We start from the raw sequence: 456072 nt of genomic DNA on the forward strand, positions 1-456072 counted from the left end.
AAGATGAAGGAGGTGTACCGCTCTGATTCCGCGCTCATCCAGCGAGTTGACATGCGTGTCGGCGGCTCTTACTTCATTGTGGTAGAGAGTGATATGACAACGGGCGAAGACGAGTTGGCGCTAGGTCAACTCGTTTCTGTCCTCGGGGGATCATGGCGCAACCGAATCGTGGAGACAGATTTCTTCGGCCGCAAGCACCCGGACTTCCCTTGGTCTTCGTCCTTCTCCGTGCATGTCCTACACCCTGAATGCCCACCAGGCGAACCTAGAAGGAGTGTCCTTGTCTGATAGATACGGCAGGGTTGCCAATATGGCTCGTTCCGTGAGTCAGCTTGAGCAATACGGGAAGTGTGCAGAACAGTACCGACTACGCCGGGTGGAAGGGGTTACCCCTCGCCCGGCAGCTTGGTCTCATCAGGGGACCGCCTTCCATGCGGCCTGTGAGGCTTTCGAACTGGGCGGCCGGCAGATGTCTGCCATGGACGCCGTAGAGCTGTTCAGCACCGAGTACAGCGACGCGGTGAACAAGGCTCTGGACAAGGAGCCGGACACCGATCAGTGGATGACGGCTGGGCCTGACGGCACGTCGGACATTGAGGCCCGGTACGTCCTGGGCCAGGAGCAGACGGCCGCTTACGTCCACTGGGCGAAGGAGAACGGCCCGAAGATCTGGAAGGCTCCTGACGGCACGCCGGGTATCGAATTGCACTTGACAGCCGACATCGGCGGGGTCAAAGTCCAGGGCTACATAGACCAGCTCGTTGCCGAACCTGACGGCTCGGTGCGGATCAGAGACCTCAAGACCGGCAGCACGAAGAGCCGGTTCCAGCTAGAGACCTACGCCGTCCTCGTGCGGAAGGCCCTCGGTCTGGACGCCCACCGCGGGGACTGGTACCAGGCCAGGAAAGGGGGCCTGACCCGCCCAGTTGACCTCTCGGAGGTCACGGAAGATGAAGTGGGGGAGAAGTACAGGGAGATGGACCAAGGAGTGAAGCGGGCGGAGTTTCCGGCGCGACCGGGCTTCAACTGCCGGTTCTGTGATGTGTCCCACGCATGTGCCTTTCGTCGTGGCTAAAAACTTGTGTTCCTGGGACGATCCTGAGCGTAGGCTGAAATCAGTCCCCCGCCCTTCCTGGGCTTTTTTTAAGCCAAGCAACTTGTGTTGCTGGGAACGGCGGGGGTATCCAAGGGAAGGGGTAAGCCGTGTTCTCTCTCGCTCAGTCGGTAGGTATTCGGGGGGCAGCAGGAGAGCCGATCCCCAATCCGTACAAGTCGCTCTCGCGGCTAGAGGTGGAGTTTCGACGGGCCGAGTTCTCTTTGGTCGTGGCGGGGCCGGGCACCGGCAAGAGTCTCTTTGCCGCCAATCTCGCCACCCACGGCAATATGCCGTGCATGTATTTTTCGGCCGACAGCAGTCCGGCCACGCAGACGGCAAGAGCCACCGCCATGATTACTGGCGATGACGCCAAGGCGGTAAAGGACTCGCTTTTGAACGGCGACTTCTCCGAGTATCTGACGATGCTCGGTAAGCGCTGGTGGCTGCGGTTCAACTACTCAGCACGGCCCCGTCTTGAGGAGCTGGAAAGAGACCTTCTGTGCTACAGGGAGGCGTACGGAACGAGTCCGCATCTCATCGTGGTGGACAACATCACGAACGTGGACACGGGGACTGTGCCCGATGCGGAGTCGTACACATTCGGGCTTGAGGGCCTGTCTGAATACCTCTCGGAGATGGCCAAAGCGACCAATGCCCACGTGCTTGGGCTCCACCACGTCACGGGCGAGCACTCTGACGGCCTTAACCCCATTCCGCTGAGCGGGGTTAAAGGCAAGGTGCATCGAGTGCCCTCTCTCATCCTCACTATTCACAAGGAGGCTGACGGGATGAACTCCCGCATCCTTCATGTGTCCCCGGTGAAGAACCGAGAGGGCTTTGAAGACTCGTCGGGGGGCACGTTCGCGAGCTTCCGGCTCAACCGGTCCAACCTTCGGTTGGAGGAGCTTGAGGAGGAGCTACCCGGCGTTTTCGCCGCCTGAAGACTTGTGTTGCTGGGAAATGAGGGGACTTCGAAGATGGAAGGCAAGGAAATGAACCAGGGGCTCAGGGGCGGGTTTAAGGCGGAGCGTGAGTTTGGTTTCCAGCTCGAAAGCCGCTTCCCGGATCTGGACCTCTCTGAGGTTGACACTGACGGTGTCGCAATCGTTGTGAACATCGACAACCCGAGGCGTCTCAACCTCTTCCAGCTTTCCAAGGTGCTCATCGGTGCCGCCAACGGGGGAGTGCGGACGGCGGTAATCAACTTCCAGGGCCGGAACATGGCTGCGGCAATCCCGCTCTTCAACTTCTGGGCACTCGTTGACGAGAACGCAGAGCTGAAGAACCAGTTCCGACTGGAGACGGCCATCAGGACGGGGGGCTAATGGCCGAACCCCGTAAGGGATACCGGGAGTGCACGAAGTGCGGGAAGAGCAGGGCTGAGAGGTTCTACACCTCCTCTCGGGGGAAGGTCTGCTCTTCCTGTCGCAAGTCGTCCAGAAGGGCGGCAGCACGCAACGCGCGGATTCAGAAGACGTATGGGCTCTCCGCCGAGGACTACCAAAAACTGTTTGAGTTCCAGGGCGGACGATGCGCTATCTGTCAGGAGACGCGCAAAACGAATCTGGCGGTTGACCACTGCCACAAGACAGAGGCCGTGCGCGGCCTTCTATGTGCCCGCTGCAATTCGCAGCTCCTAGCACGGGGGGCTAGGGACCGCGCGCAGGTTCTACGGCGGGCGGCGGACTACCTAGAGAGCTATCCGGCTTGGGAAGTTCTCGGACCTCGTTACACATACGACAGGGGGAGCGGCAATGGATGAGGCCAAGAGGAACACGGGCATCTGATGGCATCCGAGGAGGGCGGCCAGGGGCCGTCATGGTCGCGTAATTGGGTCGGCAACCACCACACATGGATGGGTGCGTACCGCAAGTACGACTTTCCGGTAACCGTGAGGCGTATCGGTGAAGACAAGCCCGCAGAAACCGCCAATCGCTGAGGTACTGGCGCACTACTACGGGCTAGAAGTGAAGGCATCAAGGGGACGGCAGAAAGTCTGTTGTCCCCTTCATGCTGACCAGAACCCGTCAGCGTCCGTGAATGTCGACAGCGACCGATGGAACTGCTTTACCTGCAACCTGTCGGAGGATTCCTTTGACGTAGTCATGCGGGAGGAGAACATTGGCTTCTCTGAAGCCCAAGAATTTGCACATCGCCAATTCGGTGGAGATTGCCCGGACGTACCACGAGATGTACCCGGGGAGTCCGGCCGAGGCGTACATCAACGCTCGTGGTCTCGGGGAAGTGGCAGCGCGCTTCGGCCTGGGGTGCGTCGCTTCGGCGATACCTGGTCATGAGCGCTACCGGAACCACATAGCGATTCCTTACCTTCGCCCTGCGGGTGGGGAGGACGCGGTAGCCACCGTTCGCTTCCGCTGTGTGGCGGACCAGTGCGTAAAGGACGCGAACGGAACCTACTACTTCCTCAAGCGCGAGAAAGAGCGTCACGAGGGCCATGGCAAGTACCTGACTATCCCGGGTGACCCGCCGAGGTTGTTCAACACGCCGTCGCTTATCCAGACAAGCCCTCACCTCGTGGTTGTTGAGGGCGAGTTCGACGCCATGACTTGGGAGTTCGCCGGCGTTCCCGCGGTGGGGGCGCCTGGAACTGGCACGTGGCGGGACTACTGGTCTCCCGCCCTCTTCGGCTACGAGACCGTGTTTCTCATTGCCGAGGACGCAGCCGGTAGCACATTCATGGATCAGCTTGCCGCAGAGATGCCGAACGCCAAGGTAATTCAGATGGCTGAAGACCTTGACAGCAATCAAACACTTCTCGAATACGGCCCCGCCGTGCTCCGCGAAAGGATCGGGCTATGAGGTACGTCGTCGGCGACAGTGTAAAGGTCATCGGGAACGGCGCGCATTCCGGCTACCGAGGGCGGGTTTTCTCGGTGAACTCGCACATCACTGCCCCTTACCCATACGGGGTGAAGCTGCATGTGGGAGGCCGGTTGAAGTATCTCAACATGGCTGAGGACGAGTTGGAGCCGGACACGAGTCCGGTTGATATCACCAAGACCGTAGACCATCCGGCCCACTACACGTGGATTCCGAATGGAATTGAGGTCATCGATCTCGTAGAACATCTCAACTTCAGCCGGGGCAATGCCGTCAAATACATCTGCCGAGCGGGCAAGAAGAGTGTTTCCACGGAGCTGGAAGACCTGAAGAAGGCTCTCTGGTATGTCGAGCGCGAGATACAGCGCGTGGAGAAGCGTGACGGAACGCCGAGTTAATTGTGCCCCCTCACAAAGTGAGGTAGGCATTACAAGAACGGGGGTGGGCGCGTGAAGCGAGTTGTGGTCATCTCTGACCTGCAAGTCCCGTACCACGATCCCAAGGCACTGAATAACCTGGTCACCTTCATCGGGGACTATCAGCCCGATGAGCTGTACCAGATCGGTGATCTGAACGACTACGAGACTCCAAGCCGCTGGAACGAGGGAACACGGTACGAGTATCGGCAGCAGGTCAAGAGCGATTCTGAGACCACGAAGCGCAAGGTTCTGGAGCCGATTCGAAAGGTCTACGCGGGACTCTTCGGGGTTCTCGAAGGCAACCACGATCTACGGCCGCGGACATACCTCAGCGCCAAGGCGCCGGCACTGGCCGAGTACGCCGACGAATTCCACTTCTCCAAGCTGCTGGATTTCGACGGCTTCGGCATCGATCTGACTCCACCGTTTCACAGGGTGGGGCCGGATACCGGGCTCATTCATGGGCACGAGATCAAGGGCCTTTCCAGCATTGCCGGTACGACGGCTTACGCGCATGCCAGCAAGGCCGTGATGAACCTTGTGATGGGGCACACTCACCGGCTCGGCGTGCGACGTCAGGGCCCAAGCCATCTCGGGGGAATGCGCTGGGGCTTTGAAGTCGGGCACATCATGGACCCGCGGAAGGCTCAATACCTTGGTCCTGGTGCCGTCGCCAATTGGCAATCGGGCTTCGGGATTCTCTACGTCGGAGACCACGACGTGTCGCCGTATCCAGTGGATATCCGGCGAGACGGGTCCTTCGTAGTTGAGGGAACAAGGTACGGAAAGATTACGCGGGGTGCTGGGGGGCGCTTCGCAAAGCGGGGGGATGCAGCATGACCGAAATTGACTGGGAAAACATGGCGAAGGTGGCGGATAAGGTGGCTGCTTCCGTTGCCCGCTCGTGGAGCGTGGTGGAGAAGGACGACGTAAAGCAGGCAATTCTCTTGCACGCCTACGAGCGTCGGCCGATGCTCGAAGCGCACTACGAGAACGAAGCCTTCATCTGGCAGTTCTGCCGCAAGGTGGGGACCCAATTCGCTTCTGCCGAGCGAGATGCCAGGGACGTGCAGGACGGCCGTTACTACTACACGCCTAGTGAAGCAAAGATGGCACTCTCCACCTTTGTTTACTCCGATGAGGAAATGGGGGGCATGGTCGGGCGAGAGGACGACCTTCTTGCCTGCCGAATCACTGACAGCCTTATGTCGGCCCGCCTCGATGCCTCTATAGCCCTCAACCGGCTTCCTCAGCAGACACGAGCCGTTCTGATGAAGCGGTACGTATACGGCCTTCCTCCGGAGAGCGACACGGAGCGAAAGGCCAGCAACCGAGGGCTTGATGTCCTCGCACGTCAGATGAACCGGGATCTCCGAAAGGTGACTGCATGAGCTTCCCGAATCCGTTCGATGGCGCCTCCCCGTGGGGCGAGCCGAAAACTCCCAAGGAGAACACGCCTATGACCGATGCTGTTACCGCTGTTACCCAAAATCCATTCCGGATCGGAATTACCCTCAAGGCAGCCGCGGGTTACGACGCGGAATGGCTCACGCCGACCGTGTTCGGCGCCACAGCGGACGAGACCGCTAAGCGCGTCCGGGAGCTGGTGCAGGCGCTTGCCGACAACGGCGTCATTGAGCTGGTTTCCAGCGCGGCCGTGAAGATGCGCGACACCCACCAGCCTCCGGCCGGCAGGGGTGGCAACTCCGATCCGAAGACCTTCCAGGGCGGCAAGGTCCAGTCGGCCGCTCCTGCGGCCCCTGCGGGCGACAACTGCCCGCACGGTCGGACTCTGCGCGAGGGTCAGGGCGCGAAGGGCGCTTGGGCTGCCCTGTTCTGCAATGCGCCGAAGGGCAGCGGCTGCGATCCGCTGTGGCGACAGAAGGACGGCTCTTTCTCCTAAGAGCTAACCGCTACACGTAGGCACCTGACAGGGGGGCCGGGGATTTCCTCGGCCCCCTTTTCTTTTGGAGTCATATGGCGACAGGAATCAAGTCGCGGGGTGACGTAAGCACGGGCGCGTAGCGCCGTGAACGGGGGTCGGGGGGATTCTCAGACTACTTGACCTTTACTGCTGCCAGGGGGGCGCAGGAAAGGGGTACAGCAATGCCGGTTTTGAAGTCGTGGGCGTGGACGTCTTTCCTCAGCCTCGATACCCATTTGAGTTCGTACGAGCTGAGGCAATTCAGTTCCTCCTCACGTATGGGCATCGTTTCGACTTCATACACGCTTCGCCGCCATGTCAGCTCTATAGCAAGACTCAACGCATCATGCAGAACGACCACCCAGACCTATTGGGGCCGACCCGTGCAGCTCTAGAGGCTGTCGGAGTCCCGTGGGCGATTGAGAACGTCATGGGTGCAGTGGACGAAATGAGAAATCCGGTCCTTTTGTGTGGCGCCTATTTCCGGCTCAACACCTACCGGCATCGGCTCTTTGAAACGGGGGGTTGGGACTTGCCGCAGCCCGAACACCCCGCCCACACAAGACGGCAAACAAAGATGGGCCGCAGACGGAAGCCCGACGAGATGGGCTATTACGTCGGCAACTTCATCGGCGTCGATGACGCCAAGGAAGACCTTGGCGTTCCTTGGATGTCCCGCGAGGGAATTCGTGAGTGCATCCCGCCTGCCTACGCGGAGTACGTAGGAAAGGTATTTCTTGAGCAACTGGACTAGACGGGGGAGGTCTCTTGAAGCAGCTCGCATATCGGCTGAAGGGTCAGCCGATCTCCATTCGGGTTGTCGACACAGAGAGGGACCTCCCCGAGTTCGAGGAGTTCATCTCTCGGCATCGCATCCTCGGATTCGATACAGAGACGACGGGGCTCGACTGGTGGGCCTCTGACTTCCGGTGCCGGCTGGCACAGTTCGGCACTGGAGCAGAGACCTGGGTCATCCCCGTGGAGAAGAGCCCTGCTTTCGCTGAAGCGGTCCGTAGGGCCCTTCTCAGCCTTGAATGGCTGGTTGCCCACAACGGGACCTATGACCTTCACGTCGTGGAATCCACGCTAGGAATCCCCATGGAGGAGCTTTCTCCGAAGATGTGGGATACCAAACTCTTGGCTCACCTTGTTGACCCGAGGGCCGTGAAGGAAAAGGGCCCTGGTCTCAAGCTGGAAGAACTGACGAAGTTCTACGTCTGCGAGAAGACCGCCGAAGAGGTCAAGGGCTCTATTACCGCTCTGGCCAAGAAGTACAAGACCACGAAGGAGAAGATTTGGAAGCTGGTCGAGTTGTTTGATCCGGACTTCTTGCTGTACGCGGGAATGGACCCGGCTCTTGCATACCGACTATTCCAGATCCTCTATCGGCTGGTTCCGGCTCGATCTAAGGCACAAGGACTCATTGGCTGGGAGCACCGGCTTGCTCATGTGACCGCCAAGATGGAGCGAACCGGCTATCTCCTGGATGTCGAGTACGCCGAAATGCGGTGTGGGGAACTCTCGGCGGAGCAGGAGAGATGGGAAGCGGTTGCTAAGACGTTCGAGGTCGAGAACGTCAACAGCAATCAGCAGTTGATTGAAGCCTTCACGCGTTTCGGTGTGAAGCTCACCAAGAGGACTAAGCCCAGTAAGAATCATCCGAATGGCCAACTGGCCATGGATGACGACGTACTCACCGGACTGAAACATCCTTTGGCAGATGCGGTGGTGCAGGCGAAGAAGGCCGGCAAGTGGCGGAAAACGTGGTTTGAGAGGGCGCTCAAGGGTCGGGACGCCAACAACCGCGTACACGCCTCCATCAATTCACTACAGGCCCGTACCTCTCGGATGAGCATTTCAGGGAGCATCCCGGCGCAGACATTCCCCTCGGGGGACGGCTACGTACGGCACATGTTCCTCGCCGATGAGGGGCACGTCTCGTGCTCCATCGACTTCGGCAACATGGAATTGCGTTACCTGGCCGCGTTCTCTCGCGACCCAACGATGTTGAACGCATTCCTTAACGGCCTGGATCTGCACCAGATCACCGCTGACGCTGCGGAAGTCGCCCGGAAAATCGGCAAGATGGCGAATTTCCTCACGGTCTACGGGGGCGGCTGGTCTGCCCTCATGGAACAAGCCCACGTCGATGAGGAGACAGCTCGGAAGGTTCTGGGTGCCTTTGCCAGGACGTATCCGGGTGTCGGTGGGTTCGGTAAGCGTCTGGCGGACGAAGCCCGTAGAACCGGCTTCGTCTACACAGCCACAGGAAGACGCCTGCCGGTTGACCCCGGTAAGTGGTTCCGGGCCCTTAACTATTTCGTGCAGGGCGGCTCTAGGGATGTAACCGCCAGGGCCCTGCTGGAGCTTGATAAGGCCGGATTCACGCCGTACATGCGGCTGCCTATCCACGACGAGATCGTTTTCAGCTTCCCGGAGAAGGAAGCCGTGGAGCTGTCTCGTGAGGCGGCAAAGCACATGCAGTTCCCGGTACAGGGGCTCTTGATTCCGGCTGATGCCGAGATCGGTGGACGCTCTTGGGGGAGTGTCTTGGAGCTGGAAGATAGCAAGCATTAGAGGGGGAGCGTGCGCTGCATTGCTGAGGGAGAGGGATGGAGTTGCGAGCGTGCTGCAAATTGCAAATTGATGTGCAATGCGCACTATAGGCAGAAAAGGAGTGGGCGCAAGTGGAAGCCTGTTCAATTCTATCGGGCGCCGGGAATTGACCCTGAGGGCTTCAGGACTTGCTCAGGGTGTCGAGTCCGAAAGCCGGAAGGGGCGTTCTACGGAAAGGGTTCCGGGCTCGCGTCGCAGTGTAAGGAGTGCTACGGCATAAGGGCTCAGCGTAAGAAGGAATCCTTGAAGGAGTCTGACCCGGACACTTATTCTGCGGTAATTCGGCGGAAACACCTGATGCGCTGGTTCAAGATTACTCCTGAGGAATTTGGCGCCCTGTTGGAGTATCAGGGGGTCGCGTGTGCCCTTTGTGGTTCGGTGGAGCACGGAGGGCGAAACTGGAACATAGATCACGATCACGATTGCTGCCAGACAAAGAAGTCTTGTGGTCAGTGCATTAGAGGGCTTCTGTGTGCTTCCTGTAATGGCTGGCGCCTTCCGGCCTACGAGAACGGGCCGGAGCACTTGAAAGACTCGCCTCTGGTGAATGGGTATCTGGCAGATCCGCCCTATAAGAGGTGGGTCCTGGAACTTGAAGACAGCAAGCACTGAGGAGACATGATGGGCGATAGCGAACAGAGCGAGAACGGGCAGAACTCCGAAGCCGCAGGGACCTTTGAGGACCTGATTTCGGGCATCGAGACCCAGATGAACGCGGCCCGGCTGGAAAAGCAGGGGGCCTTTGCCGTCACAGCGGCCCGCATCTCCGGGACAGTGCTCGTTGAGGCGATGGCGGCCGGGGTCCCTCACGAGCTTGCTAAGGAGATGGCGGCCGACACGTGGAACTCCCTCATGGGCTTTCAATCGCCCATCGTGGAGGACACAGAGGCACAGGGCTGATCCGTCTACTCGTTACTGGCTCGCGGACGTGGACTGACCCCGACCTCATACAAGGGGTCATTGGGGAAGTGCTCTGGCTCAGGAGGCTCAGGCCCCGTGATCTTCTGCTGATTCACGGGGCCTGCCCTCGGGGGGCCGATGCCATGGCCGACCAGTTCGCGCGCGACATCGGGATGAGCGTCCGCCGGCACTCGGCTGACTGGGGCACCTACGGCAAGCGAGCCGGGTTTCTGCGGAACGCCGAGATGGTTCGAGCTGGAGCCGACTTGTGCTTTGCCTTCATCAGAGGTGGCAGTGCGGGGGCTTCCATGACTGCCGACCTAGCCATCAAGGCAGGAATACCAACTGAAGTCTTCAAACAGGGGGATTGATGTCTGACGAGATGGAAGAACGCTGCGGACCTTGGCAAAAGGATCTGGAGGGCCTCCCCTACGCCTCCATCGTTCCGGACCGAACTCCGGCTCTCAAGTATCACGTTGGCCTTGCCCGAGCGAAGGCCGCTGTGGCTTGGGAGCGGCCTTCTCGGTACAACCGCGATACCCAGCGGTTTGAGTACCGAGGCGTTCGCGGTGGCGAGATCTACGAACGGGATGGGCACTCCTGGAAGCTCCTTCACCGAGTGGAGGCGGGGACGCTTCCGGAAGACCTTCCATGGAGGGTGGATGCAAGGGGCGGGCATGCGGTGGCTCTGGAGAACGACTGTGAGTGAGCCCAGGCAGAGTGAGGAGCGGTATGGCTTCCGCTGAGCGCCCGTCGTGGGATGACTGGTCTCTCGGGATCGCTGATGCGGTTGCGCCTCGGGGGGACTGCACTCGCTCGCGGGTGGGTGCGGTCCTCCTGGACCGTAGACGGCGCGTCGTGATGTCGGGGATGAACGGCACCGTCCCGGGCGAGGCCGGATGCCTGTCGGGTGCCTGTCCTCGGGGGCGGACCACGTATGACCAGATCCCCGCTGGCAGCGACGACGGGAACTGCATTGCGATCCACGCCGAAGAGAACGTACTGATCAACGCGCCACGTGAAGACCTGGAGGGCGGCACGGTCTACATCACTCGGGCCCCCTGCTACCGATGCCTGCAACGGCTCAAGTCTGCGGGGGTGTTCCGGATGGTCTGGCGGACCGAGACGGGCTGGGACGCCAAGGTTTTGGAGTGGGGGAACCGAACATGAGCGCAGCTATCCGGCAGAGGAGGGCAATGACCCATTGTCCTGATCAAGAGACTTGTCCGCCCGCTCCGGGCGAGGTGGTCACGCACTGGCAAGAGGCCGAGTGGACAGAGGCTCAAGAGTTGCGTCTAGCCCGCCTGTTGTTTGGCCACCTGGCAGAACCAGTCCTCTGACCAGCCGACTTGACATCTGATCACTGAACATCAACGAACGCGGTACGCTACAGCCACACATGGGTGACCCCGGCAGCGCGCCAACGCCCCGGGGTCTGGCCAGTCTGGAGGGACTGACATGGGTAAGGCTACCCTTGCGCGCCGTCGCACCGCACGTGGGACCGTGGTCCGCGTTGCGATCTATCTCCGTGTCTCGACCGCTAAGCAGGTAGAGGGCTTCGGCCTGGACGCCCAGGACGACATGTGTCGGGCCTGGCTTGATTACCGGATCGGCAAGGGCAAGTACAAGATCCACAAGGCGTATGTGGATGGTGGTGTGTCGGGTAAGAAGGCGTCCCGACCGGCTATCGATGAGATGACCGACGCCATTGAGAAGAACCTCATAGACCTGGTGGTCTTCGGCAAGCTCGACCGCATCGGCCGGACCATGGAGGACATCCACCTCTGGGTCTTCAACGCCACGAAGCACCACAAGATCCGTGTTGCCACTGCTGACAACCGTCTCGACTCCGATGACGAGATGTTCGGCATCATGCTCAGCCTGCTCTCTTACATGGCAGAGCTGGAGCACACGCTGATCCTGGAGCGCACTTCCGGTGGACGTGATCAGAAGCTGGCCGCTGGCGGCTGGCCGCTGGGGCAGCCGCCGTACGGCGTGACTCTGTCGGGTAAGGGCAGCAAGGCCGTACCGGTCCTCTGTGAGGACGAGGTCAAGGTGATCCACATCGCCGAACACCTCATTGTGGATCTCGGGTACACCCGCGATGAGGCTGCCAACCACCTGAACAATCTTGGTCTGAAGACCCGCAGCGGTAAGGAGTGGACCGGGGCCAATCTCGCCAAGCGCATCACCTCCACTGCCCTTGACGGGTATGTCGAGTTCCGCATTGAGCGCACCACGGACGATGACGAGGAGAGGCAGTTTGAGGTCTTCCGCATTGAGGTGCCGAAGCCGATCAGCGATCCGAAGCGCGTTGCGGCGCTGCGGAAGGCTGTGAACCGCAGGTCCTTCAAGAAGAAGAACCTGAACCACTACCTCTTCACGGGTCGGCTGTACTCGATGTGCGGTGCCCACTACACGGGCGGGAAGTCGGCTGACGCGCAGATTGGCTACTACCGGTGCATGGGCAAGCGCATGGGCCTGGAGTGCCAGTGTTCCGAGCTTCCGGCGCCTGATGTCGAGAAGAGGATTTGGTCTGAGATCGAGGCCCTTCTCTCCGACAAGCAAAAGTTCCGGGATTTGGCCGCGAAGTGGCTGGGGTCGATCCCGGCGCGTGCCGAGTCATACCGCAAGCGCCTGGCGGAGCTGGATGCCCAGATTGAGAAGAAGAGGTCCAGCAGGAAGGGCCAGATTCTCGCCAAGCTGACCGCCCTGTTTGAAGACGAACTGGGCGAGGGCGCTGGAGACGAGATCGATGAGGAGACGATCAAGGAGGTGAAGCAGGCGTTGAAGCAGAAGGAGGACGAACTGACCGAAGAGCGTGAGCGGGTTGCCCGCTGGCTCCGGGAGGCTGAGGAGCAGGAGAAGCGAGCCGACGAGATCATTGCGATTGTCGAGACTCAGGCGCCGTCGATGGAGTCGTTCACCGTGGCTCAGCGCAGGGAGCTGCTTGACCTTCTCGATGTCCACGTGGAGGTGATCGGCAAGGGTCAGCCTCGCCGGAAGGGCATCGCCGATCCGCTGACCGAGTGGCACCGTGAGACGGGCACCCTGGTGCCGATGAAGCTGACGGATGAGGCTTGGGAGACGGTAGCCCCTCTTCTGCCCGCCTCGCGGCAGCAGGGCGCGCCTGTCCGTGAGGTCTTCGACGCGATCTCCTGGAAGCTGCGTACCGCTGCGAAGTGGTCTGAGGTCGAAGTCTCAAAGGGGGCTTGGAGCGCGGTGTACCGCCGTGCTGAGGCGTGGCGAACTGGCGGGCAATGGGAGGCCGCCACGGCGGCTCTGAGGTGGTCTGGCGGGGTTCCCGTTCCCCCGCTGATGCTCCTGCCCCCCATGGTGGTGACGGGCAGCATCTCGCCGAAGTTCGCAGCTCTGGGGCTGGACACTGAGAGCGTGGACGACTGCAACCAGAACCACACCCACGAACAGTCTTCCCGGAGATGATCATCTTCGGGATGATCCAGCCGATCATGTTCGTGGTGCTGTTCAGCTATGTCTTCGGCGGCTCCATGAATGTCGGCGGCACCACGGACCCCGACGTCTACCGCGAGTTCCTGATGGCCGGCATCTTCGCCCAGACCGTCACCTTCGCCACGGCGGGCGCGGGCGCGGGCATCGCCGACGATATGCACAAGGGCCTCATCGACCGGTTCCGCTCGCTGCCGATGGCCCGCGGCGCGGTCCTCACCGGTCGTACGCTCGCGGACCTCGTCCAGACCGCGCTGACCGTCGTCGTCCTCGCGATCGTCGCTCTGCTGGTCGGCTGGCGGATCCACGAGGGCATTCCCAAGGCGCTCGGCGCGTTCGCGCTGCTGCTTCTGCTGGGTTACGCCTTCTCCTGGATCGGCGCACTGATCGGACTTTCGGTCCGCACGCCCGAGGCGGCCACCTCCGGCGGTCTGATCTGGCTCTTCCCGGTCACCTTCATCTCGAACGCGTTCGTGCAGTCCAGCAATCTGCCCGGCTGGCTGCAGCCCGTCGCCGAGTGGAACCCCTTCAGCGCCACGGTCCAGGCCTGCCGTGAGCTGTTCGGCAACCCCGGTGCCTCGCCGTCCGACGCCTGGCCGATGGCGCACCCGGTCCTGGCCTCGATGCTCTGGTCGGTCCTGATCATCGTGGTCTTCCGGACGCTGTCGGTGCGCAAGTACCGCTCGGCAACCGCGTGAGACCGGACGCTGACACAAGGTGAGACACCGGAACGTGCTGAAACACCGGAAGGTGCTGAAACGCCGGAAGGGCCGGACCGCATGCGGCGGTCCGGCCCCTCCGGTGTTCCTCCTGTCTCAGCCCGTGTACGGCTTGGCCTCGAGGATCTTCACCGAGGCCGTCTTGCCGTTGGGCAGCTCGTACTCCGCGTTCTCGCCGACCTTCTTGCCGTTCACGCCGGAGCCCAGCGGGGACTGCGGCGAGTACGTCTCGATGTCCGCGCTCGCGTACTCCCGCGAGGCGAGCAGGAAGGTCGTCGTGTCGTCCTCGTCGCCGTCGAAGGCGATCGTCACGACCGTGCCGGGCGCGACCACGCCGTCCGCGACGGCAGGCGCCTCGCCGACCTTGGCGTGCTCCAGGAGCTGGGTCAGCTGGCGCACACGGAGCTCCTGCTTGCCCTGCTCCTCCTTGGCCGCGTGGTACCCGCCGTTCTCGCGCAGGTCGCCTTCCTCACGCGCAGCGGCGATCTTGGTGGCGATCTCCGTGCGCGCAGGACCAGACAGGTACTCCAGCTCGGCCTTCAGCTGGTTGTACGCCTCCTGGGTGAGCCAGGTGACGTTCTCGCTGGTCTGGGTCACAGGTGCTCCTCGTAGGTACTGGGAATACAAAGCATCGCCCTACCCAAAGGATGTGCCTCCCCGGGTGGGCGAAACCACGAGCCTAACAATTTCGTGGCGGAAGGGGGAGGACGAATGCCATCAGAATTACATCAATGCAGGTCAGCGACGAGACCCGCCGTCAGTAAATCGGTCGGCGGTCGGCTCAGCGGGCGGTGCACTCCACCAGCTCGGCACTGGTGGCACGCGCCGTTGTGCGCACCCTCACGACCTGGTCGATCCGCTTCCGGCCCCGCTGGTCCACGGCGACGTCCAGCCGCCCGACCTCGTTGCCGTCCTTCGCGCGGGAACGCAGCGTACAGGTGCCGGTCGCTTCCTTGTCCTTGCGCACCTCCAGGTGCACCTGGACCTCGGTGTCGGAGGTGACGTCGAACTTGATCACCTCGGCGCTGATCTTCTGGCCGGCGATGTAGTCGTAACCGAACCAGCCGATCATCCCGAGCAGCGCAACCCCCAGGACCGCGCCCACGATCTTGAGTTTGCGGTCGACGCGTTCGTCCGCCGAGCGGCCGTAGCGGCCCTCCGGGAGCTGTTCGCGCACCGCAGCCATGATCATTCCTTCCGGGACGGGCGGCCGGAATTTTCCGGCCCCCGATTCGGTCACTATAGAAGTCTTGCGCCCGCCGGCCGACCGCCGCCCCACATCGACGTCCCTGCGGGACGGCACCGGCATTTCGCGACGAATCAATGAGGATCGAGTCTTGACTGAGCAGCTGCGACTGATGGCCGTTCACGCCCACCCCGACGACGAGTCGAGCAAGGGCGCGGCCACGATGGCCAAGTATGTGTCCGAGGGGGTGGACGTGCTGGTCGTGACCTGCACGGGAGGCGAGCGTGGCTCCATCCTCAATCCGAAGCTCCAGGGCGACGCGTACATCGAGGAGCACATCCACGAAGTGCGCAAGAAGGAGATGGACGAGGCGCGGGAGATCCTCGGCGTCAGCCAGGAGTGGCTCGGCTTCGTCGACTCCGGTCTGCCGGAGGGCGACCCGCTGCCGCCGCTTCCCCAGGGCTGCTTCGCCCTGGAGGACGTGGAGACGGCCGCCGGCCGACTGGTGAAGTCCATCCGCACCTTCCGCCCGCAAGTCGTCACGACGTACGACGAGAACGGCGGATACCCGCACCCCGACCACATCATGACCCACAAGATCTCGATGGTGGCCTTCGACGGAGCGGGCGACGCCGAGAAGTTCCCGGAGTCCGAGTTCGGCCCGGTCTGGCAGCCGCAGAAGCTCTACTACAACCAGGGCTTCAACCGTCCCCGTACGGTCGCGCTGCACGAGGCGCTGCTGGAGCGCGGCATGGAGTCCCCGTACGGCGAGTGGCTGGAGCGCTGGAAGGAGTTCCAGCGCGCCGAGCGCACGCTGACCACGTACGTTCCGTGTGCCGACTTCTTCGAGATCCGCGACAAGGCGCTGATCGCGCACGCGACGCAGATCGACCCGGACGGCGGCTGGTTCCGCGTCCCGATGGACATCCAGAAGAAGGTCTGGCCGACGGAGGAGTACGAGCTCGCCAAGTCTCTGGTCGATACCTCCCTCCCCGAGGACGACCTCTTCGCGGGCATCCGCGACAATGACTGATATGAGCGCAAGCGCAAATCTCGCACTGACGCATCTCGTCCCTCTCGCCAAGGAGGTCGACGACAACAAGGTCACCCCGGGCGTCCTCGGCTTCATCGTCTTCGCGGCGCTGGCCGTGGGCGTGTGGCTGCTGATGAAGTCGATGAACCGCCACATGGGCAAGGTCGACTTCGAGGAGGCCCCGGACCCGGCGGCGGACGCCCCCAGCGGCGGCAAGGGTAAGTCGGGCCCTGCCGCGGCGTGACGGCGGCGGGGCGCCTGCGGCGGGCTCTGCCCCCACCTCGCCCCTTCCCGAAACCATGGGCTCCGCCCCTGGACCCCGGTACGCCCTCGGGGCGTGTCCTCAATCGCCGGACGGGCTTGGATTTCCGGCGGAAATCAAGCCTCGCCGGCGATTGAGGCGCGGGGTCCGGGGCAGCGCCCCGGCAAGGGCGCGCCCCACCAGGGACGCCGCCTATTTCGCCGCAGTCACCGGTACGCCCATCACCTCCCGCGCATGCCGGTTCGGCACCATCCCCAGATGCCACGCCTGCCAGCCGTCCTCCAGGTGCACGCCCCGCTCCAGCATCACCGCCAGGGCCTCCGCGCAGTCCTCCAGCTTGCCGTCGCGCGATGGGTGCGTCGCTCCCATCAGCTCGGCCAGCTCCTCCTGGGCCACCACCGTGCCGACCTCGATGCCGCCCGGTGAGGCGAACGGCAGCAGCGTGCAGCGCAGGAAGCGCGCCCAGTCCGCGCCGCGATGGTCCTCGTACGAGGTGAACAGAGCCGCCGCCTCGTCGCACAGCGCCAGCGCCTGAGCCGGACGGCTGTTGCCGCCGTCGATCAGCGCCAGCTCCAGACACGTCCACGCCTCGCCGTGCGCGACACCGATGCGCTGGAAGTCGGCGCGGGCGTCCACCAGGAGCTGGCGGGCGAAGCCGGAGTTGCGCAGATTCCCGGTCTGGGCAGCCCGCTGGTCCCGCGTCACCCGGCCCGAGTGATGCCGGGCACAGGCCAGGCCGTACACATCGCGCATCCGCGAGAACATCGTGCGGGCCCGCTCCAGTTCACGTACCGCCTGATCGCGGTCGCCGCACTCCTCCAGCGCCTGGCCCAGGTAGTACAGCGTCCACGCCTCACCGCGCGCGTCCTCGTTGTCCCGGTGACGCGACAGCGCCTGGCGCAGCTGGTCCACCGCCGGGGCCGGATCGCCGTCCACCAGACGGGCACGGGCCAGCTGGGTCATCGCCCAGGCCTCGCCGCGGCCGTCGCGGGTACGGCCGTAGGAATCCAGAGCCGTACGCAATTCCTCCTCCGCGCGCGGCACATCCCCCATCCGCAGACACACCTGGCCCAGCTGGAAATGCGTCCACGCCTCGCCGTGCAGCGACTCGCCCTCCCGGTGCAGCCGCAGAGCCGTCGCCAGCAGATCCAGCGCCTGGTTGATATTGGCCCGGTCGCGCTCCACCGCAGCCAGTGCGTGCAGCGACCACGCCCGGTCCTCGGCCTGCTCGTCCGAAGACTGCAGCTCGATCGCCTCGTTCAGCTTTGCCGCAGCCTCGGTCAGATTGCCCTGATGGTGCAGCGTGATGCCGAGTGAACAGAGCGCGAGCGCCGTGCCCGAATCGTTCTGCGCCTCGCGGTAGAGGCCGACGACCGAGGACAGCGTCGTACGCGCCTTGTCGAGCTCGCCGAGCTGGCGGGCCGCGATGCCGGTACGCCACCGTACGGAACGCTCCAGCAGCCCCTGGTCGACGGCCTGCGACAGCTCGCTGATCTCACCGAGCCGGTACAGATCGCCGCGCAACAGGCAGTAGTCGCACAGAGCACCCAGCAGATTGAGCACAGCCTGCTGGTTCACACCCTCGGCATGCCGCAGCGCCGAGGTGATGAAGCTCGACTCGTCGTCCAGCCAGCGCAGCGCCGCGTCCAGCGAAGAGAATCCGTGCGCCCCGAACTGGCCCGCACGCGTGGACATCTTGCCGTCCACCATCCGGATCACGGCGCCGGCCAGATCCGCGTAGTTCTGGATCAGCCGCTCCTGAGCCGCCGTACGCTCCGCCGCCTCCTCCTCGTCCAGCAGCCTGGCCCGCGCGAAGGACCGCACGACATCGTGCAGCCGGAAACGGCTGGCCCGTACATGATCTATCAGGCCCGCACCGGCCAGCTCCGACAGCAGCCGCTGCGACTCCTGCTCGTCCGTGGCCAGCAGCGCCGCCGCCGCGGCCGCGCCCAACGACGCCCGCCCGGCCAGCGCGAGCCGGCGCAGCAGCCGCCGCGCCTGCTCGGACTGGTCGGTGTAGCGCAGCCACAACGCCCGCTCGACCGGATCCACCGGACCGTACGCACCAAGATCCGCCGCCAGCTGATGAGCGGTGCGCGTGCCGAGCGACGAACCCGCGATACGCAGCGCCAGCGGCAGCCCGCCGCACAACTCCCGTACCTGGTCCGCCGATTGGGCGTCGTACGGTCCCGTCGAAGTATCCTCCGCCGACGCCCGCAGCAGTTCCTCCGCACCCGCCGCGTCCAGCGCCTCCACCGGCAGCTGATGCACCCACGCCGGAATGTCGTCCGGCAGCTCGAGCCGCCTGCGCGCCGTCACCAGCACCAGACTGTCCGACCGCTCCGGCACCAGCGTCCGCACCTGCGCCGCATCGCTCGCATCGTCCAGCACCACCGTCACCGGCAGACCCGTCAGATGCTGGTGGTACAGCTCGCTCAGCCGCCGCACCTGCTGCTCCGCCGACGACCGCTCCCGGAACAGCAACTGCTCGCGCGGCGCACCCAGCCGGTTCAGCAGATGCAGCAGCGCATCGCGCGTCGACAGCGGCTGCTCGCTGTCACCGCGCAGATCGACGATGCACGCACCGCGGAACTGGTCCTTCAGATGATGGGAGGCCCGCACGGCGAGCGTCGTACGCCCCGCGCCCGCAGCCCCGTACAGCACCACGACGGTCGGCTTGGTCTCCGTCGACGCACGGGCGGCATGCACCCACTGCGCGATCTGCGTCATCTCGTCCCGGCGGCCCGCGAACGGACCCTCCGGTTCCGGCAGATGACCGAACGACTGCTCCAGCACCGACCTCCGGCGCGCCGCCGCACTCCGGTCCGTACCGCGCAGCTGCGGCACCGCGGTCGCCTTCTTCGCCGTACGGGTGGAGGAGGCCAGCATCCGCTGCTGATCCAGGAATGGGCGGATGCCCCGTACCTCCAGCGCGGTCAGCCACTGCAGCCGCAGCTGCTCGGCACCGCCCGGCTGGCCCAGCGCCCCGGCTCTGCGGTGCGCGGCCGGCCAGTGCGACGCCGTCACCTTGGCGACGGTGGTCGCGGCCCCGGCCACCGCGACCACGGCCCCGGCACCGAGCGCGGTGCCCGCCGCCGTACCCAGCGCGATGTCCGCGCCGATCGCGGCAACCGCCGCAACGGCCGTCACCAGCACGGCAGTCGAGATGTTCTGCCGGCTGAAGCTCTCGGACAGAGGCTGCTGCCCGGCCTCCGCCTCCGCCAGCGCCTGCTCGTACGCGGCGTACTCCTCGCCCGCATTGGCCGCCATGGTGTCCAGGGCGGCCCGACCGCGTGCCAGCAGCACACCCGAGTCCGACCGCCCGCCCGAACGCCGTACCTCTTCCTCGACGGCGCGTACCAACAGCCGCTCGGCTTCGGCCCGATGGCTGTCCCGCATGTGCGTCCCCCTCCGAGAGCCCCGGTTTCCGTTCCACTTCTGTTCCGGCGACAAGTGTCCTGCGTACGGCGCGTCAGCGCGAGGGAGTCTGACGATCAACCGCACCTGAGAGAGGATGGACTGTATGCCGAACCGTCTTGCCCATGAGACCTCCCCCTACCTTCTGCAGCACGCCGACAACCCGGTCGACTGGTGGCCGTGGTCGGGCGAAGCCTTTGAGGAGGCGCGCAAGCGCGGGGTGCCCGTGCTGCTCAGCGTCGGCTACTCGAGCTGCCACTGGTGTCATGTTCTGGCTCGGGAAAGTTTCGAAGATGAACAAACTGCCGCTTATATGAACGAGCACTTCGTCAACATCAAGGTCGACCGTGAGGAGCGACCCGACGTCGATGCCGTCTATATGGAGGCCGTGCAGGCTGCCACCGGGCAGGGCGGCTGGCCCATGACCGTCTTCCTCACCGCGGACGCCGAGCCCTTCTACTTCGGTACGTACTTCCCGCCCGAGCCCCGGCACGGCATGCCCTCGTTCGGGCAGGTCCTGGAGGGGGTCTCGGCAGCCTGGGGCGAGCGGCGGGAGGAGGTCGGTGAGGTTGCGGGGAAGTTCGTCCGTGATCTGGCCGGGCGGTCGCTTGCGTACGGCGGGGACGGTGTGCCCGGCGAGGAGGAGCTGGCGCAGGCGCTGCTCGGGCTGACCCGCGAGTACGACGAGCGGCACGGCGGCTTCGGCGGTGCGCCGAAGTTCCCGCCGTCGATGGCCGTGGAGTTCCTGCTGCGGCATTACGCGCGCACCGGCGCCGAGGGCGCGCTGCAGATGGCCGCCGACACATGTGAGGCGATGGCGCGCGGCGGGATGTACGACCAGCTCGGCGGCGGTTTCGCGCGGTACTCGGTGGACCGCGAGTGGGTCGTGCCCCACTTCGAGAAGATGCTCTACGACAATGCGCTGCTGTGCCGGGTGTACGCGCATCTGTGGCGGGCGACCGGTTCCGAGCTGGCCCGGCGGGTGGCGCTGGAGACCGCGGACTTCATGGTGCGGGAGCTGCGTACGGCCGAGGGCGGTTTCGCCTCCGCGCTCGACGCCGACAGCGACGACGGTACGGGCAAGCATGTCGAGGGCGCGTTCTACGTATGGACGCCGGAGCAGCTGCGCGAGGTGCTGGGGGGCGAGGACGGTCGGCGGGCCGCCGAGTTCTTCGGCGTGACGGAGGAAGGGACCTTCGAGGAGGGCGCCTCGGTCCTTCAACTCCCGGACGGCGAAGCGGATGTGGAGATCAGGGAGCGGCTGCTCGCGGCGCGTGCGCAGCGGGCCCGGCCCGGAAGGGACGACAAGGTGGTCGCCGCGTGGAACGGGCTGGCGATCGCCGCGCTGGCGGAGGTCGGGGCGTATTTCGAGCGGCCGGATCTGATCGAGCGGGCGACCGAGGCGGCCGATCTGCTGGTGCGGCTGCACATGGACAGCGGTGCGCGGCTGGCCCGTACCTCCAAGGGCGGTCAAGTTGGCGCAAATGCAGGCGTGTTGGAGGACTACGCGGATGTCGCGGAGGGCTTCCTGGCGCTGGCGGCGGTGAGCGGTGAAGGGGTGTGGCTGGAGTTCGCGGGGTTCCTGCTGGACATCGTCGTCGACCAGTTCGTCGGCGAGGGCGGGGAGTTGTACGACACCGCGCATGACGCGGAGCGGCTGATCCGCCGGCCGCAGGATCCGACGGACAGTGCGACCCCGTCCGGCTGGTCGGCCGCGGCCGGAGCGCTGCTGTCGTATGCCGCGTACACCGGATCGGAGGCTCATCGCGCCGCCGCCGAGGGCGCGTTGGGTGTGGTGAAGGCGCTCGGTCCGCGTGCTCCGCGGTTCATCGGCTGGGGGCTCGCGGTGGCGGAGGCGCTGCTGGACGGGCCGCGCGAGGTGGCTGTCGTCGGGCCCCAGGACGACCCGGTGACACGGGAGTTGCACCGTACGGCGCTGCTGGCGCCGGCACCGGGTGCGGTGGTCGCGGTGGGGGAGGCGGACAGTGAGGAGTTTCCGCTGCTGAGGGACAGGCCGCTGATGGGCGGTCGCCCGGCGGCCTATGTCTGCCGGAACTTCACCTGTGACGCACCTGTCGTGGACGCATCCGCACTTGCCCGAAAACTCGCCAATTGACGGTGGAACACCAGTTTTTATCAGTCGAACACCGGACTTTAACCTTCCGCCTATAGGGTCCTCGGCACGAGGAGTAGCCGGGCGTGGGTACTGGGGAGTGCCGCGCCGGGTCTGCAACAGATGTGTCGCCGGCCAGGGGGGTCCTGCTGCCGGGGCGCAGGTCCAAGGGGGGACCTTTCGGTGCTCATATCGGTGTTCATTGCTGCCATTTCCGTGGCGCTTTTCTGGATGGCGGCATTCACGCTGTGGTGGCAGATGCATGCCTGGCGTACGCCCGAGACGCTCGCGGCGACCCGGTTCGACCGGCCCCACGGCGGTGTCGGGCTCTCGTTCTCCTTGCTGCTGCCCGCGCGGCACGAGCAGGCCGTGCTGGAGCACACGATCGAGCGGCTGCTGGAGTCCAGCCACTCCAACTTCGAGATCATCGTGATCGTCGGGCATGACGATCCGGAGACCGCCGCGGTCGCCGAGCGCTCCGCCGCCCGTGACCCCGTCCGGGTGCGCGTGATCACCGACACCCACGAGGTGAAGAACAAGCCCAAGGCCCTCAACACCGCGCTGCCGCACTGCCGCGGTGACATCGTGGGCGTCTTCGACGCCGAGGACCAGGTACATCCCGAGTTGCTCGCCCATGTCGACCACGCCTTCACCTCCACGGGTGCGGATGTCGTCCAGGGCGGCGTACAGCTGATCAATTTCCACTCCAGCTGGTACAGCCTGCGCAACTGCCTGGAGTACTTCTTCTGGTTCCGCTCCCGTCTCCATCTGCACGCCCAGAAGGGCTTCATTCCGCTCGGCGGCAACACCGTCTTCGTCCGTACGAAAGTGCTGCGCGAGGCGGACGGCTGGGACCCGAACTGCCTTGCCGAGGACTGCGACCTGGGCGTACGCCTCTCCTCCGTCGGCAAGAAGGTCGTTGTCGCGTACGACAGTGACATGGTCACCCGCGAGGAGACCCCCGGCACCCTGATGAGTCTGCTCAAGCAGCGCACCCGCTGGAACCAGGGCTTTCTGCAGGTCTACCGGAAGAAGGACTGGAAGCAGCTGCCGGGACGCGGGCAGCGGATGCTCGCCCGCTACACCTTGATGACGCCGTTCCTGCAGGCGTTCTCCGGCGTGATCATTCCGGTCAACGCCGCTGTCGCGCTCTTTCTCGACGTCCCCGTCGGGATCGCCATCGTGACCTTCCTGCCGCTGATCACGGCGATGGTCACCTTTGTCTTCGAGATCGTCGGACTGCACGACTTCGGCAAGCAGTACGGGCTGCGCGTCCGCGCCGTCCACTACCTCAAGCTCATCGTCGGCGGCCCCTTCTACCAGGTCCTGCTGGCCGGTGCCGCGATGCGCGCCGTCTGGCGGGAGCAGCGTGGCCGCAACGAGTGGGAGCTGACCAGTCATGTCGGCGCGCATCTCACCGAGACCCGAGAGGATGCCCACCGGTGACCACGACACTTCCGCCGGCGCCTGACACTGCCGCCGACCCGTCCGCATCCCCGTCCGCCGACCCGTCCTCCGGCGCGGAGTCCGGGCCGGAGTCCGCGCCGGGCTATATACGGCCCGTCATACGGTTCCGCAGCTCGCGCCCCGATCTCCTGCTCTGCGCCGGGCTGTTGGCCGCAATCCTGCTCGTCCAGGGCTGGAACATCACGCACTTCCCGACGCTCAGCGACGACGAGGGCACCTACCTCGCACAGGCCTGGGCGGTGCAGCAGGGCGACGGGCTCGCGCACTACACGTACTGGTACGACCATCCGCCGCTCGGCTGGATCCAGATCGCGTTCCTCACCTGGCTGCCGTCGCTGATCGCGCCGGAGACGATGACCGTGGCGTCGATGCGCTTCGCGATGCTGCTGGTCAGCGCGGCCTGCGCGGTGCTCCTCTACGTACTGGCGCGCAGGCTGTTCCTGCCGCGCTGGGCGGCCGGTCTTGCCATGCTGCTCTTCGGTCTTTCACCGCTGTCCGTGGTTCTGCAGCGCGAGATCTTCCTGGACAACATCGCGGTGATGTGGATGCTGCTGGCGTTCTGCCTGGCCGCGTCCCCGAGCCGCCATCTGTGGCACCACTTCGCCGCCGGTCTCGCCGCGGCGACCTCCGTACTCACCAAGGAGACGATGCTGGTGGTGCTGCCGGCGCTGCTGGTGACGATGTGGCGGCACAGCCATCGCGACACCCGTAAGTTCGCGGTGACCGGAGCGATAACGGCATGCGCGCTGATAGGCCTGTCGTATCCGCTTTTCGCGCTGCTCAACAATGAGCTGTTCCCGGGGCCCGGCCACGTGTCGCTGATCGACGGGATCACGTACCAGATGGGCCGCGCGGGCTCCGGTTCGATCTTCGACGCGGGCTCCGGTTCGCACGGCGTGTTCCGGTCCTGGCTCTACTACGACCGGGTGCTGCCGCTCGGCGGTCTCGCGGGCGCGGCGCTGCTGCTGATCACGCTGCGCTGGTCGGTCACCGCGCGGGCGCTCGCCGGACCTTCGCTGGTGGTGGCGATCCTCGCGCTGGTCGCGATGCGCCCTTCCGGCTATCTGCCGGCGATGTACGTCATCCAGGCGCTGCCGTTCCTGGCGATTGTCCTGGCAGGGGGCGCGGCGAGTGTGGCGCACGCGATCCTGCGGCGCCCGCTGGGGGCTTCGCCCGCAGCCTCACAGTCCTCAAATGCCGGACGGGGCGAAAGTCAGCCCCGCCTGCGATTGAGGCGCGGGGTCCGGGGCGGAGCCCCGGTGGTTCGCCACGTCGTGGCCGGGCTCCTCGCGGTCGCCGCGGCCGCCTACGTCGTGCCGCGCTGGTACGACGGCAACCGCGCCGCCCTGACCGTCGACGCCAACGGCCCCTACCGGGCGGCCGCTTCATGGCTCGAGGACGAGGTGCCCGACCCCGCGTCGACCCGGGTCCTGGTCGACGACGCGCTCTGGCTGGACCTGGTGCACGACGGTTTCGAGCCCGGTACCGGCGCCATCTGGTTCTACAAGGCCGACCTCGACCCCGCGGTGACGAAGACGATGCCGCGTGGCTGGCGGGACCTCGACTATGTCGTGTCGTCGCCGACCGTCCGGCGTGACGCCGTCGATCTGCCCAACGTCAAGGCGGCACTGGAGCATTCGAAGCCGGTTGCCGTCTTCGGCGACGGCGAGGACCGGATCGAGATCCGCCGTATCGCTGGAGGCGCCCGATGACCACACCCCGTACGGGCGCCGAAGAGCTCGGCAATCCGGAACTCAGCGGCGCCCAGCTTGCCGAGCCCGGTGCCGTCACCATCATCATCCCCACCTTCAACGAGTCGGGAAATGTACGGGAGCTGCTGCACCGGCTCACCGAATCGGTGCCGTCCCGGCTGCCTTGCGAGGTCGTTTTTGTCGACGACTCCACGGACGACACCCCGGAGGTGATCCGCAGCGCCGCGCAGGACTGCCCGTTTCCGGTCGCGGTGCTGCACCGCGAAACGCCGGTCGGCGGGCTCGGCGGCGCCGTCGTCGAGGGCATGAAGTCCGCGGGCTCCGACTGGATCGTCGTCATGGACGCCGACCTCCAGCATCCGCCCGCGCTGGTGCCCGAACTGGTGGCGGCGGGCGAGCGGTCGGGCGCCGATCTCGTCGTCGCCAGCCGCTATATCCGCGGCGGCAGCCGCGCGGGCCTCGCCGGCGGCTACCGCATCGCCGTCTCGCGCGGTGCGACCTGGCTGACCAAGGGGCTCTTCCCGCGCCGGCTGCGCGGCATCAGCGACCCGATGAGCGGCTTCTTCGCGATCCGCCGAAGTGTGGTGACAGCCGATGTGCTGAAGCCGCTCGGCTACAAGATCCTGCTGGAGCTGGCCGTACGGTGCCGTCCCGAGAAGGTCGCGGAGGTGCCGTTCGTCTTCCAGGACAGATTCGCGGGCGAGTCCAAGTCGACCGCGAAGGAAGGGCTGCGCTTTCTCGGGCATCTCGCGGCGCTGCGTACGGCCTCGTCGGCGGCGCGGATGCTGGCCTTCGGACTGATCGGGCTCACCGGCTTCGTACCGAATCTGCTCGGGCTGCATCTGCTGACGGCCGCCGGAATGCACTATCTGCCGGCCGAGATCGTGGCCAATCAGTTCGGCGTCGGGTGGAACTTCCTGCTCATCGAGGTGCTGTTGTTCCGGGACCGGCGCAGGCATCGGCACTGGGCGGACCGGGTCGGGCGCTTCGCGCTGCTCGCCAACGCCGATCTGCTGCTGCGCATTCCGCTGATCGCGCTGTTCGTGGGCCATCTGGGGATGGCTGTGCTGCCCGCGACCACGTTGGCGCTGCTGACCACGTTCGTCCTGCGGTTCGCGGCGACGGAGGCGCTGGTGTACCTGCCGCGCAAGGGCCGTGTCGGGACCACCCGGCGGCAGTAGTTCGTTCTCGATCGCCGGACGGGCTCTCTCTCAGGCCCGTCCGGCCGAGGACAGCACAGAAAGGGACCTGCCCATGCCATCAACGATCAGGAGAGGGCGCCGACGCCCGGCCGCGCTGCTGGGCGTCGGCGCAATGACCGCCGCGCTGCTGATTTCCGCTCCGCAGCCCGCCTCCGCCGGAGCCAATCTGATCACCAACCCCGGCTTCGAGGCGGCCGGTTCGCCCGGTTCGGCGGACATGCCCGCCTGTTGGGAGAAGTCCGGCTGGGGCGACAACGACTTCACCTTCGAGACCGTGGCCGACGCGCACTCCGGCAGCAAGGCGATGAAGGTCTCGCTGAGCCGCCGCGTGGACGGCGACCGCAAGGCGATGATCACCGAGGACGCGACATGCGCGCCCAAGGTGAAGCCGGAGAGCCAGTACGACCTCTCGCTCTGGTACGAGAGCACCACTCCTGACACGTCCGTCACCCTCTTCCGGCACGACACGACGCAGGGCTGGCAGTACTGGACGGACCTCAAAACCCTCCCGATGAGCGGCAGTTACGAGCGCGCCGAGGTCCGGACGCCCGCCGTGCCACCTCATACCGACCAGATCACCTGGGGTGTGTCGGTCTACGGCACCGGCTCGGTCACCACCGACGACTACGCCATGGAGGAAGTGACCGCGCCCGCCCCCGCGCCGCAGTGCACGGCGACGCCCGAGGAGTGCGCCAAGGGCCGCTGGGAGGTCCTGCCGGTGCAGAACCCGGTGCGTTCCATGCACTCCGTCGTCCTGCACAACGGCAAGGTGCTGGTCATCGCGGGTTCCGGGAACGACCAGGCGCAGTTCGAGGCGGGCACCTTCACCTCGGCCGTCTACGACCCGGCGAGCGGAACCTTCAGAACCATCCCCACGCCGGTGGACATGTTCTGCGCCGGCCATGTGCAGCTGCAGGACGGCAAGGTCCTGGTGATGAGCGGCAACAAGGGCTATCCGTCGGCCGACGGCCGGATCGGCTACCAGGGACTGAAGGACTCGTACATCTTCGACCCGGCCACCGAGACGTACACCAGGACGAACGACATGAACGGCGGACACTGGTATCCGTCGGCGACCGTCCTCGGCAATGGCGACGTCATCTCCTTCGGCGGTCTGAAGGAGGACTCCACCGGCAATGTGACGGCCGAGAAGTTCTCGGCGGCGCAGAACAAGTGGCTGCCGATGAACGAGGTCAACCAGACCTGGTCTTATTGGGGTCTGTATCCGTCGATGATCCTCATGCAGGACGGCCGGCTCTTCTACTCCGGCAGCCATGTCTTCGGCAACGGAACGCAGGGCTCCGGCGCCTCGATCTACGACTACACCGCCAACACGATCACCGATGTGCCCGGTCTGCAGAACAAGGACCAGCGCGACGAGTCGGCGAGTGTGCTGCTGCCGCCGGCCCAGGACCAGCGGGTCCTGACGATGGGCGGCGGCAACAACGAGAGCAATCCGGTGGCCAACCGTCTCACCGACATCATCGATCTGAAGAGCTCCAACCCGGCGTACACGAACGGGCCGTTGCTGCCGCAGGGCCAGGTGGACCAGGGACAGGGCAAGCGGCCGCAGTCGGGCGCCGAGGGCAAGATGTTCGTCTCCGCCGTGCTGCTGCCGGACGGAAAGGTGCTGGAGACGGGCGGCGGACTGCACGACCGGGCTGATCCGGTGTACGAGGCGTCGTTCTTCGACCCGGTGAGCAATACGTACGAACAGGGCCTGGCGACGGACCCGATCCCGCGTACGTATCACTCAGGGTCCTTCCTGCTGCCGGACGGGCGGGTGATGTCCGTCGGCGACAACCCGGGCAACGGCACGTACAACCACAATGTGTCGGTCTACACCCCGCCGTATCTGCTCAAGGGCGCCCGGCCGAGTATCACTTCGGTGATCGACGGGCAGTGGACGTACGGGGACACGCAGCGGATCACGGTCGACCGGCCCATCGCCAAGGCGGAGCTGATCCGTCCGGCGGCGGTGACGCACTCCTCCGACCCCAACCAGCGGTTCGTGGATCTGCCGATGACCGTCGACGGCAACAACATCGACCTCAATGTCACGAGCAACCCGAATCTGGCGCCGCCCGGCTGGTACATGCTCTTCGCGGTCGACGCGAACGGCATTCCGTCGCTGGCCCAGTGGGTGCATCTCGGGGGCCCGGCGGCGCTCGCTGCGGACGCGCCGTCCGCGCATGTCCACGACTTCGCGGACGCGCCGGCGGCGGCGCCCAGGAAGGCGCAGAAGAAGCGGAGTTCGGTATCGGTGAGCCCGCAGGTCGCGGGCTGCGACCGGCACTACGGGGCGGCCGGAGTATGTGTTCCTACGGTTTTCCCGCGGACGGTGAAGGCGGGCACGGCGTCGCGGTGTCAGTGGCTTTCAGCGCATGATTACGGCCGCCTGAAGGTCAACGGCAAGGACGATCCCCTGGGGCTCGACCCGAACAGGGACGGACTTGCCTGCGGGAAGGGGGACCGGGCCGGCCATTGACGCCGGCGCGGGGCCGGAACAAGCCTCGCCGGCGTTTGAGGCGCGGGGGTGGGGCGGAGCCCCCGGGAGCTGGAGCTAGAGCTTCAGCCCGCCCTTGATCGTGGTCAGCGCGCGGTCCACCAGCTCGATCAGATCGTCCTGGTGGTCGCGCGCGGCCCAGTACAGCATCACCTCGCGCAACGCCCCGAGCACCGCCGCCGTGAAGACCCGTACGTCCAGGTCGTCGCGGTCGCGGCCGGTGCGGTCGGCCAGCGCCTGGACCAGCAGCTCCGAGGTGGTGGCCATGGACTCGGTCATCCTGGCGCGGATCGCCGGGACCTCCACCATCAGCCTGGTGCGCTGGATGACCTCCTCGCGCTCCTCATTGATGGAGGTCCGCAGGGCGTGCGTCATCACATGCCGGATCGACTCCAGCGGGTCCTCGTCGGCCGGCCTGGCCCGCAGCGCCGCTTCCATGACCGGGTCGTACTCGTCGGTGAGGACGATGTCCTCCTTGGTCGGGAAGTAGCGGAAGACCGTGGAGGGCGAGACCTCCGCGGCTTCCGCGATCTGCTCGATGGTGGTCGCCTCGTACCCCTGCTCGGCGATGAGACCGTACGTCGCCCTGCGGATGGCGATCCGCGTCTTGAGCTTCTTCCGCTCGCGCAGACCCGGCTGTGGCTGCGCTTTGGCGACGGACGAGTCGCGCGAGGGGGTACGTGTGGTGGCGGCCATGTCCGTCATTGTCCTGTATCGACCGGGGCGGGAGTCACGTCCACGTGGCCGCCCTCGGAGAGTTGATGTCAAATGACGCCAACTGTCGAAAGGTGGCCGGTGTCAAGAAAAAGGGCCGTGGCGGCGATGCCACGGCCAGGGCCGGAAGAGTGGTCGGAAGGAGCGCCCGGAAGGGGTGAGAGGGGTTACGAGTGCTGGTAGGCGACCATCGAGATGCCCACGTAGTGCACGACGAACGCCGCGAGGGTGAGGGAGTGGAAGACCTCGTGGAAGCCGAACCAGCTCGGTGACGGGTTCGGCCGTTTGATTCCGTAGATCACGCCGCCCGCGCTGTAGAGCAGCCCGCCGACGATCACACAGACGAGCACGGCGATTCCGCCGGCGCGCATGAAGTCGGGCAGGAAGAAGACCGCCGCCCACCCCATCGCGATGTAGCAGGGGGTGTAGAGCCAGCGCGGGGCGCCGACCCAGAAGACCCGGAAGGCTATTCCCGCCACGGCCGCCACCCAGACCGCCCACAGCAGCGTCCGGCCGGTGGAATCGGGGAGGAGGAGCATCGTCAGCGGTGTGTAGGTGCCCGCGATGATCAGGAAGATATTGGCGTGGTCGAGCCGGCGCAGTACGGCTTCGCCGCGCGGGCCCCAAGTGCCACGGTGGTAGATCGCGCTGACGCCGAAAAGCAGGCACGCTGTGAAGACGTAGATCGCGCAGGCCACCCGGGCGCGGGTGGAATCGGCGAGTGCCGTGAGCACCAGCCCCGCGACGAGTACGGCGGGAAACATCCCGGCGTGCAGCCAGCCGCGCAGCCTCGGTTTCACCGGGGTTGGCTCTATCTCGGTCACTTCGGGCGCGGCAGAGGTCATGACGAGGATGGTACCTACGCAACCGTAGGTAACGCGCGCTTCGCGCCAGGCTCACAGCGGTTGGCTCGAGCCCGCTCCGGGGTCGCGGCTTCGGGTTCGCAGCTCAGGTCTCACCTCCGGTTTCCAGCTCCGGTTGCAGGTTTTGAGTGATGAGTGGTGATGCTCACGTGAGAGGTCCTCTGGACATATGCGCACAGGACACCGATCATCAGATGAGTGCGGTCGGCACCGGATGAGCGGGCTACGAAGCATCCGGGTCGCAGCCCCCACGGGGCAACAACCTTCAAACCCCTCACTTAGGAGCGATCGTGGCGCGCGACATCGCGGCTCCCGGCACCGTCCCCACCAATCACCAGGAGCTCGTCGACTGGGTCGACGAGATCGCAGCAATCACGGAGCCGGACAGCGTCGTCTGGTGTGACGGATCCGAGGCCGAGTACGAGCGCCTGTCCGAGGAGCTCGTCGCCAAGGGCACGTTCAAGAAGCTGGACCCGATCAAGCGCCCGAACTCGTACTACGCCGCGTCCGACCCGAGTGATGTCGCCCGGGTGGAGGACCGCACCTTCATCTGCTCCGAGAAGGAGGAGGACGCGGGCCCGACGAACCACTGGAAGGCTCCCGCGGAGATGAAGGACATCTTCGCGGGCGAGCAGGGCATCTTCCGCGGCTCGATGCGCGGGCGGACCATGTACGTCGTGCCGTTCTGCATGGGACCGCTGGGCTCGCCGCTGTCCGCGATCGGCGTCGAGATCACCGACTCCGCGTACGTCGCCGTCTCCATGCGCACGATGACGCGCATGGGCCAGCCGGTGCTGGACGAGCTCGGCACCGACGGCTTCTTCGTCAAGGCCGTCCACACCCTCGGCGCCCCGCTCGCCGAGGGCGAGGCCGATGTGCCGTGGCCCTGCAACTCCACCAAGTACATCTCGCACTTCCCGGAGACCCGCGAGATCTGGTCGTACGGCTCCGGCTACGGCGGCAACGCCCTGCTCGGCAAGAAGTGCTACGCGCTGCGCATCGCGTCCGTCATGGCGCGCGACGAGGGCTGGCTCGCCGAGCACATGCTGATCCTCAAGCTCACCCCGCCGCAGGGCGAGTCGAAATACGTCGCGGCGGCCTTCCCGTCCGCCTGCGGCAAGACCAACCTCGCGATGCTCGAGCCCACGATCTCCGGCTGGACCGTCGAGACGATCGGCGACGACATCGCGTGGATGCGGTTCGGCGAGGACGGCCGGCTGTACGCGATCAACCCGGAGGCCGGTTTCTTCGGCGTCGCGCCCGGCACCGGTGAGCACACCAACGCCAACGCCATGAAGACCCTGTGGGGCAACGCCGTCTTCACCAACGTCGCGCTGACCGACGACAACGACATCTGGTGGGAGGGGATGACGGAGGAGACTCCGGCACACCTCATCGACTGGAAGGGCAACGACTGGACGCCGGAGTCCGAGACCCCGGCCGCCCACCCGAACGCCCGCTTCACCGTGCCCGCCTCGCAGTGTCCGATCGCCGCGCCGGAGTGGGAGGACCCGAAGGGTGTGCCGATCTCGGCAATCCTCTTCGGCGGCCGCCGCGCCTCCGCCGTCCCGCTGGTGACCGAGTCCTTCGACTGGAACCACGGTGTCTTCCTCGGTGCGAACGTCGCCTCCGAGAAGACCGCGGCTGCCGAGGGCAAGGTCGGCGAGCTGCGCCGCGACCCGTTCGCGATGCTGCCGTTCTGCGGCTACAACATGGGCGACTACATGGCCCACTGGGTCAAGGTCGGCGCGGACAAGGACCAGGCGAAGCTGCCGAAGATCTACTACGTGAACTGGTTCCGCAAGAACGACGCGGGCAAGTTTGTGTGGCCGGGCTTCGGTGAGAACAGCCGCGTACTGAAGTGGATCGTGGAGCGTCTGGAGGGCAAGGCCGAGGGCGTCGAGACGCCGATCGGCATCCTGCCGACGCGTGAGGCGCTCGACACGGACGGCCTCGAACTGCCGGAGGCCGACCTCGACTTCCTCCTCAAGGTCGACAAGGAGGTGTGGCGCGAGGAGGCCGCTCTGATCCCCGAGCACCTCAACACCTTCGGCGACCACACGCCGAAGGAGCTGTGGGACGAGTACCGCTCGCTGGTCGCCCGTCTCGGCTGAGCACAGCTGAAGGCTGAACAGCTGAAGAAACGTCGCGGCGGATCAATCCGACATCCGCCCTGACCTGTGGGGTCACACAGGTCCGCCGCGTCCCCGGCCCCCGAAGCCCCCTCACGGCTCCGGGGGCCGGGCCTTTCCCGACGGGCGGCAACAGCCCGGCGGGTCTCCTCGGCGCCCGTGTCGGCCGACTTGACAAACTTTCTTGCCGAGGCGGCAAATGGGGAGATGGCCGACGACGACATTCCCGGCGTGCTGACCGCTGTTGGCCCGCGGCTGCGGGCCCTGCGGCACGACCGCGGCACCACCCTGGCCCAGCTGAGCGAGACGACCGGTATCTCGCTCAGCACCCTCTCGCGACTGGAGTCGGGCAAACGCAAACCGACCCTGGAGCTCCTGCTCCCGCTGGCCAAGGCGTTCGCCGTGCAACTGGACGAACTGGTCGGCGCGCCGCCCACCGGTGATCCCCGTATCCACCCGCGCCCCTTCACCCGGCACGGCCAGACCTTTGTGCCACTGACCCGCCATCTCGGCGGCCTGCACGCCTACAAGCAGATCCTCCCCGTCAGCAAGGCGACGGGCGCACGGCCCGACCAGCGGACGCACGAGGGCTACGACTGGCTCTACGTTCTGTCCGGCCGACTGCTGCTGGCCCTGGGTGAGCACGACATCGTCCTCACCGCGGGCGAGGCCGCCGAATTCGACACCCGTACTCCCCACGGCTTCGCCAACGCCGGACCCCAACCCGTCGAGTTCCTCAGCCTGTTCGGGGCGCAGGGCGAGCGCATGCACGTACGGGCCCGCCCCACCGGCGCGTGACCGGAGCCTCCACGCTCGCGTCGACACGTGAACCGCGCGCGCCGGCGGCCCGTGGTTCCCGCTCGAGGCGGGCGCGCTTGTTCGCCGACACGCCGGAGCCTCCCTTCCCGCGGAGGGAAGGGAGGCTCCGGCGTTGAGGCGTCGGGCAGTGGGTGGCACCCGGCCCACGCGCCTCCGCGGCCCGTGAACCGGGGCCGTCAGTGGGCGCCGACCAGATGCAGTTCGGTCAGCGCGGCGGTGTGCGCGTCCATCCGCTCGGCGGAGAGGATGGCGGCGGCAGTGTCGGCGCGGGATGCCGCGACGACGAGCGCGCGGCCCGCGAGAGCGTGCGCACGGCGGTGCAGGGCCGCAGGATCGGCGCCGCTCAGGCCCGCGTGGCGGGCCGGCGGGGCGCCGCGCAGGCGGGAGATCTGGGACGCGATGTGCTCGGCGGCCGTATCGAGACCGAGCTCGTCGGTGACGGCGAGCAGCGCGGACAGATGCCCGGCAAGCTGGATGTCCAGCTCTTCCTCGCGGCTGCGGTGCGGGTACTCGGCATCGTCGGCCATCGAGTGGAGTGACCTGGTGCGAATCGGCTCGTACATGGGGATGGCCTCCTGCTCAATGTCAGGAGACCATCCTAGCTTGGATTCAGTCTAAAGTTGAGTCGGGTCGTGATTCTTTGCTCGGGATTGGCTCAGGGCTGGCTGTAGCCGTCCAGGAACGTCCCGATCCGCGTCACCGCGTCCGCCAAGTCGTTCGCCGCCGGCAGCGTCACGATCCGGAAGTGATCGGGCTCCGGCCAGTTGAAGCCCGTACCGTGCACGACCATGATTTTCTCGGTCCGCAGCAGATCGAGCACCATCTGCCGGTCGTCCTTGACCTTGTAGACCTTGGGGTCGAGGCGCGGGAACAGATACAGCGCACCCTTCGGCTTGACGCAGGTCACGCCCGGGATCTGGGTGAGCAGGTCGTACGCGACATCCCGCTGCTCCAGGATCCGCCCGCCCGGCAGCACCAGGTCCTCGATCGACTGCCGGCCGCCGAGCGCGGTGGCGACCGCGTGCTGCGAGGGCATGTTGGCGCACAGGCGCATATTGGCCAGGATCGTCAGGCCTTCGATGTACGAGGAGGCGTGCGCCTTCGGGCCGCAGACGGCCATCCAGCCGGAGCGGTAGCCCGCCACCCGGTAGTTCTTGGAGAGCCCGTTGAAGGTGAGGACCATCAGGTCCGGGGCGATCGCAGCGGTCGGCGTGTGCGTGGCGCCGTCGTAGAGGATCTTGTCGTAGATCTCGTCGGAGCAGACGACCAGGTTGTGCCGACGGGCGATCTCGGTGAGGCCGCGCAGCATCTCGTCGCCGTACACCGCACCCGTGGGGTTGTTCGGGTTGATGATCACGATCGCCTTGGTGCGGTCGGTGATCTTCCGCTCGATGTCGGCGAGGTCGGGCATCCAGTCGGCCTGCTCGTCGCACCGGTAGTGCACGGCGGTGCCGCCGGCGAGCGAGACGGAGGCGGTCCACAGCGGATAGTCCGGCGCCGGTACGAGTACCTCGTCGCCGTCGTCGAGCAGCGCCTGCATCGACATCTGGATCAGCTCGGAGACACCGTTGCCGAGGTAGATGTCTTCGACGTCCAGGTCGATGCCCTTGGTCTGGTAGTGCTGCATCACCGCTCGGCGTGCGGAGAGCAGCCCCTTCGCATCGCCGTAGCCGTGCGCGTCGCCGAGGTTGCGGAGGATGTCCTCGAGGATCTCGGGCGGGCACTCGAAACCGAAGGCGGCGGGGTTGCCGGTATTGAGCTTGAGGATGCGATGACCTGCTGCCTCCAGCCGCATTGCCTCCTCGAGGACCGGGCCCCGGATTTCGTAACAGACGTTTGCGAGCTTCGTCGACTGGATCACCTGCATGTCTGCGAGCTTACGGGCGCGTAACGCTGATCGCCCCGTGTTTTCGGTTACGGGGAGGGGGCGCGAATGTCCGGTTTGGTGCATCTCTCGGTGAGAGCGGCTCCGTCCCTTCGAAAGGGCCGCCCGGACGGGCCGGACACCTGCGGTTTGGGTCGCGGAGGCGGGAGGGAATCGGTTCGGTGTTGTCCGCGTCACCTTCACTGTGACCTTCGCTGTTTCCTTCGCATTGACCATGACTGCCGTACGGCTCCGGTTGACCACGACTGCCGTACGGCTCCGGCGCGAACTCTCGCCGAGTCATTGCCGAGTCTGCGTCCGGCTGTCCGTGGTGCGCCCTACCGTCGTGTCATGAGCCTTCTGAGCCATGACCGCTACTGCGACGAAATCGTCGCGCAGACCGAGCTGTTGAGGTCCACCATCGAGGACGCGGACCTGACCGTCCCCGTGCCCTCCTGCCCGGGCTGGAACACCGGCCAGCTGCTGCGGCATCTCGGCGGCGGCCACCGCTGGGCCGAGGCGATCGTACGGACCCGGGCGGCGTCCCCCTCTTCCGACAAGCACTTCCGCGACCTCTCCGCGTACACCGACGAGGACCCGGCCGTACTCGGCCCCTGGCTCGCCGAGGGCGCCGCGCAGCTGGCGGACACCCTGCGCGCCGCCGCGCCCGACGCGGAACTGTGGACGCCGGTCCCCGGAGAGACGGCGAAGTTCTACGCCCGCCGCTTTGCGCACGAGACGGTCATCCACCGGGCCGACGCGACCTTGGCCGCCGGCGCGGAGTTCACCGTCGACGAAGAGGTCGGTATCGACGGCCTGGACGAGTGGATGGAGCTCGGCTCGCTGCCACAGATCTTCGAGTACCACCCCGAGCAGCGCGAGCTCCTCGGCCCCGGCCGCACGCTCCACTTCCACGCCACGGACACCGCGCCGGAGGCGGCGGCGGAGTGGCTGGTGGACCTCACCGGCGACGCGATCGCCTGGCGCCGCACACACGAGAAGGCCGCGGTGGCGGTGCGCGGCTCGCTGACCGACCTGCTGCTGGTCGTGTACCGCAGACGACCGGCCCGCGCAGACGGCATCGAGATCCTCGGCGACGGGACGCTGCTCGACTTCTGGCTGGAGCGGGTCGGCTTCGGCTGACCCTGACCGGCGGGCGTGCCACTTGATCAGCCGGGACTCGCGAGGACCGGGCCCTTGGCCTCAGGGACACCCCGGCCACTCTCGGAGATCACGCGTCCTCCCGACGCCCACCGACCCGCCGTACCACGCGCAGCAGGTACTCCCGGCGGTTGAGCGGATCGTGGTCGGTCCGCCGACGGGTCGGGATTGTGCCGGTGACGGGCTGGTACCGGTCGAAGGCGCATTCCAGCACGCCCTCACCGCGTGTCAGTGCCGGTAGTTGTTGCTCCAGCTCGTGCACCCCGGCCGCCGGGATCTCGCCCTCCACCACGTACGACGGACCCCGCATCGCCGGTGCTTGTGGCACGGCACGCAGCCGGGCCAGTACGGGCAGGACCGGTCCGAACGTGTCCGCAGGGACCTCGAGGTGGAAGCGGTGCACCGGCTCGTACACCCTGGTGCCCGCCTCCTGGAGCGCGCTCATCAGAACCAGCGGTGTCAGATTGCGGAAGTCACCGGCCGTGCTCGACATGCTCTTGTCGAAGGTGCCGTGGGCGTGGCTCTGCCGCGGCCAGTATCCGGAGTGCGTCATCGTGACCGTGCAGTCGGTGACCTCCCATCCGTAAATCCCTTGGTACAGCGTCTCTTTCACGGTGTCCTCCACCGCCTTCATGAGCGAGAACGGCATCGACCCGAGCTCGACCTCCAGCCGGAATTCGACGCCGCTGCCGGCCGGCGCCGGATCGACGCGCAGACCGACGGTCGCGAGAAACGGATTGGGATCCTTGTCGATGATCTCGACTGCCGTGCCGGTACCGATCGGCCGTTCCATGCAGATGGTCGTCGTCTCGCGGAAGGTGACGTCGATACCGAAGTCGTCCGCCAGCGTTGCCTGGACGACCTCCTTCTGGACCTCGCCATAGAGCGAGACGGATACCTCTCGCCGCATATCGTCCTGCCGCAGATTGATCAGCGGGTCCTGCTCGGCGAGTTGGGTGAGCGCGAGGTGCAACGCGCCTTTGTCGGCGGGGCGGCAGGGGACGACGACCGTCTCCAGGGTCGGCGGGGCGAAATGCTGCCCCTCCGGGGCCGGAGCCGGGGCCGGGGCCGGGGCCGGGGCCGGGGCCGGGCCCGCGGTCCGGGCCGGGGTTCGCGAGAGGCCGATCGCGTCGCCGATCCGGACAGCGCCGAGACCCCACAGCTTTCCGATCTGCCCTGCGCCGACCGACGCGCGCCGGACGGCCGAGCCGCGGTCGAAAACGCTGATCGCGGTGACCTTCCCCTCGTCGTCCCCGCGGAAGCGCAGCCGGTCCCGCGTGCGCACCGCTCCCGAGAACATGCGGACGTACGCGATCTTCTCGCCGGCCGAACCGCGTTCCACCTTGAAGACTGTGCCCGAAACCGGGCCGTCGGCGTCGCCTTCGGCCGCGGGCAGCAGCTCCCTGATACCGGCGATCAGCGAATCCACGCCCGCGCCTGTGACCGCCGAGCCGAGGAACACCGGATGCACCAGCGCCTGCCGGGTCTGCGACGCCAGCTCCCCGCGGAGTTGTCCGTAACCGACTGCCGTCTCGTCATCGACGTACGCGGCCAGAAACGCATCGCTGTGGTCGGCGAGCAGATCGACCAGCCCGGAAGTGAAGCCGGTGTCGGCGGCGGTGTACGGCGCGTAGTGCGCCTCGCGGGTGCCCAGTCCGCCGGCCGATCCCATCGGGATGACCGCCGGGGTCAGCTTCTCGGAGATGCTCCGCAGTACGCGTCCGTCGTGCGCACCACTGCGGTCGATCTTGTTCACGAAGATGAGCGTGGGAATGCGCAGGCGCCGCAGTGTCCGCATCAGTACGCGGGTCTGCGCCTGTACGCCCTCCACGGCGGAGACGACCAGTACGGCACCGTCGAGCACGCTCAGCACCCGTTCCACCTCGGCGATGAAATCCGGGTGACCGGGTGTGTCGATCAGATTGACCGTGACGTCATCGATGGCGAACGACACGACGGCGGACTTGATCGTAATGCCGCGTTGCCGTTCCAGCGCCAGGGAATCAGTCTGCGTATTGCCGTCATCGACGCGGCCGATCTCGTCGATGACACCGGCGGAGTGGAGCAGTCGCTCGGTCAGGCTCGTCTTACCGGCGTCGACATGCGCCAGAATTCCCAAGTTCAACGTTCGCACGAAGTGTCATGTCCTCTAGGCAGGTGGAAATTACCTTCTGGGTGGACATGAACGCAGTGCGCATTACCGTCTCCTGGGTCGATCGGGCTGTTACCCGGGTAGTGCAGCAGACGGCCACACCGGGGGCAACCGATTTACAAGCGCGCGCTCGGACCGGCCACCGAAGGGAGGCCGGTCCGAGCGCAAATCCTCAGCACAGTCCTGTCAGGGCTCGTCGCACTCCTTCCAGGCCAGCCGGTAGATGGTGTTGATGGCGCCGTCCGTCGAGTCCATGGTCATGAAGCTGGTCGTCTTCTTCGGATCCGATGTCCCCGCGTTGACCCGCACTTCAGTGTTGATGTTGAAGTTGCGCTTCACGCCGCACGCCGCCCAGACCAACTGCCCCCATTCCGTGGAGTCGGTCGCATTCCAGTTGTCGTCGAGGGGGCCCCGGAAGGGGTGATTTCTGGCCGCTGTGTCCGGCGAGCCCTGGAAGTAGTACGACGCCTTCTGCATCGCGGTGGCGCCGGACTGCAGGCTCGCGAAGCCGCGGTAGTCGGCGCTGGCGATCGCGTACGTGAAGCCCTGTGGGACATGCACGACCAGGTTGAGCTGGCAGTTCTTCCGGAAGTCGGTCGGGTTCGCACCCACGCCCACCTTCGCGAGGTACTCGCTGTAGGTCACGGTGAAGGCGGTGTTGTCCTCGGACACGGCGATCGCGGCGGACCCCGGGCGACAGCCCGATCCGTTGACTGTCGCGATGTCGATCGTGATTTTGTCGGGGGGCGTGATGCTAACGGCGGAAGCGTTCTGAGAGGCCAGCAACGAAGCGAGAATTGCCGCTGTCGCGCCACCCGCTAAAAGTGCACGGGACATGATTCTCCCATCGGGGAAATGTGAAGGGGTTCATCCGGAAGTGACCATGGCTAGCCGTGACCATGTCAACCCTTCAAGCATTTCTGGGTGCTTCTCGAAGAGCCGGATCGAGTGGAATGGTAGGTAGCCAGGCGGGGGCTGGCTAGGGCCGTTATCGGCCTCTCGTCGATGCGCCGGAACCAGCCATCAGAGAAAAGCGGCACCGAGGCGCACTTTCGTGCCCCTCGGTGCCGCTTTGTGGAGAATGTCAGTCGTTGGAGCAGGAGTTGCCGATGGCCGGGTTCAGCAGGCCAATCACGCTGATGGTGTTGCCGCAGACGTTGACCGGCACGTGAACCGGAACCTGGACGACGTTGCCCGACACGACACCGGGGGAGTTCTTGGCGGTACCATCGGCGCCCGCGTCCGCCATGGCGGGGGCAGCGCTGCCCATGGCCATGACGATGCCGGCGACAACCACTGCAGCCTTCTTGTGCTTCATCGTTTTGATCCTTTCAGCAGTGGTGCTGTACGCAAGCCCGACCTTCGCGCTGCGCTTCCAGTTCCCTGTTCATGAACACCCCTGCAGGACTAGTAACGATTCGATTCCCGTCAAGAAGCCTCAATATGGCCGCCAACTCGAAAAGTCACTCGTATGCAGCACGGCAGAGTTATCGTACTGCCGGGAAGATTCTTTGCGATAATGATTTTCTTGCTTCTCGGTGTGCCTTTTCTGCCTTATTGGAACTTTTGTTTCCCTGAATAAGTGCCCGCTCGAACGTATGGCGCTCCGGGGTGGGCTGATCAACTCTGTTCGAAGGGTTTGGTTCCGTGCGTTCACTCGAATGCCGCAATTGCGTCGTGTGTGCTCCGTTGTAAATGCCGGCGGAGGACCTTCGAGAGGTCCTCCGCCGGGCGAGGCAGATCGCCGAGCACACCCGGATGCGCCATGCCAACAGGTGGCACGACTGCTCCACGGCGCAATGCGCCGCCGGCTGGAGGTTTGTACCCGGATGGATCCCACGCACGTTCTGCTCCGCCATTCCATCACTCCGGGGCGGCCACCCGGCCCCGGATTCACCCTTTTGCCGAATGAATTCCGCACAGCCGGACAATTCCTGATCGAGGCGCCGCGGGGGCACTCGGCGCACAATCAGGCGATGAAAACAATATGAAAATCACGGCGACCGGTCAGGCGTCCGTACAACACGGAACGGACGCTGCCTGCCCAGGGCTTGTTGAGCGACCCCTGGACTCGTGAGGATCGTTTCTGCTGGCTCACTCACATGGCCCGCATCGGCGCGTTCGTAGGGTAATTGGGCTGAACAGGGGTACCAGCATTGTCGGCCGTGTCATCTCTATGGGGAACCCGTTTCGATCTGTGTGAGCCCTGATTTTGGGCAGAACATCGAGCAGAAGGTGCTATTTCCATGAAGACTGCCAAGAAGGCCGCCCTGGTGCTGGTCACCGCTGGTCTCGCCGCCGGTGCCGCCTCCGGTTCCGCGTTCGCCGACTCCAAGGCGAACGGCTCCGCCAACGAGTCGCCTGGTGTGGCCTCCGGCAACCTGGTCCAGGTTCCGGTGCACGTCCCGGTGAACGTCGCGGGCAACACCGTCAACGTGGTCGGCCTCCTCAACCCGGCCGCCGGCAACGACGCCTCCAACGACTGACCCCCCGCGCTTCGCCACACCAGGGTGGCGCCACCGTTACCGATCGGTGGCGCCACCCTGCTCGCTGTTCTGAGCTGCGCATACAGCGGAAGGGGGTGCGACCGCTGACGGTCGCACCCCCACCTGAACGCGCTGCCGCAGACGGCCCGTTCAGCCGCCCAGCTGGACGCCGCCCAGCATCGGGGTGACCTCACCCGCGCTCTTCAGAGCCTCCTGAGGGGCGTTGCCCTTGACATTGTTCAGGCCGATCGCAGTGTCGGCGACCTTGGCCACCGTGGACTCGTCTCCGCTCGGCAGTGTCTGGCCGAGGGCCTGGGCAAGGCCGGCCTTGAGGGTTGTGGGGGGCATGGGCGTCGTCGCGGCGACCGCGGGAGATGCCGCCCCCATCGCCGCCACGGAGCCGGCAACGATCGCAGCAACCCTTGAGTACTTCATCTCTACGACTCCTGTTCTCCGGCTGCGTTTCTCGCCGCCGTCGACATGGGTAACGACACGCGACCGCAGGAGGCACCCCTGGTTTCTGGCCTTTCGGTACCGGCGAGTCCTACGTGATTTCCAACTAGCTTTCTGACAAAGTGCACTCCTGCTTTGTTACGTTGCACGAACATGCTCCGGAACGGCGCCGCCGGGGCGAACAGTGACGAACCACTGCGCCGGCTCTCCGAGCGGCACGGAAGGCGTACGGGACGGGAACGGCACCGCGTTCTCTTTGTGTCGGCAGATTCTCGCCGCTGAATTTCACGGCGGCGCTGCTCGCCCGAGCCATCTGAAGTCCGCGTACGAAGAGAGCCGCCCGTGCTGCAGAGAAGTTGGAGTGAGAAGAGCCAACTGACGGTTTTTCACCTGGTGCAGCCGGTGGACGGGGGAGTCGCACGCGTTGTCACCGACCTGGTCAGGGCACAGGTCGCCGAAGGCTTCCGAACTGTCGTGGCCTGCCCGCCCGGCGGGACGCTCGCGTCGGACGCCGCGGCGGCCGGAGCCCGGGTGTACACCTGGGCCGCCGCAGGCGCCCCGGGCCTCCAGCTGGTCAGGGAAGTCCTGACCGCAGCCGACCTCATCCGCCGCAGCAGCCCCCATCTCGTGCACGCGCACAGCGCCAAGGCAGGGCTCGCCGCCCGCCTCGCCGTACGCGGACGTGTTCCGACCGTCTTCCAGCCGCACGCCTGGTCCTTCGACGCGGTGGAAGGTCGCGCCGCCGAGCTGGCGCTGAAGTGGGAGCGGTACGCGACCCGTTGGACCACCCGGACCCTGTGCGTCAGCGAGACCGAGCGGAGGGCCGGGGAGCAGGCCGGAATCGCCGCCCGCTGGGCCGTTATCCGTGTGGGCATCGACCTGCGCCACTTCAGCCCCGACGACATGGTGAGCAGCGCATCCGCGCGGGCCGGGCTGCCGCAGCTGAACCACATCCCGGCCACCGCGCCCCTGGTGGTCTGCGTCGGCCGGCTCTGCCGGCAGAAGGGCCAGGACATCCTGCTGAGAGCCTGGCCGCAGGTGAGCGCGGCCGTGCCCGACGCCCGTCTGGTGCTGGTCGGGGACGGGGTCGACCGGGAAGCGCTGATGCGACTCGCCCCGCCGGGCGTGGTGTTCGCCGGGGTGTGCCGGGACACCAGGCCCTGGTTCCGCGCGGCGGACGTCGCCGTGCTCCCCTCCCGCCGGGAAGGCGTGGCGCTCGCCCCGCTGGAGGCGATGGCCTGCGGCCTTCCTGTCGTGCTGTCCGACGTCGGCGGGGCCGGCGAGAGTCTGCCGCCCGGCCACGAAGCCTTCGGACTCGTACCGCCGGAGGACCCGTCGGCCCTCGCGGTGGCGCTCACGACGCTGCTCACCGCGCCGGAACTACGGCGATCGCTGGGCCGCCAGGCCCGGACCCACACGCGGGCGACATACGACGTGCGGAAGACCGCCGCAGCGGTCTCCGGTCTCTACCAGGAACTGCTGCACCACCTACTCCCGCATCAGGAACTGCTGGGCTCGCCCCGACCCAGGACGAGGAAGCGCACCGAGTGATGACCACGGAGAGTGCGCCGACGCCCCACATCGCCCAGGCGACAGGCCGGGCCGCCCCGTTCGGTCCGCGCAGCTTCGGCTCACACCGCATCGGCAGACGCGGCTTCGGCAGACGCGGCTCCGCAGCGGGACTACTCGTCGCCGACGGGCTCGCGCCGGCCTTCACCGTGGCGCTCTGCCCCAACTGCCCCGCGCCGGAGTCGTGTTCGCCCTGTTCGCGGCGGTCCTGTCGGCGCTGCAGACCTGCCGGACGCCGTGTCGCCGCCTGCGCTCGCGACGCCGGAGGACGTCAGCCGAGCACGGACAGCGGCTCGCCACCCGCGCGCAACGGGTGCTCCCCGCCGACGCCTTCGTGGTGTACGCGCCCGCCCCGGACACCACCCCTCGACCGAGAGAGCAAGCCGATGACCGACTCGCCCGAGCAGGAGCCCGCCACCCCCGGATCGCCGTCACAACGAATCGGCGCACTCCTCGCGTGGATCACCCCACTGCCCAACTGGTGGGCGCCGCCCGCCTGCTTCCAGGCGATCCCGCCGACCGAGCCCGTACCCGCCGGCGAGCGGGAGCTGGTGTGATGGCCGGCGAGCGAACGGTCATTTCCGTCAGGCTGTGCCGCGATCCCCGCGACTTCGCCGGACTCCGCCCGGAGTGGGAGGCGCTGCAGCGCCGGTGCGCCACGGCCACGCCCTTCCAGAGCCACGCCTGGCTGCTCTCCTGGTGGCTCTCGTACGGGAGGGGCGGCCGGCTCCGTGTCGTCCTGGTACGCCGTGGCGGGCGTCTCGTCGCGGCCGCGCCCCTGATGCTCGTACATCGTCCGATGCCGCTGCTCGTTCCGATGGGAGGCCAAATCTCCGACTTCGGTGACATTCTCGTCGACGACGAGCACGCGGAGATCGCCATCACGGGACTCGAGCGGGGACTGCACCGCGCAGCACGGCACGCGGTGATCGAACTGCGTGAGGTACGGCCGGGGGCGGCGGCCCAGCGGCTGTACGAGGCGTGGACGGGGGCGCGACGGCGGCTCACGGACTCGGTCTGCCTGGAGCTCCCGGCCGTCCCGGTCGAGGAGCTCGTCAAGCGGCTGCCGACCGTCCGGGCGCAGCGCCTGCAGGCCGAGCTGCGCGAGATCGACGCGCTGAAGATCGAGAGCTACGCGGTGCCCGAGCACGAGGTGCCCGCGGCCGTCGACCATCTGCTGCGGCTGCACGAACTCCAGTGGCGGGGGCGCGGGGTCGCCCAGGAACACCTCAAGCCGCGGTTCGCGGAGCATCTGGCGCGGGCGACGCAGCGCATGGTGCGGGCCGGTGAGGCCGCGCTGACCGAGTTCCGGCTGGACGGCGAGGTGGTGGTGGCCAATGTGGCCCTGCAGTCCGGGTATCTGACGGGCGGCTATCTGCACGGCGCCCACCCGGGGCTGTGGGAGAAGAAGGTGGACGTGGCGACGATGCTGCTGCGACACGACGCGGAGCTCGCGGCACGCACGGGCCGGCAGGTTCTGAGCCTGCTGCGGGGCGACGAGGCGTACAAGAGCCACTGGCGTCCGCGGGCCGTCATCAACCAGCGGCTGCTGCTGGCCCGGTCCGGTCTTGAGCCCGCTCTGCGGCTGCGCGCCGCGCAGGCGGGCCGACGCGAGAGGGCGGCGGGGGGCGTGGACACACGGTTCCGCGACGCGCGCTGGCGGCGTGCCCGCCTGGACGACTGGCGGGCGGCCCGCGCCGCCGATGTCCGGGGCGGAGGTGACGCAGCCCGTCCGTGATCGTTGACCTTGTCAGGCCGGGTGCGGGTCGTGGAGCCAGCCCCTGCGCGGCGGTGGGGGACCGGGGCGGGCGTCGGCTTCGCCCTCCGGTGGCGGCGGATAGTGGGCGAGGCGGGTCCACTCGATGTCAGGCCGGCCCGGCAGGGTGCGGCCGGCCGCGGCCCACTCCTGTTCGAGCTCTTCGTAGATCGGGCTGGCGCCTGCGGGCGGGCTCGTCGGATTCGGGGCTGAGAGCGTCTGGACGCGCTGCCATCGAGCAGGCGCGGTAGTCCTTGCCATAAGCGGCAAACGCGCGCCCGCGGGCGAAGTCACTGCCGGGGTGCGGAGCGGGGGGACAGCAGGAACGGTTTTTCGACCCTTTCGCGCGTGTCGGTGAGGATCGTCCAGGCTGCAGGGTGCAAAGTGGGATGTTTTCGCTCGCGAGGCCGTGATGATACGGAAAACAGCCCGCGGAAGGGGAGCGAAGCGTCCGAGCCGGCCGCGCCGGTGACTCGTCGTCAGTACGCGGGCCGGCGCGCGGGCGCACCGGTGCCGGCCCGCGCCCGGCTGACCGGATTCCGTATCTTGTCGGCCGACGTGAATGCGCCAACAATGCGCATGACAAACCGAAGACTCTTCGGTCACTGAAGTCGCAAGAGGGGACCCCCACATGAACAAGCCTCTCGTCGGCGCGCTCCTCGCCCTGACACTCCTCGGGGCGGGCGCGGCACCCGCGATCGCGGTCACCACCGCGGACGCGGCACCGGCCGCCACCTCCGCTGTTCCCCAAGTCGGCGTCAAAGCAGTCGACTTCGCCGGAACGGTGGCGCTCAGCAACTGTTCCGGATCGGTGGTGCGGATGCCCGCATCGGAGCCCGACGACCCCGCCCTCGTACTCTCCAACGGGCACTGCATAGAGAGCGGCTTCCCGGCCGCCGGTGAGGTCATCGTCGATCAGCCGTCCAGCCGTAGTTTCGGCCTTCTCAACTCCGCGGGCAGCAGAGTCGCCACGCTGCGCGCCAGCAAGATCGCATACGCGACGATGACGGACACCGACATCTCGCTGTACCAACTCACCCGCACCTACGCCCAGATCCAGAGCAGCTACGGCATCACGGCGCTCGAGATCAATGCCGCGCACCCGGTGCAGGGCACCGCCATCAAGGTCGTGTCCGGGTACTGGAAGCGGATCTACAGCTGCAACATCGACGGCTTCGCGTACCGCCTCAAGGAAGGCGAGTGGACCTGGAAGGACTCGGTCCGCTACACCTCCAGCTGCAACACCATCGGTGGTACGTCGGGCTCGCCCGTCGTCGACAACGCCACCGGCAAGGTCGTCGCGGTGAACAACACCGGCAACGAGGACGGCCGGCGCTGCACCGACAACAACCCGTGCGAGGTGGACGAGAACGGGAACGTGACGGTGCGCCCAGGTATCAACTACGGCCAGGAGACGTACGGGATCGTGCCGTGCGTCGGCCTCGACAACAAGATCGACCTGGGGCGGCCGGGCTGCACGCTGCCGAAGCCGTGACGCCCGCGGTGCCGTGACGCCCGCCGTGCCCTGACCCGGAACGGGGTCCCGGCCGGGCCCCGGCGCCGGGGAGCGCCCCTCACCCCGAGTGATCCGTTCATATGTTCGAATATCGAGGTACCCTGGAGGCATGGCCGCACACCTCCAGGGTTCCCTCTTCGACCAGACCGACGAGATCCGTCTCGGTCAGCTGAAGGATGTACGGCGGACCGTGCTCGGGGACGGGGCGTGGATCGATGTCCTGCCGGAATGGCTCGGCGGGGCGGACGCGCTGTTCGAGGAGCTGGCGTCCGGTGTGCCGTGGCGGGCCGAGCGGCGCCAGATGTACGAGCAGGTGGTGGCGGTGCCCCGGCTGCTCGCCCACTACCGGGAGGGCGACGCACTGCCGCACCCCGTCCTGGACGAGGCCCGCGCCGCCCTCTCCGCCCATTACGCCGACGAGCTCGGCGAGCCGTTCGTCACGGCCGGACTCTGCTACTACCGCGACGGCCGGGACAGCGTGGCCTGGCACGGCGACACGGCCGGGCGGGCGTCCCGGGAGGACACCATGGTCGCCATCGTGTCCGTCGGTGCACCGCGCGATCTGGTGCTGCGGCCCAGGGGCGGCGGCCGGCTCCCGGTGCGCAGGCCGCTCGGGCACGGCGACCTCATCGTGATGGGCGGCTCCTGCCAGCGGACCTGGGAGCATGCCGTGCCGAAGACGGCGCGCTCGGTGGGGCCTCGCATCAGCATCCAGTTCAGGACGCAGGGCGTGCGCTAGACGGCAGCCGGGCGGGTCGGTGGTCCGTGCGGCGGACCGAGCGGCCGGCCAGCACGTCCGTACGGCGCCCGTCCTCGATCACGAACCTGCCGTCGATCAGCACATGCGGGATACCGACCGGCAGCGTACGCGGGGACTCGAAGGTCGAGCCCGCCGCGACCGTGTCCGGGTCGAAGAGGACCAGGTCCGCGCGGTATCCCTCGCGGACCAGGCCGCGGTCCGGCAGGCGCAGGCGGGCCGCCGGGCGGGAGGTGAGGTGGGCCACCGTCTCCTCCAGGCTGAGGATGCCCAACTCCCTTGCGTACCGTCCCAGATAGTGCGGGAACGTGCCGTACGCGCGCGGGTGCGGTTTGTCGCCCTGGAGGATGCCGTCGCTGCCGCCCGTGTGGACCCGGTGCCGCATGATCTCCCGGACGTTCTCCTCGTGGCCGACGTGCTGGAGGATCGTCGAGCCGAGCCGGTCGTTGATGAGCAGCCGGCGGGCGGTGATCCACGGGGCCTCGCCGCGCTGGGCCGCCGACTGCGCGATCGTCTTGCCGACGCAGCTCGCGAGCCCCGGGTCGCTCACGCCCGAGATCTCGATGGTGTCCCACTCGATGGGTACGCCGTGGCAGCCGTCCGCGCCGATCTCCTCCATGTGGTGGCGGATCTTCTCGGCGGTGGAGTCGTCGCGCAGGCGCGCCAGGATCGCGTCCGGGCCGCCCTCGCTCGCCCAGCTCGGCAGCATCGCGACGAGTGTGGTGCAGCCGGGGGTGTACGGGTAGGTGTCCAGGCTGATGTCCGCGCCGACGGCCAGTGCGTCGTCCAGCAGCGCGAGCAGATCGGGAGCCCTGCCCTTGTTCACGCCGAAGTTCATGGTGGCGTGCGCGAGATGGAGAGCGCAGCCGGCCTCGCGGGTGAGGGAGACCATCTCCTCGTACGCCTGGAGAGCCCCGGCGCCGTACGAGCGGTGGTGCGGGCAGTAGTAGCCGTCGTAGCGCGCCACCACCCGGCAGAGCTCGGTGAGTTCGGCGTTGCCCGCGTACATGCCCGGCGTGTAGGTGAGGCCGGACGACATGCCGACCGCGCCCTGTTCGAGGCCTTCGGCGACGAGCCCCTTCATCCGGGCGAGCTCGGCGGGGGTCGCGGGGCGGTCGTCCCAGCCCACCGCGTACATCCGGACCGTGCCCTGCGGGATGAGGTACGCGGCGTTGACGGCGATGCCCTGCCGGTCGAGCCGGTCGAGGTACTCACCGACCGTACGCCAGTCGAAGTCGACGGTTGTGTCCCCGGGCGCACCGCCGTTCCAGCCGGTGATCGCCTTGCGGACCTCGGCGAGGGTCGGGTCGTCGACCGGTGCGTACGACAGGCCGTCCTGGCCGAGCACTTCGAGGGTGACGCCCTGCGCGGCCTTGGCCTCGTGCGCGGGGTCGCGGAGCAGCGCGAGATCGCTGTGCGCGTGCATGTCGATGAAGCCGGGGGACAGGGCGAGGCCGTGCGCGTCCAGGACGCGGGTCCCGGACAGGGCGGGGTCGCCCTCACGGCGTACGGCGGCGATGCGGCCGTCGTCCAGGCCGACATCGGCGCGGTACGAGGGTCCGCCGGAGCCGTCGATGACGCGTACGTCGCGGATGACGAGGTCCATGGCCCGGCCCCTCAGAAGAACGTGCGGATGTAGTCGGTGACCGTGCCGTCCGCCTCGACCAGCGGGATCAGCTGCCATTTGTCGAAGCTCGTGCACGGGTGGGACAGGCCCATGCCGACCCAGTCGCCGACCTCGAGCTCGGCCTCCGGAGTCGTGCGGACCCAGCCGTGCTGGTCGGACAGTCCGCTGACCGTGATGCCGTGCGCCGGGCGGATCTCGCCGGTGCGGCCGTCGCGGACGACCTGGGCCTCGGGGAGGTCGAGGTCGTATGCCGCGTCGCGCTTGCCCGCGTTGACGAAGGCCTGGTCGGGGGTGGGGCGGGAGACGACCTGGGCCCAGAGGCGGAAGGCGGGCTGGAGGGCGCCCTCCTGCGGGATGCGGTTGAAGGGGGTGAGGTGGCGGTAGTGGCCGTCGTCGTGCGAGACGTATGCGCCGGAACGCAGCAACTTCAGTACGGGGAGGGAGAGTTCGGGGATCTCGGCGAAGACGTCCGCGACCGCGTCGAACCAGGCGCTGCCGCCCGCGCTGACGACGATCTCCTCGGTGGCGGCGAAGAGGCCGGCCTTGTCGAAGTCGGCGGCGAGTGCGGTGAGGCGGCGCACCCAGGCGCGGACGCGGTCGCCGTCGGCCTGTGGTACCTCGCCCTCGTAACCCGCGACGCCGACGAGGCGGAGGGTTGCGGCGGCGGCCACCGCGTCGGCGACGGCTGCGCAGTCGGCTTCCGTACGTGCTCCGGTCCGGGCACCTTCGCCGGCGCCGAGTTCGACGACGACGTCGAGAGGGCGGGACGCGCCGGCGTCGCCGAGGGCCGCGTCCATCAGCTCGACTCCGCGTACGGAGTCGACGTAACAGATGAAGCGGAAGCCGGGGTCGGTGTCCAGCTCGTGCGCGAGCCAGCGCAGGGCGGCCGGGTCGACGACCTCGTTGGCGAGGAAGATGCGCTGGATCCCGTAGGCGCGGTAGACGCGGGCCTGGTGCGGGACGGCGGCGGTGATGCCCCAGGCGCCGTGCTCCAGCTGGCGGGCGAAGAGCTGCGGCGACATGGAGGTCTTGCCGTGCGGGGCGAAGACGAGGCCGTGGCGCTCGGAGTACGTCTCGAGGAGGGCGAGGTTGTGCTCGACGGACTCGGCGGAGAGGGCGAGTACGGGGGTGGTGAAGCCGCCGGTGAAGAGGTTGCGGCGCTCGGCCGCCAGGGCGCCGACGGTCAGGCCCGCGGCTTCGGCGTCCGGGGGGAGGGCCTTGAAGCGGTGGTCGACCGGTTCGTCGGCGAGCCGGTCGAGTCGTCCGGCGGCGATGTCGCCGGCGTCGGCGGTGTCGGCGTTGTCGGTGGCGTCGGCAGCCATGGGGCCTCCTCGGGAGATTGCCGTACGGTACGTGCATTCTGTGCGTTGCATTCTCTGCAACACCCATTGCGCACTTCGCTTACCGCTGTCTAACATCCGAGCCACGCCGGGTCAATGGAGTCTCCGGCGACCGACCAGCGAGGAGCTCGAGCGACTGTGACCGCGACCGTGCCAGGCCCCGTCGACGTCGTCTGTCTTGGCGAGTCCATGGTCACGTTCCTGCCCACGCGGCAGGGGCGCCTCGCCGATGTGCCGTCGTTCGTACGTGGCATCGGCGGAGCCGAGTCCAACGTGGCGTGCGGTCTGGCGGCGTCCGGGCACAGCGCGAAGTGGGTCGGGCGGGTCGGCGCGGACGGCTTCGGTGAGCACCTGGTTGCGGCGATCGCGTCGTACGGCGTCGATACGTCGGCGGTGCAGCGCGATCCGCAGCGGCCGACGGGGATCTACTTCCGAACGGCGGGCGACCGCGCGGCCGATGCGCATGAGGTCCTCTACTACAGGGCGGGATCCGCGGCGTCGGCGATGTCGCGGTCGACGGTCCGGGACGAGGACGTGTGGTCGGGGCGGATCCTGCATCTGTCCGGGATCACGGCGGCGCTCTCGGCGGACTGCCTCGCCCTGATACGCGGGCTGACGACACGTAGGCCGGGCCGCGCGCTCGTCTCGTTCGACGTGAACTACCGCGTGAACCTGTGGCGCGAAGCCGGGGACCCGCTGGTGCTCCTGGACCTGGCGCGGGGTGCGGACATCGTGTTCGTCGGCGAGGACGAGGCGGAGGCGGCATGGGGCCTGCGCGGCGCGCCGGCGGTCCGCGCGGCGCTGCCGGAGCCGGAGGTGCTGATTGTGAAGCAGGGCGCGCAGGGGGCGACGGCGTACGTACGGGACGCGGAGCCCGTCCCCTCCCCGCCCCTACCCGAACCGGGGGCTGCGACCCCGAACCCTCGCGCCTCAAACGCCGGCGAGGCTGCTTTTCCGGCCCGTCCGGCGCCGGCCCCGCGCAGGGGACCCGCCCCCGACACCGTCACCCACGCACCCGCGCCCCGCGTCGATGTCGTTGCGCACGTCGGCGCCGGCGACGCCTTCGCCGCCGGGTTTCTCTCCGCCACCCTCCGCGGGCTGTCCGCCCACCACCGGCTGCGGCACGGGCATCTCATGGCCGCCGCCACGCTCACCGCCGACGCGGATCTCGCCATGCCGCCCACGCGGGCGTATGCCGACCGGCTGGTCGCACTCGACGCCCGCGGCTGGGAGACACTGCACCTCGGCCCCGGCTGGACCGCAGCCGTGGATGAGGAGGTACCTACGCCATGAGCCAGACCGTCGATCGCGCCCTGAGCATCCTGCCGCTGCTCGCGCAGGGACCCGCCGACCTCGGACAGGTCGCCGACCGGCTCGGCGTGCACAAGTCCACCGCCCTGCGCCTGCTCCGTACGCTTCACGAGCACGGACTCGTCTACCGCCAGCAGGACCAGCGCTACCGCCTCGGCGCCCGTCTCTTCGCGCTCGCCCAGGAAGCCGTCGAGAACCTTGATGTACGGGAGATCGCCCACCCCCATCTCGTACAGCTCAACGAGCAGTGCGGGCACACCGTCCACCTTGCCGTGTACGAGGAGAGCGAGGTCCTCTACATCGACAAGGTCGAGAGCCGCTATCCCGTCCGGATGTACTCCCGGATCGGCAAGCCCGTCGCCATCACCGTCGCAGCGGTGGCGAAACTGCTGCTCGCCGACCTCCCCGAGGCCGAGCGGCGCGCTCTCGCCGAGAAGCTCGACTACCCCATGTACACATCCCGTTCGATCCCGAACCCCGCCGCGTTCCTCAAGGAGCTCGCCGTCGTCCGCGAACAGGGATGGGCCACCGACCTCGGCGGCCACGAGGAGTCCATCAACTGCATCGGCGCCCCCATCCGCGGGGCGGACGGCCGGGTCGTCGCCGCCATGTCGGTCTCCGCGCCGAATGTCGTCGTCACCGCAGAGGAACTCCTCACCCTTCTCCCGCTGTTGCGCCGCACCGCGGACGCCATCAGCCGGGAGTACTCCGGTGCTGTACCTGATTCCAAAGCCGTCCCACCCAAGGAAGCTCCATGAGCGAGAAGATCGCGATCACCCCCGCCACCCACACCGCACCGCCCGCGAAGTTCTCCCACGGCGTCCGAAAGGGCAACATCCTCCAGGTCGCGGGCCAGGTCGGCTTCCTGCCCGCCGTAGCAGGGCAGCCTCCGACGCCCGCGGGTCCGACCCTGCGCGAGCAGACCCTCCAGACCCTCGCCAACGTCAAGGCCGTGCTCGAAGAGGGCGGCGCGAGCTGGGACGACGTGATGATGACCCGCATCTACCTCACGGACGTGGCCCACTTCGCCGAGATGAACGAGATCTACAACGCGTACTTCGAGGAGCAGGGCCTCAAGGAGGCCGCCTCCGCCCGTACGACCGTGTACGTCGGCCTGCCCAAGGGCCTGCTCATCGAGATCGATGCCCTGGCAGTCCTCGGCTGACCTGCGGCTGATCCTGCACCACCCCGCTCTTCACGGCGCGGCGCTCTCCCCCCGAGCGCCGCGCCGTGATCCCCCACACCCAAAATCCCCCGAACAACGAGGTCCCCCGCCATGCTGCTCGCCGCTGACGCACCACCGGAGACCCCACCCCACACGGGCGGTCTGCTTCTGCTCATCGACGGCACCGCCGGTCTGCTGACCGTCGCCGCCCTCGGTATCGCGCTCCTTCTCCTCCTGATCATCAAGGTCAGGCTGCAGCCGTTCGTCGCGCTCCTCGCCGTCTCCATAGCCGTCGGCCTGGCCGCCGGCCTCTCCGTCACCGAACTCTTCGGCACCGTCCAGAAGTCCGCCGCCGTCTCGGTCATCGAGTCCGGCATGGGCGGCATCCTCGGACACGTCGCGATCATCATCGGTCTCGGCACCATGCTCGGCGCGATTCTCGAAGTGTCGGGTGGCGCCGAGGTGTTGAGCTCGCGCCTGCTGAACCTCTTCGGCGAGAAGCGCGCCCCTCTCGCCATGGGCCTCACCGGCCTGATCTTCGGAATCCCGGTCTTCTTCGACGTCGGCATCTTCGTCCTCGCGCCGATCGTGTACGCCGCCGCGAAGCGCTCCGGCAAGTCGATCATTCTCTACGCGATGCCGCTGCTGGCCGGTCTGTCGATGACCCACGCCTTCCTGCCGCCGCACCCCGGCCCGGTCGCCGCCGCCGGCCTGCTCCATGTCTCACTGGGCTGGGTCATCCTGATGGGCATCGTCGTCGGCCTCCCGGCGGTCCTCGCCGCCTGGGGCTACGCCGCCTGGATCGGCAAGCGCCTGTTCGTCGAGGTCCCGCAGGACATGCTGGAGGCCGCGGAGGAAGCCAAGGCCGCCGTGCGCGCCGAGCAGACCGCCGCGGGCCGCACCCCGCAGGAGCGCCCGGTCGGCCTCGGCACGGTCCTGGCCATCATCGGTACGCCGCTGCTCCTGATCCTCGCCGCGACGTTCTCCTCCATAGCACTGGACCCCTCCACGCTGCGCTCGGTCATCGAGTTCTTCGGCCACCCCTTCGTCGCCCTGACGATCGCGCTGCTACTCGCGTACTACCTGCTGGGCCTCCGGCGCGGCTGGTCCCGCAAGTCCCTGGAGTCCGTGTCGACTTCGTCGCTGAAGCCGGTCGGCAACATCCTGCTCGTCGTCGGTGCGGGCGGCGTCTTCGGAGCCGTACTGAAGGCGAGCGGTGTCGCGCAGGCGCTCTCCGACACCTTCAACGGCATCGGGCTGCCGGTCATCGTCCTCGCCTATCTGATCTCGCTGGTGCTGCGCGTGGCGCAGGGCTCGGCGACGGTTGCGATCGTCACCACGGCCGGCATCGTGCTGCCGCTGGTCGAGAACGGCGACCACTCACAGGCCTTCCTGGCGCTGGTCATCATGGCGATCTCGGCCGGTTCGATCTTCGCCTCGCATGTCAACGACGGCGGATTCTGGATCGTCTCGAAGTACTTCGGCATCACCGAGCGCGACACGCTCAAGTCGTGGACGGTGCTGGAGTCGGTGCTGTCGCTCGCGGGCTTCGCGGTGGCGGCGGCGCTGAGTCTGGTCGTCTAGCGGTACGGATGTGAGCAGGGTGCCCCGGGACTTCATCCGTCCCGGGGCACCCTGATGCGCAGACTTTCAGATCCGCGGATCCGTCAGCTCTTGCAGTACTGCTGTTCCTTGCCGATCGAGCGGTACATGCAGTCCGAGTTCTCCAGCAGCTGGAGCACCGCGTCCCGGTTGCGGTTCGTCTCGCGCTCGATCACCTCGTCGGGCGGGTAGAAGCCCCCACCGCCGAAGCCCGTCGGGTACATCTCGAAGGTGTACGCGAAGATCTTCTGGTTGCCCCACAGCCAGTCGTCGATCGAACCGTCCGTGATGTAGAGGTCGCTCGACTGCTCCGGGGTGTAGCCGTTGCTCGCGGCCATCTTCTTGCCCACCGTGGCGAAGGCGTCCCGGTCGTCCTGGGTCAGCCCCGGGGCGGTGTCCGCGTTGGTGTAGCCGAACGGCCAGAGCACCAGCTCGCTGTACGTGTGGAAGTCGATGGCCGTTTTGATCTGCTGCTTGCCGCCGACGACCCGGCTGCGGGCGAAGTCGGCGATCACCTTGACCTCGGGCGCGGACTCGGCCCTCGCGCCGCGGTAGGTCTCGGATCCGGCGGAGCCGGAAGAGCCGCCGCAGCAGCCCCACTTGTAGTTCCAGTTGCGGTTGGTGTCCGTACCGACCGACGAAGAACCGGAGTTGGGCTGCCGGTTCTTGCGCCAGCTGCGGTAGGAGCCGGTGGCGATGTCGTACTCGCCGCCGTCCGGGTTGACGTCCGGGATGATCCAGATCTCGCGGCCGTTCACGGCGTTGGTGATGCGGGAGTCGGTGCCGTAGCCCGCGCCGAGCTCGCGCAGCAGATACAGCGCCATCTCGACGGTGAGGTGCTCGCGCGCGTGCTGGTGGTGGGTGAAGAGCACCTCGGGTTCGTTCTCGTCCGTCGCGACGTTGTCGCTGACCTTGACGGCGATGATGTCCCGGCCCTGGTAGCTCTTGCCGATGACGCGCTTGCTCATGATGCCCGGGTACTTGGCGATCCGCTGATCGATCTCGGCGGTCGCCTCGGCGTAGTTGTGATAGCGCGAGTCGGCCGACGGGAAGTCGAACGGCTCGACAGCCACGCCGCTCCTGGTTCTGGCCGGGGGAGGGGACAGAGCGACGAGCTTGTATCCGAGTGCGCGAAGCCGCTTCGCCTCGGTGGCGGTGGCGCTGACGACGAGGGAGTGCGCGTCGGCCTCGTCGACCGAGACGCCGGTGGCGGCGATGGCGGTACGGGCGGCGACGGTGGACGGGCCCTGGATCTCGTACTGGAGGATCTGCTCCTCCTCGGCGGCGGCCGGGGATGTCGCGTCGGGGGTGGCGGCTTTCGTGGGCGATGCGTTGGCGGTGAACGGTGCGGCTACTGCGAGCGCCAGCAGGGCCGCGAGGGTGGCGGTCTTCCTGCCGCTCAGCTTTCCGTTGCCGCCGCCGCGTGGGCGAAGTCGCATGCTGTCTCCTGGGTGGGGAGTGTGGGGGGTTGCTCAGTTGCGACGCACGTGGTGCGGGTGTGTGCGCACATCTTGAGGGGCTGGCATGACCCGGTCAAGAGTGCGCTTCAGCCATCGGCACGCTACCGCGCCGAGGAGCCGAAACGTCGGACCCCTCCGCGTGATCACCCGTACGCCTCCTTGGTGACCCCAGTCACACTCCGGGACCAGTGGGGAAGGCGGCCACGTTCATGGCAGGCGCTGCCGGTCATCAAGGGGACGAGACCAATAACCAGCCACGTCGGTCCAGTTGGAGGTACATCGGACCGGGGGTTCTTCCGACCCCGGACGCCGTCAGAGCCGTACGGCCCGCACGCCCTCGGTGTCCGGGCCGTACAGCATCCCGTCCCGCACCACCGGGTCGTCCGCCAACGCCCCGTCGCACGGCACCCGCCACTGCGGTTTTCCGGTGGCGATGTCGTACGCCCACCAGGCCGTGTCGTGGCCGACGAGGGCCAGGCGGCCGACCGGGACCGGGAGGGTCCACGACGGTTGTTCGCGGTCCTGGCGCCACAGTTGGCGGCCGGTCAGGGCGGAGTGCGCGAGGACATAGCCGGGGCGGTCGTCGCCGATGCTCCGGCCGTCCTCGCCGTTGTACTGGTCGCCGGACGAGAGCAGCACCGTGCCGGCGTACGGAACCACCTCGTCGCGCGCGTGAGGGGCGGTTGTCGCCGTCCAGGTCCGGCGGCCGTCGGCGGTGGCGTGTGCGTGCAGATGGCCGCGGCCGTCGTGGAGGTAGGCCGTACCGCCGTCCGGGGCCGCGGTGATCGTGCCGTCCAGGGCCGGGACGTTCCAGCGCGGGGTGCCGTCGGCCGCGTCGTACGCGTACAGGCGGGTGTTGCCCTTGGGGCCCGAGACGAGGAGGACGGCGTCGGCTCCGAGCGCGAAGGACGGGGAATACTCGCCGCGGGCTGCCGCGACGTGCCAGCGGACCCGACCCGTGGCGGGGTCGCAGGCGGCCACGCCGTCGGGTGTCTCCTTGAAGAGAACACCGCGCTTCGGGTCGGGCGTGAAGAGCCAGGACGCGTCACTGCGCCACAGGACACGGCCGCTGCCCGTGTCGATCCCGCACACCACGCCCGGCTCCAGCACCTGGCCGTCGTCGTCGGTCCGCGCGCGCAGCTGGACGCAGAGCACACTGCCGAGCACGAACGGCCGGTCGGGCTGGCCTTCCTCGACGAGCGGGCCGGTACGCCACAGGCGCTTGCCGTCGCTCGTGCGGTACGCGTGGACCAGCCCGTCCTGGCTCACGCGGAAGACCGTGCCGCCCGCGACCGTGACCATGTCGGGTTCGGTGCCGGTCGACTCGCCGCCCTTCGCACTCCAGCGGGTGTCACCGGTCCCGGCGTCCAGCGCATGCAGAAGGTCGGGGCCCACCGTGGCGACGTAGACCGTGCCGCCGTCGACCGTGAGCACGCCGTAGACACTGCCGTCGAACGTCCACGCCGTGGCCCGCATCTTCGGCCCGTCCTCCTCCGCCGCGCTGCACGCGCCGACGACGCCGACCGTGGCCACCAGGCCGAGCGAGCCGCGCAGCAGAGTGCGGCGGCCGATGCCGAGGTCGTCCCCCATCTCGTTCACAGGCGCAACGTACAGCAACGCACGGCGACGTACAGCAGCGCCGCCGGGGGAGCGGCGGCGCTGCTGTTCCAGGGAGTCAGGACCGGCGGTTACGGGAGGGCGTGCACATGCGGGCCCACCGCGTTGGACCAGGCGTTGCCCGACTTGGCGTCCCAGTTCGTGGACCAGGTCATCGCGCCGCGCAGCGAGGGGTATGTCTTGGACGGCTTGAAGGAGCCGCAGTTCGTGCCCCTGGCGAGGCAGTCCAGCGCGTTGTTCACAATCGTCGGGGAGACATAGCCGCTGCCCGCGCCACTGGTCGAGGCCGGCAGACCGAGTCCCACCTGGGCCGGTGCGAGCCCGCCTTCCAACTGGATGCAGGCGAGGGCGGTGAGGAAGTCCACCGAGCCCTGCGAATACACCTTGCCGTCGCAACCGAGCATCGAACCACTGTTGTAGTACTGCATATTGACGACGGTCAGGATGTCCTTGATGTTGAGGGCCGTCTTGAAGTACTCGTTCGACGTCGACTGCATGTCGATGGTCTGCGGTGCCATCGTGATGACCAGCCCGGCGCCCGCCTTCGACGACAGCGAACGCAGCGCCTGCGACATGTAGGTCGAGTTGAGGCCGTTCTCCAGGTCGATGTCGACACCGTCGAAGCCGTATGTCTGCATCATCGAGTAGACGGAGTTGGCGAAGTTCGTCGCGGAGGCCGAGTCGTTGATCGTGACGGTGCCGTTCTGACCGCCGATCGAGATGATCACGGACTTGCCGGCCGCCTGCTTGGCCTTGATGTCTGCCTTGAACTGGTCGACGGTGTAACCGCCGAGCCCGGCCGAGTCGAGATTGAAGGTGACACCGCCGGGCGTGCCGGTCGCGTCGGCGAAGGAGACCGCGATGATGTCGTAGTTGGCCGGCACATCGCTGATCTTCTGGACGGTGGCACCGTTGTTGAAGTTCTGCCAGTAGCCGGTCACCGCGTGCTTGGGCACCGATCCGCCGCCTCCGCCACCGCCGGTGGCCGAAGTGGTACCGGTCACCGCCGCGGACTTCGCGGACTCACCGGCCGCGTTGGTCGCGGTCACCTGGAACTGGTACGAGGTGGAAGCGCTCAGCCCGGTCGCGGTCGCCGAAGCGCCGGTGACCGACTGCACCTTGGCGCCGTTCTGGTAGACGTTGTAGCCCGTCGCGTTGGACACGGCGTTCCAGGACAGGGCCACGGAGGACGAGGTCACGGATCCGGCCGCGAGACCGCCCGGGGCGGCGGGCACGGTCGGCGAGGGGTCGCCGCCACCGCCGGCGTCGGGGCCGAAGACGGAGACGTCGTCGGCGTAATAGGCGGCCTGTCCGTACCAGCCGTGCGTGTAGACCGTCACAGAGGTGGTGCTGCTGCCGGTGGTGAAGGTGGTGGACAGCTGCTTCCAGCCGGCGGAGTCCGGCGTCCAGGTGGAGACGTCCGTCGTGCCGGTGCCGCTCGCGCCGAGATAGGTGTATCCGCCCTGCACCCAGGCGCTGAGGGTGTACGTCGAGTTGGGCTTCACCGTGACGGTCTGCGTGCACTTGGCGTTGTCCTGCCCGGCGGGCGTGGCCTTGAGCGCGGAGGCGCCGCCGTGTACGGGGGAGGAGGCGGTGACGCCGCTGCCGCCGGAACAGGTCCAGTTGGTGAGCCCGGACTCGAAGCCGGCGTTCTTGGCGACATTGATGTCGGCGGCCTGCGCGGTCCCCGTGATGCCCATGAGGGTGAGACCGGCCCCGACGGCCAGTGCGAGCACTGGGCCGAGCCATCTTCGGGAGGGGCGTCTCCGAGAGCGTGAGGTGCGGTCCACTTGCTGCCTCCGGTGGGGGAGTTGGGGGTGTGGAGGGGTTACGGAACGGTGGCCACCGCTGGGCGTACAAACTGGTCCAGACCAATCGGGTTGTCAAGACCTCTGGCAGTCCTTGTATGCAAAACAGCGCCGCCGCCACCCCGAAGGTGACGACGGCGCTGCTGCGTGGGTCAGTTGTCGCTCTGCAGCCGGTCGGCGGCGAGCCCGACTGTGCAGCCGACGGCCAGCACGGCAAGCGACAGGAAGACCGCCAGGGCGGTCAGGCTGATCCAGGGAGTCGTGAAGGCGAGGGCATACGCCACGAGCTGGGCGGCGACCGGCACCACGAGGGCGGCAGCGAGGTGCCGCGCCCGCGAGTCCCGGTAAGGCTCGGGGTGGATTCGGGCCGCGGCCCAGACCGCGAGTGCGATGGCCACGGCGTTCGGCAGATGAGTGAGCAGCAGTTCGCCGGTGAAACTCTCCGGCTCGTCGGTGGAGGCGAAGGTGCCGTGGATATAGGTGACATGCAGATACGACGTCACCGCCAGCACGACGATCCCGGCGGCCCAGGACCGCATCAGCGCGAACAGGCCGGCGCTACCGCCCTTCTCCCGGCCGGCGGGTGCGCCCGGATAGCCGTAGCGCGTCATCACTGACCTCCAAAGACGTTGAAGAGAAGAACCGTGGTGAATCCGATCGTCGCCATCCCGCACCCGGCCACCAGCGCTGTGCACTGCAGAACCGGCGACCAACTGCCTCTACTCGCGATGGTCGCGGTCTTCTCGGGGTTCTCCGGGTCGTATGTGACGGTGACGGGAGTCCCGGTCGTCATGTTCCAGCCCGCCAGGTCCTCGAACTCCACCTCGGTGCCATCGGCCGTGCGGAAGGCGAAGAAGTGCTGCTTGGCGTCAGAGCGGTTGTACGGCTCGGTCTCGACCCGTACGCACTCGCCGCCCGCCCGCGCGCCTCGGCGCAGCACCCGGGCCAGCGTCGCCAGCCGGCGGACGTACTTCACCGTCAGGCTGCCGAAGAGGATGGCCAGGAGGCCGAAGACGAGGTACTCACCGCCGGGGACCTGCATACCTAGCGCACCTCGACCGAGTCGATGATCTTCTTCAGGTCGGCGTCGTCGAGCTTGCCCTTCTGGGCGTCGATGCGGACCGCGAAGGTCTTGTCCTTGGAGTCCAGGCCGGTCACGATGACGCCCCGGATCCGGGTGCCCTTGGGCGGCGTATTGCTCTCGCCCGTCGAGCTGAACTCGAAGTCGATGCGCTTGGCCTCGTCGGTGCCGGCGAGCTTGACGTCCCTCTGCCCCTTGAGCGTGGAGCCGAGCTGGATTCCGGCCTCGGCGCCGATGGCGGCCTCCTCAGCGGTGTCCGCGTCGGTGAAGTCCAGCTGCACGGTGATGATGCCGACGGTCTTGCCGTCTTCGGTGAGGGTCGCTGCCGCCGCGTTGAACTTGCTGCGCTCGGCGTCGCTCTGCTCGGTGAAGCCCTGGGGGTGGGAAACGCTGACGCTCGACGTCTTCAGCGACTTCCAGCCCTCGGGCACGGTGCCTGTCGCGGAGTCCTCACTACCGCAGCCGGTGAGGATCGCGCTCGCGAAGATCCCCGCGCCCAGCGCGGCGGCGGCGCGTCTGACAGTGGTGGTCATCATGCGTGCTTCTCCTGTTGCCGGGTTACTTCGCACAGTAGCTGTACGGAACATAGGAACGCTGTTTGTTCCTGGGGGCACCCAGGAACTGTGCCTCGTTGAGCATCTCCTCCTTCTTCTCGGTGCTCACCGAGAAGCCGAGGCTGAGCCCCAGGTTCAGCTCGAATCCGTACTCCGCCGCGTCCGTCTTGCCCGTGTACTTCGTCTTGCTGGACTTGCCCTTGTCGAAGAGGAGCTGACCGAACGGGTCGTCGGCGCCGGGCCGTGCGGTCGGCGCGTGGTCGTCGAACATGTAGGTGAACGGGGCGGCGTTGTCGCCGGCGCCGTCCAGCCACTTCTCCGCGATACCGCGGTCGGCGTCGCCCTTCTCACCGGGGTCGAAGCTGACCGAATTGGTCACGACCTCGATGCCGGTTTCGTTGTCGGTGCCCTTGACCCCGCCGCTGCCACCGCGCTTGTCGCCGTCCTTCTTGCCGTTGTCGCCTCCGACCTTCACCCCGTCCTTGGTCGCGCCCTTCTCGACCGTCTGCGTCATGTCGATCCGGATCAGCTTGCCGGTCTTCTTGTCCTTGGTGACGGTGATGGTGCCGGTCTGGGTGGTGGAAGCTGAGGCTTCGCCGCTGATCGGGCCCGCCTCGTAGCCGACCTTCGTGCCGTATTCGATGGACGAGGAGTACGTGTACGACTTGGTGCCCTTGTACCCGTTGTCGGTCCAGGTCACGTCGGGCGTGAACTTGAAGTTGCCGCCGAGCGTGGCGCTCAGCTTCTTCTCGTCCCCCGCCGAGAGCTTCAGTCCGCCCGAGGCCGAGGCCTCCAGGCCCACCTTGCCGTAGGTGATCTGCCGGTCCCCCCCAAGGCCCTTCTTGACGCGGTCGTACGTCTCCTCCTCGTCCTTGAGCGGACCCTTCCCGAAGAGGTACAGGAGGCTGTCGCCGGCACTGGCCTCGGCGCCGCCGGGCGACTTGCGGCGCATGTCGTACATCTTGAGCTTCTCAATGTCGTCGCGGAACTTCTTGGCCTCGTCCTCGCTCTCGAACACCCAGGTGTCACCGTTGGTCACCTTGATCCCGACGCCCAGCTCGACCTTGTCCGAACCGAACTTTCCGACCTTGGCCCCGGGCTTCCAGTCCTTCTTGGCGGCGATGGAGGCGGCGTCGGTGAACGTCACATAGAGGAGCTCGTCCTTGTCGTCGACCTTGCCGTCCTTGTTGATGTCCGTGTTGGCCTTGAACTTCTGCTCCTGGAACCCGTACTCCTGGCCCCACTCGATGAAGAGGACCTTCGCCTTGGCGCCGGCCTTGTCGGTGATCGAGGAGATCTGGCACAGCGGCGGCTCGTAGTCGGCATCGGTGGCCAGGTCCTCGGATCCCGGCTCCCCGCTGTCACAGTTGCTGCCACCCATCAGCCGGCAGATCTGAGCACTGATCCTGCCGGTGAGCTGCCCTCCGATGCCGGTCGCTCCCAGTGCCGCGATGATCGCGGTGACGACGACGATCGACCCCAGATACTCGGTTGCGGTCGCGCCCCGGTCATTCCGCCGGGAAACCGGTGGTATGCCACCCCCCTGAAACATGCGACGCCCCTCTGCCCTGGGTTTGTCCCGTGCCTTCTCCGGCACGAAGCTGCACGATCGGCCACCGGCCGCGAGCAGCATAGGGAGAGACGGTGCGCCCCGGCGTGGGCCCCGGGACCCAATTCCGGTCCCAGACGGCTGTGCCCAAAAGGCCGTCAGCGGGCCCAGGGCGCAGGCCTCAGCCGGTGACCTCGGCGCGTACGTCCGGCCCGCGGTCGACGCGCGCGGCCACTAGCAACCGGTGCTGTACGCGCCGCCGCCGCAGATCTCCGTCGCGATCATGTTGTACGAGATGAACAGGCCGAGCGCCACAAACCCTCCGACGATGATCACGCCCCCGATCTGCCCGAAAAGCGGCGACCATGCCCCGCCTCGCCCGATCACGGTCGCGGTGCGGACGGGGTCGCGCCGCTGGTAGCGGACGGTCACCTGCTGGCCCTCCGCCATCACCATCACGGACTCCTCGAACTCCACGCGCGCACCGTCGGCGTCCGTGAACTCGAAGACATGGGTCCACTCGCCGGGATCGTTCCGCGTTCCGCTTCGGTACCGCCGGATGCAGCGCCCCTGAGCGCGCTCGCCCATGAAGAGCGAGCCCAGTTGGCGGACGAGCTGGCGGGTCAGCAGAAACCACAGCCAGCCGATTCCGGCGGTGACGACGAGGACGACGATCGCGGTGAGCATGCCTCCACGGTAAGCCGACCCGTGATCCGATCCCTAAGCCGATCTTGGGCCCTGGTTGGGTCCCGGGGCCCATGACCTGTGTATTTGTGCCCGGTTAACGTGTCCGCGGCACCACTGGCACGAGAGGCAAGGCACGCGGACGATGAGTGGGACAGGCAACAACTGGTCGAATACAGTGCACAATCCCGCATACAGATCGCCCCGAACATCCGGAACATCCAGTGGTTCGCAACCAAGTCCCTTCTTCGGCCTCATGCGGTCCTGGGCCGCCGGGATCGTCGCTCTGTACGGTTCCGGTTATCTGCTCGGCCAGATGGTCTTCGACTTGCTCGCCGACCCGCAGCGGCTGGAGAGCTTCGGCTGGCGCCTCGGTCTCATCTATGTGCCGAACATGCTCTCCACCACACTCGCCGTACTGGCGGCGGCCTGGCTGATACGTGAGCCCTTCCGCGACCGGGCACCGCTCTATCTGACGGCGGCACTTGTCGTCCCCGTCGCCGCCCTCATCCGGATGCTCGTGGTCGCCTGGGGCATGATCCGGCCGGAGGGCATCGCCATGGCCGTGGCGGCCGTGATCTTCGGCGCTCCGCTCGGTCTGGTACTCGACCGGATACGGGAAGACCGCGGCGACGACAACCCGGCGCCCGCTTACCCCGGCGCCGGCAATTTCCGGTGGGCGGACCGCGGTGCGACCGCCACCGAGTACATGGGCACGATCGTCGTCGTTACCGCCGTCATCGGCGCCGTGCTGGCGACGAGCGTCGGCCAGCAGCTCACCGACGGGATCAAGGCGGCCCTCTGCAGGCTCACCGGCGGCTCCTGCACGCTCGATGCGAAGGCGGGGAAGAACGCCAAGCCCACGACGGACGCCGCGTTCGCCCCGAAGATGTGCAACACCGAGAACACCTCGGCCACGGCCGGCCAGGAGGTGAAGATCGCCTGGTTCAAGCTCGGCAATGAGTACGGCTTCCAGCAGCAGAAGTTCAAGGTCGCGGAGAAGGACAAGAACGGCAATACCGTCTACAAGGACCGCATCCGGCTGACCTTCAACGAGGCGGGCAAGGCGGGCGTGGCGTGGGAGCCCAAGTTCGGCGCCAAGGTCGGAAAGCTCAGCGAGGACGGCAAGTCGACGGTCGAGGTCGGCGGCGGCGTCAAGATCGACTCCGGTGACACCTTCCAGTTCGACACCCAGAAGGAAGCCGACGAGTTCCGTGACAAGTTCGAACAGCTGGAGAGCGCGAAGGCCGGCTATCAGTACGGCAGGGACTTTCAGTCCGTGCGCAGCGCGGACCGTTATATGAAGCTCAGAAAGGAAATCAACGAAAAGGTCAAGGGCGAGCGTATTTCGACGCTGACGGTCGGCGTCGAGGCGGCCGGTGAAGTGAAGCTGAGCGGCGACGCGACGGACGAGATATCCGCTGAGATCGGCGCGAAAGTGAAGGGGTCATCGACGGCCTCGATCATCGACGACTCCATCAACGACGTCACGTCGAAGTCCTTCGCCTTCAAGGTCGAGGGATCGGGCAGCGCCAAGGGCCAGGCGGGCGGCACCAGCGCCTCCGCCGAGTACGGGCAGAGCAGCAATGTCGCGCTGACGGTGACCCGCAACAAGGACAAGAACAAGTCCCTGAAGCGGATCATCGTCACTCGTACCGTGGAAACCAGCGGCAAGGGCGGCGGGAAGCAGAAGGTCGACGACGAGGACAAGGTCGCCGACAAGGACAAGCGCGGCAAAGACAACAAGAACGCGGGCAAGGCGAAGCACGGCGCGTCCGAATCGGCCGGTTCGAAGAACACCCAGACCGAGGTCGTCACCAACATGATCGAACTCGACACCCCGGAGAAGCAGCGCATCGCGCAGCAGTGGCTCGACGGCTCGGGTCAGTACAAGGCTCCCGTCACCAATCTGTTCACCGATATCGCCCCGGCCAAGGCTCCCGGCGAGAGCGACCCGTTCGGACAGATGATGTTCGACTACGGCTCGTCGACGAAGACCCTCTACGACGGCGTCACCAACTCCGCCGAACTCGGTGCCGAATTGAACCTCGGAGCGGCCTCATTCGGTTACACCCTGAGTCTTGAGGGCAAGCACGAGAAACTCAAGAAGAAGGACGCCACATTCCTGGGGGCCCCGCGAAACGGAAAGCGCAGCGACGTCCCCATGTCACTGTGTTCGAAATAACAGCACGGAACAGCGCCCCCCGAAAGAGAATGAAGCTCATGCGCATGACCCTTGTCCACCGAACCACTGCCACCGCTGCCGCCATCGCCGCCTCCGCCCTGTTGCTGACCGCCTGTGGCGGCGAGAAGCAGGCCTCTCCGGCCGGCTGGAAGACGCTGCACACCAAGAAGGTCGACGTCGGCTACCCCGACGGCTACAAGGAGCTCCCTGCGGGTGAGCGCAGTAAGAACACCGACGCCGAGGCGGTCCTGACCGAGGACGGCACATCGACGGTGCGTATCTCGGTCGCGCTCGACTTCGCCCAGACGTCACGCCTGGACATGGCCGTACTGGTCGCGGAGGGCGTGTACGAGGTCGGCGGCACCCCCAAGGGCGAGAAGGATGTCAAGATCCCGGGCGCGAAGGAGGCGAGGCAGGTCGCCCACGAATTCGCCTCCAGCGGCGAGGACGGCACCCCCGCCAAGGGCACCCCGATGACAGCGGTCGACGTGGTCGGCATGGACGGATCCGACCGCCCCTGGGACGTACGCGTCATCGCGCCGAAGGGAAAGCTTTCCCCGGACGAGCTGAAGAAGATCGTGAACACCATCAAGGTCGTCACCGGCTGACCCGACCTGACCTGACTCGTCTGAACACAGCAGCGCCGCCGGCCTCCCCGCGGCGCTGCTGTTCTGGATCGGCGTTCCGGTGATCCATTTCACTTGACCATTCCGTGACGACTGCCCGCCTGCCTGTGTATGGGGGAGCGCCAAGCGGGGCAGAACTGTGAATTCGCTTCATTCGCACGTAAGTTAGCCAGGGAGGGCTGGGACGCTCCCTCCCGTGGTGGTCGAGTATTCGACTTCTTGACCGTCATGGAGTGGTCCGCACCACAGGATCTTCACGGCCCACTTGTCCGGGTTCGGCCACAAAGGGAGCTTGCTGGGCGTTCTGTAGGGCAGGAAGTGTGTTCTCTGGCACCGTAAGAGGTGGATAAAGTGCTGTTGCAGTCGACAGGGCAGTGATTGATCTGCGGACTGCGAGACCGCGGCAGCCGGAGTGAACGGGGAGCTCGACGTGCCGACAGCGATAGCGGTGACCAGCGCTGACCTGGTGCTGCCGCCAAGCGACCAACAGACGCCCACCGCGGCCCTGTTGCAGTCGCCCGACGCGCAGCCGCTGGAATCCGCGCTCATGGACATGCGTGTCCTGCTGGAACAGCACGGATACGTCATCGCGGTCTATCCGTCCTCGGTCCCGAACGCCCTCCAGCAGCGTCTGCACACCATCCGCTCCGTCATGGAGAGCGACCGCATCGCGCTCCTCAAGCTGGACCTGCCACCGCTCGGCGTCGCCGTGCTGGTCCGTCAACTGCGCCAGCTCTCCATCTGCGACTTCAGCCCGGGAGTGATCGCATCCGCCGCGAGGCTGCTGTCCCACTACATCTACGCGGGCGCTCTGCTCAATTCGGTCACCAAGCTCGACCGGGTCCCGGTCAGCCTCAAGTCGCACGCCAAGTCCTGGGTGCCGGGCTCCCAGTTCGGTGTGCTGGCCAACCCGAACCCGCAGCTGATCAAGATCGGAGCGGGCTCGCTGGCCGGACCGGAGTTCGGGACCCAACTCCTGGTGGCGAGGGGTCAGTTGCAGTCCGACTGGCCGACCGCCACCCTTGCGTCTGCCTGGCAGGTGCACGGCGTACAGGAGGCCGCGCTGCCCTCCGACTCCCCTCGCTGGTGGGGGACCGGCAAGCTCATCGAGTTCGCCGCGCACATCCCGGACATCTCCGTGCTCTACCAGCTGGTGTCGTCCGTGCTGAGGGAGGAGTGCCACTGGTGCGGAATGGAACTCATCGGTGACCGCTGCGGCTTCTGCTCCGCCCCACTGCCTGCTCGCGAGAACCAAACTCACGCGCCAGGTGTCCTGAACCAAGGGGCGCCCCTGCATGGGCGGGCGTAGCCGTCTGCCGGATCCACCACGGCCGCGAGAACCGCTCAACTCGCAACACCAGCACGGACCGGTCGTCGCAGCACCACGCGCACGCCCGAGTCGTCCCCTGCCCGATTCGTCTACGTCCCTAACGAGGTTGTCCGTTCCATGAATTCACGCCAGCGCCGCGGCGTCATACTCCTGCTCCTGTCGGTCCTCTGCGCGTTCATTGCGTTCGCCGGCGTGCTCTCGGTGATCAGCGATGTGAACTCGAAGGTGGGGCCCGAGGCGTCGGCGTACCGGCTGAAGTCCGATGTCGCACCGTATACGCAACTGAGCTCCGGGCAGTTCGAGAAGATCTCGATGCCGAAGCGCTGGCTGTCGGACAACGCGGTGACCGATCTCTCCGAGGTGAACGGGAAGATCGCGGTCACCCAGCTCCGCAAGGGCTCTCTGCTGCAGACCGACATGATCGTGAAGCGCCCTGCCCTCCAGCCCGGTCAGCAGGAGATCGCCATCATGATCGACGCTGCGACCGGAGTGGCGGGCAAGATCACCCCGGGTGCCACGGTGAACATCTTTGCCACCTTCGCAGGGGAGAAGGAGGGCTCTCCGGCCATGTCGAAGATCATCGTGGCCAACGCCCACGTCATCGACGTCGGCAGGCTGACGGCTCTTGAGCCGAAGGACAACGACAGGAGCCAGGCCTCCGAGGCAGTACCGATCACCTTCGCGTTGACCACCAAGGACGCACAGCGCGTGGCGTACGCGGAGTCGTTCGCCGACCATGTGCGCCTGGCCCTCATCGCGCCGGGCAGCGACACCACGCTCCGTCCGGGCGAGCGCGACTACACCCTTAACGGGGACAAGTGAGGTTTGGATGACCACCAGAATCCTCCCGGTCGTCAGCGACGCAGACGCCGCCCGGTCCATCACGACGCTGCTCAGCCAGCTCCCCGACGCGGAACCCGCCGCGCCGGTGGGTGACTCGACTTCGCTGCTCGACACTCTCGCCCGCCTGGCGGGGGAATCGCTCGACGAGCTGCCCGAGGTTGTACTGGTGCATGAGCGGATCGGGCCGGTGCCGGCGCTGGAGCTGATCCGGGAGGTCGCCCTCCGCTTTCCTGCGGTCGGCGTCATTCTGATTACCGCGGACGCGAGCCCCGGCCTCTTCGCTGCCGCCATGGACTCGGGTGCGCGGGGCCTGGTCTCACTGCCGCTGAGTTACGAAGAGCTGACCAACCGGGTTCAGGCGGCGGCCCAGTGGTCCGTCGGCGTACGCCGGCACCTCGGCAGCGGCGGAGACGTCTTCACCGGTCCGGGCGGTACGGTCGTCACGGTCACCGGTGCCAAGGGCGGTGTCGGCGTGACTGTCACGGCGGTCCAACTCGCCCTGGCCGCACATGCTTCGGGAAAGACTGTCGCCCTGGTCGACATGGACCTCCAGGCTGGCGATGTCGCCTCCTACCTGGATGTGCAGTTCCGCCGCTCGATCGTCGACCTGGCGGCGATCTCGGACATCTCCCCCCGCGTCCTGTCGGACGCGGTGTTCAGCCACTCAACCGGCATCGCCCTGCTCCTCGCCCCCGGCGAGGGCGAGCGCGGCGAGGAGGTCAGCGACCGGGCCGCGCGGCAGATCATCAGCGCCCTGCGCTCGCGCTACGAGGCCGTGATCGTCGACTGCGGCACCCAGATGCACGGCGCCAACGCCGCGGCCATCGAGATGGCGGACATCGCTCTCCTGGTCACTACCCCCGATGTGGTGGCGGTGCGGGGCGCGAAGCGTGTCGTACGGATGTGGGACCGGCTCCAGATCCGCAAGGCCGAGGAGACGGTGACACTGGTCAACCGCGCCAACCGCAATACAGAGATCCAGCCGCCGCTGATTCAGAGGATCACCGGTACGCGGGTGGCCGCCACGGCGATACCCGCGAACTTCAAGGAGCTCCAGGGCGCGGTCGACGCCGGGCGGATGCATGAACTCGACGCCAAGAGCGTGGTCAAGCAGGCGCTGTGGGGTCTGGCGGGCGAGTTGGGTCTTGTGAAGATCCCCGAGAGCGCTGACAAGAGCGGTAAGTTCCGCAACGACCGAGGCTCGATTGGCAACCGCCGCAGGCGCGGTGGGGACGCCCGGGGCCATGGCGAGACCGAGGGGGCTGGCTGAGCGATGGTGACCATGGGGGTACGGGGCCGGGTCCGGAGATGGCCCGGGCGGTGTGAACGCGATCGTGATCGGGGTCAGACCGCGATCGAGTTCGTGGGCGTGACGCCGCTGATCATCCTGTTGCTGATCGCGCTGTGGCAGTGCGCGTTGATCGGCTACACGTTCAGCCTGGCGGGCAACGCGGCGGACGTGGCCGCGCGGGCGGGGGCGGGAGCCGACCGCTGGGAGACGACGCAGGGGGAGGCGTGCCGGAAGGCGGCCAAGGAAGACCTGCCGGACGCCTGGGCCAAGGATGCGGACATCCACTGCAACGACCCCGAGGAGAGGGGCATGTACCCGGTCAAGGTCACGCTGCATGTGCCCGTCCTGGTGCCGGGCGTCCTTGACTTCCCCTTCGAGGTCGACGGCGAAGCGGCTTCGGTGAAGGAGAGCTGAGCGATGGCCAAGGGCACAGACACACGACGCACCCGCCGCGACCGCGGTCAGGTCGCCATCGAGTACCTGGGCTTCATCCCGTTGCTGCTCATCGTCGGTCTGTTCGCGATCCAGTTGGGCGTGGCGGCGTACACCGCCAACCAGGCCGGCACGGCCGCCCGCGCCGCGGCTCGTATGGCAAGCCACGACCGTCCCGAGCTCACTCCGAAGCAGGCGGGCGAGAAGGCCATGAGCGACTGGCTCGCCGATGAATCGAAGTTCGAACCGAGGTGGGGTGGCGATGAGGTGACCTACACCGTCAAGGTCAAGGTCCCCTCGGTCGTCCCGGGCATCGACGACTGGGGCTGGGCCGAGCGCAGCTCCACCATGCCCATCGACTGAGCCGGATCGCCTCCGGCCGCCCCAACCACCCAGCACAACCAAGGAGTTACGCAATGAGTCTGCGGGCACGCATCACCGCCCCCGAGGAGAACGGCGGGGGGCGGGAGGACGGCCATATGGTCGCCACCTATCGCGCCAAGCTCCTCGAGGAGATCGACCTCGCGGAGATGTCCTCGCTGGCGGCCGCCGACCGGCGAGCCCGTCTTGAGCGCGTGCTCGGACACATCATCAGCCGTGAGGGCCCGGTCCTCTCCACCGTCGAGCGCTCGCAGCTGATCCGCCGGGTTGTCGACGAGGCCCTCGGACTCGGCATCCTTGAGCCGCTCCTCGAAGACGCGTCCATCACTGAAATCATGGTGAACGGACCGGACCAGATCTTCGTCGAGCGCAGCGGCAAGGTCGAACAGCTCCCCATGCGCTTCGGCTCCCACGAGCAGCTGATGCAGACGATCGAGCGCATCGTCTCGACGGTCAACCGCCGTGTGGACGAGTCGAATCCGATGGTCGACGCCCGCCTCCCCAGCGGCGAGCGTGTCAACGTGATCATCCCGCCGCTCTCGCTGAGCGGTGCCACGCTCACCATTCGACGGTTCCCTCGGGCCTTCACCCTCCAGGAAATGATCAGCTTCGGCTCGATCGACCAGCAGATGCTGATTCTGCTTTCCGGCCTCGTCCAGGCCAAGCTCAACATCATCGTCTCCGGAGCCACCGGTACCGGTAAGACGACGCTCCTCAACGCGCTCTCCGGCCTGATTCCGAACGACGAGCGCATCGTCACCATCGAGGACTCCGCCGAGCTCCAGCTTCAGCAGTCGCACGTCATCCGTCTTGAGTCCCGTCCGGCGAACGTCGAGGGCAAGGGCCAGATCACCATCCGCGACCTGGTCCGCAACTCACTGCGTATGCGACCCGACCGCATCGTCGTCGGTGAGGTCCGTGGCGGCGAGTCCCTCGACATGCTCCAGGCGATGTCAACCGGTCACGACGGCTCGCTGGCCACCGTCCACGCCAACAACGCCGAGGACGCGCTGATGCGTCTGCAGACGCTCGCATCGATGTCCGAGATCAAGATCCCGTTCGAGGCGCTGCACGACCAGATCAACAGCGCCGTCGATGTCATCGTCCAGCTGACCCGGCACGCGGACGGTTCTCGCCGGGTCACCGAGATCGCGTACCTGGACTCGCACGGCCGGGACTTGTACCGCATCGTTTCCGTCGCCCGCTTCAATGCCCAGCCGATGGCCGCTGACGGGCGGATCTACGGCCAGTTCCAGTATCTTCCGCTGCCGCGCCGGCTCGCCGAGCGCCTCTACATGGCCAGCCAGCCCATCCCGCAGGCCTTTGGGGTCGCAGCATCCGACGACCAGCTCGCCACCCGAGAGGCCAAGTAGGTACCGCACGATGGAGAATTCCGCTCTGCTCACGATCGGCGTCACGCTGCTGTGCTGCGTGCTCGGCATCATGGGCCTGCATTCGTTCTGGTCCGGGAAGGCCGAGCGCGAAGCCCTGATCGACCGGCTCTCGGCCACCGGCCAGATACCGATAGTGGGCCGGCACCGCCGCTTCCGAGGCGTCGACCGCCGACTGCGCAAGACCTCACTGGGCCGCAAGATCGAGCTGAAGCTCGCCGCCACGGGCCTTGAGATCACCCCGGGCGAGTTCTTCGTCTACTCGGTCGCGGCCCTGGTCACTCTCTGGTTGATCGCCTCGTCCATCCTCGCCTCGTTCTTCGGCCCGATTGCCGCACTCGTCGGGCTCTGGGGCACCAACGCCTTCCTCAACTGGCAGCGCACCAAGCGCACCGAGCGCTTCATCAACCAGCTGCCCGAACTTTCCCGCATCCTCGCCAACGCCACCCAGGCCGGCCTCGCCCTGCGTACCGCCATCGCCATGGCGGCCGACGAGCTGGAGGCCCCGGCGGGCGAGGAGCTGAGCCGGGTCGCGCGCCGACTCGCGGTCGGTGAGTCCCTGGACGACGCATTGGGCGAGCTGACGGAGCGGCTGCCCTCCCGCGAGCTGGTCGTCCTGGTCACCACCCTGGTCCTCTCCAACCGGGCGGGCGGTACGGTCGTCAGCTCGCTGCGCAACCTCACCGAGACCCTTGAGGAGCGCAAGGAGACCCGGCGAGAGGTCAAGACCCAGCTGTCCCAGGTGACGGTCACGGCGTACGCGGTCCCGGGCTTCGGCTTCGGCGCGATGCTGCTGATGAACGCGGTGATGCCCGGCGCGCTGGACCGTATGACCAGCGCCCTGATCGGCCAGGCCGCGGTCATCGTCTCGCTCGTTCTTTACGCGATCGGATTCATTGTGATCCGCCGCCTGTCCCGTATCGACGTCTGAGGGGAGGAGCGGACATGGACTTGCTGCTTGCTGCCGTGATCGGCCTCGCGGTGTACGGAGCCATCCACGGAATCCGTATGTACCGGGCCGACACCAAGCTTCCCGGCGACCTCGCCGTCGCCCTGGAGGTCGGCTCCAGCCGTACGAGTGCGGTGGGCTCCGGCATCGACCGGATGGGTATGCGCTGGGCGCCCACGGTGCTCAGGATGATGGGCCCCAAGGCGGTCAACAAGAAGCGCCGCCAGATCGACATGGCCGGAAACCCGGGCGGTCTCACCATCGACCGCTACGCCGCCCGCCGCGCTGTGTACGGCGCGCTGGGCTGCTTCGGAGCCCTTTCGACGCTCATGCGCGGCCAGATCTTCATGTCGATCCTGCTGATCGCCTTCGGACTGTTCTGGGTCGAGGTCGGCATCTGGTCGGCGGTACGGGCCCGCAAGGAGCACATCGAGCGGACGCTTCCCGACTTCCTCGACGTCCTGGCGGTCGTCGTCTCCGCCGGCCTCGGCTTCCGCCAGGCGCTGGACCGTGTCGCGGAGAAGTACGAGGGCCCCTGGGCCGACGAACTCCGTATCACCCTGCGCCAGATGGACATGGGCGTCAGCCGCCGCCAGGCCTTCGACGAACTGCGCAAGCGCAACGACTCGGAACAGGTGGCGATGTTCGTCACCGCTCTCCAGCAGGGCGAGGAACTGGGTGCGCCGATCGTCGACACGCTCATCGCCATCGCCGAGGACATGCGGCGTACGGACGCTCAGAACGCCCGCCGCAAGGCGGCCAAGGCGGTTCCGAAGGCGACCTTCGCGGTGACGTCGTTCCTGCTGCCCGGGACCCTGGTCATGCTGACGGTCGGTTTCGTTTACGGCGCGAACGTCAACTTCGGCTTCCTGGGCGGTTGATGACAGAGATGACGAGGCAGAAGAACACGGGGGAGGTGAACGGCTGATGGTGTTTCAACTCAGTGGAACGCAGGGCGTGCTGACCGGCGAGGTGGGCTCCGCCACCACCACACCCGAGTCGCGTCCCGCGTTCGCCCTTCAGGTCAACGCGCTCCAGGCGATGTGCCGCCAGGTCTTCGGCTTCCGGCTCGCGATGATCGCCGTCGCGACACCGTTCGCCATTGACCGGACCGCCCCCGGGCTCGCCACCTGGCTGATCGGTGCGGCCGTCCTGGTCACCTTCATGGGCTCGTACGTCCTCTTCCGGGACTGGGAGCGCTTCGGCCCGCTCCTCCTGCGCCACCCCTGGCTGCTCGCCGTCGACGCCTTCTTTGGTGCCCTGCTGCTGATCACGGGCACTCCGGAGTCAACGCTCGCCTACGTCACCGTCTGCACCCCGCTGTTGGCCGGACTCGTCTACGGCTGGCGCGGGGCGGCGGTCTTCGCCGCTCTCCAGACGTTGATCATCTTCGTGGTGTACGGCACGGATTCGAAGGTGCAGGCCAACGACGCCACCTCCCTGCTGCTCCCCGGCTTCTGCGTCATCGCGGGCGCGGTCGGTGTCACCCTGCGCAACCTGCTGCTCCGTTTCGGCACGGCCAGCCAGGCCTTGACCGAGACCCGCGCCCGCCTTGCGGTCAGCGAAGCCGTGGAGGGCGAGCGGACCAGGCTCGCCCGGGAGATGCACGACTCGGTCGCCAAGACCCTGCACGGCCTGGCGCTGGCAGCCGAGGGGCTCGCGGGCTCGGCCGACCGTATGGATCCGCTCACCGTCAAGCACCAGGCCGAACTCGTCGCTCGGTCCGCCCGGCGGGCGGCGGCCGAGTCGCGGGAGCTGCTCTCCGATCTGCGCCGCGAGTCCGGCCTCGACGGCGGAATCGACGTCATGAGTGAACTGGCCGCCAGAGCCGATGACTTCACCCGTCGCCACGGGCTGACCGCCACCTTTCGGTTGCTCGGTGAGACGCCGGTGCCGCAGGTGCCGCAGGCCGTCGCCCGGCAGCTGCTCACCATTGCCTCCGAGGCGATGGAGAACGCCCACCGGCACGCCCAGCCCACGTATCTCGATGTCTCGGCCGGTGTGGTGGGCGATGTCCTGCGCATGAGTGTGTACGACGACGGGCGCGGCCTGCCCGCGGGGACATCGCTCGACGATCTCAAGCGCGCAGGCCACTTCGGACTCGTCGGCATGGTCGAGCGCGCTGCGTCGATCGGCGCGCGGATACGCATCGGCAAGGGCCGCGCGGCGAGGGGCACCGAGGTGCGCCTCGACCTGCCGTTCGCCGCACTGCTCGCCGCCGCACCGGAACCTCAAGGCACTTCACCCGTACCGCTGTTGAACTGACCGTCCCCCCATCGTCCCCCCAACACCCTGAGAGGAGGCCGCAGAATGCCGGACGACATCTCCCGTACGTCGGGACAGAACTGGGCGCAGCAGACCCATGTCTCACAGCACACGTCCTCACACGCCACCCCGCTCAACTCGGAGCACAGCTCCTCCGGGTTCCCCGCCTCTCCGCAGCGGACAGCGGCATCCGGAGCGATGCCCGCGTTTCCCCCCGCCCCTGACATCCCGGTCCCGACGGCCCTGAGAGTCGTCGTCGCGGACGACAACCCGGTGGTCCGAGCAGGCCTGGGCGCACTGCTTTCCGGCCGCGAGGACATCGAGGTCGTGGCGGAGGCTGCCGACGGCCGCCAGGCGTATGAAGCCACCGTGCAGCACAGGCCGGATGTGGTGCTGCTCGATGTGCGGATGCCCGGCGTGGACGGCATATCGGCGCTGCCGCATCTGGTGCGGGTCGCGCCGGTGCTGATGCTGACGTACAGCCGCGAGAACGAGATCGTGCACGAAGCGCTGAGGCTGGGCGCGGGCGGCTATCTGGTGCACGGCGAGTTCACCGCCGACCAACTGGTGAAGGCCGTACGAGACGTCAAGAGCGGCCGGGCCCACTTCACAGCCACGGCGGCGAACGCGCTGCTTGAGCACATGAGGCAGGGCCCTGCCCCCGCAGGCGGCGGGCCGCTTCCTGAGGGCCTCGGCACCGCTCTGACGGCGGGGGTCCCGCACGCGGGGCCCACCCATGACGGCCATCCGCCGACGGGGGTGCGGGGACACGGTGCGTATGCACACCGCCCTGTCCCGGCGAGTCCCCCACCTGCGCCACAACCTGCCCGACCGTCACATAGGCTTTCGCAACTGCAACCAGTTGTGGCAGAGTCTTCTCCGGCAGGAGGGCCGGGTCGGCCCCCGAACAGGGAAGAATTCGGACTGAGTTCGCGGGAGGTGGAGGTCATGGAGCTGATTGCGTCCGGTATGAATAACCAGCAGATCGCCGCCACCTGCTTCATCAGCGAGAAGACAGTCAAGAACCACATCAACCGGATCTTCGCCAAACTGCACAGCGCTACCCGCAGTGAGGCGATCGTCCGATGGCTCGGCACGGCGTCGGCCACGGACCGGGCGTGAGGGGGACAGGCGGTCATGGCTGAGCGGGGGATCGAGCACGGTGCGGGGCTGGGCCTCGGGGCCCAGGCCGGGACCGGGAGGGCCCAACGTTCTCTTTGGGCCTTGGATTGGGCCCTGGGACCCTCTGGTGGATGGGGTGCTCCGGCGTACGTTTCTCGTGTCGCAAGCGGCACCGGCAAGGAGGAAGCCGGTAACGCAGGCAGCACCACAGAGACTTACGCGTCGGCCGGCTGTCGGTCGGCCGAACCTGGAGGGGAACACCATGTCGAACAACACCATGCTGAAGGCCGCCGTCAACACCCAGATCCGCGTCAACGGTTGGGCGAACACCGCCGTCACCAAGATCCAGAAGCGCTACGAGACCAAGGACCGGGGCCAGACGGCTTTCGAGTACCTGGGCATCATCCTGGTGGTCGTCGCGATCATCGGTGGCATGGTGGCCTCGGGCATCGGTGGAGCGATCACGACCCGCATCAAGGGTCTGGTGAACTCGATCACGGCCAAGTGATCAAGTACTGCCGCAGCGATCGAGGGCAGGCCTTCCCCATCTACATCATGATGGTGGCGGGCCTGCTCTTTCTCGCGTTCGCTTTCTTTGCGGTCGGTAAGGCATCGGCCACTCGTAACGGAGCTCAGGGCGCCGCGGATGCGGCCGCGCTCGCCGCAGCCCAGGAAGCCCGTGACCAGATGGGGCCGGCATTCCTCGCGGCGCTTCTGCTGCCCGGGGGGCTGGACGACTTCTTCGAGGACAACCGTATCGGCGGGGGCGGGTCTTGCGACCAGGCCCAGCGCTTTGCCGCGGAGAACCGTTCTGACGTCGTTCCGTACGGCTGTGACTGGCACAGCACCAACTCGCGGGGCGAGGTCACTGTCGAGGTCAAGACCCGTTACACAGTGGGCGATTCGGTGATCCCCGATACGGAGACCAGGCACGCCACGGCCACGGCGACTGCTGTGGTCGAGTTCCGGTGTAGCCCGAAGCCCGAGGACAAGCCCGGTGACGGCAATGGCCGTGACGAGGACAAGGACGACAAGAAGGACGACAAAGCCGGCCCGATCAAGTTCGACTGTGACGGCCGAAACGACCTTGAAATCGATCCTGCCGATCCGGATCCGTGGGCCGAGTTGGGCAAGACCCTCTTCGCCGTGCACTTGATCGACGACTGACAGCGAACGACGAGTAAAGGAAGCAAAATCCATGAGCATTCGGCGTACTGCGAAGACCCGAAGGGTAGTGGCAGCAGTCTCGATGACGGCCGCTTTGGCCCTTGCTATTACTGGTTGCGGTGGTGATGACGGCGACAAGTCGAAGAACACTGAATCGTCATCGTCCAAGCCTGCCGGTGACGGAGGCTCGAAGGAAGACACTGCGGCCGGGGGCAAGGTAGACCCGAATGTGAAGCTCGCTGAGCTCAATGGGCGAGATGGCTTCGTGCTGACCATCAACGCGGTCCAGCGCGACTCTGGTGGTTTTGTCACGGTGAGTGGGTCGATCAAGAACACGAGTAAGGACTCGCTCAACGCGTCAGGGATGGAAGGCAGCGAGAGCCTGGTGGTGGCGAATAACCCCAACTCGGTTGCGGGGGCCACCTTGGTGGACAAGAAAGGTAAGAAGCGTTACTACGTGCTGCGGGACACGGATGGTCGCTGCCTGTGCACCACTGGCATGTTGCCGATTGCCGCTGGGGGGAGTACCCCGGTCTTCATGCAGTTCCCGGCCCCGCCGGAGTCGACGAACGAAGTCAGCTTCACACTGCCGTCGTTCGCCACTGCTGACCTGAAGATCTCTCGATGATGGCCAACATGACCCACACTCGTACCCGGTCGAGGTCGCCGCGTAGCGCAGGAACGGCCATTGCGGTGGCCACGCTCCTAGCAGTTACCGGGGTTCTTGGTGCCGGAACCGCGTTTGCAGAAGATGGCCCGAGTGTGCCTCCCGGCACCGAAGCGTCCGCCAAGCCTCCGGTCGAGGTGGACACAAAGGATCCCGACCTCAAAATGGCGGATGGTGGCACTCTTGCCCGGGCCAGGGTGCTCGACATCGTTCAGGTTGTCGAGGACGAAGGCGGCGAAGAGCGCCGCGAGGACACCAACGCGGACATCAAGTTCGCGCTCCAGGCCGAGGTTCTCTTCGGCAAGGACAGCGCGAAGCTCAGTAGCGCGGCCAACGGCCGCATCGCTGCCATCGCTGCGGAGATCAAGAAGCAGAACGCCACGAAGGTGCGCGTCTTCGGCTTCACCGACAACCTCGGTTCGTCCGAGCACGGTGATGTGCTGTCCAAGCAGCGTGCCCAGGCAGTAAACAGCGTGCTGTCCAAGGAACTTGGATCCGGCGTAACCTTTGAAATCCGCGGCTACGGCGAGCAGTTCCCGATCGCCGACAACAGCACGGAAGAGGGCCGCAAGAAGAACCGGCGCGTGGAGGTCTCCTTCCCGCGGACGGAGGGCTCCGACAGCTGACACTCACGCAAATGGGCCCGGCCCGCGACCTGATCGCGATGCCGGGCCCTTCGTGCGTGTGGCGCTGGTTCAGAGCAGGTGGTCCGCCTTGCCGGCCTTGATTTCGCGGATCAGGTTCCGTAGAGCTTCGTGGCTGTCGGTGAGGTGACGATCCTCCTCGCCGAGGACGGCGATATACCCGTTGCCGTCCTGGTCGGTTCCGAGTCGGAAGCAATTTGCGCCCTCTCCGCAGTAGGGCTCTTCCCAGAGGATGTCAGGCACGTTGCGTACTCCTAGAGGTCGGCGGCGATGGCGCGGATGAAGTCGCGTGACTCGGTGGGGGCGAGTGCGACGGCTTGCATCGCATTGAGCTGGGCGCGGTACTTGTGGAGCTGCATTTCGGAGTCGATGAACTCCGGACCGTGGGTGCTGTCGAGTTCCACGGTGTCGAGTCGGGGGACGCCGTTCTCGGCATAGATGACCGACTGGCCGGCTCCCGGAAAGCCACCTGCCTTGAATGGGATGACGCGCACCGTTACGTCATCGCGTTCGGAGACATCCAGGATGTACTCCAACTGCTGCTTGGCGACGGCCGGTCCACCGAACTCCATGCGCAGCGCGGCTTCGTAGAGGATCAGGTCGAGTTCAGGAGCGTCCGGCTTGTCGAGCACCTGTCTGCGGTCGAGGCGATGGGCTACTCGCACGTCGACGTCTGCTTTGGGCAGTCGTGGGATGACGTGCTCGAAGACGGCCCGAGCATGTTCCTCAGTGTGTAGGAGCCCAGGCAGGTGCACTGTGAGGGCGATTCGAAGTCGTCGTGCATGCCATTCCATCTCAGCGATGTCCAGGAAACTGGCCGGGAGTTGACCCCGATACACCTCCCACCAACCCTTCCCCCGGTCTGCGGCCATGGTGGCCAACGCGTCCACCAGAGCGTTGTCTGCGGATCCGTAGTTGCTGGCCAGCGTGCGCACGCGGTCGGCGCTGATGCCGGACCGGCCGGACTCCATGTTCGGGACGTTGGTGCGGGGGACACCAAGCAGTCCGGCAGCGAACTCCGTGGTCATGCCCGCAGCGATCCGCATCTTGCGCAGCTCCGCACCAAGCCGCCGTTGGCGCTCCGTGGGTGTGCTCCTTGGCGGCATGTGCCCCTCCTATACGGCCTGGCAGTGGGCTCAGTCTGCCCTCGGTGCGAGTGGTCGGTCCACCTATGGCGTGATGACTTCCGCCAAAGAGTAGTACACGTACTCCATGATGCACTACGGTCGGTAACGCACCGCTCACGTAGATGAGTTGGAAGTGCATCGCGCGGTCCTGCCCGCAGCCTCCTTCCCTGGGAGGGGCAGCCCCGCGTCAGGGAGACAGGCCACTGCTCATCACGCGTACCACCATGCGTGAGCCACCCGTGCGCACCCATGCGAAACAGAGAACCCCAACACCCCACCCCATCAAGGGAGTCGACGATGCCTCCATTCCTGCGCTCTGCGCTCTGTCCTGTCGCCGCGACCGACCGCCCCACCGTTCCCGGCGGGTTACCGCCCGCCCCCGGTCTCGCGCTGAGTCTCACCGTTCCCGGTGAGCCGTGCAGCGCCGCCATCGTCCGCACCGCCATGGCCTCCGCGCTGCACGTCCATGGCCTCGACCGGTACACCCCGCCCGCCACCCTCGCCGTGACCGAACTGATGGCCACGGCAACGAAGTTGACCCCCAGTCGGGATCTCTACCTTTCCCTCCGGCACCGTGACGATGTACTCCGTCTGGTCGTCTGGGATCAGCACCCGCAGCACACCGACCCCGACGCCGTAACCCTGTGCGACGAGCGACGTCGGCGGGCGCTGTGGCTGCTGACAGCCGTGGTCGACGACTGGGGTGGCGAGTGGGGCGTCTGTGACGCGCTCCCGCCCCACCACGGCACCAAGTCCTGGGTAGTCCTGCCCCGCTGAAGCCCACAGGGCCGGCTGCCTGTACTGCGGCGTCGCCGTCCCCTTACAGCGGGCGGATCGGAGGCTGGCGCGGGCTGCCTCGGGATGCGGCGCCGACTTTGGTGACATCGAGTACACCCTGGCTTGAGCGGGTGCCGGCAAATGTGCAGCCCGGCAATCGCGGGGATGCTCGACCCTCCCGAGACCGGCATCAGCGCCATCGCGACCTCAGCGGCGCGCATCGAAGACGGGTTTGGGTCCGAGCTTGGGTCCTGGGGCCCACGGCGCGCTTATCCGCTCCCCGTACGATTGATCACCGGGGTGGGGCGCCGCGCGCCACCATGAACGGCCGTTTCCGTTCCGGGGGTTGAGGTCAGGCATGTCTTTCTCTGGTGGCGTTCCATGGTCCGGCAATTCATGGCAGGTCCATGACGCTCCCCGCCGGTCCATGCCGCAGCCGCTCATGGTGGCCCGCTGGCTTGTTTACGTGCTGTTCGGGGCGACCCTGCTGGGCGGCATCGGCCTGTTCCTCACCGCAGCCTCCCTGGACGCGGTGAACGGCACGCTGCTGGGGCTGCTGGCGTACGCGGCCGCGCCGGGGGCCGTCGGCTGGGTGCTGGCGCGGCGGGCCTGGACCGGCGGGGTCCGGGTGTGGTGGGGCCTGATCGCCGTGCAGGCGTGGCTGATCCTCGGCGGCCTGTCCAACATCCGTGACGGTTCGGTTCAGGGTTTCACTCAGCTCTTTCTGCCCGTCCTGATTCTGGTGTTCCTGTGCCGCGAGGAGAGCCGGGAGTGGTTTCGGCTCGCGGAGCAGGAGCGGGCCGGGCGTCCCCCCTTCTCACTACCCCACATGATCAAGTGGCGGCGGGACCGCGGGCAGACGGCGGTGGAGTATGCCGGTCTGATTGTTGTCGTCGTGGCGATAGTTCTGGCAGTCGCCCTGAGCGGAGCCGGCGGTCAGATCGCCGATGGCATGAAGTCTGCCATCTGCTCGCTCACCGGCACGTCTTGCCCCGCCGACGGAGCCACCGGGGACCAGACGGTTGAGGCGGGCGGCGATGCCGAGGGTCAGCCCGGTTCGACGCCGGATGACGACACCGCCACCGGCGGTACGACTGGTGGCGGCACGGGAGGCGGCACGGGAGGCGGCACGGGAGGCGGCACGGGAGGCGGCACGGGAGGCGGCACGGGAGGCGGCACGGGAGGCGGCACGGGAGGCGGCAACGACAATGGCGCCTCCGGCGGGGGAGAGGACATCGGCTCCACCGACGAGGCCGGCGATCCTACTGACCCCTATGAGCCCATCGCGGCCGATGAGGACGGGAGGGACGACGACAAGGGCAAGGACGGTGAGGAGAAGGAGGAATGCTCCGGCTTCTTCGGGTGCACCCTCGATCAGCTCGGGCAGGTCGGCGAAGGCTTGGTCGTCGACGGAGTCTGGGGCGATGTCACTGACCTGTGGAACACCGTCATCCACCCGATCGACACCGTCTCCGGCATCGGCGACTACGGGAAGTCGCTCGGGGACAAGTGGAGCAAGGACTCCAAGGACGCCGGTGACAAATGGGCTGATGGTGACTACTTCGACGCGCTGACCGACTGGGGCGGCGCCTCAGTCAACACGGGCGTCAAGGTCCTGGACGACATGTTCGTCGGCGAGGAGGTGCGCGAAACCTGGAACCGGGGCGAGGAGACCCAGGCCACCACCACCGTCATCTGGAACGTCGGCTCGCTCTTCATCCCCGGCTACGACGTGGCCAAGGTCGCCGGAAAGGCCAGCAAACTCGGCAAGCTGGGCAAGCTCGCCCAAGCCATCGCCGACGTGGCCGACAAGGCCAAGGGCGCCGCGGGCCGGGCCCGTAAGGCAGCGGGGCTCGGCGACGCCAAGGGTGCCCGTAAGGCAGCCGAAGAAGCGCAGGAGCACGCCGACGACGCGGCCAAGAAGGCGGAGGAACACGGCAGTTGCACCATCGCGCTGGGCGCCTTCAGGCGCGTGCCGTACGAGGGCGGAGGTGCGGACCGTAACCCCAGCGGCGTGCCTGGCTCCGGCACCGGAATCCTGGCAGCAGGACCCGCCGACTCTCCCCTGATCGTCCTCGCGGCAGGCAACGGCAAGTGTGAGGGAGAGGAGGCGGACAACGCTCGCGACGCCCAGAAGGATGCTGACGACGCCGACCGGGCCGCTGACGGAGCCGAACTCTCCACCGCGGCCGACCGGGCCAAGCAGACCATCCGGGACGCCAGCGACAAGCAGAAGACGCCCAAGTCCGAGCGTTACAGCCTCAACGAGGGCGCGATCGACAAGCTGGCCGCGAAGGCCAAGGACAACCCCGACCTCAGCCGAGGCGAATTCGGCAAGGGCGAGCTGGCGTCCGCTCTGGATGACCTCACCGACATGCTCAACGACAAGCGCATCGACACCCAGAGCCGCGGCTCCCTGGGCGGGACTGTCCTCAAGGCCACCGACCGCCACCAGCTGGCTGAAGCCATGGCTGAGGTCCGCGCGGCCAAGCGCGCCGCCGACCTGGAGGCTGCCGAGGGCACCAAGGTGTACGCGAGTGTCGGTGCGAAGAAGGGCCGCAAGTCGGTGGACTTCGGAGACGGCAAGCCGATCGACGTCAGCACCATCGACGACGTCGACGTCGCCTACAAGGGCAAGGACGGCAAGACCCACGTCGTGGAGGTCAAGAACACAGGCAATGCGACCACCCAGGCGTCCCTCCCCGCTCAGGCCAAGCGGCTCGCCGATTGGGCCAAGGAGGGCGGGGTGACACCGCCGCGAGCGGCCCGCTACCAGATCGAGACCCCGAAGGACTGGGACAAGATCTTCAACGGTTTCCAGAAGGACAGGAAAACCGGCACGACCCCACCAGGCACCCCGGCTCAGACCATCGCAGACAACGGTCTCGGCGCCCGGATCGCTGGTCAGGACGTCACCCCCAAGCAGTTGAAGGACATGGACGCTGCGTGGAACTCCAAGACCGACGCGGAGAAGCAGGCCGCTCGTGACTCCGGCAAGATGAAGGATCCCAAGAGCGCGATGGAATACCTGGGAGTCTCGTGATGAGGACGGAAGACGACGGGGAGGAGCCCTTGCTTCCCGAGGCCGTGCGCGCCCTGCCGTACTCCTGGGACTATGGCTTCATCTGGCCCCCGGATGCGGAGGAGAGCGAAGAAAACCTCGCCTACGCGCGAGCCGTCCTCGAGGCCTGCCTTCCTCCGGCTCCCCTCGCCGCGCCCGAGCCTCCCCCTGAAGTGTTTCTGAAGTTCCTGGGGGAAGACGCGTCCTGGCCCGAATGGACCGAGATCAGGAGCGTGCTGCGAGAGTGCATGCCCTACGCCCGCTGCGTGACGCGTGAACGCATGGCCGACGCTGAGGCGGAGTGCGCGCGCAGAGGCTTCGACACCACGGACTTCACCGAGCGGTGGACCGTCCGAATCTCTGCCTGGATCGCCGAACAGGTCCTGTACTGGTGCGGGCTCATGGTCGATGACACCGCCGCGATCACTCCATGGGCCATGGAGCTCGCCGAGCGGTACGCGCAGCGAGGCATGGCCGCCGAGCAGGCCGTGTGGGCACTCCGCAACACCGCCGAAGTCCCGCAGAGCCGCGAGGCCCTGGCCCGGCTGGCCGCAGACGAGGCGCTGCCACCCGAGATCCGCGAACTGGCGACCGACGGATTGCCGTAACGGCAGGACTGCAATTCGAGGAATGCCGGTACCTGGGCGCGCCGTGGGTGCCGCCGCCGGGGCCGGGGCGGAACAGGAATTCGTCGAGCGGTGGGTGGGCCGGATCGCCACCTGGATCGTGCAGGAAGCCGAGAGGCGGCTGGACCTCGGCTGCGCGGAGGAACCGGCCGTTCTCAACAGGCCCAGGGCTGCCGCTCACGCAGGTGGCCCGGCCCGCGACTTGATCGCGGGGCCGGGCCCTTCGCGTGTGCGGTTGCCGTTCAGAGCAGGTGGTCGGCCTTGCCGGCCTTGATGTCGCGCATCAGGTTCTGCAGGGCCTCGCGGCTGTCATTGAGGATGGCGTGCCCCGCGCCGGGGAATGCTCCGGCCTCAACAGGTAGGACGCGCAGCTCGATGTTGTCGTGCTCCGACGTGACGCACAGGTGCGTGAGAACCCCACTGGCGGTCCAACTCACGTGCAAGATCAGCCAGATGCCCCTCCGCCGCCTCCACCGCGTCGTTCCACTCCTCGCCACCGTCCTCGGCCGGTGTGCTCTCCCGCACGATGGCTGGATGAACCGCCGGATACGAGCCCACATGTCCGGTGGTGGGGGGAGAGAGGGGCGGGCCGGGAGGGAACCGGCCCGCCTGCCCGATCTAGCTGCATGCCTCGATGGGCTTGAAGGACCGGGCCCCGTTCTTGCCCGTCGGGGCTCCGAGGTACTCGGCCTTCTCGAGCTCCGCGCTCTCCGTGTCGTGTTTCGTCGTGTACCCGAGCGAGAGGCCGGCCTTCAACTCGAAGCCGCCTTCCTTGCTGTTGGCATCCACCGTGTGGGTCGTCTTGGTGCTGATGGCGGCGTCGTGGAGGAGACGGGCGTACGGGTCCTTGCTCGCGGTGAGTGGCGTTCCCGGCTTGTCGGGCGACTCCGCGGGAGGCGTATCGGTCATCATTCCCGTCAGGGTCCGGCCGTCCACGTTCGGCTTGCCCTCGGAGCTGCCGACGATGTTGTTGTTGCCTTCGCCGATGGCTTTTTCCACCATGTCACGCTGCTCGCGCTGCCAGGGTTCGATCTCTGTCTCCGGGGGGAAGGCGAGGGTCGTGGTGGTGGTCTCCACGTCCTTGAGACCGTTTTTGTTCCCGCCCTTGGCGGTGCCCTTGGCGCCCTTCCGGTGCTTGCCCTTGCCCGAGCCGCGCTTGCCCTTGCCCTTGCCTTCCTTTTCCCCTTCGACGTTGGTGGCGGCGCTGCCCTCCTTGGTGACGGTCTTGACGACGTCGATCCGGGCCAGCTTCCCCTTGTTCGGGCCTTCGGAGTAACGCGTGACGGTGATGGCGCCGTTGAACCCGGCGCCGGCCTCCCCCTTGAACTTGGCAGGAACCTCCTTCGCACCCCACGAGGTCTTCCCCTTGGCGCTGACCTCGAAGTCGCGGGTGGTGGAGATGACCGGTGGGCGCAGCCAGTTGTTTATCACGGTGCGCTTCATTCCGCTCGCGTCGACGGCTCCCGAGATCCCATAGGCGCTGTTCTTGGTCTCGCCTTCGAGCCCGAGCTCTACTTTTCCCTTGACCTTTGTCTCTTCCGTGCTGATGTGGTTGTCTTTGTATTCCTTGCTGAAGTTCTTCCGCTCGTCCTTGTCGAGATCGATACCGACGACCCGCAGGAGCCCCTTGCCGACTTCCTTCGGGGGGGAGTCCTGAAGGTCCTTGACCTTCTTCTGGAACTCATCGGCCTTCTTCGGGTCGGAGAAGACCCAGGTGTCACCGTCCTTCACCTCCACCCCGGCGCCGAGTTCGAGGACCTTCGCCTTGTTATTCCCGAACTTCGCCTTGCCTCCGGTTTCAAGGCCGGCCTCACCGCCCTCCTGGACAGTGACCATGATCCGCTTTCCGGTGCCCTTCGAGCCGTCCGGGAGCTTGTCCGAAGTGTCCGTGAACTCTTCCCGCTTCATGGTGAACTTGCTGCCCAGTTTGACGACGGCGACCTTGACCTCCTGCCCTGAGTCGCTCTGCTCGTTCTTTGTGTTGCACAGGACGGGCCGGTAACTCTTGTCCCTGTCCTCGGCCTCATCGCCCTGGGCCATGGTGCGGATGTCGCAGTTCGATCCGCCGGTCAACCTGCATATCTGGGCGCTAATGCGCCCAGCGATGTCGCCGCCTACACCGGCGGCCGCCACGCCCCCGATGAGCGCGGCGACCACGATGACGACACCTACGTAGTCAATGGCGCCTTGCCCGGCATCGGTTGACAGCCTGCGCGAATTTGATATCGACCCTTCGAAGGGTTCCATTTCCCCCGCCCCCTCCCCCGCGGGCTTCCGCAGGGTGCTGATGTTCCGCAAGAATGGATGAACGCCTCGCGTGGATTACGAGGCTGTCGCCCGCAACTCCAAGAACAATGGACAGGAGTTGTCGAGGACGAAGTGTCATGGGTGTGCCCGGATCGGTTCATGGGCCCGCGACGCACGAAACGCCACGGTCCGGAAATCCGGCCGTGGCGCCGGTCCTACTCGGAATCGACGACCTGGACGCTCTTGGCGACCTTCTCCAGCTCGTCGGAGCTCAGAGCGGATGCGGCGGCGTTGATCCGTACGAGAAAGGTCTCGCCGCTCTTGTCCGTGCCCACCACGTCGATTCCGTTGACCAGCTCACCCTTGGGCGGGGTCGTCGGCTCTCCCGTGGCCTTGAAGGAGTAGTCGACCCGCTGGCCGTCATCAGTGCCGCCGACGGTGAAGTCCTTGAACCCCTTGATCTCCGCCCGCAGTTCGTGGTCGCCGAGGGCGGAAGCCGCCGCCTTCTTGGCGTCACGGGTGTCGTCGTACTTGAGCACGACCGAGATCTTCCCGAGCTGGCGTCCGTTCTGCTCCAGCACGGCCGCCCCGTCGGCGGCCTCGGGCCGCTCCGACTCGGACTGGACCTTCCACTCCGTGGGGAAGTCCACGGTGATGTGGGGTGTCTTCAGCCGCTCGTAGCCCTCCGGGGTCGCCTCGTCCGCCGCTCCGCCCCCGCAGCCGGCCAGCAGCAGCATCGCGACCGCCGCGCCGCCCATCGCCATGGCGCTCCGTCGGGGTCCGCGTTCTCGCATCCGCGCCGCTTTGTCTATCGGTCCGCGGTGCTCCATGCGTGTGGTTCCTTCCGTACGGCGTGCTCAGCGAGGGGGAGTTGCGCCCCGTGGGGCAGTTGGTGTTCGAGAATCGTACAGAGCAACGTTCGCTGACGCATGGGCCCACGGGCCCAATTCGCAACCCTGTACGGGGACTTGCCGCTCCGCCTGACGGAGACCTCACGCCTGCACCGCGTCGACCCCCGCGTCCGTGAGCACATACAACCTGTTGCCGGCGACCAGGGGGACTCGACTCGCACCCGGTTCGCCCTTCACGCGCCAGCGTGCCGCTCCCGTACGGGCGTCATAGGCCCACAACTCCGAGGTGTGGGCCACCAGTACGGACTGATCACCCGCCAGAGCCGGTGTGGAGGTACAGCTGTTGGATGGCGTGCGCCACAGCTGCTTCCCGTCGGAGGCGGCCCTTGCGGTGACGTAGCCGCCGGGCGTCTTCTCTCCGTCGGTGAAGGGGTTGTGGAAGCCGGTGTCGACGGAGTGCGCGCCTCGGTAACCGTCACTGGTAGCCAGAAAGACGGCGGATCCGCCCGACGCCGCCTCGGGAGCCACCGGTGAATCGACTGTGGCGCGCCAGCGCCTGTCGCCCGTCGCGGCGTCGTAGGAGTACACGGCCCCGGTCCCGCCCTCGCAGGCATAGACCGTACGCCCGTCGGCGGAGAGGGTGATCCGCGCGCCGACGCCCTCCGCCGACTCCTTCGGCGGCGCGGGTGACTTCCAGCGCCGCTCCCCGGTGGAAAGGTCGTACGCGGCCAGTTCGTTCAGCTTCCCCGCCCCGGTCGCGTACAGCAGCTTCGTCCCCAGCGCCACGCTGTCCTGCTTCGGCAACGACCAGCGCTCGTCCCCCGAATCCGCGTCGAGTGCGACGAGCCGTTCGCCGTCCCGTGTCTCCGCGATCAGCTGTCCGCGGGAGCGGTCCCCGAGCAGCAGCTGGTTCCCCTCGGCCCGCCACTTGACGCGCCCCGTGTCCGTAGCCAGCCCGCACAGCACGCCCTCGACCAGGGTGCGGGTGGAACCGGCCTCGTCCGCCACCTTCTCCGTCTCCATCAGCACGCACACCGTGGAGCCGATCACCACGGGCGCCGCCGGAGAACCGCCACCCAGCGGCGCACTCGCCCAGCGCCGGCTGCCGTCGTCGTCCGCGAAGGCGTTGACGTGTCCGTCCCTGGCCGCGACATAGACGGTCCCTCCGGCGACCGTGACAGGACCGAGCACCGCCTCCCCCTGCTTGCCGCCGGTCACTTCGGCCACCCACCGCTCGCGTCCGCTCCCGGCGTTCACCGCGTGCACGGACAGCGGGCCGTTGGAGGTGACGTAGAGAGAGGTGCCCGAAATGCTCAGCCAAGTCACCCCGGTGGCGGCCCCGACGATCGCGTACGTCCAGGTCGCCTGTCGCTCGGGCGGCGCCGGAATGCCCTCGTCCTCCCCGCCGAAGACCTTCCACGCAGCAAAGGCCCCGGCACCTACGACCCCGGCCCCGAGCACTGCCCGGCGTCCGACGTGCCCTCCCTGTCGCCTGCTGTGACCTTGTGCGTTCACTGCTTCACCTTTCGAGTCCAGCGGCTTCCGGGCCTCCTCGCGCAGCTCCTCGCGCTCCCCTTCGCACCCGGGTGGAGAGCCGGATCGAACACGATCGACTGCGATAGCGTGTGCGATCCCGAGGAGTCAGAGAGAGGTGCACGATGTACGGCACGCGCAGCAACCAGGCCTCGCCGCCAGCACATCACATGCAGGGATGGGGGTTCCAGGAGCGTCCCAAGTGGTTCTTCCCACTGATCCGTTCCTGGGCCGTCGGCTTCGTGGCGCTGACCCTGCTGAGCATCGTGGTGACCTACGCGGAACAGGGCGTCTTCGACTCCCGCCTCCACGCCTTCGGCTGGCGGGTCGCCCTCGTCTACGTCCCCAACGTGCTGACGACGACCGCCTGCGTCCTGGCCGCCGCCCGCGTCCACCGCGACCCGCACCGCGACTCCCTGCCCCGCCATCTGACGGCGACCCTGGCGGTCCCGGTCTTCGCCCTGGTCATATCGCTGGTCAACGGTTGGGGCGCGCTCGACGCGGAGGTCGGCTCGATGATGGTCGCTGCGGTGCTGCTGGGTGGCACGCTGGCGCTCACCCTGGACCGGGTGCTGGAGAGCCGCCGCTGAGCTCCTGGCGTACCGGCGGGGGCCAGAGGTGGCGGTGCCGCCCGGGATCCTGGCGCAGGCGCGCTAGTGCTGCCTGCTGCGGTGCGCAGGCTGTCCGGGCCCTGGTGGGACACGACAGACCTGCGATCCGGCTGCTCGCCAACCACGAAGCCCGTCCAGCCGATGAGGTCCGCCTCGCCCTACGGATTGGCCGCCTCCAGCGCCGCGGCGAACTGACCACTCCCCCGTGCCCGTGCTCGCCGCGTGGGAAGCGGGAGAGTAACTGGAGCCGTAGCAGTGACGGCGGGCCAGATGGTGAGAATGGGGCGGCAGCGTCGACCAGGAGGAGCGGGATCATGTCGAGAACCCGAGGCGGTATGACAGTCGGTGCGGCGGCGCTCGGTGTGTTGATGCTGGTCGCGGGGGTGGCCCAGGCGGCCCCGGCGTCGGACGGGGCCCGGGGCGTGGCCGCGTATCGGCTGGCGGACGGCGCGAAGCCGGTCAAGGGAGCGGCGTCGTCTGCGGACGGGCCGGTGCTGGCTGAGCCGGGGACGTATACCGACACGATCTCCCAGGGCGAGAAGAAGTTCTACAAGGTGACGCTGGACGGGAAGTCCAACGCCTATGTCTCTGCCGTCCTCGCCCCGCCCCCTAGAAGTGCGACAGGTGTCCTGGACGGCATCCGCGTCTCGCTCGCGTCCACGGACGGCACGAGTTGCAGTCCTGACGCGGACATCACGTTCCAGAGCAATTCCACCCGCCCGGTCGCCGGGTATGTCACGCGCCGAATCGAGCCCAGCCGCGACTGCCAGAAGGCGGGGGACTATCTCTACGCGGTGGAGTGGACGGGGTCGGGGAGCACCGGTGCACGGAACTGGCCCATCGAGCTGAAGTACATGGCGGAGCCCGGCCTCAAGCCTGATGCCCCCGCGCAGGGTCCCGCGACGTCGTGGAGTTCCGAGACGCCGTCGCCGTCGTCCGCGGGCGAGCCGAAGACCGTGGCCGGCGGCAGCGGATTCAACGACGCGGCGGCGGTGTACAAGGGCGCCTGGCGGGATGAACTCGAGCCTGGAGGCAGCCGGTTCTACAAGGTGCCGGTGGCCTGGGGGCAGCAACTGTTTGTCGGCGCCCAGTTCGCCAACTCCAAGAAGGGGTTCGTCGCCATCAACGGCCTGCGGGTGTCGCTCTACAACACCGCGCGCGGCGTGGTCGACGACAAGACCGACAACTACATTGGCGACCCAGCGGCGATCGAGCTCGGGACGGCCCCGGCGGCGTACGCGAACCGGAACGGGAACGGCTCAGATGCGGTGCGGGCGATGCGTTTTCAGGGCTGGTACTACGTGCAGGTCACCCTTGAGCGCGAGGTCCCGAATCCCGTCCCCGTAACCCTGAACCTGGGGATCGAGGGGAAGGCGCAGCCGGGTCCGGCGTACGACGGCGACGCGGACAAGGCCGGGTTCGGGCTCGGTGACACGGGGGAGGAGAGCGGGGTTGTCCCGATGCGGGTCCTCGGGATCACGGGGATCGGGATGGGAACGGTGCTGGTTCTGGGCCTGGGTGTGTGGACAGTCGTAGGACGCCGAAGGCTGGGAACTCGGAGCTGACGCTCACGCAGAGGGCGACTCGGTGTCGCCAGTGTTCCATGTCGTACGCATGGGCGGCACAGTCGGCACGTTCTACAGCGCCACCTCGCGGACGCGTAGACCTCGCAGATCCCCTCGGTGCTGCCGACGAGGCAGGCTTCCAGGCTCAACCGGAGATATTCAGCTGTACGCCAGGACGCAGCCCCCACCGTTCCATCGCCCCGGCCTCCGCCTCCACCGCGTGGCGCGAACGGAAGGGGAGTGCCGAGGCGGCCCGACTTCATCGTGCGTACGGTGATGACCTTCAACCCCTTGTCCAGATAAGCCACATCGATCGAGAAGCGCATCCGGAACGTGTGCACACTGCCGCACGGGGTGAGCATGAGGGCGCCGTCGATCCCGTCGCGCCCGAGCAGGCCGCGCGTACGGGCCCGGTAGGACGTCGCGATCAGCACCGGGACCGATGAATGGCCGCAAGTCGGTGGACTTCGGAGACGGCAAGCCGGCCGATGTCAGCACCATTGACGACGTCGGTGCCGCCTACAAACGCCGATAGGTCGCCGTCTCCGTCGGTCACGGTGACGGCGACACTCCGCTCGTCATGACGGCCGTCGTTAGCGACCGGTCGATCCAGAGGTGACTGATTCCGGATCGCCTGACGGGCATCAATTAGCGTGTAACCAGCGGTAATTCGTTGCCAGCCGGGACGTCGATTTAGGCCCACGCGTGGGCCCGGGGACCCATGCCGAAATTCGTGCCCATTAACTAACGTCGTGCGTATGCCTCTTCGACCACGCTGGCCCGCTCGTAGCTCCGCGCTTCAGCGTCATCCGCGTACGCAGGCACGGTTGTTAGGACTCCGCAAGTCCGGGCAGTCGGGTCAGACCGCGTTGGAGTATCTGGGTCTGGTGCTGGTGGTCGTGGCGATCGTCGGTGCGTTGGTCGGGACCGGGATCGGTGCGGAGCTGACCGAGCGGATCGGTGCGCAGGTGTGCCGGATCGGTGGCGGCGGTGAGTGCGGCGATTCCGGTGGCGGAGAGACGGAAGCCGATGGTGCCGACAAGTCGGACGGCAGTGGTGATGCCGAGCCGGCGTCGGCGGAGAAGACGCAGGCGGAGAAGGACTACGACAAGGCTGTCAAGGAACTTCAGGACGCCGAGGGCGAGTACGAGAAAGAGAAGAAGCGGGCGATCGAGGCCGCGAAGAAGCTCGGGGCGATTCTCGCCGAGGAGTTGGGGATCACCGATGCCGTGAAGTGCTTCACGGAGGGGGATCCGAGTTCGTGCACGGAGACGGCGATCAACGTGGTGACGTCGTTGATCGGGTCGCTTCCGGCGAAGATCCTCAAGAAGTACGGCTGGCCCACTGAGTGGAAGAAGGGCAAGAAGGTCGTCGAGAGCATCGTCAAGCACGGCGGGGACGTCGTGGGCGGTGCGAAGGGGATGTGGAAGGCCAAGAAGAAGGTCGACAAGCTCAAGGGCAAGGTCGAGGACCTCAAGAAGAAGCTTCCCAAGCGCGAGAAGAAGCCCAAGGACAAGGACGGCAAGGACGGCGACAAGCCGGCCGACTGCCCGGTCAAGCACAGCTTCCTGCCGGGTACCCCGGTGCTGCTCGCGGACGGTTCGCGGCGTGCCATCGAGGATGTGCGGGTCGGCGATCAGGTATTGGCGACCGATCCGGAGCATGGCCTGACCCAGGTCCGTCGGGTCACGGACACGATCACGACCGAGGACGACAAGGACTTCACGCGGCTCACCGTGCGGGTGGCCGGCCGTACGGCGACGCTGACGGCGACGGACACACACCCGTTCTGGCTGGTCGACGAGGGTCGTTGGGCCGACGCGGGTGAGATCGGCGCTGGCGACGAGCTACGCCTGCCGGACGGCGGAAGCGCCGCTGTTACCGGCGTCAGCCCCTACGAGCAGAGGCAGCGCACCCACGACCTGACCGTCGACACGGTCCACACCTACTACGTCGGGGTAGGCAGCCAGAACGTACTGGTCCACAACAACGACTGCGGAAAGCCGAAGAAGCGCACGCCCGCAGAGCTCAAGGCTCTCGCCGAGGAACGAGCTCAGGACGCAGGCGACTACCAGGATGTGTTCCTTCGCGAAGTGCGCGAGAAGGCGAAGGCCGACGGGAAGAGCCCCGAGGAGATTGAGAAGGCCGTTGAGTGGGCCAACAAGAAGAACACGGCCGCGGTAATCCGCGCACGCTTCCCCGTTCCTGGGCAGCCGGGCAAGTGGGTCGAGCGGAACGTGGTAGCCAGCAGCGGTCCGGGGCTCTCCCCGGCACAGCTCACCGAGGCCAAGAAGCGCGGTGACATGGTGGTGAGACTCAACTCGGACGGGGCCACGCACGCGGAGCAGAACGCCATGCTCCGTGTCAACGAACTCGGGGGCAAGCCCATCGCGGGTGGAGCTTCCAGGGAAGTCTGCCCCGATGTCTGCGCTCCTCTGATCAAGGAATCGGATGGCGTGGTCAGCGGTAATGTCACGGGGCGTGGGTCACGTAAGTATCGGACCTTCTGGTGGCCGTAAGCCGACAGCAAGAGCTGGTCGATGGCGGATTGGTTGGAGTGAATCCCGGCGTGAAGATCTTGGAGAGTGTGCGAGGCATTGCTTTCATGGCCTCGTTCGACCAGGCCAGAGCGTTCGCTGCCGCTTGTGCCGAGCACGCGAGCGGGATCCTCTTCTGGACTCTGTCGAGGTCCGGGCGTGAGGAGGACCTAGAGGTCTACCTTCGGGCGCTGGAGACACTGTGGGAGACCGGACCGGTCGACCTGGGCGAGGCGACGGAGCTGCACCAAAGGCTGATGGATCTCCCTGAATTCGAGTCGGCACACGAACCTGGAGGGCTCAAGCTTGCCGCTCGCAGCGGGGCCAGGGCGCTGGCCGCGGGCGTGGCGATGCTCATTGACGAAAGCCCGGAAGGTGCCATTGAACCTTCTTCCTTCGCGCGGAGATTCGCCCTTGAACTGGGGCGTCGATGCGACGCCGATCTCCTGGCACGGGAGGACGAGGCGCAGAACCATGACGTGGAGACGGTCTTTGCCTGGAGCGGCGAACTGCCCGGGCCCCTGGTGTCCCTGCGTATGGCGGCGGCCGAGCTCGGACGTGTCTATCTGGACACGGCGGTGGCCGCGTTTCGCGAAGGAGAAGGTGAGGAGGGTCGTGGAGCGATGGAGCTCCGGGTCACGGCAGTCCCCGACCGAGAGGACATCATCGCGGCGTATGCGGACGCCACACGCCACTACGGTGTCGTGGGACGGGTCGTCGCGGGTGCTGACGCCGGGCGCTATATCCGGGTCGACAAGCTGGTGGATCTCGCCGAGACGGACGAGGAGCGAGAGGAAGCCGTGGGCGTCATGATCCGCGTCGCCGATGATCCTGAAATGGAGATCAACTGCATCGGCGAGTGGGTGGAGGACTGGGCCGGCGTCGAGGAGTCCTTCGAACGGGATGAGCGTCAGGTGGACTGGCCGTCATAAGCGTGTGGCGGGACCGGGAAGTCACTGGCTCGCCGTTGCCGCAGGTCGATCGGCCCGGAGTCAACTGCGAAGAGCAGGTTCATGCGCGGCCGAGGTATCGGTTGCGCCGAGAGAAGGTTTGGGACATGCGCGTGGATTCGGTGCGTACGCATCGGGGTGTGGCGTTGGCGACGGTCGCTTTGACGCTGGCGCTGGTCGGGGGGTGTGGTGGTTCCTCGTCCGTCACGGCGGACGGGTCGGGCGAGTCGCAGAAGCCGAAGGACAAGCCGACTGCGGCTACGGCGTCGACCCCGGCACCTGCCTCGTCGACTCCGGGTGCGGCGAAGGTGACGGGGAAGACGCTGTCCAAGGTGGAGTTGGAGGGTTTCGTGCTGGCCAAGGGGGATGTGGCCGGTTTTGCGGTGGCGCCGATGGAGGGTGCGCCGCCCATGGGGGAGACGGCGGACAAGGCCGAGTGCCTGCCGCTGACCGCGCTGCTGGGCGGCAAGCCCGAGCCGGCCCCGTCGGCTGCGGTGTACCGCCAGATCGTTGGCGGGAAGGGTGAGCAGACGGTGGTCACCGAGTTCCTCACGGCGCACCGGGGGCAGGAGGCGGGCCAGGTGCTGGCCCGCCTGAACAAGGCGGTCGCGGACTGTGCCGACGGGTTCACGGCTCATGGCGGGGAGAGCCCGTCGACATACTCCGGGGTGAAGAAGCTGCCGAGCCCGCAGGCCGGGGACGAGGCACTCGCGTACCAACTGAGTGGTGCGTACAAGGGCGAGGAGGTGCCGCTGGTTTTCCAGGTGGTGCGTACGGGGACGACGGTGGCCACCTTCTACACTGCGAATCTCGTGGACGCGAAGACCCCCGAGATCCCGGCAGCGATTAGCACCGCCCAGGCCGCCAAACTCAAGTAGCCACAGATGCGGTCCGGGGCCGCCCGGCGTGCATCGCTACCGGACGGCGTGAAACGGCGTGAAGATGTTGGAGAGCGTGGGAAACCCCGCCTATACGGCATCGTTTGCCCAGGCCAGGGCGTTTCGGCCGCTTGCGTCGAGCGTGCGTGCGGAGTCGTGCTCTGGGCCGTGGCGCACTCCGGGCGTACGGCGGATCTGGAGGTCTGCCGCCAGGCCCTGGAGCTGCTGTGGGAGAGCGGCCCGCCCGACCTGTCCAGGGCTTCGGAGCTGCACGACCGGCTGGGGGACGTGATGGACGAGATGCCGGAGGACGCTACGGGGGTTGAGTCCCTTGTCGAGAGCGGTGTCGGGGTCCTGCACACCGGGGTGGGTCTCCTGCTGTGGGGTGACCCGATGGGTGCTACACAAGTCTCTTCTGCCGTACGGGACTTCGTCCTCGAAGTGGACCCGCACGGCGATGCCGGGCTCCTGGCGCGGGAGGACGAGGCGCAGAACCGGGATGTGGCCGATGTCCTCACCAGGAATGACGATGTCGTTGAGGGGCTCCCCTTGCTGTGTGCCGCCGCGGCGGAACTCGGGCGCACCTATCTCGCCGCCGCCGTGGCTGCGCAGGGCGACTCCGTGGAGCTCCGTGTCACTGCGGTTCTCGACCGGGGGGATGTCTCCGAGGCGAATGCGCGAACACGGTTCGGGGTCGTGGGGCGATTTGTCGCGGGTGATGAGGCGGGACGCTATGTCCGGGCCGACCTGATGGCGGATCTCGCCACGACGCCCGAGGAGCGGGTGGCAGCCGACGGTGTCATGATCCGTATCGCCGACGATCCGGACATGACGACCGACTGCATCGGTGAGTGGTTGGAGGACTGGGCCGCCGTGGAGGAGACCATCGAGCAGCGGGGCTGGCAGATTGACTGGGCGTAAACTGCAACGCCCTGACCGCGCAATGACCTGACCATGCACCGGCCGACGCCGGACGCGGCGGCGGCACTGGCCGGAGTCTCAGTGTCCCGGGCGAGTCCCGCAGCGTCGGCATCGTCCGTACCGCGATCGCGTGTGCGCTGCATGTCTGCCGTCTCGACCGGTACGCACTGCCGCCGCCCTTGCGGTGACTGAACTGATTCCCACCGCAACGAAGTTGATTCCGGACCGGGATCTCTACCTCTCCCTCCGGCACCGTGAAGGTGTGTTCCGCCTGGTCGCCGGTGCGTGGGCTTCCCGCGTCCTGGTGCGAGCCGGCATCAGCGCACGGCGGCCGTCGGCTGACCGAAGTACACACCCGAGTGCCGCTCCCGCCCGCCCCGCGAACCACGGGCTCTTCCTCGGGGCATGCGCGCGCCACCGTAACGGCCGGTGCTGTGTGGGTCCGGAGTTGGGCCCTGGGGCCCACGACGCCGCGTAACGCCAGGTCGTAGGGTGAGTGGTCATTTCGCTTACTCGCAGGGCCGGTTGGGGGAAGCGCATGTCTGCGTTCGGGGGCGTACCCACTTACGGAGGCGCCGTTCCGGCGCCAGGTGCGGGGCGGCGGGAGTTGCCGCGCCTTCGCGGCCCTGTGCGAGCTGGGCTACTTCGACGACCTGGCGGTCTGGCGGGTCGGCGACCGCCGGGTCGCGGTCGGCGCCGGGCAGATGGACGCGGAGGAGCCGGTGGTGCTCTTCGCGGCGGTGACGGGCTCGGACGAGGGCTTCCCCGGCCGGGGTCACTGATCCGTACCTGCCGCGTGCTTGCTGCATCTTTGCTCATGCTCTGCAATGACCGCGGCTGATGGTGGCACGCCGCCCGGTCAGCACGCCCTGGGGATGCTGGAGCGTAACGGTGGCCGTAGCAGTGACGGCGGGCCCGGAGGGTGAGAATGGGGCGGCAGCGTCGACCAGAAGGAGCGGGATGATGTCGCGAACCGGAGGCGGTACGGCAGTCGGTGCGGCGCTCTGTGCGTTGATGCTGGTACCGGGCCCGGCCCAGGCGGCCCCGGCGTCGGACGGCCCCCGGGGCGTGGCCGCGTATCGGCTGGCGGACGGCGCGAAGCCGGTCAAGGGAGCGGCGTCGTCTGCGGACGGGCCGGTGCTGGCGGAGCCGGGGACGTATACCGACACGATCTCCAAGGGCGAGAAGAAGTTCTACAAGGTGACGCTGGACGTGAAATCCAACGCCTATCTCTCGGCCGTCCTCGCCCCGCCGCCGGGGAGTGTGACGGATGTCCTGGACGGTATCCGAATCTCACTCGCAACCATGGACGGAACGAGCTGCAGTGTCGATGACAGCATCACGTTCCGGGCCGTTTCCACCCGCCCGGTCGCCGGGTATGTCTCGCGCACTATTGAGTCCGACCGGGACTGCAAGCAAGCGGGAGATTATCTCTTCGCGGTGGAGTGGACAGGTTCGGGGAGCATCCGAGCGCAGCACTGGCCCATCGAGCTGAAGTACATGGCGGAGCCCGGCCTCAAGGCCGATGCCCCCGCTCCGACCGCCCCCACATACTGGAGCTCGCAGGCGCCCTCGCCGTCCTCCACGAGCGAGCCGAAGACCGTGGTCGGCGGCACAGGATTCAACGATGCGGCAAGGGTGGACAACGGCGCGTGGCGCGACGAACTCCGCCCCGGCGACAGCCGTTTCTACAGGGTGCCGCTGTCCTGGGGGCAGCAACTCTTCGTCGGCGCACAGTTCGCCAACTCCGCGAAGAGCGGGTTCGTCAGCATCAATGGCCTGCGGGTGGCGCTCTACAACCCCGCGCGCGGTCCGGTCGAGGACGAGACCGCCAACTACATTGGCGACGCCGCGGCGATCGAGCTCGGGACCGCCCCAGCCGTGTACGCGAACCGCAAGGGCGACGGCTCGGCAGCGGTGCAGGCGATGTGCTTCCAGGGCTGGTACTACGTACAGGTCAGCCTTGACCCGAAGGTTCCGAACTCAGTTCCCGTCATCCTGAACCTGGGAATCGAGGGGAAGGCGCAGGCGGGCCCGGCGTACGACGGTGATGCGGATGCGGCCGGATTCGGGCTCGGCGACCAGGGGGAGGGGAATCGTAGTCTCATGATGCGGGGCATCGGCATCACAGGGATCGGCGTGGGGACCGTCCTGGTGCTTGGCTTGGGGGCGTGGGCCGTCGTGGGACGGCGGAGGATGGCCGAGCACTCTTAGCCCGCTGCTGTGTACGCCGCTACACCTCGATACGGACCTGGGCGCCCGGCCGCACACCCCACTCCTCCATCGCCCCGGCTTCCGACTCCAGCACATGGCGGGAACGTGGCCGGGGCAGGCCGAGGCGGCCAGGCTTCATCGTCCGTACCGCGATGACGTTGAACTTCTTGTCCAGGTAAGCCACATCGATCGTGAAGCGCATCCGGAAGGTGTGCACGCTGCCGCACGGAGTGAGCATTAGCGAGCCGTCGATCCCGTCCCGGCCCAGCAGCCCGCGTGTACGGGCGCGGTAAGAGGCCGCGACCTGGACTGGAATCGCGTGCTCGTCCCGTCCCACAACTGTCAGTTTGCCGCTGCCGTTTCGCCATTTCCCCATGGCGTAGACCGTAGCGTCTGCTGTGTGGCTCTGGGCCCTGGGATCTCGCGCGGTGGGCCCCAGGGCCCATGACCCGGCATCCGGTGTCGCTTAGGGTCGGAATTGTGTACGCCACCCTGATCGCCGTCGCTGCCCTGTGGGGCGCAGCCACCGGACTGCTCGTGCCGCGCGCCGCATACCGGCTCTCCGTCGTGCCGGAGGAGGCGTGGCGTGAGACCTGCCCCGGCGGGCATCCGATTGCCGGGCCTGCCAGCGGCTGGCTGGGGCGCGCACGGTGCGCGATGTGTGCCGTTGCCGTTCCTGCCAGTACGGCTCCGGCCCTCGCCTCTGCTGCGGCTTCGGAAGGCACCCACGACGAGGCGCCCGCGCCGCCCCCGCCGGAATACGGCCGTCTGACGGTCCTGGTTCCCGCTGTCACCGCTCTCTCCTGCGCGGCCCTCGCCGCCGCCACCGGCCCCCGCCCCGAACTGGCCGTTTGGCTGCTGCTCGCGCCCTTCGCCGTACTTCTCGCCCAAGTCGACCTCAACGTCCACCGCCTGCCCGACCAGCTGACTCTCCCGCTCGCCGCCGCGGCCGCCGTGCTTCTCGGGCTCGCCGCGCTGCTCCCCGCCGACGCCGGCTCCTGGCCAACCGCGTTGCTCGGCGGACTCGTCCTCGGCGCCGCCTACTTCGTGCTCTTCCTGATCCACCCGAACGGCATGGGTTTCGGCGATGTCAAACTCGCCCTCTCGCTCGGCGTCGCCCTCGGCTGGTACGGCTGGACGGTCCTCTTCACCGGAGCCTTCGCCGGTTTTCTGCTGGGTTCGCTGTACGGGGTCGCACTGATGGCCCTCGGGCGCGCGAACCGTAAGACCGCGATCCCGTTCGGGCCGTTCATGATCGTGGGCGCGCTTGCCGGGCTGCTGCTCGGCGGCCTCGCGGCGGGCTGAGAGGACCCAACGCCTCGGAGCGCACATTCGTCGGCGCACATTCGTCGGCGCACATACGTACAAGACACGACCCGTTCCGCCCGCAAGAATCGTTCGCATGGATTCCATTGACGCGAAGCCGGTCAACCTCAGCGAAGCCCTCGCCACTTTCGACGATGTCTACAGCCCCCGCATCGTGGCCCGGATGAACGACTACGACGTACGGATCGCCCACACCGCCGGAGAGCACATCTGGCACGTCCATGAGGACACCGACGAGTTCTTCCTTGTCCTGGACGGCCGTTTCGACATCGCGCTGCGCGCCGCCGACGGGACCGAGTCCACCGTCGAGCTCCACAAGGGCGACACCTTCGTCGTACCGAAGGGCATCGAGCACAAGCCCTCGTCGCCCGGCGGCTCGATCCTCATGTTCGAGCCTTCCGGTACGAAGTCGACGGGCGACCGGCACGACGGCGAGATCCCCGACCACGTCGACAGCACCACCGGGCACGCCTTGTCATGACAGCGCGTACGTTCGACGAGCTCGTTGCCGAGGCGGAAGCCGTCTCCGCCGACGGCTGGGACTCCTGAGCGGATGCGGTCGGAGGGGCCCTTCATCGCCACGACGACGCGCTTCCTCATCGAGGCGGTCAAGCCGTCCGGCGTCAGGATGCCCATCTAGCATCGGGGCGTATGCGGACATTCCCTGACAATGCGGTGATTCGGCGAGGCGTACTGCGGTCCCTCATCCCCGCTCCCGCGCCAAAACCCCGACCGCGCTCCACTGCCCGTTTCCCCGCCGCCCTCCTCCCCTGGAGCTGGGCGGCGGCGCTCTTTCTGCTCTACGCCACCGTCGCCGTACGCCGTCATATGCTGCTCCGCACCACCGGCTACGACCTCGGTATCTTCGAGCAGGCCGTACGCGCCTACTCCCAACTGCGGCCGCCGATCGTCCCCCTGCGCGGCGACCACTTCAATCTGCTCGGCGACCATTTCCATCCCGCGCTCGCCGTCCTCGCCCCGCTCTACCGCCTCTGGCCGTCGGCCTTCTGTCTGCTCCTCGCCCAGTCGGCGCTGCTCGCCCTCGCTGTCGTACCGCCGGCCCGCTGGGCGCTGCGGGAGCTCGGGCGCCGCTCGGCGCATGTCGTCGCCGTCGGCTACGGGCTGAGCTGGGGCATCGCATCAGCCGCCGCCTTCGACTTCCATGAGGTCGTCCTCGCCGTACCGCTGCTCTCCTTCGCCCTGGAGGCCCTCGGCCGCCGCCGCTGGGGTCCCGCCGTCGCCTGGGCGGCTCCGCTCGTCCTGATCAAGGAGGACCTGGGCTTCACGCTCGCCACTCTCGGCTGTTACGTCGCCTGGAAGGGCCCGCGCCGTCTCGGTGTCGTCACCGCCGCGGCCGGTCTGCTCGCCTCGGCCGTCGAGATCAAGCTCCTGCTGCCCGCATTCAATCCGGCGGGCCAATATGCGCACGGCGGCAATCTCACCGAGGGCGCCCACAGCTCGCTGCTGTCCACCATCGCCTTCGTCCCGCTCGACGCGCTGCGCCCGGACATCAAGGCCATGACAGTGATCCTGGTCTTCGCCCCGTCCGCGCTGCTTGCGCTGCGCTCACCACTCGCGATCCTCGCCGTGCCCACCCTGACCTGGCGGATGCTGTCGCGGATCGGCTTCCACTGGGGCACGTCCTTCCACTACAGCGCTGTCCTGATGCCCATTGTCTTCGTCGGCCTCATCGACACGCTGCGGCAGTGGCGCGGCGCGGACCATCCGCTCGCCGCCCGCCATGTCCGCGCCTCGCTGATCACCGTGCTCGCTGTGACCCTCGTCATGCTGCCGTCGTTCCCCCTCGCCCAGCTGGCCCAGCGGGCCACGTGGCGCTCGACACCCCATATCGAGGCAGCCCGCTCGCTGCTCGCAAGGATCCCGGACGGGGCGACCGTCGCCGCTTCCAACCGCCTTGTTCCGCAGCTCACTTCACGCTGCGAGGTCGTTCTCTTCCCGACGTTCCCGGTCGACGCGCGGCTGTACGAGTACGACAGGACGCGGTTGCCCCGCCCCACCGCCGAGTGGATCATTCATGACAGCAGGGCGCCGGAGGCCTGGCCGTACCCTTCGGGGCACTGGCCCTACCCGCCCGAGCAGCAGGCGGCCGAACTCGACGCCGCGCAGCACAAGTACGGCTATGAGCGCATCGCCCAGCGCGACGGCGTCACTCTGCTACGACTCAGGCGTGCGGCCCGACCGTGACCTTCCCGACCGTCAACTCCGCCTGTCCTTGTAGTACTTCACCGACCCGCTCCACCTGCTGCTCCAGCTCGCGGTGGCGGAGGGTGCCCAGTGCGTCGCCGATCGGCTCCACCGTGACCGCGATCCGCCGCCCGGACCGCCGCTGGTGCCACACCCCGGCGACGGTCCCGTCGACGAGCACCACCGGGAAGTTCCCGGCCTGCCCGCCCGCCAGCGCCCGCTCGTACGCCGGGCCGGGGAAGAGCAGCTCGCGCGGTTGCGAGGCGATGGCGTACGCGTCGAAGTACGGCAGCAGCCGCACACCCCGCGGCGGCTCTTCCGGGAACTCGGTGTCGCCGGCCGCCACCCACGCCCGGCCGCCCTCGAACGCCACCTCCTCGATCCTCCCCTCGCCCGCCGACGCGGCGAACACCTCTGCGGCCCAGCCCTTGGGCGCGGCCAGCCACTTGGCGAAGTGCGCCGGGGTGGCGGGCCCGTACGCGTACAGATAGCGGTGTATGAGCTCCGCCGACGCGGCGGGACCGTCCATCGGAGTGACGCCGGGGCTGGTGTAGGTGGCCTTGCGTCCGCGGTTGGGCGCGAAACGGAGCGCACCGCGGTGCGCGGCCGTGTGCATCGCCTGTCGCCAGCGTGGCCACTTGCCCTGGAAGGCTTCCATCACCGGGTCCGCGGCCCAGGACCCGGTGCGCTCGACGATCGCCTCGGTCAGCTCGTCGATCGTCAGCTCCGCGCCGATGAGAGCGTCGCCGACGGCCGCGACGACCTGCTCGGTCTGCTCAGCCGTCATCCGTACGGCGGCGGGCATCGGGCTCGCGCCGGCCGGGATCGCGGACAGTGCGCCGGTCCACAGCGGCAGATCGGCCGCCGCCAGCAGATGGACGGTGCCGCGTGGCCCGTATGTCTTCACCAGGCTGCCGTCCGTCCACAGCGCCTCGCGCACGTCGGCACGCGTCGCACTGCCCTCCAGGCGCAGCGCGACGGACAGTTCGGCGGCGGACAGCACCTGCGCGTGCGCGCCGAGCATCGCGGCGGCGATCTCGGCGGGGGAGGTCTTGGCCGGGGCGGTCAGCCCCTGTCGTGCGAGCCGGCGGGCGTTGGCCTGGGTCCATGTCACGCGTCGCGTCGTCATACGGATGACTCTAGGGTTTATATAGGACAGTTTCTGTCCGCATTCGGCCAAATCCCTGAGACGGTCCCTGAGTCAGTCCACGGGCCAGAGGTCAGCTCCCCCACAGTGACGAACTCCCATGGGGCGGATTCTCGCCAATATGTCGAGGGAGCCCGCAGCCTGACGGGCCCTTGGGCCGGCGCGCCGTCAATGTCACGCCTGTGACCGGGGGTCCCTCGTGGGAGGGACGGCCCCCGAGTGTGCGCGTCGGTCCGGAACCAGCCACTTTCCCGGCCCGCGCGACGGCCTCCCCGTCGTACGCCGGATTCGGAGCGTAGTTACGGCATGGCGTGGCGCTCGGCAGACTTGCAAAGGGTTATGGTGGAAACCCCCCCTCGGGCCGGTCCGTATCCCCCCCCACGGACCGGCCCGTTTTATTTCTCCGGCTGTTTCTCCGAGGGTCGGCTCAGCTCCGCCCGGCCCAGATGTTGGTGCCCTCGGTGTCCACCGCGAAGGTGTCGATCTCCTTCAACTCCTCGTCGCTCAGGGTCGGTCCGGCCAGCGTCGCGACGTTTTCCTCGAGCTGCTTCACACTGGAGGCGCCGATCAGTGCGGAGGTCATCCGCTCGTCCCGCAGCACCCAGGCGATCGCCAGTTGGGCGAGGGACTGACCGCGCCTGACAGCGATGTCGTTCAGCCCGTTCAGCCGCCGTACGACCTCGGCGGAGAGCAGATTCGGGTCCAGCGACTTGCCCTGCGTGGCCCGCGAGCCCTCCGGGATGCCCTTGAGGTATTTGCCGGTGAGCAGCCCCTGTGCGAGCGGCACGAAGGAGATGCAGCCCATGCCGGCGCTCTCCAGCGTGTCGAGCAGTCCGTCGGCCTCGATCCAGCGGTTGATCATCGAGTACGAGGGCTGGTGGATGAGAGCCGGTACACCCATCTCCTTCAGCAGCTGGGCCGCCTCCGCGGTCTGCTCCGCGTTGTACGACGACACACCCACGTACAGGGCCTTGCCCTGCTGCACGGCGGAGGCCAGCGCGCCCATGGTCTCCTCGAGCGGGGTGCCCGGGTCGAAGCGGTGGGAGTAGAAGATGTCGACGTAGTCCAGACCCATCCGGTTCAGGGACGCGTCGAGCGAGGACAGCAGGTACTTCCGCGAACCCCACTCGCCGTAGGGCCCCGGGTGCATCAGATAGCCCGCCTTGGTCGAAATGACCATTTCGTCCCGATACGGGGTGAAATCCTGCGCAAAGATCTTGCCGAAGTTGAGCTCGGCCGACCCGGGCGGCGGCCCGTAGTTGTTCGCCAGGTCGAAGTGCGTCACACCCAGGTCGAAGGCGCGCCGCAGGATCGCGCGCTGTGAGTCGAGGGTGCGGTCGTCGCCGAAGTTGTGCCAGAGGCCGAGAGAGAGCGCGGGAAGCTTCAGCCCGGAGTGGCCGGTACGCCGGTACTCCATCGACTCGTAGCGGTCCGCGGCTGCTCGGTAGGAGGAGGAATCAGTCACGCATCCCTCCTTATCACGGACTTGTGACAGGCCGGGTTGGGCCGCTGTGGCCAGCGCGCAGTAGTGTGGCGCCCTCGGGGACTGCCGCATGGAGGGGTTGGAAAAGTGAACCTGCGCGACCTGGTGTACGGGCTCTACGCGCGCCGGGTGGAAGGCCGCCTCGACCACGCCCAGGTGCCCAAGCACATCGGAGTCATCCTCGACGGCAACCGTCGCTGGGCCAAGGCATCCGGTGGCACGGCCGAGCAGGGGCACAAGGCGGGCGCCAGCAAGATCCAGGAGCTGCTGGGCTGGTGTGCCGAGACCGATGTCGAGGTCGTCACCCTCTGGCTGCTGTCCACGGACAACCTGGACCGCCCCGAGAACGAGCTGATCCCGCTCCTCGGCATCATCGAGAACGCGGTCCGCGACCTCGCGGCGGACGGCCGCTGGCGCGTGCACCACGTCGGCACGCTGGATCTGCTGCCCGCCCGCACCCAGTCCGTACTGAAGGAAGCCGAGCAGGCCACGGACGGCATCGACGGGATACTCGTGAACGTCGCCGTGGGATACGGCGGCCGTCAGGAGATCGCCGACGCCGTCCGCTCCCTCCTTCTGGAGCACGCCGACAAGGGCACGAGCTTCGAGGAGCTCGCCGAGATCGTCGATGTCGAGCACATCTCGGAGCACCTCTATACACGCGGCCAGCCCGACCCCGACCTGGTCATCCGTACCAGCGGCGAGCAGCGGCTGTCCGGATTCATGCTCTGGCAGAGCGCCCACTCGGAGTACTACTTCTGTGAAGTCTTCTGGCCGGCCTTCCGCAAGGTCGACTTCCTGCGTGCGCTGCGCGACTACGCCGCGCGCCACCGCCGCTACGGCAGCTGAGGCCCCTTCGGGTCCCCTGTAGCGCGGATCACCCTCTGTTCATCCACGCGTCGTCATATGCCATGGCATGGCTGCGCATGTTCGAGGGAATACCCCTTCCAGGTCGACGTCCGATCCACGAACGTCGTATCTCAGTGAGCGGCCGAGACCGCTCGCCCGGGAGGCCCTTTGCACACGAAGGACCGCACTTCTGGTGCGGACACCGCGGAGGGCCGGAGTTCGGCCCGCGCATCGTGGCCGAGCCCGGCCCGTCCCCTGCCTTCGGCGGGGGAGACCCCATGGCCCGCGACGCCGTCGCACTGCCGACCTCATTCGAGGGGGTACGTCCTTCCGTGGTGAACAGCACAAAGCGCCGCATGCCCGACAGGCGCACCTATGTTCTCGACACCAGCGTCCTGCTGGCCGATCCGAACGCCCTGACCCGTTTCGACGAGCACGAAGTCGTGCTCCCGATCGTGGTGATCACGGAGCTGGAGGCAAAGAGGCACCATCCGGAGCTCGGTTACTTCGCCCGCCAGGCGCTGCGCCTTCTGGACGATTTCCGTATCCGGTACGGCCGCCTCGACGCCCCCATCCCGATGGGCGACCTCGGCGGCACGCTCCGTGTCGAGCTCAACCACTCCGATCCCGGCGTCCTTCCGGCCGGCTTCCGATTGGGGGACAACGACTCACGGATTCTGGCGGTAGCGCGCAATCTGCAGGCCGAGGGGTACGACGTCACGGTCGTGTCCAAGGATCTGCCTCTCCGTATCAAGGCCTCGTCCGTCGGTTTGCTGGCGGAGGAGTACCGGGCGGAGCTGGCCATCACCGACTCCGGCTGGACCGGAATGGCCGAACTGCCCCTTTCCGCCGAACAGGTGGATCTGCTGTACGGCGAGGAGACGCTGTACGTCCCCGAAGCGGCGGAACTGCCCGTCCACACCGGCCTCGTTCTGCAGTCCGAGCGCGGCAAGGCGCTGGGCCGGATCTCGGCCGAGGGCAATGTGAAGCTGGTGCGCGGCGACCGGGAGGCCTTCGGTATCCACGGCCGTAGCGCCGAGCAGCGCATCGCTCTCGATCTGCTCCTCGACCCGGACGTCGGCATCGTCTCGCTGGGCGGCCGGGCCGGCACCGGCAAGTCGGCGCTCGCGCTCTGCGCGGGCCTCGAGGCGGTCCTGGAGCGCCGGCAGCACCAGAAGGTGATGGTCTTCAGGCCGCTGTACGCGGTCGGCGGGCAGGAGCTCGGTTATCTGCCGGGCACCGAGGCCGAGAAGATGAGCCCCTGGGCCCAGGCGGTCTTCGACACACTCTCGGCCGTGGCGGGCCGTGAAGTGATCGAGGAGGTGCTCGGACGCGGCATGCTCGAGGTCCTGCCGCTCACCCATATCCGAGGCCGCTCGCTGCACGACGCGTTCGTCATCGTCGACGAGGCCCAGTCCCTGGAGCGGAACGTCCTGTTGACCGTTCTGTCCCGTATCGGGGCTAATTCCCGGGTCGTCCTGACTCATGACGTGGCGCAGCGGGACAATCTGCGCGTCGGCCGGTACGACGGAGTCGTTGCCGTGGTCGAGAAGTTGAAGGGGCATCCGCTCTTCGCGCATGTCACCCTCACTCGCTCCGAGCGTTCGCAGATCGCCGCGCTGGTGACCGAAATGCTGGAGGAAGGCCAGATCTAATACGGAATAAGGCAGTTGGCGCCGCCCGGCAGAGCGCAAGAGCGTAGCCGGGCGGCGCCGTGCTGTCCGCCGGTTTCCGTAAAACACCTGGCTCAAACGGGGTGTGAGCTTTCACACGCAACGAAGAATTGCCTTGCGGTGTCGGCTTCCGGCAGAGTCTTGCTTCCGTCAGGCCCCGCATACGGCACATCCGCACCTCCAGAGGTGCACAGCACCACACAACTCAAGACTTGCCGTCGTATGCCGCCCGCGAGCATCATGCGGCACTCCCGTCAAGGGGGTTGCCCACCGGGCCCGCGCCTCCCGTGACCCAAGCAGTAGGGAGGCCAGCGTCAGGGGCACGATTGCGCTCGCGAGGTCACCCATGCGGGCGTTGCTGGAAGGAAACCGTGTGAGCCGGATCTCGGTCCGGGGGTTCGCAGTGGCATCAGCTACTGCGGTCACCACCGTTGGCGCCGTCGTGGGCGTTGCCTCGGGCAACACCCTGCCCTCGAACGACAACCTTGAGGCGTCCGCCGCCGACACGACGCTCCTCGCAGACATCCCCATGGGCCAGCAGGCTCAGGTTCAGGTCTCGTCCCTGACGCAGCAGGCCGACGCGCAGGCCGCTGCCGCAGACGCGGCCGCGAAGAAGTCCGCCGAGGAAGCGGCCCGTATCTCGGCAGCCAAGACCGCCGAGGCGAAGAAGGAAGCCGCTGAGGAGAAGGCCGAGCGCGATCGCGAGGCCAAGGAAGCACGCGCCAACCGTGACTCGGTGCGGGACGCTTCCACCTTCTCCGCGAAGAGCTCCTACTCCGTCGCCGAGGTCCAGGCGATCGCACGGCAGATGATCCCTGCCGACCAGTTTCAGTGCTTCAGCAACATCGTGGACCACGAGTCCAGCTGGAACTACCAGGCGCAGAACGCCTCCTCCGGTGCCTACGGTCTGGTCCAGGCGCTGCCCGGCTCGAAGATGTCGTCGGCCGGCGCCGACTGGCAGACCAACCCGGCGACCCAGATCAAGTGGGGCCTGAACTACATGAACAGCCGCTACGACAGCCCCTGTGGCGCGTGGTCGTTCTGGCAGGCCAACCACTGGTACTAGGATCTGCCGGCGCTCAACTTTTCGGAGCCCCCCACCGTCCTACGGTGGGGGGCTCCGTGCGTGTACGGTCGGTCGGAAAGGGCTCCCGGGGGGGAGTGGTGGGGGGAAGAGGGAAGATCATGTCGAGACTGCCAGGATGGCTCGCCGGCCTGGGCGCCGGGCTGACCCGGATAAGCGAGCGCCTGGACGAGCAACGCAGCGAGGACGCGGACGACGATGTGCCGGTCGTCCTTGGGCCCGCTCCGGACAGCGTCCCGCCGCCGCCCGCCTACGCCCCCGCCGTCGCGGCCAGGCCCGACCCGGTCGCCGCGATTCCCTGGGGCATGCGCGTCGCGGCCGAGGCCGGCTGGCGGCTGCTCGTACTGGCAGGCACGCTCTGGGTGTTGATGCGCATCATCAGCGCGGTACAGCTGGTGGTCCTCGCCTTCGTGGCCGCGCTGCTCGTCACCGCGATGCTCCAGCCCACCGTGGCCCGGCTGAAGAAGCTGGGCCTGCCGCGCGGGCTCGCCACCGCAGTCACCGCGATCGCGGGCTTCATCATCATGGGCCTGGTCGGCTGGTTCGTGGTCTGGCAGGTGATGGACAACCTCGACAACCTCTCCGACCGGGTCAGGGACGGAATCGAGGAACTCAAGCGCTGGCTGCTCGACAGCCCGTTCCATGTCACCGAGCAGCAGATCAACGACGTCGCCAAGAACCTCAGCGACACCATCGGCACCAACACCCAGGAGATCACCTCCGCGGGCCTGCAGGGTGTGACGGTGATGGTCGAGATACTCACCGGCATCCTGCTGGCGATGTTCTCGACGCTTTTCCTGCTGTACGACGGCAAGCGCATCTGGCACTGGGTGCTCAAACTGGTCCCGGCGCAGGCGCGCGAGGGAGTCGCCGGAGCAGGGCCGCGCGCCTGGCGCACGTTGACCGCGTATGTGCGCGGCACGGTGATCGTGGCGCTGATCGACGCGATCTTCATCGGCCTCGGCATCTACTTCCTCGATGTCCCGATGGCCGTACCGCTGGCCGTCTTCATCTTCCTGTTCGCCTTCATCCCCCTCGTCGGCGCGGTCATCTCCGGCGCGCTCGCGGTGGTCGTCGCACTGGTCACCCAGGGCGTGTTCACCGCGCTGATGGTGCTGATCGTCGTCCTCGCCGTACAGCAGATCGAGGGCCATGTGCTGCAGCCCTTCATCCTGGGCCGCGCGGTCCGTGTGCACCCGCTCGCCGTCGTCCTCGCGGTCGCGGCCGGTGGACTGACCGCCGGGATCGGCGGCGCCGTGGTGGCGGTGCCGCTGGTGGCGGTGACCAACACGGTGGTCGGCTATCTGCGCGCGTACGGCAGGGAGCAGGCTCTGCGGGACTCACCGCCCCCGCCGCACGGCGCTGCGGCGGTCGAGGCCGCGCCGACGCCGACCCCCGGGCTGACCCCGGCGCCGGCGTCCGCCGGGGCCGGGGAGGCACAGGAGTGATATCCGAGCCGGAACTGGTCGGGGAGGACGAGCCGTTCGGCGAGGCCGAGCTTGCCGGGCCGCGGACGGGTGAGGCGGACGCGGCCGGGACCGAGACGGTGGCGGCCGGCGACGGTGTCTCCGCCCGTCGGCCACGCCCGGCCTGGGTATGGGCGGTCGGAGGTGTACTGGCCGCGTCAGCGGTGTGGGCGGGCGGCCTGTACGTGTACGAGAGGCAGGACCCGGACGTCGGCGGGTACCGGGCGAGCCGCGACCTCTGCTCCGAAACCGGGCTGAAGGCGCTGTCCACCGTGCTTGGCAAGGTGCAGTCCCGGATGCCGTCGGCGCGCGAGCACACGACCCTCGACCTGGCGTCCTGCTGGGCCACTGTGGAGTCGACCACGACGTCGCCGAAGGACGGGGGCCTCGAGGACTCGCCTCCGAGCGTCTACTTCACCTACACGCTGCACAAGAGGACCGACCCGGGGCCGGAGTTCAAGGCGGCTACTGCCGCGCAGATGCTCTTCGGGGACACCGAGGTCACCATGGAACAGGTCGACGGGATCGGCGAGCGCGCCTACTTCGTCCTGGAGGACGGCAGCGACGAAGCGCCGACCCTCCATGTGCTGGACGGCCAGGCCGTGCTGACGCTCTCCGTCTCGCCCGGCGGGCCGAACGGTCCGGGCGGTAAGACCGCTCCGGCCGATCTCTCGGGCATCAGGCCCTTCATGATCGAGGACATGCGGACGCTGATGGCCAAGCTGCAGAGCTGAACTCTTGCGGACGACTCGATGAAAGTCGTTCGGTCTTGGCGGAAATCGAGCGGATGCTGGCTAGCGTCCGCTCTTATGAAACACATACGCACAGCGGCCGGGCTCTGTCTCGCGCTGCTGTTCCTTGTGCTGGGCATCGGAGCCCAGCCCGCTATGGCGCATGTCTCCCGCGAGCACGCCGAACTCGTCGTCGCCACCGGTGACAACGTCACCAGTGGCCGTCTCATCGTGCACCGCGACGTGGTGTCCCCCGAGAGGGCCGGCACCTGGGCATCCTCGATGCTGTCGGCACGCTGCCCGGTCACCGGCTCGGGCGTGCCCGGCGACGACGGCGGGGTGCCCGGCGGTGTCGTCATCGAACTGGCGTGGAGCTGCCACATCGACGCGCTGGACATGAGCCCGCTCCTCGACAGGGGCGGACTGACCCAGGTCGTCGTGGAGTTCGACGGCACAGCGGTCGACGCCTCCGCGGCAACCCCGCTCGTCGACGCCAAGGGCGCGCACGCGCTCCCGACGTTCCCCTGGCTCACCGTCGTACTCGTGGCTGCGGTCGGTGTCATGTTCGTACTCGCCGCCCGGCGGCTGCCGACCCTCGTCCGCGGGCTGCGCACAAGCCGTCGGTTCCGGCTCGCGACCGCGGGAGCCGTCGCCCTGTCCTGCCTCGCGCCCCAGGCGGCCTTCGCCGACGACACGTCACCGGCCACCGCCACCGTCGAGGGCACCGTCTTCAAGGACCGCAACGGCAACGGCGAGCGGGACAAGGGCGAGCGCGCCATGCCCGGTGTCGACGTCACGGACGGCGCCGCGTGGGCCACGACCCGCGCGGACGGCTCGTACACCCTGGCCATCGACCCGACGCGGCGCGAGACCGACCTCGTCAGCATCGTCTCGCCCGACGGGTACACCCCGGCCCTGCGCAAGGACTACATCCCGCAGTTCTTCCACAAGGTCCCCGAGACCGGCGGTACCGGCATCGACTTCGCGCTCGTACCGGACCGCAACGCCTCGGACCCCACCGAGAAGTGGGTCATGAACTCCGACCCCGAGGTCGGCAACCGCACCGACGCCGAGGCCCGCACGGCACTGCCCCAGTGGACCGGCCAGGTGCAGGCGATGTCCGAGGTCGACGGCGCGACGATGCAGATCGCGACCGGAGACCTGACCGTCACGGACTACGCGGAAGAGCCGCGCCGGCAGGGCGCGTACGACCTCTTCAGCAAGGGCCTGGAGCAGGGGCGGCTCGGCCACCCCTTCTACCCCGTGATGGGCAACCACGACTTCGGCGGCACGGCCACCTCCAAGGGCTACGCAGGCAGCCTGGAGTACTACCGCCGCAACCTCGCCCCCGAGTGGTACAGCTTCGACCGCAACGGCCGCCACATCGTCGTACTCGAGGACAACTACGACGCGAGCGGGCTGAAGCCGCAGCTGGAGTGGCTGCGCAGGGACCTGGCCCAGCACGCGGTCGGCAAGCAGGTGCTCGTCTTCGCGCACCGCTCGCTGTTCACCCAGTGGGGATCCGGCGCGGGCATGCAGCCGACCGTCGACGAGCTGGCGAAGTACGACGTACGGATGGTCGCCGCCGGTCACAACCAGCAGGCCGAGTTCCGGCGCGGTGCCTTCAAGCGCTCCGTCGAGATCAACAACCAGGGCACGTACGGTATCGACGGTGCCCACCCCGACTACAAGGTCCTCGACTTCAGCGGCATCACCGACGATCTGCGCACAAGCCGCAACGAGGACACGGGCCATGTGACCGGCATCCACCGGCAGTTCGACATCGACGACGATTCCGCGCTGGTCAGCCCCGCGCAGGGCAGCACGCACGGCGCAAAGGCCCCAATACCCGTAGAGGTGTACGCGGAGGACGACGGCCGTACGCCCGCGAGGGCCACGCTGACCGTACGGGACAGCCGCGGCCATGTCGTGAAGCGAGCGAGCGTGCGCTTCGGCGAGGGAGCGGCCAGGCCCGGTATCGAGAACTGCTACACCCCGCCCGGCGGCACGGCCGAACCCTGCCCGGACGCACGCGGTGCGTGGACCCGGGCGAGCGGCAAGCTGCGCGGGCTGCGGCCCGGCAGCTACACCGCCGAGACGACCGTGTACGACACCCGGGGCACGGCGTTCCCCGCGCTTCCCGCGGCGAAGTCCACCTTCGAGGTCGTACGCGACGCCGAGCTGTCGAAGCCGAGCACCGGGCAGGACTGGCTGCGGCAGGGTGGCGACGAGGCCGGGCGGTCCGCGAGCGGCGACAACCCGGGCGACACGCTCGACCTCAAGTGGACTCAGCACACAGGTGAGCAGTTCAACCTGAACGGCTCCGTGATCGCGGACGGCAAGCTGATCGTCTCGTCCCGCGCCTTCGACTCTCCGTACAGCATGATGCTCGCCTACGACATCACCTCCGGCCGCGAGATCTGGCGCACCTACCTGGACGGCGACGCCGAGTCGGCGCCGACGCTCCACGACGGACGGGTCTATCTGACGACCGGCGTCGGACGGATCTACGCGCTGGACGCCGAGGACGGGCACGTCGCCTGGGAGTCGATCGACCGTGAGGAGCAGCACGGCGACACCGTGCGCCGTTACGGTCGCGCGGGCGGACCGGTCAGCGTCTTCCCGCTCGCCGGCGGGGACCGTACGGTCGCCGTCCACCAGGACTGGAACACGGTGCGCTGCCGTGACGCCAAGACGGGCGAGAAGCTGCCCGGCGGCTTCGGGGCCGCGGCCTCCTGGGGCCAGTCCCACAGCACGGTGGTGCGCGAGCCCGGCTCCAACACCGCCTATCTGCACTCTTCGTCGAGCAACACGGTCATCGCGATGGACCTCGCGAGCTGCAAGCAACTGTGGGTGAAGGACACCGGGGGCGACATCGACAGCCACTCGTCGCCCGTGCTGACGCAGCCCGCATCGGGCCCGGCGAAGCTGGTGACGGTCACGGCGTCCGGCGTCCGCGGGCACGACCCGAAGACGGGCGCGGTGACCTGGGAGTCCAAGGTGGGCGGCGGCAGCACCTGCGAGCCGGGGCGGGCCCCGCTCACCAGCCCGGCCGTGTGGGGCGACATTGCTTATGTCGCGGGCCGCGACGGTGTCGTACGCGCCTATGACACGAGCGCGGGCGACCCGTCGAAGCCGGTGTGGGAGACCAAGGCCGGTCATCTGGCGGGCGAGAGCCCGATGGACGACAAGTGGCGCGTCGCCATGGGCTGCTCGGCGGGCGCCGGTTCGCCGACGATGCATCCGCTGGTCACCAAGTCCCTTGTGTATGTGGGGACATGGGACGGGCGGCTGCTCGTCCTGGACCGGGCGAGCGGTACGCAGCTCGTCGCGTACAACCTTGGCGCGGGAGTGGCTTCGGCGCTCTCCGTCAGCGGTGACTGGGTCGTCGCCCTCACGGACGACGGCACCGTCCACGCACTCGCCGCGCGCCGGGACTGAGAGGAAGCGCCACCGTGCGATCACTGCGCACCTGGGTGCTGCTCGTCCTGGCCGCCGTCCCCGCGCTGCTGTTCGGCAGCGCGGGGACGGCCCAGGCGCACCCCTTCGGCACGCCGCCCGTCGTCAAGGTCGAGGCGAAGGGCTCGGCCGTGGAAGCGGCCTGGTCCGCGCAGAAGGACGATGTCGCCGTTCTGAAGAAGGAGTCCGGCGGCGATGTGGCGGGCTATCTGCGCTCGCACATCGTCGTACGCCAGGACGGCAGCCCCTGCCGAGTCGGGGCGGCGGACGGCATGAAGGTCCGCTTCGTCTGCCCGCGGCCGGTGGACCGGATCGCCCTGACGGTCACCGCGATGACGGATATCAACCCCGCCTATCGCACGCTCTCCGTGACGGACGTGGGCGGCGGGGGACTGCACACGGCGAAGGAGCCCACGCGGGAGCTCTCCTTCACATCGACGGCCGGGGGAAACTCGTCCTCGCAGGGCGGGGGTTGGACTGCCGACCTGACGTCGCTCCTGGACCATGGACCGGCCCTCCCGCCGGCGCTGCTCATCTCGGCGGCCGTGGGCGCGCTCCATGCCTGTGCGCCCGGGCACGGCAAGTCGCTGGCCGCCGGGTATCTCGTGGGCGGCCGGGGCAGACCCCGCGACGCGGTATGGCTCGGTGGCATCGTCGCCGTGATGCACACGCTCTCGGTCGTGGTCCTGGCCGTCGGCTGGTGGCTGGCGGCGAAGAGCACGCCGGACATGTCGGCGCTGACGGGGTGGCTGCAGCTCGTCGCGGCGCTGGTGGTGGCGGCGGTGGGCGTGAGCCTGCTGAGGAAGCATCTGCGCCACCGTAAGCACCATCACACGCATGACCACGGGTGGCACAGCCATGACCACGAGCGTGGACACAGCCATGACCACGGGCGCGGGCACAGCCATCACATCCCGGACGCACACTCGCTGCTCACCCGGCGAGGTCTCGTCCTCCTCGGCGCATCGGGAGGTCTGTTGCCCTCGCCCTCGGCCTTCCTCGTACTGCTGACCGGGCTGCTCACCGGCAAGGTCGGCATCGCCCTGTCGATGGTGGCCGCCTTCGGCGCCGGTATGGCCCTGACGCTCACCGGCGTCGGCCTGATCGTGCTGCGCGGCCGTGACGTGCTGCTGGACCGCGTCTCCCGCTCCCCGGCGCTGCGCACCTGGACCCGGAGGGTTCCGCTCTTCGCGGCCTCGGCGGTGGTGGCCGGAGGCGCAGTGGCCTCGGCGCTGGCGGCGGGCCAACTCCTTGCACCGTAAAGCCCGTCCACGACAAGGCGCCCCGTCCGGCTCGCAGCCGGGCGGGGCGCCCTTGTCACAGCGCGGGACTCAGTCCGCGAGCACAGCTTCCGCGTCCAGCGTCGTACCCACGGCCTGGATCACCGCGGCGATCTTGAAGGCCTCCTGGATCGTCTCGCGGTCCACGCCGGCCTTGCGGAGCACCTGCTCGTGCGAGTCGAGGCACTGGCCGCAGCCGTTGATGGCGGAGACGGCGAGCGACCACAGCTCGAAGTCGACCTTCTCCACGCCCGGGTTGCCGATCACGTTCATCCGCAGACCGGCGCGCAGCGTCCCGTACTCCGGGTCCGACAGCAGATGCCGGGTCCGGTAGAAGACGTTGTTCATCGCCATGACCGCGGCGGCGGACTTGGCGGCGGTGTACGCCTCCGGGGAGAGGTTGGCCTTGGCCTCGGGCTCCAGCTCGCGCAGCACCTTCGGCGAGCGCGAGGCGATCGCGCAGGCCAGGACGGTGCCCCAGAGCTGCTGCTGCGGCAGCTCGCTGTTGCCGATCACCGAACCGAGGTTCAGCTTCAGGTCCTTGGCGTAGTCAGGTACCGAAGCCTTGAGTTCATCGAGAGACATATCGGATCACTCGCCCGACAGCAGCGCGACCGGGTCGAGGGTGTTCTCGCCCTTGGTCCAGTTGCACGGGCACAGCTCGTCGGTCTGCAGGGCGTCGAGCACCCGCAGGACCTCCTTGGGGTTACGGCCGACGGAGCCGGCGGTCACCATGGTGAACTGGATCTCGTTGTTCGGGTCGACGATGAAGACGGCGCGCTGCGCGAAGCCGTCCTCGCCCTCGATGCCGAGGTCGCGCATCAGCTCGTGCTTGGAGTCGGCCAGCATCGGGAAGGGCAGGTCACGCAGGTCCGCGTGGTCCTTGCGCCAGGCGTGGTGGACGAACTCGGAGTCGCCGGAGAAGCCGAGTATCTGGGCGTCACGGTCGGCGAACTCGTCGTTCAGCTTGCCGAAGGCCGCGATCTCGGTGGGGCAGACGAAGGTGAAGTCCTTGGGCCACGCGAAAAGGACCTTCCACTTGCCCTCGTAGGACTTGTGGTTGATCTCCTCGAACTCCTTGCCGGCCTCCAGTGAGACGCAGGCAGTCAGTTCGAACGTGGGGAACTGGTCACCAACAGTGAGCACGCGCTCTCCTTGCAGAAAGGAATTCCCTTTTGAGGTCTTCCGGGGGGTTGGACGGATCTTGATACTGGCACAGAGTGCATTGATCGCGGAAATAGCTAGACTCGGTCATCGCGATCGGAGGTGCCTATCAGTGTCCACCAGTAATGTCGGCAATGCCGTTAATAGGGGAAGTTCCAGGGGTAAGCAGCCCAGCCTGGCGCAGCTGCGCGCGTTCGCCGCCGTGGCCGAGCATCTGCACTTTCGGGACGCCGCGGCCGCAATCGGGATGAGTCAGCCCGCGCTGTCCGGTGCCGTATCGGCACTGGAGGAGGCACTCGGTGTCCAGCTCCTGGAGCGTACGACTCGCAAGGTGCTGCTCTCGTCGGCCGGAGAGCGGCTCGCGGTGCGGGCCAAGGCTGTGCTGGACGCGGTCGGTGAGCTGCTGGAGGAGGCCGAGGCGGTACGCGCCCCGTTCACCGGGGTGCTCCGGCTCGGCGTGATCCCGACCGTCGCCCCGTATCTGCTGCCGACCGTGCTGCGCCTGGTGCATGAGAACTACCCGGACCTCGACCTCCAGGTCCACGAGGAGCAGACGTCCTCGCTGCTGGAGGGGCTCGCGGCAGGGCGGCTCGATCTGCTGCTGCTCGCCGTGCCGCTCGGGGTCCCGGGCGTGAGCGAGCTGCCGCTGTTCGACGAGGACTTTGTGCTGGTCACGCCCGAGGACCACTGGCTGGGTGGCCGCCAGGACATTCCGCGCGAGGCCCTGCGCGAACTGCATCTGCTGCTGCTCGACGAGGGCCACTGCCTGCGCGACCAGGCGCTCGACATCTGCCGGGAGGCCGGCCGTACCGACGGCGCTCCGGTGTCGACGACGGCCGCGGGCCTGTCCACGCTGGTGCAGCTGGTCGCCGGCGGGCTCGGAGTGACGCTGCTGCCGCGTACGGCGGTCGAGGTGGAGACGGGCCGGGCGGGCAGGCTGCAGACGGCGTACTTCGCCGAACCCGCCCCCGCACGCACTATCGCCCTGGCGATGCGCGCGGGCGCGGCACGCCAGGGCGAATTCGAGGAGTTCGCACAGGCCCTGCGGGACGCGATGCGCTCGCTGCCGGTGCGGGTGCTCGGCTGACCGCTCCGTACTGCCCCGGACTGCGTCGTACTCCCTTGTGCTACTCCGTACGCAGCCCGTCCGGGCGCATCATGCGCCACAGCGGCGGCAGGCTGAGCACCGTCACCAGCAGAATCAGCGCGGCCCCGACCCCGGTGATCGGCAGGAAGGCCCACCAGTCGGCGACCTGCTTGTCGACCAGCTTCAGCAGGACAAGACCGAGCCCGATGCCACCCGCGACCGCGAGGGCGAGACCCAGCACGATCGGCACGGCCGTCTGCCACAGCACCGACCAGCTCAGAGTGGCGCGCCGGGTGCCGAAGGCGACCAGCACCGACAGCAGCCGCTTGCGGTCGCGGAGCTGTTCCAGCGTGGAGACGAGCATGGACGCGGCGATCAGCAGCATCGTCGCGGTCGCGCCGACGAAGAGACCGGTGCGCACGCTGGAGAACTGGCTGTCACGCTCGAAGTTCTGCAGCGTGGAAACGCTGGTCAGCGGGTCGATGGCGGCCGCGCTGTTACGGGCGTACTCGGCCGCCTCGGGCACGTCCGGGTCGAGCCGGATCATCGCCTTGGCCATCGGGCTCACCAGCTTCGACACATCGATGGTGGACGGCGTCGCCATGACGCCGAAGGAGACCTGACCCACCGGGTCGGTACGCGAGTCCACCGTCCTGGCGGACGCGGGGATACGCCACAGCACCGGCTTGGTCGTCTTCGCCTCTCCTCCCGGGCCGAACTGCTCCGAGTTGAGGTTGACCTGGGCGCCGGGCCGGGCAGTCTTGGCGAGAAATTCGTCCGGCGGTCCCTGATTGCCGTGCGTACGGGCGATGAAGACATCGCCGTCCTTGCAGGAGGGCAGCTTCGCCAGCTCCCGCAGCGACGGGCAGTCGGCGACAGTGATCTGGGTGGTGGGGATGTAGCCCTCGCCCGCGGGTATCGGTCCCGGCCGGTCGACGGACGCCTGGATCATCCCGATCACGTCGGCGACGCCCTTGGTCGCCGAGTACTTCTCGATCATCTTGCGCGCCACGGAGCCGTCCGTGGCCTTCGCGCTCGTCTCGAGCTGGGCGCGGGCCGCGTCCATGCCCGTCGGCTTCATGAAGTCGCTCTGCACGGAGCTGAAGAGCATCTGCAGCGCGATGGCGCCGGCCGCCGCGACGACGATGCCGCTCACCGCACGGGCCGCCGTTCCGCTGCTCAACTGGAGCCGTCGTACCGCCAGTTGCCAGGGCACGGGCCCGCCGCGCAGCCGGCCGACCACTGCCTCGACCAGCCACGGCAGCAGCGCGGTGACCCCGGTCAGCACCAGCAGCGCGCCGCCGGCGATCTGATAGGTGGCGATCTCGGTGTCCCCCAGGCCGACCCGCCCCGACTGGGGCAGCAGCAGGGCGAGACCGGCGGCCGGCATCAGCAGCCGCCACCACAGTCGGCGCCGCCGCGGAGTGGTGTTCCGTACGACGCCGAGCGGCTCGATCGTCACACCACGCAGCGTGAAGAGGGTGACTCCGATCGCGGAGGCCGGTACGGCGACGGCGATCAGCGCGGTCAGCACCGGGCTCGGCACGATGTCGGAGGGGAAGGCGTTGACGTTCCAGATGGTCACCGAACCGATGAACTGCCGTATCAGCGCGAGGAATCCGGCGCCCGCGACCAGCCCGAGCAGCGCGCCGCACAGTGACTCACCGGCCGCGATCCGCCGTGTCATCGCCTGATCGGATCCGACCAGCCGGAGCGCGGCGAGCCGCCGGTCGCGCTGCTCGCCACCGAACCGCACGGCGGTGGCGATGAACACGGCCACCGGCAGGAGCAGGGCCACACAGGCCATCACGATGATGAGCAGGAGCACCGCGCTCATCGGGTCGCCCTTGCCCTGGTTGCCGCCGTAGCTGTCCGCGCGCCAGTCGGCCGCCGCCGGGGGGAGGGTGGAACTGCCCGCGTAGTAGAAGAACTCACCGGGGCCGATCAGGCCGCGGTCCCCGATGGTGGCGGTGACCCGGTACGGCAGCCGGTCCTTCAGCAGCGCCCCCTCGGGGGAGCTGAGCAGGTCGGCGAGGGCGGGGGAGACGGCCATCTCGCCGGGGCCAGGCAGCTTCGCCAGGCCGGGCGGCGCCGGGGCGTCGCCGCCGTCGGGCCGGAACACGGCGCCGTTGACGGTGTCGCCCCGGTAGAGCGTGCTGGTCTGGGCGAAGAGGAACGAGCGCTCGGAACGCTTCACCTCGTCGTTGAAGGTGACCGCGCGGTCCGCCTCGCGGGTGTCGCGGCTCTCGATGAGATGCGGCACGGACGCGGCGACCAGCAGCAGGGAGACGCCCAGGCCGACACCGATGGCGGTGAGGATCGTACGGGTCCAGCCGCGTCGGCCGCCGGTGACGGCGAACCGGGCGCCCAGGGTGAGATCCCGTATCCAGGTGCCACTGCCGCTCATGCCACGCCCGCCATGTCGCGCACCTTGCCGTCGCGGACGATGACCTCGCGGTCGGAGTACGCGGCCACCCGGGCCTCGTGCGTCACCAGGACGACCGCGGCGTTGGTGTCCCGGGCAGCGTCGGTGAGCAGCTCCATCACCCGCTCGCCGTTGAGTGAGTCGAGGGCGCCGGTCGGCTCGTCGGCGAAGAGCACCCGCGGCGAGGTGACCAGCGCGCGGGCGACCGCGACCCGCTGGCCCTGGCCGCCGGAGACCTCGCCGGGTCGCTTGTTGCCGATCTCGGCGACTTCGAGGCGCTCCATCCACTCCAGTGCGGTGCGCTCGGCCTCCTTGCGCCGGGTGCCGTTCAGCCGAAGTGGCAGCGCGACATTCTCGGTGCAGGTCAGCTCGGGAACGAGCTGGCCGAACTGGAAGACGAAGCCGTAGTCGCTGCGGCGCAGCGCGCTCCGTCCGGCGTCCGACATCGCGGTGAGGTCGCGCCCGCTGTAGCTGATCGTCCCGGAGTCGGGCCGGACGATCCCGGCGAGGCAGTGGAGCAGGGTCGACTTGCCGGAGCCGGAGGGCCCCATGACGGCGACGACCTCGCCGGCGTGGATGGAGAAGGACGCGCCGTCGAGGGCGGGGGTGGGGCCGTACGCCTTGTGCAGGTCGGCGGCGACGAGGAGGGAGCCTGCGGGGGTCATCCGCGCACCTCCTTGGCGAGCTGGTCGAGCCGGGCGCCGGTCAGTTCCAGCCAGCGCAGATCGGCTTCGAGGTGGAAGAGGGCGTGGTCGCAGATGAGCTGGTCGGCGAGGTCACCGCGGCGCTTGCGGTCGGTGAGGATACGCATCAGCCGCAGATGCTCGGCCCGCTGCCCATCGAGGAGATCGGCGGCGCTGCGGCCGGTGAGCAGCGCGAGGACGACCTTGGTGTAGAGGGTCGACTGGAGGTACGGCTCCGGCTTCTCGGGCTGCGCGAGCCACTGGGTGACATCGGTGATCCCGGCGTCGGTGATGGCGTAGCGCTTGCGTTCGGGACCGCCGCCGGCCTCAATGCCGTCGACCTCGACGAGGCCGTTCTTGAGGAGGCGGGACATGGTCGAGTAGACCTGCCCGTAGTGGAGGGGCCGGTCGTGGCCGAACTTCTCGTCGAAGGCGCGCTTGAGGTCGTAGCCGTGGCGCGGGCCGGACTCGAGGAGTCCGAGGAGTGTGTGACCGATGGACATGCGCGGCACTCTACACGGCGTGTATACCTGCTGTGTATACCTGATGCGGGGGGTCTGCGGGCTCCGCCCCGGACCCCGCGCCTCAATCGCCGGCGGGGCTGAATTTCAGCCCGTCCGGCGATTGAGGACCCGAGCGAAGGTCGTACGGGGGCTGGGCCCCAGGGACTACTCCCCCTCGTCCCCCGGCGCGGCCCTCGGCGGGCGCCCCCGCCGGGGGATCGGGCCGGCGCTGCCCGGCAAGCGGCCCGCGTCCGACAAGGCGCGACGGAGGATGAACTCGATCTGCGCGTTCGCGCTGCGCAGCTCGTCCGACGCCCACCGCGCCACCGCCTCGTACACCGCGGGATCCAGCCGCAGCAGCACCTGCTTCCGCTCGGGCGGCGTCACTGGTAGAGCGACCCTGTGTTGAGGACAGGTTGCGGCGCGCGGTCGCCGCACAGCACCACCATCAGGTTCGACACCATGGCCGCCTTGCGCTCCGTGTCGAGCTCGACGATGTCCTGTTCCGTGATCCTGGCCAGCGCCGCCTCGACCATGCCGACCGCGCCGTCCACGATCTGCCGCCGCGCCGCCACCACCGCGCCCGCCTGCTGGCGCTGCAGCATCGCGGACGCGATCTCCGGGGCGTACGCGAGATGCGTGAAGCGGGACTCGATGATGTGCACGCCGGCCGCCTCCACGCGCGCGTGCAGCTCGACCGCCAGCTTCTCGGTGATCTCCTCCGCGTTGCCGCGCAGCGACAGGCCGTCCTCGTCGTGCGCGTCGTAGGGGTACTCGATCGCGATGTGCCGCACCGCCGCCTCGGTCTGGGTGGAGACGAACTCCAGGAAGTCGTCCACCTCGAACATCGCCTGCGCCGTGTCCTCGACCTTCCACACGACCACCGCGGCGAGCTCGATCGGGTTGCCGTACGCGTCGTTCACCTTCAGAACCGCGGTCTCGTGGTTCCGTACCCGCGTCGAGATCTTGACCCGCGAGGTGAACGGGTTGACCCAGCGCAGACCGTCCGTACGGATCGTGCCCCGGTAGCGCCCGAAGAGCTGGACCACCCGCGCCTCGCCCGGTGCGACCGTGTTCAGCCCGCACATCGCGACGAACGCGGCGATCCCGACCACGACGCCGAGCAGGATCAGCGCCACCTTCGCGCCGGTCGCGCCGACCGACGCTCCGGCGACGACGAGCACGACCCCGGCGGCTATTCCGAGCAGCCCCAGTAGCAGGGCGGCGCCCCCGCCGATGCTGTGCGCCGGAAATTCACGAACCTGTGGCGCCGGCATCTCGGGCAGGTCTTCCGCGGTTGGTGTGCTGGTGGCAGGCATGATGGCTCCCCGTTTCCGGGGTCGGCGACAGCCGCCGACCCTCTAGCAAAGTGATATCACTTTAGCGGGCATCGCAACCCTGTGCACCTCTCATGAGTCGGTTCCATGAGACGGGGTGCTGATTCTCACGTCCGGAAAGACCGGATCGATGGCTCTTTGTCTGTGTGAGCGGTGTTAGCTTTCTGAGCTGATTCCGGCCCGATGCCGGGCCCATTGCGGCGAGCACGACCAGCGAAAACAGTGACTACGAGCGGAGCAGCGAAGCGATGGGCCGAGCGGAAGCGCGACAAGCCCGGCAGCGCGGGGCGCGCCGGGCGAAGAAAGCCAAGCCCACTGGCATACGGCGCTTCTTCACCTGGAGGAAGCTGCTCGGCACCTTCTTCGGCCTCTGCCTGCTGGCGATGGGCGCCTTCTTCGTGATCTATCTGCTCGTTCCCGTGCCCGAGGCCAACGCCCAGGCCGAGATGCAGAGCAACGTCTACAAGTACAGCGACGGCAAGATCCTCGCCCGCACCGGCAAGATCAACCGCGAGATCGTCGGGCTCGAGAAGATCCCCAAGGAAGTCCAGGACACCTTCGTCGCCGCGGAGAACAAGACCTTCTTCAAGGACTCCGGAGTCGACTTCAAGGGCACCGCCCGCGGCCTGATGAACACCCTCACGGGCGAGGGCAAGCAGGGTGGCTCGACCATCACCCAGCAGTACGTCAAGAACTACTACCTGAACCAGGACCAGACGGTCACCCGCAAGCTCAAAGAGCTCGTGATCTCGCTCAAGGTGGACCAGAAGAAGGAAAAGTCCGAGATCCTCGCCGGGTACATCAACACCAGCTACTACGGCCGCAACGCGTACGGAATCCAGGCCGCGGCCCAGGCGTACTACGGCGTCGACGCGTCCAAGCTGAACGTCGCCCAGGGCGCGTATCTCGCCGCTCTGCTCCAGGCCCCGAGCCAGTACGACTGGGCGGTCGCCTCGGAGACCGGCAAGAAGCTGGTCCGCGCGCGCTGGAACTACGTACTCGACAACATGGTCGAGGAGGAGTGGCTGGACTCCGGCGAGCGCACCGGCCTGAAGTTCCCCGTGCCCAAGAAGCCGAAGGCCGCCCCCGGCATGGAGGGCCAGACCGGCTACCTCGTCGACGCGGCCAACGCCGAGCTGGAGCGCCACCACATCAGCGAGGAAGAGATCAAGGCCGGCGGCTGGACGATCACGCTCAACATCGACGAGAAGCGCCAGAAGGCACTGGTCGAGGCGGTCAACAAGCAGCTCGAGGACAAGCTCGAGCGCAAGAAGGACAAGGGCGACGCGACCGTCCAGGCAGGTGCGACCTCCGTCGACCCGAAGACCGGCCATGTCGTGGCCCTGTACGGCGGCCAAGGCGCCACCGAGCACTGGCTGTCCAACGCCACCCGCCGCGACTACCAGCCCGCCTCGACCTTCAAGCCCGTCGTCCTCGCCTCGGCCATCGAGAACGGGGCCGAGACCCAGGACGGCGCGAAGATCGGCCTCAACACCAAGTACGACGGCACCAGCAAGCGGCCGGTGAAGGGCAGCGACACCCCCTTCGCGCCCGAGAACGAGGACGACAAGGACTACGGCCCGGTCAGCGTTCAGCGGGCGACGAACAGCTCGATCAACTCCGTCTTCGCGCAGATGATCGTGGATGTCACCCCGGAGAAGGCGAAGAAGACCGCGCTCGCCATGGGCATGAAGGACAGCAAGGACTTTCCGGAGCGGCCCGCGATGTCGCTCGGCACGATGGGCGCCTCCACCTGGGACATGGCCGGGGTGTACGCGACCCTCGACAACCACGGCAAGAAGGTCACGCCGACGATCGTGAAGTCCGCCGAGCGCCAGTCCCGCAAGGCCGATCTCACGGACCCCCCGCCGATCGGTGACCAGGCGATCAGCCGCGAGGCGGCGGACACCACGACGGCGGCCATGACGGGCGTCGTGAAGTCCGGCTCGGGCACGAACGCGGCCGGCGACTATGAGGCAGCGGGCAAGACCGGTACCTCGGAGAACAACCGCTCGGCCTGGTTCGTGGGCTACACCCCCGAACTCGCCACCGCTGTCGCGCTCTACGGCGAGGACCCCAAGGGCAATCAGGTCACGCTGACCAACACCGTCAACGAGGGCCGCGCCAACGGTGGTGGCGTCCCGGCGAAGATCTGGAAGCAGTACACGACGGGGGCCCTCGACGACGAGGCCGCCGCCGCCGAGTTCGACCTGGAGATCGAAGAGGGCGCGACGGCGGACCCGGACCCGACGCCGACGGAGACCCCGTCCGAGACGCCCTCGCAGACCCCGTCCAAGACGCCGACGGACGATCCGACGAGGACACCGACCAGGACGCCCACCAAGACGCCGACGGAGGATCCGACGCAGACGCCGAGCATTACGCCATCGGGTCCGCCGAGCTTCACCCCGCCGACCGACCCGGGCGGTGACCCCGGCGGGACAGAGGGTGCCGACGGCAGAGTCAAGCCCTGACGGCACCATCAAGCCCGGCAACGTCAAGCCCTGACGGCAACCTCAGGCGCTGACCGCAATCTCAGGCCCTGACGCATCTCGGGCGACAGGTACGACAGTGCCCGCGGCACCCGTCTCCGGGACCGCGGGCACTGTCGTACTCCCTGTCAGCCGCCGTTCACCTTGCTGGCGATACGGTCGCCGATCTTCTTGTCGATGTTGCGCCAGTACTGCAGCGCCCGGTCCAGGACCGGCCGGGTCACGCCGTCCTTCAGATGTCCGCTGACGTTCGACACCAGTCGCTCACGGGCCGCGTCGTCCAGCACTTGGCGGACCATGGTCCCCGGCTGGCCCCAGTCGTCGTCCTCGCGGTGCGGCTTGTACGCCTCGCGCACCAGCTCTCCCGCGGCCTCCCAGCTCGCCGGTTCGCCGAAGCGCTGGAAGTCGGCGGCGGGACCGCCGTAGGAGTTCGGCGCGTACGGCCTCGCGGCGTTCGACGCCACGTACCGCATCGGGCCGTCCTTGGCATACGAGTTCACCGATGTATGCGGCCGGTTGGGCGGCAGCTGGGCGTAGTTCGGGCCGATCCGGTACCGGTGGGTGTCCGGGTACGAGAAGAGCCGTCCGAGCAGCATCTTGTCCGGCGACGGGCCGATGCCCGGCACCATGTTGGACGGTTCGAAGGCGGCCTGCTCGATGTGGATGAAGTAGTCGTCCGGATTCCTGTTGAGCGTCATCCGGCCGACGTCGATCAGGGGGTAGTCCCCGTGCGGCCACACCTTGGTCAGGTCGAAGGGATTGAAGCGGTAGTCCGCCGCGTCCTCGAACGGCATGATCTGGACCTTGAGGCTCCAGCTCGGCGCGTTTCCGGAGTCGATCGACTCGTACAGATCGCGGCGGTGCTTGTCCGCGTCCGTGCCGGCCAGCTCGTCGGCCTCGGCCTGCGTGAGGAAGTCGATGCCCTGGTCGGTCTTGAAGTGGTACTTCACCCAGAACCGCTCGCCGCCGCCGTTGATCCACATGTAGGTGTGGGAGCTGTAACCGTTCATATGGCGGTAGGTCTTCGGAACGCCGCGGTCGCCCATCAGCCACGTCACCTGGTGCGCGGACTCGGGGGACAGCGTCCAGAAATCCCACTGCATGTCGTTGCTGCGCAGCCCGGTGGCCGGGTGGCGCTTCTGGGACCTGATGAAGTCCTGGAACTTGATCGTGTCGCGTACGAAGAAGACCGGCGTGTTGTTGCCGACCATGTCGTAGTTGCCGTGTTCCGTGTAGAACTTCAGCGCGAAGCCGCGCGGGTCACGCCAGGTGTCGGGAGAGCCCTGCTCACCCGCGACAGTGGAGAAGCGGGCCAGCATCTCGGTGCGCTTGCCCGGTTGGAAGAGGTCCGCCCTGGTGAACTGGCTGACATCATTGGTGACTTCGAAGGTGCCGTACGCTCCCGCACCCTTCGCGTGCACCACCCGCTCAGGGACCCGCTCCCGGTTGAACTGGGCCATCTTCTCGATGAGGTAGTGGTCCTGGAGCAGGATCGGGCCGTCGGGTCCCACGGTGAGCGAATGCTCGTCGCTCTCCACCGGGATGCCGACATTGTTGGTCGTGTACGGGGCCTTCGGGGATGACTCGGTCACGAGCGTCCTCCCGTCGATAGAGGGATTGAGGTCGCATCGGCCGCGTGCCTCAGTCAACTCCCACGACACCCTGTCGGCAACATTTGGACAGGGTCCAGATCTGGCCCCAGTACGAGCTCTGCGGCTACGCGGGAGTAGGCAGCTCGAACCACACCACCTTGCCGGTCGACAGGCGGGTCGCTCCCCACCGTCTGGCCAGCCGGTTCACCAGGAACAGTCCTCGTCCGCCCTCGTCCGTGTCCCGGGCCCGGCGCTGCCGCGGCAGCTGCGGAGAGTCGTCGCCGACCTCGCAGCGCAGTACGTCCGTACGCAGCAGCCGCAGCGTCACCGGCCGCTCGGCGTACCGCACGGCATTGGTCACCACCTCGCTGACCAGCAGCTCCACCGAGTCGCTCAGCTCCTCCAGGCCCCAGCGGTTCAGCGCCCGCCGGGCCAGTCTCCTGGCCCGGCCCGGAGCCGCGTCCTCGGGCTCCAGGAACCAGTAGGCGACATCGCTCGGCGCGATCCCGTCGAAGCGGGCCGCGAGCAGTGCGATGTCGTCGTCCCGGTCGCCCGGGCCGAGAACGTCCAGCACGTCGTCGCAGAGCGCCTCAAGCGGCGGCGAATGGTCCGGACCGGTCAGCTGGGCGGTGGCGGCGAGCCGCTCCCGCAGCTGCTCGATCCCCGTCCACACATCCCGCAGCCGGGACTCGACCAGGCCGTCGGTGTACAGCAGCAGGGTCGCGCCGGCCGGGGCGTCCAGCTCCACGGCCTCGAAGTCCACGCCGCCCACGCCGATGGGTGCGCCGGGCGGTACGCGCAGCACCTCGGCCCGCCCGCCCAGGTGCAGCAGGATGGGCGGCGGGTGGCCGGCGTTGGCGATGGTGATGCGGTGCGAGACGGGGTCGTACACGGCGTAGAGGCAGGTGGCCATGCGGTCCGTGCCGAGCCGCTGGGCCTGCTCGTCCAGATGGTGCAGAACCTCCTGCGGCGGCAGGTCGAGACCGGCCAGGGTCTGCGCGGTCGTGCGCAGCTGGCCCATGATCGCGGCAGAGGTCATGGAGTGCCCCATGACGTCGCCGACCACCAGCGCCACCCGGCTGCCCGGCAATGGGATCGCGTCGTACCAGTCGCCGCCGACCCGGGCGGTCTCGGCGGCCGGGAGGTAGCGGGACGCGAGACGGACGCCGGTCGGCTGCGGGAGCGAGTCGGGCAGCATGGTGCGCTGCAGCTCGTCCGCGATGTACGCCTCACGTCCGTACAGCACGGCCTTGTCGATGCCGAGCGCGGTGTGCGTCGCCAACTGGGCGGCGACCAGAAGGTCGTTGGGCTCGAAGGCGGGCCGGTCCGGCCGGCGGAGGAAGACGGCCGCACCGATCACCCGCCGCCTGCCGCGGAGCGGGGCGAGTATCGCGCGATGTCCGCTCGGTACGGTGCGGTCGGCGCCGAGCAGCTCGGGCAGGGCGGCCCGGGCGGCCGCGGAGTCGCCGAAGACGGGCCGTACCCCGCGCAGGACCTCGGAGAGCGCACCGCCGGACCGCACCTCGCACAGCTCGGCGGCAGGCATGAGGTCGGTCTGCGGGTCTACGACCGGGATGGGGGCGGCGGTGCCGAGATCGGCGTCCTCACCGGCTAAACGCAGCCGGTCGGTGCGGCGCAGCCGCAGCACGAACGGCGAGACCGGCCGCTCGTCGCCCACCGGCAGCGGGCTGCGGAGATAGACGAGAATCGCGTCGGAGAAGGTCGGCACGGTCGCCCGGCACAGCCCGAGCACGATCTCGTCGAGGTCTATGCCGCGCGCGATCCTGCGAGTGGCGGCCCCCACGAAACGCAGTCGGTCGCCCTCGCGGCGTGCGGTCCCCGCAAGGTCCTGCGGCGGACCGGCAGGTGGGGGCACGCTGGAGCCGCCGGTCGCCTCGGACCGCGGCCGGGTGCGTTCATGCGGCCGGGCAGCCAAGGGCTGCCGGCCTTCGTGGGAGGTGGGCTGCTCCGTCACGCGTGGGATTCCGTCCGTCCGGGCCGGTTGTGCGATGCAATCGCCTCGTGAGGCGGTATACCCGCTCTGCGGGCGGCGCCGACAGGATGGCAGGCATCCGGCACAGCTCCACCCCCTTGAAATGACTCGTGATGACTTACGGTCAGGCTGTGCCCTGCGCTCAATAGTTGCTCAAACGGCGCAGCCTTGCGGACGACGATCCTACGTTTGCCCCCTGGGGGCGCATCAAGAGTCTCACGAGGTCGTATGAGCTGGAGCGTGTTCCCGGACCGGAATCAGTCACTTCACCCCGCGCCCGCGGACGGACTCCTGACGCGGACTCACGACGTCACCTGCACCGCCGTACAGTCCCAGTCCGCCGGAAGCCGAGGCACCCGCCACGCCGGGTCCGGCCGCCAGCCCTCCCAGCCCGCGGAGAACGGCGCCTGCCAGGCCCGGATCGCCTCGACGGCCGCCTCCCCCGCCTCCCGTACGGCCTGTGCCTTCTCCACGTCCATCAGGCCGACCCGCTGGGCCTCCGCGAACTCGTCCTCGTCCAGCCAGCGCCAGGTGCGGTCCGGGTGGACGGCAATGTCCAGGAAGTGATCCTCGGAGTCGACGCCGCCCGCCCAACGGACGTGCGGCTCCTCGAGGTTCACATACCAGTTCTTGAACCGCCAGCCGCGCTCCCAGAACAGCCAGACCGACCAGGGTTCACCGGGCCGCGCCAGCTTCAGTACGCCCGTGCCGAACCAGCGGGCCCGGGCGGTGGTGCGCGGTGCGGTGTAGCGGGTGGCGAGCGGCTCCTGGTGCACCGGCGTGCCGTCCGCGAGTACCGGCTTCACGCACTCGGTGCCCGGCGCCATCCACACCGCGAGCAGCTCGTCGGTGTCCTCCACGACGGTCACGGGCCGGCAGATGTGGACGCCGCCGCCCGACAGATCCGAGGCATGGCCGCGGTAGCGCCAGAGGATGTGGTCCCCGGGCGCCCAGCGTGCGATGCGTTCCGTACCTGTCATGCGCAGATCCTAGGAGTACGGCCGGGGCCCCGCTGCGACGCAGGTCACGGCCACCGGCTTACGGATGTGTCATACGCAGCACGTCAAGCGCCTCGTCCAACTGCTCGAGGGTCAGCGCTCCACGCTCCACATAGCCGGACTCGAGGACGACCTCGCGGATCGTCTTCCGCTCGGCCAGCGACTTCTTGGCGACCTTCGCCGCCTCCTCGTACCCGATGTATTTGTTCAGCGGGGTGACGACGGCCGGCGAGGACTCCGCGTACTCACGGGCTCGCTCGACGTTCGCCGTGATGCCGTCGACGGTACGGTCCGCCAGCAGCCGCGAGGCATTGGCGAGGAGCCTGACCGACTCCAGCAGATTCTTGGCGATCACCGGCATCATGACGTTCAGCTCGAAGTTCCCGGCGGCGCCGGCCGCCGCGACCGTGGCGTCGTTGCCGGTCACCTGGGCCGCCACCATCAGCACGGCCTCCGGGATCACCGGGTTGACCTTGCCGGGCATGATCGAGGAGCCGGGCTGAAGGTCGGGGAGGCCGATCTCGGCGAGGCCGGTGCGCGGGCCCGATGCCATCCAGCGCAGGTCATTGGAGATCTTGGTGAGCGAGACCGCGATCGTACGCAGCTGGCCGCTCGTCTCGACCAGCCCGTCGCGCGCACCCTGCGCCTCGAAATGGTTGCGGGCCTCGGTCAGCGGCAGCCCGGTCGCGCGGGCGACCTCGGCGATGACCGCGGCCGAGAAGCCGGGCGGGGTGTTGATGCCGGTGCCCACCGCCGTACCGCCGAGCGGGAGTTCGGCGAGGCGGGGGAGGGAGGCATTGAGCCGTTCCACGCCGTACCGGATCTGTGCGGCATAGCCGCCGAACTCCTGGCCCAGCGTGACGGGGGTGGCGTCCATCAGATGCGTACGGCCGGCCTTGACGACCAGTGAGAACTCGGACGCCTTGCGCTCCAGCGAGGCCGCCAGCTGCTCCAGCGCCGGGATCAGATCGCCCGTCACGGCCGCCGTCGCCGCGATGTGGATGGAGGAGGGGAAGACGTCATTGGACGACTGGGACGCGTTCACATGGTCGTTGGGGTGCACATCGCGGCCGAGGCGCTCGGTGGCGAGCGTGGCGATGACCTCGTTGGTGTTCATGTTCGAGGAGGTGCCGGAACCGGTCTGGAAGACGTCCACCGGGAAGTGCTCGTCCCAGCGGCCCTCCGCGACCTCCGCGGCCGCGTCGGCGACGGCCTCCGCGATGTCCTTGTCGAGCACACCCAGTTCGGCGTTGACGCGGGCTGCGGCCGCCTTGATCCGGGCCAGGGCCTCGATATGGGCCCGCTCCAGCCGCTGGCCGGACACGGGGAAGTTCTCCACGGCCCGCTGGGTCTGGGCCCGCCACTTGGCGTGCGCCGGTACCCGTACCTCACCCATGGAGTCGTGCTCGATCCGGTACTCGCTCGCGTCGTCCATCGCTGCCATGCCTCCTCGGAACTCTCAAAAAGATGAGCAGTTGTCTTGTTCTGACTATTCCCAACTGTGCTACTCGCCAGTAAATACCCGGACTAACAGCAAACCGGGGAGGCGCAATGAGGCGCACCAGGCACAGACTTCGCTGTACGGTCGCGGCCGCCGCGGCACTGGCGGCAGGGCTCGGCGGAATGGCTGCCACGGCCACCACCGCCCGGGCCGCGCAGCCCGACGCGATCCGTACCGCAGCATCCGTACCGCTCCCGCCCGAACTGGAGTCCATCCGCGCGACCGAGGCCGTCAAGCTCTACGGCAGCCCCGCCGAACGCCCGCTCGCCGACCGCAGGACCGGCCTGATCTCGCTCGGCGACAGCGAGATCTCCGGCGAGGGCGTCGGCAGCTACGAGCCAGGAACGAACGGCCCCGACAACTGGTGCCACCGCTCGCCCGATGCCGCCATCCACCGCACGGGCATCGCCGCGGACGTCACGTACAACGTCTCCTGCTCCGGCGCGTACACCGGGAACATCCGGATCGGCGGCTCGAAGCAGTACGCCGACGAGCTGGTCCAGAGCGACAGTCTCGCCATCAAGGCGCGCAACACCCGTATCAAGATGGTGCTGTTGGTGGCCGGCGCCAATGACGATCTGCAGTTCGGCCCGGTGATAACCGACTGCGTCACCCGCTATGTGCTGTTCCAGGGGCCGTGCGAGCCGAAGTACGCGGCGGGCTGGCAGGCCCGCGTCGACGGACTGGTCCCCAAGGTCGAGCAGACCGTACGGGACCTGCGCACCGTGATGAGCGACGCCGGATACGCCGACGGCGACTACAAGCTGGTCGTGATGGGCTACCCGAGCCCCATCGGCCCGGACTTCCGCGACAATCCGAACTTCCCCGGCAAGCTGATCTGCGGTGGTATGGGCTACGACTCCGACACCGTCTGGGGCCGCAACACCGCCGTCCCCGCGTTCGAGCGCGGTATGCGCAGGGTGGCGCAGTCCACCGGGGCGGTCTATCTCGACAACTCCCGGCTCTTCCAGGGCCATGAGGTCTGCATGGAGGACACCTGGGCGCGCGGGCTGTACATCGATCTCTCCAACCCCTTCCCGCCGGACTCCAATTCGGCCCGCCAGTCCTTCCACCCCAATGTGCGCGGCCATGCGGCGTTCGCCTCCTGCCTCACCCAGCTGTACAACTCGGGGCTGCGGGAGGCCAGTTGCGCGGATGTGGCGTCGACCGGGAAGCCGGCGCTGTACGCGGGCGCTTGGGACGACGCGTACAAGCCGCTGAAGGAGGAGGCGACGGGCTCGTGCCTGGACGTCGCGGGTGCGGTGAGCCGCAACGGTACGGGCGTGGTGGGCTGGGACTGCCACGGCGGCCGTAACCAGGGCTGGTGGTACGACGAGGCCCGCAGGTCGTTGCACACGGAGCTGACGCAGGACCGGTGCCTGGATGTGCCGGGCGGGAGCAATGCGGCGGGCGCGGCGGTGATCGTGTGGAACTGCCACGGCGGCGCGAACCAGCAGTTCGTCCGCACGGGCGGGACGATTCGGCCGTCGTCGGCGACGGGGTTGTGCCTGACGCTGGCGTCGGCGAAGGAGCCGGTCCGGCTCCAGCCGTGCACCGGGGCGGCGAACCAGCGCTTCGCGTAGGGCTGTTCCCCACCCCGCCTCTTCCCTGAACTGGGGCTCCGCCCCAGACCCCGCGCCTCAAACGCCGGCGGGGCTGGATTTTCAGCCCTTCCGGCGTTTGAGGACACGCGCGAAGCGCGTACGGGTTCGGCGCGGAGCCCCGAATCGGGAAGGGGTGCGACTCCGCCGCGTGGGCCCGCCGCAGGCGTTACGCCAGCCCCGGACCCCGCACCGGAATCGACGTGAACGTCGGCGCGGGCGCCGGCTCGGTGAAGAAGTCGTTGCCCTTGTCGTCCACCACGATGAACGCCGGGAAGTCCTCGACCTCGATCCGCCACACCGCCTCCATGCCGAGCTCCTCGTACTCGACGACCTCGACCTTCTTGATGCAGTCCTGCGCGAGCCGCGCCGCGGGCCCGCCGATCGAGCCCAGGTAGAACCCGCCGTGCGTCCCGCACGCGTTCGTCACCTGCTGCGAGCGGTTGCCCTTGGCCAGCATGACCTTGGAGCCGCCCGCCGCCTGGAACTGCTCGACGTACGAGTCCATACGGCCGGCCGTCGTCGGCCCGAAGGAGCCGGACGCGTAGCCCTCGGGGGTCTTCGCCGGACCGGCGTAGTAGACCGGGTGGTCCTTCAGGTACTGCGGCATCTCCTCGCCCGCGTCGAGCCGCTCCTTGATCTTGGCGTGTGCGATGTCGCGGGCCACGACCAGCGGGCCGGTCAGCGAGAGCCGGGTCTTGACCGGGTACTTGGTGAGCTCGGCCAGCACCTCGTCCATCGGCCGGTTGAGGTCGATCTTCACGACGTCACCCGCCTCGTCCAAGTGCGCGTCCGTCGTGTCCGGCAGGAACCGTGCCGGGTCGGTCTCCAGCTGCTCCAGGAACACGCCCTCGGCGGTGATCTTCGCGGTGGCCTGGCGGTCGGCCGAGCAGGAGACGGCGATCGCGACGGGCAGCGAGGCGCCGTGGCGCGGAAGCCGGACGACGCGGACGTCGTGGCAGAAGTACTTGCCGCCGAACTGCGCGCCGATGCCGATCTTCTGGGTGAGCTCGAAGACCTTCTCCTCCAGCTCCTTGTCCCGGAAGCCGTGGCCGGTGGGCGAGCCCTCGGCGGGCAGCTCGTCGAGGTAGTGCGCGGAGGCGTACTTCGCGGTCTTCAGCGCGAACTCGGCGGACGTGCCGCCGACGACGATGGCGAGGTGGTACGGCGGGCAGGCGGCCGTGCCGAGCGAGCGGATCTTCTCCTCCAGGAACTTCATCATGGAGGCCTCGTTCAGGACCGCCTTGGTCTCCTGGAAGAGGAAGGACTTGTTGGCGGAGCCGCCGCCCTTTGCCATGAAGAGGAACTTGTACGCGCCGCCGTCGGTCGCGTACAGCTCGATCTGGGCGGGGAGGTTGGAGCCGGTGTTCTTCTCCTCCCACATGGTGAGCGGAGCCATCTGCGAGTAGCGCAGGTTGAGCTTGGTGTAGGCGTCGTAGATGCCGCGCGAGAGAGCTTCCTCGTCGCCGCCCTGCGTCAGGACGTTCTGGCCGCGCTTGCCCATGACGATCGCCGTGCCGGTGTCCTGGCACATCGGGAGTACGCCGGCGGCCGCGATATTGGCGTTCTTCAGCAGGTCCAGCGCAACGAACTTGTCGTTGGAGGAGGCCTCCGGGTCGTCGACGATACGGCGCAGCTGCGCGAGGTGGGCGGGCCGCAGGTAGTGCGAGATGTCGTGCATGGCCTCGGCGGCGAGCGTGCGCAGCGCCTCCGGCTCGACCTTGAGGAACGTACGCCCGTCGGCCTCGAAGGTGGAGACACCCTCGGAGGTCACCAGCCGGTACGGCGTGGTGTCCTCTCCCAGCGGGAGCAGATCGGAGTACTGAAACTCTGGCATTACGGCCATTCCTCACTCGGCAGACAGCGGCGCTGACGTCCATTGGCAGCGCGCCCTTCAGCGTAGAACGCGGTTGGCCGCGCACGCTTGTGAGGTAGGGCTCACTCACGCATCGAGGGGCGCCGGCAGGCCCTCCGGTGGTTGAGGGGCGGGGTCCGGGGCGAAGCCCCGGTGCTCGGCGCCGCGCCCGGCCCCGTACCCCTAGTCGCGATCTATCGCGTTTCGCTACGCTGGATCCGTGGACCTCGAAAAGCACCCCCAGAAGCCGGTCGCCCCCGCGGAGCCCAGCGATGCCATCCGCGCCTCGGATGCCGACCGCGACCGGATCGCCGACATCCTCCGGGACGCCCTGGCCGAGGGCCGGCTGGACGCCGAGGAGCACTCCGAGCGGATCGACGCCGTCTACCGGGCCAAGACCGTCGGGGAACTGGAGCCGCTGGTCCGGGACTTGCCCGCGGCCGCCCGCACCGGCACTCGTGGCGACGCCATGTCCTACGCGTACGGGCCCGAGGAGGCCGTCGGCCCCGCCGAGAATCTCATCGCCGTCTTCTCCAGCTCCACCCGCAAGGGCCGTTGGCGCGTCGGCCGCCGCACCAACGCCTTCTCGCTCTTCGGCAACATCGAGATCGACCTCACCGAGGCGCTCTTCGAGCAGCGGCTGACCGTCATCAACGCCACCGCCATCTTCGGCAATGTCGAAGTGCGGGTCCCGGAGAACATCTCGCTGCGCGGCAGCGGCACCGGGTTCTTCGGCAACTTCGACGTGCTCACCCTGGAGGCGGCCGATCCGGAGGCCCCGGTGGTCGTCGTGAACGGGTATTCGGTTTTCGGCAATGTCGAGGCCAGGCCCAAACGGGGCCGGATCATCGCCGACCTCCATGACCGCCTGCGCAAACACCTCGGCTGACGGCTCCGCTCCGGAGCACTTTCCGGCCGCGAGCGCCTGCCCGCAATTCCGTGCCCCGGAACTCAGTGCCACTCAGTGAATAGGAGTGCGTACAGCGGGTAGGGAGTGCTGCATCGTCTCTCGCTCGCGAAGCCGTCGTCAGGAGTAGACCGTGCTGCAACTGCCGCATCAGTCCTTGCAGGTCGCCGCCGTTCCGCCCCAGCGAATTTCCGCTCGGGAAGATCAGGCCGGACCCTGGCACGCGGAGGCGGTGTGCCGCCGGGACGAGGCCGGACTGTTCTTCGCTCCGTCCAAGGAGCCGACGGCCGCGCGGCTGTCGCGCGAGGAGGCCGCGAAGCGGGTCTGCGCCCGCTGCCCCGTGATGGTCGAATGCCGGGAGCACGCTCTGCTCCAACCCGAGCCGTACGGCGTGTGGGGCGGGCTGACCGCGGCCGAGCGCCGCGTGGTGCTGGCCCGGCGCAGGCGGCGCGAGGTGGAGCTCAAGAAGTCGGCGGCGGCCTGAGCGCCGGGCAGGGACGGGAAGGGGCGCCCCCACCGCACTTGGGGGGCGCCCCTTCCCGTACCCGCTGCTCCCGCTCCGCTCGTCCTACTTGGCGCGGTCGAAGTCGATGGCGCTGTACGCGCGCAGCTTCGACAGCCGGTGGGTCGAGTCGATCTGGCGGATCGTGCCGGACTTGGAGCGCATCACCAGCGACTGGGTGGTCGCGGTCTCCGCGCGGTAACGCACTCCGCGCAGCAGCTCGCCGTCCGTGATGCCGGTGGCGACGAAGAACACGTTGTCGCCACTGACCAGGTCGTTCGTGTGCAGCACCCGGTCCAGGTCGTGCCCGGCGTCGAGCGCGCGCTGACGCTCGGCGTCGTCCTTCGGCCAGAGCTTGCCCTGGATCGTGCCGCCGAGGCACTTGATCGCGCAGGCGGAGATGATGCCCTCGGGCGTGCCACCGATGCCCATCAGCATGTCGACGCCGGTGCCTTCGCGTACGGCCATGACCGAGCCCGCGACATCGCCGTCCGAGATGAACTTGATGCGTGCGCCGGTCTCGCGGATCTCCTTGACGATGCCCTCGTGGCGCGGGCGGTCCAGGATGACGACCGTGACGTCCTCGGGCGCGGAGTGCTTGGCTTTGGCGACCCGGCGGATATTGACCGAGACGGGGGCGTTGATGTCCACGAAGTCCGCGGCCTCGGGGCCGGTGACCAGCTTGTCCATGTAGAAGACCGCGGACGGGTCGAACATGGCGCCGCGGTCGGCGGCGGCGAGCACGGCGATGGCGTTCGGCATGCCCTTGGCGTTCAGCGTGGTGCCGTCGATCGGGTCCACGGCGATGTCGACCTCGGCGCCGGTACCGTCGCCGACCCGCTCGCCGTTGAACAGCATCGGGGCTTCGTCCTTCTCGCCCTCGCCGATGACGACGATGCCGTTCATCGAGACGGTGGAGACGAGGGTCCGCATGGCCTTGACGGCTGCTCCGTCCGCGCCGATCTTGTCGCCGCGGCCGACCCACCGGCCGGCGGCCATTGCGGCGGCCTCGGTGACCCGGACCAGCTCCAGGGCGAGGTTGCGGTCGGGGGCCTCAGGAGAGACCTCGAGCTGGGACGGCAGATGATGCTCGGTCATCGGAGCGCACCTTTCTGTACGACGACGGCCGGAAAAGAGGGTGATCCGACTCTATCGGTACATCGATAAATTGAGCAGAGGGGGCCACGTTTGAGCACACTTCCATGATGCGACCATGGGGGCGTGGCAGGTATGCGAGGCAGACAGACGGTGCGGGACATGGTGCTGTCGATGGCGGTGATCGGCGCCGTCGTCGCAGTGATCTACATGTTCATTCCGCACAACGAAAAGGCGGACCCGGTCAAGGCGGTCGACTACCGGGTGGAGCTGCTGACGGCACGGCGCGCGGCGCCGTACCCGGTGGCGGCACCCGAGGGACTGGCGAAGGAGTGGAAGCCGACATCGGTCTCGTACAAGCGCGCCGATGCGGACGCCTGGCACCTCGGCTTCCTGGACCCGGACGGCGAATACATCGCCGTCGAGCAGTCCACGGCGCCGGCCGGCAAGTTCATCCCGACGGTCAGCCAGCAAGCCCGGGAGACCGGGAAGACGCAGCAGGTGGGCGGCGTGGCCTGGCAGCGCTGGGAGGGCGCGAAGTACGACGCGCTGGTGCGCGAGGACAAGGGCTCGACGACCGTGATCACGGGTACGGCGTCGCCGGAGCGGCTGGCGGAGATGGCCGCCGCGCTGGAGTCGAAGAAGTCCTGATCTCGTTGTTGGAAAAGGCCGCCGCACCCCGGAGCGGGTGCGGCGGCCTTCTGCTTGTGCGGGGGATCAGACGGTGGTGACGACCTCGTCGTAGGACAGCCGCGGCGAGCGCGGGAACGAGGCGTCCTCGCCGGGCTTGCCGATGTTGACGATCATCAGCGGGGTGTGGTCGCCGTCCAGGAACTCCTTCTGGACGCCGGCGAAGTCGAAGCCGGTCATCGGGCCCGCGGCCAGGCCGGCGGCGCGGACGCCGACAATGAAGTACGCGGCCTGCAGCGCGGCGTTGAGGGCGGCGGCCTGCTCACGGGCCGGGCGCTCGGCGAAGAACATGTCCTTGGCCTGCGGGAAGTGCGGGAACAGGGTCGGGAGCTCCTCGTGGAACTCGTTGTCGGCGGCGAGGATCGCGACCAGCGGGGCGGCGGCGGTCTTCGGCTGGTTGCCCTCGGCCATGTGCTTGACCAGACGCTCACGGGCCTCGTCGGAGCGGACCAGGACAACGCGCAGCGGGCTCTGGTTGAAGGCGGTCGGGCCGAATTTGACCAGGTCGTAGATCGCCTGGACCTGCTCCTCGGTCACCGGCTCGTCGGTGAACGTGTTGGCGGTGCGGGCCTCACGGAAGAGGAGGTCCTGGGCGGCGGAGTCAAGGGCGAGGGTCATGCTGGCGTACCTTCCGGGGGCGTGCAGAGGATCTTTACGACGGCTCCAACCGCACCCCGGTGGATTAAATTTCAACTACATGCCCATGGTGACCCGACTCACACCCGGAGTACCCCGGGACCTGCTCAGTCTTCGGCGGCCTCGGCGGCCTCGCCCTGACTCGTGCCCTCGCCCTTCCCCTCGGAAAGCGCCGCGTCGAGCCGCGCGCGGGCGCCCTCCAGCCAGTGGCGGCAGACCTTTGCCAGCTCCTCGCCGCGCTCCCACAGAGCCAGCGACTCCTCGAGCGTCGTGCCGCCCGCCTCCAGGCGGCGTACGACCTCGATCAGCTCGTCCCGCGCCTGCTCGTAACCGAGCGCGGCCTCGTCCGTCTTGGCAGCCATGCGATCCACCCTATGTGTGAGGTAGGACAACGACGCTCACCTGCTCACGGTTCACCTGTTCACGACGCGCCGGCCGCTCACTCCGCGACCCGTACGGCGAACTCGCCCTCCGAGACCCGCGCCCGCAGCTCGTCACCCACCGCGACCTCCTCCGGCGAGCGGACCACCGATCCGTCCGCCCGCTGCAGCACCGCGTACCCCCGCTCCAGTGTCGCCGCCGGGGACAGCGAGACCACCCGCGCCCGGGTGTGCGCCAGCTCCGAGTCCGCCCGGTCCAGCAGATGGCCCAGCACCCGCCGACTGCGCGCGACCAGCGCGTCGGCCTCCGCCTCGCGTTCGTCCACCATCCGGTGCGGGTGCTCCATCGACGGCCGGGCCAGCGCATGGGCAAGACCCCGCTCCTCCCGGTCCAGCAGCCCCCGGACGGTGCGCAGCGCACGGTCCCGCAGCTGCCGCACCCGGTCCAGCTCCTCGCCGACGTCAGGGACGACCTTCTTCGCCGCGTCCGTCGGCGTCGACGCCCGCAGATCGGCCACCAGGTCGAGCAGTGGCGCGTCCGGCTCGTGCCCGATCGCCGACACCACCGGCGTACGGCACTCGGACACCGCACGCACCAGCTGCTCGTCCGAGAACGGCAGCAGATCCTCCACGCTGCCGCCGCCGCGCGCCACAATGATCACGTCCACGTCCGGGAGCGTGTCCAACTCCTTCACCGCCTGGACGACCTGGGCCACCGCGTGCACGCCCTGCACCGCCACATTGCGCACCTCGAAGCGGACGGCCGGCCACCGCCGCCGGGCGTTCTCCAGGACGTCGCGTTCGGCAGCGGACGCACGCCCGCACACCAGCCCCACCCGGTGCGGCAGGAACGGCAGCGCCTTCTTCCGCTCGACGGCGAACAGCCCCTCCGCGCCCAGCGTCCGCTTCAGCTGCTCGAGCCGGGCGAGCAGTTCACCGATGCCCACCGGCCTTATCTCCACGGCCCGCAGTGACAGCTGCCCCCGCGGCGCGTACCACTCCGGCTTGGCGTGCACCACGACCCGCGCACCCTCCGCCACCACATCCGCGACCGCGTCGAAGACCTGCCGGAAGCAGGTGACACCCACCGAGATGTCGTACGAGGGGTCGCGCAGCGTCATGAAGACGACCCCGGCGCCCGGCCGCCGCGACAGCTGGGTGATCTGCCCCTCCACCCAGACCGCCCCGAGCCGGTCGATCCACCCACCGATGAGCCGTGACACCTCGCCGACCGGCAGCGGCGCTTCCGCGGACGTGTTGAGAGCCATACGGGCGAGCGTATCGGCCGCGTACGACAACGTCCCTCAGCGTGACCTACGCCGAGTAACCGTGCCGCTCCCACTGCACCGCGAGCACGATCAGCCCCACCCCCAGCCACAGCACACCCACCACCTGCGCCGACCCGGCCGCCGCCACGATCACCGCGATCGTCACCGCCGCGCCCAGCGCCGGCATCACCAGATGCCGAAACCAGTCGGGGGTGCCATCACTCCGCTTCACCACGAACCAGCCGATCACCGACGCGTGCAGCAGCGTGAAGGCGGTCAAGGCGCCGATGTCGACCACCGACACCAGATGATCCAGACCGTCGCCGCGCCGCGCCGCCCACACCGCGGCCACCATCGTCACGGCCGCGGCCAGCAGCAGCGCAAGCCGTGGCACACCCGAATCCGTACGCGAAAGCACGCGCGGCAGCCGACGGTCCCGCGCCATCGCGAAGAGCAGCCGGCCCGCCGCCGCCTGCCCGGCCAGTGCCGCGAACGCCGCCCCGATCGCCTTGCTCGCCGCGACCAGGTCGTGCAGCCAGCCCCCGACCGAGGCGTCCACCGCGTCGTAGAAGGCCGACCCCTGTTTGACCGGCTCGGCCGCCAGCTCCGCCGACGACAGCGGCTCAAGCAGCGCCACCAGATACGTCTGCGCCACGAACAGCCCACCCGCCAGCGCCAGACAGAACAGCACCGCCCTGGCCACCTTCCGCGAGCCGCCCGTCACCTCCTCCGCGAACGAGGCGATCGCGTCGAAGCCGAGATACGACAGCACCGCCACCGACACCGCGCTGAACACCGCCGTCATCGAGAAGCCCGCGTCACCGGTCAGCGGCGACAGCCAGTCGCGCCGCGCCCCGTCCTGCCCGAGCGTCACGACGGCCGACACCATGAACACCAGCAGCACCACGATCTCCATCGCCAGCACCGCGAAACCGACCCGGGCCGCGGCCCGTACGCCCCACAGATTCAGCAGCGTGGTGACCACCACGGCGATCCCGGTCCACACCCACCGGTCCACCTCCGGGACCAGCGTCTCCATCGCGATCCCGGAGAAGAGATACGCGACGGCCGGGATCAGCAGATAGTCGAGCATCGCCATCCACCCGGCGATGAACCCCGGCGCATCGCCCAGCCCCTTGCGCGCATACGTGTAGACCGAGCCGGCCTGCGGTGCGACCCGCACCATCAGCGCGTAACTGAAGGCGGTGAACGCCATGGCGATCGTCGCGACCACATAGACGAGCGCCACGGCCCCGTGCGACTTCGCGTCGAGCGTGCCGAACACGCCGACCGGAGCCATGGGTGCGATGAAGAGCAGACCGTAGACGAGGAGATCCCGGAATCCGAGCGTGCGCCGCAGCCCGCCGTCGGTGCCGTCCCCCGTGTCGGACCCTTCAGCTGCCGCCATCGCGTCCCTCCGTCGCTCGCGTCCCGCCTCAGTCTTCCCCCTGAGGGTGATCTCTGGCCTTCTCGACGCGGCCTTACGATGGGGGGCATGACTGCTACGACTCCTGCCCGACGCGTCCTGCTCGCCGCTCCCCGTGGCTACTGCGCGGGCGTGGACCGTGCCGTGATCGCCGTGGAGAAGGCCCTGGAGCAGTACGGGTCGCCGATCTACGTCCGCCACGAGATCGTCCACAACAAGTACGTCGTACAGACCCTTGAGAAGAAGGGTGCGATCTTCGTCGAGGAGACGGCGGAGGTCCCCGAGGGGTCGATCGTCATGTTCTCGGCGCACGGCGTGGCCCCGGTCGTCCACGAGGAGGCCGCCGAGCGCAAGCTCGCGACCATCGACGCGACCTGCCCGCTGGTGACCAAGGTCCACAAGGAAGCCGTCCGGTTCGCCAACGAGGACTACGACATCCTGCTGATCGGGCACGACGGCCACGAGGAAGTCATCGGTACGTCCGGCGAGGCCCCCGAACACATCACGCTCGTGGACGGCCCCGAGGATGTCGCGAACGTCTCCGTACGGGACGAGTCGAAGGTCGTCTGGCTCTCCCAGACCACGCTTTCGGTCGACGAGACGATGGAGACGGTCGACGCACTCAAGACGAAGTTCCCGCAGCTGATCTCCCCGCCGAGCGACGACATCTGCTACGCCACGCAGAACCGCCAGATCGCGGTCAAGCAGATGGGCGCCGAGGCGGACCTGGTCATCGTCGTCGGCTCCAAGAACTCCTCGAACTCCGTCCGGCTGGTCGAGGTCGCGCTGGGCGCGGGCGCGCGCGACGCGCATCTGGTGGACTACGCCTCGGAGATCGAAGAGGCCTGGCTGGACGGCGTCTCGACGGTCGGCGTCACTTCCGGTGCGTCGGTGCCCGAGGTCCTGGTCGAGGGCGTACTGGAGTGGCTGTCGCAGCGCGGTTTCGAGGATGTCGAGATCGTCAAGGCGGCCGAGGAGTCCATCACCTTCTCGCTGCCGAAGGAGCTCCGCCGCGATCTGCGCGCGGAGGCGGCAGAGCTGTCGGGAAAGTAGTCCGAGCAGCATCCCGATCAGCGGCCCGATCAGCAGTCCGACAAGTGACCGTCAGCCGCTGCCCGTAACGTTGTGTCCATGAACGTGTTCGGAGTGGACATCGGCGGATCCGGCATCAAGGGCGCACCTGTGGACCTTGAGCGCGGCGACCTGGCGCAGGAGCGCCACAAAGTCCTGACCCCACACCCATCGACGCCCGCAGCCGTGGCGGAAGGCGTCGCCGAGGTGGTCGCGAATTTCGGCTGGTCGGGCCCGGTAGGCATCACCTTCCCCGGCGTCGTCACGAGCGGCGTCACCCGTACTGCGGCCAATGTGGACAAGGGCTGGGTCGACGTGGACGCCTCGAAGCTGCTCGGCGAGCGCCTCGGTGGCCTGCCGGTGACGATCCTGAACGACGCGGACGCGGCGGGCGTCGCGGAGATGACGTTCGGGGCGGGCCGTGGCCGCAAGGGGACGGTGATTCTGCTGACCTTCGGTACGGGCATCGGCAGCGCGGTCTTCATCGACGGCCGGCTGGTCCCGAACACCGAACTGGGCCACCTCGAGCTGCACGGCCACGACGCCGAGAAGCACGCCTCCACGAAGGTCAAGGAGGACGAGGGCCTGAGCTGGCAGCGCTGGGCGCACCGGGTACAGAAGTATCTGGCCCATGTGGAGATGCTGTTCTCGCCGGAGCTGTACATCATCGGCGGCGGTGTGAGCCGTAAGGCGGACAAGTTCGTGCCGCTGATCGAGGGCATCAGGGCGGAGATCGTCCCGGCGGAACTGCAGAACAATGCGGGGATCGTGGGCGCGGCGATGGCGGCGGCGGGCAGGTAGCGGGGCGGGGGGCCTCAGCCGGTACGGGCGCGCAGGCACGCCCGTCCTCGCGCCTCAGCCGGTACGAGCGGGAGCCGTGCGCACCTCGTACACCTCGTCCTCGCGGCTCAGCCGCGCCGGACGGGGCCGCCGCCCGGCCGCCCGCGCCGCTGTCGGCGCCCCATCATCCGCACCTTCCGTACGCAGGTGATGAGCCCGGCTACCAGCGTGCCGCCGTACAGCCAGCCGGCGTGCACCGCGAGTGCGGTGACCAGGGCCATCGTCTGCCCGCCGAAGCCCCCGGTTCCGCCGGAGATCGGCACGATGCCGACGGCGAAGGCGATCGGCACGCTGATCGGAGCGGTGACCAGGTCGGCCTCCCGCACCCAGAGCGCGGTCAGCGCGCTGACGGGCAGGAACAGCAGCCCGAACACCACGGCGGAGCCGTCGAAGAGCAGCCAGTCCAGAAACCCGAGCGCGAACATCGTCGCGGCGGCGAACAGCCCGCCGCCGAGCCCGGTCAACCGGGGCTTGGGCAGTCTGCGCAGCGCGAGCACAACCGGAGGCACGGGCCGCGCGGGCCGTGCCGCCACCCGGTACACGGCGGGGGCGCCCTCGGCGAGCGCGCCCTGCGGGGAGAGAGGGGCTTGCTGGGAAAGAGGGGCCTGCGGGCGCTGTCGGCGCTGAGGGTGACCTGTCCTGTGCTGCTCCACCCGGACAACGTAGGTCGCGATGTGGGAGGAATCAGGCACGGGACACGCCCTTTGGCCGACCTTGGCGTTGAGTTCGACTCCCGACTGCCGTCGCTGCCCGGCTCGACCCGCCCGTAAACTGGGGAATCGGCCCGCCTCCGGGCCGTACGGCCATCTGCCAGTCCTTACTCCAGGAAGTCGCCAACGTGTCGCTCACGATCGGAATCGTCGGTCTGCCGAATGTCGGCAAGTCGACCCTGTTCAACGCCCTGACCAAGAACGACGTGCTGGCGGCCAACTACCCGTTCGCCACGATCGAGCCGAACGTCGGCGTCGTCGGCGTCCCGGACGCCCGCCTTGCCAAGCTCGCCGAGATCTTCGGCTCGCAGCGGATCCTCCCGGCAACGGTCGACTTCGTCGACATCGCCGGCATCGTGCGCGGTGCGAGCGAGGGAGAGGGCCTGGGCAACAAGTTCCTGGCGAACATCCGTGAGTCCGACGCGATCTGCCAGGTCATCCGCGCCTTCAAGGACGAGAACGTCGTGCACGTCGACGGCAAGGTCTCGCCGAAGGACGACATCGAGACGATCAATACCGAGCTGATCCTCGCCGACCTGCAGTCCGTCGAGAAGGCTGTGCCGCGTCTGACGAAGGAGTCCCGCCTCCAGAAGGAGAAGGTCGCTGTCCTGGCGGCGGTCGAGGAGGCGCAGAAGCTCCTCGAGGCGGGCACGACGCTCTTCGCCGCGGGCATCACGGCGGGCACGGAGAAGGGCCGCCTCCTGCACGAGCTGCACCTCCTCACCACCAAGCCGTTCCTCTACGTCTTCAACGTGGACGAGGACGAGCTGGTCGACGAGGACTTCAAGAACGAGCAGCGCGCGCTGGTCGCCCCGGCCGAGGCGATCTTCCTCAACGCCAAGATCGAGTCCGAGCTGATCGAGCTCGACGACGACGAGGCGCTGGAGCTCCTCCAGTCGATGGGCCAGGAGGAGCCGGGCCTGGCGGTGCTGGGCCGCGTCGGCTTCGACACGCTCGGCCTGCAGACGTATCTGACGGCGGGCCCGAAGGAGACCCGCGCCTGGACGATCAAGAAGGGCGCGACGGCTCCCGAGGCGGCCGGTGTGATCCACACCGACTTCCAGAAGGGCTTCATCAAGGCCGAGGTCATCTCCTTCGAGGACCTGGTCGAGACGGGCTCGGTGGCGGAGTCCCGCGCGAAGGGCAAGGCGCGTATGGAGGGCAAGGACTACGTGATGCAGGACGGCGACGTGGTGGAGTTCCGCTTCAACGTGTGATCGGTCGGAAAGGGTCGGGCTCCGTTGAGCCCGGCCCTTTCCGCATTCCCGTGCTGACCACCTGACAACGCACGTCCGTCTCGTCCGACCGGTCAGGAAGGCGCGCCGGTCAGGACTTCCACCTTGCCGGTGTCGAGCGAGTAGTAGGCGCCGACCACGGCAAGGGCGCCCTTTCCCACGAGTGGGGCCAGATCCTGGTTGGAGCGCAGGTCGTCCGCGGTCAGCTTGACCTGGGCACGGGCCATGGTCTCGACCGGGTCGGCACCGCCTTCCCGGACTGTCTGCTCGTACGCCGGCCGCAGAGCCTTGGCGATCGCCTCCAGGTTGCCGGGCAGCGGTTTGCCGTCACGGATGGACTTGTACGCCGCCTCGACGGCGCCGCAGCGCTGATGCCCGAGGACCACGATGAGCGGAGTGCCACTCGTCATGGGCCCGTACTCCACGGAACCCGTGACCACCGGGCCGACCGCCTCCCCGCCCGTGCGCATCACGTAAAGGTCGCCCAGCCCGGTGTCGAAGAGCAGTTCAGGCGGCACCCGGGAGTCGATGCACGAGAGGATCGCCCCGAAGGGTTTCTGCTTCTCGGATACGAACTGGCGCCGGTTCGGATCCCGGTCGGGGTGTCGAAGATCTCCGCTCACCCAGCGCTTGTTGCCGTCCATCAGTCTCGCGAATGCCGCGGCGGGCGTGGCCGGCCGCGCTTCCGGCGAAGCGCTGGTCGCCGACGGAGCGGCGCTCGTCGACGAGCACCCCGCAAGCGTGACCGTGGCGACCCCAAGTCCGCCGGCGAGCAGAGCTCTGCGATCCGGATGTCCCGCTCTGTCCATCGGTCGTTCCCCTCAGTCCACTGAGACGCGTCCCTACGTCTTGACCAGGGCGATTGTTCAGCGCGGTGTGGGAGTCCGACGGCAGGCGCAAGGGGGCGTGGGCTGCTTTGCCACCGACGGCCCACAGAACGGGGGCTGTCCACCTCGGCGGCAGGCTGTTTGGAATGCTTCGCGTTTCTAGGGGCCGCCGGTCTCGTCCGCCAGTTCCGCGATGACCTCGGCGTGGCAGCGTTCCGGTGCGCACCAGCAGCCGAGTCTGTGGCCGCGCAGGGCGGGGAGGAGCGCGAGGAGGTCCGGGCGGGACAGCAGGTGGATGCGGTACTTCTCGAGGACCTCTTGGCGGGTGCCGTCGGGGCCGGGGCGGAACGGGCTCGCCAGGGGGGAGCCGTCGAGGTGCCAGCCGCCGCGGTGCATGGCGCGGCCCACGTACACGACGTCCGCGTAGTCGGGGTCGTCGCGATGGCCCTTGAGGTTGACGACCGTCGTCCGCTTCATGTGCTGGATCCTCCGGGTTCAGGCCGTGTCCCGCCAGGTGAAGACCGCGCAGGTCGTGGTGGCATGCGCGTACAACTTGGCGTCGATGGCGCCGACCACCCGTGCCTCGGCGGTCGCCGTCGTACGGCCGACGTGGATGACAGTGCCTTCACAGCGCAGGGTCTGCGTGTCGGCGAACACCGGGCGCACAAGATTCACCCCGAGCTGGATGGTGGTGTACGCGCGGCCGGGCGGCAGCGTCGTCATGACCGCGCTGCCGAGGGCCGAGTCGAGCAGTGTGGCCAGAAAACCGCCGTGGACGCTGCCCATCGGGTTGAGCAGGTGCTCCCCGGGCTCGCCCTCGAAGACGGCGCGGCCCTCGTCGGCCTCCACGAGACGGAAGCCGAGAGTCCCGCAGATCGGCGCTTGCGGGTAGTGGCCATCGAGGCTGCGCCGGAGCAGTTCGAGGCCTGAGTGCGGGCCGGCGTCGGCGTAGCTCGTCGGCGGTGCCCAGGTGTGGGTACGTGAGTGGCGCGCGGCAGCGGCGTCTGCGGACGGTGGGCTGGTGGGCCGGGTCATCCTCGGTCTCCTCGGTGTTGGTGTGGGCAAGGTGCCCGCGGGCCGCGCATCACGTGGTCCGCGGGCACCGTGCGTTGCGGTCAGGGGAGCTTGGCTGCCAGCAGGTCCACAGGGCGGATGTCAGGGGCCGAGCTCAGCATCGTCTCCGCCGCCTCCATCAGCGCCGCGGCGATCCGGCCCTGCAGATGGCCGGCCCGTCCCTCCTCGTTCTCGAACGTGTCGAAGACCCCGAAGACCGTCGCGCTCTCCCGGAACGCGAACCAGGTGACCGTGTGCTCCTCTTCGCGGGCGAGCTGCAGCGCCCCGCGCAACAGGGCCTCGACCTCGTCGGCGTACTCCGGCTTGGCTTCGATCCTGGCCAGCAGTCCGATGTTCATCGCGTGTCACTCCGTACGTCGTCGTTGGCGTCCCGATCAAGCGGGACGTCCGCAAAGCTATGGCCGCGAACACGGCTCTTCCAGTGGCGCAAACGGCGTGTCCGATACCGTTTCCGCCATGGATGTGGCAGTGCTGGCGTACGACGGCGTATTCGACTCAGGGCTCTCGGCGATCCTCGATGTGCTCGACGGGGCCAACGCGATGCGGGACGAGCTTCCCCTGCCGCCGCCCGCCTGGCGGGTGAGGACCGTCGGTTTCCGCCGCCGGGTCCGCACCGGCGCGGGCCACCTCGTCACCACCGAGCCGGCGGCCGGGGCCGAGCGGGCGGACCTGCTGATCGTGCCGGCCCTCGCCGAGCGGCGGCCCGACGCGCTTCTCGCTCATGTCTCGGGACCCGCATCGGCAGCCGTACGGAGTCTCGTGGCCGATGCGCGCGGGCGCGGCACACCCGTCGCCTCGGCCTGTACGGGCACCTTTCTGCTGGCCGAGGCGGGGGTGCTCGACGGGCGGAAGGCGACCACCAGCTGGTGGCTGGCGCCGGTCTTCCGGAAGCGTTATCCGGCGGTCACCGTCGACGAGACCCGGATGGTGACCGCGTCGGACGGCGTGACGACGGCCGGTGCGGCCTTCGGGCACGTCGACCTCGCGCTGGCGGTCGTCCGGATGAGCAGCCCGGCGCTGGCCGATCTTGTCGCCCGCTATCTGGTCGTCGACGAACGGCCGTCCCAGTCGGCGTACACCATCCCGAGCGCGCTCGCCCAGAGCGATCCGGTCGTCGCCGCCTTCGAGCGCTGGGCCAGGCTGCATCTGGAGGAGCCGATCAGCGTCAGTGCGGCGGCGCGTTCGGTGGGGGTGAGCGAACGCACCCTCCAGCGGACCGTACGCCGCGTACTCGGCACGTCTCCCGTGCGCTTCGTTCAGGACCTGAGGGTCGAACAGGCCTCGCACCTGCTGCGGACGACCGACATGTCCCTGGACTCCATCGCCCGCAAGGTCGGCTACGAGCACGCGAACACCCTGCGGATCCTGCTGCGTGAGCGGACGGGCAGCACGGCGGGCGCTCTGCGCAGTCGCTGAACAGCCGTACGGCGACGACAACAATCCTCAGTTGGAATTGACAACTCTCTCCTCGCGCGGCACGGTTGATTCAGTCAGTTTGAAAATCAGACTGACGTCGGAACTGGGGAGGCTGTCGTGATGCGGGACGCGGTGATCGTCGAGGCGGTTCGTACGCCCATAGGTAAGGGCAAGCCGGGAGGAGTGCTGCACGACGAGCGCCCCGTGGATCTGCTCGCCCGCACACTCGCGGCGCTCGTCGAGCGGGGCGGGATCGATCCCGTACTCGTCGACGACGTCATCGGCGGCTGCGTGACCCAGGTCGGGGACCAGTCGCTCAACATCACCCGCCATGCGGTGCTGGCCGCCGGCTTCCCCGAGAGCGTGCCGGGCATGACCGTGGACCGGCAGTGCGGCTCGTCCCAGCAGGCCGCGCACATCGCGGCGCAGGGTGTGATCAGCGGGGCCTACGACATCGCGATCGCCTGCGGCGTCGAGTCGATGTCCCGGGTGCCGATGGGGTCCAATGTGCTGCCGGGCAGCGACCCGTTCGGGCGGCGGCTCGGCGAGCGGTATCCGCAGGGGCTGGTCGGCCAGGGGATCAGCGCGGAGCTGATCGCGGCGCGCTGGAAGATCTCGCGGGAGGAGCTGGACGCCTTTGCGCTGGAGTCGCACCGGCGTGCCGCGGGTGCCTGGGAGCGCGGGGAGTTCGACCGGGAGGTCGCCTGGACCGGGCAGCGGGACGAGAACGTACGGCCCGGCACATCGACCGAGGCGCTCGCGGGGCTCAAGCCCGCGTACTACGACCCGGCCATGGAAGAGCGGTTCCCCGAGATCGGCTGGCGCGTCACGGCGGGCAACAGCTCGCCGGTCAACGACGGCGCGGCGGCACTGCTGATCATGGGTGCCGATGTGGCGGAGCGGCTCGGGCTGCGGCCACGCGCGCGGTTCCACTCGTTCGCGGTTGCCGGGGACGATCCGCTGCTGATGCTCACGGCGATCATGCCGGCCACCGAGAAGGTACTGGCCAGGGCCGGGCTGACCACTGGCGACATCGATCTGTACGAGGTGAACGAGGCGTTCGCGTCGGTGGTGCTCGCCTGGCAGCGGGAGACCGGCGTCGAGGCGGACCGGCTCAATGTGCGCGGCGGCGCGATCTCCATCGGCCATCCGCTCGGCGGCAGCGGGGCGCGCATCATGACGACCCTGCTGCACAACCTGGAGGACCGCGGCGGGCGGTACGGGCTGCAGACGATGTGCGAGGCGGGAGGGCTGGCCAACGCCACGATCATCGAGCGCCTCTGACAGCGATGGCGGCGGTGGCCGCGCTCTTGTCCGGAACGATTGAATACGCAACTTACCGTTCTAGGATGAGCCGCATGTCGAAGAGCATCCATCCCAGAGAGTGCTCCATCGCCGACGCGCTCGACCTGGTCGGCGAGCGCTGGACGCTGCTCGCCGTACGCGAACTCAGCCATGGCGTCCGCCGCTTCGATCAGATCGTCCGCAACACCGGGGCGTCCCGCGACATCCTCACGGCCCGGCTGCGCAAGCTGGAGGCGGCGGGCGCCGTCCGGCGCGAGCAGTACAACGCACACCCGCCGCGCTACGAGTACCACCTGACCCCCGCCGGCCAGGAGCTCGGCGACGTACTCCTCACGCTCATGAAGTGGGGCGACCGGCATCTCAACCCCGAGGATCCGCCGGTGACCTGGCAGCACTCGTGCGGCGAGACCCTCGATCCGGTGGTCATCTGCGCGCACTGCGGCGAGCCGGCACGCAAGGGTGCGCACTCGCCGACCGGCCGCGGAGCCCTGCCCGCCGACTGAATCCTCTGCCCGTCGGATCAGCTCGAGGGCAGTGCCTGTGGATAGCCGATGGACGCGATGTCCTCGGCGAGATCGGCCGGTGCGAGGGCCGGGCTCAGCCTTGGATTCAGCGCCGAGATCACCTCGGACGTCAGCGGACGCAGCGCGTACACATGGCGTACGGCCGCCAGATCGACCGGCGCCTCGTAGTAGTCCTCGGCGAACCGCTGATACGCCTCGGCCGTCCCCGCGGCCAGGACGGAGAACAACTCCCGCGCGCCGTCCGGGTCTTCGTAGCCCTCCGGGAACTCGATCGTCCCCGACCGCCACCCGTCGTCCGCGGCCTCGCGCCACAGGCAGACGGTCACTGCCGGCATACCGTCCTCGTCCGAGAACGCCGGCTCCTGCACGCACGGCCGGAAGACCTCAGGCACCTCGTCGAGCACGCCCGGCCAGGGGCCGTCGTAGGCGTACGGGCTCATCGGGGACTCGTGGGCGAAGCCGCGGACGTAAGCGCCTGCCGCCGAGAAGACGATGGAGTACTCGTCCCCGGAGCCGTTCCGCATCGAGGCCATTTCCTCCGACGCGGACCAGTGCGCGTCGAACGAGTAGAACCGGTCGGCCCATTCGGGGCTCAGGATCGCCTCCAGCATCGCCATCGAACGGCACAGGTCGCGGACGGCGGATATCCCGGGCAGCTGCCGGGCAACATCGTGTACGGTCACGCGCTCATCCAACCGCACGGCGCATGGAACCGGCCACGCCGTACGAATATGGCTGTGAGGTGTGACCAGGCAGGATGGTCAGGCAAGTGTGGCTTGCGCGAGAGGCTCGTCCGAGGGCCGTATGTGCGGCCGGGCCGGGCCGGGCCGGGCCGAGCGGCGCAGGACGCGCGGGGTGAACGGCCGGCAGCGAACGGCCGGCAGCGAGGAGAGGGAGAGCGGCATGTCGTACCCGGACCCGAAGTACCTGGACGGCAAGGGCGAGATCACCGCGGAGTTCCGGCCGGCGGACACGCCCGCGGATCTGCAGTCGAGGAACGGGAGCCGTACGCACTATCTGGCCACCACCCGGTCAACCGGCGGGGAGTTCGGGCTCTACCGGATGGACATGGCCCCGAAGGCGGGCGGCCCGAAGACGCACTTCCACAAGTCGATCTCGGAGTCGTTCTTCATCATCGAGGGGACGGTCCGGCTCTACAACGGCGACAGCTGGATCGACGGAACGGCAGGTGACTTCCTCTATGTGCCGCAGGGCGGGCTGCACGCCTTCCGCAACGACTCGGACGCGCTCGCCTCGATGCTGCTGCTGTTCACGCCCGGCGCGCCGCGCGAGGAGTACTTCGAGAAGGTCGCCGAGGTCGCCACCGAGTGGTCGCCACAGGACCGGGCGGAGTTCTTCATCAAGCACGACACCTACTGGACGGACTGACCTGGCGCGAGGCCGGTCTTGAGGCCCGCGCCGCAGAGCGGGACGACGGCGGTGCGGTCGGTCCAGCCGCCCGCGGCGGCCCAGCAGGCCACCCCGGTCGACTCGACGAAGAGACCGCGGGCGGCCAGATCGAGCTGCGCGGCCCGGATCTGATCCTCCGTCACCGTGAGGAAGGTCCCGCCGGATTCCCGCACGGCCCGCAGGATCTGGCGGGCGCGCGGCGGACGCGGGATGGCGATGCCCTCGGCGAGCGTGGGCCTGAACTCCACGTTCTCGTGGAGGAGTTCTTCGGCGCCGGCGTGGAAGGCCGCTGCCAGCGGGGAGACGGCCTCGGCCTGGACGGCGATCAGGGCGGGGCGCTCGGAGATCAGGCCGTGCGTGTGGAGTTCGGCGAGGGCGAGGGACGCGCCGAGGAGGAGTGTGCCGTTGCCGACGGGGACGACGATCGCCTCGGGGAGCCGGCCGCCGAGCTCCTCCCACAGCTCGTAGACATAGGTCTTCGTGCCGTGCAGGAAGTACGGGTTGTAGACGTGGCTCGCGTAGAAGGTGCCGGGTGCGTCGGCGGCGGCGCGGGCGGCCACGGCGGTGGCTTCGCGGTCGCCCGGGACGAGTTCGAGGTGCGCGCCGTGCGCCCGGATCTGCTCCACCTTCTTGGCGGAGGTGGCCTCGGGGACGTACACCGTGCAGTCGAGACCCGCCCGTGCGCAGTACGCGGCGACAGCCGTGCCCGCGTTACCGCTGCTGTCGGCGATCACGCGCCGGGGAGTGAGACCCCGGGCGAGCTCCGCCAGCATCACCGCGCCGCGGTCCTTGAAGGAGAGCGTCGGCATCAGGAAGTCGAGCTTGGCGGAGACGGTGGCGGTGAGCGGGACGAGCGGGGTGCGGCCCTCGCCGAGTGAGGTGGCGGCGGGCGCGGAGAGCGGCAGCGCCTCCTCGTACCGCCACAGTGAATTGACCCGGCCCGGAAGGGAGTTGAGGTCGACGGGCGAGGCGGTGAAGTCCAGGTCCCACGGGCCGCGGCAGTCGGGGCAGCACCAGTCGGCCGCATCGACGGGGGAGACGGTATCGCAGTCGGGGCAGTGATACGAGGTCATGATTCGTCAGCATGACAGTTGTGTGGCGCATGTGCTAAGTCGCCCTCCTGAGTCTTGTGGGATTCCTATGGATCCGCCAATCTTTCGCTCGGCAGGCGAGACGAGGACACTGCGGATTCAGCTGCGATTCGTTGTCATGCTCCTGTCGCAAACCCCCACAGCAGCGCACCACCAATGAGGAGGACCCCTCACATGTCTGTGATGCGTAACTCGCGGCGAAGACTCGCTGCGGCAAGCGCCATAGCCGTCGCCGCGCTCGCGCTCGGCACGGCGTCCGCTCTCCCCGCCATCGCGGTCGAGGCGGCTCCGGAAGGCGTTATCCAGAACGCCGGCGCTCCCGGAGCCATCGCGGGCAGCTACATCGTCACCCTCGACGAGTCCGCGCCCGACGCAGGCTCCAAGGCGGGCAAGGCGCTTGCGCAGGAGTACGGCGCGAAGATCAAGAAGACGTACGACGCCGCGCTGAACGGCTACGCCGTCGAGCTGTCCGAGGCGCAGGCCAAGAAGTTCGCCGCGGACCCGGCAGTTGAGTCCGTGGTGCAGAACCGCGTCTTCAAGGCGACCGGCACCCAGCCCAGCCCGCCGTCCTGGGGCCTGGACCGGATCGATCAGAAGGCCCTCCCGCTGAACCAGAGTTACACCTACCCGGACACCGCGGGCGAGGGCGTGACGGCGTACATCATCGACACCGGTGTACGGATCACGCACAGCGACTTCGGCGGCCGGGCGTCGTACGGCTATGACGCCATCGACAACGACAACACCGCGCAGGACGGCAACGGCCACGGCACGCATGTCGCCGCCAATGTCGCCGGATCCTCGTACGGCGTGGCCAAGAAGGCCAAGGTCGTCGGCGTCCGTGTGCTCGACAACTCGGGCTCGGGCACGACCGCGCAGGTCGTCGCCGGCATCGACTGGGTGACGCAGAACGCCGTCAAGCCGGCCGTCGCCAATATGAGCCTGGGCGGCGGCATCGACACCGCCCTCGACACCGCGGTGCGCAACTCCATCGCCTCCGGCGTCACCTACGCGGTCGCGGCGGGCAACGACGGAGCGAACGCCTCCAACTACTCGCCCGCGCGCGTGGCCGAGGCCATCACCGTCGGCTCCACGACCAGCACCGACGCCCGCTCCAGCTTCTCCAACTACGGCAGCGCGCTGGACATCTTCGCGCCGGGCTCGTCGATCACCTCGGCCTGGAACACCAGCGACACCGCGACCAACACCATCTCGGGCACCTCGATGGCGACGCCGCACGTCACCGGCGCGGCCGCGCTCTACCTGGCGGGCAACAAGACGGCGACCCCGGCCCAGGTCTCCGCGGCCCTGGCCTCCGCCGCCACGAGCGGCGTGGTCGGCAGCCCGGGCACCGGCTCGCCGAACCGCCTGCTGTACGTCGGCACCGGCGACACCCCGCCGCCCGGCAAGAAGTTCGAGAACACCGCGGACTACGCGATCAGCGACAACGCCACCACCGAGTCGCCGGTCACCGTCAGCGGGGTCACCGGGAACGCGTCGGCGAACCTGAGCGTGCCGGTCGACATCAAGCACACGTACATCGGTGACCTGAAGATCGACCTGGTCGCTCCGGACGGAACGGTCTACAACCTGAAGGCGTACGGGACCGGCGGCAGCGCGGACAACGTGATCACCACGTACACGGTGAACGCGTCGTCGGAGGTCGCGAACGGCACCTGGAAGCTGCGGGTCAGTGACAACGCGGCGCAGGACGTCGGCAAGATCGACTCCTGGGCTCTGCAGTTCTGAGCTCCCTCAGGTCTGGTCTCTGAGTGAGCGGGAGGGGGCGGTCGCCGCGGCGACCGCCCCCTTCACCGTTCCTTGCGGCATCAGGCGAGCAGGGGACGGCGTCGTACGCCCGCTCCAGCAGCCGCAGTCGTGCTACGCGTATGATCCGCGCGCCTGTTCGTATGATCCCGACGAGGAGCACCGTACCTGTGGACCCATCCACCCAAAGCTGGCAGCCGTATCCGCAGTACGCCCGCAGACCGTCCGTGAACGGCCTGTCCATCGCTTCCCTCGTGCTCGGCATCGTGTGCTGTCTGCCGCCGCTCGGCCTGGTGTTCGGGCTGATAGCCCTCTCGCAGATCAAGAGGAAGGGCGAGCGCGGCAAGGGCATGGCGGTCGCGGGCATCGTGCTCTCCTCGATCAGCACGCTCCTGGTGCTTGTCGCACTCGCCACCGGCGGGATCGGCGACGCCTGGGACGGCTTCCGGAAGGGCATGGACGAGGCGTCGCGCTCGCGCAGCACGCTCGACCTGCACAAGGGCGACTGCTTCAACGTCCCCGGCGCCGAGTTGGAGCAGGAGACCGCGACCGTCAGGGTCGTCGACTGCGCAAAGGAGCACGACGCGGAGGTCACCGGGGCCTTCAAGCTCGAGAAGTCCGACGCCTGGCCCGGCGAGGCGGCGGTCGAACCGGTGGCCGAGAAGCGCTGCACGGAGATCAACAATGCCTACGCGGCGGACGCGTCGGCCGTGCCGGACAGCGCGGAGATGTACTACTACATGCCGAGCGCACGCAGTTGGCGCCTGGGTGACCGGTCGGTGACCTGCGCCTTCGCCGTCACGGAAGGAAAGCTCAACGGCTCCGTGCGGTCCGGAGGCATCCCGTCGGCGGATGAGACCGGCTCCTGAGCCGACGACAGCCCGGGCACCGGTCTCATCCGAATCCCGCGCGCTAGCGGCAGGAGAGCCCGCGGTCGACGGCGGTCATCAGCTCGCCGTCGGCCGTGTCCCCGTCCAGGGACCAGAACATCGCGCCGCCCAGGCCCCGGTCACGGATGTACGAGGTCTTGGTGCGCAGCACCTGCGGGTCGTCGTACGTCCACAGGGTGGTGCCGTCGAAGAGCCAGGCGTGGCCGTTCCGCCGGTCGCGGTGGAGCGTGTACGTCCCCGAGTCGGCGAGCTTCTTGAGGGCCTTGTAGTCCTCGTAGCCGGCCGCCCATGTCGCGGGTGCGGGCGCCGCGGCGGGCTGGTTCAGGCCGTCTCCGCCGCCGGTCACTCCCGTCCAGCCCTGGCCGTAGAAGGGCATGCCCATCACCAGTTTGCGGGCGGGGGCGCCGCGGTCGCGCCAGGCGTCGACGGTCTGGTCCACGCTGAAGTCGTTCTTTGCATAGAGCGCGGACTGCTGGGCGGTGGTCGACTCCCAGGAGCCGTGGAAGTCGTAGCCCTGGAGGTTGACGAAGTCGAGATCGCGCATGATCCTGCGGACCTCGAAGCCCGCGTCGATCTTGGCGGGTGCGGTCGGGACGAAGGCGCTCAGCTCGTAGTGCCTGCGCTTCTGGAGGGACCTGCCGTACGCGTCCAGCTGTGTCCTGAACTCCCGTACCAGGGCGGTGAAGTTCTGTTTGTCCTCGGGGCGGAAGACGGTGTCCGTGTCGCCCGCCGAGCCCGGCCACTCCCAGTCGATGTCGACGCCGTCGAAGAGTCCGGCCGCGGCGCCTGCGCCGCCGCGCGCTCCGTCGACCGGCAGATTGCCCTTGAGGTAGAGGTCGATGCAGGAGGAGACGAAGGCCTTGCGGGAGGCGGGGGTGCGGGCCGCGTCCGAGAAGTGGGTGGACCAGCTCCAGCCGCCCAGGGAGATGAGCACCTTGAGGCCGGGGTGCTTGGCCTTGAGCTCGCGCAGCTGGTTGAAGTTGCCGGCGAGCGGCTGCTCGGCGGTGTCGGCGACGCCGTCCACGGAGTCGGCGGCGTCCAGCGGACGGGCGTAGTCGGCCCAGGCGTCGGCCTCACCGGGGACATTGCCGGTGAAGCATCTACCGTCGGAACTGACGTTGCCGAAGGCGTAGTTGATGTGGGTGAGCTTGGCCGCCTGGCCGCTCGTATCCATGTCCTTGACCTGGAAGTCCCGGCCGTAGACGCCCCATTGGGTGAAGTAGCCGACGCGTTTGTACGAGGGCCTCGCGTGCTGCTCGCCCTGGGTGGAGGCGTCGGCGGAGTTGGAGGCACGAGCGGAGCCGGAGCCGGAGGCGGAGGCGCTGGGTGCGAGGGCGGCGAGGAGCGAGAGGGAGCAGGCGGCAACGGCCGCCCTGGCAAGGGATCTTCGGCAGTTTCGGCGCATGGCCAGGAACGTATTGGTCTGGACCATTGAGGTCAAGGGTGCGGACGCGGAATGGTGGGCATATCCGTGGCTAACCCCTGCGTAAAGGCAAATCATCACTTCGAGTGAAACTTTGGCCCATGCTTGCGGTCGGCAACCCAGGGTTGCCACGCTGTTGCTGTCTGTCAACCTGTTGGGAGTGGCCAGTGACATTCGGTGAGCAGCCCGCCTATCTGCGCGTTGCGAGCGATCTCCGCGAGAGGATCGTCAACGGCTCGCTGCCGCCGCATACCCGTCTCCCTTCGCAGGCGCGGATCCGCGAGGAGTACGGCGTCTCGGACACCGTCGCTCTCGAGGCGCGCAAGGTCCTGATGGCGGAGGGCCTGGTCGAGGGCCGCTCCGGCTCCGGTACGTATGTCCGTGAACGGCCCGTCCCGCGCCCTGTCTCCCGCTCCGGCTACCGGCCGCCGTCCGGCGCCAACCCCTTTCGGCAGGAGCAGGCGGAGGAGGGGGCCCGGGGCACCTGGGAGTCCAGCAGCGAGCAGGAGAGGGCGAGCGTTGAGATCGCGGCCCGGCTCGGCATCCAGCTCGGCGATCGGGTGATGCGTACGCGCTACGTCTTCCGGGACGCGGGCGAGGCGATGATGCTCTCCACCTCCTGGGAGCCCCTCGAAGTCACCGGGCGTACACCGGTGATGCTGCCGGAGGAGGGCCCGCTGGGCGGCTGCGGGGTGGTCGAGCGGATGGCCGCCATCGACATCGTCGTGGACAACGTGGCGGAAGAGGTCGGCGCGCGGCCGGGGCTCGCGGAGGAGCTCCTGGCGCTCGGCGGCGTACCAGGCCATGTGGTGATGGTCGTCGAGCGGACGTACTACGCCTCGGGGCGGGCGGTCGAGACGGCGGACGTGGTCGTCCCGGCGGACCGCTACCGGATCGCATACCACCTGCCGGTGAAGTGACCCTCGAGGCGGGTCCGGGAGGCGGCCCGGAGGCGACCCGCGATGTGGCCGACGATGTGGCCAGTGATGTGGCCGGTGATGTGACCCGGGAGGTAACCGCTACCCGGACAGTGTGTCCGACCTCCGTGACCGCGAGTTAACGCACTCTCCGCGCCCGTAACGCCCGGGCAATCGCCCGCTGCGACGGGCTGTCATGTCCGGCTCCTACCTTCCCGTCCGTACCCGCCACCCGCACACGGACCGACGAACGGGAAGTCACCGATGACGGACACCGCCACATCTGTCACCAGGACGCCGGAGCCGGGGGAGCAGCAGTCGCCGCCCCGGCGCAGCTACGCGAAACTCGCCGCCGACGAGAGCCGCGAGGACTACTCCCTCCGCTATGCGCCGCACTCCTTCCGCCGCTGGTCGCCCTCGATGGTCGCGGGCACCGCGCTCGGCGGCATCGCCTATCTCGCGGACTTCGCGATCGGCGCTTCGATCGTCTTCACCTATGGCTTCACCAGCGGTCTCGCCTCGATCCTCACCGCCGCGGTGATCATCTTCCTCACCGGGATGCCGATCGCGCGGGCCTGCGCCAAGTACGGCCTCGACATGGATCTGGTCACGCGCGGCGCCGGCTTCGGCTACTTCGGCTCGACGCTGACCTCACTCATCTACGCCTCGTTCACCTTCATCTTCTTCGCGCTCGAAGGCTCGATCATGGCGCAGGCCATGCATCAGGCCGTTGGACTGCCGGTCGAGATCGGCTATCTGCTCACCACGCTGATCGTCATCCCGATCGTCTTCCGGGGGATGGGCGCGCTGGCGAAGGTGCAGGCATGGACCCAGCCTGTCTGGATCATCGGCATGGTGCTGCCCTTTGTGGTGCTGGCCTTCGAAGCCCCGGACGCCTGGGGCGCGTTCGGGTCCTTCGGCGGTACGGAAGGAGCCGGTTCCGGCTTCTCCTGGATCGGTTTCGGCCTCGGCACGGGCGTCGCGCTCTCGCTCATCGCGCAGATCGGCGAACAGGCCGACTATCTGCGCTTCATGCCCGCCAAGACCGAGGCGAACAAGCGCCGCTGGAACCTCGCAGTGCTCGCCGCCGGACCCGGCTGGGTCATCATCGGGGCGGCCAAGCAGCTCGGCGGCGCCTTCCTCGCTTTCGTCGCGCTGGAGGCCGTCGGCAAGACGCACGCCCTGGAGCCGATCGCCCCGCAGATCGAAGCGCTCAAGCCGTGGCTCGGCTCGGTCGCCCTGCCCGCCGCCGCGCTCTTTGTGATCGTGTCGCAGGTCAAAATCAATGTGACCAATGCCTACAGCGGCTCGCTCTCCTGGTCGAACTTCTTCTCCCGCATCACGCACAAGCACCCGGGCCGCGTCTGGTACATCTTCCTCAACCTCGCCATCGCGCTGACGTTGATGGAGATGAACATGTTCGCGGCCCTCAACAAGCTGCTGGGCTTCTACTCGAACGTGGGCATCGCCTGGATCGCGGCGGTAGCGGCGGATCTTGTCATCAATAAGCGGATCGGACTCAGCCCCAAGTACATCGAGTTCAAGCGGGCCTATCTGTACGCGGTGAATCCGGCCGGCTTCGGTGCGATGGTGATCGCCTCGACCGTCTCGATCCTCGCCTTCTTCGGACTCTTCGGCCGGTACGCCGAGGCCTTCTCGACCTTTATCGCGGCCGGACTCTCCCTGGTGCTCTGCCCGTTGATCGCCTGGGCGACGAAAGGCAAGTACTACCTGGCCAGGCCGAACCCGGTGAACGGACCCGAGGCCGAGATCGAGGACATCACCGCCACCCACAGCTGCTCCGTGTGCGAGACGGCGTACGAGCTCCCGGACATCGCCGACTGCCCGGTCCAGTCAGGACCGATCTGTTCACTGTGCTGCTCGCTGGACTCCGAGTGCGGGGATGTCTGCCGCAAGGATCCGGGGGCCAGTGGTCCGGTGCTGATGCCGGTGCCCACGGTGCGGGCGATGCCCAGATTGAGTGTGGTGCCCACGGAGCCCACGGAGCCCACGGACTGAGCAGAGTCGAGGCGACGGGCAGTGAGAGGGGGGCGTATCCGGCCGGATACGCCCCCCTCTCATATCTCTTTGTGAAAACCCGTATCCGCTGAGTAAAGGTCAGGCGTAGGCTCGGGCATATGCGTAGTGCGGTTTCCTGGCGATCGTTACAGACCTGCAGGCCGACCCGGGGAGGGGCGCGATGAATGACAATGGCCCTGTGCTCCCCTGGCTCGTCATACGGCAGGACGACAACGGGAACCGCTATCGCGTCGGCAGGTACGCCACCAGGGACGAGGCGCAGCAGATCGCGGACACCCTCGACGGTCGCGGGCACAAGCAGCTCTACTGGGTCGAGCGTATAGGCCAGACCACTCGCTAGCCGTGGCGTGGCGGCCCTTTCCACTGCCCTCTTCAGCCGGACTTCGTGCGGGTAGGGTCCAGCCTGACCAGGTTCCGTATGAGTGAGGGCAGAGGATGTCGGTCTTGATCGACACGGTGGCGTGGGTGCGGGTGGAGAACGGCAGGATCCTCTGTGCGCGCTCCCGGGGCAAAGACGTCTACTACATCCCCGGCGGGAAGCGGGAAGGTGGCGAGAGCGATCTGCAGACCCTGCTCCGTGAGGTCGAAGAGGAACTGACCGTGGCCGTCCTTCCGGCGACCGTGTCACATGTGGGCACATACGAAGCCCAGGCTCACGGTCATTCCGACGGCGTGGTTGTGCGCATGAGCTGCTATGCCGGTGACTACCGGGGCACGCTGACGGCCAGCAGTGAGATCGAAGAGATCGCCTGGCTGTCCTACCTCGACCGAGCCCAGGTCCCTCCGGTCGACCAACTGCTCTTCGATGAGCTCAAGGCGTCGGGTGAACTGGACTGAGCCTCGCCGGCCGAGGGCTGAGGGCTGACGTGCTTTGGCTCGGCATGTCAGCTTCGTGGAAACCGGCTGAGCCAAGGCCCAGCCCGACCATGACGGACCACCAGTTCGTCGACCGATCCGGACCGACCGGCTCTCCAGGCGCGGAGGCGGGCGCACGCGGCCGACTCGTACCCCCGTTCGTGCCACGGTGCGCCCATTGATGCTGCGACGGGGATACCTCGCCCCAAATATCGGGTATGTGCTGATTAACCCCCCGAAATAGGGCATGGGTCTGCTGGGTCTGCTGCTGGTCCGGGAAGTGGGCGGCGTGATCGACACTGAAGGCGAATGCGCCGAGTGGACCTTTCCTGCCGAGGCCGACGCCGTGCGCACCGCCCGCCATGTTGTCCGCGACACCCTTCGCGGCTGGGGACTGGATTCGGTGATCGGTGATGTGACCGTGCTGCTGGTCAGTGAGCTGGTGACCAACTCCCTGCGATACGCATCGGGCCCGATCGGCGTCCGGCTGGTCCGGCCGGAACCGGGCGCCAGTGCCCCCACCCTGCGCGTGGAAGTCTCCGACCCGCTTCCGGATCCCCCCACCGAACGCAGTGCGGAGCTCGATGAGGAGGGTGGTCGCGGTCTGCAACTGGTGGCTTGTACGGCCCGCCGCTGGGGAACGCGTCGGGGCAGAAGCGGCAAGACCGTGTGGTTCGAGCTGGCCCTCACTGGTTAGAAGTGTGAGGGGACAACGATCACGTCGGAGACGGTTCCGGCCGGTTCGGACTCGGCCGAAAATGAACGAGACCGTGCTGTGATCGTGAACGCCGTGTCGGTCGGAGCCGTAGTGCTGAATACTGCGGTCATGGCCGGTCCGGTGCGGTGAGCTGGAGGGGACGGTCGCGTGAGCGAAATACCTGAGACGGCGAGTGGTGTCGTATGGCAGAGCAGCCCGCCTGGCTCGATCTATGACTACATCAAAGTTGCCTCTTTCTCGATCGGCCCCGACGGGCTGGTCGACCAGTGGAGTCGGCGCGCCGTCGACCTCTTCGGCATCACCCCTGACGAGGTCAGGGGCAAGGACCCGATCGAGGTCTTCATGCCGGCAGAGCTGCGCCCGCGCGGACACCGGAAGGTCGCCGAGATACTCGACGGCAAGGAGTGGACCGGCCTGGTCCCTTTCCGTATGCCGGGTCGGGGCGGCGCGCACGGCATAGCCGAGGTCTATGTGATGCCGAGCGAGACGGAGCGTGGCGACAGGGCTGCGCTCTGCATCGTGGTCGACGTCCGCGCGCTGCGCCGGATCGAAACTGATCTCGCCGCTTCGCAGGCTATTTTCGGCCAATCTCCTTTTGGCTTCCTCCTCTTCGGTACGGATCTCACGGTGCAGCGCGCCAACCAGCGCTTCGCCACCGTGTTCGGGGGCTCCGCCGACGACCACCGCGGGCGCACCGTCCACGACTATCTCTCCCGCCCCGAGGCGGAGCGGATGAACGCCTCCCTGCGCCGCGTACTGGAGACCGGCGAATCCGCCATCGACCTCCAGATCGTCGGGAGTGCCCCGGGCAGCGCGGACCGCAGGCACTGGTCGATCAATCTCTACCGGGTGCACAGCGGATCCGGTCACCCCATCGGTGTCGCCGGACTGGGCACCGATGTCACCCGCCGCCAAATCGCCGCCCGCGAGGCCGCGAGCGCCCGGCGCAATCTCGCGCTCCTCAACGAGGCGAGCGCCCGCATCGGAAACTCCCTCGACCTGGAGACCACCGCCCGCGAACTCCTCGACGTCGCCGTCCCCGGCTTCTGCGACCTCGCCTCGGTCGACCTCTACCTGGGACTCCTCACCGGCGACGAGGCCCCGCCCGGACGGGCCGACGGCAGCGCCGAGCTGCGCCGGGTCGCCTTCGCCAGCGCCGTCTCCGACGCCCCGCTGGTGACCACCCCCGGCTGCAGGTCCGAGGGCAGCACACCCACCGCCGTCGGCGAGGTCCACCGCTATCCCTTCAACTCGCCCTGCGCGAGCGCACTGCGCACCGCCCGGGTCCAGTCGATCCCGGGCGAGGAAGGCACCCTCGTCCAATCCACGCTCGCGGTGCCGATGGTGGCGCACGACACCGTCGTCGGGCTTGTGCAGTTCTCCCGTACGAAGGGCAGCGAGCCCTTCGGTGAACGGGACCGGGCACTCGCCACCGAGCTCGCCGCCCGCGCCGCGGTCTGTATCGACAACGCCCGGCTCTACCGCAGAGAGCACGAGCGGGCGCTGATCCTCCAGCGCAGCCTGCTCCCGCCCGGCGACCCGGAGGCCGCAGGACTCGACATCGCCTGCCGCTATCTCCCGGGCAATACGGCCACCGAGGTCGGCGGAGACTGGTTCGACGTCATCGAACTGCCCGGCCACCGCACCGCCCTGGTCGTGGGCGATGTGATGGGCCGCGGTCTGCGAGCCGCCGTCGCCATGGGCGAACTGCGCACTGCGGTACGGACCTTGGCGCTGCTGGACCTGGAGCCCGCGGAAGTACTCTCCGCGCTCGACGAGATCGCCCGCGGCCTCGGCAGCCCCAGCGGGGCTCAGCAGGCCTCCCGTGTCGCCCACAAGTCCCGCGACGCCGACCTCTCCGAGGTCTATCTCGCGACCTGCGTCTACGCCGTCTACGACCCGGTCACCCGACGCTGCACCTTCGCCAACGCCGGCCATCTGCCGCCCGTTCTCGTCGAACCGGGGGAGGAGGCGCTGCTGCTCGACGTGCCGCCGGGGATGCCGCTCGGCGTGGGCGGCGAGCCCTTCGAGGAGGTGGAGGTCGAGCTCCCGGAGGGCGCGCTCCTCGCGCTCTACACCGACGGGCTCGTCGAATCCCGGGACCATCCGCTCGACGAGGGCCTGCGCGCCTTCCGGACCGCGCTCACCGATCCCTCCCGCCCGGCGCCCGGCCACCACCCCTCGACGACGGCGCTGCGCGCCGACCCCTCTCGTTCCCTGGAAGACGTCTGTGACCATGTGCTGAACACTCTCGACACCCGGCACGGCGAGGACGACATCGCCCTGCTCATGGCCCGCGTCCAGGGGCTGCCCATGGAGGCGGTCGGCGACTGGCGGCTGCCGCGTGAGCCCCGCTCGGTGGGGCGGGCCCGCGAGCTGGCCCGCGCCCAGCTGATCACCTGGGGCCTCGAAGCGCTGGTGGACACGGTCGAGCTGCTCGTCAGCGAACTGGTCACCAACGCCCTGCGGTACGGCGAGGACGAAATTCGGCTGCGCCTGCTGCGCGACCGCACCCTTGTCTGCGAAGTGTGGGACGCCGGCCTCGTGCAGCCCAGGCGCCGACGGGCCCGCGACACCGACGAGGGCGGCCGAGGACTGCAGCTCGTCGGACTGCTGAGCGCGGCCTGGGGCTCGCGCCGGACCCCACGCGGCAAGACGGTCTGGTTCGAACTCGCCCTGCCCGACGGTGACTCGATGGCCGAGCCCACCGTCGAGCAGCTGCTCAGCATGTTCTGACAGGGCGAACAGCAAGCCGGTCAGCAAGCCGGGTAGTAAGCCGGGTAGTAAGGAGGACGGTGCGGCTGCCCCGGCTGGGAGGCGCCCGTCGCGCCCGTCGCGCGTATGGGGAGTCGTGTCAGAAGCGGCCGCCGCCGAGACGGCGGCGGGTGCCCCCGCCGCCGAAACGGGCGGGCCCGCCGTCGAAGCCCCCTCCACGGCCCCCTCCCGAACCCCCGCCATACCCCCCGCTCCTTCCTCCACCGTCGGACAGTCCGCCGAGGATGATCCCGCCGAGCACCGCGCCCCCGAGACCGCTCCTCGCATTTCCTGCTCCTTGTACACCGCCCGGCCCGAAGGGGTTCCCATATACCCGCACGTCTTCTTCGGCCAGGTTCTGCGCCCGCCGCGCCAGAGCGTCCGCCTGCTGCGCCCCGGCCAGCGCGCCCCGCGGATCACCGGAACCACCCGAGCCGCCTGAGTCCCCGGAACCACCCGACCCGGCCAACTCAACCGCCCGCTCCAGCCGCCGCTCCGCCTCCGCCAGCCGCGTCCGTGCCTCACAGCCGACCGCTCCGCGATGCGTGGTGATGCAGTCGGCGGCCGCACCGATCGTGGAACGCGCGCCGAGCATCGCCTGATCGAGCAGCGCACGGGCCCGCCGCGCCCCCTGCTCGTTCTCGCGCGCCCCCGCCAGTGCCTCGTCGAGCGCGGCATCCGCCTCCTCGACCCGGCGCAGCGCGTCGATCGGGTCGTACGAACCCGCCTCCTGCTCCCTGCGTACCTCCGCGGACACCTTCGCGGCCCGCGTGATGCGCCCCTGGAGGTCGGCCGTCGAGACCCCTTCCGAGGTGCCCTTCAGCAGCCCACGCGCCTCGGCCAGCTCCGTGTCCGTGTCGATGAGCGCGCCGGGCAGCTTGCCGGCCGCCTCCGCGAGCTCCTGCGCGCGCCGGTCCACGGACTCGATGAGCCTGCTCGCCTGCGCGACGGCACCCTCCGCGGCCCGTATCTGCACGGCGGCCGCGCCCTTGTCGGACGCGTGGACCGCTTGGCCGGCCCGGTCGAGAACGGTCTTCGCGAAGACCAGCCGGTCCGTGGCCTGCTCGACATTGCTCGCGACGGGCGCGGCGGCGGAGGCGGCGTACCGCTCACGCATCATGCCGAGCGTGGCCTCCGCCGTGACGGCGCGTCCGCTGAGATCGGTGTAGGCGGCTCCGGCGGTGGCGAGGGCCTGCCCCGCGTTCTGTTCCAGGGCACGCAGCCGGTCGAAGTCCTCGGACTCCGCGTCCAGTCGCCGGTTGGCAGCCGTACACCGCGCGACGATTTCGTCGAGCATCCGCCGGCGGGTCGCGTCGTCCTCCGGACAGGCGTCGTCCAGCTGCTGGCGCAGCCGGAAAGCCGCCACCAGCTCGTTCTTCGCGTACTCCACCGCGTCGTTGAAGGGCTTGGCAGCCGCCTCGCCGAACTGGGCGGTGGCGAAGCCGAGTTCCTCCTGGCTGGTGCGCAGCGCGTCGTCGGTGTCGACAAGAGTCTGCTTGGCCTGGGCGTCGAGTTCGGGCAGTGGCGGCTGTGGATGTTGCGGCGTCCCCCAGCCCTCCTGGCCGCCCTGCGGTGTGGTGCGGGTCGCGCTCCGCTTCCTGCGCTTGGCGTAGGTATAGGCCGCGATCGCGACGGCCCCGCCGACGACCGCGATCGGCAGCACCAGATCTGCCCCCGTCCCGGCACCGTCGCCTCCGCCCGGATCGGCCTCGCCCGGGGTGCCGGCGGGAGCGGGCACGGGCTGCGCGACCTGCGGCTTCCGGTCGCCCAGACCCCCGACCCGGTCGGTGATCCGACCCTCGCGGGACAGCCCGACGGGGTCGTCGGCGAGGGCGCATCGAGCGGCGGGCACGACCAGCCAGCACGCCGCCACCAGTACGGCGAGCAGGAGCCTGGCGGCTATTCGCGTCACATTTGGGAGGCTATGCCGACCGTTGGGCCTCCGCGACCGGACGGGTGCCCGACCCGGATTGTCGGACCCGTGATCTAGCCTTGCGGCACATGGGGACCAAAAAGCAGGTGGGGATTCGTGAGCGCGTACGGGTGCTGCGTGGAGCTTCGGGTGCGCGTGCGCTCCTACGAAGGTGGCGCAGCCCCCGCCTGAGGTGGCCCAAGCGGATCGCGCTCAGCCTTGCCGTCCTCCTCCTTGTCCCCACTCTCACCGGCGCGATCGCGCTGCGCGCCAACTACGCGGGTGACATCGAAGAAGGCACGAGGACGCGCGGCAAGGACGCCATCTGGCTCGGTCACGCCTGGGTGGACGGCCGAAAGAAGGACGCCGACCTGGACGCTTTTGCGCGGCGTATACGGGGGACCGGGATACGGGACCTGTACGTCCACGCCGGGCCGCTCGAGCATGACGGGACGCTGCCCACCGACCGCTATGCACGTGCGCGGTGGCTGATCGACGCTGTACACCGGAAGATCCCTGGTATACGCGTGCAGGCCTGGCTCGGCGACAAGCTGGCGAGCGAGGGCCCCGTCGGACTGCGGCTGCCCGACGCCGGCACCCGGGCTGCCGTCGTGCGCTCCACCATGCAGATCCTCGACGCGGGCTTCGAAGGCGTCCACTACGACCTGGAGCCGCTGCACTCCGGCGACCGCGACTATCTGTCCCTGCTGGACGATCTGCGCGAGCTGACGCGTGCCCGCAAGGTCCCGCTCTCCATAGCGGCCCACCAGATCGACCCGCTGCCCGCACTCCACTCCGTCGCCGGCGGGCTCACAGGGCACCCCAAGTGGTGGTCGCAGGAGTTCTTCGGCCAGGTCGCCCGCCGGGTCGACCAGATCGCCGTGATGTCGTACGACACCTCCATGCCGCTGGAGAGTCTGTACGGCGGCTATGTCGCCCAGCAGACCAGCCTTGCCCTCGAAGTCACGCCCGAGGACACCGACTTGCTGATGGGACTGCCCTTTTTCCACGAGGACGACATCGGGCACCGCGAGTCCGCGGAGACGGTCGCGGCCGCGATCCGTGGCACCCGGCTGGGTCTGGGGCGCACGGACCGCGGCCGTGAGCGGTTCGGGGTTGCGCTGTATGTCGACTTCGCGGCGGAGGAGGGCGACTGGACGGCGTACCGAGAAGGATGGGGGAGTCCCGCCGCCGGTCCTCGACAGCCAGTCCCAGCTACGCAGTCGCCGCCGGCCAGTCCCCGCCCGGCAGCACCATGAGCCGGTTCCCGCCTGCCGTCCCTCGCTAGTCAGCCGCCCCGCGGCGCTTGATCTTGCTGCCCAGCCACACCAGCGGGTCGTACTTACGGTCCACCGCCCGTTCCTTCAGCGGGATCAGCGCATTGTCCGTGATCTTGATGCCCTCGGGGCACACCTCCGTACAGCACTTCGTGATGTTGCAGTACCCGAGCCCGTGCTCGTCATGGGCGGACTTCTTGCGGTCCAGGCCCGCTTCGGCCGCCGCGTCCAGCGGATGCATGTCCAGCTCCGCCACCCGCATCAGGAAACGCGGACCCGCGAAAGCGGTCTTGTTCTCCTCGTGGTCGCGCACCACATGACAGGTGTCCTGGCACAGGAAGCACTCGATGCACTTGCGGAACTCCTGAGAGCGGTCCACATCCATCTGCTGCATCCGGTAGTCACCCGCCTTCACCCCCGGCGGCGGCACAAAGGAGGGCACCTCCCGTGCCTTCGCGTAGTTGAAGGACACATCCGTGACCAGGTCCCGCACCACAGGGAACGCCCGCAGCGGCGTCACCGTGATCGTCTCCTCGCGTGAGAAGACCGACATCCGGGTCATGCACATGAGCCGCGGTCGGCCGTTGATCTCGGCGCTGCACGAACCGCACTTGCCCGCCTTGCAGTTCCAGCGGACCGCGAGATCGGAGGCCTGGGTGGCCTGGAGGCGGTGGATGATGTCGAGGACGACCTCACCGTCGTTCACCTCGACGGCGAAGTCCTCCAGCGCCCCGCCGTCCGCATCACCGCGCCACACCCTGAAGGCCGCTTTGTAGCTGCTCACTCGTAGAGCTCCTCTTCGGCGAGGTACTTGACCAGCTCCTCCTTTTCGAAGAGAGCGAGCAGGTCGGGACGGATGGGCTCGGTCGTCTTCCGTACGAGCGCGATCTGACCGCGCACCGGATCGGTGGCCGCCAACCCGCCGGCCGGATCGATCAGTTGGCACAGCAGATTGGCCCGCCGCCAGTCGCGCTCCATGGTGGGGCAGTCCTCACGCGTGTGCCCGCCGCGGCTCTCCGTGCGCTCCAGTGCCGCCCGCGCGATGCACTCGCTGACCAGCAGCATGTTGCGCAGGTCCAGCGAGAGGTGCCAGCCGGGGTTGAACTGCCGGTGGCCTTCGACCCCGGCCCGCCTGGCCCGTACCCGCAGATCGGCCAGTTTCTCCAGAGCCTGTTCCATCTCCGCCCCGCGGCGGATGATGCCGACCAGGTCGTTCATCGTCTGCTGGAGCTCCTGGTGGAGGGTGTACGGGTTCTCGGGCGGCCGCCCGTTCTCCTCACCCGGCTGCGGCCCCTCGGCGCTGAACGGACGCAGCGCCTCCGCCGCGGCCTCGTCGATCTGGACCTCCTCCACCGCCGGGCGTTCGCCGAGCCCCTGCGCGTACTCGGCGGCGTGCAGCCCCGCCCGCCGACCGAAGACCAGCAGGTCGGACAGGGAATTCCCACCGAGCCGGTTGGAGCCGTGCATCCCGCCCGCGACCTCGCCCGCAGCGAACAGGCCGGGGACCCCGACCGCCGCCGCGGTGTCGGACTCGACGGCGATGCCGCCCATCACGTAGTGGCAGGTCGGGCCGACCTCCATTGCCTCTGCCGTGATGTCGACATCCGCCAGCTCCTTGAACTGGTGGTACATCGACGGCAGCCGGCGCCGGATCACCTCGGCCGGCATACGGGTGGAGACATCCAGGAACACCCCGCCGTGCGGGGAGCCGCGGCCCGCCTTCACCTCGGAGTTGATGGCGCGGGCCACCTCGTCGCGCGGCAGCAGCTCGGGAGGACGCCGGTTGTGGTCCGGGTCCTCGTACCAGCGGTCGCCCTCCTCCTCCGACTGCGCGTACTTCTCCTTGAAGACGTCCGGGACGTAGTCGAACATGAACCGCTTGCCCTCGGAATTGCGCAGCACCCCTCCGTCGCCACGCACCGATTCGGTGACCAGGATGCCCTTCACCGAAGGCGGCCAGACCATGCCGGTCGGATGGAACTGCACAAACTCCATGTTGAGCAGCGGCGCGCCGGCCAGCAGCGCGAGCGCGTGCCCGTCGCCGGTGTACTCCCAGGAGTTCGACGTCACCTTGAAGGACTTGCCGATGCCGCCGGTGGACAGCACCACGGACGGCGCCTCGAGAACGAAGAAGCGCCCGGACTCGCGCTCGTAGCAGAAGGTGCCGGAGACCCTGTCCCCGTCCTTCAGCACACGCGTGACCGTGCACTCCTGGAAGACCTTCAACCGGGCTTCGTAGTCCCCGAATTCTTCCTTGTCCTCCTGCTGCAGCGAGACGATCTTCTGCTGCAGGGTGCGGATCAGCTCCAGGCCGGTACGGTCGCCGACATGCGCCAGGCGCGGGTATTCGTGCCCGCCGAAGTTGCGCTGGGAGATCTTCCCGTCGGCCGTACGGTCGAAGAGCGCGCCCCAGGTCTCCAGCTCCCAGACCCGGTCGGGCGCCTCGCGCGCGTGCAGCTCCGCCATCCGCCACTGGTTGAGGAACTTTCCGCCGCGCATGGTGTCGCGGAAGTGCACCTTCCAGTTGTCGCGGGCGTTCACATTGCCCATGGAGGCGGCGATGCCGCCCTCGGCCATCACTGTGTGGGCCTTGCCGAAGAGGGACTTGCAGATCACCGCAGTACGGGCGCCCCGCTCGCGCGCCTCGATGGCGGCGCGCAGGCCCGCGCCGCCCGCACCCACCACCACGACGTCCCACTGCTGTCGTTCGAGTTGCGTCATGTCAGAAGAACCTCGGATCGTCGAAGGCACCGGACGCGACGAGATAGACGTAGAAGTCGGCGAGCGCGACGCTGATCAACGACGCCCATGCGAGCAGCGCGTGGCGTTCATTCAGCGTGCCGACCCAGCCCCACAGGCGGTAGCGCACCGGATGTTTGGAGAAATGCTTCAGCCGGCCGCCGATGATGTGCCGGCAGGAGTGGCAGGAGAAGGTGTACGCCCAGATCAGCACGATGTTGACCAGGAAGACGAGGGTGCCGAGGCCCATATGGCCCCACTCGTAGTGCTCGTCGCGGAAGGAGAGCACGGTGTCGTACGTGAGGATTCCGGCGACCGGGATCGCGGCGTAGAAGAAGTACCGGTGGATGTTCTGCAGGATCAGCGGGAAGCGGGTCTCCCCGGTGTACTTCTTGTGCGGCTCGGCGACCGCGCAGGCCGGGGGCGAGGCCCAGAAGCCCCGGTAGTAGGCCTTGCGGTAGTAGTAGCAGGTCAGCCGGAAGCCCAGCGGGAAGATCAGGATCAGCAGCGCGGGGGACAGGCCCCACCAGCTGCCGAAGATCTCCCAGTTGGGGCCGTTGCGCATGGGTACGCAGTTCTCGGCGAGGCAGGGCGAGTAGAACGGCGAGACATACGGCGCTGCGTAGTAGTCGGCGTTCGAGAAGGCGCGCCACGTCGAGTAGACGATGAAGGCGAGCAGTCCGGCGGCGGTCAGAGCGGGCGCGAGCCACCAGCGGTCCGTCCGCAGATGGCGGGGACCGATGGCGGCGCGAGTGGCGCTGTGTACGCCTGTATTGATTTGTGGTGGTTCGGTACCAGTGGCCAACGAAGGCTCCGTATGGAGTGGGATCGGGTGTGGGCTCCGGTGTGCCTACGGGCCGGGGCCGGTCAGGGTGCGTGCCGGTCGCGCGCTCCGAGCCCCTCGTCGTCCGTGTCCGTCCACAGCGCTGTGTTGTACGGGGTGTCGGGGATGGTGACCAGCTCGGGGCGACCCGGTGATTTCGACGGGGCGGGCGCCGGCGTGGCCGGGCCGGCGGCACGCAGCTGATCAACGGTGAGCTCCAGCTGTCCGACGCGCTGGAGCAGCTCGTCGAGACGGTGCTGAATCGCCGTCAGTTCTTCCTGCTCGGACATGACTTGCCCTCACTTCCGCAGGGTGCGGTGGCATCGCTCATGCGCCTGCGAGTGTCGCGCGTCACGTCCCCGCTTGTGAAGGGACGTGCAGGGATTCCCGGCGCATGCGCTTCCGGCGCGCCCCTCATGGTTCGTATTTTGCTCCCCATTTTCTCCCTTTCTGGAGCGATATGTCGGATTCTGCATTGGGCCGCACGGGTGGCCTTGAGGAGGAGGCCGCCGTGTCTCCGTCATCTGCCCGGTTCCGTCCACTTCAGTGGACGGGAATCGGTGTGATCATCTCTAAATTCCATAAACCAGGACGAAGAGGTACAAGTCATGTCCCAGGTCGACGCCCCACGCGGGAGGACATGCTCCCGAACGCTCCGCTCCGTCGCGCTTCTGACCAGCGGGGTGCTCGCTCTGCCGGTCCTGACCGCCTGCAGCTCGGGCGAGGACGAGAGCGATGCTCCGGCGGCAGCCCAGGACATCGCCCCCGCCGCACGGGACCTGGTCGCCGACGGAGGGACGCTGCGCTGGGCGGTCGACGCGTTGCCCACCACCCTCAACGCCTTCCAGGCCGATGCCGACGCCACCACGACACGTATCGCCGGAGCCGTGCTTCCCTCTCTCTTCAGGCTCGACGGGCGCGGCCGTCCGCAGCTCAACCCCGACTACCTCGAGTCCGCCGAGATCGTCGAGCGCGAGCCCAAGCAGGTCGTGCTCTACAAGCTCAATCAGCAGGCGGTGTGGAGCGACGGCAGGGAGATCGGGGCACCCGACTTCGTCGCCCAGTGGCACGCCCTGAACGGCAGGGACTCCGCGTACTGGACCGCGCACAATTCCGGCTACGAGCGGATCGAGAAGATCGAGAAGGGTGCCAGCGACCTTCAGGTCAAAATCACCTTCAACAAGCCGTACGGGGACTGGCGGTCCCTTTTCACCCCGCTCTACCCCAAGGAGGTGACGGGGACCCCGGACTCCTTCAACGACGGGGCCCGCAGCACGCTCAAGGGGATGGCCGGCCCCTTTCAGCTGGAGTCGACCGACATCAAGGCCGGCACGGCCACGCTCGTACGCAATCCCCGCTGGTGGGGGCAGGCGGCCAAACTGGAGCGGCTGGTGCTGACCGCGGTGCCGCGCGAAAAGCGCGCCACTGCGCTCGCCGCCGGCAGCCTCGACATCGCGGAGATCGACCGGCACGCCGCGGACCGTATCTCTCTCGCGCTACGGGACAAGGGCGCGGGCGGCCAGGCGCTCACTCACGGCCCGGGCGCCGAGATCACCCCCTCCGCCGCGCTCAAGTCCTGGGCGCTGGCGAACGGCTCCGACGACGGGAAGGCCCGAGCCGCCCAGCAGGCCCGCAGACAGAGCGCCGATGCGGCCGAGGCGTACGCCAATGAGCAGACCGCCCTCCGCGGCTTCGTGCTCCGCAAGTCGCTGGAGCCCGCGTACACGCAGCTTGCGCTGAACGGTGAGTCCGGCCCGCTCTCGGACGACCGGGTGCGCCGCGCAGTGGGCCGGGCACTGAACCGCAAGGAGCTCGCGGAGGCCGTACTGACCCCGCTCGGGCTGCCGGCCCACCCGCCCGGCAGCCATCTGGCGCTGGCCGGCCAGCGGGCGTACGCCGACAACAGCGGTGCGCTCGGTGAGCAGAGCACCAAGGAGGCGCAGGCGCTGTTGGCCGACGCCGGCTGGACGCCCGGCGGAGCGCTCGAGAAGCCCCGCCCGGCCAAGGCGGGCGGCGAGGGCGGCAGCAGCAAGAAGGCGGAACCCGGCCGGCAGGCAGCGCCGAGCGCAAAGGCAGCGCCGAGCGCAAAGGCAGCGCCGAGCGTAAAGGCAGCCCCGGGCCAGGCGTCGCTCAGGACGAAGACGGAGGAAGAGCAAGGGGACAGGCCGTCCAACGAGGGGATGTACATCGTCGGCGACGACAAGCCCGCCAATGCCGGCCACGGCGCCGAGACCGGCACCGGCGGTACGCGCATCCTCGCCCCCGCCCCCGGGGCGGCCATCCAGGGCGATGCTCTGCGGCAGCGGGCCGAGGCGCTGGACGACGACACCGAGAACAAGGCCGGGTCCAGGGTCAAGGAGCGGAAGGGTGGGGTGGCCGGAGCGTACGCCCCGCGCGGGACCGCGGCACCGGCCCGCGTCGCCGGCCCGCTCGGCAAAGACGGCAAGCCGCTCACGCTGCGCTTCGTCCTCCCCGCGGGGCCCGGCTCCGAGACGCTGCGCACCGTCGGCGACAAGATCTCCAAAATGCTCGACCGCATCGGTGTCCACACCGAGATCACCAAGGTCGGCGACGATGCCTTCTTCAAGGACCACATCGCCTCGGGCGCCTACGACCTGGCCCTTTACTCGTGGCCCGCCACCGCCTTCCCGGCGACCGACGCCCGGCCGATCTTCGCCAAGCCCCAGCCCGCCAGTGACGGCTCGCTCCTGGTGGAGCAGAACTACACCCGCGTCGGCAGCGACTACATCGACCAGCTCTTCGACCAGGCCGCCGCCGAGCTGGACGAGGACAAGGCCCGCGATCTGGTGCGCCGGGCCGACGCCCGGATCTGGGCCGCGGCCGGATCCATTCCGCTCTACCAGCGTCCCGAGCTGGTGGCGGCCAAGCCTCAGGTGGTCAATGCCGGAGCCTTCGGCTTCGCGGCACCCCGGTACCAGGACATTGGGTTCAAGAAGGCCGAAAGTTCCAAGACTACTAAGAAGTAGCAGGTCAGAACCTCAGAACTGGCTCAAGTCCCTTGCCCGCCGGCAGCGCCGGCGGGCAAGCTCGTACCAACCTTTGACCCAGGCTTTTTTCGCACCCCCAGTGCACCAGGAACCCCCTCCCGATCGGCCCGGGAAGCCCCGGACGCGACGGCCCCGTACCATGGGACTAGCCGTGGCGTGTCCGCCCGGCGGGCGTACGAGGAAAACAACGCCGCATCCCACGATCGAGAGAAGCGCCAGCCAGCATGCCCACGCGCCACGACATCCGTAACGTTGCCATCGTCGCCCACGTCGACCATGGCAAGACCACCCTGGTCGACGCCATGCTGAAGCAGGCCGGCGCCTTCGCCGCGCACGCCGCCGAGCACCTCGACGACCGCATGATGGACTCGAACGACCTGGAGCGTGAGAAGGGCATCACGATCCTGGCGAAGAACACCGCCGTGAAGTACCACCCCAAGGCCGGCGGGGCCCCGATCACCATCAACATCATCGACACCCCCGGCCACGCCGACTTCGGCGGCGAGGTGGAGCGCGGTCTGTCGATGGTGGACGCGGTCGTCCTCCTCGTCGACGCCTCGGAGGGCCCGCTCCCGCAGACCCGCTTCGTGCTCCGCAAGGCCCTCCAGGCCCGGATGCCCGTCATCCTCTGCATCAACAAGACGGACCGCCCGGACTCCCGGATCGACGAGGTCGTCAATGAGACCTACGACCTGTTCCTGGACCTGGACGCGGACGAGGAGCAGATCGAGTTCCCGATCGTCTACGCCTGTGCCCGTGACGGCGTCGCCTCGCTGACCAAGCCGGAGGACGGCACCGTCCCGGCCGACAGCGAGAACCTGGAGCCGTTCTTCAACACGATCCTCGAGCACGTTCCGGCCCCGGAGTACGACGAGTCCGCGCCGCTCCAGGCCCATGTCACCAACCTGGACGCCGACAACTTCCTCGGCCGTATCGCACTCTGTCGCGTCGAGCAGGGTGAGCTGAAGAAGGGCCAGACCGTCACCTGGATCAAGCGTGACGGCACGATGTCCAACGTCCGCATCACCGAGCTGCTGATGACCGAGGCGCTCACCCGCAAGCCGGCCGAGAAGGCGGGCCCGGGCGACATCTGCGCCATCGCCGGTATCCCGGACATCATGATCGGTGAGACCCTCGCCGACACCGAGAACCCGATCGCGCTTCCGCTGATCACGGTCGACGAGCCCGCGATCTCGATGACCATCGGTACGAACACCTCGCCGCTGGTCGGCAAGGGCGGCAAGGGCCACAAGGTCACCGCCCGCCAGGTGAAGGACCGCCTGGACAAGGAGCTGATCGGTAACGTCTCGCTCCGCGTCCTGGACACCGAGCGCCCCGACGCCTGGGAGGTCCAGGGCCGCGGTGAGCTCGCGCTGGCCATCCTGGTCGAGCAGATGCGCCGTGAGGGCTTCGAGCTGACCGTCGGCAAGCCCGAGGTGGTCACCAAGCAGGTCGACGGCAAGACGTACGAGCCGATCGAGCGCATGACGATCGACTCTCCCGAGGAGCACCTCGGCGCCATTACCCAGCTGATGGCGACCCGCAAGGGCCGTATGGAGACCATGACCAACCATGGCTCGGGCTGGATCCGCATGGAGTGGATCGTCCCGTCCCGCGGTCTGATCGGCTTCCGTACGGAGTTCCTGACCCAGACCCGTGGCACGGGCATCGCGCACTCCATCTTCGAGGGCCACGAGCCGTGGTTCGGCGAGCTGCGCACCCGTAACAACGGCTCGCTGGTGGCGGACCGTTCGGGCTCGGTGACGCCGTTCGCGATGATCAACCTTCAGGAGCGCGGTGTCATCTTCACGGAGGCCGGCACCGAGGTCTACGAGGGCATGATCATCGGTGAGAACTCGCGCTCCGACGACATGGACGTGAACATCACCAAGGAGAAGAAGCTCACCAACATGCGTGCCGCGTCCGCGGACACCACCGAGAACGTGGTGCCGCCGCGCAAGCTGTCGCTGGAGCAGTCCCTGGAGTTCTGCCGCGACGACGAGTGCATCGAGGTGACCCCGGAGACGGTCCGTATCCGCAAGGTCGTCCTGGACCAGAAGGAGCGCGGCCGTACCGCCTCCCGCGCCAAGCGCAACTGACGTCGCGTCAGCACTGCGCCGTAGCGACGGCCCGGCCCCCCGCAGACACTGTGGGGGGCCGGGCCGTTCGTCAACTCGTTTTCACGGCCCATGTGTCCGGATATCGAGCCTAGCTCTCCGGAACATGTGTTAACGGTCCGTTTCGCGGGTGTCTGTCTGTGCTCGCTTTGTCCGGATTTCGGGCACGCAGAGCCTGGCGATGTTGTCAAAACGAGACCCTTTAAGTGTGGTTTACGGCTCGGGCGTACTTAATAGTTGGCTCCATTGAGCTCGGGTCAATGGGTCATGCGCTGTGGGGAGCGCCGACTCACGAGCACACTCGGGGTACGTGACGTGTCCGCTGTCAGGGGTGTCAGCGCGCGTAGATGTGCCCTTCTTGTAGTGACAAAGTGGACTCATGAGGAGGAACCCATGCGCGGTGCCAAGAGCGCCAAGTGGGTAGCGGGTGCGATAGTTGTCGCCCTGGCAGCGACCGCCTGTGGTGGCGGCAGTGACAGCGGCGACGACATGAACGCTGGTAAGGCCGACCCCAACGGGATTCTGGTCGCCCAGCTGAGCGAGCCGCAGAACCCGCTGCAGCCGGCGAACGCCAAGGAGAGCCAGGGCAGTCGTGTCCTGCGCACGATCTTCTCCGGGCTCGTCGACTACGAGCCGGGCACCGGCAAGCTCACCTACATCAACGCCGAGTCGGTCACTCCGAACGCCGACTCGTCCGTATGGACCGTCAAGCTCAAGCAGGGCTGGAAGTTCCACGACGGCACCCCGGTGACCTCGAAGTCCTACGTGGACTCCTGGAACTGGTCTGCCAACGTCAAGAACAACCAGACCAACTCCAGCTGGTTCCAGGACATCAAGGGCTACGCCGACGTCCACCCCGAGAAGGGTGACCCGAAGGCGACCACGATGTCCGGTCTGAAGGTCGTCGACGACACCACCTTCACGATCACCCTGTCCGGCCCGGTCTCGTACTTCGCGTACAAGCTCGGCTACGACGTCTGGGCGCCGCTGCCCGAGGGCTTCTTCAAGGACCCGAAGGGCTACGGCGAGAAGCCGATCGGCAACGGTCCCTACAAGTTCGAGGCCTGGGACCACAAGAAGCTCATCAAGGTTCGCAAGTTCGACGGTTACACCGGGCCCAACAAGGCCAAGAACGGTGGCATCGACTTCAAGAACTACACGACCGCCGAGGCCGCGTACTCGGCCCTGCGCTCGGACCAGCTCGACTGGATCGAGCAGGTCCCGGTCACCGCGCTGAAGAACTACAAGCAGGACCTCGGCGACCGCGCGATCGACCAGGAGTACTCCGCGGTCCAGTCGCTCGTCCCGGCGTTCTACACGCCGCAGTTCAAGAACATCAACCCCAAGGTCATCCAGGGTCTGTCGATGGCGATCGACCGCCCGACGATCACCAAGACGGTTCTGAACGGCACCCGTGAGCCGGCCGACTCCTACGTCGCCCGTGGTGTGCTCGGCTACAAGGCCGGTGCGCTGGGTGACGTCGTGAAGTTCGACCCGGCCAAGGCCAAGGCCCTCATCAAGGAGGGTGGCGGCGTCCCGGGCAACAAGATCTCGATCCAGTTCAACGCGGACCAGCCGCACAAGGCCTGGGTCGACGCGGTCTGCAACAGCATCCGTCAGTCCACCGGCGTGGAGTGCGTCGGCGACTCGAAGCCGGACTTCCAGACCGACCTGAACGCCCGTGACGGCAAGAAGGTCAAGTCCATGTACCGCGGTGGCTGGGTGCTCGACTACCCGGTCAACTCCAACTTCATGCGCGACCTGTACGGCACCACGGCCGCCGGTAACACCAGCGGCTACTCGAACAAGGCGTTCGACGAGCTGACCGCCAAGGCGGACAAGGCCAAGACGCTCGACGAGACGGTGAAGATGTACCAGGAGGCCGAGCAGATGCTCAAGGCCAACATGCCGTCGATCCCGCTGTGGTTCTACAAGACCAACTCGGGGCAGTCCAAGAACGTCTTCGGCAAGATCGTCTACGGCCAGGACGGCGACCCGATCTTCGACGAAGTCCAGGTCAAGGCCAAGAAGTAAGCATCGGGAACCGAAGGCCGGTGCCGCCGCTCCGGGAGGAGCGGCGGCACCGGCCCTCCGGCGTAGGCCCGGGGCTCTCCCCCACACCCCGAGGCGGAGATCACTCTGATTAGGCCATCGCCGACCCCTCACGGCATGGAGGCATGATGGGGCGTTACGTCGCAAGGCGACTGCTCCAGATGATCCCGGTATTCATCGGGACCACTCTGTTGATTTTCCTCATGGTCCACATTCTTCCGGGTGACCCCATCCGGGCAATGTGGGGTGACAAGGCGGCAGACCCCGCACAGGTCGCGTCCTTGCGCCATGAGTTCGGGCTCGACCAGCCCATGTGGAAGCAGTACATCGACTACATGGGCAATCTTTTCCAGGGCGACTTCGGCAAGACATTCGGCGGCCGGCCCGTCCTCGACGAGATGTCGCGGGCTTTCCCGGTCACGCTCCGGCTGACCGTCGTGGCGCTCGTCATCGAGATGATCGTCGGCCTCGGCCTGGGCGCCTGGGCCGGTCTGAAGGCCGGCAAGGCCCCGGACACCGGTGTGCTGATCTTCACCCTGGTCGTCATCTCGATCCCGGTGTTCATCCTCGGCTACCTGGCGCGGTTCCTCTTCGCCGACACTCTCGGCTGGGTGGCACCGAACGTCCAGGACTCCGCGGACGTCACGCAGTTGTTCCTGCCGGGCTTCGTTCTGGCGATGCTCTCCATGGCGTATATCGCACGGCTGACGCGTACGACCTTCGCGGAGAACCTGCGGGCGGACTACATGCGTACCGCTCTCGCTAAGGGTCTGCCGCGGCGCCGCATCGTCGGCGTACATCTGCTGCGGAACTCGCTGATCCCTGTGATCACGTTCCTCGGTACGGACGTCGGCGGCTTCATCGGCGGCGCGGTCGTCACCGAGGGCATCTTCAACGTCCAGGGTGTGGGCAACCTGCTCTACCAGGCGCTCGGACAGCGCGAGGGCTCCACCATCGTCGGTGTCGTCACCGTGTTCGTCCTGGTGATTCTGCTGATCAACCTGCTCGTCGACCTGCTGTACGCGGTCCTGGACCCGAGGATCCGGTATGCCTGACGTGACCAAGGCCGAGGCCGTCGACGCGAGGGTCGACGCCATCGCTCCCCCGAAGGCCGACGCGGCACCAGAGCAGGCCCCCAAGGAATCGCAGGGCAAGCCCCGCGGACTGTGGGGCGACGCCTGGTACGACCTGCGGCACCGGCCCATGTTCTGGCTCTCGGCGACGCTGCTGGTCCTGCTGCTGGTGATCTCGGCCTTCCCGGGCCTGTTCACCAGCGCCGACCCGCGGGCCGGCGATCTGACGAACCACTATCTGACCAAGCCCGAGCTGGGCAAGGTCTTCAGCCCCGAGTGGTTCGGCTACGACATCCAGGGCCGCTCGATCTATGCGCGTGTCGTCTACGGCACCCGCGCCTCGATCCTCGTCGGCCTGGGCGTCACGGTGGCGATCACGGTCTTCGGCGGTCTGATGGGCCTGCTCTCGGGCTACTTCGGCGGCTGGCTCGACTCGATCATCTCCCGTGTCACGGACATCTTCTTCGGTATCCCCTTCCTGCTCGGCGCGATGGTCGTGCTGAACTCGTTCACCGAGCGCAAGGTGTACGTCGTGATCCTGGCGCTGGCCTTCCTCGGCTGGACCTCGATCTGCCGAGTGGCCCGAAGTTCCGTGATCACGGCCAAGCAGGCGGACTATGTGACGGCGGCGCGCGCTCTCGGCGCGGGCACCAGCCGGATGCTGTTCCGCCATGTGCTGCCCAACGCGATCGCTCCCACCATCGTTGTCGCCACCATCTCGCTCGGTGGCTTCATCTCGGCCGAGGCGACCCTGTCCTACCTGGGACTCGGTCTTGCCGACCCGACGATTTCGTGGGGCATCGACATCGCGTCGGGCAGTGAGGAGATCCGTAACAACCCGCATGTGCTGCTCTTCCCGGCCGGCATGCTGAGCCTCACGGTCTTCGCGTTCATCATGCTCGGCGACGCGGTCCGCGACGCCCTCGACCCGAAGTTGCGCTGAGGAGGGCGTACGTGACCATCATCGAAGAAACATCAAGTGTCCCGGCGCCCCGGTCGGGCGACTCGGACGGCATTCCGCTGCTCGAAGTCCGCGATCTGCATGTGGAGTTCCACACCCGCGACGGAGTCGCCAAGGCCGTCAACGGCGTCAACTACAGCGTTGACTCCGGCGAGACCCTGGCCGTACTGGGTGAGTCCGGCTCCGGAAAGTCCGTGACCGCGCAGGCGATCATGGGCATTCTGGACATGCCGCCCGGCAAGATCCCGCAGGGCCAGATCCTGTACCGCGGGCAGGACATGCTCACCATGGGCTACGAGGAGCGGCGGAAGATCCGCGGCCGGAAGATCGCGATGATCTTCCAGGACGCGCTCTCCTCTCTCAACCCCGTGCTCACCGTGGGCTACCAGCTCGGCGAGATGTACCGCGTCCACCAGGGCCTCTCCAAGAAGGAGGCCAAGGCCAAGTCCATCGAGCTGATGGAGCGGGTGAAGATCCCGGCCGCCAAGGCGCGGGTCAACGACTACCCGCACCAGTTCTCCGGCGGTATGCGCCAGCGCATCATGATCGCCATGGCGCTGGCCCTGGAGCCGGACCTGATCATCGCGGACGAGCCGACGACCGCGCTGGACGTCACCGTCCAGGCCCAGGTCATGGATCTGCTCGCGGAGCTGCAGCGCGAGTACAACATGGGCCTGATCCTGATCACCCACGACCTCGGCGTCGTCGCCGACGTCGCGGACAAGATCGCGGTCATGTACGCGGGACGGATCGTCGAGACCGCCCCGGTGAGCGAGCTCTACAAGCGGCCCGCCCACCCGTACACGCGTGGTCTGCTGGACTCGATCCCGCGCCTGGACCAGAAGGGCCAGGAGCTGTACGCGATCAAGGGTCTGCCGCCCAACCTGCTCAAGATTCCGGCCGGTTGTGCGTTCAACCCCCGCTGCCCCAAGGCGGACGACATCTGCCGTACGGAGGTTCCGGCTCTGGTGCCGGTGACCGAGCAGGACGGCAGTGAGCTGCCTGGCCGCGGAAGCGCGTGCCACTTCTGGAAGGAGACGATCCATGGCTGAGTTCAAGAAGACCGACGAGCCCATGGACGCCACCCCGAACGTCACCGAGGTCGAGACCGTCGACGCGCCCACCGAGACGGCGGCCGTGGCGGCGATCGAGGCACCGGTCGAACGCGGTGAGCCGATCCTTCAGGTGCGCAACCTGGTCAAGCACTTCCCGCTGACCCAGGGCATTCTGTTCAAGCGTCAGGTCGGCGCGGTCAAGGCCGTGGACGGGGTCTCCTTCGACCTCTATCAGGGTGAGACGCTCGGCATCGTCGGCGAGTCCGGCTGTGGCAAGTCCACCGTCGCCAAACTGCTGATGACGCTGGAGACGGCGACCGCCGGCGAGGTCTTCTTCAAGGGCCAGGACATCACCAAGCTGTCCGGGCGCGCGCTGAAGGCGGTCCGCCGGAACATCCAGATGGTGTTCCAGGACCCGTACACCTCGCTGAATCCGCGTATGACGGTCGGCGACATCATCGGTGAGCCCTTCGACATCCACCCCGAGGTGGCTCCGAAGGGCGACCGCCGCAAGAAGGTGCAGGACCTGCTCGACGTCGTCGGGCTCAACCCGGAGTACATCCACCGGTATCCGCACCAGTTCTCCGGCGGTCAGCGACAGCGCATCGGTATCGCTCGCGGTCTTGCCCTCAACCCCGAGGTCATCATCTGCGACGAGCCGGTCTCGGCCCTGGACGTCTCGGTCCAGGCGCAGGTCATCAACCTGATGGAGAAGCTGCAGGACGAGTTCAACCTCTCCTACATCTTCATCGCCCACGACCTGTCGATCGTTCGGCACATCTCCGACCGGGTCGGCGTGATGTACCTCGGCAAGATGGCCGAGATCGGTACGGACACGCAGATCTACGACCACCCGACGCACCCCTACACCCAGGCGTTGCTGTCGGCGGTCCCGGTCCCGGACCCGGAGCTCAGCAGCGGCCGCGAGCGGATCATCCTCACCGGCGACGTCCCGTCCCCGGCGAACCCGCCGTCCGGCTGCCGTTTCCGCACCCGTTGCTGGAAGGCCGAGGACAAGTGCGCCCAGGAGGTCCCGCTGCTGGCGATCCCCGAGCGTTTCAAGGGTGCTGACACCCCGGCGGCACACGAGTCCGCGTGCCACTTCGCCGAGGAGAAGGACGTCGTCCACGCGGTGTGACGCAGCAGAAGGCGAACGAGGGCGCCCGGACCGTCTGGTCCGGGCGCCCTCTTCTGTGTACGCACGGAAAGTCGTGCGTAACATCCCCCGGACCCCAGACGTGTTCCTTGCAGAAGAGGGAAACGAACGGACCAGCTGACGAGGACCGGGGGGAAGATGCCGACGCAGTCGAAGGAGTTTGACGCGTTCTACGTCGCCACGGCCAAGCGCGTGGTCGCGACGGTCTATGCCATGACCGGCGATCTCGCGGAGGCCGAGGACGCCGTGCAGGAGGCGTATGTGCGGGCCTGGCAGCGGTGGGACCGGCTGATGCGTGAGGGGGATCCGCTGCCCTGGGTGCGCACGGTCGCCGTGCGGCTGGCGATCAGCACCTGGCGCAGGACCCGCAACCGCATGCTGGCGCACTTCAGACATGGGCCACAGGCGGATCTTCCCGGGCTGTCGGCGGACCGGGTGGCGTTGATCGGTGCCCTCCGCGAACTGACCGCGGAGCAACGGCAAGTGGTGGTCCTGCACCATCTCCTCGACCTGCCGGTGGAGCAGGTCGCCCGCGAGACAGGCGCCTCAAGCGGTGCCGTACGCACCCGGCTCAGCCGGGCCCGGAAGATTCTCGGCGAGCGGCTCGCCGATGCCACTGTCCCGTCGGAAAGGGTTGTCAGCCATGGCTGAGGTCGAAGAACTGCTGGACGACGTGACAGTGCGGATGCCGAGCGCCGCGGAGGTACGCGCCCGTGGCGACCGGCGGCGCGTGCGGCTGCGGGCGGGTGCGGGTGCGGTTGCCGTGGCGGTGGTGGCGGGTATGTCGTGGGCCCTGTTGCCGGGCGACGGGAGGCCGCAGGAGGTGCGGCCGGCGGGGCCGCCCACCGCCACGTCGGTCGCCGAGCCGAACCCGTACAAGACGGGAAACGAGTTCAATGGGCTGGCGGACAGCGACGTGCCGCTGTTCACGAAGTGGCACTGGAGGCTGAGCGACGAGCCCGGCAAGGAAGCCGTGCGACTCCCACGCCTGGGTTTCGACGATGCCTGCCCGCAGACGTCGGACACCTCACAGGACAGGCTCGACCAGGTCTCGTACACCGCGCTCTACGAGGGGGACGGCAAGTCCATCGCCCGCCACCGCTATGTCGACTATGCGAACGCCGCCCAGGCGGCCGACGGGCTGCGGCAGCTGACGGACGCGCTCGCCGCATGCGGTCTGGAGCCCCGGGGCAAGGGTGCGGACACGTACTACGCGGGCGACAGCGCAGGCGGTCCATGGCTGCGGGTCGACGTCGATCACGGCAGGACCTGGATCTCGGTGATCGAAGTGCAGGCCGCCAAGCAGTGACCAGCAAGGGCTGACCAGCAAGGGCTGACCAGGGGGGATTGAGAAGCAGAGGCTGAGGAGCGGCAAACTCGGAAAGCGGCCATAAAAGTGCGCTGCATACCTATATGGGGTGTATTGGTGCTAAGTCGGACTTAGGACACGGGAGGCACCCCATGCGTGGAGTCACGCACGCCAAAGGGGCCGTATGCGCGGTGGCCGTAGCCCTCGCGGCGGTGGCGTGCGGCGGCGGCAGCAGTGGCGGCGGTGGCGCCGACGGGATCGTGAGCTCCTCCTGGGGCGACCCCCAGAACCCGCTGGAGCCCTCGAACACCAATGAGGTGCAGGGCGGCAAGGTCCTCGACATGCTCTTCCGGGGTCTCAAGAGGTACGACTCGAAGACCGGCGAGGCCAAGGACATGCTCGCCGAGAAGATCACCACCACGGACTCGGTCAACTTCACCGTCACTGTCAAAGGCGGCTGGACCTTCAGCAACGGTGAGAAGGTCACCGCCAAGTCCTTCGTGGACGCCTGGAACTACGGCGCCAACCTGAAGAACAACCAGAAGAACGCCTACTTCTTCGGCTATATCGACGGCTACGCACAGGTCCACCCGGACAAGGGCACGCCCACCGCCACGACCCTCTCGGGCCTCAAGGTCGTCAACGACACAACCTTCACGGTCAAGCTCTCCCAGAAGTTCTCCACCTGGCCCGACACCCTCGGTTACGCCGCCTTCTCGCCGCTGCCCCAGGCGTTCTTCGACAACCACGACGCCTGGTTGTCCAAGCCCATCGGCAACGGCCCGTACACCGTCGACTCGTACGCCAAGGGCTCGAAGTTGGCCATGCGCAGATGGGACGGTTACCCGGGCACCGACAAGGCGCAGAACGGCGGCGTCGACCTGAATGTGTACACGGACAACAACACCGCCTACACCGACCTGACCGCGGGCAATCTCGACCTCGTCGACGATGTGCCGGCCTCGCAGCTCAAGAATGTGCAGGCGGACCTCGGCGGCCGGTACATCAACACCCCCGCCGGGATCATCCAGACCCTTGCCTTCCCGTACTACGACAAGGCCTGGAACACCCCGGACGCCGTGAAGGTCCGCCAGGGCCTGTCCAGGGCGATCAACCGCCAGCAGATCACCGACACGATCTTCCAGAAGACGCGTACGCCCGCGAAGGACTGGACCTCGCCGGTGCTCGGCGCGGACGGAGGCTTCAGCGACACCCTGTGCGGTGACGCCTGCGAGTACAACGCGGCCGAGGCGAAGAAGCTGATCACGGAGGGCGGCGGCATCCCCGGCGGCCAGGTGAAGATCTCGTACAACGCGGACAGCGGCTCGCACAAGGAGTGGGTCGACGCCGTCTGCAACAGCATCAACAACGCGCTGGGCAACGACAGGGCGTGCGTCGGCAACCCGGTCGGTACTTTCGCCGACTTCCGCAACCAGATCGGTCAGCACAAGATGCCCGGTCCCTTCCGGGCCGGCTGGCAGATGGATTACCCGCTGATCCAGAACTTCCTGCAGCCGCTCTACTACACCAACGCCTCGTCCAACGACGGTCTGTGGAGCAATGCGGAGTTCGACAAGCTCGTCGACGAGGCCAACGCGGAGACCGACGCGAAGGAGGCCGTGGAGACCTTCCAGAAGGCCGAGGGGGTCCTGCGGGACCAGATGGCGGCCATCCCGCTCTGGTACCAGAACGGCAGCGCCGGCTACTCCGAACGTGTCTCGAACGTGGCGCTCAACCCCTTCAGCGTCCCGGTCTACAACGAGATCAAGGTCAAGTGACGGCGGAGGCATCCGGCACGGCGTGCCCGACCGCGCCGGTCCGGCAGCTGTACCGACCTTCCCCGCATTGCGCGACCACGACCCCCGGAGCCCTTCATGGGACGTTATGTGATCCGGCGTCTGCTGCAGATGATCCCGGTCTTCTTCGGTGCCACGCTGCTGATCTTCCTCATGGTGAACGTGATGGGGGACCCCATCGCAGGACTCTGCGGCGAGCGGCAGTGCGACCCGGCGACGGCCGCCCAGCTGCGCAAGGAGTTCGGCCTCGATAAGCCGGTGTGGCAGCAGTACCTGACGTACATGGGCAATGTCTTCACCGGCGACTTCGGCACCGCGTTCAACGGACAGCCGGTCACCGAGCTGATGGGCGAGGCCTTCCCGGTCACCATCCGGCTCACTGTCGTCGCGATCGTCTTCGAGATGCTCATCGGCATCACGCTCGGTGTGATCACGGGCCTGAAGCGCGGCCGCCCCGTCGACACCAGCGTGCTGCTGCTCAGCCTGGTCGTCATCTCCGTCCCGACCTTCGTCACCGGTCTCATCCTTCAGCTGCTGCTGGGTGTCGAGTGGGGCATCATCAAGCCCGCCGTCTCACCGGAGGCGCCGATCAATGAGCTGATCATCCCCGGTCTTGTGCTCGCATCGGTCTCGCTCGCCTATGTCACCCGGCTGACCCGGACCTCGATCGCCGAGAACGCCCGCTCCGACTACGTCCGCACCGCGAAGGCGAAGGGCCTGCCCAGGCGCCGGGTGATCAGCCGTCATCTGCTGCGCAACTCACTGATCCCGGTGATCACCTTCATCGGCACCGATGTCGGCGCACTGATGGGCGGCGCGATCGTCACCGAGCGCATCTTCAATATCCATGGCGTCGGCTACCAGCTCTACCAGGGCATCCTGCGCCAGAACACCCAGACCGTCGTGGGCTTTGTGACCGTGCTCGTCATCGTCTTCCTGGTGGCGAATCTGCTGGTCGACCTTCTGTACGCCGTTCTCGACCCGAGGATCCGGTATGCCTGAGCCTCAGTACGACAACGGGGGAGCCATCGCCTCTACCGGCGCCGGCGGTGCGATGGACCTCGCGACCACCGAGGGGGCGACCCTCGAGAAGACCCCCGGCGGCCCGGAGGGCACCGGGCCTGTCGAGAAGCCGCGCAGCCTCTGGTCCGATGCCTGGCGCGATCTGCGCCGTAACCCCGTCTTCATCGTCTCGGGCCTGATCATCCTCTTCCTGGTCTTCATCGCGATCTGGCCCCAGTCCATCGCTACCCAGAATCCGCTCCAGTGCGACCTCGCCAAGGCCCAGGAGGGCTCCCAGCCCGGCCATCCCTTCGGCTTCAACGGGCAGGGCTGCGACGTCTATACGCGTACCGTCTACGGTGCGCGGACCTCGGTCACCGTCGGCGTCTGCGCCACTCTCGGTGTGGCGCTGCTCGGTTCCGCCCTCGGTGGTCTGGCCGGTTTCTTCGGCGGGGCGTCGGACGCGGTCCTCTCCCGGGTCACCGATATCTTCTTCGGCATCCCTGTCGTTCTCGGCGGTCTGGTCCTGCTGTCCGTCGTCACCAGCACCACGGTCTGGCCCGTCATCGGCTTCATGGTGCTGCTGGGCTGGCCGCAGCTCTCCCGTATCGCACGCGGCTCGGTCATCACCGCCAAACAGAACGACTACGTCCAGGCGGCCCGGGCGCTCGGTGCGTCCAACTCCCGGATCCTGCTGCGGCACATCAGCCCCAACGCCATCGCGCCGGTGATCGTCGTGGCGACCATCGCGCTCGGTACGTACATCGCCCTGGAGGCGACGCTCTCCTACCTCGGGGTGGGGCTGAAGCCGCCGACCGTGTCCTGGGGCATCGACATCTCCTCCGCGTCCCCGTACATCCGCAACGCGCCGCACATGCTGCTCTGGCCGGCCGGAGCGCTGGCGGTCACGGTGCTCGCGTTCATCATGCTCGGCGACGCGGTGCGCGACGCCCTCGATCCCAAGCTGCGCTGAGGAGCCCGCCATGCTGCTCGAAGTGCGTGATCTGCACGTGGAGTTCCGTACCAGGGACGGCGTGGCCAAGGCGGTCAACGGCGTCAACTACACGGTGGACGAAGGCGAGACGCTCGCCGTGCTGGGCGAGTCCGGGTCCGGCAAGTCCGTCACCGCGCAGGCGATCATGGGAATCCTGGACACGCCTCCGGGGAAGATCGCCGGCGGCGAGATCCTCTTCCGGGGGCAGGATCTGCTGCGGCTCAAGGAGGAGGAGCGGCGGAAGATCCGCGGGGCCGGGATGGCCATGATCTTCCAGGACGCTCTCTCGTCCTTGAACCCGGTGCTGAGCGTCGGCGACCAGCTCGGCGAGATGTTCACCGTCCACCGCAAGATGTCGCGCAGGGACGCGCGGGCCAAGGCCGTCGAGCTGATGGAACGGGTGGGCATCCCGGGGGCGAAGGAGCGGGTCGGGCAGTATCCGCACCAGTTCAGCGGCGGTATGCGCCAGCGCATCATGATCGCCATGGCGCTGTCCCTGGAGCCGGACCTGATCATCGCGGACGAGCCGACGACGGCGCTGGACGTCACCGTCCAGGCCCAGGTCATGGATCTGCTGGCCCAGCTCCAGAGCGAGCTGAACATGGGGCTCATCCTGATCACCCACGACCTGGGCGTGGTCGCCGACGTCGCCGACAAGATCGCGGTGATGTATGCGGGCCGGATCGTCGAGACGGCTCCTGTCCACGACATCTACAAGGCCCCGGCCCACCCGTACACCAAGGGCCTGCTGGAGTCGATCCCGCGGCTGGACCAGAAGGGCCGGGAGCTGTACGCGATCAAGGGCCTGCCGCCGAACCTGATGAACATCCCGCCCGGCTGCGCCTTCAACCCGCGCTGTCCGATGGCCCAGGACGTGTGCCGGACCGATGTGCCGCCGCTGTACGAGGTGTCGGAGGATCGCAGGAGCGCCTGCCACTTCTGGCAGGAGACACTCAATGGCTGAGGCGATCCTGGAGGTCCGCGGTCTGGTCAAGCACTATCCGCTCACCCGGGGCATCCTCTTCAAGAAGCAGGTCGGCGCGGTGAGGGCGGTGGACGGCGTCGATCTCGACCTGGTGGCGGGCGAGACGCTCGGCATCGTGGGGGAGTCGGGCTGCGGCAAGTCGACGCTGGCCAGGATGCTGGTGCACCTGGAGCGGCCCACGGCCGGCACGATCCGGTACCGGGGCGACGACATCACCAAGCTGTCCGGGCGCGCGCTGAAGGCGGTCCGCCGCAACATCCAGATGGTGTTCCAGGACCCGTACACCTCGCTCAATCCACGGATGACGGTCGGCGACATCATCGGTGAGCCGTACGAGATCCATCCCGAGGTGGCGCCCAAGGGGGACCGGCGCCGCAAGGTACAGGACCTCCTCGATGTCGTCGGGCTCAACCCCGAGTACATCAACCGCTATCCGCACCAGTTCAGCGGCGGCCAGCGGCAGCGCATCGGCATCGCGCGCGGGCTGGCTCTCCAGCCGGAGATCATCGTGGCCGACGAGCCGGTCTCCGCGCTGGACGTCTCCGTGCAGGCGCAGGTCATCAATCTGCTGGACAAGCTGCAGAGCGAATTCAGCCTCAGCTATGTCTTCATCGCGCACGACCTGTCGATCGTCCGGCACATCTCGGACCGGGTGGGCGTGATGTATCTGGGGCGGATCGTGGAGATCGGCAAGGACGCGGAGATCTACGACCATCCGACGCATCCCTATACCCAGGCGCTGCTGTCGGCGGTTCCGGTGCCGGACCCGGAGGCGCGTGAGCGCCGGGAGCGGATCATTCTGCACGGCGATGTCCCGTCGCCGGCCAACATCCCGTCGGGCTGCCGCTTCCGCACGCGCTGCTGGAAGGCGCAGGAGCGGTGCGCGCTGGAGGTGCCGCTGCTGGAGGTGCCGGCGGTGTTCCGGCCGGCGAGCGGGCCGACGCAGCATCCGTCGGCCTGCCACTTCGCGGAGGAGAAGCACGTGGTGCCGACGGAGGAGGAGCCGGGCGCCGAGTGACCCCGCCCCGGGGCTCCGCCTCGTGCGGCTCCGCACCGGCCCCCGCTCCTCGAATGCCTCAGGGCTGAATCTCAGCCCCCGTCAGCCTCCAGGTCCCGCAGCGCCGGGTCCAGGATCACGTCTTCCTCCCGCACCCGTGTCGGTTCCTCCGGGAAGTGGCACGCCGTCAGGTGCCCCTGGTGGTTCCCCTCGATCCGTACCAGCGGCGGTACCTGGGTCGCGCACTGCGTCTGCGCCTTCCAGCAGCGCGTACGGAACCGGCAGCCCGACGGCGGATCGATCGGCGACGGCACGTCGCCCGCCAGCCGGATGCGTTCATGTGCCCGCGCATCCGCCTCGTCGCTCAGCGCCGCCTCCGGGACGGCGGAGAGCAGTGCGTGGGTGTACGGATGCCGAGGCCGGTGGTAGATCGAATCGCGGTCGCCGACCTCCACCACCTTGCCCAGGTACATCACCGCGACCCGTTGCGAGAAGTGCCGTACCACCGCCAGGTCGTGGGCGATGAAGAGGAAGGCGATGCCCAGCTCCCGCTGGAGCTCCTGCAGCAGATTGACGACCTGCGCCTGGATCGAGACATCGAGCGCGGAGACCGGTTCGTCCGCGACGATCAGCTTCGGCTCCAGCGCCAAGGCCCGTGCTACGCCGATGCGTTGGCGCTGACCGCCGGAGAACTCGTGCGGAAAGCGGTTGTAGTGCTCGGGGTTGAGGCCGACGATCTCCAGCAGCTCGCGGACCCGGCTCTCGCGCCCGCCCTCCGGCCGGACGTTGTTGATCTCCATCGGCCCGGAGATGATCTTTCCGACGGTCTGCCGTGGGTTCAGCGACGAGTAGGGATCCTGGAAGATCATCTGGATCTCGGGGCGTATCGGCGCCAGCTGCTTGCGGTCGGCGTGGCTGATGTCCTGGCCCCGGTAGGTGATCTTCCCCGCGGTCGGTTCAAGGAGACGGGTCAGCAGCCGGCCCGTCGTCGACTTGCCGCAGCCCGACTCGCCGACAAGCCCGAAGCTCTCGCCCGCGTACAGCGTGAGATCGATGCCGTCGACCGCCTGAACCGCCCCGATACGCCGTTTGAACGGAAAACCGGCCATGATCGGGAAGTGCTTCGTCAGCCCTTCCGCCGTCATCAGGACCTCGCCGTCGGAGACAGCCCGGTCACGCGGGGCGGGGATGGTGGCTTCGTGCGCCATGTCGCGTCTCTCCCTACCCCAGCCGGGGCTTGATCTGCTCGATGAAGACGGTTCGCTTCTGCTCGGCCGTGAGGTGGCAGGCGGAGCCCCGCCCCTCGGGCAGCTCCGGCCGTACGTCCTCGCAGGTCGTGCCGCCGACCATGGACGGGAAGCCGCAGCGCGGATGGAACGGGCAGCCCGACGGCGGCGCGAGCAGACTCGGCGGGGCCCCCGGGATTGGCGTCAGCGGCTCCGAGACGTCCGAGCCGAGCCGTGGCATCGACCCCAGCAGGCCCCAGGTGTACGGGTGCTGGGGATCCCGCAGAATCTCGCGTACCGAACCGCGCTCCACCGCCCGGCCCGCGTACATCACCAGCAGATCGTCGGCGATACTGGCGACCACGCCCAGGTCATGGGTGATCAGGATGATCGCCGAGCCGAACTCCTGCTGGAGGTCGCGCAGCAGATCCAGGATCTGCGCCTGCACGGTGACGTCGAGGGCGGTCGTGGGCTCGTCCGCGATCAGCAGCTCCGGATTGCACACCAGCGACATCGCGATCATCGCGCGCTGCCGCATGCCTCCGCTGAACTGGTGCGGGTAGTCGTGCGCCCGCAGCTTCGGCTGCGGAATGCCGACCTTCTCCAGCATCTGAACCGCCCGCGCCCACGCCTCCCGCTTGGATGCCCCGGTGTGCTTGCGGTACGGCTCGGAGATCTGCCGGCCGATCGTGTAGTAAGGCGAGAGCGCGGTCAGCGAGTCCTGGAAGATCATCGCCGCCTTGTTGCCGCGCAGCCGCTCCAGCGTCCGCTCCCCGGCCCCCGTCATCTCCTGGCCGTCCAGCACGATCTCGCCCCGGGTCTCCGTGAACTTGGGGTCGTGCAGACCGAGGATGGAGAGATTCGTGACGGACTTCCCGGAGCCGGACTCGCCGACGATGCCGAGTGTCCTGCCGCGCTCCAGATCGAAGGAGATCCCGTCGACCGCCTTCACCGTCCCGTCCTCGGTGGAGAAGTGGACGTACAGATCGCGTACGGAGAGAAAGGGTCCGTCGTCGGCGGGCCGGGGCGGCTGATCGGTCTTGGTCAGGGTGGTCATGTGGCTCAGGACTCCTAGGCCAGCCGCACGCGCGGATCGAGCAGGGCGTAGACGGCGTCCACAACGATGTTGAAGAAGACGATGGCCGCGGCGCTGATCAGCATCACGCCCATCAGCATGGGCAGATCGGTGAGCTGCACGGACTGCACCGCAAGGCGTCCGATGCCGTGCAGAGTGAAGGTGACCTCGGTGATCATCGCGCCGCCGAGCAGTGAGCCGAGGTCCATCCCGAAGATGGTCAGGACCGGGGCGACCGCGCCTCGCATGGCGTACCGGAAGAAGACGGTCCGGCGGGCGAGGCCCTTGGCGCGGGCCGCGCGGACATGCTCCTCCTCGAGCTGCTCGGCCATCAACGACCGTGCGAGACGGCTGTAGTTGGCGATGAAGATCATGGAGAGGACCAGCCACGGCAGCATCATCCCGGCGAACCACCCCGCCGGATCCTCGGTGATCGGAACGTATTCGGGCTGATCCAGCCAGCCGAGGTTGGAGACGAACAGCGCGAGGCAGAGCACGCCGACGAAGTAGATCTGCAGTGACGAGCCGAGCAACGACAACGAGCTGAAGAATTTGTCGACCCAGGTGCCGCGGCGCGCGGCGGCCAGCAGGCCGATGCCCACTCCGACGAGGAGGAAGACGACCGCGCCGCCGAAGGCCAGCGAGAGTGTGGTCGGGAAGCGGTCGAGGATCGTGCCCCATACCGATTCCTGATTGACGAACGAGTAGCCGAAGCACGGCGCGTCACAGTGCCCGACGGTGAAGTCACGGCCCGCGAAGATCCCCACCATGAAGTCCCAGTACTGCACCGGGACCGGCTTGTCGAGGCCGAGATTGCTGTTGATGAGCGCGAGAGCGGCCGGATCGCAGTTCTTCCCGCAGGCCAGCCGGGCGGGCTCGGCGGGCAGCGCGAAGAACAGGAAGAAGGTGACCGCGCTGATCACCAGAAGAATGACGAGAGCGCCGAGCGAGCGGCGGACGAGGAATCTCAGCATGGCTTCGCGGGCTTCCGGGAGAGGGACCGGAGGAGGCTCCCCGCCCGTCGGGGACGGGGAGCCGATCCGATGCGCCGGTGATTACTTTACGTACACGGCGGTCGGGTCCACGGCGCCGTACGGCTCGTGGAACTTCACGCCGCCGATGCCCGAACCCCAGAGCGTGAACAGCCGGTTGTAGAAGATCGGCACCTGCGGCACCTCGTCGGTCAGGATCTTCTGGCTGATCTTGACCCATTCGCTGCCGGCCTGGTCGATGTCGCCGATCTTCTCCGCCTTGGCGATATCACCGTTGATGGCAGGGGAGTTGAGGTGCGAGTAGTTCGCCGAGTCGTCGTAGATGTTCTTGCCGTCGTACAGCGGCGGCACGACCGTCGACGCGGACGGCCAGTCGGCGCCCCACGAGGAGCGGTAGGCGTCGTACTGGTTCTTCACCTTGCCGATCTGTGTGTAGTACGTCGAGGAGTCGAGCTCCTTCTTCTCCACCTTGAAGCCGGCCTTCTCCAGAGCCCGCTCCACGACCACCGCGGAGTTCTGGGCGGGGCCGGTGTTGGCGTAGGCGTAGACGATCGTCCTGCCCTCCGCGCCGGCCTCCTTCAGCAGTGCCTTGGCTTTCTCGGGGTTGCCCGCCGGGTACTTCTTCTTCTCGAACGGGTCGACCGGCTGGTAGCCCTTGAGGGTCGGACCGACCAGACCGCCCGCGACCTCGCCGGCCTTGACGCCGCCGTACTGCTGCAGCACCTGACCCGAGGGCCAGGCCCAGGCCAGTGCCTCACGGACCCGCTTGTCCTTGATCCGGTCCATGTTGAAGCTGACCACGTCGACGTACGGCTGGGTCTTGGTGAGCGACCTCGCCATCGCCTCCTTGTTCTTCAGGACCGTCGAGATCAGCGACGGGTCGACCGCGTTGGTGAAGGTCATACCGGTCTTGTCGGCGCCCTGCTGGGCGACGAGCCGACGGGTGGAGTCCACCCACTGGTGGCCGAAGGTGACCGAGAACTTGTCCACGTACTGGTGGCGTACGGCGTCCGACTTCGGGTCCCAGTTGGTGTTCTTGACGAACTCGACGCTCTTGTCCGGCTTGAAGTTCTGGATCTTGTACGGTCCCGACGCGACCGGCGCCTTGTCGTACTTCTCCTGGGTGTCCTTGGCCGCCGGAACTGCCGTGATGTTCGGCATGGCGACCGCGAACGGCACCTCGGCGCGCGGCTGGGCGAAGTGGAAGACGATGGTCTTGTCGTCCGGCGTCGCCAGCACGCTGTCCGGCAGATGCTTGCCCTTGTACGGGCCGTCCGGCAGCGCCTTCCGGAAGGTCTGGCCGGCTCCGGAGAGCCACTGCTGCAGATACGTCGGGCCGCTCACCTGGTACTTGGCGTACAGCCGCTCGACGCCGTGCCGCACGTCCTTCGAGGTGATCGGCGTACCGTCCTCGAACTTCAGCCCGTCCTTGAGGGTGTACGTCCAGGTCTTGCCGCCGTCGGAGGACTTGCCGGTGTCCGTGGCGAGGTCGCCGACCAGCGTCACTTTGCCGGTCTTGTCGTCGATCTTGTACGTGGTGAGCGTGCGGTTGAACAGCGTCTGCATGATCAGCTCGTCGCTGACATAGATCTGGCCGGGGTCCAGATGCTCGAAGGCGTCACGCTGCAGCACGGTGACCGTGCCGCCCGGCTTGGCGCCCGGCAGGTCCGGGGCGGGTCCGGTGGAGTCCTGGGCGGTGCCGATGGTGATGGACTGCTGCTTGAGCTCGGGTTCCTTGGACTGTTTGTCCTTGCTGTCGCCTCCGCCGCCGCTGCTGCACGCGGACAGCACTAGCGCGCCGGCGGCGACCGCGATGGCCGAAATCCGCACTCTTCGCTGAATGGTGGACGTCATGGTCTCCATGCACCTGCCTCGTCGGACGGAACACTCAGTGCCTTGCGACGTGCGTCAACGCTTGGTCTTCGGGTCGATGGCGTCCCGGACCGAGTCCCCGAGCAGGTTGAAGGCGACCACGAAGATCACCATGGCGATGCCCGGGAAGAACATGTACGTGATGTCGCCCTCGTAGAAGTCGGCACCCTTGGCGAACATCCGGCCCCAGTCGGGCGTCGGCTCCACCAGACCCACCCCGAGGAAGGAGAGACCGGCCTCGAGGGTCACGAAGTTGGGCAGCATCAGCGTGGACTGCACCAGGATCGGCGTCGTCACATTCGGCAGCAGCTCCCGGCGGATGATGCGCCAGGGCGGAGCGCCGGTGACCTTGGCGGCTTCGATGAACTCCCGTTCGCGCAGGCTCAGTACCGAGGATCTCAGCAGCCGCGCCAGCGTCATCCAGCCCAGCAGCCACAGGACGAGCACCAGCGCCGTGACCCGGAAGTAGGTCGGGGTCTCCTTCTGCGGGCTCACGAAGAGTGCGGTGACCACCGGCATGAAGGCGACGAAGAAGAGCTGCTGCGGGAAGGAGAGCAGCAGATCGATGAAGCGGCCCAGGAAGTAGTCGGTACGGCCGCCCATATATCCGGCCGTCACCCCGACGAGAATTCCCGTGATGGTGGAGAGAACGGTGGCCGCCAGGCCGATGAGCAGCGAGGTCCTGATTCCGTACACCAACTGCATCAGAACGTCGCGGCCCAGCCTCGGCTCGATGCCGAACCAGAATTCACCGTCGATGCCGCCGTTCGGTTTCATCGGATAGCTGGTGATCGGATCGAGCAGTTCCGGGCGGTCGAGGCCGTAGGTGGTGTACGGGTCCTTTCCGTACAGCCAGCCGATCACCGGGGCGAGCGCCGCCACGAGGAAGAAGAACAGCACGATGTACGCGGAAAGTACGCCCGTACGGTCGCGTTTGAAGCGCCGCCATGCCAACTGGCCCGGAGACCGGCCGACAAGCGTCTGCTCCTCCTTGCTCAGAGCGACAGGGAGCGGTCCGGTCTCGGCGGCCGGGCCGGCTGCCGGGTCGGCCGACTCGGCACGGGATGGGATCGTCACGTCTCTTCTCGCCCCCGCAATTCATGACTCTCGGTTCATGACTCACGTACCGGCCGCGGACGTTGGTGGACGCCGCTGGTTGAGCGGACTGTGGCAATCGCGGTCTGTGTCAGTCAAGAGCCTGGCGGCGGAAGCTGTGTTGTCCGTGCGCTTCTTGAGCGAAGGTTTTGCAGATCGATCTGCCTACGTGCTTGACGGGTCTTCGGAGTGAGCGACATAGCTCTATAAATGCCCATCAATTTCGTTAACACGCAAGCAACTTGACTGTCGCAACTCCGATATACGAACGCGTCACGCTGAACAACGTACGGCCGTGCGGGTGCCGTAGGCCGGCCGGGGCTCGCCATGTAGTCCCGGCCGGTCGCACGCGCGCCGCGCGGACCCTTGTTCAAGGGTGCACAGCGATGCAGGATCGTAATTGTGACTCTTACGCGGGGAGCCCGGATCACCGGAGCGGTGCTCTGTGCCGCGCTCGCGCTCATTGTGGCTGCCTGGATCGTCCGGGATCTCACCACGGCCGCCGATCCGCTCGATCTCTGGCGGTACTGGACCGGCAGCCGCCGCAGCGTCGCCTCCGCCCCGCTGACGACCACGCTCCAGGACCTGCTGCTGTTCGCGGTGTACGTCACCGTGGCCCTCGCCGCCCTGCGCTCGCCCGTCGCGGCCGCGGCCCTGGTGGCCGCCGGAGTGATCACCCTCGCCGTACGGCTGCCGGGGCTGTGGGTGCTCAGCTCCTCCTGGATGGATCTGCGGTCCGCCGATGAACTGCGCACCCGGGCCCTGTACTGCGCCTTCGCGGCGCTCGGGCTCGGCATCGGACTGATCATCACGGCCGCCGCGGGCCGACGTGCGCCCGGCGCCGCCCACGACTTGTACGCCCGCGACTCGTATGCCCATGACCCGTACGCCCGAGGCGCATACGCCCACGAGCGGACGCCGACCCGGCCCACCCAGGGTGTCTCGGTGCTCGCCTTTCTGCTGCTGGGCGCATCGGCGGGCGTACTGGCGGCCTGGGAGATCTACACGGCGACCGACTACGCGGGTACGCGCTATCTCGACCGCTTCACCGGCAGCACGTCCGTCCGGCTGCCGCCGCTCGGGACTCCGCCGGGCTGGCTGACCGCGGTGATCGTGGTGCTCGCCCTGGTGGCGGCGGTCGGCGCGCTCTTCCATGCCGTCTTCTCGCGGCCGCTGGGGCTGGTCGTCGCGGTGTTCCTGGTGGGCATGGGCGGGACCGGGCTCGATTTCGCCGTACGGAACGAGTTGATGTCCCATCTCGGTGATGTGGGGCTCCGGGAGCAACTGCTCGTCGGTTCTTGGCTGTTCGAGCTGGCGGCGGGGGCTGTGCTGCTGCCGGCGCTTGCGCGGCGGGGGGAGGGGGACGCGCCGGGCGGGGGTGCGCCGGCGTGGCAGCCGCAGTCGGGTCACGGCTACCCGCAGCCGGGTTACGGCCCACCGCCCCCGCAGACCCCGCCGCCCGGCTGGTAAGCGCTGCCCAGTCCCCTGCGCCTCAATCGCCGTCGAGGCTTGTCTCGGCCCGCGCCCCGGACCCCAGGGGAAAGCCCCCGGTCCCTACCCCTGCGGCCCCAACGACCGCTTGAGGAAGTCCACTTGGAGCAGCAGCAGATTCTCCGCGATCTGCTCCTGCGGTGTCATATGGGTCACTCCGGTCAGCGGCAGTACCTCATGCGGACGGCCCGCAGCCAGCAGCGCCGAGGAGAGCCGCAGACTGTGTGCCATCACCACATTGTCGTCCGCCAGGCCATGGATGATCATCAACGGCTGTGGTGGGTTCTCCGGGGTCGTCAACCCGTCGTCCGTGACGAGTGAGTTGGCCGCGTACACCTCGGGATGCGTCCCCGGATCGCCGAGATAGCGCTCGGTGTAGTGGGTGTCGTACAGCCGGAAATCGGTCACCGGCGCGCCCGCGACCGCCGCATGGAAGACATCAGGGCGGCGCAGCACCGCGAGGGCGGCCAGATAGCCGCCGTACGACCAGCCGCGGATCGCCACCCGGCCGAGATCCAGCGGGAAGGTCCCGGCCAGCGAGTGCAGCGCCTCGATCTGGTCGTCGAGAGTGAGCGGGAAGTTGTCCTTGACCGCCTTCTCCCAGCCCGGGGAGCGTCCCGGAGCGCCCCGGCCGTCCGCGACGATCACCGCAAAGCCCTGGTCGGCGAACCACTGGGAGGTGAGATACGGATTCTGTGCCGCGTACACCCGCTGACCGTGCGGTCCTCCATAGGGGTCCAGCAGGACCGGAAGCGGGCCGTCCGACTCCTGATAGCCGGAGGGGAGCAGGACGGCGCACGGAACCCGGTGGGCGCCCGCCTCGCAGAGCCGCACCCGGGCCTTCAGTACCGGCTGCTCCGCATACGACGCGACGACCGCGACCGGCTTTCCGTCCCGCAGCACCTGCACGGACGCGCCACTCACCTCCGTACGGGACGAAGCCAGCACCGTCACCCCGCCGGAGCGCACCGCCGAGTGCACTCCCGCACCGTCCGAGATCCGCTCGATCCCCAGCTCATTGACCCGGTACACATGGATCTCGCCGGTCTCCGGCTCCGCAGCCTCCTCGCCCGCCGCCGCCGACACCAGGACATCGTTCTCGCCGATGTCCAGCACCGCCCGCAGCTGCAACTGCGCTCCGGTCAGCGCCCGGTCGCCGACCGCGAGCACCCGCGCCCCGCCCTCGTCCGCGATCCGCACCAGACGCCCGTCCGGCGCCCAGGCCGGCACCCCGGGGAAGAGATCGAGCCACACCGAGTCCTCGTCGACATGCACCGTCCGGGTGGCGCCCGACTCCGTGTCCACGGCCAGATACAGCTGGGTCCGCTGGTCCCGGGACTGGACGAGCAACAGCGGTGCGCCCGCGGACGACCAGTGCACCCGCGCCAGATACGGATAGCGGGTCCGGTCCCAGCTCACCTCCGTACGCTCTCCGTCCAGCGTGAGCAGGAACAGCCGCACCTCGGCGTTGGGCGTCCCCGCCGCCGGATAGGCGACCCGCTCCGGCTCCCGGTCCGGATGCGCGGGATCGGAGATCCACCAGCGCCGTACGTCCCGCTCGTCGACCCGGGCGACCAGCAGCCGGTCCGACTCCGGCGCCCACCAGAAGCCGCGCGAGCGGTCCATCTCCTCGGCCGCGATGAACTCCGCGAGACCGTACGTGGTGTGCTCGTCCTCCGGCTCGGCCAGCGCCCGGTCACCTTCCCCCTCCGCACCGGTCACCCGCAGCGCGCCGCCCGCCACATACGCGATGTGCCGGCCGTCGGGAGACGGCCGAGGGTCGATCACCGGCCCCGGCACCCGCAGTTCGCGCGCGGTCCCGGCCCGCAGCTCGGCCGTGTACAGCCGCCCCGACAGCGCGAACGCCGCCAACTCGACCGCCTGGTCCACCGCATAGCCGACGATGCCCGCCGACCCCTCCCGGCTGCGCTCGCGCCGGGCCCGCTCCTTCGCCGACAGCTTCTCCGCGGCACCGGCGAGCAGCGCGTCCGGATCGGCGGCCAGGCGCTCCTGCGCCTGGCGCCCGTCCGGGTCGAGGTCCAGCACCCAGAGCCGGCCCCCCCGGTCGGTCCCGGAGGCCGAACGGAGGAACACCACCCGGGAGCCGTCCGGGGACACAGTGAACGCGCGCGGTGCGCCCAGCGTGAAGCGCTGGGTCCTGGCGTACTGACGCGGGAAGGAGAGCTGCTGCCTCGAGGTCATGCGACCGAACCTAGCGTTCGTGCGCCCCCGTGTGCTGCTGTGCACCGATCGATGCGTTGGTGTGGATAGTTATGATCCGCGGCGCAAGGTGGGTATGAACGTCCTGGCACATGCAACCTGCCCGTCCCGACCGAATATCCGTGGAGGTGAACCGCCGTGGCACTCTCGATTTCGGCGGTGGTGCTGCTGGCGATCGTCGTCTTCCTGCTGGTCCGGAAGTCCGGGCTGAAGGGTGGGCATGCGGCGGTCTGCGTGTTGCTCGGGTTCTATCTCGCAAGCTCGTCCATTGCCCCCACCATCAACGAACTCACCACAAATGTGGCCGGAGTGATCGGTGGTCTCAAGTTCTAGCGCAGCGGGTCCGGCCTCGTAGGCTGTGCCGTATGAAGGATCTTCCCGACCGTCGTCTGCTCCTGGTGCACGCGCACCCGGACGACGAGTCGATCAACAACGGCGCGACGATGGCCCTGTACGCGGCCGCCGGCGCCCAGGTCACCCTGGTGACCTGCACCCTTGGCGAGGAGGGCGAGGTCATCCCGCCGGACCTCGCCCATCTCGCGCCCGACCGGGAGGACCGGCTGGGAGCTCATCGCGTCGGCGAACTGGCCGCCGCGATGAAGGAGCTGGGCGTCACCGACCACCGCTTCCTGGGTGGTCCCGGCCGGTTCCGGGACTCCGGGATGATGGGTTTGGAGCAGAACCACCGCGAGGGCGCGTTCTGGAACACCGACCCGGACGACGCGGCCCATTACCTCGTCGGGGTGATCCGTTCCGTGCGTCCGCAGGTGCTGGTGACGTACGACCCGAATGGCGGGTACGGACATCCCGACCACATCCAGGCGCACCGGGTCGCGATGCGCGCTGCCGAGCTGGCCGCCGATCCCGCCTTCCGGCACGACCTCGGCGAGGCGCACACGATCGCCAAGATCTACTGGAACCGGGTGCCGCGCTCGGTGGCCGAGGAGGGCTTCGCCCGGCTCCGCGCTGCCGGCGGGGCGGACTTCCCGGGCATTGCGGCTCTCGACGACATTCCAGGCGTCGTGGACGACTCCGAGATCACCACCGCAATCGACGCCACGGCGTACGCGGAAAAGAAGGCGGCAGCGATGCGGGCCCATGCCACCCAAATCGCCGTGGACGGCCCCTTCTTCGCACTCTCCAACGATCTGGGACAGCCGATCTTCGCGACCGAGTACTACCAGTTGGTACAGGGCGAGTCCGGCGCACCGCCCGGCGCGCGCGAACACGATCTCTTCGCGGGGGTGCAGGTATGAGTGGATCCGCAGGCGGACAGGGCGTACCGGGGGCCTGGCTCGCCCAGTCGCCGAAGCCCGGCCGGATCGCCGCCTACCTCGGACTCGCCGCGCTCGGGGCGCTGGTCGGCGTCGCCGGTTCACTGGTCCAAGGGGCCTGGTTCCCCGGCGGGTTGGTGCTGGCTCTGCTCGCCACGACGGGTCTGTTCTACGGCTCGCTGCGGGCCACCGGGACGCAGCTCGGCGTGCTGGCGCCGGCTGTGGGCTGGCTGCTCGCCATCGTGCTGCTCAGCATCGGACGCCCGGAGGGCGACGGGGTGTTCTCCGCGGGAGTCGGACCGCTCGTCTTCATGCTGGGCGGAATGGCGCTGGCTGTGATGTGTGCCACGATGTCGCGGCCCGCGCGACCGGGTGGCGGGTCCGGCCGACTCGGCAAGTGAGGGCCGACGGAGCAACTCTTCCCGGGTTGTCTGCCTTTCCGGGGTGTACGAGGTCAATGTGCGGGACACCGCGCTCACCTCGGGTGGGACCCCCGGCACGCGCCCTGTGCGGCGGGCCCCTATGGTGGGTCGCCCCAAGGGGTGGGAAGCCACTGAACTGACCATGCCCGTACGGTCGGCGGAAATGTCGCTTTCCACAGTCCCGGGGTGTCTGTCGGCAGCGGCCAGTATGGTGGTGCGCGCCGCCGAGCCGCCCGCAGCAGTTGCTATCCAGTAAGAAACGGGCGGCGAAGCCAACCGGGAGAACCTGCTTTGAGTCGTGAAACTGACAGTTCGTCCTCCGGCCCCCAGGGGCGCGGTGGAGCCGCGTACCCCTCGGGGACACCGCCGTACGGATCCCGCCAGTATCCGTCGCTGCATCCTCCGCAGGACGCTCCGGACGATGCCGCGGATGTGGCTCCCGAGCCGCAGCCGGACGAGCCCAAGACCGAGACCACGCTGACCACGCGTATCCGGATCAACATCCCGGGTTCGCGGCCGATCCCGCCGGTCGTCATGCGTACGCCGATGAGCGACGTGGACGCCGCCTCGGCCAGACAGGACAGCGAGCGCACGGGCAGCACGCGGCGGCCCGACGTGGCCGAGGAGCCTGCCGCGCCTGCGGCGGAGCCGCCGGCCGAGGAGAAGGTGCCGGCCAGCGACTGGTTCGCGCCCCGCAAGTCGAGTCCGGCTTCCGGCGCGAACGGGACAGGCACGAATGGGGCAGGTCTGGCGGCATCGGCCGGGCAGCCGTCCGCTCCCGCCTCGCCCGCGGGCCCGGGCGCCGGCGCGAACGGCGGCGGTCCTGGTGCCGGTCTCCCGTACTTCTCGGACGGCCAGCAGGGCGGTCCCGGTCAGAGCCGTCCCGGTGTGAACATTCCCGGTCAGGGCGGACCGGCGAGCGGAGGGCCCGGCAGCGGCGGGCCCGGAGCGCCGCGCAATGGCGGCTCGCTCAGCGATCTGGCCGCGAACGCCGACCGCCCGGCCTCCGACGCGAACGGCTTCGCTCCCGGGAGCAGCGCGCCTCCGCTGGGCGTGCGTTCGCCCGGCGCATCCCTCGGACCCACCGGGCCGACGACAGGACCGGTCACCGGCGGCATGCCGCTCGGCCGGCGCCCCGGCGGTCCGGGAGCAGGCGGTCCCGGTTCCGGCGGCCGGCCCGGCCCGGGAGCCGATATTCCCGGCGTACCGGGCCCTGGGAGTCCGGGCGGTCCCGGTTCCGGCGGTCCCGGTCCCGGTGGCGTGCCCCGGATGTCCGACGACACCGCCGTGCTCACTCCCCAGCAGCCCGCCCCCGAGTTCAGCGGCGGCCATGTCTCCGGTGACACGCTGACCAGTGGCATCCCCGTGGTCCCCGGCGATCACCGCTCGCCGTTCCCGCCGCTCGGCAGCCCGCTCTCCGGCCCCGGCACCGGCCCGAACCCGCTGGCGCCCCACAGCGCCGGCCAGCAGGGCTTCGACGAGGGGGACTTCTCCGCACCGGAGTTCCCGGGCGGTCCCGGCGGTGGACCCGGCGGCCCCGCCGGTCCTGTCGTGCCCGCGCCCGCCGCCGCCAGGCCCGCTCCCAGCCCCAGCCCCAGGCCCGCGCCCGCCAAGAAGGGCCGCTCCAAACTGGTGCTCGCCGGAGCCGGCGTGGTCGGGCTGCTCGGTATCGCCTACGGCGCCGGCCTGCTGCTCAACCACTCCGACGTACCCAAGAGCACCACGGTGCTCGGCGTCGACATCGGCGGCGGCACCAAGGAAGAGGCGGTCAGCAAGCTCGACGCCGCCCTCGGCAAGCGCGCCGCCGGCTCGCTCCAGCTCACAGTGGGCGGCAAGAAGGAGCAGCTCGCCCCGGACAAGGCCGGACTCTCCCTGGACAGCCAGGCCACCGTTCGCGCCGCCGCAGGCAGCGACTACAACCCGGTCTCGGTGATCGGATCCCTCCTCGGCGGCGAGCGCGTCGCCGAACCGGTGATCCTGGTCGACGAGGAGAAGCTGGGCGTCGCGCTCACCGACCTGGCGGGCGTCTCCGGCTCGGCCACCGAGGGCACGATCAAGTTCGAGCCGGGCAAGGCCGTCCCCGTACCCGGCAAGGCGGGCCAGACGCTGGACGTCGGCCGCTCGATGATCTCGGTCAAGGACGCCTACCGCGCGCAGGTCGAGACCGGCAAGCCGAACGTCGTCCCGCTCCCCGTCGCCACCCGCGAGCCGACCATCACGAAGACCGAGCTCGACCGGGCGATGAAGGACTTCGCCGAGCCCGCGATGTCCGACCTGATCACCATCAAGGCTGGCGGCAAGCAGATCCAGTTCGGACCGGCGAAGTCGCTGCCCAAGATCCTTTCCATGAAGGCGATCGACGGCAGGCTCGTCGAGGTCTACGACAAGAAGGCGATCGAAGACCTCCTGGACGGTGTCTTCGACGGCGTCATGATCACCAAGGGCGACGGCAAGAAGCACCAGCTCTCCGCGGACGACGTCGCCCAGGCCATGGGCACGGCGCTGCGCGGCAAGTCGCCGGCCGAGCGTGTCAGCGAGATAGCGCTCGACCCGAGCTAGTACGGTCCTCGATCGCCGGACGGCTCAGTCCGAGCCCGTCCGGCGATCGAGGGCGACCCGGGCGGCCGGGCGAACCGGACCGGCGAACCGGGCGGCCATCGCGGCCCGCGGCCCCCGCGAACCGACTCGGTCACCGCACCAGCGCTCAACCGCCGTTGTCACGGCCGCGCGCATGACATCTGTCATCCCCGAGTCACGACCGCCGACACTGACGCCCCACCCCGTCCTGCGGCCAGTCTGAACACATGACGACGACAGCCGCTCCCACCTCTGTGGTGAGCTTCGAGAATGTGCACAAGAGCTACGGCGCGGTCCGTGCCGTATCCGATCTCTCGCTGACGCTCCACCCCGGCGAGACCGTCGCGCTCCTCGGCCCCAACGGCGCCGGCAAGTCCTCCACGCTCGATCTGCTGCTCGGCCTGCGCCCCGCCGACAGCGGCTCCGTAAAGCTCTTCGGCACGACCCCGCAGCAGGCGGTCGCCGCCGGCCGCGTCGGTGCGATGCTGCAGAGCGGCGGCCTGATGGAGGAGGTCAAGGTCCGCGAACTGGTGCAGCTCGCCTGTGCGCTGCACCCCAAGCCGTACCCGGTCGCCGACGTCCTCGCCCGGGCCGGGATCGGCCAGATTGCCGACCGTATGGTCAACAAGCTCTCCGGCGGCCAGGAGCAGCGCGTACGGTTCGCGCTCGCGACCGCCGGTGCCAGCGACCTCATCGTCCTCGACGAGCCGACGACCGGCATGGACGTCACGTCCCGCCAGTCCTTCTGGGCCACCATGCGCGAGCAGACACGGCAGGGCCGTACGGTCCTGTTCGCCACGCACTACCTCGAAGAGGCCGACGCGATCGCCGACCGGGTGCTCGTCCTGCACGGCGGGCGGCTGCTCGCCGACGGCACGGCCGCCGAGATCAAGGCCAAGGCGGGTGCGCGGCGGATCTCCTTCGACCTGGAGGGCCCGCTCGACGAGGCCGCGCTGCGCCGGCTGCCGTTCCTGTCCACGTTCTCCCTGTCCGGCCGTACGGTCCGCATGCAGTCGCACGACGCGGACGCGACCGTCCACGCGCTGTACGGACTCGGGGTCTACCCCCGCAATCTCGAAGTCGCAGGACTGGGCCTGGAGCAGGCCTTCGTCGCCATCACGGAGGCCGGGGAGGCCAAGGCGCTGTGAACACTCTCATCAAGCTCGAGATCACCCGCACCCTGCGGAACAAGAAGTTCATGTTCTTCTCGGTGATCTATCCGTCGGCGCTTTTCCTGATGATCGCCGGCACCCAGGACTCCACCGCCAAGGTCCCGCACACCAATCTCACGATGCCGGCCTTCTACATGGTCGCGATGGCCTCGTTCGGCGCGCTGACCGCCGTACTGATGGGCAACAGCGAACGCATCGCCAAGGAGCGCGAGAAGGGCTGGGTCCGCCAGCTGCGTCTCACCTCGTTGCCCGGCCGCGGCTATGTCCTGGCGAAGATTGCCGGCGGCGCTGTGGTCACTCTGCCGACGATCGTGATCGTCTTCGCGGTGGCGGCGCTCGCCAAGGGGGTACGCCTCGAGACCTGGCAGTGGTTCGCGCTCACCGGCGCCATCTGGGCCGGCAGCCTGGTCTTCGCCGCGCTGGGGGTCGCAATCGGCTATCTCGCCAGCGGCGACGCGGTCCGGCCCGTCACGATGATCCTGTACTTCGGGCTCTCCATCCTGGGCGGCCTGTGGATGCCGACCACCGTCTACCCGCAGTGGCTGCAGAACATCGCAGAATGGCTGCCCACGCACGCGTACGCCGCACTCGGCCAGTCCATCGAGCTCGGCAGCTCACCGCATCCCAAGGATGTCGCGATCCTCGCCGTGTACTTCCTGCTCTTCGCCGGCGGTGCGGCCTGGCTGTACCGGAAGGACACACTGAAGGCGTGAACGAGGAAACCTTCGCCGGGATCGGGCAGCCGCCGACAAGCCGTCGCCGGGCCGCCGTCAAGCTGCTGTGGATCGGCATCTGGCTGGCCTTCATGGGAGCCCCGGTCAGTGATCTCCTCGCCGACGAACACACCGCCTGGGCCACCGCACTCGGGTGGCTCGGCCTCGTGTCCTTCGTCGTCGTCTATCTGGCTCTGGTCTTCCGCCACACCTCCAAGCCGCTGGCCCCGCGCACCGTCTACACAACGCTCGCCGGCATGTTCAGCCTCTCCGTACTCCTCTCCCTGACGCTCGGCTCCGAGTGGCTGGTGCTGTTCGTGTACGTCTCCGTGTCGGCCGGAGCGGTACTGCCGCTGCAGCTGGCCCGCTGGGCGATCCCGGCGATCACGGCGGCGATGATCCTGATCGGCCTGAAGACCGACCACCCGGGGAACATCCTCCCGGCGGTCGTCATCCCGGCCCTGCTCGGCGGGTTCGCGATGACGGGGGTACGCCAGATGGTCCGTACGACCATCGAACTGCGCGAGGCGCGCGCCACGGTTGCCCAGCTCGCCGCGAACGAGGAACGGCTGCGGCTGGCCCGGGACCTGCACGATCTGCTCGGCCACTCCCTGTCGCTGATCACGTTGAAGAGCGAGCTGGCCGGCCGGATGCTGCCGGACCAGCCGGAGCGCGCGGCGCAGCAGGTCGCCGACATCGAGAAGGTCAGCCGGCAGGCGCTCGTCGACGTACGGGAAGCGGTCACCGGCTACCGGCGGCCCACGCTCCCGGGCGAGCTGGCCGGGGCGCGTACGGCGCTCGCGGCGGCCGGAATCATCGCGGACGTGCCCGCCGACGTCCCGCCCGAGTCACCGGAACTCCCCGAGAAGCAGGAGGCGGCGCTCGCCTGGTCGCTGCGGGAGGCGGTGACCAATGTCGTACGCCACAGTGGTGCGCGCCGCTGCGTGATCACGCTGACGCCGCGCCAGACGCTGGACGGCCCGGTCCTCGAACTCACGGTGGAGGACGACGGCCGCGGCGGCAGCCCCTCGTACGGAAACGGCCTGACGGGTCTGAGCGAACGTGTCACCGAGGTCGGCGGCACCGTGGACACAGGCACCCAACGCGGCTTCACGCTCACCGTGCGGGTCCCTCTAGGATCCGCCTCATGATCCGACTCCTCCTGGCCGAAGACCAGTCGATGGTCCGAGAGGCCCTGGCGGCACTGCTCGGCCTGGACCCGGACTTCGAGGTGGTCGCCCAAGTGGCGCGCGGCGACGAGGTATTGCCTGCCGCCCGCGCCCACGACGTGGACGTCGCTCTCCTCGACATCGAGATGCCGGGCATGACGGGCATCGAGGCGGCGCGCCAACTCCACCGGGAGTTCCCCGCGCTGAAGATCGTCATCCTCACGACCTTCGGCCGCCCCGGCTATCTGCGTACGGCGATGGAGTCGGGCGCGGACGCCTTCCTGGTCAAGGACGCACCGGCGGCCCAACTGGCCGACGCGGTACGGAAGGTGCTCGCCGGCGAACGGGTCATCGATCCGACGCTGGCGGCCGCGGCCCTGGCGGAGGGCGCGAACCCGCTGACGGACCGCGAACGGGAGGTCCTGCGGGCGGCATCGGACGGCGCGACGAACGCGGAACTGGCGGCGCTGCTGCATCTGTCGCAGGGGACGGTGCGGAACTACCTCTCGACGGCAATCCAGAAGCTGGCGGTGCGGAACCGGGCGGAGGCGGTGCGGACAGCGCGGGAGAAGGGCTGGCTCTGAAGGTCGCCGTCCGGGCCGATCGTGCGGACGACTGGCCCTCAGGACGTCCGGGACTCAGTTCAGCATCGCCCGCGCCACCCGCGCCTTCCGTCTGATCGCCTCCGCCGTCGCCGGATCGACCGCCGCCACCACCTCCGCGTACGCGTCCATCTCCGCCGCCCCCGTCACGAACTCACCCCGCTCCACGAGCAGTTGGGCCCGTTCGTAGCGCAGCCTCGCCGGATGTGAAGGGAGCAGCAGCGACAGTTCCACCGCCCAGAGTGCGACGTCCGAGCGTTCCGGGCGGACCGCAGCCCAGGCGCGGATGTTGTTCAGGATGCGCACGACCACGTCGACCGGGTCCGCGGGCATCAGCATCGACGGGTCCAGGGGCGCTCCCGTCGCGCCCGCCACCAGTAGTTCCGCGTCCGGCCCCGTCAGCACGCGGCCGCCCGCGAAGGGGTCCGCGAGGACCTGCTCGTGCGGGTCGCCGAAGCCCACCACGAAGTGGCCCGGCAGCGCGACCCCGTACACTGGCGCGCCCGCCCGGCGGGCGACCTCGATCCAGACCACCGAGAGGAGGATCGGCAGGCCCCTGCGGCGGCGCAGTACCTCATGCAGCAGCGAGGACTCCAGGCGCTGGAAGTCGGCAGGCGAGCCGCCGAAGTCACAGCGGCCGCCCAGGAGCTCCGCCAGCGCCGCAGCCCACGCGCGGGGGCCGACCAGGCCGAAGGGGAGCATGCCGGCGAGCCGGTCCAGTTCGATCTGAGCAGCGTCCAGAGCGGCCTCGTCCACCAATGGGTCCGCCTCCGCGCCGACGAGCAGGCACATCAGCGCGAGGTCCGCCCGCTCCGAGCGGGCCTCCTCGGCGAACTGCTGACGCCAGTCGGACGGCCGGCCGGCGGGCCTGTCGGCGGATTTGTCGTGCATACGCGACTCGTACCCGTCTATGCGGATCGGAAGTGGTGGTAGCGGTGATGGGTCGCGAATCCCATCGTTTCGTACAGCGCGCGCGCCCCGTCATTGTCCGTCTCCACCTGCAGCCACGCCGCCGACGCGCCCTCCTCCAGCGCACGCCGCGCCAGCGCGGTCATCACCGTGGTCGCCAGGCCCTGGCGCCGGTATGCCGGGTCCACCTCCACCGCCATGAAGCCCGCCCAGCGGCCGTCGATCACACACCTGCCGATCGCCGCCGGAACCGTCCCTTCACCGGCCACCGTGGCGAACCACACCGACGGGCCGCTGCCCAGCACCCTCAGCACATGTGGTCCGGGCACACCGAAGCGGTGATAGCGCTGCAGCCACGCCTCGTCGAAGGAGCGCGCCAGCCGGACCCGCGCCACATCCGCGTCCAGGTCACCGATCGGGGCGAGGGCCCCGATCCGTACCTCCGCCGAGACCTCGCGCCGCCAGCCGCGCGCCTCCAGCTCCGCGCAGAGCTCTTCCTGAGTGCCCGCCGCCCCGGTCGCAGCCTGTACATACGCGGGCAGATCCCGCTCCTCGTACCACGCACGCACCCGCGCCAGCGCCTCGTCGAGCGGCAGCCCGGGGTCACCGAGCGCCAGTACAGAGTTCGCGCGCCGGGTGAATCCGGCGGACGCCCGCAGTTCCCACTCGCCGAGCCGCTCGCTCTCCACCGGCTGCCAGGCGCGCGCCATGACCCGGGCGAGCTCCTCGAAGTCCGCCGCGGGACCGCGGCGGCGGGCCGGCGCGGCGGGCACCACCTTGCCCGCGACCAGTGACGATTCCGGGATACGGACAGTCTCTCCGGTTCGTCGTGTGATCAGCAGCACACCGTTGTCCCATGATGTGAGAACGCCGACCGTGTCGGTGAACTTCTCGGCCCCGGCCCCGGGGTCGATCAGGCACCTCACGGACACTCGTTTACCCACGTCAAAGGGTGTAATACGGACCTTGAGCCGTCCGCCGCCAGTGAATTCCACAGGTCTGCGAGCCCCTCCTGTTCGGATCGTGCCCAGGAACGGAGATACTAGGGGCGGGCATCGACGACGCCGCGCTCCCGCGCAATGCCAGCCCTACCGAGGAGGAACGACAGCGTGACCTACGTCATCGCGCAGCCTTGTGTCGACGTCAAGGACAAGGCGTGCATCGAGGAGTGCCCCGTCGACTGCATCTACGAGGGCTCCAGGTCCTTGTACATCCACCCGGACGAATGCGTCGACTGTGGGGCTTGTGAGCCGGTCTGCCCGGTCGAGGCGATCTTCTACGAGGACGACACCCCGGAGGAGTGGAAGGACTACTACAAGGCGAACGTCGAGTTCTTCGACGAGCTCGGTTCGCCCGGCGGTGCCTCCAAGCTCGGCCTGATCGAGCGCGACCACCCCTTTATCGCAGCGCTGCCGCCGCAGAACCAGTAGTCCGCGGCCCGCTGGTGCGTCGCCCCCGGTCCCGTACGGTTCGTCGTCCGTACGGGACCGAGGTGTTTGACGCCCTCTGCACGAGCCACGCACGAGTACGAGAAAGAGAAGTCCTGTGTCCGCAGCCTCTTCGCGAGTCTCTTCGCGCCTTCCCGTCTTCCCGTGGGACAAGCTCGAGCCGTACAAGGCGACGGCCGCGGCCCACCCCGACGGCATTGTGGACCTCTCCGTCGGCACGCCCGTCGACCCCGTCCCCGAGCTGATCCAGAAGGCGCTCGTCGAGGCCTCCGACTCGCCCGGCTATCCGACGGTGTGGGGGACGGCCGGGCTGCGTGACGCGCTCACCGGATGGGTCGAGCGGCGGCTCGGCGCCGTCGATGTCGCACATACGAACGTCCTGCCCGTCGTCGGCTCCAAGGAGCTGGTGGCCTGGCTGCCGACCCAGCTCGGTCTCGGCCCCGGCGACAAGGTCGCCCACCCGCGGCTCGCCTACCCGACGTACGAGGTCGGCGCCCGGCTGGCGCGTGCGGAGGCCGTGGTCTACGACGACCCGACCCAGCTCGACCCCACCGGCCTGAAGCTGCTCTGGCTCAACTCGCCGTCCAACCCCACCGGCCGGGTGCTGGCCAAGGACGAGCTGATCCGTATCGTCGCGTGGGCGCGTGAGCACGGCGTGCTGGTCTTCAGCGACGAGTGCTACCTGGAGCTGGGCTGGGAGGCGGAGCCGGTCTCGGTCCTGCACCCGGACGTCTGCGGCGGTACGTACGAGGGCGTCGTCGCCGTCCACTCGCTCTCCAAGCGCTCCAACCTGGCCGGGTACCGCGCCGCCTTCATCGCGGGCGACGAGAGCGTGCTCGGTGAGCTGCTCCAGATCCGTAAGCACGGCGGGATGATGACCCCGGCGCCGGTGCAGGCCGCCACGGTCGCGGCACTCGGCGACGACACGCATGTCTCGGAGCAGCGGGCGCGGTACGCGGCCCGGCGCGCCGCGCTGCGTACGGCCCTGGAGGCGCACGGCTTCCGGATCGAGCACAGCGAGGCCAGCCTCTATCTGTGGGCGACGCGCGACGAGCCGTGCTGGGAGACAGTGGCGCACCTGGCGGAGCTGGGGATCCTGGTCGCGCCCGGCGATTTCTACGGAACGGCGGGCGAGCGCTTCGTACGCGTGGCGTTCACCGCGACGGATGAGCGGGTCGAGGCCGCGGTCAAGCGCCTCGGCTGAACACCTCTCGGCCGAAGACTTCGCGGCTGAGGATGCCTCGGCCGGACATGGGGAAGGGCCCCGGGAGTCGTACTCCCGGGGCCCTTCCCGTGCGCTGATCGTCAGCCGAGCGGCAGGGACTCCACCGGCAGCTGCTCGGTGGGCAGGCCGCCACCGAGCGAGTCGGTCTGCAGGCTGCTGCCACCGAGCCGTCCGGTCGCGGTGCCGGCGGCCTTGCCGACGGCGTCACCCGCGCTGCCCGCGGCGTCACCGGCCGCCTTCTGGGCGACGGGGGCCGCCGCCTTGCCCGCCTTGTCGACAGCCTTGCCGGCGGCCGGGACGGTCTGCTCGACCGCGTCGCCACCGGTGTTGCCCGCCAGGTCGGAGGTCTTCTGCGCGGCACCGTCGACAGTGCTGCTGACGCCGTCCGCGTCGAACGCGGTCAGGCCCACGGGGGCCTGCGGAAGGTCCGCGGCGCTTGCGGAGCCGACCGCACCGACCACGGGGGCTGCACCCGCCGCGATGAGCAGCGCGACACGGGCGATCCGACGGGTCAGGGGGAGGGACATGATGCTCCTTGAGGCGAGAAGTACGTCTGGAATGGTGCCTGTCCGGTGCTGGTCCAGCAGTGCCGTTCCGGCTTTCGGACGCAGTGACAACTGCTTGGAGGGCGGGAGAAGTTGCGGTGGACCAAGGCAAAGAGTTGGCAATGTGTCGCATTATCGGCTTCGGGTAAAGGTGGGCAAACATTCCATTGCGCAATTGTCTGCCGAACCGTCACTTCCCTTTTGCCGCAAGGGGTTTGAGGGGCTGATCGCCACTGGCGCGAACGCCGGGCCGACACCTTGTCCGGAGGTGACCGGAGTGCCTCGTTCGAGGGATGGCGCGGACTACTGCGCGAGGCGAATTCGGACTTCGCCGGTACGGTAATCCGCGCCGGAAGCCTTGCGGGAGTCCGCCCGGGAACCCGCCGCACCCGTCTCGGCCGAGGTGGCGCCCGCCGCTCGCCAGCCCTTCCCGGACTCCTTGGCGCTCCATACCCGGCCCGCGTACGAGACCTCATCGATGCGCAGCCCGTCCGCCCGCGCCACCGCCCAGTGCGCCAGCTCCCAGCCCCGCTGCGCCGCCCCGCCGCCGTCCGTCCCGATCGTGGACTGCACCGGTACGGACACCTCGCGCGGTGCCGGGGCGCCGGTCCGGCCCGAGGTACCGGCCTTCGGCAGCACCTCGGGACCGAATGCGCGCACCAGCTCGGCCCGCACCTTCGACGCGTCGCCCGCCTCGTTGCCCTTGCCCGACTCGCAGGTCAGGGCCCGGGTCGCGCGGCCGGTCAGCGCAGCCGCCAGCAGCGTGGCGTCCGGCTCGTGCTTCGCGTACGCCTGCGGGAAGCCGCTGCGCTGCACACGCTGTGCCGCGACAGTCAGCGGCAGCCGCGAGTAGCCGGGGACCTCGGCGAGGTGCTCGTAGAACTTCCCGGAGGCGTAGACGGGGTCGAGGATCTGCCCGGCCGTGCCCCACCCCTTCGACGGACGCTGCTGGAAGAGCCCGAGCGAGTCACGGTCGCCGTGTCTGATATTGCGCAGCCCCGACTCCTGGAGTGCGGTCGCGAGCGCGATGGTGACCGCGCGCTCCGGCATGCCGCGTGTGGTGCCGACCGCGGAGATCGTCGCGGCGTTCGCGGCCTGTTCGGCGCTGAGCTCGTACGTGGAGCCCGCGGCCGTACGCACCGTGCAGCGCGGAGCGCCGCCGCCGGTGACGTACTGCACAACGACATAGCCGATGAGTGCCAGCAGCACGGCGAACGCGGCCGCGATACGCAAGAGGCGGCCGCGCCGGAGGGGGGAGGCGGTCTCAGGCACGCTGCCCACCGTACTGGAGCCCGCGTTAAGGTCGGAGTCATGCCCGAAACCGTGCTTGACCTCACTCTTGATGCTCCGGCGCTCACCGCCCGCCTGGTCGACTTCCGTTCGGTCAGCGGCGAGGAGAAGCCTCTCGCCGACGCGATCGAGCAGGCGCTGCGCGGCCTGCCGCACCTCACCGTCGACCGGTACGGCAACAATGTCGTGGCCCGGACGAACCTCGGGCGCGCCGAGCGGGTCGTGCTGGCCGGGCACATCGACACGGTTCCGATCGCCGACAACGTGCCGTCCCGGCTCGACGAGAACGGCGTGCTGTGGGGCTGCGGAACGAGCGACATGAAGTCGGGCGTGGCCGTACAGCTACGGATCGCCGCGACCGTCCCCGAGCCGAATCGCGACCTCACCTTCGTCTTCTACGACAATGAAGAGGTTGCCGCACACCTCAACGGTCTGGGGCATGTGGCCGATGCCCATGCCGACTGGCTGGAGGGTGACTTCGCCGTACTGCTCGAGCCGTCCGACGCCCAGGTCGAGGGCGGCTGTCAGGGCACGCTGCGGGTCTTTCTCCGTACGGCGGGGGAGCGGGCACACTCCGCGCGCAGCTGGATGGGGTCCAACGCCATTCATGCGGCTGCGCCGATTCTGGCGAAGCTCGCCACGTACGAGCCGCGTCGGCCGGTGATCGACGGTCTTGAGTACCGGGAGGGGCTCAACGCGGTACGGATCGAGGCCGGCGTCGCCAACAACGTCATCCCCGACGAGTGCACCGTGGTGGTCAACTACCGCTACGCGCCCGACCGGAGCATGGCGGAGGCCGAGGACCATGTCCGCGAGGTCTTCGCCGACTGCGGGGTCGCGGAGTTCATCGTGGACGACCACACGGGCGGCGCGCTGCCCGGCCTCTCGCACCCGGCGGCCGCCGCCTTCATGGCAGCCGTCGGCGGGACGGCTCAGCCCAAGTTCGGCTGGACGGATGTCTCACGCTTCAGCGCGCTCGGCGTGCCCGCGGTCAACTACGGACCCGGCGACGCGCTCTTCGCCCACAAGCGGGACGAGCATGTCGCGGTGGAGAAGATCACCCACTGCGAGAACCGGCTCCGGGACTGGCTCACTGCCTGACCGCCCCGATTTCACCTTTCGTAACGTTCTCCGACCTACCCTGACTCAAAGCAACGATGTGCGGCGGAGGGAGCAGGCCATGGGCGACCCCGAGGGAACCGAGGGAACCGAAGGATTGCGGGCGCTGGGGGAGCAGCGACTGGGACCGGTGCTGCGCCGTAGAGAACAGGTGCAGCCCGGCACCACTGATCAGCGGCTGCTGGACACGGAGGGCGACTCCGAGTGGGTGCATACCGATCCCTGGCGGGTCATGCGCATCCAGTCGGAGTTCGTGGAAGGCTTCGGCGCGCTCGCCGAACTGCCCAGCGCCATCAGCGTGTTCGGCTCGGCCCGTACGGGGCCGGGTACCCCCGAGTACGACGCGGGCGTCCGGATCGGCAGGGCGCTGGTCGACGCCGGCTTCGCGGTGATCACGGGCGGCGGCCCGGGCGCGATGGAGGCGGCGAACAGGGGTGCGCGGGAGGCTCACGGCATCTCGGTGGGCCTCGGCATCGAGCTCCCCTTCGAGCAGGGGCTCAACCAGCACGTCGACATCGGCGTGAACTTCCGCTACTTCTTCGTCCGCAAGACGATGTTCGTGAAGTACGCGCAGGGCTTCGTGGTCCTGCCGGGCGGACTGGGCACGCTGGACGAGCTGTTCGAGGCGCTGACCCTCGTCCAGACCCGCAAGGTCACGCGCTTCCCGATCGTGCTGTTCGGCACGGAGTACTGGAGCGGGCTGGTGGACTGGCTGCGGAACACGGTGGTGGCGCAGGGCAAGGCGTCCGAGAGGGACCTGCTTCTCTTCCACGTGACGGACGACGTGGAGGAGGCGGTGGCGATGGTCACGAAGGAGACGGGCCACTAGGCGCGGCCGCTGCGCGGAGCTGTTCCCCGAACCGCCCCTTCCCGCTGTGTCGACCGGCGGGGCTGAATTTCAGCCCCGCCGGGGGCTGGGGGCTTGCAACCCCACCCGCGGCCAACATCCCTTACGCCAGCCCCCGCCTCGCCACCGCCGGTGCCCGGTGGCCCGCGATCGTCGACACCATGTCCAGGACCTGCTTCGTCTCCGCCACCTCATGGACGCGGTAGACCTGCGCGCCCAGCCACGCCGACACCGCCGTCGTCGCCAGCGTGCCGATCACGCGCTCCTTCACCGGCTTGTCGAGCGTCTCGCCGACGAAGTCCTTGTTCGACAGGGAGACCAGCACCGGCCAGCCCGTCTCCGTCATCTCCCCGAGCCTGCGTGTCGCTTCCAGGCTGTGCCTGGTGTTCTTCCCGAAGTCATGGCCCGGGTCGATCATGATCCCGTCCCTGCGGACGCCCAGCTCAACCGCCCGCTCCGCCAGCGAGACCGTCACCCGCAGAATGTCCGCCATCACATCGTCGTACGCGATCCGGTGCGGCCGTGTCCGCGGCTCCGCGCCGCCCGCGTGCGTGCACACCAGACCCGCTCCGTACCGCGCGGCGACCTCCGCCAGCTTCGGGTCCACCCCGCCCCACGCGTCGTTCAGCACGTCCGCGCCCGCCTCGCAGACCGCCTCACCCACGTCGTGCCGCCAGGTGTCGACGCTGATGACGACATCCGGATGCCGTCTGCGCACCTCGGCCACGAATCCGACCGTGCGCCGCGCCTCCTCCTCGGCCGTCACCTCCTCGCCGGGACCGGCCTTCACCCCGCCGATGTCGATGATGGCAGCACCCTCTGACACCGCCTGCTCGACGCGGGCGAGCGCGGGCTCGTCCCGGAACGTGGCGCCCTGGTCGTAGAAGGAGTCCGGCGTCCGGTTCACGATCGCCATGATCACCGGCTCGTGCGCGTCGAATTCGCGCCGTCCCAGCCGCAGCATCAGCGGTTTCCTCCTCAGGTCCGTCGCCTGCGACCCTAACTCTCAGACTGTCGTGGCACGATCAGCACCGGACAGTTTCCGCTTGGGGAGAGGCTCGCTCGTGTTCTTGTTCTTGCTGATCGCGATGGTCGTGGTCGTCGCTGCGGTCACCCTCGCCGTGGTCGGCGGCGGCGACAGCGCGGCCCTGCCCGAGGTGGCCCCGGAGCAGCTGGTGGACCCGCTGCCGGTCAGCCGCCCGGTCGGCCGTGCGGACGTCGAGGCGGTCCGGCTGCCGGTCTCGCCCCGCGGCTACCGGATGGCGGACGTGGACGAGGTGCTGAGCCGCCTCGGTGCGGAGCTCGCCGAGCGGGACGCCCGTATCGCCGAGCTGGAGTCGGCGTTGGCCGGCGCGCAGGCCCGTGCGGTGGGCGGCCCCGACCTGTTCACCAAGCCGGGCGAGGAGCACGACCAGTGACCGGCGAGGCCGTACCCGGGCCCGACGGGAAGCTGCGCTGCCCGTGGGGCCTGTCCACGGCCGACTACGTCACGTACCACGACGAGGAGTGGGGCCGTCCGGTCCACGGCGACGACGCACTGTTCGAACGCCTCTGCCTGGAGGCCTTCCAGTCCGGCCTGTCCTGGATCACCATCCTGCGCCGCCGCGAGGGTTTCCGTGCCGCCTTCGACGACTTCAAGATCGCATCCGTGGCGGCGTACACCGACGCCGACGAGGAGCGCCTCCTCGCCGACGCCGGGATCATCCGCAACCGCGCCAAGATCGAGGCGACGCTCGCCAACGCGCGCGTGCTCGCCGACTGGCCGGCCGGTGAGCTGGACACGCTGATCTGGTCGTACGCCCCGGATGTGGCGAAGCGACCGGCCCCGCGCACGATCGCCGACGTCCCCGCGGTCACCGACCAGTCCACAGCGCTGGCGAAGGCCCTCAAGAAGCGCGGCCTGCGCTTCATCGGACCCACCACGGCGTACGCGCTGATGCAGGCGTGCGGTCTCGTCGACGACCACCTGAGCGGCTGTGTCGTCCGCGGAGCCGGCTCCCGGGGCAAGGGGAGGGCTCGGGGCGCCTAGCGGCCGAGGTACTTCGGCTTCTCCTTGGCGATGAACGCCTGGACAGCGATCGTGTGGTCCTCCGACGCGCCCGCCCTCGCCTGGAGCTCGTCCTCCTTGCCCAGCGCCTCGCTGAGCGTGTGACCCGCGCCGTACGCCAGGGACTCCTTGAGCGCCGCGTACGCCACGGTCGGGCCCTCGGCCAGGGCACGGGCCACCGCGACGGCCTCGGCGGCCAGGTCGGCGGCGGGGACCAGCTTGTTCGCGATGCCCAGCTCGTACGCCTCCTGCGCGGAGAACGAGCGAGGGAACAGCAGCAGGTCGGCGGCGCGGCTCTGGCCGATCAGCCGGGGCAGCGTCCACGAGACCCCGGAGTCGGCGGTCAGCGCGACACCCGCGAAGGAGGTCGTGAACTTCGCGTTGTCGGCGACGACGCGGTAGTCCGCGGCGAGGGCGAAGCCGAGGCCCGCGCCCGCCGCCACGCCGTTGACCCCGGCCACGACCGGCTTAGGCATCTCGGTGAGCGCCCGCACGATGGGGTTGTAGTGCTCCCGCACGGTGTTCATGGTGCGGTCGGTGCCGTGCTCCCGGTCCTCCGCGAGCAGCGAGATGTGCTCCTTGAGGTCCTGGCCCACGCAGAAGGCGCGCCCGGACGCGGTGAGCAGTACCGCGCGTACGGCGGGATCGGCGGCGGCTGCCTGGACCGAGTCCCGGAGAGCGACCTTGGCCTCGGTGTTCATCGCGTTCATGGCCTCGGGCCGGTTGATCGTGATCGTCGCGAGTCCGTCGCTCACCTCGTACAGCACGGAGTCGGCCATGGCAGGTCCCCTTTACGGCTCAAGAGTGGTGTTCAGGCTCAGCATGGCGGAGATCGTCGGGGGCGAACATGTGACCTGCGTCAAACAATCTTCCGCTTCGGGCCCGTGGGCGGTGGCGAAGTATCGCAGGCGGATCGCCGCTTTGAGTGGTTTTGAGAGAGCGCGTTGCGCAAGCGATGCCGACCGATGTTGGTCATCGGGTCCCGCCATGCGGGATAATGACCTGGAAGCAATGTGTTCGATGCCGGTGACACCTGGGTTGTCGGCTGCGATGAGCTGGTTTCAGGAAGGGGAACGAGCATGGCGGCCATGAAGCCGCGGACGGGCGACGGCCCGCTCGAGGTGACCAAGGAGGGGCGGGGCATCGTCATGCGCGTTCCGCTCGAAGGCGGCGGTCGGCTTGTGGTCGAGCTGACTCCGGACGAAGCCGATGCCCTCGGCGACGCCCTGAAGAAGGTCGTCGGCTGACGCGGGAAGCGCACACACTTTCACTGCCCCGGCACTCATGGTGCCGGGGCAGTGCTGTGTTCGGGGGGGCTCGGTTCGCATGGCCGGGCCTGCCGGGGCGTGGCCGGTCAGCCGCGGCGGACCGCGCAGAGCAGGCCGTCGCCCACCGGCAGCAGTGAGGGCAGCAGCTCCTGGCTTTCCCGCACCGCGCGCAGCAGCTCGCGAAGTCGCACGACTTCCGCCGGCTGCGCCGCCGAGTCCACCGTGCGACCGTCCGCGAAAACGCCCTCGAAGCAGACAAGACCGCCTGGTCGCAGCAGGCGCAACGATTCAGCGAGATAGTCCAGCGACTCCATGCGGTCGCCGTCGCAGAAGACGAGGTCGTAGCCGCCGTCCGCGAGCCGCGGCAGTACGTCGAGCGCGCGGCCGGGGATGAAACGCGCCCGGTTCCCGGCAAAGCCGGCCGCGCGGAAGGCCTGCTTGGCGAACTGCTGCCGGTCCGGCTCCGGATCCACCGTCGTCAGTACGCCGTCGGGCCGCATGCCCTGCAACAGATAGATCCCGGAGACACCGGTCCCCGTACCGATTTCGGCCACCGCTTTCGCGTCAGCCGTGGCAGCAAGCAGTCGCAGCGCTGCGCCGGTGCCTGGTGACACCGAGGGGAGCCCCGACTCGCGGGCCCGGTCGCGGGCCCAGCGGAGCGTGTCGTCCTCGGCGACAAAGGCGTCGGCGAACGCCCAGCTCGTCTGCCGGTTGGCGGTAATGACCCTCTCCTGTCCCCGTAGTTGGCGCGACGCTGACTGTATCCGCTGCACCGGGAACCCGCAGATGGGACCAGGCGTTATGGGAGACAGGGGGAAGCGCATGGATCAGGGCCGGAAGCAGGACCCAAATTCGCGTAAAGATTCTTATCCGGAGCTAACGGGCGAGGTGGCTATGGTAGGGGCTCCGCTGGACACCACCAGAGCCGACAGGGGAGGTGCGGCTGCACCTGCGGATCGGAGAGGAGTGCTGAGGCGCTTTCTCAGGTCAACGGGTGAGCCGAGATCTGTGACCTACATTGCTGACCGTTCCCGCTCCACCGACTCCGCAGCTACCGCGACCTTCGCATCGGATGCGGAATCGCAGGCGTGGACGCCTCCCACCTGGGAGGAGATCGTCAGCACGCACAGCGGCCGGGTCTACCGCCTCGCCTACCGGCTGACGGGCAACCAGCACGACGCCGAGGACCTTACGCAAGAAGTCTTCGTCCGCGTCTTCCGCTCGCTGTCGACGTACACGCCCGGCACCTTTGAGGGCTGGCTGCACCGCATCACCACGAACCTCTTCCTGGACATGGTCCGCCGCAAGCAGCGCATCCGTTTCGACGCGCTCGGCGACGACGCGGCAGAGCGGCTGCCCAGTCGCGAGCCGTCTCCGCAGCAGGTCTTCAACGACACCCACTTCGACGCGGATGTGCAGCAGGCGCTGGACACCCTCGCGCCGGAGTTCCGCGCCGCCGTGGTGCTCTGTGACATCGAAGGTCTCTCGTACGAGGAGATCGCCGCGACGCTGGGCGTGAAGCTCGGCACGGTCCGCAGCCGGATCCACCGCGGCCGGTCGCATCTGCGCAAGGCCCTGCAGCACCGTTCCCCGGAGGCTCGTGCCGAGCAGCGCACGCTGGCGGGTGCGGTCGGCCTGGCAGGAGAGGGCGGACCGGCGTGAGTGGCTCGAGTCCCACCCCCGCGGAGCAGCACCTGGGGGACCGGCTGGCCGCGCTGATCGACGGCGAGCTGAAACATGATGCCCGCGACCGGGTGCTGGCCCATCTGGTGACCTGTCCCAAGTGCAAGGCCGAGGCCGACGCCCACCGTCGGCTGAAGAACGTCTTCGCGCAAACCGCTCCGCCGCCGCCCTCCGAAGGGCTGCTCGCGCGGCTCCAAGGGCTGCCCGCAGGACCCGGAGGTGACGACGACCGCTCGGGGGGACCTTTCGACGGGGGGCGGCTCGCCAATGGAGTCTTCAACGCGCTGAATCCCTCCGCGAGGCCCGGACGCGACCCCCGCACGTCCCGGACGGAGACCTTCGGCTACGTACCGGCGGGCGCGCACGCGACCGTGCTTCCCGGCTCCGGCGGCGGCTTCCGGATCCATGACGTGGGTCGTACGGACGCGGAGCGCTCACCCTGGCTCGGCCGGAGGTTCGTCTTCGCGGCGGCCAGCGCGGTGTCTTTCGCCGCGATCGCCCTCGGCGGAGCGATTCCGCTGGACGCCTCGGTGCAGGCAGGTCCCAGGGGCGAGGGCGCGGGGAACAACGTCACACCGCTGCGCGCCGTGACTCCGACCACGGGCAATACCGGAGTGAACAGCGGAATGAACAACGGCGCGGGCACCGGGGCCACCCCCAGGGGCACGGAGGCCGACCGCCGGCGCAGCGGTGGCAACGGCCTGGCCAGGTCGGACAACCGGCCGGTCATCGCCGCGGCGCCCAGCCTGCTGGCCCCGGCGGCGCCGCTGAACCACCCGTTTTCCGCCTCGATACTGACCGATACCTCGTCCTCCCTGTCCCCGCTGATACGTCCCACGGGCTCGGCGTTCCAGCTCGCCACGGCACCCGGGTCCAACCCGTCAGCCACGCCTGTCCCCACCCATCTCGCCGCACCGACCCAGCCTTCTCGGCCCCTCTCGTCCCGGCGCTGACCAGGTCCCTGCACGGTGATTCGCAAACCTGGTTGAATCCTCTGAGGGGTGCCCCAGGAGGGTGCCGCAGTGGTCGGCAGTTTGCGGGGAGAGCATGGACGACGGGAAGCCCACCGGGCCGAAGGCGAAGTGGTGGAGCCGGCCCAGTGCGGGACGTACGACTCACTCCGAGCCGGAGGCGTCGGCACCGCCGCCCGAGGAGACCGAGGTGACGACGGAACTGCCTCCGGTGCAGACCTCGGTGCAGGCCCCCGTGCCCGTGCCGCGGGACGCCGAGACGGCCGTCGACCCGGTGCCCGCAGCCCAGCCCGCAGCGGAACAGAGTCGGCCGCAGCCTCTGCACGAGCCCGATGCGTACAGCACCCCGCCCTACGGCGGGCCCGGGCCATGGGCGCCGGCCCCTCCCGTGCAGCGGCCGATGCCGACTCCGGCACAGGGCACACCCGTACCGCCGGCGTACCCCGCGCAGAACGGAACACCGGCCGGTGGGGGCACCGGCGGCGGATATGCGCCGCCGCCCCAGGCCCCGTCGCCCCAGCAGCCGCACGCCCAGCCTCAGCCGCACCCCCAGCCCCAGCCTCAGCCGCACCCCCAGCCCCAGCCCCAACCGCACCCCCAGCCCCAGGAGCGGCCGCAGCCGCTGCCCTCGCTGTGGCTGCAGTACGACCCGTGGAGCACACCCGGGCGGCCGCTGACCCACGTCGGTGAGCCCGTCAAGAACAAGGGCCGACGCGGATCGCTGCTGGTCGGGGCGGTCCTGCTCGCGCTCGTCGCCGGTGCTGTCGGCGGCGGCATAGGCGCGTACATCGAGCGCAACGGCGGCATCACCAGCGTCGAACTCCCGCAGGCCGCCAAGGGCAACGGCAACCGCGCACCCGACAGCGTTGCCGGTATCGCTGCCAGCGCCCTGCCGAGCGTCGTCACCCTCCATGTCAGCGGCGGCGGCGAACAGGGCACCGGCACCGGATTCGTACTCGACCAGCAGGGCCACATCCTCACCAACAACCATGTCGTCGACCCGGCAGGCTCCTCGGGTGAGATCTCGGTCACCTTCAGCGGCGGCGAGACCGCCAGGGCGACGCTCGTCGGCAAGGACAGTGGCTACGACCTCGCCGTCGTCAAGGTCTCCGGTGTCTCCGGCCTCAAGCCGCTGCCCCTCGGCAACTCCGACAACGTCCAGGTGGGTGACCCGGTCGTCGCCATCGGCGCGCCGTTCGATCTCCAGAACACCGTGACCTCCGGCATTATCAGCGCCAAGGAGCGCCCCATCACCGCGGGCGGCGAAAAGGGCGACGGCAGTGATGTCAGCTATGTCGACGCCCTGCAGACCGACGCCCCGATAAACCCCGGCAACTCCGGCGGCCCGCTGGTGGACACCAAGGCCCGTGTCATCGGCATCAACAGCGCGATCCGGGCCGCGGACAGCGGCACGGACACCCAAGGAGGCCAGGCCGGCTCGATCGGACTCGGCTTCGCGATCCCCATCAACCAGGGCAAGCGCGTCGCCGAAGAGCTGATCAACACCGGTAAGGCCACCCACCCGGTGATCGGCGTCAGCCTCGACATGAAGTACACCGGCGACGGCGCACGCGTCGGCGACAAGGGCAAGGACGGCTCCGCGTCGGTCAGCAAGAACGGCCCCGGCGCCAAGGCGGGCATCAAGGCGGGCGACATCATCACCAAGATCGACGGCCAGCGGGTGCACAGCGGCGAGGAGCTCATCGTCAAGATCCGCGCCCACCGCCCCGGTGACCGGCTGGAGCTGACGGTGGATCGCGCCGGCCGTGAACGGAAGATGACGCTGACACTCGGCTCCGCGGACGGCACATGACGGCCGGTCGAACGGCCGCCGGACGGCTCGGCGCAGCGCCCATCGGAAGGTACCGCGCAGACAGTTTCGGCGGGTACCGTGGATCGGGCCCGGACTCCATCCGACCTGGCGGGCCGCAGAGAACACGAGGAGCAGCAGGGTGTTCAACGACATAGGCGCACTGGAGCTGGTGGCGCTCGTGGTGCTCGCCGTGCTCATCTTCGGCCCCGACAAGCTGCCGAAGGTCATCCAGGACGCCTCGCGGTTCATCCGGAAGGTCCGCGAGTTCTCCGAAAGCGCAAAGCAGGACATTCGTAGCGAACTGGGGCCGGAGTTCAAGGACTTCGAGTTCGAGGACCTCAATCCCAAGGCGTTCATCCGCAAGCAGCTGGACGAGAACGAGGATCTGAAGGACCTCAAGGACCTGCGCAGCAGCTTCGACCTCAAGAAGGAGATCAACGAGGTCGCGGACGCGGTGCACGGCAACGAATCCGCGGCCTCGGTCCCGGCCGCCGTCAACGGCTCGCCCGGCACCCCCGACCTGCTCAAGAAGCGCGAAAACGTCGATCGGGACGAGCGACCGCCCTTCGACGCAGACGCGACCTGAGTACCGTCAATCCCTGCGAGCCGGGACAGGGTGGTTATTCTCCATCTGTCCGGACGTGAGGACGCCCGAGGGGGGCGGGTCCGCTCCGGGCCTCGGAGACAGAGGAGGCGGCCGGGTAGATGGAGACGACAAGTCGGCTAGCGGCGCAAGGAACGGTCAGCGATTCTCCTGCGCCCGGCGGGGAGAACCCGCTCACGACGCAGCGGGTGACAGCGGCTCAGCGTGTGGTCGACGGATTTCTGCGTGCGACCTTCCCCTGGTACGCGCTGGACGAGGCCTTCACCGGCCCGCGCCGGCTGATGCAGGTGGGTACCGCGGCGGACGGCACGGTCCAGCACGGCTCCATGGGCCACGGCGACGAGCCGTCGATACGGTCGGACGCGGGCGGCCCGGACAAGGAGCGCTTCGCTGTCGTCGTCACCGTGGCTGCCAGCCCGGTACGGCACACGGGCGACGGCACGGGCGTACTGGACGCCACCACGGTCTCCTCCGCGGCCTGGCTGGCCGGCTCGGGGCTCCTGGCCCACACCTGGCCCGGTCAGCTCGACCACTCGCTGCGCGACAACTGGCTGGACCAGCAGACCGAGACCGCCTTCGAGCTCGCCGACGATCTGGCGGGACCGGCCTGGTTGATGCTCTCGCTGCCCGTCGACGGTGTGCCGACGCCCTTCCACTACCGCGAGTCGGAGTTCGGCTGGGTGCTCGCCGGCTCGACCGGGGCCGGGGTGCACGTCGGCGCGTACGGGCGCGGCATGAGCGCGTACGGGCTGGGCTTCTCGGCGGTCCAGAACCTCGGCGCGTACGTCTAGAGCGTCGGGCTGGAAGGTCGGGCTGGAAGGTCGGGCTGGAAGGTCGGGCGTACGACGAAGGGGCGCTGCTCATGAGCGGCGCCCCTTCGCGCTGCCCGTACCGTGCGGGCCGACGGTCGGGTTGTGCGCACCCGTTCCGCTCGGCGGAACGAATGCCCACGACCTTCGTCAGAACTTATTGCGCGGGGTGATCCCCAGCGACATGCCCGACAGCCCGCGCGCGCGTCCGCCGAGCTTCCCCGCGATCGTGCGCAGCGCGGCGCCCGCCGGTGAGTCCGGGTCGGTGATCACGACGGGCTTGCCCTCGTCGCCGCCCTCCCGCAGCCGTACGTCGATCGGGATGGACCCCAGCACCGGCACATTGGTGCCGGTCGTCTTCGTCAGGCCCTCGGCGACCCGCTGGCCGCCGCCGCTGCCGAAGACGTCGACCATCTCGTCGCAGTGCGGGCACGGCAGGCCCGACATGTTCTCGACGACGCCCACGATCTTCTGGTGGGTCTGTACGGCGATCGAGCCGGCCCGCTCGGCGACCTCGGCCGCGGCCTGCTGCGGGGTGGTCACCACGAGGATCTCGGCGTTCGGCACCAGCTGCGCCACCGAGATGGCGATGTCACCGGTCCCCGGCGGCAGGTCGAGCAGCAGCACGTCCAGGTCGCCCCAGTACACATCCGCGAGGAACTGCTGCAGTGCGCGGTGCAGCATCGGGCCGCGCCACACCACCGGCGCGTTGCCCGGGGTGAACATCCCGATCGAGATGACCTTCACGCCGTTCGCCGACGGCGGCATGATCATGTTCTCGACCTGGGTCGGACGGCCGTCCACACCCAGCATCCGCGGCACGCTGTGTCCGTAGATGTCGGCGTCGACGACACCGACCTTCAGTCCGTCGGCGGCCATCGCCGCCGCCAGGTTCACGGTGACGGAGGACTTGCCGACGCCGCCCTTGCCCGATGCCACCGCGTACACCCTGGTCAGCGAGCCGGGCTTGGCGAAGGGCACCTCGCGCTCGGCGGTGCCGCCGCGCAGCGAGCTCGCGAGCTCCTTCCGTTGCTCGTCGCTCATCACATCCAGCGTGACGTCGACGCGCGTGACGCCCTCGAGGCGCGCGACCGCGTCGGTCACATTCTTGGTGATCGTCTCGCGCATTGGACAGCCGGAGACGGTGAGATACACCGTGACGGCGACCGCGCCGTCCGCCCCGATCCCGACCGATTTGACCATGCCGAGTTCGGTGATCGGTCGGTTGATCTCGGGGTCGTTCACCGTCGCCAGTGCTTCAAGCACCGCGTCTTCCGTAGCCATACGGACGATGGTACGGCGCTGACTCCCACCCCCGGAAAGAGCGTTCAGCGGTCGCCTTCGTCACTCTCGCGCGCAGGCTCGTGCGGGAATAGGTGCCGCTCGTCCAGATCCTTGATCAGATCCTGGAATTCGGAGCGGATCCAGTCGCGGGTGGCGACCTCGCCGAGCCCCATCCGCAGCGCCGCGATCTCCCGTGTGAGGTATTCGGTGTCCGCGATCGAGCGCTCGTTCTGCTTGCGCTCCTGCTCACGGGTGACCCGGTCCCGGTCGTCCTGCCGGTTCTGCGCCAGCAGGATCAGCGGGGCCGCGTACGAGGCCTGGAGCGACAGCATCAGCGTCAGAAAGATGAACGGGTACGGGTCGAAACGCAGATCCCCGGGCGCGGAGATGTTCCAGACGACCCACATGATGATGATCAGCGTCATCCAGACCAGGAACCGCCCGGTCCCCAGGAAACGCGCGATCCGCTCCGAGAACCGGCCGAAGGCCTCGGGGTCGTACTCCGGCAGCAGACTGCGCCGTGGCGCGCGGGGCTGATCGAGCCGGACCCGGTGGCGCGGCGCCGCACTCGCCCCGGCGGGCATGCGCTCCTTCGGCTCGCTGCGATCGGCCAACCCGTCGCTGCCGCTACCCATGGGCGGACTCCTCGTGGGCGGCCTCCTCGAACTCCGTCTCCCGCCAGTCGTCCGGCAGCAGATGGTCGAGTACGTCGTCGACGGTCACCGCCCCCAGCAGCGAACCGCTCTCGTCGACGACAGGCGCCGCCACCATGTTGTACGCGGCGAGATAGCTGGTGACCGCGGGCAGCGCGGTGCCCGGCGCGAGCGGCGGCAGATCGCTCTCCACGATCGAGCTGACCAGCGTGAACGGCGGGTCCCGCAGCAGCCGCTGGAAGTGCACCGTGCCCAGGTACTTGCCGGTCGGCGTCTCGTCCGGCGGCCGGCAGACGTACACCTGCGCGGCGAGCGCGGGGGACAGGTCCTGCTGGCGTACGCGCGCCAAGGCGTCCGCGACCGTCGCGTCCGGCCGCAGCACGATCGGCTCGGTGGTCATCAGGCCGCCCGCCGTCCGCTCCTCGTACGACAGCAGCCGCCGTACGTCCGCCGCGTCGTCGGGCCGCATCAGCGCCAGCAGCCGCTCCTTGTCCTCCTCCGGCAGCTCGGACAGCAGGTCGGCGGCGTCGTCCGGGTCCATGGCCTCCAGGACGTCCGCCGCGCGCTCCTCCTTGAGCTTGCCGAGAATCTCCACCTGGTCGTCGTCCGGCAGCTCCTCCAGTACGTCCGCGAGCCGGTCGTCGTCGAGGGCCGCGGCCACCTCGGCGCGCCGCTTCGGCGAGAGGTGGTGCAGCACATTGGCGAGGTCGGCGGGGCGCAGCTGCTCGAAGGTCGCGAGCAGGCTCTCGGCGCCCTGCCCGTGCTCCTCCAGCGAGAAGCCGGTGACCGCCGACCACTCGACGGTCAGCGTCTCGCCCTTGCGGCGCAGCGCCCCTGGCTTGCCCTTCCGTACGAAGACCTTGTCGATCTCCCAGTCACGACGGGCCGGCAGCTGCTGGATCGAGACATCGAGGACCGTGGCCTCCTCGCCGCTCTCCACCAGTCGCACGCGCCGGTCCAGCAGCTCGCCGAGCACCAGCCGCTCGGTCGGGCGCTGCTCGAAGCGCCGCACGTTGAGTACGCCCGTGGTGATGACCTGGCCCGACTCGACGCCGGTGACCCGGGTCATCGGGAGGAAGATCCGGCGGCGGCTGAGCACCTCGACGACCATGCCGAGCAGCCGCGGCGGACGGCGGCCGACGCGCAGCATCGCCACCAGATCGCGGACGCGGCCCACCTGGTCGCCCTGGGGGTCGAAGACGGGCACGCCGGCGAGGTGCGAGACAAAGATCCGAGGGGCGCCTGCTGCCATGTTGCGCGCCTCCTTTTTGCCCGCGAATGCTGCCGTTCAGGGGCTTCAGGCTAGCCCGTGCCGTTCCGTGGCGCCCTGGCTGGCGTCCGTACGGCTCTCTGAGGATCGATGTGCTCAGCACAGGTACGCTGCCGTCTGCCAGCCATGACCCACGACTCGCAGATGAGAGGCAGTGCGCTTGTGACTCCCCTCCCCCTGGCCGCCCGAGCCCGCCGGGCCGCGCTCTCGGTGGCGCTCTGCGCCGGGCTGACCGCGGCGCTCACGGCATGCAGCGGCGAGGATCCGGACGCGGGGACCAACGGCGTCGGAAAGCTGTCCGCGACCGAGATCGAGACGAAGGCACGCGACGCCTCGCACGCGGCGGCGTCGGTACGGCTCTCCGGCACGCTGGTCAGCAAGGGCGGCACGTACAAGCTGAACATGCGGCTCAAGCACGACGGCGGCACCGGCTCCGTCACTTCGAAGGACAACACCTTCGAACTGCTGCGGGTCGGCGACGCGCTCTTCCTGAAGGCCGACGCGGGTTTCTGGAGCCATGCGGACGCCAAGGACAAGGAGAAGCCGAGCAAGACCGACACGGAGGCGGCGGGCAAGCTCGACGACATGTACGTGAAGGTGCCGGAGGGCGACCCGGCGTACAAGCAGTTCCGCGTCTTCACGGACATGGATGTGCTGCTCGAGGGCCTGCTGGGGATGCAGGGCAAGCTCAGCAAGGGCGACCGGACCGAGGTGAGCGGTGTACGAACCATCAAGGTCATCGGCGGCGAGGGCGAGGGCGGCACGCTGGATGTCTCGCTGGAGGGCAAGCCGTATCCGCTGCAGTTCGCACGGGCGGGCGGCGCGGGTGTGCTGACGCTGGCGGACTGGGACAAGGACTTCACGCTGGCGGCGCCGGAGAAGGACGAGATGGTCGACTACGGCGGCCAGCTGCCGAAGACCAGGGACTAGCTGTGATGCCTCATGACGTTGGTTCCACGAACTCCTCGAACGTGAGCTGCTGTGGGAGCGTGTCGAGTGGTTCCGGCGGCTGGTCGAAGGTAACGCGGTTGTCGCCGCCGGATGTCCGGCTGATGGGCGGTCGGCCTCCGAGCGCGGCGTGCGGCCGCTCGTGGTTGTAGTAGTTCAGGAAGTCCGCGAGTGCCGTCCGGCGTTCATGCTCGGAGGTGTAGTCGCGGACATAGGCCCACTCCCTGGCGAGTGTGCCGTTATAGCGCTCGACCTTCCCATTCGTCCGCGGGGTGTAGGGGCGGGTGCGCTTGTGCTTCGTGCCCTCCGCGGCGAGTGCGGCGGCCCAGGTCCGGGAGCGGTAGCAGGCGCCGTTGTCGGTCAGGACGCGGCGAATCGGCGTGATGCCGTGGGCGGCGAAGAACGCGACGGCGCGGTGCCAGAAGGCGACCGCCGTCACGGCGCGTTCGTCCTGCAGGGCCTCGGTGTAGGCGAGCCGGGAGTGGTCGTCGAGCGCAGAGTGTAGGTACGTATAGCCGACCTTCCCTGTGCCGGGGCCGGTGCGTTTGGAGGCACGGGCAGCCTCGGTACCCATGCCGTGCATGCGCCAGCCGCCGCCCTGGGGGATGCGTCCGAGTTTCTTGATGTCGACGTGGATCAGGTCGCCGACCCTCTCGTGCTCGTAGCGAATGACCTCGCGCATCTGCTCGCCGGTCGGCGGATCGAGATACCTCAGCCGGTTGAGTCCTCGCCGCATCAGGATTCGATGGACCGTGGCTGGCGCGAGCGTGACGCCGTGCAGCCGCTGAAGGTCGGCAGCGAGGCGGGTGGGCCCGTGCTTGGTCTGCCGCCGCAGCGCCTCCACCAAGTCCGCGATGTTCTCGGCGGTGCGGGTTGGGCTAGTGGTGGGTCGGGAAGAGTGGTCGAGCAGGCCGCTCTCGCCGTGCGCGCGCCAGCCGGCGTACCACTTGGCCAGGCAACGGCGGGAGATCGCGGGCCTCCGCCGCGACGTGTGCGATCGGACGCCCGGCATCCACGCGCTCACATAATCGGCGACGCCCTTCCGGTGTCAGCGGGGCGTTGGGATGTCCCGTCATATCAGGCATCGAGGTACCCGCTGTGAGTACCCATCAAGGGGCGGTCATGAGGCGTGATGTTCATGCGGGGTGGAAGGCAATCAAGCAGAGCCTCTTGGTGGCACGCGTCAGAGCGACATACAGGTCACGTTCGCCGCTGGGGCGGGCCTCGATGATCTCCTGCGGGCCGACGACAATGCTCGCGTCGAACTCCAGGCCGCGGGCCTCGGATGCCGGCACGAGCCGCGCCCACTGTGTGACGCCAGCCGACGCCACGTCGTCCAGCCGGGCATCCGCGCAGATCACGGCGAGCAGGTCGCCCGGATGTGCTGCGGCCTGGGCCCGGAGCTCCCCGGCCACGGTGGCGGCGAGTGTGTGCGGATGTGCGGTGAGGCTGCGGGGAGGCTCGCCGTGGCGGATGGACCGGCTCGGCGTCTGACCGGGGGCGATCCGCGCGAGCAGGTCGCGGGTGGTGGCCAGGATCTCCTGGGTCGTGCGGTAGCTGACGGTCAGGGTGTGCAGGGTGAACCGGGTGCCGAGATGCGGGCCCAGCGCCTGGGACCACTCGCTCGCTGCCGTCGCGGGGCCCGCCTGGGCGAAGTCGCCCACCAGCGTCATCGACCTGGCCGGGCACCGGCGCAGCACCATCCGCCACTGCATGGCGGTCAGCTCCTGGGCCTCGTCGATGACGACGTGCCCGAACGTCCGCTCCGGCGGCCCGTCCACCAGGTTCGCCGCCTCGTCCAGCAGCGCCACATCGGCATCGGTCCACGGGGCGGCAGCAGAGCGCAGCAGCCGGGAGCGCTCGTCATCGGTGAGTGACGGCAGATGTGTGGCTAGGGTGCGGGTGTCCGTCAGCAGGGCCCGTACGACCGTTTCGGGCGTCAGTCGTGGCCAGAGGGACTCCACCGCACCCTCGGCGTGGGCGTCGCCCATGAGGTTCGCGCGCAGCGCGTCCGCATCAAACATCTCGGCCGGGTCGGCGGCCGGCGCGCCATCGAAGCCGAGAGCTTGCAGGTCGGCCTCGGCCGCGGCATCGAGGTCGAGGCTCGTGCTTTCAGTGATCTCGGCGTCGATGTGCGCGAGGGCCTCGGCGGTGCCACGCTCCAGCGTGCTCGTGACCGTGCCGATCAGGTGCTCCTTGAACACCTCCCGCGCACGGTTGTGCACCAGGCCGCTCGCCACCGCAGCCTCTCGTGCCGCCGCGACATCCACGCTCGTCAGACGGACCCACTCCTGCCCCACACGTACCGCGAACCGGGCGTCCGGAGGCGCTTGCCGGGAGTGCACCAGGCCCTCCAGCGCCTCAGCCATGGCGGAGCTGCCCTTGAGCCGCGCGACATCGCACGGCTCCACAGTGGCGGGCACCACTCCGGCCAGCTCCCCGCACGTCGCCAGGTCCACGTCGTTCTCCCCGAGCGAGGGGAGCACGCGCGAGACGTAGTCGAGGAACCGCGCGTTCGGCCCGAGCACCAGGACACCGCGCTCGGCGGCGCGCGGGAATGCATACAGCACGTACGCCGCCCGGTGCAGCGCGACGACGGTCTTGCCCGTGCCCGGGCCGCCCTGCACCACCGTCACCCCCCGATGCGGGGAACGGACGATCGCGTCCTGCTCCGCCTGCAGCGTGGCCACCGCCGCACGCATCCACCCCGTGCGCTGCGCCTCCAGCGCCTCCGTCAACGGACCGTCGCCGACGATGTCGCCGGCCGCGGGTGCGGATCCGTCCAGCAGCTCGTCGCTCACCGCGCGCACAGCGCGTTCCTCCACCCGCAGGTGACGGCGCCGCCGCAGCCCCATCGGGTGGACGGCCGTTGCCGCATAGAAGGGCCGCGCCGCTTCCGCCCGCCAGTCGACGAGCAGCGGCAGGTCCCGGTCGCCCAGGTGCAGGCCGAGCCGTCCGATGTGCAGGACAGTGCCGTCCGCGCCATCGATCCGGCCGAACGCCAGCCCCTCCTCGGCCCCCGCGAGTCGGTGGACCTGCCGTGCCAGACGCTCTGCGGCGACATCACGCGCGTACACCTCTCCCGCGCTGTCGGCCGACGACTTCAGTACGTCATCCAGCTGGGCCCGTACATCCGCCACTCGCTCGTCGAGCAGCCCGTACATGGCGGATACGTGGGCCTGCTCCACCTCGACCTGCCCTACGGCACCCCGGTTGAACTGCGGCACAGCCGTACTCCTCTCGACTCGGCCCTCCACTATGCAGATAAATTTCCATGAAAGTAAGGCTTGACTTACTTGTCTGCATCAGCCGCCCAGGCCCGGTTCGCACTGAACCTCACGGGTTGAGGAGATGATCGGGCTGCATTCCAGTCTGAAGAGATCCGAGCTGGAGGACGCCCGGCATTCGCCGCCATGCCGGAGCCCTTGGCCCCTCGCCTCGCACTCGTCTACGCGCCGCCACCTGGATCGGCCTGGACCCCTTCGGCAGCGGCCAAGACCCTCGGTCGAGCGTCGGCATCTCACCCACATACGTTCAACGCCACCTGGCGCAGCCGGGCCCTTCCTGCCGTCGTCCGTCTACGCACCGCCACCCGCCGCCGAAGCGGCACCAATCTCATGCGACAGCACAACTAGCTGTTTCCCGGGGTTCCGCCCGGACCCCGGTCCTCAATCGCCGGACGGGCTGGATTTTCCAGCCTCCGCCCCTAACCGCGTCTCTTCTTGCGCTTCAGGAGCAGACGCGGCAACGCCACCGGCGCGGGCTGACGCGTCGTCGCCGACGTCGGCAGCGGTACGGCAGCCCCCGAAGTGTCCGGCAGGTCCGTGATCGCGTCCTGCGGCTCGAGGCGCAGCACCCGACACTCGCGTGCCCAGCGCTCCGTCATCTGCTCCGCGTCCGGGGCGTTCAGGCGCTTGCCCTTGAGTTCGGCGACGGCCGCCTCCCACTCCTCGGAGTGCGGGACGAGTTCGCTCACCGACGCCGTCCAGACGACCAGCCGGCCGCCCTTGTCCTTGCTGCGGACGGTGACCTCGGCCGTTCCGCCGGCCGTCAGCTGCGGCAGTGGCTGCTCGCCGGGGCCGTCGCCGACGATGTGCGCGGCGCCTTCGTGCCACACGTGCCACAGCGCCCGTTGCGGGCCCTCGCCGCGCACCCAGATGAGGCCGGACTTCTTGGTGGCCTCCTCGACGAGCGCCTGGCCGAGCAGTGGGGTCTCCCCAGCGAAGCGAGCGGAACTGTCTGTCATGCCCGCAGCCTATCTACAGCCAGCCGTTGCGCTTCAGGGTGCGGTGGATCGCGAGACAGACGCCGATGATGCCGGTGAGCACCATGGGGTAGCCGTACTTCCAGTGCAGCTCGGGCATGTGGTCGAAATTCATGCCGTACACGCCGCACACCGCCGTCGGCACGGCGATGATCGCCGCCCAGGAGGTGATCTTGCGCATGTCCTCGTTCTGCGCGACCGTCGCCTGCGCCAGATTCGCCTGGAGGATGGAGTTCAGCAGCTCGTCGAAGCCGATGACCTCCTCCTGTACTCGGGCGAGGTGGTCGGCGACATCGCGGAAGTACTTCTGGATGTCCGGGTCGACCAACCGCATCGGACGCTCGCTCAGCAGCTGCATCGGCCGCAGCAGCGGGGACACGGCCCGCTTGAACTCCAGCACCTCGCGCTTGAGCTGGTAGATCCGGCCGGCGTCGCTGCCGCGCGGGCTGCCTTTCGCGGGCGCGGAGAAGACATCGATCTCTACCTCGTCGATATCGTCCTGCACGGCCGCGGCCACCGCGATGTACCCGTCGACCACATGGTCGGCGATGGAGTGCAGCACCGCGGACGGCCCTTTGGCGAGCAGCTCGGTGTCCTCCTCCAGCCGGTGCCGGAGTGCCCGCAGCGAGCCCTTGCCGCCGTGCCGCACCGTGATGACGAAGTCCCGGCCGGTGAAGCACATCACCTCGCCGGTCTCGACGACCTCGCTGGTCGCGGTGAGCTCGGCGTGCTCGACGTAGTGGATCGTCTTGAAGACGGTGAACAGTGTGTCGTCGTACCGCTCCAGCTTGGGCCGCTGGTGGGCGTGGACGGCGTCCTCGACGGCCAGCGGGTGCAGCCCGAACTCCGCTGCGATACCGGCGAATTCGGCCTCCGTCGGCTCATGCAGCCCGATCCACGCGAAGCCGCCGTTGTCACGCACCCGCAGCATGGCCTCGTGCGGCGTCTGGCAGGTCGCGTTCTCCAGCCGCTTTCCGTCGCGGTAGACCGCGCAGTCGACGACTGCGCTGGAGGCGGACGGATCGCGAGTGGTGTCGTACGTGCTGTACGGGGCATTGCTCTTGCGCAGGGACGGACGGACCGCTGCACGCAGGTCACGGATCATCGACATGGCTGGCTCCTTCACGGAGAGGCCGTCGGCGAGTGGCGTGGCACAGCCCGGAATGAGGACGTGATGCATACGTCCGCAAAGCGGGCGGCACCGCGGGATCGCGGTGACGGCGTTCGCTACAGACAGGCAAAAACGAAGTGCTCTTCCGTCGTGCGAAATGCCGTGGGCCCCGTGCGGGAAGGCCTCAGATCACAGAGGAATGGTGCCGTGCGGAAGAGCGGTTGGTACTGACCGGTCGACTTCGATCCACCGCAGCCCCACCTCCTCCGGCCGGTCCCCCGTAGGGGATGACGTGTCGTCGGGACTTGAGAGCAACGCTTCTGCGTGCCGTCCCGACCAGCGGCCAAGACTATCAGCCGACTGGGGGCCAATCCCTTCGTTTGCCCGTTCCTTACGCGCTTTATGCTCGCGGCATGGAAGAAGTTCTTGCTCTGGTCGAGGCCAGGCTGCGTACGGCACTTGGCGAACCGGACGCGCGCGCCGCGGTGACATTCCTCGGTACGGACCGCATCGAGGTGCTCCGCTTCCTGGACCGGGACGGTGACGGGGCCATCGTGCGCTACGCCACCCTCGGCATGTCCGCGCATCCGATGACGGACCCCACCGCGGCCCTCGCCGACCCGGTGAAGGGCCCGCGCGCGGAGCTGGTCCTGTCCGTACGGGCCGGGGTCGCCGACACCGACAAGGTGCTCCGTACGCTCGCCGTACTGGCCGCGTCACCGCAGGTCGAGGGCGTGGTCGTGGCACCGGGCGCCTCGCTGGACGTCGGTGATCCGCTCTGGCCGTCCGCACCGTTCAGCTCGGTGCTCGTCGCCGAGCCGGGCGGTCTGGTGGCGGACCTGGAGCTGGACGAGCCGATGGATCCGGTGCACTTCCTGCCGCTGTTGCCGATGACGTCCAACGAGGCCGCGTGGAAGCGGGTGCACGGCGCGCAGGAGCTCCAGGAGCGGTGGCTGACGCACGGTACGGACCTGCGCGATCCGCTGCGCAGGTCCGTAACTCTCGACTGAGGCCAGGCTAGTTGGCGAAGGCCGTCACACCGTCCTGGGTGGCGTGGACGGGCTGGAGCTGCTCCGCCTCGCGGCTCAGCGAGGCGCGCCGTACCCGGACGATGCCCGCGCCGATCACGGCCGCGACCGCCGCGACCACGAACGGGATGTGGATGTTGCTCCACTCCTCGATCTTCGGTGCGAAGTAGGGCGCGGCGGCCGCGGCGAACCAGCGGACGAAGTTGTAGCCCGCGCTGGCCACCGGCCGCGGCGCGTCCGAGACGCCCAGCGCCAGCTCGGTGAACACGGTGTTGTTCAGGCCGATGAAGGCGCCGGAGACGACCGTTCCGACGACGGCCACGGTGTGGTTCCCGTATCCGATGACCACCAGGTCGACGGCGAGCAGCAGCAGCGAGCCGCCGAGCACCTTGAGCGATCCGGAGCGCGCCTGCAGCCGCGGCGCCACCAGTACGGAGAAGACCGCGAGCAGCACACCCCAGGCGAAGAACACCGCGCCCGACGTGTACGGCGTCATGTTCAGCACGAACGGCGTGAAGGCCAGCACGGTGAAGAACGCGTAGTTGTAGAAGAAGGCCGAGGCGGCTGCGGAGGCCAGGCCGCCGTGTCCGAGCGCCTTCACCGGGTCGAGCAGCGAGGTCTTGCGCGCGGGCTTCGGCTGCTCCTTGAGGAAGGCGGTGATGCACAGGAAGCCGATCGCCATCAGGGCTGCGGTGCCGAAGAAGGGGTACCGCCAACTGGCGTTGCCGAGCAGCGCGCCGAGCAGCGGTCCGCATGCCATGCCGAGGCCGAGCGCCGACTCGTAGAGCAGGATCGCCGCGGCGCTCCCGCCGGCCGCCGCGCCGACGATGACGGCGAGCGAGGTCGAGACGAAGAGTGCGTTGCCAAGGCCCCAGCCGGCCCGGAAGCCGACGAGTTCGCCGACGGAGCCGGAGGTGCCGGAGAGCGCGGCGAAGACGATGACGAGCGCGAGCCCGGCGAGCAGGGTCTTCCTGCCGCCGATACGGCTGGATACGAAGCCGGTGACGAGCATCGCGACCGCGGTGATCAGGAAGTACGAGGTGAACAGCAGCGAGACCTGACTGGGCGTCGCGTCCAGGCCCTTGGCGATGGACGGCAGGATCGGGTCCACCAGGCCGATCCCCATGAAGGCGACGACGGACGCGCCGGCCGTGGCCCAGACGGCCTTCGGCTGGCGCAGGATGCTGGTGGCTCCCTCGTCGAACGGATCCTCTCCGCGCATGGACGACTCCTCTGTTTCGCTGCTTCTCCGCTGGATCGTTGCCATATACAAACAATAAATTAGACAGCCTAATGAATGCAAGCTACATCTACTTTTGGCTGATGAGGGCACACGCCGGACGGGTGATCGTCCTTGACGCGGCGACGGCCGGAGAGGACCGTTGGGCGCTATGAGGGGCGAACCCAGTTGCCCGAAGTGCGGTGGCCGGGTGAGGGCGCCCGGTCTCTTTGCCGACTCGTGGCAGTGCGATGTGCACGGAGCCGTGCACCCGCTGCAGCCGGTGATTCCGCCAAGTGTCGAGGCCCTCGGTGTGGTCGTGCACCGCGCGAAAGTCCCCGTGTGGATGCCCTGGCCGCTCCCCGTCGGCTGGCTCTTCACCGGTGTCGCGTACGCGGGGGACGACCGCAGTGGAGGCCGTGCCACCGCCGTGGCCTGCTCGGGCCCCGGCCCGCTCGGCGGAATCGGTGAGCTGCTGCTGGTCGCCGAGGAACTGGGCGTCGGCCTCGGCGCGCGCTACGCCGGGATCGACGGACCCGATCCGGGCCCGCACATCTGCGTCGACAAACCACCGCAGGCCAAGCTCCTCGCCGCCGGCCGCCCCACCCCTCTGTGGCATGTGTCCGACGCTCCCGAGGACCGCGCGGTGTTCGCGGGCGAGGCGCGCGGACTGTGGCTGTGGGCGATCGTCTGGCCGGAGCAGTCCGGGCTGTTGATGTACGACGAGCTGGTGCTGACGGATCTGCGGGACTTGGGCGCCGAGATGGAACTGCTGCCCTGCGGGGCGCTGTCGCCGCGGCTTCTCTCGTAGTCAGCTGTCGTGGTCCGCTCTCGCAGTCCGCGGGCGGCTTCTGCCGTGAACCAGGGCTGTTCGGATCCCCGATACACTTGACCGTCCCCCTGTCCGTCTGCCGTCCCTGGAGTCACGCGTCGTGCGCATCGATCTGCACACCCACTCCACGGCATCGGACGGTACGGACACCCCCGCCGAGCTGGTGCGCAACGCCGCCGCGGCCGGGCTGGACGTCGTCGCACTCACCGACCACGACACCACGCGCGGCCACGCCGAGGCGATCGCCGCGCTCCCGGAGAGCGTGACTCTGGTCACCGGTGCCGAACTCTCCTGCCGTATGGACGGCGTGAGCCTGCATCTGCTCGCGTACCTCTTCGACGCCGACGAACCCGAGCTGCTGCGCGAGCGTGAGCTCGTACGGGACGACCGGGTGCCGCGCGCCCGGGCGATGGTGGCCAAGCTCCAGGAGCTGGGCGTTCCCATCGAGTGGTCCCAGGTGGCCCGTATCGCCGGAGACGGCTCGGTCGGCCGCCCGCACATCGCCTCCGCGCTCGTCGAACTCGGCGTCGTACCCACCGTCTCCGACGCCTTCACGCCCGAGTGGATCGCCGACGGCGGCCGTGCGCACATCACCAAGCACGAACTCGACCCCTTTACGGCGGTCCGCCTGGTCAAGGCCGCCGGTGGTGTGACCGTTTTCGCGCACCCGCTCGCCGTCCTGCGCGGCCGTACGGTGCCGGAGTCCGCGATAGCCGAACTTGCCGCGTGCGGCCTCGACGGCATCGAGGTCGACCACATGGACCATGACGCGGCGACGCGTGTCCGGCTGCGCGGCCTCGCCGCCGACCTGGGGCTGCTGGCCACCGGATCCAGCGACTACCACGGCAGCCGCAAGACCTGTGTGCTCGGCGAGTACACCACCGACCCGGAGATCTACGGCGAGATCACGCGCCGCGCGACCGGCGCCTTCCCGGTGCCGGGCGCCGGCGGAAGCCGCTCGTAGCTCCTCGACCGCACCCCTCTGTACGACCCCTCTTCGCGCTAGGCCCTCACTGTGTTCGACGCTGCCATTTTCGGCTCTCTCTTCCTCACCCTTTTTGTGATCATGGATCCCCCGGGGATCACCCCGATCTTTCTCGCGCTCACCTCAGGCCGCCCTGCCAAGGTGCAGCGCCGCATGGCCTGGCAGGCGGTGGCCGTCGCCTTCGGCGTGATCACCGTCTTCGGCATTCTCGGTCAGCAGATCCTGGACTATCTGCATGTCTCCGTGCCCGCGCTGATGATCGCGGGCGGTCTGCTCCTGCTGCTCATCGCGCTCGACCTGCTGACCGGCAAGACCGACGAGCCCAAGCAGACCAAGGACGTCAATGTCGCGCTGGTGCCGCTGGGCATGCCGCTGCTGGCCGGTCCCGGTGCGATCGTTTCGGTGATTCTGGCCGTGCAGCACGCGGACGGCGTCACGCAGCAGGTGTCGGTATGGGCGGCGATCGTCGCGATGCATGTGGTGCTCTGGCTGACGATGCGCTACTCGCTGCTGATCATCCGCCTGATCAAGGACGGCGGTGTGGTGCTGGTGACCCGGCTCGCGGGCATGATGCTCTCCGCCATCGCCGTGCAGCAGATCATCAACGGCATCACCCAGGTCATCCAGGGAGCCTGAGCGTCTGGCGCCGAACGCACTGCGCCCCCGTACGGATCATCCGTACGGGGGCGCAGTGCGTCACATCACAACGTCGTCAAGTGTTACGAGGCCGTGGAATCGGCCGGTCGGATATAGATGCGCTGGCCGATCGAAGCGGCCTGCTGCACGATCCTGTTGACGGAGGCGGCGTCTACGACGGTGCTGTCCACGGCGGTGCCGTCGACGTCGTCGAGTCGCATGATCTCGAAGCGCATGGCTTCTCCCTTCGTCTGATCCTCCTGCTGGAGAACTGATGGCGACGGATGCCCGTCTGTGTTCTGTACGTGTTCAACGGTATGCACCCTGCAAACATTCCCTACGCTAAGGAAATTTTTTGGATGCCTAACTACTGGCGAGTAGTGGCTCGGCCACGGAGAATGAGCACCGTATGAATGAGCACCGTGTAGATGACGCAGAGACCACTGACATCAGGGCCCGCCTGGAGCGCACCAATGAGCTCCTGCAGCGGATGCTCGCCGAGGTCGCGAAGACCCCTTCTACCCATGCCATCTTCGTGGACGCAGGTTACGTCTATGCTGCGGCCGGGTTGCTTGTCGCGGGCACCGAGGACCGGCGCTCCTTCGACCTGGACGCGGAGGGGCTGATCGAGGCCTTCATCGACAAGGCCCGCACGATCTTCGCGGACAGCAGGCTGCTGCGGGTCTACTGGTACGACGGGGCCCGGCGCCGTATCCACACCCCCGAGCAGCAGTCCATAGCGGAGCTGCCCGATGTCAAGGTGCGCCTCGGCAACCTCAACGCGAACAACCAGCAGAAGGGCGTCGACTCACTCATACGCACGGATCTGGAGTCGCTCGCCCGGCACCGCGCGATCAGCGACGCGGCGCTCGTCGGCGGCGACGAGGACCTGGTCTCGGCGGTCGAGGCGGCCCAGGGGTACGGGGCGCGGGTCCATCTGTGGGGCATCGAGGCCTCGGAGGGGCGCAATCAGGCGGAGCCGCTGCTGTGGGAAGTGGACAGCCAGCGGACGTTCGACCTCGACTTCTGCCGGCCGTACATCACGCGCCGCCCGGTCACGACGTACGAGAACGAGGGCGCGCCGCCGCCGTCACGGGACGAGGTGCGCTTCGTGGGCGCGCAGATCGCGGCGACATGGCTGGCGGAACGGGGCCGGGAGGCGATGGCGGAGCTGCTGCCGGGCCACCCGTATCTGCCGGGCCCGGTGGACCAGGACCTGCTGATCGAGGCGGAGAAGGTGCTGCAGCGGTCGCTGCGGGGGCATGCGGTGCTGCGGCGGGCGCTGCGGGACGGTTTCTGGCAGCACCTTCAGGCTCAGTACTGATCCCAGAAGCCGGCGATCGCTGCGGCTGTCTCGAGGGGGCGGTCGGTGTTCGGCGAGTGCTCGGCGCCCGTGATGACCGTCCGGTGGGCGCTCAGGCGCTGCGCCATCGCGTCGAGAAGTGGCACGGGCCAGGTGTCGTCCCGTTCGCCGGACAGCACATGCTTGGGCAGCGGCTGTACTGCGGCGAGCTCGGCGACCCTGTCCGGTTCGACGGTCAGCAGGCGGCCGGTGGCGATCAGTTGGGCCGGGTTGTGGCGCAGCCAGCGGCGGCGGAGTTCCTCGCCGTCGGTCTCGGCGTCCTCCGGCGGATCGAGCGCCTTCATCGCCTCCCAGACCTGGTCCATCCCCATCACCGAGAGAGCGTCGCTCAGCAGCTTGACCTTCTGCTGCTGGGCGGGGCTGATCTGGGCGGGTCCGGAGGACAGGAGCGTGAGCGTGGTGAACGGGGCGGCGTCGAGGAGAACGGCGGCGCGCGCGATCTGACCGCCGAGGGAGTGCCCGAGGAGATGCACGGGCCCGCCGACGGCTTCGGCCTGGGCGAGTACATCCTGGGCCAACTCGCTCTGAGCGTAAGCCTGTTGGTCGTCGGATCCATCGGTCTCGTACTGTCCGCGCCCGTCGACGGCGACACTGCGGTAGCCGGCCTCGGCGAGTGGCTCCAGCAGCGCGATGAAGTCCTCCTTGCTCCCGGTGAATCCGGGCAGGAGCAGGGCGGTGCCCAAGACGTCGCCGACGGGCTGCGCGTCGAGCACGGCGAAGGTGCCGCGTGCGGTGGCGAGCGCGCGGGGGCGGGCGCAGGGGGGCGGGGTGAAGGTGGGCGGCCGGCTCATGCGACGAGGCTAACGGGGGTGGGTCGGTTGCGGCGCTCCGGGCGCGGGTTACGGGGTTGTTCCAAGACGCCAAGACCCCAAGACGCCGATGGCCCGGCTCCCATAGTGGGGGCCGGGCCATCCGGGCTGCTGGTGCGTCAGCTTTCGGGCTGGGCAGCCTTCGTCGTGCGGGTGCGGCGGCGCGGCTTGGGCTCCGCCTCGACCTCGGTCGCTACTGCCTCGACCGTGTCCACGGCCTTCGCAGCGCGCGTCCGGCGGCGGGGCTTCGCCTCGGCCTCCGTGGCGGCAGCCTCGACCGTGTCGACGGCCTTGGCCACGCGCGTGCGGCGGCGGGGCTTGGTCTCCGGCTCGGCCGCGACCTCGGTCGCTACTGCCTCGACGTTGTCGACGGCCTTCGCGGCACGAGTACGGCGACGGGGCTTGGGCTCCGCCTCGACCTCGGTCGCTACTGCCTCGACCGTGTCGACGGCCTTCGCGGCACGCGTCCGGCGACGCGGCTTGGTCTCCGGCTCGGCCGCGACCTCGGTAGCGACCTCAGCCGCCTCGACCGTGTCGACGGCCTTCGCGGCACGCGTCCGGCGACGCGGCTTCGGCTCCTCGACCACGACATCTGTGAACTCGACGGTCTCCACGACAGCCGTCGCCTCGGCCGCGGCCGGCGCTCCCACTCGGGTGCGGCGGCGACGGCGCGGGGTACGCGGCTCCGTCGAAGGCTCCGCGGACTCCGGCGCGGCCGTGTCCGTCACCGTCGTCGTCGGCTCGACGCCGTCCGGCGTCGACCCGCCGCGCGTGCGGCGGCGCTGGCGCGGCGTGCGGGCAGGGCGCTCCTCGCGAGCCGGGGCCGACGACGCCGACTTGCGGCCGCGGCCGCCGGTCTCGCCCAGGTCCTCGACCTCCTCGGCGCGCAGACCCGCACGGGTCCGCTCGGCACGGGGCAGTACGCCCTTCGTGCCGGCCGGGATGTTCAGCTGCTCGTACAGGTGCGGCGACGTGGAGTACGTCTCGACCGGGTCGGGGAACTTCAGGTCCAGCGCCTTGTTGATCAGCTGCCAGCGCGGGATGTCGTCCCAGTCGACCAGCGTGATCGCGATGCCCTTGGCGCCCGCGCGGCCGGTGCGGCCGACGCGGTGGAGAAACGTCTTCTCGTCCTCGGGCGACTGGTAATTGATGACGTGCGTGACGCCTTCGACGTCGATACCACGCGCCGCGACGTCCGTGCAGACGAGGACGTCGACCTTGCCGTTGCGGAAGGCCCGCAGCGCCTGCTCACGCGCGCCCTGGCCCAGGTCGCCGTGGACCGCGCCGGAGGCGAAGCCGCGACGCTCGAGCTGCTCGGCGATGTCCGCCGCAGTCCGCTTCGTACGGCAGAAGATCATCGCGAGCCCGCGGCCTTCGGCCTGCAGTATGCGCGAGACCAGCTCCGGCTTGTCCATGGAGTGGGCCCGGAAGACGTGCTGCGTGGTGTTGGCGACGGTCGCGCCCTCGTCGTCCGGCGAGGTGGCGCGGATATGCGTCGGCTGCGACATGTAGCGACGGGCGAGGCCGATGACCGCACCCGGCATGGTCGCCGAGAACAGCATGGTCTGGCGCTTGGCCGGCAGCATGTTGATGATCTTCTCGACGTCGGGCAGGAAGCCCAGGTCGAGCATCTCGTCGGCCTCGTCGAGGACGAGCGCGCGCACATGCGAGAGGTCGAGCTTGCGCTGACCGGCCAGGTCGAGCAGGCGGCCGGGGGTGCCGACGATCACATCGACGCCCTTGCGGAGCGCTTCGACCTGGGGCTCGTACGCACGGCCGCCGTAGATCGCGAGAACGCGGACGTTACGGACCTTGCCGGCGGTCAGCAGGTCATTGGTGACCTGCTGGCACAGCTCGCGGGTGGGGACGACCACCAGCGCCTGCGGGGCGTCGGTCAGCTGCTCGGGCTGCGCCCGGCCGGCCTCGACGTCCGCGGGGACAGTGACACGCTCCAGCAGCGGCAGACCGAAACCGAGCGTCTTGCCGGTGCCGGTCTTGGCCTGGCCAATGACATCGGTGCCGGAGAGCGCGACGGGGAGCGTCATCTCCTGGATGGGGAACGGGGTAAGGATGCCGACGGCTTCGAGGGCCTCGGCGGTCTCGGGAAGGATCCCAAGATCCCGGAAAGTCGTGGGCTGCGTAGTCAGGGTGTTGCCTCTTCTGTGAGACGCGGCATGAGGCGAACGAATGGGGGTCGTACCGCACCTGGGTACTGGGCCGGCCGTGGATTGGCCGGATGGCGCGGGACCACTGCCTTCGCTCGAGCGCTCGTGCCGCTGAGGGGGCCCCTCATCTGCGGTCGTACGCAACTGTGCGCACGGTCCGCGCGGAGGGCGGTCGGGGCGGAGCCGATCGGGCCACCGACCGGGCATCCTCAAGGGGGCTCTGGGGGAGCAAATCCCCCAGTCATACACTGGGATCGCCCGCCGAGTAGCTAAAACGCTCGACAGGCGCATTACCACTGTACCCCGGAATCGCGCATGTGTGTTGGGTGAATTCGTAGGAACCGCGCTGCGGACGTGGCTGACCAGGCCCTTCCGCCTCACGATGAGCGGGCTATTGTGCGCTTCATGGAGACGCCTGACAACGCCACTGAACCCACCGGAATCGCCGCCCAGGACTGGGCCACGGCGTCCGCAGACCCCCAGTACCGCGCCGCCGTCGTGGATCTGCTGGGCGCGCTCGCCTACGGCGAGCTGGCAGCCTTCGAGCGGCTCGCCGAGGACGCCAAGCTCGCGCCGACGCTGGGCGACAAGGCCGCGCTGGCGAAGATGGCCTCCGCCGAGTTCCACCACTTCGAGCAGCTGCGCGACCGCCTCACCTCCATCGACGCCGAGCCGACCGCCGCGATGGAGCCGTTCGCCCAGGCCCTGGACGACTTCCACCGCCAGACCGCGCCGTCCGACTGGCTGGAGGGCCTGGTCAAGGCGTACGTCGGCGACTCGATCGCCAGCGACTTCTACCGTGAGGTCGCGGCCCGGCTGGACACCGACACCCGCGCCCTGGTGCTTGCGGTGCTCGACGACACAGGTCACGGCAACTTCGCGGTCGAGAAGGTCCGCGCCGCGATCGAGGCCGAGCCGCGGGTCGGCGGACGGCTGGCGCTGTGGGCGCGCCGCCTGATGGGCGAGGCGCTCTCGCAGGCGCAGCGGGTGGTGGCGGACCGCGACGCGCTCTCCACGATGCTCGTGGGCGGTGTGGCGGGCGGCTTCGACCTCGCGGAGGTGGGCCGGATGTTCTCCCGGATCACCGAGGCGCACACCAAGCGGATGGCGGCGCTGGGCCTCGCGGCCTAGCCTCCGCCCTACGGTTTCCCCGGCGGCGTCGGCGGCCGGTCGTGCGGACTCAGAAAGGGAACGCGCGACGGAGCCGCCGCGTCGACGGCCGGATCAGCAACGAGAGCAGTACGGCTCCGATCGCCACCGCGCCCACCAGCGTCGCCAGTGTGTGGCCGGGACCGAGCGCGGCATGCGTGACATAGCCGCCGAAGAGGGCGCCGAGCGTGCCTGTGGCGAAGACCACACGGCGTGCCGGGAGACGTTCGGACAGGTGACGGGCAGCGGCCCAGGCGAGGGCGAGTCCGAGCAGGACTGAACCGAGCGTTTCCATGAGCACTGCTGATCACCTCGCGGACGCCGGTGCGGGCAAAACGGTCGTAGCCCGTATTACCCGGCGCCCGCGGAAAACAACCCTCCCGGGACAGCGGAAGAGGGCCCGGCGGGGGATTTCCCGCCGGGCCCTCTTCTGTCACGCTCCAGTCGCTTGCGACGCCCTACAGCGCGCCGAAGCCCACGCGCCGCGTCGCCGGCTCGCCGATCTCGACATACGCGATCCGGTCGGCCGGTACGAGGACCTTGCGGCCCTTGTCGTCCGAGAGACTGAGCAGCTGCGCCTTGCCGGCCAACGCATCGCCGACCGCGCGCTCGACCTCCTCGGCGGACTGCCCGCTCTCCAGAACGATCTCCCGGGGCGCGTGCTGCACGCCGATCTTGACCTCCACGGCTATGTCCCTCCGAACGGTCAGTGTGTTGCGCGGTCAGCCGCGCTGTACGCAGCACACATTAGCCCGGCGAGGGGACGCGGCAGGCGTCCCCGGGAAACGCCAGGAGCGAACACCCCCCGGTCCTCGGTCAGTGCTGCTCGGTGCCGTGCAGCGGGAAGCCCGCGATGCCCCGCCACGCCAGCGACGTCAGCAGCTGTACCGCCGTGTCGCGCGGGATCCCGGAGCTGCTGGAGAGCCAGTAGCGGGCGACCACCTGGGAGACGCCGCCGAGGCCGACGGCCAGCAGCATGGACTCTTCCTTGGACAGGCCCGTGTCCTCGGCGATGACGTCGGAGATCGCCTCCGCGCACTGCAGCGAGACCCGGTCCACGCGCTCGCGCACCGCGGGCTCGTTCGTCAGGTCCGACTCGAAGACCAGCCGGAAGGCCCCGCCCTCGTCCTCGACGTACGCGAAGTAGGCGTCCATCGTCGCGGCGACACGCAGCTTGTTGTCGGTCGTCGACGCAAGCGCCGTACGGACCGAGAGCAGCAGCGACTCGCAGTGCTGGTCGAGCAGCGCCAGATAGAGCTCGAGCTTGCCCGGGAAGTGCTGGTAGAGCACGGGCTTGCTGACGCCGGCCCGCTCGGCGATGTCGTCCATGGCGGCCGCGTGATAGCCCTGAGCCACGAAAACTTCCTGGGCAGCGCCCAGAAGCTGGTTCCTGCGGGCTCGGCGTGGCAGGCGCGTGCCCCGCGGGCGCGCTGCCTCTGTCTGCTCGATGGCTGTCACGCCGCCTCCCAAAAAATTGTTCCTTGCGCGCTGTGCGCCGCGCCGCCATCGTACTTTTGGGTAACCCGGCTGTGCGTGGTGCGGACGCAGAATTTCACGGACCGGACAGTCGCGGTAGCTCCCGATTCAGGGGCAAAGAGGGGCAGGTCACCGGTAGTCGTCCTCGTCGAGGGCGACGACGCGGGCCTGTTCCGCGGCATCGGCCTCATTTGCGGAGTCCAGGTCGACGATGTCCACATGGTCGTCGTCGTCGGGCAGCACATCCGCGAGCTGCTCGGCCGCGTCGGCTTCGGGAACCTCTTCGTCGAGCACGGGCTCCTGGTCGTTTGCATCGAAGGTATCCGGGTCTGTGGGGTCGACAGACATGCGGCACCGCTTTCCATGGATAGTGCCCTTCCTACGAGCGTAGGAGGTACTCATTCATGACGCTACGCGGTGTGTGACGCCGAACACACGATCCAGTGTGTGATCGTCTCGTAACATTGCCCGCATGTCTTCGACCGAGCTGCCGGGAGTACGCGCCGTCAACGCCGCCGTGGCCCCCAAGGTCGCGACCGTCCGGGTCGCGGAGGGCGAGGAGCTGCGCTCCACGACGCTGCCCGGACTGACGCTCACCGTCAGATCCAGGCCGCCGACGCGCTCCGGCCTCGCGCCAGCGCTGTATGTGCACGGGCTCGGCGGCTCCTCGCTGAACTGGTCGGCGCTGATGCCGTTGCTCGAAGACATCCTGGACGGTGAGGCGATCGACCTGCCCGGTTTCGGGGACTCCCCGCCGCCGGACGACGGCAACTACTCCCTCACCGCCCACGCCAGAGCGGTGATTCGCTATCTGGACGCCGCGGGCCGCGGCCCCGTACATCTCCTCGGGAACTCCCTGGGCGGAGCGGTCTCCACCCGTGTCGCGGCCGTCCGGCCCGATCTGGTGCGCACGCTCACGCTGGTCTCGCCCGCGCTGCCGGAGCTCCGCGTACAGCGCTCCGCCGTGCCCACCGCGCTGATGGCACTGCCCGGGGGCGCCTCGCTGTTCGGCAGACTGACCAAGGACTGGACGGCCGAGCAGCGCACCAAAGGCGTGATGGCGCTCTGCTACGGAGACCCCTCGCGGGTCGACGACGAAGGGCTGCGCAACGCTGTGGAGGAGATGGAGCGGCGTATGCGCCTCCCGTACTTCTGGGATGCGGTGACTCGTTCCGCGCGCGGCATTGTCGACGCGTACACCTTGGGCGGACAGCACGGACTGTGGCGGCAGGCGGAGCGGGTGCTCGCGCCGACGCTGCTTGTTTACGGAGGGCGGGACCAGCTCGTCTCGTACCGTATGGCGCGCAAGGCAGCGGCGGCCTTCCGGGATTCCCGGCTGTTGACGCTCCCGGACGCCGGGCATGTTGCCATGATGGAGTACCCGGAAACGGTCGCCCAGGCTTTCCGGGAACTGCTGAACGACTGCGACAGGAGCTGATCCGGGGGTGGGACGACACAGCCGCAAAGGCCCCGCGCCCAAGGGCTCCGACTCCGGAAGCAGCGCCGGTATACCCGGCCCCGGTGCATCCGGCACCGGCGAGTGGGAAGCCGTGGGTTCGAGCCCCGGCAGCGGACGGCGCAGACGCAACGCCGCGCCCGGTCCTGAACAGCATGGCTCCTCCGGCTATGGCATGCCCCAGGCCCGCGGTGGACACCCCGAGCAGCATGAAGCGGGCGGTGGCTGGGGCGTACCGCCGCAGCGGTACGGGGACCGGCAGGGCGGCGGCCGGCAGCGTGTGCAGACGCCGGTGCCGCCGCCGCGGACGACCGCCTCGGGAGCGGCCCGGATACCGGGCCCGCGACGGGAGTTCGTCGAGGCCTTCGAGCAGCCCCGGCCCGCAACCGGCCAGGAGCCCGACCCGTACGCCTCCGTCGCCGAACGGGGCGACGAGCCGGATCAGGCCACCGAAGCCGCGACCGAAGCGAGCGAGGAGAAGCCGGCCAAGGGCGGCAAGGGGCGCGCCTTCACCGGCATCGCGGCCGCCGCGGTGACCACGGTGCTCGCGGTCGTCGTGGCCGGCCACGTCGCCTCGGACGGTCCGGAGAAGCCGAGCGCACAGGCCGCGGGCAAGGACCGTGCGGGGGCGGAGAGCCCGGCATCCCGCTCGAACGGTCGGCAGGCGCCGCCCGACGGCGCGGTGAAACCCGCGGTCCCTGCCGCGTACGAGCAGCTGATGGCCGCCCGGTTCCCGATCAACCCCAAACTGACGGCGACGGGTGACTTCGAGGCGGTGCCCGGCTTCGACAAGGCGCCGGGCAAGGGCCGCAAGATCCGCTACCGGGTGGATATCGAGAAGGGCCTCGGTCTGGACGGCGCGCTGTTCGCCAAGGCGGTCCAGCAGACCCTGAACGACGACCGGAGCTGGGCGCACGGCGGGGCGATGACCTTCGAGCGGATCTCGTCGGGAGAGCCGGAATTCGTGATCACGCTCGCCAGTCCCGGGACCACGGCGACCTGGTGCGCCAAATCCGATCTGGACACGAGCGTCGACAACGTCAGTTGTGATTCGGCGTCGACCGACCGAGTGATGATCAATGCGTACCGGTGGGCTCAGGGCTCGGCGACATACGGCGACGAGGCAATGTTCACCTACCGGCAGATGCTCATCAACCACGAGGTCGGGCACCGGCTCGGGCACGGTCATGTGAACTGCCGCACGCCGGGCTCGCTCGCGCCTGTCATGCAGCAGCAGACCAAATCCCTCGACATCGACGGGGTCAAGTGCCGGCCCAACCCCTGGGTGCATCCCGGCGGTTGAGCCCAGAGTGCGAGACGGGCGTCTCGCATCCGGTCCGCGCCACCGCACGTCAAGGAGCTGGCCGCAGCCTGACACTCCGTAACTGCACCGCCCCGTAGCGCGACTGAACGCTACCGGGGTGGGAAAGTTACGTGCATTCACCCCTTCTGGTGGCGTGATGGACAACCGTCCGTCGCGTCACTGGCGTATCCGCTTACCGTCGTCCCGCTGTGAGCCGCCGGACCAACGGCGGCCGCCCACAAGGGAGATCGGGGGTGCGCTGGTGCGGATCGGACTGCTTACGGACGGTGGTTATCCATATGCGACGGGTGAGTCCAGGCTGTGGTGCGACCGGCTTGTGCGCGGGCTCGCGCAGCACGAGTTCGACGTCTACGCGCTGAGCCGCAGCGCCCAGCAGGAGGACCACGGCTGGATCCAGCTCCCGCCGCAGGTGCAGCGGGTGCGCACGGCCCCGCTGTGGGCGCCCGAGGACGACGGACATACGTACGGACGGCGCGAACGACGCCGCTTCGTCGCCCATTTCAAGGAGCTCGCCACCGCCGTCTGTACGGAGGGCCAGGGTCAGGGCGAAGGCTTCGCCGACGCACTGTACGGACTCGCCGAACTGGCGCGTGAACGCGGCGGGCTCTACGCCGCACTCCGCTCCGAACTCGCCGTGCGCGTCCTCGAATCCGCCTGCCGTGCCCCCGGCACGCGCCGCACCGTGCACGCCGCCACCGTCCCCGACTACCTCGCCTTCGTCGACCAGCTGGAGCGCGCTCTGCGCCCGCTCTCGCTCGACTGGTACGGCGCCGACTGCCTCGGCGCGGTCGACCTGTGCCATGCCGCGTCCGGCGGCTCCGCCGCCCTGCCCGGCCTGCTGGCCAAACGCTTCTTCGGCGTCCCACTGCTGGTCACCGAGTACGGCGTACAACTGCGCGCGCACTACCTCGCCGCGAGGGACGGCGAGCTGACCGCGCCCGTACGGGCCCTGCTCGCGGCCTTCCAGGGCCGGCTCGCCGCCGAGGTGTACCGGCAGGCGTCCGTCATCACGCCCGGCAATACGCATGCACGCCGCTGGCAGGAGAAGTGCGGCGCCGACCGCGCCAAGTTGCGGACCGTCTACCCCGGCATGGAGGTGGACCGTTTCGCGGCGGTCGGGGAATCGGTGGGGGAGGCTGCGGGGGAGGGCGACGGCAGCAGCGACCCGCACACCCTCGTCTGGGTCGGCCGGATCGAGCCCGCCAAGGACCTCATCGCACTGCTGCACGCCTTCGCGGAAGTGCGCAAGGAGGAGCCGCAGGCGCGGTTGCGGCTCTTCGGCGCGCCGGTGCAGGGGCCGGAGGCCAGGACCTATCTCGCCCACTGCAAGGCGCTGGCCGCCCAGCTCTTCCCCGACGAGGCGGCCGACGCGCACGCCGTCGGCGACAACCCGGTCTCCTTCGAGGAGATCGGCGGACCCGAGGCGCCCGAGCTGGCCGACGCGTACGCCTCCGGCGGAGTCGTCGTCCTGTCCAGCGTCGTCGAGGGCTTCCCGATCAGCCTGGTCGAGGCGATGTTCTGCGGCCGCGCGACGGTCTCCACGGACGTCGGCGCGGTCGTCGAAGTCATCGGCGGTACAGGGCTTGTGGTGCCCCCGCGCAATCCGCGGGCCCTCGCGGAAGCCTGCCTCGCGCTGCTGCGCGACCCCGAGCGCCGTGAACGGCTCGGCGCGGCCGCCCGGGCCCGCGCGCTCGAGCTCTTCACGATCGAGCAGAACCTGACGGCATTTCGCGGCATTTACCTGGAGCTGATCTCGCACTCCCCGGTGCAGCGGGAGGCGGTGAACGCGGACGGTGAGCCGCTGCCCTTCGCCCGTCCCGCCGAGGCGTATGTGCCGTGTCACTGGTCGGGCGGCGGCACCGCATCGGGCGCCCGCACCCCGCGCTGGGCGGACCGGCCGCGGCTCGTCGGCGCGCTGACCACGGCGAAGGAGGCACGCGCATGAGTACGTTCCGAAGTACGTCCCGCAGTACGCCACCCGGTACGTCCCGCAGTGCGTTCCGTATCGCCGCGAGCGCAGCCGCCGACGAACGCGGATCACCTGTCGGTGCGAGCGGCTGGGACACCCACTTGGCGGCCCACTCGGACACCCAGCCGGAGACCCTGCTCGCCGAGGTCCGGGCGGACGGGCCCGCGAAGACGCGCAAGCCCGCTGCCCGCCGCGGCCCCGCCGACCCCGTCAAGGCGCTCATGCACCGCCACCGCGAGCTGTGCGAACGGGCCGTCGACCCCCTGGAGATCGCCGCCGGTCTCGAGGCGCACGGCGTCACCGACCGGACCGCCGCCCGCTTCCGCCACCGGGACGTCTTCTCGCTCGCCGAGGAGCTGTACGCGCGCGTGCCGCGCGGAGGGGAATCGACAGAAGCCGCCGAACGTCCGGCGCGCGCCGCCGGTCCGAGCACCGGACGACGGCCCGGCCGCGCCGGACACGCACTCCTCACGCTGCTGCCGGGCGCCGTCTGCGCCCTCGCCGTCGCCATGCAGTCCATGGAGCCCATAGAGGTTGCGGAAGGCACGGTCCGGCTCGCGGCAGGGGCAGTGGGCGTGTCCGGAGTCGCCGTCGCCCTCGCGCTCTGCCTGCGCCGCGGACCGCTGCGCGCCGAAGGACGCACCGTCCCCGCCGTACGCCTGTGGACACTCTGGCTGCTCGTGTACGCGGTGTACGGCGAAGGGGCGCAGGCCCAGCTCATCGGCGGCGGTCCCGGCGCTTCCTGGCCCATGACCCCGGCCCCGCTCGTCGGACTCGCACTCGCCGTCGCCCCCGCGGCCTGGTGCGCGCACCTCTTCTCCGTACAGGCGCGGCGCAGGCTCGACGGCAGCCGCGGTCTCGAGGAGTTCGCCTCCGGCGCGCGTCCGCTGCTCCTCGGCGTCGTCGCGCTGTACGTCGGTGCCCTCACCGCGCTCCTCGTGCTCGTCGGCCTCGTCCTCCCTCACAAGGCCCTCGTCCCCGCCGTCGCCCTCGGCACCCTGCTCTTCCTCGCGCGTCTGCTCATCGTCCACGGCTTCCCCGATTCCGCCGCTGCGGGACTCGCCGCCGCCTGCGCCGTCGAAGTCGCCGCCCCCGCCCTCCTGCTGGCCGGACGGCTCCCTGGCTGCGGCTTCCTGGCGAGCCCGGTCGAGGCGGCAGTCGGAGCCTGGGGCACCGGATCCGTACCCGCTCTCGCCTGCGGCGCCGCCGCCCTCGGCCTGCTGGCCCACGCCACCGCAGCGCTGTCCCGGGCCTCGGCGCACAGCGTCTGAACCTGCTGCGGGTCCGACACCGGGTGCGTACCCGACACCGCGGGCGTACCCGATTCCAGCACCCAGTACTGCATCGACAGCAACATCCCTAAGGAGAAAGCGACATGACCCCCCTACCCCCAGCTCCGGCCCGTCGGCACCGAGGGGCGGCCGCGCGATGAGGGTGCTACTGCTCGGTGCCAATGGATTCCTCGGCCGCTTCGTCGCCGACCGGCTGCTCGCCGACCCGGCCGTGCACCTCACTGCCCTCGGGCGCGGCGACGACGCCGACGTGCGCTTCGACCTCGCCGGCGGGAGCCCGGGCGCGCTCACCCGCTTCCTCGGCGCCGTCCACCCCGGGGTCGTCATCAACTGCGCGGGCGCCACCCGCGGCGGCGCCCGCGAACTGACCCGCCACAACACCGTTGCCGTCGCCACCGTCTGCGAAGCCCTGCGCCGCAGCGGTTGCGGCGCCCGGCTCGTCCAGCTCGGCTGCGCCTCCGAGTACGGGCCGTCCCAGCAGGGATCGTCGACGGCGGAGGACGCGATCCCGCGTCCCGGCGGCCCGTACGGAGTGAGCAAGCTCGCCGCCACCGAGCTGGTGCTCGGGGCCGGCCTGGACGCCGTCGTACTCCGCGTCTTCTCGCCCATCGGCCCCGGCACCCCGGCAGGATCCCCGCTCGGCCGCCTCGCCGAGGCGATGCGCCGCGCCATGCAGTCCGGCGACGGCGAGCTGAAGCTCAGCGGCCTCGGTGTGCAGCGCGACTTCGTCGACGTACGGGACGTGGCGCGCGCCGTGCACGCCGCCTCGCTCTCCGCCGCGCAGGGCGTGGTCAACATCGGTACGGGACGTGCCGTACGGCTGAGGGACGCGGCCGCCGTGCTCGCCCGGGTCGCCGGCTACGCCGGTGGACTGCACGAGCTGGACGCGCCGTCGGGCCGGCCCCCCATCGGCGCCCCGCGCACCGAATCCGTACTGGACCACCTGTCCGTGCCCCCGGCGCCGTACCCCGACGGCTGTGGCGGCTGGCAGCAGGCGGATGTGCGCACCGCCCGCGACCGGCTCGGCTGGCGCCCCCGTATCAACCTCGAAGAGTCCCTCGCCGACATCTGGATGGAGGCGGCATGCCGCATCTGACCAGCACGGGCGCCCACCCCTCGACGACCGCAGCGAGAGAGGTCCCCCCGGACGAAGTCTGGGGGAGGCTCGGCTTCGGCATCCCCGGCTACGCCCACCCGTTGCTCGCCCCTGTCGAATGGGCCGGGCTGACCCGGCCGGGAACGCCGTTGCACTGGGTGGTCCTCAATGTCGACGACGGCCCCGGCGACCGCCCCGACCCGCACTGTCTGGAGGCCGCGGGCAGGCTGCGCAACGCGGGCGTACGCGTCCTCGGCCATCTCGACCTGGCACACGGCTCGCGATCATTCGGCGATCTCGTCTCCGACGCTCACCGCTTTCTCGAGTGGTACCAGGTCGACGGCTTCCTGCTGGACCGCTGCCCGACGGACCGTGCAGACCTGCACGAGGTGCGGCGTACGACGGCGACGCTGGAGGCGGTCCTCGACGGCGGACATCTGGTGCTCGGGCACGGCTCGCACCCGTATCCCGGCTACGCGGAGATCGCCGACCAGCTGGTCACCTTCTCCGGGCCATGGACCGACTACCGCTGGTCGCAGGTGGCGGAGTGGACGGCGGACCACCCGCCGGAGCGCTTTGTGCACTTCGTCCACGGTGTGCCGCGGACCCACCTGGAGGAGGCCACGCGTATCGCCCGCTGGCAGGGCGCCGGGACGATCTTCTTCACCGACCGTACCGGCGGCAAGGGTCGAAGCGAACATAACGGAGCATTCGAGGCGCTGCCCGGCTACTGGGACGAAATCGTCTCGCAGATCGGACCGGGTGTCTCGGAATGAGAGGGGGCGTGGCAGTGTTACGGAGAGAACCACCGTACTGACTTACCGACCAACGGAGTCCCCGTGTCGCTGCCACCCCTGGTCGAGCCAGCTGCTGAGCTCACCGTCGACGAGGTCCGCAGGTACTCCCGCCACCTGATCATCCCCGATGTCGGGATGGACGGGCAGAAGCGGCTGAAGAACGCCAAGGTGCTCGCCGTCGGCGCGGGCGGTCTGGGCTCGCCTGCCCTCATGTACCTGGCCGCCGCCGGCGTCGGCACGCTCGGCATCGTGGAGTTCGACGAGGTCGACGAGTCGAACCTGCAGCGCCAGATCATCCACAGCCAGGCCGATATCGGCCGCTCCAAGGCCGAGTCCGCCAAGGACTCGGTGCTCGGCATCAACCCGTACGTGAATGTGATCCTCCACGAAGAGCGGCTCGAGGCCGAGAACGTGATGGAGATCTTCAGCCAGTACGACCTGATCGTCGACGGCACGGACAACTTCGCGACCCGCTACCTGGTCAATGACGCGTGCGTGCTGCTGAACAAGCCGTACGTCTGGGGCTCGATCTACCGCTTCGACGGCCAGGCCTCCGTCTTCTGGTCCGAGCACGGGCCCTGCTACCGGTGCCTCTACCCGGAGCCCCCGCCGCCGGGCATGGTCCCGAGCTGCGCCGAGGGCGGCGTGCTCGGTGTGCTCTGCGCGTCCATCGGCTCCATCCAGGTCACCGAGGCGATCAAGGTCCTGACCGGGGTCGGCGACCCGCTGGTCGGCCGGCTGATGATCTACGACGCCCTGGAGATGCAGTACCGCCAGGTCAAGGTCCGCAAGGACCCGGACTGCGCGGTGTGCGGCGAGAACCCCACCGTCACCGAGCTCATCGACTACGAGGCCTTCTGCGGCGTCGTGTCCGAGGAGGCCCAGGAGGCGGCGCTCGGTTCGACGATCACTCCCAAGCAGCTCAAGGAGTGGATCGACGACGGCGAGAACATCGACATCATCGATGTCCGCGAGGTCAACGAGTACGAGATCGTCTCGATCCCCGGCGCCAGGCTGATCCCGAAGAACGAGTTCCTGATGGGCACCGCACTCCAGGACCTTCCGCAGGACAAGCGCATCGTCCTGCACTGCAAGACGGGTGTCCGCAGTGCGGAGGTCCTCGCGGTGCTCAAGTCCGCGGGCTTCGCCGACGCGGTGCACGTCGGCGGCGGCGTCATCGGCTGGGTCAACCAGATCGAGCCGGACAAGCCGATCTACTAATCAGCCCTTGGGCTGACCAGCAAGGCTGAAGAAGCCCACGGCTCTGACCAGGTCAGGTGCCGTGGGCTTCTGTCGTTGTTGGTCGGCGTCGGGCGCCCTCGCACGGCCCAGTGACGGCCCGGACTTCCCGCAGGGCCGTCGTCCGTTTCCCCAGTGCCGGGGCAGCCCTACAGGTCAATACGGGTCTCGATATCGCCCCGCCTGAGAACGACGTTTGCCGGCCGGAAGGGCAGACTGCGCAGAGTCGGTTCCAAGACCTTGAAGAGAGCATCTGCATCAGGCCCGTAGGCGTAGACCACAGCCTTGCCTCCTCCGAACTCGTTGCCGTCGACCTCGCCGACACCGGCCTCCTCGGCCGCCGCCGCCATCACTTGCTCAGCCTCGTAGACTCGCTCTCGCTGGTCGGCGTCGCCAAAACCGCCAGCAGCAAGCATGAAGTGGGCGATGACGGCGTGCTCCTCATCCCCGATGTCAGGGGCCACGGGTATCTCCATGCCGGACACACTCTCATCGGACTCTGACATCGCACTGACTCAGCTCCGCCGCTGCTCGAATCCGCCACGACCTCTTCGCCCCGAAGCAACTGGGATGACCGTGTGACAGGGCGGCGCGTAGCTGAGCTGCTGCGATGTTCGTCGTCGTCCGTTGTTGTCCGAGGCTGTTGCTTTGCTGGCGTTGTCACGCAGTTAGACACTCACCCACGGCGCTCGATCCTGCGGCCAGGCGATTAGAAGGCGCTTTGGTGCAGGTGATCCTGTACTCCCATGACCTGCGGGAATGTCGTTGCTGCTGAGGCTAGTTGGATGCGCTTCGACACGTATTCGGCAGGGTCGATGACTGGCGTTGCACTTGGTTCCCGAAGGTGCCTGCCCTCGCGCACGTCACGCAGCGATCGTGTCCCGCGCGGGGGCCACCATGCTCCGGCAGGCGCTCGCCTGGACTACGGGCGGGACGGGCCGGGCAGGGGCACGACACTCTCCTGGATCCGGGCTCACCCATAGGGCACCACTAGCTCTCACTACCAAGACAGTCGCGGGTCTTGCTCGTGCTCGGGAGAGTGTGCCGGCCACTTCCCTGCGTCCGGCCTGTCCGTCCGCCACAGACATCCGGGATCGGGGCTGTCGCTTCTCCACGGCGGCGGCGTGACGTGGACCCGCTGTGTGCGTGGGATCGGCACCTCGGCCAGCGCGCCGTCCTGGAACATCCATAGCCCGAAGCAGTCGTCGTCTTCGTCGTGGAGCATGACCTGGACGCACTCCGGCTGGTTCCACGGCAGCGCCTCCAGATCCGCGAGGACCCCGCGGCGCTGGCTCTCGCGGTAGAACTCGAGGTACCACCCGCCAACGAACCAACCGGGTATCTGCTCGAAACTGCCGCGCCAGGTGCGCGCCTCGTCGGGCCGTGTCAGCGGCTCCATTACCTCGTCCTCGTACCGTGCCAGGACGAGAACCTGCGCCATTCTGCTCATGAGCGCATGTCACCCTGTGGAGCGGCCCCCTAGCAAATCAGTTTCGCCGCAAGCCACTTAAGCCTCTCGATTCCGACACCGATACCGGATCGTTACGGGACAGCGTGCAGCACCCGGCTCTTGACCTGCGACACCCGCTTTATAGGCTCGCTCGCGGGATCTCGGAACGGCACCCAACACCCTTTCCTCTCCGCTACTGGCCGGCCGCCGATGATCGGCGTTGGCCGGCGCCGGTCGCACGCGTTGAGGTGAGCCGGTGATGTCAGGAATCGAGGTTGCCCCGACACTGCTCGTGATGGCACTCGTCCTCTCTCAGGTGCAGCCGCCGGAGGTCTTGTAGAGCGGCGACGGGGAAGGGGTGCTGCACCCACTTCTTTCGATAACCGACCTCGCCATGGATCTCCAGCACCGCCTGAGCAGCCTCCATCACTGCGTGGCCGAACACGTGGCGGGGTTGTATGGAGCTCCAGCAGAGCGTGCCCTCCTCGTCAGGCGCGTCCCAACTACTGTGCAGATCCGGGAACCGGTAGACAGCGATGTCTACGCTCGTCCCTCGACACCGGAGCCGCCACCTCACTTCGGCCGGTTCGAGGTCGAAGGAGACCCGCTGGACGGTCGAGGTTCCGTAGAGACCCGCCACACCGTGAAGCAAGTCAGCCAGAGCGTCCGTGCAGTAGCTGACGATGTCAGTCCGCTCCGACGTGCCGTCAGCGATTCGACACGTTGCCCACCCAGAGCCGCTCAGTTCCCAGCTGACCTGAAGATCACTTGCCATTCGGCCGCCCCCTGTTCGTCTGCCGAGACGGTACAGCCAAGATCGACGGGGGCGGCATAGCCGCTCGATGAAGGTCGTCGAGAGCAAGGCGTAACCGCCCGCGGGGGCCGTGAGTGACCGTATCCGTTGATGCCAAAAGTAGATGTCAAAGACCCCCAACCATGATCGGTTGGCGGCCTTTGCACCGGTGGGCGCGAACGGTTTCGAACCGCCGACATCTGCTTTGTAAGCCTGGCGCCCCCGCAGCCACATCCTCACTGGCCACTGGCCGCCCGGGACGCTGAGGCCAGGGACGGTCATCCACGCCGTGACGCGCCTCGATTGACCGTCGTTGACCGCTCGATCTGGCACGGATGTGGCACGCGACCACTTCGTCCCGAACTACCGGCGGGGCGGTCGCTGAGGTCCGCTCGACTGGTCAGCCGGGGTACCTGGGGCCGACCCGGGTCGGATGCGGTCGCAATGGTTGCTGTACTTCGCTGCTGTACGGCAGCCATTGGAGTGAACGCAACGGGCACGGGAAGGGCACGGCTACCTTCTGATCCGTAGCTCTAGCCGGATCGGTCAGCGACGGTCACACCAGCCGCTTCACGGCCAAGGAGGGACTCTACCGGGCAAGTGCAGCTGCTGGGGTACTGCGTTGCTGTACTGCCGACGTAGGGGGCACGAGCGACTCAATATCTGCCGAGCGCGTGGGCGGTTTCGAGGGTGTCGGGGTGGTCCTCGCCCAGCACCTGCCGGCGCCGCTCCAGCGTGTCCTCGTGCATGCGGCGGGCTTCGTCATGGTCACCGAGGTTGTGCAGGGTGACCGCAAGATCGTGGGCGGTTTCGAGGGTGTCGGGGTGGTCCTCGCCCAGCACCCGCCGGCGCCGCTCCAGCGTGTCCTCGTGCATTGGGCGGGCTTCGCCATAGCGGCCGAGGTTGTGCAGGGTGACCGCAAGCTCGCGAGCGGAGTCGAGGGTGGCGGGGTGGTCCTCGCCCAGCACCCGCCGGCGCCGCTCTAGCGTGTCCTCGTGCATGCGGCGGGCTTCGTCATGGTCACCGAGGTTGTGCAGGGTGACCGCAAGCTCGCGAGCGGAGTCGAGGGTGGCGGGGTGGTCCTCGCCCAGCACCCGCCGACGCCGCTCCAGCGTGTCCTCGTGCATGCGGCGGGCTTCGTCATGGTCACCGAGGTTGTGCAGGGTGACCGCAAGATCGTAGGCAGAGAGGAGGGTGGCGGGGTGAAACTCGCCCAGCACCCGCCGGCGCCGCTCCAGCGTGTCCTCGTGCATTGGGCGGGCTTCGGCATGGTCACCGAGGTTGTCCAGGGTGTTGGCGAGATCGCGAGCGGAGTCGAGGGTGTCGGGGTGGTCCTCGCCCAGCACCCGCCGGCGCCGCTCCAGCGTGTCCTCGTGCATGGGGCGGGCTTCGCCGTAACGGCCGAGGTTGTGCAGGGTGTTGGCGAGATCGTGGGCGGATTGGAGGGTGTCGGGGTGGTCCTCGCCCAGCACCCGCCGGCGCCGCTCCAGCGTGTCCTCGTGCATTGGGCGGGCTTCGCCATAGCGGCCGAGGTTGTGCAGGGCGACCGCAAGCTCGCGAGCGGAGTCGAGGGTGTCGGGGTGGTCCTCGCCCAGCACCCGCCGACGCCGCTCCAGCGTGTCCTCGTGCATGCGGCGGGCTTCGCCATAGCGGCCGATGTCGTGCAGGGGGTTGGCGAGATCGTGGGCGGAGCGGAGGGTGTCGGGGTGATCCTCGCCCAGCACCCGCCGGCGCCGCTCCAGCGTGTCCTCGTGCATGCTGCGGGCTTCGGCATGGTCACCGAGGTTGTGCAGGGTGTTGGCGAGATCGTGGGTGGATTGGAGGGTGTCGGGGTGATCCTCGCCCAGCACCCGCCGGCGCCGCTCCAGCGTGTCCTCGTGCATGCTGCGGGCTTCGGCATGGTCACCGAGGTTGTGCAGGGTGTTGGCGAGATCGTGGGCGGATTGGAGGGTGTCGGGGTGATCCTCGCCCAGCACCCGCCGGCGCCGCTCCAGCGTGTCCTCGACCTTGCGGCGGGCTTCGCCATAGCGGCCGAGGTCGTACAGGGCGTCGACGAGCGCTTCGGCGGAGTGGAGGGTGTCGGGGTGGTCCTCACCCAGGCCGACGACCCACGATTGGTGGAGGGTGTGGGCGAGATCGTGAGCTGCACGTCGCTGGCCACTTTGGATGAGGTACCGGGCTGCATTGAGCAGCGTCGACCGCAGGTCGGGGTGGGCGCCGATCGCGTGCTGGGCGACTGTGAGGTGTGACGTGAGCGTGCCCCATCGCGGCCACGTGTGGGGCAGTTGGGGATTCCCTGGGTCGGCAGTGGACAGCAGCGCTGCAAGGTCGTGATGGATCGCTGCGGTGTCAACTTTGCTGGCCTGATCGCGCACGATGGCCTGGGTGAGACGGTGGATCTGGACCGTTTCCTGCCCAACGCGGGCCAGGCCGAAGCGGGCGAGCGGCTCGATGGCGGACTGAGGCCACATGAGGTCGTCGTGGTCGCCAGGGATGGTGGTTAACCGGCTGTGCGCGTCGGCCAGCCAGGGAGTGGGGATGGGGTCGGGGCCGAGGAAGGATAGGAGGCGTAGCAGTGCGATCGCGTCATTGCGGCTGACGCTGAGCCGGTCGTTGGCGATGGTGACGGTGGCTGCCAGTGAGACCGGATACCCAGGGGTGTCACCGTGGCTGAGAAGGTCGCTGGTCTTGGTGTCCAGGAGCTGTCGGTAGCGTGCCAGCGGCATCCCCGCGGTCAAAACACCTACGGCTTGGGCGAGGGCGAGGGGGAGGTCTCCCAGCGCACCGGCCAGCGAATTTGCCTGCTCGGGATCGAGGGCGGGCAGACGACTGTTCAGGTAGGCCAGAGAGTCCCGGCGGCTGAATACATCCAGGCGCAGTCCGGGGACGGTCAACTGCCATGCGGAGTTGCGGGACGTGATCAGAACATGGCCGGGCCCCTCGGGCAGCCATTCATCCAACTTGTCCCGGTCCTCGGCGTTGTCCAGGATGAGCAGCCAGCGGTCCAACGTGCGCAGGCGCTGCATTGCGTTATGTGCGTTGGCTTCGGTACCAGCCTCGGGCCGAGCCACGTCCAGGCGCGCGGCTAATTCAGCGTAAGTCTGGGGGACCTGGTCGACTTGTTCGGCGTCGACCCACCAGACGAGGTCGTACTGGCCGGCGAAGCGGTGCGCATACTCCACTGCGATCTGCGTCTTGCCGATGCCGCCCGACCCGTGCAGCGCCTGGACAGCGACGTGCCGCTTCGCGAGCAGTCTGCTTCGCAGATCGTCGATGACCGTCTCGCGGCCGGTGAAGTGCGGATTGCGCCGCGGTACGTTCCACACGTCGGGGAGGCCGGTGCTCGACGGGAAACGTGGCTGCGGCCCACGTCGAACGACCGGAGCGGTGTGCGCAGTCTGCGTGGTGGCGCCGGGGAAAGCCGGTGGACTGGTCGGAGGCACGGGGCCGCGCACCGCCTCCACGAGCGCAGCGATAGCCGTGGTCTCGTCCAGGCCGTGCAGCTCCTTCCAGAGGCGCGATGCCAGGATCGGCGGCAGCTCGTCGGCCTCAAGCGGCTGGATGACGACCGGGATGAAGCGGTCCCTACGGGCCAGGGCCGCCCTCCACTCCTCCTCGGTGAACCGCCCTGCGACAAAGTAGGCAGGTGAGAACAGGGCCACGACCGCTGTGGCCTTCGCCAGAGCCTCGCTCATCTTTCTCACGAAGTCGTCGCCGGTGCGCCAGTGCCACACGTCCAGCTCGACCGGGTGGCCGGCTTCCTCCAGGCGCCACGCGACCCACTCGGCCCACTGACGGTCCGACCCTGCATAGCTGATGAAGATCGAATCGGAACTCTCGGGCATCCCCGTCTCCCGTCCCCCGGCGGCGATCGCGTGGACGCCGTACCGCAACACGCCCCTTGTATAGCGCGCCCTGCCCCCGGACACGCTGAAAGTCGACGCATTCCTCCGCACGCTGTAGCTGACCGCCTGGCGCCAGCCTCGTGAGGTCGGTGGAGCGGCTTTGGCCGGTGTCCTGCCCGGTTTGGGGTCGTGCATGATCAGGGGGCCGTACGCTTGCCGGCTACTCGGGCAGGTTTCACCCCTGCCCGCAATGTGTCCGAGTGGCCCCCTGGTCTTGCTCGACGCGGGTCCCGGATCGGGGAGTGTGGGTAAAGCCGTGGAGTCGACCGTCCCCACCCCCGGCCTGGTTCTTTTCGCCCCTTGTGGGCGCGGGCGGGCGACGACGTGCGGCCCCGGTGGCGTAGACATGGAGGGGCAAGCGCGGCGGCGTCCGGCCGGCGCCGCCGCACTCCGTGCGGCACCCTCTGATCTCTGATCAGACTGCTACCGCAGTTCAGGAGGCCGGGAATGCAGACGTTCAATGCGTCAACTGTGGTGTTCTCCCGAGCGTCCGCCTCTTCCCCCGGGGCCTGGTGCGCTGGTGTTTTTGAAGCCTTCTGGGGGCCACTCGGGCGCATGGCGGGCGTGGGACAGGGCCGGTCCCGTGTGGCTGGGCTGCGTGTGGCGGCTGGGTTGGCAATGTCCACGCGCTCACCGAACGCCGGTCGGGCAGCGAGCGCAGCGAGCCTTGATAGACGTAGGGAAACTCTGTCCGCGCTTGACGCCGTGGGACTGGGCTCGGCCGACCTCGCCGCGTCAGTGACAGAGCTCGTCGAGGTCCTCGGCGAAGGTCGCGAACTCAGCCTGGGCCTCGATGATGATTTCTCGGGCGGGCCGGCGCGGGGTGGTCGCATGCCGCTCGGCGAGCTCTGCCAGGGCGGCGTCCGGGCGCGCCTCGCGCTCCTCATACAGGGCGGCCTCCATTGGCCCGAAACCGTCGGCAAGCACCCACAGGAAGCCGGACAAGTCCCCGGCCACCACGCCGCACTCGCCCTCCGAGCCCATGAACACTACTGGCTGCTCGGTGAGAGGCCGCCCTGGCCGCGCGTACCAGATGGCGGCGAGACCTCCGGTGCCATCCTGCCCGAAGACCCGGTAGGCGCCGCCGTCGAGCTCGTGGTTGCCGGTCCAGTGGCGTAGCCAGTCGGTGGTCTTCTCGGCAGAGTCGAAGGCGTCGTACGGCTCGAAGTCGACGCCCTCGCCCTCGTCGCCGTAGTCGAATTCGACCCGGGCCACGTCGGCCAGGGCAGGCGGAAAGTAGCGGTCATCGCTGGTCGTCTCGATCATCTGCGCAGGCTAACTGCCCCCACCGACACCGCCGGGTCAGCCCCCGGGACGCACGATTATCCAAGAGAAACCGTCTAGGCAACTCAGCGGGCGCGGGTGAGCGTGTTGAGGTGGTCCAAGTACTCACGCCCTACAGTTTCGTTGGCGTAGTCGCGGTTGACGATCGAGGCGAGTTCCCGGCTGACCATGAGGAGCGAGGGCAAGGATTGCCGGTCCCCCTTGAGTGCCCACTCGCCGTAGTTCACGGCTTGATCTAGGTCGCCCTGTCGGGCTGCGACCACACCGAGAGTGATCCGGGCTTCAGCCATCCTCATAGGCGATCGCTCGGCTCCGTCGAAGTCCGTTCCGGCGCGAATGACCTCGTGAGCAAGGTTCTCCGCGAAACGGTCTTCTCCGAGTAGCCGGTAGCAATCCATCGCGTAGAAGTCGAACTTGGCTGGGTCCACGACGAAGTGGTGATCGAGGTTCTCGGGGTACGGCATTCCTTCGAGTAGCTTCCGACCGCGGTCGAGCGCTACTTCCGTCTGTCGACGGTCACCAAGTCGGGCCCATCCCTTGGCTTCTTGCGCTGCCAGCTGTACGGCTACGCCATGGCTGGGTGCGGCGTCGGTGCCCGCCTGGGAAGCGGCAAGGATGCCGCGGTAGTCGCTGGTCGTGAGGGCGAACCACGCTCGCATCTCGTGTGCCCAACCGGTGATCTCGGAGTTGTCGGCCTCATGGGCAAGGGACAGCGCAGCCCGGCGCGTGCTCTCGGCGGCGGCTCGGTCGCCCATGTCGTACTCGACGCAGCCGATCAACAGGGCCAGCCAGCCCGAGAGCGTGAGTACCTCTCGGTGCTGAGCAAGCGTGAGCCGCTGCGACTGAAGGCCGGCCACTCGCTTGAGCCACTGACGCCCTTCCATCGCAAGCTGAGCGCTCGGCAGGTGCGGGTATTCGGAGCACAGTCGATCGGTGGTGATCCTTAGCGCGTCCAGGGTGGCGCTGTCGACGTCGGAAGCCTGCAAGCGGCTGATGATGTCCAGCGTCTCCATGCCGCTGGCCGCGACGATCTCAGCGTTGCCATCCCGTCGACTCGCGACGGGGAAGATCGCGTGTGTCACCGTGCCGAAGGTTGCGGCAATGAGCGGTTGGTAGAACTCGCTCGGCGTGACCTCGCCGGACTCCCACCGCTTCCACTGCCGCACCATGCTGGCGCCTTCAGGCAGGCGCTTGGGGGAGTGTGCTCGCAACGCGGACGGCTTCGGACTGTGACCACTGCCGGGCTGCTCACCGACGCGATCCGTAAGGCCAGGAAGCATCCGTACACCACGGTGACCGTGCCCGCCGTTGGTCCGCAGCCCTCACGGTCACTGTCCTGGGGCAGGAAGCTCGACATTCAGTCCATCACCGCCTTCGACAGCGACGACATCACCGAACAGAAGGTCGCCGCCTACATCGCCAAGTACGCCACCAAGGCAGCCGAGACCACCGGCACCCTCGACCGCCGCGTCGGCGAGCTCGCCGAACTCGACCAGCACCGCGTACCCGACCACGCCCGCCGCCTCATCCGCGCGTGCTGGGACCTCGATGCCCTCTACCCGGAACGCAAGCTGCGGGCCTGGGCCCACATGCTCGGCTTCCGCGGCCACTTCCTCACCAAGTCCCGCCGCTACTCGTCCACATTCACCGAACGCCGTCAGGTCCGTGCCGACTACCGCGCCGCCGAACTACGCCAGGCCCTCGGCCTGCCCGAGCCCGACACCACGCTCGTCCTCGCCGACTGGCGATACGCCGGCCACGGTCACACCCCCGGCGAATCCGCCCTTGCCGCCTCCATCGCCGAAGACATCCGCATCAACCGAGAAACCGCACGTGAAGCCCTACGCGATCAGCTCACCGATGAAGGGGAGTGCTGACCATGGCCTCAGAGCTGCCGAACCGGTTCCTGACCCCTGAGGACCTGGTCGAGATGTTCGAGCTTCCCAGCGTCGAGACCGTCTACCAATGGCGGCGCAAGCGCACTGGGCCTCGCGGATTCCGAGTTGGCCGGCACCTGCGCTTCGATCCGGGTGATGTGCGGGCCTGGGTGGACTCCCAAATTGGGGAGGCTGCCTGATGGCCGGACACATTCAAGACCGCTGGTATCGGACCGAGCCTGGACCCAACGGCAAGGTCGTCAAGGTCAAGACCCAGCGGTACGGCGTCGGTCTGCGCTACCGCGCCCGTTACATCGGTCCCGACGGCATCGAGAAGTCCAAGAGCTTCCCCGATCGTCAGAAGCGGCTTGCTGAGCAATGGCTCACGCAGATCGAGGCGGACATGTCACGCGGCCAGTACATAGATCCGCAAGGCGGTCGCCTCACCGTTCGACAGCACGCCCAACGATGGTTGGCGTCGCTCACCATGGACCCTGGCACCTTCGTGGGCACCGAGCAGCGCATCCGCCTGCACGTCCTGCCGTACCTGGGCAGTCGCACACTGGGCTCGCTCCGGCCGACACACATCCGTGAGTGGCTGCGGAAGCTGCAGGACGGGGGAGTCGCACCCGCCTATCAGCGGGTGATCTTCGCGAATCTCTCCACCATGCTGACGGCGGCAGTGGATGACCGCCTGATCCCCGAGAACCCTTGTCGTTCGTCGTCCGTGCGTGCGCCGAAGCTCGACCCTAGCCGGGCCGCGTGAGCGTGTACTCGCGGTTCGCTCGGCATTGCCGGAGCATTACGGGGCCATGGTGGATTTGGCTGGCGGATGCGGCTTGCGTCAGGGCGAGGTCCTCGGCTTGGCGGTCGAAGACGTGGACTTCATCGAGGGAGTGGTTCACGTGGTACGTCAGGTCAAGCTCATCCGTAACCGTCCGGTGTTCGCACCGCCCAAGGGAGCCAAGGCGCGAACGGTCCCGCTGCCCGAGAGCGTTGCCCGGTCAATCGAGGAGCACATCAGCCAGCACCCGCCAGCCGCTGTGAGGCTGCCGTGGCGGGCGGTCGACGGCTCGCCGGTCACGGCATCCCTGCTCTTTCATTGGGATCAAGGCCGTCCGGTCAACCGCAACGACTTCAACCGCTGGGCCTGGCGCCCGGCCCTGAATGCGTCGGGCATCTCTCCCGGCCGGACGAGCGGCATGCACGCGCTGAGGCACTTCTACGCGTCCGTTCTGCTGGACGCGGGGGAGAGCATCAAGGCTGTGTCCCAGTACCTGGGGCACCACGACCCGGGCTTCACCCTGCGGACGTACACGCATCTGATGCCCAGCAGCGAGAAGCGGACCCGGGAGGCAGTGAACCGTGCCTTCGGGGACGGCGCGGACACCGATGACGGCCCCACGACGGCCCAGAGGGAGTGAGGATGCCGGAAACGCGCAGGTCAGGCGGTACATGGCCTGACTTGCCGATCTACTGAGGCTTGTAGCGGTGCGGGAGGGCCCTGGACCGGAGTGCCGGTCCGGGGCCCTTCGCGCTGCCGGTTGCTACGAGCAGGTCTTGCCGTTCACCGGGACCTTGCCGTCCAGGAGATACGCGTCCACCGTGCCGGTCACGCAGGCGCCATTGCCGTACGCGCCGTGCCCCTCGCCCTTGTTGGTGAGCAGCACCCCGACGCCCGCGCCCAGCTCGTCCGCCATCCGCTTCGCGCCCTCGTACGGGGTCGCGGGGTCGCCCGTGGTGCCGACGACCAGGATCGGAGCCGCGCCCTCGGCGGCTGTCTCGGGAGTGTCCGACTCGCCCGGCACCGGCCAGTCCGCGCACCATCCCGCCAGGTCCCAGGCCAGATACGGGCCGAAGACCGGCGACACCTTGGTGAACTCGGCCAGATGACGCGATGTGACCTCGGCGGCGGTCACCCGGCCCTTGGTGTCCGCGCAGGATATGGCGCGCTGCGAGTGGTCCTGGGTGCTGTAGTGGCCTTTCTCGTCACGGCTGTTGTAGGCCTCCGCCATCAGCAGAAGACGGGTGCCGTCACCGTTCTCCGCCTCGTTCAGCCCCTTGGTGAGGTATTCCCAGTTGTCCTTGGAGTACAGCGGGAAGACGATCCCGGTGAGCGCCAGGCTCTGGGTGAGCGGGCGTCCCTCGTCGGTGGGCAGCGGCTTGCGGTCCAGCTTGCCGAGCAGCTTGACCACGCGCGCGGTGCCCTCCTGCGCGCTGATGCCGCGGCTCTTGAAGTAGTTCTCCAGGGCGCGCTGGAAGCCCTGCGCCTGGCCTCGCGAATGCGCGGCGTAGTCGGCGGTGGGATCGACCACCGCGTCCAGGACGAGTCGTCCGACGTTCTTCGGGAACAAGTGGGCGTAGGTGCCGCCCAGTTCGGTGCCGTAGGAGAAGCCGAGGTAGTTCAGCTTGTCGTCGCCGAGGACCTGGCGCATCAGGTCCATGTCGCGGGCGGCGTTGGCCGTGCCGACATGCGGCAGCACCCGCCCGGACTTCTTGGCGCAGCCCGCGCCGAAGGCCTTGGCGTCGTCGAAGTACGCCTTCTCCTCCGCGGGTGTGTCGGGGGTGAAGTCCAGCCTGTGCGCTGCCTCGATCTCCTGGTCGCCCCGGCAGGTCACCTCGGAGCTCTCCGCCACGCCGCGCGGATCGAAGCTGACCAGGTCGTAACGGCTGTGCAGCTTCTTGAACTGATCGGCCGAGCCCGGCAGTCCGGCGACACCCGAGCCGCCGGGACCGCCGAAGTTGAAGAGGAGTGAACCGATCCGCTTGGACCGGTCCTCGGCCGTCGAGCGGATCAGAGCGATCCCGATCGTCTCGCCCGTCGGCTTCTTGTAGTCGAGCGGGGCCTTGAGCCGGGCGCACTGCCACTGATTGCCCGGCGCCTTCGCGTAGCTGCCCTCCGCCTTCACGGGCGCCGCGCAGCGCTGCCAGTCGAGCTTCTGGCCGGTGAGGGTGGCGGGCAGGACCGGCTCGCTCGGCCTGCTCGGGGCGGCCTTGTCCGGGGCGGTCCGGGAGGCCGAGGGCTTGGCGGTGTTCTTGCCGTCGCCCCCTGCCGCGTCCGTACTGCCGTCACAGCCGGCGATGGCGCCGGCCGCCAGCACCGCCGCAGCGGCCAGCGCCCCCGCCCGTACCCGCGTCGTCATGGATGCCCCCCCGGGCTTCGAAGATAGTTTCGACATCTTATGCGGGCCTACTGACACACCGTTCCGGCGGCGGGAGCCTTGCCGTCCAGGAGGTAGGTGTTCACTGCCTTCTGCACACACTTGTTGCCGCTGTTGTACGCGCCGTGGCCCTCGCCCTTGTACGTGAGCTCGATGCCGACGCCCTTGCCGAGCGCGTCGGCCATCGCCTTCGTGCCCTGGTACGGCGTGGCAGGGTCACCGGTGTTGCCGACGAGGACGATGGGGGCAGAGCCCGGGGCGGAGACATCCGGCGTGCGCCACATGCCGGGCACCGGCCACTCACTGCAGCCCATCAGGCCCCAGCCCATGGTGTCGCCGAAGACCGGCGACGCCTTGCGGAATTGAGGCAGCTTCGCCCTGGCCTGCTCCAGGGTGAAGCGGTCCTTGTAGTCGACACAGTTGATGGCCGAGTTGGCCGCCTGGATATTGCTGTAGTCGCCGTTCTCGCTGCGTCCGTTCAAGGCGTCGGACAGTGCGAGCAGCAGCGCGCCGTTGCCTCCGTCGGCCTCGTCGAGACCCTGCTCCAGCAACGGCCAGTACTCCGTGGAGTAGAGGGTCTGCGCGATGCCGTTGGTGGCTTCGGTCTGGGTCAGCTTCCGGTCGCCGCTGCCGGTGATCGGCTGCTTGTCGAGCTTCTTGAGGAGGGCGATGATCCAGTCCTGGATCTCCTGCGGTGTCGAGCCGGGGATGGGGCACTTGTCGCCGCGGGCCACGCAGTCCTTGGCCCAGTTGGTGAGGGCCAGTTGGAAGCCCTTGGCCTGGCCCAGCGCGCTCTGCTCCGAGGTCGCGGTCGGGTCGACGACGGCGTCCAAAACGGCTCGGCCCACGTTCTTCGGATACAAGTGCGCGTAGACGCCGCCGAGTTCGGTGCCGTACGAGATCCCGAAGTAGTAGAGCTTCTTGTCACCGAGGACCTGGCGCATCAGATCCATGTCGCGGGCGGCATTGGTGGTGCCCACATACGGGAGCTCGTTGCCGGAGTTCTTCTTGCAGGCGTCCGCGAAGGACTTCAGACTCTCGACGAGGGTCTTCTCCTCGGCGGCGTCGTCGGGGGTCCAGTCCTTAGCGAAGTACGCGTCGAGCTGTCGATCGTCCTCGCACTCCACGCCAACGCTGCGACCGACCCCGCGCGGGTCGAAGCTCACCAGGTCGTAGCGGGTGCGCAGGGTCTCGAAGTCCGCGGCGACGGAGGGCAGCGTGCTGACCCCGGAGCCGCCGGGACCACCGAAGTTGAAGATGAGGGAGCCGATCCGCTTGCTTTTGTCGAGCGCCTTGGCGCGGATCAGGGCCAGCTCGATGGTCTCGCCGTCCGGCTCGGCGTAGTCGAGCGGGACGTCCATGAAGGAGCACTCCCAGGTGGTGCCGCCGGGCAGCGGCGAGGGCTGGGTCCCGCCGCCCTCGGCCTCCGACGGGGCCGGGCACTTCTGCCAGTCCAGCGTCTGGGAGGCGAGATCCTCCGTCGGGCCCTGCTCCGTCTTCTTGCCGCTGCTGTCGGAACAGCCGGCGGCCAGCAGTACGGTGGCGGAGGCGGCGAGTGCGACAGCGCGCAAGGCGGCGGAAGTGGTCGGCATGCTGTCATCGTCCGCCGCGAGCGCCCCGGCCGCGCGGGACGGCGGTCCATGCGGGTGGCGACGGAGCGTAGCCGCGGCGGGGCGGCCATGTGGGTGGCGACGGAGGGTTCGCGCGGCGGGGCTGCCGTGCGGGGACCGCCCGAGCCCTTCTAGAGCGCGCCCTTGCGGGTGAGGTGGTTGAAGGCGAACCACCCCGGCAGCACGGGCAGCCAGAGCGTCATCATCCGGTACAGCAGGACCGCCGGCGCCGCGACCTCCTTCGGCACTCCGGCCAGGACCAGACCGAAGGTCAGCGCGCCCTCGACCGCGCCCACACCGCCCGGCGTCGGTGCCGCCGAGCCCAGTGCGTTGCCCGCCAGGAACACCACGGCGATGCTGGCGTAGCTCAGCGGCTGGTGGCCGTTGTCGAAGGCCCGGATCGACGCGTCCAGACACATCACGAACACGCCGGTCAGCAACAGCATCCCGCCGATGCCGGTGAGCAGCTTCCCCGGCCGCTGCAGTACATCGAGCATGCGCGGCACCACACCGGCGAACAGCGAGCGCAGCCGCGTCGAGACGAACTTCCGCAGGAACGGGATCGCGGTCACCACCAGCACCAGCACGGCGACCGTCAGCAGACCCGCGATCACCGTCCTCGACGGCGTGAACGACGCCGTTCGCTCCGTACCGGTCAGATAGCCGAAGGAGAGCAGCAGCAGGATGTGTGCGCCGAGGCCGAAGAGCTGTGAGGCGCCGACACTGGCCACGGCGAGACCGGGCCGTACGCCCGAACGCTGGAGGAAGCGGGTGTTCAGCGCGACGCCGCCGACCGCCGCCGGGGCGACGATCTTGACGAAGGACCCGGCGACCTGTGCGACCACGGTCCGCAGGAAGCCGACCCGCTCCGGCACGAAGCCCAGCAGGCTCATCGCCGCCGCGAAGTAGCTGATCGCGGAGAAGGCGACGGCCACCACCACCCAGCGCCAGTCGGCCTGCCGGAATACCGTGCCGAAGTCGATGCCGGCGAGCTGCGAGAGCAGGAAGTACGCGGCGACCGCGCCGGCGATGAAGCTGATGAGCGTACGCGGCCTGATCCGCTCGAGACGGACCGGCTCGACCGGTGCCTGCGGTCTGATCAGCAGCACCTGCCGACGGATCTGGGAGAGCAGATCCTCCTCGCGCGCCTCGTCCATGGCTTCGTCCATGGCCTTCTTGTCGGCCTGCTTCTCCGCCCGTTCCGACTTGCGTGCGGCCTTGCGGTCGTCGGCCGACGCTTCCTCCGCCGCCTCTTCCGTACGAGCCCGCTTGGTGGCGGCGGACGCCTCGAGCACCGCATCCCGCTCACGCTGCGACCGCTCGCGGGCCAGCTTGCGCAGTGTCGCCCGGGTGGAGCGGCTCAGCGCGATCGGCTGGAGCAGCGGCAGACAGTCGGCGACCGCGTCCGGGCCGAGCACCTCGACCGCGGTGGCCACCGCACGCGCGGCACCCACCCGCAGCCCGATCGTGGTGAGCAGCTGCGCGATGTCCATGCGCAGCACCACATCGCCCGCCGCGATCTCGCCGCCGCGCAGATCCGTCAGGATCACCTTGCCGGAACGATCCACCAGAATCGCGTCGCCGGTCAGCCTGCGATGCGCGATACGCCGCGACTGGAGCGCCTTCACCTGCCGCCAGGCCCCGCGCACCACATCGTCGGTGATCTCGTCGTCCGTCAGGGAGTCCAGGGAACGGCCGCCCAGGTGCTCGTACACCAGCATCACGGCGTCCGGACCGAGTTCCGAGGTGGCGATCAGCTTGGGGGCGTTGGCTCCGGCGGCGATCGCCGCGTACGCCAGCAGCGCCTCCTGCTCCAGCGCCTGGCGCAGCGACTGGATGGAGCGGCGTGTGGTGATGGAGCGCAGCGTCAGCCGGCGCCACACCCGGTAGAAGAAGCCCTGCGCCTGCTGCTCGCGGTCGACGACGGTGACATCGAGCGGCGCGCCCTCCTCCAGCGTGACCAGATAGCGGCGGCCGCGGTCGCCCTGCTCGGCGGAGTCGGGAACGTCCTCGGAGCGCATCGCGGTGACCGGGCGGAAACCGACATGGCGCAGACCGGCCAGCAGGGTCTGGCCGGTGGGCCGTACGTTCGGCGAGCCGACGGCGTACAGCGTGCCGTACGCGACGGTCCAGCCGAGCAGCACGGTGAGGATGATCGAGAACGGGGTGGTGTAACCGGCGACCAGCATCGCGAAGGCGTCGAGCAGCAACACCACCCACAGCACCACACGCCAGCGCGGCCGCCGGGCCATCCCCACGGCCGTCATATAGGCGATCACGGGCGCGAGATAGCCATGCACCGGATCGGTCAGCCCGCCGCCGCTCTGCGCCTGGGTCAGCGCGTCCTGGAGCGTGCCGGGCGCGGCCTTGGCGACCCAGAGATCGGTGGCGAGGGTGACGCCGTGCGCGAGGACGGCGGCGAGGACGCCGTCCGCGATCCGCAGCCCGTCCCGTTTGACCAGCCGCTCGATCGCGAAGGCGACCGGGACGAGCAGTACGGCGATGCTGGACGCCAGCCCGGCGATCTTGACCAGCAGGTCAGGGGCCTGCCCGGTGCCCTTGTTGATGTCCTGCTCGAGACCGGAGGTGGTGCCGTGGGCGAAGGCGGCGACGGCGAGCACCACGGCGATCGCCAGGATGCCGATGAGCAGCCGCAGCAGATCGGAGGGGCGGTGGACGCGGGCGGCAAGCAGCGGTTCGTCCCCGGAAACCCGGTCGACGCTGGTCACGTCCGTGACGTCGGCCGCCCTGGTCGAACCGGTCGCCCCTTTCGCCCCGGTCGAATCGGCGGATCCTTTCGCCTCGGTCGCATCGCTCGCGTCGGCCTGCGGAGCGGTCGCTTCCGGGTACGACTCGGACTCAGGGGTGCTTGCCGCCTTCGGAGGCTGCACGCCCTGCTCCTTCGCCGTCTCGGTCTCTTCTTGATCTCGTATCACCAGTCACCGCCCGCATGATGGTGGCACGACCGGACGGCAGAGGGGGGCATCAGGGTGCATCGCGGGGACTTGAGGCACGTGAGATACGCCCCTCTGCCTCTCCGGTCCCACTCCCTCCACTGTGCCTGCTGTCGGAGGCGTTGTCGGTGGCGTGCGGCAGGATGGGCCGGATGGACGAGCTGCCGGAGTACGCGGAGCGGGTGCTTGAGGTCGCCGAGCTGATCCCGCCCGGCCGGGTGATGACGTACGGAGATGTCGCGGAGTGGCTCGGGCAGGGCGGGCCGCGCCAGGTGGGCCGGGTGATGGCGCTGTACGGCGGCGCCGTGCCCTGGTGGCGTGTGGTGCGCTCGGACGGCACGCTGCTGCCCGGGCACGAGCTGCGCGCCCTGGCGCGGTACCGCACGGAGGGCACGCCGCTGCGCGAGGCCTCGCGAAGTGCCGAAGGCCATGTGCCACGGCTCGACATGAAGCGCGCGCGATGGGACGGCGAAGGTGGTGCGGGCGGCAGCGCTCACATGTGACAGCTTCGGCCGATCGGTGGCACCAGGGGCACGCCGGGGACTGTACGGCGTACGAAGACCGTACGGAGCCCCGGTGCGCGGCTGACTCACTGCGTCCCCACCCCGCGCTGGCGTAGCGTCGTCGGCGCGCGGCACGAACCGCTCCACCCTCGGCACGAACCGCTCCATCACCACCAGCACACCCACCAGGACCGGCGATCCACGTGAGCTCCTCCTCCACCACCGGGCGTACGACGTACCAGCAACAGGTACGGCGGCGGACCTCGGGCGCGTACCGACTGGTGCGTACCCCGCCGGGCCCGGTGCATCCCCCTCTCCTGGACGCAACTCAGCGCGCGGTGGTTGACCACGGTCACGGTCCGTTGCTCGTTCTGGCAGGTCCGGGCACCGGCAAGACGACGACGCTGGTGGAGGCGGTGGCCGCGCGGGTCGCGAAGGGGGTGGATCCGGAGCGGATCCTGGTCCTCACGTTCAGCCGCAAGGCGGCGGTGGAGCTGCGGGACCGGATGGCGCTGCGGCTGGGTGGTGCGCGGGGGCCGCAGGCGACGACCTTCCACTCCTTCTGCTACGCACTGGTCCGCGCCCACCAGGACGCGGATCTGTTCTCCGAGCCGCTGCGGCTGCTGTCGGGTCCCGAGCAGGACGTCGCCGTTCGCGAACTGCTGGCGGGCCAGCTCGACCTGGAGGCCGAGGGGCTGGTGCGCAATCACTGGCCGGACGAGCTGCGGGCGTGCCTCACGACGCGCGGTTTCGCGGACGAGGTACGGGCGGTGCTGGCCCGGAGCCGGGAACTGGGCCTCGGCCCCGACTCCCTGGCCCGCTTCGCGGCCCGCACCGGCCGTCCCGACTGGGGGGCGGCCGCGTCTTTCCTCGCCGAGTATCTGGACGTCCTGGACATGCAAGGGGTCCTCGACTACGCGGAACTGGTGCACCGCGCGGTCCTGCTGGCCGAACGGACCGGGTCCCCGTATGACGTGCCGCACCCCTCGTTCCTCTTCCCGTACGACACGGTGTTCGTGGACGAGTACCAGGACACGGACCCGGCCCAGGTGCGGCTGCTCCAGGCGCTGGCCGGCCAGGGCCGGACGCTGGTCGCCTTCGGCGACCCGGACCAGTCGATCTACGCCTTCCGCGGCGCGGACGTGAACGGCATCCTCGACTTCCCGGACGCCTTCCGGCACGCGGACGGCAGACCCTCTCAGGTGTCGGTCCTGACCACGTCGCGTCGCAGCGGGTCGGATCTGCTGGCGGCGACCCGGCTGCTGACCCGGCGGATGCCGCTGCCCCGCCTCCCGTCGGAGAAGGCCCGCGCCCACCGGGAGCCGGCGCCGGTCCGCGAGGGCGGGCGGGTGGAGACGTACACCTTCCCGACGACGTCCACGGAACTCGACAACATCGCCGACATCCTGCGCCGCGCCCATCTGGAGGAGGGCGTCCCGTGGAACGACATGGCGGTCCTGGTCCGCGCGGGTGGCCGCACCATCCCCTCGGTCCGCCGGGCGCTGACGTCGGCGGGCGTCCCGCTGGAGATCGACGGCGACGACGTCCCACTGCGCCACGAACCGGCCGTATCGCCGCTACTGACGGCCCTGCGCACGGCGGCAACGGCCGCGCTGCGGGGCCCGGCGGGACCGCGGGAGGGGACTGCGGAGGCCTCCGGTTCCGCCGGTGCACCGCCGGCGGATGCGGGTTCGACACCGGATGCGGATGCGGATGCGGCGCCGGGTGCCGAGGCGTCCGAAACCGAGACCCGCACCCCCTGGCTCACCACCGAGACCGCTCTCACCCTGCTCACCTCGCCCCTCGGCGGGATGGACGCCGCCGACCTCCGGCGGCTCGGCCGCGCTCTCCGGGACGAGGAGCGCGCCGGTGGCAACCGGGTACCACCGCCCTCCGACCAGCTCCTCGCCCGCGCACTTGCCGAGCCCGAGCGCCTCGTCGCGCACGACCCCGCCTACGCCCGCGGCGCCCAGCGGCTCGGTGCACTCCTGCGCAAGGCGCGCGAGCTTCTCGAAGGCGGCGGCACCGCCGAAGAGGCCCTCTGGGAGCTCTGGGACGGCACCCCCTGGCCGCAGCGACTCGAGCGCGCAGCTCTCCGCGGCGGCGCGGCCGGCCGCAACGCCGACCGCGACCTCGACGCCGTCTGCGCCCTCTTCGACGCCGCGGCCCGCGCCGAAGAGCGCACCGGCGGGCGCGGCGCCCTCAACTTCCTCGAAGAGGTCGAGGCCCAGGACATCGCCGCCGACACCCTCGCCAAGAGAAGCGTGCGCCCCGATGCCGTACGGCTGATGACCGCCCACCGTTCCAAGGGCCTCGAGTGGAGCCTGGTCGTCGTCGCCGGCGTGCAGGAGGGCCTGTGGCCGGACCTCCGCCGCCGCGGCTCGCTCCTCGAGGCCGACCGCATCGGTCACGACGGCCTCGCCGAGCCGCTCACCCCCGGCGCCCTCCTCGCCGAGGAGCGCCGGCTCTTCTACGTCGCCGCCACCCGCGCCCGCGACCGCCTCGTCGTCACTGCCGTCAAGGCCCCCGCCGACGACGGTGACCAGCCCTCCCGCTTCCTCACCGAGCTCGGCGTGGAGCCCAGGGACATCACCGGCCGCCCGCGCCGCCCCCTCGCCGTCGCCGCGCTCGTCGCCGAGCTGCGCGCCACCACCGTCGACCCGCAGGCGACGGACGCGCTGCGGGACGCCGCCGCCCGCCGCCTCGCCCGCCTCGCCGCGCTCACCGACGACGAGGGCCAGCCGCTCGTACCGTCCGCGCACCCCTACCGCTGGTGGGGCCTGTACGAGCCGACGCAGAGCCAGATCCCGCTTCGGGACCGGAACCAGCCCGTGACCCTCTCCGGCAGCGCACTGGACCAGCTCGCCAACACCTGCGCGCTCCAGTGGTTCCTCGGGCGCGAGGTGAAGGCGGACGCACCCGCCACCGCCGCCCAGGGCTTCGGCAACGTCGTCCACGTACTCGCGGACGAGGTCGCCTCCGGACAGACCCCCGCCGACCTCGCCGTTCTCATGGAGCGCCTCGACTCGGTCTGGAACGCGCTCGTCTTCGACGCTCCCTGGAAATCGCAGCAGGAGAAGGAGCACGCGCGCGTGGCGCTCGAACGCTTCCTGCGCTGGCACGTCATGGACCGTGGCGGTCGCGGCGGTCGCGCCCCCGCCGCCACCGAGCACGACTTCGACGTGACGCTCGAGGCGGGGGAGTACGAGGTACGGATCCGGGGTTCCATGGACCGCGTCGAGGAGGACGCCGAAGGACGCGCGTATGTCGTCGACTTCAAGACCGGCAAGCAGACACCCACCAGGGACGAGGTCGCTGCCCACCCCCAACTCGCCGTCTACCAGCTCGCGGTGCGCGAAGGGGCGCTCGACGAGGCCTTCGACGGCCGTCGCCCGGAACCCGGCGGCGCCGAACTCGTACAGCTGCGCCAGCCCGCCGCCAAGAAGGACGGCGGCGACGGCCTCCCCAAGATCCAGGCCCAGGAACCCCTGAGCGGCGCTTGGGTCGGTGATCTGCTCGCCACCGCCGCCGGACGCGTACTCGACGAGCGCTTCACCCCGTCCACCGGGCAGCACTGCACCCACTGCACCTTCCGCGCCTCGTGCAGCGCACAGCCGGAGGGACGCCAGATTGTCGAGTGACCGCCGCCGACGTTCGGTGTTGTGGCCCATGTGGTCCATCTCACGTCGACTCCCTGCATCCAAATGAGGTCCGCGACAGTCGCATAAAAGTGCGATAAGCAGGATCTACAGGGGAGACACATGGCAGCCAATCGGAAGTTCCTGGTTTCGGCGATGGTCTGTGCGACCGCGATCGCCGGACTGGCGGGCTGCTCCAAGGACACCAAGGCCAAGGGCGACTCCGAGGAGAAGGCGAAGGAGCCGGCGGCCGCCACGACCTCGAAGGCTCCGGTGGACCCGTTCGCCGGCCTCACCGCCGACCAGATCGGCGACAAGGCCCTCACGGCCACGAAGGCCGCCCAGTCCATCCGGATGGCGGGCCAGATCAAGAGCGACGGCGAGCAGCTGACCGTCGACTTCGCGGTCGACACCAAGGGCGCCTGCACGGGCAAGATGAATGTGGAGGCCGGCAAAGCCGAGCTCCTCCAGGCCAACAAGGTCCTGTACATGAAGGGTGACGAGAAGTTCTGGCGCGCCTCGATGAGCGAGGACGGCTCGTCCGGCAAGGAGGCCGACAGCGTCGTCGAGCTGATGAAGGGCCGTTGGATGAAGATGCCGGCGGGCAGCTCCGGCGACATGGACGGGGTCTGCGACCTCAAGGCCATGATCGCCGATATGGACAAGGACAAGTCGGAGCGCAAGGGCATGACCAAGGGCCCCGACGCCGAGGTCGACGGCCAGGCCACGGCGACCGTGGTGAAGAAGGCGGCCAACGGCGAGACGACGACCATGTACGTGGCCAAGGAGGGCGAGCCCTACCTGCTCAAGGTCGTCAAGGTTGGCGGCGACGAGCCCGGCACGATGGTCTTCAGCGACTACAACAAGCCGGTGAATGCCGTGGCTCCGCCGGCCGACCAGGTCGTCGACCTGGAGAAGCTGGGCGCGGGCTCCGGCAACGGAGCCTGACGCGGTTGAGGCCGAGGGGGACCACCGCTGTCAGTGGTCCCCATTAGCCTCTCTGAGGTGACCGCACGCATCACCGACCCCGAGCAGCTCAAAGAGCTCCTCGGTATCCCCTTCACCCCGGAGCAGACGGCCTGCATCACCGCGCCGCCCGCCCCGCAGGTCATTGTTGCCGGAGCCGGTTCGGGGAAGACAACGGTGATGGCGGCACGGGTGGTGTGGCTCGTCGGGACCGGCCAGGTCGCGCCGGAGCAGGTCCTCGGCCTCACCTTCACCAACAAGGCCGCGGGCGAGCTCGCCGAGCGCGTCCGCAAAGCTCTCGTACGGGCCGGGGTGACGGACCCCGACGCCATCGACCCCGACAACCCGCCGGGCGAGCCCCGTATCTCCACGTACCACGCCTTCGCCGGACAGCTCCTCACCGACCACGGACTGCGCGTAGGCCTGGAGCCGACCGCGCGTCTGCTCGCCGACGCCACCCGCTACCAGCTCGCCGCGCGTGTGCTGCGCGAGGCGCCGGGGCCGTACCCCTCGCTGACCAAGTCCTTCCCGTCCCTGGTCAGCGACCTGCTGGCACTCGACGCGGAGCTCGCGGAGCATCTCGTACGGCCCGAGCAGCTCGGCGCGTACGACTCCGAGCTGCTGAGCACGCTGGAGAGCGCCCGGCTCAGCAACGCCGAGCTGCGCAAGGTCCCCGAGGCGGCCGCCGCACGCCGTGAGCTGCTCGAACTGACCGTCCGCTACCGCGAGGCCAAACGAGCCCGCGACCTCCTCGACTTCGGCGACCAGATCGCCCTCTCGGCCGAGCTCGCGCTCACCAGGCCCGAGGTCGGCACCATCCTGCGGGACGAATTCCGGGTCGTCCTCCTCGATGAGTATCAGGACACGTCCGTGGCTCAACGGCTGCTGCTGTCCGGCCTGTTCGGGCAGGGCACCGGTCATGCCGTGACCGCGGTCGGCGACCCGTGCCAGGCGATCTACGGCTGGCGCGGCGCCTCCGTGGCCAACCTGGACGACTTCCCTGCGCACTTCGCGTACGCCGACGGCCGCCCCGCCACCCGGTTCTCGCTCAGCGAGAACCGCCGCAGCGGCGGCCGCCTCCTCGACCTCGCCAACGGCCTCGCCGAGCCTCTGCGCGCCATGCACGAGGGCGTCGAGGCGCTGCGGCCCGCCCCCGGCGCCGAGCGCGACGGCATCGTCCGCTGTGCCCTGCTGCCCACGCACGCGGAGGAGATCGAGTGGCTCGCCGATTCCATCGCCCACCTCGTGCGTACGGGCAAGGAGCCCGGCGAGATCGCCGTCCTGTGCCGTACGGCGGGCGACTTCGCCGAGATCCAGGGCGCGCTGGTTGCCAGGGACGTCCCGGTCGAGGTCGTCGGCCTGTCCGGGCTGCTGCACCTCCCCGAGGTCGCCGACCTGGTCGCGATGTGCGAGGTCCTGCAGGATCCGGGCGCCAACGCCTCTCTCGTACGTCTGCTCACCGGACCGCGCTGGCGGATCGGCCCGCGCGACCTGGCGCTGCTGGGCCGCCGGGCCCGGCTGCTGGTCCACCGCACCTCGTCCGACGAGAAGGACCCGGACGAGCGACTGGCCGCCGCCGTCGAGGGCACCGACCCGGCCGAGGTCATCTCGCTCGCCGACGCGCTCGACACATTCCTGGAGTCGGCCGGCGGGGAGGACGACGGCCTGCCCTTCTCCACGGAGGCCCGGGTCCGCTTCGCCCGCCTCGCCGCCGAACTGCGCGACCTGCGCCGTTCGCTCGCAGACCCCTTGATGGACGTACTGCACCGGGTCCTGACCACCACCGGCCTCGAGGTCGAACTCTCCGCCTCACCGCACGCCCTGGCCGCCCGCCGCCGCGAGACTCTGGCCAACTTCCTTGACACGGCGGCCGGATTCGCGGCGCTGGACGGGGAGGCGACGCTGCTCGCCTTCCTCGCCTTCCTGCGTACGGCCGCGCAGTACGAGAAGGGCCTGGACAACGCCCTGCCGGGAGGCGAGAACACGGTCAAGGTCCTGACGGCCCACAAGTCCAAGGGCCTGGAGTGGGATGTCGTGGCGGTCCCGGGCCTGGTCGCCAAACACTTTCCGAACGACCAGGCGCGCGAGGCCTGGACCTCCCAGTCCAAGGTCCTCCCGCATGCGCTGCGGGGCGACGTGACGACCCTCCCGGACGTCCCGTCCTGGGATGCGAAGGGGCTCAGGTCCTTCAAGGAGTCGATGAAGGACCACCAGCACACCGAGGAACTGCGCCTCGGCTACGTCACGTTCACCCGCCCCCGCTCGCTGCTCCTCGGCTCGGCCCACTGGTGGGGCCCGACCCAGAAGCGCCGACGCGGCCCTTCGGCGTTCCTCCAGGCGCTGTACGACCACTGCGCGGAGGGCTTCGGCGAGATCGAGGTCTGGGCGGACGAGCCGGAGGAAGACGCGGAGAACCCGGCGCTGCACACGACGACGGCGTCGCAGGCCTGGCCGCTCCCTCTGGACGCCGCCTCCCTGACCCGCCGCCGCGCCGCGGCGCACACGGTGTTCTCCTATCTGGCCAATGCGTCGGCGGATGCCTTTGAGGAACCCCTGCCGCCGGACGAGCCCCTGGACGTGCCCCTGGACGGGCCGCCGGACGAGCTCCTGGACCCCGACCCCGTGGATCTGCCGGACTGGGACGACTGGGAGCCGGAGCCGTTCCGGGAGGGCGACGACGAGCACGGTCATGAGCCGGACCCGTGGCACGACACCGTTGTCCCGGCTCAGAGAGGCCACCGCGAATCCGGCGCCGGGGGTGTGGGGACATCAGCTCCCATGTCCACCACCACCCCTGGGGGGCCTGGGGGCCCGCCCCCGATTTCGGGAAGGGGTGGGGTGGGGGACATCCCCCCGCACCCCGAAGACGCCCGCACCATCGCCTCCTGGGACCGGGACCTCGACGCCCTCGCCGGCGAGCTCCGCCGCACCCGCGCCACCGTCCGTGAGGTCCTCGTACCGCCCTCCCTCTCCGCCTCGCAGCTGCTGCGCATCGCCGCCGACCCCGACGGCTTCGCCCAGGAGCTGGCCCGCCCCATGCCGCGCCCCCCGCAGCCCGCCGCCCGCCGCGGCACTAGGTTCCACGCCTGGGTGGAGTCGCGGTTCGAGGAGCTCCCGCTGCCGATGCTCGGCCCCGACGAGCTTCCCGGCGGCGACGCGGACGACCCCGAGATCGCGGACGAGCACGACCTCGCCGCGCTCAAGGAGGCCTTCGAGCGCACCCCGTACGCCCACCGCACCCCGTACCGCGTCGAGGCTCCGTTCCAGCTCACCCTCGCCGGCCGTGTCATCCGGGGCCGTATCGACGCCGTCTACCGAACCGACCCGGGCGACGGCGACGGCGACGGCGAGGAGAACGGCAACGGCGTCGACGGCGAACCGCACATATACGGCAAGGCGCACACGGGCGGCGTGCCGCACACGTACGAAATCGTCGACTGGAAAACCAGCCGCACCCGCACCGCCGACCCTCTCCAGCTCGCCGTCTACCGCCTCGCCTGGGCCGAGCAGCACGACCTCCCCCTCGAAGCCGTCAACGCCGCGTTCGTCTACGTACGCAGCGGAGAGATCGTCCGCCCCGGCGCCCTCCCCGGCCGAGCCGAGCTGGAGCGCATCCTGCTGGGCGAGACGGCCGGTGGGACAGCCACCGGAGCCCGTTAGGCTCAAGTGCATGAGCGACACCCCGGACAGCGCCGTCCGTACGTACATCAATCAGCACAGCGCCGCCTTCCTCGACGACCTCGCCGACTGGCTGCGCATCCCGTCCGTATCGGCCCAGCCCGACCACGACGCGGACGTACGGCGCAGCGCCGACTGGCTCGCGGCCAAACTCAAGGAGACCGGCTTCCCGGTCGTCGAGGTCTGGCCCACGCCCGGCGCCCCCGCGGTCTTCGCCGAGTGGCCGTCCGGCGAACCGGACGCGCCCACCGTCCTGGTCTACGGCCACCACGACGTCCAGCCCGCCGCCCGCGAGGACGGCTGGCACACCGACCCGTTCGAGCCGCAGATCGTCGACGGCCGGATGTACGGCCGCGGCGCAGCGGACGACAAGGGCCAGGTCTTCTTCCACACCCTGGGCGTACGGGCCCATCTCGCCGCCACCGGCCGCACCGCCCCCGCGGTCAATCTCAAGCTGCTGATCGAGGGCGAGGAGGAGTCCGGCTCCCCGAACTTCCGCGCTCTCGTCGAGACCGCCGCCGCCCGCCTCGCCGCCGACGCGGTGATCGTGTCCGACACCGGTATGTGGTCCGAGACGACCCCCACCGTCTGCACCGGCATGCGTGGCCTCGCGGACTGCGAGATCGCGCTGTACGGCCCCGACCAGGACGTCCACTCCGGTTCGTTCGGCGGCGCCGTGCCCAATCCGGCCACCGTCGCCGCCCGCCTCGTCGCCGCACTGCACGACGATGACGAACACGTCACGATCCCCGGCTTCTACGACGGCATCGCGCCGCTCACCGACGCGGAGCGCGAACTCTTCGCCGAGCTCCCCTTCGACGAGGCGTCGTGGCTGAACACCGCCAAGTCGCACGGCACCCTCGGCGAGGCCGGCTACTCCACCCTGGAGCGCATCTGGGCCCGCCCGACCGCCGAGCTCAACGGCATCGGCGGCGGTTACCAAGGCCCCGGCGGCAAGACGATCATTCCGTCCTCCGCCCAGCTGAAGCTCACGTTCCGCCTTGTCGCCGGCCAGGAACCGGAGAAGGTGGAGCAGGCCATCGGCGACTGGGTCGCGGCCCGCGTCCCGGCGGGCATCCGCCATGAGGTCACCTTCGGGGCGTCGACCCGCCCCTGTCTGACCCCGCTGGACCACCCCGCGCTGCAGTCGGTCGTACGAGCCATGGGCCGCGCCTTCGACGGACAGAAGATCCGCTTCACCCGCGAGGGCGGCTCCGGCCCCGCAGCCGACCTCCAGGACGTGCTGGACGCTCCCGTCCTCTTCCTGGGCATCTCCGTACCGTCCGACGGCTGGCACGCGCCCAACGAAAAGGTCGAACTGGACCTGCTCCTCAAGGGCGTGGAGACGACCGCCCACCTGTGGGGCGACCTCGCCGCCACACTCCGCTGACCTGAACCCAATCCACCCGGGGGAGTTGGAAATAACTGTGAGCACCATCAGTAACGGCACCACACACCGCTCGATCGGTCTCACCGCGCCGAGCGGTATCGACCGCGAGGCACACCACCGCCTCGACGAGGCCTGGCTGGCGGCGGCCTGGAGCCACCCGTCGACCCGGGTCTTCGTGGTCTCCGGCGGTCAGGCGCTGATCGACGACACCCCCGACGGTCGCACCGAACTCGTCATGACGCCCGCCTTCGAGGCTCCTGTCACCGAGACCCACCGCTACTTCCTGGGGACGGACGAGGACGGGGTGCGCTACTTCGCGCTCCAGAAGGACGCCCTGCCGGGACGTATGGACCAGTCGGCCCGCCCGGCCGGACTGCGCGAAGCCGGACTGCTGCTCTCGCAGCGCGACGCGGGCCTGCTGGTGCATGCGGTCGCGCTGGAGAACTGGCAGCGGCTGCACCGTTTCTGTTCACGCTGCGGCGAGCGCACGGTCATCGCGGCCGCGGGCCACATCCGGCGCTGCCAGGCTTGCGGAGCGGAGCACTACCCCCGTACCGACCCTGCTGTGATCATGCTCGTCACCGACGAGGAGGACCGCGCGCTGCTGGGCCGGCAGGTGCACTGGCCGGAGGGTCGCTTCTCGACGCTCGCCGGCTTCGTGGAGCCCGGCGAGTCGATCGAGCAGTCCGTGCGCCGCGAGGTCTGGGAGGAGGCGGGTGTCACGGTCGGCGACGTCGAGTACATCGCCAGCCAGCCCTGGCCGTTCCCGTCCAGCCTGATGCTGGGCTTCATGGCGCGGGCGACGTCCTCCGAGATCAATGTGGACGGCGAAGAGATCCACGAGGCGCGCTGGTTCTCCCGGGAAGACCTGCGGGCCGCATTCGAGTCCGGGGAGGTGCTGCCTCCCTATGGGATCTCGATTGCGGCCCGTCTCATCGAGCTCTGGTACGGCAAGCCTCTGCCGAAGCCCGGAGATGTCGCCTAGCCGACCGGCCGGGCTCTCTGCCCACCTGCTCGGACGGTCTGCTCGGACGGTCTGTCTGCTCAGACGCTGATCTTCTGCTTGACCTGGGCCAGCGAAGGGTTGGTCAGCGTCGAACCATCCGCGAAGAGCACGGTCGGAACGGTCTGGTTACCCCCGTTGGCCTTCTCGACGAAGGCCGCGGAGTGCGGGTCCTGCTCGATGTTGATCTCGGTGTACGCGATGCCCTCGCGGTCCATCTGGCTCTTCAGCCGACGGCAGTAGCCGCACCACGTCGTGCTGTACATCGTCACAGTCCCCTGCATCGTCCCTGCGCTCCTCTGTTCGTCCCGCCAGATCTCGCCGGATCTCGCTCGATGCGTGTTCGCACCGCGTATGTGAACGTACGTGACCTGGCCACCATTCCCGCATTAGTACGACTGCTCTTGCCCCCCTGTGGACAACGGCCGCACCCATCTCCGCCGACCTGGCAGCATGGCGGTGTGACAGCAGCAACGCACTCCTCTCTTTTCCCACAGGTCCCCGAGTCGGCGGACGCGGTGCTCGACGGGCTCGACCCCGAGCAGCGCGAGGTCGCGACGGCCCTGCACGGTCCGGTGTGCGTGCTGGCAGGAGCCGGCACGGGCAAGACGCGCGCGATCACCCACCGCATCGCGTACGGCGTCCGCGCGGGGATACTCCAGCCCGCCAGTGTGCTGGCCGTCACCTTCACCAACCGCGCCGCGGGAGAGATGCGTGGGCGGCTGCGGCAGCTCGGCGCGGGCGGCGTCCAGGCGCGTACGTTCCACTCCGCCGCGCTGCGCCAGCTCCAGTACTTCTGGCCGAAAGTCGTCGGTGGCGAGCTGCCCCGCCTCCTCGAGCGCAAGATCCAGCTGGTCGCCGAGGCCGCCGCCCGTTGCCGTATCCGGCTCGACCGCAATGAGCTGCGCGACGTCACGAGCGAGATCGAGTGGGCCAAGGTCACCCAGACCGTGCCCGCCGACTATCCCGCCGCGGTCGCCAAGTCGCACCGCGACGCCCCTCGCGATCCGGCCGAGATCAGCCAGGTCTACGGGATGTACGAGCAGCTCAAACGCGACCGCTCAGTGATCGACTTCGAGGATGTACTGCTGCTCACGGTCGGCATCCTCCAGGACCGGCATGACATCGCCGACCAGATCCGCCGCCAGTACCACCACTTCGTGGTGGACGAGTACCAGGACGTCAGCCCGCTCCAGCAGCGGCTCCTCGACCTGTGGCTCGGCGACCGCGACAGCCTCTGCGTCGTCGGCGACGCCAGCCAGACGATCTACTCCTTCACCGGCGCCACCCCCGACCATCTGCTGAACTTCCGCACCCGCCACCCCGGCGCGACCATGGTCAAGCTGGTGCGCGACTACCGCTCCACGCCCCAGGTCGTCCATCTGGCCAACGGTCTGCTCAGCCAGGCGCGCGGCCGAGCCGCCGAGCACCGCCTCGAACTGATCTCGCAGCGCGAGGCCGGTCCCGAGCCCGCCTACACGGAGTACGCGGACGAGCCGGCCGAGGCCGAGGGCACCGCCCGCCGTATCCGCGATCTCATCGCCTCCGGCGTCCCGGCCGGGGAGATCGCCGTGCTCTACCGGATCAACGCCCAGTCGGAGGTCTACGAGCAGGCGCTGGCCGACGCCGGAGTGCCCTACCAGCTGCGCGGCGCCGAGCGCTTCTTCGACCGGCCCGAGGTACGGGAAGCGGGAGTGGCCCTGCGCGGTGCCGCCCGCGCCGGTGGCAACGACTCCCTGCTCGACGACGCCGAGGGCCTGCCCGCTCAGGTCCGGGCAGTGCTCTCCACCAAGGGCTGGACCACCGAGCCACCTGCCGGATCGGGAGCGGTGCGCGACCGCTGGGAGTCCCTGGCCGCGCTGGTCCGCCTTGCCGAGGACTATGTACGGGTCAAGCCCGAGGCGACCCTTGCCGATCTGGTGGCCGAGCTGGACGAGCGCGCCGCTGCACAGCATGCCCCCACCGTCCAGGGCGTCACTCTTGCCTCGCTCCACTCGGCGAAGGGCCTGGAGTGGGACGCCGTGTTCCTGGTCGGTCTCACCGAGGGCATGATGCCCATCACCTACGCCAAGACGGACGAGCAGGTCGAGGAGGAGCGCCGGCTGCTCTACGTCGGCGTCACCCGCGCCCGTCTCCATCTCTCCCTGTCCTGGGCGCTGTCCCGCTCGCCCGGGGGCCGCGCCTCCCGCCGCCCCACCCGCTTCCTGAACGGGATGCGTCCCGGCTCGGCGGCCCCCGGCGCCCCCGGCGCGGGCGGTGCCGGTGGCATCGAGCGCGGCAGCGGCAGTCGGCGCAAGCGGCGCGGGCCCGTCCTGTGCCGCGTCTGTGGCAAGACGCTCACCGACGCGGGCGAGATGAAACTGATGCGTTGTGAGGACTGCCCCTCCGACATGGACGAGGCGCTGTACGAGCGCTTGCGCGAGTGGCGCTCGGAGCAGGCGAAGGAGCTGGGCCAGCCCGCGTACTGCGTGTTCACCGACAAGACGCTGATGGCGATCGCCGAGGCCGTGCCGGACAGCGAGGGCGAGCTGGCCGGGATCTCCGGGGTCGGCGGTCGCAAGCTCGAACGCTTCGGAGCCGATGTGCTGACCATCTGCGCAGGCCAGGAGGTTGGAGGAGACGACGAGGAGGACTGATACAAACTCGTCGAAAAAATAGTTTGCGCCCGCCCCAGCAATCCCCATAGGTTCTTAACCACGGGAACAGCGAGCTTCTCTGAAGCCCTGTCCTCGTGCTGTACTTATCCGAATACGCGCGATCGGCCCCGGCCGGTCCTCTAGACGCCGAGAGGAGGCGATTCCAGTGATCAGCATCAAGACCAGCTTCGTCAGCACCGCCAAAATGACCGATCGCTCGGTCGCCTCCGCCTGCTCGCTCGGCTTCTCCGCGGCGTTCAACGGCACCGGTGTGTCCGGCATTTCTGCCGCGCTTCCTGTGGCCGGCCTGGGCGGTCTCCCCGTCCTGGAGCGCAATGAGCGACCGACCAAGGCACTGGAAGCAGGAGTAGCAGCGGCAAAGGCTCGGGCCTATGCCTCTGCGGCGGCCAGTGCCGAAACCCAGAAGCAGACGAAGCAGCACCGGACGACGCAGCACCACACGATGTGGGCCTTCCGTGGGCTCGAACCCTGGAGTGATCCAGCCTGATCCAGAATCAGGCCGGCGCCTTCAGGGCCGCGGAACCCCACCCGGGATCCGCGGCCCTTCTGTTTTCCCTAAAGCGGGACGACAGGGCGAAGGGGCCTCGGGACACGCAACACCCGGTACCAGCCGCCACCCGGCCAACAGGCCGGAACGACCAGACGAGGAACGACACCACCGTGCAACTCGAAGCGCACGCCCCGTCCGTACCGCCTTCCGAGACGATCCCCCCGCCCGCCCTCACGGAGGACTCCACCTTGACTCCGCTCACTGCGCTCTCCGCGCTCGATGACGCCATCGAGGCCCTCGGCGTACCCGTCCCCTGCCGTTCCTACGACCCGGAGGTCTTCTTCGCCGAGTCGCCGGCTGATGTCGAGTACGCCAAGTCCCTCTGCCGTACCTGCCCGCTGATGGAGGCCTGCCTCGCGGGTGCCAAGGAGCGGCGTGAGCCGTGGGGCGTCTGGGGCGGCGAGCTCTTCGTCCAGGGCGTGGTCGTCGCCCGCAAGCGGCCGCGTGGTCGCCCGCGCAAGAACCCGGTTGCGGCATGAACGCCATCGGAACCATCGACCGCCCCGTCACGCACGATCCCCAGAAGCTGGCCCCAATGACCTCTTCCACGAGCGAGCCGTCAGGCTCCGCCACCCCAGCCGTCACCACCATCGGCGCGAACGCCTCGCGTCAGAACAGGACCCGTGAGATGCAACTCATCCCAGAAGCCATGGCGCGTGCGCATATGCACGAGCGCCTTCGGGAAGCCGACGCGGAACGCCTGGCCGTTCGCCTGGTCGCCGCCCGGCGGATGCAGCGCCGCGCCGAGCGTGTGTCGATGCGCGCCCGCCGCGCACTGGCCATGGCCGTCATGCACTGACCGCACAAGAGCACTGCACGACAGACGCTGACCCGCGGGGGCCGGTCCGAACGGACCGGCCCCCGCGGTGCGTTGTCCCGGTGGCCGGTCCCTTATGGGGTTATCGTCACGAGGTGGACCAGCAGCAGACTTCTCACCCTGCACAGCCGGATTCCGAGAGCTTCGTGTGTTCCCACTGCGGCGCGATCGCCGAGGGACCACCGCCCACCTGGACCTGCTCCGTGGAGAACGGCAGCCGTCACTACTTCTGCGACGACTGCGCACGCGCCAACATCAGGGCGATCGAGGGCAGGCTCGACTCAGCCTGGTGGTGACGACCGGGTGGCGCGACGGCGGTCGCTCAGGCCTGAGCCCCGACCGCCGTGCTGTCCTCCTCGTCCTCCGGCAGGAACCCGGGCAGCCACGATTCGAGTTCGTCCCGCAGCCGCACGGTCGCGTTCAGCTGGCACAGCACCCCGATCGTGCTCAGCGTCACCCGGTGTATCAGCAGATACGACGGCGGCAGATTGAGCTGCTTGCCCAGCTGATGTGCGGGGGAGCGGATGTCGGCGATCCGGGCTGCCTGGTTGCGCATCCAGCTCCTGGTGAAGGTGAACTCCTCGGCTTCCGCCGGCTCGATGATCGGCAGCAGGTACTCCAGCACCGCGTCCGGGTCGAGCTCTATGGACTCCTTGACGAAGCCCGCCTCGCGCAGCAGCTCGTAGACCGCCTCGGCTTCGCTCTCGAGTGTCATCCGCAGGCAGTCGCCGATGGTCTGCGGCAGCCCGCCGGGCAGCCGGTCCACGGTGCCGAAGTCCAGCACGCCGAGCCGCCAGCCCTCGCCGTCCTCCTCCGGGAGCAGCCGGAAATTCCCCGGGTGCGGATCCGCGTGCAGCAGTCCCGTACGGGCCGGGCCCGAGAAGAGGAAGCGGGCCAGCAACTGCCCCGCGCGGTCCCGCTGCTCGGTCGTGCCGTCGGCGATGACCTCGGCCAGCGGTATCCCGTCGATCCACTCGGTCACCAGCACCTGGTCGCACTGGTGCACCACATCGGGCACCAGCACGTCGGGATCGTTCGCGAACTCCGCCGCATGCTCCCGCTGCGCCTGCGCCTCCAGCTCGTAGTCCAGCTCCTCCGACACCCGGTCGCGGAGCTCGGCGATCAGCGGCTTGATGTCCATCCCCGGAATCAGCGGCCCCAGCAGCCGGGCGAACCGGCTGAGCTGCGTCAGGTCGGAGAGCAGCGCATCCCCCGCCCCCGGGTACTGCACCTTCACCGCGACCTCGCGCCCGTCGTGCCACACCGCCCGGTGTACCTGGCCGATGGACGCGGCGGCCGACGGCTTGTCCTCGAACTTCAGGAACAGCTCCCGCCACTCCTCGCCCAGCCGCTCGTCCAGGACCGAGTGGACCGTGCGCGTCGGCATCGGGGGCGCCGCGTCCTGAAGCTTGGTCAGGGCCGCGCGATAGGGGCCCGCGATCTCCTCGGGGAGAGCCGACTCGAAGACGGACATGGCCTGCCCGAACTTCATCGCACCGCCCTTGAGCTCGCCGAGCACCTTGAACAGCTGCTCCGCAGTGCGCTGTTGCAGCTCCCGGGCCACGATCTCCGCGGACTTGCCGCCGATCCGCTTACCCAGACCCCAAGTGGCACGGCCCGCGATGCCCAGTGGCAGCGCGGCCAACTTGGCGGTCCGGGTGACCGCCTTCCGGGGAAGATCAGACATGCGCCCCTCCAAATCCCAGACTGCCGTGCCGCGTGTGCCTTACAGCATTGCTTCGTTGACGGCGGTTACCCGGCCATTGTCTCGTGCGGCGGCCCGATCCCCGAGGTGTGCTCCCTCTCACTCTTCCCATCCGCACTGCAGACACAGTCGAGGTGCGGGGTGACCGTCTCCGATCGCCAGTCAAGCAGAGGTAGTGAAGTCTCCCAGCGCGCCCCGGTACTCGCGGGCAGCTCCCCGTCGAGAAACGACAGCGCGTGCGCCGCCGTCATCCCTGCCACGGCCGTGGCCAGAGCGACATCGCAGGCCGGCACAGCTCTCCGGCGGCCCGAGCGCCACTGTGCCAGCAGCCTGGGCCGCGCCGGGTCGCGCTCCGCCCTGCCCAACTCCAGACACCCGGCACAGGCAGTACCGCCGGGCAGCACCAGCGGACCCACCACACCGGTCCCCTCGACAACTCCCGCATACAGATGGGGTGTCCCGGTGGCGATCCAGTCCTCGGCGGCGGCCGGATCGGGGGCATAGGCCGCCAGGCCGTCCCGTGGCGCGACGATGACCAGGGAGAGACCGGGCTCAGCGCACTCCGCGGTCCCTGCCGACTCGGCCGCGCGCGGCGGACGGTCGGGCGCGGACCGCCGCACCAGCTGCCGGGCCGCCGCGTCCCGCCTCTCACCGACCGCCTTGGTCGGCAGCCCGCCGGGCGCCACGTCCCACGGCTCAGTACATCCGCCGTCCAGCACCTCCACCCCGGCCACGCCGGCCGCCGAGAGCACCGCGGCGACTGTCGCACCGACCCGTCCCGCGCCCCGGACCTGGACACGTATGGCCCGCCGGGCTGCCAGGCGCCGTATCCCGCCGCCCGGTTCCGGATGGACCACGGAGAGCGACGCCAGGTCGGGGCGCAGCCGGTCAAGGGCGCCGACCCGTTTCCGTAGCGCATCGGCCGCCGGGCCGCCTGCCGTCGGATCGTCGAGCAGCCCCGCCGCCGTCAACCGGTTCACCAGAGCGTCCAATTGTCCCTCCGGCAGACCTATCGACCGCGCCTCCTGGCGCAGCCACGGCAGCCCCCGCGTCCCGTCGAGCAGCTCGATCAGGGCACCTGTCGCGGTGTCCACCGGACCGACCATCACCGCTTGCGCGGGTGTCGCCCCGAATTGCACGGTCTGTCGCTCTCGCCATGCCCGCCGCAAGGCAGGCTTCACCGTCGGATGCATATTCGCTTCCCCCGTTGATCCGTCGTCCGGCCTCTCCTCTGAACTGTTGTCAGAATGCCCGGCGGCGTCGACGGGTGTGAAAAGTTATCCACAGGTGCGGGCATTAGTCGTTCAAATGGTGCACGCCATGGAGTGGATCAAGCTCGAACCGTCCCGGAGGCGGGACTTCCTCCTCTGGCAGCGGGTAACGTCGGGGCGTGTCCGTCGACCCTTCCCCTCGCCTCGCTGGGGAGACCCCACCGCACAGCGCCGGAAGCCAACAGCGCAGCGCGACAAGCCACCCGCCCCGTGGATCGGGGACGAGTGCGGTCGAGGTCCGCAGGAGCGCCCGGCGCAGCAGAACGGTCTCGGCCTACCGGGAGGGTGACCGGACCATCGTCCTCATCCCCGCCAGGATGTCGGAGGCGGAGGAGCAGCGCTGGGTCAGCGTGATGCTCGACAAGCTCGCAGCGCAGGAGAGCAAGCGGACCCTCGGCGACACCGAACTGGCCGAACGTGCCGAGCGATTGTCCGCCCAGTACTTCGACGGACGCGCAAGACCGACATCCGTGCGATGGGTGACGAATCAGAACACCCGCTGGGGCTCCTGCACTCCGGCGGAGGGCAGCATCCGCCTGTCACACCGCCTGCAGGGGATGCCGGAGTATGTCGTCGACTACGTGCTCGTCCATGAGCTGGCCCATCTGCTCGTGCCCGGCCACGGCCCGCGGTTCTGGCGGCTGCTGGAGGCGTACCCCCGCACCGAGCGGGCCAAGGGTTATCTCGAAGGCGTCGTCGCAGCCGACCGGCTGCCGCATCTGCCCGCCGCACGCGGAGAGTGACCGGCGGGAGCGACCGCCGACGGTCCTGTACCGAATGTGTACCGGCTTGGCTCAATGTCGGCCCCAGCAGTTAGCCTGGCGCGACGCAGTCACATTTCGGGATGGGGGACGGTCGTTACGCATGGCCAGGGAATTCCAACGCGGCCACAAGGCCAAGATCAGTGATCTCACGCCAGGAACGGATCTGTACGTAGGTGTGCAGATCGCCGGTCCTGGGCTGACCTTCGATATCAGCTGCTTCGGACTCGACGCCAATGAGCAGCTCTCGGACGACCGGTACTTCGTTTTCTTCAACCAGCCGAAGTCTCCCGAGGAGTCCATTCAGCTGCTCGGCGCGCAGTCCGGTGACACCGAGTCATTTCGCGTCACTCTGGACCGTATCCCGGCGAACATCCACCGACTCTCCTTCACCGCGACCATCGACGGTGCCGGGCAGATGTCTCAGATCGGCCCCGGGTACATCCGTATCGTCGCGGGCGGCGAGGAGGTCGTCCGGTACGCCTTCAACGGTTCGGAGTTCTCCACCGAGCGCGCCGTGATGCTGGGCGACTTCTACCTGAAGGACGTGTGGCGCTTCGCCGCCGTCGGTCAGGGCTTCGACGGTGGTCTCGACGCGCTGCTGAAGAACTTCGGCGGCGAGGTCGCCGAGGAGCCACCGGCCGCGCAGCCACCACAGGGTGCCGCGCCCTCGTTCGCGCCGCCCGCGCAGGCCACAGCGCCCGCCCCGGCGTTCGGCGCACCGCAGGCGCCTCAGATACCGCAGGCCCCTCAAGGACCGCAGCCAGCACCCTCCTTCGGTGCTCCCGCAGTCCAGGCGCCCGCCCCTCAGCAGAACCCGCAGATGCATGCGGCGCCGACCATCGCGGCTCCGATGACCCCGCACGGGGGCACCGTACCCCCGCCGCCGGCTGCCCCGTCCCCGTACGGACAACCGCCTCAGCAGCCGCAGTACGGCCAGGTCCCGGGGCAGATGCCCGGACAGATGCCGGGTCAGGTCCCGGGGCAGGCCCCGCAGCCGGGCGCGCAGTCGCCGTACGGACAGCAGGCCCCGTCCCCGTACGGACAGCAGCCTCCGGGCATGCCCCCCCAGGGCGTCCCGCAGGGCGTTCCCCAGGGAGTCCCGCAGGCCGGCGCCGGCCTGCAGGCCGCCCTCCAGCCCTACCGCGAGACCCCCACCGGCCAGCGCTGGACCCCGCAGAACCAGCAGCTCATGCGGGTCGATCTGACCATGGGCGGCACGCCCGTCCTCGCCCGCCAGGGCAGCATGGTGATGTACCAGGGCAAGGTCGATTTCAGCTACAAGGGTGCTGGTTTCGCCGGCCGGATCGTCGGCAATGCGACCGGCCAGGAGATGCAGCTGATGCGCTGCAGCGGCCGCGGCCAGATCTTCCTCGCCGAGGACGGTTCTCATCTGCACTCCATTGAGTTGCAGGGCGACGGCATCTGCGTCTCCGCGGAGAACGTCCTCGCCTTCGACGAGTCGCTGCAGCACGAGGTCCGCAGGATCGAGGGCCACGGCATCCCCGGCGGCGCCCTGTTCACCATGATGTTCCAGGGCACCGGCACGGTCATTGTGAAGACCCACGGCATCCCCGTGGTCCTGCCGGTCACGCCGACGACGTTCGCCGACTGCAATGCGGTCGTCGCCTGGTCGGCCGCGTCCCAGGTGATCCTCTCCAGCCAGGTCCGGCTGCGCCGCAACGCGTACCCGGGACACAGCGGAGAGACCATCAACCTCCAGTTCCGGGGCGCCCCCGGCAACTTCATCGTCGTCCAGCCGTACGAGGTCTGAGGGAGCCCGAAGAATGAACCAGCAACTCGCGGGCTTCGCCCCGACCCCGATCGCGGCCCGGATGGAGAACCACGGCCGCTCCATGCTCAAGGTCGCCATGGCCACCGGCCAGGACCTGTACGCACGCACCGGCTCGATGGTCGCCTACGAAGGCTTCGTCCAGTACGAGCCGAACCCGCCGGCCGTCCGCCAGATCGCCTCCCAGTGGGTGACCGGCGAGGGCGCGCCCATCATGAAGTGCTCCGGAGACGGACTGCTCTACCTCGCGGACTACGGCGCGGACGTCGTCGTCATCAACCTCAACAACGACTCGCTCTCGGTCAACGGCACCAATCTGCTGGCCTTCGACGCGCACCTGCAGTGGGGCGTCCAGCGGGTCAAGGGCCTGGCCAAGTTCGCCGGCCAGGGCCTGTGGAACGTCGAGGTCGCGGGCACCGGCTGGGTGGCCCTCACCTCGCGCGGGACGCCGATCGTCGTCGACTGCGGCCGTGGCGAGGACGAGACGTATGTCGACCCGGACGCCCTCGTCGCCTGGTCCCCGAACCTCAAGGTGAAGGGCAAGCGCAGCTTCAAGGCCTCCTCGCTGATCGGGCGGGGCAGCGGAGAGGCCTACCAGATGGGCTTCTCGGGCCAGGGCATCGTCGTCGTACAGCCGAGTGAGGACAGTACCGACCGCCTGCGGATCCGGAACTGAGGGGGAGGAGTACACATCATGCAGAGTCCGCTCTTCAGCTACACCGAACAGCAGTCCCAGGATCGGTACATCGTGCAGAACCCGCAGTTGCTGCGGGTCTCGCTCACCGGCCATGACGACGTCCTCGCCCGCAAGGGCGCCATGGTCGCGTACCAGGGGCTGATGGACTTCGACGGCGAGTACCAGTCGAACAACCAGCGGCGAGCCCGTGCCAACACCGGTGAGGGCCTGGACCTGATGCGCTGCTCCGGGCAGGGCACGGTCTACCTTGCCAACCTCGCGCAGTACATCCACGTCGTGGACGTCGACCAGGACGGCATGACGGTCGACAGCGCCTATGTCCTGGCGCTCGACTCCACGCTGCACACCGAGGTCATCGCGGTGGACAGTCAGTACGGCATCTCCGGCTCCGGGAAGTACCAGCTCAATATCTCCGGCCGGGGCAAGGTCGCGCTGATGACCTCGGGCCAGCCGCTGATGATGCAGGTCACGCCGGACAAGTACGTCAACGCGGACGCCGACGCGATCGTGGCCTGGTCCTCCGCGCTGCGGGTGCAGATGCAGGCGCAGACACACTCCTCCGGCGTACGGCGGAGGCGCGGCAACACCGGCGAGGGCTGGGAGCTCAGCTTCCTCGGCCAGGGCTTCGCGCTGGTGCAGCCCAGTGAGGTCATGCCGCCGCAGAGTGCGGAGATCGGACAGGGTCTGCGCGCCCAGTACGGCGTGGGCCAGCAAGGGGCCCACGCTCAGAACCAGAACAACGCCTGGAACTGACACGCACCAGGCACACAGGTAAGGGGCAGCCTCAAAAGAGGCCGCCCCTTACTCATGCCCCCTTACTCAAGCCTCGTACTCATGAACTGCTCGCGACAGCGCCGCGCGCGTACGCTCAAGCAGCCGTACGACCGACTCGTCGGCCACACCCGCCACCTCGTCGTACGCGAACCAGCGCAGATCCAGTGACTCCTCGCTGATCTCTTCGACCGCCCCGGCCGGAGCCAGCGCCGCATACTGCACATCGAGATGCCAGTGGCAGGGCGCCGGAATCGCATGCCGGTCCAGCCGCACAGGACCACCGGGCAGCAGGGTCAGCCCCTGGATCCCGGACTCCTCCGTGGCTTCGCGCAGCGCGGCCAGAGCCAGTGTCGCGTCATCCGGTTCGCAGTGGCCGCCCATCTGCAGCCACATGCCGAGCTTCTTGTGCAGCGTCAGCAGCACCCGGCCGCGCTCCGCGTCGATCACCAGCGCGCTCGCCGTGACATGCCCGGCCTCGCAGGCCTTCCACATTCCGTCCGGGTGCGCCGCCAGATGGTCCAGATAGACCTGCCGCAGCTCCTCCTGGTCCTCGTAGCTCTTCAGTACGAGTACGGCGTCGTCGTACAGGCTCACTGGTCCTTGTCGCCCTCGTCGTCCTTGGTGCTCTTCTCGACGTCGTCCTTGTCGAGATTCGGCTTGCTGCCGCCGCCCGCGGCCTCGCCGAGCATCTTGTCCAGCTCCGAGAAGTCGAGCTGCTCACGGTGGACGAAGCCGTCCGGATCGTCCAGGTCGGTGGCCGTCGGCAGCATGTCAGGGTGCTCCCACAGTCCGTCGCGCCCGTCCACGCCCCGTGCGTCGGTGAGCGAGGCCCACAGTCGCGAGGCGTCCCGGAGTCGGCGCGGACGCAGCTGAAGACCGATCAGTGTCGCGAACGTCTGCTCGGCGGGACCGCCGGAGGCCCGGCGCCTGCGCAGCGTCTCGCGCAGGGCGTCCGCCGACGTCAGACGGGTCGAGGCCGCCTCGTGCACCACCGCGTCGACCCAGCCCTCGACCAGCGCGAGCGCGGTCTCCAGACGGGCCAGCGCCGCCTTCTGCTCCGCGGTGTCCTCCGGCTGGAACATGCCCTGCTGGAGAGCGTCCTGCAGCTGCTCGGGATGCGTCGGGTCGAACTGGCCGACCACGTCCTCCAGCTTGCTCGTGTCGACCTTGATCCCGCGGGCGTACCCCTCGACCGCGCCGAACAGATGCGAGCGCAGCCACGGCACATGGGCGAAGAGCCGCTGGTGGGCGGCCTCGCGCAGGGCCAGATACAGCCGCACCTCTTCCTTCGGCACGCCGAGGTCCTTGCCGAACACCTCGATGTTCAACGGCAGCAGAGCGGCCTTGCCGGCCGGGCCGAGCGGCAGGCCGATATCGGTCGAGCCGACCACCTCGCCCGCGAGCACACCGACGGCCTGCCCGATCTGCTGGCCGAACATTGCGCCGCCCATGGAGCGCATCATTCCGATCAGCGGGCCCGCCATGGCCTGCATCTCCTCGGGCAGCACATCACCCATGGCCAGGCCGACACGCTCGGCGACCGGGTCGACGAGCTGCTGCCACGCCGGGAGCGTCGCCTCGACCCACTCGGCACGGCTCCACGCCACGGCGGTGTTCGCACCGGAGGGCAGCGAAGTCGCTCCGTCCAGCCACAGGTCGGCGAGCCGCACGGCCTCCTCGACCGCGGTGCGCTCGGCCGGGCCCACGCTCTCGTCCTTGGTGCCGTCCGGTGTGCCCTGCGAGACCGTCTGACGCGCGATCTGCTTGGCCATGTCCCAGTTCACGGGACCGCCCTCGTAGCTCAGCATCTGGCCGAGCTGCTGGAAGGCCGCGCCCAGGTCGTTCGGGTTCAGCGAACCGAACATCGCGGCGAACGGATTGTCCCCGCCGCCCTCACCGGTACCGAACCCGAAAGGATTGGGCGGGAACTGCCCGCCGGAGCCCTGGCCACCTCCGGCGGGATCCTTCTTCTTGCCCTCGTCGCCGTTCTCCGGCTCCTCCGGCGGAAGGCCGAATCCGAATGGGGTGTCACTCACGGGTTTCCTCGGCTCGTAGGGCCGCCGGCTTCCTGCCGACGGCGACTGCCCGACAACACCACCCAGCGTAGACATCCGGGCCGCATATGGGCTCGGTGCTCCGCCGACTCTTGGCCTGCGGCAGGATGGACGCCACCTGGTACGTACGCGTCATTCGCGTACGTACTGAAGACAACCGCTGGAGACGCCTGGTGAGTTCCCCAGATCCGCAGGTTCGCGCAGCGCGAAACCACTCAACCCCGGCCTCGGGCCGCGGGTCCAACGGCCGTGGTCCCGTCGTCGCGGTCACCGGCGCCGCCTCGGGCGTCGGTGATCTGCTTGTCCGGCGGCTGGCCGCGTCCGAGGAGGTCAAGCAGGTCGTCGCCATCGACGAGCGCCGGGGCGAGGTCTCCGAGGCGCAGTGGCACATCCTCGACGTACGTGACCCGGCCATCGCGGAGAAGCTGCGCGGCGCCGACGTGGTGGTGCACCTGGCCCTCGATCTCGACCTGGAGACCGACTCGGCCGCCCGTACGGCGTACAACGTGCGCGGTACACAGACCGTCCTGACCGCCGCCGCGGCGGCCGGCGTCCACCGGGTCGTCCTGTGCACCTCGGCGATGGTCTACGGTGCGCTGCCCGACAACGACATCCCGCTCTCCGAGGACGCGGAGCTGCGCGCCACCGCCGAGGCCACGGGCGTCGGTGACCTGCTGGAGATCGAGCGCCTGGGCCGCCGGGCACCCCGCGCCCACCCCGGGCTCAACGTCACGGTGGTAAGACCCGCCGTCCTGGTGGGCGGTACTGACACCGCGCTCACCCGCTACTTCGAGTCGCCGCGCCTGCTCGTGGTCGCCGGATCGCGTCCCACCTGGCAGTTCTGCCATGTCGAGGACCTGGTGAGCGCGCTTGAGTACGCAGCACTGGAGAAGGTCGACGGGGAGCTCGCGGTCGGCTGCGACGGCTGGCTGGAGCAGGAGGAGGTCGAGGAGCTCAGCGGCATCCGCCGGATGGAGCTGCCGTCGGCGGTCGCCCTGGGTGCCGCGGCCCGGCTCCACCGGATCGGCCTGACCCCGTCCCCGGCGGGGGACCTGGCGTACACCATGCACCCCTGGGTGGTCAGTGTGAGCCGGCTCCACGACGCGGGATGGCGACCTGAGTGGACCAACGAGGAGGTCCTGGCCGCGCTGCTGGAGGAGGTGGAGGGCCGCCACACCGTCGCGGGCCGCCGCCTGGGCCGCAAGGACGCCACGGCGGCGGGTGCGGCGGGTGCGACGGTCGCGCTGCTCGGCACGGCGGCCCTGGTGCGGCGTGCCCGTAAGGCGCGGCGCCGTATCTAGCCGCCTGCGAGCCGCCTGCGAGCCGTCTGTAGGAGGCTCCAAGGCGGCCCGCCCCCGACCGGTCGAAAGAGCTATTCCGCGTTGTCAGTGCGGTGCGGCACGATGGAAGGCATGGCAAGCACCTACGACCACCCCGGCGAGCAAGCGGCGGACGACCCCATCCGGCTGCTGGCGATCCGCGACACCCCGCTCTCCGTCGACGAGGTCTTCGCGGCCGTCGGCGACGACGCGACGGGCGGCACCGCGCTGTTCGTCGGCACCGTGCGCAACCACGACGGTGGCGCCGATGTCGACACCCTTGGGTACTCCTGCCATCCCACGGCCGAGGCCGAGATGCGCCGGATCGCGGAGAAGGTCGCGGTGGAATTCCCCGTTCGGGCGCTTGCCGCCGTCCACCGTGTGGGTGACTTGGAGGTCGGGGATCTGGCGGTCGTGGTCGCCGTGTCATGCCCTCATCGCGGGGAGGCCTTCGAGGCCTGCAGGAAGCTGATCGACGACCTCAAGCACGAGGTGCCGATCTGGAAGCACCAGAAGTTCTCCGACGGTACGGAGGAGTGGGTCGGGGCCTGCTGAAACCCTGACGGAGCTCAAGCACCCCGATTTGCGTAACCGCCTCCCTGCCATGAGCGTTGGACTGGCAGATGGCTAATCTGCTGATCACTCAGTTGGGTTTGCTCATGGGGTAGGGAGGTCGTGATGGCAGCACTCGCTTGGTTGCTGATTCCGCTTTTCGCTGCCGTCGGTGCTGCGATATGGGGAAGCTGGGCTTCACGGAACCGGACGACCGGGGATGTGGCCGAGCTTGCCGGATATGCGCGGTTCCGCGACGCGATGGAGAAGACAGACTCCGGTTCTGATGCCGCATGACCCGGGTATGACCCGGCCGCCGGCCGTACGCAGTTGCCAAGTCGCCACGTACGGACCGGCCCCGACGGTGGTCTGACAGACCCGTCCCGTACTGTCGTTCCATGCCACGCCGCACCGCGACGATGCTCGCCTCCACCCTCACTTTCATTGCGCTGCTCTGCGCAGGGGTGTTCATCCCAGTGCCGTACTCGGAGATGTCGCCCGGGCCGACGGTGAACACCCTGGGCGCGGCCGGTGGAGAGCCGGTGCTGCAGATCTCCGGCCGCAAGACATACCCGACCACCGGTCACCTCAACATGACCACGGTGAGGGTCACCGGTGCGGACTACAAGATGAACATCGTCGAGGCGGTCTACGGCTGGCTGGCCCACGACAACGTGGTGGTGCCGCACGACACGCTCTACCCGGACGGGAAGACGGAAGAGCAGTCCACGCAGGAGAACGCCGAGGAATTCACCCAGTCGCAGGAGAGCGCGAAGGTTGCCGCGCTGGAGCAGCTGAAGATCCCGGTGAAGTCGCGGGTCGTGGTCTCCACGGTGCTCAAGAACACGCCTTCGGAGAACCGGCTGCACGCGGGTGACGTCATCCGGGCCGTGGACGGCACGCCGGTGAAGGAGCCGGCCGACGTCGCCAAGCTGGTCGTGAAGCACAAGCCCGGCGAGGACGTCGTCTTCACGATCGTGCCGGCGAAGGATGCGGCGGCGGCGGAGAAGGCCGGGAAGGAGCCCCGGACCACCGAGAAGGTCACGATCACCACGGTGAAGTCGGCCAAGGGCGACCGGGCGATCGTTGGCATCCAGGCCGGGACCGACCACACGTTCCCGTTCGCCGTCAACATCAACCTGGCGGATGTGGGCGGCCCGAGTGCGGGCCTGATGTTCGCCCTCGGCATCGTCGACAAGCTCACGCCGCAGGATCTGACGGGCGGGAAGTTCGTCGCGGGCACGGGGACGATCGACGACAAGGGCAAGGTCGGGCCGATCGGCGGCATCGAGATGAAACTGGTCGGCGCGCGGAACGCCGGGGCGGAGTACTTCTTGACGCCCGGTGACAACTGCGCGGCGGCGGCGTCGGACATCCCGGACGGACTGACGCTGGTGAAGGTGAACACGATCGCCGATGCGACGACGTCGCTGCAGAAGATCAAGTCGGGGGACACGGCGGGGCTGCCGGGCTGCGCGGCGAGCTGAGGCCGGGGGCGCTTCGTCTGGACGCCCCTTCCCGAACCTGCCCCGCCCTTTCCCGAAGCTGGGGGAAGCCCCCCAGAGCCCCTGAGCGCGCGTGCTGCGCCCAGCTCCCGGCCCTGACCCGCGGCCGGCCACGCCCCTACAGCAGACCGCCGTACCCGATCCCTCACGATCCGGTACGGCGGTGCCATCAACAGTCGTCGTTACGCCTCGAACGTCGCCGCAAGCGCCTCCGCCAGGCCCGGCACCAGGTCCGAGCCCGTCAGGACCTCCGTCGGGGAGTCCTTTTCACGCAGGCGTACAGCCGACTCGCGGGCGCCGTCGCGCAGGACCGCCACTGTCATGCGGACCTCCTGTCGGTTCGGGTGGGCGGCGACCCACTTGGTGAGGGCCGCTTCGTCGAGGCCGTCCGGGACGGAGGACTCCGCGGACGGTGGGAGCATCAGGCGCTCCACCGTCAGCGCGCAGCCGGCCACCGCCTCCGGCCAGGCGATCGTGGCGAGGAACTCGTCCAGCGCCTTCCCGGCGGGGATTTCGTCCTGCTCGATCGGGGTGAGCGGCGCAGCCGCCTCGTCGCCGTCGAGGCCGAGCTGGGCCGCGAGGCCCGGCTCCTGGGAGCGCAGGTGGGCGGTGTCGACGAGTGCGAAGAGCCTGGCCGGCTGGTCCCAGCCGAGCCCTGATGCGTACTCGTCGATTTCGAGCACGGCGCGGGTGAGCGGGCTCGCGGCCATCGGGGGGCCGGAAGAGGAAACGTTGGACATGGCCAATATCCTGCCTCCTTCCGGGCCCGAGACGGGAACTAGGTAAAGCCTTAGTAAGTTGCATCAGTGGGCTCTACGATCGCGGGGCCCGTTTTCACACGACCGCGAACTTCGAGGTGCGCACGTTGGCTTTCCAGATGCCGGACCGCGGCGGAGGCCCGACCGGGCCACGGATCAGAGTGGGCCGGCCGTCCCGGCGTGTCCGCACCCTGCTCATGACACTGGGCGTGCTGGCCGTGCTGGCCATGGCTTTCGTCATGTTCGCCGGGTTCTGGACCGACTGGCTCTGGTACCGCTCGGTCAACTACTCCTCCGTCTTCACCACCACCCTGTGGACCAAGATCGGGCTGTTCGCGGTCTTCGGGCTGCTGATGGCCACAGCCGTCGGCGTGAATATCTGGCTCGCGCACCGGCTGCGGCCGCCGCTGAGCGCCATGTCGCTGGAGCAGCAGAGTCTTGACCGCTACCGGATGGGCATCGCCCCGTACAAGAAGTGGGTGCTCCTCGCGATCACCGCTCTCGTCGGGCTGATCGCCGGAGCCTCCGCCACCGGTCAGTGGCGCACCTGGCTGATGTGGGTCAATGGCGTCTCCTTCGGTCAGAAGGACCCGCAGTTCCAGATGGACGTGTCGTTCTACGCGTTCGATCTGCCCTGGTACCGGTTCATGCTCGGCTTCGGCTTCGCGGCCGCCGTGCTCTCGCTGATCGCCGCTGCGCTGACCCACTATTTGTACGGCGGACTGCGTATCACCAGCCCCGGCGCGCGGGCGACGGGCGCGGCCACCGGTCATCTCTCGGTGCTGCTCGGTGTCTTCGTATCGCTCAAGGCCGTCGCGTACTGGCTCGACCGGTACGGCCTTGCGGTGAAGTCCAGCGACTTCAAGGCCACCGGCAATTGGACGGGTCTGCGCTACGTCGACGCCAACGCCTATCTCCCGGCGAAGACGATCCTCTTCTGCATCGCGGTCATCTGCGCTCTGCTCTTCTTCGCGACGCTCTGGCGCCGGACTTGGCAGCTGCCGGTGATCGGCTTCGGGCTGATGGTCCTGTCGGCGATCCTCATCGGCGGCCTCTACCCGGCGATCGTGCAGAAGTTCCAGGTCCAGCCGAACGAGCAGGCCAAGGAAAGCCCGTACATCAAGAAGAACATCGAGGCCACGCGGCACGCGTACGGAATCGACAACGCCAACCCGGAGGACTACTCCGGTAAGGGCGACCCCAAGCGGAAGGCCCAGCAGCGCGCCGACGCCCCCACGGCGGCCAGCTACCGCCTGGTCGACTCGAACGTCGTCTCGCCCGCCTTCCAGCAGCTCCAGCAGGAGCGCAAGTACTACCAGTTCCCCGCGACTCTGGACGTCGACCGGTACCCCGGAACCGACGGCAAGCCGCAGGACACGGTCATCGGTCTGCGTGAGCTCAACATCAAGGGCATCCAGAAGCGCAACTGGATCAACGACCACTTCACGTACACCCACGGCTACGGCGCGATCGCGGCCAAGGGCACGAACACCATCACGGACCCGGACAAGGGCACCGTCGGCTCGCCCGACTTCACCGAGTCCGGGCTGCCGACCAGCGGCCAGCTCGGCAAGTACGAGCAGCGGATCTACTACGGCGAGAAGACCGAGCAGTACTCCATCGTCGGTGGCCCGCAGAAGGAGCTCGACTACGAGAAGAACGGCGAGGAGACCACCAGCTACGAGGGCAAGGGCGGGGTCAACCTCTCCAACCCGCTGAACCGCGCCGCGTACGCCGTCGCCTTCAGCGAGCCGCAGATCCTCTACTCGGGAGCAGTCGGCGAGGGCTCGCGGATTCTCTACAACCGCACGCCCAAGGAGCGCGTCGAGGCGGTCGCGCCCTGGCTGACCATTGACGGCGACGCCTACCCGGCGGTCGTCGACCACCGCATCCAGTGGATCGTCGACGCGTACACCACGACCAACGGCTATCCCTACGCCTCCCGTACGACGCTGGGGGACACCACCGCCGACTCGCTGACCACCAATCAGCGTGCGGTCGTCGCGCAGCAGAACCAGGTCAACTACATCCGCAACTCGGTGAAGGCCACCGTCGACGCGTACGACGGCACGGTCAACCTGTACCAGTGGGACACCAAGGACCCGGTGCTGAAGACCTGGATGAAGGCGTTCCCCGGCACGGTGAAGGCGAAGGACAAGATCTCGTCCGACCTCAAGGCCCATCTGCGGTACCCGCAGGACATGTTCAAGGTGCAGCGCGAGCTGCTCACCCGGTACCACGTCACCGAGCCCGAGCAGTTCTACAGCGGCAGTGACGCCTGGCAGGTGCCGGACGACCCGACGAACAAGGACACCAGCGCCGTTCCGCCGTACTACCTGAGCCTCAAGATGCCCGGGGACCAGGCGCAGAAGTTCTCTCTGACGACGACGTTCACGCCGGCCGGACGCCCCAACCTGGGTGCGTTCATGGCGGTCGACGCCGATGCCAACAGCGACAAGTACGGCACGATAAGGCTGTTGAGAGTCACCGAGACGGTGCAGGGTCCACAACAGGTGCAGAGTGAGCTCAACGGTGTGCCGGAGGTCGCGACCTTCGTCAGAGACCTCAGGGGCACCGACTCCGACATCGAGTACGGCAACCTGCTGACAGTGCCGCTGGACGGCGGCTTCCTCTATATCGAGCCGGTGTACGCACGAGGCGGCAGCGCGAACTATCCGCTGCTGAAGAAGGTCGCTGTCGCCTACGGCGGAGGCAAACCGGTCTTCAAGGACAGCCTCACGGAGGCGCTCAACGCGGTCTTCGAGCAGAACGTCGCCGAGCCACCGACGACGACACCGCCACCGGGCGACACCACAAAGCCGCCGGCGACCGGTGACGCCGCGCTGAAGGGCGCCATCGCGGACGCCCAGAAGGCGTACGACGATGCCCAGGCGGCACTCGACAAGAAGCCGACGGACTGGGAGGCGTACGGCAAGGCGCAGGCTGCCCTGCAGGACGCGCTGGAGCGAGCCGCGGCGGCTCAGAGCAAGCCCAGTCCGGCGACCACCCCCAAGGGCGGCTGAGCAGGGGCCATCCCGCGTCGTGGTACGGTTGCAACACAACGACGCGGGGTGGAGCAGCTCGGTAGCTCGCTGGGCTCATAACCCAGAGGTCGCAGGTTCAAATCCTGTCCCCGCTACTGAAGAAGAACAGGGCCCGAATCCTTTGAGGATTCGGGCCCTGTTCGTGCGTATGTGCTGCCGGTGAGAAGTGTGTGCCGCGCGGGGCGAGTTGGGCCTGAGCGTGTTTGACTTGTCCATCTGTGGGCATGTCGACAAAACGCTGAAGTGACCTCACTGGCTGCGGTATACCAGGTGTACGCGGGTTGCGGGTGGTGCGACGATGGAATTTATGGGGGACAGGGCAACTCTGTTGAAGACAGGGCGGTTTGTGCAGCGGCATGCCGGAGGCGTGGCGGACGCGATCGGCGCGGGCGACGCTGTTGTCAACGTTGACAACGTTGACACTGCCGGTGCCGGTGCCGGTGCCGGTGCCGGTGGCGGTGAAGGCGTCGACTCCGTTTCCGTGGAGACCGCGGGAAGCGAGGCGCGCCACCGGCGTGCCGCCGACGGCGGCGACACCGCGTCGATGAGCGTGCTCGGCGCGCTGCTGCTGCGCCGCGGCGACCTCGACGGCGCCGAGCCCTACCTGCGTGGCGCGACCGCCGACGGCGACCGCGCCGCCGCCAACAATCTCGGTGTCCTCCTCCACCAGCGTGGGTACGCCGACGAGGCGGCCGGGTGGTGGCGTATCGCGGCCGTCGCAGGTTCCGCGGCGGCGGCGCACGCCCTGGGGCGTCACTTCCGTGAGCGCGGCGACGAGCCCGCCGCGGAGTACTGGCTGCGCCAGTCCGCCGAACAGGGCCACGCGCTGGGCGCGTACGCCCTTGCCGATCTTCTGGAGCACCGCAGCGACGCGGGCGCCGAGCAGTGGCTGCGCGCGGCGGCCGAGCAGGGGCACCGCGAGGCGGCGTACCGGCTGGCCCGTGTGCTGGAGCGGCTGGCGGCGGAGGAGGCTCGCGAGGGCGGGGACGTGGGCCTGCGGATGGGGCGTGCGGGAGGGATCGGCTCGGTCGATCAGGGCGTCGTGAAGCCTGTCGAGACGGGCGCGGGCGCGGGTCGTGCAGGGCGTGCGGGGGAGTTCGGCTCGGTCGATCAGGACGACGTGAAGCCTGTCGGGACGGGCGCGGGTCGTGCGGGGCGTACGGGGGAGGCCGGCGCCGTCGGACAGGACGACGTGAAGCACGACGGCCTGGCTGCGGGCGGCGGCGATGACGTCGAGCTGTCCGTGCTCGACGAGGCCGTGCAGTGGTACCGGCAGGCCGCCGCTCGCGGGCACCGGCGGGCCGCGCTGCATCTCGGCGCGATCCTCGAGAAGCGTGGCGAGTTCAAGGAGGCCGGTCGCTGGTACCTCACGTCCGCCAAGGACGGAGAGGCCCGCGCAGCCTGCGCGCTCGGGTTCCTGCTCCGGGACGCGGGCGACGAGGAGAGCGCCGCCGTCTGGTGGCTGCGTGCCGCGCAGGACGGTGACGGCAACGCCGCCAACGCCCTCGGCGCGCTGCACGCCGCCCGCGGGGAGCAGCAGACCGCCGAGCGCTGGTACCGCGCCGCCATGGACGCGGGTGACGTCAACGGTGCGTACAACCTCGGGCTGCTCTGCGCCGCCCAGGACCGTACGCCGCAGGCCGAGCAGTGGTACCGCCGTGCCGCCTACGCAGGGCACCGTGAGGCCGCCAACGCGCTCGCCGTACTCCTTCTGCAGGCCGGCGACGCGACGGGTGCCGAGCCCTGGTTCTCCAAGGCTGCCGAGGCCGGCAGCGTCGACGCGGCGTTCAATCTGGGCATCCTCTACGTCGGCCGTGACGACGACCGTACGGCTCTGACCTGGTACGAGAGGGCAGCCGCAGCCGGTCACACCGAGGCCGCGCTGCAGGTAGGCATCGCGCTGCTCAGGGACGGTGACGAGCAGGCCGCCGAGCGCCATCTGCGCTGCGCGGCGGGCGGCGGCAGCGCCGAGGCCGCCTTCCGTCTCGCCACCGTGCTCGATTCCCGCCAGCCGCCGCCCGGGCCGCCCGCGCTCGGCGAGGCGACGGCGGAGAAGAGCGAGTGCGAGGAGTGGTACGAGCGGGCCGCCGAGCAGGGGCACCGCCGTGCCCAGGTGCGGGTCGGCATGCTGGCCGCCGCCCGTGGCGACATGGTGGACGCCGCCCGCTGGTACCGGGAGGCGGCGGAGGCAGGCAGCCGCAACGGTGCCTTCAACCTCGGGCTGCTTCTCGCCCGCGAGGGCAATGAGCGCGAGGCGGCGCTGTGGTGGTGCCGCGCGGCCCGTGCGGGGCACGGCCGGGCCGCGCTGCGCCTGGCGCTGCTCGCCGCCCGCAGGGGTGAGCTGACCGAGGGCCAGCGGTGGTGCGCACGGGCCGTCGAGCTGGGTCCCGCCGAGGTGGCGGAGAGGGCCGCGCGGCTGCGCGAGGCGCTGCACCAGGAGCTCACGGCGTAGCGCTGCGGGCTCATGGCGTACCGCCGACTATCGATTTGCGCTGGTCGGCGGGGTGACGTAATGTTGTGTTCACCGACGCGGGGTGGAGCAGCTCGGTAGCTCGCTGGGCTCATAACCCAGAGGTCGCAGGTTCAAATCCTGTCCCCGCTACTGACAGACAAGGGCCCGGATCCATCAGGATCCGGGCCTTTGTCGTAGCCGCATGCCGGTAAGGCGGATCAGGCCGGTCAGGCGGGCCAGGCGCTGAAGGCCTTCTCCACGGCTGCGGAACGACTGCCCGCGGACCACGACGAAGGGTCCGGCACGAAGGGCCCGGCACCTCTCGGGTGCCGGGCCCTTCGTGAAGGTATGTGTGTCAGGCGGCCGCGCAGTTCGGGCACGTGCCCCGGTACGTCACCTCGACGCCCGAGACCGTGAAGCCGAAGCGCTCCGCGTCCGGGAGGTCGGCCAGCGGGTTGCCCACGGGGTGTACGTCGCGGATCGCGCCGCACTGGGCGCAGACCAGGTGCTGGTGCGGCCGGTGCGCGTTCGGGTCGTACCGCTTGGCGCGGCGGTCGGTCGACACCTCGATGACTTCGCCGAGGCTCACCAGCTCACCCAGCGTGTTGTAGACGGTCGCCCGGGAGATCTCGGGCAGCCTCGTCACGGCACGCGCGTGCACCTCGTCGGCCGTCAGGTGGACGTGGTCGCCGTCGAGGACCTCTGCCACGACACGCCGCTGTGCCGTCATGCGCCAGCCGCGTCCGCGAAGTCGTTCCAACAGGTCACTCATAAGGACAAGCCTAACAGTGAAGGGAACCAGGTTCCGAACAGGTGTGAGTTTGGATGCTTGCTTGACTTAGACAAAGTCCATTGTAGGATCGGGACCGGCATACGCCAAGGGACAGGACTGTCAGGTATGACGCAGGAGGCGCACGTGACGCAGGGACCGCTCACCACGGAGGCCGGCGCACCGGTCGCCGACAATCAGAACAGCGAGACCGCGGGCGTCGGCGGACCGGTTCTGGTTCAGGATCAGGTGCTGCTCGAGAAGCTCGCGCACTTCAACCGTGAGCGCATCCCGGAGCGCATCGTGCACGCGCGCGGCGCCGGTGCGTACGGCACCTTCACACTGACCCGAGACGTCTCGCAGTGGACGCGCGCGAAGTTCCTCTCCGAGGTCGGCAAGCAGACCGAGACGTTCCTGCGCTTCTCCACGGTCGCGGGCAACCTCGGCTCGGCGGACGCGGTGCGTGACCCCCGCGGTTTCGCGCTGAAGTTCTATACCGAAGAGGGCAACTACGACCTCGTCGGCAACAACACCCCGGTGTTCTTCATCAAGGACGCCATCAAGTTCCCGGACTTCATCCACACCCAGAAGCGCGACCCGTACACCGGCTCGCAGGAGGCCGACAACGTGTGGGACTTCTGGGGCCTCAGCCCGGAGTCGACGCACCAGGTGACCTGGCTCTTCGGTGACCGCGGTATCCCGGCGACGCTGCGTCACATGAACGGCTACGGCTCGCACACGTACCAGTGGAACAACGAGGCCGGCGAGGTCTTCTGGGTCAAGTACCACTTCAAGACCGACCAGGGCATCAAGAACCTCACCACGGACGAGGCCAACCGCCTCTCCGGTGTGGACCCGGACTCCCACCAGCGCGACCTGCGTGAGTCCATCGAGCGCGGCGACTTCCCGTCCTGGACCGTGCAGGTGCAGATCATGCCGGCGGCCGAGGCGGCGAACTACCGCTTCAACCCGTTCGACCTGACCAAGGTCTGGCCGCACGAGGACTACCCGCCGATCGAGATCGGCAAGCTGGAGCTCAACCGCAACCCGGAGAACATCTTCGCCGAGGTCGAGCAGTCGATCTTCAGCCCCGCGCACTTCGTGCCGGGCATCGGTCCGTCCCCGGACAAGATGCTCCAGGGCCGTCTCTTCGCGTATGGCGACGCCCACCGCTACCGCGTCGGCATCAACGCCGACCACCTGCCGGTGAACCGCCCGCACGCCACCGAGGCGCGCACCAACAGCCGTGACGGCTTCCTGTACGACGGCCGCCACAAGGGCGCCAAGAACTACGAGCCGAACAGCTTCGGCGGCCCCTTCCAGACGGACAAGCCGCTGTGGCAGTCGACCGCCGTCGCCGGTGGCACCGGCACCCACGAGGCCCCCAGTCACAGCGAGGACAGCGACTTCGTGCAGGCGGGCAACCTCTACCGGCTGATGTCCGAGGACGAGAAGGGCCGTCTGATCGAGAACCTCGCAGGGTTCATCTCGAAGGTGTCGCGCGACGACATCGCCGAGCGCGCGGTCAACAACTTCCGCCAGGCGGACGGTGACTTCGGCAAGCGGCTCGAGGCCGCGGTCCAGGCCCTTCGCGGCTGACGGGCGCTTGTCGTAGTACAGAGGGCCGGATCCCTGTCCAGGGGGTCCGGCCCTCTCATATGCCCTGATCCGTCGTATGCCTCAACCCGTCAGGATCGCCGGGTGCCGCCTGACCGGGGCCCAGCAGCGGATGATGTCGCGTACCGAGACGATGCCCACGGGCCCGTCCTTGTCGAGCACGATCAGATGCCGGAAGCCGCCGTGCGTCATGGCCTCAGCGGCCTCCTCCAGGGTCCAGGACGGCGCGGCGAAGACGACGTCGGTGGTGGTGTGGGTACTGGCGGTCTCCAGATCGGGGTCCTGCCCCGCGCCCACCGAGTTCAGAATGTCGCGCTCGGTCAGAATGCCGAGGCCGCCGGCGTCGGTGTCGAGGACTACGGCGGCGCCGATACGGCGCGCGGCCATCAGGCCGGCCGCCTGGCGGAGTGTGTGTGCGGGTCCGATGGTGAGGACCACCGTGCTCATGGCGTCACGGACGAGCATGGATGGAGCCACCTCCTTGGTGGATCGGTTGTTCGGGAACCGATTCACAAATTCACAAGTGGGGGGACTCTTAGAGTCGCAGCCCTGCGGGGCGGCAGCAAGGGGGCGCGCACCGCAGCCTGGGCGGCGCGCGGAAGCTCATGGGAAAGGTGTATGTACCCGTCAGTACCGCTGGTTGAGATAGCCCAGCAGTTCCTCGTGGAGCAGGCCGTTGGACGCGGCTGCGTTGCCGCTGTGCGGGCCCGGGCGTCCGTCGAGGCCGGTGAAGGATCCGCCCGCCTCCTGCACGACGATCGCCGTCGCCGCCATGTCCCACAGCGAGAGCTCCGGCTCGGCGCAGATGTCCACCGAACCCTCGGCGACCATCATGTACGGCCAGAAGTCGCCGTAACCACGGGTGCGCCAGCAGGCCCGGGTCAGATCCATGAACCCGTCGAGCCGCCCCTGCTCCTCCCAACCGGTGATCGAGGAGAACGCGAACGAGGCGTCCGCGATCCGGCCGACCTTGGAGACCTGCAGCCGGCTCGCGGAGGTCAGACTGCGCCCGGTGTAGGCGCCGCGGCCCTGAGCGGCCCACCAGCGGCGGCCCAGCGCCGGGGCCGACACCACGCCCACGACGGGCTGGTAGCCGCCCTCGCCCTGCACCATCAGCGAAATCAGCGTTGCCCAGACCGGCACACCGCGTACGTAGTTCTTGGTGCCGTCGATCGGGTCGATGACCCAGCGGCGCGGGCCCGTGCCCTCAATGCCGTACTCCTCGCCGAGGATCGCGTCACGCGGCCGTGCCCGCTGGAGCTGTCCGCGGATCAGCTCCTCCGCCGCCTTGTCGGCCTCGCTCACCGGCGTCATGTCCGGCTTGGTCTCCACCTTGAGGTCTATGGCCTTGAACCGGTCCATGGTGGCGGCGTCGGCGGCGTCCGCGAGGACATGGGCGAGACGCAGATCATCGTGGTAGTCGGGCATGGTCGTCACTCTATCGGGGCTTCCGGGGCCCCTCCCGGGTCCCTGTCTGCCGGGGCTATTGACAGTGGGGGGCCGCACGTCAACCCTGAGCCCAGTGCCGCTTGGCCTGGGAGGCGACGATGCCTACAGCGCGAGAGTCCCTACTGAACGCCGCTCTCGCGGCGCTCGCAGACCTGCCCTGGGCAGCGGTACGGATGGTGGACGTCGCATCCGCCGCCGGGGTCTCGCGGCAGACCCTCTACAACGAGTTCGGCAGCAAGGACGGCCTTGCCCGCGCACTGGTGCGGCGCGAGGCCGACCAGTACCTCCATGGAGTGGAACGGATGCTGGCTGAGTGGACCGGGGTCGCGGACCGGCTGGTGGCGGTCGCCGAGTGGACCGTCGGCGAGGCCCGAGCGAGGCCGCTGCTGAGGGCCCTGCTCACCGGCTGCTGGGGCGAACGGCTGCCGGTGCCGAAGCCCGCCCGGCGCGGCGCCGCGATGTCCGGAGTGCCGGCCCAGCGGCGTGCGGACGCGGGGCTGCCGGCCCCGGCCGAGCTGGTCGCGTCGGTACGGGACCGCTCGCTCGCCGCACTGGGCCGGGGCCGGCAGGACGGCCGTACGAGGGCGGAGTCGGCCGATCTGGCGCACCGCTGCGAGCTGACGGTGCGGCTCGCGCTCTCGTATGTGATCGCGCCGGTCGGTGAGGGGGTCGGACTGCTGGTGCGTACGGCCGTCGGCGGGGCCGTCAGTGGGCCGATCCCGAGAGCTGCAGGCCGATGACGCCGATGATCACCAGCGTGATGGAGATGATCTTGAGGGTGGAGACCACATCATCGAGGAAGACCATCCCGTAGATCGCGGTGCCTGCCGCGCCGATGCCCGTCCACACCGCGTACGCGGGACCCACATCGAGCTTCTTCAAGGCGAGCGTCAGCAGGCCGAAGCTGCCGAGCGCGAAACTGGCGAAGGCGACCGTCGGCCAGAGCCTGGTGAAACCGTGCGAGAGCTTGAGGCAGACCGCGAAGCCCGTTTCCAGGAATCCGGCGACCACCACCAGCAGCCACGCCATGGCTGTGCCTCCCGCGTCGGTCGGTGACTGCTTAGTCGCACTCGGTGCGATTATGCACTTACCGGCATCGGCAGCTCGCAAACGTGCGCGCGTCAGTCGCCTTCGCGTCGTTCCCGCGTGGCGAGCAGCCGCCGCAGCGAGTAGAGCCGCGCCGGATCGGCGTGCCCCTCGGCCGCCCACTCGTCCAGCGCGCACTCCGGCTCGTCATGACTGCAGGCGCGCGGACAGCCCTCCGTACCCGGTACGAGATCGGGGAAGGCGAGGATCACCCGGGACGGATCGACATGGTGCAGACCGAAGGAGCGCACACCCGGGGTGTCGATCACCCAGCCGCCGTCCGCGTCCGCGAGCGGCAGGGCGAGCGCGGAGGTGGTGGTGTGCCGGCCGCGTCCGGTGACCGCGTTGACAAGGCCGGTGCTCCGCCGGCGTTCCTTCGGTACGAGGGCGTTGACCAGGGTCGTCTTGCCGACGCCGGAGTGGCCGACGAAGGCGGTGGTCCGGCCTTTGAGGTGCTCATGGACCCGCTCGGCTGCGACGCCGTCCACGAACTCGTCGCGGGTGGTGACCACATGGGGAACGCCGAGCGCTCCGTACATCTCCAGCAGCTCGTCCGGCGAGGCCAGATCCGACTTGGTCAGTACGAGCAGCGGGGTCAGCCCGCCGTCGTACGCGGCGACGAGGCAGCGGTCGATCAGCCGGGGGCGCGGCTCGGGGTCGGCCAGCGCTGTCACGATCGCCAGCTGGTCGGCGTTGGCGACGACCACGCGCTCGAACGGATCGTCGTCGTCCGCCGTGCGGCGCAGCACCGACCTGCGCGGCTCGATACGCACGATGCGCGCGAGGGTGTCCTTCTCGCCGGAGAGATCGCCGACGATGCCGACCCGGTCGCCGACGACCGCGGCCTTGCGGCCCAGTTCGCGGGCCTTCATCGCCATGACGACCCGGTCGTCGACGAGGCAGGTGAGCCGGCCCCGGTCCACGGTGAGGACCATGCCCTCGATCGCGTCCTCGTGCTTGGGGCGGATATTGGTCCGCGGGCGGTTGCCCTTGCGGTTGGGGCGGACGCGGATGTCGTCCTCGTCGGGGTTCTTGCCGTAGCGGCGCATGTCCTCAGGCCCCGAGCATTCCGGCCCACATCTGCGGGAAGTCGGGGAGTGTCTTGGCGGTTGTCGCGACGTTCTCGATCTCTACGCCGTCGACCGCGAGGCCGATGATCGCGCCGGCCGTGGCCATCCGGTGGTCCTCGTACGTATGGAAGACGCCGCCGTGCAGCGGTCGCGGGCGGATGTGGAGGCCGTCCTCGGTCTCGGTGACGTCGCCGCCGAGTTCGTTGATCTCCTTGGTGAGGGCCGCGAGCCGGTCCGTCTCATGGAGGCGCAGATGGGCGACGCCACGCAGCGTGGAGGGGGAGTCGGCGAGCGCAGCGACCGCCGCGATGCCCGGGGTCAGCTCACCGACCTCACCGAGGTCGACGTCGATGCCGTGGACACGGCCGCTGCCGGTGAAGACCAGACCGCCGTCGGTCAGCTCGCAGGAGCCGCCCATCTCGGTGAAGATCTCGCGCAGCGCGTCACCTGGCTGGGTGGTGCGCTCGGGCCAGTCGGGGATGGTGACCCGGCCGCAGGTGACCAGCGCGGCAGCCAGGAACGGCTGGGCGTTGGAGAGGTCGGGCTCGACGGTGAGATCGCGGCCGAGCAGGGCGGACGGGGAGACCCGCCAGACATTGGGCTCGCCGCCGGTCTCCGGCTCGTCGACCTGGGCGCCGACGGCGCGGAGCATGTCGACGGTCATCCGGATGTGCGGCATGGAAGGGAGCTTGCCGCCGATGTGCCGTACCTCCACGCCCTGGTTGAAGCGCGGGGCGGAGAGCAGCAGCGCGGAGACGAACTGGGAGGACGAGGAGGCGTCGATCTCCACCGGGCCGCCGTCCAGCGCGCCGCCGCCGTACACGGTCATGGGGAGCGCGCCCCGGCCGTCGTCGTCGATACGGGCGCCGAGGACGCGCAGCGCGTCGATTACGCCGCCGAGCGGGCGCTCGTAGGAACGGGGGTCGCCGTCGAAGCGGACCGGGCCGTCGGCGAGCGCGGCGACGGGAGGCAGGAAGCGCATCACCGTACCGGCGTTGCCGACGTCGACCGTGGCAGGGCCGTGCAGGCCGGACGGGATGACGCGCCAGGTCTCACCCCCGCCGTCGGGGCCCACGCCCTCCTCGATGCCGACGCCGAGAGCGCGCAGCGCCTCGGCCATCAGGAAGCTGTCGCGGGAGCGGAGCGGACGGCGCAGCCAGCCGGGTTCGGCGGCGAGCGCGGCAAGCACCATGGCCCGGTTGGTGACCGATTTCGATCCGGGCACGGTGACCGTCGCTTCGACGGCTCCGGTCGCGTAGGGGGCGGGCCAGAGGGCAGGGTGCACGGAGCTTTCGGTCATGGCCATCACTTTAGTGGCTCGGCGGAGAGCCGGATCTTGATCAAATGCTCCGAAATCGGGGCGTAATCATGGGGTGATAGAGGGCTCTCCGGGGGCTTTGGCCGACGGTCAGAGGCCCAGCAGCCAGCGGCCGCCGCCGATCAGCGAAGAGATCGACACCGCGTGGAAGAGGAACAGCCACATCGCGGCCGGCACATGGGTCAGCCGGGAGAGTTGGTCGGCGTCCGAGTCCGGGGCCCCGCCGTGGCGGCGCTTGGACTGGAGCTCGAAGGCCGGCCGTACGCCACCGAGCAGCAGAAACCAGACGGCGAGATAGGCGAAGACGGACTGTACTCCGGGTTCTGTCAGCCAGGAGATGAGCAGGAAGGCGGCACCCGTGAGGATTACGGTGAGTGCGCCGTACGCATTGCGGATCATCACCAGCATCGCGATGAGCAGGGCGGTGGCCAGCCAGAGGAGCAGCGTGATGTGGTGCGCGGCGAGCAGGTAGGCACCGCCGAGGCCGAGCAGCGGCGGAGCGGTGTAGCCGGCGGCGGCGGTAAGGATCATGCCGATCCCGGTCGGCTTGCCGGCGCTGACGGTGAGGCCGCTGGTGTCGGAGTGCAGCCGGATGCCGTCGAGGCGGCGGCCGGTGAGCAGGGCGACGAGGCCGTGGCCGCCTTCGTGGGCGATGGTGATCGCGTTGCGGGAGAGCCGCCAGAGGGAGTGGGGCACGACGGCGGCGAGGGCCACCAGGCCGGTGACGATGACGAGCCACTCGGCGGGGACGGGCTGGGTGCCGGAGACGCGGTCCCAGAGGTCGCCTATCGCGGCGCTGCTGAGGCTGGTGGCGGGATCGGTGCTGGCCATTTCTCGGGCGGCTCCTCGGGAGGCGGGCGGGAGTGGCAGTGTGGCACTCATGTGCGGACGGTATGCAGCGAGTCGTAGGCCCGAGGATCTCGCAGGACTCTTCGAGGTCGAGAAGTGGGAGCCGGAGGAGACGCTGGCGCCCGATTGGAACGTGGCCCCCACGAAGGAGGTCTACGCGATTCTCGAACGCCCTGTTAAGGACGCTGAAGACCCTCGTCCGGTTCGCCAGCTGCGGGCGCTGAAGTGGGGGCTCGTGCCGTCGTGGGCGAAGTCGCCGGAGGGCGGCGCGCGGATGATCAATGCGCGGGCGGAGACGGTGCACGAGAAGCCGTCGTTCCGCAGGCCGTTCGTGTCCCGGCGCTGCATTCTGCCGGCGGACGGCTATTACGAGTGGGTGACCGGGGCGGGGGAGCGGGAGCTGGAGGTCGAGGGGAAGAAGAAGCGGCCGCGGAAGCAGCCGTACTTCGTGACGCCGTCGGACGGGGCGGTGTTCGCTATGGCCGGCCTGTACGAGTTCTGGCGTGATCGCACCCTGCCGGACGATCATCCGCAGGCGTGGTGGGTGACGTGCTCGGTGATCACGACGGAGGCGGAGACGGGACCGCTGGGGGTGGCCCCGGCGGAGGGCCCGCGGTCGCTCTCGGACATCCACCCGCGCATGCCGCTGATGCTGACGCCGGACCGGTGGGACGCGTGGCTGGACCCGTCCAGGACGGATGTGGAGGAGCTGCGTGGGCTGCTGGAGCCGCCGCCGGGTGGGCTGATGAGGGCGTATCCGGTGACGACGGCGGTCAGCAATGTCCGGAACAACGGGCCGGAGCTGCTGGAGGAGCTGTCGGGGCCGGAAGTGGGCACGCTGTTCTGACCGGGGGTGGTTCTCCCCAGCCCCGCCCCTTCCCGATACCGGAGGCAAGCCCGGGACCCCCGGACCCCCGGACCCCCGGGGCGCGGAGCGGCGGGACCCGGCGGCACCGCGCCCCGGCGAGCGGCAGCTGCGCGCCGCGGGGCCTGGCGGCGGGTGATGTCCTGCGGGCGCGCACCCGGGGGCTGGTAGCTGTGCCTCGCGGGCCTGGCGAGGGGCCGATGGGGCAGGTCGGGCGCGGTACCCGTACCCCCACAACACCACTCCGGCGCCCCGGCAGCGGCAGGATGGGGCTTGTGAGTCGTATCGAGATCATTGAGACAGCCGCCGGGGACGCCCGCGTCACCTGGTACCCGGCCGAGCGGGCGCGGCTTGTGCTGGCGCTCAGTCATGGGGCCGGGGGTGGCATCGAGGCGCGGGATCTGCAGGGGATCGCCGGTGTCCTGCCCCAGGAGCGGGTCACGGTCGCGCTCGTCGAGCAGCCGTGGCGGGTGGCGGGGAAGAAGCTCGCGCCCGCGCCCAAGACGCTCGACGTCGGGTGGCGCGGGGTCTGGCCCGCGCTGCAGAAGCCGGGGCTGCCCGTCGTCGCCGGTGGGCGCAGTGCCGGGGCGCGGGTCGCCTGCCGGACCGCCCAGGAGCTCGGCGCCGTCGGCGTGCTCGCGTTGAGTTTTCCGCTGCATCCGCCCGGCAGGCCCGAGAAGTCCCGCGCCGACGAGCTCCTCGGCGCCGGGGTGCCGACCCTCGTCCTACAGGGCGGGAATGATCCCTTCGGCAAGCCCGGAGAGTTCCCCGAGGGGGCGTACGAGCTTGTGGAAGTCCCGTACGGGGATCACGGGTTCGGCGTGCCCAAGCGGGCGGGGATGGCCGAGGCCGAGGTGGTGAGCATCATCACGGATGCGGTCGGCAGCTGGGCCCGCGGACTCCGGGAATGCTGAGGGTACGAGCACTGTTGTGGCGGATGTCGGAGAAACAGAGCATGGTGCATTGAGTAGGGAGTCCGTCGCATGGGTTCGACCATCTGCCCGAGCCGCTCGCACGCCGCTGACCTGGAGTGGACGGTGCTTTCCGCGGCAAAGACCGCGCCTGTTCGGGCGGCGGGCGGAGCGGATCGTCGTCTATCCTCCGATTCGAGCGGGTCGGCATTCGGCCTCGCCACATCGTTGGAGGAGGTGGGTCCGGTCACTGGGACCGACGCAGGGACCGACGACGGCCAGGCGGAGCAGTCCGAGGAGACGACCGCCGAGCGCAATTCCCGCTTCGAGCGGGACGCCCTCGGGTACCTCGACCAGATGTACTCGGCCGCGCTGCGCATGACGCGCAACCCGGCCGATGCCGAAGACCTCGTGCAGGAGACGTTTGCCAAGGCGTACGGATCCTTCCACCAGTTCCGTGAGGGCACGAACCTCAAGGCGTGGCTGTACCGGATTCTCACGAACACCTTCATCAACTCCTACCGCAAGAAGCAGCGCGAGCCCCAGCGCAGCGCCGCGGAGGAGATCGAGGACTGGCAGCTCGCGCGCGCCGAGTCGCACATGTCGACCGGGCTGCGTTCCGCCGAGTCGCAGGCCCTCGACCATCTGCCGGACTCGGACGTCAAGGCGGCTCTCCAGGCGATCCCCGAAGAGTTCCGCATGGCGGTCTATCTCGCCGACGTAGAGGGCTTTGCGTACAAGGAGATCGCGGACATCATGGGAACACCCATCGGCACAGTGATGTCCCGGCTGCACCGTGGCCGCCGTCAACTGCGCGGCATGCTGGAGGACTACGCCCGCGAGCGCGGGCTCGTCCCGGCCGGTGCAGGAGAGTCGAACGAAGCGAAAGGCTCAGGCTCATGAGCTGCGGAGAGCCGCACGAGACGGACTGCTCAGAGGTCCTGGACCATCTCTATGAGTTTCTCGACCACGAGATGCCCGACAGCGACTGCACCAAGTTCGAGGTGCACTTCGAGGAGTGCTCCCCCTGCCTGGAGAAGTACGGGCTCGAGCAGGCCGTGAAGAAGCTGGTGAAGCGTTGCTGCGGACATGACGACGTGCCCAGCGATCTGCGGGCCAAGGTCATGGGACGCATCGATCTGATCCGGTCCGGGCAGGCCGTGCCCGACCACGATGTGACGGTCTCCGGCGCCGAGCTGCCGAGCGTCGCGCAGGAGTAGGCGCACTCGTACATACGAACAGGGTGTGTCGCGGTTGTCGCGACGCACCCTGTTCGTATGTCACCCGTAGGTGCGAATCGCAGGCTTCCGGCCGCCGTACACCCCTCAACTCGCTAGCCTAGGCGCTCGATTTGAGGGGGGTGCAGGGCAGTGAAGGCCATTCCGACGGCGGCACGCGGGTACATTCTGTGCGCCGTACTGGGCGCTGTGGCGTGTGCGCTGCCTGCACTGCCTCCAGCGCCCGTACTGCCCGTGCCGCGGCCTGGTGCCGAGGCCCCCTGGAGCGCCGTACTGATGCTCGCCGGGCTGTACGCCGTGTGCGAGCTGCCCGCCCGCTGCCGCTACCTCGGCGACTCCGTGCCGGTGTCTGCCGGATCGTTCTTCCCCGTACTCCTCGCCGCCGCCTTTCTGCTGCCGCCCGCCGCGGCCGCGCTCGTCGCCGTGCCCGGTGCGCTGCTGGGGCGGGTCGACCGGCGCCCGGCCGGAGTACGCCGGATCTGGCGCGCCGCGCAGCTCGCGCTCGCGACCTGGGGCGCGGCACAGGCGTATCTGCTGCTGAACGGTGAGCGGACACTGCGGGCACCGGACTTTCCGTACGCGCTGCTGCCGGCGGCCGCCGGTGCGCTCGCCTTCTGCCTGGTGCTGACCGCGCTCGACGTCGGCATCCTGGCCACCGCGGAACGCCTGCCCGTACGGACCGCCTGGCGCGGGCTGCTGTTGCGCTCATCAGCGCCGCACTGTGCGCACGGGCTCGCCGGACTGATGATGGCGGTGCTGTGGCGCAGTCCGTACGGGCCGCTCTCCGCGCTCTTCGTCCTGCTGCCGATGTACATCTCCTGCTGGATCTTCGCCCAGTACCACCGTGAGCGCGCCGCCCATCAGGCGACCATCCGGGCGCTGGTGCAGGCCGTCGACATCAAGGACAAGTACACCCGCGGGCACAGCGAGCGGGTGGGGCGGGCGTCGGTGCTGATCGCGCGCGAACTGAGCATGGAGGAGGAGCGGCTCGAGGTGCTCCGGTTCGCCGGGATACTCCACGACGTCGGCAAGCTCGGGGTGCCGACGCGGGTGCTGCGCAAGGACGGTCCGCTGACGCCGGACGAGCGGCGGGTGATCGAGCTGCATCCGGAGTACGGGCACGAGATGGTGCGCGGCATCGGGTTCCTGGGGGAGGCGCGGGCGGCGATCCTGCACCATCACGAGCGGCTGGACGGGAGCGGTTACCCGTACGGGCTGGCCGGGGGCCAGATCCCGGAGTTCGCGCGGGTGGTGGCTGTGGCGGACGCGTTCGACGCGATGACCTCGACCCGGTCGTACCGGCGGGCCCGGCCGGTGGCGGTGGCGCTGGAAGAGCTGCGGCGGTGCGCGGGGACGCAGTTCGACCCGGAGATGGTGCGGGCGCTGGCCAAGGCGCTGGAGCGGCACGGCTGGGAGACGGCGGTGACGTCGGACGAGCCGGCGGGGGTGACGTCGGACGAGCCGGGGGCGGTGGCGTCGGACCAGCCGGTGGCGGTGACGTCGGACGAGCCGGGGACGGTGACGTCGGACCAGCCGGCGGCAGTGGCGCGCGAATCGGCGGGGGTGGCGCGCGGGCCGGACCTGCGAGGAAACGTGCCGCCTCAGCCGGAGCCGCCGCGCGTGGCAGTGCCCGGGCGCGACGACGGTGCGGCGGGTGGCCCGGGGTGAGAGCGGGCGCGGCGTGATACGGCGGCCCGGCGTCATCGTTGGCGCCCTGTACACCGCCGCCGCCCTGCTCATCGGGGCCGGGCTGGTGTGGACCGCGTGGCGGGGAGTGGACCAGCCCGGGAACGCCCTCACCTTCGGTGCCCTCATCCTCGTCGGCGAGCTGGTCCGGTGGGGGGCCCTGCCCGGCGAGCGGGAGCCCGCGCCGCTCGCGGCCGCCGGGGCGCTCGCGTATGCGCTGCTCGGCGAGTGCGCGGGGGAGCCCACCACCCATGGTGTCCTCCAGGTCGTCGCCGTCGTCGTCGCCGCCGCGCTCGTCGGCGCCGTACCGCACGTGGCGCGCGGGAGCGGGCCCGAGCTCGATCACGTGGCGCGGCGGGTGCTGACCGTCGGGTTCGCAGCCGTGTGCTTCCAGCCGCTGTACAACTCGGGTGAGTTGGGAAAAGTCATCGGGCACGGGGCATACCATGCGGTCTTCCTCCTCGTCCTGCTCGGACTGACCGCCCTGTGCGACGCGGTCATAGCCGCCGCGATGCTGCGCGCCCGCGCCCTCCCCCACAGCGCCAAGCGCACGGGAGGTATCCCCATTCCGTACGGGCCGCTGCTGCGCGAGGAGCTGAGGGCCCTCCTCGGAATCGGCTCCGCCGTCTGCGCCACCGGAGCCGTGATGGCGCTCGCCGTCGCCGTCGCCGGACTGTGGGCGCTTCCTGTGTTCTGCGTACCGCTCCTGCTCACCCAGCTGTCCTTCCGGCGCTACACCGCGGTCAGGACCACCAACCGGCAGACCATCGCCTCCCTCGCCCGCTCCACCGAAATCGCCGGCTACACCCAGTGCGGCCACGCCCGCCGAGTCGCCGCGCTCAGCACCGCCGTCGGGCGCGAGCTGGGGCTCTCCGGGCCCGATCTGACCGTTCTGGAGTACGCGGCGCTGATGCACGACATCGGCCAGCTCTCTCTCGTCGACCCCGTACCGGAGGGCGCCACCGCTCTGCTGCCCGCCGCCGAGCAGCGACGTATCGCGCTCCTCGGCGGAGCGGTCGTCCGGCAGACCGGCGTCCCCGTGGCCGTCGCCGTCGTCGTGGAGCGCCAGGCAGATCCGTACCGGGAACAGCCGCTGCCCGCCAGGATCGTCCGGACCGTCAACGCATACGACGATCTCACCGGGGGAAGCGGAGGAACAGCGGGCGGGGCGCTCACGGCACTCGAACGGCTGCGGCTCGGCACCGCCCACGACTACCAGCCGGAGGTTGTCGAATCGCTTGCCAGAGTCCTCGCACGAGGCGGTCTGGCCCCGGTCCCACCTGGGTAACCCATGGGTAATGAGCGAGCCTGTGACCGGGCATGGTTGGATGCGAAGAAGAGGGTGTCCGGGGGCACTGACCCGAGCGACCGGCAGGCGGGAATCGTGAGGATCTTCGGGAAGGTACGGCATCGGCCCTCCGCCTCTTGGCGGCAGGCCACCGACCGCGCGTTCACGCTGATCGGCGACGGGCGGTACGAGGACGCGGGAGCGCTGCTGACACGGGCCGCGGACCTTGAGCCCTGGCTCTCCGAGTCCTGGTTCAATCTGGCGCTGCTGCACAAGTTCCGGCACGACTGGGAGCAGGCGCGCGCCGCGGGACTGCGTGCCGTCGCCCTGCTCGACAAGGAGACCGGCGCCCCCGACTGGTGGAACGTCGGTATCGCCGCCACCGCCCTGCAGGACTGGCCGCTGGCCCGTCGCTCCTGGCAGGCCTACGGACTCAAGGTGCCGGGTGCAGCCGCCGCGAACGGCGAGCCGGTCGGCATGGAGCTGGGAAGTGCGGCCGTCCGCCTCTCGCCCGAGGGCGAGGCCGAAGTGGTGTGGGGCCGCAGGCTCGACCCGGCACGGATAGAAGTGCTCTCCATCCCGCTGCCGTCCTCCGGGCGCCGCTGGGGCGAGGTCGTCCTGCACGACGGAGTGCCCCACGGCGAGCGGACCACCACCGCGGGACCGTCCTACCCCGTCTTCGACGAGATCGAGCTCTGGGCCCCCTCGCCCGTACCCACCTGGGTGGTCCTGCTCGAGGCCGCGACCGAGGCCGACCGGGATGCCCTGGAGGCACTCGCCGCCGACGCCGGATTCGCAGCCGAGGACTGGTCCTCGTCGGTGCGACTGCTGTGCCGGGCCTGTTCCGAGAGCCGTATGCCCAGTGCCGAGGGCGAGGGCGAGCACCTCGACCCGCACGACCACAGTGAGCCGGGACACCCGGGGCCGCTGGGCCACCGCACGGCCGGCGATCTGTGGTCCCCGGAGCGCGAGTGCGGCATCGCGGCGCCCGCCGGACTCGTACGCGGCCTGCTGGACAGCTGGGTCGCGGACAGCCCGGACTCCCGTGAGTGGCGGGATCTCGAGGAAGTCTGCTGACCCCTGGCCGTAGGCTGTACGGACACAGAGTGAGCAAGCATCGGGTACTGAGAAGGGCGTACGGCTGACATGGCGTCGCAGCAGGAGACGGACCAGCAGGTCAACGATGGTTTCGTCGTGGACACGGAAGACTGCGAGGAGCGCGAGCTGGCGTACCGCGAGCGTGGCACCTCGCGCCTGATCACGGTCGTCGGCAATCCGGTGCTCCACAAGGAGTGCAAGGACGTCACCGAGTTCGACGACAAGCTCGCCGCTCTCATCGACGACATGTTCGCCAGCCAGCGGACGGCGGAGGGCGTGGGCCTGGCCGCCAACCAGATCGGCGTGGACCTGAAGGTCTTCGTCTACGACTGCATGGACGACGAAGGCGTACGTCACGTCGGCGTCGTCTGCAACCCGGTGCTCGAGGAGCTGCCGGCCGAGCGCCGTGTCCTGGACGAGGCCAACGAGGGCTGCCTGTCCGTCCCGACGGCGTACGCGGCGCTGGCGCGTCCCGACTACGCGGTGGTGCGCGGGCAGGACGCCGAGGGCAAGCCGATCAAGGTGCGTGGCACCGGGTACTTCGCCCGCTGCCTGCAGCACGAGACGGACCACCTGTACGGATACCTGTACATCGACCGGCTCTCGAAGCGGGACCGCAAGGACGCACTGCGGCAGATGGAAGAGGGCACGCCGCGCTACGAGACCGTCCCGAACGCCTGATCCTTCTGCGTACGCCGGAGGGCCCCGCTCACAACGAGCGGGGCCCTCGGGCGTTCACGCGACGTCGCGCACCGGGCCTCGGAAGGTCCGGCGGTACGCGTTCGGTGTGGTGCCGAGCGTACGGAGGAAGTGGTGGCGCAGCCCCGCCGCGTTCCCGAAGCCGGCGCGGCCCGCGATCGCATCCACCGTCTCGTCCGTCGACTCCAGCAACTCCTGTGACAGCAGCACCCGTTGGCGCAGCAGCCAGCGGTACGGAGTGGTCCCCGTCTCCTGCTGGAAGCGGCGTGCGAAGGTGCGCGGTGACATATGGGCGCGGGCCGCGAGCTGCTCGACGGTCATCTCGCGGTCCAGATGCCGTTCCATCCAGGACAGCACGTCGCCGACGGTGTCGCAGGGGGTGCGTGGCAGTGGGCGCTCGATGTACTGCGCCTGCCCGCCGTCGCGGTGCGGCGGGATCACCATCCGCCGGGCGACTTTGTTGGCGACCTCGGGGCCGTGCTCCTGGCGTACGACATGAAGGCAGGCGTCGATCGCCGCAGCGGTGCCGGCCGAGGTGATCACCGGCCCCTCGTCGACGTACAGCACATCGGGGTCCACGAGGGCCCGCGGATGGTGGCGGGCCAGCGCCTGCGCATGCCGCCAGTGGGTGGTGCAGCGGCGGCCGTCGAGCAGTCCCGCGGCACCGAGGACGAACGCGCCGGAGCAGACGCTGAGCACACGGGCGCCACGGTCCACGGCGCGGCGCAGTGCGTCGAGGAGCTCGTCGGGATAGCCGCGGGTGGGGTACGAGCCGCCGGCGGTGACGGCGATCAGGTCGGCCTCGTCCAGCCGTTCGAGGCCGTACGGAGTGCTGATGGTGAACCCGGCATGGGTGCGCAGGGTGGGGCCCTCGGCGGAAACCGCCGCGAAGTCGTAGACGGGCAGTCCTTCGTCGCTGCGGTCGAGGCCGAACACCTCGCAGACGACACCGAGTTCGAAGGGGTGCACCTCGTCCATCAGGACGGCAGCCACATTTTTCAGCATGGAATCAGTGTGGCAGTAATTCGATGGTTGATGACAGTCCTGCCACTGACTTCTTCGGCGCGGAAGGACGACAGTGGACGTCATGAACACCTTCCTGAACTACCTCTTCGTACTCGTCCTGTTCGGGCTGATCACGCTTCCCGCCTTTGTCGGACACGCCAGGGAGCGCGCCATCGACCGCCAGCTGCGCCGGGCCGAGCAGCTCGTCGAGGAAGGCCCCCATCAGCTCGTCGAGCGGCAACTCGAGGTCCAGTCCCCGGTCACGCGGCGTCCGTTGGCGCGAGTGGGCTCGGTCGGTAGTCGGGCAGGGCTGCGACGCTGCTGACCTTCTCTCCCAGTTTGAGCATGCCGTTCATGAGCACGGGTCGGGACAACAGGCTGTTGCGCACGCGTATGCCGGTCCTGGTGCCGGGGGCGAGGAACTTTCCGGTGCGGTCGCCGCCCTTCTGGCAGCCCGTGACGTACCGCCGAAGTCTGCTCTCGTAGCGGGTGAAGGCCACTCGGTGATCGCCCCCGGCCCGCGCGAGTTCGCCGGCCAGTACGTAGGCAGCGACCACTGCGGCCCCCGTTCCCATGCCACCGATGGTGGCCCCGAACGCGGCGTCTCCGACGAGACCGATCCGGCCCGTGGACCAGATGTCCACGTCCGCCCGGCTGATTGAGTCGAAGTACAGTTCCGGCGCCTGCTGCAGGGATTCGAGGAGTCGCGGCACTTCCCAGCCGAGGCCGGTGAAGGCCTTGGTGATCAGCGCCTTCTGCTGATCGAGGTCGTGACGGTCGTACGACACCTGAGGCGCGGCGAAGACGAAAAAGGCCCCGGCCCGCTCGGGGTCCCGGTGGTCGGCGCCGAAGGAGGCGAGTCGGCCCGGAGTGTTGTAGCAGACCGAGCCCTTCGCCAGGCCCAGGTAGTTGGAGAGCTGCCAGGTGGCCGCGTAGTGGCCGAGGTGGCTCACGTAGTCCTTCTCCGGGCCGAAGGCGATGCGGCGGACGTTGGAGTGCAGCCCGTCCGCGCCGATCACAAGGTCGAACGCGCGTGAGGCTCCGTGCCGGAAGCCGACCTGTACGCCGGACGAGGTCTCGGTGAGGTTGGTGATCGAGTCGCCGAAGATGTACTCGGCCCGGGGGAGGCTGTGCTCGTGCAGCACCCGGGCCAGATCACCGCGAAGCACCTCTATGCCACCGCCAGCGAACTCGGCCGGCAGGTACAGCAGTTGCCGATCGTCGTCGTCGACGAAGCGCATCGGGCTGCCGCCGGTCTGGATCCGGCGCAGATCGTTCAGTACACCCATACGCTCCAGCACGGTCAGGTGCGTCTCGCCGCGGAAGTCGACGGCCTGGCCGCCGTCGCGCAGGGCCGGGGCCAACTCGACGACTGTGGGCCTGAAGCCGTGGCGCCCCAGCCAGTAGGCCAACGCCGGACCGGCGATGCTCGCGCCGGAGATGAGGACGTTCTGGATCATGGATCCCCCAGTGAAACTGTATCCGGTGGACACTGTAGTTACTGTGTACGATAGACACAGTTCGGTGGACCCGGCAAGGCTCGGCAGATCCACAAGACTCGACAGGAGGGGCGACGCGCATGGGTGACAAGCACGTCGAGACGATGCGGCTGCTGTGGGGGCCCCACCCCAGGCCCGCGCGAGGCCCCAAACCGACACTTGACCTGGACCGCATCGCGCGGGCCGGGATCGAGGCCGCCGACTCCGAGGGCTTGGGCGCTGTGTCCATGCAACGGGTCGCCGCGCTGCTGGACGTCACCAAGATGGCGCTGTATCGGTATGTGCCGGGCAAGGCCGAGTTGGTCGCGTTGATGGTGGACGCCGCGCTCGGCCCGTACCCGACCGAGGCTGAGCGGCATGACGGCTGGCGGGACCGGCTCGAGGACTGGGCTCGTCGACTGATCGCTGTCTTTTGCCGGCACCCATGGGCGCTGGATGCCACCGTCGGGCCGCGGGTCATGGGTCCCGCAGAGCTGTCCTGGATGGAGCGGGCAATCTCGGCGCTGGACGGTACGGGCCTCAGCGGCGCCGAGCGGATGGACGCCGCGGTCCTGTTGGCCGGACACGTACGCGCCATCGTCCAGCAGACCCGCGCGGCAGGTCCGGCAGGCAACCCCGAAGCCCAGCTGGGCGCCATCCTCGGAGAGCTGATGCAGACGCACGGTGAGCGCTTCCCCGCCCTCACTGCTGCGCTCGCCTCGGCGGCTCAGCCCGGCGAGGGTGACCAGGCATGGGAGTTCGGCCTGCAGCGCATCCTGGACGGATTGGCCGTACTCATTGATCAGCGCGCCCGCTGATTGTCAGCTCGGGTTGGACGCCGGTGCACACCGCGCGCGACAACTGAAACGGCCGGGCGGATGCGCAGAAGGCATCCGCCCGGCCGTTCAGCCCCCGTCCCCCGTATTCACATGGTCTGGAACGGTCCGGAAAGGTCTTGAAGGGTCTAGAAGTCGTCGTCGAAGCCGACCGAGCCCTCGACCGCCACCTGGTAGGCGGAAGGGCGGCGCTCGAAGAAGTTCGTCAGCTCCTGGACGCCCTGCAGCTCCATGAAGGAGAACGGATTCTCCGAGCCGTACACCGGAGCGAAGCCCAGCCGCGTCAGCCGCTGGTCGGCGACGCACTGGAGGTACTCGCGCATCGACTCGGTGTTCATACCGGGCAGACCGTCGCCGCACAGATCGCGGCCGAACTGCAGCTCCGCCTCGACGGCCTCCTTCAGCATGTCGGTGACCTGCTGCTGAAGCGCATCGTCGAAGAGCTCGGGCTCCTCCTTGCGGACGGTGTCCACGACCTCGAAGGCGAAGTTCATGTGCATCGTCTCGTCCCGGAACACCCAGTTGGTGCCGGTGGCCAGACCGTGCAGCAGACCGCGGGAGCGGAACCAGTAGACGTACGCGAACGCGCCGTAGAAGAACAGGCCCTCGATGCACGCCGCGAAGCAGATCAGGTTCAGCAGGAAGCGACGGCGGTCGGCCTTCGACTCCAGCCGGTCGATCTTCTCGACCGAGTCCATCCACTTGAAGCAGAACTGGGCCTTCTCGCGGATGGAGGGGATCTCCTCGACCGCGTCGAAGGCGGCCGCGCGGTCGTCCGGGTCCGGCAGATAGGTGTCGAGCAGCGTCAGATAGAACTGGACGTGCACCGCCTCCTCGAAGAGCTGACGGCTCAGATAGAGCCGCGCCTCCGGGGAGTTGATGTGCTTGTAGAGCGTCAGCACCAGGTTGTTGGAGACGATCGAGTCACCCGTCGCAAAGAACGCGACCAGCCGGCCGATCATGTGCTGCTCACCGGCGGAGAGCTTGGCGAGGTCGGCCACGTCGGAGTGGAGATCGACCTCCTCCACGGTCCAGGTGTTCTTGATCGCGTCGCGGTAGCGCTCGTAGAAGTCCGGGTAACGCATCGGACGCAGGGTCAGTTCGAAGCCCGGGTCCAGCAGGTTCTTCTCGGCGTTCGGGGTGGTCATTACTGGCAGGCCTCGCAGGACTCGGGGTTTTCGAGGGAGCAGGCGATCGCGTCCGCGTCGGGGGCCGACGACTGCTGTACGGGGATGGAGGCGGCGGTCGCCGCAGCGCCGGAGCCGGCCGCACGGGCGATCCGCGTCGCCGGCCGGGAGCGCAGGTAGTACGTCGTCTTGAGACCCTGCTTCCAGGCGTACGCGTACATCGAGCTGAGCTTCCCGATCGTCGGCGTCTCCAGGAAGAGGTTCAGCGACTGGCTCTGGTCCAGGAACGGCGTACGGGCCGCAGCCATGTCGATCAGGCCGCGTTGCGGGATCTCCCACGCCGTGCGGTACAGCGCGCGGACGTCGGCCGGGATCCAGCTGAAGCCCTGCACCGACCCGCTGGACTCGCGCAGCGCCTCACGGGTCTGCGCGTCCCAGACGCCCAGCTTCTTCAGCTCCGCCACCAGGTAGCCGTTGACCTGGAGGAACTCACCGCTCAGTGTCTCGCGCTTGAAGAGGTTGGAGACCTGCGGCTCGATGCACTCGTAGACACCTGCGATCGAGGCGATGGTCGCGGTCGGCGCGATGGCGAGCAGCAGGGAGTTGCGCATGCCGGTCGAGGCGACCCGGGCGCGCAGCGCGTCCCAGCGCTCCGGCCAGTTCAGCTCGACGTCGTAGTGGTCGGGGTGCAGCACGCCACGGGCCGCGCGCGTCCGGGACCAGGCCGGCAGCGGGCCGTTGCGCTCGGCGAGGTCGCAGGACGCCTCGTACGCCGCGAGCATGATCCGCTCGGCGATCTTCGTGGAGAGCGCCTTCGCCTCGGCCGAGTCGAAGGGCAGGCGGAGCTTGAAGAAGACGTCCTGGAGGCCCATCGCGCCCAGGCCCACCGGCCGCCACTTGGCGTTGGAGCGGCCGGCCTGCTCGGTCGGGTAGAAGTTGATGTCGACGACGCGGTCGAGGAAGGTGACGGCGGTACGGACGGTCTCGTCGAGCCGCTCCCAGTCGATGCCGCCGTCGGCGACGAACGAACCCAGGTTGACCGAGCCGAGGTTGCAGACGGCCGTCTCACCGTCGTCCGTCACCTCGAGGATCTCGGTGCACAGGTTCGAGGAGTGGACCGTGTGGCCCGGCTCCGCCGTCTGGTTGGCGGTGCGGTTGGAGGCGTCCTTGAAGGTCATCCAGCCCTGGCCGGTCTGGGCGAGCGTCCGCATCATCCGGCCGTAGAGCTCACGGGCCGGCATGGACTTCTGCGCGAGACCGGCGGCCTCGGCCTTGCGGTACGCCGCGTCGAACTCGTCGCCCCACAGGTCGACCAGTTCCGGCACATCCGCGGGCGAGAACAGCGACCAGTCGGCGTCCGCCTCGACGCGGCGCATGAACTCGTCGGGGATCCAGTGCGCGAGGTTCAGATTGTGCGTACGCCGGGCGTCCTCACCGGTGTTGTCGCGCAGCTCCAGGAACTCCTCGATGTCGGAGTGCCAGGTCTCCAGGTAGACGGCGGCGGCGCCCTTGCGCCTGCCGCCCTGGTTCACCGCGGCGACCGAGGCGTCGAGGGTCTTGAGGAACGGGACGATGCCGTTGGAGTGGCCGTTGGTGCCCCGGATCAGCGAACCGCGGGAGCGGATACGGGAGTAGGAGAGGCCGATGCCGCCCGCGTGCTTCGACAGACGGGCCACCTGGTGGTAGCGGTCGTAGATCGAGTCGAGCTCGTCCAGCGGCGAGTCAAGCAGATAGCAGGAGGACATCTGCGGGTGGCGGGTGCCGGAGTTGAAGAGCGTGGGCGAGGAAGGGAGGTAGTCGAGGCGGCTCATCAGGCCGTACAGCGCGGCGACCTCGTCCAGGGCACGGACCGAAGCGTCCTCGGCGAGGCCGCAGGCGACGCGCAGCATGAAGTGCTGCGGGGTCTCGATGACCTGACGGGTGATCGGGTGCCGGAGCAGATAGCGGCTGTAGAGGGTGCGCAGACCGAAGTAGCCGAAGCGGTCGTCGGCGGTCTGGTCGACGAGGGCGTCCAGCCGCGCGGCGTGCAGCGTCACGAACTCGGCCGTACGGTCCGCGATCAGGCCCTCGCGGTGCCCGACCGCGACGGATGCGGAGAAGGCCACCGCGCCCTGTCCGGCTGCCTCGTCCGCGATATGACGGGTCAGCAGGCGGGCGGCGAGCCGCGAGTAGGCAGGGTCCTCGGAGATCAGCCCCGCGGCCGCGTCGGTGGCGAGGCTCCGCAGCTCGGCCGCGTCCGACCCGGCGTGCCGGCCGCGCAGGGCGGCGGCGGCGACACGTCCGGGGTCGGTGTCGGGCAGATCGGCGGTGAGGTCCGTGAGGGTCCGCAGCAGTGCGGTCCCGGGGCCGTCGGCCACCTGCTCGGAGATGCCTGAAGCCGGATCGGCTGGCGCGATGGTCACGTGGTGCTCTCCCTCGCTCGGCTCTGGGCCGGCGGGGGAGGGGAGGCCGGTACGGGCGTACGTACCCGTCGAAGGGCAGCACACCGCACGGCGCCCACCGGCCCAACCGCGAGGCCCGGACGTCTCGGCACCCGGTTCGGTCGAGCCGGATGCACCGTCGGCAGGTCCTCGGACTGGCGGGGTACGACAAAGCGCACCGCATCACACCGTTGCGGGACAGTTCCGGATTCGCACCGGATTCCCCTGCGTCGACAGCGACCATGAGCATACATGTGGGGGCCGCTTGATGCGGCACCCCCCACATGTTGTGTCATGGCGCACCGCGGCTCCAACGCGTAAGGGAGCAAGGTGATCCCGGGGACGGTCTGGATATCCACCCCGGACCCCGCGCCTCAATCGCCGTTGTGGCTTGATGTGCGGGGCTTGATTTGCTGCCTACCCAACAGCCAAGGGCCGTCGCGCCCCTCCCGGGAAACGCAACGGCCCTCAGTCGGCCCGACCGTCAGTGACTCACCCCTGCCGTCGCCGGCGGCAGTTCCACCTGGACGCCCGCGTCGCCCGCGTCCGCCGTGTAGTCCGACGGACTGGTCTCGTCGACGCCTTCCGGGGCCTTGAGCGCCCGCAGGACGAACGTCAGGACCACCGTCACCACCACGTTCAGGATGAACGCCGTGAGGCCGATGTAGCCGATCTCGCCGAGGCCGGGGATCTCCGCCGACGAGCCGCCGAAGTGCTTCTGTGTCGGGCTCGCGACTCCGTACGCCGCCGACGTGCCGTAGATCATGCCGACCGCCCAGCCCGCCAGCAGCGCCCAGCGGTGGAACCAGCGCGTGAACAGGCCGCCGACCAGAGCCGGGAAGGTCTGGAGGATCCAGATGCCGCCAAGGAGCTGGAAGTTGATCGCCACTGTCTTGTCCATCGTCAGAACGAAGACCAGCGCGCCCACCTTCACCAGCAGCGAGACCAGCTTGGAGACCTTCGTCTCCTGAGCGGGCGTCGCGTCCGGCTTGATGAAGTCCTTGTAGATGTTCCGGGTGAACAGGTTCGCCGCCGCGATCGACATGATCGCCGCCGGCACCAGCGCGCCGATGCCGATCGCCGCGAAGGCCACACCCGCGAACCAGTCCGGGAACATTGTCTCGAACAGCTGAGGGATCGCCAGCTGACCGTTCTGCACCTTGATACCGGCCGCGATCGCCATGAACCCGAGCAGCGCCAGCAGACCCAGCATCAGCGAGTACAGCGGCAGGATCGTGGTGTTGCGGCGGATCACATCACGGCTGCGCGAGGACAGCGTCGCCGTGATCGAGTGCGGATACATGAAGAGCGCGAGCGCCGAGCCCAGCGCCAGCGTCGCGTAACCCCACTGGCCCGCCTCGCCCGGCGCCAGCGCGCCCCGTGGCTTCTCCGTCACCGGGTTGATCTGCGCGAACGCGTCGCCCGCCTTCGCGAAGATGTCGTCGAAGCCGCCGAGCTTGATCGGGATGTAGATGATCGCCACAGCGATGACGATGTAGATCAGCGCATCCTTGACGAACGCGATCAGCGCCGGCGCCCGCAGACCGGACGAGTATGTGTACGCCGCCAGCACACCGAAGGCGATCAGCAGCGGCAGGTCCTTGACGAACCAGTTGGTCGTCTCGCCACCGCCGACGCCCATCACATCGAGTACCGCCTGGATGCCGACCAGTTGGAGCGCGATGTACGGCATCGTCGCCAGGATGCCGGTGACGGCGACCGCCAGCGAGAGACCCTTCGAGCCCCAGCGCCCGCGCACGAAGTCCGAGGTGGTGACGTATCCGTGCTTGTGCGACACCGACCACAGCCGCGGCAGGAAGGTGAAGATCAGCGGGTAGACGAGGATCGTGTACGGCACGGCGAAGAAGCCCGCCGCGCCCGCCGCGTAGATCGCCGCCGGGACGGCGACGAAGGTGTAAGCCGTGTACAGGTCACCGCCGAGCAGGAACCAGGTGACCCAGGTGCCGAACGAACGGCCGCCCAGGCCCCATTCGTCGAGGCTGTCGCTCTCGGCCTTGCGCCAGCGCGCGGCCAGGAAGCCCATGACCGTGACGGCCAGGAAGAAGAAGATGAAGACGCCGAGTGCGACGCCGTTCACGCCGTCCTTCACTTCGACGCACCCCCCTTGCGGGCGCGCTGGTCGCGCTGCCACAGCTGGTAAGCGATCATGGTGAGTGCGGTCGAGATGACCACCCAGAGCATCTGGTACCAGTAGAAGAACGGGATCCCGATGAAGGCCGGTTCGGTCTTCGCATACGAACTGACCCAGAGCATCGACACAAACGGCGCGAAGAGGCAGAGGGCGACGATCACGCGCACCGGCGTGATGACCGGTGGTTTCGCTTCAGGAACTTCAGGCACTTCCGGCGCTTCTGGCGCCTCAGGCTCTGCTGACATACGGCGACTCCGTCCCCTCGCTGATCACCTGTACCTGTAATGCGCAGGAAATGTAGGCGAGGCTTTCGAACCGAGTCACCCCCCGTCCGCATATCGGTACGGCAACGACTTCGCGTCGCGCCCGGGCACGGTGGCCGCAAACATGACATAGCGCCGCAACGGCAGTTGCGGCGCTGTGCCGATGAACCTCGGCGGGGCAGGGTGTGCGGGTCGGACCGCGGTTCAGAGACCGGTTCAGGGAGCGGTTCAGGGTGCGGGGCGCTGAAGCCTCGCCACGAACTTGTACCGGTCGCCCCGGTACACCGAGCGCACCCACTCCACGGGCTCGCCCTGCGCGTCGAGCGAGTGGCGCGACAGCATCAGCATCGGCAGGCCCACGTCCGTACCGAGCAGCCCCGCCTCGCGCGGCGTGGCCAGCGAGGTCTCGATGGTCTCCTCGGCCTCGGCCAGATGGACGTCGTACACCTCCGCCAGCGCGGTGTAGAGCGAGGTGTACTTCACCAGGCTGCGCCGCAGCGCCGGGAAGCGCTTGGCCGACAGATGCGTCGTCTCGATCGCCATCGGTTCGCCGCTCGCCAGCCGCAGCCGCTCGATCCGCAGCACCCGTCCGCCGGCCGAGATGTCCAGCAGTCCGGCCAGCGTGTCGTCGGCCGTGACATACCCGATGTCCAGCAGTTGCGAGGTGGGCTCGAGGCCCTGGGCCCGCATGTCCTCGGTGTACGAGGTGAGCTGCAGGGCCTGCGAGACCTTGGGCTTGGCCACGAACGTGCCCTTGCCCTGGATGCGCTCGAGGCGGCCCTCGACGACCAGTTCCTGGAGCGCCTGGCGCACCGTCGTACGCGAGGTGTCGAACTCCGCGGCGAGCGTGCGCTCCGGCGGCACGGGCGTGCCGGGCGGCATGGTCTCCGTCATGTCCAGCAAGTGCCGCTTCAGCCGGTAGTACTTGGGCACGCGCGCGGTACGGGTCTGTGCCCCGCCCTCGGTCTCGGTGCCGCCCCCGTCCGTGGCCATGGCCCGCCTTCCCGACTCTTGTGCTGCTGCCGTCACCGGCTCCTCCGTCTGTTGCGGCTCACATGGTGGCACGGTCCGGTCACGGGTCGTCGACCTCCCTCAGGTGTCGGTCCGATAACGGAGGTGACAGCCCTTCTTATACACCCTTGACACCCCTAAAGGTCTAGGCCAAGCTCCCGAGTACTGGTCTAAACCATTAAAGACCAGGTCCCAGCCCCACGAGCAGTACTCGTCGTATGTCTTCGCGGTGGGCAGGGGGGTTGCAGGCATCCCTGAGGAGGGTGGCGTGAAGCGCAAGCTCATCGCGGCGGTAGGCGTCGCGGGCATGATGATCGGCCTTGCGGCCTGTGGTGATTCGGACAAGGGCGGGGACAAGGCCGGCGGCGGCGACGCCAAGGAGCTGACCGTCTGGCTGACGGTGGACGCCCAGAACAACTGGCCCGATCTCGTGAAGGCCGCCGACGACGCGATCGTCAAGAAGCACCCGGGCATCAAGATCAAGCACGAGTACTACGGCTGGCCGGACAAGAACGCCAAGCTCGACGCCGTACTCGCCACGGACAAGGCTCCGGACGTGGTCGAGATGGGCAACACCGAGATGCTCGGCTACATGACCAAGGGCGCGTTCGCCGAGGTCGACCCGAAGAAGTTCGAGCAGTCGGACGCGTGGCTGGACGGCCTCAAGGAGTCCGTCACGTACGACGGCAAGACCTACGGTGTCCCGTACTACGCCGGTGGGCGTGTCGGCACCTGGCGCAAGGACATCGCCGCCGAGGCCGGCGTGAAGGCCGCCCCGAAGACGTACGCGGAGCTCACCGCCGCCCTGGACAAGATCCAGGAGAAGAAGGGCGACAAGTTCAGCGCCTGGTACCAGCCTTCGCCGGACTGGTACGCCGCGATGTCCTTCGTGTACGACGCCGGCGGCTCCATCGCCAAGAAGGACGGCGACACCTGGAAGGCCAACCTGTCCTCGCCCGAGTCCCTCAAGGGCCTCAATGAGTACAAGTCGATCCTCGACAAGTACATGCACGGCGACAAGACGAAGGACGAGTCCGACCGTCCGGTCGTCTTCGGCCAGGGCAAGTCCGCGACCATCTTCAGCGCGGCCTGGGAGGGCGGCACGGCCGCCGACCCGAAGAACGACAAGGTCGGCAAACTCGCCGACAAGCTCGAGAACTTCGTGATGCCCGGCCCGAACGGCAAGGCCCTTCCCGTCTTCCTCGGCGGCTCCGACCTGGCCGTCCCGGTCAAGTCCAAGGCGCAGGACGTCGCGGCCGAGTGGATCAACGCCTTCACCGGCGCCCAGGGCCAGAAGGGTCTGCTCGCCAAGGGCAACCTGCCCAACAACAAGACCGACCTGGCGACCCTGAAGAACGATCCGAAGACGGTGGTCCCGGCCACCGCCGCCGAGTCCAACTGGTTCGTCCCGATGGCACCGGGCTGGGGTCAGGTCGAGAAGGCCCAGACCCTCAAGACCATGTTGCAGCAGATCGGCACCGGCAAGAAGTCGGTGGCGGACGCCGCGAAGGCCGCGGACGCCGCGATCGACAAGGTCATCAACACCAAGTGACCTATGGGCAGGGCCCCGTCACCGCGACGGGGCCCTGCCGCTCGTACCGGGAGAGGGACCGCTGAGGAGCACGGGATGAGTGCCGCAGAGACAACCACCGCCACGGTGCCGCCGACGCGGCAATCGCCACCACCGGGGACCGGCGCAGCCACCCCGGCAAAGCCCGGCAGAAAGCCGACAGCAGACGGGGCAGGAGTGCCCTGGTTGCTGCTCGCACCCTGCCTGCTCATCCTTCTGCTCGTCCTCGGCTATCCGCTGGTACGGCTGGTCACCCTCTCCTTCCAGAAGTTCGGCCAGCCCCAGCTGTGGGGCTTCAAGGACCCGGAGTCGGTCGGCTTCGACAACTTCTCCAAGATCCTCGGGGACAGCGAGTTCTGGACCGTCGTCATACGGACCGCGGTCTTCGCCTTCAGCGCCGTGGTGCTGACCATGGTCATCGGCATGCTGGTCGCGCTGTTGCTGCAACGGGTCTCAGGCTGGGTGAAGACCCTGATCAACATCGCGCTCGTGGCGAGCTGGGGCATGCCCATCATCGTCGCCACCGCGATCTTCAAGTGGCTCTTCGACGCCGACTACGGCGTGCTCAACTGGCTGCTCTCCAGGCTGCCCGGAGTCGACATGATCGGCCACAACTGGTTCGCCAGCGGCCCCCAGGGCCTCGCCGTGATCATCCTGCTGGTGGTCTGGGGCGCCGTGCCCTTCGTCGTGATCACACTCAGCGCCGGCCTCACCCAGGTGCCCAAGGAGCTCGAAGAGGCCGCCCGTCTCGACGGCGCCGGCGCCTGGGGAGTCTTCCGCTTCGTCACCCTGCCAATCCTCAAGCCCATCATCGTGATGCTGACGACGCTCTCGGTGATCTGGGACATGGGTGTCTTCCCGCAGGTCTTCGTGATGCGCAACGGCCATCCCGAGGCGGAGTTCCAGCTGCTCACCACGTACTCGTACGACAAGGCCTTCGTCGTCAACGATTACGGCACCGGCTCGGCGATCGCGCTTGTCACCGTGATCCTGCTGCTCGGTGTGGTCGCGGTCTATATGCGCCAGATGCTCAAGATCGGAGAGGTGGAGTGACTTCGACCGCCGCGGCTCCCGCCGCCACCCGCCGTCCCAGGAAGAGCCGGCTCGGCTGGAATCTGCTCGGCCTCCTTGTCTTCGTCACCGCGGGGTTCCCGGTCTACTGGATGCTGAACACGGCGTTCAAGCCGGCCAAGGACGCCATCGACCCCGACCCGCACTTCTTCCCCAACGTCTTCACGACGGAGAACTTCCGGCGGGCCCTGGACATCGCCGACTTCTGGGGACCGGTCGGACGCAGCCTGACCGTCTCGCTCGTCGTGGTTGTCATCGGCATCGCGGTCGGCATGCTCGCCGCGCTCGCGATATCCCGGTTCGCCTTCCGCGGCCGCAAGATCGTGATCGTCGGCATCCTCGCGGTCCAGATGATCCCGCTGGTCGCCATGATCATCCCGGTCTTCCTGCTGCTGAACGACCTCGGTCAGTACGACAAGCTCACGGGCTTGATCATCACGTATCTGACCTTCATCCTCCCCTTCACGGTGTGGACGCTGCGCGGATTCATCGTCAACATCCCCAAGGAGCTGGAGGAGGCGGCGATGGTCGACGGCTGCACCCGCACCGGCGCCTTCATCCGCGTGGTCTTCCCGCTGCTCGCCCCGGGCATGGTCGCTACCTCGGTCTACGGCTTCATCCAGGCATGGAACGAGTATCTGTACGCACTGATGCTGATGAGCCAGCAGAACCAGACCGCCACCGTGTGGCTGGGCAACTTCACCACCAAGAACGGCACCGAGTACGCCCCGATGATGGCGGGCGCCACGATGATGGCCATCCCCATCGTGATCCTCTTCCTCCTCGTCCAGCGCAAGATGGCCGCGGGTCTGACGGCCGGCGCAGTGAAGGGATGACGCCGTCCACATGACAACTCTCGTACGCAGTACAGACACCCTGACCCGCGACGCGCTCGCCGTCCTCCAGCCGGGTTTCGTCGGCACCACCGCACCGGACTGGCTGCTGCGCCGGATCGGCGAAGGCCTCTCGGCCGTCGGCCTGTTCGGCCGCAATATCGTCTCGCCCGGTCAGCTGGCCGCGCTCACCGACCAGTTGCGGGCCGAGCGGGACGACGTACTCGTCGCGATCGACGAGGAGGGCGGAGACGTCACCCGGCTCGAGGTGCGCACCGGCTCCTCCTTCCCCGGCAACTACGCGCTGGGCACGGTGGACGACACGGACCTCACCCGGGCCGTCGCCCGAGAGCTCGGCCGCCGGCTCGCGGAGTGCGGCGTCGACCTCAACTGGGCGCCGTCCGCGGACATCAACTCCAATCCGGACAACCCGGTCATCGGCGTACGGTCCTTCGGTGCCGACACCGCGCTCGCCTCCCGCCACACCGTCGCGTACGTCGAAGGCCTCCAGTCCTCCGGAGTCGCCGCCTGCACCAAGCACTTCCCCGGACACGGCGACACCAATGTGGACTCGCACCACGCGCTGCCCCGGATAGACGTGGATCTCGACACGCTGCACGCCCGTGAGCTGGTGCCTTTCCGCGCCGCGATCGCGGCGGGTTCCAAAGCGGTGATGAGCGCGCATATCCTGCTTCCCGCGCTCGACCCGAACCGCCCGGCGACGCTGAGCCCGCAGATCCTCACCGGTCTGCTGCGCGAAGAGCTGGGCTACCAGGGCCTGATCGTCACCGACGGCATGGAGATGCAAGCCATTTCGGCGGCGTACGGCATCGAGCGCGGCTCCGTCCTCGCGATCGCCGCGGGCGCCGACGCGATCTGTGTCGGCGGCGGCCTGGCCGACGAGGAGACCGTACTGCGGCTGCGCGACGCGCTGGTCGCGGCGGTACGGGACGGCGAACTGCCCGAGGAGCGGCTGGTCGACGCGGCGGCGCGGGTACGCGCCCTCGCCGACTGGACGCGCCGGGCCAGGGGGGCTGCAGCGGAGCCGGGCGTGGCTTCACAGGAGGGGACCGCGCCCGGCACCGACATCGGCCTTGTCGCGGCGCGCCGGGCTGTGCGGGTGACGGCGGGGGAGGTGCCGTACGAACCGCTGACGTGCCCTCCGTACGTAGCCGCTTTCACACCGGTCGCGAACATCGCCGTGGGGGACGAGACTCCGTGGGGAGTGGCGGCGGAGCTGGCCGCGATACTGCCGGGCACGACGACCGACACATTTGGCAGCGCTGCTGACGGTACGACCGATACATCCTCTTTGATCAGAAATGTGCTGAGTCTTGCGGGGGACCGTAGGATCGTCGCTGTAGTACGCGACGTCCACCGCCACCCCTGGATGGCCGACGCTCTGGACGCCCTGATCGAGGCCCGTCCCGACACGGTCGTGGTCGAGATGGGTGTGGACCGGGCGGAGCCGAGGGGGGTCCTGCACATCGCGACCCATGGCGCCGCCCGCGTCTGCGGACGGGCCGCCGCGGAGGTCATCACCGGCAAGGGCGCCGGGGTCTGACCGACGCGGGCCGTGCTGTACCGGGAGACTCTTCCGTCCCCGGCACAAGGAATGCCACATGGAGGCAGCCAGCATGTCCGCCACGAGTTCGGCCGAACAGAGCGAGCGTCCGGGCCGGATCATGTCCGGCGAGATGGCGGAACAGCCGACGGTGCTGCGGCGCATCCTCGAGGAGGGCGCGCCGAAGATCCGCGAGGTGGCGGCGGCGATCGCGGCGCGCGGCCCGCGCTTCGTGCTGCTGACCGCGCGCGGCACGTCCGACAACGCCGCGCTGTACGCGAAGTACCTGCTCGAGATCCAGCTGGGTCTGCCGTGCGGGCTGACCTCCATGTCGACGACGACGGCGTACGGAGCACGGCCCGATCTGACCGACGTCCTGGTCATCACGGTCAGTCAGTCCGGCGGCTCACCGGACCTGGTGGCGTCGACGAAGGCGGCGCGGGAGGCGGGCGCGATCACGCTGGCGGTGACCAACAACGCGGATTCCCCGCTGGCGGCGGTCTCCGAATTCCACATCGACATCCTGGCCGGCCCGGAGAATGCGCTCCCGGCGACGAAGACGTACACCGCGTCGCTGCTCGCGCTCTATCTGTTCGTGGAGGGTCTGCGCGGCGGCGACGGCGCGGCGGCGAAGATCCTCCCGGAGCTCGCCGCGCAGATCCTGTCCCGCCAGGACGAGGTGCGGCAGCTGGCCTCCCGCTACCGCTTCGCCGAGCGGATGGTGATCACGTCGCGGGGTTACGGCTACCCCACGGCGAAGGAGGCCGCGCTGAAGCTGATGGAGACGAGCTACATCCCGGCCCTCGCGTACTCCGGCGCGGATCTGCTGCACGGCCCGCTGGCCATGGTCGACAACATCTCCCCGGTCATCGCGGTGGTCACCGACGGCAAGGGCGGCGAGGCCCTCCAGCCGGTCCTCGACCGCCTCCGCGGCCGCGGCGCGGACCTTGTGGTGATCGGCCCCAAGCCCCAGGTCGACGCGGCCTCGGCGGGCTTTGTCCTCCCGGTGGACGGCGTCCCGGAGGATCTCCAGCCGATCCTGGAGATCCTGCCGCTGCAGCTGCTGGCGTACGAGGTGACGATCGCGCGCGGCCAGGACCCGGACGCGCCGCGCGCTCTGGCGAAGGTGACGGAGACGCACTGAACGGTGGACGGGACGCACTGAAAGGTGACGACACCCGCTGAAGGGGCTGAAGGGGGCACCCGCGGGCCGCGGCGCCGTGACGGGACCCTCAACCCGTACGGCACCGCAGCCCGGAGCTGCTCCGGCCGGCAGGTGTGCGGTCCCGCTCGGCCGTGTGAGAGGTATCGACGCAGTCAGGGCAGAGAGCGCCGGGTACCTCGTTCCACTCTCCTGTGCGGGGAGGGTGGAGGCTTTACTCAAACATTGTGGACTAGACCATTCTCCGCTGTCCATCCATCTGCAGAGCTTAGTTCCGGTCCATCCTCCGGCACGGCCGGACGGCTCAACCGGTTCACCCCGAAGGTACGCTCGCAGATGTGCCCTCCATGAACGACCTCGTACGCCAGCACACAGCCCTCAGTGAATCCGACCTCGAGTGGCTCCATCTGCTGGTCTCGGAGTGGCAGCTGCTCTCCGACCTCTCCTTCGCCGACCTCGTCCTCTGGGTCCCCACCCTCGACGGCACCCGCTATGTCTCGGTGGCCCAGATGCGGCCCAACACGGGCCCCACCTCCTACCAGGACGACATGGTCGGCCATCTCGTCCCCCGCGGCCGCCGGCCGCTGCTCGACGCCGCGCTCGACGAGGGGCGGATCGTGCGCGAGGGCGACCCGGAGTGGCGCGAGGAGGTGCCGGTGCGGGTCGAGTCCATCCCCGTACGCCGCGAGGGCCGAGTCCTCGGCGTCATCGCCCGCAATACGAACCTGCTGACCGTACGGACCCCTTCCCGGCTGGAGCTCACCTACCTCCAGTCCGCCTCCGACCTTGCCCAGATGATCGCCGCAGGATCGTTTCCCTTCCCCGGGCAGCAGGTCGACATGGATGCGTCGCCGCGCGTCGGCGACGGGCTGATCAGGCTCGACGCCGATGGCGTTGTCCAGTACGCGAGCCCCAACGGCCTCTCCGCGTACCACCGCCTCGGCCTCGCCTCCGACCTCGTCGGACATCACCTCGGCCAGACCACCGCCGAACTCGCCCCGTCCCGCGGTCCGGTCGACGAGGCCCTGGTCAAACTTGCCAGCGGCTACGCGCCGCGCGAGACCGAGGTCGAGGGCAATGGCGGCGTCATCCAGCTGCGCGCCATCCCGCTCAAGCCCAAGGGCGTCCGGATCGGCTCTCTCGTACTTCTCCGCGACGTCACCGAACTCCGGCGCCGTGAGCGCGAGTTGATAACCAAGGACGCCACCATCCGGGAGATCCACCACCGGGTGAAGAACAACCTCCAGACGGTCGCCGCCCTGCTCCGTCTCCAGGCCCGCCGGATGGATTCCGAAGGTGGCCGGGAGGCGCTCAACGAGGCGGTACGGCGCGTCGGTTCGATCGCGATCGTCCATGAGACGCTTTCCCAGAATCTGGACGAGCGCGTCGAGTTCGACGAAATCGCGGACCGGGTGATCGCGATGGTCGCCGAGATCTCGCCGGGCAAGGTCGACTGCCGCCGTACGGGACGGTTCGGGATCCTCGACGCGGAAGTCGCCACACCGCTCTCCATGGTCCTGACCGAGGTGCTGCAGAACGCCCTGGAGCACGCCTTCGCGCAGGGGGAGCGCGGCTCGGTCGAGGTCGCGGCCGTGCGGACCGATCAGCGCGCGGAGACCAGCCGGCTGCTGATCACCGTCCAGGACGACGGCCGCGGTCTGCCCGAGGGCTTCGATCCGCAGCGCGCCGGCAATCTGGGTCTGCAGATCGTACGGACCCTGGTGGAAGGGGAGTTGGGCGGAACCTTCGACATGGTCCCGGTCCCGGCGCCCGGTCGTGGCACCCGCGTCGTCCTCGACATCCCTGTCCAGGGCGAGAAGTAGAGAAGCAGAAGTAGGCGAGAAGCGGAAGTAAGAGAGCCGGAACAGCAATGAGCCCCGGACCGTGTGGAACGGTCCGGGGCTCGAAGCTCACGTTGCTATGCGCATCGGGGGTACTGCGCGCTGCGGCTCGAAGGCGGTGAATGCGTACTCTCTGTACGCGGCGCCGGGCTCAGGCTCGTAGCAGGGGCGGGCGTCAGGCGCTGGCGTTACGCGCCCGGTTGCGAGCGGCGCGACGCTTCATCGCACGACGCTCGTCCTCGCTGAGGCCACCCCAGACGCCGGAGTCCTGGCCGGACTCGAGCGCCCACTGCAGGCACTGCTCCATGACGGGGCAGCGACGGCAGACGGCCTTGGCTTCCTCGATCTGCAGCAGCGCAGGACCAGTGTTGCCGATGGGGAAGAAGAGCTCGGGGTCTTCCTCGCGGCAAACGGCGTTGTGACGCCAGTCCATGGCTGCTACCTCTCCTTGGTATTACATTCAGGTTGCTTGTGAATGTGAACGCTTTCACGAATCCCCCCACGAGGGAAGGGCCGACTGCCAGTTACCCGGCGTGGTCCTGGGTTCTAAGGAGGGGTTCTGGCGGTCTGTGGGGCCGATGTTGCGGGCCGTCCCGATCGCCATGTAGAGATTCGCAAACCTCGGCGGCGGATACAACCCCTTCCGGAAACTTTTTTTTGATTCCTCGGTGTCGACTAGGTCACAGCCGTACTTCTATGGGGTGGAGCCCAGCCCATACGTTCGAGATAAAGGACTTTCGGTCCTTCCGCTCACACAATCACACGCAGTGCACGGCGTACGCCTGTGAACGTCACGCTCGTGCGGAGCCCCAGATGGTCACCGTCCATCTGGAACGGCAGCGGAACCTTTGAATTCAAGGTGAAGTCCGTCAGGTCATGGAGAGTGACGGCGTGCTTGCCGCGCGGTCCGCGCTCGGGGGTCGAGGTGAGCAGCTGGGTGGCGTACCGGGCCACGGCGGGGGCCGACAGCTTGGACAGTGCGACGACGTCCAGGGCGGTGTCGAACGAGGCCGCCGGGGAGGCGTACACCGGGCGATTGCCCAGGTAGGTCCAGGGGGCGGTGTTGCAGACTATGGACAGCACAAGATCGGTGACCGGGTCCTTGCCGGGGCGGTCGAGGGTGATCGGGCCGTGCCGGCGATGGGGCTCGTCCAGATACTGCCGTACCACTTGGCGCATATAGAGGGCGTGCGTGGAGCGCTTGCCGCGCTCCCGCTGCTGTTCGACCCGGCCGATGACGCTCGCGTCGAAACCGAGTCCGGCGCAGAAGGTGAACCAGCGGGCCGGGGCCGACTCGTCCTCCGTGCCCGGGGTGCCGGCCGCGCGACCGAGGCCGACCGTCCGCTCGGTCCGGTCGCGGAGCGCGTCAAGGATCGCGCCGGTCGCCTCCACGGCGTCGTTCGGGAGCCCGAGGGCCCGGGCGAAGACATTCGTCGAGCCGCCGGGGACGACGGCGAGGCGGGGGAGGCGGTCGGGGTCGGGACCGTTGTGGAGCAGACCGTTGACGACCTCGTTCACGGTGCCGTCGCCGCCGAGGGCGACGACCAGCTCTGTGTCGTCGGAATCTGCGGCCTGGCGGCCGAGGTCGCGGGCGTGTCCCCGGTACTCCGTCGTGACGACTTCCAGCTTCATCTCGCTGGCGAGGGCGTGGATGAGTACGTCACGGGTGCGAGCACTGGTGGTGGTTGCTGCCGGATTGACCACAAGAAGTGCGCGCATGCGCAGCAGCGTACCCAGTGGTGGGTACCGGGCCCAGACCCGGGCTTCCTACGCGGGCTACCCTGCAGAGGTGAGCGATGACCAGACCCCCCGACCTGCCCGTCTGACCGCCGCGGCCGCGGTATCCGGTCTGGAGGGCCTGGCACTGGCCGCGGGCGGCGTCTACATGCTCGTGCTGGGGCTGCTCGGCCGGCCTGACAGCCCCTCGCAGGCGGAGATGGGCGGAGTGACATTGATCGCACTCGGCGCGATCCCGCTGATCGCGGCGAGGGGGCTTCTGCTGCGGCGCAGCTGGAGCCGCGGCCCGGCGATCATCACGCACCTGATGGCGCTGATCCCGTCGTGGACGCTGCTGCGTTCGTCGGCCGGGCTGATCCCGCTCGGCATCGTGCTGGCGATGGTCGCTTTGACCGGCCTGGTGCTGCTGGTCAACCCGACGACGACGGAGGCGCTGGGCATCCGGGGCGGCGCGGCGCGGGACGCGTAGCGGGTGCGGGGTCTTTCCCACCCGCCCGCCCTTGATGTTGTGAGGGGGCACGGTCCCCCGCGCGCCCGCGAGGCGGCGTCGGCTTCGCGGCGCTGGTTGTTGTTCGGGACGGGGCCACGCCCTGTGGGAATCGTCGGCTTCGCGGCGCGCGCCGGAGCGTGGGCGGTCCTGGGCCGGACCGGGCGTTTCGGGGCGGGAGCGCCGTGCTTCGCGGCGTGGATGCTCGGCCGCCGGGGCGTTGGTCAGGACCGGGCGCTTCGGTGCGCGCCCCGCGCCGACCGCGGCCCCGGCCGTCCCTACTCCTCCACCAGCAGCTTCTCGCGCAGCTGGGCCAGGGTGCGGGCCAGCAGGCGGGAGACGTGCATCTGGGAGATGCCCACCTCCTGCGCGATCTGCGACTGCGTCATGTTGCCGAAGAACCTCAGCAGCAGGATCCGCTTCTCGCGCGGTGGCAGGTCCTCGAGCAGCGGCTTCAGTGACTCGCGGTATTCGACGCCCTCAAGGGCCTCGTCCTCCGCGCCCAGCGTGTCCGCCACCGCCGGGGACTCGTCGTCCGTGTCGGGGACGTCCAGGGACAGCGTGGAGTACGCGTTCGCGGACTCCAGGCCCTCCAGGACCTCCTCCTCCGAGATGCCCAGGCGTTCCGCCAGCTCGTGCACCGTCGGGGAGCGGCCGTGCTGCTGGGAGAGCTCCGCCGTCGCCGTGGTCAGGGCGAGCCGCAGCTCCTGGAGGCGGCGCGGTACCCGTACCGCCCAGCCTTTGTCGCGGAAGTGGCGCTTGATCTCGCCGACGACCGTGGGCGTCGCATACGTCGAGAACTCGACGCCCCGCTCCGGATCGAACCGGTCCACCGACTTGATCAGACCGATCGTCGCGACCTGCGTCAGATCGTCCAGCGGCTCGCCGCGATTGCGGAAGCGGCGCGCCAGGTGCTCGACGAGCGGCAGGTGCATCCGCACCAGCTGGTTGCGCAGCTCTGCCCGCTCCGGCGAGCCGTCGGGCAGCTTGCGCAGCTCGATGAACATCGCCCGCGCACCACTGCGGTCATGTGGATCGTGCTGCTTCTCGTGCACGTGCTCGCTCATACGGTCCGCCCGCTCTGCCTGCGCCTGCTCCGCCGCGGCCGTCTGGCCGTCAAGTCCGTCCTCCGGGTGCGGCCGCGCCTCCTGCTCCGGGATGTCAGTCGGCGCGCTCAGCATCCGGGGTCCGCGCTCCTCGTCCTGCACCGGACCGCCCCCGTCCCTCACGCCGGCCCGGGTCCCGCGCCGCGCTGTTTGTACAGGCTGATGGAGACCGTACGGTCCTCCGCGACCGTGGAGTCGACCTTGCCCGCCAGTGCCGACAGCACCGTCCAGGCAAAGGTGTCACGCTCCGGCGCGCGACCGTCGGTCGTCGGCGCCGAGACCGTGACCTCGAGCGAGTCGTCGACGAGCCGGAACACGCAGCTGAGAACGGAGCCGGGCACAGCCTGCTGCAGCAGAATCGCGCACGCCTCGTCAACCGCGATCCGCAGATCCTCGATCTCGTCGAGGGTGAAGTCCAAGCGTGCTGCGAGGCCGGCCGTGGCCGTACGCAGCACGGACAGGTAGGCACCCGCAGCGGGCAGCCGGACTTCCACGAAGTCCTGGGTCCCGGGCTCGCCTGCGATCTGGGACACCCTCACCTCCAAGGTGGCACAAGCTCTTTCGGGGCTACGGGAGGGGAGATCCCGAAGCCGTCGCTACGCATTTGTACGTAGCCGGTACTGGCCCGGCGACGCTATCGCGATCCATGGTGCCCTGTCGCCGGGACCCCCAGTCGATGACTGTCACTCATGGTAAGCATATGAGTACACACAGTGGCTAGAGGTCTGCGGCGCCCAATTGCGAGGACCCAGCGGAGGGTTGACGTACCCACGCGTCAGACGATCGAACCGTCGACGAAGCACCAGCGCCAGACGGCTCCCGGCTCGAAGCTCCGCATCACCGCGTGCCCGGTCTCCTGGAAATGCGCTCCGGCGTGCTGGTGGGGCGAGGAATCGCAGCAGCCCACGTGGCCGCAGACCAGGCAGAGCCGCAGCTGTACGGGGTGGCTGCCGATCGCCAGACACTCCGGGCACGTCTCGCTCAGCGGAGCAGGTTCGGGGTGCGGCAGTTTTCGTACATGCGGGCACTCGCTCATGATTGCCAGACTACGACGCGGCCCTCGGGCGTCGTACGGACGTGAGGAGGGCGAAAATGGACGCACTGCCGCTGGTGGCGCTGATAGCGGCCAGCGCCGCGATCGCCGGGGCGGCCCGCCGGACTCCGGTGCCGGCACCGCTGCTGCTGGTGACGGCGGGGCTGATCGCCGCGTACGTGCCCGGGGTGCCCGACTACACGCTCAACCCGAACATCGTCCTGCCGCTGGTGCTGCCGCCGCTGCTGCACAAGGCGGCGGTCGACAGTTCGTACCTCGACCTCCGGGCGAATCTGCGGCCCGTCGCGCTGCTCTCGGTTGGCTATGTCCTCTTTGCGACCGTCGCGGTCGGATACCTCGCCTTTCTGCTGGTGCCGGACCTGCCACTGACCGCGGCGCTGGTGCTCGGCGCGGTGATCGCGCCGCCGGACGCGGTCGCCGCGACCGCGATCGCCCGCCGGCTGGGCCTGCCGAGCCGGATCACCACGATTCTGCAGGGCGAGTCCCTGGTGAACGACGCGACCGCGATCACCGCGTTCAAGGTGGCGCTGGCCGCGGCGGTCGGCGAGGGCGCGAGCTGGGCCGGCGGCATCGAGGAGTTCGTGCTGGCTTCGGTCGGCGGAGTCGTCGTCGGCCTGGTGCTGATGGTGCCGATCCACTGGCTGCGTACGCATCTCAAGGAAGCGCTGCTGCAGAACACGCTCTCGCTGCTCATCCCGTTCGTCGCGTACGCGGCGGCCGAGCAGGTCGGGGCGTCGGGAGTGCTCGCCGTGGTCGTCGTCGCGCTCTATCTCGGGCACCGCTCCTGGCAGGTCGACTTCGCGACCCGGCTGCAGGAGGAGGCGGTCTGGAAGATGGTCGCGTTCATCCTCGAGTCCTCGGTCTTCGCGCTGATCGGGCTGCAACTGCCGTACGTACTCAAGGGGCTCGGCGGGTACGGCGTCGGCGAATCGCTCTGGTACGCCTTCGGGGTCTTCGTCGCCGTGGTCGTGGTGCGGTTCGTCTGGGTCTTCCCGGCGACATTCCTGCCGCGCTGCCTGTCGAAACGGATCAGGGAGCGCGAGCCGGACACCAACTGGACCGCGCCGGTGGTGGTGGGCTGGGCCGGGATGCGAGGCGTCGTCTCGCTGGCGATCGCCTTCTCCATCCCGCTGACGACGGCGGACGGCGAGCCCTTCCCGGCGCGGAACCTGGTCCTCTTCCTGACCTTCACGACGGTGATCTCGACGCTGGTGGTGCAGGGGCTCACGCTGCCGGCGCTGATCCGGGCGCTGAAGCTGCCCGGCCGCGACCGGTACGCCGAGACGCTGGCCGAGGCGCAGGCCCAGAGCGAGGCCTCGCAGGCGGCGGAGGTGCGGCTGAACGAGCTGCTGGAGGACGAGCAGAACGCGCTGCCGCCGCCGCTGGCCGACCGGCTGCGGACCGTGATGGAGCGGCGGCGGAACTCGGTCTGGGAGCGGCTCGGGACGGTGAGCGAGGTGACCGGCGAGTCGGCGGACGACACCTATCGGCGGCTCGCGCGGGAGATGATCGACGCCGAGCGCGAGGTCTTCGTACAGCTGCGGGACCAGCGGCGGATCGATGACGAGATGATGCGTACGCTGCTGCGCCGGCTGGATCTGGAGGAGGCGGCGGCCTACCGCGAGGAATCGTCCTGACCGGTGATGACGGCGGCGACGGTGGTGCCGGGCGGGAAGGCGCCCTCTGCGGCGAGCGCGGTGAGGCCGTACAGCATCTTGGCGACGTAGACGCGCTCGACGGGCAGCCCGTGGCGGGCCTCGAAGTCCGCGGCGAAGGCGTCCAGCCCGGGGGTGGTACGGGCGTATCCGCCGAAGTGGAAGCGCTCGTCGAGGGACCAGTTCCCGGCGGGGCCGCCGAACGCCTCCCGTTGGAGGGCGCGTATGGAGTCACCGAGGAAGCCGCCCCTGAGGACGGGGAACCCGATGGCGCGCCTGCCCGGCCCGAGGCCGGCGGCGAGTCCGGCGAGGGTCCCGCCGGTCCCGCAGGCGACGGCGATGACGTCCGCGACGTCGCGGAGCTCGTGGCCGAGGGCGGTGCAGCCCTGGGCGGCGAGGGCGTTGCTGCCGCCTTCCGGGACGACGTAGATGTCCCCGGCCCCGCCCCGTCCCGAACCGGCGGCCCCTCCTCCTGCGCAATGCCGCTCCATGGACTCGGCCGCAGCCGTCAGGATGCGCTCCCGCACCTCCGGGGCGTCCTTCCCGCGGTATGCCGCGCGGTCCACGAAATGCAGGTGCATACCGTCCGCCGCGCACCGGGACAGCGAGGGGTTCAAGGGGCGCGAGGCCAGTTCGTCGCCGCGGACTATGCCGATCGTCGCGAAGCCCAGCAGCCGGCCTGCGGCCGCCGTCGCACGCAGGTGGTTGGAGTACGCGCCGCCGAACGTCAGGAGCGGCCGGCCGGCCGCCGCGTGCAGGTTCGGGGCGAGTTTGCGCCACTTGTTGCCCGGGAGCTCCGGGTGGATCAGGTCCTCGCGCTTGAGCAGCAGACGTACGCCGTGTCGGGCGAAGCGCTCGTCCTCGACCGGCTGCAGCGGCGACGGCAGCCGCGGCCGCAGCGCGGCGGTGAGGTCGAACGCTTCCCGGGTCACCTGCCCATTGTCACTTCAGACGCTCGTCGATGCGTGCGCGCATCGAGTTCATCGTGAAGCCCCGCGGGTCGACCTTCCCCGGCTGCCATTCCAGGTGGCCGATCACCGACCGCGCGGTCCAGCCGTGGTGCCGGCAGACCGCCGCCGCGGCCTTCTCGATCGCCTCCAGCTGGACCGCCGGCCATGGGTCCTCGCCGTCGCCGAGGTTCTCGCACTCGAAGCCGTAAAAATGGCGGTTTCCATCGGTGTTCGCCTCGTTGTCCGGCGGGAGCGCTCTCTCCGCGATGACCGCGCGCAGCACGTCGTCGTCGCCCAGACCCGCATGGTTGGCGCGCCCGTAGCCGACGAGATGGACTCTGCCGTCCTTGGTGATGACGCCGTGACAGAGCGGACCCGGCAGGCTCGCGTAACCGTCCCGGCAGATACGGACGGTGCTCGCGGAACCCTTGGTGACGGTGTGATGGATCATCACGCCGTGGACCGGGCCCCAGGGGCCCTTGTGGTTGCGGTTGTGCGTACGCCATTCGCCGACTTCGACGACCGTCAGCCCCTCGTCGCGCAGGGCGTCGAGGAAGCTGTTCGCGGACATGGGTGGTGACATGGCCGTCTCCTTGTGGGGGTGAGGGGATCGGAGCGGAATGTTCCGGGCGGAATGCTCCGTATCGTGCTTGTACCCGAACTCCGGTGGAAGGACCATCCGTTCACACGGTGAGCGAGCCGATCCGGACAGTGCCCCGGGCCCACCCGATCCAGTCCCACTCATTTGTGTAATGGCGCCGGAACTCGCTGTGCTGGAAGGCTTCTCTTCGCAGGTCAGACCCCATGATCGAGAGGGAGTCCTATGTCGGTTGGTTCGGTTGGTCCGGTCGGCGACGAGATCCGCGGGCAGCAGACGGCGCAGCAGCAGAGTCTCGGTACGGCAGCCGCGCGGAACCTTGCGACCACCACCAAATCGGCCCCGCAGATGCAGGAGATCACCTCACGGTGGCTGCTGCGCATGCTGCCGTGGGTGCAAGTACAGGGCGGTACCTACCGGGTGAACCGCCGCCTGAGCTATTCGGTCGGCGACGGACGCGTGACGTTCGTGCAGACCGGCGACCGGGTGGCGGTCATCCCCGCCGAGCTCGGCGAACTGCCCGCACTGCGGGAGTTCGGCGACGAGGCGGTGCTCGCCGAGCTGGCGAACCGCTGTGAGCAACGGGAGTTCGCGCCCGGCGAGGTGCTGGCCGCATCCGGCTCGGAAGCGGGCCGCGTCTTCCTCCTGGCACACGGCCGGGTGGAGCAGCTCGGCACCGGCCCGTACGGCGACGAGGCGGTGCTCGGCGTCCTCGCCGACGGTGCGTACTTCGGCGACCGGACGCTCACGGACCGGGAAGCCGTCTGGGAGTACACCGCACGCGCGGCGACCGCATGCACCGTCCTCGTCCTGACCAGGGACGATGTGCTGAACCTCGCGGAGCGTGAGGAGTCGCTGCGTACGCATCTGGCCGGGCTCTCCGAACTGCCGCAGCAGCGGACCAACAAGTACGGCGAGGCGGAGATCGATCTGTCCGCCGGCCATATCGGCGAAGCCGTCGTACCGCACACCTACGTCGACTACGAAGCGGCGCCGCGCGAGTACGAACTGAGCGTCGCCCAGACCGTACTGAAGGTCCACAGCCGCGTCGCCGACCTCTACAACCAGCCGATGAACCAGACCGAGCAGCAACTGCGGCTCACCGTCGAGGCGCTGCGGGAGCGCCAGGAGCACGAGCTCGTCAACAACCGGGAGTTCGGCCTGCTGAACAACTGCGACTACGGTCAGCGGCTGCAGCCGCACGACGGTGTGCCGAGCCCCGACGACATGGACGAACTGCTGTCGCGGCGGCGCGGGTCGAAGCTGTTCCTCGCCCATCCGCGGGCCGTCGCCGCCTTCGGCCGCGAGTGCAACAAGCGCGGGCTGGTCCCCGAGACTGTGGAGGTCGCCGGGCACCATATGCCGGCTTGGCGCGGCGTGCCGATCTTCCCTTGCAACAAGATCCCGGTGAGCGACGCCCGTACGACGTCGATCATCTGTATGCGTACGGGCGAGGCCGATCAGGGCGTCATCGGACTGCAGCAGAGCGGCATCCCGGACGAGATCGAGCCGAGCCTGTCCGCGCGCTTCATGGGCATCGACGAGCAGGCGATCATCTCCTACCTGGTCACGGCCTACTACTCGGCGGCGGTGCTCGTGCCGGACGCGCTCGGCGTCCTGGAGAACGTCGAGGTCAGCCGCTGGCGGTGAACCGACGCGGCCGGGGGCCCGGTGCCATGCGGCGCCCCCGGCCCGACAGCTCGGCCCAACACCTGGAAAGGACCGCTGAGTTGACCATGCAGGACACCGTCGAGGGCAGCGAGGCCGTCGCGCTTCTCGGACGCACCAGAAGCACCGTCGATCCGCAACTGCGCGCGACCGTCGAGTCGTTGCCGGCATCCATACGCCCCGTCGCGATGTACCACTTCGGCTGGGAGCACGCCGACGGCACGCCGGCCGCGGGAGCGGCGGGCAAGGCCATCAGGCCCGCGCTCGTACTGGCCGCCGCCCGGGCGCTGGGCGGAGACTCGCAGTCAGCCGTGCGGGCGGCTGCCGCTGTGGAGCTGGCGCACAATTTCACGCTCCTCCACGACGACGTCATCGACGAGGACACCACCCGTAGGCACCGCCCCACCGCCTGGACGGTCTTCGGCACCCCGGCCGCCATCATCGCGGGCGACGCGCTGCTCGCCCTCGCGCTGCAGCTGCTCGCCGAGGACCGACACCCCGCGTCGGCCGCCGCGTCGAAGCGGCTCGCGGCCTGTCTCGTCGAGCTGTGCGCCGGACAGCAGGCGGACTGCGCCTTCGAGGAGCGTGCGCCGCACGAGGTCTCTCTGGAGGAGTGCCTCGGCATGGCGACGGCCAAGACCGGGGCGCTGCTCGGCTGTGCGTGCGCGCTCGGCGCGCTGTACGCGGGCGCGGGTGAGGAGGAGGTGGCTGCGATGGACGCTTTCGGGCGAGAGGCGGGGCTCGCCTTCCAGCTCATCGACGATCTGGTCGGGATCTGGGGAGACCCCGACCAGACGGGCAAACCGGCAGGCGCCGATCTGGCGGCCCACAAGAAGTCCCTGCCGGTGGTCGCGGCGCTGGCATCGGGCACCCCGGCGGGCGCCGAGCTGGCGCAGCTCTACCGCGGCCCCATGGACGCCTCGGCAGTGCGCCGCGCCGCCGAGGCGGTCGACCGTGCGGGCGGCCGCGACTGGGCGCAGCTGCAGGCGGCCGACCGGATGGCGCGTGCCGTCCATGAGCTCTCGCGCGCGGTGCCGGACCTGTCGGCGGCGGGCGATCTGCTGTCCCTGGCCGAATTCGTCACTCGCCGCACACGCTGAGGCCCATATGGCGCGAGCTGTACCGGAGTTGAGGCATCCATTTCCCGCTCCGGTAAATACCTTGTGCTACCACTACAAGTGGAGCACTATGGATGGAGTGGTTGCGGCCCGGGAAACCCCACGCCTTGCGGCCACTCCCATCACCCCATGACAAAGAGGACCGGCTTGCGCAAGCTCAGCTACTTCATCGCCGCGTCGATCGACGGCTTCATCGGAGCCCCGGACGGCAAGGCGGACTTCTTCATGCCGTTCGTGGCCGGGGACTTCCTCGAGTACCTCAGGGCGGAATGCCCGGACACCCTGCCGACCATGGCGCGCCAGGCATTCGGTGTGGACGACGCGCCGAACAGCGAGTTCGACGTGATCATCCAGGGCCGGGCCAGCTATGACCTCGCCCTGGACATCAAGGTCACCAGCCCGTACGCACATCTGCGGGAGTACGTGGCGTCCCGGAGCATCAAGGAGTCGCCCGACCCGCATGTGGAGATCGTCTCCGGCGATGTGGTGGCCAAGATCCGGGAGCTCAAGCAGGAGGGCGGGCTCGGCATCTACCTCTGCGGCGGTGCGAACCTGGCGGGACAGCTGATGGGCGAGGTCGACGAGCTCGTCATCAAGACCTACCCGGTGATCCTCGGCGCGGGCATGCCCATGTTCGCCGCAGAGTTCGGCATCGGTGAATTCGCGCTCGACTCCGTGCGCGCCTTCGACAATGGCGTGATCGTCAGGAAGTACCGCAGGAAGCTGTGACCGCAGGGCTGTCCGGTCTGCCCATACCGCCATATCCTGGAGGTATGGGCAGCGAAGGGCGCCGGATCGTCCGCAGCCCGCAGGCTGGGGAGAGGGTGTGCCCCGCCTGCGGACAGCCTGTCGGCACGGCCATCAGACGACACAAGACGCTAGGTGCGTTCGTCCCCGTGTGGGGCCCCGGCCCCTGCCGTAATCCGGATTGCGCCGAGCACGCCGAGGAAGTGGTCGAGAAGCTGTACAGGTGGCCGAACAGGAAGGCGGCCCATCGGTCGGCCGAGAAGCCGGCCGAGAAGCCGGCCGAGAAGCCGGTGGAGAAGCCGGTGGAGAAGCCGGTGGAGAACTCGGCCGAGAAGGCGAACGAGAACGTGGCCGGGAAGCCGGCCGACCGGGCGGCTGAGGCCGACGCGGGGCCCGGCAAGGAGCCCGGCGCCGGGGCCGGGACCACCTGAGGCATCCCTGCTGTTCGGCGGAAGCAGTCGTACCGCTACAGTCCGCGCCATGTCATCGGAGTCGACGGAAGTCTGGGCGGGCTGGTACCGCGACCGGCTGGGCGCGGAAGCGGTCACGATAGCGGCGCACGGGCAGCAACTGCGCACGCATATCAGGGGAATCGAGTACGAAGGGGCGACTTTCGCGACCCTCGAGCCGGTGGGCCTGAGCGGGCTGCTGTCCTCCTGCGTACTGGAGTGGGACATGCCACTGCCCGTCCACTCGGACGGCACGGTCCAACGAGCCACGCTCAGCTGCCTGTTGACGCTCGGCGAGGCGCAGCCGGACGGGCAGCTCGACCGCGCCGACCTCAATCTGACCCTGCACTACGGCGGAGCCGCGTACGAATCCGGCGTCGCCGGTGGTGACTTCGACGACGCCCTCAGCCGTATCCGAGGCCAGCTGCCGCCCGGCGCGGAGCTCGGGCAGTCGGCGCCGGTGGGTGCCTGACGGAGGCCCTCAGCGCACTCCGTTCCAGCCCCAGCGCGGCGTCGGGCCCGGATCCCCTAGATCCGTGCCCACCGTGTCGGCCGAGACCGCACGGGCGATCTTCGTACCCCAGTCGAAGTACTCCACCACCCGGCGGCGCAGCAGCTCGTCGTCCGGGAGCTCCTTCGCCACCGCGTCCGTCATCAGCTCCATCCAGCGCAGCCGCTGCTCCTCGGTGATCGAGAGCCCGAGGTGGGCGCGGAGCAGGGCCTGGTGGCCGCCGAGCTCGGCGGTGAAGCGGGCAGGTCCGTCGAAGACCTCGGCCAGCCACACGGCGACATGCTCGATGTGGGTGGGGGTGAAGTCGGCGAAGACGGGGGCGAGCAGCGGGTCGGCGAGGACGGCGTCGTAGAAGGTGTTGCTCAGCCGCCGCAGCGCGTCCGCGCCGCCCACGGCCTCGTACAGCGTCGCGGGACGCTCGTCCGGCCTGTCCGTCTCTTCGGTCACGGTTCCTCCTGGCTCCGGCGTGTGGGTCCCAGGATTCACGGCCCTGTCCGCGGGCCCAAGCGTTTCCGACTACTTCCGCCAAGAGCAGAAGGCGCCCCGCCATGGGCCGGCGGGGCGCCTCTCGTGCTCAGGGACCGGTCAGGAGACGCGGGCGATCGCCGCCGCCAGGCCGTTGGCCCACAGGGCGTCCACCCGGGCACGCTCCTGCGCATCCGGGTTGGCGTTCTGGCAGGACGTGCCGGGGCCGCCGCCCGACATCAGCTCGCTGCACGGGCCCGAGTAGTGGTCCGGCAGGCCGAGCACGTGCCCGGTCTCATGGGCGGTGACCCGGGTGGAGTTGTACTGCTGGTTCTGCGCGTAGTCGAGGAAGATGTAGCCGCGGCCGTGCCCGTCGGTGCTGGCGTACGAGCCGCGGGAGTCATTGCCCTCGCGGTAGGAGAAGTCCGCACCCGAACCTTCCTGCAGTTTCACATTGCTGACGGAGCTGTTCCAGATCTGGGTGCTCTGGGATATCTGGCTGCGGAAGCTGGGTGCGCTGCTGGTGCTGTAGACGACCGTCACGGCCTGCGCGCCGGGGTTCGCGGCGCGCTTCTCGGCGACCGACTTCACGACGGCGTCGAAGAAGGCCTTCGTCGCCTTGGCATTCGCCGACGAGCCGGCGTAGGTGGAGTACGACGAAGAGGCGGCCGTAGGGGAGTTGGCCGTCGTCGTGGCTGCGGTCGCGGGCACCGCGCTCAGCGCGGCGGCGAGGCCGATGCCGAGGGCGGCGGAGAGTACGGTTCTGGAGTGACGCATGTGGGGGGCTCCTGCTCATCCGATGAACGGGTTTGCTTGGGGAGAGTGTTGAGGAGCCTGATGCGTTCCGGATGATGCCAACTGCCGATAGCACGAGCGCATCACCCTGTCCAGTTCTGCCCTGTGTGCCCCAACTCGTGTGTCTGGTGTGACAGTTGAGGCAGCTCTACGCTCGGGTCATGGAGCTCGAGGTGAGGCACCTCCGTGCGCTGTGCGCCATAGCGGACAGCGGCAGCCTGCACAAAGCCGCCCGGCAACTGGGCATGAGCCAGCCGTCCTTGACGACGCAGCTTCGGCGTATCGAGAACTCCCTCGGCGCGGAGCTCTTCTGGCGTGAACGCACCGGCTGCCGGCCGACCCCGCTGGGCCGCTCCGTACTGAGCCGGGCCCGCCCGCTGGTGGCCGAAATGGCCGCGCTCGTCGTGGAGGCCAAGGCGGCAGCGGCACGGGCCGGCGGCCCCCGGCTGCGCGTCGGCTCCACCGCCAGCCGCGCGCTGGCAGGCTGGCTGCGCCGGCTGCGCGAGCGGCTGTCCGGAACCGATATCTCGCTGCATATGGACGTCTCCGCCAACGCGCTGCTGCGGATGGTCGCCGCGGGGCAGCTCGATGTCGCCTTCGTGCACGAGGTGGAGGGCTGCCCGCTCCTGGTGCCCGACGGACTCGCCGTACGCATACTGGTGGAGCGCGAGCCGCAGTTCATCTCGATGGCCCGCGACCATCCGGCGGCCGCCGCAGCCGTCGTGGAGCTGACCGATCTGGCCGGGGACCGCTGGATGGTCGACCCGACGGTGGACGGCGAATGGGACGGGCTGCGCCGAGTGCTCGGCGCCGCGGGCCTCAACCCACCTGTTCTGCACGGGGATTACCTCACCGCCGCGTCCCTGATCGCGGTCGGCGAGGCGGTCGCGCCGTGCCAGCCGACCTCGGGACCGCGCGAGGACATGGCGATCCGTCCGCTGCGTGGCGACCCGCTCGCCGTGCGGCTGCTGCTGTTCTCCAGACCCGGAGCGTGCGTGGAGCTGTACGCGGCGGTGTACGAGGAGCTGGAGGCGGCGTACCGGGAGGCGGCCCTGCGCGCGGCCGCGTACCGGCAGTGGCTGCTGCGGCACAAGAGCCCGTTACTGCACGCGCCCGCGGCCTGAGGCGGTGCGGCGGTCACTCCAGGGGCGTCGAACGGGCGTAACGCCCCGCTCGGCGCCTCGATTTGTCACGCCGCCGATGGTGCCGCCGTGGGTATTCTTCCGCGCGTAGCCGACCGGACCGAGTGGTGGGCTCCAGAGGGGGAGAGACCGTGGCGACAGGTAGAGAGCGTTCCCGGATGATTGCCACCGAGGGCGGTCACCGGGTGACGCCGGCCGAGCTGTTCTTCGACTTGGTGTTCGTCTACGCGATCACTCAGGTCACCGCCCTGATGGCGGCCGACCCGAGCCTGCTGCGGATGCTCGGCGCGGCCGTGGTGCTGGCGCTGCTGTGGTGGTGCTGGTGTTGTTTCGCCTGGCTGGGCAATGTGGTGCGAGCCGACACCGGGGGGATGTTCGCCGTGCTGGTCGCGGTGATGGCGGTGGTGCTCGTCGTCTCACTGACCGTCCCGGAGGTCTACACCGACGCACCCGGCGGCCTGTCCGCACCACTGGTGTTCGTGCTCTGCTACGGCGCGGTCCGGATCCTGCACCTGGTCTCCTACTGGATCTCCAGCCCCGGTGACGAGGCGCTCCATGTGACGCTGCGCCGGACGGCGCTGCTGTCGGTGGCGCCGCCGTTCGTACTGCTGCTGATCGGCAGCGCGTTCACCGGTGTCACGCAGGTGCTGCTGTGGCTCGGCGCGGTCGTGATCGACTACCTCGGGATCTATGTCACGGGGTCATCGGGCTGGCGTGTCACCTCGCCGGGGCACTTCGCCGAGCGGCACGGCCTGATCGTGATCATCGCCCTGGGCGAGTCCATCGTTGCGATCGGCGTGGGGGTGTCCGGCCTTCCCCTCACCATGCCGGTGCTGGCAGCTGCAGCCGCGGGCCTGTTGGTCGTCGCCGGGCTGTGGCGCGTGTACTTCCGGCAGATCAGCGAACCGGCCGAACACCGGCTGACCACTCTGGACGGCGATGCCCGCACCCGGCTGGCTCGCGACGTCTACACGTTCCTGCACCTGCCGCTCGTCGCGGGAGTCGTACTCACCGCGCTGGGCATGAAGACGGTGCTCCACCAGGTCGCCGACACCGAGCACTACGACCTGTCCGAACCGCTGCACGGGGTGGTGGCCTGGGCGCTCGCCGGAGGCGTGGGTGTCTTCCTGCTGGCGGCGGCTGCGATCCTGCTGCGCACCGGCGGCCGGAGATCTGTGATCCTCATCGCCGGAGGGCTCGGCTGCCTGTGCGCGGGAGCGGTCGTCGTCCTGATGCCCGCACTGGTCGCGCTGGTGCTGCTGGCCGCGGCGGTGACGGGAATGGTGGTCCTGCACAGCCGGAAGGGCCGGGCAGCCGAGACGGGCGGGGCGTGAGCCTGGAGAAGAAGACCGCACCCGCTCCGTCATGGACGCCGTGCTCGGCGGCCCGCGGACCGGGTGCGGAAAGGTGGGCGATGCGACCCGCGAAAGCGCGGGGCAGGCCGCCCAGCCAAGATCAAGCCTTCTTCGTCTCCCAGAAGATCTTGTCGATCTGGGCGATGTAGTCCAGCGCCTTCTGGCCCGTCGCCGGGTCCGTCGAGGCCTTCGCGGTCGACAGCGCCTTCAGGGCGTCGTTGACCAGCTGGTGCAGCTCCGGGTACTTCTCGAAGTGCGGGGGCTTGAAGTAGTCGCTCCACAGCACCGAGACGTGGTGCTTGGCGAGCTCCGCGCGCTGCTCCTTGATGACCGTGGCGCGGGCCCGGAAGTGCGGGTCCTCGTTGGCCTGGTACTTCTCCTGGACGGCCTTGACCGACTCGGCCTCGATGCGAGCCTGGGCCGGGTCGTAAACACCGCAGGGGAGGTCGCAGTGGGCGCTGACCTTCACCTTGGGGGCAAACAGGCGGGAGAGCATTGAGCTGTCCTTCCTCGTGATCGTCTTCTCAGGTGGGACATTACTCCGTGAGAGACGCGTTTTCGCGGGTGCCCCCTAGGGCTTAGGACAAAAGTCCAGGGTCAGTATGGGACCGGTGGCCGAACATACCGTGGGACTCGGAGGTGGCGGATGACTGAGCAGGGGCGGGAGCCGAGAGCGCCATTCGGGGTCGCCGAAGTGACGGGTCCTTCCATGTACCCGACGCTGAAGCACGGCGATCAACTGCTGGTGCATTACGGCGCGGAGGTGAAGGCCGGCGACGTCGCCGTACTGCGCCATCCGCTGCAACAGGATCTGCTCATCGTCAAGCGGCTCGTCGAGCGGCGCGAGGACGGCTGGTGGGTGCTCGGGGACAACCCGGGGGCGGAGGGGGACAGCCGGCTGTTCGGCACAGTGCCCCACGAGTTGCTGCTGGGGCGGGTGCGCGGCAGATACCGGCCGCTGGCCGAGGATCAGCGGTCGGTTCGCGGGGTCGTCTCCTGGGCGGCGTCGTCGCTGCGGCTCGTGCTCGCGGACCGTTCCGTCTCGAGACGTTTGCGGGCGCGGTAGGCAGCCACGTTGGCGCGGGTCGCGCAGCGGTCCGAGCAGTAGCGGCGTGAGCGGTTGGTCGAGGTGTCGAGGTAGGCGTTGCGGCACGGTGCTGCCTCGCAGAGGCCGAGCCGGTCGACGCCGTACTCCGTGAGATGGAACGCGAGGCCCATCGCGGCGATCGCGGCGTACCCCGCCGTCGCATTGGACGGGTGGTCGGCCAGGTGCATGTGCCACTTCGGGCGGCCGTCCTCGTCCCGGAAGTCGTGGCCCGAGATCTGCGGGTTCACCGGGAACTCCAGCAGCAGTGAGTTGAGCAGGTCGACCGCCTGGGTCTCGTCGCCGCCGTCGGCCGCGGTGAAGACCGCGCGCAGGCGGCCCCGTACGGACCGGAAACGGGTGACATCCGCGTCGGTGGCGCGGCGCGCGGCCTGGGAAGACTCGCCGAAGAGCTCGCGAATGGACTCGACCGAGGTGAGGGAGTCCTTGTTGCGAGCCGGCTCCTCGGTGTTGACCAGGCGCACGGCATAGTCCGAGTAATAGGCCAGTTCCACTTGTAGTCCTTACCGCGGCGTTCTAGTGTCGACGTAACAGCTGATGATGCTTCGAGGGTATTACGGACGGGAGGGTTCCGGTGGCGGAGACGGCGGCAGGGACGGGTACGGGGACCGACTGGCGGGCCTGGCAGGAGAGCTGGGACCGGCAGCAGGAGTGGTACATGCCCGACCGCGAGGAGCGGTTCCGGGTGATGCTGGACATGGTCGAGGACCTGGTGGGCCCCGAGCCGAGGGTGCTGGATCTCGCTTGCGGTACGGGAAGTATCACGGACCGACTGCTCAAGCGGTTCCCGAAGGCCGCCAGTACGGGGGTGGATCTGGACCCCGCCCTGTTGACCATCGCAGAGGGGTACTTCGACGGCGACGAGCGCATCACCTTCGTCACCGCCGACCTGAAGGACCCCGAGTGGGTCAGGAAGCTGCCGTACGACCAGTACGACGCCGTGCTCACCGCCACCGCCCTGCACTGGCTGCACAACGAGCCCCTCGCCGCGCTGTACGGGCAGATCGCGGGGCTCGTGCGGGACGGCGGTGTCTTCATGAACGCCGACCACATGATCGACAGCACCACCCCGCGCATCAACGCCGCCGAGCGGGCCCGCCGGCACGCCCACATGGAGCGGGCCAAGGCCGCCGGTGCGCTCGACTGGTCCGGATGGTGGGCCCTGGCCGCCGAGGACCCCGTACTCGCCGGGCCGACCGCCAAGCGTTACGAGATCTACGGCGAGCACGCCGACGGGGACATGCCGTCCCCGCACTGGCACGCCGAGACGCTGCGCACGGCCGGATTCGGCGAGGCCCGCGCCGTGTGGGCCTCGCCCTCCGACACACTGCTGCTGGCTGTGAAGTAGCTTCCGGAGAACGCGAGAGGGCGGTACGGACATCACGTCCGTACCGCCCTCTCGCGTGACTACAGAACCTTCGAGAGGAAGGACTTGGTGCGGTCGTGCTGGGGGTTGGTCAGCACGTCGCGGGGGTGGCCGGATTCGACCACGACGCCGTCGTCCATGAAGACCAGGGCGTCGCCGACCTCGCGGGCGAAGCCCATCTCGTGGGTGACGACGATCATGGTCATGCCGTCCTCGGCCAGGCCGCGCATGACGTCCAGGACGTCACCCACCAGCTCCGGGTCGAGGGCGGAGGTCGGCTCGTCGAAGAGCATCAGCTTCGGTTCCATCGCCAGCGCGCGGGCGATGGCGACGCGCTGCTGCTGGCCGCCGGAGAGCTGGGAGGGGTAGTTCTTGGCCTTGTCGGCCAGGCCCACCCGGTCCAGCAGCCGCTCCGCGCGGGCCCGGGCCACGGCCTTCGACTCGCCCTTGACCTGGATCGGGGCTTCCATGACATTCGCCAGAGCGGTCATGTGCGGGAACAGGTTGAAGCGCTGGAAGACCATGCCGATGTCCCGGCGCTGCGCCGCGACCTCGCTGTCCTTCAGCTCGTAGAGCTTGTCGCCCTTCTGCCGGTAGCCCACCAGCCGACCGTCGACCGAGAGCCGGCCGGCGTTGATCTGCTCCAGGTGGTTGATGCACCGCAGGAAGGTGGACTTGCCGGAACCGGACGGGCCGACCAGGCAGAACACCTCACGCGGGGCGACCTCAAGATCGATGCCCTTGAGGATGTGCGCGGCACCGTAGGACTTGTGGACGCCCTCGGCCTTCACCATGGCGCTCATGCGACGCCTCCCTTCGGACGGCCGAACGCCAGATTGGCCTTGACCTTCTGCCACGGCGTCGGCGGCAGCTGCCGCAGCGATCCGCGGGCGTAGTAGCGCTCGACGTAGTACTGGCCGACGCTGAAGACGCTGGTCAGAGCCAGGTACCAGATCGAGGCCACCAGCAGCATCTCCATGACCGCGAACGACGTGGAGCCGATGTTCGTCGCCGCGCGGAGCAGTTCGTTGTACTGCACCGCGGAGACGAGGGAGGAGGTCTTGAGCAGGTTGATGAACTCATTCCCGGTCGGCGGCACGATCACCCGCATCGCCTGCGGGAGCACGATCCGCCGCATGGTCTTGCCGGTGGGCATGCCCAGCGCGTGGGAAGCCTCGGTCTGGCCCTCGTCGACCGACTGGATGCCGGCCCGGACGATCTCGGCCATATAGGCGCCCTCGTTCAGGCCCAGGCCCAGCAGGGCGACCACGAACGGGGTCATGACGTCGACCATCTCGTCCTTGTAGAACCCGAGGTTCAGGACGGGGAAGATCAGCGCGAGGTTGAACCAGAGCAGCAGCTGCACATACACCGGTGTGCCGCGGAAGAACCAGATGTACAGCCAGGACACCGCACCCGTCACCGGGTTCTTCGACAGCCGCATGACCGCGAAAACAATGCCCAGAATCAGGCCGACCAGCATCGACAGCACGCTGATAAGCACCGTGCGGCCCATGCCCGCCAGGATCCGGTCGTCGAAGACGAAGTCCCCGACCGTGCCCCAGTTGACGTCGCCCTGCGAGAAGGAATACACCAGCGTGCCCAGCAGCGCCACGACGACGACACCGCTGACCCAGCGGCCCCAGTGCCGTACCGGGATGGCCTTGATCTGCTCAGGGGGAATGAAGGCCCCCTTGCTGACCGCCGAGTCCGCCGGTGGCTCGTCGGCGGGCGTTTTGTCGAACTTGTCAGTCACAGTGACTGCCCTTCAGGTGAACGCTTGAGGCGAGAACGCCGTATTACTTGCCGGCGTTGATGGTCGCCTCGGTCACGGCGCTGTTCTTGACGTCCCACTTCTCCAGGACCTTCGCGTACTCGCCGTTCTTGATGATCGCGTTCAGCGCTTCCTTGAGCGCGTCACGGAGCTGAGCGTTGTCCTTGTCGACGGCGATGCCGAACGGACCGGCCTCGGTCTGGTCGCCCGTGACCTCGAAGTCCTTGCCGCCGCCCGCGGTCTTCGCGATGTGCGCGGCGACCGGGTAGTCGTTGAGGTCGGCGACAGCGCCGCCGGACTTCACGCGGGTCTGGGCCTCGGCGTCGGTGTCGAACGCCTCGATGCTGAGCGTGCCCTTGCCGTCCTTGCTGCACTTGGTGGCCTGGGTCTTGAAGGTCTTCTCGTAGGTCGTGCCGCGCTGGACGGCCACCTTCTTGCCACACAGGTCGTCGAGCGACTTGATGCTGTCCGGGTTGCCCTTCTTGACCAGGAGCGAGACGCCGGAAGTGAAGTAGTCGACGAAGTCGACGCCCTGGCCGACCTTCTTGCCCTTGTCGTCCAGGCCCTGCTGGCGGTCCTTGGTGTCGCTCATGGCGGACATGACGATGTCCTGGCGGCCGGTGTTGAGCGAGGAGATCAGGCCGTCGAAGGTGCCGCTGGTGAACTGGAACTTGACGCCGAGCTGAGTGCCGAGGGCCGCGGCGATGTCGGGGTCGATGCCGACGATCTTGCCGCCCTCCTCGTACTCCATCGGGGCATACGCGGCATCCGTACCGACCTTGATCACGCCGGCGTCCTGGTACTTCTTCGGCAGCTTGTCGAAGAGCGCAGCGCTGCTCTCCTTGGTGCCCCCGGACGCCGAGGTGCCGGAGTTGGTCTGGTCACCACAGGCGGTGAGCATCAGTGAGCCGGCGACCGCGATTGCGCCGACCGCGGCGATCCGGGACCGGGCGGCGGTCGTACGACAGGTGTTGCTTGCGGTCATGATCTGGATCCTCCGGCGGGTGAGGTGGCAGCCTTTTTGGACATTCCGGTCGTTGTACTCACCTTCGAGTGTCGCGACCTTGAGTGTTTTCGGCATCTTGCCATTCGGACTAGCCCAATCAGGGGGCCGCGCATGTCAAAATCGGGTAACGGGTCACCCCCGAACCCCACGAGGCCGGTACATCAAGGCCGGACCTCTTACGGGAATGCCTTCTTCCGACCGGAAGATCTACGGCCTGTCTTGCTTCGCGGACGGTTTTCAGTGCGCAAAGCGGACGTGTCCAGATATTCGGCCATGAGTCGTGTCACCGCGTGGATAACGACTCGTCGCGGTGCCGTCCGTCCGGTATGAAGGACGTTTACACCCCTCATCCGGGGCTCAGGGCGCGTGTGCGGCGCGCCCGCGCGTACGTACCTCCCCCTGCCAGGCGGGCCAACCGCTGCGGCAGGGCACGGACGCGGTGCCCGCCCACCCCTCCTCAACCAGGAGTGGCCACCCTCAACAGATGAAGACTTAAGGGGTCAACCAAATGGCAGCGGAGATCGTCAATCCTCGCAGCGACAGCGGTACGGAGAGTGCTCCCGAGGAGCCCTTCGATCCGGCCTTCGCGCTGCACCGCGGCGGCAAAATGGCCGTCCAGGCCACCGTGCCGATCCGCGACAAGGACGACCTGTCCCTCGCGTACACACCCGGCGTCGCCAAGGTCTGCACCGCGATCGCGGAGCAGCCCGAGCTCGTCCACGACTACACCTGGAAGTCGCAGGTCGTCGCTGTCGTGACGGACGGGACCGCGGTGCTCGGTCTCGGTGACATCGGTCCGGAGGCGTCGCTTCCGGTGATGGAGGGGAAAGCCATCCTCTTCAAGCAGTTCGGCGGCGTGGACGCGGTGCCCATCGCGCTCGCCACTACCGACGCGGACGAGATCGTCGAGACCGTTGTGCGGCTCGCGCCGTCCTTCGGCGGCGTGAACCTCGAGGACATCTCGGCACCGCGGTGCTTCGAGATCGAGCGCAAGCTCCAGGAGCGCCTCGACATCCCCGTCTTCCACGACGACCAGCACGGCACCGCCGTGGTGACCCTCGCCGCGCTGCGGAACGCCGCGAAGCTGACCGGGCGCGGTCTCGGTGACCTGCGCGCCGTCATCTCCGGCGCCGGAGCGGCCGGCGTGGCCATCGCGAAGTTCCTGCTGGAGGCGGGCATCGGCGATGTGGCGGTGGCCGACCGCAAGGGCATCGTCAGCGCCGACCGCGAGGACCTGACGCCGGTCAAGCGGGAGCTCGCGGAGATCACGAACCGGGCGGGGCTGAGCGGCTCGCTGGAGACCGCGCTGGCCGGCGCGGACGTCTTCATCGGCGTCTCCGGCGGTACGGTGCCGGAGTCGGCGGTCGCCTCGATGGCGCCGGGAGCCTTCGTCTTCGCGATGGCCAACCCGAACCCGGAGGTGCACCCCGATGTCGCGCACCGGTACGCGGCGGTGGTGGCCACGGGTCGCAGCGACTACCCGAACCAGATCAACAACGTGCTGGCCTTCCCGGGCATCTTCGCGGGTGCGCTGCAGGTGCGGGCGTCCCGGATCACCGAGGGCATGAAGATCGCGGCGGCGAACGCGCTGGCGGACGTGGTGGGCGACGCGCTGGCGGCCGACTATGTGATCCCGTCCCCGTTCGACGAGCGCGTGGCCCCGGCGGTCACCGCGGCGGTGGCGGCGGCTGCGCGCGCGGAGGGTGTCGCGAGGCGTTGACGGGTCGCTGACGCGTTCGGCGTACGAGAACGGGCCGTGCCGCACCCCCCGAGGGGTGCGGCACGGCCCGTTCCGTTGGCGGGACCGGCAGAACTTCGTCCCTGGGCTTCGTCCGAACAGGTGGCGACGCCCGGGGTGTCCACGGCGCAACGCGGTGCGTGTCACACCTCGGAGTGGTTCCGTCGCGTCCCGTCCCCGTCCTATCGTCAAGGTCATGTTCGCCGCCTACGCCGCCCGCATCGACCGTGACGCCCCGCTCAACGGCCTGGAGCTGGGCGAACGCCCGGCCCCCGAGGTCCGCCCAGGCTGGACCACCGTCACCGTCAAGGCCGCCTCGCTCAACCACCACGACCTCTGGTCGCTGCGGGGGGTCGGCCTCAGCGAGGACAAGCTGCCGATGATCCTCGGCTGCGACGCCGCGGGCATCGACGCGGACGGCAACGAGGTCGTGGTCCACTCCGTCATCGGTCAGACCGGGCACGGCGTCGGCCCGAACGAGCCGCGCTCCATCCTCACCGAGCGCTACCAGGGCACCTTCGCCGAGCAGGTCACCGTCCCGGCCTGGAACGTCCTGCCGAAGCCGAAGGAGCTCAGCTTCGAGGAGGCCGCCTGTCTGCCGACCGCCTGGCTCACCGCGTACCGGATGCTGTTCACCAACGCCGGGGTGCGGCCCGGGGATTCGGTCCTGGTGCAGGGCGCGGGCGGTGGCGTGGCGACCGCCGCGATCGTTCTCGGCAAAGCGGCGGGCCTGCGCGTCTACGCCACCAGCCGCGACGAGGCCAAGCGGAAGCGAGCCGTCGAACTGGGCGCGGAGGAGGCGTACGAGCCCGGCGCGCGGCTGCCGCGGCGCGTGGACGCCGTCATCGAGACGGTCGGCGCCGCGACCTGGTCGCACTCGGTCAAGTCGCTGAGGCCCGGCGGCACGCTGGTGATCTCGGGCGCGACCAGCGGCGACCGCCCCTCGCACGCCGAGCTGACCCGGATCTTCTTCCTGGAGCTGAAGGTCGTCGGCTCGACGATGGGTTCGAAGGACGAGTTGGAGGATCTGCTCTCCTTCTGCGCGGCGACGGGCGTACGGCCGGTGATCGACGAGGTGCTGCCGCTGGACCGGGCCAGGGAGGGCTTCGAGCGGATGGCCGGCGGCGACCTCTTCGGAAAGATCGTGCTGACGCCCTCTTGATGGACCGTCAGGTGCGCTGATGGGATCCTCCCATGCGTACGCGCCGAACGATTCGGGCACTGGCGGCGGTCTGCTGCACCCTTCTGCTGTTCGCGGGGGCCCCGGCCGCCGCGGCCCCGGGCGGTCTCGGTGACATTCCCCGGCTGACCGACGACCGCGGCCGAACGCTCACCCTGCGCGGCTGGAACGTCGAGGACAAGGCGAACCGTGGCGAGCAGGCCCTCTCCGCCGTCACCGAGAAGCACTTCCGCGATATGCGCGCCAAGGGCTTCAACTTCGCCCGGCTGCTGGTCTTCTGGGACGACATCGAGCCCAGGCGGGGCCAGTACAGCGCCGCGTATCTGCGCAAGATCGAGCGGATCCTGGACTGGGCCGAGAGATACGACATCCAGGTGCTGATCGACGCCCACCAGGACGTCTTCGGCCCCGCCTTCGGGCACCGCGGCATCCCCGAGTGGGCGACCCGGACCGACGGGCTGCCCTTCACACCGCACCCGGACGACTGGTTCTCCGAGTACTTCGAGCCGGCCGTGCAGCGCGCGTTCACCCACCTCTACGAGGACGAGGATCTGCGGCGCGCGCAGGCGCGGATGTGGCGGGTCCTCGCCGACCGCTTCCAGCACCACCCCGCCGTCCTCGGCTACGACCTGATCAATGAGCCGATGGGCGAGATGCGCCCGGGCGAGGAGCTGCCCACGGCGGCCCGCCGGATCGAGCGCGACCAGCTGACGCCGATGTACAACCGCCTTGCGGACGCCGTCCGTTCGGCCGACGAGGACAGCTGGATCTTTATCGAGCCGACCCCGATCGTGGGCGAGGGCGTCCCCACGGGCCTCGGGAAGATCAAGGACCCGAAGGTCGTCTACGCCCCGCACTTCTACAACGGGGCGATGGAGGCGGGCGCGGACTACGACCCGGCGGCGGGCTGGATCGAGTCGTACGAGTCGGCCGTCACCGCGTACCCCGAGGCACAGGGGATCCCGGTCGTGGTAGGCGAGTGGGGCCCGCTCAACAACTCCCTTCCGAACATGTCGCGCTTCTACCGTGAGGCGCTCGCCTCCCTTCATCGCTACAGCTCCGGCTGGGCCGGCTATGTGTGGTGCTACGGGAGCGGGTACTGCGCGGTCGACGGCGCGGGAGCGTTCCGTACGAACAAGGAGCAGACCGCCGCCCCGTACGCCGCGGCCGTGGCGGGCCGGGTGGGCACGGACGCGTACGACCCGGCGAGCGGGACGTACCGACTGGTGTACCGGGCGTCCGCGCGGCCGGACACGACGGAGATCTCGCTGCCGCCGAGCACGTACGGCTGGCGTATCGCCGTGGCCGGCCCGGCCTGCGCGGATACCCGCACGGTGGCGGCGGGCACTTCCCGTGTGGTGCGCTTCCTGGCCCGGCCGGGGGCGCGGATCACGGCGACCATCACTCCTGGTACACCACGATGAAGTCGCGGCAGGGCCCGTCGTGCACGGCCAGGGCGCTGCGCAGCCCGCGCAGATGCGCGGTTGTCAGCTGGAGCGGGGGCTCGTCCGGCTGATACGTGGTGCCACGCGGGTAGTCCACGTCCGCGGTGGTCGTCATCTCTATGTGGCAGCCGAGGATGTGGGTCACCGGTGTCGTCTCGCAGAACGCCAGCAGGCGGTCGACGGTGGCGGTGAAGGCGGCGGTGTCCTGGACGTACAGCCGGCCGGGGTAGAGGGAGTCGCCGGTCAGCAGCAGACCGGTGTGCCGGTCGTGGAAGACAACGGCGGCCTCCTGGTGCCCGGGCCCTGGCAGCAGATCCAGCACCCGCCCGCCGAGGTCCAGCTCGCCTTGGCCTTCCGGCCAGCCCTTGAACCCGAAGAAGTCCGTCACTTCTTTCAGCGAAGGACCGACGACCTCGGTCCGCGGGCGGTCCGCGAACTGGGCGTCGCCGGCGATGTGGTCACCGTGCCCATGGGTGTGAGCCACCACCAGTCCGTACTCCGCGCGCGGATTCCGGTCGAGCCACCCGTCGATCAGCGCGTCCACGGTCGCGCGCAGTGGGAAGTGCGCGGGGTCGGCCGTGGCGCCGGTGTCCAGCAGCAGTGCCCGTTCGTTCCCGAACAGCAGGAAGAGGAACGGGGCTTCGAAGTGCACGGACTTGTTCTGCCGAAGGATCACGGTGTGCTCGGAGTACGCATGGACCTGTATCTCCGGCAGCGGGTCGTGCTTGGGCGACGGCCAGCCGGCATGCCACTGGACGTCGAGGCTGCCGGTCACGGGTGCGGCGGTACGGAAATCGATCACGGGACCACGGTACGACGGGGCGGCGTCAACCGGGGTTGACTGTGGATAACTGTCAATGTAGGTTGACGGTTATGACCGAAGCAACCGATCTCGCCGAGCGGGCGGGCGACCGCGACCCACGGATCGGGCTGCGAGCCGTCGCCGCGCTGCGGCGGCTCCTTGAACAGCTCGAAGCCGTGCAGGTGCGCAGTGCCCGTAACCAGGGCTGGTCGTGGCAGGAGATCGCGGCCGAGCTGGGCGTCAGCCGGCAGGCCGTACACAAGAAGTACGGGAGGCAGTGATGTTCGAGCGTTTCACCAAAGACGCCCGGGATGTCGTGACGGGCTCCGCAGAACACTCGGAGCGGGCGGGCGAGGACTCCATCACCGAGGAGCATGTGCTGCTGGCGATGCTCGACCAGGAGGGCACGCGGGCGGCGTTCGCGTTCGCGTCGCTCGGAATCACGGACCGTCGCGCGTCGGTCGATGACGCGCTGGCGGAGGCGAGGCGGCGTGGGGGCCTGTCGAAGGCGGACGAGGATGCGCTTGCGGGGCTCGGCATCGATGTGGCCGAGATCGTCTCGAAGGTCGAAGAGGCGCATGGACAGGGCGCGTTGCAGGCGGGCGGGAAGCCGAGGCGGTGGTGGCCGGGGCGCCGTCCGTTCACCGCGGCGGCGAAGGACGTGCTGGAGCGGTCACTCCGCATCGCGGTGGGCCGCGGCGACCGCTACATCGGCGGCGAGCACCTGCTGCTGGCGCTGGTGGCACGGCCGGGCGTGGTGGCGGACGTGCTGGCGGAGCACGGGGCGACGTACGAGGCGGTGGAGCGGGCGATGTTCGGTGGCGGCTCGGCGAAGGCGGGGTGAGGTGTGCGGGGCGTGGTGTTCCCCCGCCCCGCCCCGCCCCTTCCCGAAACCGGGGGCGGCGCCCCCAGGCCCCCCCTGGCGGGGAGGGGTACGTGGGGGCTGACGCCCCCACACCCCCGAGCGGCAGCTTCGCGCCGCAGACCACAGACTCCGGGGGCTCGCCCCCGACCGGCGGCTTCGTGCCGCGAACCCGGGGACAAAGCCCCAACGCCGACGGGCGCCCGACGGGCGCCGGGCCTGTCCCTGGCAGGGGGACGCGCAGGGGTCGTGTTCTGGACGTAAAGCGTCGCAACTCGCGCGAAGCGCGGTGACCACGCGGCGGAGCCGCGTATCGGATGCAGCGCAGTGCCGGACACGAGCCCCGGAGCGGACCCCGGACGGCCACCGAGACGAGACCGGGCGCGCCCATGCACCCAAGCCCCGCACCCCCGGCAGGGACCCGGCGTCCCCGTTGCTCAGGCGCCCGGTTTGCGTAGGAGTGCTCCGATGTGGGCCGCCGCCGTTGACAGGTGGCGGCGGGCATCGCCCAGTTGGGACTCCGTCACCCCGTGGTCCCGCGCCGCATCCCTGATGTCGTCCCGGAAGCGGTCCAGCAGCCGGTCGAGGTCGCGTGCCGGGTCGCCCGAGTCCGTCGTGTCCCTCGCCCACTCCGGCGCCGCGCCAGCGCCAGCGTCAACGTCAACGTCAACGTCAACGTCAACGTCAACGTCCGCGTTCGACGGTTCCGGCTTGGTGAACGGCGGCCAGGCCGTCCCCCGCGCCAGGCCCCCGAGCTGCATGCTGAGCTCCGACAGCCCCTCCCGTACCCCCGTCGGCCAGTCGCCCCGCGCAAAGTGGTCCTGCACCTGGTCCTGGACCTGCTTGGCGATGCGCTGCATCTCCTGGCGGGCCGCGTCCTGCGCCTCCTTGGCCTGCCGACGTGCCTGCTGCGCGTCCTCGCGGGCCCGGCGAGACTCGTCCTTCGCGCGGCGCGCCTGCTCCTTCCACTCCTGCTTGGCGCGGCGCAGCTCCTCCTTCGCCGCCCGCCACGCCTCCTTGTCGCCGAAGGCGGACTCCCAGTCGGCCCGTTCCTTCGCGCCGCCGGGCGCATGCCGTGTCTCCGTCGCCGCCGCGCGCATCTCGCTGCGCAGCTTGCCCGCCGCGCCGCGCACGTCGTCACGGATCTCCGCGGCCAGTTCGGAGACGGACTCGCGGATCTCCAGCTCGAGGTCGGCCAGCTCGCCGCTGCGCCCGGCCAGTTCCTCGCGGCCCGCGTCGGTGATCGAGTAGACCTTGCGGCCGCCCTCGGTGGCGTGGGTGACCAGACCTTCGGCCTCCAGCTTGGCGAGCCGCGGGTAGACGGTGCCGGCGCTCGGCGCGTACAGGCCCTGGAAGCGCTCCTCCAGCAGGCGGATCACCTCGTACCCGTGGCGCGGGGCCTCGTCCAGGAGCTTCAGCAGATACAGGCGCAGTCGGCCATGGGCAAAGACGGGCGGCATGTCAGAGCACCTTTCCGGTGGGGGCTGCGTCGTACGGTTCGTCCTCCGCGGGCGGCCGGCGGAGCAGCGCGATGGAACCGGAGACCGTCGTCGCCTTGAGCGTCCCCGTGCCCGCGCCCAGCGTGCCGGTGATCTTCTTCGCGCCCCACTGGCCGCTGACCCGCAGGTCGTCGAAGGCGTTGGAGACCGCGCCGCTCGCGGTGTTCGCCTCGACCTGTGCGTCCGCGGGGTGCGGCAGCCGGATCGCGACCTCGCCGGAGACGGTGGTCAGCCGGATGTCCGTCGGCTTCCCGGCCGGGTCGAGGTCTATGACCATGTCGCCGCTGACGGACTCGGCCCGTACGGAGGAGCCCGCGCCCTCGATCACGGTCAGATCGCCGGAGACCGAGTTGTAGCGGAGGTCGCCGGTGACGGACTGGGCCTCCAGGTTGCCGGAGACGGATTCCGCACGGACCGCGCCGGAGACCCCGACGAGGGTGGTGTCGCCGCTGACGCCGCGTATCGCGGTGGGCCCCTGGATGCCGGAGACAACGGCCGCGGCGCCGACGACGCCGACCTCTACGGCCGAGCCGGCCGGGACGGCGAGGGAGACGACGGCGCTGCGGTGCCAGCCCTTGCGGTCGAGCCACTTGAGGAAGCCCTTCCAGGGCAGGTCCTCGTACGCGACGGTGAGGGTGGAGCCCTGCTGGGTCACGATCAGCGGGGGTCCTTCGATCTGGGAGATCTCCAGGCGGGCGGAACCTTCGTCCGTGCCCACGACGTTGACCGTTCCGTTGACGATACGCACGTTGAGTGCCGTCACCGGGTCGTCGAAGGTGAGCTTCTTCGGCTCTGCAACGGACCACTCGGACATGGTGCGACCTCCCTGGGCCGGCCGTGACGCAACATATCGCGTCTCTTGCTGAACACGATATATCGCGGTTGGGCTGTGTCAAGTGTGGGGGTGGCCCCTCGGGTTGCCATTGAGTGCCATCGGGCGTCATACGAGACCGATTGGGCGCCATATGGGGGCAAATTGGCCTAGCGTATGGGCCATGGACGCGACACCCGTGGGAGCGCTGCTGCTGTGCCGGGCGGAACCCGCCGCCGTACGCCACCCGGCCCATCTACTGCGCGAGCGGCAGCTCCTCGTCGCGGCCGGCGACGAGTGGAGCGTGCTGGTCCCGGAGGGCAAGCCGTGGCTGGACGGCGGCGAACCGGTGGACCGGGTGCTGGCGGGCTGGGCCGCGGCGCTCGCGGTCGGTGCGCACTGGCCGGTGCTCGCGCTGTGGTGGGACGGCGACCGGGCCGGGTTCACGCTGGCGTCCGGATTCCGCCGACCGGTCGGGTACGTGTGGCTGGCGGACGGCAGGCCGGTCGGCGAGGACGAGGCGATGCGGACGTTCGCGGCCCGGCTCGGCCTCGATCCGGTGCTGGACCTGCAGGCGCTCGAGCCGCTCACGCTGCCCGACCCGGAGGCGGACGCGCGGGCCCGCCTGCTGGGCCTGATCGCGGTCCTGGCCCGGTCGGGCCTGGACCTGCCGACGGGCATCGGCCCGGGTGAACCGGCCGACCGGCTGCGGTCGGTCGCGCGTGCGCAGGGCGCCGAGACAGTGGAGTGGTCGGGCTGGCGCGATGCGGTACGGGCGGAACTGGACGCGGTGGAGGAGGGCCCGCTGGGCCCCTGGCTCCGTGGCCCCAAGGCCCGTGTCCTGGGCGCGGCCCAGCTGGCGGCGGGGGCACCGCTGGCGGCGTGGGGGCTGCGGCGGCGCAGTGGGGGATGGGTGGTCGCGGGGGTGGTGCTGATGGGGCACGGGGTGCTGGGGCTGGCGTACGACCGGATGAGGGGCCGCGGGGGTGGACAGAACACCTAGGGCAGGCTGCCGGTACCGGCCCCCGCCGCCCGGCTACTCGTCCTCGTCCTCGTCGTCCAGCCGCGCCAGCCACGTGGCCAGGCGTTCCACCGGGACCTCGAAGTCCGGGTTGAGGTCCACAAACGTACGCAGCTGTTCGGCGAGCCACTCGAAAGTGACCTCCTCCTCGCCGCGTCGCTTCTCCAGCTCCTCGATGCCGCGATCGGTGAAGTACAAGACATGCTCCTGGTACGTACGGGATCTACCTCTTCAGACTACGGCGACTTCCGACTCTCCCTTGCAACCGTGCAGGCCAGTAAGGTCGTCGCCATTCCCGTAGAACCCAAATGCGGTATCGCAGGGACGAGTTGGCCGTGGAGACGGGGGGAACCGTGAACGGACGCGTCCAGCAGATCGAATTACCCGGGGGAGCCGTAGTGCTCGCCCGGCTGTCCACGGCCGGCGGTGGCGGATACGGCGAGGACGACGAGGACGTCGGCTTCGTCGAGAACGTCACCGCCAAGGTCCAGCAGCTCGACCGGCTGATCACCGAGGTGGGCGCCTCCGTCCTCGAGGCCGCGGCCGCCGCCAAGCCGGACGAGGCCAGCGTCACTTTCGGTGTCGAGCTCACCGCCAAGTCCGGGGTTGCCCTCGCCGTACTCGCCGCGGGGGAGGCCAAAGCATCCGTCCAGGTCACCCTCACCTGGAAGCTGAAAGATCAGCCGGCCCAGGACCCGGCCCAGGACCCCGCCCAGGACCCGGCCCCGGACACAGCCTCCGCCCCGGGCACCGGTACCTCATGAGCGATTCCGACTCCTTCATCGACGCCCTGACCCGCGCAGCCACCGTCCACTTCACGCCCGCGCGGCAAGGGCCGGACGTCGCCGCCATGTGGGGCAGCGGCTTCTTCGTAGCGCCCGGCTGGGTGCTGACCTGCGCACACGTCCTCGCGCCCCATCTCAAGGGCGACCAGGCACGCGTCTTCCACCTCCGTGGCAGTGAAGTGAACGGCGGCGAGCCCCTCGAGGCGCAGCTCTCCTGCTGGCTGCTCGACGGCGAGCCGCGTGCCGAGCAGCGGGTGCCCGTCGAGCAGGATCTCGCCCTGGTGCAGCTCGTGGAGCCCGATGTCGAGCACGAATGCGTATGGCTCACCGATCGCACCGAGTACCCCGGCGGCCGCGGCACAGTCCAGGGCTACCGGCCCGAGCAGCAGGAGGACGGCGCCGAGAAACGCGCCGTGCGATGGAAGGCCACCGCCAGGATCAACGGCTTCGACGACGACTACGGGATGCGATTCCGGCCAGAGGCGGAGTTCCCCAAGGGCGGCTCGGGCTCCCCGGTCGTCGACGTCCATACCGGCGCCGTCGTCGGCATCCTCAAGTCCCGGCGCGTCGGCAGGGACGGCGGCATGGCCATCGCCGCCACCGCCCTGCGCCGGTTCGGCCCCGCGTACCAGCTCGTCATGGCCGCACACGACCGCTGGCACGGCCAGTCCCCGAAGGTCACCGGGCACAACTGGATCGAGCGCCAGGACCAACTCCCCGGCGCCGGCGTGCACACCAGCGGCGAGCAGTGGAGCCCCGTGGACCGGCGCGAGGCACTGAGCCTGCTCGCCGGCGTACACCCGCCCGCCGGTATCCGCCCCGTCGCCGAGCTTGCCAAGAAGGCCCGCGGCGGCGTCGCCCCGCCGCCCGGGCAGCTGCTGCCCCGCATCTGGCGCGACGGACACGGCCTGCTGTACGAGGCGGGGCAGCCCGTCGCCGCCATCGCCGCGCTGCACTACCTCCAGCTGGTGGTGGAGTACGAGCGCAGCCGAGGCGCCGAAGTCGCCCCGCTCGCCGACTGGGTGGCTCGACGGCTTCAGGAAGTGCCCCGGATCGTGCACACCGTGGTGACCCAGGCGACGCTGCCGCCCGGACTCGTGCACCCGCGCAGCGCCGACGGCCAGGACCGGATCGTCGTCCGCTATCCGCGGCCCGGCGACGGGTCCGCCGTCGTCATCGTCGAGCTGGAGCCGGTCTGTGACGCCCGGCCCGCCCGCTTCTACTGGCGGATCCGGGTCGACGACGGCCATGACGTCAACGAGCCGCTGCACGAGGAGCAGACGGGCGAAGGCGTCCCGCCGGAGCAGATCGTTCAGAAGCTGCGCGGCCCGCTGGACGAGGTCTTCGCCTCGGTCGATTCGCCCGGTGCCCCGGCTCCGCTCGAAGTCGCCCTGCCCGCGGACCATTTCGACACCGCCGTGCACCGTTGGCAGCTCACCGAGATGGCCCGGCTCCACCATCCGGCGTATGTCGGCGTACGACGGATGGTGGTGCTGCGTGACCTCGCGAGACGAGGAGAACCGGACACCGTTTGGCTGCGCCGCTGGGAGGGGATGCTGGCCGCCGAGGCGCTCACCGCCTGCCGCACTCCGCCGCAGCGCCAGGTCCCCCGGCCCCGCCACTTCGAGGAAATGCCGCCGTCCGCCGTACCCGTCCTGTGCCGGCCCGCAGGCAGGGGCGTCGGACGGAGAGCCATCGGCATGGCACTGCAGGCCGGACACGGCATCGCCCTGTGGCACACCGACGGCCATCCCGACCACGGCTGTACGGAGTTCTGCGAGGACGTGCATCAGGGCGCGGCCGTACTGCTCGCACAGACCGCGGGCGCGATTGAGCTTCCCGACCGGCTGCGACGTATCCGGGACGACATCAGCGGATCGAGGAACAGCACACACTGGGCCGAGGGGGTGGCCATGCTCTACGACGACCCGAGCCGCCCGCTGCCCGCCGACGACAGCGGACCGGTGGACTCCCCATGAGGAGCCGCCGCGGAGCAATGGAACGAGCAATGGGACGGCAGGGCGGTGGGTACGTAACGGACGTGGTCCGCCACGGGTCCCACCGACCGCCGACGAGGAGCGAGCGATGGACGACTGGCTGATCTACCGTGGCGTCGGCGCACCGGATCCCGACCGGATCCGGCACCTTCCGCCGCCGCCGCCCTGGCGCGCCTTCTCCGGAGAGCCGCTGCCCGACCCGGCGCCGCCGATCGACAGCTCATCGACCCGGCGGCTCGGCGCGCGTGTCGAGGCCCCGCCCGCCCAGGACGCCGAAGCCCTCGAACTGATCAATGCCGCCCTGTACTTGAGGCGGCCGCTCCTCGTCACCGGTGAGCCGGGTTCCGGCAAGTCGACGCTCGCGCACTCCGTCGCGTACGAACTCGGCCTCGGCCGAGTGCTCCAGTGGCCCATCGTCAGCCGCACCGAGCTGAAGGACGGGCTGTACACCTATGACGCGATCGGCCGGCTCCAGGACGCCCAGCTCGCCGAGCGCCAGGCCGACGACATCGGCCGGTACATCAGGCTCGGGCCGCTGGGCACCGCGCTGCTGCCCGCCGAGCGGCCGCGCGTGCTGCTCATCGACGAGCTCGACAAGAGCGATATCGACCTGCCGAACGATCTGCTCAATGTGGTGGAGGAAGGGGAGTTCGCGCTCCCGGAGCTGGAGCGGATGGCCGACCGGCCCGGTCAGGACGAGGTGCGGGTGCTCACCGACGACGGCCGCCGGGTGCCGGTGCGGGACGGCCGGGTGCGCTGTCACGCCTTCCCCTTCGTGGTGATGACCAGCAATGGCGAGCGCGACTTCCCGGCCCCGCTGCTGCGCCGCTGCATCCATCTGCATCTCGACCCGCCCCGCGACGAGCGGCTGGCCGCCATGGTCCAGGCGCACTTCGGGGCCGGGTCCGACGAGCGGAACCTCGATCTGATCAGCCAGTTCACCCGGGAGGACGGCGACGGCGAACTGCGTCCCACCGACCAGCTGCTGAACGCGATCTTCCTCACGCAGCACGCGGTACGTGAGGAGCCGGGACGGCGCGAGGAGATTGCCGAGCTGCTGATACGTCCTCTCGAGACCAGGCAGCGGTGACGCTGTGGACGCCGCCCTCCCGGCCCCCGCCGCCCTCCCGCCGCCCGGCGCGCTGACCGCGCTGGTCACCCGGCTGCGCGAGGCCGAACTGAAGCCGACCGCCGAGGAGTTGGCCGACGCCCTGTGGCTGGCCCGCTTCGTACCGGCGGCGGCCCCCCGCCGGCCCGGCGCCGCGCCCGCCGGGCCCGCGGGGCCGCAGCCCGTGAACCCTGCTCCCGTGGACGTCAAGGAGACGTCCGCGCCCTTGTCGTTCAAGCCGGGCCCGGTGCCACGCACCCGTATCGACCTGTTCGGGTCCGCACAGTCGGAGGGCGCGGCCGGCGGCGTACCGGACGGAGATCTGCGGAGGGTTCCCGTACCGGCCGCCGCCGTGCTCCCCGACACACTCGCGCTCCAGCGTGCCCTGCGGCCGCTGCAGCGCTACCGGCCACCCATGCGCCTGGTCCGCCGCGAGCTCGACGAGGTCGCGACGGCCGACCGGGCCGCCGACACCGGACTGGTGGTGCCGGTGCTCGCCGCGGTACGGCGGCGTGAGGCGCGCCTCGCCCTCGTCATGGACGTCTCCTCGTCGAATGTCGTGTGGAACAAGGCACTCGACGAGCTGCGGCAGATCTGCGAACGCGCCGGGGCCTTCCGCGAGGTCGCCGTCCACCATCTGCGTGAGGACGAGCACACCCCGGCCCAGCTCGGTGACCCCACAGGTCGGCAGCTGACCCTGGTGCTCAGCGACTGCGCGGGCCCCATGTGGCGCAGCGGCCGGATGCAGCGGCTGCTGCACATCTGGGCGTCGACCGCGCCGGTCGCCGTGGTGCAGCCGCTGCCGCAGCACATGTGGCGGCGTACGCATCTGCCCGCGCGGCCCGGACTGCTGCGGCGGCGCGAAGGACCCGCTGGGCGGCTGGAGTTCAATGCGCCGTACGGCGGGGCCGAACGGGGCATTCCGGTGCCTGTGCTCGCCCTGCGCCGCTCCTCCTTCGAGGCCTGGACGCGGCTGGTGGCCGGCGCCACCGGCCAGTCGTTGAACGCCGCGGCGGGCCTGGTCAGAAGCCGTCACGAGGCGGCCGCGGGCCGGGCCCGTACGGCACAGGACATCGACGCGGGCGAGCGGGTGCGGGCCTTCCGCAGAACCGCGTCGCCGGCCGCCGCACAGCTCGCCGTCTATCTGTCGGCGGTGCCGCTCGTCCTTCCGGTGATGCAGCTCGTCCAGCGCGCGATGCTGGTCCGCAGCAGTCCCGATGTACTGGCGGAGGTGCTGCTCAGCGGGATGCTGCGACGGGACGACGACGGCCCGGCCGAGGACGAGGGCGGCCCCGCGTACACCTTCCTGACCGGCGTACGCGAAGAGCTGCTCGGCCAACTGGGCGCGAGCAGCGCGGCGTTGGTGCTCAAGCACTGCTCCGAGTACGTCGAGACGCGCTACGGGCGCACGGTACGGAACTTCCCGGCCATGGCCGCGGCCTTCCTCGCGGGCTCGGTGGACCCGAGGCCCGCGGTTCTCAGCAGTCCGGACAGCCGCGGTCTTTCGGCCTTCGCGCGGGTGTCGGCGCAGGTGCTGCGGCGGCTCGGCGCGGCCGAGCCGACCGCACCACCGGGCGGCCTGCCGGGCGGGGGACCGGCCGCACTGGTGGCACAGGCGCGCGCCTGTATGGCGCATTTCGGCGAGTACGGGACCGTACGCGACCTGGACTCGGCGATCCAGCTGCTCGGCTCCGCCACCCAGGCCGAACGGCGCGCCACCGAACGGGCCGTGCTGTACGGGGAGCTGGCCGAGGCCCTGCTGCGGCGCTGGCTGGTGCGCCCGCTCCCGGAGGACCTGCGCGAGGCGCTCGACGCCGCCCAGAACGCGATCACGGGACAGCCGCAGGCGCATCTGACGCTGGCGCAGGTGCTGGAGGCGATGGCGGACGAGGTGGAGGCGGGCCGGCTCAGCCCCCGGCTGATGCCGGAGTGGGTGCGGGTACAGACGGCCGCGGAAGCCCATGCCCCGGGACTGGTGGCGTCGGTCCTGCTGGCGACCGCGGACACCAGTCTCGCCGAGCTGACCGACAGCACTCCACGGTCGGAGGGTGCGCGGCTGCTCCGGCAGACCGCCGCGGTGGCCAGGATCCGCGTGCTGCGGCGCCTTGCGGTGACCGGCGCGCCGTACGCCCTGCGCGGCCCCGGCCGGCCCGAGGACTGGTTCACCGGCACACTGCAGACCGCGCTCTCCGTCGTCCATCTGCTGCTGGCCGACGAACACCGGGCGGACGAGCACCGGGCGGACGAAGACTGGGAGGACGAACACCGGGAGTCCGCGCTGCTCATCAGGGGCGGACTGCTGCTCGAACTGGCCCGCCACCACCGGGGCGAGGGCCCGGTCGCCAGGGAGGCCGACGAGGCGGACCGCATCGCCGCCCGCGCCTTCGCCGACCGGGCCGACAACGATCTGCACGCCGGCATCGACGGACTCGACTGGGACGCCGTCCCGCAGGCGGAGCTCTGTCGCGCCTGGCTGGACTACGCCGACGCCATCGAGTTCGCCCACGAGGACCTCGACGACGACGACAGGCTGCGTATCCTCCAGGCCCTGGACCAGGCGCGCCGGCACGTGGGCAAGGACGAGGAGGCCGAGGCCGACTGTCTGCTGCGGATGGCCCGCGTGCTGGACCAGCGGTACGCGTCCACCGGCGGCTGGGTGCACCGCGACTCGGCGATCGCCGCCTGGACCTCGGCGCTGCCGCTGCTGCCTCCCGGCGATCCCCGCCGCGGCATGATCCTCACCGCGCTCGGCAGGCAGCTGACCGAGCGGGGTGTGGACAAGGACTCGGCCGTCGATGTGCACGCGGCCGTACGGGCACTGCGCGGCGCGATCGACGAGACGCCCGGCGCCGATCCGGAACTGCCGCGCCGCAGGGCCCTGCTGGGCCATGCGTACATCGAGCGCTTCCGTGCCGAGGAGGCGGTCGCCGACCTCCACGAGGCGGACTGGGCCCTGGGTGCGACGGCCCGCGGTGCGGACGACCCCGAACTGGCTGCCTATGCCTGGTGGTACCGGGCGCTGGCATCCTCACTCCTCGCCCAGCGCACCGACTCGCCCCCCAGGCTCAGCGACGCCGCCGCCTACTTCCGCCGCGCCGCCGCCGAACCGAGGACCGGCGACCTCACCGAACGGGCCGTCACCGCCCAGTGGATGAGAGCCACCCGCCTGGAACGCACCGCGGGTCCCGAGCGCGCCCTGGAGGAACACCGGGCGGTGCTCCGCATGCTGGTCGCCGCGGACGCGGCGGACCTGGAGGCGGCGAGCCTCGTACGCCAGGAGCTGGCCAGACTCGGCGCCGGGGGCACCTGAGCACGACAGGCCGGTTCAGGTCGCGTCGAGGGACCGGAACAGAGCGACCTCTCGTATACGCCGGAGGGCCCGGCCCCGCGTTCAGCGCGCGGGGACGGGCCCTCCGTGACGTACAACCAACCGGTCAGGCCTCGAAGACCTCGTTGACCAGCTGCTGCTGCTCCGCCTGGTGACGCTTGGCCGAACCGACCGCCGGGGACGAGCCGTGCGGGCGGGAGATGCGGCGCAGGCGCTCGCCGTGCGGGATGTCCGCGCCGACTGCCAGGTCCAGGTGGTCGATCAGGTTGAGCGCGATGAACGGCCACGCACCCTGGTTCGCCGGCTCCTCCTGCGCCCACAGGTACTTCTCGGCGTTCGGGAACTTGGCGATCTCCGCCTGGAGCTCGGCACCCGGCAGCGGGTACAGGCGCTCGAGACGGATGATCGCGGTGTCCGTGTTGCCGCGCTTGACCCGCTCGGCGTCCAGGTCGTAGTAGACCTTGCCGGTGCAGAAGACGACCTTGCGGACCGCGTTCGGGTCGACCGAGTCGTCGCCGATCACCGGGCGGAAGCCGCCGTTGATGAACTCCTCCGCCTTCGACGCCGCGGCCTTCAGACGCAGCATCGACTTCGGCGTGAAGACGATCAGCGGCTTGTGGTGCGGGTTGTGGACCTGCCAGCGCAGCAGGTGGAAGTAGTTCGACGGCAGGGTCGGCATCGCGACCGTCATGTTGTTCTGCGCGCACATCTGCAGGAAGCGCTCAGGACGGGCGGACGAGTGGTCCGGGCCCTGGCCCTCGTAGCCGTGCGGCAGCAGCAGCGTGACGCCGGAGGTCTGGCCCCACTTCTGCTCGGCCGAGGAGATGAACTCGTCCACGACGGTCTGCGCGCCGTTGACGAAGTCACCGAACTGCGCCTCCCACATGACGAGCGCGTCCGGGCGGGCCAGGGAGTAGCCGTACTCGAAGCCCATCGCCGCGTACTCGCTCAGCAGCGAGTCGTAGACGTTGTAGCGGGCCTGGTCCTCGGAGAGGTACAGCAGCGGGGTGTAGTCCTCGCCGGTCTCCTGGTCCACCAGCACCGCGTGGCGCTGGCCGAAGGTGCCACGGCGGGTGTCCTGGCCGGACAGCCGGACCGGGGTGCCCTCCATCAGCAGCGAGCCGATGGCGAGCGTCTCGCCCATGCCCCAGTCGATCGTGCCGTCCTCCACCGAGGCCGCACGGCGCTGCATCTGCGGCATCAGACGGGGGTGGACCGTGACCCGCTCGGGGATGTTGACCTGGGACTCGGCGATCCGCTTCACGACCTCCTGGGAGACCGCGGTGGTGACGGTCACCGGGAACTCGGCCTGGGCGTCCGGGACCTGCGTCGGGGCCGGTTGGCTGGTGGCCTCGCGGACCTCCGCGAAGACCTTCTCCAGCTGGCCCTGGAAGTCCTGGAGCGCCTGCTCCGCCTCTTCCAGCGTGATGTCGCCGCGACCGATCAGCGACTCGGTGTAGAGCTTGCGCACCGAGCGCTTCTTGTCGATCAGGTTGTACATCTGCGGGTTGGTGAACTGCGGGTTGTCGCCCTCGTTGTGACCGCGGCGGCGGTAGCAGATGAGGTCGATCACGACGTCCTTGTTGAACGTCTGGCGGAACTCGAAGGCGAGCCGCGCCACGCGGACCACGGCCTCCGGGTCGTCGCCGTTCACATGGAAGATCGGCGCCTCGATCATGCGGGCCACATCGGTCGCGTACATCGACGAACGCGAGGACTCCGGGGCGGCGGTGAAGCCGACCTGGTTGTTGATGACGATGTGGACCGTGCCGCCGGTGCGGTAGCCGCGCAGCTGGGACATGTTCAGCGTCTCGGCGACGACACCCTGGCCGGCGAAGGCCGCGTCACCGTGCAGGGCGACGGGCAGGACCGTGAAGTCCGTACCGCCCTTGTTGATGACGTCCTGCTTGGCGCGGGCGACACCCTCGAGGACCGGGTCGACGGCCTCGAGGTGGGAGGGGTTGGCGACCAGCGAGACCTTGATCTGCTCGCCGTCCAGACCGGTGAAGGTGCCGTTGGCGCCCAGGTGGTACTTCACGTCGCCGGAGCCGTGCATCGACTTCGGGTCGAGGTTGCCCTCGAACTCCCGGAAGATCTGCGCGTACGACTTGCCGACGATGTTCGCGAGGACGTTCAGCCGGCCGCGGTGGGCCATGCCGATGACGACCTCGTCCAGGCGCGACTCGGCGGCCGAGTCGATGACCGCGTCGAGCAGCGGGATGACGGACTCGCCGCCCTCCAGCGAGAACCGCTTCTGACCGACGTACTTGGTCTGCAGGAAGGTCTCGAAGGCCTCGGCGGCGTTGAGGCGGCGCAGGATCCGCAGCTGCTCCTCGCGCTCCGGCTTGGTGTGCGAGCGCTCGACCCGGTCCTGGATCCACTTGCGCTGCTTCGGGTCCTGGATGTGCATGAACTCGATGCCGGTGGTGCGGCAGTACGAGTCGCGCAGCACGCCCAGCACATCACGCAGCTTCATCAGGGACTTCCCGGAGAAGCCGCCGACGGCGAACTCGCGCTCCAGGTCCCACAGCGTGAGGCCGTGCTCGGTGATGTCCAGGTCGGGGTGCTTGCGCTGGCGGTACTCCAGCGGGTCGGTGTCGGCCATGACATGGCCGCGGACCCGGTAGGAGTGGATCAGCTCGAAGACGCGCGCCGCCTTGGTGACGTCGTCGTCGTGCGAGGCGTCGATGTCCTTGAGCCAGCGGACCGGCTCGTAGGGGATGCGCAGCGCCTCGAAGATCTCGTCGTAGAAGCCGTTCTCGCCGAGCAGCAGGTTCGCGACGATACGGAGGAACTCGCCCGACGCGGCACCCTGGATGACCCGGTGGTCGTACGTCGAGGTGAGGGTCATCACCTTCGCGACGCCCAGCTTGTTCAGGGTGTCCTGCGATGTGCCCTGGAACTCGGCCGGGTAGTCCATCGAGCCGACGCCCATGATGACCGACTGCCCGGGCATCAGACGCGGCACGGAGTGCACGGTGCCGAGGCCGCCGGGGTTGGTCAGCGAGACGGTGACGCCGGTGAAGTCGTCCATCGTCAGCTTGTTGTTGCGGGCGCGGCGGACGATGTCCTCGTAGGCCTGCCAGAACTCGAAGAAGTTCAGGGTCTCGGCCTTCTTGATGCCCGCGACGACCAGCTGGCGGTCGCCGTTCGGCTTCACCAGGTCGATGGCCAGGCCGAAGTTGACGTGCTCCGGCTTGACCAGGGTCGGCTTGCCGTCCTTCTCGGCGAAGGACCAGTTCATCGACGGCATGGCCTTGATGGCCTGCACCATCGCGTACCCGATGAGGTGGGTGAAGGAGACCTTCCCGCCCCGGGCGCGCTTGAGGTGGTTGTTGATGACGATGCGGTTGTCGAACAGCAGCTTCACCGGGACGGCGCGCACGGACGTGGCCGTGGGCAGCTCCAGCGAGGCGTTCATGTTCTTGGCGACCGCGGCGGACGGGCCGCGCAGCGTCACGTACTCGGGGCCGGCCGGGGCCTCGGTGGCCGGGGCAGCGGCGGCCTCGGCCGGCTTGGCGGCGGCCGGGGCGGGCTTCGCGGGCGCCGGAGCGGCGGCCGCGGGCTTCGCCGGGGCGGCGGGCGCGGCTGCGGCAGGGGCCGGAGCGGCCGGTGCCGGTGCCGGGGTTGCCGGCTTCGCGGCCGGGGCGGCCGATGGCGCGGCCTGCGGAGTGGTCACCGCAGCCCCCGCGGCTGCGGCACCCTCGGGCTTGTCCGCCGTGCCGGACGTACCCGGCTTGTAGTCGGCGAAGAAGTCCCACCAGGCACGGTCGACCGAATTGGGGTCCTGGAGGTACTGCTGGTAGATCTCGTCGACGAGCCACTCATTGGGGCCGAACGCGGCGGCAGGGTTCTTACCCTGCCCGCCTTGGTCGGTCGAGATGCTCGCGTTACTGGGGGACTGAGACGACACGGCGGTAACCGCCCTCTTCCGCTTCACAAGGTGATGGACAGCGGAAATAAAGGCTACGCCTCCCTGGCCGAGAGGTGCAGGCGGGGAGGGCCATCGTCGCGCAAGTCACACCGGACGGCGGGTTTCGGGGCTGTGAATGGCGGGAAACAAGCGCGGTTCCGCTTCGCGCGGGTATGCCACACCGTGGCTGCGACCCGTCGGCTCGCACCCCTGACGACGTACTGGCCCGCTATTGGCCACGCCCTCACTCCGTACACGCAGAATGCGTGCTTCCGGTTCGAACCCTACGTCAACCGCGTGCTGCCCGAAGGCCCGGAAGGGTGACCTGGATCCGGCATCCCCGGGAGGATTCGGCCACCCCGATGCGCCCGCCGTGCAGATCGACCGCCCAGCGCGCGATCGCCAGGCCGAGGCCCGTACCGCCGTCGCTGCCGGGTCCGTGCGGTGAGGTGACGCTGCCGCGATTGAAGCGCTCGAAGACTCGGTGGCGCTCCGGCTCCGGGATACCGGGGCCCTCGTCGAGCACTTCCAGGTCGAGGGACTCCGGCTGGGAGCCGCGCCTGGCCCGTACTGTCACGCGGCCGTGCGGCGGGGAGTGCTTGACGGCGTTGTCGATCAGATTGGCCACCACCTGGTGCAGTCGCTCGGCGTCCGCGTGTGCGGTCAGCTCGGGCGGCGACACATCCAGGTGCAGATGTACGTCCGTACGCGTGTGGTTGCCTGACCCGGAGGTCAGACCGCGCTGGGCGGCGGCCAGATTGGCCTCCTTCAGCACACCGGAGAGGTACGGCCAGACCTCGAAGCGGCGGGCCCGCAGCGTGACGACGCCGTTGTCGAGCCGGGACAGATCGAGGAGCGTCTCCACCAGGCGGCCCAGGCGCTCGATCTGCTTGAGCGCGGTGCGCATCGTCTCCGGGTCTGCGGCGGACACCCCGTCCACGACGTTCTCGAGCACGGCGCGCAGCGCGGCGATCGGCGTGCGCAGCTCGTGCGAGACGTTCGCGACCAGCTCCTTGCGGTGCTGGTCCACGGCCTCCAGATCGTCGGCCATGCGGTTGATGGTGGAGGCCAGGTCGCCGAGCTCGTCACGGCGGTCGGCACCGCGCACCCGGCGTGTGTAGTCGCCGTGCGAAATGCCCTTGGCGACGGTGTTCATCTCATCCAGCGGCGCGGTCAGGCTGTGCGCCACGAACTGGGTGATCAGGAGGGTCGCTATCACCGAGAACACCGTGATGAAACGGAGCTCGGTCTCGGTGCGCAGAGCGACCACGAGCAGACCGGTGGTGATGAAGACCGAGACGACGACGAGCGTTCCGAGCTTGGTCTTGATCGAGATGGAAACGGAGCGCAGCCGGCTCCGCCGGTTGCGCAGCCCGTTCCAGGGCCGCCGCCGTCTCATGGCCGCCGCCTCATGGTGCCGGCGTCTCCAGCGCGTAGCCGACGCCGTGGACGGTACGGATCCGCTCGGCGCCGATCTTGCGGCGCAGGGCCTTGATGTGGCTGTCGACGGTCCGGGTGCCCGAGGCGTCCGCCCAGTCCCACACCTCCGCGAGCAGCTGCTCGCGGGAGAGGACCGCGCGCGGCGTGTTCGCCAGGCAGACCAGCAGATCGAACTCGGTGGGTGTGAGATGTACGTCCTCGCCGCGCACCCGGACCCGGCGCTGGGCGTGGTCGATCTCCAGCTCGCCGAGGCGGAGGATCCCGCTGCGCGGCGTCACGGCGGCGAGCGCGGCGCGCTCCACCCGGCGCAGCAGCACATGCACCCTGGCCGCGAGCTCCCGCATCGAGAACGGCTTGGTCATGTAGTCGTCCGCGCCGACACCGAGGCCGACCAGCATGTCCGTCTCGTCGTCGCGCGCTGTGAGCATCAGCACGGGGACGGGACGCGTCGCCTGGACCCGGCGGCAGACCTCGAGGCCGTCGAAGCCCGGCAGCATCACATCGAGAACCATCAGATCGGGCTGCCAGGCCTCGGCGGCGTCGACGGCGGCCGGGCCGTCCACGGCCGTCTGCACCAGAAAGCCCTCTGCCCGTAGACGGGCGGCGATGGCGTCGACGATCGTCGCGTCGTCCTCGACGACCAGCACCCGGCGCTGGGCGCCGGGCGTGGCCGCGACGCCGTTGTGCGTGGTGTGTGTCTGCTCCATCGCCCCGCCCCTGTACGCGTTCTCGCGAGCTGCATGCTGATGTGGATGCCGAAGTAGATGCCGTGTGTAGGTGAGCAGCGTAAGGGCAGTTACGGCATCCCGGCTACGCAGGGCGAACACCGAGGTGGACCACGTCGGGGACTCCTCGGGCAACCCGGATCTCTTCGGTTGTAACCCCGGTGAATCCGGCATTCCGCAACGCATCCTCAAACGCGGAGGAGGGCTGCGCGGACCACACGGCGAGGATTCCGCCCGGCTCCAACCGGCCCTGGCAGGCGGCGAGTCCGGACGGTGAGTAGAGGTTCTCGTTGTCGTCGGTGACGGTCCAGTCGGGTCCGTTGTCGATGTCGAGGCAGAGGGCGTCGTAGCGGTCCGTAGTGGTGCGGAGATACGTGACGAGGTCCGTGTGCAGGATCACGCTGCGGGGATCGGCGAGGGCGTCGCGGGAGATCGCGGCGAGGGGGCCCGTGCGGTGCCAGTCGATGATCGCCTGCTCGCGCTCGACGACGGCGATACGGCGCCAGCGGGGGTTCTCCGCGGCACGGGCCAGCGAGAAGCCGACGCCGAGACCCCCGATGAGCACCGACGGTGCAAGGTGGCCGGCGAGCGCGTCGAGGGCCGCGTCGACGAGCAGACGCTCGGAGCGGCCGTCGGAGGTGTCCATCAGGAAGCACCCGTTGGCGATGATCTCGTGATGCTCGCCACGCTGCCGCAGCACGACCTCCCCGTACGGCCCCTCGCGCCGGTCCAGGGTGACGGGGCCGTCGGTATGGAGCGGCATGGCGGTGACCTCCGGGCAAGGGGTCTCCCCGCCGAAGGCGGGGGAGCGGTCGGACGCGTTGCGGTGGCCATAGTGGCGCCATGGGGCGAGAGGGACAAATGCTTTCCGGGCCGGTGCGGTTCACCGCCGATTCACAGCCGGGCCACAGCGGGATCACAGACCGCTCGGCAAGACCTGACGTGCGCACGACGCTCGAGGTGGGATCAAGGTTGCCTCATGTGGCGCAGGTCATAGACGGGGGTGATGGTGATCGCGTTGGGTGGGGGTTCGTTCGGGGCTTGACGAGAGGGGCCTCACGCGTGGAACAGCTGACGACGCGCGATCCGGTCAAGGGCCAGGAGCTGCTGGGCGGCATCCCGGCCCAGCCCACGGCGCCGACGCGGGTCGCGACGCCTGCCCTCCCGTCCGCACCCAGGCCCGTCCCGTGCCCGCGGCTGCCCCTGTGGCGGCAGGCGCTCCAGTTGCTGCCCACGCCGACCGGGACGCCGTTCACCTTCTGCTACGTCCTCGTACTGCTCACCACGTCGCTCTTCGCGCAGTACGGAGACCCCGCGATCGTCTCCTCGCTGCTCCGTGGCTCCAGTACCGACGTCGCCCACTTGGTGGACACCCCCCTGCTCGTTCTCGGCGCCAGCGCGCTGTGGGTCGCGGGTGGTCTGCTGGGCCCGTACGCGATCGCGTTCCTGTTCACGCTCACCGCGCTGGAACGCCGCATCGGCGGCTGGCGCGCCGCCGGAGTCTTCCTGGTCGGCCATGTCGCGGCGACGCTGGCCACGGAGATACCGGTCGCGGTCTCGGTGGCGACCGGACATCTGCCCGTCAGCTCCCTGCACCGCCTCGACTACGGCATCAGCTTCGGTCTGATGGCGAGCATCGGCGCCCTGGCCGGACTGCTCCGCCCGGTGGCTCGCGGCACGCTCCTCGGCTGTGTGTCCCTGATCCTCGTCCAGGACCTGCTCGCCCTCGAGGATCCGCTCACCAACTGGGGCCATCCGCTGGCACTGCTGGCCGGAATCGCCTGCTGGCCCGCGGTGGGCCGCTGGTCGGCGCGGCGGGAAGAGTCCGTGCTCCACGGCCGATGAGTTTCTCCGGCGCCGGCCGTCCTGATGGGTAGACCGGCGAACAGGAGACCGAAGTGAGCAGCAACCACGCAAAGACTCGCGTCACCCAGGTGCGTACGGTGTCGATCCCGGTCACGGACCAGGACCGGGCCCTTGAGTTCTATGTCGGCACGCTGGGCTTCGAGAAGCGCGTCGACACGCCCTTCGGAGCGGGCGAGCGCTGGATCGAGGTCGCGCCCTGGGGGCGGAGACCTTGCTCGCGCTCGTCGCCGCGACCGATGACCTGCCCGCCGGCGTCGAGACGGGCATCCGCCTCACGACCGAGAACGCGGACGCCGACCACGCGGCCCTGCTGGCCGCAGGTGTGGACGCCGGCCCCGACGTGCTGCGCTGGGGCGGCGGAGTGCCGGCGGTGTTCCTCTTCCGCGATCCGGACGGCAACACGCTCCGGATCGTCGAGCGCAGCTGACCGCCCCGGTGGGACCGGTCTCAGTCCTGCGGGAGTGCGGCGAACACCGCCCGCAGGGCCGGCGGCCGTGTCGTGTCGTCGGTGGTGACGGTGTGACCGGCGTACGTGAGCCGGTAGGTGAATCCGTCCGCGATCGGGCTGCCTGTGGCCTCGCGGGGCAGGCGGGCGAAATCCGCCTTCTCCAGGGCCGTGCGCAGCTCGGTCAGCTCGGCGGGTGTCATCCGGCCGGTCCGGGCGGGTCCGGTCCTCGAGGACGTGGTGTAAGTGCCGTCGTCCCGGACCACCAGCGTGTCATGTACGCCGGCGATGCCGCCGGTGACCGTCATCCCGACCAGCGGCCGCGCCGGAGCAGTGGTCGCCGAGGGCGACGGTGCGGGCGAGGCGCTCGCTGATTCCGCCGGGCCCGGCGACCCGGCGCCGCCGCCTCCCGCGCACCCCGCCGTCAGGGCGGCGGCCAGCAGCACACCCGCCGTACCGCACCGAGCCCGTGTGATCAGTCGCATGTGCCCACCTGTCGTCCGTACCGCACCCGTACGTGCCCGCAGTATCTCCTCCGGCGCCCCGACCGGTCAGGCGTACGGGGCAGCCGGTCGCGCGTACGGGTCGGGCGCATGGGTCGGCCGGTCGCGCGTACGGGTCGGCCGGTCGGGCATACGGGTCAGCCGGTCGGGTCGTAGTAGAGGCTGACCAGCGGGGCCTGCGTCCGCCAGCCCAGCGACTCGTACAGTGCCCGCCCCTCCGGTGTCGCGCCCAGCACCCCGATGCCCGCGCCCTGTTCGACCGCGGCGTTGTGGAGCGTACGCATCACCAGGCTGCCGAGCCCCTTGCGCCGGTGCGCCGACGAGGTCTCCACCTGGTCGGCGACGGCGGTGGCGCCGGTCGGTGCGATCTGGCCGCGGGCGGCGAACGAGCAGTCCGCGGCGACCACCAGGACGCGGGTGACGCCGCCGCGGGACCAGGTCTTGAGGGAGTAGCCGTCGGGCACGGCGGTCTCGGTACGGCGGAGCTCGGCCCACATCAGCCAGCCCGGCTCGTCGACCTTCCAGCCCGGCCCGGCCCAGGAGAGGACGGAATCGGGGTCGGCGAACACCTTGAGCCAGACGCTCGGGGCCGCGACCGCGTCGGCGATCTTGCGGACCGTCGCCTCGTCGTCGGCGGTCAGCACATGGCGCGTGGCGTGTTTTACCTGGCCCACGTCGACGCTGAACCCCCAGGGTTCGGCGACGGGATCCGCCGCGCCGCGCGAGGCGACCCAGCCGTGGACCCAGGCCCGGACGGTCTCGGCGGTGGACTCGAAGGTCATCCGTACTCCTCGGGCAGCTGGATGCGTAATAGACAAAATCGATGATTGGCTATTACATCGCGAGGAGCCTCGCCTCGCGAGAGCTGATCGCTGACAGCGAACAGGTCCGGGGGAACATCTCCAGGGCGCCGTGCATTGAGTCCATAAAGCTCAACTTGACTGCCATAGGGGAGATCATGGCTTCGACGTCCACACCGCTCACCCTGCCCGTGCTGCCGCTCGACGACGAGGTCGTGCTGCCCGGAATGGTGGTGCCGCTCGACCTGTCCGACACCGAGGTGCGCGCCGCGGTGGAGGCGGCCCAGGCTGCCGCCCGCTCCAGCGGTGAAAGCAAGCCGAAGGTGCTGCTTGTTCCGCGGGTCGACGGCTCGTACGCCGGGACCGGTGTGCTCGGGACCGTCGAGCAGGTGGGCAGGCTCTCCGACGGCGACCCCGGCGCGCTCATCCGCGGCCGCGGCCGCGTGAAGATCGGCGCGGGCACCACGGGACCCGGCGCCGCGCTCTGGGTCGAGGGCGCCCAGATCGACGAGAGCGTGCCCAACCCCCTGCCGGGCTCGGTCGCCGAGCTCGTCAAGGAGTACAAGGCGCTCGCCACCAGCTGGCTGAAGAAGCGCGGCGCATGGCAGGTCGTGGACCGGGTCCAGCAGATCGACGATGTCTCGCAGCTCGCCGACAACTCCGGCTACTCGCCGTTCCTCACCACCACTCAGAAGATCGAACTGCTCGAGACGGCCGACCCGGTGGCCCGCCTCAAGCTCGCCACCGATCAGCTGCGTGAACACCTCGCCGAGCAGGACGTCGCCGAGTCCATCGCCAAGGACGTCCAGGAGGGCGTCGACAAGCAGCAGCGCGAATTCCTGCTGCGCCGTCAGCTCGAAGCCGTACGCAAGGAACTGCGCGAACTCAACGGCGGGACCACCGACGCCGCGGACGAGTCCGACGACTACCGCACCCGCGTCGAGGCCGCCGACCTCCCCGAGAAGGTGCGGGAAGCCGCCCTCAAGGAGGTCGAGAAGCTGGAGCGGTCCAGTGACCAGAACCCCGAGGGCTCCTGGATCCGCACCTGGCTCGACACCGTCCTGGAGCTGCCCTGGAACGAGCGAACTGATGACACTGCCGAGCACAACATCCAGGGCGCCAAGGCGATCCTGGACGCCGAGCACGCGGGCCTGCAGGACGTGAAGGAGCGGATCACCGAATACCTGGCGGTGCGCAAGCGGCGCGCCGACCGGGGGCTCGGCGTGGTCGGCGGGCGGCGCGGGGGCGCGGTGCTCGCGCTCGTCGGCCCGCCAGGCGTCGGCAAGACCTCACTCGGCGAGTCCGTGGCGCACGCGATGGGCCGGAAGTTCGTCCGGGTCGCGCTCGGCGGTGTACGGGACGAGGCGGAGATCCGCGGCCACCGGCGTACGTACGTCGGCGCGCTGCCCGGTCGTATCGTCCGCGCCATCAAGGAGGCCGGCTCGATGAACCCGGTCGTCCTGCTCGACGAGATCGACAAGGTCGGCTCCGACTTCCGCGGCGACCCGGCCGCGGCGCTGCTCGAAGTCCTGGACCCGGCGCAGAACCACACCTTCCGCGACCACTACCTGGAGGTCGAACTCGATCTGTCCGACGTGGTGTTCCTCGCCACGGCGAACGTCCTGGAAGCCATCCCGGAGGCGCTGCTCGACCGGATGGAGCTGGTCAGGCTCGACGGCTACACCGAGGACGAGAAGGTCGTCATCGCGAGGGACCACCTGCTGCCGCGCCAGCTGGAGCGGGCGGGACTGGAGCCCGGCGAGGTGACCCTGGACGACTCGGCGCTGCGCAAGCTCGCCGGCGAGTACACCCGGGAAGCGGGCGTGCGCAACCTCGAGCGTTCGGTGGCCCGGCTGCTGCGCAAGGTGGCCTCCCAGCACGAACTGGGCGAGCAGGAGCTGCCGTTCACGATCGGCGCCGAGCAGCTGCGCGGTCTGATCGGACGGCCGCACCATGTGCCCGAGTCCGCTCAGGACCCGTCCGAGCGCCGTACGGCCGTGCCCGGTGTGGCCACGGGCCTCGCGGTCACCGGCGCGGGCGGCGACGTCCTGTTCGTCGAGGCCTCGCTGGCCGACCCGGAGACGGGCGCGGCGGGACTGACCCTCACCGGCCAGCTCGGCGACGTGATGAAGGAGTCCGCGCAGATCGCACTGAGCTTCCTGCGCTCGCACGGCGCGGAACTGGAGCTGCCGGTGGCCGATCTGAAGGACCGGGGCGCGCATATCCACTTCCCGGCGGGCGCGGTGCCCAAGGACGGTCCGAGCGCGGGCATCACGATGACGACGGCGCTCGCGTCGCTGCTCTCCGGACGCCAGGTGCGTACGGATGTGGCGATGACCGGAGAGGTGTCGCTGACCGGACGGGTGCTGCCGATCGGCGGTCTGAAGCAGAAGCTCCTTGCCGCGCACCGAGCCGGTATCACGACCGTTGTCATCCCCAAGCGGAACGAGGCGGACCTGGACGACGTCCCGGCCGAGATCCTGGACAAGCTCGAGGTGCATCCGGTGACGGATGTCCGCCAGGTCCTGGAGATCGCGCTGTCTCCGGCCGAGGTGCCGGTGGCGGCCGCGGCCTGACGGTCCGACGGCAGGGCCCGGTGGTGTGCCACACCACCGGGCCCGAGCGCTGTCCGCCGACCGGGCCCGAGCGCAGCGTCCGCCCCGTCCCGAGCGCTGTCCGCCCGCCGCCGCGGGCTACCCCTTCGCAGCCTTCTCGTACAGCTTGCGGGCATCGGCGTTGAAGCGGACCGCGGTGGTGACGCTGTCCGTGTCGCCGCCGCTGGTCACCCCGATCAGCTGGCCCGGATGCTTGGGATCCCGGTAGTCGGCGAGCCAGGGGCCGCCGCTCGTGCCGTCCCAGAAGCCTGAGCAGTCCATGCGTACGGACCCGGCGAGTGCCGGATCCTGCTGGGTGTCGGTGGTGCAGGAGATGGGCTTGTTGGCCGGGTTGTGGTCCGGGTTGGGGTAGCCGACGACCGTGACCCGGCGGGTAGCGGCAGAGGCCCAGTCGACGGGGGTGCCGCCCACGACCTCCTGGACGTTGCGGCCCTTGGCGTCCGGCTCCACGGTCAGGAAGGCATAGTCCACGGAGTCGGAGTCGTCGGTGACCTTGCGCCAGCGGTCGTCCACCTGGATGGCGCGGACCTTCCAACGCCCGTACGGCGCTTTGCCCGCACCCGCCCCGGTGAAGCCCGGCGCGAAGCTGAAGTTCTCCAGGTAGCTGCCGTACTCGAAGACACAGTGCGCGGCGGTGGCGATGACATTGCCCTTGGGGCTGTCCACGACGCTCGCGGAACAGAAGTGTTCGCCGTCCTTGTCGAGCAGCACCCCGGCGGACGACAGACCCGCGAACGGAGTCGCGGAGGACTGCGGCTCGGGCGGGTCCGGCAGCTCGGCGGGCTTGCTGCCCGTATCGGCGGAGACCGGCCCGCCGCACGCCGTAGCGGCGGCGAGCAGGGCTATTGCGGGCCACCTCAGCAGCCTCATCGGGCGAGCGATCCACTTCATCCGGCCATCTTGCCTGTTTACGGCTGTCAGTCCAGCCACCCTCGCAAGGTCGCCTGCGCTCCCGCCTGAAAGCGGGTCTCCGCGCCCAGCGTCTCCAGCAGGCGGCTGATCCTTCGGCGCGCCGTGTGGACATGGACGCCGAGACGGCGTGCGATCGCCTCGTCCTTGAGCCCGGCGGCGAGCAGTCCGAGGAGCTCCTTCTGCGCCGTGGGCAGCGAGCCGCAGCTGCTGGCGGAGCCGCCGAGCGGGGTGGCCCGCTCCCACACCGTCTCGAAGAGCGGCACCAGTACGTTGCCGAGCAGAGCGTCGCCGATCACCAGGGCCGAGGCCGTCGGGTCAGCCGCGTCGGCCGGCGGGAGCAGCGTGATCCGGCGGTCCACGGCGATCAGTTTGGTGGGGACCGCGGTCGCGACGCGGGCCCGCAGCCCCTGCTCGACAAGGCCGGTCAGCGAGCGCATCCGGCCCGGGTAGCCGAGCCCGTCCCGGTCCAGGACGGTCCGCACCTCCACCCCGCGGTCCAGGAGGGCCTCGATGTCCAGGCACGGGGTGCGGGAGTTGTCGTCCCCGCGGGGGCCCTTCACATACGGCGGACGGTCCAGGATCGCGACCTCGCGCTCCGCCGACGCCAGCAGATACTCCGCCCGTTCGCCGATCTCCTTGGGGCCCGTCACCACCTCGATACCGCCCTCGGGGGCGCTGGGCGAGCCGGACATCAGCCGGCCGGCGAGCTGGTCCGCGCTCATCCGTAATCGCTCCAACTCGGCCGAACGTAAGTGGAGTTCGGCCTGACGGCGGTGGATGAGGGTACGGATGGCCGCGGCCGGCGCGGCCGGATGCGGCAGTCCGCCCCCGTCGGCGGGCAGCGCGATGCCGTGCTCGACGAGATGGCCGAGCGCCCGGTCAAGACGCTCGCGTGGCAGCCCCAGCAGGCGCGCCAACTCCTCGGCCCCGGCGGCCCGTTCCTTGAGCAGTGCCTCGTAGGTGCGTTCTTCGGCCTTACCCAGGCCGAGGGTGTGCAGTTCCCCCTCGCTCATGCGTCGGATTCTCACTCTGTCTTCACGGGCCACACAAGTGTGCGTGTCCACTTGTCAACCTGCCGACCACATTGTTCGGTTGGCGTCCCACCGGTTGCATGGCCATGACCACCTTTACGGCTGACCAGCACGTGGGAGGGGTACGTACTGTGCGCAAGCCCAGTTCACGCACGCAGAGACCGGGCATTACCAGGGGGACCGGTCTCGCCGCACTGCTCGGAGCGGCAGGATTGCTGCTCACCGCGATACCGGCCCAGGCGGTAACCCCGCCGGCCGCCGCACCGCCCGGCGACGTTCTTCCGGGCGCCCGAACCGCCACTCCGTCGCTCGTCGACGGCATCCGGGAGGCAGCCGACGCCAAGGCGAGCCCGGCCGACGCGGCCCGCGGCCATCTCGCCGCCAAGGAGAGCCGCTACAGGATCGCCGACGCCCGGCGCGATCTCACGCCGCTGCAGACCGTCAAACACGGCGCGGAAGAGACCGTACGGCTTCAGCAGAAGCACCACGGCATCCCGGTGTTCGGTGGAGAGTACGTCGTACGGATGGAGTCCAAGGGCGGCAAGCGCGTCGTCACCGGCACCTCCGGCAAGTACTTCACCGGCCTGAAGACCGGCACCAGGGCGAGCGTCAGCGAGGACACCGCGGTACGCCGCGCGGTCTCGGCCACCGCCGCCCGCCTCGGTGGCAAGACGCTGAGCAAGGCCGACGCGGTACACCGCAAGGGGGCCAAGTCCGCGAAGGCGGCCGCACTCAGCGGCACCGCGGGCGGCCTCGTGGTGATCCCGCGCGGCGAAGGCGTGCTCGCGTACCACGTGACCGTACGCGGCACGAACCCCTCCACCGGCGAACCGGTGCTGCAGCAGGTCTACATCGACGCCGGCGCCGGCTTCCCGGTGCTCCAGTTCAGCGGCATCAAGACCCTCACCGCGCCGAAGGCGGCGGCGTCCTCCGCGGCCGCCAAGGCCGCTCCGAAGGCAGGAGCGGCGGCTGCCGACGCCGACCCGGCCGCCGGCGTCAAGGGCACCGGCGTCAAGCTGGACGGCGCCAAGGTCGACCTCGACGTCCACCTCGACACCACCGCCAACCAGTACGTGATGATCGACTCGTCGCGTATGACGGCCACCACCAAGAACACCCTCACCACCTGGGACGCGCGCGGCCGCGACGTCTCCGAGGTGGCGGGCGTCTGGCCCGGCGGGCTGAAGGAATTCGCCGACCCGGCTAAGGACTTCGGCAAGGGGGCCACCGAGTCGGGCGCGGTCGACGCGCACTGGGCGGCCGGCAAGGTCTACGACTACTACCGGAACAACCACGCCCGCGACAGCCTCGACGGCCGCGGCATGACGATCAACTCCCTGGTCGGTGTGACCGAGTTCGGCTCGCCGTACGTCAACGCCTTCTGGGACGGCCAGAAGATGGTCTACGGCAGCGGGGACGACGAGTACAAGCCGCTCTCCGCCGACCTCGACGTGGTGGGCCACGAGATGACCCACGGTGTCGTCGAGAACACCGCCAACCTGGTCTACGCAGGCCAGTCCGGAGCGATGAACGAGGCGCTCGCCGACTACTTCGGCAACGCCATCGACACCGCCGCTTCCGGCATCTCCATGGACGACCCGGACTCCGGCCTGATCGGCGAGGACCTCTGCCGTACGGCGAAGCCGCGCGCCTGCGCCTTCCGCAACCTCAACGACGGCGCGAGCACCTCGAAGAACTTCCTCGGCATCACCTTCGGCACCGACAACGGCGGCGTCCACCTCAACTCCACCATCTTCTCCGGCGCGCTGTGGGACCTGCGCCAGGACGTGGGCGGGGAGCTCGCCGACCGGATCGTCTACAAGGCGCTGTCCGAGTACATGACGCCGCTCGACGGCTTCACCGACGGGCGAAACGCCGTGCTCGCCGCGGCCAAGGACCTCGGCGTCAGCGCGCAGCAGCTCAACACCGCGAAGCGCTCTTTCAACGCCCACGGCATCGTGCCGGGCTGGGAGGACGCGCTCGGTGTCGACTCCGACCAGCTGCTCGGCAAGGTCAACACCGCCGGCACCGGAGCCCAGGCGGGCGGCGGCTGGTGGACCGTCTCACAGTCGAACGACGACGGCTCGGAGCCGTACTCCGTCTATTCCGGCCGTACGGACGGCAAGGGCGCGCCGAAGCTGATGAGCCCCAACGACGGCCGCTACCACGTCTATCCGGCGACCGACGGAAAGACGGTCGTCTGGGCGGCGTACGGCGCGACCAGCCTCGACATCCTCTCCCGTCCGATCGCGGGCGGCCCGATCAAGAAGCTGTACACCTCGTCCAGCGACATCAGCGGTCTGCGGGTCGAGAACGGCGTGGTCGTCTTCGAGACACTCGGGTTCTTCGAGCGGCATGTCCAGTATCTGCGTCCCGGTGACCGTCAGCCCACCACTGTGGACGGCGGCGGCTTCGAGATCCTCACCGCCCTTCCCGCGATCAAGAACGGGAAGCTCGCGTACGCCAAGCTCTATCCGACCACCACGGAGTACAAGCTCGGCGTCGAGGTCTACGACCTGAAGACCGGCAAGGCCACGCTCACCGAGCAGCTCGGTGACCCGCAGGTACTCGGCCAGACCGGCATCAACTCGTCGTACGTCTTCTCGCTGGTGGACGAGAACCTTGCCGACGAGGGCCAGATGACGGTCCGCCGCTCGGACCTGGACGGCACCGGCACGGTGGACATCAGCCCCGAGCGCAAGCCGGGCGCGCTGATCTCCTCCGACCTCACGTCCTCCGAGGACGCGGTCACCGTGAACGGCGCGCTGCCGGGCACGGCGCTCCGCAATGAGTCGCTGCCGAAGCTGTGGCAGCTGACCACGGACGGCTCGCGCCGGGAGCGGGTCTCCTGCAACCGTGGCGAGCAGATCTCGCCGGCCGCGGTCTCCGGCAGGCAGGTGGTCTGGATCGACGGCACAACGGGCTGGACCGACCTGGTCACCCGCGACCGGCCGGCGGGTCTGTGCGGCTGACGGTTCTGTGATGATCTCTCCGTGAGAGACGGACCCCCGGCGCCCGTGCGCCGGGGGTCCTTCAGAATGGTTCCATGAACACCGTGCCCGGACAGAGTGAGGACCGCGCCCTGCAGGCCGACTGCGAGAGCTGCTTCGGGCTGTGCTGTGTCGCGCTGCCCTTCACCGCGTCGGCCGATTTCGCGGTCAACAAGGACGCCGGAAAGCCGTGCCGCAATCTGCGGACGGACTTCCGCTGCGGTATCCACACCCGGCTGCGGCAGAGCGGCTTCTCCGGCTGCACCGTGTACGACTGTTTCGGCGCCGGACAGAAGGTCTCCCAGGTCACCTTCGGCGGCAAGGACTGGCGGCAGGCACCGGAGACCGCGCAGGAGATGTTCGCGGTGTTCCCGGTCGTACGGCAGCTCCATGAGCTGCTCTGGTATCTGACCGAGGCGCTGACGCTGCGGCCGGCCCGCTCGCTGCACGGCGAGATCCGCCGGCTGCTCGGCGAGACCGAACGCCTCACCGAGCTCGGTCCCGATGCCCTCGGGAAGCTGGATGTGGCGGCGCACCGGCAGGACGTCAATGTGCTGCTGCTCCGCACGAGCGAGCTGGTCCGGGCCGAAGTCGGTCAGGCCGGACGCAAGAAGAAGGACCGCAGGGGCGCCGACCTGATGGGAGCGAGGCTGCGGGGCGCGGACCTCAGGGGCGCCAGTCTGCGGGGCGCGTATCTCATCGCCGCCGATCTCACGGGTGCCGATCTGCGACTGGCCGATCTCATCGGGGCCGACCTGAGGGACGCGGATCTCGCGGGTGCGGATCTGACGGGGAGCTTCTTTCTCACCCAGCCGCAGCTCAACGCGGCGAAAGGCGACGCGGCGACGAGGCTCCCGCCCGGGCTGGCCCGCCCCGCGCACTGGTCGTGACCAGCGGGTCGCGAGGCGGGCCTCATTGGCTCTGCTCAGCCGTTGGCGAGCGCCACGACGCGGTCGTACGCGCCGTTGAACCTGTTGTGGTCGCCGACGATCGGTCCTGACGAGGTGTACTGCCACATCGTTTGGTAGATCCAGCCGGCCGGGAGCGTGCCCGGTGTGGTGTTGTAGCGCGCGATCCACAGCGGGTTGGTCGTACCGAAGCCGCTGTAGTTGCCCGTGCACTGGGTCCACCAGCTGGTGGCGGTGTAGATGACCGCGTCGCGCCCGGTGCGTGCCCGGTAGCGGTTCAGGAAGTCGCGGATCCAGGTGACCATGCCGGACTGGCTCTTGCCGAAGCAGGCGGCGCCGTACGGGTTCCACTCGATGTCCAGCGCGCCGGGGAGGGTTTTGCCGTCGCGGGACCAGCCGCCGCCGTTGTTCACGAAGTAGTCGGCCTGTGCGGTGCCGGTCGCGGTGTCGGGGGTGGCGAAGTGGTACGCGCCGCGGATCATGCCGATGTTGTACGAGCCGCCGTACTGCTGCGCGAAGTACGGGTTCTTGTAGTACGTGCCCTCGGTGGCCTTCACGTAGGCCCACTTCACACCGCTGTTCCACAGCGCCGCCCAGTTGACGTTGCCCTGGTGGCTGGAGACGTCCACGCCTTCGGTCTGGGCGGCGCGGTTGTCGCGTGGGGCGCCGCCCTGACCGTCGTGGGCGACGACGCCCATACCCAGGTGGGCCGAACCGCGTGGGGGAGTGTCCGTGGCGCCGGCCGCTCCGGGGAGCGTGATGAGGAGGGTGAGGACTGCGAGGAGAGTGCCGGCGGCTGTCGCGAGGCGTGAGCGGCCGGTCGTTCCGGATCTGTGCACGGGCATGGCGTGCCTCCGAAGACCTCGGTGGGGGGATCTGACGATGAATCGACATGTCGTGGCGGAATATGGTGTGGACATGCCATTCATGAAGCTACGCACGTAGAACCGCACAGTGGAAGGGGGGCAGAGTGCTGCCGTTGGTCTACGCCTGCGAAATACTGGCCGAGCTGCGGCAATGGATGCCGCCGGAAGAAACTTTCAGAATCCGGAAAGCGTGCGAGGGGTGCTGACGTGCACGAAAGCGGTACGGGGAGTGAAGCGGACCCCAAGGGTGAGAGTGGTGTGGACCACGTATTCCTCGCCCTGGAGCGGGAGTTGGCTGTCTTTCTGCGCCGGGCCCGGGCGTCCTCGGGCGAAATGGCGCGCGAGGTCCACCCCGAGCTGGAGCCCGCCGCCTATGGCTTGTTCGTACGTCTGGAAGAGGTCGGGCAGCAGCGCGCCACCGCGCTCGCCGGATACTTCGGCGTCGGCAAGGCGACCATGAGCCGCCAGCTGCGCGCCCTCGAGGAGCTCGGTCTGGTGACCCGCGAACCCGATCCGGCCGACGGACGGGCCTCACTCGTCCGGCTCACCGACGAGGGCCTGGCCCGCTTCCGCCGGGTGCGTGACGCGCGCCGCGACAGCTACGTGAACAAACTGGCCGGCTGGGACCGCGGCGAGATCGCGGAGCTGGCCCGGCTGCTGCATCAGCTGAACGCGCGAGCGGAGAGCTGAGGGAGCCGGCAGCGGGGTCAGAGCTCCGCGAAGACGACCGCCGCATCGTCGTGCAACTTCCAGCGGATCACGGCCGTGCGCTCTTCGGCCGACTTCTCCAGCGCCCTGACCCGGTCGATCAGCCCCTGCGGCCCTTCCTTGCGGATGAGGCCAAGGCACTCGGCCCAGCTGCCCTCCGCGAACATGTCGACCCAGCGGGACGCGCCGTCGGTGAGCGCGGCCACCGCCCGTACCTCGGCACGCGGCGTACTGCCCGTCACCGCACGGACCGCCACAGCCGGATCGGCCGCGGCGGTGAAGAACCCGCCCTCCGCATTGCGCAGGGCGTCCGCCGAGGCGTGCGTACGCAGGGAGGCCCGGGGCAGCCGGTCGATCCGGTCGTCCAGCACCGCCCGCACCTCACCGCCCGGCGACTCCAGCAGCAGCGTGGAGTCGGAGAGCACCAGATACTCCACCGCCTCCGTCGCGGCACCCCAGCGCGCCATGACCACCGTTGCCTGAGGCGTACGTACGTGAGAAAGGTCACAGGTTTCGCGGTGGGTGTCAGCGGTGCGCCGGATTGCCGCGGAGAGGATCTCCGTCAGCGTCAGATCCCGTCGCGAACCGGACAGTTCGACCAGCGCGCCGCCGAGCCGGGTGGTGAACCAGGGCACCCCGTGCACACATCCGTCATCGCCTTTCGGAGGGGTCACACCGTCCAGCACGACCAGTGTTCCGCCCTGGCCCGAGGCGGGCAGGGTCACGGACGCCCAGTCCTCGTTGGGGCGTTCGGGAGTGCCGGGGGCAGTGGCGAGTTCGATACGCATGAGATCCAGTCTGCATGACTCCTTCACATGGCCCACATGACCGTACATTTGGCGCATACCAGCAGGTCAGGGGGATCCCAAGATCGAGGGAGGCGGGGCCGGAAAGCTGCGGGCGCGCATCTTGCCAAAGCCCGGCCGGAAGATCCAGCCGTTGGCCCACATGTCGGCCGACCGGCCGCCGCCGCGAGTTGTTTGCCAACTCCAGAGTGCTGTTCACTCGTTCGGGTGGCGGAGCGGCCGATGCGCGCCTCCCTCCCAAAAGCGCTGGAATGGTCGGAAGCCGTGCCAGGGGTGGGGCTCTCGTGTGTGACCGGTCGTCATCTCTGCTTCATGGGTGGACGAGTCAAGCAAGATTGCGAGCACCGGTGCAGAAGAAGCGGCCTCGGGGCAAAGGCGGCAGGCCCTCCGAAACCCCGGGAATCTCCCCGGCCCTGGCCACTCAGGTCCCTCAGGGCATCCAGCCTCCGCTGGAGGCCTCGAACGGCCCTGCCGCGCGCGGGCGCACCGTGCGCGTACGCAGCCGGCTCGTCGCCGGTGTCGCCGCCGTCAGCCTTGTCGTCATCGCTGCAGGCACCCCCGGCATCCTCGCCACCTCCGCCGAACTGACCGAGTCGCAGCGCCTGGTCACCCTCGCCGGGCTCAACCGCCAGGCCGTCACCCTCGCCCAGTCACTCGCCGACGAGCGCGACGAGGTCACGGCGTACATCGCTGCGGGCCGCGACGACCAGAAGGGCGACAAGAAGGACCGGCGCGAGATCTCCGGCAGCCGCAGCGCCCGCGTCGACCGGCAGATCGACGAGATTCGCGGCAGTGTCCCCGGCGACCACGCCGAGCTGCGGCGCGACCTCGCCTCCGTCCCCTCCGTCCGCCGTACCGCCCTCACCGGCAAGGGCACGGCGATGGAGGCCCACCGCGCCTACTCCGCCGTCATGGCGAACCTCCAGGCCCTCTCCGACGAGCTCGCCGAGAAGACCCCGCCGCGCGCCGCCGACCGCACCCGCGCGCCCGCCGCCCTCGGCCTCGCCGTGGAGCAGGCCTCCGCCACCCGCGGGCTGCTGCTCGCCGCACTCTCCGTGCCCCGGCAGCGGAGCACCCAGAGCATCGACCCGGTCACCGGCCTCCCGGTCCAGGACGAGGGCCAGGACGACGGGGCCGCCGACCGTACGCGCAACGCACTCAGCGCCGCCGCCCAGCAGTCCCGGGTGCGGGAACTCGCCGCGCTCGCCGACTTCGACCAGGCCGCGGGCAAGGACGCCCGCGACAAGCTGGCCGCCACCGTCACCGGACCCGAGGTCAAGACCGCCGAGCTCTATCTCGCCCGCCTCACCGACCAGCCCGAGCTCTCCACCGGCGACCGCAAGTCCAACCGCGAGAAGCTCGAGTCCTCGCTCACCGCCCGTATCGAGCAGATGCGGGGCGTCGAGTCCTCCCTCGCCGCCGACCGGACCGAGGGCTTCGCGCAGCTGCGCGACGACGATGTCACCGCGCTGGAGCTGCGGATCGCGCTGCTCGGCGGACTGCTGATCGTCGCCATCGGCGTGTCCGCCGCTGTCGCCCGTACGCTCACCCGCCCGCTCGCCGTCCTGCGGATCGGCGCGGCCCGGCTCGCCGCCGCCCCCGAGGTGGAGGAGCAGGTCCGCTTCACCGGCCGCAATGACGAGTTCGCACAGGTCGTACGGTCCCTCAACACCCTGCACGGCAAGCTGCGGGACCTCGGCGTACGGGTCGAACGGCTGGACAACGACCGCGTCGACCTGATCGGCGCCCGCGACTCGCTCGCCGCCGAACTGGCCGCCGGACGCGCCGAACTCCAGGAGCGCACCGCCGAGATCACCGCCGACCTCGAGCGGCTGCGGCACACCGTCCACCACACCTTCGTCAACCTCTCGCTGCGCACGCTCGGCCTCGTCGAACGACAGCTCGGCGTCATCGAGAAGCTGGAGGAGCGCGAGCAGGACCCGGAGCGGCTCGCCACCCTCTTCAAGCTCGACCACCTGGCCACCGTCATGCGCCGCCACAGCGAGAACCTGCTGGTCCTCGCGGGCGCCGAGCACGGGCACGCGCACTCGGGACCCGTCCCGCTCGTGGACGTACTGCGCGCCGCCGTCAGTGAGATCGAGCGGTACGAGCGAGTCGTCATCCAGTCCCTGCCGCCGCACGCCCAGGTCGCCGGGTTCGCCGCGGACGACCTCAGCCATCTGATCGCCGAACTCCTCGAGAACGCCACCTCCTTCTCGCCGCCGGACGCCCAGGTCGAGCTGTCGGGCTGGCTGCTGGAGAGCGGCGAGGTGATGCTCTCCGTGCAGGACACCGGCATAGGGATGACCAGCGGGCGCATCACCGAGCTGAACGCGCGGCTGGAGGACCCCGAGGCGTACGAGACGAGTGCGGGCAGCGACGGCGAGGGCCTCGGACTGCGGGTGGCGGCGCTGCTCGCCGCGCGCCACGGCGTACGGGTCCAGCTGCGCGAGCAGAAGCAGGGCGGGATCACCGCGGTCGTCGTGCTGTCGCAGTCGCTGCTTCCGGCCGGACCGCCGGCCGCCGAGTCGCACAGCGTGGCGGTGGCGGGCGCGGCGCCCACGCAGCATCTGCCCGGATCTGTGGCGGAGGCCAACTCCAATGCGCTGCCCAGCAGCCCGCGGCGGGTCGACCCACTGGTGCTGGCGGCCGAGCAGGCGATCCGCGAGGCGGAGCCGGACACGCACGAGCGGACGGCGGACGGCGACCCGGAGGCCACCGGCACCGGGGTCGACGAGGCGACCTTCGAGATGCGTCTGCCGGAGCCCGAGCCCGAGCCCGAGCCGGAGCCGGAGCCGGAGGCCCCAGCGGGCCCGGAGCCGGAGGCCCAGGCGGACCCGCAGCCCGTCCCGGAGCCGGCGGTCGGACCCGAGCCCTTCCCGGAGCCGGCGGTCGGACCCGAGCCTGACGCGCAGCCGGAACCCGAGGCCGAGAAGCCGGCAGCCGGCCCCAAGTGGGAGCGCGTCACCGACAAGGGCCTGCCCAAGCGCACCCCGAAGGTCGTCAAGCCCGCCACCGGCGCACCCACCGGGCGCACCGGCAGCGTCGACGCCGAAGCCCTGCGGCGCCGCCTCGGCGGTTTCCACCAGGGCGCGAAGGACGGCCGCCGCGACGTCGAGGCGGAGCTCGCGGAACAGACCGCGGCCGATACACGGACAACAGCAGAAGAAGCGGGGGACACAGTCGAGGAGGCACGCAGTTGACTGCGACCGGCACATTCGGCCTGAGCAGCGAAGCCCGCAATCTGCACTGGTTGTTGAGCAATTTCGTGGAGGAGGTACCAGGAGCCCGCTCGGTCGCTGTTGTCTCGTCCGACGGACTGCTGCTGCTCTCCTCCGACCCCGCCCAGAACGTCGTCCCGGCCGCCAAGAGCCGCCCGGAAGGCCCCAGAGGCTCCAGCGCGGACCTCGCCACGATCGTCTCCGGCATCGGCAGCCTCACCATCGGTGCCGCCAAGCTGATGGACGGCGGCGGCGTCAAGCAGACGATGGTCGCGATGGACGAAGGCAGCGTCTTCGTCATGTCGATCAGTGACGGTTCGCTGCTCGGCGTGCACACCGCTCCCGACTGCGACATGAGTGTCGTCGCCTACCACATGGCCCTCTTCGTCGGCCGTGCCGGACATGTCCTCACCCCCGAACTCCGCAGCGAACTGCGCAAATCAATGGAGAGCGCCCAGTGACGCCCCCCAAACTGCCGGTGCGCGGCGACGGCCGACGCCCGGCCCGGGTCCGCCCCTACTCCCTCACCGGCGGCCGCACCCGCTTCGGCCATGTGCTGCTCGTCGAGACCTTCGTGGCCGCGCTCGAAGCGCCGGCCGAGCGCAAGGAGCTGCCGAACGGCGACCTCTCCTCGCGGGTGATGCCCGAGCTGCGGGCCATCGTCGAGCTGTGCCGTCGTATGCGTACCGTCGCCGAGATATCGGCGCTGCTGAAGATGCCGCTGGGCGTTGTCCGGGTGCTGCTCAGCGACCTGGCCGACCAGGGAAAGATCCGTGTGTACGGGACCGGGCACGGCGCCGGCCAGCCCGACCGCGCGCTGCTCGAAAGGGTGTTGAGTGGACTCCGCCGCCTCTGACACGCTCCTCGCCCGGCCCCACCCGCAGCCCGAAGAGGAGCTGCAGGCATGGCAGTTGGACCGCACCCGGGCGCCCATCGCCACCAAGATCGTGGTCGCGGGCGGCTTCGGCGTCGGCAAGACGACCTTTGTCGGGGCGGTCTCCGAGATCACGCCGCTGCAGACCGAGGCGTTGATGACGCAGGCGAGCGAGGAGACCGACGATCTCACCGAGACGCCGGACAAGCTCACCACGACCGTCGCCATGGACTTCGGCCGGATCACGCTCGACGACGATCTGGTGCTGTATGTCTTCGGGACGCCCGGCCAGCAGCGCTTCTGGTTCATGTGGGACGACCTGGTGCGCGGCGCGATCGGCGCGATCGTGCTGGCCGACACCCGCAGGCTGCCGGACTGCTTCCCGGCGCTCGACTACTTCGAGAGCTCCGGGCTGCCGTACATCGTCGCCGTCAATCACTTCGAGGGTACGGAGGTGTTCGAGACCGAGGACGTGCGCGAGGCCCTGACCGTCCCGCCCCATGTGCCCGTTGTGATCATGGACGCGCGCAATCGGATCACGGTGATCGAATCGCTGCTCGCGCTGGTCGCCCACGCTCTCGAAGCCACCCCCGAATAGCACTGAACTGACGAAAGAGACTCCTTCGATGCGGAAGATACTCATAGTCGGAGCCGGTCAGTCCGGTCTCCAGCTCGCCCTCGGACTCCAGTCGCAGGGCTACGAGGTCACCCTGATGTCCAACCGCACCGCGGACGAGATCCGGTCCGGCCGGGTCATGTCCACGCAGTGCATGTTCGACACGGCGCTGCAGCACGAGCGCGATCTCGGCATCAACTTCTGGGAGTCCCAGGCCCCGCGCATCGAGGGCCTCGGCGTCTCCGTCGCCGCCCCCGACGCCTCCCGGCCCATCGACTGGGTCGGCAAGCTGGAGGGTTACGCCCAGTCGGTCGACCAGCGCGTGAAGATGGCCGGCTGGATGGAGACCTTCGCCCAGCGCGGCGGGCAGCTCGTCATCCACGGCGCGGCAGTCTCCGACCTGGACTTCTTCTCCCGTACGTACGACCTGGTGATGGTCTCGGCCGGCAAGGGCGAACTGGTCTCGATGTTCGGCCGGGACGCCTCCCGCTCGCCGTACGACACCCCGCAGCGCGCGCTGGCCGTCTCCTACGTCCACGGCCTGGGCCCGCGCCCCGAGCACCCCGAGTACGACGCGGTCCGCTGCAACCTCGTGCCGGGCGTCGGTGAGCTCTTCGTGATGCCGACCTTCACCACCACCGGCCGCGCGGACATCCTCTTCTGGGAGGGCATCCCGGGCGGTCCGCTCGATGTCTTCCAGGGCGTCAAGGATCCGGCGGAGCACCTCTCGCTGACCCTCGAGCTCATGGAGAAGTTCACGCCCTGGGAGTACGCGCGCGCCACCAAGGTCGAGCTGACCGACGCGGGCGGCACTCTCGCGGGCCGGTACGCGCCCACCGTCCGCAACCCGATCGGCCGCCTCCCCGGCGGCGGACTGGTCCTCGGCGTCGCCGATGTGGTCGTCGCCAACGACCCGATCACCGGCCAGGGCTCCAACTCGGCGTCCAAGTGCGCGGCCGCCTACCTCTCCTCGATCACCGAGCACGGCGACCGGCCGTTCGACGAGGCGTGGATGCAGTCCACCTTCGACCGCTACTGGGACACCGCGCAGCACGTCACCAAGTGGACGAACGCGATGCTCGGCGTGCCGCCCGAGCATGTCCTCAACCTGATCGGTGCCGCGGGCCAGCTCCAGCCGGTCGCCGACCGTTTCGCGAACGGCTTCAACGACCCGGCGGACTTCGAGAACTTCTTCTACGACCCGGAGAAGACCAACGCGTACCTCGGCGAGGTCGCGGGCGCCGGCGCCTGACGCAAGGGGGGTTGCCCCGGGTGCGGATCAGCCGGCGCCCGGGGCCGACTCCGCTCCGTACGCCGCGTCCGAGCCCGCCGTCGCGCCGGGCGGCAGCGCCGGCCGTGTGTAGCTGCGCAGCGCGGCTCCGTCCGGATCCGGGCGGACCGCGCCCAGCAGCGGGTTCGCCGCGATCGGCGAGACCTTGACGCGGGTGCCGGGGTGCGGGGCCTGCACCACCAGGCCCTCGCCCAGATAGATCGCCACATGGGTGGCCTTGGGGAAGTAGATCACCAGGTCACCGGGGCGCAGCCGGCGCAGTGACACCTTCGGGAGCTCCCGCCACTGCTCCTGCGACGTACGCGGGATGGTGCGTCCGGCCCGCGCCCAGGCCTGGGAGGTCAGCCCCGAGCAGTCGTACGCCTGAGGGCCCTCCGCGCCCCAGACGTACGGCTTGCCGATCTGTTCGACGGCGTACTCCAGCGCCTGGTCGCCCTCCTCGGAGGGGGTGCGCTTGCCGTTGAGCACGCCCGTGGAGAGCAGCTTCTTCTGGGCTTTCGCGGTGTGGGACCGCTCCAGCGCGGCCAGTTCGGCGATCTCCTCGACGGAGAGCGAGGCGAGCAGCTTCTCGACCTCCTTCAGTCGCGCCGTGGCCCTGTCGCGCGCCTGCTTCTGCTTGTTCGCGAGCGTCTGTTCCTCGTCCAGAGCCTTGCGGGACTCGCTCGCCAGCGTGTCCGCCCGCTTCGCGCCCGCCTCGAGCCGTGCGATCGTCGCCAGCCGGTCGCTGGCCGCTCGCTCGATCAGATGGTCCTGGTCGAGGGCTTGCCGCGGGTTCTTGGCGAGCAGCAACTGGAGGTAGGAGGAGAGATCGGACTGTCCCTGGTACTGCTCCCGCGCCAGTCGGCCGACGTCGCGGCGGCCGGCGTCGATCGCGTTGCGCGCTGTGGCCAGGTCGCGGGCGAGCCTGGCCGTCTCGGCCTGCTGCTGCCTGAGTTTTACCTCCGTGGCGTTGTACGTCTCGCCGGCCTCCTCGATCTGTCGGTACAGCTTCTGAAGTTCGGTCAGCATTCCGGAGACGGTCGTGGGCGCGGGCGGCACGGCGGCGGCCGGTGGTGCCGGCACCACCGCGGTCACCGTGGCGACGGCCAGCGCCGCCGTACAGACAGCACGGAGCAAACTGCCTGACACCACATCACCTCCGGCTGCTGGGGTGGGCCGTCCACGCCGTCCACCTCGCAGCCGATGATGCGAGCGCGCCGCTCGCACCGCCCCACGAGTGGTCGATTCGGCGCAATGCGGTCACTCGTTGTGGGGAGTACGGGGATGCGTTGGTGTGTCAGTCCACCGGCAGGGCGTAAAAGGTCCGGTCCCGCCGGACGACGAGATTCCGGCCGCCACCGGCGAGGGGCTCGTAGCGGGGTGTGTCGGTTCCGCCGTCCTGCGCGCCCGTCTCCTGGAACTTCCACAGCCGCTTTCCGTCGCGCGCGGCGAACGCGGTGAGCTGGCCGCTGTCGTACGCGAGTACCGTCCGGCCGCTCGTGCTGAAGCCGCTCCCCGGAATCTCGTTCGACACCGGCGCGTCGGTGGAGCGCTGCCACAGTCGGCGGCCGTTCGCGGTGTCGACGGCGGACACCTGCTGGTGGCGGTTGGCGACGTACAGCATGGGGCTGCGGAGGATCGCGCCGCCGAAACCGAAGACTCCGCTCTCGCCGGGAGCCGTATCGGCCGGGGCCAGCCGCCACAGCAACGCGCCGGTGCTGATCGTGTACGCGTTCAGCCGGTCGGCCACCGGGGCGAACAGCCTGCCCGACGCATCGCCCACCAGCGCGGCGGCGGGATGGACATCGGCCAGCCGCAGCGACTTGAGCTGCTTGCCGGTCTTCCGGTCGAAGGCCAGCAGCACGGATGCGCCCTTGGCGGCCTTCTGCTGAGCGGGGGTCAGGGTGGACGCGTACTGCCGTACGACGATCTCGGCGGGGCGCACACCGATCAGCTGGTACTGCGGCGCATACGGGGCAGGTGCCCCCGGGATCCGGGTGCGCCACAGCCACTTCCGGGCGACGAGGTCGTACGCGAGCAGGTACGACTCCAGCGCGGCGCCCTTCTTGACCTGGCCGGTCATCCAGAGCGTGGTCCCGTCCAGGCCGGTCCTGCCGGTGAGCGTCAGGACCTCGCCGGGACCGGCCAGTGCGGCCTTGGCGACCCGGTGCTTGACCTGTCCATCCTGTGCCGCGATCCACAGGAACGCGTCGGGGATGTCCACGAAGCAGAGCGCGTCGTCGACGGGTACGGCGCGGGAGACCGACGCGGCCTCCTTGCGCTGCCAGAGCGGCCGTCCGGTACGGAGATCGACCCCGGTGGACTGCTCCTTGCCGGTCAGGACCAGCACCCGGTCCTGCCAGACGGTGGCGGACAGCGGTTCGGCGGCGGTCGCCGGATGCTCGTACCGCCACACCGGCTCCGGCGGCAGCCCGGCCATCCGGGTGCGGTGCGGAGCGGGGGCGGCTTGGGCGGGTTTCTTGTCCGAGTCCCCGGCGGCGACGGCGTACACCGCGGCGCCGCCGACCACGAGCCCGGCAGCCGCCCCGACGATGCCGGTGAGCAGCGCACGCCGATCGGGCGCGGGCGCGCCGGGGAGGGGCGCGCCGGGAGGCAGCGCTGCGGGGAGGGGCGCTGTGGGAAGGGCGGCGGTGGGGAGGGGCGCTGCGGTCGCAGGAGCGACGGCCGGCCGCGCGACTGCGGCTGCGGTGCTGGTCGGCGCGCTCCGCGCCGCAGGTACGGCGAGCGCGGCGGTGACCCGGTCAACGCCCGCCCCGAGCCCGCCAGCCCCGGGCGCGTTGCGACCGCCGCCCACGAGCAGGGTGTCCGTGTCCCGCACGGAGCCCGGCCCCGCGCCGACGGCGCTCGCGTGCTGTGCCGCCACCGCATCCGCAGGCTTCGCGTCCGCCGGCTGGAGGCCCGCCTCCGATTGGCCGGAGCCCGAGCCAGGACCGGGACCGGCGCTCCACGCATCCTCCTGCCCCAGCGACCTCACCCGCGCCGCCTGCGCCTCCACCGCAGCTACCAGGCTCGGGGGCAGCCAGCCCTCCCGCGTCAGTGCCGCCGCGCCCTCCAGGGCCAGGTCCGCCGCCACCGTGCCCGCCGAAGGGCGGTCCTCCGGAGACTTCGACAGGCAGTGGGCCACCAAGGGGCGCAACTCGCCCGGTACTCCGTCCAGTTCCGGCTCTCCGTGCGCGATACCGTCCGCGTCCGCCAGTGGGGTCGTACCCGTCGACGCGTACGCCAGCAGCAGGCCCAGGACAAAAATGTCCGACGGCGGTCCGGGCTTCGCGCCCGTCGCCTGTTCCGGGGTCAGATAGCCGAGCTTCACCGTCAGTTGCCCGTCCGGATGGGCCTCCGCGACGGCGGCCGCGCCCAGCGCCCCGAACGCGGTGAGCCGCGGTCCGTCCGCCGCGAGCAGCACCGTGTCGGGCGCCAGCCCGTGCAGCACCGTCCCGGTCGCATGCACGCGCGAAAGGATCTCCGCGAGAGCCGCGCCCAGTATGCGTACCGCCCGTTCCGGAAGTGGGCCGGCCAGCGCGATGGCTTCGCGCAGCGTCAGCGCAGGGACGTACGAGCTCGCCGTCCACAGCGGCTCCCCGTCCGTGGCCTCAGCACCCTCGGTCCCTTCCGTGCCGTCCGTGCCGTCCGTACTGGATTCGATCGGCGCCACCCAGCCCCCGGCCAGCCGCTGCGTCCGCTGCGTCTCCGACCGGAAGCGGCGCCTGAACGCCGTCAGCGCCGCCAGCTCCGGCCTGGCCACCGAGACGACCGCGATCGCGCCGTCCGGCCCGTGCGCGAGGTAGCGGACGCAGACCGCCGAATCCCGGTGGCGCGCCAGGGTGGTGAACGGGCCGATCTGGCGCGGATCGTCCTGCTGCAGCGGCTCCATCGAGTGCATCCCCCCTGGCGACACGGTCCCGTGATCTTATGGCGCGCCGTTCGGCTTCGACCAGGGCCACCTCAGCGCGCGGCGTTCCACGCCCTCCGGGGCGTACTCGTACTTCCAGCCGCGCTGCAGCCTCAGCCGTTTGGTGTAACCGGCCGGTACGCGACGGTACGCGTACACCGTCGGCGGGCTGCCGTCCTCGTTCGGTACGGGGATCTCGTACCACTTCGGCGGATGGCCCGTCATCCCGACCAGGACCGGCAGCACACGCCCGTCCAGTGGCCCGCCCACGAAGGGGGTGTTCTCGCTTCTCACGTGAGCCAGTGTCACGCAGGCCCCACACGCCGTCCGCACCGGGCGCGCCCACCGTCCGGAAGAACCCGTCCGCCGCACGTGCTCGGCAGGGTCCGAGCGGCACTTCCGGCCGATCCGCTCGGCTTGTGGCATTGACACGCCAAATTCGCCCCGATACTTTCGGCCCAGGCCGAAACTAGCCGGGCTCTGGCTCCCTTTCTCAGGCCTTCCGGAGGCCCCCATGAAGACAGGCTTCAAGCGCGCCGCCGCACCTCTCGCCCTGTTCACGCTCGCCGCCCTGCTCGCCGGCTGTGGCGGAGACAGCGATTCGGGGTCGAAGAAGGTCACCGTCTGGATGTACCCGGTGATCGCCGATCCCAAGGCCAGCTCCGCCTACTGGGCGCAGATCGAGGCGGACTTCGAGAAAGCCGCACCGGGCACCTCGCTCACCATCGAGCAGCAGCCGTGGGAGAACCGCGACCAGAAGATCGCTACGGCGTTCGGCGGCGGCAAGGGGCCGGACGTCGTCCTGCTGACGCCCGACCAGATTCCGCAGTTCTCCGCCAGCGGCGCCATCAGCCCGGTGGACGGGGCGCTCAAGGCCAGCGTCGGCAAGTTCCTGCCCGCCGCCCTTGACGCGATGAAACAGAAGGGCAAGATCTACGGCGCGCCCATCTATCAGACCATCACGACCACCGTCTACAACAAGAAGTTGCTGACCGCAGCCGGTGTCGCCACACCGCCCGGCACCTGGGACGAGATCAAGGCCGCCGCCCCCAAGCTCAAGAAGAACGGCGTCGCCCTCCTCGACTACTCCGCCAGCAACGAGGCCTCGCTGAACCTCAACTTCTATCCGCTGCTGTGGCAGGCCGGCGGCAGCGTCTTCGCCGAGGACGGCAAGAAGGCCGCCTTCAACAGTCCCGAGGGTGTCGAGGCCCTCACCTTCCTCGCCGACCTCTACAAGGCGGGCTCGGTCCCCAGGTCGTCGATGACGAACACCAACCTCCTCGCAGACCAGGCACTCGGCAAGCAGCAGGCTGCCATGGGCTTCTCCGTCGTCCTCGCCGACGCCGAACTGGCCGCGAAGACCTGGGGCCCGGAGAACGTCGTGGTGGGAGCCCCGCTCAGGGGCCCCGCGAAGGAGGTCGCGTTCGGCATCCCCGGTGCGCTCAGCGTCAACGCCAAGTCCGGGAATGCGGCGGGCGCGGAGAAGTTCCTCGCCTTCATGACGGAGCCGGAGCAGGTCAAGTCCCTGGGCAGGGCCAGCGGTTACTTCTCACCGCGTACGGACGTCACCGTGCCGAACGCCTCTCCGTACGCGAAGCAGTACCAGGCGGCGCTGGCGGACGTCAGTCCCGGTGAGCCCAACCCGGCCGCGCGCCAGCTGATGGGTCTGCTCGCGCCGGAGATCCAGGCGGCCCTGGCGGGGAAGAAGAGCCCGAAGGAAGCGCTCGACTCGGCGGCCAAGGCGGCCGACGACCTGCTGGCGCGGCAGCGTTGAGCGAGGAGATCACACGCGAAACGGCCTCGCGCGAGGCGGCCACAGGTGAACCGGCCACGCGCGAGGCGGCCTCGCATGGGGTGGCCACAGGTGAACCGGCCACGCGCGAGGTGGCCACCGTCCGCGTACAGGCCACCGGCAAGCAGGCCGTTCGCAAGGCGGGCCGTCACCAAGGCCGGCCCGGCACCCCCGCACGACGGCGCGAGGCCCTCGTGGGCCTCGCGTTCGTGGCCCCCATGCTGGTGCTGTTCATCGTCTTCCGATTCGGCCCGACCATCGGTGCGGTGTTCCTCTCGCTCACCGACTACCGGCTCAGCGGCGAATGGCGGTTCATCGGGGCCGAGAACTACACCCGCCTGTTCGAGGACGACCTGTTCTGGGGGAGCCTGGGCGTCACCGCCGTCTACACCGCGGTCTATGTCCCGATGACCGTGCTGCTCGCTCTCGGCACGGCCGTGCTGCTGCACCGCACCATCTGGCTGCGGGGCTTCTTCCGCGGCCTGTTCTTCCTGCCCTACGTCACCAGCATCGTGCTGGCCGCCGTCATCTGGAAGTGGATCTACCAGGTCGACGACGGGCTCCTCAACGCCGCACTCGGCGCCCTCTCCCTCGGCCCGGTCGACTTCCTCGGTGATGAGTCCCTTGTCCTGCCCTCCATTGCCGCGACCTCCGCCTGGAAGGGCTTCGGCTACACCATGCTGATCCTTCTCGCCGGGCTCCAGTCCATCCCCCGCGAGATCACCGAGGCGGCGACCATCGACGGCGCCGGCGCCTGGCAGCGCTTCCGCTGGGTGACGCTGCCGCTGCTGCGGCCCGTGCTTTTCTTTGTGCTCGTCATCGAGGCGATCCAGGCCTTCCAGGTCTTCGACGCGATGTATGTCATGACCGCGGGCGGACCGATCCGGGCCAGCTATTCGCTCGTCTACTTCCTGTACGACTCGGGCTTCAAGTACTTCGACTTCGGGTACGCCAGCGCGGTCGGCCTGATGCTCTTCCTCGTCGTCCTGATCTTCTCGCTCATCCAGCGCCGGCTCATCGGAAGGGAGGCGGACTGATGGCGCGGCTCAGACTCCCCGTGCTGCTGATCCTGGTCGCGTTCGTCACCGTCACGCCGTTCCTGGTGATGGTGCTGGTCGCCTTCGCCCCGCCGGGCGGTCAGACCCTCCCCGGTGCCTTCGACCTCACCCGCGCCACCTGGCAGAACTTCTCCGACGTCCTCAGCGGTGCGGACATTGGCCGCTGGGCGCTCAACTCCCTCGTGTATTCGCTGGTTTCGGTCGTGCTGATCCTGCTGTTCTCGTCGATGGCCGGATACGCCTTCGCCAAGAAGCGGTTCCCCGGGCGCGAGATCCTATTCTGGGCGTTCCTCGCGACGCTGATGGTGCCCTTTCAGGCCACCCTCATCCCGTACTACATCCTGGTGTCGAAGATGGGCGGCGTCGACACGTACTGGGGGCTGATCGTGCCGACGCTCGCCAACTCCCAGGCTGTTTTCCTGATGCGGCAGTTCATGTACCAGTTGCCCGACGAGCTCTTCGAGGCGGCGAAGATCGACGGAGCGTCGGAGTGGCGGATCTACACCACCATCGTCATTCCGCTCATCCGGCCGATCCTGGCGACCCTCGGGGTGTTCGTCTTCCTGTGGCACTGGAACGACTTCCTCTGGCCGCTGGTGATCGGGCAGTCCGAGCAGATGCGCACCCTCACCGTCGGCCTCGCCACGCTGCAGGGCGAGAACATGGCCGTCAACCAGATCATGGCCGGGGCCACCATCACCGTGCTGCCCTGCCTGCTCGTCTTCGGACTGCTCCAGCGGTATCTGACCGACTCGATCGCCACCACCGGTCTCAAGAACTGACACCGTCGGCAATAGGCCATCCGGCGGCGCCCGCTCAGCCGCCCAGGCCCGGCAGCACCTCGGTCCCGAACACCTCGATTGCGCTGAGAGCGTCCGTCTGCGGCATGCCGGGCGGCTGGATGCGCAGCACTACGCCATCGGCGCCCATCTCGCCGTACTCGCCGAGCCGCTGCACACACTGGTCCACCGAGCCGATCACGGAGCGCGCCTCGATGTCGTCCCACTGCTGGGCATAGCGCGCGGCGTCGGCCGAGGTGCGCTTCCAGTCGCCGTAGGCGTCGTACAGCCCGCGCAGCGGGCCCTCCAGGGCGGCCCGCGCCTGCTTCGAGGTGGCGGCGGCGTAGCCCTCGCGGCAGACGATGACTTCCGCGCCGAGACTCGCCGCGCCGCGTGGGTAGGAGCGGTACTCCGCGATCTTGCCGGGCAGTTCGGAGTCGAGCTCGTTGAAGGAGGTCGTCCAGCCGTCACACATCCGGGCCGTACGCTCCAGAACGGCGGAGACCCGGCCGCCGTTCCAGATCCGGGGCCGCGGGGACTGCACCGGACGGGGTGCGAGGAAGGCCCGGTCCACCGACGTCCAGCGGCCGTGGTGGGTGACCTCGTCCTCGGTCCACAGCCGGGTGACCAGCTCCAGGCACTCCTCGAAGCGGGACACGCGCTCGCGCGGCTGAGTGCCGTACAGCGTGAACTCCTCGGGCCGGTAGCCGAGTACGAAACCGGCGGTGAGCCGCCCGCCGGAGAGCACATCGATGTGCGCGAGGGTCTCGGCCAGCCACACCGGCTGGTAGACCGGGGCGATCAGCCCCGCCGTGGCGAGCCCGATCCGCTCGGTGTGCGCGGCGAGATACGCCAGAGAGGTGAGGGCCTCGTGGTAGCCGGGCCGGTGCAGATGGCGTTCGCCGAGCACCACCCAGTCGAATCCGGCCTGTTCGGCCAGCCGGACCTGCTCCACCGCATCGGCGAGCCGGGGCCGGTCGGCCTTGTCCGCGTAGAGATTGACGTAGAGGCCGACACGCATGGAGCGCTGTGACATTCTCGCTGGCCCTTCCTTTACGGTCCGGGCCGTAAAGGCTAGCGTGTCGCCAACGACCGCAACAGACGGGAGAGATCGCCCATGTCTGCGACGGAGGACCTGGTACGCGGGCTGCGCGGCACCGTACTGCCCGCGGTGGCCACTCCCATGGATCCCCGGGGAGTCGTGGACCTCGACGCGCTGCACGGTTACGCGGAGCGGATCGCGGCCGAGCGGATCGGCGGTGTCGCCGTCTGGGCACACACCGGCCGCGGTCTTCATCTCTCCGGGCCCGACCGTCATCAGGTGCTGCGCATCTGGCGGGACGTGGTCGAAGGGCCGATCGTGGCAGGCGTGGGGGTGCCACGCTCCGTCCGCCCCAGCAACCTGCGGGAGGCATGGGACGCCACCGTCGCGATGGCGGTGGAGGCGGCCGGTCTCGGCGCGGACGCGGTCATGGTCTATCCGCTGGCGCAGTTCGCCGAGCGCCCCGGGGGCCAGTCGGAGGCGGTACGGCTGCATGAGCGGGTGGCCGAGGAGAGCGGGCTGCCGGTGCTCGGCTTCTTTCTGCACGGCGAGGCGGGCGGCTATCCCTACCCGCCCGAGCTGATCCGCCGGCTGCTCGCGCTGCCGTCCGCCGCCGGGGTCAAACTCGCCACGCTGGACCGGGCGATGGCCTGCCAGGACGCGATCCGCGCGGCAGGCGAGAGCGGCAAGCTGGTCATCACCGGCGAGGACCGGATGTTCGGTCCCTCGCTGATGTGGGGCGCGGACTCCGCGCTGGTGGGCATCGCGGCGGCGCGGGTGTCCCTGACGACGGCGGTCCTGGACAGCTGGCGGGCGGGTGACCACACCGGGTTCGTACGGGCGTCGGCCCGGCTGGACCGGTTCGCGGAAGCGACCTTCCTGGCGCCCATCGAGGGCTATGTACAGCGGATGCTGTGGGCGGCGGTCTGGGAGGGGCTGATCCCGGAGGAGGCGGCGCACGATCCGTACGGCCCGAAGCTGCCTGCCGGCGAGCGCCAGGCGGTCGTCTCGTGCCTGGAGGCGCTCGCGAAGGACGATGACTAGTCCGAAGCCCGACCTGAGCCGGGCCCGCACCGCGGCGGCTTCCCCCCTGAATCAGGCAAACCCGTATGACTGCCGCACGGAGTATGACCTGCCGCAAAGCCACTGGCGGATCCCGGTGGCCTTGGAATGCGGGACCGTCGGCCGCGCCTGGCTGCTGCCGGGGACTGCCCTTGCCGACGGATTCAGCGGCGCTGACCTGCCTTGTCGACGATGTCGGTGGAGACCCGGGTCGCTGTGGCGATCACTGTGCCCTTCGCCACGAAGGGTCCCCCCGATGCCTTGCCGCTCACGTAGTAGTCGACTCCGGCCACGTAGCGGACGCCCCGGTAGGCGTGGGTCGTGGGGGCGAGCAGCACCTGGATGCTGTTGCGCTCGGTCGCGTAGTCGCGGAAGTTGCCCTCGACGCCGATCGCGATGGCCGTCCGTCCCGCGCCGTCGGTGACCTCGGCCGGCTTCGTCACCCCGTCAAGACCGGTGATGATCCTGTAGATCGTGCCGACTTTGTCGGGCGCGATCACGGGTGATCCGGAGAGGATCTCAACGATCTCCGCGAAGTCCCGCTGCGCCTGGGTCATGCGCGGCGCGCTGACGCTCCGGCTGGGGATGGACCGCTGACGGATCATCCGAAGCGCGGCGGGCGGGTCGTCGGGGAGGTCGGCCACCAGGGCGTCGGAGAGCCGGGGCGAGAGCATCTCCCACCCTCCCTGATAGCGGTCGTTCCACACATCGACGTCGTTCGGGTCCTTCGAGCTGTCATCCGGCGTGGCCAGTGCCCCGCCGTCGTAACGGACCCACTTGTCCTGGTAGCGCGGCTTCGCCGGCTTGGCCACGCACGGCTGTGAAGAAGGCCCCAGATTGAAATAGCCGGCTTCGCTGTAGCCGATCGTGCTGGCGCCGCTGCCGCACTGCCACGTGTCCCACCGGACCTGCTGGTGCACCCACTGGCCGGGCCGGGGCGTGAGTGCCGGGGACGTGTTGTCCTGCTGCCTCGGTGGCAGTGTGGTCAGCAGGGCGGCCGCCGTCACCGCAGTGGCCGCACCGACGGCCGCGAGCTTCCATCCCCCGCGCCTGCGCCGTGGCTTGGTGATCTCGTTCAGCAGTCGTTGCCGGGCCGGGGTGAGCCGGGCGTGGTCGGGTACGGGAGCGTCGGCGCGCAGCTGCCGGACCGCTGCCATCTCATCCACGGCCCGCCACCTCCTGGAAGTCGTATACGAGCGTGGGGTCGACGCCGCCGAGAGCGTTGCGGACCTTCTTGCGGGCCCGGTTGAGGCGGGAGCGGACCGTGCCCACCGGGATGGACAGTGCTTCGGCGACCTCCTGGTAGCCGAGGTCGGCCCAGGCGACCAGCAGCAGTACATGCCGGTCACCTGCCGACAGGGCGGCCAGAGCGCCCGCGAGCAGCCCCTGCGCCGCCTGGGCAGCGACCCGGTTGTCGGAACGGTCGGTCCATGACTCGGCCACGGGGTCGTGGCGGGTGCGGGCCAGTGCCCTGAGCGCACGTACCTCGGTGCGGCGATGCCTTCCGATGACGTTGGCGGCTATCCCGTACAGCCAGGGCTGGGCGCTTGAGCGTGCGAGGTCGTAGCGCGCACGCATGCGAAATGCGGTCAGGAAGGTGTCGGCGGTGATGTCCTCGGCCGACCCCTCGCCGAGCCGGCGGGCCGCATAACGATGAATTCCCGCGGCGTGCCGGTGATAGAGCTCGCCGAAGAGCTCGGGGCGCTCAAGGGAGTCGGCGATGATCGTGGCGTCCTCGTCAGGTCTGCCGGGCGAGCCGTTCACGCGGTCTCCCGTGTCTGCTGTCGGTGAGGGGACATCCCTTATTGCCCGAAGCCCGCGAAGGGGTTCACGGCTGGGCCCTGGCGCGTATCCCTCCCGGCTCCCTGCCGCGGTCATGGCCGTGAACTCGTTGCCCGGCTACGGGCAAGTAGAAGTGACCGATCATTTGAAACGTGGGGAGTGGAGTTCTGTTGAGGCACTCGGTGAGAGATGTGGGGAGCAGATGGGCCGGGGCGCTGCTCGCGGTGTTGGCGCTGTTCACGTCGATGCTGGTTTCGGCAGGCCCCGCCCAGGCTGCCGCGCCTCTGCCAGGAGGCAAGGCGAACTGGGTGGTCTCCGTCGGCCATATGGATCTGGCCTCGAAGGACAACTACCGCAACTGGGTGCGGCTCGGGTACTACGTCTTCAACACCAACGGAACGGTGACCACCAGCTACTGGAACTGGAACCAGAGGGACCAGCCGAAGCGGGTGGATGCGATGACCGCGGACTGCGGCGGGGCTGTACCCACGTGCGCAGTCCGGACGGTCGAGGGGTTCGCCGGCGACCCCACGGGGGGTTTCCAGGGCACCTTCGGCTACACGACCGACGGACGGCTCACCGTGACGTGGAACAAGGACACGGCTGGGAAGCCGCTCACAGACCCACTCACCGAGTACTGGAACCTGGAGACCGGACTTGCCTCCGGAGGGGCTGCCCGGATCACCAGCCCTACGTTCTACGGCGCGTACGGCAATGACGTTGAAGTTCCTGCCCCGGGGGTGTTCTCCACCTACACGGCCAACTTCGGTGTCGGATACGGCAGCAATGCTTCGCTGGACCGCGCGAGCAGGGCGACCATGAGCCAGCTCATTAATGACCCGCGCTACAACGCCCAGCCGTACAAGGGTGCTTTCGTCGTGACAAAGGCATCGTCGTCGGACCCCAACACCCGCACAGGCATCGTGGGACGCGAAGGGGCGGGCGGAACCTGGTCCTTCGGCGCCGCATCGAATCCGTGGCGGCTCTGCAATGGCAGTCCGTGCACGGGCTGGCTTCAGCCCAACAGCAGTTGCAGCGGCACGGACAAGGACCGCGTGCGCTATATCGGAGAAGTCGGCGGGGGCAGGCGCAACACCGAGGAGTACTGGTGCCAGTCCCTGGCCCAGGGCCAGCCCTGCTACAAGCACAACTCACATCCCCGCCCGATGCTTCAGGTCATCGACGACTCCGGAAAGTTCCAGGGATGGGTGGGTGTTGAAGCGTTCACTCACGTGAGCACCAGCACCGGGCTGCCGGACAGCAGCTGGGTCGCAGGCTATTGGGGCATCTTCGACACGGTCTCGGCAGCTCTCCAGCCAAAACTCCCGAACTGACCCGCTCGACGTGGCGTCAACCATCAGACATGTGCCGGAAGTCGGGCATCCCATTCCTTCTGGGATGGCGCGGCGCCTGGTGTGGATCGGCTGCTGATCAAGTTGGCTCGAAGTACATTCGATTCGATTTCTTTGGAGGGACTATGTCCTGGAAGCGCAACTCGGTCGTTGGTGGGGTGACCTCAATGGCCCTTGCGCTTGGGTCACTTGTCGCCCTTGCGCCGCAAGCATCTGCGTACAACCTTCTGGGGTGCAGGTACAACGCCGGTGGTAACACGCTCAAGTGGTCGAACGTGACGTCGTCGTACGCGTACTCAAATCCTGCCCAAGTCAGCATCGAGGCGTGGAACTCGACATCGACGCAATTCAATTTCACCCAGGTGAACACCGGAGCGAACTTGCGTGTCGCTGACGGCAACTTCGGCAATGCGGGCGGGGTCGACGGCGCACTCCTTGACGCGTCCGGAGTCGATCTCAACAACGACAGCGCACTGCACAAGTGCAACAGTTCCGGCTACTGGACGGAGACCACTACGGCCTGGATCAACCGCTACTACGCCGACTCCTATCCCGGAGCGAAGAAGAAGGACGTACTGGTGCACGAAATCGGCCACGCCCTCGGGCTCGCCCACCGGGACACAACGGCCTGCTCGACCACCTCCATCATGGACACAACCACCAAGGACCGCTACGACATATGCGGCCTCACGGAACCCACCCAGGACGATATAAACGGCGCCAACGCACTCTACTGATCGCCGCAACCCCCAGGAGGGAATCACATGAGGTCTCGAAAGATTGCCATCGCGACAGCCGGCCTGATGGCGGTGCTCGTCTCCGGATGCGGCACAAGCAGTGCCAAGTCGGCCATGCCGACACTGCATGCCAGTCGGGTGAAGGACTACAAGACCTTCGCCGAGCTCAAGCAGGACAGCACTGCTGTCGTCAAGGTAACCGCCTCCGGATCCGTCAAAGACGGTCTCAACAAAATCCCCACAACGGTGACAACCGTGAACGTTGACAGCGTCTTATGGGGCAAGGTCCCCGCGAAGTCTCTGGCGATCCAGCAGCTCGGCCGATCGAACATGAAACTCGACGATACGGGCGCACTCCTTGTGGCCGGCCGCCAGTATCTCCTGTTTGTTCAACCGTTCCATCTGACCCGTGGGGACAATACAAGCCTTTATCAGATCACGGGAGGTCAGGGCGTTTACCAGCTGGACAAGAAGAATTCCGAATACAGCTTTACCGGCGGGGGTGCACCCAAGCTCCCGAAGGAGTTCGCCGCAGAGGAAGCGGTGAACCGCACTCGGTAACCGCACGAGGGCCGAAACCGAGCCGTGGTCGGGACGCCATTCAAGGCATGGCTGCAGAGACGGGCCGCACGCATGTGCGGCCCGTCTCCGGTCCGTCCGCTCGGCGGTCGGCGGGTCAGCCGATGACCCTGGCCAGAGCTCCGGCTCCGGGGAGTCCGGGGCGCAGCCTCTCGTTACGGGCAGGGGCGGGTTGGAGACGGAACCGCCCCCAACCCGAACAGCTCCGCCGCGTTGCGCCACAGCACCCGCTCCAGCTCCGCCATGGTGAACCCCGCGTCGCGGATCACGCCGAGCGACACACACGGGTCGATCAGCGTCGCGTCCGTCCCGAACAGCAGCCTCTCCACCGGCACCCCGGCCTCGCGCGCGTACGCCACACGGCCCGCGTCCGTCGCCGTACGGCAGTGCTCCAGGTAGAGCCGGTCGCACGCGGCCGCGGCGTGTGCCGCCTCGCGCCAGGCGTCGCCGCCCGCATGGCCCATGATCACGCGCAGTCCGGGACGGGATGCCAGCAGCTCGGGAAGCAGCGTGACTTCACGGCCCCAGGTATGCAGCAGCAGCGGCACACCGGCCTCCGCGACCACGTCGAAGGCCTCTGCCATCTCCCGTGACCCCGGCAGCCGTCCCGGATAGTGGGTGTGGATCTTCGCTCCCACGAACCTCCCGGTGTCCAGACAGCGCCGCAGGTCCGCAGCGCTCTTCTCGGGCCGGTTGGGGTTCACCACCGCGTATCCGTACAGCCGCGGCTGGTGCGCCAGCACCTCGCGCAGTGCCGCATTGCCCGCCACCGCGTCGTACACCACCGCCTCGGCGGACGACACGAGCTGCAGATCGATGCCGTACCGGTCCATCTGCCGCAGATTGGTGTCCGCGTCCCCGGTGGTCAGATGGAACTGCCAGCGGCCCACATGCGCGTGCACATCGATGATCGGCATCAGGCCAGCAGCTCCTCGACGTTCTTGGTGGCGATCGCGGCGCGGTCGTCGTCCGAGATGTCCGCGTACCGCAGCCGCAGTGTCTGCGGCGAGATGTCCATGAAGGGCGTGCGCGAGCCGAAGACCAGATGCCGCGGGCCCACCGAGTCCACCACGCGTTCGATGGAGTCGGGCCCGGACAGCATCCGGGTGGTGGCCCGGAAGCCGGGTTCCTCCTGGGCCAGCAGCAGGAAGTCGGCCAGCAGATAGGCGTGCAGATCGAGGAAGACCACATCGGCGCCGCGGCCTGCGAGCGGCGGTCCGAAGCGGCGCGGGTCGCCGTCGTGCAGCAGCGCCATGCCGCGGTCCAGGGCGAGTGAGACCACCCGCCGGTATCCGGGGAAGCCGGGCTCGGCCGCCTGCTCGACGGTGAACAGCCGCAGGAATCGCACGCCGGCGGCGGAAAGTTCGTCCAGCCGGGCCTCCGCGGTCAGCGCGTCCCGTACGTCGACCGTGCCCACCGGCAGGAGCTCCGGGCAGCCCGCGAGATCGCGCAGTGTCTCGGCGTTGCCGGCCTCGTCGTCGAAGAGCGGGCCCCGGGTGGACAGCGCCAGCGCGCCGGCGACGGGGGAGCGGGCCAGCCGGGCCCGGACCTCCTCGAGCCCGACATCGAGGTGGTGCCGCGGCCATGACCCGTACAGCACATCCACGTCCCAGCCGACTTGTTCCGCCGGCGTCGGATGCAGCCACTCGTACGCGTTCAGCCACTCATACGCGCTCATCGTGATCCCGCCTCGCCCAGGGCCCGGGCGATCCGGTCCACATCGCCCTCGGTGTACGCCTCGTTCCACTGCAGCACCAGCAGCGTACGGTCGATCAGCCGCTCCGCGCGGGGACACAGGCCCGGCGGATACCCGGGCAGTGCCGGATTGGCGTACAGCGGCCGCTCCAGATAGCCGGGCAGCGCCGGTACGCCCGCGGTCTGGAGGCTCTTCGCCCAGCGGGAGTTGTCGTCGACCAGGAGCGGCACCACCCACCAGGCGTGACCCGCGCGCTGCGCGGGCATCCGGGCGCCGTCGAGCCCGGCGATCGCGGCGGCCAGCCGTTCGGCCCGCTCCCGCCGCAGTCGGACGACCTCGGCGACACGGGTGAGCTGGACCCTGGCCACCGCGGCGGTGAGCTCGGTCATCCGGTAGTTGAGGCCCGCTTCGCGGTGGATGCGGCCCTCCGTGCGGTCCCAGCCCTTGTCCATGAACAGCCGCATATGGCGGGCGAGGGCGGGGTCGTCGGTGACGGAGAGACCGCCGTCGCCGGCGGTGATGTGCTTGTACTGCTGAAGGCTGAAGCAGGCGATGTCCCCCCGCGTGCCCAGCAGCTCGCCCGCCGTGTCCTCGCCGAGCCAGGCCTGGGCGCAGTCCTCGATGAGTACGAGTCCGTGCCGGTCGCAGATCGCGCGCAGCGCGCCGACGTCCGCGGCGCCACCGAAGAGATGCACGGCGATGACGGCCTTGGTACGTGGGGTGACGGCTGCCTCGACGGCCTCCGGGTCGAGATTGCCGTCCTCGGGGCGTACGTCGGCGAACACCACGCGCGCCTGCTGCGCCAGTACGGGCGCGACCGTCCCGAAGTCGGAGAGCGGCGTGGTGATCACCTCGTCCCCCGGGCCGACCCCGGCCGCCGCGACGGCCAGATGCAGGGCCGCCGTCCCTGAGCTGGAAGCCACCGCCTCGGCGCGGGAGTACAGCTGCGCCATCTCGGCTTCCAGGGAACGTGCTTCACTGCCGAAGGCGCTGCACAGCACCGCCGAGTCCAGTACGCGCAGGACCGCGGCCCGTTCCTCCTCGCCGAAGGTACGGCCGCGCGGACCGAGAACTGTTGGCAGGTGCATTTCCCGTTCGGGCATCGGGGCACTATCCTCTCGGCAAGCCTGCAGTTATGGCCTGGGCCGAAATTAGGACGGCCGTTGGCAGGCGTCAAGAAGCACCCCCGGAACCACTCCAGAAGAACGGAGACCGGCCGATGGCTCTCACGGTCGGAGTGATCGGCCCCGACGACCTCGTGCACAAGGTGATCGCGGTCGGCGACCCGGCCGGAGCGGTCCGGCTGGTGGCCCTTCCGTACCGGCACGAGGACGAGACCCTCGAGGTGGTCGCCAAAGCACGGTCGGAGGTCGACGCTCTTCTCTTCACGGGCGTCGTCCCGCATACGCTCGCCACGGCCGCGGGCCTGGTCGACCTGCCCGCGATGTATGTGCCGTACAACGGCGCGACCCTGCTGCGCGCGCTCGTCGAACTGCTCCGCCTCGGCCATGACGTATCCCGCATCTCCATCGACACGCTGCGCCGCAGTGAGGTCATGGAGACCCTCACCGAGGCCAAGCTCCCCACCGAGCATGTGCATGTACTGCCGTACCGGCCGGGACTGACCTCGCGGGACCTGGCCGACTTCCATCTCGCCGCGCGCGACGAGAAGGAGACCCGGGTCGCCATCACCTGTCTCGGCTCGGCCTTCCAGCTACTCGACCACGAGATGCACGCCGTACGTCTGGCGCCGTCCCGGCACTCCATACGCTCCACGCTCCTGGCGCTGACGCTCGCCACCGCGGGACAGCACAGCGGAGACGCGCAGGTCGCTCTCGGCATCATCGATCTCCCGGCGGCCGACCAGGAGCTGGCGGCGGATCTGCGGGTGCTGGGCGGCAGCCTCGTCGACCTGCCCGACGGGCAGCGGCTGGTCGTCACCACGCGCGGAGTGCTGGAGACGGTGAGCGAGCAGTTCACCCGGCTGCCGTTCCTGGACGACCTGGCGGCCCGGCACGGCACCGCGCATGTGGGCTTCGGTCTCGGCCGTACCGCCGCGGAGGCCGAGTCGCTGGCCAGGCGCGCGGTCAAACGGGCCCGTTCGGCGGGCGCGGTGGCCGGAGTCGTCTCGATGACCGACGACGTCGACATCGTGATCGACGGCCAACGGTCCGCGGACGCGCCGCCCGGACAGCCGGCGGGCCCGGAGAGCACGGTGACGCTCGCCCGCCGCGTCGGACTGAACCCGGGGACGCTGGACCGGCTGCGCGAACTGGCCGCCCAGGACCCGGAGTCGGGCATCACCGCGCACCGCGTGGCCGAGCACCTCTCCGTCCAGCAGCGCACGGCCCGCCGCATTCTCAAACGTCTTGAACGGGCGGGCCTGGCCGTCCCCACGGCCGACCGGCAGCAGGGCCAGACCGGCCGCCCCCCGATCGTCTACCGCGTACGCATCTGAGCCCGGTTTTACGGTCCGGGCCGTAAGTCGAAGGAGCCGCGCGTGAAGATCGCCTCGATCAACACCCGTGTCGTCAGGGCCCCTTACCGGCGCCCGTTCGTCATCAGCAGCGGAACCAGCCCCGAACTCATCAGCCTGGTTGTCGAAGTACGTACCACCGACGGCGACTCCGGCCTCGGCGAGGCCTCTCCGATGACCGCCTACACCGGCGAGACCCTCGCCGGGCTCGAAGCAGCCCTCACCGAGCACGCCGCACCCGCGCTCATCGGCCGCGACCCCCGCGACCTGGCGGGAGCGCACGCCGCCATGGACACCGCCATCCGCGGCCAGCACCTCGCCAAGGCGGCCCTCGACATCGCGCTGCACGACGTGGCGGCGCGGGCGGCGGGCTGGCCCGTGCACCTGCTGCTCGGCGGCTGCGCCCGCCCGCGCGTCCCCACCACCTGGGTGGTGGGCCTCGGCACGGTCGAGGAGATGGCGGAGGAGGCGACCGTGTACGCCGTGAAGGGCTTCACCCACATCAAGGTCAAGGGCGGCGAGGACCCGGAGCTCGACGAGCAGCTGGTCCGTTCCGTACGCAAGGCGGTCCCGGACTCCGTCGAGCTCTGCCTGGACGCCAACGAGGGCTACGACCCCGGCACCGCGGCCAGGACGGTGGCCCGGCTGGCCGACGCCGGCCTCGACCTGGTCGAACAGCCGCTGCCCCGCTGGGACTTGGCCGGCATGGCCGCGCTGCGCAGCAGTGGCGGTGTGCGCGTGATGGCCGACGAGAGCATGCAGTCGCTGCACGACGCCCTGGCGATCGTCCGCGGGGGCGCCGCCGATGTCCTCAACATCAAGATCCTCAAGGTGGGTGGGCTCCACCGGGCCCGGCAGGTCGCCGCGCTCGCCGAGTCCGCGGGCCTCGCCGTGAAGATCGGCACCATGCCGGAACTGGGTGTCGCCACACTGGCCGCCGCCCATCTGGCCGCCGCACTTCCGCATGCCACGGTTCCGGCGGATCTGGTGGGGCCGCTGCTGGTGGACGCGGAGCCGCTGGCTCCTACGGCGTTTGCGGGGGTGGGGGACACGGGGTGGATGGACGTGCCGGTGGGGCCGGGCCTGGGCCACGACCTGTAGTGCCTGCGGCGGTCTTTGCCCAGCCGGACGGGCTCACTTTGAGCCCCGCCGGCGATCGAGGCGCGGGGTCCGGGGCGGGTAGGGGAACAGGCCGGGTAGGGGAACAGGCCCGCCCCAGGCGTCAACCCACCCCCGGCGGTTGCTACCGCAGGTGGTCCGCGGCCGACACCACCGGCCCCACCCGCCTCGCCAGTGTCCCCACCGGACCCGTCGGCGTCTCCAGCGCCACCAGCTCCCGCATCGCCCCCGCCGTTTCCTCATCCGTCGCCGCCGTCGCCACCAGCAGCGCGATGAGATGGTCGACCAGCCAATCACGCAGGTCATCGGCCGACGGCTGCTTGCCCTCGTCCAGCCAGATCAGCGACGCCGCCTCGACGGCCGCGATCCAGGTGCGCACCATCAGCCGCAGCCTCAGTCCGGGACGGGCCACCCCGAGATGGACGAGGACGTGCTCCGCCGCGGCCCGCCGCACCTCGTCGACGATCGCGGTCGTACGGGACGTCTCGGCGACGCTGCCGCCGCGCAGCAGTGCGCTGAACCCGGCGTCGTGCTCGTCGACGAAGACGAGATAGCGGTCGAGCACCCGGGAGAGCCGCTCGGTCGGCGGTCCGGCGGGCAGCTCGGCGAAGCACTGCTCCAGCTGGTCCGCGGCGGACCGCAGTGCCGTCTCGTACAACTGCTGCTTGCCGCCGGGGAAGTAGCGGTAGACGAGGGGCCGGGACACACCGGCCGCCTCCGCCACGTCGTCGAGCGAGATCTCGTCCGGCGGCCGGTGCGCGAAGAGCGTGAGCGCGGCGGCGAGAAGCTGCTTACGGCGCTCCTCGACGCTGAGCCGTCGGTACGCACGGGTCGCTGGAGCGGGACTGGTCATGCTCCGCAGCGTAACCGCAGTGTTCGCCACCGTACGGGCCGGCGACGAGTATCACGCCAGCAGCCCGGACGCCTTCCAGAGCCGTCGGCCGGGCCCCCGCAGCACCCCGATGTCGTCCAGGAAGTCGGTGAGCCGCTTCGCGCCCGACTGCATCACCTCGCGCCGGTGTCCGCTCGCCTTCACCTGCGCGACCGCCTCGCGCCGGTCCAGGCCGATGTTCGTGTACACCTGCGGATTGACGAAGCAGACGGAGAAGACCCGCGCCGCCTCTCCGCTGCTGATCCGGGTGACCTCCTGCTCCCAGCGCGGCGCGGTCACCATCTGGCGCCGCAACTCCTCGCGGGCGTACCGCACATGCCGTGCCTCCTCCACCACATGGATCCGGGTGACGCCGCGCACCAGCGTCTGCACGCGCTCGTCCGGGAAGGTCAGCCGCTGCATCCAGTCGAGGATCTCCTCGCCGAGCAGCGTCGCCGCGAACGAACCGGGCGTGGTCGACACGGTCTTCAGCACGCGTGCCAGATTGTGGTACATCCGCGGTACCGGATAGGCGGGCGCCCCGCTCTTCTGGATCATCCTGGCGAACATCATCGAGTGCCGGCACTCGTCCGCGATCTCGGTGAGCGCGTAGCGCACATGGTTGCTGGTCACGGACTTGTCGTAGATGTGGCGCACCAGCAGCTGCATCAGGATGATCTCGAACCAGATGCCGAGCGAGGCGAGCGACGCGCCCTCGTGCCTGGCCAGTTCCAGCCGCTGTTCCTCGGACATCTTGTGCCAGAGCGGGGTGTCGTAGAGGGAGAGCAGCTCCGGCGGCCAGAACCACTTGCCCTCCTCGATGGGAGACTCCCAGTCGAGCTCCTTGTCGGGGTCGAAGGAGTGCTTGGCGGAGGACTCGAGCAGCCGCTCGGCGACCTGTTCGCGGTCCCGGAGCGGGCCGAGTGCGTCACGGAGCAGCTGCACATCGCGTTCGGTCACGGTCGTCATGGTGGAGGGCACCTCACGAGTCGGCATCGGGTCCGGGAATCGCCCCCGGGCAGGCCGAGGCCCGGGGCACGCCTTATGAGACTCTATGTCAGCAAGGTCGTCAATCCCTTGCGCGCGACTTGTTGACTCTTCGTCTACCAACGTGTGAGCCTGCCAACTGTCCTTGGTTGTCACGGGATATGAGGCGAAGGAGCCGTCAGTGTCGACGCACGATCGCTATACACGCGCCCCGGAACACTCCCTCTGGCAGGTCCCGGCCTCAGGCGCGGCCCGCTTCAGCTGGGAGTACGAGGACGGCCGCGACCGCCTCCTCGCCCTGTACCAGAAGGGCAAGGACAAGCAGTGGGACGGCGCCAAGCGCATCGACTGGGACCTGGAGGTCGATCCGTACGATCCGCTGGGCACCCCCGACGAGGCGCTCACGCTCTACGGCTCCCGCCACTGGGCGAAGCTCACCGAGAAGGACAAGGGCGAGCTGCGCAGGCACTACACCTCCTGGCAGTTCAGCCAGTTCCTGCACGGCGAGCAGGGCGCGATGGTGTGCGCGGCGAGGATCGTCGAGTCGGTCCCGGATCTGGACGCGAAGTTCTACTCCGCCACCCAGACCATGGACGAGGCCAGGCACGCCGAGATCTACAGCCGCTTCCTGCACGAGAAGATCGGGATGCTCTACCCGATCAACGACAACCTCCAGGGCCTGCTCGGCGACACCCTGCGCGACTCCCGCTGGGACATGCCGTACCTCGGCATGCAGGTCCTCATCGAGGGCCTCGCGCTCGCGGCGTTCGGCCTGCTGCGCGACACCACGGACAAGCCGCTGCCCAAGCAGATCCTCGCGTACGTCATGCAGGACGAGGCCCGCCATGTGGCCTTCGGGCGGATGGCGCTGCGCGACTACTACAAGGAGCTCAGCGACGCGGAGCTGCGTGAGCGCGAGGAGTTCGTCATCGAGGGCTGCTACCTGATGCGCGACCGGCTGAGCGGAGTGGAGGTCCTGGAGAACTTCGGCATCCCCAAGCAGGAGGCGGCCGAGCTGTCCGAGCAGTCCGAATACCTGCAGCTGTTCCGGAAGTTGCTGTTCAGCCGGATCGTGCCGTGCGTCAAGGACATCGGGCTGTGGGGCGAGCGGCTGCAGAAGGCCTATCTGGACATGGGCGTCTTCGAGATGGGCGACGCCAACCTCGACCTGCTGATGTCCCAGGACGAGGAGATCGCCGAACAGCTCGACCGCGAGCGCTTCGCGGCGGAGGAGCAGGCACGGGTGTCCGAGGTCGAGGAGGCAATCGCGGACGGAGCGCAGCCCGCCTAGGCCGGCGGGCCCAGGAGGGATCGCGGACGGCGCGCCCGCCTAGGCCGGCGGGCCCAGGAACCGGCGCACCAGCGCGGCCACCGCCGCCGGCTCCTCGAGCAGCATGGCGTGCGTGGCGTCGATGTCCTCGACCGTCGCCGTGGGGCGCTCGTCCGCGAGCCGGGCCAGCTCCTGGTCGAGGCCCTTCGCATACGCCTCCAGCAGCTCGTCGAACCACTCCATGCCGGGCATCGACGGCTGCGGCCGCCGGGCCCGGACCAGCAGCTGCGGGCACGGCACGCGGTGCAGCAGGGCGAACACATCGAGGCCGTCCATGGCGTCGTACATCTCGAGCGCGGCGGCGCGCTCGGGCAGCGTCTGCCACTGCCCGCCGGGCAGTTCGCGCACCGCACCGCGGGCAGCAGCCTCGGCCCGTTCGTACGGGATCCCGAACTGCCCGGCGTACTCGGCCTGTTGGCGCGGATACGCCGCCGGCACCACCGCGCCCGCGGCGGCCCGCGCCATCTCCTTGACCCGCTCGGCCCCCGGATACTGACCGGGCCGCCCCCACCAGAACCCGTCCAGGTTCACGGCGGCGGGGGTAGTGCCAGGGTGGGCGTCGGCGTACAGCGCGGCGATCATCCCGCCGAGGGAGTGCCCGACGGGGATGGCGTCCGGGACGCCGTAGGTGTCCAGAGTGGCCTCGATGTCCCGGAGCACGGTCTCGAAGGTCCAGGGCGCGCGGTACGCGGAGCGGCCGTGGGCGGGCAGATCGACGGCGAGGACGCGGTGCTCCGCGGTGAGCAGCGGCCCGACGGCTTCCCAGTCGCCGAGTGAGCGCCCCGCGCCGTGCAGGAGGACGAGCGGTGGGCCTTCGCCGCCGTGGTCGTGTACGTGGAGGGAGGTCATGGCCTTCACCGTAGGGCGTGTGCGGAGCCTCAAGATCGTCCGTCAGAAGGACGGAACGAGGCGCCCCTCCGGGCCATAATGGATGTACCCCACACACCCGCGCCGGGCACCATGGTGGCCATGACGACCGCTGTGACCCAGGCCCACCGTGACGCCGCCCGCCGCAGCCTCGAAGGGCTCGCTCTGGGGGACGCGTTCGGCGAGCGCTGGTTCCCTCTCTTCCGTGATCGCGACCGGGCATACGACGACATCCGGGCCAGGCGCACACCCGAAGAACCCGACTGGCACTGGACGGACGACACCGCGATGGCCCTCGCCATCCAGCGCGTGCTCGACCAGTACGGCGAGATCGACCAGGACCGGCTGGCCGCCTGCTTCGCGCTCACCTTCGACGCCGACCCGGCGCGCGGTTACGGCCACGGGATGCACATGCTGCTGCCCGAGCTCCTGGAGGAGCCGGAGCGCTGGCGCACTCTCGCCCCCGAGCTATTCGAGGGCGGCAGCCTCGGCAATGGCGCGGCGATGCGGGTGGCCCCGCTCGGCGCCTGGTTCAGCGGCGACCTCGAACTGGCCGGCCGCCAGGCGGAGCTGTCCGCCCGAGTGACGCATGCCCACCCCCAAGGCGTGGCCGGCGCGGTGGCGGTCGCCACGGCGTCGGCGCTCGCGGCCCGCGGCGAACTGACAGTCGCGGCTGTCGCGGAGCGCACGCCGGCGGGGACGGTACGCGACGGCCTGGCCCGGGCGGCTGAACTGCCGTTCACCACGGAGCCCTGGAAGGCGGCGGACATCCTCGGCAACGGCCAGCGCATTCGCGCCGACGACACCGTCCCCTTCGCGGTGTGGACGGCGACGCGCCACCGGGACGACCTGGAGGCGGCCCTGTGGTCCACGGCAGAGGGCTTCGGCGACGTGGACACGACGTGCGCGATCACGGGCGGAATCGTGGGCGCTTCGACGGGAGTCGGGGGCGTACCGCCGGAGTGGCTGGAGCGCCGCGAAGCGCTGCCCGGACGGTGAGGGGGCGGGGCGTCGGCGGCCTACGGCCGGGTCCGGGGGCGCGGGGACCGAGGCCGGCCGGTCACTCGTCTCCCGGTGGCGGGAAGCTCGTCCGCAGGGTGAATGCCTCCGGCGTCGGCCCGTGCTCGCGTATGTGCAGCAGGCGCCTCTCCGCCTCCTCCACCGTCGGGCGGTGGCCCGGCTCCACCCACCACAGGGTGGTCATGATCTCCTGTATCCGCTCGAACCACTCGTAGCGGCGGCCCAGCAGCTCCCGGTGCTGTCCCTGGTACATGAACGCCGTCAGTGCATTGGTGTCCCGCCACACCGACATGTTCACGATCAGCCACTCGTCCCCGAACACCGGCACGTCCGTGGCATTGCCGGTGTCGCTCTTCAGCCGCCAGATGAAGCCGTCCGCCGCGTCCGCGACCGCGTTCACCGGATCGAGGCCGTCGACGAAATCCTTCAACTCCGGGGAATCCAGCGGAAATTTGAGTCGGGCTATGTTCACCTGGGCGAGTTCGAAGGTCATGGGCGCACGATAATCGTGCCCTGCTCCGCCGCCACCGCCATTTCGAGGAGCGAGACGTCCGCGCCGCGCGCCGCCACCAGCTGCAGGCCGACCGGACATCCGTCGCTCGTGAAGCCGGCCGGGATACTGGCCGCCGGATGGCCGCTGAGATTGAACGCCCAGGTCAGTGCGGTGGAGTAGAGCTCGCCAGGGCCGTCGTGGCCATGCGGGCGGTTCGGGGTCGCCGGAGTGAGCAGCAGCTCCGTGTCCGCGAAGAGCGCATCGAGCCGGCGGTCGTTCTCGCCGCGCACCGCCGCCCCCGCCGAAGGCTCCCCGCGCCGCACCGCCTGCCAGGCCTCCCGCGGGTCGAGCAGGGCGAGCGGCCGCCCGTCGAGGCGTACGATTCCGGCCGCAGCCAGTCGTTCCGCCGCCGCCCGCGCCACCGACTCCACCTCAGGTTCCGTCCGCGCGAACCCCAGGTCCGCGGACCAGCGCGCCCGTACCGGCAACTCCACCCGCATGTCCTCGTACCCGTCCAGCACACAGCGCAGATACGCCCGCGCGTCCGCCGCCGAGCGGGTCAACACGCCCGCCGAGGCCAGACCCGTCCGGTCCGGGGACGGCAGCAGCCCGTTCGTCGTCTTCAGGCCGAACACTCCGCACCACGCCGCCGGGATCCGCACCGACCCGGCCCCGTCGCTGCCGGTGGCGAGCCCCACCATCCCCGCCGCGACCGCCACCGCCGAGCCCGCCGATGAACCGCCCGGCGTACGGTCCGCACGCCATGGGTTGACCGTACGACCGTGGGCGCCGAGACCCCAGGTCTGCCAGTACGTGCCGGGGCCCGGCACCGCCGTCGAGCCGACCGTCACCGCGCCCGCCGCGATCAGCCGCCGGGCCGCGTACGAATGGATGCCGGACGGTCCCTTGACCGCGAACGGGCGTCCGGCCAGCGGGAGTTCGGGGTCCACCTCGCGCGCGAGCGCCTGCTCGGGCCACACCTCGACGAAGGCGCACAGTTCAGGGTCCAGCCGCGCGATCCGCTCCAGCGCTTCCACCACCGTCATGGGATCAGTCTCGCAGCGCCGCCTCCATCACCGCCCGGGCGATCGGCGCCGCGCTGCCACCGCCGCTGATCTCGCCGCGCACCGCTGCGGCCTCCTCGACGACCACCGCGACCGCGACCGCCGGCCGGGACGCGCGGTCCGCCTGCGCCCAGGAGATGAACCAGGCGTACGGGGTACCGGAGTTGCCCATGCCGTGCTGTGCCGTACCGGTCTTGCCGCCGACCCTCGCCCCGTCGATCCCGGCCTTCGCGCCGGTGCCTTCCTCGACGGCATCGACCATCAGCTGCTGGAGCTGCTGCGCCGTCGAGGGGCTCATCGCCCGGTGGTACGACTTCCGGCTGTGCCGGGAGACGGTGTGGCCGTCCGATGTGGTCACCCGGTCCACCAGAAAGGGACGTCTGATGTCGCCGCCATTGGCGACCGCGGCCGCGACCATCGCCATCTGCAGCGGCGTTGCCGCGGTGTCGAACTGCCCGATCGAGGAGAGCGCCAGCTGGTCGACGGTCATCCGGGCGTCGAAGTTGGACGCGGCCACGCCTGAGGGAATCGTCAGCCCGCGGTCGTTGAAGCCGAACCTGTCGACCGCGTCCAGCATTCCGGGCATTCCGACCTGCACACCGAGATGTGCCATCACGGTGTTGCACGACCACTGGATGGCGTACGCGAGCGAGGCGTTGCCGCAGCCCTTCGCCTCATTGGGGAGCGTGGTCGAGGTGCCGGGCAGGACATACGGATCGGGCGTGCCGGTCGGCGCGTCGACGTCGGTGACCACGCCGGCCTCCAGCGCGGCCGCGGCCGTCACGATCTTGAAGGCGGACCCCGGCGGATAGGTCTGCCGGATGGCCCGGTTGAGCATCGGCTGGACGCTCGAACCGTTGAGCCTGGTCCAGGCGTCGGTGACCTGCTTCCCGGTTCCCGAGAGCAGACCGGGGTCGTACGAAGGGCTGCTGACCAGTGCCAGGATCCTGCCGGTCGACGGCTCGATCGCCGCGACCGCGCCCCTTCTGCTGTTGAGGCCGCTGAACGCGGCCTGCTGCATCGAGGGCTTGATGGTGGTGACGACATTGCCGCCGGGGTGCTGCGTGCGGCTGAGGTCGTTCCAGAACGGGATCCGGGTGAGCAGCGAGGACGCACCGGAGAGGATGGAGTCCTCGGCGTTCTCGATGAGCGAGGTGCCGTACGTCTGCGAGGCGTAGCCGGTGACGGGGGCGTACAACGGCCCCTGCGTGTAGGTGCGTTCGTAGCGCAGCTGCTCGCCGGTGTCCTGGGAGCCGGTGACCGGTCCGCCGCCGGCCAGGATGTCGCCGCGCGGCTCGTCGTAACGGTCGATGACCAGTCGGCGGTTGGCCGGATTCTTGTCGAGCGATGTGGCCTCGATGACCTGCACACGAGCCGCGTTGACCAGCAATGCGACCAGGAGCAGCAGACACAGGACGGCGGCCCGCCGGATGTAGCGGATCACCGTTCGCCCTCCAGGACCGGTGCGACGACACCTGGTTCGACGGGCTCGGGATGCGGTGCGCGGGCCGAGTCGCTGACCCGGATGAGCAGCGCCACGATGACCCAGTTGGTGACCACGGACGAACCGCCCTGCGCGAGGAAGGGCATCGCCATCCCGGTGAGCGGGATCAGTCCCATCACGCCGCCCGCGATGACGAAGACCTGGAGCGCGAGGATCGAGGCGAAACCGATGGCGAGCAGCCGTCCGAAGAGGTCGCGCAGTGCCAGTCCGGCGCGGTAGCCGCGGGCCACCATCAGCGCGTACAGCATGAAGACCGCGGTCAGGCCGACCAGGCCGAGCTCCTCGCCCGCGGTGGCAAGGATGAAGTCGGACTTGGCGGCGAAGCCGATGAGGATGGAGTGGCCGAGTCCCAGTCCGGCGCCGAGCATCCCGCCGGCGGCGAAGGCGAAGAGCGACTGGGCGAGCTGGCCAGGGCCCTCGCCGGCGTCGATGGAGGCGAAGGGATTGAGCCAGTCCTCCACCCGGCTGTGGACATGCGGTTCGAAGGAGCCGACGGCGACTGCGCCGGCCGCGGCGAGCAGCAGCCCGACGGCGATCCAGCCGGTCCGGCCCGTCGCCACGTACAGCATGATCACGAAGAGCCCGAAGAAGAGCAGCGAGGTGCCGAGGTCCCGCTCGAGCACCAGAACGCCGACGCTGAGCAGCCAGATCGCGACGATGGGGCCGAGCACGCGGCCGGTGGGCAGCTGAAGCTTCCAGATTCTGCGGCCGGTGTACGCAAGGGCGTTGTGGTTGGCGGCGAGATACGCGGCGAAGAACACGGCGAGCAGGATCTTGGCGAACTCGCCCGGCTGGAAGGAGAGTCCGCCGATCCGGATCCAGATCTTGGCGCCGTTCACGGCGGGAAAGAGGATCGGTACGAGCATCAGCACAAGGGCAGAGACGACCGAGAGATACGCGTACCGTCGCAGAATCCTGTGGTCGCGCAGGAAGACGACGACGGCGATGAACAGGGCGACGCCGAGGGTGGACCAGATCAGCTGGGTGGGCGCGGCCGCGTTGCTCGGGGTCTCCAGGTCGAGACGGTAGATGAGCGCCAGGCCGAGGCCGTTGAGGAGGACCGCGATGGGGAGGAACAGCGGGTCGGCGTACGGGGCGCGGTAGCGGACGGCGAGGTGGGCGAGGAGGGCCAGCACGCCGAGGCCCGCTCCGTAGTGCGCGGCGTCCGGCGGCACGGCGCCGCTCTTCGTCAGGCCCACGTCGACATAGCCGTAGACGGAGATGAGGACGGCGCAGACGAGGAGCGAGAGCTCGACACCCCGCCGCTTGGGGAGGCGTAGATCGGGCGGGGGAGCGTCCGCCGTCGTTGCGGTCATGCCACGCAACGTAGCAAGACGCAAGCCTTATGTCCCTTTATGTCATAGGGCGTCGAAGAAGAGTGTGCGGAAGAGTCGACGGAGCGTCAGCGTTTGGATACCAGCGGGGCGCAGAGCCGATGTTGGCGACGCGTCACTCCGCGCACGGCTGAGCGGCGGCTTCGCCGTCGCTCACGAACGGTATGTACTCGGGAAGCGTGAGCCGGGCGACCGCACCGCCCTCCGGCGCGTTCAGGAAGCGCAGCTCCGCGCCGATCACCGCCGACTGCCCGACCGCTATGGTCAGTCCGAGCCCGTGCCCCTTGCTGCCGCCGTCCGTACGGAACCGCTGCGGCCCGTGCTCCAGCAGATACTCCGGATAGCCCGCCCCGTGATCGCCGACCGTCACCACCCCGCCGTCCACGGTCAGCACCACCGGCGGCTGCCCGTGGTTGTGGGCGTTGGCGACGAGATTGCCGAGCACCCGCTCGAGACGCCGCCTGTCGGTCTCGACCGTCGCATCGCGTACGACCCGTACCTCCGTGTCCGTCGCGGAGGCCCGCACCACCCGCTCGGCCAGATGCGCCAGCTCGTGCACATCCAGGTCCACCGTCTCGCTGCCCGCGTCCAGCCGGGAGATCTCCAGCAGATCCTCGGTCAGTGAACGCATCGCCCGGACCCGGTCCCGTACCAGCTCGGCCGGACGGCCCTCCGGCAGCAGCTCGGCCGCGGCGGACAGTCCGGTCAGCGGAGTGCGCAGCTCGTGCGCCACATCGGCGGTGAAGCGCTGCTCGCTCAGCAGCTTGCCCTGCAGGGACGATGCCATGGTGTCCAGGGCGCCGGAGACCGTGGCCACCTCGTCCTGGGGGCGCGAAGGGTTCTTGGTACGTGGGTCGTTGACGCGGGCGTCCAGATCGCCGGCGCTGATCCTCCGCGCCACCTGCGCGGTCAGATGCAGCCGCCGCGTGACCCGGGTGACGGCGAAGGCGCCCACCAGCAAGGTCGCGCCGATCGCCAGCACCGAGGAGCCGACGATCGCCTGGTCGAGACCGGTGATCGTGTCGGCGCTGAGGGTGTAGTCGACCTGGACGGCGATGGCCCGTCCGTCGGCGGGCCCCGCCGCCCACATGGTGGGGCGGCCCCGGAAGTCGGCGACCATCGTGCCGCGCTTCCCGCCGACGGCGAGCTCACGCAGCGACCGGGGCAGGCCCGGCGGATCCACGCCCGCGTGCGGGCGCATCGGCTCGCCCGCCTCGTAGGCCCGTGTCACGTCGACCAGTCGGCCGAGAGCCTTCTCCCGCGCCTGATCCACCGTCTGCCGGGTCACCGCGACATGCACCAGCGCACCCAGCATCGCGGCGAGTGCGCAGCACATCACGGTGATGAAGACCGCGGCCTTCCAGGTGAGGGTCGCGGCCCAGCGCGGCAGCCGCAGCCGTCTCACGACGCGCCCGCCGAGGCCTTGTGCGCGGGGGAGCGGGGCGGCTTGACCCGTACGATCTCGTCGCTGGTGGGAAGCATTGCACCCTGCTGGCCGTCCCAGGACCATGCGGTCCGGTACTCGTATCCGGGGATGCCGGCCGAGACCGACCGCAGGATCACGTCACGGCCCGCGAGATTCACGCTGACAAGCTGGTCCGAGGTGGACATGATCCGGGTCAGCCCGCCCTTGCCGGGCATGTAGCAGCGCACCGACGTCTGCTGCTCGGGCATCCTGATGCCGACGATCATCTCCTCCCGGCCGTCGCCGGTCAGATCGCGGTAGTACGGCTTGAGCACCGGGCAGGACTTCGGCTTGCCCTTGCAGGTGTGGAGCTTCGCGACGGTCTCCTGGTAACGCCCGTCCATACCGGCGTACTCGTCGGGGTAGGCGTCGGCCTCGGCCTGCACCACGGCGACCGGGTCCAGGGCGCGGACGCCGTCGCCCGGCACCTTGATACCGGGGACGCGCTCCGTGTCCGTCTCGCCGAAGTCGTTGGGAGGTGCGGTGACGGGCGGCAGATCGGGCCAGAGGCGGACCGGGCCGATGGCCGTGGGGGTCGCGCCCGCGCTCTTGATCCGGCCCTCGTTGCCGCAGCCGGACAGCACCGCGGCCGCGGTCGCCGTCAGCAGCGCCGCGTACGTCGCGTACCTCAGGCGGTGCGAGCTCGGGCTCAAGGGTCTCCTAGCGGGGGCGTTCGGCCGTGTCGTCATGCGTCACCAGGACGGATACCCCCTTTCCCGCCCGGGGTGACGCTACCGGGGGACCAGCAGGCCTGCTCAGGCCGGTCCACCCGGCGGCGCCGGGCGCGGTGGGGCCGCGGCCCGCCGCGAGCTACGCGGCATTGCTGCGGGTGGTGATGTCCTCCGCACACGCCGGGCTGCCGACGCGTCCGCCCCGAACCTCGCTGCCCCTGTGCGCCGCTGCCCCGTCCGCCCCGATCTCGCTGCCCGCCTCCCGGCCCGGCGTCAGTGCTGGTACGGCTGCTGTCCGGGCTGCTGCTGCGGCTGCCCGTACGCCTGACCGCCCTGCGCGCCCTGACCGCCCTGCGCGCCCGCGCTCTGGACCTGCAGCTGCTCCGCCGTCTCCTTGCTCACGCTCGCCTCCGCGCCGCAGAACGTGCACTGCGTCGCGTACTTCGAGGAGAACGGGAACAGCGGCACGAAGAACAGCGTGAATTTCGTGACGCGCTTCCTGAGCGTGTGCGCGGACGGGTTGCCGCATTGCCCGCACACCAGCGTCATTATCGCCAGCTGGTAGAGGTATCCCTTGGTGCCAAAGATGATCATGCTGTTCCCTCCGTGGAAAGTGCCTGCCGGCACAGGGCCAGCAGTTTCTCGTCAGTAAAGATGTCATGACTGCCGTATCCGCCGTCGATCGCGTTATGACGTCTTGCGGATCCCAGCTCGCCGCGGAGTATTCGCTCGGCGCCCTCCGCCCCGTCGGCCGTCAGCTCCGCCAGGCATTCGGCCGTCGGCACGCGGGTGTGCGCCTGCCCCTCCCAGGCCGCCAGCAGCACCGGCCACGGGCGCTCCGGATTTCGCGTCACGCGCCACAGCGCGATCGCCGCGTCCACCCGGGTCCATGGCTCGGCCGCCCGCAGCAGTTCACCCAGCGCCGGAGCGGCCTCGGCGGCCGCCGCCCCCAGCGTGCCGAGCACTGTCGCCGCCGAGCGCCGGGCCGCGGAGTCCCGCTCCGACAGTGCCGCGCGCAGCACCGGCAGTACGGCCCCGGCGTCACCCTCGATCGCCCAGAGCGCGCCGGCGGTCCGCGCCGAGAGGGCCGCCGAGCAGCCGCCGCAGCCCAGCATCGCGCGTAGATCCGGCACGGCTTCGACTGCCGCCGGACCGAAGGCGGTGAGCGCCCTCAGCGCCGACTCGGTCACCCACTCCTTGCGGTACTCCGGCGCTCCCCGCAGTATGCGCAGCACCTCGGGCACCGCGTCGGCGGCCCGCAGGGCGGTGAGTCCGTACAGCAGTGGTCCCGCCCGGTCGTAGAGCCGGGCGTCCAGCTCCATCTCGCCGAGGCGGTGGCGCAGCGCGGGCACGAGCGGTGCGGCGGCCGCACCCAGGTGGTCGAGCGCGTACCCCAGATCGTTCGGCGCCTCGGGGCGCTCCAGCGCCAGCGCGAGCACCGGCACCGCGCGCCGGTCACCCGCCCGTGCCAGCGCCGTGACCGCGCTGCCGAGCGTCGGCGGCCCGCCCGCCCACTCCCGCACCCAGGCCGCGGGGTCCGCGGCGACCCGGTCCGCCAGCGCGTCCGCGGCGGGCCCGGCGAGACAGAACAGCTCCTCCAGCGCGTCGGCGGCCGCCTCGGCCAGCCGTGGCTCCGGGTCGCCGAGCTGCTCCCCGATCAGGCCGACCAGCTCCTCGTACGCACCGCGCCAGGTCCGCAGCAGCCCGCTGCTCATCCGTACGGCGTCGATCCGCTGCCCCCAGTCGGGGCTGCACAGCTGATCGGTCAGCAGCGCTGTCCGGTCATCGACGCGATCGCCGAGACCGGAGTGCAGCGTACGGAGCAGATCCGCGGTCCAGGGGGCGTGGCGGCCCGCCGTATCCGCCTCGTGGCGCTCGCGCAGCTGCCCGATGAGTGTCGGCGTCGACGGCCGCTCGGCGGCCTGCGCCGTCACCACCGGCTCGGCGCGCAGCTCGCGCAGCAGGCCGGCCACGCTCGGTACGACATCGGTGGGCAGCGCCCCCGGCGCGCAGCGGGCGAGCTGCGCCAGCGCGGCCAGCCGCAGCCCCGCGCCGTACGACACCCGGGTCAGGCCGGAGAGCCATGGCACCACCCCGCGCGCCAGATACTCGTGCCGCAGCGCTATCCGGCCCGCGGCCTCGACGCAGGCGAACCGCACTTCCGCGTCCGGCTCCACGCCCAGCCGGGCCCGCAGCAGACCGAGCACCAGCTCGGGATCGTCGTGCAGCGTGGCGAGCGCGAGCGGCGCGGCGAGCCGCACCCCGCGGTCGTCGGCGTCGACCAGCCCCAGGAAGGCGTCGGCGCCGGCGGTCACGGCCGACGCGGCCATCGCGTAGTTCGCGGCGTACTCGAACTCCTCGTCATCCGGGTCCAGTTCGTCGTCGCCGTCCAGATCGATGCCGCCGATGCTGGTCAGCAACTCGACGATGCCGCCCCGGTCCTGGACGGCTGGATTCGCCACGAGCTCGAGAAGGAACGGGATACAGGCGAGCGTCGAGTCGTACACATCGCCCTGGTGGTGCACCGCCCCGTACATCCCGTCGAGCGCCGTCTCGCGCTCCGCCGGGTCCGCGGAAGCCAGTCCGCGCAGCATTTGCGGCACATCGTCCGCCGGGCCGTAGGCATGCCCCAGTGCGGCCCACTCGACCTCGTCGATCCCCCCGAACACGCTTGCCCCCTCCCAAGAACTGTGCGCTTGGGGAGAGTGTGCACCACAGCTCGGACATCGCGGGGTTATTGCCCCGAAGGCACGTGGGCTGTTCCCATGGTCGGGGGGTGGTGGCATGACGGGACTGCGCGTCACACCAGCACGCAGGCAGGGCCGGGACCGGCTGTACGTCAGCCTGCCGAACGGCCGGAGCATCGCCTGGTACGACCGGGACACCGGCCGGGTCAGCCTGGTCTCCGACCGCCACCGTGCCGATGTGCTGGCAGCCCTCGCCCCGTATCTCACCGACGATGTGACCGTCGGTCCGCCGCCCGTCCCCACCTCCGCCGACCTCGCCAGGCTGTCTCTGCACCCCGACGACGACCTGGCCCCCAACCGTCCCGGCGAGGCGCTGCACGCCGAACTGGACCATCTCCCCGCCGGGCACCGTTTCCGCCAGGATCCGCGCCGCGCCGAACTCGCCGCGCAGCAGCTGCTGGGCGGCGAGTTCGACCGGCTGGAGGGCGCGGGCTGGCGGATCCTGCACTCGGTTCCGCTGCCCGGCACCGAGCACATCGACCATCTCGTCATCGGGCCCGCCGGGGTGCTGGCCGTGCACACGCTCCAGGCCCGCCGGCTGCGGGTGCGGATCGCCGACCCCATGGTCCGGGTCGGCCGCGGAGAGCCGGTCCCACAGCTGCGCCTGGCCCGCCGCCGGGCCGAGCGCGCCGCGCTCGCGCTGACGGCCGCGGTACGCCCGGTGCTCGCCGTGGTCGGAGCGGCGCGGCTGGACGTGGTGCCCGCACCGCCGGACGTAAGGATTCTGCGGGACGACGAGGTGCCTGCGCTGACGAGGCTCGGCGGCGTACTGAAGCCCGCGGACATCGAGTCGCTGTACGCGACGGCGCGCGACCGCCGCAGCTGGCTGCGCGTCTGACGTTGCGTCGCATCACGCGTCAGCGGTCAGCAGTCAGCAGCGAGTGGTCGGCGGTCGGCGGTCTGCGGTCAGCGGAGGTTGTCGCCCCAGCCGCCCTGGAGCATGGTCTGGAACGCCCACGTCCCGTCCCGCCTGATCAGGATGTCGGCGTACCGCAGCTGCTGCGTCCGTCCGTCCATGGTCATCGTCGAGTCCGTGAAGACGACGGCCATGGCGGGGGAGAGGAAGACGGGCGTACGCGTCGACTCGAAGGTGATGTCGTCACTGCCGTCACCCATCACCTGGCCCATGGTCTCGATGAACTGCTGCCGGTCCCACTGTGCGGAGGCGCCGTTGCCCGCCGAGTCGTCGCTGACCAGGTTGAGCGGGAAGACGGCGAGGTCCGCCATGCGCTCGACCTCGCGCTTGGCGCTGTGTGCGTCGTACGCGGCGAACCACGCCTCGATGCTCGCCAGTTCCTCGGGGGTGGGGGTGTATCCGGTGTCGGGCAGAACGGTCACGCCGTCTCCTCTTCAAGTTTGACCACTTGAGGAAGGTATCCCCGGTGGTAAGCTAGTCAAACTTGATTACTGTTCCTGATTCTGGCTCAGGTGTGATCCCGATCCTGATCCTGAGGGAGCCGCAGCCGCAGCACCGTGGTGACGGTGTGCCGCGTCGTCCCCTGCTCCACCTCGGCCGTCACTCCCGGCTCAACGGTTCGGTACGCGATTTCGCCCACCCCGATCGCCATCGCCGTCCCGGTCTCGCCGGTCGCCCGCCCGTGCAGCGCGACCGCCGCCTGTGCGCGCAGTGCCGGAGCGAGCGGACTCGACACCACCGGGGTGTCGTCGTCCGGAAGTGCCAGCGCCAGCGCGGCCGGCCACGCCGGAGTGCCGGTGAAGCCGACGACCGCCGCATCGCGCGCATACGTGTGCCGCAGTTTCAGCCACGCGCGCGTGCCGCTCCGATAGGTCTGGTCGAGGCGCTTGACCACCAGCCCCTCGACGCCGATCGCGGGCAGGGTCTCGAACCAGGTGGCGGCCTCCTCGGCGTCCAGGGTCATCGGTACGGCCTGCAGCGGCGGACCGAGCGGGCCGAGCAGAGCGACCAGTCGCGCGCGCCGTTTCTCGTACGCCAGCCGCCGCAGATCCTCGCCCCCTTCGGCGAGCAGATCGAAGGCCGCGTACGAAGCGGGCAGCCGGCGCGCGAGAGTGGGCGCGCGCCCGGGTGTGGCGGCCGCGCGCTTCTGTACGGCGGCGAAGTCCGTACGGCCCTCCGTCCAGACCACCACCTCGCCGTCCAGAACCGTGCCGTCCGGCAACTGCCGTGCCGCATCCGCGAGATCGGGGAAGGCCGAGGTGACGATCCGTCCCGAACGGGCCTGGAGCACCACCTTGCCACCGGCCCGGAAGATCACCATCCGGTGGCCGTCGAACTTCGGCTCGTACGCCAGGCCGTGGCCGCGCGGCAGCACGCTCACCGATTCGGCGAGCGCCACCTTCAGCGGGGGCCTCGGCGCGCTGCTCATGGCAGTGGCCCGGCCCGGTTGAGATTGATGAGCGGGCCGAGCAGATCCCCGTACCGCGCCAGCCGTGGCGCGATGTCGCCGATCCGGAAGTCGAGGTTCTGCTGTGCCTCGACCTCTTCCCAGGTCACCGGCGTGGAGACGGTCGGCTCGGCGCGGGCGCGCAGCGTGTAGGGCGCCGCGGTGGTCTTCGCGGCGGCGTTCTGGCTGTGGTCGACGAAGACCTTCCCGGGCCGCAGGGAGCGGGCCATCCGGTGCAGGATCAGCCCCGGCAGTGCGGCCTCGCCCTCAACGGCCAGGCTCTTCGCGTACGCGGAGACCTTCTCGGAAGGGGTGGGCTCCAGCGGCACGAGGACGTGCAGCCCCTTGGAGCCCGAGGTCTTGGCGTACGCGTGCAGTCCGTCCGCGGCCAGCCGCTCGCGCAGCCACAGCGCAACGGCACAGCATTCGACGATCGTCGCGGGCGCGCCCGGATCGAGGTCGAAGACCATACGGTCGGCGACCGCCGGCTCGTCCGCCTGCCACTGGGGCGTATGGAACTCCACGACGAGGTTCGCCGCCCACATCAGCGACGACAGGTCCTGGATGACGACCTGCCGCGCGTTCTTGTCCTCCGAGCGGGGTACGGCGGCGGTGCGTACCCAGGACGGCGTACCGGGTGGCGGGTTCTTGGTGAAGAACAGCTGCCCGTCCGGCCCGTCCGGGTACCGGAGGAAGGACACCGGACGGTTGGCGAGATGTGCGAGGATCGCGCCCGCCGTGGTGGCGTAGTAGTGCAGGATCTCGCCCTTGGTGGTTCCGGTGGCGGGGTGGATGACCTTCTCCAGGTTGGTGAGCGCCAGGCGTCGCCCCTCCACTTCCGTGATCGGCGTCATACGATGAGAATCCCATGAATCCCACGATTTCGGATGAAAGGGATGAAACGTGCGATCCATATGGAACGGTGCGATCTCCTTCGGGCTGGTCAGCATCCCCATCAAGCTCGTCAACGCCACCGAGAACCACGCCATCTCGTTCCGCCAGATCCACCCCGCCGACGGCGGCCGGATCCGCTACCGCAAGGTCTGCGAGCTGGAGGAGAAGGAAGTGACGGCCGCCGAGATCGGCAAGGCGTACGAGGCCGCCGACGGATCACTCATCCCGATTACCGACGAGGACCTCGGCGCGCTCCCGCTGCCCACGGCGAAGACGATCGAGATCGTCGCCTTCGTGCCGGCGTCGTCGATCGACCCGCTCCAGATGGACGCGGCGTACTACCTGTCGGCCAACGGCATCCCGGCCGCCAAGCCGTACACACTTCTGCGCGAGGCGCTCAAGCGCAGCGAGAAGGTCGCCATCGCCAAATTCGCGCTGCGCGGCCGGGAGCGCCTGGGCATGCTGCGCGTCGTCGACAATGTGATCGCCATGCACGGTCTGCTCTGGCCGGACGAGATCCGCAGCCCGCAGGACGTCGCGCCGGACACCGAGGTGACCGTCCGCGAGGCCGAACTCGACCTGGCCGACGCGCTGATGAACACCCTCGGCGAAGTCGACCTGGACTCGCTGCACGACGACTACCGGGAGGCGGTCGAGGCCATGATCGCGGCCAAGGTGGAGGGTGGCGGCGTGTTGCCCGAGGCGGCACCGGCGGAGCACGCCCCCGGCAAGGTCATCGACCTGATGGCCGCGCTGGAGAGCAGCGTGCGCGCGGCGAAGGAGGCGCGGGGCGAGGAGGGCGGGGAGGTCGCCGAGGTCACTCCGATCAAGGGGCGCAAGCGGGCGGCGGCCGCGCCGAAGTCGGGCGGTGCCGACGCGAAGAAGTCCACGGCGACGGCGGCGAAGAAGACGGCGGCGAAGAAGACGGCGTCCGGTGCCACCAAGTCCACGGCGACCAAGTCCACCGCCACCAAGTCCACGGCGGCCAAGTCGACGGCGACCAAGTCGACGGCGAAGAAGGCGACCGCCACCAAGTCCACGGCGGCCAAGTCGGCGGCGAAGAAGACCACGGCCAAGAAGGCCACCGCGAAGAAGCGCGCCTCAGCCTGATCCTGATCCTGGTCCGATCCCGGCCCGGGGCCTCGGGCTGAGCCGTCCATGCGCGGCGCAGCTCTGTAGGCGGCGCAGCTCTATGCGCGGCGCAGCAGGTTGTCCATCATGGACTCCAGATAGTCGCCGCGCTCGGCCCCGACGGGGAGGGCCTGCGGTACGGCGTGGCTCAGCTGGGTGTGCCCGAGATAGCTGGTGTACGCGAGCAGTCCGCGCTGCCGTGCCTGGTCCGGCGGGAAACCCAGTTCCTCGAAGAGGTGCGCCACATAGCCGACCCGACGCTCCGTCACCCGCCGTAGCACGACCGCCACTTGGGGATGGTCGGCGGTGGCGAGCAGGGAGACCTCGAGCGGATCCTCGGCGGCTGAGGCGGTCGCCTGGGCGAAGAGGGTTCGCAGCCGCTTCTCGGGGTCCGGCTCGCACTCCATGGCGGTGATGATCTCCTCGGTACAGATCTCCTCCCACCGGCTGAGCGCGGCCTCGATCAGCGCTTCCCGGTTGGTGAAGTGCCAGTAGAAGCTGCCCTTGGTCGTTCCGAGCCGGGCGGCCAGCGGCTCCACCGCGACAGCCGCGAGCCCGCGCTCGCCGATGGCGGCGAGCGCCGCGTCGGCCCAGTCGCGCGCCGAGAGTCTCTTGCGTCCCGGTCCCCTTGACTGCCGTGCCTGCTCTGCTCGTGCCATGTCCATACGCTACCGTACGGTGAAACATACGCCACCGTACGGAGGTGCGGGATGCGCACGGCACGAAACGTCCATGAACGCATAATTCAGGCCTCACCGGAGGTGGTCGGCGCCCTGCTCGACCGCCTTTCCTCCCAGGACGACCCGCTCAGCCCGAGCCCCGTCTGGCCGCCGATCCTCTTCGACGGCCCGCTCGCTGCCGGCGCGAACGGCGGTCACGGCTTCATCCGCTACTCGGTGAGCGCGTACGACCCCGGCCATAGCATCCGCTTCGACTTCGCCCCGCCGTCCAACGGCTTCCACGCCCTCGCCGTAGAACCGCTGGACGGGGACCGCTGCCGCGTCCGCCACGTGCTCGAACAGGAGCAGGGCCTCAGATCATGGCTGCTCTGGACCCTGGTGATCCGCCCGATGCACGACACGATGATCGAGGAGCTCATCGACAACATCGAGCGCGCCGTGTCCCCGTCCGGCCTGCGCCGCCCGTACCGCTGGTCCCGGCGAGCACGTCTGATGCGCCGCATGATCTGGGACCGTCCGACCGCGACGGGTGTGCCGCGTGAGGCCGAACTGGCCCACCAGGCCTTCGCCGCCCCGGACTTCGCGGATGCCTGGCAACTCCCTCTGAACCCGGGCATGCCCCGCGACCCCGAGGCCTGGCGCGGCGTCCTCCCTTATGCGGTCCGGGCGACCGCGTCGAACGAGCTCCTGCTGGGCGAGGACGCGAGCCACTTGGACTTCCGCGCCTCGGTCCTGATCGCCGACGACAAAGTCACGCTCACCACGGTGGTGAAGACCCACAACCGGCGTGGCAGGCTCTACTTCGCGGTGGTCCGCCGCTTCCACCCGTTCATGTCCCGCCTGATGCTCCGCCGCGCTCACCGCCGCCTGGCTTTCGCGGCGCCGCCGGCCTCGGCAAGGACGGCGCCGGCGAGGTGACTCGGAGTGCCGGGACGGCTCAGGACCGCGGAGCGTGCACAGCGACGACGTGCCCTTGCGCATCGACCGTGAGGGCGACCCGCTCGACCCTGTTCAGCACGGTGAGCACGGCCCACACGACGACCCACAAAAAGCAGGTGACGAGGCTGAGGATGGCGTGCAGCACATGGTTCACCGGTTCGCCGCGGACCATGACCGCCTGCGTCTCGGAGCGGGATTCGACGCGCCAGCCGCTGGCGATCCGCTGATTCACCGCCCAGTCGAGGATGAGGCGCCGCCGCGTCTCGTCGGGCGGAGTGTCTTCCGCTCCGAAGTAGCCGGGTGGGGGCTGGAGAGGCTCCGCCCACCGGGCCGGCACCTTGCGGGGGTTCATGAGCTCACCTCCAGAGGGAGCCTGCGCCGTCCCTCGGCCCGCCCGCGCGGCGGGCCGACGGACGGGACGGGAGCCGAGCGGCCACATGGCCGCCCGAGTGGACCGTCAAAGAGCGACCGCACGTCAGCCGCACTGCCGGGCGCACCGCCGGCCGCACCGCGTCAGCCGAGTGCCCGCGCCGTCGGAGTCCCCGGCGCTTGATGTCCTCCACTGGCCACCATCCGTACCTCTCCTCGGTCACTGATCTCGGCGCGCACGATCCCCGTCTCGTCCTCGTAGATCGGATATCCGCCCGCTCCCGCTCTCTCGGTGCGCCGGACGATCACGACGTCGTCCTCCACGGCGGACGCCTGAAATATCAGCTCGTACCTTTCCGGGTACTCCATAAGGCCTCCCGACAAGGCTCGGCAGGGCCAGGAGCGTCGCTCCACGTCTCGCCGCTGCACCTGATCCCCTCCATGGTCGCCCACGCCTGCCCACCGCGCCTCAGGAGCGGCCCGGACCAGCCCGGACCAGCCCGGACCAGCCCGAATCCCGCGACTGCCGCCCCCTGCGAGGCTGCCCGCGACACCCGCGGGCGGCCGCGCCCCGCGGCAATACCGGCGTGCGGCACTACTGGCGCGGTGATGGATCGCGGTCTTCGGGAACTCGGCTGCTTCTGGAACACCCGCCGCCGAGCCGTCGAAACAGCCAGTCGATTCAGGTCGGTAAGCAGCGGACAGAAATGCGGCCGGGACCATCCTCCTAAAAACAGATGACAGTTGTGGCCGGAGCCGGGTGGTCAATCCGGGCCGGTTTGCGCACCACCTTTGCGCGCGCGCCGGGTTGGCGCGGGAACGGCGCGTGTCGGCGTAACCGATCCAAAGGCGCCTGGATACGCTCCGTTTCGCATCATCCACTGCCACCCACCCACATCGAGGCTCGAATGTCCATCAGAGATTGGCCGGGAAAGCTGAATGAAGTCACAAAGAGCAGGAGGCGCATGGTCAGGGCGGCGACGATCGCACTCGCGGTCACCGCGTCCTGCTCAGGGCTGGTCTGGACAGCTGTCTCCCTGACCGGCCGCAGTGCCGATGCGAAGTCGCCGGCGGCGGCCCCATGTTCCTACACACCGACCGGCGGCAAAAAGTCCATGGGTATCCCGGCCTTCGACGCCAAATCGGCGGCCCGGCCGTACGAGGCCAAACTGGCCACCAACATGGGAACCGTCACCATCGAGGCCCTGACCGGCAATGCCCCCTGCGCCACCAACTCGTTCTCCTTCCTTGCCAAGAAGGGGTACTTCGACGGCAGTAAGTGCCACCGCGTAACCACCCAAGGGATTTTCGTATTGGAATGCGGGGACCCCACAGGAGAAGGCAAGGCTGATCCAGGGTACTTCTTCCGGGACGAGAATCTGGACGGAGCCAAATATTCGGCCGGCACCGTGGCGATGTCCAAGGCGGTTCCTGGCAGGAATGGCAGCCAGTTCTTCATCACCTACGCCGATCCCGAATACCACATGCAGCCTGATTGGACTCCGTTCGCGAGAGTCGTCGATGGGTTGGACGTATTGAAGGAAATCGCCGAGAACGGGACGCGGGACGGATCCACCGATGGCAGGCCGAAGGAGGCCGTCATCATCAAGTCGGTAAGTGTTCGGTAGGCAGCGATCAAAAGCCCGCGTGAGAGCAGTGGGTGACGTCCGGTGGGGTGCCGGCCAAGTCCGACCAGCGCCCCACTGGACCGCCTTTGATGTCTGACTAGCCCGTGCGGCTGAGCAGTACGAAGCCATTTTGGTCAGCCACGGTGCGATATCCCTGAGTGCGGGCGCGGTCCAGGGACATTTTCTCCTCGATTACATTCAGCGGCCAGTGCTTATCCCGCGGCACCCAGGTGTCTACGATGATCCACTGAGGATTGGGGCGGCTGTCGCGCCAGCCGTAGAGGCTGACGCTCGTACGGTTGGTGAGCTGGGGTACCAGTTGATTGGATGCCTGGACCGTGGCGCCGTCGGGGATTTGGTCCATCAGCCTGTGGGCCACAGCGATGCGGGGATCTGTTCGCCAGGTTCCCGGCTGGACCAGCTGCCACAACGGAAACTGCGGAAGAATCAAGAGGCTCATCGCAGCAGAGCCCGCGAGGTAACGGCGCAGACTGCTTGTACTTGAGCGCCGTCGGATCAGGGCGTCGAGGAAAGCCGCGAAGACGATCGGCATCAGCACCAGCGAATAGTGGTAGCCGGTTCCCCAGTGAAATGTGTTGCCTGAGGCGAAGCGCCACAGCAGAGTCGGCAGTGCAATCCACAGCAGCGGGGATCGCAAGGCCAGGAACAGGGTTGGGGCCAGCACGAGCACGAAAGTCGAAATCTTGGTCGCGGGGGTGATGAGACCGATCGTGTTTTTGTACAGCAGATCCGTCAGCCCGCCTTCACTGCCTCCCGGGCTGTCCAGCCAGTACCAATAGGCAAATGACCCACTCGGATTGGCGGCCGGCAGAAACACCAGCAGCGCCAGCAGCGAGCCGGCCAGACCGGCTGAAGCGGTGATGATCCCGAGCTTGCGGTCGCCGCGCCGGGCAATGACGAGACCGATCATGGCCACCGTGAGCCCGAGGTCCTCCTTCACCAGCAGCAAGGGCAGAGCCCAATACGCCGCGGCGCGCAGTCGGTCACTCCCGAGAGCGGTCAGTGAAAACGCGAGGAGGGGAACGGCGAAGGCCACTTCATGGAAGTCAAAGCCGACCCCACTTGCGAGCCCCCAGGAGATGCCGTAGCAGATGCCGATAACCGCGGCGGCCGTGGAGCCCAGCTCTCGGCGTGCCCAGACAGCCAGAGGCACAACACTGGCGGCGACCAGCGCCGCCTGCACCACAAGCAAGGCGTTCGGCGATCGCCACAGCCAGTAGAAAGGTGCCACAAGAGCCAGAATGGGAGAGAAGTGGTCCCCCAGGACGGGAAAGTCCGGTGCCTTCAGCTCGGAGACGGGCAGGTGCCCATCCGCGTAGGAGCGGACGACCTGTTCAAAGATTCCCAGGTCGTAACTGTTGGAAAGCATCCGTTGATGGATACGCAGGGACAATGCCATGTACGCGAAGAACAGCGCCCCCGCCAGAACCCAGATCCACCATTCGACTTGGGATTGACTTCTGTGAGACGGCTTCGCTTCCGTCTGATTGCCGAAATCTGATTGTTGCGGTGGGCGCGTGGCGGTGCCGGCGGGGGGTGCTTGCATGACCGTGCCTTCCAAAAGCTGAGGCTGAGGACCCTCAAGATGCCAGCAACCTCGAATACTTGACTCCGAGTTACCTCCTGTGTGGTCAGAATCCTCCGAATGGCCGCACCCCTGGCGCGGGCGCCATCGAACCGAAGAGGCCATCTCATTTGCTACTCAACGAGCATTCGGTTGCCGGCCGCTCCCATGCGTGTGCCGCTCCCCTGCGTGCGCCGTTCTCAGGCGTGCGCCGTCAAGTCCCCCACGCCACCGCTGACCACGGCCGTCACGGGGATGCCGACCCGGTCGAGCAGACTGGCCGCGACGGTCGCCCGGCGGCCGCTCCCGCAGACCGTCCAGATCTCGCGCTCCCTGGGCATCTCGCCGAGCCGCCTGGGCAGTTCGGCGAGTGGCACGGCGATCGTGCCCGGAATTCCGCCCTCGGGGCGCTCCGGCCGCACATCGAGCACCAGCCGTTCGGCGATGTGCCCGGCCGGTTCGAGCACGTCCGCGGTACGGAAAGAACGCAGCGGCCGGCCGGCTGCCTGCCAGGCGTCGACACCACCCGACAGATTTCCCGCGACGTTCTCGTATCCGATCCGCAGCAACTGGATCACCGCCTCGTCGGCCGCGCTCGCGGCCGGCTCCGGCAGCACCAGCACCAGGCGCGTGCCGAACGGGACGACCTCGCCGACCAGGCCGGCGAAGCGGTCGGTCGGCTCGTCGCAGAGCGACCCGGGCAGATGGGCCGCGGCGAAGGTTCTGCGGTCGCGGCCGTCGACGATCTGAGCACCGCCCCCGACCAGCCCCTCCATCACGCTCGGCGTGAGCGCCCGGAGCGTGGGCGGGCCACCGAGTACCTCCGGTCCGGACCGGTGATCGGTGCCATGTAGTGGTAATAGGCGGGGTACGGCGCCAGGCCCGACAACCGTTGGCTGACGAACTTCTTCTCGTCCTGGATGGTCAGCGTGGGGTTGGTACGCCGCTCGGCGCCCATGGTGGTGGTCCTGTCCGCTGACAAGGGTCCGGCCGCGCAGGAGCTGCCTGCTCCGTGCGTCGGCAGCACCCGGGTGGCGTCCGGCAGCAGCGAAAGTCGCCGCAGCGAACGGAACTGCGCTCTGGCCAGCTACCTCCGTACGGTCGTCACCGGACAGGTCGGTACGGCCCGCACCGCCCACGAGCAGACTGCCTCCGGTGAAGACGGCCGTCGGCGCCAGTCGTGTGTCGTCGAAAACGAGGTACGAGGTGTGCTCCGCCGTGTGCCCGGGCGTCTCCATCGCCCGCACGGTCAGGTCTCCGACGACGATCTCGTCGTCCTCCACCAGCGGCAGATGATCGAAGGCATACGGCGCGCTGGCCGGGCCGGCCACCGTGGCGTCAGTCGCCGCGCGGACCTCCAGCGCACCGGAGACGTAATCGTTGTGCACATGCGTCTCCAGGACGTACCGGATCCGCACCCCCCTGGACGTACAGGACTCCATCAGTCCCCAGCTGTCCCGCTGCGGGTCGACCAGCGCGGCCTCGTCGCCGTTGACCAGGAGATAGCTGGTGTCACCGAGCGATGCCGTGGTCATGATCTCGATCCCGTTCATGCCGTCACCCCACACGTCCGGGGGCCGGTCTCGAATGGCCGGATACCGCCCTAGGGAAAGTAGAGCAAAAGTATTGACTAGGGCGAAATAGGGAGGAAACTCATCAATACACCGGACAACCGGAAAGAGCCGCAGCGCCTATGGAGACGTCCAAAGGCCCGTGCGACTCTTGTCCCGGCTCTGGCCAGGCCCCCGGCAGATTCTGTCGGTGAGGGAGCCAGCAGCGACGACTGAGACTCTCCGCATCGGCAAGGACCGCCGGGGACTGCATGTCCGCATCCGGGTCTTTTGCCAGGTCAGAAGGTGTCCTCCTGGCGGGGGTCGGCGATCGGACGCGGACGTCACGGGTCGGGACGGTTCGTCCAGGACTACGCCGGGGGAGTCGCTCTCCGCGCGACGCTGCCTCCGCGCCTTCGGCCGTTTGGGGGATTCTGACAACCCACGATGCGCTCCGGAGACGTGGGTCGAACCTTGCTGGCATCTTGATGGCCTCAGCCTCACGGAAGGCACGGCCATGCGAGCACTTCCCACCGCCACCCTCACGGGGCCGCCGGAGCACTCGGCCCCAGAGGGCGTCGCGGTAGGCGGGCCCGCCGATAACGATCGTTCCCGCGTCGTGTGGTGGATGTGGGTTCTGACCGGAGCGCTGTTCTCCACGTATCTGCTGCTGTCGCTGCGGCTCCACGAGCGCCTGCTCAGCAATAGCTTCGACCTGGCCATCTTCGAGCAGGTCGTGCGCTCCTACGCCGCGGGGCACCTGCCCGTCTCCGAGGTAAGGGGACCCGACTTCCCTGTTCTGGGGGACCACTTCTCGCCCATTCTTGCCCTCATCGCCCCTCTCTACTGGCTATGGGCGTCACCGAAGGTCCTGCTCGCAGTGCAAGCCGCATTGATCGCAGTGAGTGTTCTGCCGCTGACACTCTGGGCGCGCCGGGCGCTGGGCTCCGGGGCGGCCGCAGTCATCGGCATCTGCTACGGCATCTCCTGGGGCATCGCCAGTGGGGTCGGCTTCGACTTCCACGAGGTGGCCTTCGCCGTGCCCCTCGTCGTGTGCTCGCTGACCGCCCTCGCGAACGACCGGCTGCGGCAGGCGGCGTACTGGGCCCTGCCGCTGCTGCTGGTGAAGGAGGACCTCGGGCTGACGGTGGCCGTGATCGGAGTCCTCATCGTACGGAGCGGCGACCGCAGGCTCGGCATCACCACCGCCGCGATCGGTATGGGCGGAACCCTGCTGGAGGTGCTGGTGATCTTGCCGTCCTTCAACCCCGCGGGCGGCTTCGGCCGACTGGAATGGCTGGGGGTATCGGGCGGCAGCGGGGGGTCGGGGGGCCTGCTCTACCACTACACGATCGGTCTCATCACCCCCGGGACCAAGATCATCACGCTCATTTTCCTGCTGGCGCCGACCCTGTGCCTGGCCTTGCGGTCCCCGCTGATGTGGGTCGCGCTGCCGACTCTGCTGTGGCGCTTCGCTTCGAGCTACCCCGAGCCCTGGGGCACCGGCTACCACTACTCGCTCGTGCTGATGCCGATCGTCTTCGCGGCCTTCATCGACGCTCTGGTCCGGCGGCACTCGAGTAAGAAAAGCGTGCGTCGGCACGTCGCGGCCTGTGCCGCGATCAGCCTGCTGCTGCTGCCGCAGTTTGCGCTGTGGCGGCTGTTCGAGCCGGCCATGTGGCGGACCGACCCTCGCATCGCTGTCGCCCACAGGCTGATGGACCAAATCCCTGACGGCGTGACGGTCCAGGTGTCCAACAAGCTGGTACCCCACCTCGCCAACCGTACGAGCGTCAGCCTCTACGGCTGGCCAGAAAGCCGCCCCAATCCACAGTGGATCATGGTGGACACTCTGGCGCCGCCGTATCGGCTGCAGGTCAATGGGCTGCAGATGAGGGAGAGCAGCTTGGATGATGTCCGCAGCAGGGGCTACCGCACGGTCGCCGAGCAGGACGGCTTCGTACTCCTCTGGCGCCAGGGATAGTGCTGAGCATCCCGTGGGGCGGGCGGGTTCATGACTTGGTCTGTGCTGCTGCGCCGGCGACGGGGAGAACGCGGGTGGGGCGCAGGGGGGCCGACTCGTTTGTCTCGCGCACTACGTAGTGCGGGCGGCGCTTGGCCTCGTGGTAGATGCGGCCCACGTACTCGCCGATGATGCCGAGTACGGCGAGCTGGATGCCGCTGAGCGCGACGATGGCGGTAATGAGTGTCGCGTATCCGGGCGTGTCGACGCCGTTCACCGCCGCGTTGATGACGATCCAGAACGCGTAGACGAGGGCGGAGAGAAACAGCCACATGCCGGTGTGGATCGCGAGCCGCAGCGGACGGCTGTTGAAGGAGAGCAGCCCGTCGATGCCGTAGTCGATGAGCCGTCGGCCGCCCCACTTGGACCGCCCGGCCGCCCGACGCACATTGCGGTAGGTGAAATTGACCGTGTCGAAGCCGACCCATGAGAAGAGCCCCTTCGAGAAGCGCTTGCTCTCCGGGAGCGACAGGACGGCGTCCACCGCGCGCCGCGACAGCAGGCGGAAGTCGCCCGCGCCGTCCACGACCTCGACGTCCATGAAGTGGCGCACGAGACGGTAGTACGCCCGGCTGACCGCGGTCCGCACGACGCCTTCCCCGGCGCGGTCGCGGCGTGCGACCACCTGGTCGTAGCCACGCCGGTACAGCTCCAGCATGCGGTGCATGAGCTCTGGGGGGTGCTGCAGATCGGCGTCCATGAGGACGACCACGGCGCCCCGGGACATGCGCATGCCGGCGAGCAGCGCGGCTTCCTTGCCGAAGTTCCGGCTGAAGGAGGTGTAGCGCACCTGCGGCGCGGTGGCCGCCAATTCCCTCAGCCGTTCTGCCGTACCGTCGCCGCTGCCGTCGTCGACATAGCAGATCTCATAGGGCTCACCGACCAGCTCGAGTTCAGCGGTCAAGGCAGCATGAAAGCTATCGATCACTTCATTCTCGTCGTAGCACGGCACGACGACCGAAATCCTGATCTCCGGCATGCCCATAGTGGAACATACCCGGCGATATCGCATCGCCGTATGTGCTCCCTGCGTGTCGGTGGCGTCCACACTCGGTCCTTCCGCCGTGCCCGCGTATTGAAGTGGCCCGCGGACGAAGTGGGTCCTGCGCCGGCGGCGGTGGAAGAACCTGCGGGTCTCGACAGCGAGTTGGGCCTGGTCCCGGGCCCGGCTGCTCATGGGCAGAATGCGTGTGTTGACTAGCTCGCCGGGGGTTCAGCTCGGGCGAGTACGAAGGCGGGAAGTGCGGCTCGTCGGCCGATTCGAAGATCTTGTCATCGTTCCACGACAAGGAGCTGGGCCCAGACCGTCTCGCCCCGAGAGTCGGTGACCTCGATGCGGAGAGTGGTCGGGGTCGTCGTGCGCTGGATCACCATGAGGATCAGCAGAAAGTCACGGCCGGGCACGCGGCCGTGGGTGACCGAGTTCGTGGCCAGTTCGGCGACGAGCAGCGCGGCGGCCTGTGTGGTCTGGCTGTACCGCGCCCAGCCCCAGTCGGTGAGTTGCTGGACGGCGAGCAGACGGGCGAGACGCTCGCCGCCCCGGGTGGAGCTGAACTGCCGGCTGAAATGGGCCACGGGGAGGTCGAGTTGGGGCGTGGCGATTTCTGGCTTTATGTGACAGAGCGTGGCCGGATGTCCGTACGCCGACCAGGTAAGTCATCGGCACGGAGAGTGGGTGTATCGGTACGGTCGGTTGCCTGTCCGAGGTGCCGGTAGTAACCGGCCGGGCGGGTACGTGGGTTGGGCGGTGGTGGTCACCATGACGGACGGTACTCATCAGGTTCCTGCGGGAGCGGGCGGGCCTCACACAGAAGGAGCTCGGCGACCGCCTGGGCTACGGCGAGGACCTGATCTCGTCCTTGGAGCGCGGCCGCAGGGCCCCACAGCCGGAGCTCTTGGACGCTGCGGACGAAGTGCTGGACGCGGGCGGCCTGTTGAAGGCGACGAAGGAGGACGTGGCACGAAGAACGGCATGCACACCATGTGCCACTTCTACGCCTCGGTCCTCCTGGACCGCCGGGGAGAACATCAAGGCGCTCGCCGAGTACCTCCTCCACTACGACCCCGGCCCGACCCTCCGCGTGTACGCGCACCTCATGCCATCCCGATCGGAGCACACCCGCAAGGCAGTTGCCTCGGTCTGGGACTAAGCGCCGGGACCGTGGGAGTCTTCTACCGGGTGCGCAACGCAGGTAGCCTCCGGACATGAGCCTGTCGCTCGCGCTGAACCTCCTGGCTGTCCTGGTAGCCGCGGCTGCGTTGGCAACCTCCTTGGCGATGTCTCGGCGACAGCTCCGGCTTGCCCAGAACTCCAATGTGCTGCCCATTGTCATACAGCTGTTCAGGGAGACGAGAGAGCCTGACTTCTCGCAGGCCATCGAGTACGTAGCGAGGAGGTTGGCGACCGAGCATCCACCCGACAACGGATACCGCTACCTGCCGGATGAGGCCAAGCGCCCTATCCGCCGCATCAGCCTCTTCTACGACGACGTGGGCAAGCTCGTCGCTCACGGTGTCGTCGATGAGCAGATCGTCATCGGTTCGTACGGATGGAACATCGTCGCGATGTGGGATGTCCTGGCCCCCTACATCTATAGGGAGCGAGAGCTCTCCTCCAAGGCAATGCTTTATTTCGAAGATCTCGCGGCCAGGGCAAAGGCCAGGCCAATGGCCATTGTCCATGCCCAAATCGGTCTTTCCCGTTGCCCCCGTCAGTGAGCTGATCGCCCACGACGCCGTGCGCGGACCAGCTCCTGTTACGTCGAACGCACTCGGTCGCTCTAGGCCTACAACAAGACCGCATTCGAAATATGAAGTCATCTCATGTGATGGCGTGAGTCCCCGTCTTCAACCTCGATCTCGATACAAGTGCCCATGGTCTCGTCCGCAACGGTTCCCACCGGCAATGGTCCCGTCTGGGTTCACTGACCGCCGCTGGTTCCGACATGGACCCTCGTCAGCGCAAACACGATCAAGAGGTCGAGTGTCATCACGAAGATGGCCCACGCCGGGTAGTACGGAACGAACATGAACTGGGTGATCAGGCTGATCCCTGCCGCTGCTGCGGCGGCCCCGCGACCCCAGCTCTTGTTTGTCAAAACTCCCAGGCCAGCAATGACGAGCGCCACTCCGACCACGAGGTGAATCACGCCCCAAGCGGTTAGGTCGAACCGGTAGGCGTACTGGGACGAGGAGGAGAACACGGTGTCCTGTGCGATGCCGGATGCGCCCATAAGAATGCTGAGTGGCCCGCTGAGCATCAGCATGGCCCCGGCGAACACGGACGCGCCGTTCATCGTTTCGCTGTCGGGCCCCCCGTGCCCTAGCCGTGTCTTGTTCGGCATCGCTGTCATGGCCGTCGCCTTCCTGTACAGCGCGGTCACCGACGCACAATGCCCGTGCGAAGCCAGCCACGCTCCCCCTGACAGGATCACCGCAATCCGTCGGCACCGCGACTGCAACCCGCCGTGGGGAGACCGCGGACGCCTACCGCACTGCTCGGTGCTCGGCCTCGGCCCTGGGCTGGAGCGCATCCAAGCGCACCACCCCGCGCGATATCGCCCACTGCATCGCCTACGCGCCCGCCGGGACCACACTCGACGAGCTCGTCGCCGTCGCTGGGAGGGCCATCGAGGAATGCCCGCAAAGCGCTAAGAACTCCTAACGGAATGAGCTGAATGCACTGGCGCCGAGTTCCATGGATGGGCCACGATCCCTCGCGTGCTCGTTGGACGAAGGAGAGCTGTGGCCGAGGTTACGCCGATGGATCTTGTTGTTCTCGCCGATGACGAGGGCAACAGCGTGAGCATCAAGGTGCTGGGGCAGCACCCACGATGGTCCGCCGGCCTTGCGTCCGAGATCGCTGTCGGCACGCCCTTCGTGAGCGGAAGCATCGATCTGGTGCTGTCAGCCTCGAAGTTGGAAGCCGGGGGCCGCGCCCTGGACAGGCTCGACGGTGGGGAGGAGATCGCCTGGATGGAGATGGATCGAGGGCCGTCCGTCTTCATCGAGCTCACCGGTGAACGCGACTGCCCAGAGGTGATCGTCGAGGACGAATCGGGCTCGACCGTCACCGTGCGCGTTCCGATCGATCTGCCGGACGGGTGGATCGCAGACCATCGCACGCGACTCAGCGAGCTGATTGCTTCCTGGAGCCCGATCCCGTCAGAGTGGGGAAGCCACGCCGCCGGCAGATCATCGCGCATCCCAGGCTGAGCAGGGCCTCGTGGATGTCATCGCGGATCTCCCAGCGGATACGCAGCCGACGGAAGTGGTGCAGCAGCGCGAACGTACGCTCGACGACCCACCGCTGGGTGCCAAGCCCGGAGCCGTGCTGGATGTTACGGCGGGCGATCAGCGGCCGGATGCCCAGCTCGCGCACCAGCCGCCACGCCGCCGGTACTTGGCGTGGTCGTAGCCACGGTCTGCCAGGACGACGTCCGGGCGCCGGCGGGGCCTGCCACGTTTGCCGCGCACCGGCGGCACCGCCTCGAGCACCCGCTGACGTGTGGCATCGATAGCGTAGGTGGCCAGCGCAAGCGGGACGAAAACCGCCGCAAATGGGTCATTGCGGACGCAGGGTCCGTCGATCATAATCCGCGTGTCAGGTTCGAGTCCTGCCTCCGGCATCCGGCCGTCGGCACCTTCGAACCTGCGATACCGCTCGCCGTCCCCGGCTCGTTACGTTCGAGTCCCTCCTCCGGCATCGGGAAGTGGCTTCGGAGACCACGAAAGTGCAACCGCCCGCCCCAACGCCCTGACCAAGGAAAAGAGCTGACCAGGGTGCTGAGTAGTGGTGGGTACTCGGCCATGTCCAGGACTGCTTTCGCGGGGGCGCTGCTCGTCGCCGGCTTCGCAGTCGCCTCGTGTGGCGGCGACGGCAACAAGGCTGACGCGAACGGCAAGGTCACGGTCGTCTACCAGGACAACGCGATCAAGCCGAAGGACCGGCAGGTCGTAGCGGTGATCCGGAAGTCCCGCGTGCTCGAGCAGGTCGCCGACTGGGTGAACAAGTCGGTCGCCCTCCCGCATGACCTGGTCGTGAAAGTCACCGACAAGGTCCCACCGGGGGTTACGGATGCGGTCACCCAGCCCGACGGCAGGACGATCTTTGTGCCGCCGCCGTTCCTGACCCAGATCGAAGGGGTCCTCAGCAACGTGGTCAAGACCGTCAAGCGTCCCGCCCTGTTCCCCGAGGCCAGGTTCAACGCCGACGACCTGACCGCGCTGTCGACCCAGTTCATCCTCGGCCACGAGATGGGCCATGCTCTGCAGCGTCAGCTTCTGCTTGCGAATCTCGGCCTCGAGGAGGACGCCGCCGACGGGTTCGCGTCGTTCTACACCGTCAACGAGGTTGGACCGGATCCGTCGCTGGCAGCCGCAATCCTGTTCGACGAGATCGCCCGCGAGGAGGGCAAGCTGACGCTGGAGGGGCTCTCGAGCGATCACCCCGTTACCCAGCAACGGGTCTTCAACTTCCTTTGCTACCTCGAGGGGAGCGACCCGAAGAGGTTCCGCGGGCCCCTGGTCGGTGCCGGTTACCTGCCGAAAACCCGCGCCCCGTTGTGTCCGCAGGCATGGGCGATGCTGGACTTCGGCTGGTGGACCCAACTCGAGAAACATTTCAGCGGGGCATTCAAGGACCAGGGCGACAAGGCGCAGGAGAACGCACGCGACCAGCTGATCGCGGAGACGAAGGCCTTCGAGAAGGAGCTCGACAAGATCCGCAGCGAGCAATGAGCATTCAGAGCCATCGGCCCGCAACTCCGGCCGCCCCTCAATGGCGCGGGCCTAAGACGTCATCTCATTTGGTGAGTCTGCGGTAGCAGATGAGGGTGCAGGCGATGCTGGTGAAGGCGAGGAAGTGGTCGGCTTTGCGTTCGTAGCGA

The 456072-nt window shown here is 69.0% G+C and carries 414 protein-coding genes, 2 tRNA genes, 6 pseudogenes and 1 riboswitch; of the genes and pseudogenes, 243 read left to right on the forward strand and 179 right to left on the reverse strand.

Annotated elements, in window-relative coordinates:
• Nucleotides 1-310 precede the first annotated feature (310 nt).
• From ACFYXH_RS02845 to ACFYXH_RS02930, 18 genes are all read left to right on the forward strand, one after another.
• On the forward strand, nucleotides 311-1075 hold the full coding sequence (locus ACFYXH_RS02845) for a RecB family exonuclease (RefSeq protein WP_389560633.1): 765 nt from the start codon (nucleotides 311-313) through the stop codon (nucleotides 1073-1075).
• Between the two features lie 128 nt (nucleotides 1076-1203).
• On the forward strand, nucleotides 1204-2037 hold the full coding sequence (locus ACFYXH_RS02850) for an AAA family ATPase (RefSeq protein WP_360866586.1): 834 nt from the start codon (nucleotides 1204-1206) through the stop codon (nucleotides 2035-2037).
• A gap of 36 nt (nucleotides 2038-2073) precedes the next feature.
• Nucleotides 2074-2421 (forward strand): hypothetical protein, encoded by a 348-nt coding sequence (locus ACFYXH_RS02855; RefSeq protein WP_389560029.1) that lies wholly within the window; start codon nucleotides 2074-2076, stop codon nucleotides 2419-2421.
• On the forward strand, nucleotides 2421-2858 hold the full coding sequence (locus ACFYXH_RS02860) for an endonuclease VII domain-containing protein (RefSeq protein ID WP_389560031.1): 438 nt from the start codon (nucleotides 2421-2423) through the stop codon (nucleotides 2856-2858). The genes ACFYXH_RS02855 and ACFYXH_RS02860 overlap by 1 nt, the downstream gene beginning before the upstream one ends.
• Nucleotides 2859-3063: 205 nt before the next feature.
• On the forward strand, nucleotides 3064-3393 hold the full coding sequence (locus ACFYXH_RS02865; protein WP_389560635.1) for a CHC2 zinc finger domain-containing protein: 330 nt from the start codon (nucleotides 3064-3066) through the stop codon (nucleotides 3391-3393).
• Entirely contained in the window at nucleotides 3287-3916 is a 630-nt protein-coding gene (locus ACFYXH_RS02870; protein WP_389560637.1) for a topoisomerase, read from the forward strand. Before ACFYXH_RS02865 ends, ACFYXH_RS02870 begins: the two co-directional genes overlap by 107 nt.
• On the forward strand, nucleotides 3913-4335 hold the full coding sequence (locus ACFYXH_RS02875) for a DUF3310 domain-containing protein (RefSeq protein ID WP_389560033.1): 423 nt from the start codon (nucleotides 3913-3915) through the stop codon (nucleotides 4333-4335). The genes ACFYXH_RS02870 and ACFYXH_RS02875 overlap by 4 nt, the downstream gene beginning before the upstream one ends.
• Before the next feature lie 51 nt (nucleotides 4336-4386).
• On the forward strand, nucleotides 4387-5196 hold the full coding sequence (locus tag ACFYXH_RS02880) for a metallophosphoesterase (RefSeq protein ID WP_389560035.1): 810 nt from the start codon (nucleotides 4387-4389) through the stop codon (nucleotides 5194-5196).
• Nucleotides 5193-5747, forward strand: a complete 555-nt coding sequence (locus ACFYXH_RS02885) for a hypothetical protein (RefSeq protein WP_389560037.1) — start codon at nucleotides 5193-5195, stop codon at nucleotides 5745-5747. Before ACFYXH_RS02880 ends, ACFYXH_RS02885 begins: the two co-directional genes overlap by 4 nt.
• Entirely contained in the window at nucleotides 5744-6259 is a 516-nt protein-coding gene (locus ACFYXH_RS02890; RefSeq protein ID WP_389560039.1) for a hypothetical protein, read from the forward strand. The genes ACFYXH_RS02885 and ACFYXH_RS02890 overlap by 4 nt, the downstream gene beginning before the upstream one ends.
• A gap of 451 nt (nucleotides 6260-6710) precedes the next feature.
• Entirely contained in the window at nucleotides 6711-7034 is a 324-nt protein-coding gene (locus ACFYXH_RS02895) for a hypothetical protein (protein WP_389560041.1), read from the forward strand.
• Between the two features lie 14 nt (nucleotides 7035-7048).
• Complete coding sequence (locus tag ACFYXH_RS02900) at nucleotides 7049-8857, forward strand: DNA polymerase (RefSeq protein WP_389560042.1); 1809 nt, start codon at nucleotides 7049-7051, stop codon at nucleotides 8855-8857.
• Between the two features lie 336 nt (nucleotides 8858-9193).
• On the forward strand, nucleotides 9194-9508 hold the full coding sequence (locus ACFYXH_RS02905; protein ID WP_389560639.1) for an endonuclease domain-containing protein: 315 nt from the start codon (nucleotides 9194-9196) through the stop codon (nucleotides 9506-9508).
• Between the two features lie 9 nt (nucleotides 9509-9517).
• Nucleotides 9518-9796: a hypothetical protein gene (locus ACFYXH_RS02910; RefSeq protein ID WP_389560044.1), complete on the forward strand. Its 279-nt coding sequence runs from the start codon at nucleotides 9518-9520 to the stop codon at nucleotides 9794-9796.
• Nucleotides 9736-10167 carry an SLOG family protein gene (locus tag ACFYXH_RS02915; RefSeq protein WP_389560045.1) on the forward strand — a complete coding sequence of 144 codons (432 nt, stop codon included), beginning with the start codon at nucleotides 9736-9738 and terminating at the stop codon, nucleotides 10165-10167. The genes ACFYXH_RS02910 and ACFYXH_RS02915 overlap by 61 nt, the downstream gene beginning before the upstream one ends.
• A gap of 361 nt (nucleotides 10168-10528) precedes the next feature.
• Nucleotides 10529-10966 carry a deoxycytidylate deaminase gene (locus ACFYXH_RS02920; RefSeq protein ID WP_389560047.1) on the forward strand — a complete coding sequence of 146 codons (438 nt, stop codon included), beginning with the start codon at nucleotides 10529-10531 and terminating at the stop codon, nucleotides 10964-10966.
• 288 nt (nucleotides 10967-11254) lie between these two features.
• On the forward strand, nucleotides 11255-13240 hold the full coding sequence (locus ACFYXH_RS02925) for a recombinase family protein (RefSeq protein ID WP_389560048.1): 1986 nt from the start codon (nucleotides 11255-11257) through the stop codon (nucleotides 13238-13240).
• Nucleotides 13237-13962 (forward strand): ABC transporter permease, encoded by a 726-nt coding sequence (locus ACFYXH_RS02930; protein WP_389560049.1) that lies wholly within the window; start codon nucleotides 13237-13239, stop codon nucleotides 13960-13962. The genes ACFYXH_RS02925 and ACFYXH_RS02930 overlap by 4 nt, the downstream gene beginning before the upstream one ends.
• 117 nt (nucleotides 13963-14079) lie before the next feature.
• Here ACFYXH_RS02930 and greA read toward each other — a convergent pair whose 3' ends face one another.
• Nucleotides 14080-14580 (reverse strand): transcription elongation factor GreA, encoded by a 501-nt coding sequence (gene greA, locus ACFYXH_RS02935; protein WP_327325733.1) that lies wholly within the window; start codon nucleotides 14578-14580, stop codon nucleotides 14080-14082.
• A gap of 184 nt (nucleotides 14581-14764) precedes the next feature.
• On the reverse strand, nucleotides 14765-15169 hold the full coding sequence (locus ACFYXH_RS02940; RefSeq protein WP_389560052.1) for a DUF4307 domain-containing protein: 405 nt from the start codon (nucleotides 15167-15169) through the stop codon (nucleotides 14765-14767).
• A gap of 151 nt (nucleotides 15170-15320) precedes the next feature.
• On the opposite strand from ACFYXH_RS02940, the gene mca reads away from it, so the two are divergent.
• Nucleotides 15321-16202, forward strand: coding sequence for a mycothiol conjugate amidase Mca (gene mca / locus ACFYXH_RS02945; RefSeq protein ID WP_389560054.1), 882 nt, complete (start codon nucleotides 15321-15323; stop codon nucleotides 16200-16202).
• Nucleotides 16195-16446, forward strand: a complete 252-nt coding sequence (locus ACFYXH_RS02950) for a hypothetical protein (protein ID WP_389560055.1) — start codon at nucleotides 16195-16197, stop codon at nucleotides 16444-16446. The genes mca and ACFYXH_RS02950 overlap by 8 nt, the downstream gene beginning before the upstream one ends.
• 210 nt (nucleotides 16447-16656) lie before the next feature.
• Here ACFYXH_RS02950 and ACFYXH_RS02955 read toward each other — a convergent pair whose 3' ends face one another.
• On the reverse strand, nucleotides 16657-19863 hold the full coding sequence (locus ACFYXH_RS02955; RefSeq protein ID WP_389560057.1) for a tetratricopeptide repeat protein: 3207 nt from the start codon (nucleotides 19861-19863) through the stop codon (nucleotides 16657-16659).
• Nucleotides 19864-19987: 124 nt separating this feature from the next.
• On the opposite strand from ACFYXH_RS02955, the gene ACFYXH_RS02960 reads away from it, so the two are divergent.
• From ACFYXH_RS02960 to ACFYXH_RS02980, 5 genes are all read left to right on the forward strand, one after another.
• Entirely contained in the window at nucleotides 19988-21997 is a 2010-nt protein-coding gene (locus ACFYXH_RS02960; RefSeq protein ID WP_389560058.1) for a thioredoxin domain-containing protein, read from the forward strand.
• Between the two features lie 228 nt (nucleotides 21998-22225).
• The gene (locus ACFYXH_RS02965) at nucleotides 22226-23440 is read left to right on the forward strand and encodes a glycosyltransferase (RefSeq protein WP_327325739.1); all 1215 of its coding nucleotides are present in this window, start codon (nucleotides 22226-22228) and stop codon (nucleotides 23438-23440) included.
• Entirely contained in the window at nucleotides 23437-25173 is a 1737-nt protein-coding gene (locus ACFYXH_RS02970) for an ArnT family glycosyltransferase (protein WP_389560061.1), read from the forward strand. Before ACFYXH_RS02965 ends, ACFYXH_RS02970 begins: the two co-directional genes overlap by 4 nt.
• Complete coding sequence (locus ACFYXH_RS02975; RefSeq protein WP_389560063.1) at nucleotides 25170-26354, forward strand: glycosyltransferase; 1185 nt, start codon at nucleotides 25170-25172, stop codon at nucleotides 26352-26354. The genes ACFYXH_RS02970 and ACFYXH_RS02975 overlap by 4 nt, the downstream gene beginning before the upstream one ends.
• 73 nt (nucleotides 26355-26427) lie before the next feature.
• Complete coding sequence (locus tag ACFYXH_RS02980; protein WP_389560064.1) at nucleotides 26428-28863, forward strand: galactose oxidase-like domain-containing protein; 2436 nt, start codon at nucleotides 26428-26430, stop codon at nucleotides 28861-28863.
• 75 nt (nucleotides 28864-28938) lie between these two features.
• Here ACFYXH_RS02980 and ACFYXH_RS02985 read toward each other — a convergent pair whose 3' ends face one another.
• Both ACFYXH_RS02985 and ACFYXH_RS02990 read right to left on the reverse strand, forming a co-directional pair.
• Entirely contained in the window at nucleotides 28939-29577 is a 639-nt protein-coding gene (locus ACFYXH_RS02985) for a TetR/AcrR family transcriptional regulator (protein WP_389560066.1), read from the reverse strand.
• A 185-nt stretch (nucleotides 29578-29762) separates the two neighbouring features.
• Nucleotides 29763-30440 carry a hemolysin III family protein gene (locus tag ACFYXH_RS02990; protein ID WP_389560068.1) on the reverse strand — a complete coding sequence of 226 codons (678 nt, stop codon included), beginning with the start codon at nucleotides 30438-30440 and terminating at the stop codon, nucleotides 29763-29765.
• Between the two features lie 308 nt (nucleotides 30441-30748).
• Here ACFYXH_RS02990 and ACFYXH_RS02995 point away from each other — a divergent pair, with 308 nt between their 5' ends.
• Nucleotides 30749-32572 carry a phosphoenolpyruvate carboxykinase (GTP) gene (locus ACFYXH_RS02995; RefSeq protein ID WP_389560070.1) on the forward strand — a complete coding sequence of 608 codons (1824 nt, stop codon included), beginning with the start codon at nucleotides 30749-30751 and terminating at the stop codon, nucleotides 32570-32572.
• A gap of 225 nt (nucleotides 32573-32797) precedes the next feature.
• A complete protein-coding gene (locus ACFYXH_RS03000; protein WP_389560072.1) occupies nucleotides 32798-33388 on the forward strand; it encodes a helix-turn-helix domain-containing protein in 591 nt (196 codons plus the stop codon).
• 197 nt (nucleotides 33389-33585) lie between these two features.
• Here ACFYXH_RS03000 and ACFYXH_RS03005 read toward each other — a convergent pair whose 3' ends face one another.
• Nucleotides 33586-33972: a hypothetical protein gene (locus ACFYXH_RS03005; protein WP_389560074.1), complete on the reverse strand. Its 387-nt coding sequence runs from the start codon at nucleotides 33970-33972 to the stop codon at nucleotides 33586-33588.
• 92 nt (nucleotides 33973-34064) lie between these two features.
• On the reverse strand, nucleotides 34065-35276 hold the full coding sequence (locus ACFYXH_RS03010) for a pyridoxal phosphate-dependent aminotransferase (protein ID WP_389560076.1): 1212 nt from the start codon (nucleotides 35274-35276) through the stop codon (nucleotides 34065-34067).
• Nucleotides 35277-35624: 348 nt separating this feature from the next.
• Between ACFYXH_RS03010 and ACFYXH_RS03015 the strand changes: the two genes are divergently transcribed.
• Nucleotides 35625-36416, forward strand: a complete 792-nt coding sequence (locus tag ACFYXH_RS03015) for a maleylpyruvate isomerase family mycothiol-dependent enzyme (RefSeq protein ID WP_389560078.1) — start codon at nucleotides 35625-35627, stop codon at nucleotides 36414-36416.
• A gap of 88 nt (nucleotides 36417-36504) precedes the next feature.
• Here the strand turns inward: ACFYXH_RS03015 and ACFYXH_RS03020 are convergent, their stop codons facing one another.
• The 3 genes from ACFYXH_RS03020 to ACFYXH_RS03030 all read right to left on the reverse strand — a co-directional run bounded on the left by ACFYXH_RS03020 (nucleotide 36505) and on the right by ACFYXH_RS03030 (nucleotide 39904).
• Nucleotides 36505-38568 (reverse strand): GTP-binding protein, encoded by a 2064-nt coding sequence (locus ACFYXH_RS03020; RefSeq protein ID WP_389560079.1) that lies wholly within the window; start codon nucleotides 38566-38568, stop codon nucleotides 36505-36507.
• A gap of 204 nt (nucleotides 38569-38772) precedes the next feature.
• Complete coding sequence (locus ACFYXH_RS03025) at nucleotides 38773-39423, reverse strand: DUF4360 domain-containing protein (RefSeq protein ID WP_389560080.1); 651 nt, start codon at nucleotides 39421-39423, stop codon at nucleotides 38773-38775.
• Nucleotides 39424-39670: 247 nt separating this feature from the next.
• Nucleotides 39671-39904 carry a chaplin gene (locus ACFYXH_RS03030; protein WP_389560082.1) on the reverse strand — a complete coding sequence of 78 codons (234 nt, stop codon included), beginning with the start codon at nucleotides 39902-39904 and terminating at the stop codon, nucleotides 39671-39673.
• 928 nt (nucleotides 39905-40832) lie between these two features.
• On the opposite strand from ACFYXH_RS03030, the gene ACFYXH_RS03035 reads away from it, so the two are divergent.
• A complete protein-coding gene (locus tag ACFYXH_RS03035; RefSeq protein ID WP_389560084.1) occupies nucleotides 40833-41072 on the forward strand; it encodes a chaplin in 240 nt (79 codons plus the stop codon).
• A gap of 150 nt (nucleotides 41073-41222) precedes the next feature.
• On the opposite strand, the gene ACFYXH_RS03040 is transcribed toward ACFYXH_RS03035, so the two are convergent.
• Nucleotides 41223-41507, reverse strand: coding sequence for a hypothetical protein (locus ACFYXH_RS03040; protein ID WP_389560086.1), 285 nt, complete (start codon nucleotides 41505-41507; stop codon nucleotides 41223-41225).
• Between the two features lie 360 nt (nucleotides 41508-41867).
• Between ACFYXH_RS03040 and ACFYXH_RS03045 the strand changes: the two genes are divergently transcribed.
• From ACFYXH_RS03045 to ACFYXH_RS03055, 3 genes are all read left to right on the forward strand, one after another.
• Entirely contained in the window at nucleotides 41868-43076 is a 1209-nt protein-coding gene (locus tag ACFYXH_RS03045; protein WP_389560088.1) for a glycosyltransferase, read from the forward strand.
• A 404-nt stretch (nucleotides 43077-43480) separates the two neighbouring features.
• On the forward strand, nucleotides 43481-43651 hold the full coding sequence (locus ACFYXH_RS03050) for a hypothetical protein (RefSeq protein ID WP_389560090.1): 171 nt from the start codon (nucleotides 43481-43483) through the stop codon (nucleotides 43649-43651).
• Nucleotides 43651-44832, forward strand: a complete 1182-nt coding sequence (locus ACFYXH_RS03055) for a GNAT family N-acetyltransferase (protein WP_389560091.1) — start codon at nucleotides 43651-43653, stop codon at nucleotides 44830-44832. The genes ACFYXH_RS03050 and ACFYXH_RS03055 overlap by 1 nt, the downstream gene beginning before the upstream one ends.
• Before the next feature lie 12 nt (nucleotides 44833-44844).
• Here ACFYXH_RS03055 and ACFYXH_RS03060 read toward each other — a convergent pair whose 3' ends face one another.
• Nucleotides 44845-45111: a hypothetical protein gene (locus tag ACFYXH_RS03060; protein WP_389560093.1), complete on the reverse strand. Its 267-nt coding sequence runs from the start codon at nucleotides 45109-45111 to the stop codon at nucleotides 44845-44847.
• Nucleotides 45112-45481: 370 nt separating this feature from the next.
• Here ACFYXH_RS03060 and ACFYXH_RS03065 point away from each other — a divergent pair, with 370 nt between their 5' ends.
• Both ACFYXH_RS03065 and ACFYXH_RS03070 read left to right on the forward strand, forming a co-directional pair.
• Complete coding sequence (locus ACFYXH_RS03065) at nucleotides 45482-46345, forward strand: serine protease (RefSeq protein WP_389560095.1); 864 nt, start codon at nucleotides 45482-45484, stop codon at nucleotides 46343-46345.
• A 130-nt stretch (nucleotides 46346-46475) separates the two neighbouring features.
• On the forward strand, nucleotides 46476-47105 hold the full coding sequence (locus ACFYXH_RS03070) for an alpha-ketoglutarate-dependent dioxygenase AlkB (protein ID WP_389560097.1): 630 nt from the start codon (nucleotides 46476-46478) through the stop codon (nucleotides 47103-47105).
• Here ACFYXH_RS03070 and ACFYXH_RS03075 read toward each other — a convergent pair.
• Together ACFYXH_RS03075 and ACFYXH_RS03080 are read right to left on the reverse strand one after the other, a co-directional pair.
• A complete protein-coding gene (locus tag ACFYXH_RS03075; protein WP_389560099.1) occupies nucleotides 47083-48729 on the reverse strand; it encodes an amidohydrolase family protein in 1647 nt (548 codons plus the stop codon). The two genes, ACFYXH_RS03070 and ACFYXH_RS03075, sit on opposite strands and share 23 nt — an antisense overlap.
• An 11-nt stretch (nucleotides 48730-48740) precedes the next feature.
• Nucleotides 48741-50072 carry an alanine racemase gene (locus tag ACFYXH_RS03080; RefSeq protein WP_389560101.1) on the reverse strand — a complete coding sequence of 444 codons (1332 nt, stop codon included), beginning with the start codon at nucleotides 50070-50072 and terminating at the stop codon, nucleotides 48741-48743.
• A 114-nt stretch (nucleotides 50073-50186) separates the two neighbouring features.
• Here ACFYXH_RS03080 and ACFYXH_RS03085 point away from each other — a divergent pair, with 114 nt between their 5' ends.
• From ACFYXH_RS03085 to ACFYXH_RS03100, 4 genes are all read left to right on the forward strand, one after another.
• Nucleotides 50187-51383, forward strand: coding sequence for a sugar kinase (locus ACFYXH_RS03085; RefSeq protein ID WP_389560103.1), 1197 nt, complete (start codon nucleotides 50187-50189; stop codon nucleotides 51381-51383).
• Nucleotides 51380-52159: an IclR family transcriptional regulator gene (locus ACFYXH_RS03090; RefSeq protein WP_362688004.1), complete on the forward strand. Its 780-nt coding sequence runs from the start codon at nucleotides 51380-51382 to the stop codon at nucleotides 52157-52159. Before ACFYXH_RS03085 ends, ACFYXH_RS03090 begins: the two co-directional genes overlap by 4 nt.
• Entirely contained in the window at nucleotides 52156-52566 is a 411-nt protein-coding gene (locus ACFYXH_RS03095; protein WP_327325764.1) for a RidA family protein, read from the forward strand. The genes ACFYXH_RS03090 and ACFYXH_RS03095 overlap by 4 nt, the downstream gene beginning before the upstream one ends.
• Before the next feature lie 111 nt (nucleotides 52567-52677).
• On the forward strand, nucleotides 52678-54150 hold the full coding sequence (locus ACFYXH_RS03100) for a GntP family permease (RefSeq protein ID WP_389560106.1): 1473 nt from the start codon (nucleotides 52678-52680) through the stop codon (nucleotides 54148-54150).
• A gap of 83 nt (nucleotides 54151-54233) precedes the next feature.
• On the opposite strand, the gene ACFYXH_RS03105 is transcribed toward ACFYXH_RS03100, so the two are convergent.
• The 8 genes from ACFYXH_RS03105 to ACFYXH_RS03140 all read right to left on the reverse strand — a co-directional run bounded on the left by ACFYXH_RS03105 (nucleotide 54234) and on the right by ACFYXH_RS03140 (nucleotide 62924).
• Nucleotides 54234-55607, reverse strand: a complete 1374-nt coding sequence (locus tag ACFYXH_RS03105) for a M14 family metallopeptidase (RefSeq protein ID WP_389560108.1) — start codon at nucleotides 55605-55607, stop codon at nucleotides 54234-54236.
• A 333-nt stretch (nucleotides 55608-55940) separates the two neighbouring features.
• Nucleotides 55941-57218 carry a PQQ-binding-like beta-propeller repeat protein gene (locus tag ACFYXH_RS03110; protein ID WP_389560641.1) on the reverse strand — a complete coding sequence of 426 codons (1278 nt, stop codon included), beginning with the start codon at nucleotides 57216-57218 and terminating at the stop codon, nucleotides 55941-55943.
• Nucleotides 57219-57316: 98 nt separating this feature from the next.
• Entirely contained in the window at nucleotides 57317-58945 is a 1629-nt protein-coding gene (locus tag ACFYXH_RS03115) for a chitinase (protein ID WP_389560642.1), read from the reverse strand.
• A 260-nt stretch (nucleotides 58946-59205) separates the two neighbouring features.
• Nucleotides 59206-59664 (reverse strand): hypothetical protein, encoded by a 459-nt coding sequence (locus ACFYXH_RS03120; protein WP_389560110.1) that lies wholly within the window; start codon nucleotides 59662-59664, stop codon nucleotides 59206-59208.
• Nucleotides 59664-60095 (reverse strand): DUF3592 domain-containing protein, encoded by a 432-nt coding sequence (locus ACFYXH_RS03125; RefSeq protein WP_389560112.1) that lies wholly within the window; start codon nucleotides 60093-60095, stop codon nucleotides 59664-59666. Before ACFYXH_RS03125 ends, ACFYXH_RS03120 begins: the two co-directional genes overlap by 1 nt.
• A 2-nt stretch (nucleotides 60096-60097) precedes the next feature.
• A complete protein-coding gene (locus ACFYXH_RS03130) occupies nucleotides 60098-60670 on the reverse strand; it encodes a hypothetical protein (protein ID WP_389560114.1) in 573 nt (190 codons plus the stop codon).
• A gap of 22 nt (nucleotides 60671-60692) precedes the next feature.
• Nucleotides 60693-62240 (reverse strand): Flp family type IVb pilin, encoded by a 1548-nt coding sequence (locus tag ACFYXH_RS03135; protein ID WP_389560116.1) that lies wholly within the window; start codon nucleotides 62238-62240, stop codon nucleotides 60693-60695.
• 231 nt (nucleotides 62241-62471) lie between these two features.
• Nucleotides 62472-62924 (reverse strand): DUF3592 domain-containing protein, encoded by a 453-nt coding sequence (locus tag ACFYXH_RS03140; RefSeq protein WP_389560118.1) that lies wholly within the window; start codon nucleotides 62922-62924, stop codon nucleotides 62472-62474.
• A 253-nt stretch (nucleotides 62925-63177) separates the two neighbouring features.
• Here ACFYXH_RS03140 and ACFYXH_RS03145 point away from each other — a divergent pair, with 253 nt between their 5' ends.
• The 16 genes from ACFYXH_RS03145 to ACFYXH_RS03220 all read left to right on the forward strand — a co-directional run bounded on the left by ACFYXH_RS03145 (nucleotide 63178) and on the right by ACFYXH_RS03220 (nucleotide 78196).
• Nucleotides 63178-65106 carry a hypothetical protein gene (locus ACFYXH_RS03145; RefSeq protein WP_389560120.1) on the forward strand — a complete coding sequence of 643 codons (1929 nt, stop codon included), beginning with the start codon at nucleotides 63178-63180 and terminating at the stop codon, nucleotides 65104-65106.
• 38 nt (nucleotides 65107-65144) lie between these two features.
• A complete protein-coding gene (locus ACFYXH_RS03150; RefSeq protein WP_389560122.1) occupies nucleotides 65145-65714 on the forward strand; it encodes a hypothetical protein in 570 nt (189 codons plus the stop codon).
• A gap of 466 nt (nucleotides 65715-66180) precedes the next feature.
• Nucleotides 66181-67041 (forward strand): hypothetical protein, encoded by an 861-nt coding sequence (locus ACFYXH_RS03155; RefSeq protein WP_389560643.1) that lies wholly within the window; start codon nucleotides 66181-66183, stop codon nucleotides 67039-67041.
• Between the two features lie 138 nt (nucleotides 67042-67179).
• A complete protein-coding gene (gene cpaB, locus ACFYXH_RS03160; protein WP_389560124.1) occupies nucleotides 67180-67884 on the forward strand; it encodes a Flp pilus assembly protein CpaB in 705 nt (234 codons plus the stop codon).
• A gap of 7 nt (nucleotides 67885-67891) precedes the next feature.
• Nucleotides 67892-69175 carry a CpaE family protein gene (locus ACFYXH_RS03165; RefSeq protein ID WP_389560126.1) on the forward strand — a complete coding sequence of 428 codons (1284 nt, stop codon included), beginning with the start codon at nucleotides 67892-67894 and terminating at the stop codon, nucleotides 69173-69175.
• Nucleotides 69176-69187: 12 nt separating this feature from the next.
• Nucleotides 69188-69610, forward strand: coding sequence for a TadE/TadG family type IV pilus assembly protein (locus ACFYXH_RS03170; RefSeq protein WP_389560644.1), 423 nt, complete (start codon nucleotides 69188-69190; stop codon nucleotides 69608-69610).
• A 3-nt stretch (nucleotides 69611-69613) separates the two neighbouring features.
• On the forward strand, nucleotides 69614-69991 hold the full coding sequence (locus ACFYXH_RS03175; RefSeq protein WP_389560127.1) for a TadE/TadG family type IV pilus assembly protein: 378 nt from the start codon (nucleotides 69614-69616) through the stop codon (nucleotides 69989-69991).
• A 53-nt stretch (nucleotides 69992-70044) separates the two neighbouring features.
• Nucleotides 70045-71382 carry a CpaF family protein gene (locus ACFYXH_RS03180; RefSeq protein ID WP_389560129.1) on the forward strand — a complete coding sequence of 446 codons (1338 nt, stop codon included), beginning with the start codon at nucleotides 70045-70047 and terminating at the stop codon, nucleotides 71380-71382.
• Between the two features lie 10 nt (nucleotides 71383-71392).
• Nucleotides 71393-72331, forward strand: a complete 939-nt coding sequence (locus ACFYXH_RS03185) for a type II secretion system F family protein (protein WP_389560131.1) — start codon at nucleotides 71393-71395, stop codon at nucleotides 72329-72331.
• Between the two features lie 14 nt (nucleotides 72332-72345).
• Nucleotides 72346-73230, forward strand: a complete 885-nt coding sequence (locus ACFYXH_RS03190; protein ID WP_389560133.1) for a DUF5936 domain-containing protein — start codon at nucleotides 72346-72348, stop codon at nucleotides 73228-73230.
• A 46-nt stretch (nucleotides 73231-73276) separates the two neighbouring features.
• Complete coding sequence (locus ACFYXH_RS03195; protein ID WP_389560134.1) at nucleotides 73277-74614, forward strand: sensor histidine kinase; 1338 nt, start codon at nucleotides 73277-73279, stop codon at nucleotides 74612-74614.
• 45 nt (nucleotides 74615-74659) lie between these two features.
• On the forward strand, nucleotides 74660-75736 hold the full coding sequence (locus ACFYXH_RS03200; protein ID WP_389560136.1) for a response regulator: 1077 nt from the start codon (nucleotides 74660-74662) through the stop codon (nucleotides 75734-75736).
• Nucleotides 75737-75998: 262 nt separating this feature from the next.
• A complete protein-coding gene (locus ACFYXH_RS03205; protein ID WP_389560138.1) occupies nucleotides 75999-76244 on the forward strand; it encodes a hypothetical protein in 246 nt (81 codons plus the stop codon).
• Nucleotides 76241-76903 carry a pilus assembly protein TadG-related protein gene (locus ACFYXH_RS03210; protein WP_389560139.1) on the forward strand — a complete coding sequence of 221 codons (663 nt, stop codon included), beginning with the start codon at nucleotides 76241-76243 and terminating at the stop codon, nucleotides 76901-76903. Before ACFYXH_RS03205 ends, ACFYXH_RS03210 begins: the two co-directional genes overlap by 4 nt.
• Before the next feature lie 31 nt (nucleotides 76904-76934).
• Entirely contained in the window at nucleotides 76935-77531 is a 597-nt protein-coding gene (locus tag ACFYXH_RS03215) for a hypothetical protein (RefSeq protein ID WP_389560141.1), read from the forward strand.
• Nucleotides 77531-78196 (forward strand): OmpA family protein, encoded by a 666-nt coding sequence (locus ACFYXH_RS03220; RefSeq protein WP_389560646.1) that lies wholly within the window; start codon nucleotides 77531-77533, stop codon nucleotides 78194-78196. Before ACFYXH_RS03215 ends, ACFYXH_RS03220 begins: the two co-directional genes overlap by 1 nt.
• Nucleotides 78197-78265: 69 nt before the next feature.
• On the opposite strand, the gene ACFYXH_RS03225 is transcribed toward ACFYXH_RS03220, so the two are convergent.
• Both ACFYXH_RS03225 and ACFYXH_RS03230 read right to left on the reverse strand, forming a co-directional pair.
• Nucleotides 78266-78457 carry a hypothetical protein gene (locus ACFYXH_RS03225; RefSeq protein ID WP_389560143.1) on the reverse strand — a complete coding sequence of 64 codons (192 nt, stop codon included), beginning with the start codon at nucleotides 78455-78457 and terminating at the stop codon, nucleotides 78266-78268.
• A gap of 11 nt (nucleotides 78458-78468) precedes the next feature.
• Nucleotides 78469-79320, reverse strand: coding sequence for a helix-turn-helix domain-containing protein (locus ACFYXH_RS03230; protein ID WP_389560144.1), 852 nt, complete (start codon nucleotides 79318-79320; stop codon nucleotides 78469-78471).
• A gap of 318 nt (nucleotides 79321-79638) precedes the next feature.
• Here ACFYXH_RS03230 and ACFYXH_RS03235 point away from each other — a divergent pair, with 318 nt between their 5' ends.
• From ACFYXH_RS03235 to ACFYXH_RS03245, 3 genes are all read left to right on the forward strand, one after another.
• On the forward strand, nucleotides 79639-80118 hold the full coding sequence (locus tag ACFYXH_RS03235; protein WP_389560145.1) for an ATP-binding protein: 480 nt from the start codon (nucleotides 79639-79641) through the stop codon (nucleotides 80116-80118).
• 427 nt (nucleotides 80119-80545) lie between these two features.
• Nucleotides 80546-83161 (forward strand): hypothetical protein, encoded by a 2616-nt coding sequence (locus ACFYXH_RS03240; RefSeq protein ID WP_389560146.1) that lies wholly within the window; start codon nucleotides 80546-80548, stop codon nucleotides 83159-83161.
• Nucleotides 83161-83787, forward strand: a complete 627-nt coding sequence (locus ACFYXH_RS03245) for a hypothetical protein (protein ID WP_389560148.1) — start codon at nucleotides 83161-83163, stop codon at nucleotides 83785-83787. Before ACFYXH_RS03240 ends, ACFYXH_RS03245 begins: the two co-directional genes overlap by 1 nt.
• 260 nt (nucleotides 83788-84047) lie before the next feature.
• On the opposite strand, the gene ACFYXH_RS03250 is transcribed toward ACFYXH_RS03245, so the two are convergent.
• The 4 genes from ACFYXH_RS03250 to ACFYXH_RS03265 all read right to left on the reverse strand — a co-directional run bounded on the left by ACFYXH_RS03250 (nucleotide 84048) and on the right by ACFYXH_RS03265 (nucleotide 88418).
• Nucleotides 84048-84242: a hypothetical protein gene (locus ACFYXH_RS03250; RefSeq protein WP_389560150.1), complete on the reverse strand. Its 195-nt coding sequence runs from the start codon at nucleotides 84240-84242 to the stop codon at nucleotides 84048-84050.
• Nucleotides 84243-84423: 181 nt separating this feature from the next.
• Nucleotides 84424-85962, reverse strand: a complete 1539-nt coding sequence (locus ACFYXH_RS03255; RefSeq protein ID WP_389560151.1) for a hypothetical protein — start codon at nucleotides 85960-85962, stop codon at nucleotides 84424-84426.
• A 305-nt stretch (nucleotides 85963-86267) separates the two neighbouring features.
• Nucleotides 86268-86882 (reverse strand): hypothetical protein, encoded by a 615-nt coding sequence (locus tag ACFYXH_RS03260; RefSeq protein ID WP_389560153.1) that lies wholly within the window; start codon nucleotides 86880-86882, stop codon nucleotides 86268-86270.
• Between the two features lie 162 nt (nucleotides 86883-87044).
• On the reverse strand, nucleotides 87045-88418 hold the full coding sequence (locus ACFYXH_RS03265; protein ID WP_389560155.1) for a PQQ-binding-like beta-propeller repeat protein: 1374 nt from the start codon (nucleotides 88416-88418) through the stop codon (nucleotides 87045-87047).
• Nucleotides 88419-88561: 143 nt separating this feature from the next.
• Here ACFYXH_RS03265 and ACFYXH_RS03270 point away from each other — a divergent pair, with 143 nt between their 5' ends.
• Together ACFYXH_RS03270 and ACFYXH_RS03275 are read left to right on the forward strand one after the other, a co-directional pair.
• A complete protein-coding gene (locus ACFYXH_RS03270; protein ID WP_389560156.1) occupies nucleotides 88562-89026 on the forward strand; it encodes a hypothetical protein in 465 nt (154 codons plus the stop codon).
• 335 nt (nucleotides 89027-89361) lie between these two features.
• Nucleotides 89362-90612, forward strand: a complete 1251-nt coding sequence (locus tag ACFYXH_RS03275; protein ID WP_389560158.1) for a hypothetical protein — start codon at nucleotides 89362-89364, stop codon at nucleotides 90610-90612.
• A gap of 145 nt (nucleotides 90613-90757) precedes the next feature.
• Here ACFYXH_RS03275 and ACFYXH_RS03280 read toward each other — a convergent pair.
• Nucleotides 90758-91046: pseudogene (locus tag ACFYXH_RS03280) on the reverse strand (DUF192 domain-containing protein).
• 393 nt (nucleotides 91047-91439) lie between these two features.
• Between ACFYXH_RS03280 and ACFYXH_RS03285 the strand changes: the two are divergent.
• The 6 genes from ACFYXH_RS03285 to ACFYXH_RS03310 all read left to right on the forward strand — a co-directional run bounded on the left by ACFYXH_RS03285 (nucleotide 91440) and on the right by ACFYXH_RS03310 (nucleotide 98112).
• On the forward strand, nucleotides 91440-93131 hold the full coding sequence (locus ACFYXH_RS03285) for a polymorphic toxin-type HINT domain-containing protein (RefSeq protein WP_389560159.1): 1692 nt from the start codon (nucleotides 91440-91442) through the stop codon (nucleotides 93129-93131).
• A gap of 68 nt (nucleotides 93132-93199) precedes the next feature.
• Nucleotides 93200-94081: a hypothetical protein gene (locus ACFYXH_RS03290; protein ID WP_389560160.1), complete on the forward strand. Its 882-nt coding sequence runs from the start codon at nucleotides 93200-93202 to the stop codon at nucleotides 94079-94081.
• Between the two features lie 125 nt (nucleotides 94082-94206).
• A complete protein-coding gene (locus ACFYXH_RS03295) occupies nucleotides 94207-94977 on the forward strand; it encodes a hypothetical protein (RefSeq protein ID WP_389560162.1) in 771 nt (256 codons plus the stop codon).
• 156 nt (nucleotides 94978-95133) lie between these two features.
• Nucleotides 95134-95898 carry a hypothetical protein gene (locus ACFYXH_RS03300; RefSeq protein WP_389560163.1) on the forward strand — a complete coding sequence of 255 codons (765 nt, stop codon included), beginning with the start codon at nucleotides 95134-95136 and terminating at the stop codon, nucleotides 95896-95898.
• A 590-nt stretch (nucleotides 95899-96488) separates the two neighbouring features.
• Complete coding sequence (locus ACFYXH_RS03305) at nucleotides 96489-96680, forward strand: hypothetical protein (protein ID WP_389560165.1); 192 nt, start codon at nucleotides 96489-96491, stop codon at nucleotides 96678-96680.
• Between the two features lie 181 nt (nucleotides 96681-96861).
• Nucleotides 96862-98112, forward strand: a complete 1251-nt coding sequence (locus tag ACFYXH_RS03310) for a hypothetical protein (protein WP_389560167.1) — start codon at nucleotides 96862-96864, stop codon at nucleotides 98110-98112.
• A 19-nt stretch (nucleotides 98113-98131) separates the two neighbouring features.
• Here the strand turns inward: ACFYXH_RS03310 and ACFYXH_RS03315 are convergent, their stop codons facing one another.
• Nucleotides 98132-98488 carry a DUF192 domain-containing protein gene (locus ACFYXH_RS03315; RefSeq protein WP_389560169.1) on the reverse strand — a complete coding sequence of 119 codons (357 nt, stop codon included), beginning with the start codon at nucleotides 98486-98488 and terminating at the stop codon, nucleotides 98132-98134.
• A gap of 104 nt (nucleotides 98489-98592) precedes the next feature.
• Here ACFYXH_RS03315 and ACFYXH_RS03320 point away from each other — a divergent pair, with 104 nt between their 5' ends.
• From ACFYXH_RS03320 to ACFYXH_RS03330, 3 genes are all read left to right on the forward strand, one after another.
• A complete protein-coding gene (locus ACFYXH_RS03320; protein WP_389560171.1) occupies nucleotides 98593-99417 on the forward strand; it encodes a prepilin peptidase in 825 nt (274 codons plus the stop codon).
• A 97-nt stretch (nucleotides 99418-99514) separates the two neighbouring features.
• Nucleotides 99515-99919, forward strand: a complete 405-nt coding sequence (locus ACFYXH_RS03325) for a cupin domain-containing protein (RefSeq protein WP_389560173.1) — start codon at nucleotides 99515-99517, stop codon at nucleotides 99917-99919.
• Nucleotides 99920-100089: 170 nt separating this feature from the next.
• Nucleotides 100090-101643, forward strand: coding sequence for a DUF2079 domain-containing protein (locus ACFYXH_RS03330; protein ID WP_389560175.1), 1554 nt, complete (start codon nucleotides 100090-100092; stop codon nucleotides 101641-101643).
• Here the strand turns inward: ACFYXH_RS03330 and ACFYXH_RS03335 are convergent.
• Nucleotides 101621-102772, reverse strand: a complete 1152-nt coding sequence (locus ACFYXH_RS03335) for a winged helix DNA-binding domain-containing protein (RefSeq protein WP_389560177.1) — start codon at nucleotides 102770-102772, stop codon at nucleotides 101621-101623. The genes ACFYXH_RS03330 and ACFYXH_RS03335 overlap by 23 nt on opposite strands.
• 445 nt (nucleotides 102773-103217) lie before the next feature.
• Entirely contained in the window at nucleotides 103218-104255 is a 1038-nt protein-coding gene (gene mgrA, locus ACFYXH_RS03340; RefSeq protein ID WP_389560179.1) for an L-glyceraldehyde 3-phosphate reductase, read from the reverse strand.
• A gap of 105 nt (nucleotides 104256-104360) precedes the next feature.
• Here mgrA and ACFYXH_RS03345 point away from each other — a divergent pair, with 105 nt between their 5' ends.
• The 7 genes from ACFYXH_RS03345 to ACFYXH_RS03375 all read left to right on the forward strand — a co-directional run bounded on the left by ACFYXH_RS03345 (nucleotide 104361) and on the right by ACFYXH_RS03375 (nucleotide 114797).
• Nucleotides 104361-105122 (forward strand): isoprenyl transferase, encoded by a 762-nt coding sequence (locus tag ACFYXH_RS03345; RefSeq protein ID WP_389560181.1) that lies wholly within the window; start codon nucleotides 104361-104363, stop codon nucleotides 105120-105122.
• Between the two features lie 332 nt (nucleotides 105123-105454).
• On the forward strand, nucleotides 105455-106777 hold the full coding sequence (locus ACFYXH_RS03350; protein WP_327328479.1) for a PhoH family protein: 1323 nt from the start codon (nucleotides 105455-105457) through the stop codon (nucleotides 106775-106777).
• 391 nt (nucleotides 106778-107168) lie between these two features.
• Nucleotides 107169-107861 (forward strand): transglycosylase SLT domain-containing protein, encoded by a 693-nt coding sequence (locus ACFYXH_RS03355; protein ID WP_389560183.1) that lies wholly within the window; start codon nucleotides 107169-107171, stop codon nucleotides 107859-107861.
• Nucleotides 107862-107980: 119 nt separating this feature from the next.
• Nucleotides 107981-109327 carry an AI-2E family transporter gene (locus ACFYXH_RS03360; protein ID WP_389560184.1) on the forward strand — a complete coding sequence of 449 codons (1347 nt, stop codon included), beginning with the start codon at nucleotides 107981-107983 and terminating at the stop codon, nucleotides 109325-109327.
• Nucleotides 109324-110079: a hypothetical protein gene (locus ACFYXH_RS03365; RefSeq protein ID WP_389560188.1), complete on the forward strand. Its 756-nt coding sequence runs from the start codon at nucleotides 109324-109326 to the stop codon at nucleotides 110077-110079. Before ACFYXH_RS03360 ends, ACFYXH_RS03365 begins: the two co-directional genes overlap by 4 nt.
• 75 nt (nucleotides 110080-110154) lie before the next feature.
• Entirely contained in the window at nucleotides 110155-113517 is a 3363-nt protein-coding gene (locus ACFYXH_RS03370) for a PQQ-binding-like beta-propeller repeat protein (protein ID WP_389560190.1), read from the forward strand.
• Between the two features lie 14 nt (nucleotides 113518-113531).
• Entirely contained in the window at nucleotides 113532-114797 is a 1266-nt protein-coding gene (locus ACFYXH_RS03375; RefSeq protein WP_389560192.1) for a hypothetical protein, read from the forward strand.
• Between the two features lie 69 nt (nucleotides 114798-114866).
• On the opposite strand, the gene ACFYXH_RS03380 is transcribed toward ACFYXH_RS03375, so the two are convergent.
• Both ACFYXH_RS03380 and ACFYXH_RS03385 read right to left on the reverse strand, forming a co-directional pair.
• Nucleotides 114867-115400 carry an alkyl hydroperoxide reductase gene (locus ACFYXH_RS03380; RefSeq protein ID WP_362687863.1) on the reverse strand — a complete coding sequence of 178 codons (534 nt, stop codon included), beginning with the start codon at nucleotides 115398-115400 and terminating at the stop codon, nucleotides 114867-114869.
• A 6-nt stretch (nucleotides 115401-115406) separates the two neighbouring features.
• On the reverse strand, nucleotides 115407-115961 hold the full coding sequence (locus ACFYXH_RS03385; protein WP_327325800.1) for a peroxiredoxin: 555 nt from the start codon (nucleotides 115959-115961) through the stop codon (nucleotides 115407-115409).
• 130 nt (nucleotides 115962-116091) lie between these two features.
• Between ACFYXH_RS03385 and ACFYXH_RS03390 the strand changes: the two genes are divergently transcribed.
• Complete coding sequence (locus tag ACFYXH_RS03390) at nucleotides 116092-117066, forward strand: LysR substrate-binding domain-containing protein (protein ID WP_389560193.1); 975 nt, start codon at nucleotides 116092-116094, stop codon at nucleotides 117064-117066.
• Between the two features lie 40 nt (nucleotides 117067-117106).
• Here the strand turns inward: ACFYXH_RS03390 and ACFYXH_RS03395 are convergent, their stop codons facing one another.
• The 5 genes from ACFYXH_RS03395 to ACFYXH_RS03415 all read right to left on the reverse strand — a co-directional run bounded on the left by ACFYXH_RS03395 (nucleotide 117107) and on the right by ACFYXH_RS03415 (nucleotide 121996).
• Complete coding sequence (locus tag ACFYXH_RS03395; protein ID WP_389560195.1) at nucleotides 117107-119473, reverse strand: FtsX-like permease family protein; 2367 nt, start codon at nucleotides 119471-119473, stop codon at nucleotides 117107-117109.
• The gene (locus tag ACFYXH_RS03400; protein WP_389560197.1) at nucleotides 119470-120156 is read right to left on the reverse strand and encodes an ABC transporter ATP-binding protein; all 687 of its coding nucleotides are present in this window, start codon (nucleotides 120154-120156) and stop codon (nucleotides 119470-119472) included. The genes ACFYXH_RS03395 and ACFYXH_RS03400 overlap by 4 nt, the downstream gene beginning before the upstream one ends.
• Nucleotides 120153-120677: a PadR family transcriptional regulator gene (locus ACFYXH_RS03405; protein WP_327325804.1), complete on the reverse strand. Its 525-nt coding sequence runs from the start codon at nucleotides 120675-120677 to the stop codon at nucleotides 120153-120155. The genes ACFYXH_RS03400 and ACFYXH_RS03405 overlap by 4 nt, the downstream gene beginning before the upstream one ends.
• 165 nt (nucleotides 120678-120842) lie before the next feature.
• Complete coding sequence (locus ACFYXH_RS03410) at nucleotides 120843-121115, reverse strand: hypothetical protein (RefSeq protein WP_389560198.1); 273 nt, start codon at nucleotides 121113-121115, stop codon at nucleotides 120843-120845.
• Entirely contained in the window at nucleotides 121061-121996 is a 936-nt protein-coding gene (locus ACFYXH_RS03415; protein ID WP_389560200.1) for an SPFH domain-containing protein, read from the reverse strand. Before ACFYXH_RS03415 ends, ACFYXH_RS03410 begins: the two co-directional genes overlap by 55 nt.
• A 266-nt stretch (nucleotides 121997-122262) precedes the next feature.
• On the opposite strand from ACFYXH_RS03415, the gene ACFYXH_RS03420 reads away from it, so the two are divergent.
• Nucleotides 122263-124488 (forward strand): transglycosylase domain-containing protein, encoded by a 2226-nt coding sequence (locus ACFYXH_RS03420; protein WP_389560201.1) that lies wholly within the window; start codon nucleotides 122263-122265, stop codon nucleotides 124486-124488.
• A gap of 146 nt (nucleotides 124489-124634) precedes the next feature.
• Here ACFYXH_RS03420 and ACFYXH_RS03425 read toward each other — a convergent pair whose 3' ends face one another.
• From ACFYXH_RS03425 to ACFYXH_RS03440, 4 genes are all read right to left on the reverse strand, one after another.
• Nucleotides 124635-126098 (reverse strand): catalase, encoded by a 1464-nt coding sequence (locus ACFYXH_RS03425; protein ID WP_389560203.1) that lies wholly within the window; start codon nucleotides 126096-126098, stop codon nucleotides 124635-124637.
• Between the two features lie 124 nt (nucleotides 126099-126222).
• Nucleotides 126223-128073, reverse strand: coding sequence for a SpoIIE family protein phosphatase (locus ACFYXH_RS03430; RefSeq protein WP_327325809.1), 1851 nt, complete (start codon nucleotides 128071-128073; stop codon nucleotides 126223-126225).
• A 320-nt stretch (nucleotides 128074-128393) separates the two neighbouring features.
• The gene (locus ACFYXH_RS03435) at nucleotides 128394-129071 is read right to left on the reverse strand and encodes a DUF402 domain-containing protein (protein ID WP_389560204.1); all 678 of its coding nucleotides are present in this window, start codon (nucleotides 129069-129071) and stop codon (nucleotides 128394-128396) included.
• A 58-nt stretch (nucleotides 129072-129129) separates the two neighbouring features.
• Nucleotides 129130-130533 (reverse strand): class II fumarate hydratase, encoded by a 1404-nt coding sequence (locus ACFYXH_RS03440; protein ID WP_385311412.1) that lies wholly within the window; start codon nucleotides 130531-130533, stop codon nucleotides 129130-129132.
• 107 nt (nucleotides 130534-130640) lie between these two features.
• On the opposite strand from ACFYXH_RS03440, the gene ACFYXH_RS03445 reads away from it, so the two are divergent.
• Nucleotides 130641-132173 (forward strand): ricin-type beta-trefoil lectin domain protein, encoded by a 1533-nt coding sequence (locus tag ACFYXH_RS03445; RefSeq protein WP_389560207.1) that lies wholly within the window; start codon nucleotides 130641-130643, stop codon nucleotides 132171-132173.
• A 187-nt stretch (nucleotides 132174-132360) separates the two neighbouring features.
• Here the strand turns inward: ACFYXH_RS03445 and ACFYXH_RS03450 are convergent, their stop codons facing one another.
• On the reverse strand, nucleotides 132361-134028 hold the full coding sequence (locus tag ACFYXH_RS03450) for a fumarate hydratase (RefSeq protein WP_389560209.1): 1668 nt from the start codon (nucleotides 134026-134028) through the stop codon (nucleotides 132361-132363).
• Nucleotides 134029-134266: 238 nt separating this feature from the next.
• Here ACFYXH_RS03450 and ACFYXH_RS03455 point away from each other — a divergent pair, with 238 nt between their 5' ends.
• Entirely contained in the window at nucleotides 134267-134935 is a 669-nt protein-coding gene (locus tag ACFYXH_RS03455; RefSeq protein ID WP_389560211.1) for a DUF1707 domain-containing protein, read from the forward strand.
• A gap of 151 nt (nucleotides 134936-135086) precedes the next feature.
• The gene (locus tag ACFYXH_RS03460) at nucleotides 135087-135437 is read left to right on the forward strand and encodes a WhiB family transcriptional regulator (RefSeq protein WP_327325814.1); all 351 of its coding nucleotides are present in this window, start codon (nucleotides 135087-135089) and stop codon (nucleotides 135435-135437) included.
• 84 nt (nucleotides 135438-135521) lie between these two features.
• Here the strand turns inward: ACFYXH_RS03460 and glpX are convergent, their stop codons facing one another.
• A complete protein-coding gene (glpX, locus tag ACFYXH_RS03465) occupies nucleotides 135522-136553 on the reverse strand; it encodes a class II fructose-bisphosphatase (protein WP_389560213.1) in 1032 nt (343 codons plus the stop codon).
• A gap of 132 nt (nucleotides 136554-136685) precedes the next feature.
• On the opposite strand from glpX, the gene ACFYXH_RS03470 reads away from it, so the two are divergent.
• Nucleotides 136686-137201, forward strand: a complete 516-nt coding sequence (locus ACFYXH_RS03470) for a DUF4245 domain-containing protein (RefSeq protein WP_389560648.1) — start codon at nucleotides 136686-136688, stop codon at nucleotides 137199-137201.
• Between the two features lie 66 nt (nucleotides 137202-137267).
• On the opposite strand, the gene ACFYXH_RS03475 is transcribed toward ACFYXH_RS03470, so the two are convergent.
• From ACFYXH_RS03475 to ACFYXH_RS03490, 4 genes are all read right to left on the reverse strand, one after another.
• Nucleotides 137268-137858, reverse strand: a complete 591-nt coding sequence (locus tag ACFYXH_RS03475) for a malonic semialdehyde reductase (protein ID WP_389560215.1) — start codon at nucleotides 137856-137858, stop codon at nucleotides 137268-137270.
• A 125-nt stretch (nucleotides 137859-137983) separates the two neighbouring features.
• Nucleotides 137984-138238, reverse strand: a complete 255-nt coding sequence (locus tag ACFYXH_RS03480) for an exodeoxyribonuclease VII small subunit (RefSeq protein ID WP_389560217.1) — start codon at nucleotides 138236-138238, stop codon at nucleotides 137984-137986.
• Nucleotides 138239-138315: 77 nt separating this feature from the next.
• A complete protein-coding gene (xseA, locus tag ACFYXH_RS03485) occupies nucleotides 138316-139524 on the reverse strand; it encodes an exodeoxyribonuclease VII large subunit (protein WP_385310943.1) in 1209 nt (402 codons plus the stop codon).
• A 46-nt stretch (nucleotides 139525-139570) separates the two neighbouring features.
• Entirely contained in the window at nucleotides 139571-140932 is a 1362-nt protein-coding gene (locus ACFYXH_RS03490) for an APC family permease (protein WP_389560218.1), read from the reverse strand.
• A gap of 78 nt (nucleotides 140933-141010) precedes the next feature.
• Here ACFYXH_RS03490 and ACFYXH_RS03495 point away from each other — a divergent pair, with 78 nt between their 5' ends.
• Complete coding sequence (locus tag ACFYXH_RS03495) at nucleotides 141011-142003, forward strand: 4-hydroxy-3-methylbut-2-enyl diphosphate reductase (protein WP_389560220.1); 993 nt, start codon at nucleotides 141011-141013, stop codon at nucleotides 142001-142003.
• Between the two features lie 78 nt (nucleotides 142004-142081).
• The gene (ppgK, locus tag ACFYXH_RS03500) at nucleotides 142082-142822 is read left to right on the forward strand and encodes a polyphosphate--glucose phosphotransferase (RefSeq protein WP_389560222.1); all 741 of its coding nucleotides are present in this window, start codon (nucleotides 142082-142084) and stop codon (nucleotides 142820-142822) included.
• A 107-nt stretch (nucleotides 142823-142929) separates the two neighbouring features.
• On the opposite strand, the gene ACFYXH_RS03505 is transcribed toward ppgK, so the two are convergent.
• Nucleotides 142930-143514 carry a DUF6542 domain-containing protein gene (locus ACFYXH_RS03505; RefSeq protein ID WP_385311002.1) on the reverse strand — a complete coding sequence of 195 codons (585 nt, stop codon included), beginning with the start codon at nucleotides 143512-143514 and terminating at the stop codon, nucleotides 142930-142932.
• 185 nt (nucleotides 143515-143699) lie between these two features.
• On the opposite strand from ACFYXH_RS03505, the gene ychF reads away from it, so the two are divergent.
• Nucleotides 143700-144788: a redox-regulated ATPase YchF gene (gene ychF, locus ACFYXH_RS03510; protein ID WP_385310953.1), complete on the forward strand. Its 1089-nt coding sequence runs from the start codon at nucleotides 143700-143702 to the stop codon at nucleotides 144786-144788.
• A 92-nt stretch (nucleotides 144789-144880) separates the two neighbouring features.
• On the opposite strand, the gene ACFYXH_RS03515 is transcribed toward ychF, so the two are convergent.
• From ACFYXH_RS03515 to ACFYXH_RS03530, 4 genes are all read right to left on the reverse strand, one after another.
• A complete protein-coding gene (locus ACFYXH_RS03515; protein WP_389560224.1) occupies nucleotides 144881-145615 on the reverse strand; it encodes a carbonic anhydrase in 735 nt (244 codons plus the stop codon).
• A 177-nt stretch (nucleotides 145616-145792) separates the two neighbouring features.
• Nucleotides 145793-146110, reverse strand: a complete 318-nt coding sequence (locus ACFYXH_RS03520; protein ID WP_389560226.1) for a DUF4326 domain-containing protein — start codon at nucleotides 146108-146110, stop codon at nucleotides 145793-145795.
• 18 nt (nucleotides 146111-146128) lie between these two features.
• The gene (locus ACFYXH_RS03525) at nucleotides 146129-146668 is read right to left on the reverse strand and encodes a PaaI family thioesterase (protein ID WP_389560228.1); all 540 of its coding nucleotides are present in this window, start codon (nucleotides 146666-146668) and stop codon (nucleotides 146129-146131) included.
• A gap of 80 nt (nucleotides 146669-146748) precedes the next feature.
• Nucleotides 146749-147045: an antibiotic biosynthesis monooxygenase gene (locus tag ACFYXH_RS03530; RefSeq protein ID WP_327325839.1), complete on the reverse strand. Its 297-nt coding sequence runs from the start codon at nucleotides 147043-147045 to the stop codon at nucleotides 146749-146751.
• A gap of 118 nt (nucleotides 147046-147163) precedes the next feature.
• Here ACFYXH_RS03530 and ACFYXH_RS03535 point away from each other — a divergent pair, with 118 nt between their 5' ends.
• The 3 genes from ACFYXH_RS03535 (at nucleotide 147164) to ACFYXH_RS03545 (ending at nucleotide 149931) form a co-directional block, all read left to right on the forward strand.
• Nucleotides 147164-148123 carry a GlxA family transcriptional regulator gene (locus tag ACFYXH_RS03535; RefSeq protein WP_389560230.1) on the forward strand — a complete coding sequence of 320 codons (960 nt, stop codon included), beginning with the start codon at nucleotides 147164-147166 and terminating at the stop codon, nucleotides 148121-148123.
• 120 nt (nucleotides 148124-148243) lie between these two features.
• On the forward strand, nucleotides 148244-149407 hold the full coding sequence (locus ACFYXH_RS03540) for a thiolase family protein (RefSeq protein WP_389560231.1): 1164 nt from the start codon (nucleotides 148244-148246) through the stop codon (nucleotides 149405-149407).
• A 74-nt stretch (nucleotides 149408-149481) separates the two neighbouring features.
• A complete protein-coding gene (locus ACFYXH_RS03545; RefSeq protein ID WP_389560233.1) occupies nucleotides 149482-149931 on the forward strand; it encodes a winged helix-turn-helix transcriptional regulator in 450 nt (149 codons plus the stop codon).
• Nucleotides 149932-149948: 17 nt separating this feature from the next.
• On the opposite strand, the gene ACFYXH_RS03550 is transcribed toward ACFYXH_RS03545, so the two are convergent.
• Complete coding sequence (locus ACFYXH_RS03550; RefSeq protein WP_389560235.1) at nucleotides 149949-150635, reverse strand: hypothetical protein; 687 nt, start codon at nucleotides 150633-150635, stop codon at nucleotides 149949-149951.
• A 220-nt stretch (nucleotides 150636-150855) separates the two neighbouring features.
• Here ACFYXH_RS03550 and ACFYXH_RS03555 point away from each other — a divergent pair, with 220 nt between their 5' ends.
• Nucleotides 150856-151341, forward strand: coding sequence for a cupin domain-containing protein (locus tag ACFYXH_RS03555; RefSeq protein WP_389560237.1), 486 nt, complete (start codon nucleotides 150856-150858; stop codon nucleotides 151339-151341).
• Here the strand turns inward: ACFYXH_RS03555 and ACFYXH_RS03560 are convergent.
• Nucleotides 151326-152435: a pyridoxal-phosphate dependent enzyme gene (locus ACFYXH_RS03560; RefSeq protein WP_389560239.1), complete on the reverse strand. Its 1110-nt coding sequence runs from the start codon at nucleotides 152433-152435 to the stop codon at nucleotides 151326-151328. The two genes, ACFYXH_RS03555 and ACFYXH_RS03560, sit on opposite strands and share 16 nt — an antisense overlap.
• 192 nt (nucleotides 152436-152627) lie before the next feature.
• Here ACFYXH_RS03560 and ACFYXH_RS03565 point away from each other — a divergent pair, with 192 nt between their 5' ends.
• The gene (locus ACFYXH_RS03565; protein WP_389560240.1) at nucleotides 152628-154202 is read left to right on the forward strand and encodes a S8 family serine peptidase; all 1575 of its coding nucleotides are present in this window, start codon (nucleotides 152628-152630) and stop codon (nucleotides 154200-154202) included.
• Between the two features lie 188 nt (nucleotides 154203-154390).
• Nucleotides 154391-155089, forward strand: coding sequence for a DUF4190 domain-containing protein (locus tag ACFYXH_RS03570; protein ID WP_389560241.1), 699 nt, complete (start codon nucleotides 154391-154393; stop codon nucleotides 155087-155089).
• Nucleotides 155090-155132: 43 nt separating this feature from the next.
• On the opposite strand, the gene ACFYXH_RS03575 is transcribed toward ACFYXH_RS03570, so the two are convergent.
• Nucleotides 155133-156542 carry a glycoside hydrolase family 18 protein gene (locus ACFYXH_RS03575; RefSeq protein WP_389560242.1) on the reverse strand — a complete coding sequence of 470 codons (1410 nt, stop codon included), beginning with the start codon at nucleotides 156540-156542 and terminating at the stop codon, nucleotides 155133-155135.
• A 158-nt stretch (nucleotides 156543-156700) separates the two neighbouring features.
• Here ACFYXH_RS03575 and ACFYXH_RS03580 point away from each other — a divergent pair, with 158 nt between their 5' ends.
• The 6 genes from ACFYXH_RS03580 to ACFYXH_RS03605 all read left to right on the forward strand — a co-directional run bounded on the left by ACFYXH_RS03580 (nucleotide 156701) and on the right by ACFYXH_RS03605 (nucleotide 163799).
• A complete protein-coding gene (locus ACFYXH_RS03580; RefSeq protein ID WP_389560243.1) occupies nucleotides 156701-157453 on the forward strand; it encodes a GntR family transcriptional regulator in 753 nt (250 codons plus the stop codon).
• Between the two features lie 261 nt (nucleotides 157454-157714).
• A complete protein-coding gene (locus ACFYXH_RS03585; protein WP_389560245.1) occupies nucleotides 157715-159469 on the forward strand; it encodes a purine-cytosine permease family protein in 1755 nt (584 codons plus the stop codon).
• 181 nt (nucleotides 159470-159650) lie between these two features.
• Entirely contained in the window at nucleotides 159651-159830 is a 180-nt protein-coding gene (locus ACFYXH_RS03590) for an SPOR domain-containing protein (RefSeq protein ID WP_385310982.1), read from the forward strand.
• Between the two features lie 95 nt (nucleotides 159831-159925).
• Entirely contained in the window at nucleotides 159926-160327 is a 402-nt protein-coding gene (locus tag ACFYXH_RS03595) for an NUDIX domain-containing protein (protein WP_389560246.1), read from the forward strand.
• Between the two features lie 298 nt (nucleotides 160328-160625).
• On the forward strand, nucleotides 160626-161042 hold the full coding sequence (locus ACFYXH_RS03600) for an ATP-binding protein (RefSeq protein WP_327328482.1): 417 nt from the start codon (nucleotides 160626-160628) through the stop codon (nucleotides 161040-161042).
• A gap of 168 nt (nucleotides 161043-161210) precedes the next feature.
• The gene (locus ACFYXH_RS03605; protein WP_389560248.1) at nucleotides 161211-163799 is read left to right on the forward strand and encodes a SpoIIE family protein phosphatase; all 2589 of its coding nucleotides are present in this window, start codon (nucleotides 161211-161213) and stop codon (nucleotides 163797-163799) included.
• A 118-nt stretch (nucleotides 163800-163917) separates the two neighbouring features.
• Here ACFYXH_RS03605 and ACFYXH_RS03610 read toward each other — a convergent pair whose 3' ends face one another.
• Entirely contained in the window at nucleotides 163918-165729 is a 1812-nt protein-coding gene (locus ACFYXH_RS03610) for a TPM domain-containing protein (protein ID WP_389560250.1), read from the reverse strand.
• 89 nt (nucleotides 165730-165818) lie between these two features.
• Here ACFYXH_RS03610 and ACFYXH_RS03615 point away from each other — a divergent pair, with 89 nt between their 5' ends.
• Entirely contained in the window at nucleotides 165819-166988 is a 1170-nt protein-coding gene (locus ACFYXH_RS03615) for a hypothetical protein (protein WP_389560251.1), read from the forward strand.
• A 25-nt stretch (nucleotides 166989-167013) separates the two neighbouring features.
• Here ACFYXH_RS03615 and ACFYXH_RS03620 read toward each other — a convergent pair whose 3' ends face one another.
• From ACFYXH_RS03620 to ACFYXH_RS03635, 4 genes are all read right to left on the reverse strand, one after another.
• Nucleotides 167014-167790, reverse strand: a complete 777-nt coding sequence (locus ACFYXH_RS03620; protein WP_389560253.1) for a succinate dehydrogenase/fumarate reductase iron-sulfur subunit — start codon at nucleotides 167788-167790, stop codon at nucleotides 167014-167016.
• Entirely contained in the window at nucleotides 167787-169727 is a 1941-nt protein-coding gene (locus ACFYXH_RS03625) for a fumarate reductase/succinate dehydrogenase flavoprotein subunit (protein WP_389560255.1), read from the reverse strand. Before ACFYXH_RS03625 ends, ACFYXH_RS03620 begins: the two co-directional genes overlap by 4 nt.
• Before the next feature lies 1 nt (nucleotide 169728).
• Nucleotides 169729-170550, reverse strand: coding sequence for a hypothetical protein (locus ACFYXH_RS03630; RefSeq protein ID WP_389560257.1), 822 nt, complete (start codon nucleotides 170548-170550; stop codon nucleotides 169729-169731).
• Nucleotides 170551-170612: 62 nt separating this feature from the next.
• On the reverse strand, nucleotides 170613-170858 hold the full coding sequence (locus ACFYXH_RS03635; protein ID WP_389560259.1) for a hypothetical protein: 246 nt from the start codon (nucleotides 170856-170858) through the stop codon (nucleotides 170613-170615).
• Between the two features lie 318 nt (nucleotides 170859-171176).
• On the opposite strand from ACFYXH_RS03635, the gene ACFYXH_RS03640 reads away from it, so the two are divergent.
• From ACFYXH_RS03640 to ACFYXH_RS03705, 14 genes are all read left to right on the forward strand, one after another.
• A complete protein-coding gene (locus tag ACFYXH_RS03640) occupies nucleotides 171177-173555 on the forward strand; it encodes an ABC transporter family substrate-binding protein (RefSeq protein ID WP_389560260.1) in 2379 nt (792 codons plus the stop codon).
• 245 nt (nucleotides 173556-173800) lie between these two features.
• Nucleotides 173801-175675 (forward strand): translational GTPase TypA, encoded by a 1875-nt coding sequence (typA, locus tag ACFYXH_RS03645; protein ID WP_389560262.1) that lies wholly within the window; start codon nucleotides 173801-173803, stop codon nucleotides 175673-175675.
• A 411-nt stretch (nucleotides 175676-176086) separates the two neighbouring features.
• Nucleotides 176087-177727, forward strand: a complete 1641-nt coding sequence (locus ACFYXH_RS03650) for an ABC transporter substrate-binding protein (protein WP_389560264.1) — start codon at nucleotides 176087-176089, stop codon at nucleotides 177725-177727.
• Nucleotides 177728-177873: 146 nt separating this feature from the next.
• Nucleotides 177874-178800 (forward strand): ABC transporter permease, encoded by a 927-nt coding sequence (locus ACFYXH_RS03655; RefSeq protein ID WP_389560266.1) that lies wholly within the window; start codon nucleotides 177874-177876, stop codon nucleotides 178798-178800.
• A complete protein-coding gene (locus ACFYXH_RS03660; RefSeq protein WP_389560268.1) occupies nucleotides 178793-179761 on the forward strand; it encodes an ABC transporter permease in 969 nt (322 codons plus the stop codon). Before ACFYXH_RS03655 ends, ACFYXH_RS03660 begins: the two co-directional genes overlap by 8 nt.
• Before the next feature lie 11 nt (nucleotides 179762-179772).
• A complete protein-coding gene (locus tag ACFYXH_RS03665; protein ID WP_389560270.1) occupies nucleotides 179773-180831 on the forward strand; it encodes an ABC transporter ATP-binding protein in 1059 nt (352 codons plus the stop codon).
• Nucleotides 180824-181972 carry a dipeptide ABC transporter ATP-binding protein gene (locus tag ACFYXH_RS03670; protein WP_327325866.1) on the forward strand — a complete coding sequence of 383 codons (1149 nt, stop codon included), beginning with the start codon at nucleotides 180824-180826 and terminating at the stop codon, nucleotides 181970-181972. The genes ACFYXH_RS03665 and ACFYXH_RS03670 overlap by 8 nt, the downstream gene beginning before the upstream one ends.
• Before the next feature lie 156 nt (nucleotides 181973-182128).
• The gene (locus tag ACFYXH_RS03675) at nucleotides 182129-182641 is read left to right on the forward strand and encodes a SigE family RNA polymerase sigma factor (protein WP_389560273.1); all 513 of its coding nucleotides are present in this window, start codon (nucleotides 182129-182131) and stop codon (nucleotides 182639-182641) included.
• Entirely contained in the window at nucleotides 182634-183299 is a 666-nt protein-coding gene (locus tag ACFYXH_RS03680) for a hypothetical protein (protein WP_389560275.1), read from the forward strand. The genes ACFYXH_RS03675 and ACFYXH_RS03680 overlap by 8 nt, the downstream gene beginning before the upstream one ends.
• 152 nt (nucleotides 183300-183451) lie before the next feature.
• Nucleotides 183452-185077, forward strand: a complete 1626-nt coding sequence (locus ACFYXH_RS03685) for an ABC transporter substrate-binding protein (protein ID WP_389560277.1) — start codon at nucleotides 183452-183454, stop codon at nucleotides 185075-185077.
• 96 nt (nucleotides 185078-185173) lie between these two features.
• Nucleotides 185174-186097 (forward strand): ABC transporter permease, encoded by a 924-nt coding sequence (locus tag ACFYXH_RS03690; protein WP_389560279.1) that lies wholly within the window; start codon nucleotides 185174-185176, stop codon nucleotides 186095-186097.
• On the forward strand, nucleotides 186090-187070 hold the full coding sequence (locus tag ACFYXH_RS03695) for an ABC transporter permease (protein WP_389560280.1): 981 nt from the start codon (nucleotides 186090-186092) through the stop codon (nucleotides 187068-187070). Before ACFYXH_RS03690 ends, ACFYXH_RS03695 begins: the two co-directional genes overlap by 8 nt.
• Nucleotides 187071-187080: 10 nt before the next feature.
• Complete coding sequence (locus ACFYXH_RS03700; RefSeq protein WP_389560281.1) at nucleotides 187081-188055, forward strand: ABC transporter ATP-binding protein; 975 nt, start codon at nucleotides 187081-187083, stop codon at nucleotides 188053-188055.
• Complete coding sequence (locus ACFYXH_RS03705) at nucleotides 188048-189094, forward strand: ABC transporter ATP-binding protein (protein ID WP_389560283.1); 1047 nt, start codon at nucleotides 188048-188050, stop codon at nucleotides 189092-189094. Before ACFYXH_RS03700 ends, ACFYXH_RS03705 begins: the two co-directional genes overlap by 8 nt.
• A gap of 71 nt (nucleotides 189095-189165) precedes the next feature.
• Here ACFYXH_RS03705 and ACFYXH_RS03710 read toward each other — a convergent pair whose 3' ends face one another.
• The 5 genes from ACFYXH_RS03710 to ACFYXH_RS03730 form a co-directional block, all read right to left on the reverse strand.
• Nucleotides 189166-190281, reverse strand: coding sequence for a dipeptide ABC transporter ATP-binding protein (locus ACFYXH_RS03710; protein ID WP_327325872.1), 1116 nt, complete (start codon nucleotides 190279-190281; stop codon nucleotides 189166-189168).
• Nucleotides 190282-190294: 13 nt separating this feature from the next.
• Complete coding sequence (locus ACFYXH_RS03715; RefSeq protein WP_389560285.1) at nucleotides 190295-191356, reverse strand: ABC transporter ATP-binding protein; 1062 nt, start codon at nucleotides 191354-191356, stop codon at nucleotides 190295-190297.
• Nucleotides 191357-191370: 14 nt separating this feature from the next.
• Nucleotides 191371-192348 carry an ABC transporter permease gene (locus tag ACFYXH_RS03720; protein WP_327325874.1) on the reverse strand — a complete coding sequence of 326 codons (978 nt, stop codon included), beginning with the start codon at nucleotides 192346-192348 and terminating at the stop codon, nucleotides 191371-191373.
• A gap of 81 nt (nucleotides 192349-192429) precedes the next feature.
• Nucleotides 192430-194220 carry an ABC transporter substrate-binding protein gene (locus ACFYXH_RS03725; protein WP_389560287.1) on the reverse strand — a complete coding sequence of 597 codons (1791 nt, stop codon included), beginning with the start codon at nucleotides 194218-194220 and terminating at the stop codon, nucleotides 192430-192432.
• 54 nt (nucleotides 194221-194274) lie between these two features.
• A complete protein-coding gene (locus ACFYXH_RS03730) occupies nucleotides 194275-195315 on the reverse strand; it encodes an ABC transporter permease (protein ID WP_389560289.1) in 1041 nt (346 codons plus the stop codon).
• 420 nt (nucleotides 195316-195735) lie between these two features.
• Here ACFYXH_RS03730 and ACFYXH_RS03735 point away from each other — a divergent pair, with 420 nt between their 5' ends.
• Nucleotides 195736-196803: a hypothetical protein gene (locus ACFYXH_RS03735; protein WP_389560290.1), complete on the forward strand. Its 1068-nt coding sequence runs from the start codon at nucleotides 195736-195738 to the stop codon at nucleotides 196801-196803.
• An 84-nt stretch (nucleotides 196804-196887) separates the two neighbouring features.
• Here the strand turns inward: ACFYXH_RS03735 and ACFYXH_RS03740 are convergent, their stop codons facing one another.
• Nucleotides 196888-199026 carry a prolyl oligopeptidase family serine peptidase gene (locus ACFYXH_RS03740; RefSeq protein ID WP_389560291.1) on the reverse strand — a complete coding sequence of 713 codons (2139 nt, stop codon included), beginning with the start codon at nucleotides 199024-199026 and terminating at the stop codon, nucleotides 196888-196890.
• Between the two features lie 156 nt (nucleotides 199027-199182).
• On the opposite strand from ACFYXH_RS03740, the gene ACFYXH_RS03745 reads away from it, so the two are divergent.
• From ACFYXH_RS03745 to ACFYXH_RS03780, 8 genes are all read left to right on the forward strand, one after another.
• Nucleotides 199183-199377: a hypothetical protein gene (locus ACFYXH_RS03745; RefSeq protein ID WP_327325878.1), complete on the forward strand. Its 195-nt coding sequence runs from the start codon at nucleotides 199183-199185 to the stop codon at nucleotides 199375-199377.
• Nucleotides 199378-199409: 32 nt separating this feature from the next.
• Nucleotides 199410-200300 carry an N-acetyl-1-D-myo-inositol-2-amino-2-deoxy-alpha-D-glucopyranoside deacetylase gene (gene mshB, locus ACFYXH_RS03750; RefSeq protein ID WP_389560293.1) on the forward strand — a complete coding sequence of 297 codons (891 nt, stop codon included), beginning with the start codon at nucleotides 199410-199412 and terminating at the stop codon, nucleotides 200298-200300.
• Nucleotides 200297-200719 carry a DUF6113 family protein gene (locus ACFYXH_RS03755; protein WP_389560295.1) on the forward strand — a complete coding sequence of 141 codons (423 nt, stop codon included), beginning with the start codon at nucleotides 200297-200299 and terminating at the stop codon, nucleotides 200717-200719. Before mshB ends, ACFYXH_RS03755 begins: the two co-directional genes overlap by 4 nt.
• A 312-nt stretch (nucleotides 200720-201031) precedes the next feature.
• On the forward strand, nucleotides 201032-203299 hold the full coding sequence (locus tag ACFYXH_RS03760; protein WP_389560297.1) for a hypothetical protein: 2268 nt from the start codon (nucleotides 201032-201034) through the stop codon (nucleotides 203297-203299).
• Between the two features lie 245 nt (nucleotides 203300-203544).
• Nucleotides 203545-204465 carry an ABC transporter ATP-binding protein gene (locus ACFYXH_RS03765; RefSeq protein ID WP_389560298.1) on the forward strand — a complete coding sequence of 307 codons (921 nt, stop codon included), beginning with the start codon at nucleotides 203545-203547 and terminating at the stop codon, nucleotides 204463-204465.
• Nucleotides 204462-205202, forward strand: coding sequence for an ABC transporter permease (locus ACFYXH_RS03770; RefSeq protein ID WP_389560299.1), 741 nt, complete (start codon nucleotides 204462-204464; stop codon nucleotides 205200-205202). The genes ACFYXH_RS03765 and ACFYXH_RS03770 overlap by 4 nt, the downstream gene beginning before the upstream one ends.
• Entirely contained in the window at nucleotides 205199-206353 is a 1155-nt protein-coding gene (locus tag ACFYXH_RS03775) for a sensor histidine kinase (protein ID WP_389560300.1), read from the forward strand. The genes ACFYXH_RS03770 and ACFYXH_RS03775 overlap by 4 nt, the downstream gene beginning before the upstream one ends.
• Complete coding sequence (locus tag ACFYXH_RS03780; protein ID WP_389560301.1) at nucleotides 206350-206955, forward strand: response regulator transcription factor; 606 nt, start codon at nucleotides 206350-206352, stop codon at nucleotides 206953-206955. Before ACFYXH_RS03775 ends, ACFYXH_RS03780 begins: the two co-directional genes overlap by 4 nt.
• 54 nt (nucleotides 206956-207009) lie before the next feature.
• Here the strand turns inward: ACFYXH_RS03780 and ACFYXH_RS03785 are convergent, their stop codons facing one another.
• Nucleotides 207010-207864: a transglutaminase-like domain-containing protein gene (locus ACFYXH_RS03785; protein WP_389560303.1), complete on the reverse strand. Its 855-nt coding sequence runs from the start codon at nucleotides 207862-207864 to the stop codon at nucleotides 207010-207012.
• A gap of 17 nt (nucleotides 207865-207881) precedes the next feature.
• On the reverse strand, nucleotides 207882-208877 hold the full coding sequence (locus ACFYXH_RS03790) for a GNAT family N-acetyltransferase (protein ID WP_389560305.1): 996 nt from the start codon (nucleotides 208875-208877) through the stop codon (nucleotides 207882-207884).
• 114 nt (nucleotides 208878-208991) lie between these two features.
• On the opposite strand from ACFYXH_RS03790, the gene fdxA reads away from it, so the two are divergent.
• Together fdxA and ACFYXH_RS03800 are read left to right on the forward strand one after the other, a co-directional pair.
• Nucleotides 208992-209312, forward strand: a complete 321-nt coding sequence (gene fdxA, locus ACFYXH_RS03795) for a ferredoxin (RefSeq protein ID WP_018089397.1) — start codon at nucleotides 208992-208994, stop codon at nucleotides 209310-209312.
• A gap of 115 nt (nucleotides 209313-209427) precedes the next feature.
• A complete protein-coding gene (locus ACFYXH_RS03800; RefSeq protein WP_385305110.1) occupies nucleotides 209428-210534 on the forward strand; it encodes a bifunctional succinyldiaminopimelate transaminase/glutamate-prephenate aminotransferase in 1107 nt (368 codons plus the stop codon).
• 101 nt (nucleotides 210535-210635) lie between these two features.
• Here the strand turns inward: ACFYXH_RS03800 and ACFYXH_RS03805 are convergent, their stop codons facing one another.
• Together ACFYXH_RS03805 and ACFYXH_RS03810 are read right to left on the reverse strand one after the other, a co-directional pair.
• Nucleotides 210636-211082, reverse strand: a complete 447-nt coding sequence (locus tag ACFYXH_RS03805; protein ID WP_389560307.1) for an ATP-binding protein — start codon at nucleotides 211080-211082, stop codon at nucleotides 210636-210638.
• 321 nt (nucleotides 211083-211403) lie between these two features.
• On the reverse strand, nucleotides 211404-212372 hold the full coding sequence (locus ACFYXH_RS03810) for a hypothetical protein (protein WP_389560309.1): 969 nt from the start codon (nucleotides 212370-212372) through the stop codon (nucleotides 211404-211406).
• Between the two features lie 39 nt (nucleotides 212373-212411).
• Between ACFYXH_RS03810 and dapE the strand changes: the two genes are divergently transcribed.
• Both dapE and ACFYXH_RS03820 read left to right on the forward strand, forming a co-directional pair.
• Nucleotides 212412-213491 carry a succinyl-diaminopimelate desuccinylase gene (gene dapE / locus ACFYXH_RS03815; protein ID WP_389560310.1) on the forward strand — a complete coding sequence of 360 codons (1080 nt, stop codon included), beginning with the start codon at nucleotides 212412-212414 and terminating at the stop codon, nucleotides 213489-213491.
• Nucleotides 213492-213570: 79 nt separating this feature from the next.
• Complete coding sequence (locus ACFYXH_RS03820) at nucleotides 213571-214338, forward strand: TIGR00730 family Rossman fold protein (protein ID WP_327325891.1); 768 nt, start codon at nucleotides 213571-213573, stop codon at nucleotides 214336-214338.
• Nucleotides 214339-214459: 121 nt separating this feature from the next.
• Here the strand turns inward: ACFYXH_RS03820 and folP are convergent, their stop codons facing one another.
• Nucleotides 214460-215320, reverse strand: coding sequence for a dihydropteroate synthase (gene folP, locus ACFYXH_RS03825; protein WP_389560312.1), 861 nt, complete (start codon nucleotides 215318-215320; stop codon nucleotides 214460-214462).
• A gap of 100 nt (nucleotides 215321-215420) precedes the next feature.
• On the opposite strand from folP, the gene ACFYXH_RS03830 reads away from it, so the two are divergent.
• Nucleotides 215421-215774, forward strand: a complete 354-nt coding sequence (locus ACFYXH_RS03830; RefSeq protein ID WP_389560314.1) for a DivIVA domain-containing protein — start codon at nucleotides 215421-215423, stop codon at nucleotides 215772-215774.
• A complete protein-coding gene (locus ACFYXH_RS03835; protein WP_389560316.1) occupies nucleotides 215771-216385 on the forward strand; it encodes a DNA-3-methyladenine glycosylase I in 615 nt (204 codons plus the stop codon). The genes ACFYXH_RS03830 and ACFYXH_RS03835 overlap by 4 nt, the downstream gene beginning before the upstream one ends.
• On the opposite strand, the gene ACFYXH_RS03840 is transcribed toward ACFYXH_RS03835, so the two are convergent.
• On the reverse strand, nucleotides 216382-217182 hold the full coding sequence (locus tag ACFYXH_RS03840) for an enoyl-CoA hydratase/isomerase family protein (protein ID WP_389560318.1): 801 nt from the start codon (nucleotides 217180-217182) through the stop codon (nucleotides 216382-216384). The genes ACFYXH_RS03835 and ACFYXH_RS03840 overlap by 4 nt on opposite strands.
• Before the next feature lie 300 nt (nucleotides 217183-217482).
• Here ACFYXH_RS03840 and ACFYXH_RS03845 point away from each other — a divergent pair, with 300 nt between their 5' ends.
• Entirely contained in the window at nucleotides 217483-217650 is a 168-nt protein-coding gene (locus tag ACFYXH_RS03845) for a DUF3117 domain-containing protein (RefSeq protein WP_003966491.1), read from the forward strand.
• Between the two features lie 107 nt (nucleotides 217651-217757).
• On the opposite strand, the gene ACFYXH_RS03850 is transcribed toward ACFYXH_RS03845, so the two are convergent.
• Entirely contained in the window at nucleotides 217758-218444 is a 687-nt protein-coding gene (locus tag ACFYXH_RS03850; RefSeq protein WP_362686687.1) for an O-methyltransferase, read from the reverse strand.
• 121 nt (nucleotides 218445-218565) lie between these two features.
• Between ACFYXH_RS03850 and sigE the strand changes: the two genes are divergently transcribed.
• The 5 genes from sigE to ACFYXH_RS03875 all read left to right on the forward strand — a co-directional run bounded on the left by sigE (nucleotide 218566) and on the right by ACFYXH_RS03875 (nucleotide 223533).
• A complete protein-coding gene (gene sigE, locus ACFYXH_RS03855; RefSeq protein ID WP_385305124.1) occupies nucleotides 218566-219333 on the forward strand; it encodes an RNA polymerase sigma factor SigE in 768 nt (255 codons plus the stop codon).
• Entirely contained in the window at nucleotides 219330-220307 is a 978-nt protein-coding gene (locus ACFYXH_RS03860; RefSeq protein ID WP_389560321.1) for an anti-sigma factor family protein, read from the forward strand. Before sigE ends, ACFYXH_RS03860 begins: the two co-directional genes overlap by 4 nt.
• A gap of 94 nt (nucleotides 220308-220401) precedes the next feature.
• Nucleotides 220402-222138, forward strand: coding sequence for a trypsin-like peptidase domain-containing protein (locus tag ACFYXH_RS03865; protein WP_389560323.1), 1737 nt, complete (start codon nucleotides 220402-220404; stop codon nucleotides 222136-222138).
• A 139-nt stretch (nucleotides 222139-222277) separates the two neighbouring features.
• The gene (locus ACFYXH_RS03870; RefSeq protein WP_389560325.1) at nucleotides 222278-222724 is read left to right on the forward strand and encodes a sec-independent translocase; all 447 of its coding nucleotides are present in this window, start codon (nucleotides 222278-222280) and stop codon (nucleotides 222722-222724) included.
• 119 nt (nucleotides 222725-222843) lie between these two features.
• On the forward strand, nucleotides 222844-223533 hold the full coding sequence (locus ACFYXH_RS03875; protein WP_389560327.1) for a hypothetical protein: 690 nt from the start codon (nucleotides 222844-222846) through the stop codon (nucleotides 223531-223533).
• A gap of 168 nt (nucleotides 223534-223701) precedes the next feature.
• Here the strand turns inward: ACFYXH_RS03875 and ACFYXH_RS03880 are convergent, their stop codons facing one another.
• From ACFYXH_RS03880 to ACFYXH_RS03890, 3 genes are read right to left on the reverse strand one after another with little or no spacing between them, the layout of a single operon-like run.
• Entirely contained in the window at nucleotides 223702-224835 is a 1134-nt protein-coding gene (locus ACFYXH_RS03880; RefSeq protein ID WP_389560329.1) for an Mrp/NBP35 family ATP-binding protein, read from the reverse strand.
• Between the two features lie 44 nt (nucleotides 224836-224879).
• Entirely contained in the window at nucleotides 224880-225419 is a 540-nt protein-coding gene (locus tag ACFYXH_RS03885) for a DUF1003 domain-containing protein (RefSeq protein WP_389560650.1), read from the reverse strand.
• Between the two features lie 43 nt (nucleotides 225420-225462).
• A complete protein-coding gene (locus tag ACFYXH_RS03890) occupies nucleotides 225463-226740 on the reverse strand; it encodes a magnesium transporter MgtE N-terminal domain-containing protein (RefSeq protein WP_389560331.1) in 1278 nt (425 codons plus the stop codon).
• 180 nt (nucleotides 226741-226920) lie between these two features.
• Between ACFYXH_RS03890 and ACFYXH_RS03895 the strand changes: the two genes are divergently transcribed.
• The gene (locus tag ACFYXH_RS03895; RefSeq protein ID WP_389560333.1) at nucleotides 226921-227688 is read left to right on the forward strand and encodes a hypothetical protein; all 768 of its coding nucleotides are present in this window, start codon (nucleotides 226921-226923) and stop codon (nucleotides 227686-227688) included.
• Between the two features lie 109 nt (nucleotides 227689-227797).
• Here the strand turns inward: ACFYXH_RS03895 and ACFYXH_RS03900 are convergent.
• The 4 genes and pseudogenes from ACFYXH_RS03900 to ACFYXH_RS03915 form a co-directional block, all read right to left on the reverse strand.
• Nucleotides 227798-228782 (reverse strand): annotated as a pseudogene (locus ACFYXH_RS03900) (IS481 family transposase); the annotation flags it as partial.
• 60 nt (nucleotides 228783-228842) lie between these two features.
• Entirely contained in the window at nucleotides 228843-230870 is a 2028-nt protein-coding gene (locus ACFYXH_RS03905; protein ID WP_389560652.1) for a HelD family protein, read from the reverse strand.
• A gap of 542 nt (nucleotides 230871-231412) precedes the next feature.
• Nucleotides 231413-231952: a hypothetical protein gene (locus tag ACFYXH_RS03910; RefSeq protein WP_389560335.1), complete on the reverse strand. Its 540-nt coding sequence runs from the start codon at nucleotides 231950-231952 to the stop codon at nucleotides 231413-231415.
• 13 nt (nucleotides 231953-231965) lie between these two features.
• A complete protein-coding gene (locus tag ACFYXH_RS03915; RefSeq protein WP_389560337.1) occupies nucleotides 231966-233081 on the reverse strand; it encodes a magnesium and cobalt transport protein CorA in 1116 nt (371 codons plus the stop codon).
• A gap of 413 nt (nucleotides 233082-233494) precedes the next feature.
• Between ACFYXH_RS03915 and ACFYXH_RS03920 the strand changes: the two genes are divergently transcribed.
• On the forward strand, nucleotides 233495-234091 hold the full coding sequence (locus ACFYXH_RS03920; RefSeq protein WP_327325905.1) for a suppressor of fused domain protein: 597 nt from the start codon (nucleotides 233495-233497) through the stop codon (nucleotides 234089-234091).
• A 7-nt stretch (nucleotides 234092-234098) separates the two neighbouring features.
• On the opposite strand, the gene ACFYXH_RS03925 is transcribed toward ACFYXH_RS03920, so the two are convergent.
• A complete protein-coding gene (locus ACFYXH_RS03925) occupies nucleotides 234099-235331 on the reverse strand; it encodes an MFS transporter (protein ID WP_389560338.1) in 1233 nt (410 codons plus the stop codon).
• Nucleotides 235332-235500: 169 nt separating this feature from the next.
• Between ACFYXH_RS03925 and ACFYXH_RS03930 the strand changes: the two genes are divergently transcribed.
• The 3 genes from ACFYXH_RS03930 (at nucleotide 235501) to ACFYXH_RS03940 (ending at nucleotide 237781) form a co-directional block, all read left to right on the forward strand.
• Nucleotides 235501-236139: a DUF6758 family protein gene (locus tag ACFYXH_RS03930; protein ID WP_327325907.1), complete on the forward strand. Its 639-nt coding sequence runs from the start codon at nucleotides 235501-235503 to the stop codon at nucleotides 236137-236139.
• Between the two features lie 121 nt (nucleotides 236140-236260).
• Nucleotides 236261-237124: a PHP domain-containing protein gene (locus tag ACFYXH_RS03935; protein ID WP_389560340.1), complete on the forward strand. Its 864-nt coding sequence runs from the start codon at nucleotides 236261-236263 to the stop codon at nucleotides 237122-237124.
• A 51-nt stretch (nucleotides 237125-237175) separates the two neighbouring features.
• Nucleotides 237176-237781, forward strand: coding sequence for a MarC family protein (locus tag ACFYXH_RS03940; protein ID WP_362686645.1), 606 nt, complete (start codon nucleotides 237176-237178; stop codon nucleotides 237779-237781).
• A gap of 83 nt (nucleotides 237782-237864) precedes the next feature.
• Here ACFYXH_RS03940 and ACFYXH_RS03945 read toward each other — a convergent pair whose 3' ends face one another.
• Nucleotides 237865-238017, reverse strand: coding sequence for a hypothetical protein (locus ACFYXH_RS03945; RefSeq protein WP_327325910.1), 153 nt, complete (start codon nucleotides 238015-238017; stop codon nucleotides 237865-237867).
• A gap of 173 nt (nucleotides 238018-238190) precedes the next feature.
• Here ACFYXH_RS03945 and ACFYXH_RS03950 point away from each other — a divergent pair, with 173 nt between their 5' ends.
• The gene (locus ACFYXH_RS03950; protein WP_385305144.1) at nucleotides 238191-239105 is read left to right on the forward strand and encodes an NYN domain-containing protein; all 915 of its coding nucleotides are present in this window, start codon (nucleotides 238191-238193) and stop codon (nucleotides 239103-239105) included.
• Here the strand turns inward: ACFYXH_RS03950 and ACFYXH_RS03955 are convergent.
• Together ACFYXH_RS03955 and ACFYXH_RS03960 are read right to left on the reverse strand one after the other, a co-directional pair.
• Nucleotides 239096-239935 carry an alpha/beta fold hydrolase gene (locus tag ACFYXH_RS03955; RefSeq protein WP_389560343.1) on the reverse strand — a complete coding sequence of 280 codons (840 nt, stop codon included), beginning with the start codon at nucleotides 239933-239935 and terminating at the stop codon, nucleotides 239096-239098. The genes ACFYXH_RS03950 and ACFYXH_RS03955 overlap by 10 nt on opposite strands.
• Before the next feature lie 137 nt (nucleotides 239936-240072).
• Nucleotides 240073-241998, reverse strand: a complete 1926-nt coding sequence (locus tag ACFYXH_RS03960; protein ID WP_389560345.1) for a DEAD/DEAH box helicase — start codon at nucleotides 241996-241998, stop codon at nucleotides 240073-240075.
• Between the two features lie 525 nt (nucleotides 241999-242523).
• Between ACFYXH_RS03960 and ACFYXH_RS03965 the strand changes: the two genes are divergently transcribed.
• The gene (locus ACFYXH_RS03965; protein ID WP_389560347.1) at nucleotides 242524-243249 is read left to right on the forward strand and encodes a ferritin-like fold-containing protein; all 726 of its coding nucleotides are present in this window, start codon (nucleotides 242524-242526) and stop codon (nucleotides 243247-243249) included.
• Nucleotides 243250-243298: 49 nt separating this feature from the next.
• Here ACFYXH_RS03965 and ACFYXH_RS03970 read toward each other — a convergent pair whose 3' ends face one another.
• From ACFYXH_RS03970 to ACFYXH_RS03985, 4 genes are all read right to left on the reverse strand, one after another.
• Entirely contained in the window at nucleotides 243299-243568 is a 270-nt protein-coding gene (locus ACFYXH_RS03970; protein ID WP_389560349.1) for a hypothetical protein, read from the reverse strand.
• A 157-nt stretch (nucleotides 243569-243725) separates the two neighbouring features.
• Nucleotides 243726-243953 carry a DUF3107 domain-containing protein gene (locus ACFYXH_RS03975; RefSeq protein WP_215095436.1) on the reverse strand — a complete coding sequence of 76 codons (228 nt, stop codon included), beginning with the start codon at nucleotides 243951-243953 and terminating at the stop codon, nucleotides 243726-243728.
• 130 nt (nucleotides 243954-244083) lie between these two features.
• Entirely contained in the window at nucleotides 244084-244725 is a 642-nt protein-coding gene (locus ACFYXH_RS03980) for a TetR/AcrR family transcriptional regulator (protein WP_362686631.1), read from the reverse strand.
• Nucleotides 244726-244872: 147 nt separating this feature from the next.
• The gene (locus tag ACFYXH_RS03985) at nucleotides 244873-245091 is read right to left on the reverse strand and encodes a hypothetical protein (protein WP_389560351.1); all 219 of its coding nucleotides are present in this window, start codon (nucleotides 245089-245091) and stop codon (nucleotides 244873-244875) included.
• A 124-nt stretch (nucleotides 245092-245215) separates the two neighbouring features.
• Here ACFYXH_RS03985 and ACFYXH_RS03990 point away from each other — a divergent pair, with 124 nt between their 5' ends.
• From ACFYXH_RS03990 to moeZ, 7 genes are all read left to right on the forward strand, one after another.
• Nucleotides 245216-246181 carry an alpha/beta hydrolase gene (locus tag ACFYXH_RS03990; protein ID WP_389560353.1) on the forward strand — a complete coding sequence of 322 codons (966 nt, stop codon included), beginning with the start codon at nucleotides 245216-245218 and terminating at the stop codon, nucleotides 246179-246181.
• 7 nt (nucleotides 246182-246188) lie between these two features.
• Entirely contained in the window at nucleotides 246189-247502 is a 1314-nt protein-coding gene (locus tag ACFYXH_RS03995) for a DUF3152 domain-containing protein (protein WP_389560355.1), read from the forward strand.
• Between the two features lie 262 nt (nucleotides 247503-247764).
• Nucleotides 247765-249468: a DUF3492 domain-containing protein gene (locus tag ACFYXH_RS04000; protein ID WP_389560356.1), complete on the forward strand. Its 1704-nt coding sequence runs from the start codon at nucleotides 247765-247767 to the stop codon at nucleotides 249466-249468.
• Nucleotides 249465-250763: a hypothetical protein gene (locus ACFYXH_RS04005; RefSeq protein ID WP_389560357.1), complete on the forward strand. Its 1299-nt coding sequence runs from the start codon at nucleotides 249465-249467 to the stop codon at nucleotides 250761-250763. Before ACFYXH_RS04000 ends, ACFYXH_RS04005 begins: the two co-directional genes overlap by 4 nt.
• 157 nt (nucleotides 250764-250920) lie before the next feature.
• Nucleotides 250921-251880 (forward strand): NAD-dependent epimerase/dehydratase family protein, encoded by a 960-nt coding sequence (locus ACFYXH_RS04010; protein WP_327325923.1) that lies wholly within the window; start codon nucleotides 250921-250923, stop codon nucleotides 251878-251880.
• Complete coding sequence (locus ACFYXH_RS04015; RefSeq protein WP_389560359.1) at nucleotides 251868-252656, forward strand: spherulation-specific family 4 protein; 789 nt, start codon at nucleotides 251868-251870, stop codon at nucleotides 252654-252656. The genes ACFYXH_RS04010 and ACFYXH_RS04015 overlap by 13 nt, the downstream gene beginning before the upstream one ends.
• A gap of 63 nt (nucleotides 252657-252719) precedes the next feature.
• Nucleotides 252720-253898: an adenylyltransferase/sulfurtransferase MoeZ gene (moeZ, locus tag ACFYXH_RS04020; RefSeq protein WP_389560361.1), complete on the forward strand. Its 1179-nt coding sequence runs from the start codon at nucleotides 252720-252722 to the stop codon at nucleotides 253896-253898.
• A 167-nt stretch (nucleotides 253899-254065) separates the two neighbouring features.
• On the opposite strand, the gene ACFYXH_RS04025 is transcribed toward moeZ, so the two are convergent.
• From ACFYXH_RS04025 to ACFYXH_RS04050, 6 genes are all read right to left on the reverse strand, one after another.
• Nucleotides 254066-254392: a hypothetical protein gene (locus ACFYXH_RS04025; protein ID WP_389560363.1), complete on the reverse strand. Its 327-nt coding sequence runs from the start codon at nucleotides 254390-254392 to the stop codon at nucleotides 254066-254068.
• Nucleotides 254393-254916: 524 nt separating this feature from the next.
• Entirely contained in the window at nucleotides 254917-255366 is a 450-nt protein-coding gene (locus ACFYXH_RS04030) for a hypothetical protein (RefSeq protein ID WP_389560365.1), read from the reverse strand.
• A 262-nt stretch (nucleotides 255367-255628) separates the two neighbouring features.
• Complete coding sequence (locus tag ACFYXH_RS04035) at nucleotides 255629-256141, reverse strand: hypothetical protein (protein ID WP_389560366.1); 513 nt, start codon at nucleotides 256139-256141, stop codon at nucleotides 255629-255631.
• A gap of 674 nt (nucleotides 256142-256815) precedes the next feature.
• Nucleotides 256816-260004, reverse strand: a complete 3189-nt coding sequence (gene fxsT / locus ACFYXH_RS04040) for an FxSxx-COOH system tetratricopeptide repeat protein (RefSeq protein WP_389560368.1) — start codon at nucleotides 260002-260004, stop codon at nucleotides 256816-256818.
• Nucleotides 260005-260799: 795 nt separating this feature from the next.
• On the reverse strand, nucleotides 260800-261330 hold the full coding sequence (locus tag ACFYXH_RS04045; protein WP_389560369.1) for an SMI1/KNR4 family protein: 531 nt from the start codon (nucleotides 261328-261330) through the stop codon (nucleotides 260800-260802).
• An 83-nt stretch (nucleotides 261331-261413) separates the two neighbouring features.
• Nucleotides 261414-262517 (reverse strand): XRE family transcriptional regulator, encoded by a 1104-nt coding sequence (locus tag ACFYXH_RS04050; protein WP_389560370.1) that lies wholly within the window; start codon nucleotides 262515-262517, stop codon nucleotides 261414-261416.
• 66 nt (nucleotides 262518-262583) lie between these two features.
• Here ACFYXH_RS04050 and ACFYXH_RS04055 point away from each other — a divergent pair.
• The 3 genes and pseudogenes from ACFYXH_RS04055 to ACFYXH_RS04065 form a co-directional block, all read left to right on the forward strand.
• Nucleotides 262584-263225, forward strand: a pseudogene (locus ACFYXH_RS04055) (replication initiator); the annotation flags it as partial.
• Nucleotides 263226-263227: 2 nt separating this feature from the next.
• The gene (locus tag ACFYXH_RS04060; protein ID WP_389560372.1) at nucleotides 263228-263425 is read left to right on the forward strand and encodes a helix-turn-helix transcriptional regulator; all 198 of its coding nucleotides are present in this window, start codon (nucleotides 263228-263230) and stop codon (nucleotides 263423-263425) included.
• Nucleotides 263425-264649, forward strand: a pseudogene (locus ACFYXH_RS04065) (tyrosine-type recombinase/integrase). Before ACFYXH_RS04060 ends, ACFYXH_RS04065 begins: the two are co-directional and overlap by 1 nt.
• Before the next feature lie 123 nt (nucleotides 264650-264772).
• Here the strand turns inward: ACFYXH_RS04065 and ACFYXH_RS04070 are convergent.
• From ACFYXH_RS04070 to ACFYXH_RS04080, 3 genes are all read right to left on the reverse strand, one after another.
• Nucleotides 264773-266368 (reverse strand): alpha/beta hydrolase, encoded by a 1596-nt coding sequence (locus ACFYXH_RS04070; protein ID WP_389560373.1) that lies wholly within the window; start codon nucleotides 266366-266368, stop codon nucleotides 264773-264775.
• Nucleotides 266369-266415: 47 nt separating this feature from the next.
• Nucleotides 266416-267978, reverse strand: coding sequence for an alpha/beta hydrolase (locus ACFYXH_RS04075; RefSeq protein ID WP_389560374.1), 1563 nt, complete (start codon nucleotides 267976-267978; stop codon nucleotides 266416-266418).
• A 149-nt stretch (nucleotides 267979-268127) separates the two neighbouring features.
• Nucleotides 268128-270887 carry a lysylphosphatidylglycerol synthase domain-containing protein gene (locus ACFYXH_RS04080; protein WP_389560376.1) on the reverse strand — a complete coding sequence of 920 codons (2760 nt, stop codon included), beginning with the start codon at nucleotides 270885-270887 and terminating at the stop codon, nucleotides 268128-268130.
• Between the two features lie 206 nt (nucleotides 270888-271093).
• On the opposite strand from ACFYXH_RS04080, the gene ACFYXH_RS04085 reads away from it, so the two are divergent.
• The 6 genes from ACFYXH_RS04085 to nudC all read left to right on the forward strand — a co-directional run bounded on the left by ACFYXH_RS04085 (nucleotide 271094) and on the right by nudC (nucleotide 282110).
• Nucleotides 271094-271453, forward strand: coding sequence for an MGMT family protein (locus ACFYXH_RS04085; protein ID WP_389560654.1), 360 nt, complete (start codon nucleotides 271094-271096; stop codon nucleotides 271451-271453).
• 203 nt (nucleotides 271454-271656) lie between these two features.
• Nucleotides 271657-275094, forward strand: coding sequence for an ATP-dependent helicase (locus ACFYXH_RS04090; RefSeq protein ID WP_389560377.1), 3438 nt, complete (start codon nucleotides 271657-271659; stop codon nucleotides 275092-275094).
• A 120-nt stretch (nucleotides 275095-275214) separates the two neighbouring features.
• Entirely contained in the window at nucleotides 275215-276039 is an 825-nt protein-coding gene (locus ACFYXH_RS04095) for a hypothetical protein (RefSeq protein ID WP_389560379.1), read from the forward strand.
• Between the two features lie 57 nt (nucleotides 276040-276096).
• Nucleotides 276097-279717 (forward strand): UvrD-helicase domain-containing protein, encoded by a 3621-nt coding sequence (locus ACFYXH_RS04100; RefSeq protein ID WP_389560380.1) that lies wholly within the window; start codon nucleotides 276097-276099, stop codon nucleotides 279715-279717.
• Nucleotides 279718-279727: 10 nt separating this feature from the next.
• Entirely contained in the window at nucleotides 279728-281125 is a 1398-nt protein-coding gene (locus ACFYXH_RS04105; protein ID WP_389560381.1) for a dipeptidase, read from the forward strand.
• A 37-nt stretch (nucleotides 281126-281162) separates the two neighbouring features.
• The gene (gene nudC / locus ACFYXH_RS04110) at nucleotides 281163-282110 is read left to right on the forward strand and encodes an NAD(+) diphosphatase (RefSeq protein WP_389560382.1); all 948 of its coding nucleotides are present in this window, start codon (nucleotides 281163-281165) and stop codon (nucleotides 282108-282110) included.
• A gap of 59 nt (nucleotides 282111-282169) precedes the next feature.
• Here nudC and ACFYXH_RS04115 read toward each other — a convergent pair whose 3' ends face one another.
• Complete coding sequence (locus ACFYXH_RS04115) at nucleotides 282170-282412, reverse strand: mycoredoxin (RefSeq protein ID WP_327325938.1); 243 nt, start codon at nucleotides 282410-282412, stop codon at nucleotides 282170-282172.
• A 51-nt stretch (nucleotides 282413-282463) separates the two neighbouring features.
• Between ACFYXH_RS04115 and ACFYXH_RS04120 the strand changes: the two genes are divergently transcribed.
• From ACFYXH_RS04120 to ACFYXH_RS04140, 5 genes are all read left to right on the forward strand, one after another.
• A complete protein-coding gene (locus ACFYXH_RS04120; protein WP_389560384.1) occupies nucleotides 282464-284764 on the forward strand; it encodes an ATP-dependent DNA helicase UvrD2 in 2301 nt (766 codons plus the stop codon).
• Nucleotides 284765-284930: 166 nt separating this feature from the next.
• Nucleotides 284931-285272, forward strand: coding sequence for a hypothetical protein (locus ACFYXH_RS04125; RefSeq protein WP_385305180.1), 342 nt, complete (start codon nucleotides 284931-284933; stop codon nucleotides 285270-285272).
• 173 nt (nucleotides 285273-285445) lie between these two features.
• Nucleotides 285446-285814, forward strand: a complete 369-nt coding sequence (locus ACFYXH_RS04130) for a WhiB family transcriptional regulator (protein WP_327325941.1) — start codon at nucleotides 285446-285448, stop codon at nucleotides 285812-285814.
• Nucleotides 285811-286134: a hypothetical protein gene (locus ACFYXH_RS04135; RefSeq protein WP_362686554.1), complete on the forward strand. Its 324-nt coding sequence runs from the start codon at nucleotides 285811-285813 to the stop codon at nucleotides 286132-286134. The genes ACFYXH_RS04130 and ACFYXH_RS04135 overlap by 4 nt, the downstream gene beginning before the upstream one ends.
• 113 nt (nucleotides 286135-286247) lie before the next feature.
• Nucleotides 286248-286448 (forward strand): hypothetical protein, encoded by a 201-nt coding sequence (locus ACFYXH_RS04140; RefSeq protein WP_389560675.1) that lies wholly within the window; start codon nucleotides 286248-286250, stop codon nucleotides 286446-286448.
• 26 nt (nucleotides 286449-286474) lie between these two features.
• On the opposite strand, the gene ACFYXH_RS04145 is transcribed toward ACFYXH_RS04140, so the two are convergent.
• Together ACFYXH_RS04145 and ACFYXH_RS04150 are read right to left on the reverse strand one after the other, a co-directional pair.
• On the reverse strand, nucleotides 286475-287839 hold the full coding sequence (locus ACFYXH_RS04145; RefSeq protein WP_389560386.1) for an ABC1 kinase family protein: 1365 nt from the start codon (nucleotides 287837-287839) through the stop codon (nucleotides 286475-286477).
• 65 nt (nucleotides 287840-287904) lie between these two features.
• Entirely contained in the window at nucleotides 287905-289050 is a 1146-nt protein-coding gene (locus tag ACFYXH_RS04150) for a ThiF family adenylyltransferase (RefSeq protein WP_389560388.1), read from the reverse strand.
• 197 nt (nucleotides 289051-289247) lie between these two features.
• Here ACFYXH_RS04150 and ACFYXH_RS04155 point away from each other — a divergent pair, with 197 nt between their 5' ends.
• The 4 genes from ACFYXH_RS04155 (at nucleotide 289248) to ACFYXH_RS04170 (ending at nucleotide 293131) form a co-directional block, all read left to right on the forward strand.
• A complete protein-coding gene (locus ACFYXH_RS04155; RefSeq protein ID WP_389560390.1) occupies nucleotides 289248-289871 on the forward strand; it encodes a M48 family metallopeptidase in 624 nt (207 codons plus the stop codon).
• Nucleotides 289872-289992: 121 nt separating this feature from the next.
• Nucleotides 289993-291663: a TerD family protein gene (locus tag ACFYXH_RS04160; protein WP_389560392.1), complete on the forward strand. Its 1671-nt coding sequence runs from the start codon at nucleotides 289993-289995 to the stop codon at nucleotides 291661-291663.
• Between the two features lie 13 nt (nucleotides 291664-291676).
• Entirely contained in the window at nucleotides 291677-292357 is a 681-nt protein-coding gene (locus ACFYXH_RS04165; RefSeq protein ID WP_389560394.1) for an AIM24 family protein, read from the forward strand.
• Nucleotides 292358-292375: 18 nt separating this feature from the next.
• On the forward strand, nucleotides 292376-293131 hold the full coding sequence (locus tag ACFYXH_RS04170) for an AIM24 family protein (protein WP_389560396.1): 756 nt from the start codon (nucleotides 292376-292378) through the stop codon (nucleotides 293129-293131).
• A gap of 66 nt (nucleotides 293132-293197) precedes the next feature.
• Here the strand turns inward: ACFYXH_RS04170 and ACFYXH_RS04175 are convergent, their stop codons facing one another.
• Both ACFYXH_RS04175 and ACFYXH_RS04180 read right to left on the reverse strand, forming a co-directional pair.
• Nucleotides 293198-293746 carry an NUDIX hydrolase gene (locus ACFYXH_RS04175; RefSeq protein WP_389560397.1) on the reverse strand — a complete coding sequence of 183 codons (549 nt, stop codon included), beginning with the start codon at nucleotides 293744-293746 and terminating at the stop codon, nucleotides 293198-293200.
• Entirely contained in the window at nucleotides 293743-295188 is a 1446-nt protein-coding gene (locus ACFYXH_RS04180) for a zinc-dependent metalloprotease (protein WP_389560398.1), read from the reverse strand. The genes ACFYXH_RS04175 and ACFYXH_RS04180 overlap by 4 nt, the downstream gene beginning before the upstream one ends.
• A gap of 191 nt (nucleotides 295189-295379) precedes the next feature.
• Here ACFYXH_RS04180 and ACFYXH_RS04185 point away from each other — a divergent pair, with 191 nt between their 5' ends.
• The 4 genes from ACFYXH_RS04185 (at nucleotide 295380) to ACFYXH_RS04200 (ending at nucleotide 298564) form a co-directional block, all read left to right on the forward strand.
• Nucleotides 295380-296507, forward strand: coding sequence for an SDR family oxidoreductase (locus ACFYXH_RS04185; RefSeq protein ID WP_389560400.1), 1128 nt, complete (start codon nucleotides 295380-295382; stop codon nucleotides 296505-296507).
• Nucleotides 296508-296618: 111 nt separating this feature from the next.
• A complete protein-coding gene (locus tag ACFYXH_RS04190; RefSeq protein ID WP_389560402.1) occupies nucleotides 296619-297080 on the forward strand; it encodes a molybdenum cofactor biosynthesis protein MoaE in 462 nt (153 codons plus the stop codon).
• A gap of 123 nt (nucleotides 297081-297203) precedes the next feature.
• Nucleotides 297204-297374 (forward strand): hypothetical protein, encoded by a 171-nt coding sequence (locus ACFYXH_RS04195; protein ID WP_327325954.1) that lies wholly within the window; start codon nucleotides 297204-297206, stop codon nucleotides 297372-297374.
• 101 nt (nucleotides 297375-297475) lie between these two features.
• Nucleotides 297476-298564 (forward strand): PDZ domain-containing protein, encoded by a 1089-nt coding sequence (locus ACFYXH_RS04200; protein ID WP_389560404.1) that lies wholly within the window; start codon nucleotides 297476-297478, stop codon nucleotides 298562-298564.
• Nucleotides 298565-298764: 200 nt separating this feature from the next.
• Here ACFYXH_RS04200 and ACFYXH_RS04205 read toward each other — a convergent pair whose 3' ends face one another.
• The gene (locus tag ACFYXH_RS04205) at nucleotides 298765-299322 is read right to left on the reverse strand and encodes a PPA1309 family protein (protein WP_389560406.1); all 558 of its coding nucleotides are present in this window, start codon (nucleotides 299320-299322) and stop codon (nucleotides 298765-298767) included.
• A 137-nt stretch (nucleotides 299323-299459) separates the two neighbouring features.
• On the opposite strand from ACFYXH_RS04205, the gene ACFYXH_RS04210 reads away from it, so the two are divergent.
• From ACFYXH_RS04210 to ACFYXH_RS04225, 4 genes are all read left to right on the forward strand, one after another.
• Nucleotides 299460-302363, forward strand: coding sequence for a UPF0182 family protein (locus ACFYXH_RS04210; protein WP_389560656.1), 2904 nt, complete (start codon nucleotides 299460-299462; stop codon nucleotides 302361-302363).
• A 42-nt stretch (nucleotides 302364-302405) separates the two neighbouring features.
• A tRNA-Met gene (locus ACFYXH_RS04215) sits at nucleotides 302406-302479 on the forward strand.
• Between the two features lie 203 nt (nucleotides 302480-302682).
• Nucleotides 302683-304836 (forward strand): tetratricopeptide repeat protein, encoded by a 2154-nt coding sequence (locus ACFYXH_RS04220; RefSeq protein ID WP_389560408.1) that lies wholly within the window; start codon nucleotides 302683-302685, stop codon nucleotides 304834-304836.
• Nucleotides 304837-304912: 76 nt separating this feature from the next.
• Nucleotides 304913-304986: transfer RNA gene (locus ACFYXH_RS04225), tRNA-Met, on the forward strand.
• Between the two features lie 205 nt (nucleotides 304987-305191).
• Here the strand turns inward: ACFYXH_RS04225 and ACFYXH_RS04230 are convergent.
• Entirely contained in the window at nucleotides 305192-305608 is a 417-nt protein-coding gene (locus ACFYXH_RS04230) for a Fur family transcriptional regulator (RefSeq protein ID WP_362686508.1), read from the reverse strand.
• A 126-nt stretch (nucleotides 305609-305734) separates the two neighbouring features.
• Here ACFYXH_RS04230 and ACFYXH_RS04235 point away from each other — a divergent pair, with 126 nt between their 5' ends.
• Nucleotides 305735-307204 (forward strand): catalase, encoded by a 1470-nt coding sequence (locus tag ACFYXH_RS04235; protein ID WP_389560410.1) that lies wholly within the window; start codon nucleotides 305735-305737, stop codon nucleotides 307202-307204.
• 81 nt (nucleotides 307205-307285) lie between these two features.
• On the opposite strand, the gene ACFYXH_RS04240 is transcribed toward ACFYXH_RS04235, so the two are convergent.
• Nucleotides 307286-307687, reverse strand: coding sequence for a cyclic nucleotide-binding/CBS domain-containing protein (locus ACFYXH_RS04240; protein ID WP_389560411.1), 402 nt, complete (start codon nucleotides 307685-307687; stop codon nucleotides 307286-307288).
• A gap of 162 nt (nucleotides 307688-307849) precedes the next feature.
• Nucleotides 307850-308650: a histidinol-phosphatase gene (gene hisN / locus ACFYXH_RS04245; RefSeq protein ID WP_389560412.1), complete on the reverse strand. Its 801-nt coding sequence runs from the start codon at nucleotides 308648-308650 to the stop codon at nucleotides 307850-307852.
• Between the two features lie 119 nt (nucleotides 308651-308769).
• Between hisN and ACFYXH_RS04250 the strand changes: the two genes are divergently transcribed.
• Complete coding sequence (locus ACFYXH_RS04250) at nucleotides 308770-309411, forward strand: TetR/AcrR family transcriptional regulator (RefSeq protein ID WP_389560414.1); 642 nt, start codon at nucleotides 308770-308772, stop codon at nucleotides 309409-309411.
• On the opposite strand, the gene ACFYXH_RS04255 is transcribed toward ACFYXH_RS04250, so the two are convergent.
• The 4 genes from ACFYXH_RS04255 to ACFYXH_RS04270 all read right to left on the reverse strand — a co-directional run bounded on the left by ACFYXH_RS04255 (nucleotide 309377) and on the right by ACFYXH_RS04270 (nucleotide 312976).
• Entirely contained in the window at nucleotides 309377-309700 is a 324-nt protein-coding gene (locus ACFYXH_RS04255) for a DMT family transporter (protein ID WP_385305213.1), read from the reverse strand. The genes ACFYXH_RS04250 and ACFYXH_RS04255 overlap by 35 nt on opposite strands.
• Nucleotides 309701-309792: 92 nt before the next feature.
• On the reverse strand, nucleotides 309793-310806 hold the full coding sequence (rsgA, locus tag ACFYXH_RS04260; RefSeq protein WP_389560416.1) for a ribosome small subunit-dependent GTPase A: 1014 nt from the start codon (nucleotides 310804-310806) through the stop codon (nucleotides 309793-309795).
• A 4-nt stretch (nucleotides 310807-310810) separates the two neighbouring features.
• The gene (gene aroA / locus ACFYXH_RS04265; RefSeq protein WP_389560418.1) at nucleotides 310811-312127 is read right to left on the reverse strand and encodes a 3-phosphoshikimate 1-carboxyvinyltransferase; all 1317 of its coding nucleotides are present in this window, start codon (nucleotides 312125-312127) and stop codon (nucleotides 310811-310813) included.
• A 108-nt stretch (nucleotides 312128-312235) separates the two neighbouring features.
• A complete protein-coding gene (locus tag ACFYXH_RS04270) occupies nucleotides 312236-312976 on the reverse strand; it encodes a M50 family metallopeptidase (protein WP_389560420.1) in 741 nt (246 codons plus the stop codon).
• A gap of 49 nt (nucleotides 312977-313025) precedes the next feature.
• Here ACFYXH_RS04270 and ACFYXH_RS04275 point away from each other — a divergent pair, with 49 nt between their 5' ends.
• The 8 genes from ACFYXH_RS04275 to def all read left to right on the forward strand — a co-directional run bounded on the left by ACFYXH_RS04275 (nucleotide 313026) and on the right by def (nucleotide 320761).
• Nucleotides 313026-313841 carry an SOS response-associated peptidase gene (locus ACFYXH_RS04275; protein ID WP_389560422.1) on the forward strand — a complete coding sequence of 272 codons (816 nt, stop codon included), beginning with the start codon at nucleotides 313026-313028 and terminating at the stop codon, nucleotides 313839-313841.
• A gap of 284 nt (nucleotides 313842-314125) precedes the next feature.
• Nucleotides 314126-314773 (forward strand): alpha/beta family hydrolase, encoded by a 648-nt coding sequence (locus ACFYXH_RS04280; RefSeq protein ID WP_389560424.1) that lies wholly within the window; start codon nucleotides 314126-314128, stop codon nucleotides 314771-314773.
• A gap of 234 nt (nucleotides 314774-315007) precedes the next feature.
• Entirely contained in the window at nucleotides 315008-315673 is a 666-nt protein-coding gene (locus tag ACFYXH_RS04285) for a sigma-70 family RNA polymerase sigma factor (protein WP_327325969.1), read from the forward strand.
• Entirely contained in the window at nucleotides 315670-315990 is a 321-nt protein-coding gene (gene rsrA / locus ACFYXH_RS04290; protein ID WP_326652476.1) for a mycothiol system anti-sigma-R factor, read from the forward strand. Before ACFYXH_RS04285 ends, rsrA begins: the two co-directional genes overlap by 4 nt.
• Before the next feature lie 150 nt (nucleotides 315991-316140).
• Nucleotides 316141-317676: an HD-GYP domain-containing protein gene (locus tag ACFYXH_RS04295; RefSeq protein WP_389560426.1), complete on the forward strand. Its 1536-nt coding sequence runs from the start codon at nucleotides 316141-316143 to the stop codon at nucleotides 317674-317676.
• Nucleotides 317677-317689: 13 nt separating this feature from the next.
• The gene (locus ACFYXH_RS04300) at nucleotides 317690-318982 is read left to right on the forward strand and encodes an HD-GYP domain-containing protein (protein ID WP_389560658.1); all 1293 of its coding nucleotides are present in this window, start codon (nucleotides 317690-317692) and stop codon (nucleotides 318980-318982) included.
• Nucleotides 318983-319078: 96 nt separating this feature from the next.
• A complete protein-coding gene (locus ACFYXH_RS04305) occupies nucleotides 319079-320059 on the forward strand; it encodes a tetratricopeptide repeat protein (protein WP_389560427.1) in 981 nt (326 codons plus the stop codon).
• 69 nt (nucleotides 320060-320128) lie between these two features.
• Nucleotides 320129-320761, forward strand: coding sequence for a peptide deformylase (gene def / locus ACFYXH_RS04310; protein WP_327325973.1), 633 nt, complete (start codon nucleotides 320129-320131; stop codon nucleotides 320759-320761).
• Between the two features lie 54 nt (nucleotides 320762-320815).
• Here def and ACFYXH_RS04315 read toward each other — a convergent pair whose 3' ends face one another.
• A complete protein-coding gene (locus ACFYXH_RS04315) occupies nucleotides 320816-321784 on the reverse strand; it encodes a helix-turn-helix domain-containing protein (protein ID WP_389560429.1) in 969 nt (322 codons plus the stop codon).
• Nucleotides 321785-321866: 82 nt separating this feature from the next.
• Here ACFYXH_RS04315 and ACFYXH_RS04320 point away from each other — a divergent pair, with 82 nt between their 5' ends.
• Nucleotides 321867-322109, forward strand: a complete 243-nt coding sequence (locus ACFYXH_RS04320; RefSeq protein WP_389560430.1) for a hypothetical protein — start codon at nucleotides 321867-321869, stop codon at nucleotides 322107-322109.
• On the opposite strand, the gene ACFYXH_RS04325 is transcribed toward ACFYXH_RS04320, so the two are convergent.
• Nucleotides 322045-323244: an FAD-dependent monooxygenase gene (locus tag ACFYXH_RS04325; RefSeq protein WP_389560432.1), complete on the reverse strand. Its 1200-nt coding sequence runs from the start codon at nucleotides 323242-323244 to the stop codon at nucleotides 322045-322047. The genes ACFYXH_RS04320 and ACFYXH_RS04325 overlap by 65 nt on opposite strands.
• Before the next feature lie 119 nt (nucleotides 323245-323363).
• Here ACFYXH_RS04325 and ACFYXH_RS04330 point away from each other — a divergent pair, with 119 nt between their 5' ends.
• Nucleotides 323364-324080 (forward strand): TetR/AcrR family transcriptional regulator C-terminal domain-containing protein, encoded by a 717-nt coding sequence (locus ACFYXH_RS04330; protein ID WP_389560434.1) that lies wholly within the window; start codon nucleotides 323364-323366, stop codon nucleotides 324078-324080.
• 146 nt (nucleotides 324081-324226) lie between these two features.
• Here the strand turns inward: ACFYXH_RS04330 and ACFYXH_RS04335 are convergent, their stop codons facing one another.
• From ACFYXH_RS04335 to ACFYXH_RS04355, 5 genes are all read right to left on the reverse strand, one after another.
• Nucleotides 324227-325246: a ribonucleotide-diphosphate reductase subunit beta gene (locus tag ACFYXH_RS04335; protein WP_389560435.1), complete on the reverse strand. Its 1020-nt coding sequence runs from the start codon at nucleotides 325244-325246 to the stop codon at nucleotides 324227-324229.
• Nucleotides 325246-327627: a ribonucleoside-diphosphate reductase subunit alpha gene (locus tag ACFYXH_RS04340; protein ID WP_389560437.1), complete on the reverse strand. Its 2382-nt coding sequence runs from the start codon at nucleotides 327625-327627 to the stop codon at nucleotides 325246-325248. Before ACFYXH_RS04340 ends, ACFYXH_RS04335 begins: the two co-directional genes overlap by 1 nt.
• A gap of 141 nt (nucleotides 327628-327768) precedes the next feature.
• Nucleotides 327769-327905, reverse strand: a riboswitch (cobalamin riboswitch).
• A gap of 224 nt (nucleotides 327906-328129) precedes the next feature.
• A complete protein-coding gene (gene mctP / locus ACFYXH_RS04345) occupies nucleotides 328130-329755 on the reverse strand; it encodes a monocarboxylate uptake permease MctP (protein ID WP_389560438.1) in 1626 nt (541 codons plus the stop codon).
• Nucleotides 329752-330042 (reverse strand): DUF3311 domain-containing protein, encoded by a 291-nt coding sequence (locus tag ACFYXH_RS04350; protein WP_389560440.1) that lies wholly within the window; start codon nucleotides 330040-330042, stop codon nucleotides 329752-329754. Before ACFYXH_RS04350 ends, mctP begins: the two co-directional genes overlap by 4 nt.
• Before the next feature lie 246 nt (nucleotides 330043-330288).
• A complete protein-coding gene (locus ACFYXH_RS04355) occupies nucleotides 330289-331053 on the reverse strand; it encodes a GntR family transcriptional regulator (RefSeq protein WP_327325982.1) in 765 nt (254 codons plus the stop codon).
• Between the two features lie 286 nt (nucleotides 331054-331339).
• Between ACFYXH_RS04355 and ACFYXH_RS04360 the strand changes: the two genes are divergently transcribed.
• The 6 genes from ACFYXH_RS04360 (at nucleotide 331340) to ACFYXH_RS04385 (ending at nucleotide 339094) form a co-directional block, all read left to right on the forward strand.
• A complete protein-coding gene (locus ACFYXH_RS04360; RefSeq protein ID WP_385305237.1) occupies nucleotides 331340-332623 on the forward strand; it encodes an extracellular solute-binding protein in 1284 nt (427 codons plus the stop codon).
• Between the two features lie 75 nt (nucleotides 332624-332698).
• On the forward strand, nucleotides 332699-333694 hold the full coding sequence (locus ACFYXH_RS04365) for a carbohydrate ABC transporter permease (protein ID WP_389560442.1): 996 nt from the start codon (nucleotides 332699-332701) through the stop codon (nucleotides 333692-333694).
• A complete protein-coding gene (locus ACFYXH_RS04370; protein ID WP_327325985.1) occupies nucleotides 333691-334548 on the forward strand; it encodes a carbohydrate ABC transporter permease in 858 nt (285 codons plus the stop codon). Before ACFYXH_RS04365 ends, ACFYXH_RS04370 begins: the two co-directional genes overlap by 4 nt.
• A gap of 10 nt (nucleotides 334549-334558) precedes the next feature.
• Nucleotides 334559-336109 carry a glycoside hydrolase family 3 protein gene (locus ACFYXH_RS04375; RefSeq protein ID WP_389560443.1) on the forward strand — a complete coding sequence of 517 codons (1551 nt, stop codon included), beginning with the start codon at nucleotides 334559-334561 and terminating at the stop codon, nucleotides 336107-336109.
• Nucleotides 336110-336182: 73 nt separating this feature from the next.
• Nucleotides 336183-337253: an SIS domain-containing protein gene (locus ACFYXH_RS04380; protein ID WP_389560660.1), complete on the forward strand. Its 1071-nt coding sequence runs from the start codon at nucleotides 336183-336185 to the stop codon at nucleotides 337251-337253.
• Nucleotides 337254-337618: 365 nt separating this feature from the next.
• A complete protein-coding gene (locus ACFYXH_RS04385; RefSeq protein WP_389560662.1) occupies nucleotides 337619-339094 on the forward strand; it encodes a sensor histidine kinase in 1476 nt (491 codons plus the stop codon).
• A 193-nt stretch (nucleotides 339095-339287) separates the two neighbouring features.
• Here the strand turns inward: ACFYXH_RS04385 and ACFYXH_RS04390 are convergent, their stop codons facing one another.
• Together ACFYXH_RS04390 and ACFYXH_RS04395 are read right to left on the reverse strand one after the other, a co-directional pair.
• Entirely contained in the window at nucleotides 339288-339545 is a 258-nt protein-coding gene (locus ACFYXH_RS04390) for a WhiB family transcriptional regulator (RefSeq protein ID WP_003953983.1), read from the reverse strand.
• Nucleotides 339546-339862: 317 nt separating this feature from the next.
• Nucleotides 339863-340831, reverse strand: coding sequence for a diacylglycerol/lipid kinase family protein (locus tag ACFYXH_RS04395; RefSeq protein WP_389560445.1), 969 nt, complete (start codon nucleotides 340829-340831; stop codon nucleotides 339863-339865).
• Nucleotides 340832-340901: 70 nt separating this feature from the next.
• On the opposite strand from ACFYXH_RS04395, the gene ACFYXH_RS04400 reads away from it, so the two are divergent.
• Nucleotides 340902-341318, forward strand: a complete 417-nt coding sequence (locus ACFYXH_RS04400) for a hypothetical protein (protein WP_362686835.1) — start codon at nucleotides 340902-340904, stop codon at nucleotides 341316-341318.
• Between the two features lie 296 nt (nucleotides 341319-341614).
• Here the strand turns inward: ACFYXH_RS04400 and ACFYXH_RS04405 are convergent, their stop codons facing one another.
• The 3 genes from ACFYXH_RS04405 to ACFYXH_RS04415 form a co-directional block, all read right to left on the reverse strand.
• The gene (locus ACFYXH_RS04405) at nucleotides 341615-342517 is read right to left on the reverse strand and encodes an RNA polymerase sigma factor SigF (protein WP_327325990.1); all 903 of its coding nucleotides are present in this window, start codon (nucleotides 342515-342517) and stop codon (nucleotides 341615-341617) included.
• Nucleotides 342518-342561: 44 nt separating this feature from the next.
• Entirely contained in the window at nucleotides 342562-342975 is a 414-nt protein-coding gene (locus ACFYXH_RS04410) for an anti-sigma regulatory factor (protein WP_307661212.1), read from the reverse strand.
• Nucleotides 342976-343217: 242 nt separating this feature from the next.
• Nucleotides 343218-343478, reverse strand: coding sequence for a UBP-type zinc finger domain-containing protein (locus tag ACFYXH_RS04415; RefSeq protein WP_389560447.1), 261 nt, complete (start codon nucleotides 343476-343478; stop codon nucleotides 343218-343220).
• A 56-nt stretch (nucleotides 343479-343534) separates the two neighbouring features.
• Between ACFYXH_RS04415 and ACFYXH_RS04420 the strand changes: the two genes are divergently transcribed.
• A complete protein-coding gene (locus ACFYXH_RS04420; RefSeq protein ID WP_389560448.1) occupies nucleotides 343535-345133 on the forward strand; it encodes a Na+/H+ antiporter in 1599 nt (532 codons plus the stop codon).
• Here ACFYXH_RS04420 and ACFYXH_RS04425 read toward each other — a convergent pair.
• Both ACFYXH_RS04425 and ACFYXH_RS04430 read right to left on the reverse strand, forming a co-directional pair.
• Nucleotides 345112-346083 (reverse strand): 1-aminocyclopropane-1-carboxylate deaminase/D-cysteine desulfhydrase, encoded by a 972-nt coding sequence (locus ACFYXH_RS04425; protein ID WP_389560450.1) that lies wholly within the window; start codon nucleotides 346081-346083, stop codon nucleotides 345112-345114. The genes ACFYXH_RS04420 and ACFYXH_RS04425 overlap by 22 nt on opposite strands.
• 10 nt (nucleotides 346084-346093) lie before the next feature.
• Entirely contained in the window at nucleotides 346094-346684 is a 591-nt protein-coding gene (locus ACFYXH_RS04430) for an N-acetylmuramoyl-L-alanine amidase (RefSeq protein ID WP_389560452.1), read from the reverse strand.
• A 240-nt stretch (nucleotides 346685-346924) separates the two neighbouring features.
• On the opposite strand from ACFYXH_RS04430, the gene ACFYXH_RS04435 reads away from it, so the two are divergent.
• The 5 genes from ACFYXH_RS04435 to ACFYXH_RS04455 all read left to right on the forward strand — a co-directional run bounded on the left by ACFYXH_RS04435 (nucleotide 346925) and on the right by ACFYXH_RS04455 (nucleotide 351153).
• Entirely contained in the window at nucleotides 346925-348349 is a 1425-nt protein-coding gene (locus tag ACFYXH_RS04435; RefSeq protein WP_389560454.1) for a family 2B encapsulin nanocompartment shell protein, read from the forward strand.
• 86 nt (nucleotides 348350-348435) lie between these two features.
• On the forward strand, nucleotides 348436-349467 hold the full coding sequence (locus ACFYXH_RS04440; protein ID WP_389560664.1) for a family 2 encapsulin nanocompartment cargo protein polyprenyl transferase: 1032 nt from the start codon (nucleotides 348436-348438) through the stop codon (nucleotides 349465-349467).
• 165 nt (nucleotides 349468-349632) lie between these two features.
• The gene (locus ACFYXH_RS04445; RefSeq protein ID WP_389560666.1) at nucleotides 349633-350214 is read left to right on the forward strand and encodes a dihydrofolate reductase family protein; all 582 of its coding nucleotides are present in this window, start codon (nucleotides 349633-349635) and stop codon (nucleotides 350212-350214) included.
• Between the two features lie 44 nt (nucleotides 350215-350258).
• A complete protein-coding gene (locus ACFYXH_RS04450) occupies nucleotides 350259-350663 on the forward strand; it encodes a hypothetical protein (RefSeq protein WP_389560455.1) in 405 nt (134 codons plus the stop codon).
• Nucleotides 350664-350712: 49 nt separating this feature from the next.
• Entirely contained in the window at nucleotides 350713-351153 is a 441-nt protein-coding gene (locus tag ACFYXH_RS04455; protein ID WP_389560456.1) for a DUF6304 family protein, read from the forward strand.
• 9 nt (nucleotides 351154-351162) lie between these two features.
• On the opposite strand, the gene ACFYXH_RS04460 is transcribed toward ACFYXH_RS04455, so the two are convergent.
• Both ACFYXH_RS04460 and snpA read right to left on the reverse strand, forming a co-directional pair.
• Nucleotides 351163-351639, reverse strand: a complete 477-nt coding sequence (locus ACFYXH_RS04460) for a group II truncated hemoglobin (protein ID WP_389560458.1) — start codon at nucleotides 351637-351639, stop codon at nucleotides 351163-351165.
• Nucleotides 351640-351777: 138 nt separating this feature from the next.
• Nucleotides 351778-352434 (reverse strand): snapalysin, encoded by a 657-nt coding sequence (gene snpA, locus ACFYXH_RS04465; protein WP_389560460.1) that lies wholly within the window; start codon nucleotides 352432-352434, stop codon nucleotides 351778-351780.
• A gap of 179 nt (nucleotides 352435-352613) precedes the next feature.
• Here snpA and ACFYXH_RS04470 point away from each other — a divergent pair, with 179 nt between their 5' ends.
• Both ACFYXH_RS04470 and ACFYXH_RS04475 read left to right on the forward strand, forming a co-directional pair.
• Nucleotides 352614-353576 (forward strand): LysR family transcriptional regulator, encoded by a 963-nt coding sequence (locus ACFYXH_RS04470; protein ID WP_389560462.1) that lies wholly within the window; start codon nucleotides 352614-352616, stop codon nucleotides 353574-353576.
• A 176-nt stretch (nucleotides 353577-353752) separates the two neighbouring features.
• Complete coding sequence (locus ACFYXH_RS04475; protein ID WP_389560464.1) at nucleotides 353753-354928, forward strand: low temperature requirement protein A; 1176 nt, start codon at nucleotides 353753-353755, stop codon at nucleotides 354926-354928.
• Nucleotides 354929-355049: 121 nt separating this feature from the next.
• Here ACFYXH_RS04475 and sodN read toward each other — a convergent pair whose 3' ends face one another.
• Entirely contained in the window at nucleotides 355050-355445 is a 396-nt protein-coding gene (gene sodN / locus ACFYXH_RS04480) for a superoxide dismutase, Ni (RefSeq protein ID WP_108152448.1), read from the reverse strand.
• A gap of 150 nt (nucleotides 355446-355595) precedes the next feature.
• On the opposite strand from sodN, the gene sodX reads away from it, so the two are divergent.
• Nucleotides 355596-356015, forward strand: coding sequence for a nickel-type superoxide dismutase maturation protease (gene sodX, locus ACFYXH_RS04485; RefSeq protein WP_327326013.1), 420 nt, complete (start codon nucleotides 355596-355598; stop codon nucleotides 356013-356015).
• Here sodX and ACFYXH_RS04490 read toward each other — a convergent pair.
• Nucleotides 355919-356548, reverse strand: coding sequence for a CGNR zinc finger domain-containing protein (locus tag ACFYXH_RS04490; RefSeq protein WP_389560467.1), 630 nt, complete (start codon nucleotides 356546-356548; stop codon nucleotides 355919-355921). The two genes, sodX and ACFYXH_RS04490, sit on opposite strands and share 97 nt — an antisense overlap.
• Nucleotides 356549-356628: 80 nt before the next feature.
• On the opposite strand from ACFYXH_RS04490, the gene ACFYXH_RS04495 reads away from it, so the two are divergent.
• Complete coding sequence (locus ACFYXH_RS04495; RefSeq protein WP_389560469.1) at nucleotides 356629-357402, forward strand: class I SAM-dependent methyltransferase; 774 nt, start codon at nucleotides 356629-356631, stop codon at nucleotides 357400-357402.
• A gap of 59 nt (nucleotides 357403-357461) precedes the next feature.
• Here ACFYXH_RS04495 and ACFYXH_RS04500 read toward each other — a convergent pair whose 3' ends face one another.
• Genes ACFYXH_RS04500 through ACFYXH_RS04510 form a run of 3 tightly spaced genes read right to left on the reverse strand, consistent with a single transcriptional unit; the run spans nucleotide 357462 to nucleotide 360179 of the window.
• Complete coding sequence (locus ACFYXH_RS04500) at nucleotides 357462-358214, reverse strand: amino acid ABC transporter ATP-binding protein (protein WP_389560668.1); 753 nt, start codon at nucleotides 358212-358214, stop codon at nucleotides 357462-357464.
• A gap of 5 nt (nucleotides 358215-358219) precedes the next feature.
• Nucleotides 358220-359176: an amino acid ABC transporter permease gene (locus tag ACFYXH_RS04505; protein WP_389560470.1), complete on the reverse strand. Its 957-nt coding sequence runs from the start codon at nucleotides 359174-359176 to the stop codon at nucleotides 358220-358222.
• Between the two features lie 43 nt (nucleotides 359177-359219).
• Nucleotides 359220-360179: an ABC transporter substrate-binding protein gene (locus ACFYXH_RS04510; RefSeq protein WP_389560472.1), complete on the reverse strand. Its 960-nt coding sequence runs from the start codon at nucleotides 360177-360179 to the stop codon at nucleotides 359220-359222.
• 529 nt (nucleotides 360180-360708) lie between these two features.
• On the opposite strand from ACFYXH_RS04510, the gene ACFYXH_RS04515 reads away from it, so the two are divergent.
• The 3 genes from ACFYXH_RS04515 to ACFYXH_RS04525 all read left to right on the forward strand — a co-directional run bounded on the left by ACFYXH_RS04515 (nucleotide 360709) and on the right by ACFYXH_RS04525 (nucleotide 364542).
• Complete coding sequence (locus ACFYXH_RS04515; RefSeq protein ID WP_389560474.1) at nucleotides 360709-361920, forward strand: NADP-dependent malic enzyme; 1212 nt, start codon at nucleotides 360709-360711, stop codon at nucleotides 361918-361920.
• A 214-nt stretch (nucleotides 361921-362134) separates the two neighbouring features.
• On the forward strand, nucleotides 362135-363100 hold the full coding sequence (locus tag ACFYXH_RS04520) for a zinc-binding dehydrogenase (RefSeq protein WP_327326019.1): 966 nt from the start codon (nucleotides 362135-362137) through the stop codon (nucleotides 363098-363100).
• A 32-nt stretch (nucleotides 363101-363132) separates the two neighbouring features.
• The gene (locus ACFYXH_RS04525; RefSeq protein ID WP_389560476.1) at nucleotides 363133-364542 is read left to right on the forward strand and encodes a glycoside hydrolase family 5 protein; all 1410 of its coding nucleotides are present in this window, start codon (nucleotides 363133-363135) and stop codon (nucleotides 364540-364542) included.
• Here ACFYXH_RS04525 and ACFYXH_RS04530 read toward each other — a convergent pair.
• Nucleotides 364520-365365, reverse strand: coding sequence for an MBL fold metallo-hydrolase (locus ACFYXH_RS04530; RefSeq protein WP_389560478.1), 846 nt, complete (start codon nucleotides 365363-365365; stop codon nucleotides 364520-364522). The two genes, ACFYXH_RS04525 and ACFYXH_RS04530, sit on opposite strands and share 23 nt — an antisense overlap.
• Before the next feature lie 71 nt (nucleotides 365366-365436).
• Between ACFYXH_RS04530 and ACFYXH_RS04535 the strand changes: the two genes are divergently transcribed.
• Both ACFYXH_RS04535 and ACFYXH_RS04540 read left to right on the forward strand, forming a co-directional pair.
• Nucleotides 365437-365646 (forward strand): helix-turn-helix domain-containing protein, encoded by a 210-nt coding sequence (locus ACFYXH_RS04535; RefSeq protein WP_040248424.1) that lies wholly within the window; start codon nucleotides 365437-365439, stop codon nucleotides 365644-365646.
• A complete protein-coding gene (locus ACFYXH_RS04540) occupies nucleotides 365646-366209 on the forward strand; it encodes a Clp protease N-terminal domain-containing protein (protein WP_389560481.1) in 564 nt (187 codons plus the stop codon). Before ACFYXH_RS04535 ends, ACFYXH_RS04540 begins: the two co-directional genes overlap by 1 nt.
• Nucleotides 366210-366664: 455 nt before the next feature.
• Here ACFYXH_RS04540 and ACFYXH_RS04545 read toward each other — a convergent pair whose 3' ends face one another.
• Nucleotides 366665-367687: a helix-turn-helix transcriptional regulator gene (locus tag ACFYXH_RS04545; protein ID WP_389560483.1), complete on the reverse strand. Its 1023-nt coding sequence runs from the start codon at nucleotides 367685-367687 to the stop codon at nucleotides 366665-366667.
• A 1-nt stretch (nucleotide 367688) separates the two neighbouring features.
• Nucleotides 367689-368540 (reverse strand): DUF4097 domain-containing protein, encoded by an 852-nt coding sequence (locus ACFYXH_RS04550; protein WP_389560484.1) that lies wholly within the window; start codon nucleotides 368538-368540, stop codon nucleotides 367689-367691.
• A gap of 181 nt (nucleotides 368541-368721) precedes the next feature.
• On the opposite strand from ACFYXH_RS04550, the gene ACFYXH_RS04555 reads away from it, so the two are divergent.
• Entirely contained in the window at nucleotides 368722-369540 is an 819-nt protein-coding gene (locus tag ACFYXH_RS04555) for a hypothetical protein (RefSeq protein WP_389560486.1), read from the forward strand.
• A 33-nt stretch (nucleotides 369541-369573) separates the two neighbouring features.
• On the opposite strand, the gene ACFYXH_RS04560 is transcribed toward ACFYXH_RS04555, so the two are convergent.
• Nucleotides 369574-369756 carry a DUF6104 family protein gene (locus ACFYXH_RS04560; protein ID WP_003961784.1) on the reverse strand — a complete coding sequence of 61 codons (183 nt, stop codon included), beginning with the start codon at nucleotides 369754-369756 and terminating at the stop codon, nucleotides 369574-369576.
• A gap of 155 nt (nucleotides 369757-369911) precedes the next feature.
• Here ACFYXH_RS04560 and ACFYXH_RS04565 point away from each other — a divergent pair, with 155 nt between their 5' ends.
• The 4 genes from ACFYXH_RS04565 (at nucleotide 369912) to ACFYXH_RS04580 (ending at nucleotide 376758) form a co-directional block, all read left to right on the forward strand.
• Nucleotides 369912-370322, forward strand: coding sequence for a CU044_2847 family protein (locus tag ACFYXH_RS04565; protein ID WP_389560488.1), 411 nt, complete (start codon nucleotides 369912-369914; stop codon nucleotides 370320-370322).
• Nucleotides 370319-372322 (forward strand): trypsin-like peptidase domain-containing protein, encoded by a 2004-nt coding sequence (locus tag ACFYXH_RS04570; RefSeq protein ID WP_389560490.1) that lies wholly within the window; start codon nucleotides 370319-370321, stop codon nucleotides 372320-372322. The genes ACFYXH_RS04565 and ACFYXH_RS04570 overlap by 4 nt, the downstream gene beginning before the upstream one ends.
• Before the next feature lie 106 nt (nucleotides 372323-372428).
• Nucleotides 372429-373430, forward strand: coding sequence for an AAA family ATPase (locus ACFYXH_RS04575; protein ID WP_389560492.1), 1002 nt, complete (start codon nucleotides 372429-372431; stop codon nucleotides 373428-373430).
• A 4-nt stretch (nucleotides 373431-373434) separates the two neighbouring features.
• Complete coding sequence (locus ACFYXH_RS04580; RefSeq protein ID WP_389560493.1) at nucleotides 373435-376758, forward strand: SAV_2336 N-terminal domain-related protein; 3324 nt, start codon at nucleotides 373435-373437, stop codon at nucleotides 376756-376758.
• A 124-nt stretch (nucleotides 376759-376882) separates the two neighbouring features.
• On the opposite strand, the gene ACFYXH_RS04585 is transcribed toward ACFYXH_RS04580, so the two are convergent.
• The 4 genes from ACFYXH_RS04585 to ACFYXH_RS04600 all read right to left on the reverse strand — a co-directional run bounded on the left by ACFYXH_RS04585 (nucleotide 376883) and on the right by ACFYXH_RS04600 (nucleotide 383617).
• Nucleotides 376883-380689, reverse strand: coding sequence for a multifunctional oxoglutarate decarboxylase/oxoglutarate dehydrogenase thiamine pyrophosphate-binding subunit/dihydrolipoyllysine-residue succinyltransferase subunit (locus tag ACFYXH_RS04585; RefSeq protein ID WP_389560494.1), 3807 nt, complete (start codon nucleotides 380687-380689; stop codon nucleotides 376883-376885).
• Between the two features lie 289 nt (nucleotides 380690-380978).
• Nucleotides 380979-382088 carry an ATP-binding protein gene (locus tag ACFYXH_RS04590; RefSeq protein WP_389560495.1) on the reverse strand — a complete coding sequence of 370 codons (1110 nt, stop codon included), beginning with the start codon at nucleotides 382086-382088 and terminating at the stop codon, nucleotides 380979-380981.
• 10 nt (nucleotides 382089-382098) lie between these two features.
• Complete coding sequence (locus ACFYXH_RS04595) at nucleotides 382099-382836, reverse strand: response regulator transcription factor (RefSeq protein ID WP_327326033.1); 738 nt, start codon at nucleotides 382834-382836, stop codon at nucleotides 382099-382101.
• 103 nt (nucleotides 382837-382939) lie between these two features.
• Nucleotides 382940-383617 (reverse strand): spermidine synthase, encoded by a 678-nt coding sequence (locus ACFYXH_RS04600; RefSeq protein ID WP_389560497.1) that lies wholly within the window; start codon nucleotides 383615-383617, stop codon nucleotides 382940-382942.
• 299 nt (nucleotides 383618-383916) lie between these two features.
• Between ACFYXH_RS04600 and ACFYXH_RS04605 the strand changes: the two genes are divergently transcribed.
• The 3 genes and pseudogenes from ACFYXH_RS04605 to ACFYXH_RS04615 all read left to right on the forward strand — a co-directional run bounded on the left by ACFYXH_RS04605 (nucleotide 383917) and on the right by ACFYXH_RS04615 (nucleotide 385147).
• A complete protein-coding gene (locus tag ACFYXH_RS04605; RefSeq protein WP_389560499.1) occupies nucleotides 383917-384699 on the forward strand; it encodes a rhomboid-like protein in 783 nt (260 codons plus the stop codon).
• Between the two features lie 98 nt (nucleotides 384700-384797).
• Nucleotides 384798-384860: pseudogene (locus ACFYXH_RS04610) on the forward strand (glyoxalase); the annotation flags it as partial.
• Nucleotides 384861-384931: 71 nt separating this feature from the next.
• Nucleotides 384932-385147 carry a hypothetical protein gene (locus tag ACFYXH_RS04615; RefSeq protein WP_389560677.1) on the forward strand — a complete coding sequence of 72 codons (216 nt, stop codon included), beginning with the start codon at nucleotides 384932-384934 and terminating at the stop codon, nucleotides 385145-385147.
• 20 nt (nucleotides 385148-385167) lie between these two features.
• Here ACFYXH_RS04615 and ACFYXH_RS04620 read toward each other — a convergent pair whose 3' ends face one another.
• Together ACFYXH_RS04620 and ACFYXH_RS04625 are read right to left on the reverse strand one after the other, a co-directional pair.
• Entirely contained in the window at nucleotides 385168-385650 is a 483-nt protein-coding gene (locus ACFYXH_RS04620; protein WP_389560501.1) for a protealysin inhibitor emfourin, read from the reverse strand.
• A gap of 155 nt (nucleotides 385651-385805) precedes the next feature.
• Entirely contained in the window at nucleotides 385806-386450 is a 645-nt protein-coding gene (locus tag ACFYXH_RS04625) for a GNAT family N-acetyltransferase (protein ID WP_389560503.1), read from the reverse strand.
• Between the two features lie 176 nt (nucleotides 386451-386626).
• Between ACFYXH_RS04625 and lon the strand changes: the two genes are divergently transcribed.
• On the forward strand, nucleotides 386627-389044 hold the full coding sequence (gene lon, locus ACFYXH_RS04630; protein ID WP_389560504.1) for an endopeptidase La: 2418 nt from the start codon (nucleotides 386627-386629) through the stop codon (nucleotides 389042-389044).
• A 117-nt stretch (nucleotides 389045-389161) separates the two neighbouring features.
• On the opposite strand, the gene ACFYXH_RS04635 is transcribed toward lon, so the two are convergent.
• Nucleotides 389162-389974, reverse strand: a complete 813-nt coding sequence (locus tag ACFYXH_RS04635; protein ID WP_389560506.1) for a trypsin-like serine peptidase — start codon at nucleotides 389972-389974, stop codon at nucleotides 389162-389164.
• A gap of 26 nt (nucleotides 389975-390000) precedes the next feature.
• On the reverse strand, nucleotides 390001-391008 hold the full coding sequence (locus ACFYXH_RS04640) for a helix-turn-helix domain-containing protein (RefSeq protein ID WP_389560507.1): 1008 nt from the start codon (nucleotides 391006-391008) through the stop codon (nucleotides 390001-390003).
• Nucleotides 391009-391157: 149 nt separating this feature from the next.
• On the opposite strand from ACFYXH_RS04640, the gene ACFYXH_RS04645 reads away from it, so the two are divergent.
• Together ACFYXH_RS04645 and ACFYXH_RS04650 are read left to right on the forward strand one after the other, a co-directional pair.
• Complete coding sequence (locus ACFYXH_RS04645) at nucleotides 391158-393998, forward strand: M4 family metallopeptidase (protein WP_389560508.1); 2841 nt, start codon at nucleotides 391158-391160, stop codon at nucleotides 393996-393998.
• 74 nt (nucleotides 393999-394072) lie between these two features.
• Nucleotides 394073-394906: a pentapeptide repeat-containing protein gene (locus ACFYXH_RS04650; protein ID WP_389560509.1), complete on the forward strand. Its 834-nt coding sequence runs from the start codon at nucleotides 394073-394075 to the stop codon at nucleotides 394904-394906.
• Nucleotides 394907-394941: 35 nt separating this feature from the next.
• Here the strand turns inward: ACFYXH_RS04650 and ACFYXH_RS04655 are convergent, their stop codons facing one another.
• On the reverse strand, nucleotides 394942-395769 hold the full coding sequence (locus ACFYXH_RS04655; protein WP_389560510.1) for a lysozyme: 828 nt from the start codon (nucleotides 395767-395769) through the stop codon (nucleotides 394942-394944).
• A gap of 228 nt (nucleotides 395770-395997) precedes the next feature.
• Here ACFYXH_RS04655 and ACFYXH_RS04660 point away from each other — a divergent pair, with 228 nt between their 5' ends.
• Nucleotides 395998-396480, forward strand: a complete 483-nt coding sequence (locus tag ACFYXH_RS04660; RefSeq protein WP_385305811.1) for a MarR family winged helix-turn-helix transcriptional regulator — start codon at nucleotides 395998-396000, stop codon at nucleotides 396478-396480.
• A 17-nt stretch (nucleotides 396481-396497) separates the two neighbouring features.
• Here ACFYXH_RS04660 and ACFYXH_RS04665 read toward each other — a convergent pair whose 3' ends face one another.
• Nucleotides 396498-397286: a hypothetical protein gene (locus tag ACFYXH_RS04665; protein ID WP_389560512.1), complete on the reverse strand. Its 789-nt coding sequence runs from the start codon at nucleotides 397284-397286 to the stop codon at nucleotides 396498-396500.
• 365 nt (nucleotides 397287-397651) lie between these two features.
• Here ACFYXH_RS04665 and ACFYXH_RS04670 point away from each other — a divergent pair, with 365 nt between their 5' ends.
• Genes ACFYXH_RS04670 through ACFYXH_RS04690 form a run of 5 tightly spaced genes read left to right on the forward strand, consistent with a single transcriptional unit; the run spans nucleotide 397652 to nucleotide 403267 of the window.
• The gene (locus ACFYXH_RS04670) at nucleotides 397652-400507 is read left to right on the forward strand and encodes a nitrate- and nitrite sensing domain-containing protein (RefSeq protein ID WP_389560514.1); all 2856 of its coding nucleotides are present in this window, start codon (nucleotides 397652-397654) and stop codon (nucleotides 400505-400507) included.
• Nucleotides 400504-400986 carry a roadblock/LC7 domain-containing protein gene (locus tag ACFYXH_RS04675; RefSeq protein ID WP_389560515.1) on the forward strand — a complete coding sequence of 161 codons (483 nt, stop codon included), beginning with the start codon at nucleotides 400504-400506 and terminating at the stop codon, nucleotides 400984-400986. The genes ACFYXH_RS04670 and ACFYXH_RS04675 overlap by 4 nt, the downstream gene beginning before the upstream one ends.
• Complete coding sequence (locus ACFYXH_RS04680) at nucleotides 400983-401381, forward strand: DUF742 domain-containing protein (RefSeq protein ID WP_327326049.1); 399 nt, start codon at nucleotides 400983-400985, stop codon at nucleotides 401379-401381. The genes ACFYXH_RS04675 and ACFYXH_RS04680 overlap by 4 nt, the downstream gene beginning before the upstream one ends.
• The gene (locus tag ACFYXH_RS04685; RefSeq protein ID WP_389560517.1) at nucleotides 401362-401997 is read left to right on the forward strand and encodes an ATP/GTP-binding protein; all 636 of its coding nucleotides are present in this window, start codon (nucleotides 401362-401364) and stop codon (nucleotides 401995-401997) included. Before ACFYXH_RS04680 ends, ACFYXH_RS04685 begins: the two co-directional genes overlap by 20 nt.
• A 28-nt stretch (nucleotides 401998-402025) precedes the next feature.
• Nucleotides 402026-403267, forward strand: coding sequence for a styrene monooxygenase/indole monooxygenase family protein (locus ACFYXH_RS04690; protein WP_389560519.1), 1242 nt, complete (start codon nucleotides 402026-402028; stop codon nucleotides 403265-403267).
• Nucleotides 403268-403294: 27 nt separating this feature from the next.
• Here ACFYXH_RS04690 and ACFYXH_RS04695 read toward each other — a convergent pair whose 3' ends face one another.
• The 3 genes from ACFYXH_RS04695 to ACFYXH_RS04705 form a co-directional block, all read right to left on the reverse strand.
• Complete coding sequence (locus ACFYXH_RS04695) at nucleotides 403295-404434, reverse strand: NlpC/P60 family protein (RefSeq protein WP_389560521.1); 1140 nt, start codon at nucleotides 404432-404434, stop codon at nucleotides 403295-403297.
• Nucleotides 404435-404582: 148 nt separating this feature from the next.
• A complete protein-coding gene (locus ACFYXH_RS04700) occupies nucleotides 404583-407177 on the reverse strand; it encodes a PQQ-binding-like beta-propeller repeat protein (protein WP_389560523.1) in 2595 nt (864 codons plus the stop codon).
• 36 nt (nucleotides 407178-407213) lie between these two features.
• Nucleotides 407214-407489, reverse strand: a complete 276-nt coding sequence (locus ACFYXH_RS04705) for a hypothetical protein (protein ID WP_362679847.1) — start codon at nucleotides 407487-407489, stop codon at nucleotides 407214-407216.
• A gap of 220 nt (nucleotides 407490-407709) precedes the next feature.
• Here ACFYXH_RS04705 and ACFYXH_RS04710 point away from each other — a divergent pair, with 220 nt between their 5' ends.
• From ACFYXH_RS04710 to ACFYXH_RS04720, 3 genes are all read left to right on the forward strand, one after another.
• Nucleotides 407710-408969 carry an ABC transporter substrate-binding protein gene (locus tag ACFYXH_RS04710; protein WP_389560526.1) on the forward strand — a complete coding sequence of 420 codons (1260 nt, stop codon included), beginning with the start codon at nucleotides 407710-407712 and terminating at the stop codon, nucleotides 408967-408969.
• Between the two features lie 80 nt (nucleotides 408970-409049).
• Entirely contained in the window at nucleotides 409050-410024 is a 975-nt protein-coding gene (locus ACFYXH_RS04715; protein ID WP_389560528.1) for a carbohydrate ABC transporter permease, read from the forward strand.
• Nucleotides 410024-410827, forward strand: coding sequence for a carbohydrate ABC transporter permease (locus tag ACFYXH_RS04720; RefSeq protein ID WP_385305796.1), 804 nt, complete (start codon nucleotides 410024-410026; stop codon nucleotides 410825-410827). Before ACFYXH_RS04715 ends, ACFYXH_RS04720 begins: the two co-directional genes overlap by 1 nt.
• 34 nt (nucleotides 410828-410861) lie before the next feature.
• Here ACFYXH_RS04720 and ACFYXH_RS04725 read toward each other — a convergent pair whose 3' ends face one another.
• Nucleotides 410862-411860, reverse strand: coding sequence for an LLM class flavin-dependent oxidoreductase (locus ACFYXH_RS04725; protein WP_389560530.1), 999 nt, complete (start codon nucleotides 411858-411860; stop codon nucleotides 410862-410864).
• Nucleotides 411861-411941: 81 nt separating this feature from the next.
• Here ACFYXH_RS04725 and ACFYXH_RS04730 point away from each other — a divergent pair, with 81 nt between their 5' ends.
• Nucleotides 411942-412910 carry a dihydrodipicolinate synthase family protein gene (locus ACFYXH_RS04730; RefSeq protein ID WP_389560532.1) on the forward strand — a complete coding sequence of 323 codons (969 nt, stop codon included), beginning with the start codon at nucleotides 411942-411944 and terminating at the stop codon, nucleotides 412908-412910.
• 182 nt (nucleotides 412911-413092) lie between these two features.
• On the opposite strand, the gene ACFYXH_RS04735 is transcribed toward ACFYXH_RS04730, so the two are convergent.
• A complete protein-coding gene (locus ACFYXH_RS04735; protein WP_389560533.1) occupies nucleotides 413093-414094 on the reverse strand; it encodes a hypothetical protein in 1002 nt (333 codons plus the stop codon).
• Nucleotides 414087-414692 carry an RNA polymerase sigma factor gene (locus ACFYXH_RS04740; RefSeq protein ID WP_389560535.1) on the reverse strand — a complete coding sequence of 202 codons (606 nt, stop codon included), beginning with the start codon at nucleotides 414690-414692 and terminating at the stop codon, nucleotides 414087-414089. Before ACFYXH_RS04740 ends, ACFYXH_RS04735 begins: the two co-directional genes overlap by 8 nt.
• Before the next feature lie 209 nt (nucleotides 414693-414901).
• Here ACFYXH_RS04740 and ACFYXH_RS04745 point away from each other — a divergent pair, with 209 nt between their 5' ends.
• The 3 genes from ACFYXH_RS04745 to ACFYXH_RS04755 all read left to right on the forward strand — a co-directional run bounded on the left by ACFYXH_RS04745 (nucleotide 414902) and on the right by ACFYXH_RS04755 (nucleotide 417360).
• Entirely contained in the window at nucleotides 414902-416044 is a 1143-nt protein-coding gene (locus tag ACFYXH_RS04745; protein ID WP_389560537.1) for a hypothetical protein, read from the forward strand.
• Between the two features lie 185 nt (nucleotides 416045-416229).
• Entirely contained in the window at nucleotides 416230-416799 is a 570-nt protein-coding gene (locus tag ACFYXH_RS04750) for a matrixin family metalloprotease (protein WP_389560669.1), read from the forward strand.
• A 27-nt stretch (nucleotides 416800-416826) separates the two neighbouring features.
• Nucleotides 416827-417360: a hypothetical protein gene (locus ACFYXH_RS04755; protein ID WP_389560538.1), complete on the forward strand. Its 534-nt coding sequence runs from the start codon at nucleotides 416827-416829 to the stop codon at nucleotides 417358-417360.
• A 173-nt stretch (nucleotides 417361-417533) separates the two neighbouring features.
• Here ACFYXH_RS04755 and ACFYXH_RS04760 read toward each other — a convergent pair whose 3' ends face one another.
• From ACFYXH_RS04760 to ACFYXH_RS04770, 3 genes are read right to left on the reverse strand one after another with little or no spacing between them, the layout of a single operon-like run.
• Nucleotides 417534-418295, reverse strand: coding sequence for an amidohydrolase family protein (locus tag ACFYXH_RS04760; protein ID WP_327326064.1), 762 nt, complete (start codon nucleotides 418293-418295; stop codon nucleotides 417534-417536).
• Nucleotides 418295-419056 carry a hypothetical protein gene (locus ACFYXH_RS04765; RefSeq protein ID WP_389560540.1) on the reverse strand — a complete coding sequence of 254 codons (762 nt, stop codon included), beginning with the start codon at nucleotides 419054-419056 and terminating at the stop codon, nucleotides 418295-418297. The genes ACFYXH_RS04760 and ACFYXH_RS04765 overlap by 1 nt, the downstream gene beginning before the upstream one ends.
• Nucleotides 419053-420177, reverse strand: coding sequence for a DegT/DnrJ/EryC1/StrS family aminotransferase (locus ACFYXH_RS04770; protein WP_389560543.1), 1125 nt, complete (start codon nucleotides 420175-420177; stop codon nucleotides 419053-419055). The genes ACFYXH_RS04765 and ACFYXH_RS04770 overlap by 4 nt, the downstream gene beginning before the upstream one ends.
• Before the next feature lie 116 nt (nucleotides 420178-420293).
• On the opposite strand from ACFYXH_RS04770, the gene ACFYXH_RS04775 reads away from it, so the two are divergent.
• Together ACFYXH_RS04775 and ACFYXH_RS04780 are read left to right on the forward strand one after the other, a co-directional pair.
• The gene (locus ACFYXH_RS04775; RefSeq protein WP_389560545.1) at nucleotides 420294-421532 is read left to right on the forward strand and encodes a hypothetical protein; all 1239 of its coding nucleotides are present in this window, start codon (nucleotides 420294-420296) and stop codon (nucleotides 421530-421532) included.
• A 42-nt stretch (nucleotides 421533-421574) separates the two neighbouring features.
• Complete coding sequence (locus ACFYXH_RS04780) at nucleotides 421575-422651, forward strand: mandelate racemase/muconate lactonizing enzyme family protein (RefSeq protein ID WP_389560546.1); 1077 nt, start codon at nucleotides 421575-421577, stop codon at nucleotides 422649-422651.
• Nucleotides 422652-422793: 142 nt separating this feature from the next.
• Here the strand turns inward: ACFYXH_RS04780 and ACFYXH_RS04785 are convergent, their stop codons facing one another.
• Nucleotides 422794-423522, reverse strand: a complete 729-nt coding sequence (locus tag ACFYXH_RS04785) for a TetR/AcrR family transcriptional regulator (RefSeq protein WP_389560548.1) — start codon at nucleotides 423520-423522, stop codon at nucleotides 422794-422796.
• Nucleotides 423523-423573: 51 nt separating this feature from the next.
• Nucleotides 423574-424509 (reverse strand): diiron oxygenase, encoded by a 936-nt coding sequence (locus ACFYXH_RS04790; RefSeq protein ID WP_385305781.1) that lies wholly within the window; start codon nucleotides 424507-424509, stop codon nucleotides 423574-423576.
• 199 nt (nucleotides 424510-424708) lie between these two features.
• Between ACFYXH_RS04790 and ACFYXH_RS04795 the strand changes: the two genes are divergently transcribed.
• A complete protein-coding gene (locus ACFYXH_RS04795; protein ID WP_389560550.1) occupies nucleotides 424709-425818 on the forward strand; it encodes a ferritin-like domain-containing protein in 1110 nt (369 codons plus the stop codon).
• Nucleotides 425819-425857: 39 nt separating this feature from the next.
• Here ACFYXH_RS04795 and ACFYXH_RS04800 read toward each other — a convergent pair whose 3' ends face one another.
• The gene (locus ACFYXH_RS04800; protein ID WP_389560551.1) at nucleotides 425858-426706 is read right to left on the reverse strand and encodes an alpha/beta fold hydrolase; all 849 of its coding nucleotides are present in this window, start codon (nucleotides 426704-426706) and stop codon (nucleotides 425858-425860) included.
• A 120-nt stretch (nucleotides 426707-426826) separates the two neighbouring features.
• On the opposite strand from ACFYXH_RS04800, the gene ACFYXH_RS04805 reads away from it, so the two are divergent.
• The gene (locus ACFYXH_RS04805; RefSeq protein WP_389560553.1) at nucleotides 426827-427723 is read left to right on the forward strand and encodes an ADP-ribosylglycohydrolase family protein; all 897 of its coding nucleotides are present in this window, start codon (nucleotides 426827-426829) and stop codon (nucleotides 427721-427723) included.
• 61 nt (nucleotides 427724-427784) lie between these two features.
• Here ACFYXH_RS04805 and ACFYXH_RS04810 read toward each other — a convergent pair whose 3' ends face one another.
• The 8 genes from ACFYXH_RS04810 to ACFYXH_RS04845 form a co-directional block, all read right to left on the reverse strand.
• Nucleotides 427785-428237 (reverse strand): DUF3291 domain-containing protein, encoded by a 453-nt coding sequence (locus ACFYXH_RS04810; protein ID WP_389560554.1) that lies wholly within the window; start codon nucleotides 428235-428237, stop codon nucleotides 427785-427787.
• Entirely contained in the window at nucleotides 428234-429283 is a 1050-nt protein-coding gene (locus ACFYXH_RS04815) for an amidase family protein (protein ID WP_389560555.1), read from the reverse strand. The genes ACFYXH_RS04810 and ACFYXH_RS04815 overlap by 4 nt, the downstream gene beginning before the upstream one ends.
• 4 nt (nucleotides 429284-429287) lie before the next feature.
• Nucleotides 429288-430745 (reverse strand): penicillin-binding transpeptidase domain-containing protein, encoded by a 1458-nt coding sequence (locus ACFYXH_RS04820; RefSeq protein ID WP_389560557.1) that lies wholly within the window; start codon nucleotides 430743-430745, stop codon nucleotides 429288-429290.
• Nucleotides 430742-432121: an FtsW/RodA/SpoVE family cell cycle protein gene (locus ACFYXH_RS04825; protein ID WP_389560559.1), complete on the reverse strand. Its 1380-nt coding sequence runs from the start codon at nucleotides 432119-432121 to the stop codon at nucleotides 430742-430744. Before ACFYXH_RS04825 ends, ACFYXH_RS04820 begins: the two co-directional genes overlap by 4 nt.
• Nucleotides 432122-432254: 133 nt before the next feature.
• Nucleotides 432255-433544, reverse strand: a complete 1290-nt coding sequence (locus ACFYXH_RS04830) for a histidine kinase dimerization/phospho-acceptor domain-containing protein (RefSeq protein WP_389560561.1) — start codon at nucleotides 433542-433544, stop codon at nucleotides 432255-432257.
• Complete coding sequence (locus tag ACFYXH_RS04835) at nucleotides 433541-434257, reverse strand: hypothetical protein (RefSeq protein WP_389560562.1); 717 nt, start codon at nucleotides 434255-434257, stop codon at nucleotides 433541-433543. The genes ACFYXH_RS04830 and ACFYXH_RS04835 overlap by 4 nt, the downstream gene beginning before the upstream one ends.
• 291 nt (nucleotides 434258-434548) lie before the next feature.
• Complete coding sequence (locus ACFYXH_RS04840; RefSeq protein ID WP_389560564.1) at nucleotides 434549-434869, reverse strand: zinc-ribbon domain-containing protein; 321 nt, start codon at nucleotides 434867-434869, stop codon at nucleotides 434549-434551.
• Entirely contained in the window at nucleotides 434866-436944 is a 2079-nt protein-coding gene (locus ACFYXH_RS04845; RefSeq protein WP_389560566.1) for a PBS lyase, read from the reverse strand. Before ACFYXH_RS04845 ends, ACFYXH_RS04840 begins: the two co-directional genes overlap by 4 nt.
• Before the next feature lie 115 nt (nucleotides 436945-437059).
• Between ACFYXH_RS04845 and ACFYXH_RS04850 the strand changes: the two genes are divergently transcribed.
• Nucleotides 437060-437860: a nuclease-related domain-containing protein gene (locus ACFYXH_RS04850; protein WP_389560568.1), complete on the forward strand. Its 801-nt coding sequence runs from the start codon at nucleotides 437060-437062 to the stop codon at nucleotides 437858-437860.
• Between the two features lie 68 nt (nucleotides 437861-437928).
• Here ACFYXH_RS04850 and ACFYXH_RS04855 read toward each other — a convergent pair whose 3' ends face one another.
• From ACFYXH_RS04855 to ligD, 3 genes are all read right to left on the reverse strand, one after another.
• Nucleotides 437929-438360: a nuclear transport factor 2 family protein gene (locus ACFYXH_RS04855; protein WP_389560570.1), complete on the reverse strand. Its 432-nt coding sequence runs from the start codon at nucleotides 438358-438360 to the stop codon at nucleotides 437929-437931.
• A gap of 86 nt (nucleotides 438361-438446) precedes the next feature.
• The gene (locus tag ACFYXH_RS04860; RefSeq protein ID WP_389560572.1) at nucleotides 438447-439367 is read right to left on the reverse strand and encodes an RNA ligase family protein; all 921 of its coding nucleotides are present in this window, start codon (nucleotides 439365-439367) and stop codon (nucleotides 438447-438449) included.
• Nucleotides 439364-440239, reverse strand: a complete 876-nt coding sequence (gene ligD, locus ACFYXH_RS04865; RefSeq protein WP_389560573.1) for a non-homologous end-joining DNA ligase — start codon at nucleotides 440237-440239, stop codon at nucleotides 439364-439366. Before ligD ends, ACFYXH_RS04860 begins: the two co-directional genes overlap by 4 nt.
• Nucleotides 440240-440288: 49 nt before the next feature.
• Here ligD and ACFYXH_RS04870 point away from each other — a divergent pair, with 49 nt between their 5' ends.
• On the forward strand, nucleotides 440289-441389 hold the full coding sequence (locus ACFYXH_RS04870; RefSeq protein WP_389560575.1) for a Ku protein: 1101 nt from the start codon (nucleotides 440289-440291) through the stop codon (nucleotides 441387-441389).
• 80 nt (nucleotides 441390-441469) lie between these two features.
• Here the strand turns inward: ACFYXH_RS04870 and ACFYXH_RS04875 are convergent, their stop codons facing one another.
• Nucleotides 441470-442075: a TetR/AcrR family transcriptional regulator gene (locus tag ACFYXH_RS04875; RefSeq protein WP_389560576.1), complete on the reverse strand. Its 606-nt coding sequence runs from the start codon at nucleotides 442073-442075 to the stop codon at nucleotides 441470-441472.
• Nucleotides 442076-442120: 45 nt separating this feature from the next.
• Between ACFYXH_RS04875 and ACFYXH_RS04880 the strand changes: the two genes are divergently transcribed.
• Entirely contained in the window at nucleotides 442121-443008 is an 888-nt protein-coding gene (locus ACFYXH_RS04880) for a DUF2867 domain-containing protein (RefSeq protein WP_389560578.1), read from the forward strand.
• Between the two features lie 19 nt (nucleotides 443009-443027).
• Here ACFYXH_RS04880 and ACFYXH_RS04885 read toward each other — a convergent pair whose 3' ends face one another.
• Nucleotides 443028-443381 (reverse strand): hypothetical protein, encoded by a 354-nt coding sequence (locus ACFYXH_RS04885; protein WP_389560580.1) that lies wholly within the window; start codon nucleotides 443379-443381, stop codon nucleotides 443028-443030.
• Nucleotides 443382-443542: 161 nt separating this feature from the next.
• Complete coding sequence (locus ACFYXH_RS04890) at nucleotides 443543-443767, reverse strand: DUF6296 family protein (protein WP_327326086.1); 225 nt, start codon at nucleotides 443765-443767, stop codon at nucleotides 443543-443545.
• Between the two features lie 539 nt (nucleotides 443768-444306).
• Between ACFYXH_RS04890 and ACFYXH_RS04895 the strand changes: the two genes are divergently transcribed.
• Entirely contained in the window at nucleotides 444307-445026 is a 720-nt protein-coding gene (locus ACFYXH_RS04895) for a peptidylprolyl isomerase (protein WP_389560581.1), read from the forward strand.
• 97 nt (nucleotides 445027-445123) lie between these two features.
• On the opposite strand, the gene ACFYXH_RS04900 is transcribed toward ACFYXH_RS04895, so the two are convergent.
• Both ACFYXH_RS04900 and ACFYXH_RS04905 read right to left on the reverse strand, forming a co-directional pair.
• On the reverse strand, nucleotides 445124-446608 hold the full coding sequence (locus ACFYXH_RS04900) for a DUF2079 domain-containing protein (protein WP_389560583.1): 1485 nt from the start codon (nucleotides 446606-446608) through the stop codon (nucleotides 445124-445126).
• A gap of 203 nt (nucleotides 446609-446811) precedes the next feature.
• Nucleotides 446812-448164, reverse strand: a complete 1353-nt coding sequence (locus tag ACFYXH_RS04905; protein ID WP_389560584.1) for a rhodanese-like domain-containing protein — start codon at nucleotides 448162-448164, stop codon at nucleotides 446812-446814.
• Between the two features lie 625 nt (nucleotides 448165-448789).
• Between ACFYXH_RS04905 and ACFYXH_RS04910 the strand changes: the two genes are divergently transcribed.
• On the forward strand, nucleotides 448790-450145 hold the full coding sequence (locus ACFYXH_RS04910; protein WP_389560585.1) for a DUF2079 domain-containing protein: 1356 nt from the start codon (nucleotides 448790-448792) through the stop codon (nucleotides 450143-450145).
• A 28-nt stretch (nucleotides 450146-450173) separates the two neighbouring features.
• Here ACFYXH_RS04910 and ACFYXH_RS04915 read toward each other — a convergent pair whose 3' ends face one another.
• Nucleotides 450174-451088, reverse strand: a complete 915-nt coding sequence (locus ACFYXH_RS04915; protein ID WP_389560587.1) for a glycosyltransferase family 2 protein — start codon at nucleotides 451086-451088, stop codon at nucleotides 450174-450176.
• 368 nt (nucleotides 451089-451456) lie between these two features.
• Nucleotides 451457-451759: a hypothetical protein gene (locus ACFYXH_RS04920; RefSeq protein WP_389560588.1), complete on the reverse strand. Its 303-nt coding sequence runs from the start codon at nucleotides 451757-451759 to the stop codon at nucleotides 451457-451459.
• A 209-nt stretch (nucleotides 451760-451968) separates the two neighbouring features.
• Here ACFYXH_RS04920 and ACFYXH_RS04925 point away from each other — a divergent pair, with 209 nt between their 5' ends.
• Nucleotides 451969-452334 (forward strand): helix-turn-helix domain-containing protein, encoded by a 366-nt coding sequence (locus ACFYXH_RS04925; RefSeq protein WP_389560671.1) that lies wholly within the window; start codon nucleotides 451969-451971, stop codon nucleotides 452332-452334.
• A 55-nt stretch (nucleotides 452335-452389) separates the two neighbouring features.
• A complete protein-coding gene (locus tag ACFYXH_RS04930; protein WP_389560589.1) occupies nucleotides 452390-452902 on the forward strand; it encodes a hypothetical protein in 513 nt (170 codons plus the stop codon).
• A 203-nt stretch (nucleotides 452903-453105) separates the two neighbouring features.
• Here ACFYXH_RS04930 and ACFYXH_RS04935 read toward each other — a convergent pair whose 3' ends face one another.
• Nucleotides 453106-453567, reverse strand: a complete 462-nt coding sequence (locus ACFYXH_RS04935; protein WP_389560591.1) for a hypothetical protein — start codon at nucleotides 453565-453567, stop codon at nucleotides 453106-453108.
• Nucleotides 453568-453928: 361 nt separating this feature from the next.
• On the opposite strand from ACFYXH_RS04935, the gene ACFYXH_RS04940 reads away from it, so the two are divergent.
• Nucleotides 453929-454399 (forward strand): DUF5959 family protein, encoded by a 471-nt coding sequence (locus tag ACFYXH_RS04940; protein ID WP_389560592.1) that lies wholly within the window; start codon nucleotides 453929-453931, stop codon nucleotides 454397-454399.
• Here the strand turns inward: ACFYXH_RS04940 and ACFYXH_RS04945 are convergent.
• Nucleotides 454314-454681, reverse strand: a pseudogene (locus ACFYXH_RS04945) (transposase); the annotation flags it as partial. The gene ACFYXH_RS04940 and the pseudogene ACFYXH_RS04945 sit on opposite strands and share 86 nt — an antisense overlap.
• A gap of 312 nt (nucleotides 454682-454993) precedes the next feature.
• Between ACFYXH_RS04945 and ACFYXH_RS04950 the strand changes: the two are divergent.
• Entirely contained in the window at nucleotides 454994-455923 is a 930-nt protein-coding gene (locus ACFYXH_RS04950; RefSeq protein ID WP_389560594.1) for a DUF4344 domain-containing metallopeptidase, read from the forward strand.
• Nucleotides 455924-456072 lie beyond the last annotated feature (149 nt).

The organism is Streptomyces sp. NPDC002730, from assembly GCF_042888805.1.
Taxonomy (GTDB): domain Bacteria; phylum Actinomycetota; class Actinomycetes; order Streptomycetales; family Streptomycetaceae; genus Streptomyces.

Bases quoted from the DNA above. Each gene is read 5' to 3' on its own strand.
- ACFYXH_RS04030 (WP_389560365.1), bottom strand. From the start codon at position 255,366: ATGAGCAGAATGGCGCAGGTTCTCGTCCTGGCACGGTACGAGGACGAG.
- ACFYXH_RS03890 (WP_389560331.1), bottom strand. From the start codon at position 226,740: ATGGCAGCAGGCGCCCCTCGGATCTTTGTCTCGCACCTCGCCGGCGTG.
- ACFYXH_RS02905 (WP_389560639.1), top strand. From the start codon at position 9,194: ATGCGCTGGTTCAAGATTACTCCTGAGGAATTTGGCGCCCTGTTGGAG.
- ACFYXH_RS03005 (WP_389560074.1), bottom strand. From the start codon at position 33,972: ATGTACGAGCCGATTCGCACCAGGTCACTCCACTCGATGGCCGACGAT.
- ACFYXH_RS03335 (WP_389560177.1), bottom strand. From the start codon at position 102,772: ATGACGACGCGACGCGTGACATGGACCCAGGCCAACGCCCGCCGGCTC.
- ACFYXH_RS03525 (WP_389560228.1), bottom strand. From the start codon at position 146,668: ATGACCCGGCCCACCAGCCCACCGTCCGCAGACGCCGCTGCCGCGCGC.
- ACFYXH_RS04210 (WP_389560656.1), top strand. From the start codon at position 299,460: ATGCCGGACCGCGGCGGAGGCCCGACCGGGCCACGGATCAGAGTGGGC.
- ACFYXH_RS04160 (WP_389560392.1), top strand. From the start codon at position 289,993: ATGGCCAGGGAATTCCAACGCGGCCACAAGGCCAAGATCAGTGATCTC.
- ACFYXH_RS03435 (WP_389560204.1), bottom strand. From the start codon at position 129,071: ATGACAGGTACGGAACGCATCGCACGCTGGGCGCCCGGGGACCACATC.
- ACFYXH_RS03010 (WP_389560076.1), bottom strand. From the start codon at position 35,276: ATGCAGGTGATCCAGTCGACGAAGCTCGCAAACGTCTGTTACGAAATC.
- rsrA (WP_326652476.1), top strand. From the start codon at position 315,670: ATGAGCTGCGGAGAGCCGCACGAGACGGACTGCTCAGAGGTCCTGGAC.
- ACFYXH_RS03845 (WP_003966491.1), top strand. From the start codon at position 217,483: ATGGCGGCCATGAAGCCGCGGACGGGCGACGGCCCGCTCGAGGTGACC.
- ACFYXH_RS04825 (WP_389560559.1), bottom strand. From the start codon at position 432,121: ATGACCGCAACGACGGCGGACGCTCCCCCGCCCGATCTACGCCTCCCC.
- ACFYXH_RS02965 (WP_327325739.1), top strand. From the start codon at position 22,226: ATGGCGGCATTCACGCTGTGGTGGCAGATGCATGCCTGGCGTACGCCC.
- ACFYXH_RS03445 (WP_389560207.1), top strand. From the start codon at position 130,641: ATGAGGCGCACCAGGCACAGACTTCGCTGTACGGTCGCGGCCGCCGCG.
- ACFYXH_RS03125 (WP_389560112.1), bottom strand. From the start codon at position 60,095: ATGCAGGTCCCCGGCGGTGAGTACCTCGTCTTCGGCCTCCTGGCCATC.
- ACFYXH_RS03690 (WP_389560279.1), top strand. From the start codon at position 185,174: ATGGGACGTTATGTGATCCGGCGTCTGCTGCAGATGATCCCGGTCTTC.
- ACFYXH_RS04070 (WP_389560373.1), bottom strand. From the start codon at position 266,368: ATGACGACGCGGGTACGGGCGGGGGCGCTGGCCGCTGCGGCGGTGCTG.
- ACFYXH_RS04800 (WP_389560551.1), bottom strand. From the start codon at position 426,706: ATGACCTCCCTCCACGTACACGACCACGGCGGCGAAGGCCCACCGCTC.
- ACFYXH_RS03915 (WP_389560337.1), bottom strand. From the start codon at position 233,081: ATGTCGATGATCCGTGACCTGCGTGCAGCGGTCCGTCCGTCCCTGCGC.
- ACFYXH_RS04025 (WP_389560363.1), bottom strand. From the start codon at position 254,392: ATGGAGATACCCGTGGCCCCTGACATCGGGGATGAGGAGCACGCCGTC.
- ACFYXH_RS03655 (WP_389560266.1), top strand. From the start codon at position 177,874: ATGGGGCGTTACGTCGCAAGGCGACTGCTCCAGATGATCCCGGTATTC.
- ACFYXH_RS04200 (WP_389560404.1), top strand. From the start codon at position 297,476: ATGCCACGCCGCACCGCGACGATGCTCGCCTCCACCCTCACTTTCATT.
- ACFYXH_RS03520 (WP_389560226.1), bottom strand. From the start codon at position 146,110: ATGAAGCGGACGACGGTCGTCAACCTCAAGGGCCATCGCGACGACCCC.
- ACFYXH_RS03180 (WP_389560129.1), top strand. From the start codon at position 70,045: ATGAGTCTGCGGGCACGCATCACCGCCCCCGAGGAGAACGGCGGGGGG.
- ACFYXH_RS03965 (WP_389560347.1), top strand. From the start codon at position 242,524: ATGGAGACGCCTGACAACGCCACTGAACCCACCGGAATCGCCGCCCAG.
- ACFYXH_RS03495 (WP_389560220.1), top strand. From the start codon at position 141,011: ATGGGGGGCATGACTGCTACGACTCCTGCCCGACGCGTCCTGCTCGCC.
- ACFYXH_RS03545 (WP_389560233.1), top strand. From the start codon at position 149,482: ATGTCGAAGAGCATCCATCCCAGAGAGTGCTCCATCGCCGACGCGCTC.
- ACFYXH_RS03590 (WP_385310982.1), top strand. From the start codon at position 159,651: ATGAATGACAATGGCCCTGTGCTCCCCTGGCTCGTCATACGGCAGGAC.
- ACFYXH_RS04075 (WP_389560374.1), bottom strand. From the start codon at position 267,978: ATGCCGACCACTTCCGCCGCCTTGCGCGCTGTCGCACTCGCCGCCTCC.
- ACFYXH_RS03585 (WP_389560245.1), top strand. From the start codon at position 157,715: ATGACGGACACCGCCACATCTGTCACCAGGACGCCGGAGCCGGGGGAG.
- ACFYXH_RS03480 (WP_389560217.1), bottom strand. From the start codon at position 138,238: ATGGCTGCCAAGACGGACGAGGCCGCGCTCGGTTACGAGCAGGCGCGG.
- ACFYXH_RS02955 (WP_389560057.1), bottom strand. From the start codon at position 19,863: ATGCGGGACAGCCATCGGGCCGAAGCCGAGCGGCTGTTGGTACGCGCC.
- ACFYXH_RS03145 (WP_389560120.1), top strand. From the start codon at position 63,178: ATGCGGTCCTGGGCCGCCGGGATCGTCGCTCTGTACGGTTCCGGTTAT.
- ACFYXH_RS03805 (WP_389560307.1), bottom strand. From the start codon at position 211,082: ATGTCCCTCCCCCTGACCCGTCGGATCGCCCGTGTCGCGCTGCTCATC.
- ACFYXH_RS04270 (WP_389560420.1), bottom strand. From the start codon at position 312,976: ATGGCCAGCACCGATCCCGCCACCAGCCTCAGCAGCGCCGCGATAGGC.
- ACFYXH_RS03065 (WP_389560095.1), top strand. From the start codon at position 45,482: ATGAACAAGCCTCTCGTCGGCGCGCTCCTCGCCCTGACACTCCTCGGG.
- ACFYXH_RS03740 (WP_389560291.1), bottom strand. From the start codon at position 199,026: ATGACCTCGAGGCAGCAGCTCTCCTTCCCGCGTCAGTACGCCAGGACC.
- ACFYXH_RS03660 (WP_389560268.1), top strand. From the start codon at position 178,793: ATGCCTGACGTGACCAAGGCCGAGGCCGTCGACGCGAGGGTCGACGCC.
- ACFYXH_RS02890 (WP_389560039.1), top strand. From the start codon at position 5,744: ATGAGCTTCCCGAATCCGTTCGATGGCGCCTCCCCGTGGGGCGAGCCG.
- ACFYXH_RS02920 (WP_389560047.1), top strand. From the start codon at position 10,529: ATGGCTTCCGCTGAGCGCCCGTCGTGGGATGACTGGTCTCTCGGGATC.
- ACFYXH_RS03170 (WP_389560644.1), top strand. From the start codon at position 69,188: ATGGGGGTACGGGGCCGGGTCCGGAGATGGCCCGGGCGGTGTGAACGC.
- ACFYXH_RS03785 (WP_389560303.1), bottom strand. From the start codon at position 207,864: ATGCACGACAAATCCGCCGACAGGCCCGCCGGCCGGCCGTCCGACTGG.
- ACFYXH_RS04470 (WP_389560462.1), top strand. From the start codon at position 352,614: ATGGAGCTCGAGGTGAGGCACCTCCGTGCGCTGTGCGCCATAGCGGAC.
- ACFYXH_RS04060 (WP_389560372.1), top strand. From the start codon at position 263,228: ATGGCCTCAGAGCTGCCGAACCGGTTCCTGACCCCTGAGGACCTGGTC.
- ACFYXH_RS03380 (WP_362687863.1), bottom strand. From the start codon at position 115,400: ATGTCTCTCGATGAACTCAAGGCTTCGGTACCTGACTACGCCAAGGAC.
- ACFYXH_RS04335 (WP_389560435.1), bottom strand. From the start codon at position 325,246: ATGACCACCCCGAACGCCGAGAAGAACCTGCTGGACCCGGGCTTCGAA.
- ACFYXH_RS04620 (WP_389560501.1), bottom strand. From the start codon at position 385,650: ATGCGACTGATCACACGGGCTCGGTGCGGTACGGCGGGTGTGCTGCTG.
- ACFYXH_RS03820 (WP_327325891.1), top strand. From the start codon at position 213,571: ATGGGCGACCCCGAGGGAACCGAGGGAACCGAAGGATTGCGGGCGCTG.
- ACFYXH_RS04515 (WP_389560474.1), top strand. From the start codon at position 360,709: ATGGCAGCGGAGATCGTCAATCCTCGCAGCGACAGCGGTACGGAGAGT.
- rsgA (WP_389560416.1), bottom strand. From the start codon at position 310,806: ATGCGCCGCTACGGCAAGAACCCCGACGAGGACGACATCCGCGTCCGC.
- ACFYXH_RS04455 (WP_389560456.1), top strand. From the start codon at position 350,713: ATGTCATCGGAGTCGACGGAAGTCTGGGCGGGCTGGTACCGCGACCGG.
- ACFYXH_RS04395 (WP_389560445.1), bottom strand. From the start codon at position 340,831: ATGCGCGCACTTCTTGTGGTCAATCCGGCAGCAACCACCACCAGTGCT.
- ACFYXH_RS04250 (WP_389560414.1), top strand. From the start codon at position 308,770: ATGCCTACAGCGCGAGAGTCCCTACTGAACGCCGCTCTCGCGGCGCTC.
- snpA (WP_389560460.1), bottom strand. From the start codon at position 352,434: ATGCGTCACTCCAGAACCGTACTCTCCGCCGCCCTCGGCATCGGCCTC.
- ACFYXH_RS04005 (WP_389560357.1), top strand. From the start codon at position 249,465: ATGAGTACGTTCCGAAGTACGTCCCGCAGTACGCCACCCGGTACGTCC.
- ACFYXH_RS03725 (WP_389560287.1), bottom strand. From the start codon at position 194,220: ATGACGTCCACCATTCAGCGAAGAGTGCGGATTTCGGCCATCGCGGTC.
- ACFYXH_RS03230 (WP_389560144.1), bottom strand. From the start codon at position 79,320: ATGCCGCCAAGGAGCACACCCACGGAGCGCCAACGGCGGCTTGGTGCG.
- ACFYXH_RS04525 (WP_389560476.1), top strand. From the start codon at position 363,133: ATGCGTACGCGCCGAACGATTCGGGCACTGGCGGCGGTCTGCTGCACC.
- fxsT (WP_389560368.1), bottom strand. From the start codon at position 260,004: ATGCCCGAGAGTTCCGATTCGATCTTCATCAGCTATGCAGGGTCGGAC.
- ACFYXH_RS04840 (WP_389560564.1), bottom strand. From the start codon at position 434,869: ATGATCATCTTTGGCACCAAGGGATACCTCTACCAGCTGGCGATAATG.
- ACFYXH_RS04770 (WP_389560543.1), bottom strand. From the start codon at position 420,177: ATGCCCGAACGGGAAATGCACCTGCCAACAGTTCTCGGTCCGCGCGGC.
- ACFYXH_RS03150 (WP_389560122.1), top strand. From the start codon at position 65,145: ATGCGCATGACCCTTGTCCACCGAACCACTGCCACCGCTGCCGCCATC.
- ACFYXH_RS04150 (WP_389560388.1), bottom strand. From the start codon at position 289,050: ATGCATCCGACGGTGAAGCCTGCCTTGCGGCGGGCATGGCGAGAGCGA.
- ACFYXH_RS03475 (WP_389560215.1), bottom strand. From the start codon at position 137,858: ATGACCCTCGCCCTTGACTCCGCCGCCCAGGACCTCCTCTTCCGTGAG.
- ACFYXH_RS02975 (WP_389560063.1), top strand. From the start codon at position 25,170: ATGACCACACCCCGTACGGGCGCCGAAGAGCTCGGCAATCCGGAACTC.
- ACFYXH_RS03955 (WP_389560343.1), bottom strand. From the start codon at position 239,935: ATGAGCCGGCCGCCCACCTTCACCCCGCCCCCCTGCGCCCGCCCCCGC.
- ACFYXH_RS02875 (WP_389560033.1), top strand. From the start codon at position 3,913: ATGAGGTACGTCGTCGGCGACAGTGTAAAGGTCATCGGGAACGGCGCG.
- ACFYXH_RS04375 (WP_389560443.1), top strand. From the start codon at position 334,559: ATGACAACTCTCGTACGCAGTACAGACACCCTGACCCGCGACGCGCTC.
- ACFYXH_RS03440 (WP_385311412.1), bottom strand. From the start codon at position 130,533: ATGGCAGCGATGGACGACGCGAGCGAGTACCGGATCGAGCACGACTCC.
- ppgK (WP_389560222.1), top strand. From the start codon at position 142,082: ATGAACGTGTTCGGAGTGGACATCGGCGGATCCGGCATCAAGGGCGCA.
- ACFYXH_RS04365 (WP_389560442.1), top strand. From the start codon at position 332,699: ATGAGTGCCGCAGAGACAACCACCGCCACGGTGCCGCCGACGCGGCAA.
- ACFYXH_RS04380 (WP_389560660.1), top strand. From the start codon at position 336,183: ATGTCCGCCACGAGTTCGGCCGAACAGAGCGAGCGTCCGGGCCGGATC.
- ACFYXH_RS04440 (WP_389560664.1), top strand. From the start codon at position 348,436: ATGCAGGACACCGTCGAGGGCAGCGAGGCCGTCGCGCTTCTCGGACGC.
- ACFYXH_RS02990 (WP_389560068.1), bottom strand. From the start codon at position 30,440: ATGACCTCTGCCGCGCCCGAAGTGACCGAGATAGAGCCAACCCCGGTG.
- xseA (WP_385310943.1), bottom strand. From the start codon at position 139,524: ATGGCTCTCAACACGTCCGCGGAAGCGCCGCTGCCGGTCGGCGAGGTG.
- ACFYXH_RS04655 (WP_389560510.1), bottom strand. From the start codon at position 395,769: ATGCCCGTGCACAGATCCGGAACGACCGGCCGCTCACGCCTCGCGACA.
- ACFYXH_RS04390 (WP_003953983.1), bottom strand. From the start codon at position 339,545: ATGGACTGGCGTCACAACGCCGTTTGCCGCGAGGAAGACCCCGAGCTC.
- ACFYXH_RS03670 (WP_327325866.1), top strand. From the start codon at position 180,824: ATGGCTGAGTTCAAGAAGACCGACGAGCCCATGGACGCCACCCCGAAC.
- ACFYXH_RS04190 (WP_389560402.1), top strand. From the start codon at position 296,619: ATGGCAAGCACCTACGACCACCCCGGCGAGCAAGCGGCGGACGACCCC.
- ACFYXH_RS03275 (WP_389560158.1), top strand. From the start codon at position 89,362: ATGTCGAGAACCCGAGGCGGTATGACAGTCGGTGCGGCGGCGCTCGGT.
- ACFYXH_RS04860 (WP_389560572.1), bottom strand. From the start codon at position 439,367: ATGAGCAGCGCGCCGAGGCCCCCGCTGAAGGTGGCGCTCGCCGAATCG.
- ACFYXH_RS04880 (WP_389560578.1), top strand. From the start codon at position 442,121: ATGCGCACGGCACGAAACGTCCATGAACGCATAATTCAGGCCTCACCG.
- ACFYXH_RS03755 (WP_389560295.1), top strand. From the start codon at position 200,297: ATGAGTGGATCCGCAGGCGGACAGGGCGTACCGGGGGCCTGGCTCGCC.
- ACFYXH_RS03175 (WP_389560127.1), top strand. From the start codon at position 69,614: ATGGCCAAGGGCACAGACACACGACGCACCCGCCGCGACCGCGGTCAG.
- ACFYXH_RS03945 (WP_327325910.1), bottom strand. From the start codon at position 238,017: ATGCGCTTCGAGATCATGCGACTCGACGACGTCGACGGCACCGCCGTG.
- ACFYXH_RS03595 (WP_389560246.1), top strand. From the start codon at position 159,926: ATGTCGGTCTTGATCGACACGGTGGCGTGGGTGCGGGTGGAGAACGGC.
- def (WP_327325973.1), top strand. From the start codon at position 320,129: ATGGCGTCGCAGCAGGAGACGGACCAGCAGGTCAACGATGGTTTCGTC.
- ACFYXH_RS04625 (WP_389560503.1), bottom strand. From the start codon at position 386,450: ATGACCTTCGAGTCCACCGCCGAGACCGTCCGGGCCTGGGTCCACGGC.
- sodN (WP_108152448.1), bottom strand. From the start codon at position 355,445: ATGCTCTCCCGCCTGTTTGCCCCCAAGGTGAAGGTCAGCGCCCACTGC.
- ACFYXH_RS04165 (WP_389560394.1), top strand. From the start codon at position 291,677: ATGAACCAGCAACTCGCGGGCTTCGCCCCGACCCCGATCGCGGCCCGG.
- ACFYXH_RS03985 (WP_389560351.1), bottom strand. From the start codon at position 245,091: ATGTCTGTCGACCCCACAGACCCGGATACCTTCGATGCAAACGACCAG.
- ACFYXH_RS03040 (WP_389560086.1), bottom strand. From the start codon at position 41,507: ATGAAGTACTCAAGGGTTGCTGCGATCGTTGCCGGCTCCGTGGCGGCG.
- ACFYXH_RS03695 (WP_389560280.1), top strand. From the start codon at position 186,090: ATGCCTGAGCCTCAGTACGACAACGGGGGAGCCATCGCCTCTACCGGC.
- ACFYXH_RS03765 (WP_389560298.1), top strand. From the start codon at position 203,545: ATGACGACGACAGCCGCTCCCACCTCTGTGGTGAGCTTCGAGAATGTG.
- ACFYXH_RS03245 (WP_389560148.1), top strand. From the start codon at position 83,161: ATGAGGACGGAAGACGACGGGGAGGAGCCCTTGCTTCCCGAGGCCGTG.
- ACFYXH_RS03565 (WP_389560240.1), top strand. From the start codon at position 152,628: ATGTCTGTGATGCGTAACTCGCGGCGAAGACTCGCTGCGGCAAGCGCC.
- ACFYXH_RS03405 (WP_327325804.1), bottom strand. From the start codon at position 120,677: ATGTCCATCGGTCACACACTCCTCGGACTCCTCGAGTCCGGCCCGCGC.
- ACFYXH_RS04010 (WP_327325923.1), top strand. From the start codon at position 250,921: ATGAGGGTGCTACTGCTCGGTGCCAATGGATTCCTCGGCCGCTTCGTC.
- ACFYXH_RS03260 (WP_389560153.1), bottom strand. From the start codon at position 86,882: ATGGAGCACCGCGGACCGATAGACAAAGCGGCGCGGATGCGAGAACGC.
- ACFYXH_RS02870 (WP_389560637.1), top strand. From the start codon at position 3,287: ATGTACCCGGGGAGTCCGGCCGAGGCGTACATCAACGCTCGTGGTCTC.
- ACFYXH_RS02985 (WP_389560066.1), bottom strand. From the start codon at position 29,577: ATGGCCGCCACCACACGTACCCCCTCGCGCGACTCGTCCGTCGCCAAA.
- ACFYXH_RS04045 (WP_389560369.1), bottom strand. From the start codon at position 261,330: ATGATCGAGACGACCAGCGATGACCGCTACTTTCCGCCTGCCCTGGCC.
- ACFYXH_RS04095 (WP_389560379.1), top strand. From the start codon at position 275,215: ATGGCAGCCAATCGGAAGTTCCTGGTTTCGGCGATGGTCTGTGCGACC.
- aroA (WP_389560418.1), bottom strand. From the start codon at position 312,127: ATGACCGAAAGCTCCGTGCACCCTGCCCTCTGGCCCGCCCCCTACGCG.
- ACFYXH_RS03190 (WP_389560133.1), top strand. From the start codon at position 72,346: ATGGACTTGCTGCTTGCTGCCGTGATCGGCCTCGCGGTGTACGGAGCC.
- ACFYXH_RS03325 (WP_389560173.1), top strand. From the start codon at position 99,515: ATGGATTCCATTGACGCGAAGCCGGTCAACCTCAGCGAAGCCCTCGCC.
- ACFYXH_RS03295 (WP_389560162.1), top strand. From the start codon at position 94,207: ATGCGCGTGGATTCGGTGCGTACGCATCGGGGTGTGGCGTTGGCGACG.
- ACFYXH_RS03650 (WP_389560264.1), top strand. From the start codon at position 176,087: ATGCGCGGTGCCAAGAGCGCCAAGTGGGTAGCGGGTGCGATAGTTGTC.
- ACFYXH_RS02960 (WP_389560058.1), top strand. From the start codon at position 19,988: ATGCCGAACCGTCTTGCCCATGAGACCTCCCCCTACCTTCTGCAGCAC.
- mshB (WP_389560293.1), top strand. From the start codon at position 199,410: ATGAAGGATCTTCCCGACCGTCGTCTGCTCCTGGTGCACGCGCACCCG.
- ACFYXH_RS03615 (WP_389560251.1), top strand. From the start codon at position 165,819: ATGGGGACCAAAAAGCAGGTGGGGATTCGTGAGCGCGTACGGGTGCTG.
- ACFYXH_RS04510 (WP_389560472.1), bottom strand. From the start codon at position 360,179: ATGACCGCAAGCAACACCTGTCGTACGACCGCCGCCCGGTCCCGGATC.
- ACFYXH_RS04635 (WP_389560506.1), bottom strand. From the start codon at position 389,974: ATGAAGTGGATCGCTCGCCCGATGAGGCTGCTGAGGTGGCCCGCAATA.
- ACFYXH_RS04905 (WP_389560584.1), bottom strand. From the start codon at position 448,164: ATGAACGGGATCGAGATCATGACCACGGCATCGCTCGGTGACACCAGC.
- ACFYXH_RS03310 (WP_389560167.1), top strand. From the start codon at position 96,862: ATGTCGCGAACCGGAGGCGGTACGGCAGTCGGTGCGGCGCTCTGTGCG.
- ACFYXH_RS04805 (WP_389560553.1), top strand. From the start codon at position 426,827: ATGACGACCGCTGTGACCCAGGCCCACCGTGACGCCGCCCGCCGCAGC.
- sodX (WP_327326013.1), top strand. From the start codon at position 355,596: ATGACTGAGCAGGGGCGGGAGCCGAGAGCGCCATTCGGGGTCGCCGAA.
- ACFYXH_RS03420 (WP_389560201.1), top strand. From the start codon at position 122,263: ATGGGCCGAGCGGAAGCGCGACAAGCCCGGCAGCGCGGGGCGCGCCGG.
- ACFYXH_RS03360 (WP_389560184.1), top strand. From the start codon at position 107,981: ATGTCGAGACTGCCAGGATGGCTCGCCGGCCTGGGCGCCGGGCTGACC.
- ACFYXH_RS03140 (WP_389560118.1), bottom strand. From the start codon at position 62,924: ATGCTCACCGCGATCGTCGTCCTCGTCGTCACCGCCGGAATCGGCTGG.
- ACFYXH_RS04450 (WP_389560455.1), top strand. From the start codon at position 350,259: ATGGGCAGCGAAGGGCGCCGGATCGTCCGCAGCCCGCAGGCTGGGGAG.
- sigE (WP_385305124.1), top strand. From the start codon at position 218,566: ATGGTAGGGGCTCCGCTGGACACCACCAGAGCCGACAGGGGAGGTGCG.
- ACFYXH_RS03060 (WP_389560093.1), bottom strand. From the start codon at position 45,111: ATGGCAAGGACTACCGCGCCTGCTCGATGGCAGCGCGTCCAGACGCTC.
- ACFYXH_RS02910 (WP_389560044.1), top strand. From the start codon at position 9,518: ATGGGCGATAGCGAACAGAGCGAGAACGGGCAGAACTCCGAAGCCGCA.
- dapE (WP_389560310.1), top strand. From the start codon at position 212,412: ATGCCCGAAACCGTGCTTGACCTCACTCTTGATGCTCCGGCGCTCACC.
- ACFYXH_RS04115 (WP_327325938.1), bottom strand. From the start codon at position 282,412: ATGCAGGGGACTGTGACGATGTACAGCACGACGTGGTGCGGCTACTGC.
- ACFYXH_RS03315 (WP_389560169.1), bottom strand. From the start codon at position 98,488: ATGGGGAAATGGCGAAACGGCAGCGGCAAACTGACAGTTGTGGGACGG.
- ACFYXH_RS04235 (WP_389560410.1), top strand. From the start codon at position 305,735: ATGACGCAGGAGGCGCACGTGACGCAGGGACCGCTCACCACGGAGGCC.
- ACFYXH_RS04385 (WP_389560662.1), top strand. From the start codon at position 337,619: ATGAACGACCTCGTACGCCAGCACACAGCCCTCAGTGAATCCGACCTC.
- ACFYXH_RS03950 (WP_385305144.1), top strand. From the start codon at position 238,191: ATGAATGAGCACCGTGTAGATGACGCAGAGACCACTGACATCAGGGCC.
- ACFYXH_RS04085 (WP_389560654.1), top strand. From the start codon at position 271,094: ATGGGCCGGATGGACGAGCTGCCGGAGTACGCGGAGCGGGTGCTTGAG.
- hisN (WP_389560412.1), bottom strand. From the start codon at position 308,650: ATGCCCGACTACCACGATGATCTGCGTCTCGCCCATGTCCTCGCGGAC.
- ACFYXH_RS04700 (WP_389560523.1), bottom strand. From the start codon at position 407,177: ATGGAGCCGCTGCAGCAGGACGATCCGCGCCAGATCGGCCCGTTCACC.
- ACFYXH_RS03490 (WP_389560218.1), bottom strand. From the start codon at position 140,932: ATGGCGGCAGCTGAAGGGTCCGACACGGGGGACGGCACCGACGGCGGG.
- ACFYXH_RS03090 (WP_362688004.1), top strand. From the start codon at position 51,380: ATGAGCCAGACCGTCGATCGCGCCCTGAGCATCCTGCCGCTGCTCGCG.
- ACFYXH_RS04595 (WP_327326033.1), bottom strand. From the start codon at position 382,836: ATGGAGCAGACACACACCACGCACAACGGCGTCGCGGCCACGCCCGGC.
- ACFYXH_RS04785 (WP_389560548.1), bottom strand. From the start codon at position 423,522: ATGACCAGTCCCGCTCCAGCGACCCGTGCGTACCGACGGCTCAGCGTC.
- ACFYXH_RS02885 (WP_389560037.1), top strand. From the start codon at position 5,193: ATGACCGAAATTGACTGGGAAAACATGGCGAAGGTGGCGGATAAGGTG.
- ACFYXH_RS03055 (WP_389560091.1), top strand. From the start codon at position 43,651: ATGGCCGGCGAGCGAACGGTCATTTCCGTCAGGCTGTGCCGCGATCCC.
- ACFYXH_RS03780 (WP_389560301.1), top strand. From the start codon at position 206,350: ATGATCCGACTCCTCCTGGCCGAAGACCAGTCGATGGTCCGAGAGGCC.
- ACFYXH_RS04350 (WP_389560440.1), bottom strand. From the start codon at position 330,042: ATGTCAGCAGAGCCTGAGGCGCCAGAAGCGCCGGAAGTGCCTGAAGTT.
- ACFYXH_RS04810 (WP_389560554.1), bottom strand. From the start codon at position 428,237: ATGACCTTCGAACTCGCCCAGGTGAACATAGCCCGACTCAAATTTCCG.
- ACFYXH_RS03400 (WP_389560197.1), bottom strand. From the start codon at position 120,156: ATGACCCCCGCAGGCTCCCTCCTCGTCGCCGCCGACCTGCACAAGGCG.
- ACFYXH_RS03035 (WP_389560084.1), top strand. From the start codon at position 40,833: ATGAAGACTGCCAAGAAGGCCGCCCTGGTGCTGGTCACCGCTGGTCTC.
- ACFYXH_RS03920 (WP_327325905.1), top strand. From the start codon at position 233,495: ATGGAAGAAGTTCTTGCTCTGGTCGAGGCCAGGCTGCGTACGGCACTT.
- ACFYXH_RS04690 (WP_389560519.1), top strand. From the start codon at position 402,026: ATGCGGAAGATACTCATAGTCGGAGCCGGTCAGTCCGGTCTCCAGCTC.
- ACFYXH_RS02925 (WP_389560048.1), top strand. From the start codon at position 11,255: ATGGGTAAGGCTACCCTTGCGCGCCGTCGCACCGCACGTGGGACCGTG.
- ACFYXH_RS03560 (WP_389560239.1), bottom strand. From the start codon at position 152,435: ATGACCTCGTATCACTGCCCCGACTGCGATACCGTCTCCCCCGTCGAT.
- ACFYXH_RS03470 (WP_389560648.1), top strand. From the start codon at position 136,686: ATGCGAGGCAGACAGACGGTGCGGGACATGGTGCTGTCGATGGCGGTG.
- ACFYXH_RS03130 (WP_389560114.1), bottom strand. From the start codon at position 60,670: ATGATGACCACCACTGTCAGACGCGCCGCCGCCGCGCTGGGCGCGGGG.
- ACFYXH_RS03030 (WP_389560082.1), bottom strand. From the start codon at position 39,904: ATGAAGCACAAGAAGGCTGCAGTGGTTGTCGCCGGCATCGTCATGGCC.
- ACFYXH_RS03640 (WP_389560260.1), top strand. From the start codon at position 171,177: ATGTCCCAGGTCGACGCCCCACGCGGGAGGACATGCTCCCGAACGCTC.
- ACFYXH_RS04650 (WP_389560509.1), top strand. From the start codon at position 394,073: ATGAACACCGTGCCCGGACAGAGTGAGGACCGCGCCCTGCAGGCCGAC.
- ACFYXH_RS03685 (WP_389560277.1), top strand. From the start codon at position 183,452: ATGCGTGGAGTCACGCACGCCAAAGGGGCCGTATGCGCGGTGGCCGTA.
- ACFYXH_RS03205 (WP_389560138.1), top strand. From the start codon at position 75,999: ATGTCGAACAACACCATGCTGAAGGCCGCCGTCAACACCCAGATCCGC.
- ACFYXH_RS04750 (WP_389560669.1), top strand. From the start codon at position 416,230: ATGGCCCTTGCGCTTGGGTCACTTGTCGCCCTTGCGCCGCAAGCATCT.
- ACFYXH_RS04895 (WP_389560581.1), top strand. From the start codon at position 444,307: ATGTCCATCAGAGATTGGCCGGGAAAGCTGAATGAAGTCACAAAGAGC.
- ACFYXH_RS03395 (WP_389560195.1), bottom strand. From the start codon at position 119,473: ATGAGCGGCAGTGGCACCTGGATACGGGATCTCACCCTGGGCGCCCGG.
- ACFYXH_RS04885 (WP_389560580.1), bottom strand. From the start codon at position 443,381: ATGAACCCCCGCAAGGTGCCGGCCCGGTGGGCGGAGCCTCTCCAGCCC.
- ACFYXH_RS03450 (WP_389560209.1), bottom strand. From the start codon at position 134,028: ATGCCAGAGTTTCAGTACTCCGATCTGCTCCCGCTGGGAGAGGACACC.
- ACFYXH_RS04665 (WP_389560512.1), bottom strand. From the start codon at position 397,286: ATGCGTATCGAACTCGCCACTGCCCCCGGCACTCCCGAACGCCCCAAC.
- ACFYXH_RS03960 (WP_389560345.1), bottom strand. From the start codon at position 241,998: ATGACGCTCCCCGTCGCGCTCTCCGGCACCGATGTCATTGGCCAGGCC.
- ACFYXH_RS03710 (WP_327325872.1), bottom strand. From the start codon at position 190,281: ATGGCGCACGAAGCCACCATCCCCGCCCCGCGTGACCGGGCTGTCTCC.
- ACFYXH_RS04790 (WP_385305781.1), bottom strand. From the start codon at position 424,509: ATGACGACCGTGACCGAACGCGATGTGCAGCTGCTCCGTGACGCACTC.
- ACFYXH_RS03530 (WP_327325839.1), bottom strand. From the start codon at position 147,045: ATGAACATCGGACTGCTGGCCAGGATCGAAGCCAAGCCGGAGTACGCC.
- ACFYXH_RS03270 (WP_389560156.1), top strand. From the start codon at position 88,562: ATGTACGGCACGCGCAGCAACCAGGCCTCGCCGCCAGCACATCACATG.
- ACFYXH_RS03675 (WP_389560273.1), top strand. From the start codon at position 182,129: ATGCCGACGCAGTCGAAGGAGTTTGACGCGTTCTACGTCGCCACGGCC.
- ACFYXH_RS04415 (WP_389560447.1), bottom strand. From the start codon at position 343,478: ATGAGCGAGTGCCCGCATGTACGAAAACTGCCGCACCCCGAACCTGCT.
- ACFYXH_RS03840 (WP_389560318.1), bottom strand. From the start codon at position 217,182: ATGGCCGACTCCGTGCTGTACGAGGTGAGCGACGGACTCGCGACGATC.
- ACFYXH_RS04430 (WP_389560452.1), bottom strand. From the start codon at position 346,684: ATGTCACCACCCATGTCCGCGAACAGCTTCCTCGACGCCCTGCGCGAC.
- folP (WP_389560312.1), bottom strand. From the start codon at position 215,320: ATGCTGCGGCTGGGACGGCGCGAATTCGACGCGCACGAGCCGGTGATC.
- ACFYXH_RS04575 (WP_389560492.1), top strand. From the start codon at position 372,429: ATGGACGACTGGCTGATCTACCGTGGCGTCGGCGCACCGGATCCCGAC.
- ACFYXH_RS02860 (WP_389560031.1), top strand. From the start codon at position 2,421: ATGGCCGAACCCCGTAAGGGATACCGGGAGTGCACGAAGTGCGGGAAG.
- ACFYXH_RS04220 (WP_389560408.1), top strand. From the start codon at position 302,683: ATGGAATTTATGGGGGACAGGGCAACTCTGTTGAAGACAGGGCGGTTT.
- ACFYXH_RS03110 (WP_389560641.1), bottom strand. From the start codon at position 57,218: ATGGGGGACGACCTCGGCATCGGCCGCCGCACTCTGCTGCGCGGCTCG.
- ACFYXH_RS03000 (WP_389560072.1), top strand. From the start codon at position 32,798: ATGGCCGACGACGACATTCCCGGCGTGCTGACCGCTGTTGGCCCGCGG.
- ligD (WP_389560573.1), bottom strand. From the start codon at position 440,239: ATGACGCCGATCACGGAAGTGGAGGGGCGACGCCTGGCGCTCACCAAC.
- ACFYXH_RS04330 (WP_389560434.1), top strand. From the start codon at position 323,364: ATGGGTGACAAGCACGTCGAGACGATGCGGCTGCTGTGGGGGCCCCAC.
- ACFYXH_RS04325 (WP_389560432.1), bottom strand. From the start codon at position 323,244: ATGATCCAGAACGTCCTCATCTCCGGCGCGAGCATCGCCGGTCCGGCG.
- ACFYXH_RS03050 (WP_389560090.1), top strand. From the start codon at position 43,481: ATGACCGACTCGCCCGAGCAGGAGCCCGCCACCCCCGGATCGCCGTCA.
- ACFYXH_RS04760 (WP_327326064.1), bottom strand. From the start codon at position 418,295: ATGCCGATCATCGATGTGCACGCGCATGTGGGCCGCTGGCAGTTCCAT.
- ACFYXH_RS04910 (WP_389560585.1), top strand. From the start codon at position 448,790: ATGTGGGTTCTGACCGGAGCGCTGTTCTCCACGTATCTGCTGCTGTCG.
- ACFYXH_RS03105 (WP_389560108.1), bottom strand. From the start codon at position 55,607: ATGCGACTTCGCCCACGCGGCGGCGGCAACGGAAAGCTGAGCGGCAGG.
- ACFYXH_RS04590 (WP_389560495.1), bottom strand. From the start codon at position 382,088: ATGAGACGGCGGCGGCCCTGGAACGGGCTGCGCAACCGGCGGAGCCGG.
- ACFYXH_RS04725 (WP_389560530.1), bottom strand. From the start codon at position 411,860: ATGTCACAGCGCTCCATGCGTGTCGGCCTCTACGTCAATCTCTACGCG.
- ACFYXH_RS04720 (WP_385305796.1), top strand. From the start codon at position 410,024: ATGGCGCGGCTCAGACTCCCCGTGCTGCTGATCCTGGTCGCGTTCGTC.
- ACFYXH_RS04775 (WP_389560545.1), top strand. From the start codon at position 420,294: ATGGCTCTCACGGTCGGAGTGATCGGCCCCGACGACCTCGTGCACAAG.
- ACFYXH_RS02980 (WP_389560064.1), top strand. From the start codon at position 26,428: ATGCCATCAACGATCAGGAGAGGGCGCCGACGCCCGGCCGCGCTGCTG.
- ACFYXH_RS04050 (WP_389560370.1), bottom strand. From the start codon at position 262,517: ATGGTGCGGCAGTGGAAGCGGTGGGAGTCCGGCGAGGTCACGCCGAGC.
- ACFYXH_RS04730 (WP_389560532.1), top strand. From the start codon at position 411,942: ATGTCTGCGACGGAGGACCTGGTACGCGGGCTGCGCGGCACCGTACTG.
- ACFYXH_RS03865 (WP_389560323.1), top strand. From the start codon at position 220,402: ATGGACGACGGGAAGCCCACCGGGCCGAAGGCGAAGTGGTGGAGCCGG.
- ACFYXH_RS04015 (WP_389560359.1), top strand. From the start codon at position 251,868: ATGCCGCATCTGACCAGCACGGGCGCCCACCCCTCGACGACCGCAGCG.
- ACFYXH_RS03070 (WP_389560097.1), top strand. From the start codon at position 46,476: ATGGCCGCACACCTCCAGGGTTCCCTCTTCGACCAGACCGACGAGATC.
- ACFYXH_RS04640 (WP_389560507.1), bottom strand. From the start codon at position 391,008: ATGAGCGAGGGGGAACTGCACACCCTCGGCCTGGGTAAGGCCGAAGAA.
- ACFYXH_RS04405 (WP_327325990.1), bottom strand. From the start codon at position 342,517: ATGCTGAGCGCGCCGACTGACATCCCGGAGCAGGAGGCGCGGCCGCAC.
- ACFYXH_RS04120 (WP_389560384.1), top strand. From the start codon at position 282,464: ATGCGTGTTCGCACCGCGTATGTGAACGTACGTGACCTGGCCACCATT.
- ACFYXH_RS04600 (WP_389560497.1), bottom strand. From the start codon at position 383,617: ATGCCGCTCCATACCGACGGCCCCGTCACCCTGGACCGGCGCGAGGGG.
- ACFYXH_RS03905 (WP_389560652.1), bottom strand. From the start codon at position 230,870: ATGTACGGGCTGCTCGACGAGCGAGTGGCGGATGTACGGGCCCAGCTG.
- ACFYXH_RS04555 (WP_389560486.1), top strand. From the start codon at position 368,722: ATGGACGCGACACCCGTGGGAGCGCTGCTGCTGTGCCGGGCGGAACCC.
- ACFYXH_RS04755 (WP_389560538.1), top strand. From the start codon at position 416,827: ATGAGGTCTCGAAAGATTGCCATCGCGACAGCCGGCCTGATGGCGGTG.
- ACFYXH_RS04435 (WP_389560454.1), top strand. From the start codon at position 346,925: ATGTCGGTTGGTTCGGTTGGTCCGGTCGGCGACGAGATCCGCGGGCAG.
- ACFYXH_RS03080 (WP_389560101.1), bottom strand. From the start codon at position 50,072: ATGGCTGCCGACGCCACCGACAACGCCGACACCGCCGACGCCGGCGAC.
- ACFYXH_RS04535 (WP_040248424.1), top strand. From the start codon at position 365,437: ATGACCGAAGCAACCGATCTCGCCGAGCGGGCGGGCGACCGCGACCCA.
- ACFYXH_RS03115 (WP_389560642.1), bottom strand. From the start codon at position 58,945: ATGGGCATCACGGGGACCGCGCAGGCCGCCGACATCAATGTCGCCAAG.
- ACFYXH_RS04145 (WP_389560386.1), bottom strand. From the start codon at position 287,839: ATGTCTGATCTTCCCCGGAAGGCGGTCACCCGGACCGCCAAGTTGGCC.
- ACFYXH_RS04550 (WP_389560484.1), bottom strand. From the start codon at position 368,540: ATGTCCGAGTGGTCCGTTGCAGAGCCGAAGAAGCTCACCTTCGACGAC.
- ACFYXH_RS02950 (WP_389560055.1), top strand. From the start codon at position 16,195: ATGACTGATATGAGCGCAAGCGCAAATCTCGCACTGACGCATCTCGTC.
- ACFYXH_RS02855 (WP_389560029.1), top strand. From the start codon at position 2,074: ATGGAAGGCAAGGAAATGAACCAGGGGCTCAGGGGCGGGTTTAAGGCG.
- ACFYXH_RS03575 (WP_389560242.1), bottom strand. From the start codon at position 156,542: ATGGTCCAGACCAATACGTTCCTGGCCATGCGCCGAAACTGCCGAAGA.
- lon (WP_389560504.1), top strand. From the start codon at position 386,627: ATGGCTTCGACGTCCACACCGCTCACCCTGCCCGTGCTGCCGCTCGAC.
- ACFYXH_RS03085 (WP_389560103.1), top strand. From the start codon at position 50,187: ATGGAGTCTCCGGCGACCGACCAGCGAGGAGCTCGAGCGACTGTGACC.
- ACFYXH_RS02940 (WP_389560052.1), bottom strand. From the start codon at position 15,169: ATGGCTGCGGTGCGCGAACAGCTCCCGGAGGGCCGCTACGGCCGCTCG.
- ACFYXH_RS04545 (WP_389560483.1), bottom strand. From the start codon at position 367,687: ATGCCGCCCGTCTTTGCCCATGGCCGACTGCGCCTGTATCTGCTGAAG.
- ACFYXH_RS04035 (WP_389560366.1), bottom strand. From the start codon at position 256,141: ATGGCAAGTGATCTTCAGGTCAGCTGGGAACTGAGCGGCTCTGGGTGG.
- ACFYXH_RS03370 (WP_389560190.1), top strand. From the start codon at position 110,155: ATGAAACACATACGCACAGCGGCCGGGCTCTGTCTCGCGCTGCTGTTC.
- ACFYXH_RS04930 (WP_389560589.1), top strand. From the start codon at position 452,390: ATGAGCCTGTCGCTCGCGCTGAACCTCCTGGCTGTCCTGGTAGCCGCG.
- ACFYXH_RS03910 (WP_389560335.1), bottom strand. From the start codon at position 231,952: ATGACAGACAGTTCCGCTCGCTTCGCTGGGGAGACCCCACTGCTCGGC.
- ACFYXH_RS04230 (WP_362686508.1), bottom strand. From the start codon at position 305,608: ATGAGTGACCTGTTGGAACGACTTCGCGGACGCGGCTGGCGCATGACG.
- ACFYXH_RS03095 (WP_327325764.1), top strand. From the start codon at position 52,156: ATGAGCGAGAAGATCGCGATCACCCCCGCCACCCACACCGCACCGCCC.
- glpX (WP_389560213.1), bottom strand. From the start codon at position 136,553: ATGACCGAGCATCATCTGCCGTCCCAGCTCGAGGTCTCTCCTGAGGCC.
- ACFYXH_RS03555 (WP_389560237.1), top strand. From the start codon at position 150,856: ATGTCGTACCCGGACCCGAAGTACCTGGACGGCAAGGGCGAGATCACC.
- ACFYXH_RS03875 (WP_389560327.1), top strand. From the start codon at position 222,844: ATGGAGACGACAAGTCGGCTAGCGGCGCAAGGAACGGTCAGCGATTCT.
- ACFYXH_RS04540 (WP_389560481.1), top strand. From the start codon at position 365,646: ATGTTCGAGCGTTTCACCAAAGACGCCCGGGATGTCGTGACGGGCTCC.
- ACFYXH_RS03100 (WP_389560106.1), top strand. From the start codon at position 52,678: ATGCTGCTCGCCGCTGACGCACCACCGGAGACCCCACCCCACACGGGC.
- ACFYXH_RS03240 (WP_389560146.1), top strand. From the start codon at position 80,546: ATGCCGCAGCCGCTCATGGTGGCCCGCTGGCTTGTTTACGTGCTGTTC.
- ACFYXH_RS04170 (WP_389560396.1), top strand. From the start codon at position 292,376: ATGCAGAGTCCGCTCTTCAGCTACACCGAACAGCAGTCCCAGGATCGG.
- ACFYXH_RS03120 (WP_389560110.1), bottom strand. From the start codon at position 59,664: ATGACGCGCTACGGCTATCCGGGCGCACCCGCCGGCCGGGAGAAGGGC.
- ACFYXH_RS04570 (WP_389560490.1), top strand. From the start codon at position 370,319: ATGAGCGATTCCGACTCCTTCATCGACGCCCTGACCCGCGCAGCCACC.
- ACFYXH_RS04105 (WP_389560381.1), top strand. From the start codon at position 279,728: ATGAGCGACACCCCGGACAGCGCCGTCCGTACGTACATCAATCAGCAC.
- ACFYXH_RS03635 (WP_389560259.1), bottom strand. From the start codon at position 170,858: ATGTCCGAGCAGGAAGAACTGACGGCGATTCAGCACCGTCTCGACGAG.
- ACFYXH_RS03235 (WP_389560145.1), top strand. From the start codon at position 79,639: ATGCCTCCATTCCTGCGCTCTGCGCTCTGTCCTGTCGCCGCGACCGAC.
- ACFYXH_RS03540 (WP_389560231.1), top strand. From the start codon at position 148,244: ATGCGGGACGCGGTGATCGTCGAGGCGGTTCGTACGCCCATAGGTAAG.
- ACFYXH_RS04950 (WP_389560594.1), top strand. From the start codon at position 454,994: ATGTCCAGGACTGCTTTCGCGGGGGCGCTGCTCGTCGCCGGCTTCGCA.
- ACFYXH_RS04320 (WP_389560430.1), top strand. From the start codon at position 321,867: ATGAACACCTTCCTGAACTACCTCTTCGTACTCGTCCTGTTCGGGCTG.
- cpaB (WP_389560124.1), top strand. From the start codon at position 67,180: ATGAATTCACGCCAGCGCCGCGGCGTCATACTCCTGCTCCTGTCGGTC.
- ACFYXH_RS03535 (WP_389560230.1), top strand. From the start codon at position 147,164: ATGGATGTGGCAGTGCTGGCGTACGACGGCGTATTCGACTCAGGGCTC.
- ACFYXH_RS04355 (WP_327325982.1), bottom strand. From the start codon at position 331,053: ATGGCCACGGACGGGGGCGGCACCGAGACCGAGGGCGGGGCACAGACC.
- ACFYXH_RS04815 (WP_389560555.1), bottom strand. From the start codon at position 429,283: ATGACGGTGGTGGAAGCGCTGGAGCGGATCGCGCGGCTGGACCCTGAA.
- ACFYXH_RS03195 (WP_389560134.1), top strand. From the start codon at position 73,277: ATGGTGTTTCAACTCAGTGGAACGCAGGGCGTGCTGACCGGCGAGGTG.
- ACFYXH_RS04255 (WP_385305213.1), bottom strand. From the start codon at position 309,700: ATGGCGTGGCTGCTGGTGGTGGTCGCCGGATTCCTGGAAACGGGCTTC.
- ACFYXH_RS04875 (WP_389560576.1), bottom strand. From the start codon at position 442,075: ATGGACATGGCACGAGCAGAGCAGGCACGGCAGTCAAGGGGACCGGGA.
- ACFYXH_RS04850 (WP_389560568.1), top strand. From the start codon at position 437,060: ATGACGGGACTGCGCGTCACACCAGCACGCAGGCAGGGCCGGGACCGG.
- ACFYXH_RS03715 (WP_389560285.1), bottom strand. From the start codon at position 191,356: ATGACCACCCTGACCAAGACCGATCAGCCGCCCCGGCCCGCCGACGAC.
- ACFYXH_RS04890 (WP_327326086.1), bottom strand. From the start codon at position 443,767: ATGGAGTACCCGGAAAGGTACGAGCTGATATTTCAGGCGTCCGCCGTG.
- ACFYXH_RS03990 (WP_389560353.1), top strand. From the start codon at position 245,216: ATGTCTTCGACCGAGCTGCCGGGAGTACGCGCCGTCAACGCCGCCGTG.
- ACFYXH_RS03705 (WP_389560283.1), top strand. From the start codon at position 188,048: ATGGCTGAGGCGATCCTGGAGGTCCGCGGTCTGGTCAAGCACTATCCG.
- ACFYXH_RS03185 (WP_389560131.1), top strand. From the start codon at position 71,393: ATGGAGAATTCCGCTCTGCTCACGATCGGCGTCACGCTGCTGTGCTGC.
- ACFYXH_RS03025 (WP_389560080.1), bottom strand. From the start codon at position 39,423: ATGTCCCGTGCACTTTTAGCGGGTGGCGCGACAGCGGCAATTCTCGCT.
- ACFYXH_RS04520 (WP_327326019.1), top strand. From the start codon at position 362,135: ATGTTCGCCGCCTACGCCGCCCGCATCGACCGTGACGCCCCGCTCAAC.
- ACFYXH_RS03220 (WP_389560646.1), top strand. From the start codon at position 77,531: ATGGCCAACATGACCCACACTCGTACCCGGTCGAGGTCGCCGCGTAGC.
- ACFYXH_RS04240 (WP_389560411.1), bottom strand. From the start codon at position 307,687: ATGCTCGTCCGTGACGCCATGAGCACGGTGGTCCTCACCATCGGACCC.
- ACFYXH_RS04195 (WP_327325954.1), top strand. From the start codon at position 297,204: ATGGCAGCACTCGCTTGGTTGCTGATTCCGCTTTTCGCTGCCGTCGGT.
- ACFYXH_RS04315 (WP_389560429.1), bottom strand. From the start codon at position 321,784: ATGCTGAAAAATGTGGCTGCCGTCCTGATGGACGAGGTGCACCCCTTC.
- ACFYXH_RS03885 (WP_389560650.1), bottom strand. From the start codon at position 225,419: ATGCCCGCCGGGGCGAGTGCGGCGCCGCGCCACCGGGTCCGGCTCGAT.
- ACFYXH_RS03625 (WP_389560255.1), bottom strand. From the start codon at position 169,727: ATGACGCAACTCGAACGACAGCAGTGGGACGTCGTGGTGGTGGGTGCG.
- ACFYXH_RS04710 (WP_389560526.1), top strand. From the start codon at position 407,710: ATGAAGACAGGCTTCAAGCGCGCCGCCGCACCTCTCGCCCTGTTCACG.
- ACFYXH_RS03015 (WP_389560078.1), top strand. From the start codon at position 35,625: ATGAGCCTTCTGAGCCATGACCGCTACTGCGACGAAATCGTCGCGCAG.
- ACFYXH_RS04500 (WP_389560668.1), bottom strand. From the start codon at position 358,214: ATGGTGAAGGCCGAGGGCGTCCACAAGTCCTACGGTGCCGCGCACATC.
- ACFYXH_RS04765 (WP_389560540.1), bottom strand. From the start codon at position 419,056: ATGAGCGCGTATGAGTGGCTGAACGCGTACGAGTGGCTGCATCCGACG.
- ACFYXH_RS03930 (WP_327325907.1), top strand. From the start codon at position 235,501: ATGAGGGGCGAACCCAGTTGCCCGAAGTGCGGTGGCCGGGTGAGGGCG.
- ACFYXH_RS04420 (WP_389560448.1), top strand. From the start codon at position 343,535: ATGGACGCACTGCCGCTGGTGGCGCTGATAGCGGCCAGCGCCGCGATC.
- ACFYXH_RS02895 (WP_389560041.1), top strand. From the start codon at position 6,711: ATGGGTGCAGTGGACGAAATGAGAAATCCGGTCCTTTTGTGTGGCGCC.
- ACFYXH_RS02930 (WP_389560049.1), top strand. From the start codon at position 13,237: ATGATCATCTTCGGGATGATCCAGCCGATCATGTTCGTGGTGCTGTTC.
- typA (WP_389560262.1), top strand. From the start codon at position 173,801: ATGCCCACGCGCCACGACATCCGTAACGTTGCCATCGTCGCCCACGTC.
- ACFYXH_RS03880 (WP_389560329.1), bottom strand. From the start codon at position 224,835: ATGGCTACGGAAGACGCGGTGCTTGAAGCACTGGCGACGGTGAACGAC.
- ACFYXH_RS04205 (WP_389560406.1), bottom strand. From the start codon at position 299,322: ATGTCCAACGTTTCCTCTTCCGGCCCCCCGATGGCCGCGAGCCCGCTC.
- ACFYXH_RS03200 (WP_389560136.1), top strand. From the start codon at position 74,660: ATGCCGGACGACATCTCCCGTACGTCGGGACAGAACTGGGCGCAGCAG.
- ACFYXH_RS04475 (WP_389560464.1), top strand. From the start codon at position 353,753: ATGATTGCCACCGAGGGCGGTCACCGGGTGACGCCGGCCGAGCTGTTC.
- ACFYXH_RS03330 (WP_389560175.1), top strand. From the start codon at position 100,090: ATGCGGACATTCCCTGACAATGCGGTGATTCGGCGAGGCGTACTGCGG.
- ACFYXH_RS03925 (WP_389560338.1), bottom strand. From the start codon at position 235,331: ATGCGCGGAGAGGATCCGTTCGACGAGGGAGCCACCAGCATCCTGCGC.
- ACFYXH_RS03215 (WP_389560141.1), top strand. From the start codon at position 76,935: ATGAGCATTCGGCGTACTGCGAAGACCCGAAGGGTAGTGGCAGCAGTC.
- ACFYXH_RS03165 (WP_389560126.1), top strand. From the start codon at position 67,892: ATGACCACCAGAATCCTCCCGGTCGTCAGCGACGCAGACGCCGCCCGG.
- ACFYXH_RS04135 (WP_362686554.1), top strand. From the start codon at position 285,811: ATGAACGCCATCGGAACCATCGACCGCCCCGTCACGCACGATCCCCAG.
- ACFYXH_RS03135 (WP_389560116.1), bottom strand. From the start codon at position 62,240: ATGTTTCAGGGGGGTGGCATACCACCGGTTTCCCGGCGGAATGACCGG.
- ACFYXH_RS02845 (WP_389560633.1), top strand. From the start codon at position 311: ATGGCTCGTTCCGTGAGTCAGCTTGAGCAATACGGGAAGTGTGCAGAA.
- ACFYXH_RS03720 (WP_327325874.1), bottom strand. From the start codon at position 192,348: ATGCTGAGATTCCTCGTCCGCCGCTCGCTCGGCGCTCTCGTCATTCTT.
- ACFYXH_RS03680 (WP_389560275.1), top strand. From the start codon at position 182,634: ATGGCTGAGGTCGAAGAACTGCTGGACGACGTGACAGTGCGGATGCCG.
- ACFYXH_RS03415 (WP_389560200.1), bottom strand. From the start codon at position 121,996: ATGCCTGCCACCAGCACACCAACCGCGGAAGACCTGCCCGAGATGCCG.
- ACFYXH_RS03075 (WP_389560099.1), bottom strand. From the start codon at position 48,729: ATGGACCTCGTCATCCGCGACGTACGCGTCATCGACGGCTCCGGCGGA.
- ACFYXH_RS03700 (WP_389560281.1), top strand. From the start codon at position 187,081: ATGCTGCTCGAAGTGCGTGATCTGCACGTGGAGTTCCGTACCAGGGAC.
- ACFYXH_RS03515 (WP_389560224.1), bottom strand. From the start codon at position 145,615: ATGGACAGAGCGGGACATCCGGATCGCAGAGCTCTGCTCGCCGGCGGA.
- ACFYXH_RS04280 (WP_389560424.1), top strand. From the start codon at position 314,126: ATGGGGCTTGTGAGTCGTATCGAGATCATTGAGACAGCCGCCGGGGAC.
- ACFYXH_RS04275 (WP_389560422.1), top strand. From the start codon at position 313,026: ATGTGCGGACGGTATGCAGCGAGTCGTAGGCCCGAGGATCTCGCAGGA.